General features: G+C 67.0%; 434 protein-coding genes, 1 tRNA gene, 8 pseudogenes and 1 riboswitch (2 of these 444 only partly in view). Of the genes and pseudogenes, 249 read left to right on the top strand and 194 right to left on the bottom strand.

From position 1 onward, the window contains the following. Positions 1–880, bottom strand: the 5' portion of a protein-coding gene (locus tag SKC41_RS06115) for a F420-dependent hydroxymycolic acid dehydrogenase (protein WP_330976806.1). 209 nt of this gene lie to the left of the window's left edge; 880 of the gene's 1,089 nt are visible here — the first part of the coding sequence; the start codon lies at positions 878–880; its stop codon lies off the left edge, out of view. 184 nt (positions 881–1,064) lie between these two features. Between SKC41_RS06115 and SKC41_RS06110 the strand changes: the two genes are divergently transcribed. Next, a complete protein-coding gene (locus tag SKC41_RS06110) occupies positions 1,065–1,670 on the top strand; it encodes a GNAT family N-acetyltransferase (RefSeq protein WP_330976805.1) in 606 nt (201 codons plus the stop codon). Positions 1,671–1,673: 3 nt separating this feature from the next. On the opposite strand, the gene SKC41_RS06105 is transcribed toward SKC41_RS06110, so the two are convergent. Beyond that, entirely contained in the window at positions 1,674–2,348 is a 675-nt protein-coding gene (locus SKC41_RS06105; protein WP_330976804.1) for a TetR family transcriptional regulator, read from the bottom strand. A gap of 69 nt (positions 2,349–2,417) precedes the next feature. On the opposite strand from SKC41_RS06105, the gene SKC41_RS06100 reads away from it, so the two are divergent. From SKC41_RS06100 to SKC41_RS06085, 4 genes are all read left to right on the top strand, one after another. Then, positions 2,418–3,536, top strand: a complete 1,119-nt coding sequence (locus tag SKC41_RS06100; RefSeq protein ID WP_330976803.1) for a ferredoxin reductase — start codon at positions 2,418–2,420, stop codon at positions 3,534–3,536. A 95-nt stretch (positions 3,537–3,631) separates the two neighbouring features. Further along, positions 3,632–4,753, top strand: a complete 1,122-nt coding sequence (locus tag SKC41_RS06095) for a fatty acid desaturase family protein (protein WP_330976802.1) — start codon at positions 3,632–3,634, stop codon at positions 4,751–4,753. A gap of 31 nt (positions 4,754–4,784) precedes the next feature. Beyond that, positions 4,785–5,300, top strand: coding sequence for an SRPBCC family protein (locus SKC41_RS06090; protein ID WP_330976801.1), 516 nt, complete (start codon positions 4,785–4,787; stop codon positions 5,298–5,300). Then, positions 5,300–6,349: an LLM class flavin-dependent oxidoreductase gene (locus SKC41_RS06085; protein ID WP_330976800.1), complete on the top strand. Its 1,050-nt coding sequence runs from the start codon at positions 5,300–5,302 to the stop codon at positions 6,347–6,349. Before SKC41_RS06090 ends, SKC41_RS06085 begins: the two co-directional genes overlap by 1 nt. 71 nt (positions 6,350–6,420) lie before the next feature. Here the strand turns inward: SKC41_RS06085 and SKC41_RS06080 are convergent, their stop codons facing one another. Next, complete coding sequence (locus tag SKC41_RS06080; RefSeq protein ID WP_330976799.1) at positions 6,421–7,524, bottom strand: DUF1214 domain-containing protein; 1,104 nt, start codon at positions 7,522–7,524, stop codon at positions 6,421–6,423. Further along, positions 7,521–8,108, bottom strand: coding sequence for a TetR/AcrR family transcriptional regulator (locus SKC41_RS06075; protein ID WP_330976798.1), 588 nt, complete (start codon positions 8,106–8,108; stop codon positions 7,521–7,523). Before SKC41_RS06075 ends, SKC41_RS06080 begins: the two co-directional genes overlap by 4 nt. A 28-nt stretch (positions 8,109–8,136) precedes the next feature. On the opposite strand from SKC41_RS06075, the gene SKC41_RS06070 reads away from it, so the two are divergent. Both SKC41_RS06070 and SKC41_RS06065 read left to right on the top strand, forming a co-directional pair. Further along, entirely contained in the window at positions 8,137–9,381 is a 1,245-nt protein-coding gene (locus tag SKC41_RS06070) for a sulfotransferase family protein (protein ID WP_330976797.1), read from the top strand. A 24-nt stretch (positions 9,382–9,405) separates the two neighbouring features. Continuing rightward, positions 9,406–10,290, top strand: a complete 885-nt coding sequence (locus SKC41_RS06065; RefSeq protein WP_330976796.1) for an alpha/beta fold hydrolase — start codon at positions 9,406–9,408, stop codon at positions 10,288–10,290. Between the two features lie 99 nt (positions 10,291–10,389). Here the strand turns inward: SKC41_RS06065 and SKC41_RS06060 are convergent, their stop codons facing one another. Beyond that, positions 10,390–10,995 (bottom strand): TetR/AcrR family transcriptional regulator, encoded by a 606-nt coding sequence (locus tag SKC41_RS06060; protein WP_330976795.1) that lies wholly within the window; start codon positions 10,993–10,995, stop codon positions 10,390–10,392. A gap of 130 nt (positions 10,996–11,125) precedes the next feature. Between SKC41_RS06060 and SKC41_RS06055 the strand changes: the two genes are divergently transcribed. Then, positions 11,126–12,451, top strand: a complete 1,326-nt coding sequence (locus SKC41_RS06055) for a cytochrome P450 (RefSeq protein ID WP_330976794.1) — start codon at positions 11,126–11,128, stop codon at positions 12,449–12,451. On the opposite strand, the gene msrA is transcribed toward SKC41_RS06055, so the two are convergent. Continuing rightward, the gene (gene msrA, locus SKC41_RS06050; RefSeq protein WP_330976793.1) at positions 12,448–12,957 is read right to left on the bottom strand and encodes a peptide-methionine (S)-S-oxide reductase MsrA; all 510 of its coding nucleotides are present in this window, start codon (positions 12,955–12,957) and stop codon (positions 12,448–12,450) included. The genes SKC41_RS06055 and msrA overlap by 4 nt on opposite strands. Before the next feature lie 128 nt (positions 12,958–13,085). Between msrA and SKC41_RS06045 the strand changes: the two genes are divergently transcribed. Genes SKC41_RS06045 through SKC41_RS06030 form a run of 4 tightly spaced genes read left to right on the top strand, consistent with a single transcriptional unit; the run spans position 13,086 to position 15,887 of the window. Continuing rightward, positions 13,086–13,592: a nuclear transport factor 2 family protein gene (locus SKC41_RS06045; protein ID WP_330976792.1), complete on the top strand. Its 507-nt coding sequence runs from the start codon at positions 13,086–13,088 to the stop codon at positions 13,590–13,592. Next, positions 13,589–14,614 carry an NAD-dependent epimerase/dehydratase family protein gene (locus SKC41_RS06040; protein WP_330976791.1) on the top strand — a complete coding sequence of 342 codons (1,026 nt, stop codon included), beginning with the start codon at positions 13,589–13,591 and terminating at the stop codon, positions 14,612–14,614. The genes SKC41_RS06045 and SKC41_RS06040 overlap by 4 nt, the downstream gene beginning before the upstream one ends. Positions 14,615–14,624: 10 nt before the next feature. Continuing rightward, positions 14,625–15,464 (top strand): class I SAM-dependent methyltransferase, encoded by an 840-nt coding sequence (locus SKC41_RS06035; RefSeq protein ID WP_330976790.1) that lies wholly within the window; start codon positions 14,625–14,627, stop codon positions 15,462–15,464. Positions 15,465–15,506: 42 nt separating this feature from the next. Continuing rightward, positions 15,507–15,887, top strand: coding sequence for a DUF427 domain-containing protein (locus tag SKC41_RS06030; RefSeq protein WP_090598429.1), 381 nt, complete (start codon positions 15,507–15,509; stop codon positions 15,885–15,887). A 1-nt stretch (position 15,888) separates the two neighbouring features. Here SKC41_RS06030 and SKC41_RS06025 read toward each other — a convergent pair whose 3' ends face one another. Then, the gene (locus SKC41_RS06025) at positions 15,889–16,275 is read right to left on the bottom strand and encodes a nuclear transport factor 2 family protein (RefSeq protein WP_330976789.1); all 387 of its coding nucleotides are present in this window, start codon (positions 16,273–16,275) and stop codon (positions 15,889–15,891) included. 64 nt (positions 16,276–16,339) lie between these two features. Here SKC41_RS06025 and SKC41_RS06020 point away from each other — a divergent pair, with 64 nt between their 5' ends. Both SKC41_RS06020 and SKC41_RS06015 read left to right on the top strand, forming a co-directional pair. Further along, a complete protein-coding gene (locus SKC41_RS06020; protein ID WP_330976788.1) occupies positions 16,340–17,251 on the top strand; it encodes a DNA-3-methyladenine glycosylase family protein in 912 nt (303 codons plus the stop codon). Positions 17,252–17,325: 74 nt separating this feature from the next. Further along, complete coding sequence (locus SKC41_RS06015; protein ID WP_330976787.1) at positions 17,326–17,877, top strand: Dps family protein; 552 nt, start codon at positions 17,326–17,328, stop codon at positions 17,875–17,877. A gap of 5 nt (positions 17,878–17,882) precedes the next feature. Here the strand turns inward: SKC41_RS06015 and SKC41_RS06010 are convergent, their stop codons facing one another. Next, positions 17,883–19,319, bottom strand: a complete 1,437-nt coding sequence (locus SKC41_RS06010; protein ID WP_330976786.1) for a chloride channel protein — start codon at positions 19,317–19,319, stop codon at positions 17,883–17,885. 78 nt (positions 19,320–19,397) lie between these two features. On the opposite strand from SKC41_RS06010, the gene SKC41_RS06005 reads away from it, so the two are divergent. The 9 genes from SKC41_RS06005 (at position 19,398) to SKC41_RS05965 (ending at position 28,513) form a co-directional block, all read left to right on the top strand. Beyond that, positions 19,398–20,381, top strand: coding sequence for a pirin family protein (locus SKC41_RS06005; RefSeq protein WP_330976785.1), 984 nt, complete (start codon positions 19,398–19,400; stop codon positions 20,379–20,381). 2 nt (positions 20,382–20,383) lie between these two features. Beyond that, entirely contained in the window at positions 20,384–21,019 is a 636-nt protein-coding gene (locus tag SKC41_RS06000; RefSeq protein ID WP_330976784.1) for a TetR/AcrR family transcriptional regulator, read from the top strand. Positions 21,020–21,095: 76 nt separating this feature from the next. Then, the gene (locus tag SKC41_RS05995; RefSeq protein ID WP_330976783.1) at positions 21,096–22,049 is read left to right on the top strand and encodes a class I SAM-dependent methyltransferase; all 954 of its coding nucleotides are present in this window, start codon (positions 21,096–21,098) and stop codon (positions 22,047–22,049) included. A 29-nt stretch (positions 22,050–22,078) separates the two neighbouring features. Continuing rightward, complete coding sequence (locus tag SKC41_RS05990) at positions 22,079–23,020, top strand: class I SAM-dependent methyltransferase (protein WP_330976782.1); 942 nt, start codon at positions 22,079–22,081, stop codon at positions 23,018–23,020. Positions 23,021–23,044: 24 nt separating this feature from the next. Beyond that, positions 23,045–23,980, top strand: coding sequence for a class I SAM-dependent methyltransferase (locus SKC41_RS05985; protein ID WP_330976781.1), 936 nt, complete (start codon positions 23,045–23,047; stop codon positions 23,978–23,980). Beyond that, on the top strand, positions 23,980–24,897 hold the full coding sequence (locus SKC41_RS05980) for a class I SAM-dependent methyltransferase (RefSeq protein ID WP_330976780.1): 918 nt from the start codon (positions 23,980–23,982) through the stop codon (positions 24,895–24,897). Before SKC41_RS05985 ends, SKC41_RS05980 begins: the two co-directional genes overlap by 1 nt. A gap of 183 nt (positions 24,898–25,080) precedes the next feature. Beyond that, complete coding sequence (locus tag SKC41_RS05975; protein ID WP_330976779.1) at positions 25,081–26,508, top strand: aldehyde dehydrogenase family protein; 1,428 nt, start codon at positions 25,081–25,083, stop codon at positions 26,506–26,508. A gap of 54 nt (positions 26,509–26,562) precedes the next feature. Next, the gene (locus SKC41_RS05970; RefSeq protein WP_330976778.1) at positions 26,563–27,426 is read left to right on the top strand and encodes an SDR family oxidoreductase; all 864 of its coding nucleotides are present in this window, start codon (positions 26,563–26,565) and stop codon (positions 27,424–27,426) included. Positions 27,427–27,646: 220 nt separating this feature from the next. Further along, positions 27,647–28,513, top strand: coding sequence for a cyclopropane mycolic acid synthase family methyltransferase (locus SKC41_RS05965; protein ID WP_330976777.1), 867 nt, complete (start codon positions 27,647–27,649; stop codon positions 28,511–28,513). On the opposite strand, the gene SKC41_RS05960 is transcribed toward SKC41_RS05965, so the two are convergent. Both SKC41_RS05960 and SKC41_RS05955 read right to left on the bottom strand, forming a co-directional pair. Then, positions 28,514–29,338 (bottom strand): tyrosine-protein phosphatase, encoded by an 825-nt coding sequence (locus SKC41_RS05960; protein ID WP_330976776.1) that lies wholly within the window; start codon positions 29,336–29,338, stop codon positions 28,514–28,516. Beyond that, positions 29,331–30,551 carry an acyl-CoA dehydrogenase family protein gene (locus tag SKC41_RS05955; RefSeq protein WP_330978767.1) on the bottom strand — a complete coding sequence of 407 codons (1,221 nt, stop codon included), beginning with the start codon at positions 30,549–30,551 and terminating at the stop codon, positions 29,331–29,333. The genes SKC41_RS05960 and SKC41_RS05955 overlap by 8 nt, the downstream gene beginning before the upstream one ends. Before the next feature lie 146 nt (positions 30,552–30,697). Between SKC41_RS05955 and SKC41_RS05950 the strand changes: the two genes are divergently transcribed. The 4 genes from SKC41_RS05950 (at position 30,698) to SKC41_RS05935 (ending at position 34,102) form a co-directional block, all read left to right on the top strand. Beyond that, the gene (locus tag SKC41_RS05950; RefSeq protein ID WP_330976775.1) at positions 30,698–31,168 is read left to right on the top strand and encodes a nuclear transport factor 2 family protein; all 471 of its coding nucleotides are present in this window, start codon (positions 30,698–30,700) and stop codon (positions 31,166–31,168) included. A gap of 73 nt (positions 31,169–31,241) precedes the next feature. Further along, a complete protein-coding gene (locus SKC41_RS05945) occupies positions 31,242–32,351 on the top strand; it encodes a Re/Si-specific NAD(P)(+) transhydrogenase subunit alpha (protein ID WP_330976774.1) in 1,110 nt (369 codons plus the stop codon). Beyond that, a complete protein-coding gene (locus tag SKC41_RS05940; protein WP_330976773.1) occupies positions 32,352–32,681 on the top strand; it encodes an NAD(P) transhydrogenase subunit alpha in 330 nt (109 codons plus the stop codon). It abuts the gene before it with no gap. Next, positions 32,678–34,102, top strand: coding sequence for an NAD(P)(+) transhydrogenase (Re/Si-specific) subunit beta (locus SKC41_RS05935; RefSeq protein ID WP_330976772.1), 1,425 nt, complete (start codon positions 32,678–32,680; stop codon positions 34,100–34,102). The genes SKC41_RS05940 and SKC41_RS05935 overlap by 4 nt, the downstream gene beginning before the upstream one ends. Here the strand turns inward: SKC41_RS05935 and SKC41_RS05930 are convergent. Further along, positions 34,099–34,698: a TetR/AcrR family transcriptional regulator gene (locus tag SKC41_RS05930; RefSeq protein WP_330976771.1), complete on the bottom strand. Its 600-nt coding sequence runs from the start codon at positions 34,696–34,698 to the stop codon at positions 34,099–34,101. The two genes, SKC41_RS05935 and SKC41_RS05930, sit on opposite strands and share 4 nt — an antisense overlap. A gap of 90 nt (positions 34,699–34,788) precedes the next feature. Between SKC41_RS05930 and SKC41_RS05925 the strand changes: the two genes are divergently transcribed. Continuing rightward, a complete protein-coding gene (locus SKC41_RS05925; protein WP_330976770.1) occupies positions 34,789–36,021 on the top strand; it encodes a cytochrome P450 in 1,233 nt (410 codons plus the stop codon). Between the two features lie 131 nt (positions 36,022–36,152). On the opposite strand, the gene SKC41_RS05920 is transcribed toward SKC41_RS05925, so the two are convergent. Beyond that, a complete protein-coding gene (locus SKC41_RS05920; protein ID WP_201263506.1) occupies positions 36,153–36,281 on the bottom strand; it encodes a hypothetical protein in 129 nt (42 codons plus the stop codon). 182 nt (positions 36,282–36,463) lie between these two features. Between SKC41_RS05920 and SKC41_RS05915 the strand changes: the two genes are divergently transcribed. The 3 genes from SKC41_RS05915 (at position 36,464) to SKC41_RS05905 (ending at position 38,968) form a co-directional block, all read left to right on the top strand. Continuing rightward, a complete protein-coding gene (locus SKC41_RS05915) occupies positions 36,464–37,099 on the top strand; it encodes a TetR/AcrR family transcriptional regulator (RefSeq protein WP_330976769.1) in 636 nt (211 codons plus the stop codon). Positions 37,100–37,205: 106 nt separating this feature from the next. Next, on the top strand, positions 37,206–38,498 hold the full coding sequence (locus SKC41_RS05910) for an acyltransferase family protein (protein ID WP_330976768.1): 1,293 nt from the start codon (positions 37,206–37,208) through the stop codon (positions 38,496–38,498). Further along, entirely contained in the window at positions 38,495–38,968 is a 474-nt protein-coding gene (locus SKC41_RS05905) for a hypothetical protein (protein WP_330976767.1), read from the top strand. Before SKC41_RS05910 ends, SKC41_RS05905 begins: the two co-directional genes overlap by 4 nt. On the opposite strand, the gene SKC41_RS05900 is transcribed toward SKC41_RS05905, so the two are convergent. The 4 genes from SKC41_RS05900 to SKC41_RS05885 are packed head-to-tail and all read right to left on the bottom strand — an operon-like array spanning position 38,965 to position 42,032. Further along, positions 38,965–39,627, bottom strand: coding sequence for a response regulator transcription factor (locus SKC41_RS05900; protein WP_330976766.1), 663 nt, complete (start codon positions 39,625–39,627; stop codon positions 38,965–38,967). The two genes, SKC41_RS05905 and SKC41_RS05900, sit on opposite strands and share 4 nt — an antisense overlap. Then, positions 39,624–40,766, bottom strand: a complete 1,143-nt coding sequence (gene macS / locus SKC41_RS05895) for a MacS family sensor histidine kinase (RefSeq protein WP_330976765.1) — start codon at positions 40,764–40,766, stop codon at positions 39,624–39,626. The genes SKC41_RS05900 and macS overlap by 4 nt, the downstream gene beginning before the upstream one ends. Positions 40,767–40,802: 36 nt before the next feature. Then, positions 40,803–41,093, bottom strand: a complete 291-nt coding sequence (locus SKC41_RS05890; RefSeq protein ID WP_330976764.1) for a YiaA/YiaB family inner membrane protein — start codon at positions 41,091–41,093, stop codon at positions 40,803–40,805. A 45-nt stretch (positions 41,094–41,138) separates the two neighbouring features. Further along, on the bottom strand, positions 41,139–42,032 hold the full coding sequence (locus tag SKC41_RS05885) for an alpha/beta hydrolase (protein ID WP_330976763.1): 894 nt from the start codon (positions 42,030–42,032) through the stop codon (positions 41,139–41,141). A gap of 198 nt (positions 42,033–42,230) precedes the next feature. On the opposite strand from SKC41_RS05885, the gene SKC41_RS05880 reads away from it, so the two are divergent. Together SKC41_RS05880 and SKC41_RS05875 are read left to right on the top strand one after the other, a co-directional pair. Then, on the top strand, positions 42,231–43,331 hold the full coding sequence (locus tag SKC41_RS05880) for an NAD(P)H-dependent amine dehydrogenase family protein (protein ID WP_330976762.1): 1,101 nt from the start codon (positions 42,231–42,233) through the stop codon (positions 43,329–43,331). Between the two features lie 16 nt (positions 43,332–43,347). Continuing rightward, positions 43,348–44,091 (top strand): glucose 1-dehydrogenase, encoded by a 744-nt coding sequence (locus tag SKC41_RS05875; RefSeq protein WP_330976761.1) that lies wholly within the window; start codon positions 43,348–43,350, stop codon positions 44,089–44,091. Between the two features lie 54 nt (positions 44,092–44,145). On the opposite strand, the pseudogene SKC41_RS05870 reads toward SKC41_RS05875, so the two are convergent. Beyond that, positions 44,146–44,753 (bottom strand): annotated as a pseudogene (locus SKC41_RS05870) (nitroreductase). A 114-nt stretch (positions 44,754–44,867) separates the two neighbouring features. Between SKC41_RS05870 and SKC41_RS05865 the strand changes: the two are divergent. After that, positions 44,868–46,214, top strand: coding sequence for an FAD-binding oxidoreductase (locus SKC41_RS05865; protein ID WP_330976760.1), 1,347 nt, complete (start codon positions 44,868–44,870; stop codon positions 46,212–46,214). On the opposite strand, the gene SKC41_RS05860 is transcribed toward SKC41_RS05865, so the two are convergent. From SKC41_RS05860 to SKC41_RS05845, 4 genes are read right to left on the bottom strand one after another with little or no spacing between them, the layout of a single operon-like run. Next, on the bottom strand, positions 46,211–46,762 hold the full coding sequence (locus SKC41_RS05860) for a TetR/AcrR family transcriptional regulator (RefSeq protein WP_330976759.1): 552 nt from the start codon (positions 46,760–46,762) through the stop codon (positions 46,211–46,213). The genes SKC41_RS05865 and SKC41_RS05860 overlap by 4 nt on opposite strands. 54 nt (positions 46,763–46,816) lie before the next feature. Then, positions 46,817–47,656, bottom strand: a complete 840-nt coding sequence (locus tag SKC41_RS05855; RefSeq protein WP_330976758.1) for a thioesterase family protein — start codon at positions 47,654–47,656, stop codon at positions 46,817–46,819. Between the two features lie 20 nt (positions 47,657–47,676). Next, positions 47,677–48,504, bottom strand: coding sequence for an SMP-30/gluconolactonase/LRE family protein (locus SKC41_RS05850; RefSeq protein ID WP_330976757.1), 828 nt, complete (start codon positions 48,502–48,504; stop codon positions 47,677–47,679). A 55-nt stretch (positions 48,505–48,559) separates the two neighbouring features. Next, the gene (locus SKC41_RS05845) at positions 48,560–49,036 is read right to left on the bottom strand and encodes an SRPBCC family protein (protein WP_330978766.1); all 477 of its coding nucleotides are present in this window, start codon (positions 49,034–49,036) and stop codon (positions 48,560–48,562) included. A gap of 142 nt (positions 49,037–49,178) precedes the next feature. On the opposite strand from SKC41_RS05845, the gene SKC41_RS05840 reads away from it, so the two are divergent. From SKC41_RS05840 to SKC41_RS05825, 4 genes are read left to right on the top strand one after another with little or no spacing between them, the layout of a single operon-like run. Next, entirely contained in the window at positions 49,179–50,063 is an 885-nt protein-coding gene (locus tag SKC41_RS05840) for an acyl-CoA thioesterase (protein WP_330976756.1), read from the top strand. A gap of 15 nt (positions 50,064–50,078) precedes the next feature. Then, positions 50,079–50,993, top strand: coding sequence for an LLM class F420-dependent oxidoreductase (locus SKC41_RS05835; RefSeq protein ID WP_330976755.1), 915 nt, complete (start codon positions 50,079–50,081; stop codon positions 50,991–50,993). Further along, a complete protein-coding gene (locus SKC41_RS05830; RefSeq protein WP_330976754.1) occupies positions 50,993–52,174 on the top strand; it encodes an acyl-CoA dehydrogenase family protein in 1,182 nt (393 codons plus the stop codon). Before SKC41_RS05835 ends, SKC41_RS05830 begins: the two co-directional genes overlap by 1 nt. Positions 52,175–52,215: 41 nt before the next feature. Further along, a complete protein-coding gene (locus SKC41_RS05825) occupies positions 52,216–52,986 on the top strand; it encodes a ZIP family metal transporter (protein WP_330976753.1) in 771 nt (256 codons plus the stop codon). Here the strand turns inward: SKC41_RS05825 and SKC41_RS05820 are convergent. Continuing rightward, entirely contained in the window at positions 52,955–53,644 is a 690-nt protein-coding gene (locus SKC41_RS05820) for a DUF427 domain-containing protein (RefSeq protein WP_330976752.1), read from the bottom strand. The two genes, SKC41_RS05825 and SKC41_RS05820, sit on opposite strands and share 32 nt — an antisense overlap. Before the next feature lie 9 nt (positions 53,645–53,653). Next, on the bottom strand, positions 53,654–54,079 hold the full coding sequence (locus SKC41_RS05815; RefSeq protein WP_442931668.1) for a winged helix-turn-helix transcriptional regulator: 426 nt from the start codon (positions 54,077–54,079) through the stop codon (positions 53,654–53,656). 160 nt (positions 54,080–54,239) lie between these two features. On the opposite strand from SKC41_RS05815, the gene SKC41_RS05810 reads away from it, so the two are divergent. From SKC41_RS05810 to SKC41_RS05745, 14 genes are all read left to right on the top strand, one after another. Continuing rightward, on the top strand, positions 54,240–55,160 hold the full coding sequence (locus tag SKC41_RS05810; RefSeq protein ID WP_330976750.1) for an NmrA family NAD(P)-binding protein: 921 nt from the start codon (positions 54,240–54,242) through the stop codon (positions 55,158–55,160). Between the two features lie 58 nt (positions 55,161–55,218). Continuing rightward, positions 55,219–56,388 (top strand): CaiB/BaiF CoA transferase family protein, encoded by a 1,170-nt coding sequence (locus SKC41_RS05805; RefSeq protein WP_330976749.1) that lies wholly within the window; start codon positions 55,219–55,221, stop codon positions 56,386–56,388. A 167-nt stretch (positions 56,389–56,555) separates the two neighbouring features. After that, entirely contained in the window at positions 56,556–57,137 is a 582-nt protein-coding gene (locus SKC41_RS05800) for a hypothetical protein (RefSeq protein WP_330976748.1), read from the top strand. Next, positions 57,137–57,841: an NIPSNAP family protein gene (locus SKC41_RS05795; RefSeq protein WP_330976747.1), complete on the top strand. Its 705-nt coding sequence runs from the start codon at positions 57,137–57,139 to the stop codon at positions 57,839–57,841. Before SKC41_RS05800 ends, SKC41_RS05795 begins: the two co-directional genes overlap by 1 nt. Before the next feature lie 47 nt (positions 57,842–57,888). Continuing rightward, the gene (locus SKC41_RS05790) at positions 57,889–59,064 is read left to right on the top strand and encodes a cytochrome P450 (protein ID WP_330978765.1); all 1,176 of its coding nucleotides are present in this window, start codon (positions 57,889–57,891) and stop codon (positions 59,062–59,064) included. 1 nt (position 59,065) lies between these two features. Continuing rightward, the gene (locus SKC41_RS05785) at positions 59,066–60,034 is read left to right on the top strand and encodes a zinc-binding dehydrogenase (protein ID WP_330976746.1); all 969 of its coding nucleotides are present in this window, start codon (positions 59,066–59,068) and stop codon (positions 60,032–60,034) included. Next, positions 60,031–60,777, top strand: coding sequence for an HpcH/HpaI aldolase family protein (locus SKC41_RS05780; RefSeq protein WP_330976745.1), 747 nt, complete (start codon positions 60,031–60,033; stop codon positions 60,775–60,777). The genes SKC41_RS05785 and SKC41_RS05780 overlap by 4 nt, the downstream gene beginning before the upstream one ends. After that, complete coding sequence (locus SKC41_RS05775; protein WP_330976744.1) at positions 60,774–61,181, top strand: nuclear transport factor 2 family protein; 408 nt, start codon at positions 60,774–60,776, stop codon at positions 61,179–61,181. The genes SKC41_RS05780 and SKC41_RS05775 overlap by 4 nt, the downstream gene beginning before the upstream one ends. Then, positions 61,178–61,900, top strand: coding sequence for an SDR family NAD(P)-dependent oxidoreductase (locus SKC41_RS05770; protein ID WP_330976743.1), 723 nt, complete (start codon positions 61,178–61,180; stop codon positions 61,898–61,900). The genes SKC41_RS05775 and SKC41_RS05770 overlap by 4 nt, the downstream gene beginning before the upstream one ends. Continuing rightward, positions 61,882–63,411: a flavin-containing monooxygenase gene (locus tag SKC41_RS05765; RefSeq protein WP_330976742.1), complete on the top strand. Its 1,530-nt coding sequence runs from the start codon at positions 61,882–61,884 to the stop codon at positions 63,409–63,411. The genes SKC41_RS05770 and SKC41_RS05765 overlap by 19 nt, the downstream gene beginning before the upstream one ends. Further along, on the top strand, positions 63,408–64,331 hold the full coding sequence (locus SKC41_RS05760; RefSeq protein ID WP_330976741.1) for an alpha/beta hydrolase: 924 nt from the start codon (positions 63,408–63,410) through the stop codon (positions 64,329–64,331). Before SKC41_RS05765 ends, SKC41_RS05760 begins: the two co-directional genes overlap by 4 nt. 80 nt (positions 64,332–64,411) lie before the next feature. After that, complete coding sequence (locus SKC41_RS05755; protein ID WP_330976740.1) at positions 64,412–65,605, top strand: enolase C-terminal domain-like protein; 1,194 nt, start codon at positions 64,412–64,414, stop codon at positions 65,603–65,605. Between the two features lie 74 nt (positions 65,606–65,679). Further along, a complete protein-coding gene (locus SKC41_RS05750) occupies positions 65,680–66,138 on the top strand; it encodes an acyl-CoA thioesterase (protein WP_442931667.1) in 459 nt (152 codons plus the stop codon). Positions 66,139–66,190: 52 nt separating this feature from the next. Further along, positions 66,191–66,631, top strand: a complete 441-nt coding sequence (locus SKC41_RS05745) for an SRPBCC family protein (RefSeq protein WP_330976738.1) — start codon at positions 66,191–66,193, stop codon at positions 66,629–66,631. Between the two features lie 37 nt (positions 66,632–66,668). Here the strand turns inward: SKC41_RS05745 and SKC41_RS05740 are convergent, their stop codons facing one another. After that, complete coding sequence (locus tag SKC41_RS05740; protein ID WP_330976737.1) at positions 66,669–67,364, bottom strand: GntR family transcriptional regulator; 696 nt, start codon at positions 67,362–67,364, stop codon at positions 66,669–66,671. A 159-nt stretch (positions 67,365–67,523) separates the two neighbouring features. On the opposite strand from SKC41_RS05740, the gene fadD5 reads away from it, so the two are divergent. The 14 genes from fadD5 to SKC41_RS05670 all read left to right on the top strand — a co-directional run bounded on the left by fadD5 (position 67,524) and on the right by SKC41_RS05670 (position 83,160). Beyond that, entirely contained in the window at positions 67,524–69,182 is a 1,659-nt protein-coding gene (fadD5, locus tag SKC41_RS05735) for a fatty-acid--CoA ligase FadD5 (RefSeq protein ID WP_330976736.1), read from the top strand. A gap of 212 nt (positions 69,183–69,394) precedes the next feature. Then, positions 69,395–70,210, top strand: coding sequence for an MlaE family ABC transporter permease (locus SKC41_RS05730; protein ID WP_442931565.1), 816 nt, complete (start codon positions 69,395–69,397; stop codon positions 70,208–70,210). Positions 70,211–70,223: 13 nt separating this feature from the next. Next, entirely contained in the window at positions 70,224–71,093 is an 870-nt protein-coding gene (locus tag SKC41_RS05725; protein WP_330976735.1) for an MlaE family ABC transporter permease, read from the top strand. A 4-nt stretch (positions 71,094–71,097) separates the two neighbouring features. After that, complete coding sequence (locus tag SKC41_RS05720) at positions 71,098–72,399, top strand: MCE family protein (protein WP_330976734.1); 1,302 nt, start codon at positions 71,098–71,100, stop codon at positions 72,397–72,399. Then, the gene (locus tag SKC41_RS05715; protein WP_330976733.1) at positions 72,396–73,436 is read left to right on the top strand and encodes a virulence factor Mce family protein; all 1,041 of its coding nucleotides are present in this window, start codon (positions 72,396–72,398) and stop codon (positions 73,434–73,436) included. The genes SKC41_RS05720 and SKC41_RS05715 overlap by 4 nt, the downstream gene beginning before the upstream one ends. Then, on the top strand, positions 73,433–75,022 hold the full coding sequence (locus tag SKC41_RS05710; RefSeq protein ID WP_330976732.1) for a virulence factor Mce family protein: 1,590 nt from the start codon (positions 73,433–73,435) through the stop codon (positions 75,020–75,022). Before SKC41_RS05715 ends, SKC41_RS05710 begins: the two co-directional genes overlap by 4 nt. Beyond that, the gene (locus SKC41_RS05705) at positions 75,019–76,632 is read left to right on the top strand and encodes a virulence factor Mce family protein (protein ID WP_330976731.1); all 1,614 of its coding nucleotides are present in this window, start codon (positions 75,019–75,021) and stop codon (positions 76,630–76,632) included. The genes SKC41_RS05710 and SKC41_RS05705 overlap by 4 nt, the downstream gene beginning before the upstream one ends. Positions 76,633–76,640: 8 nt before the next feature. Continuing rightward, positions 76,641–77,804: a virulence factor Mce family protein gene (locus SKC41_RS05700; RefSeq protein ID WP_330976730.1), complete on the top strand. Its 1,164-nt coding sequence runs from the start codon at positions 76,641–76,643 to the stop codon at positions 77,802–77,804. Further along, entirely contained in the window at positions 77,798–79,348 is a 1,551-nt protein-coding gene (locus tag SKC41_RS05695; protein WP_330976729.1) for a virulence factor Mce family protein, read from the top strand. Before SKC41_RS05700 ends, SKC41_RS05695 begins: the two co-directional genes overlap by 7 nt. Then, positions 79,318–80,211, top strand: coding sequence for an Mce protein (locus SKC41_RS05690; protein WP_442931564.1), 894 nt, complete (start codon positions 79,318–79,320; stop codon positions 80,209–80,211). Before SKC41_RS05695 ends, SKC41_RS05690 begins: the two co-directional genes overlap by 31 nt. Further along, positions 80,208–81,176: an RDD family protein gene (locus tag SKC41_RS05685; protein WP_330976728.1), complete on the top strand. Its 969-nt coding sequence runs from the start codon at positions 80,208–80,210 to the stop codon at positions 81,174–81,176. Before SKC41_RS05690 ends, SKC41_RS05685 begins: the two co-directional genes overlap by 4 nt. Next, positions 81,173–81,730 (top strand): mammalian cell entry protein, encoded by a 558-nt coding sequence (locus SKC41_RS05680; RefSeq protein ID WP_330976727.1) that lies wholly within the window; start codon positions 81,173–81,175, stop codon positions 81,728–81,730. The genes SKC41_RS05685 and SKC41_RS05680 overlap by 4 nt, the downstream gene beginning before the upstream one ends. Then, complete coding sequence (locus tag SKC41_RS05675; protein ID WP_330976726.1) at positions 81,697–82,422, top strand: mammalian cell entry protein; 726 nt, start codon at positions 81,697–81,699, stop codon at positions 82,420–82,422. The genes SKC41_RS05680 and SKC41_RS05675 overlap by 34 nt, the downstream gene beginning before the upstream one ends. Before the next feature lie 36 nt (positions 82,423–82,458). Beyond that, positions 82,459–83,160: a YoaK family protein gene (locus SKC41_RS05670; RefSeq protein WP_330976725.1), complete on the top strand. Its 702-nt coding sequence runs from the start codon at positions 82,459–82,461 to the stop codon at positions 83,158–83,160. Here SKC41_RS05670 and SKC41_RS05665 read toward each other — a convergent pair. From SKC41_RS05665 to SKC41_RS05650, 4 genes are all read right to left on the bottom strand, one after another. Beyond that, positions 83,157–84,266: a phosphodiester glycosidase family protein gene (locus SKC41_RS05665; RefSeq protein ID WP_330978762.1), complete on the bottom strand. Its 1,110-nt coding sequence runs from the start codon at positions 84,264–84,266 to the stop codon at positions 83,157–83,159. The two genes, SKC41_RS05670 and SKC41_RS05665, sit on opposite strands and share 4 nt — an antisense overlap. A 79-nt stretch (positions 84,267–84,345) precedes the next feature. Further along, complete coding sequence (locus tag SKC41_RS05660) at positions 84,346–85,770, bottom strand: YhgE/Pip domain-containing protein (protein ID WP_330976724.1); 1,425 nt, start codon at positions 85,768–85,770, stop codon at positions 84,346–84,348. Positions 85,771–85,804: 34 nt separating this feature from the next. Continuing rightward, positions 85,805–86,524, bottom strand: a complete 720-nt coding sequence (locus SKC41_RS05655) for a pirin family protein (protein ID WP_330976723.1) — start codon at positions 86,522–86,524, stop codon at positions 85,805–85,807. Positions 86,525–86,537: 13 nt separating this feature from the next. Continuing rightward, positions 86,538–87,401 (bottom strand): MarR family transcriptional regulator, encoded by an 864-nt coding sequence (locus tag SKC41_RS05650; protein WP_330976722.1) that lies wholly within the window; start codon positions 87,399–87,401, stop codon positions 86,538–86,540. Positions 87,402–87,464: 63 nt separating this feature from the next. Here SKC41_RS05650 and SKC41_RS05645 point away from each other — a divergent pair, with 63 nt between their 5' ends. Then, positions 87,465–88,601 carry an NAD(P)H-dependent amine dehydrogenase family protein gene (locus tag SKC41_RS05645; RefSeq protein WP_330976721.1) on the top strand — a complete coding sequence of 379 codons (1,137 nt, stop codon included), beginning with the start codon at positions 87,465–87,467 and terminating at the stop codon, positions 88,599–88,601. A gap of 93 nt (positions 88,602–88,694) precedes the next feature. On the opposite strand, the gene SKC41_RS05640 is transcribed toward SKC41_RS05645, so the two are convergent. Beyond that, complete coding sequence (locus tag SKC41_RS05640; protein WP_330976720.1) at positions 88,695–89,942, bottom strand: HNH endonuclease signature motif containing protein; 1,248 nt, start codon at positions 89,940–89,942, stop codon at positions 88,695–88,697. Between the two features lie 63 nt (positions 89,943–90,005). Continuing rightward, entirely contained in the window at positions 90,006–90,938 is a 933-nt protein-coding gene (locus SKC41_RS05635) for a DMT family transporter (RefSeq protein ID WP_330976719.1), read from the bottom strand. Between the two features lie 171 nt (positions 90,939–91,109). On the opposite strand from SKC41_RS05635, the gene SKC41_RS05630 reads away from it, so the two are divergent. Further along, positions 91,110–91,961, top strand: coding sequence for a LysR family transcriptional regulator (locus tag SKC41_RS05630; protein WP_330976718.1), 852 nt, complete (start codon positions 91,110–91,112; stop codon positions 91,959–91,961). 9 nt (positions 91,962–91,970) lie between these two features. On the opposite strand, the gene SKC41_RS05625 is transcribed toward SKC41_RS05630, so the two are convergent. Then, positions 91,971–93,389, bottom strand: a complete 1,419-nt coding sequence (locus SKC41_RS05625; protein WP_330976717.1) for an alpha/beta hydrolase domain-containing protein — start codon at positions 93,387–93,389, stop codon at positions 91,971–91,973. A 34-nt stretch (positions 93,390–93,423) separates the two neighbouring features. Next, positions 93,424–94,555 (bottom strand): annotated as a pseudogene (locus SKC41_RS05620) (sigma-70 family RNA polymerase sigma factor). Between SKC41_RS05620 and SKC41_RS05615 the strand changes: the two are divergent. From SKC41_RS05615 to SKC41_RS05600, 4 genes and pseudogenes are all read left to right on the top strand, one after another. Continuing rightward, the gene (locus SKC41_RS05615; protein ID WP_330978761.1) at positions 94,548–95,342 is read left to right on the top strand and encodes an alpha/beta hydrolase; all 795 of its coding nucleotides are present in this window, start codon (positions 94,548–94,550) and stop codon (positions 95,340–95,342) included. The pseudogene SKC41_RS05620 and the gene SKC41_RS05615 overlap by 8 nt on opposite strands. Before the next feature lie 42 nt (positions 95,343–95,384). Then, positions 95,385–96,134 (top strand): DUF2786 domain-containing protein, encoded by a 750-nt coding sequence (locus SKC41_RS05610; protein WP_330976716.1) that lies wholly within the window; start codon positions 95,385–95,387, stop codon positions 96,132–96,134. Further along, a pseudogene (locus SKC41_RS05605) lies at positions 96,131–96,640 on the top strand (TIGR04338 family metallohydrolase); the annotation flags it as partial. The gene SKC41_RS05610 and the pseudogene SKC41_RS05605, both read left to right, overlap by 4 nt. A gap of 98 nt (positions 96,641–96,738) precedes the next feature. Further along, entirely contained in the window at positions 96,739–98,850 is a 2,112-nt protein-coding gene (locus SKC41_RS05600; RefSeq protein WP_330976715.1) for a beta-glucosidase, read from the top strand. Positions 98,851–98,885: 35 nt separating this feature from the next. Here SKC41_RS05600 and SKC41_RS05595 read toward each other — a convergent pair whose 3' ends face one another. Next, entirely contained in the window at positions 98,886–99,041 is a 156-nt protein-coding gene (locus SKC41_RS05595) for a metallothionein (RefSeq protein ID WP_330976714.1), read from the bottom strand. Between the two features lie 194 nt (positions 99,042–99,235). Between SKC41_RS05595 and SKC41_RS05590 the strand changes: the two genes are divergently transcribed. Continuing rightward, positions 99,236–99,901 carry an O-methyltransferase gene (locus SKC41_RS05590; protein ID WP_330976713.1) on the top strand — a complete coding sequence of 222 codons (666 nt, stop codon included), beginning with the start codon at positions 99,236–99,238 and terminating at the stop codon, positions 99,899–99,901. A 23-nt stretch (positions 99,902–99,924) separates the two neighbouring features. Here the strand turns inward: SKC41_RS05590 and ilvD are convergent, their stop codons facing one another. Continuing rightward, positions 99,925–101,637 (bottom strand): dihydroxy-acid dehydratase, encoded by a 1,713-nt coding sequence (gene ilvD, locus SKC41_RS05585; RefSeq protein ID WP_330976712.1) that lies wholly within the window; start codon positions 101,635–101,637, stop codon positions 99,925–99,927. A gap of 99 nt (positions 101,638–101,736) precedes the next feature. On the opposite strand from ilvD, the gene SKC41_RS05580 reads away from it, so the two are divergent. The 5 genes from SKC41_RS05580 to SKC41_RS05560 all read left to right on the top strand — a co-directional run bounded on the left by SKC41_RS05580 (position 101,737) and on the right by SKC41_RS05560 (position 107,638). Next, positions 101,737–102,039, top strand: a complete 303-nt coding sequence (locus tag SKC41_RS05580; protein ID WP_330976711.1) for a metal-sensitive transcriptional regulator — start codon at positions 101,737–101,739, stop codon at positions 102,037–102,039. 140 nt (positions 102,040–102,179) lie between these two features. Further along, the gene (locus tag SKC41_RS05575) at positions 102,180–103,424 is read left to right on the top strand and encodes an MFS transporter (RefSeq protein WP_330976710.1); all 1,245 of its coding nucleotides are present in this window, start codon (positions 102,180–102,182) and stop codon (positions 103,422–103,424) included. 116 nt (positions 103,425–103,540) lie between these two features. After that, positions 103,541–104,551 (top strand): L,D-transpeptidase, encoded by a 1,011-nt coding sequence (locus SKC41_RS05570; protein WP_330976709.1) that lies wholly within the window; start codon positions 103,541–103,543, stop codon positions 104,549–104,551. A 242-nt stretch (positions 104,552–104,793) separates the two neighbouring features. After that, on the top strand, positions 104,794–105,369 hold the full coding sequence (locus tag SKC41_RS05565; protein ID WP_330976708.1) for a TetR/AcrR family transcriptional regulator: 576 nt from the start codon (positions 104,794–104,796) through the stop codon (positions 105,367–105,369). Positions 105,370–105,388: 19 nt separating this feature from the next. After that, on the top strand, positions 105,389–107,638 hold the full coding sequence (locus SKC41_RS05560; protein WP_330976707.1) for a molybdopterin-dependent oxidoreductase: 2,250 nt from the start codon (positions 105,389–105,391) through the stop codon (positions 107,636–107,638). On the opposite strand, the gene SKC41_RS05555 is transcribed toward SKC41_RS05560, so the two are convergent. Continuing rightward, a complete protein-coding gene (locus tag SKC41_RS05555) occupies positions 107,635–109,638 on the bottom strand; it encodes a M13 family metallopeptidase (RefSeq protein WP_330976706.1) in 2,004 nt (667 codons plus the stop codon). The genes SKC41_RS05560 and SKC41_RS05555 overlap by 4 nt on opposite strands. A 78-nt stretch (positions 109,639–109,716) precedes the next feature. Here SKC41_RS05555 and SKC41_RS05550 point away from each other — a divergent pair, with 78 nt between their 5' ends. Both SKC41_RS05550 and SKC41_RS05545 read left to right on the top strand, forming a co-directional pair. Further along, positions 109,717–110,364, top strand: a complete 648-nt coding sequence (locus SKC41_RS05550) for a hypothetical protein (RefSeq protein WP_330976705.1) — start codon at positions 109,717–109,719, stop codon at positions 110,362–110,364. Continuing rightward, a complete protein-coding gene (locus tag SKC41_RS05545) occupies positions 110,361–111,050 on the top strand; it encodes a hypothetical protein (protein WP_330976704.1) in 690 nt (229 codons plus the stop codon). The genes SKC41_RS05550 and SKC41_RS05545 overlap by 4 nt, the downstream gene beginning before the upstream one ends. A gap of 1 nt (position 111,051) precedes the next feature. On the opposite strand, the gene SKC41_RS05540 is transcribed toward SKC41_RS05545, so the two are convergent. Both SKC41_RS05540 and SKC41_RS05535 read right to left on the bottom strand, forming a co-directional pair. Beyond that, entirely contained in the window at positions 111,052–111,558 is a 507-nt protein-coding gene (locus SKC41_RS05540) for an XRE family transcriptional regulator (protein WP_442931563.1), read from the bottom strand. Beyond that, the gene (locus tag SKC41_RS05535; RefSeq protein ID WP_330976703.1) at positions 111,555–114,575 is read right to left on the bottom strand and encodes an MMPL family transporter; all 3,021 of its coding nucleotides are present in this window, start codon (positions 114,573–114,575) and stop codon (positions 111,555–111,557) included. The genes SKC41_RS05540 and SKC41_RS05535 overlap by 4 nt, the downstream gene beginning before the upstream one ends. A gap of 241 nt (positions 114,576–114,816) precedes the next feature. Between SKC41_RS05535 and SKC41_RS05530 the strand changes: the two genes are divergently transcribed. Then, positions 114,817–115,263, top strand: a complete 447-nt coding sequence (locus SKC41_RS05530; RefSeq protein ID WP_330976702.1) for a hemophore — start codon at positions 114,817–114,819, stop codon at positions 115,261–115,263. On the opposite strand, the gene SKC41_RS05525 is transcribed toward SKC41_RS05530, so the two are convergent. Continuing rightward, the gene (locus SKC41_RS05525; RefSeq protein ID WP_330976701.1) at positions 115,260–116,468 is read right to left on the bottom strand and encodes a lysylphosphatidylglycerol synthase transmembrane domain-containing protein; all 1,209 of its coding nucleotides are present in this window, start codon (positions 116,466–116,468) and stop codon (positions 115,260–115,262) included. The two genes, SKC41_RS05530 and SKC41_RS05525, sit on opposite strands and share 4 nt — an antisense overlap. A 120-nt stretch (positions 116,469–116,588) precedes the next feature. Here SKC41_RS05525 and SKC41_RS05520 point away from each other — a divergent pair, with 120 nt between their 5' ends. Next, positions 116,589–117,734 carry an AI-2E family transporter gene (locus tag SKC41_RS05520; protein WP_330976700.1) on the top strand — a complete coding sequence of 382 codons (1,146 nt, stop codon included), beginning with the start codon at positions 116,589–116,591 and terminating at the stop codon, positions 117,732–117,734. 13 nt (positions 117,735–117,747) lie between these two features. Here the strand turns inward: SKC41_RS05520 and SKC41_RS05515 are convergent, their stop codons facing one another. The 3 genes from SKC41_RS05515 to trmB all read right to left on the bottom strand — a co-directional run bounded on the left by SKC41_RS05515 (position 117,748) and on the right by trmB (position 122,177). After that, complete coding sequence (locus SKC41_RS05515; RefSeq protein ID WP_330976699.1) at positions 117,748–120,573, bottom strand: MMPL family transporter; 2,826 nt, start codon at positions 120,571–120,573, stop codon at positions 117,748–117,750. Between the two features lie 63 nt (positions 120,574–120,636). Continuing rightward, positions 120,637–121,356 carry an NYN domain-containing protein gene (locus tag SKC41_RS05510; RefSeq protein ID WP_330976698.1) on the bottom strand — a complete coding sequence of 240 codons (720 nt, stop codon included), beginning with the start codon at positions 121,354–121,356 and terminating at the stop codon, positions 120,637–120,639. A gap of 2 nt (positions 121,357–121,358) precedes the next feature. After that, positions 121,359–122,177, bottom strand: a complete 819-nt coding sequence (gene trmB, locus SKC41_RS05505; protein ID WP_330978759.1) for a tRNA (guanosine(46)-N7)-methyltransferase TrmB — start codon at positions 122,175–122,177, stop codon at positions 121,359–121,361. Positions 122,178–122,399: 222 nt separating this feature from the next. Between trmB and SKC41_RS05500 the strand changes: the two genes are divergently transcribed. The 6 genes from SKC41_RS05500 (at position 122,400) to SKC41_RS05475 (ending at position 130,062) form a co-directional block, all read left to right on the top strand. Further along, positions 122,400–123,434 carry a hypothetical protein gene (locus tag SKC41_RS05500; protein ID WP_330976697.1) on the top strand — a complete coding sequence of 345 codons (1,035 nt, stop codon included), beginning with the start codon at positions 122,400–122,402 and terminating at the stop codon, positions 123,432–123,434. Next, the gene (locus tag SKC41_RS05495; protein ID WP_330976696.1) at positions 123,431–124,975 is read left to right on the top strand and encodes a hypothetical protein; all 1,545 of its coding nucleotides are present in this window, start codon (positions 123,431–123,433) and stop codon (positions 124,973–124,975) included. Before SKC41_RS05500 ends, SKC41_RS05495 begins: the two co-directional genes overlap by 4 nt. A gap of 175 nt (positions 124,976–125,150) precedes the next feature. After that, positions 125,151–126,980 carry a phosphoenolpyruvate carboxykinase (GTP) gene (locus SKC41_RS05490; protein ID WP_330976695.1) on the top strand — a complete coding sequence of 610 codons (1,830 nt, stop codon included), beginning with the start codon at positions 125,151–125,153 and terminating at the stop codon, positions 126,978–126,980. 153 nt (positions 126,981–127,133) lie between these two features. Continuing rightward, entirely contained in the window at positions 127,134–127,424 is a 291-nt protein-coding gene (locus SKC41_RS05485) for a hypothetical protein (RefSeq protein ID WP_330976694.1), read from the top strand. Between the two features lie 148 nt (positions 127,425–127,572). Beyond that, positions 127,573–129,090: a fatty-acid--CoA ligase FadD4 gene (gene fadD4 / locus SKC41_RS05480; RefSeq protein WP_330976693.1), complete on the top strand. Its 1,518-nt coding sequence runs from the start codon at positions 127,573–127,575 to the stop codon at positions 129,088–129,090. 3 nt (positions 129,091–129,093) lie between these two features. Next, complete coding sequence (locus tag SKC41_RS05475) at positions 129,094–130,062, top strand: enoyl-CoA hydratase/isomerase family protein (protein ID WP_330976692.1); 969 nt, start codon at positions 129,094–129,096, stop codon at positions 130,060–130,062. On the opposite strand, the gene SKC41_RS05470 is transcribed toward SKC41_RS05475, so the two are convergent. Then, on the bottom strand, positions 130,056–130,523 hold the full coding sequence (locus SKC41_RS05470; RefSeq protein ID WP_330976691.1) for a CD225/dispanin family protein: 468 nt from the start codon (positions 130,521–130,523) through the stop codon (positions 130,056–130,058). The genes SKC41_RS05475 and SKC41_RS05470 overlap by 7 nt on opposite strands. A 111-nt stretch (positions 130,524–130,634) precedes the next feature. Next, positions 130,635–131,780 (bottom strand): acyl-CoA dehydrogenase family protein, encoded by a 1,146-nt coding sequence (locus tag SKC41_RS05465; RefSeq protein WP_330978758.1) that lies wholly within the window; start codon positions 131,778–131,780, stop codon positions 130,635–130,637. Between the two features lie 57 nt (positions 131,781–131,837). Here SKC41_RS05465 and SKC41_RS05460 point away from each other — a divergent pair, with 57 nt between their 5' ends. From SKC41_RS05460 to SKC41_RS05450, 3 genes are read left to right on the top strand one after another with little or no spacing between them, the layout of a single operon-like run. After that, positions 131,838–132,842, top strand: a complete 1,005-nt coding sequence (locus SKC41_RS05460) for a MaoC family dehydratase (RefSeq protein ID WP_330976690.1) — start codon at positions 131,838–131,840, stop codon at positions 132,840–132,842. A gap of 12 nt (positions 132,843–132,854) precedes the next feature. Then, the gene (locus SKC41_RS05455; protein ID WP_330976689.1) at positions 132,855–134,051 is read left to right on the top strand and encodes a CoA transferase; all 1,197 of its coding nucleotides are present in this window, start codon (positions 132,855–132,857) and stop codon (positions 134,049–134,051) included. Then, complete coding sequence (locus tag SKC41_RS05450; protein WP_330976688.1) at positions 134,045–135,358, top strand: amidohydrolase family protein; 1,314 nt, start codon at positions 134,045–134,047, stop codon at positions 135,356–135,358. The genes SKC41_RS05455 and SKC41_RS05450 overlap by 7 nt, the downstream gene beginning before the upstream one ends. On the opposite strand, the gene SKC41_RS05445 is transcribed toward SKC41_RS05450, so the two are convergent. Further along, positions 135,355–136,257 (bottom strand): alpha/beta hydrolase, encoded by a 903-nt coding sequence (locus SKC41_RS05445; RefSeq protein WP_330976687.1) that lies wholly within the window; start codon positions 136,255–136,257, stop codon positions 135,355–135,357. The genes SKC41_RS05450 and SKC41_RS05445 overlap by 4 nt on opposite strands. Positions 136,258–136,488: 231 nt before the next feature. Here SKC41_RS05445 and SKC41_RS05440 point away from each other — a divergent pair. The 9 genes and pseudogenes from SKC41_RS05440 to SKC41_RS05400 all read left to right on the top strand — a co-directional run. Further along, positions 136,489–136,704, top strand: a pseudogene (locus SKC41_RS05440) (MFS transporter); the annotation flags it as partial. Positions 136,705–136,947: 243 nt separating this feature from the next. After that, positions 136,948–137,604: a class I SAM-dependent methyltransferase gene (locus SKC41_RS05435; protein WP_330976686.1), complete on the top strand. Its 657-nt coding sequence runs from the start codon at positions 136,948–136,950 to the stop codon at positions 137,602–137,604. After that, positions 137,601–138,845, top strand: a complete 1,245-nt coding sequence (locus SKC41_RS05430; protein ID WP_330976685.1) for a molybdopterin-dependent oxidoreductase — start codon at positions 137,601–137,603, stop codon at positions 138,843–138,845. The genes SKC41_RS05435 and SKC41_RS05430 overlap by 4 nt, the downstream gene beginning before the upstream one ends. A 1-nt stretch (position 138,846) precedes the next feature. After that, on the top strand, positions 138,847–139,365 hold the full coding sequence (locus tag SKC41_RS05425) for a hypothetical protein (RefSeq protein WP_330976684.1): 519 nt from the start codon (positions 138,847–138,849) through the stop codon (positions 139,363–139,365). Positions 139,366–139,477: 112 nt separating this feature from the next. After that, the gene (locus SKC41_RS05420) at positions 139,478–140,683 is read left to right on the top strand and encodes an alpha/beta hydrolase (RefSeq protein WP_330976683.1); all 1,206 of its coding nucleotides are present in this window, start codon (positions 139,478–139,480) and stop codon (positions 140,681–140,683) included. 44 nt (positions 140,684–140,727) lie between these two features. Further along, entirely contained in the window at positions 140,728–142,137 is a 1,410-nt protein-coding gene (locus SKC41_RS05415) for a WS/DGAT/MGAT family O-acyltransferase (RefSeq protein ID WP_330976682.1), read from the top strand. A gap of 139 nt (positions 142,138–142,276) precedes the next feature. Continuing rightward, positions 142,277–143,056: a crotonase/enoyl-CoA hydratase family protein gene (locus tag SKC41_RS05410; protein WP_330976681.1), complete on the top strand. Its 780-nt coding sequence runs from the start codon at positions 142,277–142,279 to the stop codon at positions 143,054–143,056. A 69-nt stretch (positions 143,057–143,125) separates the two neighbouring features. After that, on the top strand, positions 143,126–144,661 hold the full coding sequence (locus SKC41_RS05405; protein ID WP_330976680.1) for a class I adenylate-forming enzyme family protein: 1,536 nt from the start codon (positions 143,126–143,128) through the stop codon (positions 144,659–144,661). A gap of 17 nt (positions 144,662–144,678) precedes the next feature. Further along, complete coding sequence (locus SKC41_RS05400; protein WP_330976679.1) at positions 144,679–144,975, top strand: hypothetical protein; 297 nt, start codon at positions 144,679–144,681, stop codon at positions 144,973–144,975. On the opposite strand, the gene SKC41_RS05395 is transcribed toward SKC41_RS05400, so the two are convergent. Continuing rightward, positions 144,972–145,550: a TetR/AcrR family transcriptional regulator gene (locus tag SKC41_RS05395; protein ID WP_330978757.1), complete on the bottom strand. Its 579-nt coding sequence runs from the start codon at positions 145,548–145,550 to the stop codon at positions 144,972–144,974. The two genes, SKC41_RS05400 and SKC41_RS05395, sit on opposite strands and share 4 nt — an antisense overlap. An 86-nt stretch (positions 145,551–145,636) precedes the next feature. Continuing rightward, positions 145,637–145,768 (bottom strand): hypothetical protein, encoded by a 132-nt coding sequence (locus SKC41_RS05390; RefSeq protein ID WP_330976678.1) that lies wholly within the window; start codon positions 145,766–145,768, stop codon positions 145,637–145,639. 238 nt (positions 145,769–146,006) lie between these two features. Between SKC41_RS05390 and SKC41_RS05385 the strand changes: the two are divergent. Further along, a pseudogene (locus SKC41_RS05385) lies at positions 146,007–146,258 on the top strand (enoyl-CoA hydratase-related protein); the annotation flags it as partial. Positions 146,259–146,380: 122 nt separating this feature from the next. Here SKC41_RS05385 and SKC41_RS05380 read toward each other — a convergent pair. Further along, a complete protein-coding gene (locus SKC41_RS05380) occupies positions 146,381–147,850 on the bottom strand; it encodes an aldehyde dehydrogenase (protein ID WP_330976677.1) in 1,470 nt (489 codons plus the stop codon). Between the two features lie 41 nt (positions 147,851–147,891). Beyond that, positions 147,892–148,662 carry a class I SAM-dependent methyltransferase gene (locus SKC41_RS05375; RefSeq protein WP_330976676.1) on the bottom strand — a complete coding sequence of 257 codons (771 nt, stop codon included), beginning with the start codon at positions 148,660–148,662 and terminating at the stop codon, positions 147,892–147,894. 42 nt (positions 148,663–148,704) lie between these two features. On the opposite strand from SKC41_RS05375, the gene SKC41_RS05370 reads away from it, so the two are divergent. Then, positions 148,705–149,868, top strand: a complete 1,164-nt coding sequence (locus SKC41_RS05370; RefSeq protein WP_330976675.1) for a glycosyltransferase family 4 protein — start codon at positions 148,705–148,707, stop codon at positions 149,866–149,868. Here SKC41_RS05370 and SKC41_RS05365 read toward each other — a convergent pair. Both SKC41_RS05365 and SKC41_RS05360 read right to left on the bottom strand, forming a co-directional pair. Continuing rightward, positions 149,852–151,549, bottom strand: a complete 1,698-nt coding sequence (locus tag SKC41_RS05365) for a hypothetical protein (protein WP_330978756.1) — start codon at positions 151,547–151,549, stop codon at positions 149,852–149,854. The two genes, SKC41_RS05370 and SKC41_RS05365, sit on opposite strands and share 17 nt — an antisense overlap. A gap of 42 nt (positions 151,550–151,591) precedes the next feature. Further along, a complete protein-coding gene (locus SKC41_RS05360) occupies positions 151,592–152,854 on the bottom strand; it encodes a DUF3068 domain-containing protein (RefSeq protein ID WP_330976674.1) in 1,263 nt (420 codons plus the stop codon). Positions 152,855–153,007: 153 nt separating this feature from the next. Between SKC41_RS05360 and SKC41_RS05355 the strand changes: the two genes are divergently transcribed. Then, positions 153,008–154,129 carry an acyltransferase family protein gene (locus tag SKC41_RS05355; RefSeq protein ID WP_442931665.1) on the top strand — a complete coding sequence of 374 codons (1,122 nt, stop codon included), beginning with the start codon at positions 153,008–153,010 and terminating at the stop codon, positions 154,127–154,129. Here SKC41_RS05355 and SKC41_RS05350 read toward each other — a convergent pair. The 3 genes from SKC41_RS05350 to SKC41_RS05340 are packed head-to-tail and all read right to left on the bottom strand — an operon-like array spanning position 154,126 to position 157,119. Further along, positions 154,126–154,605, bottom strand: coding sequence for a YbjN domain-containing protein (locus SKC41_RS05350; RefSeq protein ID WP_330976672.1), 480 nt, complete (start codon positions 154,603–154,605; stop codon positions 154,126–154,128). The genes SKC41_RS05355 and SKC41_RS05350 overlap by 4 nt on opposite strands. A 50-nt stretch (positions 154,606–154,655) precedes the next feature. After that, positions 154,656–156,146, bottom strand: coding sequence for an AMP-binding protein (locus SKC41_RS05345; protein ID WP_330976671.1), 1,491 nt, complete (start codon positions 156,144–156,146; stop codon positions 154,656–154,658). Beyond that, complete coding sequence (locus tag SKC41_RS05340; RefSeq protein ID WP_330976670.1) at positions 156,139–157,119, bottom strand: phosphotriesterase-related protein; 981 nt, start codon at positions 157,117–157,119, stop codon at positions 156,139–156,141. Before SKC41_RS05340 ends, SKC41_RS05345 begins: the two co-directional genes overlap by 8 nt. Positions 157,120–157,240: 121 nt before the next feature. Here SKC41_RS05340 and SKC41_RS05335 point away from each other — a divergent pair, with 121 nt between their 5' ends. The 3 genes from SKC41_RS05335 to SKC41_RS05325 all read left to right on the top strand — a co-directional run bounded on the left by SKC41_RS05335 (position 157,241) and on the right by SKC41_RS05325 (position 160,736). Next, positions 157,241–158,950, top strand: coding sequence for an acyl-CoA dehydrogenase (locus SKC41_RS05335; RefSeq protein WP_330976669.1), 1,710 nt, complete (start codon positions 157,241–157,243; stop codon positions 158,948–158,950). Between the two features lie 149 nt (positions 158,951–159,099). Then, the gene (locus tag SKC41_RS05330) at positions 159,100–159,801 is read left to right on the top strand and encodes a TetR/AcrR family transcriptional regulator (protein ID WP_330976668.1); all 702 of its coding nucleotides are present in this window, start codon (positions 159,100–159,102) and stop codon (positions 159,799–159,801) included. Then, positions 159,798–160,736, top strand: a complete 939-nt coding sequence (locus SKC41_RS05325; protein ID WP_330976667.1) for a R2-like ligand-binding oxidase — start codon at positions 159,798–159,800, stop codon at positions 160,734–160,736. Before SKC41_RS05330 ends, SKC41_RS05325 begins: the two co-directional genes overlap by 4 nt. Before the next feature lie 72 nt (positions 160,737–160,808). Here SKC41_RS05325 and SKC41_RS05320 read toward each other — a convergent pair whose 3' ends face one another. Then, complete coding sequence (locus SKC41_RS05320) at positions 160,809–162,185, bottom strand: NADP-dependent succinic semialdehyde dehydrogenase (protein ID WP_330976666.1); 1,377 nt, start codon at positions 162,183–162,185, stop codon at positions 160,809–160,811. 80 nt (positions 162,186–162,265) lie between these two features. On the opposite strand from SKC41_RS05320, the gene SKC41_RS05315 reads away from it, so the two are divergent. After that, positions 162,266–163,912 carry an acetolactate synthase large subunit gene (locus SKC41_RS05315; protein ID WP_330976665.1) on the top strand — a complete coding sequence of 549 codons (1,647 nt, stop codon included), beginning with the start codon at positions 162,266–162,268 and terminating at the stop codon, positions 163,910–163,912. Between the two features lie 70 nt (positions 163,913–163,982). Here the strand turns inward: SKC41_RS05315 and SKC41_RS05310 are convergent, their stop codons facing one another. The 5 genes from SKC41_RS05310 to SKC41_RS05290 all read right to left on the bottom strand — a co-directional run bounded on the left by SKC41_RS05310 (position 163,983) and on the right by SKC41_RS05290 (position 170,715). Then, positions 163,983–165,431 (bottom strand): lipase maturation factor family protein, encoded by a 1,449-nt coding sequence (locus tag SKC41_RS05310; protein ID WP_330976664.1) that lies wholly within the window; start codon positions 165,429–165,431, stop codon positions 163,983–163,985. A gap of 86 nt (positions 165,432–165,517) precedes the next feature. Then, a complete protein-coding gene (locus tag SKC41_RS05305) occupies positions 165,518–169,738 on the bottom strand; it encodes an alpha-(1->3)-arabinofuranosyltransferase (RefSeq protein ID WP_330978755.1) in 4,221 nt (1,406 codons plus the stop codon). 157 nt (positions 169,739–169,895) lie between these two features. After that, the gene (locus SKC41_RS05300) at positions 169,896–170,069 is read right to left on the bottom strand and encodes a DUF2613 domain-containing protein (protein ID WP_066947240.1); all 174 of its coding nucleotides are present in this window, start codon (positions 170,067–170,069) and stop codon (positions 169,896–169,898) included. Positions 170,070–170,154: 85 nt separating this feature from the next. Further along, positions 170,155–170,361 (bottom strand): DUF2613 family protein, encoded by a 207-nt coding sequence (locus SKC41_RS05295; RefSeq protein WP_330976663.1) that lies wholly within the window; start codon positions 170,359–170,361, stop codon positions 170,155–170,157. Between the two features lie 93 nt (positions 170,362–170,454). Continuing rightward, positions 170,455–170,715, bottom strand: a complete 261-nt coding sequence (locus SKC41_RS05290) for a DUF2613 family protein (protein WP_330976662.1) — start codon at positions 170,713–170,715, stop codon at positions 170,455–170,457. Positions 170,716–170,842: 127 nt separating this feature from the next. Here SKC41_RS05290 and SKC41_RS05285 point away from each other — a divergent pair, with 127 nt between their 5' ends. The 3 genes from SKC41_RS05285 (at position 170,843) to SKC41_RS05275 (ending at position 173,959) form a co-directional block, all read left to right on the top strand. Continuing rightward, positions 170,843–171,985: a glycoside hydrolase family 3 N-terminal domain-containing protein gene (locus SKC41_RS05285; RefSeq protein WP_330976661.1), complete on the top strand. Its 1,143-nt coding sequence runs from the start codon at positions 170,843–170,845 to the stop codon at positions 171,983–171,985. A gap of 66 nt (positions 171,986–172,051) precedes the next feature. Beyond that, positions 172,052–172,681, top strand: coding sequence for a TetR/AcrR family transcriptional regulator (locus SKC41_RS05280; RefSeq protein WP_330976660.1), 630 nt, complete (start codon positions 172,052–172,054; stop codon positions 172,679–172,681). A gap of 18 nt (positions 172,682–172,699) precedes the next feature. Beyond that, a complete protein-coding gene (locus SKC41_RS05275; protein WP_442931664.1) occupies positions 172,700–173,959 on the top strand; it encodes a chloride channel protein in 1,260 nt (419 codons plus the stop codon). A gap of 8 nt (positions 173,960–173,967) precedes the next feature. Here the strand turns inward: SKC41_RS05275 and SKC41_RS05270 are convergent, their stop codons facing one another. Both SKC41_RS05270 and SKC41_RS05265 read right to left on the bottom strand, forming a co-directional pair. Then, a complete protein-coding gene (locus SKC41_RS05270; RefSeq protein ID WP_330976658.1) occupies positions 173,968–174,813 on the bottom strand; it encodes a MaoC/PaaZ C-terminal domain-containing protein in 846 nt (281 codons plus the stop codon). A 72-nt stretch (positions 174,814–174,885) separates the two neighbouring features. Next, the gene (locus SKC41_RS05265) at positions 174,886–176,250 is read right to left on the bottom strand and encodes a 3-oxoacyl-ACP reductase (protein ID WP_330976657.1); all 1,365 of its coding nucleotides are present in this window, start codon (positions 176,248–176,250) and stop codon (positions 174,886–174,888) included. Positions 176,251–176,373: 123 nt separating this feature from the next. Here SKC41_RS05265 and SKC41_RS05260 point away from each other — a divergent pair, with 123 nt between their 5' ends. Further along, the gene (locus SKC41_RS05260) at positions 176,374–177,726 is read left to right on the top strand and encodes an acetyl-CoA C-acetyltransferase (protein ID WP_330976656.1); all 1,353 of its coding nucleotides are present in this window, start codon (positions 176,374–176,376) and stop codon (positions 177,724–177,726) included. Between the two features lie 308 nt (positions 177,727–178,034). Here the strand turns inward: SKC41_RS05260 and SKC41_RS05255 are convergent, their stop codons facing one another. Then, positions 178,035–179,870: an acyl-CoA dehydrogenase gene (locus SKC41_RS05255; RefSeq protein ID WP_330976655.1), complete on the bottom strand. Its 1,836-nt coding sequence runs from the start codon at positions 179,868–179,870 to the stop codon at positions 178,035–178,037. Positions 179,871–180,072: 202 nt separating this feature from the next. Between SKC41_RS05255 and SKC41_RS05250 the strand changes: the two genes are divergently transcribed. Together SKC41_RS05250 and SKC41_RS05245 are read left to right on the top strand one after the other, a co-directional pair. Then, positions 180,073–181,143: an isopenicillin N synthase family dioxygenase gene (locus SKC41_RS05250; RefSeq protein ID WP_442931562.1), complete on the top strand. Its 1,071-nt coding sequence runs from the start codon at positions 180,073–180,075 to the stop codon at positions 181,141–181,143. Then, positions 181,140–181,628 carry a flavin reductase family protein gene (locus SKC41_RS05245; protein ID WP_330976654.1) on the top strand — a complete coding sequence of 163 codons (489 nt, stop codon included), beginning with the start codon at positions 181,140–181,142 and terminating at the stop codon, positions 181,626–181,628. Before SKC41_RS05250 ends, SKC41_RS05245 begins: the two co-directional genes overlap by 4 nt. A 119-nt stretch (positions 181,629–181,747) precedes the next feature. Here the strand turns inward: SKC41_RS05245 and SKC41_RS05240 are convergent, their stop codons facing one another. The 4 genes from SKC41_RS05240 to SKC41_RS05225 all read right to left on the bottom strand — a co-directional run bounded on the left by SKC41_RS05240 (position 181,748) and on the right by SKC41_RS05225 (position 185,651). Then, complete coding sequence (locus SKC41_RS05240; RefSeq protein ID WP_330976653.1) at positions 181,748–182,494, bottom strand: succinate dehydrogenase/fumarate reductase iron-sulfur subunit; 747 nt, start codon at positions 182,492–182,494, stop codon at positions 181,748–181,750. Next, the gene (locus tag SKC41_RS05235; protein WP_330976652.1) at positions 182,494–184,413 is read right to left on the bottom strand and encodes a fumarate reductase/succinate dehydrogenase flavoprotein subunit; all 1,920 of its coding nucleotides are present in this window, start codon (positions 184,411–184,413) and stop codon (positions 182,494–182,496) included. Before SKC41_RS05235 ends, SKC41_RS05240 begins: the two co-directional genes overlap by 1 nt. Before the next feature lie 31 nt (positions 184,414–184,444). Next, positions 184,445–185,275: a hypothetical protein gene (locus SKC41_RS05230; protein ID WP_330976651.1), complete on the bottom strand. Its 831-nt coding sequence runs from the start codon at positions 185,273–185,275 to the stop codon at positions 184,445–184,447. A gap of 79 nt (positions 185,276–185,354) precedes the next feature. Next, positions 185,355–185,651, bottom strand: a complete 297-nt coding sequence (locus SKC41_RS05225) for a hypothetical protein (RefSeq protein ID WP_330976650.1) — start codon at positions 185,649–185,651, stop codon at positions 185,355–185,357. 111 nt (positions 185,652–185,762) lie between these two features. Here SKC41_RS05225 and SKC41_RS05220 point away from each other — a divergent pair, with 111 nt between their 5' ends. Then, the gene (locus SKC41_RS05220; RefSeq protein ID WP_330976649.1) at positions 185,763–186,524 is read left to right on the top strand and encodes an isocitrate lyase/PEP mutase family protein; all 762 of its coding nucleotides are present in this window, start codon (positions 185,763–185,765) and stop codon (positions 186,522–186,524) included. Between the two features lie 13 nt (positions 186,525–186,537). On the opposite strand, the gene SKC41_RS05215 is transcribed toward SKC41_RS05220, so the two are convergent. Then, positions 186,538–187,032, bottom strand: coding sequence for a winged helix-turn-helix transcriptional regulator (locus tag SKC41_RS05215; protein ID WP_330976648.1), 495 nt, complete (start codon positions 187,030–187,032; stop codon positions 186,538–186,540). 96 nt (positions 187,033–187,128) lie between these two features. Between SKC41_RS05215 and SKC41_RS05210 the strand changes: the two genes are divergently transcribed. Next, on the top strand, positions 187,129–187,668 hold the full coding sequence (locus SKC41_RS05210) for a DUF302 domain-containing protein (RefSeq protein ID WP_330976647.1): 540 nt from the start codon (positions 187,129–187,131) through the stop codon (positions 187,666–187,668). Positions 187,669–187,733: 65 nt separating this feature from the next. Here SKC41_RS05210 and SKC41_RS05205 read toward each other — a convergent pair whose 3' ends face one another. Further along, the gene (locus tag SKC41_RS05205) at positions 187,734–188,174 is read right to left on the bottom strand and encodes an Hsp20/alpha crystallin family protein (RefSeq protein WP_330976646.1); all 441 of its coding nucleotides are present in this window, start codon (positions 188,172–188,174) and stop codon (positions 187,734–187,736) included. Positions 188,175–188,399: 225 nt separating this feature from the next. On the opposite strand from SKC41_RS05205, the gene nirB reads away from it, so the two are divergent. Then, positions 188,400–190,967: a nitrite reductase large subunit NirB gene (nirB, locus tag SKC41_RS05200; RefSeq protein WP_330976645.1), complete on the top strand. Its 2,568-nt coding sequence runs from the start codon at positions 188,400–188,402 to the stop codon at positions 190,965–190,967. Positions 190,968–190,981: 14 nt separating this feature from the next. Then, positions 190,982–191,338 carry a nitrite reductase small subunit NirD gene (gene nirD, locus SKC41_RS05195; protein WP_330976644.1) on the top strand — a complete coding sequence of 119 codons (357 nt, stop codon included), beginning with the start codon at positions 190,982–190,984 and terminating at the stop codon, positions 191,336–191,338. Here nirD and SKC41_RS05190 read toward each other — a convergent pair. The 11 genes from SKC41_RS05190 to SKC41_RS05140 form a co-directional block, all read right to left on the bottom strand. Next, positions 191,335–191,784, bottom strand: a complete 450-nt coding sequence (locus SKC41_RS05190; RefSeq protein ID WP_330976643.1) for a TetR/AcrR family transcriptional regulator — start codon at positions 191,782–191,784, stop codon at positions 191,335–191,337. The genes nirD and SKC41_RS05190 overlap by 4 nt on opposite strands. 24 nt (positions 191,785–191,808) lie before the next feature. Beyond that, positions 191,809–192,546, bottom strand: a complete 738-nt coding sequence (locus SKC41_RS05185) for a sirohydrochlorin chelatase (protein ID WP_330976642.1) — start codon at positions 192,544–192,546, stop codon at positions 191,809–191,811. Continuing rightward, complete coding sequence (locus SKC41_RS05180) at positions 192,543–193,688, bottom strand: uroporphyrinogen-III synthase (protein ID WP_330976641.1); 1,146 nt, start codon at positions 193,686–193,688, stop codon at positions 192,543–192,545. Before SKC41_RS05180 ends, SKC41_RS05185 begins: the two co-directional genes overlap by 4 nt. Positions 193,689–193,765: 77 nt before the next feature. Then, entirely contained in the window at positions 193,766–195,163 is a 1,398-nt protein-coding gene (locus tag SKC41_RS05175) for a nitrate/nitrite transporter (protein WP_330976640.1), read from the bottom strand. 413 nt (positions 195,164–195,576) lie between these two features. Next, positions 195,577–196,998 (bottom strand): nitrate/nitrite transporter, encoded by a 1,422-nt coding sequence (locus SKC41_RS05170; RefSeq protein ID WP_330976639.1) that lies wholly within the window; start codon positions 196,996–196,998, stop codon positions 195,577–195,579. A 223-nt stretch (positions 196,999–197,221) separates the two neighbouring features. Further along, positions 197,222–197,767 (bottom strand): GNAT family N-acetyltransferase, encoded by a 546-nt coding sequence (locus SKC41_RS05165; RefSeq protein ID WP_330976638.1) that lies wholly within the window; start codon positions 197,765–197,767, stop codon positions 197,222–197,224. A 53-nt stretch (positions 197,768–197,820) separates the two neighbouring features. Next, positions 197,821–198,711: a 5-oxoprolinase/urea amidolyase family protein gene (locus SKC41_RS05160; RefSeq protein ID WP_330978753.1), complete on the bottom strand. Its 891-nt coding sequence runs from the start codon at positions 198,709–198,711 to the stop codon at positions 197,821–197,823. A 29-nt stretch (positions 198,712–198,740) separates the two neighbouring features. Continuing rightward, on the bottom strand, positions 198,741–199,403 hold the full coding sequence (locus tag SKC41_RS05155; protein ID WP_330976637.1) for a 5-oxoprolinase subunit B family protein: 663 nt from the start codon (positions 199,401–199,403) through the stop codon (positions 198,741–198,743). A 99-nt stretch (positions 199,404–199,502) separates the two neighbouring features. Further along, on the bottom strand, positions 199,503–200,501 hold the full coding sequence (locus tag SKC41_RS05150) for an ABC transporter substrate-binding protein (protein WP_330976636.1): 999 nt from the start codon (positions 200,499–200,501) through the stop codon (positions 199,503–199,505). Between the two features lie 56 nt (positions 200,502–200,557). Continuing rightward, positions 200,558–201,142 carry an acyl-CoA-like ligand-binding transcription factor gene (locus tag SKC41_RS05145; RefSeq protein WP_330976635.1) on the bottom strand — a complete coding sequence of 195 codons (585 nt, stop codon included), beginning with the start codon at positions 201,140–201,142 and terminating at the stop codon, positions 200,558–200,560. After that, a complete protein-coding gene (locus tag SKC41_RS05140) occupies positions 201,129–202,430 on the bottom strand; it encodes a DNA polymerase domain-containing protein (RefSeq protein ID WP_330976634.1) in 1,302 nt (433 codons plus the stop codon). Before SKC41_RS05140 ends, SKC41_RS05145 begins: the two co-directional genes overlap by 14 nt. Positions 202,431–202,488: 58 nt before the next feature. Between SKC41_RS05140 and fadD2 the strand changes: the two genes are divergently transcribed. Then, positions 202,489–204,168, top strand: a complete 1,680-nt coding sequence (fadD2, locus tag SKC41_RS05135) for a long-chain-fatty-acid--CoA ligase FadD2 (RefSeq protein ID WP_330976633.1) — start codon at positions 202,489–202,491, stop codon at positions 204,166–204,168. 20 nt (positions 204,169–204,188) lie between these two features. Here the strand turns inward: fadD2 and SKC41_RS05130 are convergent, their stop codons facing one another. Continuing rightward, positions 204,189–204,572, bottom strand: a complete 384-nt coding sequence (locus SKC41_RS05130) for an ATPase (RefSeq protein WP_330976632.1) — start codon at positions 204,570–204,572, stop codon at positions 204,189–204,191. A gap of 605 nt (positions 204,573–205,177) precedes the next feature. Between SKC41_RS05130 and SKC41_RS05125 the strand changes: the two genes are divergently transcribed. After that, the gene (locus tag SKC41_RS05125; RefSeq protein ID WP_330976631.1) at positions 205,178–205,576 is read left to right on the top strand and encodes a hypothetical protein; all 399 of its coding nucleotides are present in this window, start codon (positions 205,178–205,180) and stop codon (positions 205,574–205,576) included. Positions 205,577–205,746: 170 nt separating this feature from the next. Here the strand turns inward: SKC41_RS05125 and SKC41_RS05120 are convergent, their stop codons facing one another. From SKC41_RS05120 to SKC41_RS05105, 4 genes are read right to left on the bottom strand one after another with little or no spacing between them, the layout of a single operon-like run. Then, positions 205,747–207,945, bottom strand: coding sequence for an acyl-CoA dehydrogenase (locus tag SKC41_RS05120; RefSeq protein ID WP_330976630.1), 2,199 nt, complete (start codon positions 207,943–207,945; stop codon positions 205,747–205,749). A 51-nt stretch (positions 207,946–207,996) separates the two neighbouring features. Next, the gene (locus SKC41_RS05115) at positions 207,997–208,980 is read right to left on the bottom strand and encodes a 2-hydroxyacid dehydrogenase (RefSeq protein WP_330976629.1); all 984 of its coding nucleotides are present in this window, start codon (positions 208,978–208,980) and stop codon (positions 207,997–207,999) included. Next, positions 208,956–210,089, bottom strand: a complete 1,134-nt coding sequence (locus SKC41_RS05110; RefSeq protein ID WP_330976628.1) for an alpha/beta hydrolase — start codon at positions 210,087–210,089, stop codon at positions 208,956–208,958. The genes SKC41_RS05115 and SKC41_RS05110 overlap by 25 nt, the downstream gene beginning before the upstream one ends. Before the next feature lies 1 nt (position 210,090). After that, the gene (locus tag SKC41_RS05105; protein WP_442931663.1) at positions 210,091–210,732 is read right to left on the bottom strand and encodes a TetR/AcrR family transcriptional regulator; all 642 of its coding nucleotides are present in this window, start codon (positions 210,730–210,732) and stop codon (positions 210,091–210,093) included. A gap of 103 nt (positions 210,733–210,835) precedes the next feature. On the opposite strand from SKC41_RS05105, the gene SKC41_RS05100 reads away from it, so the two are divergent. Together SKC41_RS05100 and SKC41_RS05095 are read left to right on the top strand one after the other, a co-directional pair. Beyond that, the gene (locus tag SKC41_RS05100; RefSeq protein ID WP_330976626.1) at positions 210,836–211,417 is read left to right on the top strand and encodes a VOC family protein; all 582 of its coding nucleotides are present in this window, start codon (positions 210,836–210,838) and stop codon (positions 211,415–211,417) included. A 35-nt stretch (positions 211,418–211,452) separates the two neighbouring features. Next, positions 211,453–212,001, top strand: a complete 549-nt coding sequence (locus SKC41_RS05095) for a hypothetical protein (protein WP_330976625.1) — start codon at positions 211,453–211,455, stop codon at positions 211,999–212,001. Here SKC41_RS05095 and SKC41_RS05090 read toward each other — a convergent pair. Next, positions 211,934–212,638 carry a TetR/AcrR family transcriptional regulator gene (locus SKC41_RS05090; protein ID WP_330976624.1) on the bottom strand — a complete coding sequence of 235 codons (705 nt, stop codon included), beginning with the start codon at positions 212,636–212,638 and terminating at the stop codon, positions 211,934–211,936. The two genes, SKC41_RS05095 and SKC41_RS05090, sit on opposite strands and share 68 nt — an antisense overlap. Positions 212,639–212,721: 83 nt before the next feature. Here SKC41_RS05090 and SKC41_RS05085 point away from each other — a divergent pair, with 83 nt between their 5' ends. The 3 genes from SKC41_RS05085 to SKC41_RS05075 all read left to right on the top strand — a co-directional run bounded on the left by SKC41_RS05085 (position 212,722) and on the right by SKC41_RS05075 (position 217,131). Beyond that, positions 212,722–213,630 carry an oxygenase MpaB family protein gene (locus tag SKC41_RS05085; protein WP_330976623.1) on the top strand — a complete coding sequence of 303 codons (909 nt, stop codon included), beginning with the start codon at positions 212,722–212,724 and terminating at the stop codon, positions 213,628–213,630. 159 nt (positions 213,631–213,789) lie between these two features. After that, complete coding sequence (locus SKC41_RS05080) at positions 213,790–215,370, top strand: PPE family protein (RefSeq protein WP_330976622.1); 1,581 nt, start codon at positions 213,790–213,792, stop codon at positions 215,368–215,370. 174 nt (positions 215,371–215,544) lie between these two features. After that, a complete protein-coding gene (locus SKC41_RS05075) occupies positions 215,545–217,131 on the top strand; it encodes a PPE family protein (RefSeq protein WP_330976621.1) in 1,587 nt (528 codons plus the stop codon). Positions 217,132–217,150: 19 nt separating this feature from the next. Here SKC41_RS05075 and SKC41_RS05070 read toward each other — a convergent pair whose 3' ends face one another. After that, positions 217,151–217,450: a hypothetical protein gene (locus SKC41_RS05070; RefSeq protein WP_330976620.1), complete on the bottom strand. Its 300-nt coding sequence runs from the start codon at positions 217,448–217,450 to the stop codon at positions 217,151–217,153. 390 nt (positions 217,451–217,840) lie between these two features. Here SKC41_RS05070 and SKC41_RS05065 point away from each other — a divergent pair, with 390 nt between their 5' ends. The 13 genes from SKC41_RS05065 to eccE all read left to right on the top strand — a co-directional run bounded on the left by SKC41_RS05065 (position 217,841) and on the right by eccE (position 235,720). Further along, a complete protein-coding gene (locus SKC41_RS05065; RefSeq protein WP_330976619.1) occupies positions 217,841–218,746 on the top strand; it encodes a class I SAM-dependent methyltransferase in 906 nt (301 codons plus the stop codon). Positions 218,747–218,945: 199 nt separating this feature from the next. Beyond that, the gene (locus SKC41_RS05060; RefSeq protein WP_330976618.1) at positions 218,946–220,442 is read left to right on the top strand and encodes a PPE family protein; all 1,497 of its coding nucleotides are present in this window, start codon (positions 218,946–218,948) and stop codon (positions 220,440–220,442) included. A 551-nt stretch (positions 220,443–220,993) separates the two neighbouring features. Continuing rightward, the gene (gene eccA / locus SKC41_RS05055) at positions 220,994–222,847 is read left to right on the top strand and encodes a type VII secretion AAA-ATPase EccA (RefSeq protein WP_330976617.1); all 1,854 of its coding nucleotides are present in this window, start codon (positions 220,994–220,996) and stop codon (positions 222,845–222,847) included. Next, positions 222,844–224,445, top strand: coding sequence for a type VII secretion protein EccB (gene eccB / locus SKC41_RS05050; protein ID WP_330976616.1), 1,602 nt, complete (start codon positions 222,844–222,846; stop codon positions 224,443–224,445). Before eccA ends, eccB begins: the two co-directional genes overlap by 4 nt. Then, positions 224,442–228,422 (top strand): type VII secretion protein EccCa, encoded by a 3,981-nt coding sequence (gene eccCa / locus SKC41_RS05045; RefSeq protein WP_330976615.1) that lies wholly within the window; start codon positions 224,442–224,444, stop codon positions 228,420–228,422. Before eccB ends, eccCa begins: the two co-directional genes overlap by 4 nt. A 34-nt stretch (positions 228,423–228,456) precedes the next feature. Then, positions 228,457–228,765, top strand: a complete 309-nt coding sequence (locus SKC41_RS05040; RefSeq protein ID WP_330976614.1) for a PE family protein — start codon at positions 228,457–228,459, stop codon at positions 228,763–228,765. 2 nt (positions 228,766–228,767) lie between these two features. Continuing rightward, positions 228,768–230,267: a PPE family protein gene (locus tag SKC41_RS05035; protein ID WP_330976613.1), complete on the top strand. Its 1,500-nt coding sequence runs from the start codon at positions 228,768–228,770 to the stop codon at positions 230,265–230,267. Positions 230,268–230,315: 48 nt separating this feature from the next. Further along, positions 230,316–230,609: a WXG100 family type VII secretion target gene (locus SKC41_RS05030; protein WP_330976612.1), complete on the top strand. Its 294-nt coding sequence runs from the start codon at positions 230,316–230,318 to the stop codon at positions 230,607–230,609. Positions 230,610–230,642: 33 nt separating this feature from the next. Next, positions 230,643–230,933, top strand: coding sequence for a WXG100 family type VII secretion target (locus SKC41_RS05025; protein WP_025736523.1), 291 nt, complete (start codon positions 230,643–230,645; stop codon positions 230,931–230,933). A 10-nt stretch (positions 230,934–230,943) separates the two neighbouring features. Next, positions 230,944–231,825 (top strand): ESX secretion-associated protein EspG, encoded by an 882-nt coding sequence (locus tag SKC41_RS05020; protein ID WP_330976611.1) that lies wholly within the window; start codon positions 230,944–230,946, stop codon positions 231,823–231,825. 72 nt (positions 231,826–231,897) lie between these two features. After that, a complete protein-coding gene (gene eccD / locus SKC41_RS05015) occupies positions 231,898–233,310 on the top strand; it encodes a type VII secretion integral membrane protein EccD (protein WP_330976610.1) in 1,413 nt (470 codons plus the stop codon). Continuing rightward, positions 233,307–234,719, top strand: a complete 1,413-nt coding sequence (gene mycP, locus SKC41_RS05010; protein ID WP_330976609.1) for a type VII secretion-associated serine protease mycosin — start codon at positions 233,307–233,309, stop codon at positions 234,717–234,719. The genes eccD and mycP overlap by 4 nt, the downstream gene beginning before the upstream one ends. Continuing rightward, the gene (gene eccE / locus SKC41_RS05005) at positions 234,716–235,720 is read left to right on the top strand and encodes a type VII secretion protein EccE (protein WP_330976608.1); all 1,005 of its coding nucleotides are present in this window, start codon (positions 234,716–234,718) and stop codon (positions 235,718–235,720) included. The genes mycP and eccE overlap by 4 nt, the downstream gene beginning before the upstream one ends. Here the strand turns inward: eccE and SKC41_RS05000 are convergent. Further along, the gene (locus tag SKC41_RS05000) at positions 235,707–236,909 is read right to left on the bottom strand and encodes an alpha/beta hydrolase family protein (protein WP_330976607.1); all 1,203 of its coding nucleotides are present in this window, start codon (positions 236,907–236,909) and stop codon (positions 235,707–235,709) included. The genes eccE and SKC41_RS05000 overlap by 14 nt on opposite strands. Before the next feature lie 144 nt (positions 236,910–237,053). On the opposite strand from SKC41_RS05000, the gene SKC41_RS04995 reads away from it, so the two are divergent. Further along, positions 237,054–237,833 carry a trans-aconitate 2-methyltransferase gene (locus SKC41_RS04995; protein WP_330976606.1) on the top strand — a complete coding sequence of 260 codons (780 nt, stop codon included), beginning with the start codon at positions 237,054–237,056 and terminating at the stop codon, positions 237,831–237,833. A gap of 7 nt (positions 237,834–237,840) precedes the next feature. On the opposite strand, the gene SKC41_RS04990 is transcribed toward SKC41_RS04995, so the two are convergent. Next, the gene (locus SKC41_RS04990) at positions 237,841–239,214 is read right to left on the bottom strand and encodes a sulfatase family protein (RefSeq protein WP_442931561.1); all 1,374 of its coding nucleotides are present in this window, start codon (positions 239,212–239,214) and stop codon (positions 237,841–237,843) included. Positions 239,215–239,394: 180 nt separating this feature from the next. Further along, a complete protein-coding gene (gene bluB, locus SKC41_RS04985) occupies positions 239,395–240,123 on the bottom strand; it encodes a 5,6-dimethylbenzimidazole synthase (RefSeq protein ID WP_330976604.1) in 729 nt (242 codons plus the stop codon). 49 nt (positions 240,124–240,172) lie between these two features. Between bluB and SKC41_RS04980 the strand changes: the two genes are divergently transcribed. After that, a complete protein-coding gene (locus SKC41_RS04980; protein WP_330976603.1) occupies positions 240,173–240,457 on the top strand; it encodes a hypothetical protein in 285 nt (94 codons plus the stop codon). A gap of 24 nt (positions 240,458–240,481) precedes the next feature. Next, positions 240,482–241,378, top strand: coding sequence for an alpha/beta fold hydrolase (locus SKC41_RS04975; protein ID WP_330976602.1), 897 nt, complete (start codon positions 240,482–240,484; stop codon positions 241,376–241,378). A gap of 16 nt (positions 241,379–241,394) precedes the next feature. Here the strand turns inward: SKC41_RS04975 and SKC41_RS04970 are convergent, their stop codons facing one another. Next, positions 241,395–241,877, bottom strand: coding sequence for a hypothetical protein (locus SKC41_RS04970; RefSeq protein ID WP_330976601.1), 483 nt, complete (start codon positions 241,875–241,877; stop codon positions 241,395–241,397). A 68-nt stretch (positions 241,878–241,945) separates the two neighbouring features. Here SKC41_RS04970 and SKC41_RS04965 point away from each other — a divergent pair, with 68 nt between their 5' ends. Then, positions 241,946–242,629, top strand: coding sequence for a phosphatase PAP2 family protein (locus SKC41_RS04965; protein WP_330976600.1), 684 nt, complete (start codon positions 241,946–241,948; stop codon positions 242,627–242,629). 107 nt (positions 242,630–242,736) lie between these two features. Further along, complete coding sequence (locus tag SKC41_RS04960) at positions 242,737–243,348, top strand: L,D-transpeptidase family protein (RefSeq protein ID WP_442931560.1); 612 nt, start codon at positions 242,737–242,739, stop codon at positions 243,346–243,348. Positions 243,349–243,351: 3 nt separating this feature from the next. On the opposite strand, the gene SKC41_RS04955 is transcribed toward SKC41_RS04960, so the two are convergent. Next, positions 243,352–243,831, bottom strand: a complete 480-nt coding sequence (locus SKC41_RS04955) for a nuclear transport factor 2 family protein (protein WP_330976598.1) — start codon at positions 243,829–243,831, stop codon at positions 243,352–243,354. 4 nt (positions 243,832–243,835) lie between these two features. Continuing rightward, positions 243,836–244,456 carry a TetR/AcrR family transcriptional regulator gene (locus tag SKC41_RS04950; RefSeq protein WP_330976597.1) on the bottom strand — a complete coding sequence of 207 codons (621 nt, stop codon included), beginning with the start codon at positions 244,454–244,456 and terminating at the stop codon, positions 243,836–243,838. 38 nt (positions 244,457–244,494) lie between these two features. Between SKC41_RS04950 and SKC41_RS04945 the strand changes: the two genes are divergently transcribed. The 4 genes from SKC41_RS04945 (at position 244,495) to SKC41_RS04930 (ending at position 251,561) form a co-directional block, all read left to right on the top strand. After that, positions 244,495–245,748: a hypothetical protein gene (locus SKC41_RS04945; protein WP_330976596.1), complete on the top strand. Its 1,254-nt coding sequence runs from the start codon at positions 244,495–244,497 to the stop codon at positions 245,746–245,748. A gap of 154 nt (positions 245,749–245,902) precedes the next feature. After that, a complete protein-coding gene (locus SKC41_RS04940; RefSeq protein ID WP_330976595.1) occupies positions 245,903–247,855 on the top strand; it encodes an Hsp70 family protein in 1,953 nt (650 codons plus the stop codon). A 91-nt stretch (positions 247,856–247,946) separates the two neighbouring features. Next, on the top strand, positions 247,947–248,333 hold the full coding sequence (locus SKC41_RS04935; RefSeq protein WP_330976594.1) for a hypothetical protein: 387 nt from the start codon (positions 247,947–247,949) through the stop codon (positions 248,331–248,333). A 54-nt stretch (positions 248,334–248,387) separates the two neighbouring features. After that, positions 248,388–251,561, top strand: coding sequence for an adenylate/guanylate cyclase domain-containing protein (locus SKC41_RS04930; RefSeq protein ID WP_330976593.1), 3,174 nt, complete (start codon positions 248,388–248,390; stop codon positions 251,559–251,561). Positions 251,562–251,565: 4 nt separating this feature from the next. On the opposite strand, the gene SKC41_RS04925 is transcribed toward SKC41_RS04930, so the two are convergent. Then, positions 251,566–252,288: a DUF3060 domain-containing protein gene (locus SKC41_RS04925; RefSeq protein WP_330976592.1), complete on the bottom strand. Its 723-nt coding sequence runs from the start codon at positions 252,286–252,288 to the stop codon at positions 251,566–251,568. A 67-nt stretch (positions 252,289–252,355) separates the two neighbouring features. Here SKC41_RS04925 and SKC41_RS04920 point away from each other — a divergent pair, with 67 nt between their 5' ends. Next, the gene (locus SKC41_RS04920) at positions 252,356–253,375 is read left to right on the top strand and encodes an NADP-dependent oxidoreductase (protein ID WP_330976591.1); all 1,020 of its coding nucleotides are present in this window, start codon (positions 252,356–252,358) and stop codon (positions 253,373–253,375) included. 116 nt (positions 253,376–253,491) lie between these two features. Here SKC41_RS04920 and SKC41_RS04915 read toward each other — a convergent pair whose 3' ends face one another. Then, positions 253,492–254,112 carry a hypothetical protein gene (locus SKC41_RS04915; protein ID WP_330976590.1) on the bottom strand — a complete coding sequence of 207 codons (621 nt, stop codon included), beginning with the start codon at positions 254,110–254,112 and terminating at the stop codon, positions 253,492–253,494. 117 nt (positions 254,113–254,229) lie between these two features. Between SKC41_RS04915 and SKC41_RS04910 the strand changes: the two genes are divergently transcribed. Further along, on the top strand, positions 254,230–254,667 hold the full coding sequence (locus SKC41_RS04910; RefSeq protein WP_330976589.1) for a MarR family winged helix-turn-helix transcriptional regulator: 438 nt from the start codon (positions 254,230–254,232) through the stop codon (positions 254,665–254,667). 207 nt (positions 254,668–254,874) lie between these two features. Then, a complete protein-coding gene (locus tag SKC41_RS04905; protein ID WP_330976588.1) occupies positions 254,875–255,708 on the top strand; it encodes a glycoside hydrolase family 16 protein in 834 nt (277 codons plus the stop codon). Here the strand turns inward: SKC41_RS04905 and SKC41_RS04900 are convergent, their stop codons facing one another. Both SKC41_RS04900 and SKC41_RS04895 read right to left on the bottom strand, forming a co-directional pair. Further along, positions 255,709–257,211: a glycosyltransferase family 39 protein gene (locus SKC41_RS04900; protein ID WP_330976587.1), complete on the bottom strand. Its 1,503-nt coding sequence runs from the start codon at positions 257,209–257,211 to the stop codon at positions 255,709–255,711. A gap of 48 nt (positions 257,212–257,259) precedes the next feature. Beyond that, positions 257,260–257,487, bottom strand: a complete 228-nt coding sequence (locus tag SKC41_RS04895; RefSeq protein WP_330976586.1) for a hypothetical protein — start codon at positions 257,485–257,487, stop codon at positions 257,260–257,262. A gap of 120 nt (positions 257,488–257,607) precedes the next feature. On the opposite strand from SKC41_RS04895, the gene SKC41_RS04890 reads away from it, so the two are divergent. Then, complete coding sequence (locus tag SKC41_RS04890; RefSeq protein WP_239721943.1) at positions 257,608–257,913, top strand: hypothetical protein; 306 nt, start codon at positions 257,608–257,610, stop codon at positions 257,911–257,913. A 12-nt stretch (positions 257,914–257,925) separates the two neighbouring features. On the opposite strand, the gene SKC41_RS04885 is transcribed toward SKC41_RS04890, so the two are convergent. Further along, entirely contained in the window at positions 257,926–259,320 is a 1,395-nt protein-coding gene (locus SKC41_RS04885; protein WP_330976585.1) for an amidohydrolase family protein, read from the bottom strand. Positions 259,321–259,421: 101 nt separating this feature from the next. On the opposite strand from SKC41_RS04885, the gene SKC41_RS04880 reads away from it, so the two are divergent. Beyond that, a complete protein-coding gene (locus SKC41_RS04880) occupies positions 259,422–260,114 on the top strand; it encodes a GAP family protein (RefSeq protein WP_330978752.1) in 693 nt (230 codons plus the stop codon). A 16-nt stretch (positions 260,115–260,130) separates the two neighbouring features. Here the strand turns inward: SKC41_RS04880 and SKC41_RS04875 are convergent, their stop codons facing one another. After that, positions 260,131–260,922 carry a hypothetical protein gene (locus tag SKC41_RS04875; RefSeq protein ID WP_330976584.1) on the bottom strand — a complete coding sequence of 264 codons (792 nt, stop codon included), beginning with the start codon at positions 260,920–260,922 and terminating at the stop codon, positions 260,131–260,133. A gap of 42 nt (positions 260,923–260,964) precedes the next feature. Between SKC41_RS04875 and SKC41_RS04870 the strand changes: the two are divergent. Beyond that, positions 260,965–262,454, top strand: a pseudogene (locus tag SKC41_RS04870) (bifunctional phosphatase PAP2/diacylglycerol kinase family protein). A 375-nt stretch (positions 262,455–262,829) separates the two neighbouring features. Continuing rightward, positions 262,830–264,857, top strand: a complete 2,028-nt coding sequence (locus SKC41_RS04865) for a cyclic nucleotide-binding domain-containing protein (protein ID WP_330976583.1) — start codon at positions 262,830–262,832, stop codon at positions 264,855–264,857. An 86-nt stretch (positions 264,858–264,943) separates the two neighbouring features. Here SKC41_RS04865 and SKC41_RS04860 read toward each other — a convergent pair whose 3' ends face one another. Further along, on the bottom strand, positions 264,944–265,714 hold the full coding sequence (locus SKC41_RS04860; RefSeq protein ID WP_330976582.1) for an alpha/beta hydrolase family protein: 771 nt from the start codon (positions 265,712–265,714) through the stop codon (positions 264,944–264,946). A 160-nt stretch (positions 265,715–265,874) separates the two neighbouring features. On the opposite strand from SKC41_RS04860, the gene SKC41_RS04855 reads away from it, so the two are divergent. Both SKC41_RS04855 and SKC41_RS04850 read left to right on the top strand, forming a co-directional pair. Further along, entirely contained in the window at positions 265,875–267,905 is a 2,031-nt protein-coding gene (locus SKC41_RS04855) for a cyclic nucleotide-binding domain-containing protein (RefSeq protein ID WP_330976581.1), read from the top strand. A 195-nt stretch (positions 267,906–268,100) separates the two neighbouring features. After that, complete coding sequence (locus tag SKC41_RS04850) at positions 268,101–268,643, top strand: hypothetical protein (RefSeq protein ID WP_330976580.1); 543 nt, start codon at positions 268,101–268,103, stop codon at positions 268,641–268,643. 227 nt (positions 268,644–268,870) lie between these two features. Here SKC41_RS04850 and SKC41_RS04845 read toward each other — a convergent pair whose 3' ends face one another. Then, positions 268,871–269,728 (bottom strand): L,D-transpeptidase, encoded by an 858-nt coding sequence (locus tag SKC41_RS04845; RefSeq protein WP_330976579.1) that lies wholly within the window; start codon positions 269,726–269,728, stop codon positions 268,871–268,873. Positions 269,729–269,920: 192 nt separating this feature from the next. Here SKC41_RS04845 and SKC41_RS04840 point away from each other — a divergent pair, with 192 nt between their 5' ends. Continuing rightward, a complete protein-coding gene (locus SKC41_RS04840; protein ID WP_330976578.1) occupies positions 269,921–270,562 on the top strand; it encodes a S1 family peptidase in 642 nt (213 codons plus the stop codon). Between the two features lie 24 nt (positions 270,563–270,586). Here the strand turns inward: SKC41_RS04840 and SKC41_RS04835 are convergent, their stop codons facing one another. The 5 genes from SKC41_RS04835 to SKC41_RS04815 all read right to left on the bottom strand — a co-directional run bounded on the left by SKC41_RS04835 (position 270,587) and on the right by SKC41_RS04815 (position 276,187). Next, complete coding sequence (locus SKC41_RS04835) at positions 270,587–271,687, bottom strand: ferritin-like domain-containing protein (protein ID WP_330976577.1); 1,101 nt, start codon at positions 271,685–271,687, stop codon at positions 270,587–270,589. A 180-nt stretch (positions 271,688–271,867) separates the two neighbouring features. Beyond that, positions 271,868–272,671 carry a mycofactocin-coupled SDR family oxidoreductase gene (locus SKC41_RS04830; RefSeq protein WP_330976576.1) on the bottom strand — a complete coding sequence of 268 codons (804 nt, stop codon included), beginning with the start codon at positions 272,669–272,671 and terminating at the stop codon, positions 271,868–271,870. Between the two features lie 106 nt (positions 272,672–272,777). Continuing rightward, a complete protein-coding gene (locus SKC41_RS04825) occupies positions 272,778–274,622 on the bottom strand; it encodes a DUF7159 family protein (protein WP_330976575.1) in 1,845 nt (614 codons plus the stop codon). A gap of 138 nt (positions 274,623–274,760) precedes the next feature. After that, complete coding sequence (locus SKC41_RS04820; RefSeq protein ID WP_330976574.1) at positions 274,761–275,243, bottom strand: MarR family winged helix-turn-helix transcriptional regulator; 483 nt, start codon at positions 275,241–275,243, stop codon at positions 274,761–274,763. A 185-nt stretch (positions 275,244–275,428) separates the two neighbouring features. Beyond that, a complete protein-coding gene (locus SKC41_RS04815) occupies positions 275,429–276,187 on the bottom strand; it encodes a methyltransferase domain-containing protein (RefSeq protein ID WP_330976573.1) in 759 nt (252 codons plus the stop codon). A gap of 98 nt (positions 276,188–276,285) precedes the next feature. Here SKC41_RS04815 and SKC41_RS04810 point away from each other — a divergent pair, with 98 nt between their 5' ends. Further along, entirely contained in the window at positions 276,286–277,113 is an 828-nt protein-coding gene (locus SKC41_RS04810; protein ID WP_330976572.1) for a Stf0 family sulfotransferase, read from the top strand. Positions 277,114–277,226: 113 nt separating this feature from the next. Continuing rightward, entirely contained in the window at positions 277,227–277,601 is a 375-nt protein-coding gene (locus SKC41_RS04805; RefSeq protein WP_330976571.1) for a hypothetical protein, read from the top strand. 94 nt (positions 277,602–277,695) lie between these two features. Here the strand turns inward: SKC41_RS04805 and SKC41_RS04800 are convergent, their stop codons facing one another. From SKC41_RS04800 to SKC41_RS04780, 5 genes are all read right to left on the bottom strand, one after another. Next, positions 277,696–279,498, bottom strand: coding sequence for a glycoside hydrolase family 15 protein (locus SKC41_RS04800; RefSeq protein WP_330976570.1), 1,803 nt, complete (start codon positions 279,496–279,498; stop codon positions 277,696–277,698). Then, positions 279,491–280,906, bottom strand: a complete 1,416-nt coding sequence (zwf, locus tag SKC41_RS04795; protein WP_330976569.1) for a glucose-6-phosphate dehydrogenase — start codon at positions 280,904–280,906, stop codon at positions 279,491–279,493. Before zwf ends, SKC41_RS04800 begins: the two co-directional genes overlap by 8 nt. 166 nt (positions 280,907–281,072) lie before the next feature. After that, complete coding sequence (locus SKC41_RS04790; RefSeq protein WP_330976568.1) at positions 281,073–281,507, bottom strand: nuclear transport factor 2 family protein; 435 nt, start codon at positions 281,505–281,507, stop codon at positions 281,073–281,075. After that, positions 281,504–282,463, bottom strand: coding sequence for an SDR family oxidoreductase (locus SKC41_RS04785; protein WP_330976567.1), 960 nt, complete (start codon positions 282,461–282,463; stop codon positions 281,504–281,506). The genes SKC41_RS04790 and SKC41_RS04785 overlap by 4 nt, the downstream gene beginning before the upstream one ends. A 46-nt stretch (positions 282,464–282,509) precedes the next feature. Beyond that, positions 282,510–283,133, bottom strand: a complete 624-nt coding sequence (locus SKC41_RS04780; protein WP_330976566.1) for an NADPH-dependent F420 reductase — start codon at positions 283,131–283,133, stop codon at positions 282,510–282,512. Positions 283,134–283,420: 287 nt separating this feature from the next. On the opposite strand from SKC41_RS04780, the gene SKC41_RS04775 reads away from it, so the two are divergent. Further along, positions 283,421–283,903: a MarR family winged helix-turn-helix transcriptional regulator gene (locus tag SKC41_RS04775; RefSeq protein ID WP_330976565.1), complete on the top strand. Its 483-nt coding sequence runs from the start codon at positions 283,421–283,423 to the stop codon at positions 283,901–283,903. A gap of 38 nt (positions 283,904–283,941) precedes the next feature. Here SKC41_RS04775 and SKC41_RS04770 read toward each other — a convergent pair whose 3' ends face one another. Then, positions 283,942–285,132 carry a YceI family protein gene (locus SKC41_RS04770; protein WP_330976564.1) on the bottom strand — a complete coding sequence of 397 codons (1,191 nt, stop codon included), beginning with the start codon at positions 285,130–285,132 and terminating at the stop codon, positions 283,942–283,944. Continuing rightward, complete coding sequence (locus SKC41_RS04765; protein ID WP_330976563.1) at positions 285,129–285,509, bottom strand: DoxX family protein; 381 nt, start codon at positions 285,507–285,509, stop codon at positions 285,129–285,131. Before SKC41_RS04765 ends, SKC41_RS04770 begins: the two co-directional genes overlap by 4 nt. Positions 285,510–285,765: 256 nt before the next feature. Between SKC41_RS04765 and SKC41_RS04760 the strand changes: the two genes are divergently transcribed. From SKC41_RS04760 to SKC41_RS04750, 3 genes are all read left to right on the top strand, one after another. Then, the gene (locus tag SKC41_RS04760) at positions 285,766–286,254 is read left to right on the top strand and encodes a MarR family winged helix-turn-helix transcriptional regulator (protein WP_330976562.1); all 489 of its coding nucleotides are present in this window, start codon (positions 285,766–285,768) and stop codon (positions 286,252–286,254) included. 157 nt (positions 286,255–286,411) lie between these two features. Beyond that, on the top strand, positions 286,412–286,846 hold the full coding sequence (locus SKC41_RS04755; RefSeq protein ID WP_330976561.1) for a tautomerase family protein: 435 nt from the start codon (positions 286,412–286,414) through the stop codon (positions 286,844–286,846). 9 nt (positions 286,847–286,855) lie between these two features. Beyond that, the gene (locus tag SKC41_RS04750) at positions 286,856–287,221 is read left to right on the top strand and encodes a winged helix-turn-helix transcriptional regulator (RefSeq protein ID WP_330976560.1); all 366 of its coding nucleotides are present in this window, start codon (positions 286,856–286,858) and stop codon (positions 287,219–287,221) included. Between the two features lie 82 nt (positions 287,222–287,303). On the opposite strand, the gene SKC41_RS04745 is transcribed toward SKC41_RS04750, so the two are convergent. Further along, positions 287,304–287,377, bottom strand: a tRNA-Gly gene (locus SKC41_RS04745). Between the two features lie 137 nt (positions 287,378–287,514). On the opposite strand from SKC41_RS04745, the gene SKC41_RS04740 reads away from it, so the two are divergent. The 8 genes from SKC41_RS04740 to rfbA all read left to right on the top strand — a co-directional run bounded on the left by SKC41_RS04740 (position 287,515) and on the right by rfbA (position 296,196). Beyond that, positions 287,515–288,162, top strand: coding sequence for a hypothetical protein (locus tag SKC41_RS04740; protein WP_330976559.1), 648 nt, complete (start codon positions 287,515–287,517; stop codon positions 288,160–288,162). 32 nt (positions 288,163–288,194) lie between these two features. After that, positions 288,195–288,767 (top strand): dCTP deaminase, encoded by a 573-nt coding sequence (dcd, locus tag SKC41_RS04735; RefSeq protein ID WP_330976558.1) that lies wholly within the window; start codon positions 288,195–288,197, stop codon positions 288,765–288,767. Positions 288,768–288,920: 153 nt separating this feature from the next. Next, complete coding sequence (locus SKC41_RS04730) at positions 288,921–290,996, top strand: DUF7159 family protein (protein ID WP_330978751.1); 2,076 nt, start codon at positions 288,921–288,923, stop codon at positions 290,994–290,996. Positions 290,997–291,149: 153 nt separating this feature from the next. After that, complete coding sequence (locus SKC41_RS04725) at positions 291,150–292,709, top strand: DUF7159 family protein (RefSeq protein ID WP_442931559.1); 1,560 nt, start codon at positions 291,150–291,152, stop codon at positions 292,707–292,709. A gap of 89 nt (positions 292,710–292,798) precedes the next feature. Further along, positions 292,799–294,124 (top strand): UDP-glucose dehydrogenase family protein, encoded by a 1,326-nt coding sequence (locus SKC41_RS04720; protein WP_330976557.1) that lies wholly within the window; start codon positions 292,799–292,801, stop codon positions 294,122–294,124. A gap of 29 nt (positions 294,125–294,153) precedes the next feature. Then, positions 294,154–294,909: a maleylpyruvate isomerase family mycothiol-dependent enzyme gene (locus SKC41_RS04715; RefSeq protein ID WP_330976556.1), complete on the top strand. Its 756-nt coding sequence runs from the start codon at positions 294,154–294,156 to the stop codon at positions 294,907–294,909. A gap of 52 nt (positions 294,910–294,961) precedes the next feature. Further along, positions 294,962–295,312 carry a nuclear transport factor 2 family protein gene (locus SKC41_RS04710; protein WP_330976555.1) on the top strand — a complete coding sequence of 117 codons (351 nt, stop codon included), beginning with the start codon at positions 294,962–294,964 and terminating at the stop codon, positions 295,310–295,312. Positions 295,313–295,329: 17 nt separating this feature from the next. Then, positions 295,330–296,196, top strand: a complete 867-nt coding sequence (gene rfbA, locus SKC41_RS04705) for a glucose-1-phosphate thymidylyltransferase RfbA (protein ID WP_330976554.1) — start codon at positions 295,330–295,332, stop codon at positions 296,194–296,196. Here the strand turns inward: rfbA and SKC41_RS04700 are convergent. The 4 genes from SKC41_RS04700 to iniR all read right to left on the bottom strand — a co-directional run bounded on the left by SKC41_RS04700 (position 296,147) and on the right by iniR (position 304,205). Further along, positions 296,147–297,418, bottom strand: coding sequence for a YibE/F family protein (locus SKC41_RS04700; RefSeq protein WP_330976553.1), 1,272 nt, complete (start codon positions 297,416–297,418; stop codon positions 296,147–296,149). The two genes, rfbA and SKC41_RS04700, sit on opposite strands and share 50 nt — an antisense overlap. 21 nt (positions 297,419–297,439) lie before the next feature. Beyond that, a complete protein-coding gene (locus SKC41_RS04695; RefSeq protein WP_330978749.1) occupies positions 297,440–298,753 on the bottom strand; it encodes a pyridoxal phosphate-dependent aminotransferase in 1,314 nt (437 codons plus the stop codon). A 6-nt stretch (positions 298,754–298,759) separates the two neighbouring features. After that, entirely contained in the window at positions 298,760–301,678 is a 2,919-nt protein-coding gene (locus SKC41_RS04690) for a (Fe-S)-binding protein (protein ID WP_330976552.1), read from the bottom strand. Between the two features lie 136 nt (positions 301,679–301,814). Further along, positions 301,815–304,205, bottom strand: coding sequence for an isoniazid response ATPase/transcriptional regulator IniR (gene iniR, locus SKC41_RS04685; RefSeq protein WP_330978748.1), 2,391 nt, complete (start codon positions 304,203–304,205; stop codon positions 301,815–301,817). 273 nt (positions 304,206–304,478) lie between these two features. On the opposite strand from iniR, the gene SKC41_RS04680 reads away from it, so the two are divergent. The 5 genes and pseudogenes from SKC41_RS04680 to iniC all read left to right on the top strand — a co-directional run bounded on the left by SKC41_RS04680 (position 304,479) and on the right by iniC (position 311,630). Beyond that, complete coding sequence (locus SKC41_RS04680; protein ID WP_330976551.1) at positions 304,479–305,018, top strand: Rv0340 family IniB-related protein; 540 nt, start codon at positions 304,479–304,481, stop codon at positions 305,016–305,018. Between the two features lie 248 nt (positions 305,019–305,266). Further along, positions 305,267–305,359, top strand: a pseudogene (locus SKC41_RS31835) (hypothetical protein); the annotation flags it as partial. 1,815 nt (positions 305,360–307,174) lie between these two features. Next, positions 307,175–308,194: a hypothetical protein gene (locus SKC41_RS04670; RefSeq protein WP_330976549.1), complete on the top strand. Its 1,020-nt coding sequence runs from the start codon at positions 307,175–307,177 to the stop codon at positions 308,192–308,194. A gap of 92 nt (positions 308,195–308,286) precedes the next feature. Further along, on the top strand, positions 308,287–310,128 hold the full coding sequence (locus SKC41_RS04665) for a dynamin-like GTPase family protein (protein ID WP_330976548.1): 1,842 nt from the start codon (positions 308,287–308,289) through the stop codon (positions 310,126–310,128). Next, entirely contained in the window at positions 310,125–311,630 is a 1,506-nt protein-coding gene (gene iniC / locus SKC41_RS04660; RefSeq protein WP_330976547.1) for an isoniazid-induced dynamin-like GTPase IniC, read from the top strand. The genes SKC41_RS04665 and iniC overlap by 4 nt, the downstream gene beginning before the upstream one ends. Here iniC and SKC41_RS04655 read toward each other — a convergent pair. The 7 genes from SKC41_RS04655 to SKC41_RS04625 form a co-directional block, all read right to left on the bottom strand. Beyond that, positions 311,624–313,255 (bottom strand): Hsp70 family protein, encoded by a 1,632-nt coding sequence (locus SKC41_RS04655; protein ID WP_330976546.1) that lies wholly within the window; start codon positions 313,253–313,255, stop codon positions 311,624–311,626. The two genes, iniC and SKC41_RS04655, sit on opposite strands and share 7 nt — an antisense overlap. Positions 313,256–313,323: 68 nt before the next feature. Next, on the bottom strand, positions 313,324–313,824 hold the full coding sequence (locus SKC41_RS04650; protein WP_330976545.1) for an oligopeptide transporter substrate-binding protein: 501 nt from the start codon (positions 313,822–313,824) through the stop codon (positions 313,324–313,326). Between the two features lie 97 nt (positions 313,825–313,921). Next, a complete protein-coding gene (locus tag SKC41_RS04645; protein WP_442931662.1) occupies positions 313,922–314,422 on the bottom strand; it encodes a hypothetical protein in 501 nt (166 codons plus the stop codon). Between the two features lie 14 nt (positions 314,423–314,436). Next, positions 314,437–314,943, bottom strand: coding sequence for a hypothetical protein (locus tag SKC41_RS04640; RefSeq protein ID WP_442931661.1), 507 nt, complete (start codon positions 314,941–314,943; stop codon positions 314,437–314,439). Positions 314,944–315,122: 179 nt separating this feature from the next. Beyond that, complete coding sequence (locus SKC41_RS04635; RefSeq protein WP_330976542.1) at positions 315,123–315,632, bottom strand: (2Fe-2S)-binding protein; 510 nt, start codon at positions 315,630–315,632, stop codon at positions 315,123–315,125. Continuing rightward, on the bottom strand, positions 315,625–316,509 hold the full coding sequence (locus SKC41_RS04630) for an FAD binding domain-containing protein (RefSeq protein ID WP_330976541.1): 885 nt from the start codon (positions 316,507–316,509) through the stop codon (positions 315,625–315,627). Before SKC41_RS04630 ends, SKC41_RS04635 begins: the two co-directional genes overlap by 8 nt. Then, positions 316,506–318,839 carry a xanthine dehydrogenase family protein molybdopterin-binding subunit gene (locus SKC41_RS04625; RefSeq protein ID WP_330976540.1) on the bottom strand — a complete coding sequence of 778 codons (2,334 nt, stop codon included), beginning with the start codon at positions 318,837–318,839 and terminating at the stop codon, positions 316,506–316,508. The genes SKC41_RS04630 and SKC41_RS04625 overlap by 4 nt, the downstream gene beginning before the upstream one ends. A 52-nt stretch (positions 318,840–318,891) precedes the next feature. Here SKC41_RS04625 and SKC41_RS04620 point away from each other — a divergent pair, with 52 nt between their 5' ends. After that, on the top strand, positions 318,892–319,449 hold the full coding sequence (locus SKC41_RS04620; protein ID WP_330976539.1) for a nucleotidyltransferase family protein: 558 nt from the start codon (positions 318,892–318,894) through the stop codon (positions 319,447–319,449). Position 319,450: 1 nt separating this feature from the next. Here SKC41_RS04620 and SKC41_RS04615 read toward each other — a convergent pair whose 3' ends face one another. Continuing rightward, a complete protein-coding gene (locus SKC41_RS04615; RefSeq protein WP_330976538.1) occupies positions 319,451–320,401 on the bottom strand; it encodes an amidohydrolase family protein in 951 nt (316 codons plus the stop codon). Positions 320,402–320,411: 10 nt separating this feature from the next. Further along, the gene (locus SKC41_RS04610) at positions 320,412–321,902 is read right to left on the bottom strand and encodes an aldehyde dehydrogenase family protein (RefSeq protein ID WP_330976537.1); all 1,491 of its coding nucleotides are present in this window, start codon (positions 321,900–321,902) and stop codon (positions 320,412–320,414) included. 142 nt (positions 321,903–322,044) lie between these two features. Here SKC41_RS04610 and SKC41_RS04605 point away from each other — a divergent pair, with 142 nt between their 5' ends. Continuing rightward, the gene (locus SKC41_RS04605; protein ID WP_330976536.1) at positions 322,045–322,938 is read left to right on the top strand and encodes a LysR family transcriptional regulator; all 894 of its coding nucleotides are present in this window, start codon (positions 322,045–322,047) and stop codon (positions 322,936–322,938) included. 1 nt (position 322,939) lies between these two features. Here SKC41_RS04605 and SKC41_RS04600 read toward each other — a convergent pair whose 3' ends face one another. Then, positions 322,940–324,106: a sulfotransferase family protein gene (locus tag SKC41_RS04600; RefSeq protein WP_330976535.1), complete on the bottom strand. Its 1,167-nt coding sequence runs from the start codon at positions 324,104–324,106 to the stop codon at positions 322,940–322,942. 410 nt (positions 324,107–324,516) lie between these two features. Here SKC41_RS04600 and dnaK point away from each other — a divergent pair, with 410 nt between their 5' ends. The 4 genes from dnaK to SKC41_RS04580 are packed head-to-tail and all read left to right on the top strand — an operon-like array spanning position 324,517 to position 328,659. Continuing rightward, positions 324,517–326,379, top strand: coding sequence for a molecular chaperone DnaK (dnaK, locus tag SKC41_RS04595; RefSeq protein ID WP_330976534.1), 1,863 nt, complete (start codon positions 324,517–324,519; stop codon positions 326,377–326,379). Further along, on the top strand, positions 326,376–327,041 hold the full coding sequence (gene grpE, locus SKC41_RS04590; RefSeq protein ID WP_330976533.1) for a nucleotide exchange factor GrpE: 666 nt from the start codon (positions 326,376–326,378) through the stop codon (positions 327,039–327,041). The genes dnaK and grpE overlap by 4 nt, the downstream gene beginning before the upstream one ends. A gap of 53 nt (positions 327,042–327,094) precedes the next feature. Next, positions 327,095–328,273: a molecular chaperone DnaJ gene (gene dnaJ, locus SKC41_RS04585; protein ID WP_330976532.1), complete on the top strand. Its 1,179-nt coding sequence runs from the start codon at positions 327,095–327,097 to the stop codon at positions 328,271–328,273. Next, positions 328,273–328,659 carry a heat shock protein transcriptional repressor HspR gene (locus tag SKC41_RS04580; protein ID WP_330976531.1) on the top strand — a complete coding sequence of 129 codons (387 nt, stop codon included), beginning with the start codon at positions 328,273–328,275 and terminating at the stop codon, positions 328,657–328,659. Before dnaJ ends, SKC41_RS04580 begins: the two co-directional genes overlap by 1 nt. Here SKC41_RS04580 and SKC41_RS04575 read toward each other — a convergent pair. Together SKC41_RS04575 and SKC41_RS04570 are read right to left on the bottom strand one after the other, a co-directional pair. Further along, positions 328,656–329,294, bottom strand: a complete 639-nt coding sequence (locus SKC41_RS04575) for a HEAT repeat domain-containing protein (RefSeq protein ID WP_330976530.1) — start codon at positions 329,292–329,294, stop codon at positions 328,656–328,658. The two genes, SKC41_RS04580 and SKC41_RS04575, sit on opposite strands and share 4 nt — an antisense overlap. Continuing rightward, positions 329,291–330,604 (bottom strand): putative toxin, encoded by a 1,314-nt coding sequence (locus SKC41_RS04570; protein WP_330976529.1) that lies wholly within the window; start codon positions 330,602–330,604, stop codon positions 329,291–329,293. The genes SKC41_RS04575 and SKC41_RS04570 overlap by 4 nt, the downstream gene beginning before the upstream one ends. Positions 330,605–330,694: 90 nt before the next feature. Here SKC41_RS04570 and SKC41_RS04565 point away from each other — a divergent pair, with 90 nt between their 5' ends. Continuing rightward, complete coding sequence (locus SKC41_RS04565; RefSeq protein ID WP_330976528.1) at positions 330,695–331,816, top strand: hypothetical protein; 1,122 nt, start codon at positions 330,695–330,697, stop codon at positions 331,814–331,816. Here the strand turns inward: SKC41_RS04565 and SKC41_RS04560 are convergent. Both SKC41_RS04560 and SKC41_RS04555 read right to left on the bottom strand, forming a co-directional pair. After that, complete coding sequence (locus tag SKC41_RS04560; protein WP_330976527.1) at positions 331,791–332,081, bottom strand: WXG100 family type VII secretion target; 291 nt, start codon at positions 332,079–332,081, stop codon at positions 331,791–331,793. The genes SKC41_RS04565 and SKC41_RS04560 overlap by 26 nt on opposite strands. Positions 332,082–332,083: 2 nt before the next feature. Beyond that, positions 332,084–332,404, bottom strand: a complete 321-nt coding sequence (locus SKC41_RS04555) for a WXG100 family type VII secretion target (RefSeq protein ID WP_330976526.1) — start codon at positions 332,402–332,404, stop codon at positions 332,084–332,086. Between the two features lie 48 nt (positions 332,405–332,452). On the opposite strand from SKC41_RS04555, the gene SKC41_RS04550 reads away from it, so the two are divergent. Then, positions 332,453–332,890 (top strand): hypothetical protein, encoded by a 438-nt coding sequence (locus SKC41_RS04550; protein ID WP_330976525.1) that lies wholly within the window; start codon positions 332,453–332,455, stop codon positions 332,888–332,890. Positions 332,891–332,894: 4 nt separating this feature from the next. Here the strand turns inward: SKC41_RS04550 and SKC41_RS04545 are convergent, their stop codons facing one another. The 4 genes from SKC41_RS04545 to SKC41_RS04530 all read right to left on the bottom strand — a co-directional run bounded on the left by SKC41_RS04545 (position 332,895) and on the right by SKC41_RS04530 (position 336,395). After that, positions 332,895–333,230, bottom strand: coding sequence for a YbaB/EbfC family nucleoid-associated protein (locus SKC41_RS04545; protein WP_330976524.1), 336 nt, complete (start codon positions 333,228–333,230; stop codon positions 332,895–332,897). Between the two features lie 4 nt (positions 333,231–333,234). Next, positions 333,235–334,125 carry an aldose 1-epimerase gene (locus SKC41_RS04540; RefSeq protein WP_330976523.1) on the bottom strand — a complete coding sequence of 297 codons (891 nt, stop codon included), beginning with the start codon at positions 334,123–334,125 and terminating at the stop codon, positions 333,235–333,237. Positions 334,126–334,244: 119 nt separating this feature from the next. Further along, on the bottom strand, positions 334,245–335,429 hold the full coding sequence (locus tag SKC41_RS04535; protein ID WP_330976522.1) for an FAD-binding oxidoreductase: 1,185 nt from the start codon (positions 335,427–335,429) through the stop codon (positions 334,245–334,247). 30 nt (positions 335,430–335,459) lie between these two features. After that, a complete protein-coding gene (locus tag SKC41_RS04530; protein WP_330976521.1) occupies positions 335,460–336,395 on the bottom strand; it encodes a DUF3060 domain-containing protein in 936 nt (311 codons plus the stop codon). 118 nt (positions 336,396–336,513) lie between these two features. On the opposite strand from SKC41_RS04530, the gene clpB reads away from it, so the two are divergent. After that, positions 336,514–339,060, top strand: coding sequence for an ATP-dependent chaperone ClpB (gene clpB / locus SKC41_RS04525; RefSeq protein WP_330976520.1), 2,547 nt, complete (start codon positions 336,514–336,516; stop codon positions 339,058–339,060). A gap of 76 nt (positions 339,061–339,136) precedes the next feature. On the opposite strand, the gene SKC41_RS04520 is transcribed toward clpB, so the two are convergent. Both SKC41_RS04520 and SKC41_RS04515 read right to left on the bottom strand, forming a co-directional pair. After that, positions 339,137–339,964, bottom strand: a complete 828-nt coding sequence (locus SKC41_RS04520) for an enoyl-CoA hydratase/isomerase family protein (protein ID WP_330976519.1) — start codon at positions 339,962–339,964, stop codon at positions 339,137–339,139. 17 nt (positions 339,965–339,981) lie between these two features. Further along, complete coding sequence (locus SKC41_RS04515; RefSeq protein WP_330976518.1) at positions 339,982–340,401, bottom strand: DsrE family protein; 420 nt, start codon at positions 340,399–340,401, stop codon at positions 339,982–339,984. Between the two features lie 139 nt (positions 340,402–340,540). Here SKC41_RS04515 and ttfA point away from each other — a divergent pair, with 139 nt between their 5' ends. The 4 genes from ttfA to SKC41_RS04495 are packed head-to-tail and all read left to right on the top strand — an operon-like array spanning position 340,541 to position 343,534. Further along, complete coding sequence (ttfA, locus tag SKC41_RS04510) at positions 340,541–341,389, top strand: trehalose monomycolate transport factor TtfA (RefSeq protein ID WP_330976517.1); 849 nt, start codon at positions 340,541–340,543, stop codon at positions 341,387–341,389. 43 nt (positions 341,390–341,432) lie between these two features. Continuing rightward, complete coding sequence (gene pyrE, locus SKC41_RS04505; RefSeq protein WP_330976516.1) at positions 341,433–341,972, top strand: orotate phosphoribosyltransferase; 540 nt, start codon at positions 341,433–341,435, stop codon at positions 341,970–341,972. A gap of 12 nt (positions 341,973–341,984) precedes the next feature. After that, positions 341,985–342,884, top strand: coding sequence for a hypothetical protein (locus tag SKC41_RS04500; RefSeq protein WP_330976515.1), 900 nt, complete (start codon positions 341,985–341,987; stop codon positions 342,882–342,884). Beyond that, a complete protein-coding gene (locus SKC41_RS04495; protein WP_330976514.1) occupies positions 342,881–343,534 on the top strand; it encodes a TrmH family RNA methyltransferase in 654 nt (217 codons plus the stop codon). The genes SKC41_RS04500 and SKC41_RS04495 overlap by 4 nt, the downstream gene beginning before the upstream one ends. 114 nt (positions 343,535–343,648) lie before the next feature. On the opposite strand, the gene SKC41_RS04490 is transcribed toward SKC41_RS04495, so the two are convergent. Further along, positions 343,649–344,614 (bottom strand): LysR family transcriptional regulator, encoded by a 966-nt coding sequence (locus SKC41_RS04490; protein ID WP_330976513.1) that lies wholly within the window; start codon positions 344,612–344,614, stop codon positions 343,649–343,651. 24 nt (positions 344,615–344,638) lie between these two features. On the opposite strand from SKC41_RS04490, the gene SKC41_RS04485 reads away from it, so the two are divergent. The 8 genes and pseudogenes from SKC41_RS04485 to SKC41_RS04450 all read left to right on the top strand — a co-directional run bounded on the left by SKC41_RS04485 (position 344,639) and on the right by SKC41_RS04450 (position 353,402). Then, positions 344,639–345,808, top strand: a complete 1,170-nt coding sequence (locus tag SKC41_RS04485) for an XdhC/CoxI family protein (RefSeq protein ID WP_330976512.1) — start codon at positions 344,639–344,641, stop codon at positions 345,806–345,808. Between the two features lie 66 nt (positions 345,809–345,874). Then, positions 345,875–346,753 carry an FAD binding domain-containing protein gene (locus SKC41_RS04480; RefSeq protein WP_330976511.1) on the top strand — a complete coding sequence of 293 codons (879 nt, stop codon included), beginning with the start codon at positions 345,875–345,877 and terminating at the stop codon, positions 346,751–346,753. Positions 346,754–346,755: 2 nt separating this feature from the next. Next, a complete protein-coding gene (locus SKC41_RS04475; protein WP_330976510.1) occupies positions 346,756–347,238 on the top strand; it encodes a (2Fe-2S)-binding protein in 483 nt (160 codons plus the stop codon). Then, a complete protein-coding gene (locus tag SKC41_RS04470) occupies positions 347,235–349,643 on the top strand; it encodes an aerobic carbon-monoxide dehydrogenase large subunit (protein ID WP_330976509.1) in 2,409 nt (802 codons plus the stop codon). The genes SKC41_RS04475 and SKC41_RS04470 overlap by 4 nt, the downstream gene beginning before the upstream one ends. Before the next feature lie 60 nt (positions 349,644–349,703). Beyond that, positions 349,704–350,414 (top strand): annotated as a pseudogene (locus SKC41_RS04465) (XdhC family protein); the annotation flags it as partial. Positions 350,415–350,587: 173 nt separating this feature from the next. Continuing rightward, the gene (locus tag SKC41_RS04460; RefSeq protein WP_330976508.1) at positions 350,588–351,466 is read left to right on the top strand and encodes an AAA family ATPase; all 879 of its coding nucleotides are present in this window, start codon (positions 350,588–350,590) and stop codon (positions 351,464–351,466) included. Positions 351,467–351,479: 13 nt separating this feature from the next. Beyond that, positions 351,480–352,172 (top strand): SRPBCC family protein, encoded by a 693-nt coding sequence (locus SKC41_RS04455; RefSeq protein WP_330976507.1) that lies wholly within the window; start codon positions 351,480–351,482, stop codon positions 352,170–352,172. 6 nt (positions 352,173–352,178) lie between these two features. Next, positions 352,179–353,402 (top strand): vWA domain-containing protein, encoded by a 1,224-nt coding sequence (locus tag SKC41_RS04450; RefSeq protein WP_330976506.1) that lies wholly within the window; start codon positions 352,179–352,181, stop codon positions 353,400–353,402. Positions 353,403–353,453: 51 nt separating this feature from the next. Here SKC41_RS04450 and eutC read toward each other — a convergent pair whose 3' ends face one another. Together eutC and SKC41_RS04440 are read right to left on the bottom strand one after the other, a co-directional pair. Beyond that, positions 353,454–354,191: an ethanolamine ammonia-lyase subunit EutC gene (gene eutC / locus SKC41_RS04445; protein WP_330976505.1), complete on the bottom strand. Its 738-nt coding sequence runs from the start codon at positions 354,189–354,191 to the stop codon at positions 353,454–353,456. Continuing rightward, complete coding sequence (locus SKC41_RS04440; RefSeq protein WP_330978747.1) at positions 354,191–355,597, bottom strand: ethanolamine ammonia-lyase subunit EutB; 1,407 nt, start codon at positions 355,595–355,597, stop codon at positions 354,191–354,193. The genes eutC and SKC41_RS04440 overlap by 1 nt, the downstream gene beginning before the upstream one ends. Positions 355,598–355,763: 166 nt before the next feature. Between SKC41_RS04440 and SKC41_RS04435 the strand changes: the two genes are divergently transcribed. After that, positions 355,764–356,885 (top strand): glycoside hydrolase family 76 protein, encoded by a 1,122-nt coding sequence (locus SKC41_RS04435; protein ID WP_330976504.1) that lies wholly within the window; start codon positions 355,764–355,766, stop codon positions 356,883–356,885. A gap of 12 nt (positions 356,886–356,897) precedes the next feature. Continuing rightward, entirely contained in the window at positions 356,898–358,244 is a 1,347-nt protein-coding gene (locus SKC41_RS04430) for a 3-oxoacid CoA-transferase (protein ID WP_330976503.1), read from the top strand. Here SKC41_RS04430 and SKC41_RS04425 read toward each other — a convergent pair. Next, positions 358,179–358,874, bottom strand: coding sequence for a DedA family protein (locus SKC41_RS04425; RefSeq protein WP_442931558.1), 696 nt, complete (start codon positions 358,872–358,874; stop codon positions 358,179–358,181). The two genes, SKC41_RS04430 and SKC41_RS04425, sit on opposite strands and share 66 nt — an antisense overlap. Positions 358,875–358,995: 121 nt before the next feature. Between SKC41_RS04425 and fbaA the strand changes: the two genes are divergently transcribed. Continuing rightward, a complete protein-coding gene (fbaA, locus tag SKC41_RS04420) occupies positions 358,996–360,030 on the top strand; it encodes a class II fructose-bisphosphate aldolase (RefSeq protein ID WP_330976502.1) in 1,035 nt (344 codons plus the stop codon). Between the two features lie 95 nt (positions 360,031–360,125). Here the strand turns inward: fbaA and SKC41_RS04415 are convergent, their stop codons facing one another. Then, positions 360,126–360,950, bottom strand: a complete 825-nt coding sequence (locus tag SKC41_RS04415; RefSeq protein ID WP_330976501.1) for an Rv0361 family membrane protein — start codon at positions 360,948–360,950, stop codon at positions 360,126–360,128. A gap of 45 nt (positions 360,951–360,995) precedes the next feature. Between SKC41_RS04415 and SKC41_RS04410 the strand changes: the two genes are divergently transcribed. Further along, a complete protein-coding gene (locus SKC41_RS04410; RefSeq protein ID WP_330976500.1) occupies positions 360,996–361,409 on the top strand; it encodes a DUF3151 domain-containing protein in 414 nt (137 codons plus the stop codon). On the opposite strand, the gene SKC41_RS04405 is transcribed toward SKC41_RS04410, so the two are convergent. Genes SKC41_RS04405 through SKC41_RS04395 form a run of 3 tightly spaced genes read right to left on the bottom strand, consistent with a single transcriptional unit; the run spans position 361,406 to position 363,779 of the window. Further along, the gene (locus SKC41_RS04405) at positions 361,406–362,299 is read right to left on the bottom strand and encodes a cation diffusion facilitator family transporter (RefSeq protein WP_330976499.1); all 894 of its coding nucleotides are present in this window, start codon (positions 362,297–362,299) and stop codon (positions 361,406–361,408) included. The genes SKC41_RS04410 and SKC41_RS04405 overlap by 4 nt on opposite strands. Positions 362,300–362,339: 40 nt before the next feature. After that, positions 362,340–363,116, bottom strand: a complete 777-nt coding sequence (locus SKC41_RS04400) for a site-2 protease family protein (protein WP_330976498.1) — start codon at positions 363,114–363,116, stop codon at positions 362,340–362,342. A 9-nt stretch (positions 363,117–363,125) separates the two neighbouring features. Continuing rightward, positions 363,126–363,779, bottom strand: coding sequence for a peptidase M50 (locus SKC41_RS04395; protein WP_330976497.1), 654 nt, complete (start codon positions 363,777–363,779; stop codon positions 363,126–363,128). A 138-nt stretch (positions 363,780–363,917) separates the two neighbouring features. Between SKC41_RS04395 and SKC41_RS04390 the strand changes: the two genes are divergently transcribed. From SKC41_RS04390 to SKC41_RS04370, 5 genes are read left to right on the top strand one after another with little or no spacing between them, the layout of a single operon-like run. After that, the gene (locus SKC41_RS04390; RefSeq protein WP_330976496.1) at positions 363,918–365,213 is read left to right on the top strand and encodes an adenylosuccinate synthase; all 1,296 of its coding nucleotides are present in this window, start codon (positions 363,918–363,920) and stop codon (positions 365,211–365,213) included. Then, positions 365,213–365,854, top strand: coding sequence for a PaaI family thioesterase (locus SKC41_RS04385; RefSeq protein WP_330976495.1), 642 nt, complete (start codon positions 365,213–365,215; stop codon positions 365,852–365,854). The genes SKC41_RS04390 and SKC41_RS04385 overlap by 1 nt, the downstream gene beginning before the upstream one ends. 21 nt (positions 365,855–365,875) lie before the next feature. Next, positions 365,876–366,976, top strand: coding sequence for an ATP-grasp domain-containing protein (locus SKC41_RS04380; RefSeq protein ID WP_330976494.1), 1,101 nt, complete (start codon positions 365,876–365,878; stop codon positions 366,974–366,976). A 14-nt stretch (positions 366,977–366,990) separates the two neighbouring features. Beyond that, a complete protein-coding gene (locus SKC41_RS04375; RefSeq protein WP_330976493.1) occupies positions 366,991–367,398 on the top strand; it encodes a rhodanese-like domain-containing protein in 408 nt (135 codons plus the stop codon). A 52-nt stretch (positions 367,399–367,450) separates the two neighbouring features. Then, positions 367,451–368,668 (top strand): O-succinylhomoserine sulfhydrylase, encoded by a 1,218-nt coding sequence (locus SKC41_RS04370; RefSeq protein ID WP_330976492.1) that lies wholly within the window; start codon positions 367,451–367,453, stop codon positions 368,666–368,668. Here the strand turns inward: SKC41_RS04370 and SKC41_RS04365 are convergent. Beyond that, on the bottom strand, positions 368,665–370,038 hold the full coding sequence (locus tag SKC41_RS04365; RefSeq protein WP_330976491.1) for an NAD(P)/FAD-dependent oxidoreductase: 1,374 nt from the start codon (positions 370,036–370,038) through the stop codon (positions 368,665–368,667). The two genes, SKC41_RS04370 and SKC41_RS04365, sit on opposite strands and share 4 nt — an antisense overlap. Before the next feature lie 136 nt (positions 370,039–370,174). Further along, a complete protein-coding gene (locus SKC41_RS04360) occupies positions 370,175–370,567 on the bottom strand; it encodes a hypothetical protein (protein ID WP_330976490.1) in 393 nt (130 codons plus the stop codon). 244 nt (positions 370,568–370,811) lie between these two features. Between SKC41_RS04360 and SKC41_RS04355 the strand changes: the two genes are divergently transcribed. Beyond that, positions 370,812–371,102 (top strand): CDGP domain-containing protein, encoded by a 291-nt coding sequence (locus SKC41_RS04355; protein ID WP_330976489.1) that lies wholly within the window; start codon positions 370,812–370,814, stop codon positions 371,100–371,102. Between the two features lie 7 nt (positions 371,103–371,109). Here the strand turns inward: SKC41_RS04355 and SKC41_RS04350 are convergent, their stop codons facing one another. Together SKC41_RS04350 and SKC41_RS04345 are read right to left on the bottom strand one after the other, a co-directional pair. Further along, positions 371,110–372,333: a PPE family protein gene (locus SKC41_RS04350; RefSeq protein WP_330976488.1), complete on the bottom strand. Its 1,224-nt coding sequence runs from the start codon at positions 372,331–372,333 to the stop codon at positions 371,110–371,112. Between the two features lie 46 nt (positions 372,334–372,379). Further along, positions 372,380–373,930, bottom strand: coding sequence for a PPE domain-containing protein (locus tag SKC41_RS04345; RefSeq protein ID WP_330976487.1), 1,551 nt, complete (start codon positions 373,928–373,930; stop codon positions 372,380–372,382). A gap of 254 nt (positions 373,931–374,184) precedes the next feature. Here SKC41_RS04345 and SKC41_RS04340 point away from each other — a divergent pair, with 254 nt between their 5' ends. Next, entirely contained in the window at positions 374,185–374,787 is a 603-nt protein-coding gene (locus SKC41_RS04340; protein ID WP_330976486.1) for a TetR/AcrR family transcriptional regulator, read from the top strand. A gap of 73 nt (positions 374,788–374,860) precedes the next feature. Then, positions 374,861–375,262, top strand: coding sequence for a DUF4189 domain-containing protein (locus SKC41_RS04335; RefSeq protein ID WP_330976485.1), 402 nt, complete (start codon positions 374,861–374,863; stop codon positions 375,260–375,262). A 9-nt stretch (positions 375,263–375,271) separates the two neighbouring features. On the opposite strand, the gene SKC41_RS04330 is transcribed toward SKC41_RS04335, so the two are convergent. From SKC41_RS04330 to SKC41_RS04320, 3 genes are read right to left on the bottom strand one after another with little or no spacing between them, the layout of a single operon-like run. Beyond that, positions 375,272–375,874 (bottom strand): hypothetical protein, encoded by a 603-nt coding sequence (locus SKC41_RS04330; RefSeq protein WP_330976484.1) that lies wholly within the window; start codon positions 375,872–375,874, stop codon positions 375,272–375,274. A 17-nt stretch (positions 375,875–375,891) separates the two neighbouring features. Further along, positions 375,892–377,130, bottom strand: a complete 1,239-nt coding sequence (locus SKC41_RS04325; protein ID WP_330976483.1) for a serine hydrolase domain-containing protein — start codon at positions 377,128–377,130, stop codon at positions 375,892–375,894. Beyond that, on the bottom strand, positions 377,130–378,326 hold the full coding sequence (locus SKC41_RS04320) for an acyl-CoA dehydrogenase (RefSeq protein ID WP_330976482.1): 1,197 nt from the start codon (positions 378,324–378,326) through the stop codon (positions 377,130–377,132). Before SKC41_RS04320 ends, SKC41_RS04325 begins: the two co-directional genes overlap by 1 nt. Positions 378,327–378,393: 67 nt before the next feature. On the opposite strand from SKC41_RS04320, the gene SKC41_RS04315 reads away from it, so the two are divergent. Genes SKC41_RS04315 through SKC41_RS04290 form a run of 6 tightly spaced genes read left to right on the top strand, consistent with a single transcriptional unit; the run spans position 378,394 to position 383,782 of the window. Beyond that, positions 378,394–378,765, top strand: a complete 372-nt coding sequence (locus tag SKC41_RS04315; protein ID WP_330976481.1) for a DUF3054 domain-containing protein — start codon at positions 378,394–378,396, stop codon at positions 378,763–378,765. Continuing rightward, the gene (locus SKC41_RS04310) at positions 378,765–379,709 is read left to right on the top strand and encodes a class I SAM-dependent methyltransferase (RefSeq protein WP_330976480.1); all 945 of its coding nucleotides are present in this window, start codon (positions 378,765–378,767) and stop codon (positions 379,707–379,709) included. Before SKC41_RS04315 ends, SKC41_RS04310 begins: the two co-directional genes overlap by 1 nt. Positions 379,710–379,729: 20 nt before the next feature. Beyond that, on the top strand, positions 379,730–380,215 hold the full coding sequence (locus SKC41_RS04305; RefSeq protein WP_330976479.1) for a GNAT family N-acetyltransferase: 486 nt from the start codon (positions 379,730–379,732) through the stop codon (positions 380,213–380,215). Then, on the top strand, positions 380,212–381,318 hold the full coding sequence (locus SKC41_RS04300; protein ID WP_330976478.1) for an LLM class flavin-dependent oxidoreductase: 1,107 nt from the start codon (positions 380,212–380,214) through the stop codon (positions 381,316–381,318). The genes SKC41_RS04305 and SKC41_RS04300 overlap by 4 nt, the downstream gene beginning before the upstream one ends. Beyond that, positions 381,315–382,430: an LLM class flavin-dependent oxidoreductase gene (locus SKC41_RS04295; protein ID WP_330976477.1), complete on the top strand. Its 1,116-nt coding sequence runs from the start codon at positions 381,315–381,317 to the stop codon at positions 382,428–382,430. The genes SKC41_RS04300 and SKC41_RS04295 overlap by 4 nt, the downstream gene beginning before the upstream one ends. After that, the gene (locus tag SKC41_RS04290) at positions 382,427–383,782 is read left to right on the top strand and encodes an NtaA/DmoA family FMN-dependent monooxygenase (RefSeq protein WP_330976476.1); all 1,356 of its coding nucleotides are present in this window, start codon (positions 382,427–382,429) and stop codon (positions 383,780–383,782) included. Before SKC41_RS04295 ends, SKC41_RS04290 begins: the two co-directional genes overlap by 4 nt. Here SKC41_RS04290 and SKC41_RS04285 read toward each other — a convergent pair. Together SKC41_RS04285 and SKC41_RS04280 are read right to left on the bottom strand one after the other, a co-directional pair. Further along, positions 383,757–384,092: a YnfA family protein gene (locus SKC41_RS04285; protein WP_330976475.1), complete on the bottom strand. Its 336-nt coding sequence runs from the start codon at positions 384,090–384,092 to the stop codon at positions 383,757–383,759. The two genes, SKC41_RS04290 and SKC41_RS04285, sit on opposite strands and share 26 nt — an antisense overlap. Then, the gene (locus SKC41_RS04280; protein WP_330976474.1) at positions 384,089–384,841 is read right to left on the bottom strand and encodes an MBL fold metallo-hydrolase; all 753 of its coding nucleotides are present in this window, start codon (positions 384,839–384,841) and stop codon (positions 384,089–384,091) included. The genes SKC41_RS04285 and SKC41_RS04280 overlap by 4 nt, the downstream gene beginning before the upstream one ends. Before the next feature lie 29 nt (positions 384,842–384,870). Here SKC41_RS04280 and fgd point away from each other — a divergent pair, with 29 nt between their 5' ends. Genes fgd through SKC41_RS04265 form a run of 3 tightly spaced genes read left to right on the top strand, consistent with a single transcriptional unit; the run spans position 384,871 to position 389,105 of the window. Then, a complete protein-coding gene (gene fgd, locus SKC41_RS04275) occupies positions 384,871–385,881 on the top strand; it encodes a glucose-6-phosphate dehydrogenase (coenzyme-F420) (protein ID WP_330976473.1) in 1,011 nt (336 codons plus the stop codon). Beyond that, the gene (gene pta, locus SKC41_RS04270; protein WP_330976472.1) at positions 385,874–387,961 is read left to right on the top strand and encodes a phosphate acetyltransferase; all 2,088 of its coding nucleotides are present in this window, start codon (positions 385,874–385,876) and stop codon (positions 387,959–387,961) included. Before fgd ends, pta begins: the two co-directional genes overlap by 8 nt. Continuing rightward, positions 387,954–389,105, top strand: coding sequence for an acetate kinase (locus SKC41_RS04265; RefSeq protein ID WP_330976471.1), 1,152 nt, complete (start codon positions 387,954–387,956; stop codon positions 389,103–389,105). The genes pta and SKC41_RS04265 overlap by 8 nt, the downstream gene beginning before the upstream one ends. A 122-nt stretch (positions 389,106–389,227) precedes the next feature. Here the strand turns inward: SKC41_RS04265 and SKC41_RS04260 are convergent, their stop codons facing one another. Together SKC41_RS04260 and SKC41_RS04255 are read right to left on the bottom strand one after the other, a co-directional pair. Further along, complete coding sequence (locus tag SKC41_RS04260; protein ID WP_330976470.1) at positions 389,228–390,421, bottom strand: DUF1501 domain-containing protein; 1,194 nt, start codon at positions 390,419–390,421, stop codon at positions 389,228–389,230. Positions 390,422–390,431: 10 nt separating this feature from the next. Further along, on the bottom strand, positions 390,432–391,745 hold the full coding sequence (locus SKC41_RS04255; protein ID WP_330976469.1) for a DUF1800 domain-containing protein: 1,314 nt from the start codon (positions 391,743–391,745) through the stop codon (positions 390,432–390,434). A gap of 161 nt (positions 391,746–391,906) precedes the next feature. Between SKC41_RS04255 and SKC41_RS04250 the strand changes: the two genes are divergently transcribed. Further along, positions 391,907–392,761 carry an endonuclease domain-containing protein gene (locus SKC41_RS04250; RefSeq protein ID WP_330976468.1) on the top strand — a complete coding sequence of 285 codons (855 nt, stop codon included), beginning with the start codon at positions 391,907–391,909 and terminating at the stop codon, positions 392,759–392,761. Positions 392,762–392,878: 117 nt separating this feature from the next. Here the strand turns inward: SKC41_RS04250 and SKC41_RS04245 are convergent, their stop codons facing one another. Genes SKC41_RS04245 through glnX form a run of 3 tightly spaced genes read right to left on the bottom strand, consistent with a single transcriptional unit; the run spans position 392,879 to position 397,451 of the window. Next, positions 392,879–395,155, bottom strand: coding sequence for a serine/threonine-protein kinase PknG (locus SKC41_RS04245; RefSeq protein ID WP_330976467.1), 2,277 nt, complete (start codon positions 395,153–395,155; stop codon positions 392,879–392,881). Next, positions 395,155–396,132 (bottom strand): glutamate ABC transporter substrate-binding protein, encoded by a 978-nt coding sequence (locus SKC41_RS04240; RefSeq protein WP_330976466.1) that lies wholly within the window; start codon positions 396,130–396,132, stop codon positions 395,155–395,157. Before SKC41_RS04240 ends, SKC41_RS04245 begins: the two co-directional genes overlap by 1 nt. Beyond that, a complete protein-coding gene (glnX, locus tag SKC41_RS04235; protein WP_330976465.1) occupies positions 396,132–397,451 on the bottom strand; it encodes a protein kinase G-activating protein GlnX in 1,320 nt (439 codons plus the stop codon). The genes SKC41_RS04240 and glnX overlap by 1 nt, the downstream gene beginning before the upstream one ends. Before the next feature lie 132 nt (positions 397,452–397,583). Here glnX and SKC41_RS04230 point away from each other — a divergent pair, with 132 nt between their 5' ends. After that, a complete protein-coding gene (locus SKC41_RS04230; RefSeq protein ID WP_330976464.1) occupies positions 397,584–398,216 on the top strand; it encodes an NUDIX hydrolase in 633 nt (210 codons plus the stop codon). Here the strand turns inward: SKC41_RS04230 and thiE are convergent. Further along, positions 398,188–398,871 (bottom strand): thiamine phosphate synthase, encoded by a 684-nt coding sequence (gene thiE, locus SKC41_RS04225; RefSeq protein WP_330976463.1) that lies wholly within the window; start codon positions 398,869–398,871, stop codon positions 398,188–398,190. The genes SKC41_RS04230 and thiE overlap by 29 nt on opposite strands. 154 nt (positions 398,872–399,025) lie before the next feature. Here thiE and thiO point away from each other — a divergent pair, with 154 nt between their 5' ends. From thiO to SKC41_RS04205, 4 genes are read left to right on the top strand one after another with little or no spacing between them, the layout of a single operon-like run. Next, positions 399,026–400,039, top strand: coding sequence for a glycine oxidase ThiO (thiO, locus tag SKC41_RS04220; RefSeq protein WP_330976462.1), 1,014 nt, complete (start codon positions 399,026–399,028; stop codon positions 400,037–400,039). After that, positions 400,036–400,233 (top strand): sulfur carrier protein ThiS, encoded by a 198-nt coding sequence (gene thiS / locus SKC41_RS04215; RefSeq protein WP_239722005.1) that lies wholly within the window; start codon positions 400,036–400,038, stop codon positions 400,231–400,233. Before thiO ends, thiS begins: the two co-directional genes overlap by 4 nt. Continuing rightward, a complete protein-coding gene (locus tag SKC41_RS04210) occupies positions 400,226–401,041 on the top strand; it encodes a thiazole synthase (protein WP_330976461.1) in 816 nt (271 codons plus the stop codon). Before thiS ends, SKC41_RS04210 begins: the two co-directional genes overlap by 8 nt. Then, positions 401,038–401,805, top strand: a complete 768-nt coding sequence (locus tag SKC41_RS04205) for an SGNH/GDSL hydrolase family protein (RefSeq protein ID WP_330976460.1) — start codon at positions 401,038–401,040, stop codon at positions 401,803–401,805. Before SKC41_RS04210 ends, SKC41_RS04205 begins: the two co-directional genes overlap by 4 nt. 3 nt (positions 401,806–401,808) lie before the next feature. Here the strand turns inward: SKC41_RS04205 and SKC41_RS04200 are convergent, their stop codons facing one another. Next, positions 401,809–402,327 carry a serine/threonine protein kinase gene (locus SKC41_RS04200; protein ID WP_330976459.1) on the bottom strand — a complete coding sequence of 173 codons (519 nt, stop codon included), beginning with the start codon at positions 402,325–402,327 and terminating at the stop codon, positions 401,809–401,811. 1,022 nt (positions 402,328–403,349) lie between these two features. On the opposite strand from SKC41_RS04200, the gene SKC41_RS04195 reads away from it, so the two are divergent. The 6 genes from SKC41_RS04195 to SKC41_RS04170 all read left to right on the top strand — a co-directional run bounded on the left by SKC41_RS04195 (position 403,350) and on the right by SKC41_RS04170 (position 409,287). Further along, positions 403,350–403,679, top strand: a complete 330-nt coding sequence (locus SKC41_RS04195; protein ID WP_330976458.1) for a CD225/dispanin family protein — start codon at positions 403,350–403,352, stop codon at positions 403,677–403,679. 61 nt (positions 403,680–403,740) lie between these two features. Beyond that, positions 403,741–404,118, top strand: coding sequence for a DUF2752 domain-containing protein (locus SKC41_RS04190; protein WP_330978746.1), 378 nt, complete (start codon positions 403,741–403,743; stop codon positions 404,116–404,118). A 59-nt stretch (positions 404,119–404,177) separates the two neighbouring features. Next, positions 404,178–405,674, top strand: a complete 1,497-nt coding sequence (locus SKC41_RS04185) for a M28 family metallopeptidase (RefSeq protein WP_330976457.1) — start codon at positions 404,178–404,180, stop codon at positions 405,672–405,674. Then, positions 405,671–407,140: a M28 family peptidase gene (locus SKC41_RS04180; protein WP_330976456.1), complete on the top strand. Its 1,470-nt coding sequence runs from the start codon at positions 405,671–405,673 to the stop codon at positions 407,138–407,140. Before SKC41_RS04185 ends, SKC41_RS04180 begins: the two co-directional genes overlap by 4 nt. Positions 407,141–407,243: 103 nt before the next feature. Then, a complete protein-coding gene (locus SKC41_RS04175; protein WP_330976455.1) occupies positions 407,244–408,740 on the top strand; it encodes a peptidase in 1,497 nt (498 codons plus the stop codon). A 43-nt stretch (positions 408,741–408,783) separates the two neighbouring features. Next, positions 408,784–409,287, top strand: coding sequence for a DUF4190 domain-containing protein (locus SKC41_RS04170; RefSeq protein WP_330976454.1), 504 nt, complete (start codon positions 408,784–408,786; stop codon positions 409,285–409,287). A 12-nt stretch (positions 409,288–409,299) separates the two neighbouring features. On the opposite strand, the gene SKC41_RS04165 is transcribed toward SKC41_RS04170, so the two are convergent. From SKC41_RS04165 to SKC41_RS04155, 3 genes are all read right to left on the bottom strand, one after another. Beyond that, the gene (locus SKC41_RS04165; RefSeq protein WP_330976453.1) at positions 409,300–410,172 is read right to left on the bottom strand and encodes an LLM class F420-dependent oxidoreductase; all 873 of its coding nucleotides are present in this window, start codon (positions 410,170–410,172) and stop codon (positions 409,300–409,302) included. A 16-nt stretch (positions 410,173–410,188) separates the two neighbouring features. Beyond that, positions 410,189–410,626, bottom strand: a complete 438-nt coding sequence (locus SKC41_RS04160) for a MarR family winged helix-turn-helix transcriptional regulator (protein WP_330976452.1) — start codon at positions 410,624–410,626, stop codon at positions 410,189–410,191. A gap of 63 nt (positions 410,627–410,689) precedes the next feature. Then, positions 410,690–410,878 (bottom strand): hypothetical protein, encoded by a 189-nt coding sequence (locus tag SKC41_RS04155; RefSeq protein ID WP_442931660.1) that lies wholly within the window; start codon positions 410,876–410,878, stop codon positions 410,690–410,692. A gap of 77 nt (positions 410,879–410,955) precedes the next feature. Between SKC41_RS04155 and SKC41_RS04150 the strand changes: the two genes are divergently transcribed. After that, on the top strand, positions 410,956–411,234 hold the full coding sequence (locus SKC41_RS04150; RefSeq protein ID WP_330976450.1) for a hypothetical protein: 279 nt from the start codon (positions 410,956–410,958) through the stop codon (positions 411,232–411,234). A 4-nt stretch (positions 411,235–411,238) separates the two neighbouring features. On the opposite strand, the gene SKC41_RS04145 is transcribed toward SKC41_RS04150, so the two are convergent. From SKC41_RS04145 to thiC, 3 genes are all read right to left on the bottom strand, one after another. Then, positions 411,239–411,859 (bottom strand): alpha/beta hydrolase family protein, encoded by a 621-nt coding sequence (locus SKC41_RS04145; RefSeq protein ID WP_330978745.1) that lies wholly within the window; start codon positions 411,857–411,859, stop codon positions 411,239–411,241. Then, a complete protein-coding gene (gene thiD, locus SKC41_RS04140) occupies positions 411,856–412,683 on the bottom strand; it encodes a bifunctional hydroxymethylpyrimidine kinase/phosphomethylpyrimidine kinase (protein WP_330976449.1) in 828 nt (275 codons plus the stop codon). The genes SKC41_RS04145 and thiD overlap by 4 nt, the downstream gene beginning before the upstream one ends. Beyond that, positions 412,680–414,329: a phosphomethylpyrimidine synthase ThiC gene (gene thiC / locus SKC41_RS04135; RefSeq protein ID WP_442931557.1), complete on the bottom strand. Its 1,650-nt coding sequence runs from the start codon at positions 414,327–414,329 to the stop codon at positions 412,680–412,682. The genes thiD and thiC overlap by 4 nt, the downstream gene beginning before the upstream one ends. Further along, a riboswitch (TPP riboswitch) is annotated at positions 414,322–414,432 on the bottom strand. Its footprint overlaps the gene before it by 8 nt. A gap of 167 nt (positions 414,433–414,599) precedes the next feature. Between thiC and SKC41_RS04130 the strand changes: the two genes are divergently transcribed. Further along, the gene (locus SKC41_RS04130) at positions 414,600–415,328 is read left to right on the top strand and encodes a PAS and ANTAR domain-containing protein (RefSeq protein WP_442931556.1); all 729 of its coding nucleotides are present in this window, start codon (positions 414,600–414,602) and stop codon (positions 415,326–415,328) included. On the opposite strand, the gene SKC41_RS04125 is transcribed toward SKC41_RS04130, so the two are convergent. After that, positions 415,325–415,600: a hypothetical protein gene (locus tag SKC41_RS04125; protein ID WP_090608412.1), complete on the bottom strand. Its 276-nt coding sequence runs from the start codon at positions 415,598–415,600 to the stop codon at positions 415,325–415,327. The two genes, SKC41_RS04130 and SKC41_RS04125, sit on opposite strands and share 4 nt — an antisense overlap. 62 nt (positions 415,601–415,662) lie before the next feature. Here SKC41_RS04125 and SKC41_RS04120 point away from each other — a divergent pair, with 62 nt between their 5' ends. Further along, positions 415,663–415,917 carry an Rv1535 domain-containing protein gene (locus SKC41_RS04120; protein ID WP_090599496.1) on the top strand — a complete coding sequence of 85 codons (255 nt, stop codon included), beginning with the start codon at positions 415,663–415,665 and terminating at the stop codon, positions 415,915–415,917. A gap of 25 nt (positions 415,918–415,942) precedes the next feature. Here SKC41_RS04120 and SKC41_RS04115 read toward each other — a convergent pair whose 3' ends face one another. The 4 genes from SKC41_RS04115 to SKC41_RS04100 all read right to left on the bottom strand — a co-directional run bounded on the left by SKC41_RS04115 (position 415,943) and on the right by SKC41_RS04100 (position 418,709). Further along, positions 415,943–416,380, bottom strand: coding sequence for a hypothetical protein (locus SKC41_RS04115; RefSeq protein WP_330976448.1), 438 nt, complete (start codon positions 416,378–416,380; stop codon positions 415,943–415,945). A 171-nt stretch (positions 416,381–416,551) separates the two neighbouring features. After that, on the bottom strand, positions 416,552–417,358 hold the full coding sequence (locus SKC41_RS04110) for an exodeoxyribonuclease III (protein ID WP_330976447.1): 807 nt from the start codon (positions 417,356–417,358) through the stop codon (positions 416,552–416,554). A gap of 2 nt (positions 417,359–417,360) precedes the next feature. Beyond that, entirely contained in the window at positions 417,361–418,116 is a 756-nt protein-coding gene (locus SKC41_RS04105; protein ID WP_330976446.1) for a GNAT family N-acetyltransferase, cg3035/Rv0428c family, read from the bottom strand. Next, on the bottom strand, positions 418,116–418,709 hold the full coding sequence (locus SKC41_RS04100) for a peptide deformylase (protein ID WP_330976445.1): 594 nt from the start codon (positions 418,707–418,709) through the stop codon (positions 418,116–418,118). The genes SKC41_RS04105 and SKC41_RS04100 overlap by 1 nt, the downstream gene beginning before the upstream one ends. Before the next feature lie 176 nt (positions 418,710–418,885). On the opposite strand from SKC41_RS04100, the gene SKC41_RS04095 reads away from it, so the two are divergent. The 7 genes from SKC41_RS04095 to SKC41_RS04065 are packed head-to-tail and all read left to right on the top strand — an operon-like array spanning position 418,886 to position 424,070. Beyond that, positions 418,886–419,194, top strand: a complete 309-nt coding sequence (locus tag SKC41_RS04095) for a DUF3263 domain-containing protein (RefSeq protein ID WP_003873790.1) — start codon at positions 418,886–418,888, stop codon at positions 419,192–419,194. Between the two features lie 19 nt (positions 419,195–419,213). After that, positions 419,214–419,696 (top strand): LytR C-terminal domain-containing protein, encoded by a 483-nt coding sequence (locus tag SKC41_RS04090; RefSeq protein ID WP_330976444.1) that lies wholly within the window; start codon positions 419,214–419,216, stop codon positions 419,694–419,696. A 32-nt stretch (positions 419,697–419,728) separates the two neighbouring features. Then, positions 419,729–420,430, top strand: coding sequence for a superoxide dismutase[Cu-Zn] (sodC, locus tag SKC41_RS04085; protein WP_330976443.1), 702 nt, complete (start codon positions 419,729–419,731; stop codon positions 420,428–420,430). Continuing rightward, positions 420,411–421,562, top strand: coding sequence for a glutamate--cysteine ligase (locus SKC41_RS04080; RefSeq protein ID WP_330978742.1), 1,152 nt, complete (start codon positions 420,411–420,413; stop codon positions 421,560–421,562). The genes sodC and SKC41_RS04080 overlap by 20 nt, the downstream gene beginning before the upstream one ends. Further along, entirely contained in the window at positions 421,562–422,185 is a 624-nt protein-coding gene (locus SKC41_RS04075) for an LON peptidase substrate-binding domain-containing protein (protein WP_330976442.1), read from the top strand. Before SKC41_RS04080 ends, SKC41_RS04075 begins: the two co-directional genes overlap by 1 nt. Positions 422,186–422,232: 47 nt before the next feature. Then, the gene (locus SKC41_RS04070) at positions 422,233–423,255 is read left to right on the top strand and encodes a TIGR03617 family F420-dependent LLM class oxidoreductase (RefSeq protein WP_330976441.1); all 1,023 of its coding nucleotides are present in this window, start codon (positions 422,233–422,235) and stop codon (positions 423,253–423,255) included. Continuing rightward, positions 423,252–424,070, top strand: coding sequence for an enoyl-CoA hydratase/isomerase family protein (locus SKC41_RS04065; RefSeq protein ID WP_330976440.1), 819 nt, complete (start codon positions 423,252–423,254; stop codon positions 424,068–424,070). Before SKC41_RS04070 ends, SKC41_RS04065 begins: the two co-directional genes overlap by 4 nt. Positions 424,071–424,085: 15 nt before the next feature. Here the strand turns inward: SKC41_RS04065 and SKC41_RS04060 are convergent, their stop codons facing one another. Next, positions 424,086–425,018 (bottom strand): SDR family NAD(P)-dependent oxidoreductase, encoded by a 933-nt coding sequence (locus SKC41_RS04060; RefSeq protein WP_330976439.1) that lies wholly within the window; start codon positions 425,016–425,018, stop codon positions 424,086–424,088. Between the two features lie 152 nt (positions 425,019–425,170). Between SKC41_RS04060 and SKC41_RS04055 the strand changes: the two genes are divergently transcribed. Further along, a complete protein-coding gene (locus tag SKC41_RS04055) occupies positions 425,171–425,878 on the top strand; it encodes a TetR/AcrR family transcriptional regulator (protein WP_330976438.1) in 708 nt (235 codons plus the stop codon). Positions 425,879–425,919: 41 nt separating this feature from the next. Continuing rightward, the gene (locus SKC41_RS04050) at positions 425,920–427,110 is read left to right on the top strand and encodes an acyl-CoA dehydrogenase family protein (RefSeq protein ID WP_330976437.1); all 1,191 of its coding nucleotides are present in this window, start codon (positions 425,920–425,922) and stop codon (positions 427,108–427,110) included. Here SKC41_RS04050 and SKC41_RS04045 read toward each other — a convergent pair. Together SKC41_RS04045 and SKC41_RS04040 are read right to left on the bottom strand one after the other, a co-directional pair. Then, the gene (locus SKC41_RS04045) at positions 427,070–428,527 is read right to left on the bottom strand and encodes an MFS transporter (protein ID WP_330976436.1); all 1,458 of its coding nucleotides are present in this window, start codon (positions 428,525–428,527) and stop codon (positions 427,070–427,072) included. The two genes, SKC41_RS04050 and SKC41_RS04045, sit on opposite strands and share 41 nt — an antisense overlap. A 137-nt stretch (positions 428,528–428,664) precedes the next feature. Beyond that, a complete protein-coding gene (locus tag SKC41_RS04040; RefSeq protein WP_330976435.1) occupies positions 428,665–429,486 on the bottom strand; it encodes a hypothetical protein in 822 nt (273 codons plus the stop codon). Positions 429,487–429,507: 21 nt separating this feature from the next. Here SKC41_RS04040 and SKC41_RS04035 point away from each other — a divergent pair, with 21 nt between their 5' ends. Beyond that, the gene (locus SKC41_RS04035; RefSeq protein ID WP_330976434.1) at positions 429,508–430,104 is read left to right on the top strand and encodes a TetR/AcrR family transcriptional regulator; all 597 of its coding nucleotides are present in this window, start codon (positions 429,508–429,510) and stop codon (positions 430,102–430,104) included. Here the strand turns inward: SKC41_RS04035 and SKC41_RS04030 are convergent. From SKC41_RS04030 to moeA, 4 genes are all read right to left on the bottom strand, one after another. Then, positions 430,078–432,255: an AAA family ATPase gene (locus tag SKC41_RS04030; RefSeq protein WP_330976433.1), complete on the bottom strand. Its 2,178-nt coding sequence runs from the start codon at positions 432,253–432,255 to the stop codon at positions 430,078–430,080. The genes SKC41_RS04035 and SKC41_RS04030 overlap by 27 nt on opposite strands. Continuing rightward, on the bottom strand, positions 432,252–433,145 hold the full coding sequence (pssA, locus tag SKC41_RS04025) for a CDP-diacylglycerol--serine O-phosphatidyltransferase (protein WP_330976432.1): 894 nt from the start codon (positions 433,143–433,145) through the stop codon (positions 432,252–432,254). The genes SKC41_RS04030 and pssA overlap by 4 nt, the downstream gene beginning before the upstream one ends. Beyond that, positions 433,142–433,873, bottom strand: coding sequence for a phosphatidylserine decarboxylase (locus SKC41_RS04020; protein WP_442931555.1), 732 nt, complete (start codon positions 433,871–433,873; stop codon positions 433,142–433,144). The genes pssA and SKC41_RS04020 overlap by 4 nt, the downstream gene beginning before the upstream one ends. Before the next feature lie 69 nt (positions 433,874–433,942). Beyond that, the gene (gene moeA, locus SKC41_RS04015; RefSeq protein ID WP_330976430.1) at positions 433,943–435,157 is read right to left on the bottom strand and encodes a molybdopterin molybdotransferase MoeA; all 1,215 of its coding nucleotides are present in this window, start codon (positions 435,155–435,157) and stop codon (positions 433,943–433,945) included. Between the two features lie 103 nt (positions 435,158–435,260). Here moeA and SKC41_RS04010 point away from each other — a divergent pair, with 103 nt between their 5' ends. After that, positions 435,261–435,755: a VOC family protein gene (locus tag SKC41_RS04010; RefSeq protein WP_330976429.1), complete on the top strand. Its 495-nt coding sequence runs from the start codon at positions 435,261–435,263 to the stop codon at positions 435,753–435,755. Between the two features lie 11 nt (positions 435,756–435,766). Continuing rightward, positions 435,767–437,197, top strand: a complete 1,431-nt coding sequence (locus SKC41_RS04005; RefSeq protein ID WP_330976428.1) for a flavin-containing monooxygenase — start codon at positions 435,767–435,769, stop codon at positions 437,195–437,197. Here the strand turns inward: SKC41_RS04005 and SKC41_RS04000 are convergent. From SKC41_RS04000 to SKC41_RS03985, 4 genes are all read right to left on the bottom strand, one after another. Further along, the gene (locus SKC41_RS04000; RefSeq protein WP_330976427.1) at positions 437,179–438,249 is read right to left on the bottom strand and encodes an alpha/beta hydrolase; all 1,071 of its coding nucleotides are present in this window, start codon (positions 438,247–438,249) and stop codon (positions 437,179–437,181) included. The two genes, SKC41_RS04005 and SKC41_RS04000, sit on opposite strands and share 19 nt — an antisense overlap. A 6-nt stretch (positions 438,250–438,255) precedes the next feature. Beyond that, positions 438,256–439,818, bottom strand: a complete 1,563-nt coding sequence (locus tag SKC41_RS03995) for an FAD-dependent monooxygenase (RefSeq protein WP_330976426.1) — start codon at positions 439,816–439,818, stop codon at positions 438,256–438,258. Between the two features lie 134 nt (positions 439,819–439,952). Further along, positions 439,953–440,456, bottom strand: a complete 504-nt coding sequence (locus SKC41_RS03990) for a cupin domain-containing protein (RefSeq protein ID WP_330976425.1) — start codon at positions 440,454–440,456, stop codon at positions 439,953–439,955. Between the two features lie 123 nt (positions 440,457–440,579). Beyond that, positions 440,580–441,449: an SDR family NAD(P)-dependent oxidoreductase gene (locus tag SKC41_RS03985; RefSeq protein ID WP_330976424.1), complete on the bottom strand. Its 870-nt coding sequence runs from the start codon at positions 441,447–441,449 to the stop codon at positions 440,580–440,582. Between the two features lie 101 nt (positions 441,450–441,550). On the opposite strand from SKC41_RS03985, the gene SKC41_RS03980 reads away from it, so the two are divergent. Next, on the top strand, positions 441,551–442,117 hold the full coding sequence (locus tag SKC41_RS03980) for a TetR/AcrR family transcriptional regulator (protein WP_330976423.1): 567 nt from the start codon (positions 441,551–441,553) through the stop codon (positions 442,115–442,117). A gap of 209 nt (positions 442,118–442,326) precedes the next feature. Further along, positions 442,327–443,952 carry a chaperonin GroEL gene (gene groL, locus SKC41_RS03975; protein WP_330976422.1) on the top strand — a complete coding sequence of 542 codons (1,626 nt, stop codon included), beginning with the start codon at positions 442,327–442,329 and terminating at the stop codon, positions 443,950–443,952. Between the two features lie 71 nt (positions 443,953–444,023). On the opposite strand, the gene SKC41_RS03970 is transcribed toward groL, so the two are convergent. Further along, complete coding sequence (locus tag SKC41_RS03970) at positions 444,024–444,398, bottom strand: pyridoxamine 5'-phosphate oxidase family protein (protein WP_330976421.1); 375 nt, start codon at positions 444,396–444,398, stop codon at positions 444,024–444,026. Positions 444,399–444,490: 92 nt separating this feature from the next. On the opposite strand from SKC41_RS03970, the gene SKC41_RS03965 reads away from it, so the two are divergent. Beyond that, positions 444,491–445,315: an SDR family NAD(P)-dependent oxidoreductase gene (locus tag SKC41_RS03965; RefSeq protein WP_330976420.1), complete on the top strand. Its 825-nt coding sequence runs from the start codon at positions 444,491–444,493 to the stop codon at positions 445,313–445,315. On the opposite strand, the gene SKC41_RS03960 is transcribed toward SKC41_RS03965, so the two are convergent. The 4 genes from SKC41_RS03960 to SKC41_RS03945 are packed head-to-tail and all read right to left on the bottom strand — an operon-like array spanning position 445,304 to position 448,921. Then, positions 445,304–445,864, bottom strand: a complete 561-nt coding sequence (locus SKC41_RS03960) for a carboxymuconolactone decarboxylase family protein (protein WP_330976419.1) — start codon at positions 445,862–445,864, stop codon at positions 445,304–445,306. The genes SKC41_RS03965 and SKC41_RS03960 overlap by 12 nt on opposite strands. An 18-nt stretch (positions 445,865–445,882) precedes the next feature. Then, the gene (locus tag SKC41_RS03955; RefSeq protein WP_330976418.1) at positions 445,883–446,281 is read right to left on the bottom strand and encodes a pyridoxamine 5'-phosphate oxidase family protein; all 399 of its coding nucleotides are present in this window, start codon (positions 446,279–446,281) and stop codon (positions 445,883–445,885) included. A gap of 31 nt (positions 446,282–446,312) precedes the next feature. Continuing rightward, the gene (locus SKC41_RS03950; protein ID WP_330976417.1) at positions 446,313–447,152 is read right to left on the bottom strand and encodes a PPE family protein; all 840 of its coding nucleotides are present in this window, start codon (positions 447,150–447,152) and stop codon (positions 446,313–446,315) included. A 38-nt stretch (positions 447,153–447,190) separates the two neighbouring features. Then, a complete protein-coding gene (locus tag SKC41_RS03945; RefSeq protein ID WP_330976416.1) occupies positions 447,191–448,921 on the bottom strand; it encodes an N-acyl-D-amino-acid deacylase family protein in 1,731 nt (576 codons plus the stop codon). Positions 448,922–449,139: 218 nt separating this feature from the next. Between SKC41_RS03945 and SKC41_RS03940 the strand changes: the two genes are divergently transcribed. Together SKC41_RS03940 and SKC41_RS03935 are read left to right on the top strand one after the other, a co-directional pair. Beyond that, a complete protein-coding gene (locus tag SKC41_RS03940) occupies positions 449,140–449,655 on the top strand; it encodes a mycothiol transferase (RefSeq protein WP_330976415.1) in 516 nt (171 codons plus the stop codon). A 9-nt stretch (positions 449,656–449,664) separates the two neighbouring features. Further along, positions 449,665–450,510 carry a hypothetical protein gene (locus tag SKC41_RS03935; RefSeq protein WP_330976414.1) on the top strand — a complete coding sequence of 282 codons (846 nt, stop codon included), beginning with the start codon at positions 449,665–449,667 and terminating at the stop codon, positions 450,508–450,510. Here the strand turns inward: SKC41_RS03935 and SKC41_RS03930 are convergent. The 6 genes in view from SKC41_RS03930 to SKC41_RS03905 are tightly spaced (at most 44 nt apart) and all read right to left on the bottom strand, a layout consistent with a single transcriptional unit that may run on beyond the window. Then, entirely contained in the window at positions 450,507–451,208 is a 702-nt protein-coding gene (locus tag SKC41_RS03930) for an anti-sigma factor (protein WP_330976413.1), read from the bottom strand. The genes SKC41_RS03935 and SKC41_RS03930 overlap by 4 nt on opposite strands. Further along, entirely contained in the window at positions 451,205–451,768 is a 564-nt protein-coding gene (locus tag SKC41_RS03925) for a sigma-70 family RNA polymerase sigma factor (protein WP_330976412.1), read from the bottom strand. Before SKC41_RS03925 ends, SKC41_RS03930 begins: the two co-directional genes overlap by 4 nt. A 44-nt stretch (positions 451,769–451,812) precedes the next feature. Next, positions 451,813–452,616, bottom strand: coding sequence for a DUF1295 domain-containing protein (locus SKC41_RS03920; RefSeq protein ID WP_330976411.1), 804 nt, complete (start codon positions 452,614–452,616; stop codon positions 451,813–451,815). Beyond that, the gene (locus tag SKC41_RS03915; protein WP_330976410.1) at positions 452,613–453,884 is read right to left on the bottom strand and encodes a class I SAM-dependent methyltransferase; all 1,272 of its coding nucleotides are present in this window, start codon (positions 453,882–453,884) and stop codon (positions 452,613–452,615) included. The genes SKC41_RS03920 and SKC41_RS03915 overlap by 4 nt, the downstream gene beginning before the upstream one ends. Further along, positions 453,881–454,579 (bottom strand): DUF1365 domain-containing protein, encoded by a 699-nt coding sequence (locus SKC41_RS03910; RefSeq protein WP_330976409.1) that lies wholly within the window; start codon positions 454,577–454,579, stop codon positions 453,881–453,883. Before SKC41_RS03910 ends, SKC41_RS03915 begins: the two co-directional genes overlap by 4 nt. Next, a protein-coding gene (locus SKC41_RS03905; RefSeq protein WP_330976408.1) for an NAD(P)/FAD-dependent oxidoreductase crosses the window boundary here: on the bottom strand, positions 454,573–455,075 show its end. Its footprint extends 799 nt past the window's final position; only the last 503 of its 1,302 coding nucleotides appear in the window; its start codon lies off the right edge, out of view — the gene reads right to left on this strand; its stop codon occupies positions 454,573–454,575. Before SKC41_RS03905 ends, SKC41_RS03910 begins: the two co-directional genes overlap by 7 nt.

Here is a 455,075-nt window from a genome sequence, read left to right as displayed (position 1 = left end):
TGGGTTGATCGACGGCCCCGGCGGTAAATCGCCACAAGGCAGCCGTGCGGGCGGCCTCCTCGGCCTCGCCGACGACGGCGAACAATTCGGCGCGCTTGCCTAACGTCGCGGGATCGCGCCCGGCAGCGTGGGCGCCGTCGTTGAGCGCACCCAGCAGCTTCGGGTTGATGAGATCGCGGGATTGCGTGATCCAGCCGTCGCCGTATTGCCCTGCCAGCCTTGCGCTTTTGGGTCCACTGGCGGCCACGAAGATGGGCGGCGGGTTCGGTGGTATGTCGTAGAGCTTCAGCGAGTTGGTCTGAAAGTAGCGGCCCGCGAACGAGATTCGCCCGCCAGACCACAGCTGGCGAATCAGTTGGATCGCCTCGACCAGCCGGTCGTGACGCTCGGGATATTTGCCCCACATGTTGGTAGTCGCCTGTTCGTTGAGCCGTTCGCCGGTCCCGAGGCCCAAGAACACCCGGCCCGGACTCAGGATCGCCAGCGACGCGAAGGCCTGCGCCACCGTTGCCGGGTGATAGCGGTAGGTCGGACACGTGACGCCGGTGCCGAAGGAGATGCGGCTGGTGCTGTTGCCCACCAGCGCCAGCGTCAGCCACGGGAACATCGAGTGACCCTCGTTGTCCTGCCACGGCTGGATGTGGTCGCTGGCCCAGACGTATTGGAAGCCCGCCTTTTCGGCGGCCTGGGCCTGCAACACCAGCTGGTCGGTCCGAAATTGCTCGTGCGACAGCGTGATTCCCACACCCTTGGTCACCGGCGGCGGATTGCTCGGAGCACCACGATGTTCGCTCGAGCATCCCCCGGCCATCGCCCCGGCGCCGAGCACACCCACGCCGGTCGCGATCTGCCCGAATGTCCGCCGTGAAAGTCCGGTCATCGCCTCGGGGTACCCGCCGCCTGGACCGTCATACGCAGAGTTTATGGGCTGGCTCGCATCCACGGTCAGCGCCGGCGGCTTTCGATCGTCAGCTGTGCCGTGGCCGCCGTGGCGGCGATTGCGGGCCTGACCATGTCGTTGCGGGATTATTCGCGCCGGGCCGGTTTGCCATTAGCCTGGCGTTATGGCCCCCCAGGCACGTCCGGCGCGCAAAGCCGACCTCCGCGAGTTGTCTGCCACCCTGAGCCGTGCCTTCTTCGACGATCCGGTGATGGCCTGGCTGTTTCCCAATAGCATGACCCGGACCACGCACCTGATGCGGATGTTTTCCGCCATGACCCGGCACCACCATCTGCGTCACGGCGGCGTCGAGGTGGCCGGCAACGGATCCGGCATCGGCGCGGCTGCCCTGTGGGATCCGCCGGGTCACTGGCAGGAATCCCGCTGGGCCCAGTTCGCGATGACGCCGGCTTTTTTGAGGGTGTTCGGTTTGCGGACCGGGATGGCACGCGACGTCCAGGACATGATGAAGCGCGAGCATCCCGAAGAGCCGCACTGGTATCTGGCCGCGATCGGCAGCGACCCCACGGTCCGCGGCCAGGGCTATGGCCAGGCGTTGATGCGGTCGCGGCTGGACCGCTGCGATGCCGAGCACTGCCCGGCCTATCTCGAGTCGAGTAAGCCCGAAAACGTGCCCTATTACCTACGTTTCGGCTTTGAGGTCACCCAGGAAATGCCACTACCCAACGGCGGCCCACCGCTGTGGGCGATGTGGCGCGAACCACGCTAGAGGTCAAGGGTTGCTTCGCCAGCCGGCAATGCCGATGGCGATCATGCGCAGCTGTTTGACGGCGATGCGCCGAATGTCTTCCAGCGCCTCGGCGGTCTGCGCGTCTTCGATCGCCTCGGCGATCACGATCATCGAGTTGACGAACAGCGTCGCCAGCACATTGAGGTCCTCGGTGCTCCAGGCGTTCAGGCCCGGGAAGCGCGCCAGGTCGGTCGCGAGCTCGGAGGTGATCAGCCGGATCTCGGTGCGGATCGCGTAGCGCAGCACGCTCAGTCCGCTATTGCGCTCGCGCGCGATCAGGCGCCAGTGCTCGCGTCGGTCGGCGACGCTGGCGATCAGGATTTCGACGGACGACTCGATCACCCGGTTCGGGTCGAGCTTGCCGGCGCGCGCGTCGCGCAGGGTGTCGCGCAAGCTGCGAAACGACTCGTCGATGAGCACCAGCCCGAGCGCCTCCATCGACTCGAAATGCCGATAGAACGCGGCGGGCACGATGCCGACCTCGCGGGTGACCTCGCGCAGGCTCAGGGCAGAAAAGCTGCGGTCTTGCAGCAGTTTGAGTGCCGCGGCGATGATGGCGCGCCGAGTGGCTTCCTTCCGCTCTTCGCGTGAGGGGCTTTCCCGGGAACGCTCGCGGCTGGAACGGTGTGGCCGTGAGCTAGGAGTACGACCGTTCACTATGTGAACCTTACCACAGAGCTGCGGAAACCCTTGACTAGCTGCACCTATTGGCCGCACATTGTACATATGTTCACTCAAAGAAGTCAGACCTCGCGTCAGAGCTTCGCTAAGACTTTCCGGGACCGAATCCTCGGTTCCGACCTGGTTGACCTGCTCACCGGCCCGCACGGCGTCGACCGTTACACCGAGCTGGTGGACCCAACCTGGACACAGGGCGAGGCCCGCGCCAAGGTCGTCGACGTGCGCCGAACCACGCCGCGCAGCGTCACGCTCACTCTCGCTCCCAACCGGAGCTTCACGTCCGCTCACGCCTTCAAGGCCGGTCAGTACGTCAACGTCAGTCTCGAAATCGACGGCCGCCGGCACACCCGCTGCTATTCGCCGGCCAACGTCGAAGGCAGCGCGACCCTCGAGTTGACCGTCGGCCGCCATGACGGCGGGCTGGTCTCCAACTACCTGTACGAGCAGGCCCGCCCCGGCATGGTGGTCGGCCTGACCGGTGTCGGCGGCGACTTCGTCCTGCCGGAGCCCGGCTCGTCCGAAAGCCCGCGGCGGATCCTTCTCGTCTCCGGGGGCAGTGGCATCACGCCCGTCATGGCGATGCTGCGCACCCTGGTCGCCGAGGGCCACTTGCAACAGCAAGGGGGCGAGATCGCGTTCGTCCACTACGCGCGCACCCAGGCCGAGGCCTGCTACCGCGACGAGCTCGCCGCGATGCCCGGGGTACGGGTGCTGCACGGCTACACCCGATCGGGCGGCGGAGACCTGACCGGCCGCTTCGGGCCGCAGCATCTGGCCGCCGCCATGCCCTCGCCAGATGCGGTATTCGTCTGCGGCCCAACTGCTTTGGTCGACGCCGTCCGCGAGCACTGCGACAACGTGTACACCGAGAGCTTCGTGCCGCCGGCGATCACGGCTCCGTCGAACCCCTCGGGCGGCCGAATCACATTCGCGGACAGCGGCGTTGACGTCATCGACGACGGTCGCTCGCTGCTCGAGCAGGCCGAGTCGGCCGGCCTGACGCCACAGAACGGATGCCGGATGGGCATCTGCCACACGTGCACCCGCCGGAAGGTCTCCGGCACCGTGCGCAGCCTCACCACCGGCGCGGTATCCACCGCCGCGGACGAAGACATCCAGATCTGCGTATCCGTCCCTGTCGGCGACGTCGATCTATCCCTATAAGCCAAAAGAGGTGCGCGAGTGTGAATCTGGCGACGGCCACACTGCGTGTCGCGTCGTCAAATTCACAGTCGCGGTAGACCTCGGAAGGAGTTCTCATGACACACGACAAGATCACCCTTACCCCCGAGCAGGCCGACGCGTTCGGTCGTGAACTCGACGCCATCCGGGATCGCGTACTGGCAGACCTCGGCGCAGAAGACGCCGACTACATCCGCCGCGTCATCAAGACTCAGCGGGCGCTGGAAGTAGGCGGACGCGCTCTGCTGTTCCTGCCGCCGGCCTGGTTGCTGGGCACCGCGATGCTGGGCGTCGCGAAAATCCTGGACAACATGGAGATCGGCCACAACATCATGCACGGCCAGTACGACTGGATGCGCGACCCGAACATCTCCGGGCGCTCGTTCGAGTGGGACACCGCGTGCCCGGCCGACCAGTGGCGGCACTCGCACAACTACATGCACCACACCCACACCAACATCGTCGGGATGGACCGCGACATCGGCTACGGCATCATCCGGATGAGCGAAGACCAGAAATGGTCGCCTTACTTCATCGGTAACCCGCTATATGCGTTCCTGCTGATGGTGCTGTTCCAGTACGGCGTCGCGCTGCACGAGCTGGAGACCGAAAAGATCCGCTCCGGCGAGATCCGGGTCTGGGACAAGAAGGACACCCTGAAGGAGATCTGGAAGAAGACGAAGCGCCAGACCCTCAAGGACTACGTCGCGTTCCCGTTGCTGGCCGGCCCGTTCGCCCCGTTCGTCTTCACCGGCAACATGACGGCCAACCTGATGCGCAACGTGTGGTCGTACATGATCATCTTCTGCGGCCACTTCCCGGACGGGACCCAGGAATTCACCGTCGAGGAGACCAAGGACGAGTCCCGCGGCCAGTGGTACTTCCGCCAGGTGCTGGGCTCGGCCAACCTGACCGGCGGCACGATCTTCCACCTGCTGTCCGGCAACCTGTCGCACCAGATCGAGCACCACTTGTTCCCCGACATGCCGGCCCGCCGGTATGCCGACATCGCGCCCGAGGTGCAAGAGATCTGCGAGCGCTACGGGATCCCCTACAACAAGGGGCCGTTGCTGCAGCAGTTCGGCACCGTGGTGCGCAAGATCGTCCGGCTGACCTTCCCGGACCCGGGCAAGCTGACGTCGTTGCTGCCGAAGATCAAGGCCGACAAGCCGGCCGATCGCGAGCCCGTCGCGGCCTGAGACCCGCCCCCGGTGGGGGACAATAGGCGGCGTGGAGTGGACCGGAGCACGTTATGCGGACAAGCCGACGGTGGAAGTTTCGACCTGGGTTGACGCCGATCCGGCCCGAGTCTGGAATCTGGTCTCGGATATCAAGCTGATGCCGACCTTCAGCAACGAGCTGCAGTCCGTGGAGTGGGTCGGCGGCGCCGACCGGCCGAAGGTGGGTGCCCGCTTTGTCGGCCACAATCAGCACGACGCGTTCGGCGAATGGAGCACCACCTCCCACATCGTCGCCTGCGAGCAGCAGCGGGAATTCGCCTGGGCGGTCGGCGATGCCGTGCATCCGTCGGCGACCTGGCGGTTCCGGCTGGAACCCCGGGACGGCGGCACCAGCCTGAGCTACTGGATGCAGATGGGACCGGGACGCTCGGGGCTGTCGTCGGCGATCGACTCCATGCCGGACAAAGAGGAAAAGATCGTGTTCGTCCGGATGCGCGAATTCGAGTCCGCGATCAGCAAGACCCTGGCGGCGATCAAGAGGCTGGCCGAGCACGGGGTGCGCTGATGCGCACCGCGACCACGGTCGAGTTGTCCGGCGGCAGCGACGAAGTCGGCCAGGTGGTGACGCTGGCCGTCGAGGCCGAAAAGCTGGGGCTCGACGTGTGCTGGGTCGCCGAGGCGTGGGGGGCCGATGCTCCGTCGGCGTTGGGCTACCTCGCGGCGCGCACCGACACGATGCTGCTCGGCTCCGGCATCCTGCAGGTCGGCACCCGGTCGCCGGTGCTGGTCGCACAGACCGCGATCACGCTGTCCAACCTGTCGAATGGGCGTTTCCTGCTGGGGCTGGGTGCGTCCGGGCCGCAGGTCATCGAGGGCCTGCACGGGGTCTCGTTCCGCCGGCCGCTGGCCCGAATCTCCGAAACCGTCGACATCGTGCGGCAGGTGTTCGCCGGGGGCAAGATCTCCCATGCCGGCAGCGAGTTCCAGATCCCCCGCCCCGGCGAGGCGGTCCCGATGCGGGTGTCGAACGCGCCGCAGCACGCCATCCCGATCTACCTGGCCACGCTGTCGCCGGCGATGCTGCGGCTGACCGGGGAGATCGCCGACGGCTGGCTGGGCACCAGCTTCGTGCCCGAGGGCGCGGCCGAGGCGTACTTCGCCCACCTCGACGAGGGCCTCGAGCGCGCCGGTCGCACCCGCGCGGACATCGATATCTGCCAGGGCGCCGAGGTCGCGTTCGCGGCCGACGAGGACGAGTTGAGCGCCATGGTCGCCCACCGCAAGAAGGAACTCGCGTTCAGCCTCGGCGGGATGGGCTCGTCGAGCACGAACTTCTACAACCAGGCTTACAGCCGGCAGGGCTGGGCCGATGTCGCCGCTGCGGTGCGTGAGCGCTGGCAGGCCCGCGACCGCGACGGCGCCGCAGCGCTGGTGACCGACGACATGGTGCTGGGCACCACGCTGATCGGCACCGAACAGATGGTCCGCGCGCGCCTGGCGGTGTGGCGCGATGCCGGCGTCAACACCGTGCGACTCTATCCCGCCGGCGACACGCTCGATGCCAAGCTCACGACGCTGGGCCGCGCGATCGAACTGGTCCGCGAGGTGGGTTGATTCAGTCCGAGCCCCCGAGCGTGGGGCGTACGGACGAATCGAAGGCGTTTCTGTGCGGAGGCCCCGGCGGGTCAGGTAAGGGCCGTCGGGGCGTCGATGGCCTTGACGAGTTGCACCTCGGGCCGCTTCGGCACCCCGTCGGACAAAAACCACCGGAACGCCAGGTTGCCGAGCGGATAGCCAAGCGTCGTCAGTGAATTCGGGTGCGCCGTCGCGGTGCCGGACAAAACGATCGTCACGGAACCGTCGCCGTTGAGCGCGGCGCTGTGGTTGTTGAGCGACGAGCGCGCACCCCCGTCACCGTAGGTGGCCATGAACTGGTTCCACACCACCAGGTTCCAGAACCGGCACGACGGCGGTCGATGCGTGATGACCAGCGCCTCGTCATCGTCGAGCACGAAACTGCCGTAGGCGTAGCAGGCGTCGCGGGCTGACCAGCCGAAGTTGGCGTCGGGAACCTGATAAGGATCAGCGAATTGGTTTGCGGCGTAGACGGTTTCGTGGCCCAGCCCGTGTTGATCGTCGACCCGTTGCCCGACGGCCAGCGGCACGATGGCGAACATGGTGCGCATCCAGGCCGCAGCTGCACGCAGGCTGGCCGCGGTCTCGGCGTCGCCATGCCGGATGGGCTCCGGCTCGTCGAGCGCCTCGATCTGCCATGTCACCGGGCGACCGGTCAACGGGTCGGCCTGGTAATCGCGGGTCATCAACACCACCGCGTCGGCCGTGGCCGGGAAGTCGAAGGCGAAGTTGCCGTCGGCGTCGATGTCGAGATCGGTGTCGCGGACGATCGCGACGATGCGATCCGACCACGCGCCCGGCGCGGGTTCGTTGTAGGCGGTTACCGAAAAGTACACGCTGTCACCCTTATTGCCGCTGATGCGATACCGCCGCTGCTCATCGACCGGGCAGATGAAGTAATACGCGTCGGTGTTGTCGCCACCCCACCGGCGATCGCGACGGAACGGGGTGTTCACGGCGACGAACTGCGGGCGACCCGGCTCGGGGAACAGGTAGGTGTCAAAGGCGACGCCCAGGGTGGTGGCCAACATGCGGTAGCCATCGGCAACGTGGCGGTCGTCGGTCACCTCGCGATCACCCTCCAGGAAGGAGCGGTCGAGGTCGCCGAGGGTGGCCAACAGCTCCTTCCACGCGGCCGTCGATTCGTGCGTCATGCGCTGATTCCTTTCAGGAGCAACGTGGTGGTGCGGTCTACCCAGTCGTCATCGAGTTCGTCGGGGCGGGTGAGCAGGCCCATCAGGGTGATGCCCGCGATGGCATCTGTTATTTGAGAGGCGAGTTCGGAAGCGGTTGCGTCGCTTCGCACTTCGCCGCGAACTACGGCGCGCTCGAACAACTCGCCGAGACCGCCGCCGGTGATGCCGGTGAAGCGCTCCAGCAGCGCCGAATGCAGGGTCGGATCGGCCGCCATCTCGCCGACCAGGCCCGGCAAGGCCGCCCGGGCGGCCGGCGTCGTCAGGAAAACCATTGCGCGACGCACCATTTCGCGTAGATCGTCGGGCAGCGACCCGGTATCGGGGATCTCGGTCGCGGCGCCGATCGGGAACACAGCCTCGTGCACCAGATGCGCCTTGCTGGGCCAGCGGCGGTAGATCGCGGGCTTGCTGGTGCCGGCGCGTTCTGCGATGGCCGAGACCAACAGCCCCGGATAACCGGTCTCGGCCAGCAGCTCGACGGTGGCGCGCAGCACCGCACCGTCGATGCGCGGGTCACGGGGCCGGCCAAAATCCACTACCATTACGAAACTCAGGGTAACATAAGTCGCCGTGACCGACGCCGTTCGCTCAGTTCGCCTCGAAGACCTTGACCAGCCTCGATTCAGTGCCGAGGGTCAGCAGATCCTCGACATGATGGCGATGATGGCCCCGGAGTGCCCGTTGGATGCCGACGCGCTGCACGCGAAGGCCAGCGCCGACACCGGCCTGCACGACTTCGGACCCGACGACTATCGGGAGCGGCTCGACGTCTACCTCGCGGCGCTGCGCGAGATCGACGGGCTGCACGACGCCGGAGTAGTGAACTTCTACGGGCAACTGCTGCAGCTGCTCAAGAACCGGCTGCTGCTGACCGACCTGTTGGGCCGGCATCCCGAGATCAACGACATCGAACTGCGTTCACCGGTGGTGATCGCCGGGTTGCCCCGCACCGGCACCACGCACCTGCACAACCTGCTGGCCGCGCCACCCACCTTCCGCACCATGCCGTACTGGGAAAGCAACGAGCCGTTCCCGTTGCCGAATGAGGTTGGCGCCGAGCCGGATCCGCGCCGGGCGCGCATGGACGTCGCGGTCGGGGTGGTCAACATGGTGATGCCACATTTCCCGCTGATGCATGAGATGACCACCGATCACGTGCACGAAGAGATCCAGTTGCTGGCCAACGACATCTCCACGATGCTGTTCGAGACGCTCGGCGAGGTGCCGCGCTGGCGCGATTACTACCGCGCCCATGACCAGACGCCGCATTACGAATACCTCGCCACTGAGCTCAAGGCGATGCAGTTCCTGCGCGGGGGCCGTCGCTGGCTGCTCAAGTCGCCTCAGCATCTCGAGCAGGTGCGGGTGCTGGATCGGGTGTTTCCCGACAGCATCGTCGTGTTCACCCACCGGGACCCGGTGCCGGTGGCGCTCTCGATGATCGCGATGATCACCTACTCCGCGCGCATGCACCGCTCACCGGTGCCGGTGGCACAGATCGCCCACTCCTGGATCGACCGCCTCGATGCGATGCTCACCGCACTGGTGCGTGATCGCGATGCCATCGGTCCGGATCGCTCAATCGACATTCGCTTCGACGACTTCATGGCCGACGAATTCGGTGTCGCCGAGCGGGTCTACGCCTTGGCCGGCGAACCGTTCACCGACCAGGCGCGACAGTCCATCGGCGACTACCTCGCCGACCACCAGCGTGGCCGGTTGGGGAACGTGCAGACATCGTTCGAAATGTTTGGTCTGCAGGAGAGCGCGCTGCGCGAACGGTTCGCTCCGTATGCCGAGCGGTTCCTGGATTAGGCTCAGTGCGCTAGCTTTTCAAGCATGGTCACCATGCCCGCGTTGGACGGAGTCGAACACCGCTACGTAGAACTCGGCGACGGAGTGACAATCCACGTCGCCGACGCCGGGCCGCCCGGTGGGCCGGCCGTGATGCTGGTACACGGCTTCCCGGAGAACTGGTGGGAGTGGCACGAGCTGATCGGTCCGTTGGCCGCCGATGGCTACCGGGTGCTGTGTCCGGATCTGCGGGGGGCGGGCTGGAGTTCGGCGCCCCGCTCGCGCTACACCAAGGTCGAGAAGGCCGAGGATCTCGCCGGCGTGCTGGACCATTTGGGCATCGATAACGTGAAGCTCGTCGCCCACGACTGGGGCGGGCCCACCGCGTTCATCATGATGCTGCGCCATCCGGAGAAGGTGACCGGATTCTTTGGCATCAATACCGTTGCGCCCTTTGTGAAGTTGAGTCCGTCGGGGGTGCTCAACCTGTGGCGGCTGTGGTACCAGATTCCGATAGCGCTGCCGGTCATCGGCCCCCGGTTGCTCAAGGATCCCAACTCACGGTTCATGCGAATGTTGGGTCCTTGGGTCGGTGGCGGGTTCTCGATTCCCGAAGAGAGCGCCAGCCTGTACCTCGAGTGCATGCGCGAGCCCGGCCACGCGGAGGCGGGCTCGCGGTGGTACCGCAGTTATCAGAGTGGAGAAATGCTGCGCTGGGTGCGTGGCCAGTACGCCGACGCTCGCGTCAACGTACCCGTTCGCTGGCTGACCGGTACGCAGGATCCGGTGATCACGCCCGCCCTAACCAATGGATACGAAGACCACATGAGCGATTTCGAGGTGGAGCTGGTCGACGGTGCCGGCCACTGGATCATCGCGCAACGACCGGACTTGGTGCTGGACCGGGTGCGCGCATTCTTGAAACTCTGAGTTACTCGACGCCGATCGTGACTGCGGTCGACTCGATGAACACCGTCGCGAGCTGACCGACCCCGAGGCCGAGGTCGAGCGCCGCGACGAGACTAGCTGCTAGTGGCGAGGGCCCAGCAGCGCGATGCACGCATCGACCGCCGGTTCGACGATCTCGCGGACGGCCTGTCCGTCTTCGACGGCGAGCGCAGTCAATTCACGCAGCCCGCCCAGCAAGATCACCGCCAGCGGGGCGGTCAGTGGCGGCAGTTCGGCGCGCCGGAACCCGGGGCTGGCGCTGAGGTCGATCAACAGGTCGGACAACAGCTTTAGGCCGCGGCGTTGGACCGGTCGACCGACGGGTCCCAGCGAGGGGAGTTCACGAATCCAGCTCAACGTAATCGCCGGCCGCGCTTCGATATAGGCGACGTAGGCCTCGACGGCCTGACGGATCTGGTCGTGCCAGCCGGTCTCCGGATCGACGGAGACGGCGATGCTCTCGCCGAGCTTTTCGATGTCGGCGGCCAGCAGCTCCAGGAAACACGCTTCCTTGCTGGCGAATTGGTCGTAGAACGTGCGCTTGGACGTGCGCGCGTGGCGCACCACGTCGGCGACGGTGCTGGCGCGATAGCCGCGTTCGCCGATCGACGTCGCAAGACCGTCGAGCAGCCGGAGCCGAAAAGGATCGTCGACAACCGTGTCTGTCACCGTCGTCGCGGATGTCATGGTCGGCGGCCCTTTCGGTGTTTACTCCCTTGTCAGGGTCGGTACCACAGAGTACCGTACACCAAAAGATCTGTGGTACACCGCGGTACCAACCCCGGACCGGGGGCCAGACGTTGGGAGACATAGCGCCATGAGCGAAGTCGTCACCGCCGCACCGCCGGCCTCCGCAGTCAGATTGCCCCCGGCGGCGCGGGCGCCAAAGATATTGCAGGGTTTGGGCTTTGCGATTTCACGACGAGTGATGATGCAACGACTGTCACGCCGCTACGGCAGCGTCTTCACGCTGAAGCTCCCCATGTGGGGGCGCGTCGTCGCGGTCAGCGACCCGCAGCTGGCCAAACAAATCTTCACCACCAGCCCAGACGAACTCGGCAACATCCAGCCCAATCTGAGCAGATTCTTCGGCTACGGGTCGGTATTCGGACTCGAGGGCGACGACCACCGCCGCCGTCGACGGCTGCTCGCGCCGCCGTTCCACGGCAGGAGCATGAAGAACTACGAGAACATCATCGAGGAAGAGACACTGCGCGAGTCCGCCGACTGGCCGGAGGGCAAGCCGTTCGCGACGCTGTCGCCGATGATGCGAATCACGCTCAATGCCATCCTGCGCGCGGTTTTCGGGGCCGACGGCGCCGAACTCGACGAGCTACGACGGCTCATCCCGCCGTGGGTCACCCTGGGCTCGCGCCTGGCCGCACTGCCGAAGCCGAAGCGCAACTATGGCCGGTTCAGCCCATGGCACCGGCTGGACGAATGGCGGCGTCAGTACGACCACGTCATCGAGAAGCTGATCGCGGCCGAGCGGGCCGACCCGAACTTCGCCGATCGGTCCGATGTGCTCGCGCTACTGCTGGGCAGCACCTACGAAGACGGTTCGACCATGTCGCACAAGGACATTGGCGACGAGCTCCTGGCGCTGTTGGCAGCGGGGCACGAGACCACCGCGTCGACGCTGGCGTGGGCATTCGAGCGGATCAGCCGGCACCCTGCGCTGCTGGCGCAGCTCGTCGAGGAGGCCGACGGCGACGGCAATGAGCTGCGGCAGGCCACGATCCTGGAGGTTCAGCGAGCAAGGACGGTGATCGACTTCGCCGGCCGTCACGTCTACCCGCAGACGTATCAACTGGGCGAGTGGTCGATTCCGCGTGGCTACTCGATCATCGTCGGCATCGCGCAGATACACGACAATCCGGACGTATTCTCCGATCCCGGGCGCTTCGACCCACAGCGGTTCATCGGAACCAAACCGTCGGCGCTGTCCTGGATTCCGTTCGGCGGCGGCACCCGCCGGTGTGTCGGGGCGGCGTTCGCCAACATGGAGATGGACGTCGTACTTCGAACGGTGTTGCGCCACTTCACCATTGAGACCACGGATGCCCCGGACGAGCGCTGGCACAGCCGCGGAGTCGCGTTCACCCCGAAGGACGGCGGCCGGGTTGTGCTGCGGCGGCGCTAAGCAGACGCGCGGCGCGGCAGCTTCCAGCCCGGGCGGATGAAGTGGCAGGTGTATCCGCTCGGGTAGCGCTCCAGGTAGTCCTGGTGTTCAGGCTCGGCCTCCCAGAAGTCGCCGGCGGGACTGACCTCCGTCACGACCTTGCCAGGCCATAGCCCCGAGGCCTCGACGTCGGCGATGGTGTCCAGCGCGATCTGCTGCTGCTCGTCGTCGACGTAGAAGATCGCCGACCGGTAGCTGGTGCCGCGGTCGTTGCCTTGGCGATTTTTCGTTGTCGGATCGTGGATTTGGAAGAAGAACTCCAGCAGCGTGCGGTAGTCGGTGGCGGTCGGGTCGTAGACGATCTCGATGGCCTCGGCGTGCGAGCCGTGGTTGCGGTAAGTCGCGTTGGGCACGTCGCCGCCGGTGTAGCCGACGCGGGTCGAGACCACGCCGGGCTGTTTGCGGATCAGGTCCTGCATGCCCCAGAAGCAGCCGCCTGCGAGAATCGCCTTTTGCGTGTCGGTCATGTCATTGCCTCGTTTCGCTCGGGCCCAATGGCCGCAATCTCCCTCCGATTATCCTGATCTTCCTCACCTGGTACACCCGCGAGGCAACGCTCTCGACAAATCACGGTAGAACGTGTTCTAGTTTTCGCGTGGACAGCCCGCAATTCTCCCGTAGCGAACTCGCTGACGCGTTCGCGCAATTCGAGGCGACCGTTGATGCGGCTGCGCGGTCGCATGACTGGGATGCCTGGGTCCAGCACTACACGCCCGACGTCTTGTACATCGAACACGCGGCGGGCACCATGCACGGTCGCGACGAGGTCCGCGAGTGGATCGGCGCGACGATGGGCAGCTTCCCGGGCAGTCACATGGTCGCCTTTCCGTCGCTGTGGTCGGTGATCGACGAGCCGACCGGGCGCATCATCATGGAGCTCGACAACCCGATGCGCGACCCCGGTGACGGCACCGTCATCGGCGCGACGAACATTTCGATCATCACCTACGCCGGCGACGGGCTGTGGCGTCAGCAGGAAGACATCTACAACCCGCTGCGCTTCGTGCAGGCCACGATGAAATGGTGCCGCAAGGCGGCCGAACTCGGCACCCTCGACGAAGCGGGCGCGGAATTCATGGCGCAGTACGGCGGCGCGCAGTGAGCGCCAAACCCAAACTTGGCCCCACATTGGTCATAGGCGCCAACGGTTTTCTCGGCTCGCATGTGACCCGCCAGCTCGTCGGCGACGGTGCGCAGGTGCGGGTGATGGTGCGCGAAGGCGCGAACACCCGCTCCATCGACGACCTCGACGTCACCCGCTTTCATGGCGACGTCTTCGACACCGCCACGGTGCGCGCAGCGATGGACGGTGTCGACGACGTGTACTACTGCGTCGTCGACACCCGCGCCTGGCTGCGGGACACCGCGCCGCTGTTTCGCACCAACGTTGAGGGGCTGCGCAACGTCCTCGACGTCGCCGTCACTCAGCCCTTGCGCCGGTTCATCTTCACCAGCACCTACGCGACCGTGGGCCGACGGCACGGTCACGTGGCGACCGAGGACGACGTGATCGCGTCGCGCGGGTTGACTCCCTACGTGCAATCCCGGGTCCAGGCCGAAAACCTGGTGATGCGCTACGTCGCCGACGCCGGGTTGCCCGCCGTCGCGATGTGCGTGTCCACGACCTACGGTGACGGCGACTGGGGCGCGACCCCGCATGGTGCCTTCATCGCGGGCGCCGTCTTCGGCAAACTGCCCTTCCTGATGAACGGCATTGAGCTGGAAGTCGTCGGCGTCGACGACGCCGCCCGGGCCATGATCCTGGCCGCCGAGCGCGGCCGCATCGGGGAGCGCTACCTCGTTTCCGAGAAGATGATGGCGCTCAACGATTCGATCCGGATCGCGGCCGACGAGGCCGGTGTCGCGCCGCCGCAACGGGCGATCTCGGTCCCGATGCTCTACGCACTGGCCGCCGCGGGCACCGTGAAGGCCAAACTCACCGGCACCGACGCCCAACTCAGCCTGGCGTCGGTGCGGATGATGCGCGCCGAAGCACCGGTGGACAGCAGCAAGGCGAAGCGTGAGCTGGGCTGGCAGCCGCGCCCGGTCGAGGAATCGATTCGCGAGGCGGCCCGGTTCTGGGCAGCGATGCGCACCCCTCGAACGGCCGCACAACCCGAATAGGCTCGGTCGAATGGACCGGATTCGCGTCGATCTGAACGGACCGCCGCAGACGATGCTGGCGACGTTGTACGCCAAAGCGTTGGACGCCGACGCGCCCAACTCGATCCTGAGCGATCAGTACGCCAAGGCCGCCGTGGACCGCATCGAATACGACTGGGCCGCAACGACTATCGACGCGCGGCGGGCTCCGTCGGTCGCGGTTCGCACCGCGCACTTCGACAACTGGGCTCGCCAGTTTCTGGCCGTGCACGACGAAGCCGTCGTGCTGCACGTGGGCTGCGGCCTGGACGCCCGGGTGTACCGGCTCGATCCGGGCCCGGGCGTGCGGTGGTATGACATCGACTACCCCGACGTGATCAGTCTGCGCGAACGCGTCTACCCGCAGCGGGCCAACTGCCGGATGCTGGCGGCCTCGGTCACCGAACCGGCGTGGCTGAACGAGATACTCCCCGACCGTCCGGTGCTGTTCCTCGGCGAAGGCCTGACCATGTATCTGAGCAAAGACGACGGGCTGGCGTTGCTGCGCCGCCTCGTCGATCGGTTCGAATCGGGCGAGTTGCAGTTCGACGCGTTCAACACGTTCGGCATTCGCACGCAGTGGATCAATGCCGTGGTCCGGCGTTCGGGCTCGAAGCTGCACTGGGGCATCGACAGACCCAGCGACATCGTCGACGCTGTTCCCGGGGTGCGGGTGCTGGCCTGGGAATCGGTCTTCGACAGCGATACGTTCGACCGGGTCTCACCGTATGTGCGCTGGATGGGCAGGGCGATGGCGGCGGTTCCGGCATTGCGCTACATGTCGCAATACCATCGCTACGCATTCGGGCCGGTCGAGGCGGGGAAGTCTTGACCGCCGGACGGTGTTGCAGTCATAAGTCTGAGGAGGAACAACATGGCCCACAAGGAAATCTTGGAACCCAACGCGGGGCACCCGATCACCATCAGCCCGACCAAGGGACGTGTCCAGGTTCGCGTAAACGGCGAGCTCGTTGCGGACACCACCGCGGCGCTCGAATTGCGGGAAGCGACAATCCCTGGGGTGCAATACATTCCGCTGGCCGACGTGGCCCAGGACCGGTTGACCCGCACCGAAACCGTCAGCTACTGCCCGTTCAAGGGCGACGCGAGCTACTACGCCGTCACGACTTCGGCGGGTGACACCGTCGAGGATGTGATCTGGACTTACGAGCAGCCGTATCCCGCGGTCGCCGAGATCGCCGGGCACGTCGCGTTTTACCCCACCAAGGCCGACATCAGCGTCACCGCCGAATAGGTCACCCGCCCAGCAGCTTGGCGTAGGCCCGGGTGTCGCTGTACTCGCGCATCGAGATGATCAGCCCGTCGCTGGTCTCGAAGATGCACACGAACGGGGTGTCGTACTGCTCGCCGTTGGAGTTGGTGCCGGTGGCATAGGCCTCCACGACGACCGTTTCTCCTTCGTTGATGCAGCGCAGCAGATCGATGGTGAGCTCGACGGACTGTTTGCGTCGGTCGGTCAGTCGGCGCAGGGCTTCCTTGTCGTAAGACTCCCGGGTGAACAGGCTCCAATAGCTGAAGTCGTCGCTGAGCAACGCGAAACCCTCGTCGAGGTCGCCGCCCTCGCTCAGACTCTGGAGGAACATCCAGGCCAGCTCGGCATTGGGAGCATCGAACGGCGTCATCACATCGCAATAGTGTCTTGGCAGGTAGTGGGCGGTCAATCAGAGTGGAAATCCGGAGTCGTCGGTGACGAGCACGCGAACGGTGACGTTTCCCGGGGCGGTCAGCTTCGGGCACACCCTGGCGCCCCTTCGCCGCGGCCCCCGGGACCCCTGCTTTCGCCTTCCGGGTGATGCCACCATCTGGCGCACCAGCCTGCTACCCAGCGGGCCGGTCACCGCATGCATCAGCCGCGCGGCCGCCGATGCGGCGCACTGCGAGGCCTGGGGCGGCGGCGCCGAGGAGTTTCTCGAGCGGCTACCGGCACTGCTGGGCGCCGACGACGACGCCTCGGAGTTCACGCCGACACACCCGACGGTTGCCGCGGCGCATGAACGCGTCCCGCACCTGCGCCTGGGCCGTACCGGGCAGGTGCTCGAAGCGCTGATACCGGCGATCATCGAGCAGCGGGTGCCGGGCGCCGACGCGTTCTCCTCGTGGCGGAAGCTGGTGTCCAAGTACGGCACGCCACCGCCCGGGCCGGCGCCGGCCGGCATGCGCGTGCTGCCGTCGGCCGAGGTCTGGCGAAACATCCCGTCATGGGAATTCCATCGCGCCAACGTCGATCCGCGACGGGCCCAGACCGTCGTGACATGTGCGCGCCGGGCGGCCTCGCTGGAACGGCTGGCGTCCCGGCCGGCGGCGCAGGTGCGCCAGGCGCTGACGTCACTGCCGGGAGTCGGGGAGTGGACCGCCGCCGAGACCGCGCAACGGGCGTTCGGCGATGCCGATGCCGTCTCGGTCGGGGATTACCACGTACCGAAGATGATCGGCTGGACGCTGCTGGGACACCCGGTCGATGACCAGGGCATGCTCGAACTGCTGGAGCCGATGCGGCCGCACCGCCACCGCGTGGTCTGCGTGCTGTATGCCAGCGGACTGGCCTACGAGCCGCGCCGCGGCGCGCGACTGCCGGTCCAGCAAATCCACACGCTCTGACCAGCCGGTGTTTTCGAGCTGAGTCATCGGGTATCCGTCGTGAATTGACGGATACGAAACGCAGGGAGCGATCGATGACGCAGTTCACCATTCCCGGATTGACCGACAAGCAGGGTGCGCGGCTGGCCGAGTTGTTGCAGAAGCAATTGAGTACTTACAACGATCTGCATTTGACGCTGAAGCACGTTCACTGGAATGTGGTGGGCCCCAGCTTCATTGGCGTACACGAGATGATCGATCCCCAGGTGGAAGCGGTGCGCGGTTTCGCCGATGATGTCGCCGAACGTATTGCGGCCCTTGGTGCTTCGCCGGAAGGAACTCCGGGCGCCATAATTCGGGACCGGTCTTGGGACGACTATTCGGTCGGTCGCGACACCGTCCAGGCGCACCTGGCGGCGCTGGATCTCGTCTACAACGGCGTGATCGAGGACATCCGTGAAGCCATCGACGAGACAGAAGAACTCGATCCGGTCACCCAGGACATGTTGATCGGTCAGGCTGGCCAGCTGGAGAAATTCCAGTGGTTTGTCCGTGCGCATCTCGAGAGCGCGGGCGGCTCGCTGACCCACGGGGGCAAGAAGACCGAAAAGGGTGCGGCCGACACCGCGCGGCGTAAGAAGTCGTAGGGCGGCTAGTCGGGCGCGGCTCTATGCGCGCGCTCGGCTTCGGCGGCTTCTCGGTTGAGCCGCTGTGCCTCGTAGATCGTGACGTTAGTGCGCGACATCAGCAACGACGCGATCCCCACCGCGATGATGGCTCCGGGCACCACCGAGAAGGAGCCGGTCATCTCCGCGACCAAGATCATGATGGCCAGCGGTGCGCGGGCGACGCTGCCGAAGCAGCTCATCATGCCGACCACGACGAAGATGCCCGGCCCGTTGGGTATGCCGGGCAGGCCGGCTAGCTCGCCGAGGCGCCAGACGGCGGCGCCGACGAAGGCGCCGATCACGATGCCGGGCCCGAACAGCCCGCCGGAGCCCCCGGTGCCGATCGACAGCGAGGTCGCGACGATCTTGGCCAGCGGCAGGACGAGGATGATCCAGAGCGGGATCTGCAGCAGCGCGGTGCGGTCGGCCGCCAGCTGGGCCCAGCCGTAGCCGCTGCTCAGGATCTGGGGGATCAGTAGGCCCAGCAGCCCGACCAGCAGGCCGCCCGCCGCGGGCTTGAGGACCGGCCCGCCCGGCAGTCGGCGGGTGAGCCGGACCGCGGCGTGAAAGGTCCAGGCGTACAAGTAGCCGACCGCCGCCGCGACCAGACCGATCACCACGAACCACAACAGCGGCCAGGACTTTTCGAAGCGGTACTCGGCGTCGATGTAGCCGAACAGCGGATCGAAGCCCAGGAACGCACCGAGCACCGCGTACGCCGTCCCCGAGGTGATGAATCCGGGCAACAGGCAGCGATAGTCGAAGTCGTCGCGGTAGGTGATCGACGCGGCCAGCACCGCCCCGCCCAGTGGCGCGGCGAAGATCGCGCCGATACCCGCACCGATGCCCAGCGCCACCGCGATCCGGCCGTCCTCGTCGGACAGGCCGAGGCGCCGGGTCAGCAGCGAGCAGAAGCCGGCCGAGATCTGTGCCGTCGGGCCCTCCCGGCCGCCCGAACCGCCCGAGCCGATCGTCAACGCACTGGCGACCATCTTCACCAGCACCGCCCGGAAGCGAATCGCGCGGGGATCGGTGTGCACCGCTTCGATTGCTTCGTCGGTGCCGTGCCCGGTGGCCTCCGGCGCGAGCTTGGCCACCAGTAAGGCCGACAGCAGCGCCCCACCCGTCGTGACCAGCGGAATCGCCCACGGACGCGTGAAGCCGGCCGACCCGTGGCTGCCACCCTCGCCCACCGGCGTCGGGATGCGGTAGTCAGCCAGGTAGCCGAGCAGAAATTCGCCGGCGTACTTCAGGGCCAGATAGAACACCACCGCGCCCAGGCCCGAGATCACGCCGATCGTGATGCCCAGTGCGAACCACTTGGGCAGGTAGCTGGCGTTCCTGATCGATGCCCCGAATCGCCCGCCGGCGGCCGAGGCAGGAGCGACAGCGGGCTGGGGGTCGTCCTCCGTCGGCTCCACCGCGCCATCCTATGTCAGGCCGGAATAATCGGACTGCGGTCCGGTTATATCGGTAGTTCTCGATGAAGTGAGGTTGATATGCCCGCCATTACCGCAGACACGTTGACGTTGCCCCGCGTCAGCGCGGCCACCCCGCAAGACACCGAACGCCCGGTCCGCTCGATCACCACGGGGCCGCGCGGATATGAGGGCGAAGGGTTCCCCGTCGTCCGGGCATTCGCCGGCGTCGGTGCCGCCGCGCTGGACCCGTTTGTGCACATGGACCAGATGGGCGAGGTGGACTACGAGCCGGGGGAGCCGCGGGGTACCGACTGGCACCCACACCGCGGCTTCGAAACCGTCACCTACCTGATCGACGGCAAATTCGCGCATCAGGATTCGCACGGCGGCGGTGGGCTGATCACCGACGGCGCGACGCAGTGGATGACGGCAGGGTCCGGGATCCTGCACATCGAGACCCCGCCCGCCGAACTGGTCGAAAGTGGCGGTCTGTTCCACGGCATCCAACTCTGGGTGAACTTGCCGAAGAAGGACAAGTTCGCAGCGCCCAGGTATCAGGCCATCGAAGGCGTCGACGCCAGGTTGCTGGCTTCCGACGACGGCGGGGCATTGGTCCGCATCATCGCCGGCGAGATCGACGGTCAGGGCGGTCCGGGCATCACGCACACGCCAATCACGCTGGCGCACGCCACAATTCAAAGCGGGGCTCGGCTCAACATTCCGTGGCGGCGCGATTTCAATGCGCTGGTTTATGTGTTGTCGGGCAGTGGGTCTGTCGGCCCGGTCGGTCATCCGATTCACCAGGGCCAATTGGTTGTGCTCGGACCCGGCGATCGGATCACCGTGACGGCTGACTCGAGTCAGGAATCATCGTCGGCCTCGGCAATTGATGTGTTACTGCTGGGCGGACAACCGATTCGCGAGCCGGTTTTCCACTACGGGCCATTTGTGATGAACTCGCGCGCGGAATTGATCCAAGCACTGGAGGACTACCAAGCGGGAAAGTTCGGCAACATTCCACCGAACGCTTTAATGCCTACCCGAACGGGTGGCACACTCTAACGGTGCCGTCAACGGCGAGGCGCCGGCCGGGCCGTCCACCCGCCGCGAAGGCAGACGAGACGCGTAAGAGAATCTTGCGCGCCGGTCGTCTGGTGTTCAGCGAACGTGGCTACGAGGGAGCCACGTTTCAGGCCATCGCGGTGCGTGCCGATCTCACCCGGCCGGCCATCAACCACTACTTTTCCAGCAAGCGTGTGCTGTATCGAGAAGTGCTGAGCGAAACCAGCGAGCTCCTGTTCGGGGCCGGTATCGCACAGGCGGACCGCGAGACAACCCTGATGGCCCGGCTGACCGGGTTCATCTCGGCGGCTGTGGCAACAAATTCCGAGCATCCCGCGGCCTCGGCGTTTCTGATCAGCTCGATTCTGGAATCCCAGCGCCACCCCGAATTGAGCCAAGCAGAAAACGACGCGATAAGGATTTGCCGACACTTCTTGACGCGGGTGATCAATGACGCAATCGAGCAGGGGGAGTTCACCGCCCGTATCGATGCCAATGCGTTGATCGAGACACTTTTGGTGGTGCTGTGCGGCGTCGGGTTCTATGCGGGCTATGTCCAGAGCTACCAGGAGATGCAGGCCGTCACCGGCATGCTGGGCCAGTTGCTGGAGGGCGCGCTGTTCAAGGGGCGGGACTGAGCCCGGTTCGGGTGCGAGTGAGATCGCGCACAAAGCGTATAGGCTAACTAACTTTTTCGGGTAGCATGACCCGTAAATGACTGATCTCGACGACTCCTCATCGTTGCAGCCACCGTTACCGCCCTCGCGCCGAACCGCGGGGGATTCGTGGGCCATCACCGAGCTCGTCGGCGCCACCGCTTTGGGTGTCGCGGCCGCGCGCGCCGCGGAGACCGCCGGATCCAACCCGCTCATTCGTGACGATTTCGCCCGGAAGCTGGTCTCGCCGGCCGGACCGGCGTGGGCCCGGCTGACCGACCCCGAGCTGGCCTGGCTGGACGGCGACGAGCAGGGCCAGCGGGGGCATCGCCTCGGCATCGACTACCAGGCCGTCCGCACCCACTTCTTCGACGAATACTTCGCCGACGCCACCCGCGACGGCATCCGGCAGGTGGTGATTTTGGCCGCCGGCCTGGACTCGCGGGCCTACCGGCTGGACTGGCCCGTCGAGACGGCGGTCTACGAAATCGACCAGCCGCAGGTACTGGAGTACAAAGGCAAGATTCTGGAATCGCACGTGCCGACCGCCAGCCGGCGCACGGTCGCGGTGGATCTGCGCGACGACTGGCCGGCGGCGCTGACGGCGGCCGGATTCGACCGCACCCAACCCACGGCATGGTTGGCCGAGGGGCTGTTGCCCTATCTGCCCAGCGATGCCCAGGACCGGCTTTTCGAGATGTTCACCGCGCTCAGCGTGCCCGGTAGCCAGGTCGCCATCGAGGTGTTCGGCGTGAACGCGAGCAGCAACACCAACCGCTGGCAGCGGATGAGGGACCGGCTCGGGCTGGACGTCAACGTTCAGGCTCTGACCTTCCACGAGCCCGACCGATCCGACGCCGCCGAGTGGCTGACCGACCACGGCTGGCAGGTGAACGTCGTGAACAACCGCGAAGAGATGGCCCGCCTGGGCCGCGCGGTCCCCGAAGACCTGGCCGACGATGCCGTCCGCAGCGCCCTGCTGCGTGCGCGCTTCGCCGGACCATCGCATTGACCCGACCGCACAAGACCTGGAGCACGCCGATGAGTTCACTTCGCACACATGACGACACCTGGGACATCAAGACCAGCGTCGGGAGCACCGCGGTCATGGTGGCCGCGGCCCGGGCCATCGAAACCGAGCAGCCCGACGCGCTGATCCACGACCCCTACGCCAAGCTGCTGGTGAACAACGCCGGGGCCGAGATCATCTGGGAGGCCATGCTCGACCCCGAGGTCGTCGCCAAGATCGAAGCCATCGACGAAGAATCCGCCGCCCGCATCCACCACATGCGCGCCTATCAGGCCGTGCGGACGCACTTCTTCGACGCGTACTTCGCCGACGCCGTCGCCGCCGGGATCCGCCAGATCGTGATCCTGGCGTCGGGACTGGATTCGCGGGCCTACCGGCTGGACTGGCCGGCCGGCACCACCGTCTACGAAATCGACCAGCCCCAGGTGCTGGACTACAAGTCCGCCACGCTGGCCGAAAGCGGCGCCACCCCGTCCGCCGATCGTCGTGAGGTGGCCATCGACCTGCGCGAGGACTGGCCGACCGCGCTGCGTGCCGCCGGCTTCGACCCGACTGCGCGCACCGCCTGGCTGGCCGAGGGATTGCTGATGTACCTGCCCGCCGACGCGCAGGACAAGTTGTTCACCCAGATCGGCGAGCTGAGCCCGGCGGGCAGCCGCGTCTCGGCCGAAACCGCACCGACGCACTCCGATGAGCGGCGTGAACAGATGCGGGAACGATTCAAGAAGGTCGCCGACGAGATCGGCATCGAGCAAAGCGTCGACGTCGGCGAGCTGATGTATCGCGACGACAATCGGGCGGACGTCGCCCAGTGGCTGAACCACCACGGCTGGCGGGCCACGGCGCAGAACTCGCTCGACGAGATGGAGCGTGTGGGCCGCAGGGTTGCCAGTGTCGAGCTGGACGACGACAAGGATTCGTTCTCCGATTTCGTGATCGCGGAGCGGTTGTAACCGGCGGCAAGTTAAGTCCCAGCCATGCCTCGCAGTGCGGACGACACTTGGGACATCGCCACCAGCGTCGGCTCGACGGCGGTGACGATAGCCGCAGCGCGAGCCGTCGAGACCGAACAGCCTGATGCGCTGATCCGTGACCCGTACGCCAAACTGCTGGTCACTAACGCCGGTGTCGGAGTGCTATGGGGGGCCATGCTCGACCCCGCCGTCGCGGCCAAGGTGGAAGCGCTCGACTCGGAGCTTGTGGCCGATCTCGCGCACATTCGCGGTTACGTGGCGGTGCGGACCCACTTCTTCGACCGCTATCTCGCCGATGCCGTGGCCGCCGGAATTCGGCAGGTGGTAATCCTCGCGTCCGGACTGGACTCCCGCGCCTACCGCCTGAACTGGCCCGGCGGTACCGCGATCTACGAGGTCGACCAGCCCCGGGTGCTGGCCTATAAGGCCACGACGCTGGCTGAAAACGGCGTGAGCCCGTCGGTGGATCGCCGCGAGGTGGGCATCGACCTGCGGCAGGATTGGCCGTCGGCGCTGCGCGCCGCGGGCTTCGACCCGTCGGCACGTACGGCGTGGCTGGTCGAGGGACTGTTGATGTACCTGCCCGCCGAGGCGCAGGACCGGTTGTTCACCCAGATCGGCGAGCTGAGCGCGACCGGGAGCCGCGTCTCGGCCGAAACCGCACCCGCGCGTGCCCAAGAGCGGCGCACTCAGGTACATGAGCGGGTGAGCAAGTTGGCCGACGAGATTGGCCTGGTGCCGAACCCCGATGCCGGGGAACTGATGTATTTCGACGAGCATCGGGCGGATGTCGCGGACTGGCTGAACGGGCACGGCTGGCGCGCGGAGCTGCAGCGATCGACGGACGAGAGGCGCAAGCTCGGTCGTTGGAACGACAATCACCCGCTTGCCGACGATCAGGACATCTTTTCCAACTTCGTGATTGGGGAGCGGTTGTAATGGCACGCACGGCAGACGACTCATGGGACATCGCCACCAGCGTCGGGGCGACCGCGGTGATGGTCGCGTTGGCCCGAGCCGCCGAGACCGCCAGCGCGGATCCGCTGATCCGCGACCAGTTCGCCGAGCCCCTGGTTTCCACGCCGGCACTCGAGGGCGTGCGCGAGCAGGTGACGGCGTGGTGGGCCGGGGCCGAGGACGACGATCCCGACGGCGCGGTTCGCGCCCAGGAGATGATCAACTACCAGGCCGTTCGTACGCATTTCTTCGATGCGTACTTCGCCGCCGCGGCCGCCGCGGGGATTCGCCAGGCGGTGATCGTGGCCGCCGGATTGGATTCGCGCGCGTACCGGCTGGACTGGCCCGCCGGAACGACCGTCTACGAGATCGACCTGCCCAAGGTGCTCGAGTACAAGGCCGAGACGCTCGCGGGCTCGACGCCCATCGCCGTGCGGCGACCCGTCCCCGTCGACCTGCGCCACGACTGGCCGAAGGCGTTGCGCGAGGCGGGCTACGACTCGGACCAGCCGACGGCGTGGCTGGCCGAGGGGCTGCTGCCGTTCCTGCCGGCGGCCGCGCAAGAAGCGCTCTTCGCCTCGATCGACGCGCTGAGCGGATCGGGCAGTCGGGTGGCCGTCGAGAATTTCGGAGTCGACGCCGAAAAGCGCCGCGAAGCCGAACAGCGGTGGGCCGAGCTGAAGGCCAAGCGCGAGGCGCGCGGCCAGGACACCTCGTTCAACCCGTTCGACCTCTGGTTCGAAGACGAGGGCCGACCCGACTGCGGCGAATGGTTCGCCACCCACGGCTGGACGGTGCAGACGGTCAATGCGCGCGCGGAGGCCACCCGGCTGGGTCGCGAGCCGCAAAGCGAAGCCCGACCTTTCGCGAACACCTTTGTCACCGCAACCAAGGGCTGACCAGGCGGTTCGCCGGATGTGCGCCGGCCAGGACCGGCTGTCAGCGCGGTATTCGGCAGCACCTGCCGGAGCTTTCTTTACTTCCCAACCGACCGGATGGTTAGGATCGCGGTTATCGCCCGTATGTGTCCGCGCGCACAGTCGTGGGCCTCTCCGGGAAGGTGCGAGAGGGGAAAGACAGCGATGACTACCGAATCGGTTGCACGCAAGACATCCGAGTCCACCAATGGGGCTTCGGCTCAAGTCGCGGATATCCCCGCGACGGTGGCCCGGCTGCGCCAGACCTTCGCCACCGGGCGTACCCGCGACGTCCAGTGGCGCAAGCGACAGCTGCTGCAGCTGGCGAAGTTGATGGAAGACAACGACGCCGCGATCAACGCCGCGCTCGCCGAAGACCTGGACCGCCACCCGTTCGAGGCATTCATCGGCGACACCGCCGGCACCATCGGCGAAGCGAAGTACGCCGCCAAGAAGGTGCACAAGTGGACGAAACGCAAGTACGCGCTCCTCGAGGCGGCCCAACTTCCCGGGCGGGGCTGGATCCAGTACGAGCCCTACGGCACCGTGCTGGTCATCGGCGCCTGGAACTACCCGTTCTACTTGACGTTGGGTCCGGCGGTCGGCGCGATCGCCGCCGGCAATGCCGTGGTGCTCAAGCCCTCGGAAATCGCGGCCGCGTCGTCGCACCTGATGGCCGACCTGGTGCCGCGCTACCTCGACAACGACGCGATCGCGGTGGTCGAAGGCGATGGCGCGGTAAGCCAGGAGCTGATCGCCCAGGGTCTGGACCGGGTGATGTTCACCGGCGGCACCGAGATCGGCCGCAAGGTCTACGAAGGCGCGGCGCCGCACCTGACGCCGTGCACGCTGGAGCTCGGCGGCAAGAGTCCGGTGATCGTCGCGGCCGACGCCGACATCGACGTCGCCGCCAAGCGGATCGCCTGGATCAAATTGCTCAACGGCGGGCAGACCTGCGTCGCGCCCGACTACCTGCTGGTCGACGCGAAGGTCCGCGACGAGCTCGTCAGCAAGATCGGTGCAGCCATCACGAAATTCCGGTCCCAGGCGCCGGCCGGAATGCGGGTGGCCAATCAGCGCCAATTCGACCGGCTCAGCGGGTACCTCAAGGGCTCGGGCGGCACGGTCAGCGTTGGCGGCGGCTGTGACGAGTCGACCCTGCGCATCGAGCCGACGGTGGTCGTCGATCCCGACCAGGACGGCCCGCTGATGACGAACGAGATCTTCGGCCCGCTGCTGCCGGTGGTCACCGTCCAATCCCTGGACGAGGCAATACGTTTCGTCAACTCGCGGCCAAAGCCGCTCTCGGCGTACCTGTTCACCAAGTCGCGTGAAGTGCGGGAAAGGGTGATCAGGGAGGTCCCGGCCGGTGGTCTGGTGGTCAACCACCTCGCCTTCCAGGTGTCGACGGCCAAGTTGCCGTTCGGCGGCGTCGGCGCGTCGGGAATGGGTGCCTACCACGGCAAGTGGGGCTTCGAGGAGTTCAGTCACCGCAAGTCGGTGATGACCAAACCGACCCGCCCCGACCTGTCCAGCTTCACCTACCCGCCCTACACCGACCGGGCCCTGAAGTTGGCGCGCAAGCTGTTTTGACAGACTAGCTCGGGGGTCGTCCACGACCGTTGGTTAATTGCAGAGAGGAACCTGATGCCCGGAGTGCAGGATCGCGTCATCGTCGTCACCGGAGCCGGCGGAGGACTGGGGCGCGAATACGCGCTCACCCTCGCCAAGGAGGGCGCCAGCGTCATCGTCAATGACCTCGGTGGAGCCCGCGATGGGACCGGGGCCGGCCACAACATGGCCGACGAGGTGGTCAAGGAGATCAAGGACGCCGGAGGCCGGGCGGCGGCCAATTACGACAGCGTCGCCGACCCCGAGGGCGCCGAGAACATCATCAAGACCGCGATCGACGAATTCGGCGCGATCCACGGGGTGGTAAGCAACGCCGGCATCCTGCGCGACGGCACCTTCCACAAGATGTCGTTCGAGAACTGGGACGCCGTACTCAAGGTCCACCTGTACGGCGGTTACAACGTCATTCGCGCCGCCTGGCCGCACTTCCGTGAGCAGAGCTACGGCCGGGTCGTCGTCGCCACCTCGACCAGCGGGCTGTTCGGCAACTTCGGGCAGACCAACTACGGCGCAGCCAAGCTCGGGCTCGTCGGTCTGATCAACAGCCTGGCGCTCGAGGGTGCCAAGTACAACATCCACGCCAACGCCGTCGCCCCGATCGCGGCCACCCGCATGACGCAGGACATCCTGCCGCCCGAGGTACTCGAGAAGCTCACCCCCGAGTACGTCGCGCCGGTGGTGTCCTATCTGTGCACCGAGGAAAACCCCAACAGCGCTTCGGTTTTCGTGGTCGGTGGTGGCAAGGTGCAGCGCGTCGCGCTGTTCCAGAACGACGGCGTCAGCTTCGACAAGCCGCCGACGGTTGACGATGTCGCCGCGCAGTGGGACCAGATCACCGATCTGTCCGCGGCGAAACAGGCCGACTTCAAACTCGGCTGAGTGAGCCCGTCGTCGTGGTCTGGTCGTGGTGCGACCGGTGCAACGGCCGGCCGCGACGTATTCGCTGTGCTCTGACTGCAACGTCAATAGTCCCGCTGCCTTTCGCGAAGCGTTCCAACCGCATTCGCCCTACAGTGGACGACGACCCAACCAACCCCGAGCCGCATCGCTACTGGACCTAACGGCTACTCGGGGGGGTCCAGGGAAAGGCAGCACAGTCATGCCTGAGGAGCTGACACCGCATTTCGAGGACGTGCAGGCGCACTACGACCTCTCCGACGACTTCTTCCGTCTGTTCCTCGACCGCACCCAGATGTACACCTGCGCCTACTGGCTCGGCGGCGACGACATGACGCTGGAACAGGCGCAGATCGCCAAAATCGACCTCTCGCTGGGCAAGCTCGGCTTGCAGCCGGGCATGACACTGCTGGACCTCGGCTGCGGCTGGGGCGCTGTCATGGTGCGAGCCATCGAGAAATACGACGTCAACGTCGTCGGCTTGACGCTGTCGAAGAACCAAGCCGTCCACGCACAAAAGGTGCTCGACGAAATGGATAGCCCGCGCTCCAAGCGGGTGCTGCTGGAGGGCTGGGAGCGCTTTCACGAGCCGGTGGACCGAATCGTCGCGATCGGCCCACTCGAGCATGTCGGCCTCGACCGCTACACGGCGTTCTTCGAGCGCGCGTACGAGCTCTTGCCGGCCGGCGGCACCTTCCTGCTGCACACCATCACCGTGCTGTCGGAGAAGGAAATCATTGCGTCCGGCTTGCCGCTGACTCCGGCAATCGTGGAGTTCAGCGACTTCATGAAGACCGAAATCTTCCCGGGCGGCTATCTGCCGACCATCGATATGGTCAAGGACTTCTCGGCGAAGGCCGGCTTCAAGCTGAAGCGTCGCCAGTCGCTGCAGCGGCATTACGCCAAGACCCTGGACGTATGGGCCGCGGGCCTGCAGGCGCACAAAGCCGAGGCCATCGAGATACAGTCCGAAGAGGTCTACGAGATGTACATGAAGTACCTGACCGGGTGCGCGAACCTCTTCCGCAAGGGCTACACCGACCTCAATCAGTTCACCCTGCGGAAGTAGTCAGGCCAGCAGTTCGCTGCGCAGCCGGTCCACGTCCGTCTGCGTGACACCCGCATCGCGCAGGTAGGCATCCAGCGAGCCGAACTCGCTGTTGATCGTTTGCCGTGCGGCGTCCAGGTATTCGGGACGCACGCCGAGCACACCGTCGGCCAGCCGAGCTTTGGTGAAAGTGACGACCTCCGGGGTCAATTCGACGTCGGAGCGCTGCTGGATCATTTCGTAGATGTGTTCGCGCAGTTGGGGTACCGCGGCGTTGCTGCGCAGGTAATCGGCGACGATGGTGTCCTCGTCGACGCCGATCGTCTCCAGCACCGTGGCGATCACGAAGCCGGTGCGGTCCTTGCCCGCGAAGCAGTGCGTGAGCACCGGGCGCCCCGCGGCCAGCAACGAAAAGACATGCTGCACAGCGCGTTGCGCCCCATTGCGGGTGGGAAATTGCCGGTACTCGTCGATCATGTGTCTGATGGCGGCCTCGTTGACCTCTTCGTCGGTCTGGTGAGCCTCGCCCTCGAACAGGCGCCGAAACGCGGTCTCGTGCGGCGCGTCGTCGTCGGTCGGCTCCTCGTCGCCGAGATCGGGAAACGGCAGCAGATGAATGTCGATGCCGTCGGGGACTAGTCCCGGACCGCGCCGGGCCACCTCACGCGCGGCGCGCAGATCGGCGACATCGGTAATTCCCAACTCGCGCAGCGTATCCCGACCCTGGTCGTCGAGGCGGCTCAGTTCGCCGGACCGGAAGAGCCGTCCGGGCCGCAGCGCGGACACGCCGTCGGCGACATCACGAAAGTTCCACGCGCCGGATAGTTCTCGCAATGCCTCAGTCATGCGGGGTCACCGCCGCGGCGAAGGCGGACTGTTCGCGGCCGAGCTCGCTGCGCGCGATGGTTCGCATGTGCACCTCGTCGGGTCCGTCGAAAATCCGCATGGCGCGGTGCCAGCCGTAGAGCCGGGCCAGCACGGTGTCGTCGCTGACACCGGCGGCTCCATGCACCTGAATGGCGCGGTCGATGACGTCGCAGGCCACTTGTGGCGCAACGGCTTTGATCTGTGAGACCAGCAGGTGAGCGGCCTTGTTGCCGTGCTGGTCGATCGTCCACGCGGCCTTCTCGCACAGCAGCCGAGCTTGGTCGATCTCGTTGCGGGACTGGGCAACTGCTTGCTGTACCAGACCCTGGTCGGCCAGCGGGCGGCCGAAGGCGATCCTGTTGTTCGCGCGGTGCACCATCAGGGCCAGGGCACGTTCGGCCCCGCCCAGCGCGCGCATGCAGTGGTGGATGCGGCCCGGTCCGAGCCGGGCCTGGGCGATCGCGAAACCGCCGCCCTCTTCGCCGAGCAGGTTGGTGGCCGGAACCCGGACGTTGTCGTAGATGATTTCGCAGTGTCCGTGCTGGTCCTGCCAGCCGAACACCGGGGTCGAGCGCACCACCGTCACGCCGGGGGTGTCCATCGGCACCAGGACCATCGACTGCTGCTGGTGGCTGGCCGCGTCGGGGTTGGTGCGGCCCATCACGATCAGGACCTTGCAGCGCGGGTCCGACGCGCCCGAGGTCCACCACTTACGGCCGTTGATGACGTAGTCGGCGCCGTCGCGCACGATGGCGGTTTGGATGTTGCGGGCGTCGCTGCTGGCGACCGCGGGTTCGGTCATCGAGAAGGCGCTGCGAATCTCGCCGGCCAGCAACGGCTCCAGCCATTGCTTGCGCTGCTCCTCGGTGGCGAACAGGTGCAGGGTCTCCATGTTCCCGGTGTCCGGCGCCGCGCAGTTGATCGCCTCGGGCGCGAGTTCCAGGCTCCATCCGGTCAGCTCGGCCAGCGGCGCGTACTCGAGGTTGGTCAACCCCGACTCGGCCGGCAGGAACAGGTTCCACAGGCCGCGTTCTTTGGCCTTGACTTTGAGTTCCTCGATGACAGGCGGAACGGTGTGGTCGTCTGCGCCGGCCTCGTGGCGGTAGCTGTCGTAGGCGGCCTCAGCCGGAAAGACAAACTCAGTCATGAAGTCGGACAACCGCTTGTGGTAGTCGGTGGCCTTAGCCGACATCGCGAAGTCCATGACCGTCACGATAGGACACCGCTCGCGGCGTCCAGTTTCAGGTCACCGGCGCGACCCTTAAGCCGTGGTGAATACCCGCCGAGTCGGCCCGTCTCGGCTTATCTTTCGCGGTCGCGATCCGCCACGATGGAGACATGAGCGACGCCGCCGAATCCCGTCCCCCATTCCCGCCATACACCCGCGAAACGGCGCTGCAGAAGGTCCAGGCTGCCGAGGACGCGTGGAACACGTGCGACCCCGAGAAGGTCAGCCTGGCGTACACGCCCGATTCGCAATGGCGAAACCGCGACGAACACGTCGTGGGCCGGGCCGAGATCGTGGCGTTCCTCACCCGTAAGTGGCAGCGCGAACTCGACTATTCACTGCGCAAGGTGCTGTGGGACTTCCACGACAACCGCATCGCCGTGCGGTTTCAGTACGAGTGCCACGACGCGAGCGGCCAGTGGTACCGCAGCTACGGCAACGAACTGTGGGAATTCTCGCCGTCCGGTTTGATGGCGCGCCGCGAGGCCAGCATCAACGACATCCTGATCGACGAATCGCAACGGCGCCACTTCGGGCCCCGGCCGGCGTCGGAACACGGCCAAGACATACCGCTTTGGTAGCGGCCGCTAGGGTGTTCAACTCAACGAGGTTCGCATTAACGCAGCTGAGCTAAGGAAAGTAGATGTACGCGCCATGACAGATGCGCAGCTAGAGCTCGTCAAGGTCGGGGTTGTCGCCGAATCCGGGACCGATGAGCGCCGCGTTGCACTGGTACCGAAGGCGGTGGCATCCCTGGTGAGCAGTGGTGTGGCCGTGGTGGTCGAGTCCGGTGCGGGTGCGCGGGCGCTGCTTCCCGACGAGCTGTACACCGAGGCCGGCGCCACCATCGGGGACGCGTGGTCCGCCGACGTCGTCGTCAAGGTCGCGCCGCCGACCCCCGACGAGGTGGGCAAGCTGCGCAGCGGCCAGACGCTGATCGGTTTCCTGGCGCCGCGCAATGCCGAGAACTCGATCGGCGCGCTCAAGGCGGCCGGTGTGCAGGCGTTCGCGCTGGAGGCGATTCCGCGGATCTCGCGTGCCCAGGCCATGGATGCGTTGTCGTCACAGGGCAACGTCTCCGGTTATAAGGCCGTGCTGCTGGCGGCGTCGGAGTCGACGCGGTTCTTCCCGATGCTGACCACGGCGGCGGGCACGGTGAAGCCGGCCACGGTGCTGGTGCTCGGGGTGGGGGTGGCCGGCCTGCAGGCGCTGGCGACGGCCAAGCGGCTCGGTGGCCGCACCACCGGTTACGACGTGCGTCCCGAGGTGGCCGACCAGGTGCGTTCGGTCGGCGCGCAGTGGCTCGACATCGGCATCGATGCGGCCGGCGAGGGCGGATACGCGCGCGAGCTGACCGAAGACGAAAAGGCCCAGCAGCAGCAGGCGCTGGAGAAAGCGATCAGCGGCTTCGACATCGTCATTACCACCGCGCTCGTACCGGGACGACCCGCGCCGCGGCTGGTGACCGCCGCGGCCGTGCAGGCGATGAAGCCCGGCAGCGTCGTGGTCGACCTGGCCGGGGAAACCGGCGGCAACTGCGAGCTCACCGAACCCGGGAAGACGGTCGTCAAGCACGACGTCACGATCGCCTCGCCACTGAACCTGCCGGCGACGATGCCCGAGCACGCCAGCGAGCTCTACAGCAAGAACATCACCGCGCTGCTGGACCTGCTGATCACCGACGGGAAGCTGGCCCCGGACTTCGACGACGAAATCATCGCGGCATCGTGCGTGACGCTTCAAAAAGAACGTGAGGACTCCTAGATGTACGACGAGCTATTAGCGAACCTCGCGATTCTGGTGCTGTCCGGATTCGTCGGGTTCGCGGTGATCTCCAAGGTGCCCAACACGCTGCACACGCCGCTGATGTCGGGCACCAACGCCATCCACGGCATCGTGGTGCTGGGTGCGCTGGTGGTGTTCGGGGAAGTCGAGCACCCGTCGCTGGCGGTGCAGATCATCCTGTTCGTCGCGGTAGTGTTCGGAACCCTGAACGTCATCGGCGGCTTCATCGTCACCGACCGGATGCTGGGCATGTTCAAGGGCAAAAAGGCTGCCCCGCAAGCTAAGACCGAGGAGCCGGCCGCCAAATGAACTACTTGGTCACGGTCCTCTACATTATTTCGTTCGCGCTGTTCATCTACGGCTTGATGGGCCTGACCGGTCCCAAGACCGCTGTGCGGGGCAACCTGATCGCCGCGGTGGGCATGGCCCTGGCGGTGGCGGCGACCCTGGTCAAGATCCGGCACACCGAATCGTGGGTGCTGATCATCGCCGGCCTGGTCGTCGGTGTCGCGCTCGGTGTTCCCCCGGCGCGGATGACCAAGATGACCGCCATGCCGCAGCTGGTGGCGTTCTTCAACGGCGTGGGTGGTGGCACGGTCGCACTGATCGCGCTGGCGGAATTCATTGAGACGAGCGGCTTTTCGGCGTTCCAGCATGGCGAGTCGCCGACCGTGCACATCGTGGTGGCCTCGTTGTTCGCCGCGATCATCGGCTCGATCTCGTTCTGGGGCTCGATCATCGCGTTCGGCAAGCTGCAGGAGATCATCTCCAGCTCGCCGATCGGCTTCGGCAAGGCCCAGCAGCCGGTCAACCTGCTGCTGCTGATCGCGGCGGTCGCGTCGGCGGTCGTCGTCGGCCTGCACGCCCATCCGGGCACCGGTGGAGCGTCGCTGTGGTGGATGATCGGCCTGCTGGCCGCGGCCGGCGTGCTGGGTCTGATGGTGGTGCTGCCCATCGGTGGTGCCGACATGCCGGTGGTCATCTCGCTGCTCAACGCGATGACCGGGCTCTCGGCCGCCGCGGCGGGTCTGGCGCTGAACAACACCGCGATGATCGTGGCGGGCATGATCGTCGGCGCCTCGGGTTCGATCCTGACCAACCTGATGGCCAAGGCGATGAACCGCTCCATCCCCGCGATCGTCGCGGGCGGCTTCGGTGGCGGGGGAGTGGCGCCCAGCGGCGACGGTGGGGGCGACAAGACCGTCAAGTCCACCTCGGCCTCCGACGCCGCGATCCAGATGGCCTACGCCAACCAGGTGATCGTGGTTCCCGGCTATGGTCTGGCCGTCGCGCAGGCCCAGCACGCGGTCAAGGACATGGCGACCCTGCTGGAGAACAAGGGTGTGACCGTCAAGTACGCGATCCACCCGGTGGCCGGCCGGATGCCCGGGCACATGAACGTGCTGCTGGCCGAGGCCGAGGTCGACTACGACGCCATGAAGGACATGGACGACATCAACGACGAGTTCGCCCGCACCGACGTCGCGATCGTCATCGGCGCCAACGACGTCACCAACCCGGCGGCCCGCAACGATGCCTCCAGCCCGATCTACGGCATGCCGATCCTCAACGTGGACAAGGCGAAGTCGGTGATCGTGCTGAAGCGGTCGATGAACTCCGGGTTCGCCGGCATCGACAACCCGCTGTTCTACGGCGAGGGCACCAGCATGCTGTTCGGCGATGCGAAGAAATCGGTGACCGCGGTCGCCGAGGAACTCAAAGCCCTCTAGGCGCGCGGTAGCGCCGCGACGACGGGACCGACCCACACGCCGAGCAGTCGGCGCAGTTCGGTCCCATCGCCGGTCGGCGGCGACAGGATGAACGACTGCAACGTGCGCAGCACGATCTGCAGGATGTCTTCGATCGCGGCGGGAGCATAGGCCGACCAGTCGACGTCGAGGCGGTCCAGAATCGAGCGTCCCAGCACGCGGGCGGTCTCGTTGGTGACGGTCACCTGCTCGGCGAACGCCCCGGTGCGCGACACCCGCAGCAACAGGCCGATGTAGGGGTCTTTCGGCAGGCGTTCCAAGGTCAGGCAGATGCCCTCGATCAATGCCGCCGCCGGGTCGGTCATCCCGTGTAGCGCCGTCGCCAAGTGGTCCATGAAATCGTCGGTCGCGCCCAGAGCGATCGCCTGGAGCAATTCGTCGGTCGAGGCGAAGTAGTGATAGATCGTCTGCCGCGTCACGTTCAGCGCGCGCGCCACATCGGCCAGTGTGGTCTGGTCGCCGCGCTCGTCGATGGTCCGGCGGGCGGCCGCCAGGATGCGGGCCACCGCCTCCTCGTCGGTGGCCGGCACGCTGCCACCCCATCCACGGGTCCGCACACCGCGACGATATCCGACCCGCGGCCGCCCGCCAGGTCATACGTCTAGTAGCCATATGTATGATCGGAGCACGGCTGTGAAGGAGACCACATGAACACGACGACGTGTCCGTTCGGAGAGAACTTCGATTTCACCGACCCCGACGTATTGCTGGCCGGCCTCCCGGTCACCCAATTCGCCGAGCTGCGCCGCACGGCGCCGGTCTGGTGGAACCCGCAGCCCGAGTCGATCTTCGATGACGGCGGCTATTGGGTGATCAGCCGCCACGAGGACGTCAAGGCGGTCTCCCGCGACGGCCACCTGTGGTCGACCAATCGCAAGGGCGCCGTCATGCGACTTCCCGAGGGCGTCACCGCCGATCAGCTCGAGCTGACCAAGGCCTTGTTGATCAATCACGATGCGCCCGAACACACCCGGCTGCGCAAGCTGGTGTCGCGACTGTTCACGCCGCGTGCGATCGCCCAACTCGAAGAGAAGCTGGCTGGGGCGGCGAAGGAGATCGTGCGCAACGCCGCGCTTAAGCGGGACGGCGATTTCGTCGACGACATCGCGATGAACCTGCCCCTGCTGGCGATCGCCGACCTGATCGGCGTGCCGGAGGCGGATCGTGCGAAGTTGTTCGACTGGACCAACGCGATCATGAACACCGACGATCCCGACTTCGACAGCGATCCCACCACCGCCAACGCCGAGCTGATGGCCTACGCCTACAACATGGCCGACGAGCGGCGCCGCTGCCCGGCGGACGACATCGTCACGCGCCTGATCCGGGCCGACATCGACGGGGATGCGCTGGGCGACGTCGAATTCGCGTTCTTCGTCATCCTGCTGGCCGTGGCCGGCAACGAGACCACCCGCAACGCCATGACGCACGGGATGAACGCGTTCTTCGACAACCCCGAGCAATGGGAATTGTTCAAGCGCGAGCGGCCGGCCACCGCGGTCGACGAGATCATCCGCTGGGCCAGTCCGGTGCACTGCTTCCAGCGCACCGCGCTCGCCGACGTCGAACTGGGCGGTGTCACCGTCCGCGAAGGCCAGCGGGTCGGGCTGTTCTACAGTTCGGCCAATTTCGATGAGGAGGTCTTCGACAATCCCTTCCAATTCGACATTGCGCGCAATCCCAACCCGCACCTGAGTTTCGGCGGCAATGGGGCGCATTTCTGCATCGGCGCCAACCTGGCCCGCATGGAGATCAAGCTGATCTTCGACGAGCTCGCCGAGCAGATCCCCGACATCACCAAGCTCGCCGAACCGCAGCGGCTGCGATCGGGCTGGATCAACGGTGTCAAACGCCTCGACGTCGCCTACGGGTCTGGGTAGGCGAATACGCGGGCGGCGGGTAGGACGCTAGTTTCTAGCGACGCGCCGTGCCACGCCGGGCCGTGCTCGGCGGACGGATGCCGCGGCTAGGGGTGCAAGCAGGCTAGGGTTCGGGACGCGAAAATGTCTGTCTAGACGGGCGGGTAGGCGGGCGGCGGGTAGCCGTTGCCGTCCTGCACCCCGCGCAAGCCCCAGGTGAAATACTTCATGAAGAATTCGATCTCGTCGCTTGCGTCGTAGTCCGGACTCGGATCCATCAGCGCTACCTCTCCCGTGCGACTAGTTCAAATAAAGAAGTCTAGTCGCATCCGTGCCGGTGCGACAGGCGCCCGAAACCTCCCGTGCCCTTAAACTGTCCAACCAGTTGATTGGTACTTTGCCTAGACGGGTTCCGAAACCAAGCCCATCGGGGGCCTGCACGCAGCGACGATAGTGAGTAGACATGTCATCCGACAGCATCACCCGCAACGGGTTGACCCGCCGCGAGGAGTTGCTGGCGGTCGCCACCAAGCTGTTCGCCGCCCGCGGTTACCACGGCACCCGGATGGATGACGTCGCCGATGTCATCGGCCTGAACAAGGCGACGGTCTACCACTACTACGCCAGCAAATCGCTGATCCTGTTCGACATCTACCGCCAGGCCGCCGAGGGCACCCTGGCCGCCGTGCACGACGATCCCTCCTGGACGGCCCGCGAGGCGCTCTACCAATACACGATTCGGCTGCTCACGGGCATCGCGAGCGATCCCGAGCGGGCCGCGGTGTATTTCCAGGAGCAGCCCTACATCACCGAATGGTTCACCGAGGAACAGGTCGCCGAGGTCCGCGAGAAGGAAGCCCAGGTCTATCACCATGTGCACGGGCTGATCGACCGCGGCATCGCCAGCGGCGAGTTCTACCAGTGCGACTCCCACGTGCTGGCGCTGGGCTACATCGGGATGACGCTGGGCAGCTACCGGTGGCTGCGGCCCAGCGGACGGCGCAGCGCTAAGGAAATCGCCGCCGAGTTCAGCACCGCGCTGCTGCGGGGGCTGATCCGTGACGAGACGATCCGCTCAGAGTCTCCGCTCGGGCCGTGAGGGCCCCCAAAAGGCTCTGGCCATGATCAGCTTGAGTAGAACTACTCAGCCTTAACGCGTAGAACTGCGCGGGACCTGGGGGTTGCTGCCCGGCAATGCTTTTCGGGTGCAAACACTTCCTAGCCCCGCCGAGCTGGCGGCCAATACGCCGGCCGATCGCGACCGCGCCCTCGACGTCATTCGCATCGTGTCGCTGATCGGCGTGGTGGCCGGTCACACCGTGATGGCCATCAGCGTCATCCGCAACCACGTGCTGATCTGGGACAACCTGCTGACCACCTCGGTGGTGTTTCAGGCGCTCACCTGGATCTTCCAGATCATGCCGCTGTTCTTCTTCGCCGGTGCCGCCGCGGGCCTGTCGTCCTGGCGGCCCGGGATCAACTGGGGCGGCTGGCTGATGAAACGCTGTACCCGGCTGTTCCGGCCGGTGTTCTACTACCTCGGATTCTGGGCGGTCGCGCTCACTCTGTTATATCCTGTTCTGCCCCAACACATTTACCAACCGGTCGCCGGTGTCAGCATCCAGCTGCTGTGGTTCCTCGGCGCCTACGTGCTGGTGCTGGCCGCGATGCCGGCCATGGCCCGGATCACCACCCGCACCCGTTTCGTTGTGGGGGTGGCCGCGGTCTACGGCGCGATCGCCGCCATCGACTTCGTCCGGCTGCACTACCCGGCCGCATCGGCGCTGGGCTACCTCAACATGGCGGTCTGGCTCATCCCTGCGATGTTCGGTGTCGCGTACCGGCGCGGCCTGCTGCCCGGGCGTGCCGCGCTGCTGACGGCCGCGGTCGCGTTCGCGGTCGACGTCGCCCTGGTGTGCTGGGGGCCCTACGAAGTCAGCCTGGTCGGCACCGGGCATCACGGACTGTCCAACACCAGCCCGCCGTCGCTGCTGCAGGCCGGCCACGCCATCGTCCTGAGTGCGCTGGCCATCGCGGCAATGCCCGCGATCACCCGATGGGTGCGACGGCCACGCGTGTGGTGGTGGACCGCGCTCGGCAACTCCGGGGCGATGACGCTGTACCTGTGGCACATGCCCGCCCTGCTCGGCATGCACCTGCTCTTCGATCTGACCGGGCACCCGCGCTACCCCGGCCAGTCCGACTACCTGGCCATCAGCGTGATGCAACTGCTCCTGATGATCGCCATGGTGGCGGTGCTGTTCCTGGCGCTGCGGCCGCTGGAGAACAACCCGCTGGCCGGCTGGGACGGCGCGCCGGCCATCACCTCGGTCGGCCGGGGTGTGGCGGCGGGCCTACTGCTGTGCGTCGCCGCAGTGGCGACCCTGGCCTCGATCAAGTGGGGGCTGAAGGACGATGGACTGATGTGCGTCACGACGATGGTCGTCGCCCTGTTGGGCGCTCGCGCGCTCGCCGCATCCGGCCGGGATCGGTCGTGAAATCCCTGCAGCAGTCGCCGGCCACCATCGTCGTCGGGTTGCTCGGCCTCGTCGGCTCCGCGGTGAACGGGCTGGGCTTTGCCGCCTGCGATCTCGAGCTGTCGAAACTGGTTCGCGGCCTTGGCTTTTTGTCGCCGCTGCTGTTGGTGGGGCCGTTGGGGGTCGGCCTGCTTGCGGTCGGCTTGCTCGAGGCGGTCGCCGCGGCGGGGCTCTTCATCGGCGCGGTCCTGGTGCTGTGCGGCCGCCGGGCCGGCATCTGGTTCACCCTGGTCGCCTCCGTTTCGGGCGTGCTGGCGGGTCTGCTGCTGGTGACACATCTCGTCTCCGCCACGCTGGTGTTCGGCAAAACCATGGCGGGGCTGCCCACCGATCCGGTGGCGTGGACCATCTTCGCCTGTGCCCTCGCTACGACGATATCGGCTGTGGGACTTGTTGTTTCGCGACCCGCACCGCGGCCGTACCCGGCCTAGGGCTCGCCGTCCAGCCCGTGCTCGATCGCGTAGCGGGTCAACTCCACGCGATTGGCGACTTGCAGCTTTCGGAAGGTCGCTTGGATGTGGTTTTCGACGGTGCGGTGGCTCAACGACAGTCGTTCGGCAATCTGCTTGGCCGACAACCCCTTTGCCACATGGCGCAACACCTCGGTCTCGCGCTCGGTCAGTCTGGGGCCGGCCGGCCCTGAGCCCTTGCTCCGGGCGATGCGCCGATACTCGCCGAGCACCAGTCCGGCCAGGCTGGGGGTGAACACGGCCCGCCCCGCCGCGGTGGCTTCGACGGCTTCTGCCAGTTCGGCTTTCGAGGCGCTCTTGACGAGGTAGCCGGTGGCGCCGGCCTTGACGGCCTCGAGGACGTCGTCGCGTTCATCGGATGCCGAGAGCACCAACACGCGCGACGAGGGTGAGACCGCCAACACCTCGGCCGTTGCCTGCGCGCCGTCGCCGTCGGACAGGCGCATGTCCATCACCACGACATCCGGCCTGACCACGGCCGCCCGCCGCCGGGCGGCGGCCACACTGTCCGCGGTGGCGACCACGTTGAATCCGCCCTCGGCGAGGTCGCGGGCCACCGCGTCGCGCCAGATCGGATGGTCGTCCACCACCATCACCGTCGCCGCGGTGTCCTCGGTCATGTGATCCCCCCGTCGCGCGGCACGCACAGTTCCCACTCCGCGCCTTCACCTGGGCGGCTGTGCAGCCGGGCACTGCCGCCCAGCGAAGCCAGCCGTCCCACAATCGATTTCGAGACCCCGAGGCGTCCCTGTTGGGCGGCTTCCTCCAGCCGGCCGTCGGCGATGCCTACGCCGTCGTCGCGCACGCTGACCGTCACCGCATCGCCCAGATCTTCCAGCAGCACGAACGCGTGGGCGCCCGCGCCCGCGTGCGCCGCCACGTTGTCCAAGGCATTGCCCACCGCGGCATCGAGCTCGGCGGCCACCCGGCGCGGCAACGCCACCGCGGTCCCCGGCACGCTCAGCGATACGCGATCGGATTCTCGGTGGCGCAGCAGCGTGCGCAGATCGATCGTCGCGCGGTCCCCGTACTCGTCGATGCCGGTGGAGGTGACCCATCGGCGCAGCGCGCGTTCCTGCTCACTGGCCAAGTCGGCTAATTCTGCTGTGGGACCGCCGATTTCGTGTCCGCGCTTGGCGACCAGCGCCAGCACCTGGATGGCGCCGTCATGCACCTCGCGGGACAGCCGCTCGCGCTCTTGAACCGCGGCGGACAGCTGAGCGGCGCGTTGCAGGTCGGCGTGGGCGCGTCGCGCGGTTTGAGCGGCCAAACCGATGGCCATGCCGATCGCCAGCTCGATGATGATCGTGGCGTTGTGGCTCATGTTGAGGTCGAAGTAATTCTTGACCGCGAAATTGGTGGCCATCACCACCAGCCCGGTCAGCATCCCGCGGACGGGACCGAGCTGGATCGCGGCCGAGATCGTCGGATTGCTGGCCCACAACGTCGTGGGCCAGGTCTGGTTTTCCGAGGCCCAGTGATCGAACGTGACCACCCGGTTAGACCACATCAGCGCTACGACGACCACGATCTCGGCGACCACCCACGCCGGCCTTCGGCCGAACCCGCGCAAGTAGGCGAACGCGCAGACCGCGCTCCAGCCGAGCAGCACCGCGAACAACACCCAACCCAGCGCGGGCCGGCGCAGGTCCGGGTTGATGGCGATCTGAAAGCCCAGCGCGTAAAGGCAACTCAGCAGCCGAAACACCTGCGCCGCGCGCCACAGCGGCGCCGTCGGATCGGGATTGGGGCGCGTCATCGCGCTCAGCATAAATCGGCGCGGGCGCGCCAGGGATCAGGTCGCGGCGGTGAACGGATTGTGTTCGGCGAACAGCTTCTCCATGCGCGCCTCATCCAGCCGCACCCGCACGGTCGCCGCCTCTTGCTGATCGCGGATCACCTTTGCCAGGGTGAACGCGCTGGAGACGAGGAACAACACGGTGATGCCGAGGAAGAGCCGCTGCCATGCGTCGAGCGGGAGATAGAAGATCCCGCCGAGCGCGCTGACGAAGCTGACTCCGAACGCGATCGCGGCCTGAATGAAAAAGGCGGGGGTGTTCTTCGAGATGCCATTGGGAATTTCCATGTGTCCCAGCATGCGAAAGCGCCCGCTGCCCCGGACAGGGTAGGACTACTCAGATTTCAGATGCTTGTCGAGGAAGGCGAGCTGATCGGCGACCACCCGCTCGAAAGCGTCGTCGACGTAGATCTCGAAATGGCCCTCGGGGTAGGTGTGCACCTCGCCGCGCGGCGCCTTGGCCGCGTGGCGCAGGGTCGCGTCCGCGGGCGCCAGCGAATCGTATTCGCACACGCAGAACAGGATTGGGCAGCTGACCTTCGGGGTGAGCAGGCCGGGCCGATAGGTGAAGACCTTCATCGTGATGCGCGCGGCGATCTCGTTGCGCAGTTCGACACCGTCGGGGACCAGCCGCAGGTAGCCCTCATACGAGTCGGGCGTATTCATCAACGCGACGTCTCCGGGCCTGCCCGCCGTGGCGATCATCACCGGAGGCCGGCCCAGCCGGGCGCCGACGACGTCACGGATCGCCCGCGCGGCAATGCGTCCGGCGGCTACCGGATTCGAGATCGCGCGCGCCGACGCGAGGCCGTCGGTGAACGGGCACTGCGCGACTACCGCGGCGATACCCGGCAGCCGGGCGGCCGTGGTTATCACATGACCACCAGCAAAAGACGTACCCCACAACGCGATTCGATCGTGATCGATACCGTCGAGGGTGCGGGCATAGGCCACCGCGGCGGCCCAATCGGCCAGCTGCATATCGATGTCGAGGACTTGCCGCGGCCGACCCTCGCTGTCGCCGAAGTTGCGGTAGTCGAAAACCAGGCAGGCATAGCCCGCTGCGCTGAACCGCTCGGCGTAGGCATCGAGGCGCATGGTGCGCACCCCGCCCAGGCCGTGCGCCATCACCAACAGCGGTACGTCGCCCACACCGGAGGGCCGATAGAGCCACGCGCTGATCCGGTCGTCACCGGAGGCGAATTGGACATCTTCGCGCTGAGTCATCGGCGTTCCATTCTCGAGGCGGCGACCCTTCCGCTCGTGAGCCTAAGCACACGGCGAGATTGCGCCCGAATTTTCGCACTGGGTTTACGCTCGCGACCGATCGCGCTCCCAGCCCCGCAAGACCCCGGTAGGCGGCCCAAAAATAGTGGACTAGTGTCTGGAAAAGTTTTCCAAGGCTGCATGGGACGGAGACTGAAGATGGCGATCCGCGTCGCGCACGTCGGTACCGGAAATGTCGGAGGCCTGGCCCTGGCCCAGCTGATCGCCAATCCGCAGTTCGAACTGACCGGCGTCAACGTGTCCACGCCGGAGAAGGTGGGCCGCGACGCCGGGGAACTGTGCGGCGTCGGCCTGGATACCCCCACGGTCACCGGCATCCGGGCCGTCAACGACCTGGACGCCATCATTGCCGACAAGCCCGATTGCGTCGTCTACTGCGCGATGGGCGACACCCGGCTGCCCGACGCGATGGCCGACGTGATGCGCATCCTTGCCGCCGGCGTCAATGTCGTCGGGTCGTCGCCCGGGCTGCTGCAATACCCGTGGGGCGTGATGCCCGACAAATACATCGCCCGTGTGGAAGATGCTGCCCAGCAAGGCGATTCGAGCATCTTCATCAGCGGTGTCGACCCAGGCTTCGCCAACGACCTGATCCCGTTCGCCCTCGCCGGGACCTGCCAGCGCATCGAGCAGGTGCGCTGCATGGAGATTCACGACTACTCGTCGTACAACGGGACCGAGGTCATGGACTACATGGGGTTCGCCAAGCCGATGGACGAGATCCCGATGTTGCTGCAACCGGGCATCCTCAGCATCGCCTGGGGTACCGCGATCCGTCAGCTGGCCGCCGGACTTGGCCTCGAGGTCGACGCAATCACCGAGTCGTACCAGCGCGAACCGGCGCCGGAGGACTTCGACATCGCGGTCGGCCACGTGGCCAAGGGCACGGTGGCCGTCCTGCAGTTCGAGATCCGCGGCATGGTCAAGGGCCACCCCGCGATCGTCATCGAGCACGTCACCCGGCTGCGGCCCGACCTGCGGCCCGACCTGCCCCAGCCCGCCTCCGGCGACGGCTCTTACCGTGTGGAGATCACCGGTGAGCCGTCCTACGCCGTCGACATCGTTCCGAGCAGCCGCAAGGGCGACCACAACCACGCCGCGATCGCCGGTGCCGCGGGCCGCGTCGTCAACGCGATCCCGGCCGTGATCGCCGCGCCGCCCGGCATCCGGACCACCCTCGATCTACCGCTCGTCACGGGCAAAGGTCTTTACGCACCAAGCACTTTGGTGACCACCTAACGAAAGGAGACCCTCCGTGGGTCGGGTAGACGGAAAAGTTGCACTGATCAGTGGCGCCGCGGGTGGCATGGGTGCCGAAGACGCGCGCCTGCTCGTCGAAGAGGGCGCCAAGGTGGTGATCGGCGACATCCTCGACGACCAGGGCAAGGCGCTGGCGGACGAGATCGGCGACTCCGCTCGCTATGTCCACCTCGACGTGACGCAGCCCGACCAGTGGGATGCCGCGGTCGCCACCGCGATCGGTGAATTCGGCAAGCTCAACGTGCTGGTCAACAACGCCGGCACCGTCGCGCTCGGCCCGCTCAAGAGCTTTGACCTGGCCAAGTGGCAGAAGGTCATCGACGTCAACCTGACCGGGACCTTCCTGGGCATGCGGGTGGCCGTCGAGCCGATGATCGCGGCCGGCGGCGGCTCGATCATCAACGTGTCCTCGATCGAGGGCCTGCGCGGTGCGCCCATGGTGCACCCCTACGTCGCGTCCAAGTGGGGAGTGCGCGGCCTCGCCAAGTCGGCCGCCCTCGAGCTGGCACCCCACAACATCCGGGTCAACTCCGTGCATCCCGGCTTCATCAAGACCCCGATGACCAAGCATCTGCCCGAGGACATGGTCACCATCCCGCTTGGCCGGCCCGGGGAGGTACGGGAGGTCGCGACGTTCATCCTGTTCCTGGCCAGCGACGAGTCGTCCTACTCGACCGGCAGCGAGTTCATCATGGACGGCGGGCTGATCACCGACGTGAACCACAAGGACTTGTTCTAGGGGTTCGGCCGGCGGGGCGTTGGCCGGCGCCGAGCGTAATGCCACAGCGAATATCTAATCCTCGACGAACACCACGTTCTTCTCGATTGGTTCGCGGCCCAGGCGAATCTTGTTGGCGGGAAAGTCCGGATCCGGGTAGCCGACCGATAAGCCGCACAGGATTGTGAACTGCTCAGGGATGTCCAGCTGCTGGTGGATGATCTCGGGATAGCCCGCGATCGCTACCTGCACGCAGGTGCCCAATCCGCTGGCGGTGAGCGCCAGCACCAGCGTCTGCAGGAACATCCCGACACCAAGGCTGTCGACCAGCCCCAGTTCGCGGTCCAGCAGACGATGGCCGCCAGCGGCGCGCGAAAGAACTCCCAATTGCGCAGCACCGCCGCGCGCCTGCCGTCGGCGTCGTCGCGCGCGATGCCCATCGATCCGTAGACCACTTTGCCCGTTTCGCTGCGAAAGTGACTGAAATGCTCGGGCAGTTCCGGGACGTTCGGTGGGCCCGACTGTGCCGCCTCGAGTAGCGCCGCCACCAGCCGGTCCCTGGCCGCGCCGGATGCGAACACCAGGTGCCAGGGCTGAATGTTCGAGTTCGACGGGGCGCGAATCGCCAAGTCGAGCGCGTTGTCGACCAATTCCCGGGCCACCGGCCGATCCGGCAGAAACATCCTGATCGAACGGCGTTCCCGGACCACTTCCTCGAGGTTGTCCACCCCACACTCCTCGCGTGTTCGGCCGAACCGTTGGATCAGTATCACGTCCGGGGTGCTATAACCGCGAACATGCCAGGCCTTGAGGACCTGAAGGGAATCGTCGGAGCCAATCACGTGGTCACCGACCCCGACGTGCTGTCCGGGCGCAGTGTCGACCACACCGGCCGCTATCGGGGCAAGGCCAGTGTGCTGGTGCGTCCGGAGTCCGCCGAGCAGGTCGCCGAGGTACTGCGGTTGTGCCGCGACGCCGGGGCCCATGTCACCGTGCAGGGCGGCCGCACCTCGCTGGTCGCAGGTACCGTCCCGGAGCACGACGACGTGCTGCTGTCCACCGAAAGGCTTTGTGCGCTAGGCGATGTCGACACCGTCGAGCGCCGTATCGCGGTCGGCGCCGGAGCCACGCTGGCCGCCGTGCAACGCGCCGCGACCGCGGCGGGTCTGGTGTTCGGGGTCGACCTCGCCGCCCGCGACACCGCGACGGTCGGCGGCATGGCCTCGACGAATGCGGGCGGACTGCGCACGGTCCGGTACGGCAACATGGGCGAGCAAATCGTCGGCCTGGACGTGGCGCTGCCCGACGGGTCGCTGATGCGCCGGCACAGTCTGGTGCGCAGCGACAACACCGGATACGACCTGCCCGCGCTGTTCGTCGGTGCCGAGGGCACCCTCGGGGTGATCACCGCGCTGGATTTGCGGCTGCATCCGACGCCGTCACATCGAGTGACCGCGGTGTGCGGCTTCGACGATCTCGAGGCGCTGATCGGCACCGGCCGCACCTTCCGGGATGTGGACGGGATTGCCGCACTCGAGTTGATCGACGGCCGGGCCGGCGGGCTGACCGCCGAGCATCTCGGAATCGCTGCACCGGTCGAGGCGGACTGGCTGTTGTTGGTGGAGCTGGCGGCCGACCACGATCAGACCGATCGGCTGGCCGACCTGCTCGCCGATGCACCGCTGTCCGCGGACCCCGCGGTCGGCGTGGATGTTGCTGCCCAGCAACGACTCTGGCGTGTTCGAGAATCGCTGGCCGAGGTGCTCGGCGTGTACGGGCCGCCGCTGAAGTTCGACGTGTCGCTGCCGTTGGCCGCCATCGCCGGATTCGCCGCGGACGCGGTCGCGTTGATCAACGATCGGGTCAGCGACGCCGTGCCGCTGCTGTTCGGTCATGTCGGTGAGGGCAACCTGCACCTCAACGTGTTGCGGGTGCCGCTGGATCAGGAGAAGGCGCTCTACGGGCCGATGATGGACCTGATCGCGCAGTGCGGGGGCAACGTCAGCTCCGAACACGGCGTCGGCAGCCGCAAGCGGGCTTACCTCGAAATGTCAAGGCAATCAACAGATATCGCTGCGATGCGATCGGTCAAGGCCGCGCTGGACCCGACCGGTTACCTCAACGCGGCGGTGCTGTTCGATTAATCGGCGACGGGTTTGATGCCGACGGCGTGCCGCAGCTGGGCCAGGAACTGCTCGGCGTCGTCGCTGCGCACGATGTAGTGCGAGATCGCGATCCGGATCACGGTCGCGGCCTTGACCGCGGCGTTGGGTCCGGGCAGATGCCGTTGCAGACCGTCGCGCATCTGCGGGATGACGTGGGCGAACTCGGCAATCGTGTGCTCCGGTTCGACATCGACCATGCGCACGCCCGAGTAAGAATGCTGGTACTCGACGATGAATCGCAGCACGGCGTCGAGCTTGTCGTAACCCTTGAGGCCCGCGGTGGCCCGCACCAATCCGCTTTCGAATAGCTGGCGCTCATACTGCGCGAACGCGCTCAGCAGCTCCTCCTTAGATGCGAACCAGCGATACAGCGTGGGGCGCGAGACCCCGGCCTGCGTCGCGACCTCGGACAGGCTGAGTTTGGTTTTGCCGTTGCGGCCCAGCACCTCGGCAGTCGCCGACAGGATCCGCTGACGCGTCGAAGTGTCGGTCTCGGTCTCTGTCGTCGCCCCGGCTGGCTGGGTCATATCTGAGACTTTACGAAGTATTGCCGAACTAGCCACGCCCAATGCCCTCCCATGTCAGGCCTTGGGCGGGCGCCGGCGCACCAGCACGGACTGCTGGATGGCCCCGACCGCGCCCTGCTCGTCGTACAACGTGCCGATCGTCGTCCCGATGCCGTCCGGCCCGTAGCTGGTCTCCGCACGAATACCGACCCAGTCCCCGTCGGGAACCCGGAACACGTGCACCGCCAGATCGGTGTTCAAGAAGGTCCACTTGGTGATGTCGAGCTTGCTGCCGATGCCGTTGGCACAGTCGGCCACCGCGAACAACCGCTCCAGCGGCGTCATCGTCTCGCCCTGGACCAGGTCGACCTCCGGCTTGATCCACGACTCGCCCGGACCGGGCTTCAGCGGCTCGGTCAGCCACAGCCACTCAAGGCTGTGCACGTAGTTGCGGTCCCACTCCTTGGCCTTGAGGTTGCGGTTGCGGGCTTCGCCGCGCGGCCGGGGCAGCTCCGCCGCCGCGTGAGCCACGGCCTGGGTGTCCTGCTGTTGCAGTCGCCAACCGCTGGCGCGCGCGACCGGGCGCGGCCCGCCGTCCGGGCCCGGCGCCAGCATCTCCGCGGTGACCAGCTCGATCTGTTTGCCGCCGCGCTGCACCTGGGAGCGCACCCAGATGTCGCCGTCGGCCGGCACCCCGCCGAGCAGGTCGATCACGACCCGGGACAGCCGGGTGTCGTCGCGCTTCTCACAGCGTTCCAGTCCTCGGACCAGCAGCGACGACACCGGTCCGCCGTGCTGGATCGCCGCCGACCAGGTGCCGCGGGACAGGTCCGTTGCCCGGAACTTCTCGCACTCCTCGTATTTTTCGCCGGGGGTGCTGGCGTCATCGATCAGCTCGTAGTAGGAGTCGGTCACGTATCTCCCTCTCGGGTGTCTCAGGGCAGCCCGGCGCCGGGCGTGGCAACCTGCACGGCGTCGAGCCGCGAGAGTTTGGTGCCCACCAGCCGCTGAGGATAGGCGTCGGTGCTCGACAGCAGAAACAGGATGCGACGCTCGGGGCCGCCGAGCGCGCAGGCGATGGCGACCCGTTCGCCCATGTCGATGCGGTCGGTCACTTCGCCGCCCTCGACGATCCGCTCGAATTGGTGCGCCAGCGTCATCGACGTCCACACCCCGCCGTCGGCGTCCAGCGCGATGCCGTCAGGCGGTCCGTCCAGGCCGTCCGCGAAGACCCGCCGATCGCGCAGCGCGCCGCCGTCGTCGATGGTGAACGCGGTAAGCCGCCGGCCGGTAGATTCGGCGACGATCAGCGTCTTGCGGTCCGGTGTGATGACCATTCCGTTGGGGAAGTCGAGGTCTGAGGCGACGATGGTGGCCGTGTCGTCGGGATCGAGACGGACGATCACGCCGCCCCCGACAGTTCGGGGGGCCTGGGATCCGACGTAGGCGCGCCCGGTGTCGTCGACGACCATGTCGCCGAGGTTGGCCGGTACCAGTCCGGTGAGATCGGCGATCTCCACGACGGTTTCCCCGTCGTAGCGCAGCACCCGCCGGTCCTCGGCCGATGCGATCAGCAGCGACCCGTCGGGACGAAAACCCAGGCCCGAGGGCGAGTGCCCGGGCAGCGGCAGCGTGGTGAGAGCGCCGCCCAGGGTCGAGGTGTGCACCGCTTCCCCGAGCATGTCGGAGAACCACAGCAGGCCCTCGAACCAGCGGGGGCCTTCGCCGAAGCAGAACCCGTTGACCAGTACCTCGGGGATCATCGGCTCAAGCCTTTACAAAACACCGCAGAAGTGTCATGCAATCGCGGCGTTGGTGTCAATCTGCTGCCCGGGCGAGCTCCCGCGCGACGGCCGCGTGATACTCGTCGATCCGCGCCGGATTGGCCTGCTCGAAGAGCTTGTCGGGTAGCGGGGCGTGCTTGGGCGCCTCAATGGTCATGGTGCGGGAAAACAGCGTGACGTCCTGGCCGGGCCTGGAGAACCGGTAAGACACCGTGATGCGACCCTCCAGGCCGCCGTTACCTTCGCGGTCGTGGCCCAGCCGTCCGATCGAGGTGAACACGAACTGGACGGGCCGAACAGCGACGGCCAGCTGCCAGCCGAAGACCCGGTCACCGTCGGGACCCGCTTCCTCCCAGGTGTCGCCCACCTTGAGCGGCAGCGGCGGCAGTTTGCCGATGTGCGCGCTGCCGGGATAGGTCTTCGTCCAGTTCTCCGGGTTGGTGACGAAGTCGTACACGGTCTCTGCGGACTGGGTGAACGCGGTCTCTGATGTGCTCGTCACGATGCCCAATTGCGTTGCCTCTCTGCGGTTTCCAGTGGCCTGTGCGGGCTCCGCCGCGGTGCACGCCGGAGTCTTGTTAGCCAAGCTTTACAAATCCTACTCAAAGTGTCACGCTGAGCCGGAAGCTGCCAACGCGAGAGGTGGATCGGATTTGACCACGGAATCTGAGCAGACTGAATGGACGGTTGCGGGCCTGCTGGATCTGTTTGATGTGCAGTCCGACGGGGACGACGACCGGTTCACCGGTCAAACCGGCATCGCCGTCGGTGACGAGCGCCAGGTGGTGGAGGGCACTCAGGTGCTGGCCCAGGCGATCGTCGCGGTGGCGAAACGATTCCCGGACAAGTCGGTGCGCTCGGCGCACGCGGTGTTCTCGCGTGCCGTCGTCGTGGGCCCGCCGATCGAGCTCGTCATCGACGTGGTGTCCGAGGGCCGGTCCACCGCGACCGCCGTGGTCGCCGTGCATCAGAACGGGCGGCGTTGCCTGAGCATCACGGTGCTGGCCGACGTCCCCACCGACGACGTCATCCGCCACCACCTGCCCAAGCCCGACGTGGCCGCTCCCGACGACGCCAACCACTCACCGATGCCGATGGTCGGCCGGGAGCTGCGGCTGGTCGACGTCGTCGACGTCAACAGCCCCGACGAGGTCGGCCCGCCGGAGCTGCACGCGTGGCTGCACTACGACCCGATTCCCACCCGAGACGATCTGGCCAAGGCGCTGCTGGCGTACTTCACCGGACATCTGGGGATCTCCACCACGATGCGCGCGCATGAAGGCATCGGCACCGCCCAGGCGCACCTGACCGTGTCCACCGCTCCGATGAGCATCTCGGTGGCGTTCCACGAACCGGTGGACTGGACCGGCTGGCTGCTCTACACCCATGAGAGCACCCAGGTCGGCGCGGGCATGTCGTACGTGCGCGGCACGGTGCACGCGCAGGAGGGCGAGCTGCTGGCCTCCTTCGCGCAGGAGGCGCTGATCCGGCCGCTGCGCACCACTGACACCGCGATCGACTCGCGCGCGCGATTCTGACGGCTGGGGATCCCGATGCGTTTCACGATCACCCACCCGATGCACAGCCACCCCTACAACCCGGAGCTGGTCAGCGGGGACGGCATCGGGAAGGTGGCCGCGGCCACCGAGGCAGCCGGCATCCACGGATTCGGTTTCACCGATCATCCGGCGCCGTCGCAGCGCTGGCTGGAAGCCGGCGGTCACGACGCGCTGGATCCTTTTGTCGCACTGGGTTTCGCGGCGGCCACCACATCGACACTGCGGCTGATCCCCAACATCGTGGTGCTGCCCTATCGAAACCCGTTCGTGGTGGCCAAGTCCGGCGCCACCCTCGATCTGCTCTCCGGAGGCCGCTTCACGCTCGCGGTCGGCGTCGGCTACCTCAAGCGTGAGTTCGCGGCGCTAGGTGTCAGCTACGACGAGCGCGCCGAGCTGTTCGAGGAATCCCTGCAAGTGATCCGGGCGATCTGGAGCGGCGACGACATCACGTTTGCGGGAAAGTATTTCAGCGCCCGCGGCATCACCGCGCACCCCCGGCCGCCGAGCAGCCCGCCGATCTGGATCGGCGGCAACACCACGGCGTCTCGTCAGCGGGTAGCGCAGTACGGCGACGGCTGGTGTCCGTTCCCCGCGCCACCGCAGCTGGCGCAGACCGCGGGCACCGCGGTCATCGACTCGCTGGACAAGCTCACCGCCGGCATCGACGATCTGCGGCGCCGCTGCGATGCCGAGGGCAGGGACTGGTCGGCGATCGACATCACCTTCACCAGCTTCGAAGGCGGTAGCCCGACCGACGACGCGTTCAACGCCGACGCCTACCTCGAGGGCCTGGACAAGCTGGCAAAGCTGGGGGTCACCTGGGTCAGCGTCCACCTGCCCGGCGACAGCATTGCGCACGCGCTCGAGACCCTTGATCGTTTTCGCACCCTGGTAATCGACGCGGCGTAATGGACTTCTCCTACGTCGACCTCTCGCCCGAGGACCAGGAATTCTTGGACCACACCCGGGCGTTCATCGCTGAGCACGTCACCGACGAGGTGCTGCGGCGTGATCGCGAGACGGGTGAAAACTTCAGTGAGCCAGTGCATCTGGCGCTGGGCGAAGCGGGTTATCTGACATCGGATTTCAAGCAGGAGTCCGAGGGGGGATTCGATCCGGTGCGCCGGCGAATCTTCCATCTCGAGATCGGCCGTGCCCACACGCCGTGGTTCCACTGGGGTACCACCGCGGTCGTCGCGCGTTTGGTCAAGCAATTCGGGAAGCCCGAACTCGTCGAGGCGGTACTGCCGGGCGTGCTGTCCGGTGAGATCCGGCTCTGCCTGGGTTACACCGAACCCGAGGGCGGCTCGGACGTCGCGACCTGCAAGACGCGAGCCGTGCGGGAAGCCGATGGATCGAGCTGGATTATCAATGGGTCCAAGATGTTCACCTCGAACGCGCAGAACGCCAAGTACGTCTTCCTGCTCACCAACACCGACCCGCAAGCGCGCAAACACAAGAGCCTGACCATGTTTCTGGTGCCGCTGGATTCGGAGGGCATCGAGATTCAGGGCATCCGCACGCTGGACGGCGACCGCACCAACATCGTGTATTACAGCGACGTGCGGGTCGACGATCTCTACCGCGTAGGCGAGGTCAATGGCGGCTGGACGGTGATGCGATTTGCCCTGGACGCCGAGCACGGCATTACCGAGGTCGAAGACCATGGCCTGCAGAATGTTTCGATGATGTCGGAACACGGCCATCTGATGGCCGAGGTGGCCGATGGAGTCGCGGCGATCCTGTCCAAGCCGGATGCCAACGGGCGGCGCCCGATTGACGACGAGTCGACGAAGTACCGGCTCGGTCGCTGCATGGCCCGCATCGAGGCGGCGCTGTCGACTCCCGGGACCTACGGACGCGTCGCGCTCATTCAGACCATGCGCGACGTCTCGCCGGAATTGATGGACCTGCTGGGGCCGGCATCGGCATTGCCCACCGGCACAACGGGTTCCGCGGACGACGGTGCCGTCGAGTTCATCTTCCGCCACGGCGTGCCCGCCGGGATCTACGGCGGCACCCTGGAGGTCTTCCGGAACATGATCGCCCAGCACGAGCTGAAGCTCGGGCGTCCCAGCTACGGTGGCTAGCAGCTCTCCTTCAACCGAGTTGCCGCCATACTCTTGAGGCCGTGCTGCTCCGAGTGGACGGCGGAAAGGTAGGCCGCGCGGTGGCCGTTCTGGTGGCCTTCGGTTCGTTCCTCACGACGTTGCTGGGCGGCTACGCGGCGCTACGTATCGGTTCCTACCGATATCTCGTGCTCGGTTTGGCCGCCGGGCTGATGCTCGGCGCGGTGGGCTTCGACCTGCTGCCCGAAGCGCTGAGCCGTGGCGGCGGTTGGATCTGGTGCGGGATTCCTGCTCCGCTCGTGGCGTTCGTTCTCGGGTTTCTCGTGCTGCACGTCGTCGAACACACCGTGGGTATCCATCGCGGTCAAACGATGAACGACGCAGTTATTGCGGACGCACCCGGTGTTGGGTTGTTGGCGGCATCGGGGCTCGTGGGCCACAGTGTCATGGACGGATTCGCCATCGGTGCCGCTTTCCAGGCGGGAGCGGGCGTGGGAACAGTGGTCGCGGTGGCAGTGATCGGCCACGATTTCGCGGACGGCTTCAACACTTACACGGTGACGTCGATTTACGGCAATGACCGCCGAAGAGCGCTGACACTGCTGGTCGCTGATGCCGTCGCGCCGGTTGTCGGTGCGGCCCTCACGCTGATGATGACCATTCCCCATCGGCTGCTTGCGGTCTACCTCGGCTTCTTCGCGGGATTCCTGATGTACCTGGCGAGCGCCGACATTCTGCCGAAAGCACACACCGGGCATCGCACCGCGGCCACCTTGGCCTGCACCCTCGGCGGGGTGCTGTTCATGTTTGCGATCGTGGCGCTGGCGAGCTGAGCGGCAATTCGGCAAGCACGTCGGCACGCGCGTCGTCGAAACTCAGAAAACCCTTGATGGGCAGGCTTTCCGGCGGCGGATCCGGGTAGCTCCACGCGATGTCCTCGACGTCACCCACCGACCAGTACGTCGCGAATCCCTTGTAGTTGCAGTAGCTCTTCGTCGCCGAAGGCCGCAGCAGATCGGTAAGCACGTGCGCAGGATCGACGTAAAGCCTTGGCTCGAGCGCGGTCTCGAACACGATCACGGTGTCGTCGGTATCGACCAGCACGGTGCCCGCGACGCTGACACGGAGGCGACGTGTGGTGGGCCGGCAGTCGACCCGGTGATAGGGGTTCGGCGGGTAGTGAACGAGTTCGCGGCCTTCCTCCAGCCAGCTGTCGACAGCATCCCACGGCACGTGCACGAAACCCGGTGCCGCCGACTCGGGTTCGGCCGGCAGGTCGCCGACCTCGTCGGCTCGGAACAGATAGCTCAGTGGGTGGCCCTGCCGGTGCACCATCAGCACCTGCTCGGTGTCGATCACCGGGTGCCCGTCCTTGAACGCCTGCACGCGGCGCGGGTGTGGCTCGATGTAGATCACGTCACCGGGCAGCGGGGGAGCGAATCGCCCGGCCGGATCGCTGCTGAGCGGACCACGTCCGGCGACCAGACTCATGTGCCCAGGCTAACGCCGGCGTCCGGCACTGTGGCCGCGTATCTCGATGTCCGTCGACCGCTTCTTCGGAACATCGGTATCGGCGGTCACGCGGACCGCCAGGGTTTCGCCGGTGTCGGCGTCGATGAACGACAGCGGCGCGGGTCCGTCCTGCAGGTAGCTGTCGCCCCACTGCACCAGCGACATGAAGACCGGCAATAGATCCTCACCGGCCTCGGTCAGCCGGTATTCGTCGCGGGCGCGACTGCCCGGCTCTCGATACGGGACGCGGGTGACGATCTGCGCCGCCTCGAGCTGCTTGAGCGCCCGCGAGGCCGCCGGCGCCGACGTCGCGGTCCGCTCCACGAAGTCCTCGAAACGTGTCGTGCCGAAGAACAACTCGCGCAGCACCTGGAATGTGGTTTTGGTGCTGAGCAAGTCGAGCACCTTGGACATCGAGCAACGATCGTTGACCGACCACTGCTCGCGGTCCTGCAGCCGCTTTTCGAACTCCACCGCAATCTCCTATGAATAACGCTTGCGTTAGTCAGCATACCGTGCTTCGATCTGAATAACGATAACGTTAGTCAGATGATTTAATCTACGAGGAGGCAAGATGTCGACCGAGAAGCTGTTTCTGATCACCGGGCCAACAGGCAACACCGGGGCGCCCACCGTCGAGATTCTGCGCGGAGCCGGCCACCGAGTCCGCGCGTTCGTGCATCGCATCGACCATCGCTCCGACGCGCTGACCGCCCTGGGCGCCGAGGTCGTCGAAGGTGATCTGCTGGATTTCCGTGCCGTCAGCTCCGCCATGGCCGGGGTGGACGCCGCCTACTTCTGCTACCCGATCGCACCGGGCACGCTGCTGCCCGCCACCGCGATCTTCGCCCAGGCCGCCAGCGAGGCCGGTGTCGACGCCGTCGTCAACATGTCGCAAATTTCCGCTCGCCGGGAAGCGAAAAGTAATGCGGCCCAGCAACATTGGATCGCCGAACGGCTACTGGACCGCGCCGCGTTCAAAACCACTCATCTGCGGCCGACCTTCTTTGCCGAGTGGTTGAAATGGCAATGGCAGCGCGATGACAACGAGGGCGTGCTGCGGTTGCCGTTCGGCGACGGCCGCCACGCGCCCATCTCCGGAGCCGACCAGGCCCGAGTGATCGCCGCCATCCTGCAGCACCCCGCGCCGCACGACCGCCAGGTCTACCCGCTGGTCGGCGACCACGAGCTGGACCACTACGGGATCGCCGACGAGATCGCCGACACGCTCGGCTTGCCGGTCCGCTACGAGCCGGTCTCAATCTCCGCGTTCGCGGCCGGCCTGTCCGCCGCCGGCTTCCCGGAGTTCTTCGTGCAGCACATCAGCAGCGTCGCCCAGGACTACCAAGACGGCATCTTCGCCGGCGAGAACAACCTCGTCGAGGTGATCGGCGGGCACCAGCCGATGACCGTGGCCGATTACGTCAACGCCAACCGTGCCGAGTTCGACCACGACGGCCGTTTCGTGCGGCGGGGGCAGCTCAAGGCGAGCTGACCGCCGGCGACCGGGGGCATGTGCGCGGTCCGGTGAGCCACGGAGTAGGAACTTAGCCATGGCAGGACCGGTGGAAGGCCTCAAAGTCGTCGAGCTCGGAGTGTGGGTGGCCGGACCGGCCGCCAGCGCCATCCTGGCGGACTGGGGCGCCGACGTCATCAAGATCGAGCCGCCGGCCGGCGATCCGGGCCGCATGTTCGGCCGGATGCTGGGCTGTGACCTCGGGGTCAACCCGCCCTTCGAGCTGGACAACCGGTCCAAGCGCAGCATCGTCTTAGACCTGACCACCGACGAGGGCCGCGACATCGCCTTCGAATTACTGGGCGACGCAGACGTTTTCGTGACCAACGTCCGCCCGGGGGCGTTGCAGCGCCTCGGCTTCGACTTCGAGTCGCTAGCCACCCGCTACCCGCGGCTGGTCTACGGCCTGATCACCGGCTACGGCCAGACCGGGCCCGACGCCGACCGGGCCGCCTACGACGTGGCCGCGTTCTGGTCGCGCGCCGGGGTGGCGCACCTGCTTACCCGGCCCGGCCAGACACCGCCGTTCCAGCGCGGCGGCATGGGTGACCACTCGGCCGGCATGACCCTGGCCGCCGCGATCTGCGCGGCGCTGCTGGCCCGCGAGCGCACCGGGAGCGGTCAGCTGGTGAGCACCTCGCTGTACCGGCAGGGCGCTTACACCGTGAGCTTCGACCTCAACACCTATCTGCTGACCGGTCAGCCGATCGCGATCGGCCAGCGCGAAACGATGGGCAACCCGTGCATGAACAACTACGCCGCCGGTGACGGGCGGCGCTTCTGGATCGTCGGCCTCGAAGGCGACCGGCACTGGCCGCCGCTGTGCCGCGTCGTCGGGCACCCCGAATGGGTCGACGACCCGCGCTACAGCGACGCTGCCGCCCGCTTCGTCAACGGACCGGAGTTGATCGCCGAGCTGGACGAAATCTTCGCCACCCGCTCGCTCGACGAATGGGCGCGGGCCTTCGCGGAAGAACCGGACTTCTTCTGGTCACCGATCAACTCGATCGAAGACGTCGTGGCCGATGAGCAGTTTCATAGCGCGGGCGGCATCGTCGATGTGCCCGACGGAGAATCCAGCATCGCGATGGTGGCCACCCCGGCGGATTTCCACGGAACACCGTGGGCGCCGCGCGCCCCGGCGCCGCAACTGGGGCAGCACACCGACGAGATTCTGGCCGAGCTGAAGGCCCGCCGCCACTCCTGATCGCGCGCAAGGAGCTTTACAAATTTCGGCAGAAGTGTCACGCTGTGGCATGAGTCGCGTCACCCCCCTGCGTGAGGCGGCGTCGGCCCTTGGGAAGCCCATGACAAAGCGCTGCAGCTGCCTTGGAGCGAACGCACTCCGCGGCGTGGCGGTGAGGAACGGATTTGATGGTCACTCCGACGTTCGATATCGGCGAGAGCAGACGCCTCAGTGCTGAACGGTCCGCCCGCGGCGATGGTGAGTGTCTCCGGTATCGACTAGACGTGGTGGCTGCAAGCGCCGTCGACGTCGTGCACTCGGCCGGCGGGTGGCTCTACGACCGGGTGATGGCGGGCTGGGAGGTGACCGTGCTGCTGCCGGGCGGCTGCGACACCCGCCCGCTGCGCATCCTCGGGGTGGCGGTGGTGGACACCGAATCGGACAACGTCGCGACCGCGATGGGCTCGACGAGTCACACGCTGGCCGTCAGCGCCGAGGCGTTCACCGCGGACGCCCGGGTGCGTGACAAGGTACTCACGTCGCTCGACGACCGGCTGACCGAGGTCGCGCTGTGGGGTGACGGATGGCCGTTGGGCGTGAACCGCGGGATGACCCGGGCCCAGCACGTGCTGTCCGCCGCGGCGCGCAAGTTCAAGGGTTACGCCCTTGCGGCAGCGGGGATCCCGTCCGCGCTCGTCGAACCGACCGAGGCACTGCTGTGTGAGGCGAGTTATCCGCGCGTCGATTCAGAGCTGGTCCGGCTCGACTGATGAAGAAGTATTACAGCCACACCCTGCTCTACCTGCACGAGACGATTTCGCTGGGATCAGGGTCAAGCGACCGCTTCACCGAGGTTTTCACCGATACCTATCAGCCGACGATGGACGCGCTGGGCGCCCGGCTGTTCGCGATGTGGGAATCCACGCCGTACAACGGTCACTGGCCGCAGGTCACCGTCATCTGGGAGATCGACGGGTTCTCCGACTACGCGAAGATCGGGGCCGCCCGGGCCCGCGGCGGTAGCCATGAGGCCGCGGCCGGCAAGTGGTCGGCGTTCCTGTCCGAGATCGGCGCCTCGGGGGAGGGGCGGATCATGTACCCCGGGCCGAGCAATAAAACCCTGGCCCAGCTGCGCGAGGCCAAATTCAGCGCGCCACTGGTGATTCAGGAGATCATGCAAACCAAGCCGGGGCGCCAAGACGACTACATCCGCGAATTGGAACGTCTCTACGTCCCGTGGTCGGAGCGCACCGGCAAGCGCTGGCTGGGATCGTTCACCACCACGTTCCGGTTCAACGAGGTCATCCACTACTGGGCGCTGGACGGCGGCTGGGAATGCTTCGCCAATCACTACCCCTCGTGGAAGGACAGCCCGCCCGCTGAGATCGTCACCTGGATGAGCGTGGCACCGGCACTGCGCGACGGCTGGGAAGACTCGATTCTGCAGGCCCTACCGCCCTCTCCGCTGCAGTGACCGCCCCCACCTCCGACTTCGCGTACGACCCCTTCGACGCGGACGTCATGGCAAACCCGTTGCCGTACTACCGAACTCTGCGCGATCACCACCCGGTCTACTACATGCCGCAATGGGATACCTACGCGCTGTCCCGCTTCGAGGACATTTGGCAGGTTCTCGAAGTCAACGACGGCACCTTCGTTGCGTCGGAAGGAACCCTGCCACCGGCGACCGTGTTGGCCAAGCACAACAGTGGACCGGTCGAGGATCCGCCGTTGCATCCCTTGCCATTTCACGCCGTGTTCGACACCGATCTGTACGGCGAGATCCGTCGCTCCCACTCGGCGCCGTTGCGGCCGCGGTCGGTCGCCGGGCTGGAGGCCAGGATCCGCGAGCTGGCCAACGAGCGCCTCGACCTGCTGCTGCCGCAGGGTTCCTTCGATCTGACCCAGGACTACGGCGGCATCGTGGCTGCCTCGATGGTGTGCGACTTGCTGGGAATATCAACCGAACTCGCGCCGCAGGTGTTGGCCGCGGTCAATGCCGGAAGCCTCGCGGCACCCGGCGAGGGCGTCGACACCGCGCAGGCTCGCCCCAACTACCTCGAATACCTGATCCCCGTGGTGCAGCGGCGCCGGGCCGGCCAATCTGGCGCCCCGCTTCCGGTGGTCGACGGACTGCTGGGTTACCGGCTACCCGACGGCAGCGCGCTCGACGACGTCGAAACGGCCACGCAGATGCTGTGCATCTTCATCGGCGGCACCGAAACCGTGCCCAAAATCGCCGCGCACGGGCTGTGGGAGCTCAGCCGGCGGCCCGACCAGCTTGCCGCCGTGCGTGCCGATCCGGCCAACACCGTGCCGGTGGCCCGTGAGGAGATGCTGCGGTACTGCGCGCCCGCGCAGTGGTTCGCCCGAACGGCGCGGCGGCCCTTCACGATCCATGGCCAGACCATCGAGGCGGGCCAGCGGGTGATCACGCTGCTCGCTTCGGCCAATCGCGACGAACGCGAGTACCCCGATCCCGACGACTTCATCTGGGACCGGCCTATCGCCCGGTCCCTGGTCTTCGGCCGCGGCCAGCACTTCTGCATCGGCTATCACCTGGCCAGGCTGGAAGTGGCTGTGCTCGTTCAGGAATGGCTGCGCCGGGTGCCCGACTTCGAGATCAAGGGCCAAGACGCGACCCGCCTGCCGTCCAGCTTCCAGTGGGGATGGAACCAGATCCCGGTGGAGGTCTGACGTGTGGTCCTACCGGATCATCGCCCCGTATGAGTTCGAGCGCACGTCGATCGTCGAGAAGAAGCCGGACGACCTGGCCGACGGACAGGTGCTGCTGCGGTTCCTGGCCGCCGGGGTGTGCGGCAGCGACCTGCCGGGTTTCCGGGGCGCCAAGGGCAGACTTGCCGGCGACGACGGACCGAGCGCGGCCGAGAAGGACGGCTTCCCGATCCACGAGGTGGCCGGTGAGGTGATTGCCAGCCGGCATCCCGAACACCGGATCGGCGATCGCGTGGTGGGCTGGGCCTCCGGATTCGACGGCCTGATGGAGCGGGTCATCAGTGACGGCAACGGCCTTGCGCCCTACGACCCGGGGCTGACCGCGGCGCAGGCCGTCGGGCTGCAGCCGCTGGCATGCGTCCTGTACGCCTGCGAGCAGTTGCCGGACCTGGCGGGCAAGCACGTCGCGATCATCGGCCAGGGCTCGATCGGGCTGCTGTTCTCCTACGTCGCCAAGGCGGCCGGGGCCCGTCGCGTCACCGGTGTGGACCCCATCGACCGGCGAAGCCTCGCAACGATATTCGGTGTCGACGAGGTGGTGCGGGCGACCAGCGACCGCTGGGTCAGCCGGCTGGCCCCGACCGACCGCGCGGACGTCGTCATCGAGGCCGTCGGTCATCAGGTCGCCACCCTGGGCCATGCCATCGAAGCCACCGCCCCCGGCGGCACCGTCTTCTACTTCGGCGTCGCCGACGACGAGGCCTACCCGATTAGCATGCGTCTCATGCTGCGCAACAATCTGACCCTGAAATCGGGTGTGACGCTTGACCGGCGGCGGGTGCTCGAGCTCGCCGGCAAATTCGCCGCCGAACATCCCGAGCTGCTCGGCTGCTATCTCACGCACACCTTCGGGGTGCAAGACGTGCAGGGTGCATTCGACCTGGCGTGCCGGCCGGTCCCCGAGCGCGTCAAGATCGCGATCGCGCAGTGAGCATTTTCCACGACGCGCCGGCCAAGACCACGCCGATCTGGGGCGGGTGGGTCACCGGCCCGACGCTGATCGGGCCGGAGGAATTCGCCCGGGCCGGATACGACTACGTGGGATTCGACGCCCAGCACGGCTATCTCGACGACGCCGACATCGCCGGCATACTGCGGCGCCTCGAGCTTGTACCCATCGCGACCGCGGTGCGGTTGCCCAACGCCGACCCCGCCCCGATCGGGCGGGTGGCCGACGCCGGTGCCGATGCCGTGTTGATCGCGATGATCGAGTCGGCCGACCAGGCCGCCGCGGCCGTGGCGGCCACCCGCTACCCACCGGCGGGCGTCCGCAGCTTCGGCCCGCTGCGCGCCAGCCTGGGGCTCGACCCCGCCGCCCACGAGGCGTGGGTGAGCGTGTTCGCAATGATCGAAACCGCTGCGGCGCTGGCGAATCTGGCTGACATCTGTGCGGTCGACGGGCTGGCCGGCATCTACATCGGGCCGGCCGATTTGGCCATCTCGATGGGTCACCCCGCGGTCGGATCGACCCGGCAGCCCGAAGTGCTCGACGCGATCGTGCGGATCCACCGCGTCGCGACCGAAGCCGGACTGGTCACCGGGATTCACGCCAGCGAGGGCAAAACCGGTCACGCCATGGCGCAGCTCGGCTTTCGGATGATCACCCTGGCCGCCGAATCGGCGGCGCTGCGACGCGGGGCGATCGAGCATCTGCGCGAAGCGACCGGACAGTGACCGACGAGCGCACCGCGATCCGCGAACTGATCGCCGCCTACGCACTCGCCCTGGATGGGGGCGACGTCGACGCGTGTGTGCAGCTGTTCACCGACGACGCGGAATTCCTGGTCTACGGACGGTCTTTCGCCGGACACGAAGGGATCGCCAAGATGTTCTGGGATGCACCCCGCGGACTACACCTGACCGGGGTGTCGCGAATCGACGTCGGCCCTGACGAAGCTGACACCGCGACCGCCCGCACACAGGTCCTGTTCGTCAGGGCCGGCGATCTGCACCTGCGGCCCGCGCTGTACGACGACCAGCTCGTCCGCCGCGGCGGCCAATGGCGTTTCCGGCAGCGCAGATGCCAATTCGTCACCAGCCACGGCCTGTCCGATAGCCCCGAGGTTCCGTCGTCATGAGCGTCGCACTCGTCACCGGCGCGGCGGGCGGACAGGGCTGGGCGATCGCGAAAAAGCTTCGCGCAGAGGGGTATTCCGTTGCTGCCTGTGACCGGCGCGCCAAGGCCGTCGCCGCCGCGGTCGCCGAATTGGGCGACGACGAGGTGATCGCGATCGAACTCGACGTGACCAGCGAGCTGCAGTGGGAGACCGCCGTCGCAACGACGGTGGACCGGTTCGGGCGGCTGACCACATTGGTCAACAACGCGGGGGTGCTGCATCGTGCCGCGCTGGGCGACGAGACGGCCGCGGATTTCGAAAACGCCTGGCGGGTCAACTGTCTGGGCGCGTTCCTGGGCATGCGAGCCGCACTAGGCCGGCTGCGGGAGGCCGAACACGCAGCGATCGTGAACATTTGCAGTACCGGAGCCATCCGCCCCTTCCCGGCGCACTGCGCATACGGTTCGTCGAAGTGGGCGCTACGCGGACTGACCCAAACGGCGGCGGCCGAACTCGCGCCGTCCGGTATTCGGGTCAATGCGGTGTTCCCCGGGCCGATCGCCACCTCGATGCTCGATGATGCCACCCAGGCTCGGCTGACGGGGACGGCGTCGTTCGGCCGGCTGGGGCAGCCCACCGAAATCGCCGACGCGGTCGCCTTTCTGGTATCGCAGGAGGCGTCGTTCATCACCGGTTCGGAACTGGTCGTCGATGGTGGGCAATGCCTACAGATTCGATGAAGACAACATTGTCGGTCGGCATCATCGGTGCCGGGCCGGGCGGGCTGGCATTGGGAATCCTGTTGGCTCGCGCGGGATTCCACGATTTCACGATCTTCGATCGCGAAGACGACGTGGGCGGCACCTGGCGGATCAACACCTATCCGGGCCTGGCCTGCGACGTCAAGTCGCACCTGTATTCGTTCTCCTTCGACCTGAACCCGCATTGGTCGCGGCTATGGTCCGGCCAGCCCGAGATCCTCGCCTATTTCGAACGCTGCGCCGACAAATACGGACTGCGGCCGCACCTGAGGCTGCGCACCGAAATTCATTCGGCGACTTGGGAAGAAGACGCCCAGCAATGGTGCCTTACCACCGGTAGCGGCGAAGAACACCGCTTCGACGTCGTGGTCTCCGCCGTCGGTTTGTTCACCCGGCCGCTTTTCCCGGAGCTCGTCGAGCAGGAGCCGTTCACCGGAACCGTGATGCACTCGTCGCAATGGGACCATCAGATAGACCTCGCGGGTGCGCGGGTGGCGGTGTTGGGCACCGGATCGACGGCGTCGCAGCTGCTGCCCGAACTCGCGAAGGTAGCGGGCCAGGTCTATTCGGTACAGCGCTCGCCGACCTGGATTCTGCCCAAGCCGGATCGGCACTACACCCGACGGGAGCGTTGGGTCTTCGCTCATCTGCCGTTCGCCAAAAAGCTGTACCGGACCCGGCTGTGGCTGCGCAGCGAATCCAACATCTCGGTGATCGAGCACGGCAGCGAAAAGACGCAGGACTTCACCGCGATTGCCCTTGACCTGCTTGAAAAGACGGTCGCCGACCAGGAATTGCGACAGCGGCTGACTCCCGATCACCCGATGGGCTGTAAGCGGCTGGTGTTCTCCTCGGACTACCTGCCAACGCTGACCCGGCCCAATGTCGAGGTGGTGTCCAGTCCGGCGCGCTACCTCAAGGCCCGGTCCTTCGTCACCGAAGACGGCACCGAGCGCGACGTCGACGTGGTGGTGTGCGCCACCGGCTACGCCGCCGCCGACTATCTCGGGCAGCTGGATGTCCGCGGCGAAGGCGGCACCACACTGCGCGAGGTCTGGAGTGAGGGGGCGCATGCGTATCTCGGCATGGCCGTCCCCGGGTTCCCGAACTTCTTCATGCTGTACGGGCCCAACACGAATGTCGGCTCCAACAGCGTGATCTTCATGTTAGAGGCTCAGGCGCGCTACATCGTGCGGGCGTTGAAGTACATGCGGCGCAGGGGCAAGACGTACGTGGCGGTGCGACCGTCCGCGCTGGCGCGGTTCATCGCCAAGATCGACCAGTGGATGGTCGGCACCGTGTGGACGACCCAGTGCAGCAACTACTTTCGGGCCGCAAACGGGCGAGTGGTCACGCAGTGGCCGCGCAGCGCGCGCAGCTTCTGGGAGATGACCCGCAGGTTCACGCCCGGCGACTTCATGTTCTCCAGCCACCCACGCAGACCGGTGCCCGCCGGCCACGGGGCCCTTCGCGCGCCGGAGGAACGATGACGCAATTGGACGGCGCGCAACGTCTGCACCCGGTGCTGCGCGCGGTCGCGGCCACTCGAACGGTCCTCTCCCCGGAGGCAATTCAGTTGATGCGCGGACCGTTCGACCAGCGCCGCCGCGACGCCGCGGCAATCACCGAGTTGCCGGGTGTGCAGATCACCAGCGACACCGTCGGTAACGTGCCGGTCCGCATCTATCGCGGCGGGCCGTCACCGGCACCGGTCGTCGTCTATTGCCACGCGGGTGGATTCGCGCTGGGCAACCTCGACACCGATCACCGGCAGTGCGCCGAACTCGCCCGGCGTGGCCGCTGCACGGTGGTGTCGGTCGACTACCGGCTGGCCCCGGAGCACCCCTACCCGGCCGCGCTCGACGACGCGATCGCAGTGCTCAATTGGGTAGCCGGCAACGCGGCGGAACTGGATGTCGACACCGCCCGGCTGGCGATCGCGGGCAGCAGTGCCGGGGCTACCCTGGCCGCATCCCTGGTGCAGCGTTGCGCCGATGGATCGTTGCCGCCCGTCATGTTCCAGCTTTTGCACCAGCCGGTGCTCGACGACCGCGCTACCGCGTCGAAAGCGGAGTTTCGCACCAGCCCGGCGTTCGACGGTGAGGCGGCCGAACTGATGTGGCGCTACTATCTGGGCGGCCGGCCCGCATCGCCGGATATCGTTCCGGCGCGACGCAACGAATTGCACGGTTTACCACCAACTTTGATCACCTGCGCGGAGATCGACCCGTTTCGCGACGAAGCGATCGACTACGGGCTGCGGCTCTTGCGCGCCGGGGTGTCCACCGAATTGCACGTGTTCGCGCGCACCTGCCACGGCTTCGATTCGCTGCTGCCCGACTGGTCGGAGTCCGAGCGGCTGTTCACGCTGCAGGGTCAGGCGCTGCAGCGCGTCTGGTACGCGATCTGAGCCCGCGCCCGGCTCGAGATGCCGGCGCAGGACCTTTGCCCCTACCGGTTAGCGTGGCGAGTCGCGAACAATGACCCGTTATGAGGATCACCGGCTTGGAGGTCGTGCCCTTCGAGACCTTTGTCGACCGAATCTCGTTCGGCCAGTTGACTACCGATTACCGTGTGGTGCAGACGGTGACGAAGGTACTCACCGACGAGGGAGTCGAGGGTTACTACTTCGGGGGTCATTTCCATGGAGACTCCGATGGGCTGTTGCCCGGGGACCGGGCGCTGATAACTCACTTTTTGAGTCCCCTTCTGGCCGGCCAGGACCCATTCGACCGGGCGGAGATCTGGCGGCAACTGTGGGCCGCGAAGCTGCCGGAGAACGTTTGCAGCGTCATCGATCTGGCCCTTTGGGATTTGGCGGGCCGAGTCACCGGGCTGCCCGTGCGCAAGCTGCTGGGCGGCGCTCGCGACCGCGTCAAGGCCTATGCGAGCAGTTTCAACAATCTGGGCAGTCCTGACGAGTACGCGGCTCACGCCGTCGATTGCCAGCGTCAGGGTTATCGTGCCTACAAGATCCACCCGTATCACTATTGGAATCCCGCGACCCGCCAACCCGCGCTGCCGCGGCCGTCGTATGTGGACTGGGATCTCCAGGTGTGCCGCGAGGTTCGGTCGGCGGTCGGAGACGAGATGGTGCTCATGTTCGATCCGTGGGGCACCTACCAGACGTACGAAGATGCCCTGCTGGTTGGGCGCGAACTGGAACGGCTGGGTTTCTATTGGTATGAGCACCCGATGCCCGAGTACCGGGTCGAGTCATATGTGAAACTGGCTGCCGCGCTTGATATCCCGATCTGCTCGCCCGAGATCGCCGAGGGCGGTGTCTATACCCGAGCGGACTGGATCTTGCGTGGTGCGTCCGACATCACTCGCATCGATGTCTTGCGCGGAGGCATTACCGGAGTGATGAAATTGGCCGCAATGGCCGAGTCCGTCGGCATGCGCTGCGAGCTACACATGAGCGGCTTCGGGAACCTGCAAGTCCTGGGTGCCACGAGCGACGACGTGTGCGAATACTACGAGCGCGGCCTACTCGGGCCCGGGGTTCGCTACGACACCACGCCGCCCTATCTCGAAGCTCCGTGCGACCCACTGCGCTCGGACGGATTGGTCGACCTACCGTCGGCACCTGGGCTCGGTTACCAGATCCGTTGGGATTACCTCGAAAACCACCGCCTTGCCGACACAGCGGCCGAACCCGTCGCACCCCTGCATCCCAGATAGCGGCTGCAGGTCGCGCGCCGAGGCGGATGAGACCGCGCCCAGCGCCTGAAACATGTTGGAATACAAGCATGGCTATGATTCCGCCGGCACCAGAGGGTCTCACCAGCAGCGACTTCCCGGTGCTGTGGCCGGTGGGCACCCGGTGGGCCGACAACGACATGTTCGGTCACCTCAACAACGCGGTCTATTACCAATTGTTCGACACCGCGATCAACGCCTGGATTACGATCGGCACCGGGCTTGACCCGACCACGATGCCGGCGTTGGGCGTCGTCGCCGAGTCGGGCTGCCTTTACTTCTCCGAACTGCAATTCCCGCAAAGTCTCGACGTGGGTCTCGCCGTGACACGGCTGGGCCGCAGCAGCGTCACCTACCGGCTCGGCGTGTTCGAGTCAAGAGAGGGTGAACAGACGCGGCCGGTCACCGCGCTGGGGCATTGGGTGCACGTTTACGTCGACCGCACCAGCCGCAAACCCACCCCGATTCCCGATCCCATCCGGGCCCTGCTGTCGACGGCCTGCGTCGAGGCTTAACCGAGATAGCGCCAGGCGCTAGGGCTTTCGCGTGCCCGGCTATGCTTCGGCAATGCCCGTTTTGAGCAAAACTGTCGAGGTCGGCACCAACGCCGCCGCCATCATGGCCATCGTCGCGGATTTCGAGCGGTACCCGGAGTGGAGCGACGGGGCCAAGGGCTGCTGGGTGCTGGCGCGCTACGACGACGGACGGCCCAGTCAGATTCGCCTGGACGCCGCCTATCAAGGCTTCGAGGGTGTGTTCATTCAGGCCATCTACTATCCCGGACCGAACCAGATTCAGACCGTGCTGCAGCAGGGCGAGCTGTTCAAGAAACAGGAGCAGTTGTTCAGCGTGGTGGAAACCGGCGCCTCGAGCCTGCTGACCGTCGACATCGACGTCGAACCGTCCATGCCGGTGCCCGCGCCGATGGTGAAGATGATGCTGAACAACGTGCTCGATCACCTCGCGGAGAACCTCAAGAAGCGCGCCGAGCAGCTGGCCGCCGGCTAGGGCGTGGGTCAGGGGACGAATCCCCGCCGACCTCGAATCAGCCGAAGATCCCGGCCCCGTCCAGCATTTGGGTCAGTCGCTGCGCCGCGTCGGTGAATTGCCAGACCGTGTGCTCGATCACCGCGGGCGTATCGCGACGGCGCAGCGCGCCGATCAGCTGCCGGTGATTGTCGACCGCGGCGACACCCCACTGTGGATCGCCGGCGTACACCAGCACCGGCATATAACGCGCGGCGTTGAGCAGGAACCAGGCCAGCTTGATTCGCCCGCTGGCCTGGTTGAAGACCCGGTGGAATGAGAACTCGATGCCTGCGATGGTCTCGGGATCGCTGGAGCCGACGGCCGCGGACAGCGAATTGTTGATCCGCTCCAGCTCGTCGATCTCGGCCTCGGTGATGTGTGAGGTGGCCGCGGCGGCCAGTTCCCTGGCGATGGTGGCCTGAAGCCAGAAAATGTCGTCGATGTCCTGACGGGTCAGCGGCAGCACGACGTGACCGCGGTGCGGCTCCAGCTGCACCATGCCCTCACCGCGCAGCTTCAGCAGAGCCTCGCGCACCGGCGTCACGCTGACCCCGAGTTCGGCCGCCGTCTCGTCGAGGCGTATGAAGGTGCCCGGGCGCAATGTCCCCGACATGATCGCTGCCCGCAGGTGGCCCGCGACCTCGTCCGACAGCTGCGCCCGGCGCAGCTGCCGCCGCCTGCCGTGGGTTCGCGTAGATAGAGGTACGTTCACGTCGGTGGCCAGGCTTTCGGGGGGCGTTTTCAGGGCGTTTTCAGAGCGTATCGGGGCTTGTCATCAGGGCGGCAAGGCCATAGTGTGACCCACACAACACTATGTTTTATCAAATATCAACCTGTCGCAAGCGGTGCGCGAGTGAAGGGAAGGTATTAGTTGACCGCGCAACTTGCTAGCCACGAGGCACAAGCGTCGCAGCCGTCACACCCGACCGTGCAGCCGTATCTTGCCCGTCGGCAGAACTGGGTCAACCAGCTCGAGCGGCACGCACTAATGCAGCCGCAGGCCGTCGCGCTGCGATTCGCCGGTCGCACTCTGACGTGGGCTGACCTGCAGCGACGGGTCAGCGCGCTAGCTGGAGCACTGCGCCGCCGCGGGGTCGGCGCCGGGGACCGGGTGATGATCCTGATGCTCAACCGCACCGAGTTCATCGAGGCGATGCTGGCCACCAACATGCTCGGCGGGATCGCGGTTCCGCTGAACTTCCGGCTCACCCCGTCCGAGATCGCGTTCCTGGTCGAGGACTGCGAGGCGCGGGTGATGGTCACCGAAGCGGTGCTGGCTCCGGTGGCCACCGGCGTGCGCGACATTGCGCCCCTGCTCGCCACCGTCGTCGTGGCCGGTGGCTCGACCGACGACAACGTGCTGGGCTACGAAGACCTGATCGACGAGCCCGGGGACGCGCCCGAGCCGGTGGATGTCCCGAACGACTCGCCGGCGCTGATCATGTACACCTCGGGCACCACCGGTCGCCCCAAGGGCGCGGTGCTCACCCACACCAACCTGACCGGGCAGACGATGACCGGGCTTTACACCAACGGCGCGGACATCAATAACGATGTCGGCTTCGTCGGTGTCCCGCTGTTCCACATCGCCGGCGTCGGCAACCTGCTTTGCGGGCTGCTGCTGGGCCTGCCGACCGTCATCTATCCCCTCGGGGCGTTCGACCCGGGTCAGCTGCTCGATGTGCTCGCGGCCGAGAAGGTCACCGGCATCTTCCTGGTTCCCGCGCAATGGCAGGCCGTGTGCGCCGAGCAGCAGGCCCGCCCTCGCGACCTGAAGCTGCGGATCATGTCGTGGGGAGCCGCCCCCGCTCCGGACGCGCTGCTACGGGAGATGTCGGCGACGTTCCCCGGCACCCAGATCCTCGCCGCATTCGGCCAGACCGAGATGTCTCCCGTCACCTGCATGCTGCTCGGCGAGGACGCGATCCGTAAGCGCGGATCGGTCGGCAAGGTGATCCCGACGGTCGCCGCCCGCGTCGTCGACGAGAACATGAACGATGTGCCGATCGGTGAAGTCGGCGAAATCGTCTATCGGGCACCGACATTGATGAGCGGCTACTGGAACAACCCGGAGGCCACCGCGGAGGCGTTCGCGGGCGGCTGGTTCCACTCCGGCGACCTCGTCCGGATGGACGAGGAGGGCTACGTCTGGGTCGTGGACCGCAAGAAGGACATGATCATCTCCGGCGGCGAGAACATCTACTGCGCCGAAGTGGAGAACGTGCTGGCCGGCCACCCCGGCATCGTCGAGGTCGCGGTCATCGGCCGGGTCCACGAGAAATGGGGCGAGGTACCGATCGCGGTCGCGGCGATCACCGTCGACAGCCTCAGGCTCGAGGATCTGGACGAATTCCTGACCGAGCGCCTCGCCCGTTACAAGCACCCCAAGGCACTCGAAATCGTCGACGCGTTACCCCGCAATCCGGCCGGCAAGGTCCTCAAGACTGAGTTACGGGTTCGCTACGGCACTGTCGGCATATCTCAAAACCAGGCTACTTCAAGGGATTTCACGCCGAGAGAGGATAGCTGACAGAAACTGTAACGTTTGCCCGTTGTTGACGAAGGGTTAATTGTGCGGATGCGGTTCACACCTGCTTGGCCATCGGGTACATTCCTGTGGTCTCCGTTACTACTTGCCAGTAGGGAGTCGGTGATCACACATGTGGGTCCGGGGCAAGGTGGGGGCGTGCGAGACGATTCGCTGCGCCGTGGGGCGCGTGGCGCCGGCATGAGGGGGCAGCGGTGACTTCGACGTCTGCGGGCGGACGGGGCCCCTACCTGGTCGGCTACCTGCGCGACCAGCTGGAGACGCCGCTGACCCTGATCGGCGGGTTCTTCCGGATGTGTGTCCTGACCGGCCGCGCGTTGTTCCGCCGGCCCTTCCAGTGGCGCGAGTTCATCCTGCAGTGCTGGTTCATCATGCGGGTCGCTTTTCTGCCGACCGTATTCGTCTCGATCCCGCTGACCGTGCTGCTGATCTTCACGCTCAACGTGCTGCTGGCCCAGTTCGGTGCCGCCGACCTGTCCGGCGCCGGCGCGGCGATCGGTGCGGTCACCCAGCTCGGTCCGCTGACCACGGTGCTGGTGGTCGCCGGCGCCGGATCGACCGCGATCTGCGCCGACCTGGGCGCGCGCACCATCCGCGAGGAAATCGACGCGATGGAGGTGCTCGGCATCGACCCGATCCACCGCCTGGTGGTGCCCCGGGTGATCGCCGCGACCCTGGTCGCCACGCTGCTCAACGGCCTGGTCATCACCGTCGGCCTGGTGGGCGGCTACCTGTTCGGGGTGTACCTGCAGAACGTCTCCGGTGGTGCCTACCTGGCCACCCTGACCACGATCACCGGCCTGCCCGAGGTCGTCATCGCGACCCTCAAGGCCGCGATCTTCGGCCTGATCGCCGGCTTGGTCGGCTGCTACCGCGGCCTGACCGTGCGCGGCGGTTCGAAGGGCCTGGGGACTGCCGTCAACGAAACCGTGGTGCTCTGCGTCGTCGCGCTGTACGCGGTGAACGTGGTGCTGACCACGATCGGCGTGCGATTCGGAACGGGACACTGAAAGGGCGGATGACATGACAAACGTCGCCGTACTGCGAGCCCGGTTCCCGCGGGCAGCCGAAAACCTGAACCGCTACGGCGGTGCCGCCGGTCGCGGGCTCGACGACATCGGCCAGATGGCCTGGTTCGGGATGACCTGCATCGCGCACGTGCCGCACGCGCTGCGCAACTACCGCAAGGAGACGCTGCGGCTGATCGCCCAGATCGGCATGGGCACCGGGGCGATGGCCGTCGTCGGTGGCACGGTCGCCATCGTCGGCTTCGTCACGCTCTCCGGTAGCTCGCTGGTCGCCATCCAGGGTTTCGCGTCGCTGGGCAACATCGGCGTCGAGGCTTTCACCGGCTTCTTCGCCGCACTGATCAACGTGCGCATTGCCGCTCCGGTCGTCACCGGCATCGCGATGGCCGCCACCGTCGGCGCGGGCGCCACCGCAGAACTCGGCGCCATGCGCATCAGCGAGGAGATCGACGCCCTGGAAGTGATGGGCATCAAGTCGATCTCGTTCCTGGCCACCACACGGTTCATGGCCGGACTGGTCGTGATCATCCCGATCTACGCGCTGGCGATGATCATGTGCTTCCTGTCACCGCAGATCACCACGACGGTGCTCTACGGGCAGTCCAACGGAACCTACGACCACTACTTCCGGACGTTCCTGCGCCCCGACGACGTGTTCTGGTCGTTCCTGGAGGCCATCATCATCACCGCGGTCGTGATGATCACGCACTGCTTCTACGGCTACAACGCCGGCGGCGGGCCCGTCGGCGTCGGCGAGGCCGTTGGTCGCTCGATGCGGTTCTCCCTGGTCTCGGTGCAGGTTGTGGTGTTGTCCGCCGCGTTGGCGCTGTACGGCGTCAACCCGAACTTTGCGCTCACGGTGTAGCGCCATGACCCGACCCGGAAAGGCGAACGCGGCGCGGACCCCGCCTTACAAATTGGCGGGCATCGGCCTGCTGGTCATCGGCGTGCTCATCTTCGTGTTGGTCTACGGGCAGTTCCGCGGCGACTTCACCCCCAAGGCCAAGCTGACGATGCTGGCATCGCGGGCGGGTCTGGTCATGGACCCGGGTTCCAAGGTCACCTACAACGGCGTCGAGATCGGCCGGGTGTCCACCATCTCCGAGATCGTCCGCGACGGTAAGCCGGCGGCCAAGTTCACCCTGGACGTCTACCCGCGTTACCTGAATCTGATCCCGGCCAACGTGAACGCCGACATCAAGGCCACCACGGTGTTCGGCGGCAAGTACGTGTCGCTCACAACGCCGCAGAACCCGTCGACGCAACGGCTCAACGCGTCGTCGGTGATCGACGCGAGGTCGGTGACGACGGAAATCAACACGTTGTTCCAGACCGTCACCTCCATCGCGGAAAAGGTGGATCCGGTCAAGCTGAACCTGACGCTGAGCGCGGCGGCGCAATCGCTGGCCGGGCTGGGCGACAAGTTCGGGCAGTCGATCGTCAACGGCAACGCGGTCCTCGACGACGTCAACCCGCAGATGCCGCAGATCCGCCACGACATCCAGCAGCTGGCCGGCCTCGGCGACACCTACGCCAACGCCTCGCCGGACCTGTTCGACTTCCTCAACAACGCGGTCATCACCTCACGCACGATCAACCAGCAGCAGAAGGACCTGGACCGGGCGCTGCTGTCGGCCGCCGGGTTCGGCAACACCGGCGCTGAAATCTTCGAGAAGGGCGGCCCGTACCTGGCGCGCGGCGCCGCCGACCTGGTGCCGACGGCGCAGCTGCTGGACACCTACAGTCCGGCGATCTTCTGCACGCTGCGCAACTACCACGACATCGAGCCCAAGGCAGCCTCGTTCCTCGCCGGCAACGGGTACTCCCTGAACGCCCACACCGAGGCGCTGTCCGGCCTGGGGCTCCTCGCCAACCCCGTGTCCGCGGTGGCCACGATCGCGAGCCTGGTCGGCGGCCTCGCCGGGGTGGTTGGTGGGGCGCCGAACCCCTACATCTATCCCGAGAACCTGCCGCGGGTGAACGCCCGCGGTGGTCCGGGCGGTGCGCCGGGTTGCTGGCAGCACATCACGCATGACCTCTGGCCCGCTCCCGAGTTGGTGATGGACTCCGGCAACAGCATCGCGCCGTACAACCACCTCGACACCGGTTCGCCCTACGCAATCGAATACGTGTGGGGCCGTCAGGTAGGGGATAACACGATCAACCCATGAAAATCACCGGTACTGTCATCCGACTCGGCATCTTCTCCCTGGTGCTGCTGCTTTTTACTGTGATGATCGTCGTGGTGTTCGGTCAGATGCGGTTTGACCGCACCAACGCCTACACCGCGGAGTTCAGCAACATCAGCGGGCTGCGGCAGGGCCAATTCGTCCGCGCCTCCGGGGTGGAGATCGGCAAGGTCGACTCGCTGCAGCTGATCGACAGCGGCAAGCGCGTACGGGTGAAGTTCAACGTGGACCGCTCGGTTCCGCTGTATCAGTCGACGACGGCGCAGATCCGCTACCTGGATCTGATCGGTAACCGGTATCTGGAGCTCAAGCGCGGCGAGGGTGAAGGCGCGGACAAGGTGCTGCCGCCGGGTGGCTTCATCCCGCTGTCGCGTACCGCGCCGGCTCTGGACCTCGACGCGCTGATCGGTGGTTTCAAGCCGCTGTTCCGGGCGCTGGATCCGGAGAAGGTCAACACCATCGCGAGCGCGCTCGTCACGGTGTTCCAGGGTCAGGGCGGCACGATCAACGACATCCTGGACAACACCGCGCAGCTGACGAACCAGATCGGCGAGCGTGACCAGGCCATCGGCGAGGTGATCAAGAACCTGAACGTGGTGCTGGACACGACCGTCCGGCACCGCCAGCAATTCGACCAGACCATCAACAACCTCGAGGTGCTGATCACCGGGCTCAAGGACCACGGCGATCAGCTGGCCGGCGGGACCGCGCACATCAGCAACGCGGCGGGCACCGTGGCCGATCTGCTGGGTGAGGACCGCGCGCTGCTGCACAAGTCCATCAACTACCTGGACGGGATTCAGCAGCCGCTGATCGACCAGCAAGACCAGCTGCAGGACTACCTCAAGAAGGTGCCGAGCGCGCTGAACATGATCGGGCGCGCCATCGGGTCCTACGGAGACTTCGTGAACTTCTACGCCTGCGACATCACGTTGAAGATCAACGGTCTGCAGGGTGGTGGTCCGGTCCGTACGGTCCGGCTCTTCCAGCAGCCGACGGGTAGGTGCACGCCGCAATGAGAACGCTGGAACCCCCGAACCGGTTTCGGATCGGCCTGATGGGCATCGTCGTCACGCTGCTCGTGATCGGCGTCGGGCAGAGCTTCACCAGTGTCCCGATCCTGATGGCCAGGCCCGCGTACTACGGGCAGTTCACCGACTCCGGCGGGATCAATGTCGGCGACAAGGTGCGCATCGCCGGCATGGACGTCGGCAAGATCGAGGCCCTCAAGATCGACGGCGACCACATCGTGATGAAGTTCTCGATCGGCACCAACACCATCGGCACCGAGAGCCGGCTGGCGATCCGCACCGACACCATCCTCGGTAAGAAGGTCATGGAGATCGAGGCGCGGGGCAACCAGCAGCTAAAGCCCGGCGCCACGCTGCCGCTGGGGCAGAGCACCACGCCGTATCAGATCTACGACGCGTTCTTCGACGTCACCAAGGCCGCCTCCGGCTGGAACATCGATACGGTCAAAGAGTCGCTGCACGTGCTGTCGCAGACCATCGACCAGACCTATCCGCACCTGAGCGCCGCGCTCGAGGGCGTCTCGAAGTTCTCTGACACGGTCGGCAAGCGTGACGCCGAGGTCAAGCACCTCCTTGCCCAGGCGAACCAGGTGGCCAGCGTGCTGGGCGACCGCAGTGAGCAGGTCGACCGCCTGCTCGTCAACGCCAAGACCCTGCTGGCCGCGTTCAACGAGCGCGGGCAGGCCATCAACGCCCTGCTGGGCAACATCGCCGCGTTCTCCGAACAGGTCAAGGGCCTGATCAACGACAACCCGAACCTCAACCACGTGCTCGAGCAGTTGCGCACGATCAGCCAGATCCTGGTCGAGCGCAAGGACGACGTGGCAGCGGGTCTGACCGAGGTCGGCCACTTCTTGCCGTCCTTGAATGAGGCCATCGCGTCGGGACCGTTCTTCAAGGTGGTCCTGCACAACCTGGCGCTCTACCAGATCATCCAGCCGTGGGTGGACGCCGCATTCAAGAAGCGCGGCATCGACCCGGAGAACTTCTGGCGCAGCGCCGGTCTGCCGGAATACCGCTGGCCCGACCCCAACGGCACCCGGTTCCCCAACGGTGCGCCGCCACCGGCACCGCCGGTGCTGGAGGGCACGCCGGAACACCCCGGACCGGCCATCCCGCCCGGATCGCCGTGCTCGTACACGCCGGCCAACCCCGGCGGCAACGTCACCGTCGGCGACGAGGGTCTGCCGCGGCCGTGGAACCCGCTGCCCTGTGCGGGTGCGGCGGTCGGCCCGTTCGGCGGGCCGGGCTTCCCCGCACCGGTCGACGTCGCGGTGTCGCCGCCGAACCCGGACGGTCTGCCGCCCACGCCCGGCATCAATATCGCGGGGCGCCCGGGTGACCCGCCCCCGAACGTTCCGGGCACGCCGGTGCCGTTGCCGACCCAGGCTCCGCCGGGTGCGCGCACCGAGAACCTGGGACCGGCCGGCCCGGTGCCGCCGCCGTCGACCTTCGCTCCGGGTCTGCCGCCGGGTCCCCCGGCCCCGCCCGGACCGGGGAACCAGTTGCCGGCGCCGTTCATCAACCCGGGCGGCTCGGGCGGTAGTGGTGTCACGGGAGGTAGCCAGAATTGAGCACCATCTTTGACGTCCGCAACATCCGGCTACCGAAGTTCTCCCGGACGACGGCCATCATCGGAGCGCTGGTCATCGTCGTCGCGCTGGTCGTCGGCTATGTCGGCTACCGGCTGTTCGAGAAGCTGACGAACAACACCGTCGTCGCGTACTTCCCGGCGGCGAACGCCCTCTACAAGGGGGACAAGGTCCAGATCATGGGCCTGCGGGTCGGCTCGATCGACAGCATCGAGCCGGTCGGCGACAAGATGAAGGTGACCTTCCACTACGAGAACAAGTACAAGGTCCCGGCCAACGCCTCGGCGGTGATCCTCAACCCCACCCTGGTGGCGTCGCGCGCGATCCAGCTGGAGCCGCCCTACAAGGGCGGACCGGTGCTGGGCGACAACGCGGTGATCCCCGAAGAGCGCACCCAGGTGCCGGTGGAGTGGGACGAACTGCGCAACAGCATCACCAACATCATCTCGAAGCTGGGTCCGACCAAGGAGCAGCCGACGGGTCCGTTCGGTGAGGTCATTTCGTCGTTCGCCGACGGCCTGGACGGCAAGAGCAAGCAGATCAACACCGCGCTCAACAGCTTGTCGTCGGCGTTGAACGCGTTGAACGAGGGCCGCGGCGACTTCTTCGCCGTGGTGCGCAGCCTGGCGCTGTTCGTCAACGCCCTGCACCAGGACGACGCCCAGTTCGTCGCACTGAACCAGAACCTGGCGGATGTCACCGGCCGGCTGGCGAGCGATGACGGCGCCTTGAACAATGCGCTCCAGCAGTTCGACAGCCTGCTCTCGACGGTCCGGCCGTGGCTGGACAAGAACCGCGAGGTGTTGACCACCGACATCAACAACCTGGAAACCGCGACGAACACGCTGCTGCAACCCGATCCGCTGAACGGGCTGGAGACCGCGCTGCACGTGCTGCCGACGGCCGCGGCCAACATCAACCAGATCTATCACCCGTCGCACGGGTCGGTGGTCGCGATTCCGGCGATCACGAACTTCGCGAACCCGATGCAGTTCATCTGCAGCTCGATCCAGGCCGGCAGCCGGCTCGGTTACCAGGAATCCGCCGAGCTGTGCGCGCAGTACCTGGCGCCGATCCTCGACGCGATCAAGTTCAACTACCTGCCGTTCGGGTTGAACCTGTTCAGTACCGCCGAGACGTTGCCCAAGCAGGTCGCTTATTCCGAAGATCGGCTGCATCCGCCGAACGGCTATAAGGACACCACCGTCCCGGGCATCTGGGTGCCGGATACGCCGACCTCGCACCGCAACACCCAGCAAGGCTGGATCGTGGCGCCGGGTATGCAAGGCCAGCAGGTCGGGCCGATCACCGCGGGCCTGATGACGCCGGAATCGCTTGAGGAGCTGATGGGCGGTCCCAATATCGAACCCGTTCAGTCGAACCTGCAGACACCGCCGGGCCCGCCGAACGCCTACGACGAGAACCCGATCCTGCCGCCCATCGGGCTGCGGGCTCCGACGCCGATCCAGCCGCCGGCGCCGGGACCGGGAGTCATTCCGGGACCGGTGGCTCCGACGCCCGCGCCGGTCGGTATCACCGCACCCAACGCCGGTGGTCCGCCGGCCGCCGCTGACTTCGGGGGTGGGCAGTGAGGGGCGCGATGAGCGGCGTCGCCGCACTGATCCGGCATCGGGCCTGGCAGGCCATGGTGCTGCTGGTCGCCGCGACGGTGCTGAGCTCGTGTGGCTGGCGAGGCATCTCCAACGTGGCGATTCCTGGCGGCCCGGGCGACGGCCCGGGCTCCTACACCATCTACGTGCAGGTACCGGACACCCTGGCGATCAACGGCAACAGCAAGGTGATGGTCGCCGACGTCTTCGTCGGGTCGATCAAGGCCATCAACCTGAAGAACTGGGTGGCCACCCTGACGCTGGGTGTGAAGAACAGCGTCAAGCTGCCGAAGAATGCGATCGCGCGGATCGGCCAGACGTCGCTGCTGGGTTCTCAGCACGTCGAGCTGGCCGCGCCGCCGAACCCGTCGTCGGAGATGCTGCGCAACGGCGACACCATTCCGCTGAAGAATTCGTCGTCGTATCCCACCACCGAACAAACGCTGGCCAGCCTGTCGTTGATCTTGCGTGGTGGCGGCATCCCGAACCTGGAAGTGCTGCAGAACGAGGTCTACGAGATCTTCCACGGGCGCGGCGAGCAGATCAGGTCTTTCCTCGGCAAGTTGGACACCTTCACCGCCCAGCTCAACCAGCAGCGTGATGACATCACCCACGCGATCGACTCCACCAACCGGCTGCTGGTCTACGTCGGCGGCCGGTCCGACGTCCTCGACCGAGTGCTGACCGACCTCCCGCCGCTGATCAAGCATTTCGCCGACACCAAGAACCTGCTGATCAACGCCGTCGACTCGGTGGGCCGACTCAGCGGGGCGGCGGATCAGTACCTGTCGGAGGCGCGCGGCCCGCTGCACACCGACCTGCAGGCGCTGCAATGCCCGTTGAAGGAACTCGGCCGCTCCTCGCCGTACCTGATCGGCGCGCTGAAGCTGATCCTGACCCAGCCGTTCGACATCGACACCGTCCCGAAGATGTTCCGCGGTGACTACGTGAACATCTCGCTGACGCTGGACGTGACCTACAGCTCTGTCGACAACGCCTTCCTCACGGGAACCGGATTGTCGGGCGCGCTGCGTGCACTCGAGCAGTCGTTCGGCCGCGACCCGGAGACGATGATCCCCGACGTCCGCTACACGCCGAACCCCAATGACGCGCCCGGTGGCCCGTTGGTTGAAAGGGGGGACCGGAATTGCTGACTCCATTCATTCGACGCCAGCTGTGGGCGTTCCTGGTCCTCACGGTCGTATCGCTGCTGGTGCTCGGCGTCTACTACCTGCAGGTGCCCAGCTTGATGGGGATCGGCCGGTACTCGCTGAAGGCCGAGCTGCCGGCATCGGGTGGGTTGTACCCGACGGCCAACGTGACCTACCGCGGCATCACGATCGGCAAGGTCACCGACGTCGAGCCGACCGAGCATGGCGCCGAAGCGACGATGAGCATCGACAGCCAGTACAAGATCCCGGTGGACGCGGTCGCGAATGTGCACTCGGTGTCGGCGGTCGGTGAGCAGTATCTGGACATCGTCTCGTCGGGCAGTTCCGGGAAGTACCTCGCCGACGGGCAAACCATCTCCAAGGGCACCGTGCCGGCCGAGATCGGTCCGGCGCTCGACACCGCCAACCGCGGGCTCGAGGCGTTGCCCAAGGACAAGATCGGCAAGCTGCTCGACGAGACGGCGGAGTCGGTCGGCGGCCTGGGTCCCGCGCTGCAGCGCCTGGTGGACTCGACGCAGGCGATCGTCGGCGACTTCAAGACCAACATCACCAACGTCAACGACATCATCCAGAACTCGGGACCGGTGCTGGACAGCCAGGTGAAGTCCAATGACGCGATCGAGCGCTGGGCGCGCAACCTGAACACACTGGCCGCGCAGTCCGCGCAACGCGACGCGAACGTGAAAAGCATTCTGTCGCAAGCGGCGCCGACCGCCGATCAGGTCAACGACGTGTTCAGCGACGTGCGGGAGTCGCTGCCGCAGACGCTGGCGAATCTTGAGGTCGTCTTCGACCTGCTCAAGCGCTACCACACCGGGGTGGAACAGGTGCTGGTGTTCCTGCCGCAGGGTGCCTCGATCGCACAGACCGTGGCCGCGCCGTTCCCGAACCAGGCCGCACTCGACCTGGCGCTGTCGATCAACCAGCCGCCGCCGTGTCTGACCGGCTTCATTCCCGCGCCGGAGTGGCGGGCGCCGGCCGACACCAGCATGCAGCCGCTGCCGTCGGGCACCTACTGCAAGATTCCGATGGATACGCCGGCCAACAGCGTGCGTGGCTCGCGCAACATCCCGTGTACCGACATCCCCGGCAAGCGGGCGGCCACGCCGCGTGAGTGCCGCGATCCCAGGCCGTATGTTCCCGCCGGGACGAACCCCTGGTTCGGTGACCCGAACCAGATTCTGACCTGCCCGGCGCCGGGAGCGCGATGCGACCAATCGGTACGCCCCGGCATGGTGATCCCCGCGCCGTCGATCAACAACGGCATGAACCCGGCACCTTCGGACCGGGTCCCGGGGACGCCACCGGCGACCAGTGATCCCTTGACCCGACCCGGGCAAGGTACCGTGCAGTGCAACGGACAGCAGCCCAACCCGTGTGTCTACACGCCCTTCGGACCTCCCTCGGCGGTATACAGTCCCCAGAGCGGTGAACTGGTAGGGCCCGACGGCGTCAAATACTCCGTCGAAAACTCGACCAAAACAGGAGACGACGGATGGAAGGAGATGCTGGCACCAGCCGGCTGAACCCACCACCGATGTCGATGCTTAGTCGTCTACGTCGGAGACGACCGAAGAAATCGGACGACGTCACCGACGAGACAAACACCGAGGCGAAGGCCGAGGACTCGGCCGAACCCGAACCCGAGGCCGAAGCCGATCAGCCCGAGGTGACGGCGCCGGATTCGGCACCAGCCGAGCCTGAAGCCTCCCCGCAAGTCGAAGCCCCGCAGGCCGAAGCTCCGCAGGCCCCGGCCGCGGAGCAGCCCGAGTCCGCCACCGACGCCGCACCCGCGGCCGACGATGCCGAACAGGATGCCGAACAGCCGGTAACCGACGGCGAGCAAGCCGGCGCCGAGGACGCGACCGAGGCGGATGCGCAACGGCGCCCCCCGTCGGCCCTGGGCCGCGGCTGGCTGGCCGGTATTGCCGCGGCCCTGGTTGTACTGGCCGGTGCCGTCGGCACCGGTGGTTACCTGGCGCTGCGGTACCACCACGAGAGCCAGGCCATCGCGCGCAACAACACCGCGGCGCTCAAGGCGGCGATCGAGTGCGTGTCGGCCACGCAGGCGCCCGACACCAACGCGATGATCGCCAGCGAGCAGAAGATCGTCGAATGCGGTACCGGCGCTTTCCGTGAACAGGCCATGGTTTACACCGGCATGCTGGTGCAGGCCTATCAGTCCGCGAACGTCCACGTCCAGGTCTCGGATGTCCGCGGAGCGGTCGAGCGCAACAACAAAGACGGTTCGATCGACGTGCTCGTGGCGATGCGCGTCCAGGTGGTCGCCGATCAATCACAGAACGAGACTGGCTATCGGCTTCGGGTGAGAATGGCGCTGGACGAAGGCCAGTACCGGATCGCCAGGCTCGACCAGGTGACGAAGTGACGCTGGTGGTCGAGGAAACTCAGACCACGGTCCCCCAAGTGCCATCAGAGAATGCCTTGGCGCCCTGGCATATTCGCGCGTGCGCGTTCGCCGTCGACGTCCTGCCCGCCACCGCGGTGGCGACCACGATGGCGTTGGTGTCGTTCACCGTGCCGCCGCAAGGGGTGTGGTGGTGGCTGAGCATCTGCGTCCTCGGTATCGCAATCCTGGCGATGTTGGTCAACCGGCTGCTGCTGCCGACCATCTACGACTGGAGCCTGGGCCGCGCACTGTGTGGAATCGCGGTGGTACACCGTGACGGCACCGTCATCGGCGCCTGGGGCTTGCTGCTGCGGGATCTGGCGCACCTGCTCGACACCGTGTCGGTGGTGGGATGGCTTTGGCCGCTGTGGGATTCGCAGCGCCGCACTTTCGCCGACATGCTGCTGCGCACGGACGTGCGAAGCGCGCAGGCGCCGCGCCCCGACATCATCCGGCGGTGGACGATCATCGCGGTGCTCACCGCGACCGGACTGTGCGTGGCGGGCGGCGCCGTGAGCTACGGGGTGGTCTACTCCCGCGATCAGCAGACCGACCGAACGCGGGCCGAGATCTCGATACAGGGGCCGAAGATCGTCGCGCAGATGCTGACCTACGACCCGAAGACGCTGTCCGACGATTTCAAGCGGGCCCAGTCCTTGGCGACCGATAACTACCGCGGCCCGCTCAAGGCGCAACAGGAGATCGTCCAAAAGGGAAACCCCGTCATCAACGAGTACTGGGTGACCGACGGCTCGATCGAATCGGCGTCGCCGGATCGGGCGACGATGCTGTTGTTCATGCAGGGCCGGCGCGGCGAGGCGCCCCAGGAGCGCTACATCACCGCGACCGTCCGCGTGAATTTCGTCAAGGACGCCGGCGGCCATTGGCTGGTCGACAACCTCACCGTGCTGACCAAGCCGAAACCGCCCGGGAACGGAAAATGAGCCCCCGCCGCAGGTTTGAGCCCGGCGAGGGCGCGTTGCTCGTCGCGACGGAGCCCCAGATGCGGCACCGGCGGTGGGGGTTACCCGTCGCGAGTACGGTCGCCGCGGTGTTGACGACAGCGGCGATCACGCTGTCCACCCTGATGCTGATCTCCCACGAATCCCGCGAGCACGACGCGTCCAAGACCCGCGAGGTGCTCAACTACGTGACGGGGTTCATGACGCAGTTCACTTCGCTTGACCCGTATCACGCCAACGATTACGTCATGCGGATAATGGCCCAGGCCACAGGCGATTTCGCCAAGCAGTATCACGACAAGGCCAACGAGATCCTGCTGCAGGTTGCGCGTGCGGAACCCGCGACCGGCACCATCCTCGGCGCCGCGGTGGAACGGTGGAACGACGACGGCAGCGCCACCGTCATGGTGGCGACCGAGGTCACCTCCAAGTCGCCGGATCAAAAGCAGGTATTCGAGAACACCAATCGCTGGACGGCAACTGCTACGCGGGAAGGGAATCAGTGGAAGATAAGCAGCCTGCTGCAGGTGATCTGACCGCCGAGGCGGCCTCCGACGAAGCCGCTGAGCACGACGAAAACACCACCACGGCAACGGAATCCGCCGAAGAGACCGGCACGGCGGAGGCTGAAGAGCCCGACGCCGACGCCGAAGCGCGGACCGACGAAGGTGCCGCGGCGGCCGAAGAGGGCGGCCGCAAGCGTCGCAAACTGCTGGCCGGCAAATGGATGGCCATCGTCGTGGTGGTGGCCGCACTACTGTTCGTCGGGTCTGCGGCATTTGCGGGCGCGGCCATGCAGCCCTATCTGGCCGACCGCGCCGCGGCGGCGACCAAGCTCACCGTGGCCCGCACCGCGGCCAACGCGATCACGACGCTGTGGACCTACACGCCGGAGAACATGGACAGCCTCGCCGATCGTGCGTCGGCTTACCTCAGCGGCGACTTCGAGGCCCAGTACCGCAAATTCGTCGACGCCATCGTGGCCCCGAACAAGCAGGCCAAGATCACCAACCGGACTCAGGTCACCGGCGCGGCGGTCGAATCGCTCGATGGACCGAACGCGGTCGTCATCGTCTACACCAACACCACCTCGACCAGCCCGCTGACCAAGGACATCCCGGCGCTGAAGTACCTGTCCTATCGGCTGTTCATGAAACGTGCGAACGGGCGCTGGCTGGTGACCAGGATGACGACCGTGACCTCCCTGGACCTCACGCCGCATCCGTAGTCCGGCCGAACCGAGACCGCCGAATATACTGCACCCGTGGCCGCCACGTCGCCGGTAACCGAGCGGTTCACCGTTGCGGCGTTGTTGTTGCTGACGTTTGCGACCGGGCTGGCCGACTCGATCAGTATCTTGGTCCTCGGCCACGTGTTCGTCGCGAACATGACCGGTAACGTGGTCTTCCTCGGCTTCTGGCTTGCCCCGCGTACCAGCATCGACCTGACCGCGGTCTCGGTGGCGCTGCCCACCTTCGTCACCACCACGATCCTCAGCGGCCGGCTGCAACGGTATTTCAATGAGCGGGCCCGGCAGTGGATCACGACCGTGCTGGCCACGGAAATCGCGCTGCTGCTTACCTTGTCGATCCTGGCCGGCGCGGGCGTGCTGCACTATCACGACAACACGAAGCTGATCATGATCGGTTTCCTCACGGTGACGTTCGGTCTGCAGCATTCGAGTGCCCGCCAGTTCGGCATCCAGGAACTGTCGACGACCGTCTTGACGTCGACGATCGTCAGCCTCGGTTTGGACAGCCGGCTGTCCGGTGGCACCGGCGAGCGCCAACAGCTGCGGATCAGCGTCATTGTCACGATGTGCGCCGGTGCATTTCTCGGCGCCACGCTGTCGCGGTTCGTCATCGCGCCGGTGTTCGCGCTGACGGCGGCCGTGGTGGCGGCGAGCCTGCTGATCTTCCGGTACGGCGCCGTCGAGGCGAAAACCGTTGCTGCCGAGGATCCTTAGTTGAAGGCCAGCCAGCTGGGCAGGGCGCGCTCGTGGGAGTCGCACAGCACCTGACGGGTGTCGCACGACCCACGCGGCGAACCCGCGCCGGCCCACATGCCGCCGGTGTCGCGGCGCAGCACGATCGCCGAGGAGCCGCCGCCGTCCAGCAGGATCGCGGTATCACTGCCCAGTCCGCGGAACAGGTCTTGCATGTTGTCCGGCGTGTAGCTGCCGCCCTCGAAGATGTACATCTCGTCGCGCTGCTTCACATAGGCCAGGGCGGTGCGCGCCGCGCTGGGACCGCCGTCGTGCAGCTGTTGGGTCTGGCCCGGCGCCAGCAGCCCGATCCCGGACACCGCGACGAACTTCTCGTTCTTGTTCAGCAGGTCGGCCACCACCGGGGTGGCGGCGTCGTAGTCGTTCTTGCTGCGCGGCCACACCACGTAGGGCGCCCCACCCGACGGCAGGATCATCGTCGTCAGCGAGGACCAGCTCTCGCCACCGCCGGAAAGTCCTTGCTTGCCGGGGTAGGCCGCGGTGCCGGTGACAGCCTGGTTGGCGCGGCCCTGCCCGTTCGTGTTGTCCACGAACGCACCGAGCGGTGAGCTGCAGCCGGTCTGACGCCACGAACCCGCCTTCTGCCCGCGCACGTCGAAGAAGTTGGCGTTGATCGCGATGGTCGGCTGCCCCATCCGTTGCCACGCCTGCAGCGGCGCGTAGAGCTCCGAGGCCTGCCACAGGCCTTCGCCGGTGCGGGCCCCGGGGTTGTTCTCGCAGCGCGCCTGGTCACCCCGGTGGGTGTCGACCAACAGGTGCGGCGCCAGGCGTTCCGCTGCGTTCTTGATGATCATCAGGTGGCCGCCGTTGTTCATCTCGTACCAGCGGCCGCCGGCGTCCATCAGGGGGGTGGGGTGGCCGGGACCGAAGTTGTAGACCAGATACGAGCCCTTGGTGGCACCGATCGCGCTGGCGAGCAGCTCGCGGGCATCAGCGGCGTGCGCGACGGGCGGTGCGACGGTGTCGGTCAACAGGGTGCAGGCGAGCATGGTCGTGAGGCTTGCCGCCAGTCGGCGCAACCTGGTGCGTCGTGTCAGCACGGCAGCCCTTTCGGCCCTTATGTGGATGCAACATTCACAGCATCAGTCACATTGGCCACACTGTCAACATAAATAACAAACGCGTGACACTTAGGCTGCGCCCGAATTACGTTTGCTCGCTTACGCTTTCGGCATCGGGCCGGCTGGGGTCCGGGTCGCTCGGTTCGGTGTCGGTGGTCATGCCGGAACTGTCGTGCTTACCGGCCGCACGCGCCTTGTGTTGCGACTGATGCACCTCGGCGATGGCCACCCCGACCGCACCGGGAATCCGGTGGAAGCCGCTGCGATCGTAGATGCGCGTGGTTATGCCGCCCACCAGCAGGCCGATCACCAGCCCGATCGACGTCATCAACAACGCCTGCGTGAGGCCGGCCTCCCCGTCGCCGTTGAGATACAACAGCGACCGCACGCCCAGGAACACCTGATGCATCGGCTCAAACTCGGCCAGCCAGCGGAAGAACGGCGGCACCGCCTCCAGCGGGACGGTGGCGCCCGCCGACGGCAACCCGAGGATCACGAAAACCAGCATGCTGAACAGCAGACCCATCGAACCCAGCACCGCGATCAGCGAACTGGACGTCACGCCCACCGCGGTGATCGCGAAGACGCCGTAGGCCCACAACTGCCAGCCGAGCGCAATGGGCATGCCGAGTCCGTGCGCAATGGCCAGGTAGACGCCCGACGTCAGCAACGCCAGCACCAGCATGATTCCCCACTTCACCAACAAGGTGCGGAAGCGAGAGATGTTGGCCTGCTCGGCGAATCGATACACCGGGCCCCATTCGGCGGGCACATACCCGAGCAATGAGTCCACCAAGGTGGACACGACGATGCTGCCGGTAAACCCGGCCAGCAACAACAGCAATGCGTAATAGAACGCCGACAGTCCGTTGCCGGTGCCGTTGGGTAGCGGGTTGTACACGGCCGACTTGATGTCGATCGGGCTGGCCAGTCCCGCCTGCGCCGCACCGGTCAGCGTCGCGCCGTCGGTCTGCTGCGCGACTTGCGACGAAAGGTATTGTCCCACCTTGGTATTGGCAACAGCCATAGCCTGGTTCAGGGTCTGTCCGGCGATGCCGGCGCCCAGCGTGCCGGCGCGCGGGTTGGTGAAGATCGTGACCGACGGCCGATCGGCCTTGGTGGGCATCACAGCGCTCTCGCCGTACTCGCGCAAACTCGACGAAAACGTTGGCGGAATTACCAATTCGCCGTACGCCTGCGCCCGGTCCAGCAGCCGTTTGGCCTCGTCGTGGGACACCACGCGGATGTCGAATTTGTTCTTATCCAGCGCGGAGACCAGGCCGTCGACGATTTTCGGGCCTGCGGTTCCGGCGTCCTCGTTCACCACGGCGATCGGGAAGTGGCGAAGGTTGGTGGTGGGATTCAAGATGCCGCCGAGATACAGCGCACACAGCGCCGACATGAGGGCCAGTGTGGCGCCGATCGGCAACGCCCAGAACCCCACGGTTCCCAGGGCTTTTGCGTTCCGCTTCGGATTCGGCACCGCGTGTCGCGGTGGGGCTTTCGACATCCCAGCTCCTGTCTGTCACGCCCACTCTATTGGTCTAGGCGCCCAGTTTTGCGTGCATCTCCCAGATCAGCAGCTCCGTTGGCTCGCTCGCCGTCAGCCGCGAGCCACCGCCGTCTGTGATGCGGGCCGCATCGCCTTCGGAGAGTTCATCGGTCCCGTCCAGGGTCAGCCGCCCGCGTGGCACGAAGACGTGCAGGTAGGGCGCGCCGGGAGTAATGACGGTGTCGCCGGGTTGCAGCCGCGCCCCGTGCAGGGCCGCAGCACGGTTATGCAGCGAAATCGCTGCGTCGCGCCCCGGGATGCCCGAGGCGATGGTCACAAGTTCGGCTCCGATGTGGCCGATCTCATGCTGCTGATAGCCCGGGGGGATTCCCGATTCGTCGGGGACGATCCACATCTGAACGAAATGCACTGGCTGCGTTAACGAATCGTTTTTCTCCGAATGCAGGATCCCGCTGCCCGCCGACATGCGCTGCGCCAGCCCTGGATAGATCACGCCATGGTTACCGGCCGAATCCTGGTGTGTCAACTCGCCTTCCAGCACCCATGTCACGATCTCCATGTCGCGATGCGGGTGGGTGTCGAATCCGCTTTGCGGCGCTACCACGTCGTCGTTGTTCACCACCAGCAGCCCGTGGTGGGTGTTATCCGGCTCGTAGTGATCGCCGAACGAAAACGAATGTCTGGATTTCAGCCACGGCGTCGTGGTGACAGCCCGGTCAGCCGCGCGCCGAATATCGGAGTTGGCAGGCATGACTTCAGCGTAATCACATCCCCGCGCCGAGCAGTCGCTGCGCATGCTGCAGCGCGGCGTCGAGTGCGGGCAGCGTCAAGCCCGCCGAGCCGCCCAGATGGATCTCGATTTGGTACTCCGGCTGCCCGTTCTGGCCGAAGATCGGCAGAACGACGAATTCCGTTGAAGTCAGCTGTGTTTCGAGTGTGTCGGTTACGGATCGCAGCGTCACCATGGTCATCAGCGTGGTGAGTTGCCGGGTGACCTGTGCGGTCGGTTCCAGCGACGCGAGCAGCCCGGCCAGGCGATGGTGCAGCGATTGGTGGGTGTCGTCGAACCGCCAGGCGCCGTAGCCGCGGGACCGGATGTCGGCGAGTACCCGTTGATGCTGCGCGATTTCGTCGCGGGTCAGCCGCGGCGTGACCCGGTGCAGCCAGGCAGCCACGAAATCGTCGTCGCGCCAGGCCATCGCGACCAGGCCGAACGGGGGATCGATCGGGAAGCGCTGGCCGACGGCATGCGCGCCGTCGGTGCCATGCCCCACCGCGTCGACCGTGGTCAGGTGCCGGCCGCCGATCTTCGACATCGAGCAGCCCGCGTCGAGGGTGTGGTGCAGGAAGGTCAGCGCATCGCGGCCACGGTCCAACAGGGGGAACTGCGTCCGCAGCCCGTGCACCAGCCCGAACAATCCGCTGCCCAGGCGAAAGCGGCGGTCCCCGCGCCGGGTGACCCAGGACCGACGTTCCAGCTCGGCCAGCACCAGCGCGCAGGTCGAGGTGCTGATCCCACAGGTCTTCGCCAGCTCGGCCGAGGTTCGCCCGTCCGGCGAATCCGCGAGCGCGGCAAGCACGTCCATCACCCGCGCGGTGGGCGGCGACTTCGCGGTTGACGTACCCATGTCCGGCTCCCTAGCATCCGTCCAAAATGTAAGAACTGCTGTCCTAATATTAGGAGACGAGACGTGCTGAAGGTGGGAGTCTGGGGGCCGGGCTCGATGGGCGTCATCGCCCTGCGGGGCGTGATCGACCACCCTGAGTTGCAACTGACCGACCTCGTCGTGCACAGCGACGCCAAAGCGGGCCGCGACGCCGGGGAGCTGTGCGGCATCGCGCCCGTCGGCGTAGTGGCCACGCAGGACCCGACACAACTGCTCGCGGGCGACGCCGACGCAGTGGTGTACGCCGCCGGGGCGAACCTGCGCCCGCTGGAGGCCGTCGAGGACATGGTGTCGATCCTTCGGGCCGGCAAGAACGTGGTGTCGTGTTCGGTGGTGCCGCTGGTCTTTCCCGACGGCGTCGACGGTGCCTTCACCGATCCGCTGCGCCAGGCCGCGCTGGCGGGCGGCGTGTCGTTCTTCACCACCGGCATTGACTCCGGGTTCGCCAATGATGTGCTGCCGCTGATGCTTACCGGGGTGTCGCGGGTGATCGAATCGGTGCGGGTGACGGAGATGTTCAACTACGCCACCTACCCGGACCAGGCGGCGGTATACGAGATCCTCGGCTTCGGTAAGCCACCGGACTATCAGGCGTTCGCCGCGCAGCCGGGGATATTCACCTTCGGCTGGGGCCCGGTGCTGCACCAGCTCGCCGCGGGGCTCGGCGTCAAGATCGACAACATCGAGGAGAGCAACGAACGCGTCCCCGCCACCGAGTCTTTCGACACCCCGACCGGGCACATCGAGGCCGGAACGATCGCCGCGATGCGCTCGACGCTCACCGGCTACGTCGGGGACAAGCCAACTTTCGTCGTCGACCACGTGACGCGGATGCGCGACGACATCGCCGGAGACTGGCCCCAACCGCACATCAGTCTTGCGCCGAAGGATCTCGGCTTCGGACTGGCATCGGGCCGCGGTGTCTATCGCGTCGAGATCGAGGGCTCGCCGACTATGCGGTGCGAATTCGAGATGGCCGAGGATCACGACCACGATCTGGGTGCGCGCATCGCGGGCTCCTCGCGCATGGTCAACGCGATCCCCGCGGTGTGCGCGGCCGCGCCCGGACTGCTGTGTGCACTCGACCTGCCGCTGATCACCGGGGCCGGACTGGTCCGTTCGGTCGTGGGCCCGTCACCGGATAGTCGCCTGCTTGGATGAGCCCAGGGGATTTGATGATAAATGAATTTGTTTATCCCGCAATCCGTTTGGGCTTCGGCGCAGTGCCGGGAATTACCGGCTATGGTAACCGACCTAGTTGCTCGTCGGTGGCGGCTGGGGTTGGAAGGGTTCGTACCACCACCAGTCGGCGCGCTCGCCGGTAGGTCCCGGGCAGGGCGCCACCGCGGGCGCGGGTTGAGTTGGTGGGCGCGCGAGGGATCCGGGGCTGAGCGCTCGACCAGAGCTGTCGGTGACGGTGAGGTCGTCGGCGGGTCCGGTGATGGTGATGACGCCCCGGTGGTGTAGCCGGTGGTGATGGGGGCATACCAGCACCAGGTTGGCCAATGCGGTGGGGCCGCCGTCTTCCCAGTGGCGGATGTGGTGGGCGTGCAGACCGCGGGTAGCACCACAGCCCGGAACCGCGCACGCGGGGTGGCGGTGCTCGAGGGCGCGGCGAAGCCGGCGGTTGATCACCCGCGTCGCGCGGCCGGCCCCGATGACCTCGCCGTGACGTTCGAACCAGACTTCACAGGTGGCATCACAGGTCAGGTATCGGCGTTCGCCGTCGGACAGCAGCGGACCCAGATGCAGCGCCGCAGCACGCTGGGCCACGTCGACATGCACCACCACGGTGGTGTGCTGCCCGTGGGGCCGGCGGGCCGCCGCCGTGTCCCATCCGGCCTCGACCAGGCGCATGAAAGCCTCGACCGTGCCCGGCAACGGCGGCGCGGCATCCGGCGCCGCCTCGCTGGTGCCGCGATCGTGTTTCCACTCGGCGATCAGCGCATCACGGTGAGACGCCAGGGCGGCGTCGAACGTCGCCGCGTCGGGGTGGGGAAGTTTGATCCGCCAGCAGGTGAACTCCTCACAGGTGGTTTTGGTGATCGAGCGCCGCGGCTGCGGCCGCGGGTCGGGTTCGGGTCGCGGTTCCAGGTTGACCGCGGTGCGTAGCTGACTGACCGTGGCGACGCGCGCCAGCTCCGCGTAGTGCTCATCGGATCCCTCGCCGGCCCGCGCGGCGATGACGCCAACCTGATCCAGCGACAGTCGACCGTCCCACATGCCCTGCGCGCAAAGGGGAAACTCCGGCAGCCGGCGCGCGATAGTGGTGATCGTGTGGGCGTTCGCCGATGACGAGCCGAGCTTCCAGGCCACCAACGCCGCTACCGATCGTGCACCTGTGGCGCCGCAGAGCTCGTCGCGATCGACCTCGGCGACGAGCTGCACGATGCGCCCATCAATGGCATTGCGTTGACCGGCCAACTCCGCCAACTCGGCGAACAACACGTCAAGACGCTCGGCAGGGCTCACCGCCGCGGACGGCAATGCGGTCGAGGACATAACGTCATCATCGCATCCGGGTACGACAAGTTTCGGCTGTCGATCCGGGCCCGGGGTGCCGGGCTAGTCGGCCGCTGAGCAACTCGCCATGTTGCGGCCTGCGGGCGCGAATTCCGTTTCGGCGCTTGGTGTCTGCTCGCGGTGCCTGCCGGCGGCCCGGCTGTTCAGCCAGCACGCGATGCCACCGACGAGCAGGCCGATCGCGACGCCGACGTCCGGGCGCTGACCCAGCATCAGCCAGCTCAGCACCGCAGCGGCTGCGGGGATGATCGCGAACAGCATTGCCACCGCCGCCGCGCCGTGAATGCTGATGGCGCGCAGGTAAATGCTGACCGCGAGCGTCGCATTGAACAGCACCATGGCCGCGATCGCGGCTGCGGCCTTGCCCGCATCGTGCACGGCGAACGGCGTCAGCATCGCAAGCGCCGCCGCGGGAACGAACGCCACGGAGTTTTGCACCGCGCTCATCGTGCGGAAGTCGACGCCCTTGCAGAACCGCTGCTGATACACCCCACCGGCCGAAAGGCCAAGCAGCCCAACCACAAGCAGCAACATGACCGGGTCGACGCCGTGCATGCCCATCAGTCGCCGGGCGCAGGCGGCGAGCACGGCGGCGACGCCGAGAACCAGCGCGACGATCCGCAGCCGGCCGAGCGGCTCGCGCAGGAACAGGGTGGCCAGGATCGCCGTCATCACCGGATTCATCGCGATCACCACCGCGCACAGCACCGCGGATGCCCCGAGCAGCAAGGCCTCGTACAGGCAGCAGAACTGCACGGCCTGGATCAGCAGGCCCGCGACGATGACGTGACCGAACTGCGCGCCGCGCGGCCACGACGCCCGGGCCAGCAGGGCCCACGCCGCGAGGATGACGGCGGCGAATCCGAAGCGCAGCACTAGCACGGCCATCGGGGTCATCTCGGCCACCGCGAGCGCGCCGATGGGATACCCGATCGCATAGGTCAACGTCACCGCCGAAGCGGTACTCAAAGGCATGCGTGGGAGGTGCATGCCCCCATGGTTGCGAACGGCCACCTATTGCGTCCAACGATTTTTGACGATCAAGACCGATCGCGAATGCTTATCGATACCCGGTGGCCGAACGAGAATTTAACGCTGACGCCTTGAATGATTGATCATTTCTACTGATCGAACTACGGTAGCGGCATGGCTCAGGTGCTCGATATCGCGCCGCTGCGCAGCCTTGTCGCGGTGGCCGACTGTGGCGGATTTCACCGTGCGGCCGCGGCGCTGCACCTGAGTCAGTCCGCGGTCAGTCAGCACTTGCGGAAAGTCGAGGGTGTGGTCGGCGAACCCGTGGTCGAGCGCTCCGGACGCGGCGTCTTGTTCACCGAGATGGGTCAGCGGGTGCTGCGACATGCACGCACGATTCTGGCGGTGCACGACGCGGCGCTCGACGATCTCGGTGCGACCGAACAGAAGGTGCTTACGGTCGGCGCGACCGAGCACGGCGCGGACGTGATGCTGCCCGCCCTGACCCGCGTGCTGCGCGAACGCCTTCCCGACCGGCGGGCGCGCTTCCGGCTGGACCGCAACGTTTCCCTGGCGGACGCGATCGACCGTGGGCTGGTGGATTTGGCGATCATGCTCGACGGATCCGGGCTGGATCGTGCCAATGCATCGGGAATAGTTCAGCTGCAATGGGTTTCAGCACGGACATTCACCATCGGGCAAGCAGCGCCGCTGCCGCTGGTGATCTATGCCGAACCGTGCACTCTGCGTGAGCCAGCCTTCGCACTGCTCGAGAAACACCGCGTCGACTATGAGGTCGTGGCCGAATGTGGTGACCTGGCAGGCCTTTACGCGGCGGTCCGCTCGGGTCTCGGGTTGGCTCTGCTGCCGAAGATCGACAAGCTCCCTGACGGTGTGTGCCCCGCCGAGGGCCTGCCTGCGCCTAACGCCGCTTCGATTCTGGTGCGTGGCCGCTCGGGCATCGACCCCGACGTGCTGAGCACCGTCGATGCCGCGGTGCGTGAGGTGTTGGCCGGCGAAAAATGAACGTGAACTTTACGAATCGTCACCGGGATAGGTGGCGCTAGCCAGCTCGAGGATCTCGGCGCGGTCTGCGGGCAGGATGAAACCGGACTGGATGGCCGAATCCAGCGCCGTCGTGAAACTGTCCAGGTACTGCGCTGCCCCGCCCGGATAGAGCCGTTGCACGGTGGCCTCGTCGAAGGGCTCGCCGGAACCGAAGATCGCCGACATCACGTTCTCCGGGGTGTTGTCCCAGGCGCCGTCTCCCGAAGTCCGGGCCAGCGGCACGTCTACCCATGGCGTCCGTAGACCGCCCTGTGCGAGGCCGTTGCGATCCAGAATCGGTTGGGGCAGTTCGGCTTCACCCATCTCGATGGGTGGGGCAACCGGCGCCGCCTGACCGGTCCGGACCCACGTGGTCAACGCCGCTATCGCCGCCTGCACGACATAGTGATGTTGCGGCGCGAAGTTGATGTAATGGTCGAGCTGCTGGCCCATCAGCATGTTGCTGGGTGCATAGGCGGCCACGATGTCCTGCAGCGGCGCCGAGCCGGTGTCGATCGGGGCCACTTGGATCGTGTAGTTGTCGGCGTGCGCGGCGCCGGCGATCTCCCAGACCCGCAGCCGCTCGTTGTCGGGTTGCCGGGCGAAGTAGTAGCCGTGCCGCACGGCGCCGAACAGGTCGGTTTCGGTGATGATCGTCAGCACCGGCACGCGCAGGTCGGCGCGGAAGTTGACGGCTTGCGGCACGTTCGCCTGAAATTCGTCGAGCACCGAGCCGCCGTCCAGCGGTGCGGCAGAAGCGAATCGCGAATGCACCAGAAAGCCGTCGTAGACTGCGGCGAGGGGATCGACCGCGTTGACATAGGTGGTGAGGAACATCGCCGATTGCGATTCGCCCAGGGCGACAACGTGTTCGGCCCGCAGCCCGCGCAAGGTGTCGGCACTGCGGGCCAGCTCGCCGGTCTGCGAGAAGATGTCGAAGCAGAACGCATCGCCCGGGTGACTCAGTGCCGCATACCGCGTCGGGTCCTGGCTCTTGAGCGACATGTCGAAACCGAGCAAGCTCGCACCGCCGTCCACCCCGACCTTCTGCGCCGAGACCGCGACGTAGGCGTAGCCCGCCCGGATGATCTCGCGGTGCGCCATCATCCACACCGCCGGCGCATCGATGCCGCCACTGACGTTGAGCCACTCGACCAGCACGGTCCCGTTGAACCGCGCCGGATCCGACGGCGTCAGCACGACGACCCGGGTCGTGTAATCGGCTGTGCCCGAGGGTGTTACCGTCCACCGGCCGTCGGGTTCCAATTCCGAGGCGGGCGCGTACGACGAGGCCGTGCCCGAGACGAAGAATTCTTCGGCGACATAGCCGAGGTCGCCAATATCGAAGCCGCCCAACAGCAACATTGGCTTACCGGACACCGGCGTGATGCTGGGGAACTCGGTCATGGGCTACACCCTTCTCGGATCGGCAGCTGCCCCGTCACAGGGACCGGGGCAGCCCGAACTTCGTGAACAAAGCATCGTCCAGGAACGCAACCACATGCGACACGCCGTCGGCGCGGACATCGAGCACATGCAGCTGGAACGGCACGTGCCGCTCGCCGGCCCGCATGTACATCGCCGCGGCGGGCTGCCCGTTGGCGACCAGCGGGATCATCCGCATGTCGCCGGGATGCTCGGCGGGGCACTGCTGGTGAATCAGGGTGATGATGGCCCGCGGTCCTTGGTACCAACCGGTGTACGGCGGCATCTCCCAGACCGCCTCGGCGGTGAACAGCTCGACCAGCCGGTCGATGTCATAGGACTCGAACGCCGCGATGTAGCGGGCGAGCAGGTCCTGCGCCTCGGATGAATCCGGTGCCGCCAGGCGGTCATTCGAGCTGGGCCCGACGGTTTCCAGCTGGGACCGGGCCCGCTGCAGCAGGCTGTTGACCGCGGTCGTGGTGCTACCGATCGCCTCGGCTACCTCGGCGGCCTTCCACTGCAGCACGTCGCGCAGCAGCAGCACCGCCCGCTGCCGCGGCGAGAGGTGCTGTAGCGCAGCGACAAATGCCAACCGCACCGATTCGCGCGAGCCCACGATCACCGACGGGTCGGCCGGATCCTCGGTCAGCTCGGGCAGCGGCTCCAGCCAGGGCATCTCGCGGCGTTCCAGCAGCTCGGCGGTCGGATCCGAGCTGGGCCCGCCGAGCCCGGTGGGCAGCGGTCGTCGGGCCCGGCCCTCCAGCGCGGTCAGGCAGGTGTTGGTGGCGATGCGGTGCAGCCAGGTGCGAATCGACGACTTGCCTTCGAACCGGTCGTGGGCCTTCCACGCCCGCAACAGCGTCTCCTGCACCAGGTCTTCCGCGTCGTGCAGCGATCCGGTCATCCGGTAGCAGTGGGCCAGCAATTCGCGGCGATACGGCTCGGCACGCGCCGAGAAGTCGCCGTGGCCCGCGCCCGCGGCGGGCAGTTCTGCGTCGTCGGAGTTCTCCGCGAGCACGCTCACCCGACTGAGCCTACGCAGCGCCTCGGACACCAGAGCCCCAGGAGCCATTACGCTGCCCCTAATGACTAGGACGCCCCATGACCCGCACTGAACGGAACTTCGACGGCCTGGGCGGCGTGCGCATCGTGTACGACGTCTGGACGCCGAATTTACCGCCGCGGGCCGTGGTGGTGCTGTCGCACGGTCTGGGGGAGTACGCCCGCCGCTATGACCATGTCGCCCAGCGCTTCGAGGCGGCCGGGCTGGTCACTTATGCGCTGGACCACCGCGGGCACGGCCGCTCCGGCGGCAAGCGCATGTTGGTGCGCGATGTGTCGGAGTACACCGCCGACTTCGACACCCTGGTCGGTATCGCCGCGCGCGAACACCCCGGCCTCAAGTGCATCGTGCTCGGGCACAGCATGGGCGGCGGCATCGTCTTTGCCTACGGCGTCGAGCGCCCGGACAACTACGACCTGATGGTGCTGTCCGGGCCGGTGGTGGCCGCCCAGGACGCGGTGCCCGCGCTGGTGGCGTTCGCCGCCAAAGTCCTCGGCTCGGTGCTGCCCGGCGTGCCGGTGCAAGACCTCGACGTCGACGCCATCTCCCGCGACCCCGCGGTGGTCGCCGCCTACAAGGCCGACCCGCTGGTCTACCACGGAAAGATCCCGTTCGGTGTCGGCCGGGTGATGCTGGAGGTCAGCGAGACCATGCCGCAGCGCGCGCCGGCCCTGACCGCTCCGCTGCTGGTGGTGCACGGCGAATGCGACCGGCTGGTGCCCGTGGCCGGAAGTCGTCGGCTGGTCGAATGTGTGGGATCCACCGACGTCACGCTGAAGGTCTACCCGGGCCTCTACCACGAGGTCTTCAACGAGCCGGAGCAAAATCAGGTGCTCGACGATGTCGTCGCCTGGATCACCGACCGTCTGTAAGCCTTGAGCGAACTGTCGGAACGCTCCCGTAGTTTGGCGCTTATGACTGACGACAAAATGTTGGCGCGCATCGCCGCGCTGCTGCGTCAGGCCGAGGGCACCGACAACGCGCACGAGGCCGAGGCCTTCATGACCGCCGCGCAGCGGTTGGCGACGGCTGCGTCCATTGACCTGGCGGTCGCCCGGTCCCATTCGTCCAACCGTTCGGCGGCGCAGTCGCCGACCCAGCGGACCATCACGATCGGGACGGCCGGCACCAAGGGATTGCGGACATACGTGCAGCTTTTCGTGCTGATCGCCTCGGCCAACGACGTGCGCTGCGACGTGGCGTCGAATTCGACGTTCGTCTACGCCTACGGGTTCGCCGAGGACATCGACGCCAGCCACGCCCTCTACGCGAGCCTGGTCGTTCAGATGGTGCGCGCCTCGGATGCCTACCTCGCCTCGGGCGCACACCGGCCCACCCCGACGATCACCGCCCGGCTGAACTTCCAGCTGGCCTTCGGGGCACGCGTCGGCCACCGGCTGAGCGAGGCACGCGAAGAGGCCCGGCGTGAGGCCACCAAGGACCGCAGCCGCCGGCCCGGCACCGCTATTGCGTTGCGGGACAAAGATATCGAGCTGCACGATCACTACCGCAGGGCGTCCAAGGCGCGCGGCACCTACCAGGTCAGCCGGGCGACGGCGGGATATTCGTCCGCGGCGCGGCGCGCGGGCGATCGGGCCGGCAAGCGGGCGCGGCTCGGCAACAGTCCCGAGCTGCCAGGGGCGCGGAGCGCGCTGGGAACGTGACGGCCGGGGATGCGCCGAAGCGGGATTCCCAGCGCGCCAAGGTGTATGCGGCCGAGGAGTTCGTCCGCACGTTGTTCGACCGGGCCGTCGCGCACCGATCGTCGGCCGTGGAGTTCTTCGGCACCCAGCTGACGCTGCCGCCGGAAGCGCGATTCGGCTCGGTGGCGTCCGTGCAGCGCTATGTTGACCAGGTGCTTGCGCTACCGGCGGTACGTGACCAGTGGCCCGAGGTGGCGCCGCTGAGAGTGCGCCCGCGGCGGGCCGCCACCGCGGCTCATTACGAAAACTATGATGACACAGGCATTATCGCGGTTCCCGACCGTGGCACCGCCGACTGGGCGCTGCGCGAGCTGGTGGTGTTGCACGAAGTGGCGCATCACCTGTGCCAGGCGCAGCCGGCGCACGGTCCGGAGTTCGTCGACACGATCTGCACGCTGGCGCAGTTGGTGATGGGGCCGGAGCTTGGGCACGTGCTGCGGGTGGTGTACGCCAAAGAAGGTGTGAAATGGACGGCGACGATGCGGGCCGCGGCGCCGCCGGCTGAGGGGGCACGCCCCCACGAGTGGGAGGGACCCCCACCCGCTTGCGGGGGAGAGCCGGACAAATGAGCCTGGGCGAATTAGACGACCCGGACGACCGTGCCCGCGACGTCGAAAGCCGGATGACCGACGACGAACGCTTCACGCTGCTGGTCGCGGTGATGGGAACGTCGCAACTGTGGCCGCTGCCGGACGACCGCATCCCGCCCGGCACCCCGATGAGTGCCGGCTATGTGCCCGGGATTCCCCGGCTTGGTATCCCGCCGCTGCGGATGAGCGATGCCGGGCTCGGCGTCACCAATCCCGGTTACCGCCCGGGCGACACCGCGACCGCGCTGCCGGCCGGCCTGGCGCTGGCCGCCGGTTTCGATCCGGCGCTCGCGCACGCCGCCGGCGCCGTGATCGGCCGCGAGGCGCGCAGCCGTGGATTCAATGTGCAACTGGCGGGCGCGATGAACCTGGCGCGCGACCCGCGCAACGGCCGCAACTTCGAATACGTCTCGGAAGACCCACTTTTGACGGCTACGATCGCCGCCGAATCCGTCAACGGAATCCAGCAGCAGGGCGTCATCTCGACGGTCAAGCATTACTCGCTGAACTGTAACGAGGCCAACCGGCATTGGCTGAACGCTGTTATCGACCCCGACGCGCATCGCGAGTCCGACTTGCTGGCCTTCGAGATCGCGATCGAGCGTTCCGCGCCCGGCGCGGTGATGACCGCCTACAACAAGGTCAACGGCGACTATGCCTCGGCGAACCGACTGTTGCTCGGCGAGATCCTCAAAGATGCTTGGGGCTACCGGGGTTGGGTCATGTCCGACTGGGGCGCCACACCCAGCTGGGAGTGCGCGCTGCACGGCCTGGACCAGGAATGCGGCGCCCAGATCGACACGGTGTTCTGGGGCGCGGAGGCCTTCAGCGAACCGCTGCGATCCGCCTATGCCGATGGCAAGCTGCCCGAAGACCGGCTGTCCGACATGGTGCGGCGCATCCTGCGTTCGATGTTCGCGGTCGGAATCGACCGGGGCGGAGACGCTCCCGAGCCGGATATGGCCGCCCACAACGAGATCGCGCTGCAGATCGCACGCCAGGGCACGGTGCTGTTGCAGAACCGCGGGGTGTTACCGCTGGCACCCGATGCCCGCATCGCCGTGATCGGCGGCCACGCGCAGCTGGGAGTTCCGACGGGCTGCGGCTCGAGTGCCGTCGTTCCTCCGGGCGGCTACGCGCAGGTGGTCCCGATCGGGGGAGCCGGTCTGACCGGCGGCACCCGAAATCTGTATCTGCTGCCGTCCAGCCCGGTCGAGGCGCTCAGGAAGCATTTGCCCAACGCGCAGCTCGAGTTCGATCCCGGCCTCAGCCCGGCCGAAGCGGTGCTGGCCGCGCGGCGGGCCGATATCGCGATCGTGTTCGGGATCCGGGTCGAGGGCGAGGGTTTCGACGGCGCCGACTTGTCGCTGCCGTGGGGCCAGGACGCGGTCATCGCCGCGGTCGCGGCCGCCAACCCGAACACGGTGGTGGTGCTGGAGACGGGCAACCCGGTGGTGATGCCGTGGCAATATTCGGCGAACGCGATCCTGCAGGCGTGGTATCCGGGCCAGGCCGGCGGGCAGGCGATCGCGGAGATCATTGCCGGACAGGTGAATCCATCGGGGCGGCTGCCGGTCACGTTTCCGGCCGGACTCGACCAGACGCCGCGCCCGCAGCTGCCCGACCTCGGCGCCGCGTTCGGCACGCCGACCACGATCGACTACTTCGAAGGGGCCGAGGTCGGCTACCGGTGGTTCGCCGACAAGGGTCACACGCCGTTATTCGCGTTCGGTCATGGCTTGTCCTACACCAGCTTTGAGTATTACGACTTGGTGGTCACCGGCGGTGACACGGTCACGGCGAGCTTCAGCGTCGTCAACACCGGCGAGCGGGGCGGCGCCGATGTCCCGCAGTTGTATCTGACGCACCGACAACGCCTGCGGTTGCTGGGATTCGAGCGGGTCGAGTTGGACCCGGGCGCGACGTGCCGGGTGACGATCTCGGCGGATCCGCGCCTGCTCGCCCGTTATGAGGGCGGCAGCTGGCGGATCAAGCCGGGCCCCTACCCGGTGGCGGTCGGCGCCTCGGCGGTCGCGTTCCGGCTGACGGCCGAGGTCGAGCTGGCCGGTCGTGCGTTCGGGCGCTGATTGGCACTTCGAACGCAACGACCGGCCGGCGGGATTTACTTGACGGGCACCAATGCCTCGCCGCAGGAGCAGCGGTAGTCCTCGTTCGCGCCCGAGCAGTGGCATGCGACCTCGATGCGGACGCGACATCCGCATCCCTCGTGACCGCAGGTCAGCTGGGTCCCCTCGTCGTAGTGCGTCATGTGAATCACCCTTGTCTGTTACGGGATTCCGGTTGGTATACCGCAATCCAGTGGTTACCTTCTGTGGCTGGCCGCTCAGCGGGCCGCCGCGCTCAATGTATACCCCATACGGGTATCTGGTAAAGCCTTCGCGGGGTGTCCGTTATCGATCGGATGCATTAGCAGGCATGACGGCGTGGGTCGGCGCGGCTAGCGTTGGCCGCATGACCGACAAACCCACCCCGCAAGACGTCGACACCTTCTTGGACAGCACAGTCATCGGTGACGATCCGGCCCTGGCCGCGGCGCTGGAGGCCAGCAACGCCGCCGGTCTGCCGCAGATCGCCGTGTCGTGGCAGCAGGGGAAGTTCCTATCGCTGCTGGCCGGTGCCCTCCAGGCGCGGCGCATTCTCGAAATCGGCACCCTCGGTGGTTTCAGCACCATTTGGCTGGCCCGCGCGGTGGGCCCGGACGGACAGGTGGTGACGCTGGAATACGAGTCCAAGCACGCCGACGTCGCATGCGCCAACCTGGAGCGGGCCGGTGTCGTGGATCGCGTACAGGTTGTCGTCGGCCCGGCGCTGGAGACCCTGCGGTCGGTAAACGGTGATCCGTTCGACATGGTGTTCATCGACGCGGACAAAGAGAACTATGTCGCGTACCTGAACTGGGCGGTCAAGCTGGCTCGCCCCGGCGCACTTATCGTGGTGGACAACGTCATTCGGGAAGGCGGGATCCTGTCGCCGGATTCCGATGACGAGAAAGTGGCCGCAACGCGCGAGACGCTGCAGGTGATGGGCGAGCACGCGCAGCTGGACACCGCGGTGATTCAGACGGTCGGAGCCAAGCATTGGGACGGCTTTGCCATCGCGTTGGTGAAAGAGCTCTGAACCGCGTGTTTGCGGGACGAGGGTTAGCCGCAGACCGCGCCGATCGCTGCCGAACTGACCAGCTTGACGTACTTGGCCAGCACGCCGGTCTTGTAGCGCGGTGGTGGAGGAGTGAAACCTTCTTGGCGAGAAGCGAATTCGGCCGGGTCGGCCAGCACGTCAAGAGTGCCGCCGGCGACGTCGAGCCGGATCCGGTCGCCGTCGCGCAGGAACGCGATCGGCCCGGCGTCCACGGCCTCCGGTGCGACGTGTCCCACGCACAGGCCGGTCGTTCCGCCGGAGAACCGGCCATCGGTAAGCAGTAGCACGTCTTTACCGAGCCCGGCACCCTTGATCGCCCCGGTGATGGCCAGCATTTCGCGCATCCCGGGGCCGCCCTTGGGACCCTCGTAACGGATCACGACCGCGTCGCCCTTGGTGATGGTGCCGTCTTCGAGCGCGTCCAGGGCGGCGCGCTCACCGTCGAAAACCCTTGCGGTGCCCTCGAACACGTCCGAATCGAACCCGGCCGACTTGACCACCGCACCCTCCGGCGCCAGGCTCCCGCGCAGGATCGTGATCCCACCCGTCGGGTGGATCGGATCGCTCAGCGCGTGCAGCACCTTGCCGTCCGGGTCGGGCGGCTCGATGGCGGCCAGGTTCTCGGCCAGGGTGTGCCCGGTCACGGTGAGGCAGTCGCCGTGCAGCAGCCCCGCATCCAGCAACGCCTTCATCATCACCGGGACGCCGCCGATGTGGTCGACGTGCGACATCACGTGCCGGCCGAACGGCTTGACGTCGGCCAGGTGCGGCACCTTGGACCCGATCCGGCTGAAGTCCTCGAGCGTCAGCGCGACCTCGGCCTCGTGCGCGATGGCCAGCAGGTGCAGCACCGCGTTGGTCGAGCCGCCGAACGCCATCACCACCGCGATCGCGTTCTCGAAGGCTTCCTTGGTGAGGATGTCGCGGGCGGTGATGCCGCGGCGCAGCAGTTCGACGACGGCCTGTCCGCTGCGCCGGGCGAACCCGTCGCGGCGGCGGTCGGTGGCCGGGGGAGCGGCACTGCCGGGCAGCGACATGCCCAGTGCCTCGGCGGCGCTGGCCATCGTGTTGGCCGTGTACATGCCGCCGCACGCGCCCTCGCCGGGGCAGATCGCGCGCTCGATGGCGTCGACGTCCGCGCGCGACATCAACCCGCGCGAGCAGGCGCCGACGGCCTCGAACGCGTCGATGATCGTCACCTCACGCTCGCTGCCGTCGGACAGTTTGGCCACGCCGGGCAGGATCGAGCCCGCGTAGAGGAACACCGACGCCAGGTCCAGGCGCGCGGCGGCCATCAGCATGCCGGGCAGTGACTTGTCGCAGCCGGCCAGCAGCACCGAGCCGTCGAGTCGTTCGGCCTGCATCACGGTCTCGACACTGTCGGCGATCACCTCGCGCGACACCAGCGAGAAGTGCATGCCCTCGTGGCCCATCGAGATGCCGTCGGAGACCGAGATCGTGCCGAATTCCAACGGGTAGCCGCCGGCGGCGAACACTCCCTCCTTGACAGCCTGCGCCAGCCGGTCCAGCGAGAGGTTGCACGGCGTGATCTCGTTCCAGGACGAGGCGACGCCGATCTGCGGCTTGGCGAAGTCCTCGTCGCCCATGCCTACGGCACGCAGCATGCCCCGGGCGGCGGTCTTCTCCAGACCGTCGGTGACGTCACGACTACGGGGTTTGATGTCGACGTTTGCCGCGTCGGTGTGCAGGGCCATTGATCAAGTATGCGCGGGGACGACAAGCGAATTTCACGGGTAATACCCCGCTGGGGTATAGGGTATCGTGGAGGTTTGGCACGCCGCAGAGAGGCTGAGATGACGACTCCACACGGATATTCGCAGCAGAAGGACAACTACGCCAAGCGGCTGCGGCGCATCGAGGGCCAGGTGCGCGGCATCGCGAAGATGATCGAGGAAGACAAGTACTGCATTGACGTCCTTACCCAGATCAGCGCCGTGAACAGCGCGATGCGGTCGGTGGCGCTGAACCTGCTTGACGAGCACCTCGGGCACTGTGTGACCCGTGCCGTCGCCGAGGAGGGGCCAGATGCCACGGAAAAGGCCCAGGCCAAGCTGGCCGAGGCATCCGCGGCCATTGCGCGTCTCGTTCGTTCCTGATCGGTGACGTAGTTGAGACCGGTGTTGCGGTCCTAAGTTGGCCGAACCCGTTGTTGAGGTGCGTACGGTAAGGCAGTGTGATCGCATTAGGCACGACAACCCAGGAACTGGGGAGCCCGGCCGATACCGTATCCCACGCCATGACTGCCGAAACCGGAACAGCCGCCGCCACCGCGCGAACGTGGACACCACGGATCGCCGTGCAGCTGGCGGTGCTGGCCGCGGCGGCCTTCATCTATGTCACGGCCGAGATCCTGCCGGTGGGCGCGCTGTCGGCGATCTCCCGGGACCTGCATGTCAGCGTCGTCTACGTCGGCACCCTGCTGACGTGGTATGCGCTGGTCGCGGCCCTGACGACGGTTCCGCTGGTGCGCTGGACGGCGCACTGGCCGCGCCGGCGCGCCCTGATGCTCAGTCTGACCTGCCTGACCGCCTCGCAGGCCATCTCGGCGCTGGCGCCCACCTTCGGGGTGCTGGCGGCCGGAAGAGTGCTGTGCGCGTTCACGCACGGGCTGCTGTGGGCGGTGATCGCCCCGATCGCCACCCGGCTGGTGCCGGCCAGCCATGCGGGCCGCGCGACGACCTCGATCTATGTCGGGACCAGCTTGGCCTTGGTGGTCGGTAGCCCGCTCACGGCGGCGTTGAGCCTGATGTGGGGCTGGCGGCTGGCGGTGGTGTGTGTGCTGGTCGCGGCCGTCATCGTGACGATTGCCGCCCGGGCGATGCTGCCGCGAATGGTGCTCACGGAGGACCAGTTGGCCTGCGTCGGCCCGCGGTCGCGCCACCACCGCAACCCGCGGTTGATCACGGTCAGTCTGCTCGCGATGGTCGCGGTGACCGGCCATTTCGTCTCCTACACGTACATCTCGGTGGTCATCCGCGACGTCGTCGGCGTCCGTGGGCCGAATCAGGCCTGGTTGCTGGCGGCCTACGGCATGGCGGGCCTGCTGTCGGTGCCCCTGGTGGCGCGGCCGCTGGACCGGCGGCCCCGGCGCGCCATCATCCTGTGCATGGCGGGGCTGACCGCCGCGTTCGTGGTGCTGACCGCGTTGGCGTTCGGCGATCGCACCACCACCGCGGCGAGCGCGCTGGTCGGGACTGCCGCGATCGTGCTGTGGGGTGCGATGGCGACCGCGGTGTCGCCGATGATGCAATCCGCCGCGATGCGCAACGGCGCCGATGACCCCGACGGCGCGTCCGGCCTGTACGTGACGGCGTTCCAGGTCGGCATCATGGCCGGGTCGCTGTCCGGTGGTTTGTTGTACGAGCACAGCGTGGCGACGATGCTCACCGCGTCGGCCGGTTTGATGGGCATCGCACTGGCCGGCATTGCGGTCAACAAGCGCATCCTTGACGTTGCTCCGGCAAGCTCACGCGATTCATAGTTCGGCAGTTCAAGTGCCAAAATGCGGGCCGTAGCGGTGTCGCGCCCGCCCCGGATTAGGTAGCTGGGGGCGCCGCTGTGCCACACTGGGTCCAGCAACTGACTGGAGGTATGCATATGTCGGGCTGGACGAGGGCAAGCCTCTTCGCGGCTCTGAACGCAGCCGGTATCGCCGCTGTGCTGGTGCTGGGCGCCGGCCCCGCGCTGGCCGATCCGGACCCGGTTCCCGTCGATCCGAACGTGGTCGCCGCGCCCGCCGCGCCGCCTCCGCCGCCGTTCGAGCTGCCGCCGCTGCCGGGATTGCCGCCCCCGCCGCCCGGTGACGCGCCGCCGGCTCCGTGGGCGCCACCCGGCGCCGTGCCGGCCGCGGCCGGTGCTGCCGACGGACAGGACCCGACCCCGTTCACCGGCACCGCGCCGTTCGGGACGCCGACGTTCGTCCCGAAGACCGGCTCCATGGTGGGTGTCGCGCAGCCGATCATCATCAACTTCCCGGGACGGGTCGATGACGCCGGTGCCGCCCAGGCCGCCGTGCACGTCTCGTCGATCCCGCCGGTACCGGGCAAGTTCTACTGGATGACCCCGACCCAGCTGCGCTGGCGCCCGATCAACTTCTGGCCCGCCAACACCGCGGTCAACATCGACGCCGGCGGCACCAAGTCGAGCTTCCGGACCGGAGACCAGCTGATCGCCACGGCGGACGACGCGACGCACCAGTTGACGGTCACCCGTAACGGCACCCTGGAGAAGACCATCCCGATGTCGATGGGCATGACCTCCGGTAACCACCAGACCCCCAACGGCACGTACTACGTGCAAGAGAAGATGCCGTCGGTGGTGATGGACTCCTCGACCTACGGGGTGCCCGTCAACTCGACCTACGGCTACAAGGTGACCGTCGAGCTGGCCGTCCGTTTCGACAACGTCGGCGACTTCGTGCACAGCGCGCCGTGGTCCGTGGACGACCAGGGCAAGCGCGACGTCAGCCACGGCTGCATCAACATCAGCCCCAGCAACGCCAGGTGGTTCTTCGACAACTTCGGTCCCGGGGATCCGATCATCGTGAAGAACTCCAGCGGCGGGTCGTACAAGAAGAACGACGGGTCCAGCGACTGGATCACCAACTAGCCGGCCGCGTCGCGATTGACGCGGTCCTCGGTGGCCGACGTGTCGGGCTGATCAAGAGCGTCGAGTGATGCACCGCAGCGTGTTCGAGGTGCGGTGGGCCGCTGGTAGTGAAGTCGCCGCACATCCCCCGCGCGCGGCGCCGCGAGCTTCCGCAGCGCCTGATTCCCGCTAATTTCCCGGCGAGAGCTTTCGCCTTCCCAGCGATTATGTATAGCATCATACATAAGCCGAAAGGGGTGGCGATGCGCAGTCCACGCGAGCGGATGGTGATCTCCGCTGCGCTGTTGATCCGGGAACGGGGCGCTCACGCCACCGCGATCTCGGACGTACTCGAGCACAGCGGGGCGCCGCGCGGTTCGGCCTATCACTACTTCCCGGGTGGTCGCACCCAACTGCTCTGCGAGGCGGTCGACTACGCGGGCGAACACGTCGGCGCCGTCATCGACAAGGCCTACAGCAGCCTCGACCTGCTGGACACGCTGATCGATAAGTACCGCCGCCAATTGCTCGACAGCGATTACCGCGCCGGCTGCCCGATCGTGGCGGTCTCCGTCGAATCCGGTGACGAGCAGGACCGCGAGCGGATGGCCCCCGTCATCGAACGGGCGGCCGCGGTGTTCGACCGTTGGAACGGTCAGGTCGCGCAGCGGCTGATCGCCGACGGCATACCGGCGGTCGAGGCCGGCGAACTCGCGGTGCTGACCACCTCGGCGCTCGAGGGCGCCATCGTGTTGGCCCGGGTGCGGCGCGACGTGGCGCCGCTGGATCTCATTCACCGTCAGCTGCGCAATTTGCTGCTGACTGCCCTGAAGAAATAGCTCGGAAGGAAGTCCCGCGATGGCCGCTGAGTGGCAGTCGACCGCATGCATCCTCTGCGAATGCAACTGCGGCATCGTCGTACAAGTCGAAGACCGCACGCTGTCGCGCATCCGCGGCGACAAGAACCACCCGGCGTCGCAGGGCTACACCTGCAACAAGGCGCTGCGGCTGGACCACTACCAGAACAACCGCGCCCGATTGACCTCGCCGATGCGCCGCCGCCCCGACGGCAGCTACGAGGAAATCGATTGGGACACCGCCATTGTCGAGATCGCCGAGGGTTTCAAGCGTATCCGCGACACCTACGGCGGCGACAAGATCTTCTACTACGGCGGCGGCGGGCAGGGCAACCACCTGGGTGGGGCCTACAGCGGCGCCTTCCTGAAGGCGCTGGGGTCGAAGTACCGCTCGAATGCGTTGGCGCAGGAGAAGACCGGCGAAGCCTGGGTGGACGGGCACCTGTACGGCGGCCACACCCGGGGCGAGTTCGAGCACGCCGAAGTGTCAGTGTTCGTCGGAAAGAATCCGTGGATGTCGCAGAGCTTCCCCCGGGCCCGGGTGGTGCTCAACGAGATCGCCAAGGACCCGAAGCGGTCGATGATCGTGATCGACCCCGTCGTCACCGACACGGCGAAGATGTCCGACTTCCACCTGCGGGTGCGACCGGGCACCGACGCCTGGTGCCTGGCCGCCCTGGCCGCCGTGCTGGTTCAGGAAAACCTCTGCAACGAAGCATTTCTCGCCGAGCACGTGCACGGCGTCGAGGCCGTGCGCGACGCGTTGCGCGATGTCCCGGTCGCCGATTATGCGCAGCGCTGCGGAGTCGATGAGGAGCTGTTGCGGACCGCGGCGCGGCGCATCGGCGCCGCCGAGAGCGTCTCGGTGTTCGAAGACCTCGGAATTCAGCAGGCACCCAACAGTACCCTGAGCTCCTACCTGAACAAGCTGCTCTGGATTTTGACCGGCAACTTCGCGAAAAAGGGTGGCCAGCATCTACATTCGTCGCTGGCGTCACTGTTCAGCACGGTGTCGGGCCGCACCCCCGTCACCGGGGCGCCCATCATTGCCGGCCTGATCCCTTCCAATGTCGTGCCGGAGGAGATCCTCACCGACCACCCGGACCGGTTCCGGGCGATGATCGTCGAGAGCGGTAATCCCGCGCACTCGCTGGCCGATTCGACGGCCTGCCGGGCGGCCTTTGCGTCGCTGGAGCTGATGGTGGTCGTCGACGTCGCGATGACCGAGACCGCCCGACTGGCGCACTACGTGTTGCCGGCGGCGTCCCAGTACGAGAAGACCGAGGCTACGTTCTTCAATTTCGAGTTCCCGCACAACGGCTTTCACCTGCGTCGACCACTGCTGAAGCCGCTGGAAGGAACACTGCCTGAGCCGGAGATCTGGGCCCGGCTGGTGCGCGCGCTCGGTGTCCTCGACGACGCGGAGCTACGGCCGCTGCGCGAGGCCGCCGAGCGGGGCCGCGAGGCGTACGCCGAAGCATTCCTGAACGCCGTCGCGGGCAATCCGACGATGGCGCGGCTGGTTCCCTATGTGCTCTACGAAACGCTGGGGCCGACGCTGCCCGAGGGCATGGCCGGGGCCGCCGCGGTGTGGGGGCTGGCGCAGAAGACGGCGATGACTTATCCCGAGGCCGTGCGACGGGCCGGTCACGCCGACGGCAACGCGCTGTTCGAGGCCATCCTGAACAACCCGTCGGGGGTCGTCTTCACCGCGCACAACTACGAGGACGACTTCGCGTTGATCAGTCACTCCGATCACAAGATCGCGCTCGAAATCCCGGAGATGCTCGACGATTTGCGAGCCCTGGCTGCCGCGCCGCCACAACTGACCACCGCGGAGCTGCCGATCGTGCTCTCGGTGGGGGAGCGGCGCGCTTACACCGCGAACGACATTTTCCGCGACCCGTCCTGGCGTAAACGCGACGCCGACGGAGCATTGCGGGTCAGCGTGGAGGATGCCCACGACCTCGGTCTCGTGGACGGCTGCCGGGCGCGCATCACCACCGCGGCCGGCAGCGCCGAGGCGACCATCGAGATCACCGAGACGATGCTGCCCGGACATGCGGCCCTGCCCAACGGTTTTGGGCTCGACTACGTCGAGGATGACGGCCGAACCGTCGTCCCCGGTGTGGCCCCGAACGCGCTGACGTCGACCGGGTGGCGTGACTCCTACGCCGGAACGCCCTGGCACAAGCACGTGCCGGCGCGCATCGAGGCATTGGTGCCTGTTCGCGAGGCTGCGGGGGCCTAGTTCCAGATCCTGACCCGGCGCTGCGGCGCCAGGAACAATGCGTCGTCCTCGGTCACGTCGAAGGCCTCGTAGAAGGCGTCGAGGTTGCGGATGACGCCGTTGCACCGGAACTCCGGCGGTGAGTGCGGGTCGACGGCCAGCCGCCGGATCACCTCAGCCACACGGGATTTGGTGCGCCACACCTGCGCCCAGCCGTAGATCACCCGCTGCACACCGGTCAGGCCGTCGATCACCGGGGCCTCCTCGCCGTTCAGCGACAGCTGGTAGGCCAACAGCGCGATCGAGAGGCCGCCCAGATCGCCGATGTTCTCGCCGACGGTGAAGGCGCCTTGGACATGGGGCGGGCCGGGGTGGCTCTTCAACTCGCGGGGCACGTAGGCCTCGTACTGCTCGATCAGCGCCTTGGTGCGGACGCCGAATTCGCTGCGGTCGTCGTCGGTCCACCAGTCGACGAGATTGCCGTCGCCGTCGTATTTGGCGCCCTGGTCGTCGAAGCCGTGCCCGATTTCGTGTCCGATCACTGCCCCGATGCCGCCGTAGTTGGCGGCGTCGTCGGCCTGGGCGTCGAAGAAAGGCGGCTGCAAAATGGCTGCGGGAAAGACGATTTCGTTCATCCCGGGGTTGTAATACGCGTTGACGGTCTGCGGCGTCATAAACCATTCGTCGCGATCCACCGGTCCACCCAGCTTCGCCAGCTCGCGGTCGTGGTTGACCGCATACCCGCGCAGGTAGTTCCCGTAGAGGTCGTCGCGGTCGATCACCACCGCGGAGTAGTCGCGCCACTTCGCCGGGTAGCCGACCTTGGCGGTGAACTTGCGCAGCTTGGTCAACGCACGCTCCCGGGTCTGCGGCGTCATCCAGTCCAGGTCGCTGATGCTGACCCGGTAGGCCTCCTGCAGGTTGTCCACCAGCGCGTCGATGCGCGCCTTGGCGTCGGGCGGGAAATGCCTTTGCACGTATAGCTTTCCGACGGCGTCGCCCATCAGGCTCTCGACCAGCGAGACCCCACGCTTCCAGCGGTCTCGGATCTGTTCGGCCCCGGTCAGCAGACGGCCGTAGAAGTCGAAATCGGCCGCGACCAGGGGGTGGGTCAGCCACGAGGCACGGGCGCGGATCAACCGCCAACGCGCCCAGCGCTTCCAGTCGTCGAGGTCTTCGCTTTCCCACAGCGCACCAAATGCGGTGAGGTAATCAGGCTGGCGCACAACGACTTCCGTGACATCTTGGACATTGCTGCCCAGCGCGGTGACCCAGCCGGTCCAGTCGAAGCCCGCGCCTTCGGTCTGCAGCTGCGCGAAAGTGCGCAGGTTGTAGGTCAGATCGGCATCGCGGCGCTTGACCACATCCCAGTGCGCGGCAGCGAGTTTGGCCTCCAGTGCCACGATGCGGGCCGCGGTGTCGGCGTGGTCTGTCGCTTCGCCGCCGTACACCAGCGCGAACATCCGCGCGATGTGTCCGGGGTAGGCCGCGAGCACTTGGGCGTGCTGCTCGTCGCGGTAGTACGACTCGTCGGGCAACCCGATGCCGGACTGGTTGACGTGCACCAGGTAGCGGGTCGAGTTCTTGGCGTCGGTGTCGATGTAGACGCCGACGCCGCCACCCACCCCGGTGCGCTGCAGCGAACCGACGACCGCGGCCAACGCCGCCGAATCGGCCGCGCCGTCGATGGTGGCCAGTTCGTCGTGTAGCGGCTGGGTGCCCCGGCGCTCGGCGGCGTCCTCGTCGAGGAAGCTGGCGTACAGGTCGCCGATGCGCTGCGCATCTTTGCCCGCGCTTGCCAGCGCGGGACCGCGCTCGCTGGCTTCGATGATCAGGTCGCGGACCTGCTCCTCGGCCTGGTCGAACAGGGTGCGGAACGCGCCGTCGGTGGCGCGGTCCGGGGGAATCTCGTAGTCGGCGAGCCAGCGACCGTTCACGTAACCGAACAGGTCGTCCTGGGGACGGGCATTTTCGTCGATGTAGCTCAGGTCCAGGCCCGAGCGGGTGGCCGCATACGTCACCCTGCCATCCTTACCATCTTGTGCGTGCCGGGCGCCTGCTGCGCCGACCGTGACCGGCGGCCGGGTAACCTCGCGCCCATGCCTGGGGGCGAACAGACCGAGCCGGCGACCGAAGCTGACGAGCGGGACGCCGAGGCCGGCGCGCCCGAGTCCGACGAAGAAGACGCCGACGGCGCGATCTTCTCTCCCTTCGGCATCGCCTCGGCGGTTCTCGGCGTGCTGTCGGTCGCCGCGGTCGTGCTCCTCGGGATCATTTGGTCCGACCACCGCGCCGAGTCGGCCGAACGCACCTATCTGAGTCGCGTGATGCAGACCGCCGCCGAATGGACCGGCGTGCTGATCAACATGAACAGCACCAACATCGACGCCAGCCTGCAGCGGCTGCACGACGGGACCGTCGGCGAGCTCAACACCGAATTCGACGCGACGGTGCAGCCCTACCGGCAGGTGGTCGAGAAGCTGCAGTCGCAGAGCAGCGGGCGCATCGAGTCGGTGGCGATCGAGACGGTGCATCACGACCTGGACAGCCAACCCGGTATCGCGCGCCCGGTGCTCACCACCAAGCTGCCGCCGTTCGCCAGCAGGACGGATTCGGTGATGCTGGTCGCGACGTCGGTCAGCGAGAACGTCGGCGCCAAGCCGCAGACGGTGCACTGGAGCCTGCGCCTCGACGTCTCCGACGTCGACGGCAAGCTGATGATCTCTCACCTGGAGTCGATCCGATGAGAAACCGGTGGCGGCTGCTGGCCTTCGACGTCCCGGCGCCGCTGGCCACGATCGCTGCGCTGCTGGTGATCGGCGTCATCCTCGACTGGCCGCTGTGGTGGGTATCGGCGTGCTCGGTGCTGCTGGTGCTGATCACCGAGGGCGTCGGAGTCAACTTCTGGCTGCTGCGCCGGGATTCGGTCAGCGTCGGGACCGACGATGACGCCCCGGGGCTGCGCCTGGCTGTCGTCGTGCTGTGCACCGCCGCCCTGGTGGCCGCCGTGCTGACCGGATACACGCACTGGACGAGCACCGACCGTGACTTCAAGAAGGATTCCCGCGACGTGGCCCAGGTCGCCAGTGGGATGGCCGAGGCGATGGCGTCGTTCAACCCCGTGGCCCCGACCAGCTCGATCGACCGGGCCGCGGCGATGATGGTGCCCGAGCGCGCGGACGCGTTCAAGGAGCAGTACCAGAAGTCCAGCGCCGAACTCGCGCAGCGCAATGTCACGGCGCAGGCCTCGACGCTGGCGGCCGGGGTCGAGGCGCTCGGACCCACCGCGGCCAGTGTGGCGGTCATCCTGCGGGTCACCCAGAACACGCCGGGCCAGCCGCCCAGCCGGGCGGCGCCGGCGCTGCGGGTGGCACTGGTCAAGCGGGGCAGCGACTGGCTGGTGAACGACGTGCTGCCGATCAACGCCCGCTGAGTCAGTTGGCGTCGGGCGGGGGTGTGTTCACCTTCACGAACCGGTCCGAGAGCCGGCGTATCCGGATCATCAGCGAGGCCGACGGGCTGACGCTGCCGTCGAGGTAGGAGGCCAGATCCTCGGCTGCCACCCCGATGCGGGCGGCGAACTCCTGCTGGGCCAGGCCGGATCGCTCGATCAGCAGCCCGACGTGGCGGGCCACCTCGGCGCGTTCGTTGGCCTCCAGGTGGATGCGGGCGCGCTCCAGCACCTCCCACAGCGCTTTGGAGATGCCATACGGGCGGGTGCCCTCGAGGACTTCTTCGACCTGGCGGGCGGTGCGGCCGAACGGGTCGCGCTTCAGCGCGGCGGCAATCCGCTTCCAGATGTCGATGTCACCGCCCTGCAGCGCCGAGCGAATGGCGGCGGTCGGCCAGAATTCCACCGGCTGGTCGAAATCGTGCGGCCGCGGTTCGGCAGCGGGCTGCTGGTGCGGCGGCACGCGTCGACGGTCGGCTGCCAACGTCACCTCGCCTCCTCCAGCATCGCGACGGCCACCGACAGGCAGCGCTGCTTGACGTCATCCCAGTCTGCCTTGGCGTCCGGTTCCGAGACGACGTCTGGCAGATCGGACGGATTCGGATCCGCGAGTCGACGAACCAACTGGGAGGTGATCCATTGCTGCCTGGGCGGTTGACAACAGTAATACCTGTCCATTCCGGCGAGCACCACCGCGGCCGTTTCCGGTTCTAATGTTTCGACCATGTCAGCAAATTCGGCATAATCGCGGCTGCTGTTACGGGACATGATCAGGTAGCTCTTCAGGCGCAGCGTCTCGGCACCCGTCGGGACCTGCAGCCGGTCGCCGGTGGGCAATTGCACGTGGGTGGTTTCCACCGGGCTGCGACGCGCGTATTGCGGCCGGTCGCGGTCGCGCGCACCGGCCTCGAGCGCGTCGATGGCAATCGACAACCGACTCCGCCACAGCGTGACCGGATGCACCGGCCGATCGCCCCACGGGATGGCCCGGGCGATGCCGTTGCGCGAGGCCAGGCCGTCGACCAGCTTCTTGGCCCCGGACGCGGTCCTGGTCTGACCGTTGCTGCCGTTCTTCTCGCCGAGCGTGACCGCGACGGTGTCGCCGTCGCCGATGTTGACCTGGTGCGGAATCTGGCCCGGGCCCTGGCCGCGGGTTTCGTCGGCGTCCTTGCAGTTGCGCCCGCAGCCGGTGAAGGCCAGCGGATCGGCCACCGTGATGGCGTCGGGCGCCAGGTGTTTGAGCTTGGCCGCCGACTTGAGCACCATGCGCACGTCCGCGCTGGGCGCGGTGAGCGCCGAGATGTCGTCGGGAATGACGACGACGTCGCCGAGGTCGACTTCGGGCAGCGGCCGGTCGAAATCGACCGACGGCAAGACGCGGCGCAGCCAGCCCAGCAGCCACCAATTCCACTGGGCGAACATCGCCATCAGCGCCGGGACCAGCACCAGCCGCACCACGGTGGCGTCCACCGCGATCGCCACCGCACAGGCCACCCCGATCTCGGCGACCAGCGGCATGCCGGCGAACGCGAAGCCGATGAACACCGCGATCATGATCAGGGCGGCGCTGGTGATGGTGCGGGCGCTGGTGCTCACGCCGTAGGCGACCGCGTCGCGGGTGTTCCCGGTGTGCAGGAAGCGTTCCCGGATCCGGGTGAGCAGGAAGATCTCGTAGTCCATCGACAACCCGAACGTCATCGCCAGGACCAGCGGGGGAACGGTGCTATCGATCGACGTGATGTGGGCGAACCCGAGATCCCGCAACCAGCCCCACTGGAACACCATGACCAGGCTTCCGTAGGCGGCGGCCACCGACAGCAGCGTCATCAGCACGCCCTTGAAGGCCAGGAACACCGAGTGGATCGACAGCAACAGCATCACGAACGCGATGGCCGCGACGAACAGCAGCACCAACGGCTCGGTCGCCGAGACCCGGTCGTCGAAGTCCTTGATCAGCGCCGTCGGGCCGCCGACGTCGACGCGTGCGGTCCCTTCGTTCGGAACCTGCGGGAGCTGGGCACGCATCCAGTCGACGGATTGCCGGGCGCCCATATCCTCGGGATCGACCGACAACACCGCGGACAGCAAAGCACTGCTGTTGTCGTCGGCGAACTGCGGCGGGGTCACCGAGACGATGTGCGGGGCCTGCGTCATCCGCTGCCGGATGGCGGCCAACGTCTGGCTGTGCTCGGGTGCGGACGCTGAGCCGTCGGGGAAGCTCACCATTACCTGGATCGGACCGAGCGCGCCGGGCCCGAGAGCTTGGGATGCCCCGGCGACGCCGGCGCGGATCTCGTGCGCCGAGTCGAACTGGCGCAGCAAGCTGTTGCCCAGCACCATCGACGCCGCCGGTGCGGCCATGACGAGCAGTACCGTCGCTGCGGCGATGGACGATATCCATGGCCGGCGCATCACGGCTGAAACCCAGCGGTTCCAGAATCGGGACTGCGTGCTTTCCGGTCGCCGCGACCAATGCAGTAGCACCGAGCGCTTGGCGGCCGCGCGGCCGAACGTCGCCAGCGCCGCGGGCGTCAACGTGGTCGAGGTCAGCATCGCGACCGCGACGGCCATGATCGCGCCGGTGGCCATCGATTTCAGCGCCGGGGTGTTGATCAGGTAGATCCCCGTCAGGGACGCGACGACGGTCAACCCGGACAGCACCACCGCCAGCCCGGAGGTGGCCATCGCGGCGTCGACGGCCTCGCGGTGCTGGCGCCCGGACCGCAATTCCTCGCGGAACCGCATCAAGATGAACAGCGAATAGTCCACTGCCAGCGCGATCCCGAACATCGACACCGTCGAGGTCACGAACACCGACATCGTGGTGTAGGCCGACAGGAAATAGACCAGTCCCATGGTCACCACGACCGTGCAGACGCCAAGCGCCAGCGGTATGGCCGCGGCGGCCAGCGAGCCGAACACCACGAGCAGGACCATCAGGATGATCGGCAGGTTCCATTGTTCGGCTTTGGCGATGTCGTGTTTGGTGTTCGCCGCGGCGGCCGCACTGAGCGCGCCCTGCCCGATCACGTAGAGCCGAACCCGGCCGTCCGCCGTCTGCCCGGACTGGTCGCCCTTGACGCCCACCTGCTGCCGTAGCCGCTTGGCGATGTCGCTGGTACCGGCGTTGCGGGCGTCGAGCCGCAGCGTCAGCACATACGGGCGGTCGGGCTGCGGCGGCCGCTGCGTGGGGTTGGTTTTCTCGGTGACGCCGGGGAATTCGCCGATGATCCGCCGCAGCTGCGCCACGGCGTTGTTCATGTCGTCATAGCTGGCGTCGGCGCGGGGTGCGGCCACCAGGGCCAACGACGACGCGCCCAGGTCGTGATACTGCTCCTCGAGCTGATCGTGGACCTTCAACGACTGCGAACCGGCCACTTCGAAACCACCGCCGGTGAGATTCCCGGACTGTGTCAACGCCAAGTAGATCGCCGGGACCAATGCCAACAACCAGCCTGTGAAGACCAACCAGCGGTATCTGCGCAGGCTGCGGCTGAGGCGCATCATAAACTGCTGGATTTCAGGCTCCCCAAGTATCTCGCTTCCGCGTGAGGGCGACGATACCGCAGCAGCCTGTGCATTAGTTTGGCTTAACGAATTCGTGAGCTGCGCAGACGGCTCCGTAGCCAAGTCGCGACCGAGTCGTTGCCGACCGGTGATCAAGCGGGATCTGCGTCACACCAGGTGGCAGCGTATGGGCCCCGATGGCAGGATGACGCTGGGCCGCGCGGGGATGGGGAGTTCAGGCATGAAGGCAGGCATTCTGACCGGACGGCGCACGCTCGGTGCTGGGTTGTTCGCGGTCGCAGTGCCCGCTGCGGCCGTCGCACTGATGGCCGGGCCGCCGGCGACCGGCGCCAACGACCCGTGCGCGGCCAGCGAGATCGCCCGGACGATCGGCTCGGTCTCCAAGTCGATGGGCGACTACCTGGACTCGCACCCGGAGACCAACCACGCGATGACCACGATGCTGCAGCAGCAGGCCGGCCCGGAGTCGGTCACCGGGCTGAAGTCCTACTTCGAGGGCAACCCCAAGGTGGCCGCCGATATGGCCAGGATCGCGCAGCCGCTGACCACCCTGTCGACGCAGTGCAAGCTGCCGATCGGTATTCCCCAGGCCATGGGCATGCTGCAGCAGGCCCAGGGCGCCGGCGGCGCACTGCCCGGCCCGTCGCGGCAGAACAACGTCGGCTAGCGGTTCTCCGGCGGCGGTAACGGACCCTGCAGCGCGTCGGCGGTGGGATCGTCGTTCCAAAGCCGCAACTGTGGCTCGATCAGCGGCAGCGGACCGGTCGGCGGGTCGTCGTCGGAGCCGCCCGGGTTCTCGGTGCGGAACACGAAGAAGAACACCACCCAGCCGATCGCAGAGATGAGCAGCCAGCTGATCAGCCGGTAGAGCAGCATCGCCGAGATCGCGTTGGGCAGCGACATCCCGCTGGACACCAGCCCGGGCACCAGCACCGCCTCGACGACCAGCAGCCCGCCCGGCATCAGCGGAATCGTGCCGACGGCGCGGGCGGCCGCGTAGGCCACCGTCAGTCCGGCGATCGACGCGTGGTCGCCGGCCGCGTATGCGGCAAAGGCGAGGCAGGCGACGTCGGCGATCCAGTTGAACATCGACCAGCTGAACGCCACCCCGAGGTCGCGCCGGCCCAGGCTGACCGACTCGAGCTGCATCAGGATCTCGCGCCACTTCGCCAGGTATGTGTCGGCCGGCTTGCCGCGCACCGAGTTGAACCACGACAGGATGCGGGTGCCGATGCCCTCGATCAGCTCCGGCCGCGAGGCCACCGCCTGTGCCAGCAGCAGCAACGCGATGAAGCCGCCGAGGGTGAACAACAACGAGAAGGGGTTGTTCTTCGCGCCCAGGAAGAAGGCGCCACCCAACCCGAGCAGCGCCAACCCGACCGCCTGCAGCACGCCCGACATCACCAACTGCCAGGACGCCACCACGGTCGAGGCTCCCCAAATGCGTTGCTGCCGAAGCAAAAACGTCGCCGACAGCACCGGTCCGCCGGGCAGCGTGGTGCTCAGCGAGTTGGCGGCGTAGAACGCGGCCTCGGAGCGCAGCTGCTTGACGTGCACCCCGGCGGACTTCAGTAGAGTGCGCTGGATCTGGGCGAAACTGTGCATCGACGCGGCCGCCGCCGCCACCGCCGCGAGCAGCCACCACCAGTTGGCCGCGAACAGGCTCGTCCACGCCTTGGCCAGCTGGTCCCAGCCCAGGGCGACCTCGACGCCGAGCACGATCGCGACCAGGCCCAGGACCGCCCAGCGCACCCACCAATATTTGCCGCGCGGTGTCTCGCTCTCGCGTGCGGGAGCCGGCGGCTCACCCTCGTGCGCGAATGCGCCGCCGCCCGGGAAGCGGAGGTTGCGGATGGGCGCGTCGTACGGCACGTGATTTAGGGTAACCGCGCAGGTGGCGCGGCAATCGAGACGCAACTCCGCGCGTGTCGCCGTCGTGACCGGATCGTGCTGACCTCACTACCCAACCGGAGCGCCCGATAGGCTGGCTGGATGCCGGCAAACTCCGACGACGACGCGGTCGAGCCCCTTGTCCGCAACACCGCAGCCTGGGCCTGGCGTTTGCTGGTCATCTTCGGTGCGGCACTCGCGTTTTTCTGGGTGTTGGCCAAGCTGGAGATCATCGTCGTCCCGGTGCTGCTGGCCCTGATGGTCAGCGCGCTGCTGGTACCGGTCGTGGACTGGCTGGATCGGCAGGGTCTGCCGCGCGGCGGTGCCGTCGCACTGGTGCTGCTCGGCGGGTTCGCGGTGCTCGGCGGCATCCTCACGTTCGTCGTCACCCAGTTCGTCGCCGGGTTGCCAGACCTGACCGAGCAGGTAACCCGCAGCATCGACACCACCAGGCGGTGGCTGATCGAAGGGCCGGTGCATCTGCGCAGCGAGCAGATCACCAACGCGGGCAATGCCGCGATCCAGGCGCTGCACAATAATCAGTCGAAGTTGACCAGCGGCGCGCTGAACACCGCGGCCACCCTCACCGAACTGCTCACCGCGGCGGTGCTGGTGCTGTTCACCCTGATTTTCTTTCTCTACGGCGGCCGCAACATCTTCGCCTACACGGTCAAGATCTTCCCGATCGGTGTGCGCGACCGGGTCATGGAGGCGGGCCGCGCCGGATACGGCTCGCTGATCGCCTACGTCCGCGCCACCTTCCTGGTGGCCTTCACCGATGCGGCCGGGGTGGGCGCCGGGCTGGCCATCATGGGCGTTCCGCTGGCGCTGCCGCTGGCGTCGCTGGTGTTTCTCGGCGCCTTCATCCCGCTGATCGGTGCCCTGATCTCGGGGCTGGTGGCCGTGGTGGTCGCGCTGCTGACCAAGGGCATCGTCTACGCGCTGATCACGCTCGGCTTGCTGGTCGTGATCAACCAGATCGAGTCGCATCTGCTGCAGCCGCTGGTGATGGGCCGCGCGGTCTCGATTCACCCGCTCGGGGTGGTGCTGGCGATCTCCACCGGCGGTGTGCTGGCCGGGATCGTCGGCGCCCTGCTGGCGGTCCCGACGGTGGCGTTCCTCAACAACGCGATCCAGGTGTTACTTGCCCGGGATCCGGCCGTCGAAGCCGAAAAGCTGGACGAGGATTCCGAAGGCCGGGTCGTTCTGCACGCCCAGGCGGACGATCCGGAGAAGCGGACCGACTAAGACCCGAGCGGGCCTAGAGCCGTCCCTCGCGGCGGAGCAGATCCTGCGCGGAGAGCCCACCGCCCGCGCGGCGGCGTGGACGCGCATTGTCGCCACCGTCAGCCTGGCCGCCCTGGCCGCGAGCATTCATCTTCTCGGTGGCGGCGTCGGAATCGTTGCCCTCCGGACGCATCGAAGGAAGCGCGGTGGTCGGGTCGGCGGTGTCCTCGTGGTTGGTGGGAACCGGCATGGCCCGGGTTTGGCCGGCCGACGGCGGCGGCGCGGGCGGTGCAGCCGGAGCCGCGGGTCGCGGGTCGGCGCTGCCCTGAGCCGAGAAGCGCGTCGTCTTGGCTTCGGTCGGTTGGGTGGGCCGGGACGGGGCGCGGCTTGGACCCGCAGGCAGCTCCGCTGCGGGTCGCGGCTCGGACGGCCGCGACGGCTCCGGGGGCGCGCCGGGGTGCGTGGGGTCGTGCGGCGCCCGCGGTTTCGCGGCGACCAGGCTGGCCGCGACCGGCGGCCGGATCGTCCGGCCGTTGACGGCGCTGCGCTTGCGCTCGTCAGGCAGGTCCGTCTCGCCCAGGCCGATCTTGTTCTGCAGCCGCCGGGCCCAGCGCGGGGCCCACCAGCAGTCGTCGCCGAGCAGCTTCATCACCGAGGGCACCAGGAACATCCGGACCACGGTCGCGTCCAGCAACAGCGCCGCCGCCAAGCCGAACGCCAGATACTTCATCATCACCAGATCGGAGAACATGAACGAGCCGGCGACCACGGCGAGCACCAGCGCGGCGGCCGTGATCAAACGTCCGGTGGTAGCGGTACCGATCCGGATGGCCTCGGCCGTCGACATGCCGCGTTCGCGAGCCTCGACCATTCGGGACACCAGGAAAACCTCGTAGTCGGTGGCCAGACCGAAGCCCACCGCGACGACCAGCGCGATCAGCACCACCATCAGCGGCGTCGGTGTGAAGTTCAGCCAGGTCGAGAAGTGCCCGTCGACAAAGATCCACGTCAGGATGCCCAGCGTGGAGCCGAGCGTCAGCGCGCTCATCAGCGCGGCCTTGATCGGCAACACCACCGACCCGAATGCCAGGAACATCAGCAACAGGCTGGCGCTGAGCAGCAACACCAGCATCAGCGGAGCCTTGTCGAACAGGCTGTGGATGCTGTCCTGCTCCAGCGCGGGTGTGCCGCCGACCAGCAGGGTCAGGCCCTTCGGCGGGTTGATCGCCCGTAGCTCGTTGATCTTCTTCTCGGCATCGTTCTTGTTGACCAAGCCGTTCTGGATCACCCGCAGCGAATCGTCCTTGGGCTGGGTGGTCCCGTTCGGGCCCGGGACGCAGGGGTTGTTGGCGATCACCGGGCAGGGGCGCTCCTCCCACGTCTTGTCGGTGAACCCGGTGATCCCCGAGATCCGGTTGCGGATGTCGGCGACCTGCTGGTCGGTGACCTTGCTGTGGTTGTTGCTCTTGATCACCACGGTCAGCTGCTCGGTCCGGTACCCGGGGAAAAGCTTGTCGAAGTGCTCCTGCGCCATGCGCACGGCGTTGTCGGGTGGCAGGTATTTCTCGCTCATGCCGCCGAGCGACAGATTGCCCAGCGGGATGACCAGCAGGATCATGCCGACGGCGATCGGGATGGCGAAGGCCAGCGGGCGCTTCATCACCGTCGTGACGAGCTTGCCCCAGAAGCCGGCCTCGACCTCTTCGCGGGTCTTGGTCTTCTGCAGCCGCTCGGCGAGCCATTCCAGGAAGACCCGGGAAACCTTCCAGTTGCGCAGGAACGGCACCCGGAACGCGGTCCGCACGCCCAGGGCGTCGACGTTGCGCCCGAGGATGCCCAGGGCGGCCGGTAGCAAGGTGATCGACAGCAGTGCGGCTAGGCCGACCGCGGCGAAGATCGCATACGTCAGCGAGTGCACGAAGCCCTGCGGCAGCACCAGCAGGCTGGCGCTGCAGGCGATGATCAGCGCCGCCGAGAACATGACCGTACGACCGGCCGTCATCACCGTGCGCCGCACCGCGGCCTCGGTGTCGTAGCCCTCGGCGATCTCCTCCCGGAATCGGCTGACGATGAAGAGGCCGTAGTCGATCGCGATACCGAATCCGATCAGCGAGACCACCGGCTGAGCGAAGAAGTGCACCGGGCCGAAGATGGCGGCGAAGCGCAGGATGCCCAGTGCCCCCGCGATGCTCAGGCCACCCACGATGACCGGCAGGCCGGCGGCAACCGCGCCGCCGAACACCAGGAACAGCACCACCGTCACCAGCGGGAGCCCCAGATATTCGAGGAGTTTCTGGTCGGTGGCAATGGTGCCGGTCAGCGCGCTGGCGACGGGCTCGAGTCCGGCGAGTTCGATCTTGCCGCCGTTGAGCTTCTGCAGGGCCGGCTCGATGAGCTTGTAGTTGTTGAGAATGGTGTCGTCGTCATCGCCCTTGAGCGGGATGGTGACGAAGGTGTGCTTCCTGTCCTCCGTCGCCATGCCCTTGATCTGGGCGTTCGGGGGTTCGGCGCCGGGGGCCAACGCCAGCCAGCCGGCCCAGCCGAGCACCTGGTTGGGATGGTCCTTGACGAACTTGTTCAGTTCGTCGACGGTTTGCTGTCGCCAGGCCGGGTCGTCGACGGACTTGCCGTCGGGCGCGGTGAAGATCGCCACGATCTGGCTCGTGCGGTCGCGTCCGTAGGTCTTGTCCCCCAGAATCGACGCGGCAACGGACTGGCTGCCGTCGTCGTAGAACCCACTCTGCGTAACATGCTTACCCAGGCTCATCCCGAAGACGCCGCCGCCAAGACACAGAGCCACCATGACCCCGATCACGATGTACCTGTAGCGGTACACGGTTCGACCCCACCAGGCGAACACGCAAGCTCCTTACTGGATCACTAACAGCGACCCGCGCTGTGTCTTTCGGTTTTCACGCCAGTGTCACACACGCGTGGTCAATAGCGCGGACAGCGGCCGGAACGGCTGCAGCCACGCTCCCTGGTCGGGCAACGAATCTAGGCCGATCCGCGGCAGCGGTTCCCGGAAAACACCCTCGATGTCCTCCAGATCAACGAAGTCCAAGGTATCCGACGCTAGTGCCCAACTCGCATGTTCGCGAAATCCGATTACCTGGACGGGGGTTGTCCCACCAACCCCGGCGCGTGCGATTTCTTCCAGCGGCTGACGGAACGCCTGACCGTCAGCGGATGCTACGACCAGCGCCGCGAGCCCTTCTTGGCGCCGCTGTTCGATGTGGGCGAGCATGTCCCGGTCGACATCGCTGTCTTCATCTATTTTTGGCTTGGCGAAGACCGCGAACCCCACGTTACGCAAAGCATCGACCCAGGGGCGGACGACTTCGGCGCTGCCCGGGGCGATGTTGGTGAACACGGTGGCCTCGGGTTCGACGATGACGCCCGGCCGTCCGGCGCTGACCTCGGCCGTCCGCGCCAGCAGCCAACGCCCCAGCGCGTCGAACCGCGGGCGTTCCAGCGCGGTCGGGCGCCGGCCCAGGATCGAGCCCAGTCCCATGTCGAGGTTGGGGGCGTCCCAGACCAGCAGCACGCGCTGCGGCGGCGCATCGAGGCCGCCCAGATCGTCACCGGACGGCGCCGCCGGCGCTGCGGCGGTTTCCGCGGTCGTTTCTTCTGCGAGGCTCATAATCATCGTCTTTTCCAGATGAACTCGGATACGGAGCTGCCTGCTTCTTGGGCCTTCAACTCGTATTTGGTCGTGGGGCGCACGGTCGAGATCGGCAGCCCGCTGCCGGGTTCGACGCGACACAGCCGCGGTTCGGCGTCGCCTACTTCGGCCATCTGCTCGGCGTAGCCGGGGTGGTCCGTCGCGGCGTGCAGGACACCACCGGGGAGTAGCCGGTCGGCGATCAGGCCAACCGTGGCCGGTTGCAGGAAGCGGCGTTTGTGGTGGCGCGCCTTCGGCCACGGGTCGGGAAAGTAGAGGCGAAACCCGGTCAGCGAGGCCGGTGCGATCAGATGCTGCAGCACGTCGATCCCGTTGCCGCGGATCAACCGGATGTTGGTGACGTGCTCGCGGTCGATCGCGCACAGCAGCTGGGCCAGGCCCCGCTTGTAGACCTCCACGGCGATCACGTCGATTTCAGGTTCATCGCGGGCCATCGCCAGCGTCGACGTGCCGCTGCCGCAGCCGATCTCGAGCACCAGCGGCGCCTGCCGGCCGAACCACGCCCGGGTGTCGAGCGGTTCGAAGCGGCGCGGGATGTCGGAGAGGCCGATCGTCGGCCACCGCCGGTCCCAGGTCTCCCGCTGGCCGCCGGACAGGGTGGCACGCCTGGAGCGGAAGCTCGTGGCCGGTAAATAGCCCCGTTGAGGGTCGTCCGAACCGTCCGGATCCGACACTGGCGTCACAAACTCTTCGGTATCCAGGCCGGCTCCTACCTCCACCGCTGCATCGGAACACGTCCCGAGCCCGGGTTGCGCATGCATTTGTCCATGGTGGCCCATGAATCCCCGATGTAGCCGCCCCTGGTCCAGATTGATACCCAACAGTTGCCTTCAACTGGTAACAGATAAGCGGTGGCTCGCAACTCGAAGACGCAAGTGCCACTATGCGGTGGTGCCCCATCCTTTGCCTGGCAAACAGGCCCGGCGCCGGCGACAACCCCGCATGCGACGGGAAGCAACGTCGCAGTGGCGCGCGGGCCGATCGGATCGAGCAGGCAAAAAATGAAGGTACGGGGGAGCCAAGTTTTCACCGACGAGCTGACACGGTTTGCTGCCGGTTGTGACGACGCGCGCGTGAGCGCGATCGCCGAGAAGGTCGCGGCGCCGCTGCGGGTCGCTGTACACGGGCGCGCCGGAGTCGGTCGCGGCACCGTGGCACGCGCGTTGGGTCACGCCGGGACCGCGTCGGGAATCACCGTGACACCGGCCGAGGGCGAGGCCGACGTGGTCGTCCAGGTCATCGCTGAAGTGGTCAAACCCGAGGACGTCGACGCGATCGTTGCCGCCGGCTGCCCGGTGCTGACCGTGCTCAACAAGGCCGACCTGCTCGGCTCGCTGTCGGGTCGCCGCGGGGCAAACCCGCTCGTGCAGGCACGAACCCAAAGCGCGCGTCTCGCCGAGGTCGCCGGCGGCCCCGTCGAACCGATGATCGCTTTGCTGGCCGCCGCCGCGTTCGACGGACTGGACGCCACCTCGTGGACGGCGCTGCAGACGCTGGCCGCCCACCCCGCCGGCCTGGACGGCTCGTTCGAGAATTTCGTCGCGGCAGATGATCCCGGGCCGGCCCATGCGCGGCTGCTGGACAGCCTGGATTGGTTCGGCACCGCACTGGCAGTCGCCGCGCTGCGCCGGGGCGCCACTTCGGCGCAGGTCCGGGCCCTGCTGCGGCGCGTCAGCGGCGTGGATGCGGTGATCGCCCGGTTGGCGGCCCTCGGCGCCGAGGTGCGCTACCAGCGGGTGCTGGATGCCGCCGCGGAGCTGGAGGCCCTGGCCGTCGGCCGCTTGATCGGGGAGCAGATCAGCGGATTCCTGTCCGGCGACCACACCGTGCTCGCGCGGATGGCCGCCGCCGTCGACGTGGCCCAGGCGGCAGGGCTGGATGTCGCCGGTGATGACGACCCGGCCGGACACCTGCCCCGTGCGGCGCGCTGGCAGCGCTACAGCCGCGGATCGGCGAGTGAACTGCACCGCAGCTGCGGTGCCGACATCGCCCGGGGATCGCTGCGGCTGTGGTCGCAGACCCGGGGGTCGTCATGACCGGCGATGCGTCCGCCGATCCGGCTGCCCAGGTCGACGAACTGGTGGCGGCGATCGGGCCGCGGCTGGAGTCGCCCGTGGTCAGCCGTCGCGACGTCGTCTTGGTGACCGGCCCGTGGATGGCCGGCGTGACCGGGGTGGCCGCCGCGCTGGGCGAGCGGCTGCCCGCGCACAAGTTCGTCGAGTCGACGGATCTGCAGCCCGGCGATGCGCCGACGGCGGTGGTGTTCGTCGTTTCGGCGGCCGCCGAACTCACCGCGTCGGACTGCGCGCTGCTCGACGCCGCCTGCGAGCACACCGACGTCGTCGTCGCGGTGGTGTCGAAGATCGACGTGCACCGTGGGTGGCGCGACGTACTGAGCGCCAACCGTGACAAGCTCGCCGCACATGCGCCGCGCTACGCCAAGGTGCCGTGGATCGGTGCGGCCGCCGCGCCCGAACTAGGTGAGCCGCAGCTGGACGAACTGGTCGACACCGTCGCGGAGCAACTCGACGCTTCCGACGTCGGGCGGCGAAATCGATTGCGGGCCTGGGAATCCCGGCTGCAAACGGTCGCGCGGCGGTTCGACCGCGATGCGGACAGCGCCGGGCGGCGGGCCCGGGTCGACGCGCTGCGCGAGGAGCGCAGCATCGCGCTGCGTGAGCGCAGGCAAGCGAAATCCGAGCGCACCATCCGGATGCGCGGTCAGACGCAGCAGGCCCGGGTTCAGCTGTCGCACTTCGCGCTGAACCGATGCTCGTCGGTGCGCAGCGAGCTACAAGAGGATGCCGCGCATCTGCCGCGTCGCGAGATGGCCGGTTTCGAGGCGCACGCGCGGGGCCGGGCCGCCGAGGTGGTCAGCGAGGTGAACGAGGGCGCCACCACCCAGCTTGACGACGTCGCACGCGAGTTGGATGTGCCGATGGAGCTACCGCGGATCGAGCAGTTGCCCACCGTCGACGTCGCGCCGCCCCCGCTGAAATCCCGCCGGCAGGAGACCTGGCTGATGCTGCTGCTCGGTGTCGGGTTCGGGGTGGGCGTCGCGCTGACGCTGTTCCGGCTGATGTCCGGCCTGGCCCATCGGCTGAATCCGACGCTGCAGATCGCCGGCGCGCTGGTGTGCGTGGCTCTGGGCGTGGCGGTCACCGTGCTGGTGGTCAAACTCCGTGCCCTGCTCCACGACCGCGCGTTACTGGACCGCTGGACGGGTGATCTGACGTCCGCGCTGAAATCCGTCGTGGAGGAGCTGGTCGCCACCCGGGTGCTGGCGGCCGAGGCGCTGCTGAGTACCGGGCTGGTCGCCCACGACGAGGCCGAGAACACGCAGGTGTCAGAACAGGTCAGCGTGATCGACACCGAGCTACGCGAGCACGCCATCGCCGCGGCGCGGGCCACCGCCGCCCGGGACCGGGAAATGCCGACGGTGCTGGCGGCGTTGGACGCGGTGCGTGCAGAACTCGGAGAACCGGGTATACCCCGGCCCGACGGCCCCGCCGAGGGAACGGGCGGGGCAGAAAACCCCAAATCGGCCCCGAGGAGCGCGGATGAGGACAATTGGTAACTGTTTAAGCGCTTCTGAATCGTTGTTGTGAGAAGGCTTATACCCGCCCGGGCCTTCCCCAGCAAGGGGATCACGATAACCTGTAGCTAACGCCACCATGTCAATATTTGTGTGGGCGACTGCATACGCAATCACAAAATGCCCGCGCGTACGGAGATGAATTCAGGAGAGTTCGATGACCTCAGCGACCATTCCCGGTCTGGACAACGCACCCACGAATCATCGGGGGCTGCTGGCGTGGGTAGAGGAGGTTGCCGAGCTCACCCAGCCCGACCGAGTCGTGTTCGCTGACGGCTCCGACGAGGAGTTCCACCGGCTGGCCACGCAACTGGTCGAGGCGGGCACCCTGAAGAAGCTGAACGAGGAGAAGCGCCCCAACTCCTACCTGGCGCTGTCGGACCCGTCCGATGTGGCGCGGGTGGAGTCGCGGACCTTCATCTGCTCCGAGCGTGAGATCGACGCGGGCCCGACCAACAACTGGATGGACCCGGCCGAGATGCGGTCCACGATGAACGACCTGTACCGCGGCTGCATGCGCGGTCGCACCATGTGGGTGGTGCCGTTCTGCATGGGCCCGCTGGGTGCCGACGACCCCAAGCTGGGCGTGGAGATCACCGATTCCGAGTACGTCGTCATCTCGATGAAGGTGATGACCCGGATGGGCAAGGCGGCGCTGGAGAAGATCGGCGACGACGGCTTCTTCGTCAAGGCGATGCACTCGGTGGGCGCCCCGCTGGAGCCCGGCCAAAAAGACGTGCCGTGGCCGTGCAACGACACCAAATACATCACCCACTTCCCGGAGACCCGCGAGATCATGAGCTACGGCTCGGGCTACGGCGGTAACGCGTTGCTGGGCAAGAAGTGCTACTCGCTGCGTATCGCTTCGGCGATGGCGCACGACGAGGGCTGGCTCGCCGAGCACATGCTGATCCTCAAACTGATCTCCCCGGAGAACAAGGCCTACTACTTCGCCGCGGCCTTCCCGTCGGCGTGTGGCAAGACCAACCTCGCGATGCTGCAGCCGACCATTCCGGGCTGGCGCGCCGAGACGCTCGGCGACGACATCGCCTGGATGCGGTTCGGCAAGGACGGCCGGCTCTACGCCGTCAACCCCGAGTTCGGTTTCTTCGGCGTCGCGCCGGGCACCAACTGGAAGTCCAACCCGAACGCGATGCGCACGATGGAGGCGGGCAACACCGTTTTCACCAACGTCGCGCTGACCGACGACAACGACGTGTGGTGGGAAGGCCTGGAAGGCGAGCCCGACCACCTGATCGATTGGAAGGGCAACGACTGGATCCTGCGGGAATCGGATACCAAAGCGGCGCACCCGAATTCGCGTTACTGCACCCCGATGTCGCAGTGCCCCATCCTGGCGCCGGAGTGGGACGACCCGCAGGGCGTGCCGATTTCCGGCATCCTGTTCGGCGCGCGCCGCAAGACGACGGTGCCACTGGTGACCCAAGCCCGCGATTGGCAGCACGGCGTTTTCATGGGTGCCACCATGGGCAGCGAGCAGACCGCCGCCGCCGAGGGCAAGGTCGGCACGGTGCGGCGCGACCCGATGGCCATGCTGCCGTTCCTGGGCTACCACGTCGCTGACTACTTCCAGCACTGGATCGACCTGGGCAAGAACGCCGACGAGTCCAAGCTGCCAAAGGTGTTCTTCGTCAACTGGTTCCGCCGCGACTCCGACGGTGGCTTCCTGTGGCCGGGCTTCGGCGAGAACAGCCGGGTGCTCAAGTGGATCGTCGACCGCATCGAGCACCAGGCCGGCGGCCAGGACACCCCGATCGGCATCGTGCCAACGGCCGACGACCTGGACTTGGACGGGCTCGACATCCAGGGCGGCGACGTGGCCAAGGCGCTCGCGGTCAACGCGGCCGAGTGGCGCGCGGAACTGCCCCTGATCGAGGAGTGGTTCGAGTTCGTCGGCGACAAGCTGCCCACCGGCGTCAAGGACGAGTTCGAGGCGCTCAAGCAGCGGCTCGCCGAGTCCGAGTAGCTCGCCTTACATCGCGAGCAGACACGGAGTCGCGCCGACTGACGTCGCGCGGCACGCGATTCTGTGTTTGCTCGGCTAATTTTTGCGTGCCTTGTTTGGAACAGCACGCTGCGGTGTATAGATAGCTAACAGTCCGATCTTGGGAGGCCGACGATGAAGTCAACGACAACCCCCGTGCTCGCGATAGCGGTTGCGGCGGCGGGAATCTTGTTCAGCGGATGTTCCGCGTCACAGGTGATCAACACCGGCGGCGACACCAAGTGCAAGGACTTCACCACCCAGGACGAGAAGAAGCAGAACGACGAGGTCAGCAAAATGCTGAAGGACAAGAGCGGTCAGGACCCGGCCAATTTGGAGATTTCCGCGACGCGACTGTCCGCACAGACCTGGTGCCAAACATTGGGCAAGCCGGACAGCAAGATCTCCGAGGCGCCGCACGGCTGACGCGGTAGTTCTTACCAGCGCAAGTCGCACGGCGGCGGCGCCGTTGAAGATCATCGAATTGTGATCCCGACACCGGCCATGGGCCGCATCCGGAATCACCGCCCGGCCACTTGACACCCGTCAAATTTGGCGGCGGTACAGTCTTCGCATGCAGATCCGCCCCTACCTCGGCGCCGACAAACCGGCGATCATTCTGTACCCATCGGGAACGGTCGTCACCTTCGATGAACTGGAAGCGCGGGCCAACCGGCTGGCGCACCGGTTCCGTCAGGCGGGCCTGCGCGAGGGCGACAGCGTCGCGATCTTGATGGAGAACAATCAGCACATTCACGCCGTCATGTGGGCAGCCCGGCGCAGCGGCCTGTACTACGTGCCGATCAACACGCACCTGACCGCGGCCGAGGCGGCCTACATCATCGACAACAGCAACGCCAAGGCGATCGTCGGCTCGGCGGCGCTACGCGACACCCTCGCCGGGCTGGCCGAGCATCTGCCGAACGGTCTGCCCGAGCTGCTGCTGATCGCCGACGGTGACCTGCCGGGCTGGGAGCGCTACCCGGAATGCGTTGCAAATCAACCGGATACCCCGATCGATGACGAGATCGAGGGCGACCTGTTGCAGTACTCCTCGGGCACCACCGGCCGGCCCAAGGGGATCAAACGCGCATTGCCGCACGTCCCACCGGAAGACGCCCCGGGCATGATGTCGGCTCTGGTCGGCTTCTGGATGGACAGCGACACCGTCTATCTGAGTCCCGCCCCGCTGTATCACACCGCGCCGTCAGTGTGGTCTATGACGGTGCAGGCCGCGGGTCTCACCACGGTCGTGATGGAGCGCTTCGATGCCGAGGGCACGCTGGACGCCATCCAGCGGCACCGGATCACCCACGGCCAGTTCGTGCCGGCCATGTTCGTCCGGATGCTGAAACTACCTCAGGACGTTCGTGATTCGTACGACCTGTCCAGCCTCAAGCGGGTGATGCACGCCGCGGCGCCGTGCCCGGTGCAGATCAAGAAGCAGATGATCGACTGGTGGGGACCGATCGTCGACGAGTATTACGCGTCTTCGGAAGCACACGGGTCGACGCTGATCTTCGCCGAGGACTGGCTGGCGCATCCGGGTTCGGTCGGCAAACCGATGGGCGGCGCCGTGCACATTCTCGACGAGAACGGCAACGAGCTGCCGCCCGGTGAGGCCGGCGAGATCTACTTCGAAGGCGGAGCTTCGTTCGAATACCTCAACGACCCAACGAAAACCGCCTCATCCCGTGACGAGCGCGGTTGGACCACCGTCGGCGACATCGGCTACCTCGACGAAGAGGGTTACCTATACCTGACCGACCGGCGCCACCACATGATCATCTCCGGCGGGGTGAACATCTATCCGCAGGAAGCCGAGAATCTTCTGGTCACCCACCCGAAGGTGCTGGACGCCGCGGTGTTTGGGGTGCCCGACGACGAGATGGGTCAGCGGGTGGTGGCGGCCGTGCAGACCGTCGAGGAGGCCGACGCCGGCGACGAGTTCGGTGACGAGCTGATGGCGTGGCTGCGAGACCGACTGGCGCACTTCAAATGCCCGCGCTCGATCGCGTTCGAGACGCAGCTGCCCCGCACCGACACCGGCAAGCTCTACAAGAATGCGCTGATCGAGAAGTATTCGGTGTGACCGATGTTCCGGGTGGTCGACGTATCGAGTGCGCCGGAGGCGGGCCTGTCGTCGCCACCCGGCGTGGTCGTCGGCGTCGGATCGGCCGCTGAGATCGCACATGACGAATCATGGCTGGACACAGCGACTTTCACGCTGACCGAGGACATCTGCGACGACCGGCGGGTGATCACCGTCGATTCTGTCCCCGAGACGCTCGCCGAGCTGCGCAAGCGTTGTGAGCACTGGCCGCAGGCCAGCAGCGTCTGCGACGACGTGTTGCGCGCGATGGCGCCCGATGGCCCGACGCTGGCCGCAGTGGTGACCGAATCGCTGGCCTACTCCACCCTGCAGGCCGGGCCGGAGTTCGCGCGCTGGCTCGCCGAACGCGGCCCGGCCCGGATGCCCGAGATTCCCGACCCGGTGCGGGCCGAGCGCGACGGGGATACCCTGCTGATCACGTTCAACCGCCCAAGTCGCCACAACGCGTTTTCCACCGATGCGCGCGCGGCATTGCTGGAGGCACTGACCGTCGCGCAACTCGATCCGTCGGTCACCGGGATCGTGTTGAGCGGCAACGGCCCATCGTTTTGCAGCGGGGGGGATCTCGCCGAATTCGGCACCTTCGCCGATCCCGCGAGCGCGCACCTGGGCCGCACCCGTCACAGCCCGGCGCTGGCGCTCGACGCGCTGACCGCCAAGCTCGGCAGGTCCTGCCGCGCCCAGCTGCACGGCCGGGTGCTGGGCAGCGGCTTGGAGATGGCCGCATTCTGCGGGTGGGTTGAGGCGCAGCAGGATTCGGTCTTCGGGCTACCGGAACTGAGCCTCGGTTTGATCCCTGGCGCCGGCGGAACGGTCAGCATCACACGCCGCATCGGCCGCTGGCGAACGGCCTACCTGGTGCTGTCCGGGCGGACAGTCGGCGTCGAGACGGCGCTGCGCTGGGGGCTAATCGATGCGACTTACGTTGGCGCGCAACCGATTTCTCAGTAGCCCCCGAAGGTGGTGCTGGTCGTCGACGGGATACTCGACACGGCGACCACGGCGATGACGATGTACAGGATCGCGACGATCGCGTATGTGACGCCGCCGGCGATGGCGCCGATGATCGCCCACTTCTTGGCGTTGCTGGACGCTTCCTGCGCCTCGGCGACCCGGCCCTGCGCCCAGAGTCCGGAAACCTTGTTGGAGTAGACAAGCGAGATGATCCCGAACGGCAGGCAGCACAGCACCGTGCACAGAATCGCCCAGACGAGGTAGTTATCCGGTTCCTGCTGGCCCGGCCAGGCGCCCGGCTGCTGGGCCGGCCAACCCGGTTGTGGTGGCTGCTGCCAGCCCGGTTGCTGGGGCTGACCCTGCCACTCCGGTTGCTGGGGCTGACCTTGCCACTCCGGTTGCTGCGGTTGGCCCTGCCACTCGGGGGAGCCCTCGTACGGCCCTGGGGGATAACTCATGGCAACCGACTTTCTTTCGGTCCAATAGGTTTACTCCCGCGCCGGTTTGCTGGTGCGCAAGTCAGGCAAATATAGCGCACAAGCGGAGGTCAAGCGCCGATGCAGCCCCGCTTAGATCCCGCCTCGGGCCACCAGCTGGCCGGCTATCACATTGCGTTGGATCTCATTCGTGCCCTCGCCGACGATCATCAGGGGCGCGTCGCGAAAGTAGCGCTCGACGTCGTACTCGGTGGAGTAGCCGTAGCCGCCGTGGATGCGCACCGCGTTCAGCGCGATCTCCATCGCGATCTCGGAGGCGAACAGTTTTGCCATCCCGGCTTCCATGTCGCAACGTTCGCCGCTGTCGTAACGCTGCGCGGCGTACCGGGTGAGCTGGCGGGCGGCGGTGAGCTTGGTGGCCATGTCGGCCAGGTAGTTGCCGACGGCCTGATGTTTCCAGATCGGCTTGCCGAAGCTCTCCCGCTGCTGCGCATACGCCAACGCGTCCTCGAGCGCCGCGGTCGCCACGCCCAGGGCGCGGGACGCCACTTGGATGCGCCCGGTCTCGAGGCCCTTCATCATCTGCGAAAAGCCCTCGCCCATAAGGTCTCCCAGGACGGCGGACGTGGGAGCGGCGAAGTTGTCGAAGGACAGCTCGCACGACTCGACGCCCTTGTAGCCGAGCTTGGGTAGATCCCGGGAGATCGTCAGACCCGGCCCCTGCTCCACAAGCACGATCGAGATGCCCTTATGGCGCGGTGTGGCCTGCGGGTCGGTTTTGCACAGCAACGCGATCAGCCCGGAATGACGCGCGTTGCTGATCCAGGTTTTGGCGCCGTTGATCAGCAGGCCACCGGAGCCGTCGGGCAGCGCGGTGGTCGACATGTTCTGCAGGTCGGAGCCGCCGCCGGGCTCGGTCAGTGCCATCGTGGCCCGCACCTGGCCGGTGGCCATCCGCGGCAGGTAGGTCCGCTTCTGCTCCTCGGTGCCGAACAACACCAGCAGCTTGGCGACCACGGTGTGGCCGCCCATCGCGCCGGCCAGGCTCATCCAGCCGCGGGCCAGCTCCTGGGTGACCCGCACATACCCGGGCATCGAGACCGGCGAGCCGCCGTATTCCTCGGGGATGGCCAGGCCGTAGATGCCGATCCGCTTCATCTGCTCGATCCACGCCTCGGGGTAGGCGTTGGCGTGCTCGACCTCGCGGACCGTCGGTTTGACCTCACGGTCGATGAACGCCCGCACCGTGGCGACCAGCATGTCTTCTTCGTCGTCCAACTCCGACAACCCTCCTGCATTGACCCCCGATTCGACAGCCTGCCAGCATGAGGCGTTGTGACGGGTAACGGGTATGCGGGAATCCGCGAAGGCGGGCCGTACTTCGACGATCTGTCCAGGGGCCAGGTCTTCGACTGGGCACCGGTGGCGACGCTGTCGGCGGGCATGGCCGCCGCGCATCAGGCGATCCTCGGGGACCGGCTGCGCCTGGCCCTGGACGCCGAGCTGTGTGTCGCGGTGATTGGCGCGCCCGGACCGCTGGCGCACCCGGGGCTGGTCTGCGACGTCGCCATCGGGCAGAGCACGCTGGTCACTGCGCGGGTCAAAGCGAACCTGTTCTACCGCGGCCTGACATTCCACCGATTCCCGGTCATCGGCGACTCCCTCTACACTCGCACCGAAGTCGTTGGGCTGCGCACCAACTCGGCCAAGCCCGGCCGGGCCCCGACGGGTCTTGCTGCGCTGCGGATGACCACGATCGACCAGGCCGATCGATTGGTGCTCGATTTCTACCGCTGCGCCATGTTGCCCGCGAGCCCGGACTTCGACCCCGATAACGCGCCCGCCGACGATATGACGACGATCGGCGCCGATGCGGCACCCCCGTCCGTCGCGCCGGCGGCGCACTGGAACGGTGAGGCCTTCCGAAAGCGAGTGCCCGGGCCGCATTTCGACACCGCACTGGCGGGTAGGGTGCTGCACAGCACCGGCGACGTCGTCAGCAGTGCACCCGAGCTGGCCCGGCTTACCCTGAATATCGCTGCCGCACATCATGATTCACGCTCCGGCGGGCGCCGGCTGGTGTATGGCGGCCACACCATCGGGCTGGCGTTCGCGCAGGCCAACAGGCTGCTGCCCAATCTGGGCACCGTGCTGGGCTGGCAGTCGTGCGATCACACCGGGCCGGTGTACGAGGGCGACACCCTGTACAGCGAACTGCATGTCGAGTCGGCCGACGGGGGCGAGCTGGGACTGCGATCGCTGGTCTACGCGGTCGGTGACGGGGCCGAACAGCCCGAGCGGCCGGTGCTGGACTGGCGACTGCGCGCGCTGCACTTCTGAACCGCGCGCACAATGGTCCAGGTGAGCAACGCGGCATCCCGGTGGGGAAGCAGCGGGCTGGCCTGCCTGACCGGCCTGCCCGGCGGGCCGCCGGACTTCTCTCGCGCCGAGGTGCTGGCCCGCGCCGAGCAGGTCGCGACGGCGGTCGGCGGTCATCTGGGCATCACCGTCGATGCCGCCACGCTGCTGGCCGGCCGGGCCGGATTGCTCGGATTGAGCCGCGGCGGCCGGATTTCGGCCGGCGGTGCTACCCGGCTGCTCTCGGCGCGCGACGGTTGGTGCGCCCTCACGCTGTCGCGCCCCGACGACATTGCCGCCGTCCCCGCGCTATTGGAAGTTGACGAGGTGCCCGCCGATCCCTGGCCAACGCTGCAGCGTTGGGCCGCAACGCGTCTCGTCTCGTCGATCATCGAGCGGACAAGTCTGCTCGACATGCCGGCGGCCGGCCTGGGCGAGGCCGCCGAGGCGCCGGGGCGGGTCGAGCGACTGGGCAGCACGGGCGCCGCCCGGGGTGTCGCGGGCCTGCTGGTGGCCGACCTGTCGTCGATGTGGGCCGGCCCGCTCTGCGGGCAGCTGCTGGCCCGCGCCGGAGCCACCGTCGTCAAAGTCGAAAGCCCACAACGCCCGGACGGCACCCGGGCCGGGAATCGCGAATTCTTCGACTGGATGAACGCCGAAAAGCTCTCCTATTGCCTCGATTTCGAGGGCCAGGCCGACGAGCTGCGCGAGCTGCTTGCGGTCGCCGACATCGTGATCGAGGGCTCGCGGCCCGCGGCGCTGGCGCGGCGGGGTTTGGGCCCGGACCGTCTTGCGCCGCGAGCGGGCCGAATCTGGTTGCGTATCAGCGGGTATGACCAGAACCCCGGCAGGTCCGCATTCGGCGACGACGCTGCGGTGGCCGGCGGCCTGGTCGGTGTCGGCGGAGATGGCCCGGTGTTCTGCGGGGACGCCATCGCCGATCCGCTCACCGGCCTGCAAGCCGCCGTGGCCGTGGCCGAATCGCTGGCCCGCGGTGGCGGCGAGTTGATCCAGCTGTCGATGGCGGGGATCGCCGCGGGCTATGCGGCCCTGCCCGGCACGGCGTCGGCGTCGGAATGCCCGGCGCCGCCGCCACAGCCGCCGCCGTCGCACCGCCGGGCCGCCGAACTGGGCGCGGACAACGATGCCGTACGCCGGATCGTCAGCGAAAGACGTTTCCTGCCATGCTGATTCAGCGAGCGACACTGCTGGACGGCACGGTGACCGACATCCGGGTCGGCGCGCGGATCGAGGAGATGGGCGACGACCTCGAATTCAGGAGCGGCGAGACCGTGCTCGACGCGCATGGCGCGACCGTGCTACCCGGCCTGCACGACCACCACGTGCATCTGCGCTCGGCCGCCGCGGCGATGGATTCGCTGATGCTAGGACCGCCCCGCGTCCGCACCAAAGATCAACTGGTACAACACCTGTCGTTGGCTACACCGAACGCCGACGGATGGATCCGGGCGATCGGCTACCACGAATCCGTTGCCGGTGAGCTGGATCGCGCCGCGCTGGACGCCATCGTGGCCGGCAGTCCGGTCCGCGTCCAGCACCGCAGCGGCGCCTTGTGGATCCTCAATTCCGTCGCACTGCACCTGCTCGGAATGGCCGATCACCCCGACGGGCGGCTGCGCGCCAGCGACCGTTGGTCCGACGCGCTGCAGCGCCAAAACAGCGACCTCACCGAGCTCAGCCGGCGCCTCACCGCGGTTGGCGTCACCGGAGTCACCGATGCCACACCGGATCTCGACGCGGACGACATGGTGTCATTGTTGGTGGCGCACCGGCACGGAGAGTTCGGGCCGCGGCCGTCTTTCTTGGCCCCGGGCAAGAAGATACTGCACGACGACCGCCTCGACCTGGATGCGCTGACCGAATGGATCGCCGACCACCACGCCGAGGGAAGACCGGTTGCCGTGCACTGCGTGACCACGGCCCAGTTGGTGGTCACCATCGCGGCATTGCGCGCCGCCGGCAGCCATCGGCTGGACCGAATAGAGCACGCCGCGGTCGTCGAAGACGACAACCTTGCCGACCTCGCGGACCTTTCCCAGTCCGATGGGCTCACCGTGGTGACCCAGCCCAACTTCGTCACCGAACGTGGCGATCAGTACCTCGCCGAGATTCCCGCTGCCGAGCACGCCACGCTGTGGCGGGTCGCGTCGCTGCGAAAAGCCAAGGTGCGCCTGGCACTATCGACCGACATGCCGTTCGGCCGCGGTGACCCGTGGGCGGCGATGCGTGCCGCGGTACACCGCACCACGCCCAGCGGTGCGGTGCTAGGCGTCGACGAATGTGTCTCGGCGACGGACGCTTTGACGATGTTCCTGGGATCAGCCGATCAGCCGAGCCGGCCCCGGGTCGTCGACGTTGGACAGCCGGCCGACCTATGCGTGCTGGCCGCGCAGCCCACGATGGTGCTCGCCGAGCTGGACGCCGAGCTGGTGGCCGCGACGATCATCGGCGGCGCCATCGCCTATCCCGCGGACTAGCGCGCGGCGGCCAGCGCCTCGCGCAGGGCCTCGCACTGGCTGTCGAAGAAGCGCTGCGACACTTGCACTTTCGGTGCCACCAGGTCGAATCCGTGGAAGGCGCCGGGGATGGTCTCCACCTCGCACGGCACTCCGGCGGCCCGCAGGCGATCGGCATAGGCGAGGTCTTCGTCGTGAAACAGGTCGTGCGTCCCGACGCCGATCCAGGCCGGCGCCAACCCGGCGAGATCGCCGCGGCGGGCCGGTACGGCGACCTGCGGATCGGCGTCGCCCAGATACGCCGACCAGCCGAACCGGTTGCTGTGGGTGTTCCACAGGCGGTGGTCCGGGTTCTCGGCCGTCAGCGAGCTGCGATCGTCGAGCATCGGGTAGGCCAGCAGCTGGAACAGCGGTGCGACCTCGCCGCGGTCCCGGGCCAGCAACGCCAGCGCCGCCGCAAGACCGCCACCTGCACTGGCGCCACCGATCGCCACCCGCGTCCGCTCCACCGCGGGCAGCCCGGCCAGCCAGGTCAGTGCCGCATAGCAGTCCTCGAGCGGGGTGGGATACGGATGTTCGGGGGCCAGGCGGTATTTGACCGCCGCGACGGTGATGCCCAGCCTGGTGCTGAACCCGTGGCACACCCGATCGTCTTGTTGCGGGCTGCCCATCACATATCCGCCGCCGTGTATCCACAGCAGTGCCGGTGCGGGCGCGGCGACACCGGATGGCCGGAACAGCCGGATGCCGACTCCAGAACCGAGGGTGATCACTTCGGCATGGCGGGACGCGCCGGGATTGCGGCGCTCCCGCAGCTTGGTCAGCACCCGGATGGTGGACAGACTGCGGCGACTGACCATTTGTCGCGGCGCGATGCGCGCGATCCGGCGTAGATCTGGGTGAACGTCGCTGTTCGGCACCGATCCAGTATCACCCATCCGAAATCAGGCAACGAGCGGCGTCGCCGTTCGTCTGGCACGGCGCGCGCGGCGGCGTGAGCCGGTGGTAGTCGCGCAGACAATCCGCGGAAATACTTCCGAAACACGCTCCCCGTAGCTTCGGAAGCGAACGCCAATCGGGGAGGCAGCCCGTCCATATTTGCCGCGAAATCGCTTGCACTGTAAGATCTTTCGCCGGTCGACGTAATCGGGTGGGAGCGTTCGATGTCGGGCGCGTTGATCGGCATCGCCGGCGCGGTCGGCGCTTTGGGGGGCGTCGGCATCAACGTAGTGCTGCGCACGTCCTACGCGGGACCCGCTAAATCCGCGACCACCGCCTTCTGGGTGTTCTTGGTGTTCTACCTGATCTGCGTCGCGGTGACCTGGGCGGCTTACGTCCGGCGCTGCGACGCCACGTCATTGGTGTGAGCTGAACGCTGGGATCCGGACCCGTCCAAGCCCGCCTCGGCGCCGAATCACTTCGGCGGACGGTTTCGCCCAGGCGGTGGACCGACCCTCTTCGGCCTGGTTAGCTGACGAGGGATCGGGGTATCGATCCGGGTGATCCAAACGCTGGCCTCGCCCGTGTCAGTGGTGTGCGGGTTCGGTTGCAACACTCCAGTGGCCCGGAATTACGGGCCGCCCTGGTCGGACGCGAGGCGAAAGGCGGACATGCTGGGACACCTCTACGATCGGGCGCTCGCCGGCGAGCAGTGTTGGATTCGCCATGAAGACGGCGAGGTTCGGGTGCTGCCGGCGCACCGCTGGCTGGGCGCACGGTGCTCCCCGAACGGCGGATTGGTCGATGCCCTCGACGAGGTCTTCGACGAAGCCGTCACCCAGATGTGCAGCGGGCCGACGATTGAGCTCGGCTGCGGGCCAGGACGATTGGTGGCGCGGCTGTTTGAGCGGGGGATACCCGCACTCGGCATCGACCGGTCCGCGACCGCGATCCGGCTGGCCGGGCGCGTCGGCGCGCCGGCCCTGCTGGGCGACGTGTTCGAGCCGCTGCCCGGCATGGGCCGGTGGCAGACGGTGCTGCTGGTCGACGGCAATGTCGGCCTGGGCGGAGACCCGCGGCGGATTCTGGCGCGCGCCGCCGAGCTGCTGCGCCGCGGCGGGCGCTGCGTGGCCGAATTCGAGGCCGACGCCATCGGCATCCGCGCGCGCTGGGTGCGGCTGGAGTCGGCCTGCGATGTCGGGCCGTGGTTCCGCTGGGCATCGGTCGGGGTGGACAGCGCTGCCGCACTGGCGGCCCAAGTCGGACTGACGTTGACCGGCGTTCGGCTGATCGGCGGTCGGGTGATCGCCAGCCTGGCCGCGCCATGAGCGGGTTGGGTGACCGGTTGCTCATCCATTTTCGGAGCCCGCTGCGTGGCCCGTGGCTGACGTCGGTGTTCGGGCTGGTGCTGTTGGTGGCGCTGCCGATCATCACGATCACCGGGCTGCTGTCCTATATCGCCTACGCGCCGCAATTCGGCCAGGCCATCCCGGCGGACGTCGGGTGGCTGCGACTGCCGTTGTTCGTCTGGCCCACCCGACCGTCGTGGCTGTACCGCTTGACGCAGGGCATCCACGTGGGTCTCGGACTGGTGATCATCCCGGTTGTACTGGCCAAGTTGTGGTCGGTGATCCCGCGGCTGTTCGCCTGGCCACCGGCACGGTCGGCCGCTGCGCTGCTGGAGCGAGTGTCGCTGGTGATGCTGGTCGGCGGGATCCTGTTCGAGATTGTCACCGGCGTGCTGAACATCCAGTACGACTACATCTTCGGGTTCAGCTTCTACGACGCGCACTACTTCGGCGCGTGGGTCTTCATCACCGGGTTCCTGATGCACATCGCGATCAAGCTGCCGCGGATGGTCACCGGATTACGGTCGCTGTCACTGCACGACGTGTTGCGCACCGGCCGCGCCGACACCCGTCTGGAGCCGCCCGATGTCGACGGCTTGGTGGCCACCGACCCGGCCGAACCGACGATGAGCAGGCGCGGCGCCCTGGCGTTGGTCGGCAGCGGTGTCTTGCTGATCGCAGCCCTCACCGTCGGCCAGACCCTCGGCGGGGCCTCCCGCGGCGCCGCCCTGCTGCTGCCACGTGGCCGAGGCCGGGGTGATTTCCCGGTCAACAAGACCGCGGTCGCCGCGGGCATCAGCCGCGAAAGCGTCGGCGAGAGTTGGTCACTGGTCCTGCGCGGCGGGCTCACACCGATCGCATTGGACCGCGCGGCACTGGCCGGTATGCCGCAGACCACCGCGCGCCTGCCGATCGCGTGCGTCGAGGGATGGTCGACCGTGCAGACCTGGAGCGGCGTCCGGCTGGCCGAGCTGGCCCGCGTCGCCGGTGTACCCGCGCCGCGCTCGGCCCGGGTGATTTCCCTGCAGCGAGGCGGTGCGTTCGGGCAGGCGACGTTGCAAGCCAACCAGATTGGCGACCCCGAGGCGCTGCTGGCGCTGCGGGTCAACGGCGCCGACTTGTCTTTGGACCACGGCTATCCGGCCCGGATCATCGTGCCCGCGCTGCCGGGTGTGCACAACACCAAATGGGTGGCCGCCATCGAATTCGAAGGCAGTTGAGATGCCAAGACTCTCAACACGTTTCGCCGCGATCTACGGATCACATCCGCTGCATCTGCTGACAATGCTGACCGGCTTCGCGCTGATGGGCTACATCCTGGTCGTCTTCAAACCCGCGACCCTGTGGAACTCCGGCACCTGGTGGCAGTCGATCGCGGTCTGGTTCGCCGCCGCCGTGGTCCTTCACGATCTGCTGTTCTTCCCGCTCTACGCGTTGGCCGACCGGGCGCTGTGGGCACGCTGGCGGCCGACCCGCGAACTCCCGAACGTGCTCGCCCGCAACTACATTCGAGTGCCGGCCTTGGGGGCTGGGCTGACGCTGCTGATCTTTTTGCCCGGCATCATCGAGCAGGGCAGACCCACGTATCAGGCGGCGACCGGACAAACCCAGCAGCCCTTCCTGGGCAGGTGGCTGCTGCTCACCGCGGCGATGTTCGGGCTGAGCGCTATCTGCTACACAATCCGGCTCGTGGCGGCGCGTCGGCGCACCTCGCCCAGCGAAGCCAAAAACCCAGTCTAGGGCAGTAGATCCGGCGAACTGGCAAACATCCGGCGCGGCGATTTCGCACCATCTTCCGCGCTTCTACGCAAACGTCAGTTTGCTCTGACGGGGTGGGGGTACAGTCCCCTACATGACGGCGAGGGTCCCGAGCATGACACCGTGTTTCAAATGGTTGCTGCGGGCCCGTCCCGCCGACTATGCGCTGGCGTTGAGCGTTGCCAGCGCTTCGCTACCGGTGGTGGGTAAGCACCTGGAACCACTGGGTGGTGTGACCGCGATGGGCGTCTGGGGCGCGCGGCATGCACCGGAGGCTTTCTCTACCTTGAAGAAGGACTGGCTGACGCCGGGGATCAACGACGTGCGTCGCCGGGACCGGGAAAGCACGCATGAGGTGTCCGTCGCGGCCTTGCGTGGCATCGTGTCGGCCGCGGACCTCGAGCTCGACTGGCCGGTGGTCGACAAGAAGCCGCCGATCTGGGAAGCGTTGGGGCAGCGCCGTTACCTGTACCGCCGGGCGGTCCACTATGGCGACCACCCCGCGCAGGTGCTGGACGTGTGGCGGCGCAAGGATCTGCCGGCCCAGCCCGCCCCGGTGCTGATCTTCGTGCCGGGCGGCGCCTGGGTGCACGGCCGGGCCATGATGCAGGGCACCGCCCTGATGTCGCGACTGGCGGAGCAGGGCTGGGTGTGCCTGGCGATCGACTACCGCGTCGCGCCCTATCACCGGTGGCCGCGGCACATCACCGACGTCAAGACCGCGATCGCGTGGGCGCGCGCCAACGTCGACAAGTTCGGCGGCGACCGTGATTTCGTTGCAGTGGCGGGCTGTTCGGCTGGCGGGCACCTGTCCGCGCTGGCCGGACTGACGCCCGACGACCCGGGCTTCGAGCACAGGCTGCCGGAGGGCGCGGACAGCTCGGTAGACGCGGTGGTCGGCATCTACGGCCGCTACGACTGGGAGGACCGCTCCACCCCCGAGCGTGACCGGTTCGTCGAATTCCTGGAGCGGGTGGTCGTCAAGAAGTCGATCGCCCGTCATCCCGAGCTGTACCGCGACGCGTCGCCGATCGCGCGGGTGCACCGGAATGCTCCGCCGTTCTTGGTGATTCACGGCAGCAAGGACAGCGTCATCCCCGTCGAGCAGGCGCGCAGCTTCGTCGAGCGGCTGCGGGCGGCCTCGCATTCGATGGTCGGGTACCTCGAGTTGCCCGGGGCCGGACACGGCTTCGACATGATCGACGGCGAGCGCGCCGGCGTGGCGGCTCATGCCACTTCGCTGTTCCTCAACCAGATTTACCGCACCAAGGTGCAGATCAGGTCAAAAGAGGTCATCTAGCTCACTCGCTCAGTAAGGTCCCTGCTTGAGGGGAAGGGGCAGCGATGAAACGGCTCAGCGGCTGGGACTCGGTACTGCTGTACAGCGAGACCCCGAACGTGCATATGCACACGATCAAGGTCGCCGTCGTCGAGATTGACCCGGACCGCCGAGATTTCGACGTCAATTCGTTTCGCCAGGTCATTGGGGCCAGGCTGAACAAGCTCGAGCCCTTCACCTATCAGCTCGTCGACATCCCGTGGAAGTTCCATCATCCGATGTGGCGCGAGCATTGCGAGGTCGACCTGGACTACCACATCCGCCCGCTGCGGTTGCCCGAGCCGGGCGGTCGCCGCGAGCTGGACGACGCGATCGGGCGCATTGCCAGCACCCCGCTGGACCGCGACCGTCCGCTGTGGGAGATGTACTTCATCGAGGGCCTGGCCAACAACCGGGTCGCGGTGGTCGGCAAGATCCACCACGCGCTGGCCGACGGCGTCGCCTCGGCCAATCTGATGGCCCGGGGCATGGACCTACTGCCCACACCGGAATGCGGCCCGCAGGTCACCGACCCCGCGCCGTCGAAGTCGCAATTGGTGCGCTCGGCGTTCTTCGACCACCTCCGTCAGGCCCGCAAGCTGCCCGGGACCTTCCGCTATACGGCGCAAGGGGTCAATCGGGTCCGGCGCAGCTCACGCAAGCTCTCGCCGGAGCTGACCATGCCCTTCACGCCGCCGCCCACCTTCCTCAACCACCGGATCACCCCGGAACGCCGTTTCGCGACGGCCACCCTGGCGCTCGCCGACATCAAGGAGACGGGCAAGAAGTGCGGCGGGACCGTCAACGACGTGGTGTTGGCCATCTCCACCGGGGCGTTGCGCACCTTGCTGTTGCGTTACGACGGCACGGCCGAACCGCTGCTGGCTTCGGTCCCGGCGAGTTTCGACTTCTCACCCGAACGGATATCGGGCAACTACTTCACCGGGTTGATGATCGCGCTGCCGGCCGACCTCGATGATCCGTTGGAGCGGCTGCGGGCCTGCCACGACAACGCGGTTTCCGCCAAAGAGGCCTTCCACCTGGTCGGCCCCGAATTGATCAGCCGGTGGTCGAACTACATGCCGCCACTGGCCACCGAGTCGTTCTTCCGCTGGGCGTCCAGCCGCGACGGCCAGAACAAGGTGCTGAACCTGCCTATCTCGAACGTGCCCGGACCGCGCGAGCATGGTCGCGTCGGCGGCGCCAAGGTCACCGAGATCTACTCGGTCGGGCCGTTGACCGCGGGCAGCGGACTCAACATCACCGTGTGGAGCTACGTCGACCAGCTCAACATCTCGGTGCTGTCCGATGGTGCCACCGTCAAGGACCCGCACGAGGTGACCGAGGCGATGGTTGCCGACTTCATCGAATTACGCAGGGCTGCAGGGCTTTCCGAAGAGCTGACGGTAGTCGAAGCCGCGATGGCCCCGGCCTGACCGGTCCGGCCGTCGCAACACCGGCGAAATTTGGTAACGAGACTCTCTCCTGGTGTCAATGCCATTTCCGTCGGCGGCTACCATCAGTCGGTAACAGCCACTGGTTTGCCACCGACTTAGAAGGAGATGGGCAGCTACCGTGAGCACCGACGAAGCCAACGAGCCCGAGGTCCTGGTCGAACAACGCGGCCGAATCCTGATCATCACCATCAACCGGCCCAAGGCCAAGAACGCGGTGAACTCCGCGGTGGCCAATGGCCTGGCGGCGGCCGTCGATCGGCTCGACGAGGAGCCCGGTCTGTCGGTGGGCATCCTCACCGGGGCGGGCGGCTCGTTCTGCGCGGGCATGGATCTCAAGGCGTTTGCCCGCGGCGAGCTGCCGATCGTCGAGGGCCGCGGCATGGGATTCACCGAGCGTCCGCCGGTCAAGCCGCTGATCGCGGCCGTCGAGGGCTACGCGCTGGCCGGCGGCACCGAGCTGGCACTGGCCACCGACCTGATCGTGGCGTCGAAGGATTCGGCCTTCGGTATCCCGGAGGTCAAGCGCGGCCTGGTCGCCGGTGGCGGCGGGTTACTGCGGCTGCCGCAGCGCATCCCGTCGGCCATCGCGATGGAGCTGGCGCTGACCGGCGAGAACCTCTCCGCGGAGCGAGCCGCCGCCCTGGGCATGGTCAACGTGCTGGCCGAGCCGGGGAAGGCGCTGGACGCCGCGATCGATCTGGCCGAACGGATCGCCGCCAACGGGCCGCTCGCGGTGGCCGCCACCAAGCGGATCATTGTGGAGTCCCGCGGCTGGAGCCCGGACACCATGTTCGCTGAGCAGAACAAGCTGCTGGCTCCGGTCTTTTCGTCCAACGACGCGAAGGAGGGCGCGATCGCATTCGCCGAGAAGCGCGCTCCCCAGTGGACCGGCACCTGAGATTCGATACACTATGTTTTTAGAGTCCGCGTCCGGGCGCAAAAGGGTTGGGATTCAGAGGGATCGAGTATGAGCGTTTCGTTGCTTCTCGAGATGGCTGTGTCGAGCAACCCCGACCGCACCGCCGTCGTCTCGGGCGAAACCCGGCTGACGACGCAGGAGCTCAGCGATCTGGCCGACGGCGGCGCCGGAGTTATCGCGGAATCGGGTGCTCAGCACGTGGCCTATGTGGGCGTCGGCGGCGCGATGCTGCCGGTGCTGATCTTCGCCGCGGCACGCGCCGGGCTGCCCTTCACCCCGCTCAACTACCGGTTGTCCGCCGCGGGCATCCAGACGCTGATCGAGCGGCTGCCCGAACCCCTGGTCATCGTCGACGGTCGCTACAAGGACATGCTCGGCGATTCGTCCAAGCGGGTGATGGATTCCGACGACTTCCTGACGGCCGCCCGCAGCGCCGAGCCCGCTGCTGAGGGGCTCGCGTTTCCCGATCCGGAGTCGGTCTCGATCGTGCTGTTCACCTCCGGCACCACGTCGCAGCCCAAGGCTGTCGAGCTCTCGCACAACAACCTGACCAGCTATGTGACCGGAACCGTCGAATTCGACTCGGCCGGTGAACAAGACGCGGCACTGATCTGCGTGCCGCCGTATCACATCGCCGGTGTCGGGGCCGCGCTGTCGAATCTCTACGCCGGCCGCAAGATGGTCTACCTGCCCAATTTCGATGCCAACGAATGGGTGCGGCTGATCGGCGCCGAGCATGTGACCACCGCGACGCTGGTGCCGACCATGCTGGACCGCGTCGTCACCGTGCTCGAGACGGGCGACGAGACTTCCCGCGAGCTGACGTCACTGCGCAACCTGGCCTACGGCGGGTCGAAGGTCGGCCTGCCACTGGTTCGCCGGGCACTCGAGCTGTTGCCGAATGTGGGCTTCGTCAACGCATACGGGCTGACCGAGACGAGCTCGACGATCGCGGTGCTCACGCCCGACGACCACCGCGCGGCCCAAGCAGCCTTTTCAACGTCCGACGTGGCCGCGATCAGGCGGCTGGGTTCGGTGGGACGGCCGGTGCCCGGCATCGAAATCGAGATCCGCGACGAAGAGGGCAAGGTACTGGCCGCCGGTGAGACCGGCGAGCTCTTCGTGCGCGGCGAGCAGGTGTCCGGCCGCTACACCGGGATCGGCTCGGTACTCGACGAAAACGGTTGGTTCCCAACCAAAGACATCGCGATGCTAGATGAAGAAGGCTACCTGTTCATCGGCGGACGCAGTGACGACACCATCATCCGCGGCGGCGAGAACATCGCCCCCGCCGAGCTGGAGGAGGTGCTCGTCGAGCATCCGCACGTGCGCGACGTCGCCGTCGTCGGCGTCGAAGACGCGCAGTGGGGACAGGCGATCGTCGCCGTGGTGGTCCCGCGGCCCGGTGCCGATCCCGATCCCGAGGAATTGCGGGAGCATGTCCGAAAGGCTTTGCGCGGTTCGCGTACCCCCGACCGCGTAGTGTTTCGCGACGAGTTGCCGACCACCCCCACGGGCAAGGTCTTGCGGCGGGAAATCATCGAAGATTTAGCAGGATTGCAGGCCGCACCGGCCGAGCAGTAAGTAGAGGACGAAAAATCATGATCAAGAACGGAACCCGCCTCACCAGTCAGGTGTGTGACACCCAGGTGATCGTCGTCAGGAGCTCCGACAGCCTCGACGATCTGCGCTGCGGCGGGGCGCCGATGGTGCCGATCGGCGGCGAGCGCTCGGGCGAACTCGACCCGGCTTTCGCCGAGGGCACCGTGATGGGCAAGCGCTATGTCGACGACGCCGGCGCCGAGGTGCTGGTGACCAAACCGGGCGCGGGGAGCCTGAGCATCGGTGCGACTCCGCTGGCACTCAAAGAGGTCAAGCCGCTTCCGGCGAGCGACTAGCCGTCCTGCTTGCCCGGCATCCCATTGCGGGTGACGAATTCCCTTGCCTTGATCAGGAATTCGAGCTGCTCGCCGACCTGGCTGAGCGGGAGCACCGAGCGGGTCGAGCGGGCCAGCACGACCGCGCCTTCGAGCGCTGAAATCGAGGTCACTGCCAGCGAGGCGGCGTCGTCGTCGTTGAAGCCGTCTTTGGCAAACGCCCGGGTCAATGCCGTGCACCACCGGCCCAGGATCATGCCGGCTTCGCTGGTCAGGTCCTGATCGTTTTCGTCCGAGCTGATCGCGGCCGCGACCACCGGGCAGCCGGCGAGGAAGTCGCCGTCGGTCAGCAGACGCTCCCAGAGTTCGATGAACTCGCGCAACAAGGTGCGGGCGCCGTGGTCGGCGGCGGCGTCGATGGTGGCGGTGATGGCATCCCCCGAATACCGCAGGGCCTCGCTGAGGATCTGATTGCGGCCTTCGGGGAAGTGGTAGTAAACCGAGCCGCGGGGGGCGCCGCTGCGGGCGAGCACGGCGTCGATCGTGACGCCGGCGGCTCCGCGCTCACGCATCACCTCGGCGGCGCTGACGAGCATCTTGGTGCGGGTGCCGCCACGCTTCGTCGACGAAGGTCGGGGTTCGACGTCGCTGATCGGCACTCTCGTACCTCCTAGGGCTGACGTCATGCAGCGTGCGGATGCCGCGATACCGGCCAGTGCATATTACGCGGGCTGAAACGGAAGGACGGGCGCTTTAGGTCGGGCACCTCGCGGGTGAATTGATAGCCGGCGACGTTGAGTTCGATGATCCACATGGTTTTTCTCCCGGCCTAGGGGTGCTGTCATGTGCCGGGGCCGGCGGCTCATGATTATGCTGAGAATCATATAAGGCATCGGTCTACTAAGCAAGTTGTTAGTGGAACTAAACTCGCAGACCACGGGAAATGTGTGACCTACGTCATTTACTCGCGGTGAGCTTAAGCTGAGCAAACCGTAAGGATTATGCCTTATTGCATAATTTTCGGTTGTGGGGTTCACTGTGGCATGGCACACATGCACAACAACACTGCCGATAAGATCCTTCCCGATCTCGACACCGTGACCCTGGAACGCGACGGCCACGTTTTGCTGATCGGCTTGAATCGACCGCATAAACGCAACTCGTTCGACCGTGCGATGCTCGCCGATCTCTCCCGCGCCTACGCGCTGCTGGAGTCCGACGCCGCGGTGCGGGCCGGGGTGCTGTTCGCGCACGGGGACCAGCTGACCGCCGGCCTGGATCTCGCCGACGTCGGCCCGGGCATCGCGGGATCTACCCCTTCGGCGACGCGACGCCCACTTCCAAGGCCGTTAACAGCGCCGAACGTGCACTGGCTGCGAATAAATGGCCGAAATCTCGCAGTGAGTGCACACTCGGCGCGGAAACCTTATGCCTCGAGGGTGTAGCCCATCGGCATCAGCACGCTCTTCTGCTGCGTGAAGTGCTCGACACCTTCCGGTCCGTTCTCGCGGCCGATGCCGGAGTTCTTGTAACCGCCGAACGGGCAGCACGGGTCGAAGGCGTACCAGTTGATGGCGTACGTCCCGGTGCGGATCTTCTCCGAGATCTCGATGCCTTTGGGGATATCGCTGGTCCACACGCTGCCGGCCAGGCCGTAGGCCGAGTCGTTGGCGATCTTGACCGCATCCTCTTCGGTGTCGTAGGCGATGATGGCGAGCACCGGCCCGAAGATCTCCTCCTGGGCGATCGTCATCTTGTTGTCGACGTCGGCGAACACCGTGGGCTGGACGAAGAAGCCGTTGTCCAGGCCCTCGGGACGGCCACCCCCACACACCAGCCGGGCGCCCTCTTCGATGCCCTTGGCGATGTAGCCCTCGACGCGTGCGCGTTGCTTCTCCGAGATCAGCGACCCGATCTGGGCGGCCGGGTCCGACGGCGGACCGACCGGCAGCGCCTGCACGAATTGGCTTACCGCTTCCACGATTTCGTCGTAGCGCGAGCGGGGCGCCAGGATGCGGGTCTGGCCGACGCAGGCCTGCCCGGTGTTCATGATCCCGGAGAACACCAGCATCGGGATCGCCGAGGCCAGGTCGACGTCCTCGAGCAGGATCGCCGCGGACTTACCGCCGAGCTCCAGCGTGCACGGCTTGAGCATCTCGGCGGCCCGACGGCCGATCTCCTTGCCGACGCCGGAGCTGCCGGTGAAGGTGAACAGGTCGACGTCCGGGTTGGAGGTCAGCGCCTGGCCGGTCTCGATACCGCCGGGCACCACCGACAGCACGCCCTCGGGCAGGCCGGCCTCGGCGAAGATATCCGCCAAAGCGTTTGTGGTGAGCGGGGTTTCGGCGGCGGGCTTGAGCACCACGGTGCAGCCGGCCAGCAGCGCGGGGCCCAGCTTGTTGACGGCCAGGAACAGCGGCACGTTCCAGGCCACGATCGCGCCCACCACGCCGACCGGCTCGCGGTGCACGATGGTCTGCCCGTAGGAGCCGTTGCGGATCTCGCGCCACTTGACCTGATCGACTGCCGGGCCAGCGAAGAAGTTCATCGCGCCCATCGAGCCCATCCAATGCATGGTTTCGATGGTGGTCGGCGGCTGGCCGGTCTCCCCGGCGAGCAGCGCGCTCAGTAGTTCCTTGCGCTCCTCCATCAGCTTGACCACGTTGGCGATGACGGCCGCGCGTTCCTTTGGTGGCGTGGCGGGCCAGGGGCCGTTGTCGAAAGCGGCGCGAGCCGCGGCGACCGCGGCGTCGACGTCTGCCGCCGCCGCCATCGGCGTCTTGCCGAAGTATTCGCCGGTGGCCGGACAGTGCACCTCGATCACCTCAGAGGTCGACGGCTCCGTCCACTTGCCGCCGATGAAAAGCTTGTCGTATTCGGTCTTGATGTCGCCCATGGCGCCACCCTACATAAGCGAGAGCAAAACGAGAACATGTTTCATTCTCGGGGTGAAAGCACCAGCACGAGATTGCTGACCAGGAACTCGCGCAGTACCGGCACCGACGTCAGCCACCAGGCCCATCGCGGGTGGTAGCGAGGGAATGCGGCTAGCAGCGCCCCGGTGTTCTCGGCCCAGCTCAGCCCCGCAGCCGCGGACACCGCGAACAACGACGACCCGTAGTCGTTCTTCGCGCGATGGCCGTGTTTGCGCGCATAACGAGCTGCTGCGCGCTCACCGCCCAGATAGTGCGTCAGACCCATCTCGTGCCCACCGAAGGGGCCCAGCCAGACGGTGTAGGACAGCACGGCCAGCCCGCCCGGCTTGGTCACCCGCAGCATCTCGGCGCCGAGCTGCCACGGCCGTGGCACGTGTTCGGCGACGTTGGACGACAGGCAGATATCCACCGAGTCGTCGGCGAACGGCAGCGCCATGCCCGACGCCCGGACGAACGAGTCCGCCGCGTGCCGCGCAACGGGCCCGGCGGTGTGCGTCTCGCTCGGGTCGGGCTCGACACCCAGGTAGTGCACGCCGGCGGCGGTGAACGCTTCGGCGAAGTAGCCCGGCCCGCCGCCGACGTCGAGGAGTATCCGGCCGGCCAGCGGTTCTGCGCGCGCGGCCAGCCACAGTTCGCCGACCATCGCCGCGGTATCGGTGGCCAGGGCGCCGTAGAACCGGGCCGGGTCCGGCTGCTCGTAGCGGAACTCGGACAGCAACCGCACCGAGCGCGACAGCGTGGCCCGTTGCGCGAAGATGTCAGTGACGGCCACAACGGGCAACCCTACGGACGGTGCCAGCTAGGCTGGCCGGTGATGTCTCATCTGCGATCCGTCCTGCTGTTGTGCTGGCGCGACACCGGCCACCCGCAGGGCGGCGGCAGCGAAGCCTACTTACAGCGCATCGGCGCGCAGCTGGCCGCATCGGGCGTCTCGGTCACCCTGCGCACCGCCCGGTATCCGGGCGCTCCGCGCCGCGAACTCGTCGACGGCGTGCGGATCACCCGCGCGGGTGGTCGCTACTCCGTCTATGTGTGGGCCCTGCTGGCAATGGCGGCGGCCCGGGTGGGCCTCGGACCGCTGCGGCGAGTGCGCCCCGACGTGGTCGTCGACTCGCAGAACGGTTTGCCGTTTTGCGCCCGGCTGCTCTATGGCCGCCGCGTGGTGGTGTTGGTCCATCACTGCCACCGCGAGCAGTGGCCGGTGGCCGGGCCGGTGCTCGGCCGGCTGGGTTGGTTCGTCGAGTCGTGGCTGTCGCCGCGGCTGCACCGGCGCAACCAGTACCTGACGGTGTCGCTGCCGTCGGCGCGTGACCTGGTCGCCCTGGGCGCCGACAACGAGCGGATCGCTGTGGTGCGCAACGGCCTCGACGAGGCGCCGGCGAAGTCGTTGGAAGGCCCGCGCTCGGCCGTGCCACGGGTCGTGGTGCTTTCGCGGCTGGTGCCGCACAAGCAGATCGAGGACGCGCTGGAGACGGTCGCCGAGCTGCGGCGGCGTGTTCCGGGGCTACCGGCACTGCATCTGGACATCGTCGGCGACGGCTGGTGGCGCCAGCGCCTCGTCGACCATGTCCGCAGCCTCGGCATCAGCGACGCGGTGACTTTCCACGGCCATGTCGACGACGTGACCAAACACCATGTGCTGCAAGGGGCTTGGGTGCATGTGCTGCCCTCCCGCAAAGAGGGCTGGGGCCTGGCGGTCGTCGAGGCCGCACAGCACCGGGTGCCGACGATCGGCTACCGCTGCTCGGGCGGCCTGACGGACTCGATCGTCGACGGTGTGACCGGGATCTTGGTCGACGACCGCGCCGAGCTGGTGGACCGCCTCGAAGAACTGCTGTGCGATCCGGTGCTGCGCGATCAGCTCGGGGTCAAGGCGCAGACGCGCAGCGGTGAGTTCTCCTGGGCGCAAAGCGCCGACGCGATGCGTGCCGTGCTGGAAGCCGTCCAAGCCGGGCAGTTCGTCAGCGGCGTCGTCTAACGCGCCAGACCGCGCCGACCAGCGCGCCGCCGCCGCCCACGAGCAGCATCCCCAGCCAGGCCAGGTGCGCGATCAGCGTGGCGGTGCGCCGGGCCGACGAAACCCCGGCGGCGTCACCGCCGATCCGGTACAGCGTCAACTCGCCGTCGCGGAACACCGGTGTGAGCGCGCCCAAGGTGCGCGCGGCCGAGCCCATATCGCCGGCGCTGTCCGATTCGACGACCAGCCAGCCCACGCCGGCCGGGGCCAAATCCGGCGGCGACGGCCCGGACAGCAGCAGCTCCTGGATCGCGCGGGCGCGGTTGCCCTCCCCGGGCACCACCCGTCCGGAGATCGCCAAGTCGCCGGTGCTCAGCACGTCGGCGCGCAGCCAGCGCGGCAGCGGATCCAGCACCGGCGCCGGACCCGACCAGGCGAAGCGGCGCATCGAGCCCGCGGGCAGCACCGCCACCGGCGCGGGCGCGCGGTTGATCGCCGCCGCCACCGCGGCCCACCCCGGCGGGTAGTGCACCGACGCGACCTTGTCGCCCACCCCCCACGCCAAATCGGGCAGCACCGCGATCAGCGCGAGACACCCCAGCAGCGCCGCGGCAAAGTCGGCCGCCGGATGCAGCCAGCGCCGCAGCGTCACCACCGCGCCGGCTGCCGCGAGGGCGTAGCCGGGCACCGCCAGCGCGACCCATTTCTGCCCGTCGCGCAGCACGCCCAGCCCGGGCGCCGCGTCAACCACCGCGGAAAGCAGGTGCAGGCCGGGCCCGGTGGCCAGCGCGGCCGGTACCACCACCGACACCGCCGCGAGCACCAGCAGCGGCACCACCGCCGGACGACGTAGCACCGTCGGGGCCCCGGCCGCCACCACACCCAGCAGCACCAGAGCCGAGATCAGCGCGAAAAGCGTTGCCCGCGAACTGGGTACGGCCTCGCCGTTCCAGATACCGCCGAGACTGGCCAGGCTGACCAACGTGCCCAGGCCGGGCTCGGCGCGCGGCGCGAAGGCGAGCACGCCGAGCGCGCTCGCCGCCTTGGGGGTGGACAGCGACGGGCCCGTCGCCGCGGCCACCAGCCACGGCAGCGCCGCCACCAGCGCGGCACCCAACGCCGCCGCCGCGCACCGCCAGCGGGCCCGGCCCGCACCCGGTGCGGCGACGCAGACCAGCGCCACCGTCGCGGCAAGCATCAGCCCGGTCGGCGTCAGCCCGGCCAGCGCGATCCAGAACGCCAACGCGCAAAAGCCTGGCTCGCCTGATCGCAGGCGCAGCACCGTCGTCGCCACCCACGGCAGGCAGCCGTAACCGACCAGCAGGCTCCAGTGCCCCTGCAGAAGTCGTTCGGCGACATAGGGATTCCAGATCGCCAGCGTGACCGCGACGAACTGGCCCGGCGTGCCGGCGCAGGGCAGCGCGGTGGCCACGAGCCGTGCCGCGCCCCAGCCCGCCAGCCACAACCCTCCGACCAGCAGCACCTTCACCACGACGCCGCCGTCGACCAGGTGCGAGGCCAGCGCCACGGCGAAATCCTGCGGGGTCGCCCGCGGCGGAGCGGTCAAGCCCAGGGCGGTATCGGACAGATAAGACCGCGGCGTGGAGACCGCGTCGCGCAGCAGCAGGTACCCCGGCCGCAGCAAGGGCGCCAGCACCAGCAACGCCAGGGCCAACGCATACCCGGGAAGAGACCACTGCACCGCGCGGCGCCATGGCGCGGTCACCGTCGGCGCAACCGCGGGCTAGTCCCGGTCGGGCGGGCCGGGCGGATTCGGCTCGGCGGCCGTGCCGTGCGGCGGATCGGAGCCGGGCGGATCGTCATCCGATTCGGAGTGCTGCGCGGGCAGCTTCTCGGTCTCGGCTTCGGCGCCGGGCACTCGTTCCTCGAGCCCACTGCGGCCGAAGAACTCCTCGTCGCCGCGGTCCAGGCCCGGGTCGGTCAGCGCGCTCTCGGTCCGCAGGCTGAACGACGCGAACAACCCACCGCCGATCAGCGCGATCAGGCCGACCGCGGTGAACGTGATCGGCAGCACCCGCGACCACAGGGCGAGCCGGTCACGCTCGTCGCGGGCCGCATTCACCTGGGATTCCACGGTGTCTTCGTTGGAGGTGACCTTGTAATCGGCCAACGTCAGCTCGGGCTTGAGCGGGTCACGGGCGAAGAAATGGTTGGCGTGCTCGGTCTGCTTGACGATGGTGCCCGAGACCGGGTCCACCCAGAGGGTCCGTTGCGCCGCGTAGTAGCGGGTCATCGTGATCTGCTCGGCCGGGTCGCCGCCCTGGATGCCCCACATCGCCGCGGACGTGGTCACCTTGCCGTCCTCGTCGCCGGCGTACAGCGACGGGTACTTCACCGGCGCCACCAGCTTTCCGTCGGCGCTGTAACCGATGTTCTGGGTGAACTTGTAGGTGGTCAGGCCGTTGACGTCCTCTTGGGTGTCGTAGTTGACGTCGTAGGTCTTCTGCGCGACCGGATCGAAGTACGGGTAGGTCTTCTTCTCGGTGTGGAACGGGAAGCGGTAGGACAACCCGTCGTGACGCACGGGGATCGAGGTGGGCGGGTTCTCGTCGTTGAAGGTGCGCGGCTTCTGGACGGCGCCGCCCGTGTGGGTGTCGTCGGAGACGGCCATCGCGGTCTTGCGGTTGAGCGTGACGGTGTCGACGATCGCCAGCAGCAGCCCGGTGTCCTTCTGCCGATCGGTGCGCCGCAGCGAGGTGCCGACCTGCAGCGTGACCACATCGGCGTTGGCCGGCGACTCGACGCTGATCTGCTGCTGGGAAACCAGGGGCACGTTCTGGTTGACGACGACGTGGTCACTGGACAGCGACGCCGAGTCGAGCGCGGTTCCGGTGCCGTCGCTGACCAACGTGGCGTCGATGTTGAGCGGGATCTTGGTGATCCGGCTGGTGGTGTAGGTCGACAGCAGCAGCGCGGCGATCAGCAGGGCAGCCCCGAGTCCGATGATTCCGCATGCGGCGAACCGCAACATAACCGCTCGGTTCACGTTGCTGTGCCCTCCCTAAATGCTCTAGGCAAATCCGTTCGACCCTAACAGCAGTACCCGATTCGGCAGGTAACAGAGCGCGGGCAGACTGTGATCGTGACCGATGGCGACCAGGCGGGCGGAACTCGCAGCTTCCTGCCCGCTGTCGAGGGTATGCGCGCCTGCGCGGCCATGGGCGTGGTCATCACGCACGTGGCCTTCCAGACCGGCCACTCCAGCGGTGTCGACGGCCGGCTGTTCGGCCGCTTCGACCTTGCCGTGGCGGTGTTCTTCGCGCTGTCGGGGTTCCTGCTGTGGCGTGGCCACGCGGCAGCGGTGAGGGAGCCGGGACCCGACGGTTTCAGGGGTCCGTCCATCGGCCACTACCTGCGATCGCGGGTGGTCCGCATCATGCCGGCCTATCTGGTGGCCGTCGTCGTGATCCTCACCCTGCTGCCTGACGCGGACCACGCCAGCCCTACCGTCTGGCTGGCAAACCTGACCCTCACCCAGATCTATGTGCCGCTCACCCTCACCGGTGGGCTGACCCAGATGTGGAGTCTCTCCGTCGAGGTCACCTTCTATCTCGCGCTGCCGATTCTCGCGCTGCTGGCCCGCCGCATTCCGGTGCGCGCCCGGGTGCCGGCGATCGCCGCGCTGGGAGCGCTCAGCTGGGGGTGGGGTTGGCTTCCTCTTTTTTCCGGGCACTCGGCGTCCGGCAATCCGCTGAACTGGCCGCCGGCCTTCTTCTCCTGGTTCGCCGCGGGCATGCTGCTGGCCGAGTGGGTGCACAGCCCGATCGGGCTGCCGCACCGGTTGGCGCGCCGGCGGATGCTGATGGCCGCCATCGCGCTGGCCGCGTTTTTGGTGGCCGCCTCTCCGCTGGCGGGTCCGGAGGGACTGACGCCGGGGACCGCGGCGCAGTTCGCGGTGAAGACCTCGATGGGATCGATCGTCGCGTTCGCGTTGGTAGCACCGCTGGTGCTGGACCGGATCACCACCCGGCACCGGCTGCTGGGCAGTGCCGGCATGGTCACCCTGGGTCGCTGGTCCTACGGCCTGTTCATCTGGCATTTGGCCGCGCTGGCCATGGTGTTCCCGGTGGTCGGGACGTTCCCGTTCACCGGCAACATGCCGACGGTGCTGGTGCTGACACTGGTCTTCGGTTTCGCGATCGCGGCGGTGAGCTACGCCCTGGTCGAATCGCCGTGCCGGGAAGCGTTGCGCCGCTGGGAGAGACGCGAGAAGCCGACCGCTGCGGTGATAGATGCCGAGGCGGATGCGATCGCGCCCTAGCCGGTGCGGTCCATCCACTCTTCCAGTGCGTCCGCGGACGGCAGGCTGGCGGCCTGCTCGATCTTCTCGATCAGGTCGGTGCCGTACTCGACGGTGGACCTGATGAAGTGGCCCAGCCCCGCCAAGTGGATGCCGTCGGTCAGCAGGTACGCACTCTCCCCGACCACGCTGACATGGCTGGGCTGCGCGGTCTCGCGGACAAACGCTTTGGGCCAGTGGTTGTCGCGGTTCCAGTCGTTGACCAGTTCCATCAGGCGCGGGCGCTCGCTGGCTTGGTAGTACCCCGCGGGGCTGACCGAGATCTCCAGGATGTCGGGCCGCAAGCCGTTGATCCGCAGGTTCACGTGCAGCTTGCCGCGCTGATAGTGGGACAGCACCATCAGGAATTCCGTGCCGTCGTCGCTGCGGAAAAATCGCAACTGGTGCGATCGCAGATAGCGTTCGATCAGCTCCGGGCTCAACGGCTCGATTTTCATGACCCTGATCGTGGAGCCGGGGCCTTGGAGGATTCTTGGTGTGTTCGCGGTCAGCTCGCCTCGGCGGCCGGCAACCGCGCCATGATCTCGGCCCGCACCGCCGAGCGTCGGGCCTTGCCGGCGTCGTCGCGCAGCGGGGTGTCGACGAATTCGATGAAGTCGGGGGTGGGCGGCACCTTGTAGCCCGCGATGTTGGCGCGCAGGAACTCCTGCACCCCCGCGGCATCCAGCGTCGAGTCGTCGGTCGTATGCACCAGCGCGTAGGGCACCTGTCCCAGATCGCCCGCGTTCGGGTCGGGGATGCCAACGACCAAGCAGGACAACACTTCCGGGTGTGCCGACAGCGCGCTCTCGATCTCCGCGGGATAGACATTGCGGCCGCCCACGGTGAACATGTCGACCCGCCGGTCCGACAGATACAGGAAACCGTCGGCATCGAAGTAGCCGAGATCGCCCAGCGAGTCCCAGCCGTCGTGGGATTTCGCCGTCGACCCGATATACCGGTAGGTCGGCGCGCTACCCGGGGCCGGCCGCATGTAAATCTCCCCCTCGACGCCGGGCGGGCAGGGGTTGCCGTCGTCGTCGAGCACCGTCATCTCGCCGCTGACGACGACGCCGACCGAGCCCGGGTGGGCCAGCCACTGCTCGCCGGAGATGAAGGTTAGCGCCTGTAACTCGGTGCCGCCGTACAACTCCCAGACTTTCTCGGGCCCGAGCAGGTCGATCCAGGCCTGCTTGATGGCCGGCGGGCACGGCGCCGCCAGATGCCAGAACCGCCGGATCGAGGACAGGTCGTAGGCGCCCGGGTCGGCCTGATACACCGGCAGCACGCGCTGCATGATCGTCGGCACCGTCACCATGAAGGTGACGCGGTGATCGGCGATGACGCGCAGGAATTCGTGCGGGTCGAACCGATCCGTCAGCACCAGATGGTGGCCCATGATCAGCGCGAGTGCCGCCACCGTGATCCCGGTGTTGTGGGATAGCGGCACCGGAACATATGTGGTGTCGCAGTCTTGAGCGCCCATCGCATAGGCCGCCAGCGGTGAGAGGCGGCTGTCGACGCCGGCTTCGATCAGCTTGGGCCGCCCGGTGCTGCCGCCGGACCCCATCGCCTTCCACGTCGGTGACACCGCCTCCGGTAGCGGCGCATCGGATAATGCCGCATCGGGGATGAAACCCTTTACCACGCTTGGTATTTCAGGGTGTTCGGCGCCGACCAGCAGGGCACGCGGCCGCAGGTCCAGCAGGCCCTGCAACTCCGCGGTCGGCAGTCGCGGCGACAACGGCTGCGGCACCGCGCCCAGCTTCCAGCACGCCGCCGCTGCCTGCACGAACTCGACGGAGTTGGGCAGCAAGATCGTCACGTAGTCGCCGACGCCGACGCCGCGTTCGGCGTAGGCGCGCGCCAACCGGTTCGTCGACCGGTCGAGTTCGGCGCGGGTGAGCGTTACGCCGTCGCAGGTGACCGCCGGCTCGTCGGGACCGAGTTCGGCCAGCGCGGAAATCTGCGAACCGATCGGCGGGATCGGTTCACTCATATGCGCCCTGCCGCTCGAAGATGCGCCGCGGGTTGTCGACCAGCATGGTGTGCAGTTGCTCCTCGGTGACGCCGCGCTCTTTCAGGGCGGGGATCACGTCGTTGTGGATGTGCAGGTAGTGCCAGTTCGGTGCCATCTGCGGGACGAGTTCTTCGGGCAGCGCGTCGAAGTAACAGTTGGCGTCGTGCGAGAGCACCATCTTGTCGGCGTGCCCGCGCTCGCACATCTGCGCCACTATGCCGACTCGTTCTTCGAACGGTGAGATCACGTCGAGGCCGAACCTGTCCATTCCGAGATAGGACCCCGCGGCGACGAGCTCTTCGAGGTAACCGACGTCGGTGCTGTCGCCCGAATGGCCAATGATCACCCGGCTCAGGTCCACGCCCTCCTCTTCGAAGATGCGCTGCTGCTCGAGCCCGCGCCGCAGCCCAGCGTGGGTGTGCGTGGAGATCGGCACGCCGGTGCGCTTGTGCGCCTGGGCGACCGCGCGCAACACGCGTTCAACGCCGGGGGTGATGCCCGGCTCGTCGGTGGCGCACTTGAGGATTCCGGCCTTGACGCCGGTATCTGCGATGCCCTCCTCGATGTCCTTCACGAACATGTCGGTCATGATCTCCGGGCCGCCCAGCATGCCGCCCGGGCCCTCGTAGTGGAACCGGAACGGGATGTCGTTGTAGGTGTAAAGCCCAGTCGCCACAACGATATTCAGATCGGTCGCCGCGGCCACTCGCGCAATGCGTGGGATGTAGCGGCCCAGCCCGATCACGGTGAGGTCGACGATGGTGTCCACGCCCCGCGACTTCAGCTCGTTGAGCCGGGCGATCGCGTCGGCCACCCGCTTTTCCTCGTCGCCCCAGGCATCGGGATAGTTCAGCGCGATCTCGGTGGTCATGATGAAGACGTGCTCGTGCATGAGCGTCACGCCGAGATCGGCGGTATCGATGGATCCGCGCGCGGTATTTAGTTCGGACACGTGGCTGATGCTAGGCCGGGCCGCAATCATCCGACAGAGGCAGTTTGCGACGACAATTCGGATTTCCCAGCTAACCGCGGGCTGATACCGCGACCCCGCACATCGGCGTACCGTCTGCCGCATGTTGCTCAACCCCAACCACCTGAACCGTCAATACCCCGACGCTCGCTCGGGGGAGATCATGGCCGCCACCGTGGACTTCTTCGAGTCCCGGGGCAAGGCGCGGCTCAAGGCCGACGACCATGCGCGGGTTTGGTATTCCGACTTCCTGGACCACATCGGCCGGGAGCGGATCTTCGCCTCGCTGCTGACCCCTTCCGAGTACGGCGCCGCCGACTGCCGCTGGGACACCTACCGGATCAGCGAGTTCGCCGAGATCGTCGGCTTCTACGGATTGAACTACTGGTACCCCTTCCAGGTCACGGCCCTTGGCCTGGGCCCGATCTGGATGAGCGACAACGAGGACGCCAAGCGCAAGGCCGCCGCCCAGCTGGAGCAGGGTGAGGTGTTCGCCTTCGGCTTGTCCGAGCAGAGCCACGGCGCCGACGTCTACCAGACCGACATGATCCTGACGCCGTCCGAGCACGGGTGGGTCGCCAACGGCGAGAAGTACTACATCGGCAACGCCAACGCGGCCCGCATGGTCTCCACCTTCGGCAAGATCGCCGGCCCTCCAGGACAAGAAGACGAGTACGTGTTCTTCGTCGCCGACTCCCAGCACGACCGGTACGAGCTGAAGAAGAACGTCGTCAACTCGCAGAACTATGTCGCCAACTACGCGCTGCACGACTATCCGGTCACCGAGGCCGACCTGCTGCACCGCGGCCCCGAGGCCTTCCACACCGCGCTCAACACCGTCAACGTCTGCAAGTACAACCTCGGCTGGGGCGCGGTCGGCATGTGTACCCACGCCATGTACGAGGCGGTCACCCACGCGTCCAACCGCTACCTGTACGGGACCGTCGTCACCGACTTCAGCCACGTGCGCCGGCTGCTCACCGACGCCTACACGCGACTGATCGCGATGAAGCTGGTCGCCACCCGCGCCTGCGACTACATGCGCAGCGCCTCGGCCGACGACCGCCGTTACCTGCTGTACAGCCCGCTGACCAAGGCCAAGATCACCAGCGAGGGCGAGCGGGTGATCACCGCCCTGTGGGACGTGATCGCGGCCAAGGGTGTGGAGAAGGACACCATGTTCGAGGCGATGGCCCGCGAGATCGGACTGTTGCCCAGGCTGGAAGGCACCGTTCACATCAACATCGGGCTGCTGGCCAAGTTCATGCCCAACTACCTGTTTGCGCCGAACGGTGCGCTGCCGCTGATCGGGCGCCGCGACGAAGCCGCCGACGACGCGTTCCTGTTCAACCAGGGCCCGACCGGGGGATTGGGCAAGGTCGGGTTCCACGATTGGCGCGCGCCGTTCGACAGCTTCGCGCATCTGCCCAACGTCGCGCTGCTGCGCGAGCAGATCGACGTGCTGGCCGAGATGCTGGCCAGCGCGACACCAGATGCGGTGCAGCAGAAGGATATTGACTTCGCGTTCGGGGTCGGCCAGTTGTTCGCGACGGTGCCCTACGCCCAGCTGATCCTGGAGGAAGCCCCACTGTCGGGAGTGGACGAGGCGCTGATCGACGAGATTTTCGCCGTGCTGGTCCGCGACTTCAACAGCTACGCCGTCGAATTGGCGGACAAGCGCGCTACGACCGACGCGCAGGCCGCGTTTGCGATGCGGATGATCCGTCGCCCGATGTTCGACCAGGCGCGCTACGACCAGGTCTGGAAGGAACACGTGCTGCCGATCAACGGCGCCTACCAGATGCGGCCATAGCTCTTGCTCGAACGCCCCGCTAGCCGGGCGTTCGAGACCCAGCGCCCGGCTGGCCGGGCTAGTCGGCAGCGCCTGAGGCAGACTGAGGTCTTGACTGTGAGCTGTCTCACAGTAGTATGACCAGTGGTCATTCAACGCAAGGAGGCGTGATGCCGACGGTGACATGGGCGCGGGTCGACCCCGCTCGTCGCGAGGCGATCATCGATGCCGCGGAGGCCGAATTCGGGGCGCACGGATTCTCCGGCGGCAGCCTGAACGTCATCGCGCGCCGGGCCGGCGTCGCCAAGGGCAGTCTCTTCCAGTACTTCGCGGACAAGCGCGACCTGTTCGCGTTCATCGCCGACATCGGCAGCCAGCGGGTGCGCGTCTACATGGAAGACATGATCCGCGTGCTCGACCCCAACCGCCCCTTCTTCGACTTTCTCACCGACCTCCTCGACGGCTGGGTCGCCTACTTCGCCGAGCATCCGCGGGAGCGGTCGCTGCACGCCGCGGCCACCCTGGAGGTCGACACCGAGGCCCGCGTCAGTGTGCGCAGCGTCATCCACCGTCATTACCTCGAGGTGCTGCGGCCGCTGGTGCGCGTCGCCCAGACCCGCGGCGACCTGCGCGCCGACGCCGACACCGACGTGCTGTTGTCGCTGCTTTTGCTGATCTTTCCGCACCTGGCGCTGGCCCCCTACATGCGCGGCCTGGACCCCATCCTCGGGCTCGACGAGCCCAGCCCCGAGCAGCCGGCGCTGGCCGTGCGCAGGCTCGTCGCCGCTCTGGCATCCGCATTCGCGGCGTTGCCGGCCACACCGAATGCCTCCGTTAACCCAGCCCCATTGCGATCTGAGGAGGTCACATGAATCGAACCCGAATCGGCTCAATGTCCCAAGGCGGTCTCAACTGGGATAGCCTGCCGCTCAAGCTCTTTGCGGGCGGCAATGCGAAATTCTGGGATCCGGCCGACATCGACTTCTCTCGCGATCGGGAAGACTGGGAACGCCTGACCGACGACGAACGCAGCTACGCGACCCTGCTGTGCGCCGAGTTCATCGCCGGCGAGGAATCGGTGACCCAGGACATCCAGCCGTTCATGGCCGCGATGCGGGCCGAGGGCCGGCTCGGCGACGAGATGTATCTGACGCAGTTCGCCTTCGAGGAGGCCAAGCACGTTCAGGTGTTCCGGATGTGGCTCGACGCCGTCGGCGTCACCGAGGACCTGAACAACCTTATCGACGACGTGCCGACCTACCGCACGATCTTCTACGAGGAGCTGCCGGCGTGCCTGAGCGCGTTGACGCTCGACGCCTCTCCGGCCGCCCAGATTCGGGCGTCGGTGACCTACAACCACATGGTCGAAGGCATGCTGGCGCTGACCGGTTACTACCTCTGGCACAAGATCTGCGTGGAACGCGACATCCTGCCCGGCATGCAGGAATTGGTCCGGCGCATCGGCGACGACGAGCGACGCCACATGGCGTGGGGCACCTTCACCTGCCGGCGCCACGTCGCCGCCGACGACGCCAATTGGGGTGTCTTCGAAACGCGGATGAACGAGCTGATGCCGCTCGGACTGCGGCTGATCGAGGAGGGCTTCGCCCTCTACGATCCGATGCCCTTCGGTCTGTCGGCCGACGACTCCATGCAGTACGCGTCCGACAAGGGCATGCGCCGCTTCGGCACCATCTCCAGCGCCCGCGGCCGCCCGCTCGGCGAGATCGACCTCGACTACTCACCGCTGCAGCTCGAAGACACCTTCGCCGAGGAGGACGAGAAGGTGCTGGCGGGCATCCATTAGAGCCCCGAGTGTGGGCCTAGCGCACCGGAATCCTCTCGAATCCGTCCGTAGGCCCCACGCTCGGCGCGGAGCCTAGCCGACCCAGACGGTCTTGGCGTTGCAGAACTCGCGGATGCCGAGGCCGGCGAGTTCGCGGCCGTAGCCGGAGCGCTTGATGCCGCCGAACCCGAGTTCGGGGTAGGACACGGTCATCCCGTTGATGAAGACCTGGCCGGCCTCGATGTCGTCGATGAAGCGCTGCTGTTCGGCCTCGTCGTTGGTCCAGGCGTTGGAACCCAGCCCGAAGGTGGTGGCGTTGGCGATCTCGATGGCCTCGTCGATGTCGGCGGCGCGGTACATCGAGGCGACCGGACCGAAGACCTCCTCGGTGTAGAGCGCCATGTCCTTGGTGATCTCGGTGACCACCGTCGGCGGGTAGTACCACCCCGGCCGGTCGGGAGTCTTTCCGCCGCAACGGATTTTCGCGCCGGCCGCGACGGCGTCGTCGACCTGCTTGGCGATTTCGTCGCGGCCCGATTCGGTGGCCAGCGGGCCCACGTCGGTGTCCGGGTCGGTCGGGTCGCCGACCGTGAGGGCGGCCATGCGCTCGACGAACTTGTCGACGAAGGCGTCGTAGATGTCGGTGTGCACGATGAACCGTTTGGCGGCGATGCAGGACTGCCCGTTGTTTTGCACGCGGCCGGTGACGGCGGTCTTGACGGCCTCGTCGAGGTCGACCGACGGCATCACGATGAACGGGTCGCTGCCGCCGAGCTCGAGCACGGTGGGCTTGATCTCGTCGCCACAGATCGCCGCGACCGATTGACCGGCCGGCTCGCTGCCGGTCAGGGTGGCCGCCGCCACGCGCGGGTCGCGCAGGATGCGCTCAACCGCACTCGATGACACCAGCAGCGTCTGGAAGCAGTCCGCGGGGAACCCGCCGCGGGCGATGACATCGGACAGATACAGCGCCGACTGCGGCACGTTGGACGCGTGCTTGAGCAGGCCGACGTTGCCGGCCATCAGCGCCGGCGCGGCGAACCGCACGGCCTGCCACAGCGGGAAGTTCCACGGCATCACCGCCAGCACCACCCCAAGCGGCTGCCAGCGCGTGTAGGCCTTTTTCGCACCGACCTTGTCGGCCTCGGCCGGCTCGTCGGCCAGCAGGCGCTCGGCGTTCTCGGCGTAGTACCGAAAACCCTTGGCGCACTTGAGCGCTTCGGCCTTGGCCGATTTCAGGGTCTTACCCATCTCCAGGGTCATCATCGCCGCGACTTCGTCGGCCTCTTTGTCCAACAGGTCGGCGGTGGCGTTGGCCCATTCGGCGCGCTGCGCGAACGTGGTGCTGTGCCGGTAGTCCAGGAACCGCGCGTGCGCACGCGCGATCGCGGCATCGACTTCGTCGTCTGTCGCGGGGGTGAAGGTCTTCACGGTCTCGCCGGTGGCCGGGTTAGTAGTCGCGATCGACACGCTGACATCCTTCGGTTGCGAGGGTTGATAAAACGTCCGCTATCCAGATTGCCACTATCGTGGCGACAGGGAGGTGGCGGATGAGTACAGCGGCTCGGCTGATGGTTCAGTGCCTGGAAAACGAGGGTGTCTCGGTGGTCTTCGGGCTGCCCGGCGAGGAGAACATCCGGTTCGTCCAGGCCTTGGCGTCCTCGCAGATCCGCTACGTGCTGACCCGCCACGAGCAGGCCGCGGCGTTCATGGCCGAGATGTATGGACGCGTGACGGGCCGGGCGGCCGTGGTGTCGGCCACGTTGGGCCCGGGGGCGATCAACATGCAGCTCGGGGTGGCCGACGCCACCACCAACAGCACCCCGATGGTCGCGATCTCCGCGCAGGTCGGTCAGGACCGCCAATTCAAGGAATCGCATCAGTACGTCGACCTGGTCTCGATGTTCGCCCCGATTACCCGCTGGGCCGACGGTGTGCCCACCGCACGCGCGATCCCGGAGATGTTCCGCAAGGCGTTCAAGGTCGCCGAGGCCGAACGCCCGGCTGCGGTCTACCTCGCGGTGCCCGAGCACATCGACGCCGACGAGACCGACTACGAGCTGAGCCCGCTACCGCGCAACGTGGTGCGCGCCGAGGCACCGGCTCCCGGACAGATTGAACGCGCGGTCGACATCCTGCGCGGCGCCAAGCGGCCGGTGGTGCTGGCCGGGCACGGTGCCGCGCGCGCCGATGCCACCGCGGCATTGGTCCGGTTCTCCGAGGACTTCGGCATTCAGGTCGCCAACACCTTCCACGGCAAGGGCGTCATGCCCGACGATCACCCCAACAGCATCGGGACCATCGGCTTCATGCGCCACGACTACGTCAACTTCGGGTTCGACAACGCCGACGTCGTGATCGCGGTCGGCTACGAACTGCAGGAATTCGACCCGGTCCGGATCAACCCGCAAGCCGACAAACAGATCATCCACATCCATCGCTTCCCGGCCGAGGTCGACATGCACTACCCGGTCGGTGTCGGGATCATCGGCGACATCAGTGCTTCGCTCAACGCCCTGACCGAAGCCCTCGCGGGTCACAGCATCGAGCACGCCGACGAGGTACCCGGGTCCGGCCTGCTCGCCGAGGAATTCGCTCGGGGACAACAGGATTCGCGTTACCCGCTCGCGCCCCAGCGAATTGTCGCCGACATCCGGGCCGCGCTGGGCCGCAGCGACGTCGTGCTCGTCGACACCGGCGCGACCAAGATGTGGATGGCCCGGCTCTACCCGACCTATGAGCGCAACACCTGCCTTGTCTCGAATGGCTTGTCCACCATGGCCTTTGCGCTTCCAGGAGCGCTGGGAGTCAAGCTGGCCCGCCCGGAGTCCAAGGTGCTTGCCGTGGTGGGTGACGGCGCCTTCCTGATGAACTCGCAGGAAATCGAGACCGCGGTGCGAGAGAAGATACCGCTGGTGGTGTTGATCTGGGAGGACGGCGGTTACGGCCTGATCGAGTGGAAGATGGATCTCGAGCTCGGCAACCACTACTACGTGAAGTTCGACAACCCCGACATCGTGCAGTACGCCGAAAGCTTTGGCGCCAAAGGATATCGGATCAGCAGCGCCGACGAATTGTTGCCGACGCTACAGGCCGCGCTCGCCGACGACGGGGTGTCGCTGATCGCCTGCCCGGTGGACTACTCCGAGAATTTGCGGCTGACCGACCGGCTCGGCGAACTGGACGATACGCTGTAGGCCTTCGTGGATGTTCCTCAGCGAACGCCGTCGCGGGCGCCGACCCCTGGGCAGCCTCGGCTGACCCGGATCAGCCGGCGGGCGGTGCTGTCGTCTTCTGCAGCGTCATCGGCGACACGTATTGGCCCACCAGTGCGCGGTGCCACCACGCCCGATCGCGCCGCAACTCCGCCGGCGTGGTGAAGCGGTACTGGTAGAGCTGGGCTCGCACATAGCGCGGCGGCGAGTCCGGAAAAGGATTGTGCCGCAACAGCCGCAGCGTGACCCGATCGTTGCGCAGCAGTCGTTGCAGTAACGGCTTCAGCCATGGCTGGGCGTAACCCGGTGAGATGGCGGCAAACCACATCAGCCAGTCCAGCCGCAAATGATAGGGCGCCCACTGGCGCGGCAAGCGCCCGAGAGCGCCGGGTTTGCCCTTGAATTCGTATTCCTTCCACACCGTCTGCGCGCTGAGCCGCGGTTCGTCGGTGCCCTCGATCACCACCTCCCGGCGGACACGGCCGATGCTGCCGAAGGCGCCGTAGGTGTTAACCAAATGAAAGGGGTTGAACGACATGTTCATTCGCTGACGAGGTGACAACATGTTGCGCACCGGCCAGTACGTCAGGAACAGCACCGCGCCGGCCAAGCCCACCACCAAGACCACGAACCACAGCGGCGCCGCCGATACCGCGAGATGTCCGGGTATCGGCACCAGCAGCGCGGCCGCCGAATCGTCGATGGCGCTGAACGCCAGCAAGATCGTCAACCAATTGAGCCAGGCGAAGTTGCCCGACATCACCAGCCATAGTTGCGTGACCACGACGATCGCCGCGGCCACGCTGGCCACCGGCTGGGGCGCGAACAACCCGAACGGCACCACCAGCTGCGCGAAGTGGTTGCCCGCCACCTCAATTCGATGCAGCGGCTTGGGCAGGTGATGGAAGAACCAGCTCAGCGGACCCGGCATCGGCTGGGTTTCGTGGTGGTAGTACAGGCAGGTCAGGTCGCGCCAGCATGCGTCGCCGCGCATCTTGATCAGCCCGGCGCCGAACTCGACCCGAAACAGCAGCAGTCGCGCCATCCACAACGTCAGCATCGGCGGTGCGACGCGGTCGTTGCCGAGGAAGATCATCAGGAATCCGCTTTCCAGCAAAAGGGATTCCCAGCCGAACGAATACCACGCTTGCCCGACGTTGACGATCGAAAGGTAGAGCACCCACAGCATCAGCCAGATCGACATCGCGGCCCACAGCGGTAGCAGGTCGGCCGCGCCAACGACCACGGCCGCCGACAGCGCGGCGCCGAGCCAGGACACCGAGGCGAACAGCCGATCGGAGTAGTGCAGCGCAAAGATGCTGGGCGATCGCCACCATGACTGCCCCGCCAAAAACCGCGGCACCGGCAGGATTCCGTGCTCGCCGATCAGGGCGCGGAACTGCAGCGCGGCGGCGACGAACGCGATCAGGTAGATGGCCGCCACGCCGCGCTCGAGCACGAACCTGCCCAACCAGTAGTCGGGGGCTGAAAACCATTCCATGGCCACAACTCCTCGGACAGCGGCGGTCATACGATTCCGCGTTTCCAGTCAACCAGCCGATGCACGGCCAGCCAACGCCGGAGACGCTATTGGTCGCGTGCCGGGCGCCCGCGATCGGGCAGGGCGATCGCCGAGGCGGCGACCGCCGCCAGCGAAATCAAGGCCAGCAGTTGGACATTCGCGGAATGCCCGGAGTACCCGTCGACCGACCGCCAGGGATGCCGCGACAGCGCCGCACCGGCCAGAATCAGTCCGCCCGCACTGGCGGCGACGGTGATCCGGTCGCGCAACCGCTCGCGATCACGCAGCGCGTACCGCAGGCCAAGAGCGGCGCCGATCACGACGACCCCCGCCACGCCGGCGATCACCGCCCCGGCCGCCAGCAGCGGCGCCGCCGCCCAGGGCCCGGGCGTCCACGGTGGCGCCGGGGGGTCGTCGGACCGGCCGCGCCGGCGCCACAACGCGAGCATGGCCAACATCGGCAGCAATGCCAGGCCCGCGGCCAGCCCGACCCGGTACAGCGAGTTGGACGCGAAGCTCAGCGTGATCGTGCCGGGATCTCCGGCGGGCACCATCCAACCCTGCTGCCATCCGTTGACGGCCACCGGCGTCAACCGGGTCCCGGTGCTGGTGCGTGCCACCCAGCCGGGGTTGATGCTTTCGGGAATGACCAGCACCCGGGAGGTGGGCGACGCCGGGGCCCGCACTTCGCGACGGTCGGGCCCCCACGCCCCCGTGGCGGCCGGCACCGTCGAAATCCCGGTGGGGCCGGGCGATTCGGCGGTCGAGAGTTGTGCCCCGTCCACGACGAACTGGGCGCCGGGGCTGATCAACAATTCCTGTTGCCCGGTCGGCAGCGCGATCGGATTGGGATCGCAGGCGCTCACCGCTGTCGGCTCGCCGTCCAGCAGCGCTCCCGCCGTGGTCCGGATCGAGGTGTGCACGAACCGGCCCGCGACCGCGATGACCGGGCCATGGTCGCAGTCGACGACGATCTCGCGCGACCGGTTGCGCGCCGCGTCGGCGGTGGCGATCGGGTTGCCGTCGGCGCCCAGCGCCGCGACCTCGGCCAGCCCCGGCGGTTTGAGCTGGTCGAAGCCCAGCGCGTTGCGGTCGATGACGTCTTGCCAGTCCAGCAGGCTGACGGTGACGGTGTCGGTGACCCGGGGCCGCAACGACAGCGTTTGGGGCAGCGCCGCCCCCACGTCGCTCGGCGGGAGTTTGCGGACCTGCGGGCCGTCGCCGAGGTTGACGGCCACCACCGTCGGCCGCGCGGGCAACGTCGACCGGCTGGGCAGCAGCCGCAACCCGGCGACCTCGGTCGGCTTGGGCAAGACCAGCGTCAGCGTCGGCGCGCTCTTGTGTTGCACCACGCGCTGCGGCGCCGTCCAGGCGGTGGCCGGATCGCCGTCGGTGGCCGCGTAGGCTGAACCGAGGATGTCCACCGTGTCCGAATCACCTTGGGACCGAGTCGTATTCGGCTCGGCGATCAGGTCGGCCAAGTTGGGGCCCTGCCGGGGCCGCACCCACAACCGCGGGGTCACCGACACCGGCGCCCGAACGGTCAGGGTGCGGCTGAAATTCACCGGCTCCTCCGGAGCCAGCGCCATCGACGGTGCGCAGCGCACGCTGTCGCCCGCCGCGGCGCAGCCCGGCCGGCCGAGCAGTTCGGTGCCCAAATCCCAGCCCGTGACCGTCGAGCCCTGCGGCGGACCGGGCACTCGCACGGTGTGCCGCAGGTCGACCGGGTGCGCGAAGCCCGACGCGTCGTACTGGCTGATCGACAGGTCGGTGATGCCGAACTGCACGCCGCTGGATCCGTCGTCGGTGCCGGCGGCGGTGATCCGCACCCACGGGGTTTCGCCGTAGGGCAGCGCCGCGGTGAGCGGCTTGCCGGGCTGATCGAAGCGCAGCGTGGTACTGCCGGTGGCGGTGTCGATCACGATGCGACGGACCTGGGAACCCACCGCGGTCGCGCTGGGTGTGAGGGTGAGCGCGGCGTTGGTGACCGGGTGGTCGAAGTTCACCTGCATCCACTGCCCGACCGCGGCTTGCAGGGCATTGGTCACCCATGCGGTGGCCGGATCGCCGTCGATCGCGGCGGCGGGGGAGGTCGCCGGAGCGACATCGGGCATTGCGGTCGAATCCGACGACGAACTCGAGACCGTGATCCGGCCGCCGTTCCACCCACCGAATACCGGTTCGGCGCCCGGGACCGGATAGTCGGGCACCCGGTTGAAGGTATGCCGGGTGTCGCCGTCGGCGCGGATCGCCGACGAGTGTTCGTCGACGCGGCCGTAGTCGGTCTCCCGCGCCGCCGGGGTGTCCGTCACCGTCACGACCGGCACGGGCAGGTTGGCAGCGCGGGCGTCGGTGGTCAGCAGCACCGGACCCAGTGGCTGCTGGCCCAACAGCCGGCGGCGTTCGTCGAGACGCAGCAGCACTTCGGGTCCGCCGTCGACGCGGGGCAGCTGATCGATGTCGGCGAAGTAGGGGGCGCCGGGATTGCCGGGAGCTGCCACCTGATAGATCTCGACCGCCGGATAGCGCGGCCGCAGCCCACTGTCGGCGACGAACCCCGGCAACGTGCCAGGCCCCACCGGCTCGCCGAATTGCGCCGCCTTCAGCAGCCGCGGCGACCCGTCGATGGTGCGATGCACCAGGATCGGGCGTGCCGAACGCGATGCGTCGGGATCCAGGTCGTTGCGCACCACCACATACGAAATACCTTGGCGGGCAAGGGTATCGGCCAGCCCGGCGGACGGGAGGCCGGCGGCGAACAGGCGTTGTACCGAATCCAGCGCCCGGATGGTTTGCGGCGGGGTCAACGGGATGGAGTCGCGCACGCCCCACGGGCCGCTGCCGAGCACCTGCAGCGGCTCGTCGTGGGTGGTGCCCCACATCTGCGTGGCGAACGGTGCACCCGGGACAACCAGCACCCGTCCGGGCGTGGGCGTGCCGGTGTTGTGCGCGCTGAGCCAGTCGGCGGCGTCGTGCCAGTAGCGGGGGATCGCGCTGAACGTGCCCGGCGGTGCCAGGCGCGCGGTCCACGCCAGCGAGGTGCTGACCAGCAGCGCGGTCAGCACCACCACCGTCACGGCGACCCGCCTGTCGCGCTCGGGGTGGGCGAACGCGCCCACCCACTGCGCCCGTGGCGCGCTGCCCGGTAGCGGAACCCGGCCCAGCAGCGCGGCGACGCCCAGCACGATCGGGATCCGGATGACCGACTCCACCTTGTGCACGTTGCGCAGCGGTGCGCCCGCGGCGTCCAGGAACAGCTGCACCGCATGCGCCAGCGGCGAACCCAGCCCGCCTCCCGATCCGGCCGAGTAGCCGACGGCCATCAGCACCACCCCGACCAGCAGCATCGTCACCAGCCGTCCGCGGGCCGGCATCCCGGTGCCGGCGAGCCCGGCCAGCCCGGCCGCCGCGACCAGGCAGGTCGCCAGGATGGCCGCCGATCCGGTGACCAGCGGCGCGCCCGCGGTCGCGGTCGGGGCCACGAACGGCGTCCAGCTGTCGGTACCGCGCAACATCTCGACCAGCGACGACCATTGCGTCGTCACACCCGAGGATTCGATGAAGTCCAGGAACGGCGGACTGACGTTACGCAGCAGCACCAGCGCGACGACCCACCACAGCATCGCCAGCACGAGACTCAACAGCCACCACCCCGTGTAGCGCCACCACAAGCGATTCGGCCGATGACAGGCCCACCAGATCACCGCCGGCAGGCAACCCGCCAGCGTGGCGATCGCGTTGACCGCGCCCATCAGCGCGACGGCCAGCCCCGCTTGGCCGGCCAGTGCCCGCACCGATCTGCCGCCGCCACCCCGCAAAGCCAGGATCGTCGGCAGCAACACCCACGGCGCCAGCATGATCGGCAAGGTTTCCGACGAGATCGAACCGAGCGTGGTCAGCACCCGCGGGCTCAACGCGAACGCGGTGGCGCCGATCAGACGCGATGTCGGGCTGCCGATCCCGAGCGCCTCGGCGACCCGCAGCAAGCCCCAGAAGCCGACCGTCAGCAGCAATGCCCACCACAGCCGCTGGGTCATCCAGCCCGGCACGCCGAGCAGGTGGCCGATCGCGAAGAACGCACCGTGCGGAAACAGATAGCCGTAAGCCTGATTCTGCGTCTGGCCGAATGGCAGCTCGCTGTTCCACAGGTTCGTCGCGCGGGCCAGGAAGCGCAGCGGGTTGGCGGTCAGGTCCAGCTTGGTGTCGGGGGACACCTGCCCGGGGGATTGCGCGAACGTCAGCGCCAGACAGATCGCGCCGACCAGCAACAGCCAGCGCCGGGACAGCGGAGTGACGGAAAAACCCGCGGCCGAGTCCGCCGCCGGCGGATTACGTGCCGGCTCCGATGGGGGTAATTCACTGCGCGCGGCGTCATCCTGCACTGACGACCCGCTGCGCCCGGCGTCTTCCTGTTGTGGCGACCCGCCGCGCCCGCGATCGCCGCTAGCTACGGTTGCCGTATTCGACCCGGTTGAGCACTGACGACTGCGGATCGCCCCCGGGAAGTGGCGGCTTCGTGTCCTGTTGCACCATCAGGGTGACCCCGAAGATCGCGGCCGCGCCCAGCAACAAACCAACCACCACACTCGCGGCAGCGGGCGCAATGATCCGGTTCATCGGTCTCCTCGGGGTTCGCGGTGTCACGGAGGACTACCCGAAAGTCAACCTAGCAGAACGGCCGTCCCGGTCCGCTGAGCGTCAGTCACGGCACCGGTATGCAGTGACCGTGCCAACAGCGGTCGCCGTACTGCACGGGGTAGGGCACGGAAAGGCTGCGCACTGCCGGGACGGTCTGCACCGGCGCCGTGCTGTGATCCTCGACGGCGAGCGTTACGCCAATGGTCGCCGCGGCACCGATCGTCAGCCCCGCCGCGATGCCGGCGACAGCGGCCAGCGTGCACCCGGTCATCGCCTGGCTCCTCCCCTTGCCAGTCAAATTGGGTCTGCAGCCAACGTAGCCGGGAGGGCGGCTCCTACCCGTGAGGCAGCGCCGCGGGTCGCGTCAGGGCTGCAGTTCCGGCGGCAGTGCCGGTATCGGCGGGATCTGGTTCAAGCAGTCGTCCGGGTTGTCGCACGGGAGGCAATACCCGCCGATGCACCGGTCGCCGTACTGCACGAGGTAGTGCGAGGACGGGTTGGACGGGGCTCGGGCCGGCACCATGGTGTGGTCTTCGGCCGCGAGCGTGACGCCGACGGTGGCGACGGCACCGATCGCCATACCCGCGGCGATACCTGCCGCGGCTGCCAGCGTGAAGGCAGTCATCGCTGCCTCCTCCCTGCCTGTCCTCGCGGGCGTGTGGCTAACGTATCCCGGCCACGCGGTCGGCGCCCACGGATTCGCCCAGTCGGGCGCGCATCGACGCGCATACCCGTCGTGACACCATGTCCCGATGCCTTTTCCGCGCACTCTGGCCGTGCTGGTCGCCGCCACCGCTGTGGTGGCGGGGTGTGGGCACGACACCGGCCGGCCCCCCGCATCCACGAGCAGCAAGGTGGTCGCCGCACCTCCGGCGCCTCCGGTTTGCGGTGACCCCACGGCCAAGCTGTCGACCCGCGACAAGCTGGCCCAGTTGCTGATGGTCGGGGTGAAGAACGCCGACGACGCCCGCGCGGTCGTCAACGGCTACCACGTCGGCGGCATCTTCATCGGCAGCTGGACGGACCTGGACATCTTCAAGGGCCCACTGGCCGAGATCGCGGGCAGCGCGGGGCCGCTGCCGCTGGCGGTCAGCGTCGACGAAGAAGGCGGCCGGGTCTCGCGGCTGAAATCGCTGATCGGGACCGCCCCCTCACCCCGGCAGCTGGCCCAGACCCAAACCGTCGAGCAGGTCCACGACCAGGCGGCGCAACGCGGCAAGAAAATGCACGACCTGGGCATCACCGTCGACTTCGCCCCGGTGGTCGATGTCTCCGACGAGCCGGACGACGCCGTGATCGGGAACCGCTCGTTCAGCAACGACCCGGCTGTCGTCACCGCTTACGCCGGGGCCTACGCGCAGGGCCTGCGCGACGCCGGAGTGCTGCCGGTGCTCAAACACTTCCCCGGCCACGGGCACGGGTCCGGGGATTCGCACAAGGGCGGCGTCGCCACGCCGCCGCTGAGCGACCTGCAAACCAGCGACCTGGTGCCGTACCGGACGCTGATCACCGCGACCCCCGTCGCTGTCATGGTGGGCCACCTGCAGGTTCCCGGACTGACCGGCGACGACCCGGCCAGTTTGAGCCGGCCCGCGGTGCAATTGCTGCGCGACGGCATCGGCTACGGGGCCCCACCCTTCAACGGGCCGGTGTTCAGCGACGACCTGTCCAGCATGGCCGCAATCTCCGATCGGTTCGGCGTTGCCGAAGCGGCGCTGCGGAGTTTGCAGGCCGGCATCGACGTCGCGCTGTGGGTCACCACCGACGAAGTCCCCGCGGTCCTGGACCGCCTCGAAAAGGCAGTATCCGCAGGCGAATTGGCGTTGCCGGCGGTGGACCAATCGCTGGTTCGGGTGGCGACGATGAAGGGACCCGCCCGGACTTGTGGACACTGAACGGCCGCTCGATCGTTACCCTGGAGTCAGATTGACACAGCCCGAAGGGCTGGAAAGGGCGCAGCGATGGCAGGTGGTACCAAGCGGCTACCGCGTGCTGTCCGGGAACAGCAGATGCTTGACGCGGCCGTGCAGATGTTCTCGGTCAACGGCTACCACGAGACGTCGATGGACACCATCGCCGCCGCGGCCGAGATTTCCAAGCCGATGCTCTACCTGTATTACGGCTCCAAAGAGGACTTGTTCGGCGCCTGCCTGAATCGCGAGATGACCCGGTTCATCGACGCGGTGCGCGCCGACATCGACTTCACTCAAAGCCCGAGAGACTTGCTGCGCAACACCATCGGGTCGTTCCTGCGCTACATCGACGCCAACCGAGCGTCCTGGATCGTGATGTACACCCAGGCCATCAGCTCGCAGGCGTTTGCCCACACCGTGCGTGAGGGACGTGAGCAGATCATCGAGCTGGTTGCCGGCCTGGTCCGGGAAAACAGTCGCACGCCGCGCACGGATGCCGAGCATCAGATGATGGCCGTCGCACTGGTGGGCGCCGGCGAGGCGATGGCCAACCGGCTGTCCACCGGCGACATCGACGTCGACGAGGCGGCCGAGCTGATGATCGACTTGTTCTGGCACGGCCTTCGCGGCGTGCCGGTGGATCAGGACGTCAGCGCCTCGACGCGCAATGCGGGCTAGATTCGTCCAGTGCCCCGCGTGCGCGCCTGGACCTCGGGACGCAATGTCGACTTCTTCTGTGCCGTCGTCATTGTGGGCCTGTTGGCCGGGGTCGCCGGGCTGTCGACGACGTTCGTGCTGCACATCGTTTCGCACCTGACCTACAACTACAGTTTCGGCACCCTGCTGGCCGGGGTCGCCGGCAGCAGTCCGGTCCGCCGTGCGCTGGGGCCGATGGTCGGCGCGTCGCTGGCCGGGCTGGGCTGGTGGGTGTTGCGGCGCCGGGCCGAGGTGCCGCCGCTGGCCGGAACCATCGCCCGCCACGAACGGATACCGCGACTGTCTTGGAGCATCGACGCCATGCTGCAGGTGCTGTTGGTCGGCTCGGGGGCATCCCTGGGCCGGGAGGGCGCGCCACGCCAATTCGCGGCTGCGCTGAGCGATTTCGGGACCGGCTGGCTGAGGCGGCTGTCCAGCCGCGACCGCGAGATCCTGCTGGCTTGCGCGGCGGGCGCCGGGCTGGGCGCGGTGTACGCCGTGCCGCTGGCCGGCGCGTTGTTCTCGGTGCGGATCATGCTCAACACCTGGCATCCCCGGGCGCTGGGCGCGGCATGTCTGACCTCCAGCCTGGCCGTCGCGATCGGCTCGGCCATCACCCGCGATCAGCCCAACCTGGAGTGGCCGATCGGGGAGTCCACCTACCTGCTGACCGCGCACGGGCTGATCATGGCCCCGGTTGCGCTGGTCGCGGGCCTGGCGTTCAACCGGCTGATGGCGGTGGCACGCCCGGCCCGCCAGATCCGCAGCTGGGTGCTGATCCCCGGCCTCGCCGGCGCCGGGCTGGTGATCGGTGTCTGCTCGCATTGGTTGCCCGAATTGCCCGGCAACGGCCGCAGCATCCTGACCGTCAGCCTGGCCAGCGGGCTGACGCTGACCGCGGCGATCGCGATCCTGGTGTTGAAGCCGCTGCTGACCGCGCTGTTCCTGCGCGCCGGCGGTGCCGGCGGGATGCTCACGCCGTCGCTGGCCACCGGTGCGGCCGCCGGGGCGGTGCTGGTGTTGACGATCAATTGGATCGCCGGGATACACCTACACGTGCCGGCGGTCTCGCTGACCGGCGCCGCCGGGGTACTCGCGGTCACCCAGGGCTCGCCGATCTGGGCCGCGATCTTCGTCTGGGAGCTGGCCCGGCCGCCGCTATGGCTGTTCGGAGTTTTCCTGCTGACCGCGACCGGCGCGCACGGCCTGAAAAAGCTGCTCAGCGTGCGCGCGCAGAAGCACGACGAACGCGCCGGCTGAGCCGCTCGCTACAGCGGACGGACGCTGCCGGTCAGATGCGGATAGCCCTTGGCGATATTGCGCAGCGAAAGCTCCCAGCTGCCCCGGTCGTTCTCCTCGATGTAGAGGCCCATGGTCGCGGGCAGGATCACCGGCTTGCCGAACCGCACCGAGTACTTCGCCGCGTCGGGTATCCGGGCTTCGATGTTGGCCAATACCGCTGCGGCACTGAACATTCCGTGTGCAATGACGGTCGGGAATCCGAATAGCTTGGCGGCGATCGGGTTGGTGTGGATCGGGTTGTGATCTCCGCCGATGACGGCATAGCGGCGGATCTGGCCCGGCGTGATCCGCAGCACGGCGGGCGGCGGCGGCAGCTTCGGCTGTTTCTGCGGTGGGGGTTTGGGTTCGTCGGACAAGCTGGTGCGCTGCTGATGCAGGAAGGTCGTCACCTGATGCCAGGCGGTTTCGTTGCCGACATGTAAGTCGGTCACCAGGTCGACGAGCAGCCCCTTGCGGTGCTCGCGCAGATTCTCGGCGTGCACCCGCACCCCGACGGTGTCGGTTACCGCGATCGGCCGGTACTGCGTGATGTGGTTCTCGGTGTGCACCGAACCCATTGCGGCGAACGGGAAGTCAAAACCCGTCACCAACGACATCACCGCCGGGAAGGTCAGCGCGAACGGGTAGGTGAGTGGCACATTGTTGCCGTAGCGCAGACCCGTGATCGCGGCGTACTCGGCCACGTTCGTCTGGTCGATCGGCAGTTCCTCGATGGTCACCGTGCGGCTGGGCAGCTGATCCGTCCGGGACACCAGGGGCAGCGCCCCGGCGGCCGCTCGCAGCATGTTCCGCAGGCCGCTTGGCTGATTCATTCGTTCTCCTTGAACTCGGGCTGAATTGTCCGCCTCCTCAGCGAGCCGTTCCCGCCCGCATCGTCACCGGGCTCACGCGCCCAGCATGGCCTGGCCGCAGACGCGAATGACGTTGCCGGTCACCGCGTTCGACGCCGGACTGGCGAAGTAGGCGATCGTCTCGGCGACGTCGACCGGCTGCCCGCCCTGCAACAGCGAGTTCATCCGGCGGCCCACCTCGCGGGTGGCCAGCGGAATCGCTTCGGTCATCTTGGTTTCGATGAATCCCGGCGCCACCGCGTTGATCGTGATGCCCTGCTCGTGCAGCTGGGGCGCCAGCGCCTGGGTGAGGCCGATCATCCCGGCCTTCGTGGTGGCGTAGTTGGTCTGCCCGCGGTTGCCGGCGATGCCGGCCATCGACGACAGGCCGATCACCCGGCCACCTTCACCGATGCTGCCGTTTCCGATCAGCCCTTCGGTAAGTCGTTGCGGAGCAAGCAGATTGACGGCCAGGACGGAGTCCCAGCGGGCGTCATCCATGTTGGCGAGCAACTTGTCGCGCGTGATGCCGGCATTGTTGACCAGCACATCGGCGTGCCCGGCGTAGTGGTCGCGCAGGTGCTCGGTGATCTTGTCGACGGCGTCGTCGGCGGTGACGTCGAGCCAAAGCGCTGTGCCGCCCACCCGGCTCGCGGTTTCGGCCAGCGCCTCGGCAGCAGACTCCACGTCGATGGCGACGACGCGCGCACCGTCGCGGGCGAACACCTCGGCGATCGTCGCGCCGATGCCGCGGGCGGCGCCGGTCACGATCGCCACCTTGCCATCCAGCGGCCGGTCCCAGTCCGCCGGCGGGGTGGAATCGTCGGCGCCCAGGTAGAAGACTTGGCCGTCGACGTAGGCCGACTTGGCCGAAAGGATAAACCGCAGAGTCGATTCCAGGCCCGTCGCGGCCGGTTTGGCCTCCGGCGACAGGTAGACCAGCGCGACGGTCGAACCGTGCCGCAGCTCCTTGCCCAGCGAGCGGGTGAAGCCCTCCAGCGCGCGCTGTGCGATCCGCTCGTCGGTGCCGGCCGCGGCGTCCGGTGTGGTGCCGACCACAACCACGCGCGCGCAGTGGGAAAGATTACGCAGTAGCGGTGTGAAGAAATCGTGCAGCGCCTTGAGTCCCTTGGGCGTCGTAATACCGGTGGCGTCGAAGACCAGCCCGCCGAATCGGTCGGCCCAGCGGCCACCCAGATTGTTGCTGACCACGTCGTAGTCGTTGTCCAGCGCCGCCCGCAGCGGCTCGACGACCCTGCCTTCGCCGCCGATCAGCAAGGATCCGGGCAAGGGTGGGTCACCGGCGGAGTACCGGCGCAGGTTCTCGGGTTGCGGGACACCGAGTTGCTTTGCCACGAAGCTTCCGGGACCGGAGTTGACAACTTGTGAGAACAGATCGGACGAACGATTGGGAGCCACTGAGCTGCCTTCCGTTTCTTGAGTGCCGTACATGCCAACCGTATCGGGGACGAACTTACTGCAGAGTAAGAACCGTGGGTAGTATGGGTCCCAACGGCCAATCCCCCAAACTGAAAATTGGAGATGAACGTGGCCCCTGCAAGTTCGCAGCCAAGTAATCGGGCAGCTCAGACGAGTTTGAAGTCCCGGCGACGCGTCGCCGTGCTGGGCGGCAATCGCATTCCGTTCGCACGGTCCGACGGTGCTTACGCCGAGGCGTCCAATCAAGACATGTTCACCGCGGCCCTGGGTGGCCTGGTGGACCGGTTCGGGTTGGGCGGGCAAACACTGGGCGTCGTCGTCGGCGGCGCGGTGCTCAAACACAGCCGCGACTTCAACTTGACGCGTGAGTGTGTGCTGGGGTCCGAATTATCTTCGTACACACCGGCTTTCGACATTCAACAAGCGTGCGGTACCGGTTTGCAGGCGGCCATCGCGGCCGCGGACGGCATCGCGTCGGGCCGCTACGACGTCGCCGCCGCCGGCGGGGTGGACACCACGTCCGACCCGCCGATCGGCTTGGGCGACAATCTGCGCCGCACCCTGCTGAAGTTGCGCCGGTCCAAGTCCAACCTGCAACGGCTGAAGCTGGTGGGCACGCTGCCCGCCACCCTCGGCGTCGAAATCCCGGCCAACAGCGAGCCGCGCACCGGGCTGTCGATGGGCGAGCATGCCGCCATCACCGCCAAGCAGATGGGGATCAAGCGGGTCGACCAGGACGAGTTGGCGGTCGCCAGCCACCACAACATGGCCGCGGCCTACGACCGGGGCTTTTTCGACGACCTCATCACCCCCTTCCTGGGCCTGTACCGCGACGACAACCTGCGGCCCAACTCCAGCACCGAGAAGCTCGCCACGCTGCGCCCGGTATTCGGCGTCAAGGCCGGCGACGCGACGATGACGGCGGGCAACTCGACGCCGTTGACCGACGGCGCCTCGGTCGCCCTGCTGGCCACCGAAGAGTGGGCCGCCGAGCATTCGTTGCCCGTGCTGGCCTACCTGGTGGACGCGGAGACCGCCGCGGTCGACTACGTCAACGGGCGGGACGGGCTGCTGATGGCGCCGACGTATGCGGTGCCCCGGCTGCTGGCTCGCAACGGCCTGAGCCTGCAGGACTTCGACTTCTACGAGATCCACGAGGCCTTTGCGTCGGTGGTGCTGGCGCATCTGCAGGCGTGGGAGTCCGAGGAGTACTGCAAGGAACGGCTGGGGCTCGACGCCGCGCTCGGCTCGATCGACCGGTCCAAACTGAACGTCAACGGCTCGTCGCTGGCCGCCGGCCACCCGTTCGCGGCCACCGGCGGGCGCATTCTCGCCCAGGCCGCCAAACAACTGGCCGAGAAGAAAACCGAGCGCAACGGCGGGGGCCCGGCGCGGGCGCTGATCTCGATCTGTGCGGCCGGTGGGCAGGGTGTAGCCGCCATTTTAGAGGCCTGACCTGCGGTTGGGCGTTAACACCCGATCCGCGCCGGTAGCGAATGAGGTTCGTCACAGCTGATTAGCGCGACCAGGCGACGGGTAACCGTTGTGCGGATTGTCCCGTGTTGTGGTCTGACCCCCCGACCCCGACGGCAACACGGGGCGTCCCCCATTTCGACCGCCGGTTTGAATTGACGGGCGTACGAAAAGGGCCGCCGCTGGTTTGAGGGGATCCAGCGGCGGTCTTTTTGGTACCGCCCGCCAGAGACTCAAAATCCCCCGCTTCAGCGTGGAAGCGGGGGATTTTGCGTGTTCTGGTCGGGCGCTTAGAAGGCGGCCTCGTCGAGCTCCATGATGTCGTTGTCCAGCGTCTCGATCACCTCGCGGGTGCTGGCCAACAGCGGCAGGAAGTTCTTCGCGAAGAACGACGCGACCGCGATCTTGCCCTCGTAGAAGGACCGGTCAGCACCACTGGCGCCGGCGTCGAGCGCCTGCACGGCCACCGCCGCCTGACGCTGCAGCAACCAGCCGATCACCAGGTCACCGACGCTCATCAGGAAGCGCACCGAACCCAGGCCCACCTTGTACAGGCTGGAGATGTCCTCCTGGGCCGCCATCAGGTAGCCGGTCAGGGTGGCCGCCATCGCCTGGACGTCTTCCAGGGCCTTGGCCAGGTGCTCGCGCTCCGTCTTCAGCCGGCCGTTGCCGGTCTCGGCGTCGACGAACTTCTGGATCTGCTCCGACACATGCGCCAGTGCCACACCCTTGTCGCGGACGATCTTGCGGAAGAAGAAGTCCTGCGCCTGGATGGCCGTGGTGCCCTCGTAGAGGGAGTCGATCTTGGCGTCCCGGATGTACTGCTCGATCGGGTAGTCCTGCAAGAAGCCGGACCCACCGAACGTCTGCAGGCTCTCGGTCAGCTTCGCGTAGGCCTGCTCGGAGCCCACACCCTTGACCACCGGCAGCATCAGGTCGTTGACCTTGACCGCCAGGTCGGCGTCCACACCGTGGAGCGCCTCGGCGACAGCCGCGTCCTGGTAGGTCGCGGTGAACAGGTACAACGCGCGCAGACCCTCGGCGTAGGCCTTCTGGGTCATCAGCGACCGGCGCACGTCCGGGTGATGAGTGATGCTCACCCGCGGTGCGGTCTTGTCGGTCATCTGGGTCATGTCGGCGCCCTGCACGCGGGACTTCGCGTACTCCAGCGCGTTCAGGTAACCGGTGGACAGCGTGGCAATTGCCTTGGTGCCGACCATCATCCGCGCCATCTCGATGACCTCGAACATCTGCGCGATGCCGTTGTGCACGTCGCCGACCAGCCAGCCCTTGGCGGGCACGTCGTGCTGACCGAACGACAACTCACACGTCGCGGAGACCTTCAGGCCCATCTTGTGCTCAACGTTGGTGACGAACACCCCGTTGCGCTCGCCGAGCTCGCCGGTTTCGTGGTCGAACAGGAACTTCGGCACGATGAACAGCGACAGTCCCTTGGTGCCGGGGCCGGCGCCCTCGGGGCGGGCCAGCACCAGGTGCACGATGTTCTCGAACAGGTCGTCAGAGTCGGCGGACGTGATGAACCGCTTGACGCCGTCGATGTGCCAGGAGCCGTCCTCCTGCTGGACCGCCTTGGTGCGGCCGGCGCCGACATCCGAGCCGGCGTCCGGCTCGGTCAGCACCATGGTCGCGCCCCAGCCGCGCTCGGCGCACATCACGGCCCACTTCTTCTGCTCCTCGGTACCGAGGTGGTAGATGATGTTGGCGAAACCGGCGCCGCCGGCGTACATCCACACCGCCGGGTTGGCGCCCAGGATGTGCTCGTGCAGGGCCCACACCAGCGCCTTGGGCATCGGCATGCCGCCCAGCACCTCGTCGATGCCGGCCTTGTCCCAGCCGGCCTCGACCACGGCCCGAACGGACTTCTTGAAGGACTCGGGCAGCGTCACCGCGTGAGTCTTCGGGTCGAACACCGGCGGATTGCGGTCGCCGTCGACGAACGACTCGGCGACCGGCCCCTCGGCCAGCCGGCTCATTTCGGTAAGCATTTCTTGGGCGGTGTCGGCATCGAGGTCGCTGAATGCGCCTTGGCCGAGCGCCTGGTCAACGCCCAACACCTCGAACAGGTTGAATACCTGGTCGCGGACGTTGCTCTTGTAGTGGCTCACTACTCTCCTCCTCGTTGAGAATGCCACGCTGTGGTTGAGTACTTTGGCTAAGTTACCCACCAGTAACACCGCTAAATATAGCCGTTAGATCAGTGGGCGCAAAGTCAATGTGAGCTAGATTTCATTGTCTAATTAACCAACCGGTTGGGATAGCCCGGCTCACGCCTTCGACAGCTTCTCTACCTGCGGCGACAATGGAACCGTGACCGGTGTGAAGAGCGTCACCGACTTGCCGGTGGTGGACCTGACAGCCGATATCGGCGTCCTGCGCGAGGGTCTTCGCGAGGCCGCTCATGAGGTGGGTTTCTTCTATTTGACCGGCCATGGTGTGCCGCGGGAGCTCGTCGCGCGAGTGCTCGAAGTGGCCCGCGCGTTGTTCGCGCTGCCGCAGGCCGACAAGGACGCCGTGGCGATGCTGCGCAGCCCGCATTTCCGCGGTTACACCCGGCTGGGTGGCGAGCTAACCCTCGGCGAGGTGGATTGGCGCGAGCAGATTGATATCGGACCGGAGCGATCGCCGGTGGGCGGACCGGGCCGGCCCGACTACCTGTGGCTGCAGGGTCCCAACCAGTGGCCGGCGGCGCTGCCCGAGTTACCGGCGATCATCGCCGAGTGGGACGCCGCCCTGTCGCGAGTGGCCCGCACCCTGCTGCGGCACTGGGCGGCCTCGCTGGGCAGCCCGCCAGACGTGTTCGACGCCGCCTTCGCCGAGACGCCGGCCACGCTGATCAAGGTCATCCGCTACCCCGCCCGCGCGGCCAGCGCGCAGGGCGTGGGTGCGCACCGGGACTCCGGGGTGCTGACGTTGCTGCTGGCCGAGCCGGGCAGTCGGGGACTGCAGGTGCGCCGGGGCGGTGGTGCCGACGGAGGCTGGCTCGATGTCGCTCCGCTGGATGGGGCGTTCATCGTCAACATCGGCGAGCTGCTCGAGGTCGCGACCGGCGGCTACCTGCGTGCCACCGAACACCGGGTGAATCTGGGCGGCGGGACCGCCGAGCGAATTTCGATCCCGTTCTTCTTCAATCCCCGGCTGGATGCTCAGATACCAGTGCTGTCGCTGCCCACTGAGTTACTGTCTCTCGCCGCGCGCACCGATAAGACCTGGACACCCAACGAAAATCCGTCGGACCCGATCTACTCGGTTTACGGCCGCAACGCCTGGAAGAGCAGGCTGCGGGCGCACCCGGATGTGGCTGATGCGCACGGTTATTCGACGGGTAGGGTCAGAAACGCGAATCCGTCGTCGGCTCAAGGGGCGAATGAAGTCCAGTGAATGCATCGAACAAGCTGACACCGTCCACACTTCGTGACGCCTTCGGTCACTTCCCATCCGGCGTGGTGGCGATCGCCGCCGAGGTTTCGGGAGTCCGGGTGGGACTGGCCGCCAGTACCTTTGTGCCCGTCTCGTTGGACCCGCCGCTGGTCTCGTTCTGCGTGCAGAACACCTCGACCACCTGGCCCAAGCTCAAGGACCTGCCGATGTTGGGCATCAGCGTGCTCGGCGAGGCGCACGACGAGGCCGCTCGCACCCTGGCCGCCAAGACCGGAGACAGGTTCGCCGGTCTGGAGACGGTGTCCTATAACTCCGGCGCGGTCTTCATCAAGGGCACCGGTCTGTGGCTGGAGAGCGCGATCGAGCAGGTGATCCCGGCCGGGGACCACGTCATCGTCGTCCTGCGGGTCAACGAGGTGGCGGTTGACCCCGGGGTGGCGCCGATCGTCTTCCACCGCAGCGTCTTTCGCCGTCTCGGCGCCTGAGCCGTCCGTCGCCTGAAGTAGGCGTCGGACAGGCGTCATTCGCGCCGAACGTGCTCTCACGGCGCAAAATTGACCAAATTCTCGCCGTCAGTGCACGTTCGGCGAAAGGAGTAACGCGTCTAGCGGCGGAACAGCTTGTTACCCAGCCAGACGACCGGGTCGTACTTGCGGTCGGCGACCCGCTCTTTCATCGGGATCAGCGCATTGTCGGTGATCTTGATGTGTTCGGGGCAGACCTCGGTGCAGCACTTGGTGATGTTGCAGTAGCCCAGGCCGAATTCCTCCTGGGCCATGTCGCGCCGGTCCAGCGTGTCCAGCGGGTGCATCTCGAGCTCGGCGGCCCGCATCAGGAAGCGAGGGCCGGCAAACGCCTTCTTGTTCTCCTCGTGGTCGCGGACCACGTGGCAGACGTTGTTACACAGGAAGCACTCGATGCACTTACGGAACTCCTGCGAGCGCTGCACGTCGGCCTGCGCCATCCGGTACTCGCCGGGCTGCAGGTCCTTGGGTGGCGTGAAAGACGGGATCTGGCGGGCCTTTTCGTAGTTGAACGAGACGTCGGTGACCAGATCGCGAATCACCGGGAAGGTCCGCAGCGGCGTCACCGTCACGACCTCGTCCTCGGCGAACGACGACATCCGGGTCATGCACATCAGCTTCGGCATGCCGTTGATCTCGGCCGAGCAGGATCCGCACTTACCCGCCTTGCAGTTCCACCGCACCGCGAGGTCGGGGGTCTGCGTCTGCTGCAGGCGATGGATGATGTCGAGCACCACCTCGCCCTCGTTGACCTCGACCGTGAAGTCCTGCAGTGCGCCGCCGGCGTCGTCGCCGCGCCACACCCGCATCGTCGCGTCGTAGCCCATTAGCCTCTCCGTCCTGGGTGCTCGGCCAGCTCTTCATCGGTGAAGTACTTCTCCAGCTCGGAGATCTCGAAGAGCTCCAAGAGGTCGGGCCGCATCGGGACCTGGTCTTCGCGCGTGACGGTGACGTCGGGAATCGCGTCGCCGTCACCGCCGGCCGCGCGGCACACCAGCAACACCTTGCGCCACGACGAGTCCATGCCCGGGTGGTCGTCGCGGGTGTGTCCGCCACGGCTCTCGGTGCGCAGCAGAGCTGCCTTGGCGACGCATTCGCTGACCAGCAGCATGTTGCGCAGGTCGATGGCCAGGTTCCAGCCGGGGTTGTACTGGCGGTGGCCCTCGACGTGGATGTTCTTGAACCGCTCGCGCAGCGCGGTGAGCCGTTCCAGCGCCTCGGAGATCTCCTCCGATTTGCGGATGATGCCGACCAGGTCGTTCATCGACTGCTGCAGTTCCAGCTGCAGCGTGTACGGGTTCTCGGCGGCTGAACCGTTGGTCGGTGCCTCGAACGGAGCCAGCGCCCGCTTGGCCGCCGCCTCGATCGCGTCCTCGCCGACGGTCGGGCGACTGGACAGAGCGCGCGCGTAGTCTGCAGCGCCCAGCCCCGCGCGACGGCCGAAGACCAGCAGGTCCGACAGCGAGTTACCACCCAGCCGGTTGGATCCGTGCATGCCGCCGGAGCATTCGCCGGCGGCGAACAGGCCGGCGACGGTGGCCGCGCCTGTGTCGGGGTCGACCTCGACACCGCCCATCACGTAGTGGCAGGTGGGCCCGACTTCCATTGGCTCCTTGGTGATGTCGACGCCGGCCAGCTCCATGAACTGATGGTGCATCGACGGCAGCCGCCGCTTGATCTCGTCGGGCGTCAACCGGGAAGCGATGTCCAGATAGACGCCGCCGTGTGGGGTGCCGCGACCGGCCTTGACCTCTGAGTTGATCGCGCGGGCGACCTCATCGCGGGGCAGCAGGTCCGGGGTGCGGCGGGCCGAATCGTTGTCCTTGAGCCATTGGTCGGCTTCTTGCTCGGTCTCGGCGTACTGGCCCTTGAACACCGGGGGGATGTAGTCGAACATGAAGCGCTTGTTGTCGGAGTTCTTTAGCACGCCGCCGTCGCCGCGCACACCCTCGGTGACCAGGATCCCCTTCACACTCGGCGGCCAGACCATGCCCGTCGGGTGGAACTGGATGAACTCCATGTTGATCAGCGTCGCGCCGGCCCGCAGCGCCAGCGCGTGGCCGTCGCCGGTGTACTCCCAGGAGTTCGACGTGACCTTGAAGGACTTGCCGATTCCACCGGTGGCCAGCACCACGGCGGGTGCGTCGAAGACGACGAATTTACCGCTCTGGCGCCAGTAGCCGAATGCTCCGGCGATCGCGTCACCGTCTTTGAGCAGCTCGGTGATCGCGCACTCGGCGAAGACCCTGATCCGTGCCTCGTAGTCGCCGAGCTCGGCGAAGTCTTCCTGCTGCAGCGAGACGATCTTCTGCTGCATGGTGCGGATCAACTCCAGGCCGGTCCGGTCACCCACGTGCGCCAGCCGCGGGTAGGTGTGCCCGCCGAAGTTGCGCTGGCTGATCTTGCCGTCCTTGAGACGGTCGAACAGCGCGCCGTAGGTCTCCAGCTCCCAGACCCGGTCCGGGGCCTCCTTGGCGTGCAGTTCGGCCATCCGCCAGTTGTTCAGGAACTTGCCACCGCGCATCGTGTCGCCGAAGTGGGTCTGCCAGTTGTCCTTGGGGTTGGTGTTGCCCATGGACGCCGCGCAGCCGCCCTCGGCCATCACCGTGTGGGCCTTGCCGAACAGGGATTTGGTCACCACCGCTACCTTGAGGCCGCGTTCGCGCGCTTCGATGACCGCCCGCAAACCCGCGCCGCCGGCACCGATGACGACCACGTCGTAGGCGTGCCGTTCGACCTCAACCATAGAAACCCTCCGCTATTCGTGAATTGGCTTGTCAGCCAACGAATCTCAAGTCTGAGATGGTGCCACTGGCCACCAACGCGATGTAAAAGTCGGTCAGCATCAGGGTGCCCAGGGTGATCCAGGCGTACAGCTTGTGCCGGGTGTTGAGCACGCTGACCTGGGTCCAGATCCAGTACCGCACAGGGTGTTTGGAGAAGTGCTTGAGCCGGCCGCCGGTCACGTGCCGGCACGAGTGGCAGGACAGCGTGTACACCCAGAGCATGATGACGTTGCCGAGCAGGATCAGGTTGCCCAGTCCGAAGCCGAAACCCCCCGGGCCGGAGTCGGAGTGGAACGCGACGATCGCGTCGTAGCTGTTGATCACCGAGATGATGCCGGCGATGTAGAAGAAGTACCGGTGGGTGTTCTGGATGATCAGCGGGAGCCGGGTCTCGCCGGTGTAGTGGGCGCGGGGCTCGGCCACCGCGCAGGCGGTGGGCGACTGCCACACCGTGCGGTAGTAGGCGCCGCGGTAGTAGTAACAGGTCAGCCGGAACAGCAGCAGGAATGGCAGCGTCATCGCCGCATACGGCAACCACCACACATCCGGCAGGATCCGCGGCCAGAATTCGCTGGCCTCTTTCAAACACCCTTGGCTGACGCACGGTGAATAGAACGGCGTCAGGTAGTGGTACTGCGCAACAAAGTAATTGTCCTGCAGGAACGCTCGGACCGTCGCATAGATGACGAACGCGGCGAACCCGAGGTCGATGCGCAACGGCGACATCCACCACCGGTCGGTACGTAGCGTGCGCTGCTGAATTTGGGCGCGCGTCGCTGAAAAGATGCCGGACGCAGGACGGTTCGCCGTTGGTGCGCTCATGCAAATGTTCCTCTTCGAACAGGGCTGTTGGTCGAAGGGTACAAGACCATTGCCTCCGATTTAACGGGGGCTTGGAATATCAGCAGCGATTGTGACCCCCGACACCCTCGTCGTCGACATCGCGCCAGAAATCGGTGTCGTACTGGGTGTCGGGAATGATGATCTTCTCGCCGGAATGCTGAACAGTGGCTCGTGCCAAGTCCAATTCCGAAACATCCGTGTCGAGTAATTCGACATCGCCCATGATCCGGTCGGCGTCGATCACGATGCGACGCATCGCCGGACTGTCGCCGTAGCGCGACCTCAAGGAGCTCACGCACCGCCGCAAACCGCCGATGAGATCGTGCAGTTCGGCGAGTTCAGTCGTGGTGGACAAGAGATCTCCTAGTGCGGTGGGTGTCAAGGATCACAGTATGACTTTCGATACTATCCACCCCGCAGGACTGACGTCGGACAGACGACTCGCCCAGATTGCGGAGCAAACGCCATGACTGGTCAGACCACCGCCGCGCAGCGCGCGGCCACACTGCTGGAATTGCATCAACCGGGCAACCCGGTAGTGCTGCCGACCGTTTGGGATGCCTGGTCGGCCCGCCTTGCCGCGGGTGCCGGATTTGCCGCCTTGACCGTAGGCAGCCATCCGCTGGCCGATTCCATTGGCAAATCCGATGGCGAGGGCATGTCGTTTGACGATGTGCTCACCCGGGTCGCCCAGATCACCGCGGCGGTCGACGTCCCGGTGTCGGTGGACATCGAGTCCGGCTACGGCCAGCCGGCCGAGCGCCTGATCGACGGCTTGCTGAGCGTCGGCGCCGTCGGGCTCAACATCGAGGACACCGTGCATTCGGAGAACAAGCGACTGCGGTCCGCGCGTGAGCACGCCGAATTGGTGGGCGCGCTGCGCTCGGCTGCCGATGCGGCCCGGGTGCGGGTCGTGATCAACGCCCGTACCGATCTCTTTCTGCGCAACGACGGCGACGACTCGGACCGCGTCGAGCGGGCCGTCGCACGACTGATCGAGGCGGCCGACGCCGGCGCCGACGTGCTTTACCCGGTGGGTCGCCATGACCCGGAGACGTTGCGGCGCTTGGCAACTGAGCTGCCGCTGCCGATCAACGCGATCGCGCTGCCCGACCAGGGTGATCAGGCGTCATTCGGGTCGCTGGGTGTCGCCCGGATCAGCTTCGGGCCGTTCCTGCAGGCCGCGCTGGCCGACCGCGCCAAGGAACTGCTGGCGCGCTGGGGCTGATCGGCTAGATCGGCTAGATCGGCTCGAGCATCCGGCGCGGCCGGCGCAGCGCCTCGCTGACCGCATCGTCGCGACTCGGATCGTGCGGCCGGCGCGGCGGATGCCCGATGAGCTCGGCGACGTCGGGAACCCGATCGCAGCGCTCGCAGCGGCGATCGGGCCCGATTGCGCCGCCGCAGTCTGCGTGTCGATAGCTCCGGGTCGGCTTGTCCAGCAAGTTCTCGCTTCCCCACGCGATCATCGACCAGAGCAGTGGCCACAGCTGCTTGCCCTTGGCGGTGAGCGCGTATTCGGCAGCGTTCTTGGTCAGCACGCCTTCGGCGACCAGGAAGTTAAGCCGTTCGGACAGCACAGCTTTGGGAATGCCCAGGTGGTTGTGAAAGTCACTGAAGCGCCGCACGCCGTAGAAGGCGTCGCGCACGATCAGCAACGTCCAGCGTTCGCCGACGATCTCCAGGGACCGGGCGATCGGGCAATTCTCGTCCGGGTATTCACGGGGAAGGGCCACGTTGTCAATACTACCCCTTGCTGGTTCATTCACTGAACCGTATAGTCGAAGTGTTAAGTTCGTTCACCGAACCATTGACGAGTCTTGGGGAATGTCATGACAAGTAGCGTTAAGACAGCCGAATTCAACGTCGTGTCGCACACCATGAACCGCATCGACATCACTACGGGCGTGGATTTCGACGATTTCGTCGCGGCTTTCGAGAAGGCCGCACCGCCGGTCGACCGGGCAGCGGTGCGCGAGATCGTCGATCGCGGCGGCGGCTGGGACGACGTCCTTGCGGCCGCGGCGCGTAACGCGCCGCACGACCTGATGGTCTACGCGAAGATCGACGCGCTGCCGTTCTTCAGCCTTGCCGGCCACACCACCAAGGCGGTGGAGTATCTGCTCGGCAACCACACGATCGCCGAGACCATGTACCGCCACGACCCGAAAGCATTGCTGTACGCGCCATTACGGCTGCTGATCTACGCGGACGTCGACGGCAATGCGGTGTTTTCGATGGACCAGCCTGGTCCCGCATTCGGCAGTCTCGGCGTCGCCGAGGTGGCGAAGGTGGGCGAGAGCCTGGATCGCAAGGTGGCAAACCTGTTGCGGGTCATCGGAATCGACGCCGATCAGGCGTTCAGCCGCTAGGACGCGAACGTCGGGTTGTCGGGCGCCTTGAAGGCGATTTCTCCCAACAACCCGACGCTCAACGGTTACTTGGCGATCTCGATGCGCTGCGCCTGGGTTCCGGCGTACGCGCCGCTGACCCGCACGGTTAACACGCCGGCGTCGTAGGAGGCCTTGATGGCCTCGCCGGTGACGTGCGCGGGCAGCTGGAACGAGCGACGGAACGATCCATAGCGGATCTCCCGCAAGGTACGGCCGTCGGTGTCCTCTGCGTGCTCGTCGCGGTGTTCGCCGTGAATTACCAGGCGCCCCTTGTCGACCTCGACGTTGACGTCCTTCTCGACGTCAACACCGGGCAGTTCCAGGCGCACGACCGCGTCGTCGCCGTCCTTGACGATCTCGGCCGCAGGGTTGAAACCGCTGTTCACCGGCTTATACCAGTCCGCCGTCGCGGCCGGGCCGAAGAAGTCGCGCAACCATCGGTCGGTGTCCCAGGCCGGGCGCGACCACACTGCGAGATTACTCATTTCGTCTCCTCGTTGCTTCCTTGAGTTTCATTGTGAGTTTGCTGTGACCGGCGCCTTGCCGGCCGGCTATATAGCCAAACTTGAGTTGACTACGCTGAAGTTCCACCTGCACGTTCGCCTCGAGCGAACACACATCACACAGGAAGTTGTGAGGTGTGAGAGCCACGTCATACGAGCGATACATTCGGGGATTTTTCCTTAATTTCTGACCCCTAACCTCATGGCATGACCCCAGCCCCAGACTCGCGTGCGCAGCGTGCTGCCCGTCACTTGGTTGTGGTCGGGCACGGCATGGTGGGCCACCGTCTGGTCGAGGCGCTGCGCGCCCGTGACACCGACGGGGCTTGGCGCATCACCGTTTTGGCCGAAGAGGCCGACGCCGCCTACGACCGCGTTGGCTTGACCTCGTACACCGAAGGCTGGGACCGCGCCCTGCTGGCGTTGCCCGGCAACGACTACCCCGGCGACGAGCGGGTACGGCTGCTGCTGAACGCACGGGTCACCGAAATCGACCGCGCGACAAAGTCAGTGGTGACCGCGGATGGCGAACGGTACGACTACGACGCCCTGGTCCTGGCCACGGGTTCCTACGCCTTCGTCCCCCCGGTGCCCGGACACGACCTGCCCGCCTGCCACGTCTACCGCACCCTGGACGACCTCGACGCGATCCGGGCTGGAGCCGAGCGCGCCCGTGATGAGGGTCACGACGCCGCCGGCGTGGTGATCGGCGGCGGCCTGCTCGGACTCGAAGCCGCCAATGCGTTGCGCCAGTTCGGGTTGGAAACACACGTCGTTGAAATGATGCCGCGACTGATGGCCCAGCAGATCGACGAGGCCGGTGGCGGGCTGCTGGCCCGGATGATCACCGAGCTCGGCATCTCGGTGCACGTCGGCACGGGCACCGAATCGATTGAATCCGTTGAACGTGCGGACGGTTCGGTGGCGACGCGGGTGCGGCTGACCGACGGCGACGTGATCGAGGCCGGCCCGGTGATTTTCGCGGCCGGCGTGCGGCCGCGTGACGAGCTGGCCGCGGCAGCGGGGCTGACGCTGGCCGAGCGTGGCGGCGTGCTCACTGACTTGTCTTGTCGGACAAGCGATCCCGACATCTATGCGATCGGCGAGGTCGCCGCGATCGACGGGCGGTGCTACGGCCTGGTCGGACCGGGCTACACCTCCGCGGAGGTCGTGGTGGACCGGCTGCTGGGCGGCGCCGCGGAGTTCCCGGAAGCCGATCTGTCCACCAAGCTCAAACTGCTGGGCGTCGACGTCGCCAGCTTCGGTGACGCGATGGGCACAACCGAGAACTGCCTCGAGGTCGCCATCAACGACGCGGTGAACCGGACCTACGCCAAGCTGGTGCTCTCCGACGACGCCAAGACCCTGCTCGGCGGGGTGCTGGTGGGTGACGCGTCCAGCTACGGGGTGCTGCGGCCGATGGTCGGCAGCGAGCTGCCGGGTGACCCGCTCGCGCTGATCGCACCGGCAGGATCCGGCGGCGGCTCATCGGCTTTGGGTGTCGGCGCGCTTCCGGATTCGGCGCAGATCTGCTCCTGCAACAACGTCAGCAAGGCCGACCTGAAGTGCGCGATCGCCGACGGTTGCAGCGACGTCGGATCGCTGAAGTCGTGCACGGCGGCCGGCACGTCGTGTGGCTCGTGCGTGCCGCTGCTCAAGCAACTGCTCGAAGCCGAGGGCGTGGCTCAGTCCAAGGCGCTGTGCGAGCACTTCAGCCAGTCGCGTGCGGAGCTTTTCGAAATCATCTCGGCCACCGAGATCCGGACCTTCTCCGGTCTGCTGGAGAAGTTCGGTCGCGGAAAGGGTTGCGACATCTGCAAACCCGTGGTCGCGTCGATTCTGGCCTCGACCGGCTCGGACCACATCCTCGAGGGCGAGCAGGCCTCGCTGCAGGATTCCAACGACCACTTCCTGGCCAACATTCAGAAGAACGGCAGCTACTCGGTGGTGCCACGGGTTCCCGGCGGTGACATCAAGCCCGAGCACCTGATCCTGATCGGCCAGATCGCCCAGGACTTCGGGCTTTACACGAAGATCACCGGCGGTCAGCGGATCGACCTGTTCGGCGCCCGGGTAGACCAACTGCCGCAGATCTGGAAGCGGCTGGTCGACGGCGGCATGGAATCCGGCCACGCCTACGGCAAGTCGCTACGCACCGTTAAAAGCTGTGTGGGCACCGACTGGTGCCGCTACGGCCAGCAGGACTCGGTGCAACTGGCCATCGACTTGGAGCTGCGCTACCGCGGCCTGCGGGCACCGCACAAGATCAAGATGGGTGTCTCGGGCTGTGCGCGGGAATGCGCCGAGGCGCGCGGCAAGGACGTCGGCGTCATCGCCACCGAAAAGGGTTGGAACCTCTACGTCGGCGGCAACGGTGGTATGACTCCCAAACACGCCCAGTTGCTGGCCAGTGACCTCGACACCGAAACGCTGGTCCGTTACGTCGACCGGTTCCTCATGTACTACATCCGCACCGCCGACCGGTTGCAGCGCACCGCGCCGTGGGTCGAATCGCTGGACGGCGGTCTCGACCACCTGCGTGAGGTGGTGTGTGAGGACTCCCTCGGGCTGGCCGAGGAATTCGAGGCCGCGATGGAGCGGCACGTGGACAACTACAAGTGCGAATGGAAGGGCGTGCTCGAAGATCCGGACAAGCTCTCGCGGTTTGTCTCCTTCGTCAACGCGCCGGACGAAATCGATTCGACTGTCACATTCACTGAGCATGCCGGACGCAAAATCCCTGTGTCCATTGGCATGCCGCGAGTCCGTTCATAGTTCAGGAGACAAGCGTGACAATTGTCAACGACATTGCGGTGTGGACCACCGCCTGCAGCTACGACCACCTCATTCCCGGTCGTGGCGTCGGCGTGCTACTCGACGACGGTTCTCAGGCGGCGCTGTTCCGTCTGGACGACGGCTCGGTGCATGCGGTCGGCAACATCGACCCGTTCTCCGGCGCGGCCGTGATCTCGCGCGGCATCGTCGGTGACCGTGGCGGTCGTGCCGCCGTCCAATCACCCATTCTCAAGCAGGCTTTCGCGCTCGAAGACGGACTGTGCCTGGACGACCCGCGGGTGTCCGTGCCGGTGTACCAGGTGCGCATCACCGACGAGGGAGAAATCCAGATCGCGCGATCGGCTGCCTAACCGATATCGCCGACCAGGTAGCGCTGCATCGTCGGGCCGATGGCGTCGACGAGCGCCTCGACCGACATCGAGTGCAGTGGCTCGCTACGCACCCCGTAGCGCATGATGCCGAGGCCGACCAGCTGCGAGGCGCATAGCGACGCCCGCACGGCGGCCTTGTCGGCGCCCAGCATTTTGAGCACCGGGCCGAAAACCGGCCCGATGAACATGCTTTGCACAACCTCGGCCGTCTTGGCCATGCCCGTGGAGGCGACGGCGCTGGCCGCGAACGGGCCACCGCCGGCGGCGTCCCAGGTGGTGATCAGCAGGTAGAGCGTTCGGCGGCCGACTTGGTTGACCCCTCCGGTGATGATCCGGTCGACGAATTCCGGTGTGCCGAACGGCAACCGCAGCATCTTGGCGACCGGGTCGAGGAGCCCACGCGATGGCTCTTCGCGACTGGGCATGGTGCCAGGATCACCCGCGGGTGATCAAAGATCAAGCATCGCGTGCGTCGGCGTGCCCGGCCGGTAACGACGTACCGGATGCCGGGTGGCCACCGGCACCGCCCGGCGGAACCGGTTGGCGATCAAGCGTGCCAGCCGCGGATGAGTGCCCAGCGGCTCGCTGACCAGATCGGCGCCGCAGTTACGCAACCTTTCCTGGAAGAGCCCGTCGGCGAGCAGATAGGAGGCGATCGTGACGCGGCGCGCCCCGTCGGCCCGTGCCCTCTCGACAGCCTCGGTGATCTGCGGATCGCCGACGGCGGCGAATCCCAGGGTGACTCGTGATCCGGTCAGCGCCGACAACAGCGTCGCGGTGGTGTGCAGGTCCGCACAGGCGATGGGATCCGATGTTCCCGCTGCCCCGAGGATCACCGAATCACCGGGGCGCCAACCAGATTTCATCAACTGGTCGGCGACGATCCGGGCGATATCGCCGCCCGGGCCCAGCGCCGGGGTGACGATGACATTGGGATGTCCGCTGGCCGCAACATGGGCGGGCACATCGGCGCGGACGTGGTAGCCGCGGGACAAGAACGCGGGCACCACGACGGCTCGGTGGCCGCCGACCGTGCGAAGTACCTCGCTGGGAGTGGGTCCCAACACGTCGACGAAGGCGACCCGAACCGTGCGGCCGAGCTGCCTGCTCACCTGTGCCGCCAGATCGCCGATCATCGCGACACCGCCCGGTCGGCGCGTGCCGTGCGCGGCAAGTATCAGACTCATGGCGTTCCCACCGGTTCATCGATCGCCAGCCGGTAGCCGCGCTTGACGACGGTTGCGACAATGTTCTTGTCGCCCAATGCTGTTCGCAGTCGCAGCACGGCCGTATCGACGGCGTGCGGGTCGCTGCTGTTGCCGGGCAGTACCCGTAACAGATCATTGCGGGCCACGACGTCGCCGGGACGGTGCGCCAGCGCGCGCAGTACCGCCATCCCGGATCCGGACAGCGATTGCACCGAACCGTCGACCAGTACGCAGTTTCCGCGGATCTCGATCGCGTGACCCGCGGCCTTCACATTGCACGACCCGAGCTGTGGCAGTTGTTGGGCGATATGGCGGGCCAGCGCTCCCAGTCGCATCCGTTCGGGCGCCGTCGTCGGAATACCCTTGCGGTGCAACGGCTGTGCTGTCACCGGGCCGACGCACATGGCGTGCACATCGGTGCGCATCGCCTCGATCACCTGGTCCTCGATATTCAAGTCGCGGCTGCGCTCCAGGACCGCCGCCGCGGCTGGCGCGGAGGTGAAGCTGACCGCATCGAACTGGCGCCGTGCGATTCCGGTGACCAGCTGGTCGAAGTTGCCGCCCATCGCGGTGGACTTCCACCGATACACCCGGATCGGCACCACCTCGGCACCCGCGGCGCGCAATCCTCCGACGAATTCCGGGAACGGGTCCCAGGCGTCGGCGGCGCCGTGGAGTTGCACCGCGATCCGCGCGCCGGACACCCCCGATTCAAGCAGGTACTTGAGAAGTTCTTGGGAAGATTCGGATTTCGGCGACCACTCTTCGTGCAGACCGGCCGCGCGCAGCGCCCCCGTCGCCTTTGGCCCGCGCGCCAGCACTCGCGCCTTGGACAGCGACGCGAGGAGCTGATTGGACAACCCCCAACCCTCGGCCGCGGCCAACCAGCCGCGAAACCCGATGCCGGTGTGGGCTACCAGAATGTCGGGAGGATTGGCGATCACGGCTTCGGTAATGCTCTGCAGTTCTTCATCTTCGGGTAACGCGATCATGTTGATCGCGGCAGCACTGGAGACCTCGGCGCCCTGACGGCCGAGCAACGCGCACAGCTCCTCGGAGCGGCGCGCAGAGGTGACCGCTATCCGGTAACCGGTGAGCGGCGGGGACTCGGGCTGGTCCATACGACCTGTGTATGCCTGTGACATTTCCGCGCCGTTACCTGACGATTGCTGACGCATTGCCCACGTTGCGGTGATCATCACACCCGGGCGGGCTCTGTTGTGAGCACCGAAATCGGCGCATCCTGCACAGATACCGGGCGGCGCACGTACATCATCCAGGTCAGGATCGCCGCCGCGATGTAAGAAGTCAGAAACACCCAATACGCCGCGGTCTCGGTGCCGCTGCGCAGGTATGACTCGCGCAGCGCCAAGTTGATTCCGACGCCGCCCAGCGCGCCGACCGCCGAACAGATGCCGATCAGCGATCCGGATTTGGCGCGCGACCACTGCCGGCGCTGCGCCTCGCTGACATCCAGCGAGCGACTGCGGGCCTCGAAGACCGACGGGATCAGTTTGAACACCGATCCGTTGCCCATCCCCGACAGCACGAACAGAACGATGAACCCGACGACGTAGCCGACCACCGCGGAAAACGACGTCCCGCCGCTGTGGTCCTCGACCGTGCTGATGCCCACCAGCACGGCGGCGCCGGCAATCATGGCCACCAGGACGCCCAGGGTGACGCGACTACCGCCGCGGCGGTCTGCCAGCCGGCCGCCGTAGATTCGCGCCAGCGAGCCCAATAGCGGCCCGACAAAGGCGATCTGAGCCGCGTGCAGCGATGCGTGGGCGGGGCTTTCGCCATGGGCCCCGAAGTTGACCTGCAGAACCTGGCCGAAGGCGAAGGAAAACCCGATCCAGGAGCCGAAGGTGCAGATGTAGAGCAGCGAGATCACCCAGGTGTCGCGGTCGAACAGGATCGAGCGCATGTGGTTGACCTCGACGCCGTGATCGAGGTTGTCCATGAACAGCGCCGCAGTGATACCGACCGCGGTGAGCAACACCAGATAAACCGCGCACACCCAGTACGGCGCCTGGTGCCCGGCGGTGGCCAGCGCCAGCAGGCCGACCAATTGAATCACCGCGACACCGAGATTGCCGACGCCGGCGTTGAGCGCCAGGGCCGTGCCCTTGAGCCGCTGCGGATAGAAGGCGTTGACGTTGGTCAGCGATGCCGCGTAGTTGCCGCCGCCCAGGCCGGTCAGTGCCGCGCACAGCACATACGGCCACAGCGGCAGCCCGGGATTGGCCAGCAAGACAATGGTGCCGACGGTCGGGATCAGCAACACGAACGCGGAGAACACCGTCCAGTTGCGGCCGCCGAACTTCGCGATGCCCAGCGTGTAGGGGATGCGCGCGCAGCCGCCGACCAGCGTGGCCACGGCACCGAGGAGCAACTTGTCGGCGGCGTCGAAGCCGTAGACCGACATCGGCATGAATAGCACCATCACCGACCAGAGAGTCCAGATCGAGAAGGCCACCTGGTCACCCGCCATCGTGCACAGCAGATTGCGGCGCGCGATCCTGTCGTTGCCACCCTCCCAGGCCTCGGTGTCTTCCGGATCCCAGTCCGTGATGCGATGGTTGCGGCCCATGCGATCTGCACCTTTCGTGGACGAGCGGTCGAAATCGTCTGGGCGTCAACCAGTTCAACCCATAACTGGGAAGAGTCGTGGTGAGTCTGGCCCTCAATGCCCTTGTGGGCGCCTCGAATTAAGAGGCATGCCCTGCCGTAGTTCCGATGCTCACATTCGGAACCGAACTGCGTCAACTCATTCGGACTAATATCGCCTGTAAGTTGAATCCTAGTTATCTGGTAGATCGCTGAAGGGGCCATGAAGGTCGATGGTCGTCGCAGCTCAGGCCGGCTGTTACGGCAATAGTGATTCACAAAGCTTGTCAATACTCGACCGTGGCCGGGCGCCTGTGGAATTCGGTGTGAGGTGTAATACATTTCGTGCTCAACGTGTTCGCTACCGAATCGGGATGGCGCGTATACCGCGCGCGCCTATACGGTCGCCAGCCGGGCCCCCGATGCGGCCTGCGCAGCCTCCGGTGCCACCACCTCGAGCGGACGGCGGACGTATACCGCCCAGGTCAGTATCGAGGCGGCGACGTAACACAACGTGAACGCCCAGAACGCCGACGTCGCGGTGCCGCTGTGCAGATACGACTGCCGCAGTGCCAGGTTGACGCCGACCCCGCCCAGCGCGCCGATCGCACCGGCGAGGCCGATCAGTGCTCCGGACATGGAACGTGACCACTGCCGGCGCTCGTTCTCGCCCATCTGCATCGAGTGACTACGTGCCTCGAAGATCGACGGAATCATCTTGTACACCGACCCATTACCAATGCCGGACAGGATGAACAGTGCGACGAAGCCGATCACGAAACCGACCATCGTCGAAGCGGAAGTCCGGCCTGCGCCATGGCTACCGAAAGTGCTTGCGCTGACCAATATTCCACCGGCCAGGATCATCGAACAGAAGACGGCGAGCGTGACTCTGCCGCCGCCGATGCGGTCGGCCAGCTTGCCGCCGTACACCCGCGACACCGAGCCCAAAAGTGGTCCCAGAAAAGCGATTTGGGCGGCATGTAGGGAGGCCTGCGCGGTGTTCTCACCGCTGGCGACGAAGTTCATCTGCAACACCTGGCCGAACGCGAACGAGAAACCGATGAACGAGCCGAAGGTGCCGATATACAGCAGCGCGATCACCCAGCTGTGCGGCTCGGACAGTACCGCCCGCATGGTGGACGTATCGATGCGGTAATGCTGCAGGTTGTCCATGTACAGCGCGGCGCCGATACCGGCGATCGCCAGCAGCACAAGGTAAATGGCGCACACCCAATACGGCTGCCGGTTTCCGGCGGCCGCGATCACCAGCAGGCCGACCAGCTGAACCACCGGCACTCCAAGGTTGCCGCCACCGGCGTTGACCGCCAACGCCCAGCCCTTCAGGCGCTGTGGGTAGAACGCGTTGATATTGGTCATCGACGACGCGAAGTTGCCGCCGCCGAGCCCGGCCAGCGCGGCGCACACCAGATATGGCCACAGCGGCAGGCCGGGGTGAGCCAGCAGCACCATCGTGCCGACCGTCGGGATCAACAGCACCAGCGCGGAGAACACCGTCCAGTTGCGCCCGCCGAACTTCGCGGTGGCGAACGTGTACGGGAAGCGCAGGCACGCCCCGACCAGGGTGGCCGTGGCGCCGAGCAGGAATTTGTCCCCGGCGGAAAAGCCGTACACCGACGCCGGCATGAACAGCACCATCACCGACCAGATCGACCACACCGAGAAGCCGATGTGCTCGGCGGCCACGGACCAGATCAGATTGCGGCGGGCGATCTTGTCGTTGCCGCCCTCCCAGGCCACGGTGTCTTCGGGGTCCCAGTTCGAAAGCACATGTGACCGGCCCGGCGAAAGTTTCATGGCGACAACGCTAGAAATCCATTGTTGCCCGAGCGCTGCCCGCAATGACCCGGGCGTGAATTTCCGCTCACCCTTCGCCATGCGGCCGTGTGAGGGCGGTCAATCGGTGTGGCGTGCGCCACGATTGCGGCGCCTGGCCCGACGACAACTCACAGTGTAGCTAACCGCCGTGTGATGAATCACGCTGGGGTGAGGGAGATTTCGCGTAAACCGTCGGCCTGCGCTACCAAACGTCGCCGCCGCGCCAATCGCACATCAGTTCCGCGGAGGTGTCCAGGGTGACCGTGACCGGGAAGACGAACACGGTTCCGTCGTCGTCGGGTGTGCGCGTCGGACCGCACGGCGCGAGCACCGACGTCGGTCCGGTCCACGGCACCCAGCCGCGGGCCGCATACAGGCCGCGGGCCCGGACCGATGAACTCAGTGCGCCCAACTGGTACGCGCCGCGCAGCACCTGTTCGACTCCGTCCAGCAGCGCGTGCACCAGCCCCTGCCCGCGGTGGTCTTCCCGTACCGCGACCCCTTCGATGTAGCCGCAGCGCAGCGCGTCGCCGCGGTAGATCAACCGCCGCTGGATCACCGCGGCGTGCGCGATGATCGCGCCGTGCTGCCAGATCAGGGCGTGCATGCCGCCCAGGGTGTGCTCCCAGTCGTCGTCGTTGAAATCACCCGCGAAGGCGTCGGCGACCATGTGATGAACGCGCTGCCGGGTGTCGCTGTCGAGATCGGCAGTGTGAACCAGGCGTGCGGTGTGTACCTGGGTGAGCACACTCCCTGTCTACAACGTTGTCGCCGGGCGCGCATCTGGACTACGCCCGATGTCTAATGCGACGGGGCGCCCACCGGCAATCGGGGCCGCGCCCAGTGCAGTCGCACGTGCTGGCCCGCCCGCACCTGGGCGACCTTGTCGATGTCCTCGTCGATCACCACGCCGATCACCGGGTAACCGCCGGTGATCGGATGATCAGGCCCCAGAATCACCGGTAATCCGTTGGGCGGCACCTGGATCGCGCCGCGGGTGGCACCCTCGCTGGGTAGCTGTCGGTCGGGAAAGCGGTATTGCAGAGGACGGCCGCCGACCAGCCGCATCCCCACCCGGTCGCTGCGATCCGACGACACCCAGTCGCTGTGGACAAGCACATCGGGATCGACGAACCAGTCGTCGCGTGGTCCGGGTACCGCCAGCAGCTCCACGGTGTCGGCGTTGATGGCCGCAACAGGGGCCTGGTCGAGTTCGGGGTACTCGTCGGTGTGCGCGCCGACGGGCAGCCGGTCGCCGGGGGACAATGGCGACGGGCCGATCGCCGACATCACGTCGTAGCTGCGCGAGCCCAGCACCGGCTGCACCGAAATGCCGCCACGCACCGCCAGATACGTCCGCAGGCCGGCTCGCGGGGTGCCCAGCGAAATCACTTGGCCGTCGCGGACGTGGTGAATGCTGTTGGTACCGAACTTGATTCCGTTGACCGACGGGTCGGCGTCGGCGCCGGTCACCGCGATGTCGACGTCGCCGCCGTGCACCCGGGCGGCGAATCCGCCGAAGGTGACTTCGACGGTGGCGCGATCGTCGGGGTTGGCGACCAGCCGATTGGCGAGTCTGTGCGAGCGGCGGTCGGCGGCGCCGGACCGGCCGACGCCGAGGTGGGCCTGCCCGATCCGGCCGAGGTCTTGCAGGACGGCCAGTGGTCCGGTGCGCAGGATTTCCAGCTTGATATCGGACTTTGTCACGGCATGCTCCTTGATCACGCGGCCCGGAATTGAACCCACATGCCCTGCGTCAGCAGCGCCGGATCGGACCGCGTCAGGTCCCACAGGACCGCGTCGGTGCGACCGATGAGTTGCCAGCCGCCGGGGGATTGGCGTGGATAGATCGCGCTGAACTCACCCGCGAGTGCGACGGAGCCGGCCGGTACCGAGGTGCGAGGCTCGGCGCGGCGCGGCACCCGCAGCCGCGGATCGCCGTCGACGAGGTATGCGAAACCCGGTGCGAATCCACTGAATCCGACTCGCCACAGCGTGGCGGTGTGGGCGTCGACGACCTGTCCGGTCGTCAGCCCGGTGTGGTTGGCGACCTCGGCGAGATCCGGACCGTCGTAGACGACGTCGATCACCACGTCGGGGGTGCGCTCGGCCGGAGCGGCCGTGTCCGCGGTGATCCGCAGTTTCCGTAGTCGCTGACGGATGACGCCCTGATAGCGCGGGCCGTCGAGTTTGACCAGCACCGTACGGGCGGCGGGAACGATGTCGAGCACGCCGGGCAGCACCGCCGCACGCAACGTGTCCGCCCATGCCAATACCTCTGCGGTGCTGCCACATTGCACCAACAGCGCCTGGTCGCCGTAGTCCAAAACGACGTTGCCGACCAGCTCGGTCGACACGTCCGCGGGGAGATCCGTCACGCTCATTACTGAACGGTAACTTCGGAATCGGCGCAGGCAAAGAGGCCGGGTCCGGATTTTCGAGCACTGCCAGAGCTGCCTTAGCGAACGCACAAAGAGCCGGGGCTATCCGAGCACTTTGCCGATCAGTGGGGGCAGCTGATCGGCGACCATCGGGTAGCTCAGCGGCGACGCGAAAGCGATCGCACCGGCCTGGTCCTTGGTGGTGAAGACATGGCGGTTCTGCGCGGTCGCCTGCGATCCCGCGACCTCAGGGTCGGCCAGCAGCGCCTTCTGCTCGTCGGGACTCTCGGTCGTCCAGATCACCACGTCGGCGGAATCGAGCACCGTTTTGATCTGGTCGCGCGGGATGACGGCGCGGTGATCGCTGACGAAAGGCTTGATGCTGTCGGCGATGACCAAACCCATCTGGTTGAGGAAGTCGGTTCGCCAGCCCGCCGCGGTGGCGACCACGGTGCCCCGGAACAGGGTGCCCTGCATCAGCAACGCGCGCTTGGTCTTCCACTGCGGGTGATTCTGGGCGACGGCGACGAACTGCTTGTCGACGCTATCGATGAGCGTCTTCATCTGGTCGGCCTGAAACACCGCCTGGCCGACCGCGGTGGCCTGGTCCTTCCACGGCTCGAAGAACGCGTCGCCGTCGGACTGCGCGATGGTCGGGGCGATCGCGGCCAGCTTCTGGTAGGTGTCGGCGTCCAAGCCGGCGTTGATGGCGACGATCAAATCGGGTTTCAGGCCAGAGATCTGGTCGACGGCTATCCCATTGTCCAGGTTCAGCACCACGGGCTGCGCGCCGCCGAGCTTGGGCTGGGCCCACGGCCACACCGCGAACGGCTGGTCACCGAACCAGTTGGTCACCGCGATCGGTACGACGCCGACGGCGAGCAGGTCATCTTGCTCGGTGTAGCCCGCGCTGACCACACGTTTGGGCGGCGTCTTGATGACGGTCTGACCGAAAAGATGGGTGATTGTCACGCCTTCGCTGCCGGGAGCGCCCGCCGGCGGTTTGGGATCCGAGCACCCCGCCGCCGGCCCGGCCGCCGCGGCGGCCGCGGCGGCACCGGCGAGCTGCAAGAACCCCCGCCGATTCCATCCCTGTCGCATCGCGTGAGAGTATCGCGTCGCCGACGCTGACCTGCATCGCCGCGCGGTTTTGCCGCTCACCGCAGCGGCATGCCGGCGTCGACGAAGTCCAGGGCCCGATAGATCGTCGCGGCCGTCGGTGGCGCGCTGTCGGCGGCGGCCATCATCGCACCGGTCAGTGCTCCCGCGAACACCCGTACTTCGAAATCGTCTGCGGGACGGCCGATTCGGCGCCCGACCATCTCGGCAACGACGTTGACGGTGCGGTAGTACTCGTCGTACATGGCGGCCTTGAGCTCGGGTATCGAGAACATCAGCCGCTGCCGGGTGTTCTCGAAATCCAACTGCTCAGCGGGCAGCGCGGCCATGACTTCGGTGTAGGCCCGGCGGATCGCCTCGGTGGGCGACAGCTCGGGCGGCTGCGTCTCGAAGGCCGCGAAGATCAGCGGGTCCAGGTCGTCGGCGAGCAGCAACGACTCCTTGGATCCGAAGTAGCGGAAGAAGGTGCTCGGCGACACCTCGGCGGCCTCGGCGATCTGCTCGACGGTGGTGGCCGCATAGCCGTTCGCATCGATCAGGCGGAACGCCTCGCGCCTGATGGCCTGGCGGGTCTTGAGCTTCTTGCGCTCCCGCAGACCCAGGGGTTGATCAGTCGCGGGCATGCGGCAATTCTCCCGTACCCGCGGCGCCCGGCCGGGAAGCCGGCGGCGTATGGTGCCCCTCCTTGTTCCAAGGGCTGTAGTCGGCGATCAGCTCCTGCTGCGGCGGGCGCTGGTCGACGGGAACATGCTGCAGGTTGATCCGGATCCGGTACCAGATCGAACTCGGCCCGCGCATGCCGTCGACCAGCACATCGGCCGGCGCCAACCGCTCGGCGACGGCGGGATAGCGGTCGCGCCAGATGTCCAGCGCGGCCATCGCCTCGTCCTTGGTCTTGGTCCGGGCGATCTCGATCAGTGGCATCGAGGACCGACGGCGCCCGTCGGCACTCTTTGCCGCGCCGCGCGGCGCCCGCTCCGGCGGGCCCATCTCCTCGGCCAGCATCAGCAGCCGGTCCAGGTCACCGACCGCCTCGTCCATCCCCGCCCACGGGTCGCCGATATCGGCGAACCGGTCGGGAACGGTAGCGATCGTGAACGCCTCCGGCCGGCAGCCGGCGACCTCGTCCCAATGCAGCGGCGTCGACACCCGGGCGTCCGCAGTGGCCCGCACCGAGTAGGCGGACGCGACCGTGCGGTCCTTCGCGTTCTGGTTGAAGTCGACGAACACCCCCTCGCGCTCTTCCTTCCACCAGCGGCTGGTCGCGGCGTCGGGCACTCGCCGTTCCACCTCACGGGCCACGGTCTGGGCAGCCAGCCGGACCTGACGGAACTCCCAGCGCGGCGCGATGCGGGCGTAGATGTGAAAGCCGCGCGACCCGGACGTCTTCGGCCACGCGACCAGGCCGTAGTCCTCCAGCACCTCGCGGGCCACCAGGGCCACGTCGACAATGCCCCGCCAGTCGACCCCGGGCATCGGGTCCAGGTCGACGCGCAGCTCGTCGGGGTGGTCGAGGTCGGTGGCGAGCACCGGATGCGGGTTGAGGTCCACACAGCCCAGGTTGATCGCCCACGCCAGCCCGGCGGCGTCGTGGATGACGGCCTCGGCGGCCGACGTGCCCCGCGCGTAGTGGAGCTCGGCGACGTCGACCCAGTCCGGCCGCTTCGTCGGCGCACGCTTCTGGAACACCGCCTCGTGCGCGATTCCCTTGACGAAGCGCTTGAGGATCATCGGGCGCCCGGCCACACCCCGCAACGCTGCGTCGGCCACCGAAAGGTAATAGCGGACCAGGTCGAGCTTGGTGTAAGGCCCGGTCTCACCATGGGCTTCGAAGACGACCTTGTCCGGGTGGGTGACCGTGACGTGGTGCCCGGCAACCTCCAATGACACCGGACCGGCCATGACGTTCATCGTAATTCCGAGAAAATTTTCTGGCCGCGTTGCGACCCGCGTCACATATGGTGAGGTTATGCCTAACCTTCCTGGCCTGCCCGGGCACGCCGTATCCAAGGTCCAGCAGTATGTCGAACGCGGTTCGGCGGAGCTGCATTACGTGCGGAAGATCTTCGAGGCGGGCGCATTCAAGCTGGAGTCGCCGCTGAAGACCGCCGCCATGGCAACCGACATCGCGAAGTGGGGCGAGTTCGGCATGCTGCCCTCGCTTAACGCCAGACGGACTCCCGACCGCGCGGCGCTGATCGACGAGGACGGCGAGTTCAGCTACCGCGAGCTCGACGAGGCCGCCCACGCCGTGGCCAACGGCCTGATCGAAAAGGGCGTCAAGGGCGGCGACGGCGTCGCCATCCTGGCCCGCAACCACCGCTGGTTCGTCATCGCCAACTACGGCGCGGCCCGCGTCGGTGCTCGCATCATCCTGCTCAACAGCGAATTCTCCGGACCGCAGATCAAAGAGGTCTCCGAGCGCGAAGGCGCCAAGGTCATCATCTACGACGACGAATACACCAACGCCGTCAGCAAGGCTGAGCCCGAACTCGGCAAGCTGCGCGCGCTGGGCACTAATCCGGACAGCGACGAGGACTCGGGCAGCACCGACGAGACGCTCGCCGACCTGATCAAGCGCAGCAGCTCCGAGCCCGCGCCCAAGGCCGGCAAACACGCGTCGATCATCATCCTGACCAGCGGCACGACCGGGACACCCAAGGGCGCCAACCGCAGTACCCCGCCCACCCTGGCCCCCGTCGGGGGCATCCTGTCGCACGTTCCGTTCAAGGCCAACGAGGTCACCTCGCTGCCGGCGCCGATGTTCCACGCGCTCGGCTACCTGCACGCCACCATCGCGATGTTCCTCGGCTCGACGCTGGTGTTGCGGCGCAAATTCAAACCACCGCTGGTGCTGGAAGACATCGAGAAGCACAAGGTCACGGCCATGGTCGTGGTGCCGGTGATGCTGTCGCGCATCCTCGACACGCTGGAGAAGATGGACTCCAAGCCCGACTTGTCCAGCCTGAAGATCATCTTCGTGTCCGGATCTCAGCTGGGCGCCGAGTTGGCCAACCGCGCCCTGAAAGACATCGGTCCGGTCGTCTACAACATGTACGGCTCGACCGAGATCGCGTTCGCGACGATCGCCCGGCCCGAGGACCTGGAACGCAACGCCTCGACGGTCGGCCCGGTCGTCAAGGGTGTGAAGGTCAAGATCCTCGACGACAACGGCAACGAGGTGCCCCAGGGCGACGTGGGACGCATCTTCGTCGGCAATGCCTTCCCGTTCGAGGGCTACACGGGCGGCGGGCACAAGCAGATCATCGACGGCCTGATGTCGTCGGGCGACGTCGGCTACTTCGACGAACACGGCCTGCTGTATGTCAGCGGCCGCGACGACGAGATGATCGTCTCCGGCGGCGAGAACGTGTTCCCCGCCGAGGTCGAGGACCTGATCAGCGGACACGAAGCCGTGGTGGAGGCCACCGCGATCGGTGTCGAGGACAAGGAGTGGGGCCACCGGCTGCGCGCGTTCGTCGTGAAGAAGGAAGGCGCCGACGTCGACGAGGACACCATCAAGGGATACGTGCGCGATCACCTGGCCCGCTACAAGGTGCCGCGCGAGGTGATCTTCCTCGAGGAATTGCCGCGCAACCCGACCGGCAAGATTCTCAAGCGGGAACTGCGCGAAATGCAGGTCGACTAGCGGCGCGGTGGCGGGACCGGCTAACGCCGGTCTTGGATGGCTCGGACGATCTGGGCCGCGAGTTTGGGATCGGCCAGCAGCTGGTCGATCAGCGCGGTGAGCACCTCCTGGCCGGTGACCCGGGCGACGCCCAATTGATCGGCGGCGTCTCGCTGCCAGATGTCGAGTGCTCGATGGGTGGCTGCCGGGAGGTCGACGGTGCGCCGCGTCCGCTGGATGCGGGGGGTTTCGCCGGTGGAACGTGACCGCGATTCAGCGGGATCGGCGACCATTCGTTGGGGGCGCGGCTGCCGGAACCCGGAGAGGCGTTCAGTTGGTGCGCTGTCTCCGGCGGGTGTCGCGGCCGACATCTGCGCTCGGAACCCTCCGGCGCCGGGCCCGTTGTGGCCGGGGTTGAAGCTCACTGGGGCTACCGTCCCTCCCGTGGGTGCAATCAGTAAATCAGTGCTTCCGTACACGTTGCCTACTGATTGTCTCACTGACACCAGCGTAAGTCGTGTCGCGCGAGGTCGGGTGTTAGGGCGTACTGTCGTCGGGCCGCGGCCAGCCCGGGTCGCGAGCCCGGTCCTCACCAGCGAAATTTAAAAAGTAGCTGTCGAAATCGATCACGCGGTCTGAATGACCACGCAGATGTTTACTATGTGCCGTTGATACGTCATGGTAGGTAGTCTCTATTACATTCGAATTGAGCGCATTGGGCTGCAGTAAATGATGATTTACGCAGTCGAGTATATCCGTACGTCAGTACATCAGTATACCGCCCTCTAGATGGACTTATCCCATCTCAGGAGCTACTGATCTCAGTATCGTCGCATTTCTTGAATAACGCGAATACGCATTATTTGAAATACAGATTTCAGTCTTGCGACTACACAATGGCATTGCCAGTAGCGCAATTCAATTGTTACCGAATTCACAGTGCAATTTGGCGCCGTTGCTATTGTTTGCCAAGAAATTTATGCGTAGCGTTCGAGGTGTCGGGGGACAGGGTTCTCGGAAGGAGCTCACGATGAGGAACTCACTGCGATCGATCCGCGGCGCGGCCGCGGGCGCTGTCGGCGCCGGCGCGGTGGCCGGCGCGATGCTATTCGGCGGGATGCCTGCGGCGCAGGCCGCACCGGCGCCCGCCCCTGCCACGACTTTCGACATCGGCGGCCCGCACGGTGGCGCCCCGCTCAGCCCCGGGATCCTTCCCGAGCGGCCCGGCGGCGGCCACGGCGGCCACGGTTGGGGTCCCGGCGGCGGACACGGTGGTTGGGGTCCCGGCGGCGGCTGGGGCCACGGCGGCGGCTGGGGTCGCGGCGGCGACTGGGACCGCGGCTGGGGCGGTGGCTGGGGCCACGGCTGGGGTAATGGTTGGGGACACCCTGGCTGGGGTGGGGGCAACTGGTGGCGCCCCTGGTGGTGAGCCGCCAAGATCGCGGGGCCGGCCAGCCTCGTCCTGCCAGATACATAGGCGGGCCGACCCGCAACTAGGGGGGAACCCACGCCGGTCTGACGACCTCAGACCGGCGTGGCCCTCAATCAATAGACGTCCATGCCGAACCGGGACCGGCCCCGGTTCGGCATGGATTTTCTTTACGGGTCGCGCGGCAGGCCCAGCAGCCGCTCCGCGATGATGTTGAGCTGCACCTCCGAGGTGCCGCCGTAGATGGTGGTGGCCCGGCTGGCCAACAGGTACTCGCCCCACTTGCCCGCCAGCTCATCGGGGTCGCCGATGGCGGCGTCGGTGCCGAACGAGGAAACCGCGAATTCGGCGTAGCCCTGACCGGTGCGCATCGACAACAGCTTCGAGATCGCCGCGGACGGCATCGCGTCACCGCCGGCCAGCGTCAACAGCGTCGAGCGCAGGTTCAGCACCTTGGCCGCGTGCCCTTCGGCGATCAACTGCCCGGCCCGGTGCTGGGCGACCTGATCGAATTGGCCTTCAGAACGGTAATTGCGGACGAACTCGACGAACTGGGGCAGGGTCGCCAGGAAATTCGCGTCGCTGCTGCCGATCGACACCCGCTCGGCGGTCAGTGTGTTGCGGCTGACCTCCCAGCCGCGGTTGACCTCGCCCAGCACGCACTCGTCGGGAACGAACACGTCGTCGATGTAGACGGTGTTGAACATCGCGTTCCCGGTCAGCTCGCGCAACGGCTTGACCGTCACCCCTTCGCTGCGCATGTCCAGCAGGAAGTAGGTGATGCCATTATGTTTCGGAGCGCTGGGCTCGGTTCTCGCCAGCAGCGCACCCCATTGCGAGTACTGCGCGGCGGTGGTCCAGATCTTCTGGCCGGTGATGCGCCAGCCGCCGTCGGCCCGGGTCGCTTTCGTGCTCAGCCCGGCCAGGTCCGATCCGGCGCCCGGCTCGGAGAACAGCTGGCACCAGACCATCTCGCCGCGGAAGGTCGGCGGCAGGAAGCGTTGCTTCTGCTCCTCGGTTCCGAACGCGACGATCGACGGGATGATCCACGCGGCAATGCCGACCTGCGGTCGCCGCACCCGCCCGGTGGTGAACTCCTGGGCGATGATGACCTGCTCGATCGGGCTGGACGCCCGGCCCCACGGCTTGGGCAGGTACGGCAACACCCAACCGCCCTCGGCGAGTGCCACGGTGCGCGGCTCCCGATCCATCGCCTTGAACGCGGCGACCTCCGCGCGGATCTCCTCACGCAGCTTCTCGGTCTCGGGATCCAGGTCGATGTCCACCGGCCGCATCCCGGTGGTGGTCGCGGTGTTGACCACCTTCTGCGGGTAGTCCGAACTGCGACCGAAGCAGGCGGCCAGCATCAGCGCACGGCGGTAGTACACGTTCGTGTCGTGCTCCCAGGTGTAGCCGATGCCGCCGTGCACCTGAATGCAGTCCTGCGTGCAACGCTGGGCGGCCGCGGGTGCCAGCGTCGCGGCCACGGCGGCGGCGAACTCCACGTCCGGCGAGCCTTCGTCGATCGCGCGTGCCGCATCCCACACCGCCGCGGTGGCCCGCTCGGTGTCGGCGATCATCTCGGCGCACTTGTGCTTGATGGCCTGGAACTGGCCGATCGGCCGGCCGAACTGCTCCCGGATCTTGGCGTACTGCGCCGCCGTGTCGGTCGCCCAGCGGGCCACGCCGATCGCCTCGGCGGACAGCAGCGTCGACATCAGCGCGTGGGCGTTCGTCCTGGTCAGGGTGCTCAACAGGGCATCCTCGCCGACCTCGACGGCGTCGGCAGTCACATGGGCGATCGGCCGCAGCGGATCCAGGCTTTTCACCGGCTCGACCTCGAGTTCCTCGGCGCGCAGCACCACCCACTCGTCGCCGGAGTCGATCGCCACTGGCAGCACCAGCACCGACGCCTGCGCCGCGGCGGGCACCGCGCGGACCTCGCCGCGGATCACCAGCACGCCCTCGTCCTCCGGGCCCTTGCGGGTGGCGGTCAGCCCGGAGTCCAGCGCGTAGGCGGCGATGGCCGCGCCCGACGCCAGCTCGGCGAGCACCTTGGCATCCGGGTCGTGCGACGCGATCAGGGCACTGGCGATCGCCGACGGCACGAACGGCCCGGGCACGGCGCCGTAGCCGAACTCGGCCAGCACGATGGCCAGCTCGAGCAGGCCGAAGCCCTGCCCGCCGACCGCCTCGGAGAGATGAACACCCTGCAGGCCTTGCTCGGCGGCCGCCTGCCAGTACGGCGGCGGATTCTCGACCGGAGTCTCCATGGCCGCGTGCAACACCTCCGACGGCGCGACGCGCGCCACCAGGGACCGCACCGAGTCGGCCAGATCTTGATGCTCGGAAATTATTGCGATCGGCATTGGTCGCCTTCCCATGCGCTCGGGGTTCGTTTCGGCCAAGCACTCTTCAATCTAATAACCGGTGGGTTGGTTGACTACTGGGGTTACCAGGTTGGCCAGCGGCTCGCCGTCGCGCAGCCGGCGGCAGTTGGCGACGGCCTCGACCAGATAGCGCCGCATCGTGTCGACGGTGTACCAGGTGACGTGCGGTGTCAGCACGACGTTGTCCAGACCGAACAGCGGATTGTCGGGCGCGGCCGGCTCCGCCTCGAAAACGTCGAGGCCCGCGGCCGCCAGCCGTCCGTCGCGCAGCGCGCCGGCCAGCGCGTCCTCGTCGACGATGGCCCCCCGCGACGTGTTGACCAGCACCGCACTCGGCTTCATCAGGGCGATCGCATCCCGATTGAGCAGATGATGGGTATCGGCCGTCAAAGGCAGGTGCAGCGAGACGATGTCGCTGCCGGCCAGCAGCTCGGGCAGCGGCCGCCAGCCGGGCCGGCCGTCGTCGCGCGTGCTGGTGTGCACGACGGTGGCGCCCATGGCGCCGACGACGGCGGCGACGCGCTTGGCGATATTGCCGTAACCCACCAGGCCGACTGTGCAGCCGCCGATGTCGCGGACTGTCTCGCCCAGGTCGGGATCGAGCGGCCAGCCACGCCCCTGCCGGGTGGCGCGGTCCAGCTCCGGCAGCCTGCGCAGGGCGGCCAGCATCAACAGCACGGTTCCCTCGGCCACCGACGGCGCATTGGCACCGGGCATGTTGGCGACCGCGATGCGGCGGTCGGTCGCGGTCGCCACGTCGACGGTGTTCACCCCGGCACCGAGCTTGTGCACCAACCGCAGCTTCTCCCCGCGTTTCAGGTCTTCGCCTGACAACGGCCGTAGTACATGCCAAATAACTTCGGCTTCGGGCAGCTCGCGGTAGAAGCAGGCGTCGTCGTCGGCGGCGCACCAGCGAATGTCGAGCCAATCTGCTTCGGCTGCAAGGAAATCGAGGACTTTGTCACCGGGAACGAAGTGGGCGAGAACTCTCAGCGCCACCGCTTGCTGATCCACCTGGCGATGGTATCCGCCTGCTCGCTACGCGCGCCCGGGGTGGTGAAGTAGTGGTCGCTGTCGATCGAGACCTGAAGTTTGTCAGTGCTCGCGAGCGCGTCGTAGATGCGTTGCGCGTCAGAGGGAAACACGCCGGTGTCTGCCTCGGCGTTGATCACCAAGGCCGGGCAGGCGACGCGGCCCAGGTGCGGCTCGGCCCGGGTTTGCGCCACCCGCAGGCTCCACATGCCCAACCAGTTACGCAGCGTGCAAGACGCGGCGATGCCTTGGGCCGACCGGTTGGCCTTAGCCGGCACGCCCGCGTAGCACAGGTTGGGCGAACGCTTGGTGGGCTCGATGTTGGGATCGACCATGCGGGGATCGGCCCAGGTTCGCATCACCGAGAACGGTCTATCCGAAAAGCCGGCTGCACGAACACGTTTAAGCTCCATCTCGGCCCAGTCGGTGATGGCGTGGTTCCGCGCGAGCTGCGCCGAGCGGTAGCGAGCGATGAATTCCGGCGGGTACGGCGGGCCGTTGACATCGTTGAACAGGTCGAGGTCTGCATCGGTGGCGACGGGGTCGTTTTCGTCGACGACGGCGGCATCCATCCAGGCGGTCAGCACCTCCGGGCGTCCGGGATGCGCCGCGGTGGCGACATAGCCGTCGGCGGGCAGCAACTCCGTCAGCCCGCTGGCCGGCCGCATGCCCGGCAGCGGGGTCACATTCGGCTCGACGGCTTGCGATTGGTATGCGGACATCAACGATCCGCCTCCCGAATTGCCCAGCAGGACAACGGTATCCACGCCCTGAACCTCGCGTAGCCAGCGCACGCCCACGCCGATGTCGACCAGCGCGTGGTCGAGCAGGAAGTTGCTTTCGAAGCCACGGAACCTGGTGTTCCAGCCGAGAAATCCGATGCCCCGAATCGCCATGTAATCGGCGAGATAGTGCTCGGAGAAGTCGATCTGGTAATGCGCGGCGATCATGGCCACCTTCGGCTTGCGTCCTACGCCGCGGTGGTACAGCCCCTGGCAGGGGTGTCCGCCCGCGCCGGCGCGCCCGGCGGTAGGCGACGGAAGGCCGACGAACTCGCGGACAACCCCTGCGCTGGCGCTGTTAGGCGTCAATTCAGTGACCTTCCGTTGAGTAGATCGCCCGGTAGTAGATGTTCGCGAGGGTTTGGATGCAGGCCTGGTCGTCGAGTTCCCCGTCGGTGGATCGACTGAGCTGGATGTAGCAGAACTGGTTGAACATCGCCACGATCGCCTCGGCGATCAGCTGTGGATCGTCGCCCGGGCAATACCCCTTGGTCTGCGCACGACGGACGGTTTCGGCAATGAAAGATATTGGGATATCACAGATTTCGGCCCAGTACTGTGCGAAGTCGTCGTTGACCATCGCCAGCTGGGACACACTGATCACCTCGGCCAGCCGGTTGCGATAAGAGTTCCAGTGCGCCGCGGCCGCCTCGTGGGCACGTTCCTGGTTGGACAGGCCATGCCCGGTGACCGAGCGGGCGCGCTCGTTGGCCTCGTCACGAAAGCGCAGCGCCCACTGCCGGACCATCGCCTCTTTGGAGTCGTAGTAGTTGTAGAAGGATGCCGACGAGCGGCCGGCTTCGGCGGCGATGTCGGCAATCGTCGTCGCCAGGATTCCCTTGCGCGCGATCACTGTTCGCGCGGCCGCGTCGATCGCCGCCTGCGTCTGACGGCCGCGGTGCGTCGGGAATTCGGCCGGCCGGCCGGCCCGACCGTCGGATGCCGCCGCGATCGACACCTGATATTCCTCCCTGGAGCGAAACTGAATCTGATGTTAGATTCAGTTTCTCTGATTGGCCAGGCCCGACGCGCCAGGAATCTAGGGGAGCCGCAACATGATCAAGCCCGACAACCCCAACACCGAATTCGAACTCGGCGGAATCAACCATGTTGCGCTGGTGTGTTCGGACATGGCTCGCACCGTGGACTTCTACAGCAACATCCTCGGCATGCCGCTGATCAAGTCGCTCGATCTACCGGGCGGCGCCGGCCAGCATTTCTTCTTCGATGCCGGCAACGGCGACTGTGTCGCGTTCTTCTGGTTCGCCGACGCGCCCGACCGCGTCCCCGGCCTCTCGTCGCCCGGCGCGATTCCGGGTATCGGGGACATCACCAGCGCGGTCAGCACGATGAACCATCTCGCCTTTCACGTCCCGGCCGAGAAGTTCGACGCCTACCGGCAGCGACTCAAGGACAAGGGCGTACGAGTCGGCCCGATACTCAACCACGACGAGAGCGAGATGCAGGCTTCGGCGACGTTGCATCCCGGCGTCTACGTGCGCTCGTTCTACTTCCAGGACCCTGACGGAATAACGCTTGAGTTCGCTTGCTGGGTAAAGGAATTCGGCGTGAGTGACGCTCAGGCTGTTCCCAAGACGGCGGCTGACCGGCGACCCCGGGAGCACGCCGTAACCTAGTCGGCAAAACCGTTGCCGAGTCGGGGGAGTCGATGATGACGGACGGCGTTTTGACCGACGAGCAGATCGCGGCGCTGACACCCGCACAGCGGCGGGATTTGATCGCGCGGCTGGAGGCACCGCTGTCCGAGGTGATCGACCCGGCGGTGATTGCCCGGATAAGACGTCTGCGATTGGGCTTGATGGTCGGTGGCTCGATCGCGATGATTCCCTGGCTGGCCTACCTCGCGCTGACGCTGCCCGATAGCTATGTCGCGCATAATTGGGTACTGACCTGGGTGGGCTTCGACATCCTGTTGGTCGGATTCATGGTGGCGACGGCGGTTTTCGGTTACTTCCGCCGCCAGGTATTGCTGTTCGCCGCCTTCACTTCCGGCGTGCTGCTGATCTGCGACGCATGGTTCGACCTGATGACCGCCGGGCCCGAGGACATCTGGCTGTCGGTGGTGACCGCACTGGGCGTCGAGGTGCCGCTGGCAATTTTCATGATCCGCGGCGCCCAGCGCATCATGCGGCTCACGATGTTGCGGCTGTGGCTCCTGGATCCCGGGATGCGGCTGTGGCAGGTGCCGTTGTTTCCGTAAGGCCGTACAGCCGCGGGTGCGCGAGCTCGTCGAGCAGCCCGGCGAGCTGATCGACGAGTTGATCGGGGTCCAGCACCACGTCGCCGACCAGCCAGGCGCTGATCACCTGCCCGACGCCGCCCACCGCGAAGTGCGCGCCCGCCTTCATGCTGTTGCTGGCCGCCATCTTCAGCATGTCGCCGCCGTGCTGGCCCAGCAGCATCGCGAACAGCGCGGTGGATTCGGCGCGCTTGCGCACGATCACGGCATCGGCAAGCTGGGTGCTGAACAGCAGCCGCCCGACCCGGGGATCCTCGGCGATGGTCCGCGCGATATTGGCCATGCCGGCGCGGGACTGTTCGGGTATCGGCACCGCCGCGACCGCGGCCTGAGTGGTGGCGGCCAGGTCGGCGATCACCGAGTCGAACACCGCGCCGACGAATCCGTCCCTGTCGCTGAAGCTTTCGTAGAAGTAGCGAGGGGTCAGGCCCGCGCGGGTGCAGACCGCGCGAACGGTCAACGCCGAGGCGTCCTGCTGGCCTGCCCCCAGCAGATCCAGGCCTGCGGCCAACAGCCGGCCCCGTCGTTCGGCCAGTCGCCGCGCGGCCTCGACGCCGCGGTAAGGGCGCTCGCTTGGGGTCTGGTCCATGACCACCATCTTGACACCGGCGCGATACGGCGACAATATCAGGAAACAAGCGTTGTCACATTTAGCGCACGGAGCGGCGGAGGGGTTTCCGGATGGCGATTCGCGAGACGGTTCAGCAGCTCATTCCCCATGTCGAGCGCGCGATCTCCGATCCGCCGCGGCCACAGTCGAGGCGGCGGAGCCGGCTGGTCCCCGACGACTACGCGCTGATGGGTGTGGCGCTGCTGGCCGGTCCGGCCAACGTGATCATGGAGCTGTCCGTTCCCGGCGTCGGCCACGGCGTGGCGGAAAGCCGCGTCGAGAGCGGCCGAATCGACCGTCATCCGATCAAGCGGGCGCGCACCACCTTTACCTACATCGCGGTAGCCAGTGCGGGGACCGACGAGCAGAAAGCCGCCTACCGCCGCGCGGTCAATCGTTCGCACGCGGAGGTCTACTCCAGGCCGGGTGACCCGGTGCAGTACAACGCATTCGATCCGGAATTGCAGCTGTGGGTGGCGGCGTGCATCTACAAGGGCGGCATCGACATCTATCGCACCTTCATCGGCGAGCTGACCGAGCAGGACGCCGACCGGCGCTACCGCGACGGCATGTCGCTGGGCACGACCTTGCAGGTGCCGCCGCAGATGTGGCCGGCGGACCGGGCGGCGTTCGACAAGTACTGGCAGGAGTCACTGGAAAAGGTGCACATCGACGACACCGTTCGCGAGTTCCTGTATCCGATCGCCGTGTCCCGGGTGCGCGGCGTGCGCCTGCCGCGGCGGGTGCGCGAACCGCTGGAGAACTTCAACCTGCTGATCACCACCGGCTTTCTGCCGCAACGGTTTCGCGACGAGATGCGGTTGCCGTGGGATGCCGCCAAGCAGCGGCGCTTCGACCGGCTGATGTCGGTCCTGGGAGTCGTGAATCGCCTGCTGCCGCGGATCATTCGGCAGTTCCCGTTCAACCTGATGCTCTGGGATCTGGACCGCCGGATCCGGACGGGACGCCCGTTGGTCTAGCGCACCGTGGGGCCGGCGTACCAGGCTCTGTTGATAACGACAATCATTTTCAGTACGCTCTGGGCAACCTCATATCTTCCAGCCCTGAGGAGTTGCCGTGCTGCCAACTGGCGATGTCGCGTCAGGTTCGTCGTGTTTGGTTGTGGGCGGTGGCTTGGGATGACGGCGCCGGTGTGGATGGCTGCGCCGCCGGAGGTGCACTCGGCTTTGTTGGGTAGCGGTCCGGGGCCGGCGTCGATGTTCGCGGCGGCGGCGGCGTGGAGTTCGATGAGTGTCGAATACGCTTCGGCGGCAGAAGAGCTCAGCGCATTGTTGGCCTCGACTCAGGCCGGGGCGTGGCAGGGGGCCAGCGCCGAGTCGTATGTGGCGGCGCACGCGCCGTACTTGGCCTGGTTGACGAAGGCCAGCGTGGACAGTGCCGCGGCGGCTGCCGAGCACGAGACGGCGGGGATGGCGTATACCGCGGCGTTGGCGGCGATGCCGACTTTGCCGGAGTTGGCCACCAACCATGTCGTCCATGGTGCTTTGATGGCGACGAATTTCTTTGGTATCAATACGATTCCGATCGCGGTCAACGAGGCCGACTATGCGCGGATGTGGGTCCAGGCCGCCACCACGATGACGACCTATGAAGCCGTCTCCACCGCGGCCGTGGCGGCCACACCGCAAACCGACCCGGCACCGCAGATCATGCGCGCCGACGACGCAGTCGCCCAGGACGACGAGGAGTTCCCCGACCCCTCGGTCGACAACCCGTTCAACCAGTTCCTTACCCAGATTCTGCGGTGGTTCGGGATCGATTGGAATCCCGGCCAAGCGACTGTCAATGGCATCCCGTACGACGAATACACCAACCCGGGCCAGCTGATCTACTGGGTTGTTCGCGCACTGGAACTGCTTGAGGACTTTGAGCAGTTCGGCGAGTACCTGCAGACAAATCCGGCCTTGGCTTTTCAGTACATCGCCTTCCTCGAGTCAGTCGACTGGCCGACCCACATCGCTCAGATCGCCAGCTGGCTATCGAGCACGCCGCAATTGCTACTCGTTCCGGTCATTGCGGCGGTTGCGCCGCTTGGGGCCGCCGGCGGCTTGGCCGGTCTGGCCGGACTGGCCGGAATCCCTCAGCCAGCCGTCCTGCCGGCGCCGCCCGCTCCGCCGCCGCCCGGACTGGTGCCGGCGCTCGGGTCGACCCCGATCGCCGCGCCGGCTGCGGTCCCCGCCTCGGCGCCCGCGCCCGCGCCCACTGCCGCGCCGAGTACCGTGGCCAGTCCGGCGCCGCCCGCGCCCCCGGCTCCGGCCGGGCCTGGTTTTGTGCCGCCCTATTTCGTCGCGCCGCCCGGCGTCGGGGCGGGTTCGGGAATGAGCGCGGCCGCCGCGGCGGCCGCGAAAAAGAAGGCGCCGGAACCCGATTCGGCTGCTGCCGCCGCCGCTGCGGCAGCTCAAGAGGCCCGGTCGCGGCGGCGCCAGCGGTCACGGCAGCGCGGGTACGGCGACGAGTACATGGACATGAACGTCGACGTCGACCCGGACTGGGAGGAGCCGACGACGACGGCGTCGGATCGGGGCGCGGGAAACCTGGGTTTCGCGGGCACCGCGCGCGTGCAAAGCCCCGCCGCTGCTGGGTTGGCCACGCTGGCCGGTGACAAATTCGGCGGTGGCCCACAGCTGCCGATGGTGCCGGGCACCTGGGACGCAGGCAATGGCGCCGCAGAAAGTGAAGGGCCACAAGACAGTAGGTAATCTCACGGCCAACACCAGCGGCAATGGCGATGCCCGTATCGGCGGGGCTGATCGCTAGTTTGACGCTGTCTTGATAACGACAATCATTTTCATTAGGCTCCTCGGCAACTTTACAGTCCGTCTCAGCCGAGGAGTTGTGGTGATGTCGTGTTTGGTTGTGGGCGGTGGCTTGGGATGACGGCGCCGGTGTGGATGGCTGCGCCGCCGGAGGTGCACTCGGCTTTGTTGGGTAGCGGTCCGGGGCCGGCGTCGATGTTCGCGGCGGCGGCGGCGTGGAGTTCGATGAGTGTCGAATACGCTTCGGCGGCAGAAGAGCTCAGCGCATTGTTGGCCTCGACTCAGGCCGGGGCGTGGCAGGGGGCCAGCGCCGAGTCGTATGTGGCCGCGCACGCGCCGTACTTGGCCTGGTTGACGAAGGCCAGCGTGGACAGTGCCGCGGCGGCCGCCGAGCACGAGACGGCGGGTATGGCGTATACCGCGGCGTTGGCGGCGATGCCGACTTTGCCGGAGTTGGCCACCAACCATGTCGTCCATGGTGCTTTGATGGCGACGAATTTCTTTGGTATCAATACGATTCCGATCGCGGTCAACGAGGCCGACTATGCGCGGATGTGGGTCCAGGCCGCCACCACGATGACGACCTATGAAGCCGTCTCCACTGCGGCAGTGGCGGCCACACCGCAAACCGACCCGGCACCGCACATCATGCACGCCGATGCGGCTACCGACGACGATCACGATCACCAGGAAGGCGACGGCCACGAAGGCCACGAGCACGGGTTTGACAGCCCGTTAAGTCGGTTCGTCGCACAAATCCTGCGGCTATTCGGAATCGATTGGGATCCCCTCGAGGCGACTCTCAACGGAGTGCCCATTCACGACTACACGAACCCCGGTGAAGTCCTGTGGTGGGTGGCGCGGGCGCTCGAACTCTTCTCAGATTTTCAACAGTTTGGCGCTTTGTTGCAGGAAAACCCGGCCGCAGCTTTCCAATTCATCACCGAGCTCGTGCTGCTCGATTGGCCGACTCACCTAGCCCAGCTCGCTGGTTTTCTCCCCACCCAGCCGCAGTTGTTCCTGGTGCCGATGCTCATCGTGGCTGCCCCCTTCGGGGCCGTAGGCGGCTTGGCCGGTCTGGCCGGACTGGCCGACATCCCTCAGCCAGCCGTCATGCCGGCGCCGACCGCTCCGCCGCCGCCCGGACTGGTGCCGGCGCTCGGATCGACCCCGATCGCCGCGCCGGCGGCCGCGCCGGCTGTCTCGGCGCCAGCGCCCGCGCCCGCTGCCGCGGCAAGCGCGGTGGCTAGTCCAGCGCCCGGCCCGCCGCCCATCAGTAGCGGATTCATGCCCCCGTACGCGGTCGGGCCGCCGGGTATCGGGTTTGGTTGCGGAATGAGTGCCGCTGCTGCCGCGGCCGCGAAAAAGAAGGCGCCGGAACCCGATACGGCTGCCGCCGCGGCGGCAGCTCGAGAGGCGGCCCGGCCACGGCGGCGCCAGCGGGTGCGGCAGCGCAGGCACGGCGACCAGCACATGGACATGAACGTCGACGTCGCCCCGGACTGGGAGGAGTCGACGACGACGGCGTCAGATCGGGGCGCCGGAGATCTTGGGTTTGTCGGTACGGCACGCAAGGAAACTGCAGCCGCGGCGGGCCTGGCAACTCTGGCCGAAGGTGAATTCGGTGGCGGGCCCAATATGCCAATGCTGCCGGGCAGCTGGGGCCTGGAGCGCAGCGAAGGGTCGCCAGACAGCGACGGCTAACGCGCGTAACGCTGGGGCGTCAGTGCTCGTCGTAATGGTCGTCGTGGGCGGCGTGCCGGCAACCGTCGTGCACGTAGTCGACGTGATCCCGGTGCGGGATCGCGACGTGCCCGCATCCCGTCCCGTGCACATGATCATGAGGCTCATGCACGGTGTGGCCGGAGGGCTCGCATTCGTCGTAGTGACCCTCGTGCTGCCGATGAATGTGACCGTCGTGCACGTAGTCGATGTGACCTCCGTGTGGGACCGCGACGTGCCCGCATCCTTCGCCGTGCACATGATCGTGTTCGGGGTGCTCGTTGTGAAGTGTGCTCGTCATCTAACTCCGCCTTCGTGCGGGATCTTGGAATCGCGCATCAACTGGCGCGATTACCGTGAGGCTAGCTCGCTGCCCCACCACCGTCGAGGGGCATCAGGCCTCCCGTCGGCGCGGTTCACCGGGCCGTTGACCGTCGGCAGGCATCCGGCTCGTCCACGCTCTAACCAGTCCGCGATGGGACCGATCCACAGCGGCCGGCCGCAAGATTTGGGTGGCCCTGCCTGATTGGCATCGGTACCGAATGAGCTGCTGCATCCGGCCGGCTATCGACGTGGCGAGCAAACCGTCCACCAGGCCGCTGCCTGAAAGCAACGTGAGCTGTCCTGGCTTCAATGTCCTTTGCTCCCAGCGGGAAAGGACGGTTCCGCGCGGCGGCGTAGTGTCGATTGAGTGCGTAGCGAAGGTGACACCTGGGACATCACAACGAGCGTCGGATCGACGGCGTTATTCGTAGCGACCGCGCGGGCGCTGGAGGCGCAGAAGCCCAACCCGCTGGCCCTGGACCCGTATGCGGAGGTCTTCTGTCGTGCCGTCGGTGGTTCGTCCGCCGACGTTCTCGACGGCAACGAACCCGACCACCCGCTCAAGAGCGCCGACTTCGGCGAGCATTTCGTGAACTTCCAGGCCGCTCGCACGAAGTACTTCGACGAGTACTTCCTGCGGGCCGCCGACGCCGGAGCACGGCAGATCGTCGTGCTGGCGGCCGGGCTCGACTCGCGCGCCTACCGGCTGGACTGGCCCGCCGCGACGACAATCTTCGAGCTGGATCGCCCGCAGGTTCTCGATTTCAAGCGTGAGGTGCTCGCCGGCCACGGCGACCAGCCGCGCGCCGAGCGCCGAGAGATCGCCGTGGATCTGCGCGACGACTGGCCACAAGCGTTGCGCGACAATGGCTTCGACCCCGCGAAGCCGTCGGCGTGGATCGCCGAGGGTCTGCTGATCTATCTGCCGGCCGCCGCGCAGGAGCAGCTGTTCACCGGCATCGACAGCCTGGCCGGACACGGCAGTCATGTCGCGGTCGAGGACGGCGCACCGCTGCAGGCCGACGAATTCGAGGCCGCGGTCGAAGAAGAGCGTGCGGCCGTGGCGCAGGGCGACAAGCGGCTGTTCTTCCAGTTGGTCTACAACGAGCAACACGCCCCGGCCACCGAGTGGTTCGGTCAGCACGGCTGGAACGCGGTCGGCACCCCGCTGGCCGATTACCTGCGCCAGGTCGGCCGCCCGGTCCCCGGCCCGGACACCGAAGCGGGACCGATGATTGCGCGCAACACCCTGGTCAGTGCCGTCCGGGCTTGAGCTCCGGTAGCCTCGCTCGGCCTTTCGGCCGCGGCTTTCTCCGAGCTTTCGATGAGTTGAAGACGCGCGGGAACTTTCGCACGCTGCTCGGCGACTACTAACGGGCTGATAGGTGTGCCGTCCACTGCCCGGGCGTCGCCGAATCCGGCCCAGCGAGGAGTGCTGACATGGCGCTACGGTCGGACGGGGGCGGCCGCGAATGACCGCGCCGATATGGATGGCATTGCCTCCCGAAGTTCATTCCACCTTGCTGAGCAGCGGTCCAGGGCCCGGCAGTTTGTTGGCCGCCGGCGGCGCCTGGAGCTCGTTGAGTGCCTCTTACGCGGAAACCGCGGACGAACTCTCCGCGATCCTGGCGGACACGCAGGCCGGGGCCTGGCAGGGGCCGAGCGCCGAGGAGTATGTGGCCGCACATGCGCCCTACCTGGCGTGGCTGACCCAGGCCAGCGCCGACAGTGCGTCGATGGCGGCCCAGCACGAGACGGCGGCCGCCGCGTACACCGCAGCGTTGGCCGCGATGCCGACACTGCCGGAACTGGCCACCAACCACGTCGTGCACGGCGCGCTGGTGGGGACCAATTTCTTTGGCATGAACACGATTCCGATCGCGCTCAACGAGGCCGACTACGCGCGGATGTGGGTCCAGGCCGCCACCACGATGACGACCTATCAGGCCGTCTCCACCACCGCCCTGGCCGCAGCGCCGCAGGCCGATCCGGCGCCGGTCATCATGCAAGCCGACGACACCGGCAGCTCCGATAGTGGCAGCAATCTTCCCTACGACGACATCATCGACAACGACGGGGGCAACCCGTACCAGCTGAGTTGGTGGATAAACCGCTTCCTCGAAATATTCCAGACGCTCGACCGCGACTTAAAGTTGTTCCAAACGAACCCGGCGCAGGCGTTCGCGCAGTTGTGGGCCGACATTGGGCTACTGGTCGCCGACGAGTTCACCCACGTCGGCGAGGCGTTTCAGGCCTTCGCTCCGCAAATCGCGATTATCGTGGCGACCTCCACCCTCGGGTTCGCCGGAGCCTTGGCGAGCCTGGCGTCGCTGGCGGCGATTCAGCCTCAAGTTGCCGCGGCCCCGGCACTGGCGGTGCCCACACCAGTGCCGGCGACGCCGAGCCTGCATGCGGTGGCGAGCATGCACACCGTGGGTGTGCACGCCGCTCCTACGCCGTCCTCGGTTCCGACTTCGGTTCCCGCGTCGGCGCCGGCTTCGGCGCCGGCAGCCGGATCCCCACCGCCGCCCGCCGGGGTCGAGAGCGCGTACCCGTACCTAGTGGGAGGCCCCGGCATCGGGTCCGGCGCCGGGATGAGCAGCGGTGCACAGCGCAAGGCTCCGCAGCCCGATTCGGTCGCGGCCGCCGCCACGGCAGCGGCGCGGGAAGAGAGCAGGGCACGTCGGCGCCGGCGGGCAGCGATGCGAGGCCACCAGCCTGGCTACCGTTACGAATTCTTGGACTTCGATGATGAGGTCGGCCCGTTCGTCGACGCGCCGGCAGTCGACGGCCCGACCACGCCGTCCGAGCAGGGCGCGGGTGCTTTGGGGTTTGCTGGGACGGTCCGCAAGGATGCCGCTGCGGCAGCAGGATTGGCGACGTTGGACGGCGACGGATTCGGGAGTGGCCCGTCGGTTCCGATGGTGCCCGGAACCTGGCCGGGGCCCGGCGCTGACGGACCGACGTGAAACGGCCGGGAGCTGGAACCGAGCGTGCCCGCTAGGGAACTTTTCCGGTCGAGCAGCCGACTATTAGCTGCCTGCTCGCGGCGCCGCTATCAGCTAGGCGGTCGTTGCGCCCCACCCGATCGGTTAGGAGTCGCTGCTGTGACCGCGCCGGGTTTGATCGCCGCACGCTCACGACGGCTTATGGCGCTCAATGACCTCAATGACCGCGGCGAATCCGAGTCGGTCCCTGGGATTGAGGCCGGCTCGTTCCTAGCGTCGGCGCGCGGGGCGGGGGTCCCAGCGGGTTTCACCCGTCTCTCGGGGTGCAAGAGTCCGGAAACCGCTTTGATAATGAAAACCATATTCAGTAAGCTTAGCCGCCGGACGAAGTGCGGCCAATGCCACAACAGGAGCGGGGAACCGGTGATCGAGCAGAAAGCCCAGTTCAAGGTGCTGATCGGGCTGGGTGGATGGTCGGTCGGACGACCCCAAGAGCCTCGACACTTAGCTTATGCAATGCTAACTTCAGCAAATTAAGTTAGGGGAGACTATCTTCATGGAAAATTGCGGCCGTGGAACTCGGTGATCGCGGTGTGCTCGCAGTCCAGCCCGGCACTTCCCGGGTGGACGCCAGAGTCGACGGCGACGTGGTCAGCCGCTTTGCGACGTGCTGCCGCGCCCTTGGCATCGCGGTCGATCAACGTCAGCGCCCGGCCGATCTGGCCGCCGCTCGCTCGGGCTTCATGGCGCTGACCCGCGTCGCCCATGATCAGTGCGACGCGTGGACCGGGCTCGCGGCCGCCGGCGACGCGTCCTTCCGGGTGCTGGAGGCGGTGTCGCGCACCGTGGCCACGGCCGGCGTGCTGCAGCGGCAGGCTGACCTCGCGCCCGGCGCCCTGGGCTTCCGTTACGACAGCGGACTGTATCTACAGTTTCGCGCCGCCAACCCGGACGAGTTTCACCTCGCCTTCGCCGCGGCCCTGGCAACGGCCGGGCGGTTTGCCGAGGCCGACGAGATCGTTGCCGGGCTGACCGCCCGCCGCCCGCGCTGGCGTGAGGCGCGGTGGATCTCGGTCGTGATCAATTACCGCGCGGAGCGGTGGTCCGACGTCGTCAAGCTGCTGACCCCGATCGTCAACGACTCCGATCTCGACGGCGCCTACGCCCACGCGGCCAAGATCGCCCTGGGAACCGCGCTCGCCCGCCTGGGCTTGTTCGCTCCCGCGCTGTCCTACCTCGAGGAGCCCGAGGGCCCGGTTGAGGTGGCCACGGTCGATGGGACGTTGGCCAAGGCGCTTGTGCTACGCATGCACGTCGACGAAGAGTCGGCGAGTGAAGTGCTGCAGGATCTGTATGCCGCACACCCGGAGAACGAACAGGTCGAAAAGGCGTTGACCGACACCAGTTTCGGGATTGTGACCACCAACGCGGCCCGCATCGAGGCCCGCACCGATCCGTGGGATCCGGAAACCGAGCCCAGCGCAGAGGATTTCGTCGACCCCGCCGCGCACGAGCGCAAGTCCGTGCTGCTGCACGAGGCCGAACGTCAGCTCACCGAGTTCATCGGCCTCGAAGAGGTGAAGAACCAGGTATCGCGGCTCAAGAGCTCGGTGGCCATGGAGTTGGTGCGCAAGCAGCGTGGCCTGCAGGTCGCACAACGCGCCCATCACCTGGTTTTCGCCGGACCGCCCGGGACCGGTAAGACGACGATCGCGCGTGTGGTTGCCAAAATCTATTGCGGCCTGGGCCTTTTGAAGAAGGAAAACATCCGCGAGGTGCACCGCGCCGACCTCATCGGTCAGCACATCGGCGAAACCGAGGCCAAGACCAACGCGATCATCGACAGCGCGCTGGACGGGGTGCTGTTCCTCGATGAGGCCTACGCCCTGGTGGCCACCGGCGCCAAGAACGACTTTGGCCTGGTCGCCATCGACACGCTGCTGGCCCGCATGGAAAACGACCGCGACCGACTGGTGGTGATCATCGCCGGCTACCGGGCGGATCTGGACAAGTTCCTGGACACCAACGAGGGTCTGCGGTCGCGCTTTACCCGCAATATCACTTTCCCGTCCTACAACTCCCACGAGCTGGTGGAGATCGCGCGCACGATGGCCGAACAGCGCGACAGCATCTTCGAGCAGTCTGCGCTCGACCACATGGACGACCTGTTCGAGAAATTGGCGACGGGCACGACCCCCGACTCCAACGGGGTCGAACGGCGCAGCCTCGACATCGCGGGTAACGGTCGTTTCGTCCGAAACATCGTCGAGCGCTCCGAGGAGGAGCGCGAATTCCGGTTGGACCATTCAGAACAGGCGGGAACCGGTGCGTTCACCGATGAGGAGCTGATGACGATCACCGACCGAGATGTCAGTAATTCGGTAGAGCCGCTGCTGCGCGGGCTTGGGCTCTCGGTGCCCTCATGACCAATCCCGAACCTCAGGACGAACGGCGTTCCTTCTCGTCGCGTACCCCCGTGAACGACAATCCCGACCAGGTGGTCTACCGCCGCGGGTTTGTCACCCGGCATCAGGTGACCGGCTGGCGTTTTGTGATGCGCCGCATCGCCTCGGGAATCGCCTTGCACGACACCAGGATGCTGGTCGACCCGCTGCGCACCCAGTCGCGCGCGGTATTGATGGGCGCCCTGATTCTGATCACCGGGCTGGCCGGCTGCTTCGTGTTCTCGCTGATCCGACCCAACGGTCAGGCGGGCAACAACGCGGTGCTCGCGGATCGGGACACGGCCGCCCTGTATGTGCGCATCGGCGACGAACTGCACCCGGTGTTGAACCTGACCTCGGCCCGGTTGATCGCCGGCAAGCCGGTCAACCCCGCAACGGTGAAAAGCAGTGGGCTGGACCGGTTTCCGCGCGGAAACCTGATCGGCATCCCGGGTGCGCCGGAACGTATGGTGCAGAACGCATCTCATGACGCGAACTGGACGGTGTGTGACGCGGTCAGTGAGGCGGCTCAGGGCTCGCACGCCGTGCACAGCACCGGCGTCACCGTGATCGCGGGCACCCCCGACAGCAGCGGCGCACGTGCGGCGTCGATCGCACCCGCCGACGCAATCCTCGTCGAGTTCACCGGCGACAAGGGCACCAGCACTTGGGTGCTGTGGAACGGCAGGCGCAGCCAGATCGACCTGGCCAACCACGCGGTCACCAATGCGTTGGGGCTGGGTGCCGACCTGCCCGCACCGCGGCCCATCGCGGCGGGGCTGTTCAACGCGATTCCCGAGGCGCCCGCGCTTTCCGCGCCCGCCATCCCGAATGCCGGTGCCCCGGCGAACTATCCGGTCCCCGCGCCGATCGGGTCGGTGGTGACGTCCTACGGTGTCGATCCGGGCAACGTGCGTTACTTCGCGGTGCTGCCGGACGGCCTGCAACCGATCTCGCCGGTGCTCGCCGCGGTCCTGCGCAACACCAATTCCTATGGGATGGAACAACCCCCGCGACTGGGTGCCGATGAGGTGGCCAAGTTGCCGGTCTCGCGGGTGCTGGACACCACGCGCTTTCCGGATCGCCAGATCGTGCTGGTCGACGCGGCCAAGAATCCCGTCGCCTGCGCTTACTGGAGCAAGCCGGCCGGGGCTGCGAGCAGCTCGCTGGCCCTGCTGGCGGGTTCCGCGCTGCCGGTGCCGGACGCGGTTCGCACCGTAAACCTGATCGGCGGCGGCACCCAGGGGATCGCCACCCGGGTGGCCCTGGCACCGGGCACCGGCTACTTCGCTCAGAGCGTCGGTGGCGCAGCGACTTCGCCGGGTGCCGGCTCACTGTTCTGGGTGTCCGACACCGGCGTGCGCTATGGCATCGACAACGAGGCCGAGAGCGCCGGACACGGCAAAACCGTTGAGGCCCTTGGCTTAACGCCACCCCCCGTTCCCATTCCCTGGTCGATACTGTCGCTGTTCGCGACGGGTCCGACGCTATCGCGCGCCGACGCGTTACTTGCGCACGACGGCTTGGCGCCCGATAGCAAGCCCGGACGTCCGGTATCGGCCGAAGGAGGACCCCGATGAGCCGACTGATCTTCGAGGCCCGCCGGCGCCTGGCGCCGCCGAGCACCCGCCAGGGCACCATTACGATCGAGGCACCGCCCGAGCTGCCCCGGGTGATTCCGCCGTCGTTCCTGCGCCGCGCCATGCCCTACGTGCTGGTGATCCTGATCGTCGGCATGATCGTCGCGCTGGTCGCCACCGGGATGCGGGTGATCTCCCCGCAGACGCTGTTCTTCCCATTTGTGTTGCTGCTGGCGGCAACCGCGCTCTATCGCGGCAACGACAACAAGATGCGCACCGAGGAGGTCGACGCCGAACGCGCCGACTACCTGCGCTACCTGTCGGTGGTCCGGGACAACATCCGCACCCAGGCCGCCCAGCAGCGTGCCGCCGCGCAGTGGTCGCATCCCGAGCCGGCGGCATTGGCAACGGTGCCCGGGTCTCGCCGCCAGTGGGAACGCGACCCGCATGATCCCGATTTCCTGGTGTTGCGGGCCGGGCGTCACCAGGTCCCCCTGGCCACCGCGGTCCGGGTTCAGGACACCGCCGACGAAATCGATCTGGAACCGGTGTCGCACAGCTCATTACGCAGCCTGCTCGACACCCAGCGCACCGTGCGCGATGTGCCCACCGGAATCGACTTGAGCAAGGTCTCCCGAATCACCATCCTCGGTGAACCCGACGAGGTGCAAGGGGCGTTGCGGGCCTGGGTCGCTCAGGCCGTCACCTGGCACGACCCGACCGTGCTGGGAGTGGCGCTGGCCACCCGCGATCCGGAGAACCGCGACTGGTCGTGGCTGAAGTGGTTGCCCCACGTCGACATTCCCGGCGAGGTGGACGGTGTGGGGCCGGCCCGCTTCCTGTCCAGCAGCCCCGATGAACTGGCCACCCTGTTGGGTCCCGCGCTGGCCGACCGGCCGCTGTTCAACGGCGAGCCGGCCGACGCGTTGCGGCACCTGCTGATCATCATCGACGACCCTGAATACGACGTGAACGCCTCGGCGCTGGCGCTCGGACGGGCCGGCGTGACCGTGGTCCACCGCACCACGAATTCGCCTAACCGCGAACAGTATTCGGATCCGGAGAAGCCGATTCTGCGGGTCGCGAACGGGGCCATCCAGCGCTGGCAGACCGGCGGCTGGCAGCCCTTCATCGACAACGCCGACGCGCTCGGCGCCGACGAAGCCGCCCACCTGGCCCGTCAGTTGTCGCGCTGGGATTCCAACCCGACTCACACCGGGCTCCGCTCGGCGGCCACCCGGGGCGCCGCGTTCACCACGCTGCTGGGTGTTCCGGACGCCTCGCAGCTGGATGTGCCGACGCTGTGGGGACCGCGTCGCCGCGACGACGAGTTGCGGGTACCGATCGGCGTCACCGCGACCGGCGAACCGCTGTACTTCGACCTCAAGGACGAAGCCGAGGGCGGGATGGGTCCGCACGGCCTGATGATCGGTATGACCGGTTCCGGCAAGTCGCAGACTCTGATGTCAATTCTATTGTCGCTGTTGACAACTCATTCAGCCGACCGACTCATCGTGATCTATGCCGACTTCAAGGGTGAGGCCGGGGCCGACAGCTTCCGGGACTTCCCACAGGTCGTCGCGGTGATCTCGAACATGGCCGAGAAGAAATCGCTGGCCGACCGGTTCGCCGACACGCTGCGCGGTGAGGTGGCACGGCGCGAAACGTTGCTGCGCGAAGCCGGCCGGCGGGTTCAGGGCAGCGCGTTCAACTCGGTGGTCGAATACGAGAACGCCATCGCCGCCGGGCATGACCTGCCGCCGATCCCGACCCTGTTCGTGGTCGCCGACGAGTTCACGCTGATGCTGGCCGATTACCCGCAGTACGCGGAACTGTTCGACTACGTGGCGCGCAAGGGTCGCTCGTTCCGCATCCACATCCTGTTCGCGTCCCAGACGCTGGATGTCGGCAAGATCAAGGACATCGACAAGAACACCTCGTATCGCATCGGGTTGAAGGTGGCCAGTCCCAGCGTTTCTCGCCAAATCATCGGCGTGGACGACGCCTACCACATCGAATCAGGTAAAGAACACAAAGGCGTGGGCTTCCTGGTGCCCGCCCCCGGTGCCGCCCCGATCAAGTTCCGCAGCACCTACGTCGACGGCATCTACGAGCCGCCGCGAACCGCTAAAACCCTTGTGGTCCAGTCTATTCCGCAGCCCAAACTGTTCACGGCCGGACGGGTGGAGCCCGATCAGGGCACGGTGATCACCGGAGCTGACCAAGACGAGTTCGCCGGTCCGCCGCGCAAGCTGATCGCCACCATCGGCGAGCAGCTGGCGCGCTACGGGCCCCGGGCGCCGCAGCTCTGGTTGCCGCCGCTGGACGAGCCGATCCCGCTGACCACGGTGCTGGCGAACGCTCGAGTGCCGGAACGGCAATGGCGTTGGCCGCTCGGTGAGATCGACAAGCCGTTCGAGATGCGCCGCGACCCGCTGATTTTCGACGCCACGTCGGCGTCGGGCAACATGGTGATCCACGGCGGTGCCAAATCAGGTAAATCGTCTGCGCTGCAAACGTTTATCTTGTCCGCGGCCAGCTTGCACTCGCCGCGTGACGTCACTTTCTACTGCCTGGACTACGGCGGTGGTCAGCTGCGTGCGCTGGAAGACCTGGCACACGTCGGCAGTGTGGCGTCGCCGTTGGAGCCCGAGCGCATTCGTCGCACTTTCGGCGAACTCGAGCAGCTGCTGATTTCCCGGCAGCGCCGCGAGGCGTTCCGCGACAAGCACGGTTCGACTCACGACGACGGCTTCGGTGAGGTGTTCCTGGTCATCGACAACCTCTACGCCTTCGCCCGGGACAACACCGACCAGTTCAACACGCGTAACCCCCTGCTGGCCAAGGTGACTGAGATCGTCAACGTCGGCCTCGCGTACGGCATCCACGTGATCATCACCACCCCGAGCTGGCTGGAGGTGCCGTTGGCGATGCGTGACGGCCTCGGGCTGCGCCTCGAGCTCAAGCTGCACGACGCGCGGGACAGCAATGTGCGGGTGGTCGGGGCGCTGCGCCGCCCGGCCGACGCCGTGCCGGCCGACCAGCCGGGTCGCGGGTTGACCATGGCCGCCGAGCACTTCCTGTTCGCAAACCCCGCGTTGGACGCGGAAACAAACCCAGTGGCCGCGATCAACGCCCGCTACCCGGGCGTGGCCGCACCGCCGGTTCGGCTGCTGCCGACCAACCTGGCACCGGACGCCCTCGAGCCGTTGTATCGCGGACCCGAACAGGTCGTCATCGGCCAGCGCGAAGAGGACCTGGCGCCGGTCGTGCTCGACTTCGCGGAGAACCCGCTGCTGATGGTGTTCGGCGACAGCAAGTCCGGCAAGACCACCTTGTTGCGCCACATCATCCGCACCATCCGCGAGCACTCCACGTCGGACCGGGTGGCGTTCACGGTGCTGGATCGGCGGTTGCATCTCGTCGAGGAGCCGCTGTTCGCCGATAACGAGTACACCGCCAACATCGACCGGATCATCCCGGCGATGCTGGGCCTGTCCAACATCATCGGATCGCGGCGCCCGCCGGCGGGCTTGTCGGCGGCGGAGTTGGCCCGGTGGAGCTACCAGGGCCACACCCACTACCTGATCATCGACGACGTCGACCAGATTCCGGACGCGCCGGCGATGAGTGGCCCATACATCGGCCAGCGCCCATGGACCAGCCTCATTCCGGAGCTGAGCCAGGCTGCCGACCTGGGGCTGAGGGTGATCGTGACGGCGCGGGCCACCGGGTCGGGGCATGCCCTGATGACCAGCCCGCTGCTGCGGCGTTTCAACGACTTGCAGGCAACCACGTTGATGCTGGCGGGCAACCCGCAGGACAGCGGGAAGATCCGCGGTCAACGATTTGGCCGGTTGCCTGCCGGACGGGCAATTCTGTTGGGAGACACCGAAAGCCCGACGTATGTGCAGTTGGTCAACCCGTTGGTTGGCGAGTCTGTTGTAGGGGGAGCCGACGAAGGTTTCGCCCGCTGATGGTGATTAGTGAAGCGCAACAAAAGGAGTCATTATGACGTTGCGAGTTGTCCCTGAAGGCCTGGCGGCGACGAGTGCGGCGGTGGAGGCGCTGACGGCGCGGTTGGCGAGTGCACACGCGGCGGCCGCTCCGGCGATCACCGCGGTGGTGCCACCCGCGGCGGATCCGGTGTCGCTGACGACCGCTGCCGGATTCAGCACCCAGGGCCAGCTGCACTCCGTGGTGGCCGCCGAGGGCGTCGAGGAGTTGGGCCGCGCCGGCGTCGGTGTCGGCGAAGGCGGCGCGAGTTATCTCGCGGGTGACGCCGCGGCGGCCGTGACGTACGGAGTGGCGGGCGCCTGAGCATGACCGCGCCCATCTGGATGGCTTCTCCGCCGGAGGTGCATTCGGCGTTGCTGACCGCTGGACCGGGACCGGGGCCGCTGTTGGCGGCCGCCGGTGCGTGGACCTCGCTCAGCACCGAATATGCCGACGCGGCAGCCGAACTCAGTGGGCTACTGGGGGAAGTACAAGCGGGGGCGTGGGAAGGACCGACCGCCGAGCAGTACGCGGCGGCGCACCTGCCGTATCTGGCGTGGCTGATGCAGGCCAGCGCCGACAGTGCGGGCGCGGCCGCCCAGCATGAAGTCGCGGCGGCGGCCTACACCGGCGCCCTGACGGCCATGCCGACGCTGGGGGAGCTGGCTGCCAACCACCTGATCCACGGTGTCCTGGTGGGGACGAATTTCTTTGGAATCAACACGATCCCGATCGCGGTCAACGAGGCCGACTACGCACGGATGTGGGTCCAGGCCGCCACCACGATGAGCACCTACCAGGTCATCTCCGACGGGGCGCTGGCGGCGTGGCCCCAGACCGACCCCGCTCCCAACGTGCTGCGTCCCGGTACCGAGACCAACAACTTCTCGACGTTGGCCCAGCAGAGCGATTCGAACCTGGGGAATTGGATCGACGATCTGCTTCGCCAGCTGCAGCAGTTCTTCCAGGATCTCTTCCAGAATCTGCAGCAATTCCTCTCGGATCTCATGAGGAATTTGGGGCCCTTCCTGGTGGCCAATGGGCCGCTGCTGTTCTTCCTCGCCTACCAGCTGATCACCAACTTGCTCGGTTGGCCGACGTGGGGCGCGATTTTGAGCGCACCCTTCCTGATCCCGCTGGTGATCGGCATCGGGGCGTACCTGTACCTACGGGCCCCCGCGGACCTGCCCGAGGTTCCGGGGGCGGTGGCCGTGCCGCCGGCGCCGGCTTCCCAGAGTCCGATGCCGCCGGTTGCAGCCATGGCCCCGCCGGCTCCGTCGCCGGCGTCGGCTCCCGCGTCCGCACCTGCTGCGCCCGCCACCGCGGCGACCGCACCGGCGCCCGCGCCGGTCGCCGGAACTTTCGGCTACGTGGTGGCCATGGGTGGCGATCCGGAGACCGGCTTCGGCCCCACCCTTGGCGGCCGCGGCGGGATCAAGGCGCCGGCCGCGACCATCCCGGCGGCTGCCGCGGCGGTACCGGGCCGCGCGGCCGCGGCGCGACGGCGCAGACGGGCCGCGATGCGCGATCACGGTGACGAATTCCTCGACATGAACGTCGATGTCGATCCCGACTGGGGTGGCGCCGATGAAGAGGAACTCGTGACGGCCGCAATAGCTTCGGGAAGTGGGGCCGGGCGGCTGGGATTTGCCGGAACCGCGCGCAAAGACGCGGATCTGCAGGCGTCGGGACTGACCGAGCTGACCGGCGATGAATACGGCAGTGGCCCGCGGATGCCGATGGTGCCGGGAACCTGGGACCGTAACGGCGCGGGCGCGGGTGAGCCCGACGAAGCGGGGGGAGGGGGCTCGGACAGTCAGCAGTAACTCAGCCAATAGACGAAATCGTAAGGGACAGAAGAGAAAGGAAACGTCATGAGTCTTCTGGATGCTCACATTCCACAGTTGGTGACCTCGCAGTCGGCGTTCAGCGCCAAGGCGGCCCTGATGCGCAGCACGATCAACGGGGCCGAGCAGGAAGCGATGGCCGCCCAGGCATTCCACCAGGGTGAGTCGTCGGCTGCGTTCCAGGCCGCGCACGCCCGGTTCGTGGAAATGGCCGCACGGGTCAACACCCTGCTGGACATCGCCCAAGCCAACCTCGGTGACGCCGCGGGCACCTATGTGGCCGCCGACGCCGCCGCCGCGTCCGGCTACACCTCGTTCTGAGCTTGACCACTAGTAACCGCGAAAGGACTTGAGATGTCGCAGATCATGTACAACTACCCCGCGATGCTGAGCCACGCTGCCGACATGTCGGGCTACGCCGGCACGATGCAGGGCCTCGGCGCCGACATCGCCACCGAGCAGGCCGCGCTGCAGAACGCCTGGCAGGGTGACACCGGTATGACCTACCAGGTCTGGCAGGCCCAGTGGAACCAGGCCATGGAGGCGTTGGTGCGCTCTTACCAGGCGATGGCCAGCACGCACGAAAACAACACCCTGGCCATGTTCGCGCGCGACACGGCCGAAGCAGCCAAGTGGGGCGGCTAGTCCTCGGTCGATGAGTGTCGAGCCGAATGCCGTCGAGCTGACGGTGGAAAACGCATGGTTCATCGCCGAAACCATTGGAGCGGGCAGCTTCCCCTGGGTTTTGGCGATCACCACGCCCTATCGCGATGCGGCGGAGCGCGGCGCGTTCTTCAAAGATCAGAAGGACGAGTTGACCCGGATGGGTCTGATGGAGTCCGACGGGTCCGAAACGGGAAGAGTGAACCGGGTGGTCGCCGACTGGATCAAGTTGGTGTGTTTTCCCGACCAATGGCTTGATTTGCGCTACGTGAGCTCCGGCGCAGCCGACGGTGCCGGGGAGTTGCTGCGCGGTGTGGTCGCGCGGCGCGCCGGCACCACCGGTAAGACCGTCGTCGCGCTGCGCAGCGCGCAGCTGGTCACGTTTACCGCCATGAATATCGGTGACGCGCGGGCACTGGTTCCGGTCCTCGGTGTGGGGCTGGGCCAGCGTCCGCCGGCGCAGTTCACGGAGTTCAGTATGCCGGCGTGCGTCGGAGCCCGCGCCGACGAACGGCTGCGCTCCGGCGCGGAGCTGACCGAAGTCCTTGACTACCTCGGCATTCCGCAATCGGCCCGCGCGGTGGTGGAATCCGTCTTCACGGGCCCGCGTACCTACGTGGAGATCGTCGCCGGCCGCCAGCGCGACGGCCGGCATGCCACCACCGAAGTCGGAATGAGCATTGTCGACACCACCGCGGGCCGGATCCTGGTCAGTCCATCCCGCGCGTTCGACGGCGAATGGGTCTCGACGTTCAGTCCGGGAACCCCGTTTGCGATTGCCGTCGCGATCGAGCACTTGACCGCCTGCCTGCCCGACGGACACTGGTTCCCCAATCAGCGGCTGTCGCGAGATTTATCCACCCAATACGCCTAAAAACACAACAAGATAGCGAGATAACACCATGTACCAGGCTGATTCGAGGGTCCGTTGACCTCCGGCGCCGTCATGCCCATTGTTCGCGTGGCCATCCTCGCGCACAGCAGGCTGACAGAAGTTGCCCTGCCCACCGAGCTGCCGCTGCGCGAAGTCCTGCCCGCGGTGCAGCGATTGGTGGTCCCGACGGCACAGAACGGCGACGGCGGTGACCCCGACGGTGCGCGCACCGGCGCGATTTCCCAACTGAGCCTGGCACCGATCGGCGGAGCGCCGTTCAGTCTGGACGCCAGCCTGGATACCGTCGGCGTGGTCGACGGGGATCTGCTTGCGCTGCAGCCGGTTCCGTCCGGCCCGGCCGCGCCCGGCATTGTCGAGGACATCGCCGACGCCGCGATGATCTTCTCGACGTCGCGGCTCAAACCGTGGGGCATCGCGCAGATCCAGCGCGGGGCGCTGCTGGCGGCGATCCTGGTGGCCTTCCTGGCGACGGGCCTGGGCGTGACCTATCGGGTCGCCACCGGCGCACTGGCCGGGCTGGTCGCGGTCAGCGTGATCGCGGCAGTGAGCGCGATCGCCGGTCTGTTCGTCACGCTGCGTTCGGAACGCACCGGGATGGCGCTGTCGATGGCGGCGCTGGTGCCCGTCGGCGCCGCCCTCGCGTTGGCGGTACCCGGCAAGTTCGGCGCGGCACAGCTGGTGCTGGCCGCTGCCGGTGTGACCGCGTGGTCGCTGATCGTGCTGATGGTGCCGACCGCCGAGCGCGAACGCATCGCCGGTTTCTTCACCGCGACCACGGTGCTCGGGGCCGCTGTGTTGTTGGCCGCGGGTGCCGAATTGCTCTGGCAGCTACCGATATTGACGATCGGTGCCGGGCTGATCGTGGCGGCTCTGCTGGTCACCATCGAGGCGGCACAGCTGTCCGCACTGTGGGCTCGCTTCCCGCTGCCGGTCATCCCGGCACCGGGGGATCCGACTCCGGCGGCGCCCGCGCTTCGGGTGCTCGAGGACCTGCCGCGACGGGTGCGCATCGGGGATGCCCACCAGAGTGGCTTCATCGCCGGTGCGGTGCTGCTCAGCGTCCTGGGATCGGTGGCGATCGCGCTGCGGCCCGAGTCGTTGAGCGGATGGGGCTGGTACGTGCTGGCCGCCACCGCGGCGACCTCCGTCCTGCGCGCCCGCGTGTGGGATTCGGCCGCCTGCAAGGCGTGGCTGCTGGCTCAGCCGTTCCTGGTCGCCGGTGTCCTGCTGGTGTACTACGCCTCGACCGGACGCTTCGCGGCCGCACTGGTTGCGGCGGCGGTGCTCGTCGTGCTGGTGTTGGCGTGGGCAGTGGTGGCGCTGAACCCGAGCATCGCCTCGCCGGACACCTATTCGCTGCCGCTGCGCCGCCTGCTGGGCTTCGTCGCGACCGGCCTGGACGCTTCGCTGATTCCCGTCATCGCCTACCTGGTCGGCCTCTTCGCCTGGGTGCTCAATCGATGATTCGTGCCGGATTCGCCTGCCTCACAGCGGCGTTGGTCTTCTCACAGGCCATTGTGCCGTGGGCCTGTCCGCCGGCATCGGCGATCAGCCAGCCCGTGGTGGACCCGGGCATGCAGCCGCCGAGCGGAGCTGCGGGACCGGTGCAGCCGATGGAGCAGCGCGCGCCCTGCGCCGCCTCCGGCGTCATCGGCGGTAGCGATCCCACGGCCGTGACTCCCAGTCAGGCGATGCTGAATCTGCCTGCGGCATGGCAGTTTTCCCGCGGCGAGGGTCAGCTGGTGGCGGTGCTCGACACCGGCGTGCGACCGGGACCCCGGCTGCCGAATGTCGATCCCGGCGGCGATTTCGTGGAGACGACCGACGGCCTGACGGACTGCGACGGGCGCGGCACCCTGGTCGCCGGGCTCGTCGCGGGCCAACCGTCCGCCGAGGACGGCTTCTCGGGCGTCGCGCCCGGGGCCCGGGTGCTGGCGATCCGGACGGCGTCGGGCAAGTTCTCGCCGCGCTCACCCGGCGGCGACCCGATGGTGGCGCGAGTGTCCCTCGAGGTCGCGACGCTGGCCCGGGCGATCGTGCACGCGGCCGACCTGGGCGCGCGGGTGATCGATATCTCGGAGGCCACCTGCATGGCCGCCGACCGGCCCGTCGACCAGGCCGCGCTCGGCGCGGCGATCCGCTTCGCGGCGGTGGACAAGGACGCGGTGATCGTGGCCGCCGCGGGCAACACCGGGTCCACCGGCTCGGTCGGCGGCGGAATGTCCTGCGAGTCGAACCCGCTCACCGATCTCGCCCGCCCCGACGATGCGCGGAACTGGGCCGGCGTCACGTCGGTCTCCATCCCGTCGTACTGGCAGCCCTATGTGCTGTCGGCGGCGTCCCTGACCACGGATGGGCAACCGTCGAAATTCACCATGTCCGGGCCGTGGGTGGGTGTCGCGGCCCCGGGCGAGAAGATCGTGTCGGTGAGTAACCGCGACGGTGGCGGCCTTGCCAACGGTCTGCCCGACGACCATCAGCAACTGAGCGCGCTCAGCGGCACCAGCTACGCGGCCGGATACGTGTCGGGCGTTGTGGCGCTGGTCCGCGGCAAGTACCCCACCCTGTCGGCCACCGAGGTGGTGCGCCGGATCACCGCGACCGCGCACAACGGCGCCCGGGCGCCGTCGAACATCGTCGGCACCGGCAGTGTGGACCCACTGGCAGCGCTCACCTGGGAACTGCCCGCGAACACCGGGCCGGCCGCAACGCCGGCGAAACCGGTCACCGTGCCACCGGCACCGGCACCGAAAGACAACACCCCGCGGACCGTCGCGTTCGCCGGGACCGCCGCGCTGGCGTTGATTGTCGCGGCGGTTGCCGCCGCGGCCGCGATCGCCGGCGCGCGCCGACGGAAGGAGACCACCTCGTGAGCTCGATCCCGATCCCGGGGAGCGCCCGAATCACTCTGGCGGCGTTGGCGGTAGTGCCAGCGGCGCTGGCCTATCCCTGGCACTCGACTCGCGACTACTGGCTGCTCGGCATCGCCGTCGTGGCGGTGGTCGTGTTGTTCGGCTGGTGGCGTGGACTGCATTTCACCACGATCCTGGGGCGCCGCCTGGCCATCATGAGGCGTCGTTCCAACCGCACCGACGAGGCCGACGCTCAATCCGCGGTTGGGGCAACGACAACCGCATTGGTGCGGATCGGGCCGTCCAGCGCTGACGGCGCGGTGCTCCCGCTGGAGCTGATCGCCCGGTACCTGGACCGCTATGGCATTCGCGCCGACAAGGTCCGTATCACCAGCCGCGACAACGTATCCGACGCGTCGCGACGCGAGACGTGGATCGGTATCACGGTGTCGGCGGTCGACAACTTGCCGGCCCTGCAGGCGCGTTCCTCGCGCATCCCGCTGCATGAGACCGCCGAGGTTGCCGCGCGACGGCTTGCCGACCACCTCCGCGAGATCGGTTGGGAAGCCAACACCGTCGCGCCGGACGGCGTGCCGCGGTGGTTGACGGCCAACGCCCGCGAGAGCTGGCGTGCGGTGCAGCGCGGCACCTCGGATTTCGTTGCCGCATATCAGATCGTCGTCGATGCGGGCCTGCCCGCGACGCTGGAGGCCATCCGGTCGCATCCGGCCCGCGAGACGTGCACCGCGCTCGAGATCGCGCGTTCGGGCGACCAGGACGCCGTCGCGGCCGCGTGCGCTTTCCTCACCGATGCGCTGCCCGACGGCACGGCGCCGGTGGACGGACTGATCCCGCAGCGCGGCAACCAGGCGCCGGCCCTGGCGGCGCTGGATCTGTTGTCCACGCAACGGCTTGACGGCCACACCGCAGAGCCCGACGGCCTGCTGGCGACCTTGGATTGGCCGACGCCGGTGAGCGGCGCCCACCGCGCGGTGCGAACCGAGGCGGCTAGTCCAGCATGAACCCGTTCAGGAAGCTGGTCATCCGGCGCAGGTAGTCCAGCTGGCTGGTGTGCAGCACGTGACTGCCCGGAAACCAGTGCAGCGCACAGCGATCCCAGTGCTCCCACAGCATCACGGCCTGCTCCGGGGGAGCCATCCGGTCGGCGAGGCCGGTGATGATCATCCGCCGATCCTTGGGAAGTTGCGGCTGGTAGTTCAGCGGGCAGTGGTAGGCCAGGCCGGCGTTTAGGTCGTCGCGGTTGATGCTGGACAACGCAAGTCCCAGGCCGACCAGCTTGTTGGCCGGGAACCACTGGTCGAACATCGTCGCCGGCGTGACGACCGGGCAGTTGGGGATGACGGCCTCCAGCCGGTCGTCGACGGAGGCCACCAGCGCGGAGGTGTAGCCGCCCAGCGAAAGGCCGGTCAGCGCAATGCGTTCGACGCCGGTGTGCCGCAAATAGTCAACGACGGACCGGAAGTCGTGCACGGCCTGGGCCATCGATTCGGCGAAGCCGCCAAGCCCGCCGGCGAAGTAGCCGAAACCGCTGAACGGCGAGCACTTTTCGGCGCGCTGGCCGTGGAACGGCAAGGTAAACAGCAAGACGTCGTAGCCGGACCGGTAATACCACGGCATCGAGAAGAAGCGGCCGTTTGCCAGATACGACGATCCCATGAAGCCGTGGATTACGCACAGCGTGGGACGAGGTGCGTCGTCGTGGCGCCAATGCTGAGCGCGCACGATGTTGTTGGACCCCCATGCATTCCACCGCTCGCGCATCGCGGGGTTGATCGTGGTGAAGCTGCTGGGGAACGAGATGTTGTCGACTGTGCCGCGCGCGATCCATCTCGCGAGCGGTCCGGCGGGCCGCGACGACACCCGCGGCGGTTCGGTGGGAGCGGGGAACGACTTCGCCGGATCGTGCTCGGCGGCCAACTCCGCGTAGAAGTTCAGGTTGGCGCGTTCACTCCCGGATTCGGTGTGGCGCAACGTGGTGGCCACCACCACCGGCGCGGCCGTCGCGGCCAGCAGCGACGACACCCAGGTGCGCAAGGCGATATCGCCGGCGGCGCAGGCCGCGACCACCCTGCGTTCATGTGGCGACAACGCCGAGAGCGGTGGCAATCCGTCGGCGCCGGGCGGCACATCGGCACCGGGAACGTCGGGAACTGGAATGGGCGGATCGATCGGATCTGTGTCGGACCCCACGAATGCCGATGCTATCCCGGCCCAGCGTCCGATCCCGGGCATTTGACGCGATTCCGGGCCCACTCGGGCACCACGGGGGCACGATGCGGTAATACGGTTTGGTCTATATCGCCGACCGCCACGGCGTTGATCAGGAGGACCGACATGTGGGATCCAGACGTCTACCTGGCATTCGCAGACCACCGGAGCCGTCCGTTTTACGACTTGCTCTCGAGAGTGGGGGCCGAGAGGGCCCGCCGAGTGGTCGACCTGGGCTGCGGACCCGGCAACTTGACGAAATACCTCGAGAAACGCTGGCCCGGCGCGGCCGTCGAGGCGATGGACACCTCACCGGAGATGGTGGCCGCCGCCCGGGAACGCGGGATCGATGCCTCGGTGGCGGACTTGCGGGACTGGAAGCCGAAACCCGACACCGACGTGGTGGTCAGCAACGCCGCGCTGCATTGGGTTCCCGAACATGCCGACCTGCTGGTCCGGTGGGCCGGCCAACTACCGGACCGGTCGTGGATCGCGGTGCAGATTCCGGGTAATTTCGAAACCCCGTCGCATGCCGCGGTGCGGGCCGTGGCGCGCCGTGAACACTACGCAAAGACGCTGAAAGACATACCGTTCCGGGTCGGCGCGGTGGTCCAGCCGCCGGCGCATTACGCCAATCTGCTGATGGATGCGGGCTGCCGGGTCGATGCCTGGGAGACCACGTATCTGCACCAGCTGACCGGGGAACACCCAGTGCTGGAATGGATTACCGGGACCGCGCTGGTTCCGGTTCGTGAGCGCCTCGACGACGCGGGCTGGGATCAGTTCCGTGCGGAGCTCATCCCGCTGCTCGACGACGCCTACCCGGCGCGGGCCGACGGTACGACGATCTTCCCGTTCCGGCGGGTATTCATCGTCGCCGAGGTCGGCGGTGTGGCTGCGGGGTAGCGGCTGCCTACTCCTCGACGCCGCGGTCGGCGGCGATCGCCGACCGGCTGGTCGGTGTCGTGTGATGGATCTGTAGATACGTTTCGGTATAGCGCATCGCGATGCGGGTACCGGCGAAGTCCGAGGGGATCACGTCGCCGGTGCGCTGGCGCCAATCATTAAGGCGGACAGCCAAATCGGCGGCGATCGCATCCATACCCGGATCGCCATCGGCCAGTAGATTGGTGGTCTCGGTGGGATCGATTCGCAGATCGTAGAGTTCGCGTTCCGGGCGCGGCGATTTGACGAAGGGCGCGACCGCCATCCCGGATGGGCTCTCTTCGATATCCCAAGGTAGGTCCAACAGCGGGCGCGGCACGTAGTTCTCGATGTAGCTGTATTCCTTGGTGCGGATTGCCCGAATCGGATCGAACGAGTCGTGATAAGTCTTCATCGTGTACACCTGCTCGCGCACCGGGTCGGTCGGCGTATCGGGCGCGAGCAGGGCGTGGGCGTGCGAGACGCCCTCGACCTCGGCGGGCACGTCGAGGCCCAGCAGCTCCAGCAACGTCGGAACCAGGTCGACGCCACTGAACAGCTCTTCGTAGACCTGGGGTGTCGCGGCCCCTTTCGCCGAAGTGGGCGGCCGGATGAGCAGCGCGATGCCGGTTCCGGCGTCGTACAGCGTTGATTTCGCCCGGGGGAAGGCCGGGCCGTGATCGGTGAAGAACACCACCCAGGTGCTGGCGTCCAGACCCGTCTCGGCCAGCGTGTCCATTATCTGCCCGACCGCGGCGTCGGCGGTGCTGATCGCGCCGTAGAAGTCGGCGAGATCGCCGCGCACCTGCGGCGTGTCGGGCAGATAGTCCGGTGGATCGACGGCCGCGCTGTCGGCCGGTTCGTAGCGGTCCCGCGGGTAGGGGCGATGGGTCTCGAAGAATCCCGCCGTCAGCAGGAACGGCTGACCATCCCGCGCCGCGGCGTCGTTGCGCAGCCAATCCTGGACCCTGTCCGCCACGTAGTCGCAATAGGAGTTCGACACGTCGACCTCGTCGAAGCCCAGCCGTTTCGGGTACGACGTCTCGTGTTGCATACCGAAAAGCGCCGAGTGCCAGCCTGATTCGGACAGGATCTGGGGAAGGGTCTGCACGCCCGCGCGATATTCCCAACCGTGGTGGGCCAGGCCGACGAGGCCGTTGCTCTGCGGGTAGCGGCCGGTGAACAACGAGCCGCGCGACGGTGTGCACAGCGGAGCGGTGGCGTGAGCCCGGGTGAACAGGATGGCATCGGCGGCGAGCTGATCCAAGCGCGGGCTGCTGACGTCAGAGTGGCCATAGGCGCCGAGATAGCGCCCCAGGTCGTGCCAGTGCACGATCAGTACGTTGTCGCCGGTCACTGCCACCTCCCTAACGTGCCTTGCCGACCGGCGACGATACCGCAGCCGCCTGCTAAGAATCTGAACGCGTCGCCGCGTCCCCCTTCGCCGAACGTGCTCTGAAGGTGGATTTTCGGCGCTTTTCTATCCCTGAGAGCACGTTCGGCGCGTGGGTATGCCAAAGTCGCCGGCCGCGGCGTTCACGAGTCACACCGAGTGGACGGAGCCGTGCTGGCCGGGCCGGGTGTCCGGCGGCTGAGTCCATCGGTTTTCGGAAACGAATTCCGAGAGCGGCCGCGCATGCGTCCAGCCGTCGAGCTCCAGCGCCGGCCGGTCGGGAAAGTCGGGCACCGGCCCGACGCACAGGATGGCCACCGGCTCGGCATCGGCGGGCATGCCCAGCAGCGCGGCCAGCGGTTGCGGATCGAACAGCGAGACCCAGCCGACCCCGAGACCTTCGGCCCGGGCCGCCAGCCACAGGTTCTGAATCGCGCAGGACACCGACGCGAGATCCATCTGCGGGAGCGTGCGCCGGCCGAAGATGTGGACGTCGCGTTTGTCGGCCAGCGCCACCACCAACAGTTCGGCGCATTCGAGAATGCCTTCGACCTTGAGCCGCAGGAATTCCGCGCCGCGCGGTCCCAGCGCTGCTGCGGTCCGCGGGCGTTCCTCGTCGACCAGGGCGTGGATGCGGCGGCGCACCGCGTCATCGGTGATCCGGATGAAGCGCCACGGCTGCATCAACCCGACGCTGGGCGCGGCGTGCGCGGCCTGCAACAAGCGGGACAGCACTTCCTCGGGCACCACGCTGCCGGGCACGAATCGGCGCATGTCCCGCCGTTCGGCGATCACCCGATACACGACGCGCCGATCTTGCGAGCTGAACGCGTGTTCGCTCACAGCGCCATCGGAGTATTCGCCGGAGGAGAATGGCATTAGCGTCAATGTATCGCGCAGTCCCACAACACGACCAAGGGAGCGTGCAGTGAAGTATTCCGACGTGCTCGACCAGCTGCCCACCGACCGCCGGCCGGGGCGTGTCTACGGCGAGCCCTTCGAGACCACCGACGGTGCCACCGTGATCACGGTCGAAAAGCCCGTCGGCGTCTTCGTCATCCGCGAGGGTCGGGCAACCTGGGTGCCCGCCGTCAACGCCAATCGCGTCGCGCTGATCGGAGTGCTCACCGGCCTGCTCGCCGCGGTGATCGGCAGCCTGGCGGTGCTCCGCCAGCCGCCGTGGCCGCTGATGACGATCACGGAGAGTAGGTAACGCCGGAACACGGAGGATACGGACTTGTTTTCCCGTTCTCACCTGACGCCGGCTGAACCGTCCTGGTTCACCAACGCGCTCGGTCAAAAGCCGGACCATTGCGATGTCGAAGTCGCCGGTTGCCGTATACACCTGCGCGCCTGGGGTGGCCTGGAACAACCGCCTGTGGTGTTCGTCCACGGAGGCGGTGCGCACTCTGGTTGGTGGGACCACATCGCGCCGTTCTTTTCCCATACCCACCGGGTGATCGCGCCGGATCTCTCCGGACACGGCGACAGCGACACCCGCGATAGCTACGAGCTACAAACCTGGGCACGGGAAGTGATGGAGGTTTTGCCCGCCGCGGGGGCCTCGGGGCGGCCCACGATCGTCGGCCACAGCATGGGCGGTTGGGTGGCCGCGACCGCGGCGATGCTGTACGGCGAAGAGATCAACAGCGTCGTGGTGGTCGACTCGCCGCTGCGAGACCGTGCGCCCGAAGCAGAACGGCTGCGCAGCCGTAACTCCGTCGACTATGGGTCACGAGATGAAATCCTGTCCCACTTCATACCGGTGCCCCGGCAGGAGTTGGTCCTGCCCTACATCGCAAAGCACATCGCCGCCGAATCGATACGCAAAGTCGGCAAAAGGTGGACTTGGAAATTCGACCGAACGATTTTCCACGGCGAGTTTCTGGAGCCAAGTCCCGATGACGACGAGTCAATGGAAGCGATGATTGCCCAAATGCGTTGCCGCATAGGTTATTTGAGTTGCGAGGCCGGGTTAGTTTCCGCTGCCATGGCCGAGCGATTGCGCTCCATCTTCCAGCTCAGGGGTCCTTTTGTGGAGCTGGCCGAAGCCGGCCACCATCCCATGCTCGATCAACCGCTTCCGTTGGTGGCGACCCTGCGTACCCTGCTCGAATTCTGGTCGATCACCTAGCCGCCGTTCGCCGTGATCACGGAGAATAGCTAACGCCGACCGCGCGGACGATACAGTCCGGCGCCATGTCGAACGTCAACGAACACACCGGCAGCCCACTGAGCACATCCGCCGGGATCGCGGTCTTGTAGAGCAGCGATAGTTCGCCGCTGAACTTGTCGTCGACGCGCGCGACGTCGACAATTACCTCCAAACCGCCCGACGAGATCTCGGCCCTGGCCGTGCCGGTCTGCGGGGCGTCCCAGGGCACGTCGACGGTCGCGCCGGCCAGCTTCGGCAGCATCGACAGCGTCGCAAGTACCCGTTGCCGGGTGAGCACCAGCGAGCCCGTGTAGTAGGCGACGCTGTGCGGCAACCGCACCCCGGGGATGGCGCCGCTGAACCGCCTGGTCACCGGGACGTAGTCGGCGAGGTAGAGCAGACCTTCCGCTTCGACCTGAGCATGCAGGTCCTCGGGTAGCTTGCCGATACCGAGCAACCTGCGGACAAAGACCGCCATGACGCCAGTATGACGCGGAACCGAGCGGGGTCCACCAATCCGCATGGTGATCCTGGTATCGCTAAGGGGTGACCCGCGCCCGAACCCGGATGGCCCGTTATGCCGCTCCCGTGGCCGTCGCGGTCTACGCGCTGATGTGGGTGGGCTACCTCCAGAATTGGGGCTGGTTGCGTTGGATCGATTGGTCGCTGTTGAACGCCTCGCACGACGCCGCGGTCAAGCATCCGGCGTGGTTACGTTTCTGGGAAGCGGTGACCAATGTGTTGGGGCCGGTCCCACTGCGGGTGCTGGACACGGTCGCGGCGGCGGCGGCGTTGGTGCGGCGCAACGTGCGCGCGGCGTTGGTGCTGGTGGCCTGCGGCCTGCTGAACGGACTGGTGACGCAGGCGGCCAAGGGCCTGGCGGATCGTCCGCGGCCGTCGACCATGCTGGTGCCCATTGCCCAGACGTCGTTTCCCTCCGGGCACGCGCTCGAGACGACGGCGTCCCTGCTCGCCCTGCTGGCCTTCGTCATGCCGATGATCAGCTCGACGCTGGGTCGTATCGCGATGACGGTGACCGCGATCATCCTTGTGTTGGTGGGCTTTTCGCGGGTCGCCTTGAACGTGCATTACCCGTCCGACGTACTGGCCGGCTGGGCACTGGGGTATCTGTACGTTCTGGTGTGCCTGGCAGTGTTTCGTCCTAAGCCGCTGCCGCCGTGGGCCTTTCGTAGATCACGGCGCTGTGACCCAACCGGGTCTAAAGCTTGACTTGACCGTTGAGGTTGCGTCACTGGACGATGGAATGCATGCGCCGATTGCTAGCTTCGCTGTGTGCTCTGGCGTGCTGCGTGTGGGCATCGTTGCTACTCGCGCCGATGGGAACTGCCGCCCCCACGGGCAACCCCTTGGCCGGCACCCCCTGGTTCGCGAATCAGGTTGGCAATGCCACACAAGTGGTTTCGGTCGTCAGCACTGGCGGCTCTAACGCGACCATCGACATCTACCAACGCACCGCTGCCGGCTGGCAGGCGCTGCGCACCGGTGTTCCGACGCACGTGGGTTCGGCGGGGATGGCGCCGCAGGCCAAGAGTGGGGTACCGGCCACCCCGACGGGCGTCTACAGCCTCGACGCCGCGTTCGGCACCGCCCCGAACCCCGGTACCGGGCTGCCCTACACCCAGGTGTCCGGGCCCAACTACTGGTGGAGCGGCGACGACCACAGCCCCACCTTCAACTCGATGCAAATGTGCCCGAAGGCGCAGTGCCCGTTCAACACCGCCGAGAGCGAGAACCTGCAGATCCCGCAGTACAAGCACGCGGTCGTGATGGGCGTCAACAAGAACAAGACCCCGGGCGGCGGCGCCGCGTTCTTCTTCCACACCACCGACGGTCAACCCACCGAGGGTTGCGTTGCGGTCGACGATGCTCAGCTGGTGTCGATCATGAAATGGCTGCGGCCCGGCGCGGTCATCGCGATCACCAAGTAGCGCTTAGTCGACGCTGGCGATGGCGCGACCGGGCTTGAGCGTGAAGTTCATGCCCTCCAACGACATCGTGGCGTCGTAGGTCCGGTCGTAACCGGTGCCGCAGATCTTCCAGCCGGCGTCGGTGCGCCGGTAGGTGTCGCGGTAGAAGGCGGCACCGATCAGCATGAAGTTCAGGTCGGCGACCATCACGCGGTCCTGCAGATACCAACTGCCCGTTGCGGTGTCGCCGTCGACGACGATGTCCGGATGCGTCACCCGGTGTTCGGTGATGACGTTCGCGGGCAGCGACGTCCGCATGTACTCGACCAAGTCGGCGCGGTTGGTGAAGTGCAACTCGTTGCCGATCGACGGCCCGTAGTCGGCCTTGATGTCCTCGGCCAGGGTGTCGTTGAAGTCGTCCCAATGCTTGGTGTCCAGCGCGCGCAGATACCGGTATTTGACTTGCTTGATGGCTTCGATATCGGCCAGATCGTCGAGGGTCATCCCGTCATTGCAGCACACGGGTAACCATGTCGATCAGGGCCCGTCGTTCCAGGCTCCAATCGATGGTCGTTCCGGTGACCATCTGGGCCAGTACCACACCCCGTAGTGTCGCCCAAATGACTTCGGCCACACCGGCATTCGCCGGATCGGTGGTGATCGACCGGCCCAACTGGGCGATCGCGGAGTTCATCTCGAGCAGGTGGCGTCGCGAGGAATCGCCGAGGCTGCCGCGGGTTGCCCGCAGGATCTCGAACGCGGCCAACGACGTCGGGCTGCTGTAGCAACTCCACGCGGTGTCGATGACGACCTCGATGCGCTGTTGGGGTGGCAGCTCGCTGACGTCGGCCGACGACAGGCTCTCGATCAGCCGGTCCACCCCGTCGTCGACGACGGCCATCAGCAGGCCGTTGCGGTCGCCGAAGTGGTATTGGATCACGCCCCAGGTGACGCCGGCGCGTTCGGCCACATGCTTGGCGGTAGCGGCGGCAAAGCCTTCCTCCTGGATGCAGCGGACCGTCTCGTCGATGATCTTCGCCCGGGTGTCGTCGCCACGTTTGCGCGGCGCGGTGGTGCGCCGGGTCGGACTGACCGAGCGCCCGGACGTCTGGCCTGCGGCAATGGGCATTGTTGACTTTATAACATAGCCGAGTCTATTTTTGTGGCGTGAGCAGCCCCTCGCGATACGCGCAATTGTCCCGCGACGAGCTGGTCGTTCTGCTTCCCGAACTCTTACTGATCGGGCAGCTGATCGACCGGTCCGGAATGGCCTGGTGCATTTCCTCGTTCGGCCGCGAGGAGATGGTGCAGATCGCCATCGAGGAGTGGGCGGGCGCCAGCCCGATCTATACCCGGCGCATGCAGGAGGCGCTGAATTACGTGGGCAACGACGTGCCCACCATCTTCAAGGGCCTGCAGCTCGACATCGGTGCCCCACCGCAATTCATGGACTTCCGCTACACCGTGCACGACCGGTGGCACGGTGAATTCCACCTCGACCACTGCGGCGCGCTGCTCGACGTGGAACCGATGGGCGAGCAGTACGTGTTCGGGATGTGCCACACCATCGAGGATCCGACTTTCGACGCGACCGCCGTGGCGACCAACGCCCGGGCTCAGGTGCGCCCCATCCACCGCCCGCCGCGGACGCCGGCGGGCCGGCACCCCCACTGCGCGTGGACCGTCGTCATCGACGAGTCCTATCCAGAGGTGCAAGGCATTCCCGCCCTGGACATCGTTCGCCAAACGCGAGCCGCGACATGGAAACTCGATCCCATCGACACCGCGGACGAGGGGCAGGCGGATTACTCGGGTCCGCTGCTCTCCGATTTCGACTTCGCCGCCTTCTCGCATTCGGCGTTGGTCCGGATGGCCGACGAGGTCTGCCTGCAGATGCATCTGCTCTATCTTTCCTTTGCGATCGCGGTGCGGGCACGCGCCGCCGACGAGGCCGAGGCCATCGGGGTGTGCACTCGCGGCCTGACCGGTATCGCGGGCCTGGCCGCCGAACGAATTCACCGCGCGCTCAACTCCCCCGCAAGCGGGAGCGACCCCCGTCCCGGCGGCATTGAAGGAGTACGCCGCGTCCTCGAGCTGCACCCGCTGCTGAACCCGATGGGCTACGTTGCCGCAGAACTGGAATCGAACCGGCTGCACGTCCACCCGTCTCCGGCCCATGACGACGGTGCCTGGATCTCGTTGTGTTCGCCGGAATCCGCGCAGCCGCTGCAGGCGATCGCCACGGCGATCGATCCGCGCCTCGAAGTGCGAGTTAGCGGAACTGCCAATGACTGGACGGCCGAGCTGATCGAAACCGACACTGACGGCGCGGAACTGCCAGAGGTTTCGGTGGTCAGGGTCAGTGGCGGAGCGACGTTCCAGTTCGAGTCGAGGCGTTCGCTGCCGCTGACCGTGGTCTGACGCCCAGCTCTTTGTCAAGGGGTTTTTAGTACCACTTCGGTGACACAACCGCATCGGGGCGATACCAATGGCATTGCAAGCCATCGGCTTTGCGCGTGTCGGCGACTATCGTTAACGCTGGCCACCGACCCCTATAGACGAAAGTATTCGCTCTATGTACGACCCACTTGGGTTGTCGATCGGAACCACGAACCTGGTCGCAGCGCGTGACGGAAACCAGCCGGTTTCACGTCGAGCGGTACTAACGTTGTACCCGCACTGCGCACCGAAAGTTGGTCTACCCGAAGAGAACCCGCAGCTCACAGAGCCCGGCATGTTGATGAGCGGGTTCGTCGACCGCGTCGGCGACTCGGTGGCACTGGTGTCCGTCGATGGCTCTGCTCACGACCCCGACCTCTTGATGGTCGAAGCACTCGACGCGATGGTGTCAGAGGCCGGCGCGGATGCCGGCTCTTCGGAGATCTCTATCGCTGTTCCGTCACGATGGAAACCGGGGACCGTACAAGCATTACGCAACGGGCTACGCACGCATCTGGGCTTTGTGCGAAGCGGTATGGCACCGCGCCTGGTTTCGGACGCGATCGCATCGTTGACCGCGGCGAACGCCGAGCTGTGCCTTGCCGCAACCGGTGTCGTCGGATTGCTCGACTTCGGCGGCTCAGGCACGTCGGCCACCCTGATAGACCTCGCGGGCGACTTCAAACCGGTCAGCGACACAATGCGTTACACCGACTTCTCTGGTGACGAGATCGACGCGGCCTTATTGCTCTGCGTGTTCGAGGAACTGGGACACGGCAGCGGTATCGATCCGGCCAGCACCGCCGCGGTCGGGCAGCTCGCCCGGCTGCGCGAGCAGTGCCGTACCGCCAAGGAGCAGCTATCCACGGAACGCACAACGGAATTCGCGGCCGAGCTGGGTGGACGCCGGGCCACCATGAAGTTCACCCGCGACGAGCTGGGTGACCTGATCCAGGACCGGCTCACCGGACTCATCTACGCGTTCGACGACATGCTGTGTCGACACCGCAAGGGCTGGAACGACCTTTCCGCGGTGATCACTGTTGGTGGTGGCGCCTGCATTCCGCTTGTCAACGAACGCCTTTCGGTGCACAGCCGCCGACCGGTCATGTCGCCGGCGCAGCCCGCATTCGCCGCCGCCGCCGGCGCGCTGCTGCTGGCCGCCCGCGGCGAGGAACTCGACCTACGCACCCGCACGTCGATCAGTTTGCTTACTGCGGCGTCGGGCAACGACATCATCGAACTGCCCGCCGGCGACCTGTTGGTGATCGACGAGGAAGCGCTCACCGACCGCGAGTTGGCTTGGTCGCAAACCGAATACCCCGGTGACATCCGGGTGCCCTACACACCCGAGGCGTTCGACGAAGACAGCAACCCGGGCGGCTGGTCGATGCGGTTGAACGTGATCGAGCCGCCCCGGGAACGGGCGTGGCGCCGGGTTCGGCTGTCGCAGTTGGTCGTCGGGATGTTCGCACTAGTGGCCATGACCGCGATCGGCGGCGTGGCGTACACCTTGACCGGGATCGAAAACCGCCAGGCGCCGCCGGTGCCCTCCGCCGTCCCGGTGCCGCTGCCGCCGGCCAGCACCCTGGTGCCCAGTCCCGCCCCACCCACAGCGGTGCCGCCGCCGCCCACCGCTGCGCCGGTGCCCAGCTCGGTGCCGCCTCCGCCGCCACCGCCGGAACCTGCGCCGTCGCCCGAGCCTCCGCCCGTCGTGGTGACCACGGCGCCGCCGCCGGTGCACACCACGCACCGTCCGCCGCCGCCGCCGCAGACGACTCAGACTTCTCAGCCCGCGCCGCCGCCCACGACGGAGATGACGACACCGACCACCGAGCCTCCACCGCCGCCCACGTCGACGCCGCCCACCACGACGACGGTGCCGATGACCACGCAGTGGATCCACGTTCCGCTGCTGCCGGTGCCGATCCCGATCCAGGTGCCGGCCAGTCAGGCACCGGCGAACCCGGCTCCGCAGTACCCGGCTCAGCAATATCCCGGGCAGTATCCGGGCGGTGGCTACGGGGGCGGTTATCCCCCCAGCGGTGGCGGGTACTCGCAGAACCCGTTCCTGGGCCCGGGCTATTAGCGGTGGGATTCGGCTGGGAGCAAACTCCGTGGCGCATCACCGCGCGGGAGCGCACACTGGGCACTAACGCTACGAGCGGCTAGGAGGTCACGTGGGCGAGCATGGTCCATTCGGGTTTGATCCCGAAGAGTTCGATCGGGTGATCAGGGAAGGCAGCGAGGGACTGCGCGACGTGTTCGAGCGGATCGGCAGGTTTGCTGCTGCTCCGGGCGCCCGCAGCGGTTTTTCGGCGTTCTTCGACGACCTGTCACGGCGGCCCCGGTACGAGCCGGAAACCGCAGGCGAGGCCGGCGACGGCGTCTGGGCGATTTACACCGTGGACGCCGCGGGCGACGCGCGCGTCGAACAGGTGTATGCGAGTGAGCTCGACGCGCTGCGGGCCAACAAGAACAACGTCGACCCCAAGCGCAAGGTGCGCTTCCTGCCGTACGGTATCGCGGTCAGCGTCCTCGACGACGACGCGGAAGAGCAAACATAGTCTGCCGATTTCCGGGCGTTTCCACTAACAGGGATTCCGCCTAGGGTTTCAGACGTGACGCCACCATCGCCGGTGTGCCAGGTGTGCGGCTCGCAGCCGCGTCAGGGTGCGCGTTTCTGTGATGCTTGCGGCAGTCCACTGGCGCCGGCCGCCGAGCCCGCCGAGTACAAACAGGTCACCGTTCTGTTCGCCGACGTGGTGCGCTCGATGGACATCGCCGCGGCATTGGGTCCCGAGCGGTTGCGCGAGGTGATGACCGAGCTCGTCGATCAGTCGGCGACCGTGATCCAGCGTTATGAAGGCACCGTCGACAAGTTCACCGGCGACGGCATCATGGCTCTGTTCGGCGCCCCAATCACCTTGGAGGACCATGCTTTTCGTGCCTGCCTTGCGGCGCTGGAGATCCAGGATGCGGTCCGAGCGCTGGCGGTCGAGCTGGGCCGCCGCGATGGAATCGACCTGCGCTTGCGCGTCGGGTTGAATTCCGGCCAGGTGATCGCCGGCGAGGTCGGCGCGACTCATCTCGGCTACACCGCGGTGGGCGAACAGGTGGGAATGGCTCAGCGAATGGAAACGGTGGCGCCACCCGGCGGCATCATGCTCAGCGAATCCACCGCGCGGCTCGTCGAGGATCGTGCGGTGCTGGGCGAGCCCGAAACCGTGCACGTCAAGGGTTTCGCCACCGCCGTGCCGGCCCGGCGCCTGCTTAGTGTCGATGCCGTCCGTCGCAAGCCCCGTCACCAATCCCGTCTGGTTGGACGCCAAAGCGAGAAGGACGCCGTCGCGGAGTTGCTGGACCAGGCCACCCGCGGTGCGGGATCCGTGATCACGGTGACCGGCCGGCCGGGCGTGGGCAAGACCAGGCTGATGCGTGAGGCTGTGGCGACGGCACGTAGCGGCGGGTTCGAGGTGTCGGTCACCTACTGCGAATCCCATACCCGCGAGATTCCGTTCCACGTGATCTCCCGCCTGCTGCGCAGGGTCTTCGGTCTGGGCGGGCTCACCCTCGAGGTGGCGCGGGCGCGGGTGCGCGCCGAAATACCCGAGGCGAACAACGAGGACCTGGTGCTGCTCGACGATCTGCTCGGCATCCGCGACCCCGACATGCCCTGCCCGGACATCACCCCGGATGCGCGGCGCCGCCGGCTCGTCGACCTGATCAACACGATTTCGCTGGCGCGGCCCGACTCCGCGCTCTACGTCATCGACGATGCCCAGTGGATCGACGGCGTCAGCGAATCGCTGCTCACCGAATTCGCGGCGGCGGTACCCGGCATGCGCGCGGTGCTGCTCGTCGTCTATCGGCCCGAATACTCGGGGCCGCTGTCGCGGATCCCGGGCGCTCATCCGTTTTCACTTGCACCACTGGGTGATTCGCACATCAACGAATTGATCAACGAGCTGCTGGGGACCGACCCTTCGGTGGCCGGATTGCCGACGGTGATCGCCGACCGGGCGGCCGGCCTGCCGTTCGCCGCCGAGGAGATCGTGCGTGACCTCGCCGAGCGAGGCGAGCTCGAGGGTGCGCCCGGAGCCTACGTGTGCGTGCGCGAAGTGCGCGAAATCCATGTTCCGGCAAGCCTGCAGGGCATTATCGGGGCGCGCATCGATCGGCTCGACGCCACGGCGAAGCGCACGCTGCACGCCGCGGCCGTCATCGGCGCGCAGTTCGACACCGAATTGCTGAAATGTCTGTTGGGCGCGGTCGACGTGGCGCCCTTGGTCCAGGCGTCACTGGTCGAGCAGGTCGGCTTCACACCGCACGAGACGTACGCCTTCTGTCATCCCCTGATTCAGGCGGTGGCATACGAATCCCAGTTGAAAGCCGACAGAGCCGAATTGCATCGACGGGTGGCGGCCGTATTGCAGCGCAGCTACGGCGAATTCACCGGTCAGGAGGCCTCGATCGTCGCCACGCAGTACGCGGCCGCCGGGGATTTGCGTGAGGCTTACGAGTGGTACATGCAGGCCGGGACGTGGTACGGCGGGCGGGATATCCGCGCGGCCCGGGCCAGTTGGCAACAGGCGCAACGATTCGCCGACCGGCTCCCGCACGATCACCCCGACCGGCTGGCCACGCGCATCGCCCCGCGAGCCCTGCTGTGCGGCAGCGTGTTTCAGGTGGGTGGCACGCCCGATGAGACCGGATTCGATGAATTGCGGGCGCTGACCACGCAGGCGGGTGACAAGAGGTCATTGGCCGTCGGCATGGCGGGCCACCTCACTACACTGACGTTCAACTCCCAGCATCGGGAAGCGGCCGCCATGGCGATGGAGTTCGCCACGCTCGTCGAGTCGATCGGCGACCCGGCGATGACGGCCGGCCTATTCTATGCGGCCGCCCAGGCCAAGTGGGAGGTCGGCGAGGCGACCGAATGCCTGCAGCTCGCGCAACGGATCATCGACGTCGCACACGGCGATCCCACCATGGGCAACTTCGTGATCGGCTCCCCGCTGGCCTGGGCGATCACGTTAAAGGGCGCGGCCGGAATGTTTTTGGGCCGGCAAGGCTGGCGACAGGACCTCGAGGAGGGCATCGCGATGGCCCGCTCGTTCGACCCGACCACCCACCCGTTCGCGCAGTTGTACAAGTATGCGGCCGCGGTCCAGAACGGCGGGGTGCTGCCCACTGCCGAAGACGTGGCGCAGACGGCCGAGTCGCTGGAAATCGCCCAACGCTCCGGCGACACCGCCGCATTGGCGTACGCACTGGTCAATCGCGCTAACGCGCTGATCCACTGCAACGACGAAAACGCGGGGGAGGGCTTCGAATATCTGGCCAAGGCTCGCGAGATGCTCGTCGACGAGAAGCTGATCGTGGCGATTCGCCGCATGACTGACGCCGAAATCGCCCGTGGCCGTGCGCGATCCGGCGATCTCGATGGCGCGATCGACCTGGTGTCCCGGATTCTCAACGCGCAGTTCGACGCCGGGACGATGATGTTCCGGGCACCCGCCACGACCGTGCTTGTCGAGACACTGCTAGCGCGCGCCGGCCCAGGCGATGTCGAGGCAGCGCAGCGCGCGATCGACCGACTCGAGGACGTCGCGACCGAGCCGGGCTTCGTGCTGCACGAAATTCCGGTGCTGCGGCTGCGGGCAATGCTGGCCCGAGTCCGTGGCGACGAGACCGGCTATCGGCAGCTCCTGCAACGCTTTCGGGCCAGGGCGCATGACGTCGGATTCGAGGGCTACGTGGCGCTGGCCGACGCGATGGCCGCGGACTGACCCGTCACCCCTGCGCGACGACGTTGTCGACCCCGGAGTTGGAGACCTTCGGGGCGCCCGAGTGGAACGTCACCTGGTTGTTCATCCCGGACGCTTCGATGGTGTCGGAGGAATCGACGGTGACCGAGTTCTTCATGCCGGACACCGACAGGCTCGCACAGTGGCCGGTGATCACGATCGTGTTGTTGATCCCGCTGACCGTAACCACGTTGTCGTTGCACGCGATCGTCTTGTTCTCGTCGATGCCGGATACGTCGAGCGGCGCGCCCTGCGGCGGCAGCGGCAATGTCGAGGGACCCGAACTGCGGGTCGGGCTCGTCGCGCTGGTCGACGGCCGGGGACTGCGGGTCGTGCGGGGTGACGTCGTCGCCGGCGTGGTCGTCACCTCCGACGAGATGATCGACCGGACAGTGGAAAGCTGGTGCGCGGCAAAGGCTGCGATGACGCCCGCGAGCACCAGCACGCCGATGACGATGATGGTGCCGACGATCCACCACATGCGATTGCCCGAGGATTTCGGCGAGGACCCGCCGTAGGGGCTGCTGTACCCATACATGGGTGGTGGCGGCGGCGCCCCGCCGTAGGACGGCGGTGGCACCGGGCCCGGGGGCGGTGGCGGGTAGGCCTGGCCCTGCGCTGCGCCGCCCAATTCGGAAGCGCGCGCGGTCTCAGCCAGCGGGCGCTCCAGGTCCCGGATCCGCTTTTCCGGGTCGTCCTGCGATTCCATGGGACAGATGCTCCCACCAGACCGCGTCTCATAGGAAGTTTCGGCTTCAATCGGTAGTTTCAGCACCGTGCCCGACATGCCGAATCGCCAGATCCTCCTTCGTCGTCGCCCGACCGGGCTGGTTGCGCCCGACGACACCGAGCTGATCACCCGGCCGGCACCCGAACCCGGCGACGGTGAGGCGCTGGTCCGAACCACCTACGTCGGGCTCGACGCGGCCGTCCGGACCTGGCTGAACGACCAGCCGGGCTACCTGCCGCCGGTGCAGCTCGGCGAGGTGATCCGGGCGGCCGGCATCGGCGAAGTCGTCGCGTCGCGGTGCGACGCCTACGCCGTCGGCGACGTGATCACCACGCTGACCGGGTTTCAGGAGTACGTGATCATTCGCGACGATCTGTTCAGCACGCCCATTCCCGGCGAGGACGATCAGCTCGCGATCATGTCGGTGTACGGCCCGACCGGGGCCACCGCCTACTTCGGCATGACCGACATCGGTAAGCCCAAGGCCGGTGAGACGGTGGTGGTCTCGGCGGCGGCGGGTGCCACCGGATCGGTGGCCGGGCAGATCGCCAAGATCGCCGGCGCCCGGGTGGTGGGCATCGCCGGCGGGCCGGAGAAGTGCCGCGCCGTGGTCGAGGACTTCGGCTTCGACGCCTGCATCGACTACAAAAACGACGACGTGCCCGCCGCGCTCAAGCAGCATTGCCCGAAACGCGTCGACGTCTATTTCGACAATGTCGGTGGACCGATCCTCGACGCGGTGCTCGGCCGGCTCGCCAACAACGCGCGCGTCGTGCTCTGCGGCGTCATCTCCAGCTACCTGACCGGGGAGCACCCGGGTCCCGCGAACTATGTGAACCTACTGTCGAAGACCGCGCTGATGCAGGGCTTCAACGCCCTCGACCAATGGGGCCGCTTCGACGAAGCCTTTGCCGCACTGCGTCAATGGGAGGCCGAAGGCCGACTCAACCACCGCGAGACCATCTTTGAGGGCATCGAGTCGTGCGTTGACGCCCTCAACGGGTTGTTCACCGGAGCCAACATCGGCAAGACGCTGGTCAAGATCAGCGAGCCGGGATCCGGCTAAGGGCGCGACGGCGACTGTGCATATAGCGCTTGAGTGTGCGCCCACGGCGTCTTCGCCCGGTGTGTCGCCGCCCTGCGCGCACACCCAACGCCGTGGGCGCACATTCGCCCCGCCCGCTAGTCCTCGCCGAGAACGCGGTGCAGCGTTTTCTTGGCCTCGCGCACGGCTTCCAGCACCTTGGTCCGGGCCTCGGCGAGCTTTTCCTTCTGCTCGTCGGTGCCGGTCCAGGTGATCGTTCGGGCCAGCCCGGCGATCTCGACCAGTTCCCTGCGGATCTTGAAGGCGTCGCCGAACTTGGCCGCCCGCCCCAGGAAAGCGTGAGCGGTCTCGCTGCTGACGCCGCGCCAGGCCAGCAGGTTGTTGCCGAGCTCGGTCAGGGTCGCGACGCCGTTGTCGACGGTCACCACGCCGCGGCCGGCGAGCAGGCCGATGGCAAGCTCGGCCACGTCCTGCGGAGGGGTGAATGCTCCCTCGGTCGCCTCGGTCACCCGCTGCACGATTTGCGCGGCATCAGCCGGCCCGTCGAGCAATAACGCCGCGGTGACGAAAGCCGCGTGCTTGAGCGGTGGGCGGCCACCGCCCGGGCCGAAGCCGCCGCCGAAGCCGGGGCCGCCATGACCCTCGCCGTGCTTGCCCCAGCCGCCACCGAAACCGCCGAAACCGCCTGGGCCACCGCCGAAACCGCCGGGTCCGCCGAAGCCAGGCCCACCAAAGCCGCCAAAAAATCCACCAGACATCCTTGTCTTCCTTCCGTATTGGAGTATCAATCTCCTTGATACCACCCGCAGCGACAATGTCAACAAAGTTGATGGTTCGGTGCGATGAACGATGCGGCGCATGTCAGCATGTGAAGCATGAGTGCATGCCACGACGAGCCGCTGGGGTTTCTGCTATACCGCGTGGTGTCGTCGTTACGACCCCAGATGGCGGCCGAGCTCACGCCGCTCGGGCTGGGCCTGCCCGAATTCGTATGCATGCGCATTTTGTCCGAGCGCCCCGGACTCACCAGCGCCGAGCTCGCCCGCGGTACCCACGTCTCCGCACAGGCAGCCAACCAAGTGCTACGCGCGCTCGAGGAACGCGGTGCGCTGAGCCGCCGGGCGGGGATCCCCACCGGCCGGGCGATGCCGGCCCAGCTGACGCGGCGCGGGAAGGCGCTTTTGAAGCGCGCCGAGGCCGCGGTCCAACGGGCCGAAGAGCGAATCTTGACGCGGCTCACCCCTGAGCAGCAAAGCCAGCTCAAAGAACTGCTTCATGCTGCGGGCACCGCTGGCACCGAAAGTGCCAGCTAAGGATCGTCGCGCGATGATGCTGCTGGCCGGATTCGGAGCGCTACCTACCCGGCGGAAATGCTGGTCGACTGGGCGCGTGTCTTCCAAGTCCCGGGTGCGGGATGCACGCCATCGGCGCGCATGGTTGTATAACACCGTTTGCGGGAGTTGGCCGGGGGGACCGTGCCGAGTCGGAGCTCCGGCTTCTAACGATGGGTGGTAGTACAGATGGATCGTCGCCACATGTTGATGACGACAGGGCTCGGCATGCTGGCAGCGGCCGCATCGATGCCTCTCCCCGAAGCACTGGCGTCCCCGGCGGCGCCGGCCGCACCGGCCGCCGGTCCGGGTGGGCCCTATCTCTTCTCCGACGAGTTCGACGGCCCGGCCGGCTCGGCTCCGGACCCGGGCAAGTGGACGATCCAGACCTGGCAGGACGACGTCTACCCACCGGTCGCGGGGATCTACCGCGACGACCGGCAAAACGTGTTCCAGGACGGGCACTCCAACCTGGTGCTGCGCGCCACTCACGATTTCCTGGCCAACACCTACTACAGCGGCAAACTGCGCGGCAACTGGCGCGGGATGATCAACACCACCTGGGAAGCCAAGATCAAGCTGGATTGTCTGACCCCCGGCCTGTGGCCGTCGTTCTGGACGGTCAACGAGGACCCGCTGCCCGACGGCGAGGTCGACATCTTCGAGTGGTACGGAAACGGCGAATGGGCCCCGGGTACCACCGTGCACGCGGCATCCAACGGAAAGACCTGGGAAGGCAAATCGATCCCCGGCCTGGTCGACGGTGACTGGCACACCTGGCGGATGCGTTGGGACGACAAGGGATTCGCGTTCGCCCGCGACGGCGCCGAGTACTTCAAGGTTCCCCCCAAGCCGATCCACGTCGCCGGCAACCCGCCGGAAGACATGCGCTGGCCGTTCAACAATCCTGGCTACTGGATGACGCCGATGTTCACGCTGGCGGTCGGTGGCGTCGGTGCCGGCGATCCCGCCGGCGGGGTCTTCCCGGCGTCCATGCTGATCGACTACATCCGCGTCTGGTGATCACCGCGTCGCTTTGAACACCTGAACGAGGTTGAACTGCCAGCGCTCGACGAGCCGGAATCCCAGGTCGTGCGGGACCGCGAACGCGGGCGTCGCGCCATAGCGCGGGCCGGGCGGCAACGCCGAACCCTCCTCGTGGGCGGGCATCGACTCGTCGGCCTGGGTGATGATCCACACCATCCGGCACTGGCCGAGCGGCGTGACGACGACCTCCGGGATGAGGTTGGTATCAAAGACATCCCGGCGATCGGTGGCCCGTTGCCACAGCGTGAGGTCGATTAGCTTGCGGTAGGCGTCCGGGCGCGCCGCCATCAAGGGACGCATCGGTGCAGGCATAAACGTCACAGTGTCGTTAATCAGCAGGCAATCACCCGGCGCCGCCTTGGCGGTGATCAGATCCGCTACCTGGCTGTAGTCCATGCCGTACTTGGCATACGGGTTATGTTGCACCCATAGGTAATTCGGTGCCGCCGCGACCGCGAAAAGGGTGACGATAGCGGGCGCCACCCATGGTTTGGCCGCCAATGCGCCAATGCAGACGCCGAGGACCAACGCGATCGCCGGCGCGGTGAAGCACAGGTACCGCGGCGTGTAGATCGGGTGCACCAGCGCCGACCACACCACGATCAGCGTGGTCGGTATCAGCAGCCAGGTGCCCGCCAAGGTCAGCAACTGCCGTTCTGCCGCAACGAGTTTCACCGATGTCCACCGCCATACGGCAACGGCTGTCACAACCACCAGAGCCGACAGCGCCGCGAATGGTGGACTCCGCTCGAAGTACTGCTGAACCGCCACGTCCTCGATCGTGCGGTGCCCGATCGGTGCGACCCAACTGATCTGATGCACCTGCCCCGCGGCCACGACCAGAAACGGTGCCACGGCACCACTCGCCAGAGCCGACGTGACGACGAAGGAGACGACGACGGTTCGCTTGCGCAGGAACGCGCAGACGAACGCCAAGTGTACCGGCAACAGCAGCACCAAATACACATCGAGCACGACCGAAACCGCTTGGGCTACACCGTAAGCCACCCAGATCCGGGCGCTGCTGCGGCGCGTCGCGTAGACGAACAGCACGGTCAGCCACACCGCGGCCATCATCGACATGGCGTACGGGCGAGCCTCGATGCCGGCCCACGTCGACCGCGGCAGGATCCCGCAGATCACCCCGGCGGCCAGTGCCACGGTGCGAGAGGAAAACTGGTTGCCCAGCAACACGACTCCGGCCGCAGCGCCTCCGACAGCCAGACCGCTTGGCGCGCGCGACCAGAACTCGGTCGGCGCGAAAATCTGGAACCACCCGTGCATCAGCAGGTAGTACAGGCCGTGCACGGCGTCGACGTTGCCCAGCATCTGCCACAGCTGAGCGAGGGAACGGCTGTATGCCGCCGAAATCGTCGCGGCCTCGTCGTACCAGAACGAGGGACGGCCGGCGCCGACAAGACTTACCGCGGTGGCCAGTACGCCGACGATCAGCGGGTCCAGCACGCGACGCCCTGACACACCGTTATGGTGCCAGAAGCAAACCCGGGCTCTCCCCGGGCGCGCCTACTAGTTGGTCAGGTACAGGTAGTAGAGGCCGTCGGCGTGCTGGCGGCAGTCCCAGTGCGTGTACAAGTGGTCGTTCTGGGTGATCTCGACATGGGGGCCGTCGGCCTCGCACGCTCCCAGGGTCGAATAGACGCCGTCGACCTGAATTTCATCGGCATTGGCCACGCCCACCGCAGTGGTCATCAGCCCGCCCAAGGCCAGTAAGCCCGTAGCGATAAGCCTGATCATGCGGATCTCCCCACTTGTAGCGGTCGGTTGCGAGGCGAACTATATCGATTCGCCGGGGGCGCGGAGGGGCAATTGACCGGACGCAACCAGACCTTCACGTTTCGAACGTATGATCGAACAATGAGGCCGCTCGCGTCGATCGGGTACAACGGACAGCCGGTCCGCGACCCGTTTCGGGTGGTGCGTCCGCCGATCGCGGTGCTGATCGACCTGACGGTGCTTTTTCCGCGCGAGCCACATCGCTCGGGCCGGTATCAGCCCAATGGTCTGCAGCTGCACAAGGTCGTCGAAGGCCGGCTGAGCTGCTGGGGTCTGTGCGAGCAGGGCGACTGGTGGGGACTGGTGACCTACCCAATCGCCTACGGGTCCAAGCAGAAAACGGTGACACACTGGATACCGGCCTGGACGCTGCGCCGAAAGGGGTAGCGGCGGTAAGGGTTACAGTCGACGACCCTGCACATAGGTGCCGGCGATGGACGTCTCGCGCGTTCGCATCAGCAAGCCGAACAAGGTCTGGTCTCGGGCCATCGCGGGATCGTCGGATCGCACGCCGTCGGTGATCACGGCCTTCAGCGCCGGCGTGCGGTTCGGGTCGACGACGACGAAGTCGGCCTCCTTGCCGACGTCGAAGTTGCCGAACCGGTCCTCCATGTCCAGCGCCCGGGCACCGCCGAGCGTTCCGATGAACAGCATCTCGGCCGGATGCATCGACACGCCCGCTTCGCCGGGCTCGCAGATGTGCACCTTGAAGGCCGTGGCGAGCACCTGCGGAATCGGCCACTCGTCCCCGCCGCCGAAATCCGTTCCGGCAGCGATGTTTACCCCGGAAGCGACCGTGCGGAGCCACGGCATGGTGCCGGACCCGAGAAACTGTTGCGACACCGGGCAGTGCGCGATGGACGTGCCCGTCTCCGACATGCGCTGCAGTTCGGTGTCCTGGCAGTGCACCGCGTGCGCCATCACGCTGCGCCGTCCCAGCATGCTCGGGCCGCCGACATTCGAGCCGGGTAGAAACTTGCCGTCGTAGGTGTCCAGGCACGTGTCGACTTGATAGGACTGCTTGGTCTTGCCGACTTCACCGGTGCCCGGCCGGTTACTCTCGTTGAGGTGTGTGTGGAAGTACACGCCACGATCTCGCACCGAATCATACAGTTCGCCAAGTCTTTTCAGAGTCTCTGTGGTCACTGCGATCGCGAAGCGCGGGACCAGCGCCACGTGCAGCCGGGCGGTCTTCACGTTGCCGGTGTCGGCGGCGTGCCATTTGTTGATCTCCTCGCGCGCCAGCCGGATCGCGTCGTCTTCCGACGTCATCAACGGCTTGGCAGCCGTCGGCCCGACGGTCTGGATGCCGCGGCCGCTGACCATCCGCAACCCGCGGCGCGCCGTTTCGGTGAACAACGCATCCTGGGCGCTGGGGAACGGCGACCCGAAGACCATGGCCGCCGTGGTTCCGCTCGCGATGCGGCGGTCGCAGAACTCGACAGCTGCCCGCCGGGCGAAGTTCGGGTCGGCGAAGCGGGCTTCGGCGGGATAAATGCACTGGTTCAGCCAGTCCAGCAGCTGTCCACCGTGGTACGAGTCGGCCGCGAAGGTCTGCGGGAAATGAACGTGGGTATCCACGAAGCCCGGAAGCAGATAGCCGGGCCGATGATCCGTCACGGGTGTGGACCGGTACTTGAGCGGGACGCCGGCGCGGTCACCACAGAAAGCGATCTTGCCGTCGTCCTCGATCACCAATGCGCCCTCGGGGATGGACACCAATGCATGGGCGGCTTCGGACACCAGCGGCGAGCCGGCGAGGTGAAAAATGTGCCCAAGATGAATCCGAGCCACGTGATCTTCCCCTAGTGTTTTCCCCGTCGCGCTGCATTCACATACAACCACCTGGGCGTGGTCAACGGCCCGGTCAGTTCGGTAGCTCGGTGACGACGTCGATGAGAGGATTGCTACCCGTGGCTGGAAGCTGGAGCTCGCTGTTACCCACTCTTATTCCGCTGGCTCTCGTTATCGCCGTCTCTCCGCTGTCGATCATCCCGGCCGTCCTGGTGCTGCACGCACCGCAGCCGCGGCCCGCCGGACTGGCCTTCCTCGGCGGCTGGGTGTTCGGCCTGGTGGCGCAGACCGTGATCTTCGTGGCCGGCTCGGGTGGGCTCGGCGACATGCACAAGTCGTCGCCGCCGACGTGGGCGTCCTGGACTCGGGTGGTGCTGGGCTCCGCGCTGATCCTGTTCGGCATTTACCGATGGCTGACCCGGCACCGCTCCACCGAGTCCCCGGCCTGGATGAGGCACTTTTCCACCATGCGCCCCCGGCGCGCGGCCATCACCGGACTGGTCCTGACGGTGGTCCGCGTCGAGGTACTACTGATGAACGTGGCGGCCGGCTTGGCCATCGGCACCAGTCACCTCGACGATATGGACAAGCTGTCGGCCGGCATTGTCTTCGTCGCCGTGTCCGCGTCGACGGTCGCGATCCCGATCCTGGCCTATGCGGCCGCGGGTCATCGCCTCGACGATTTCCTGGAACGCGTCCGGGACTGGATGGAGAAGCACAATGCCGCACTGATGGCGGGCATCCTGGTCCTGATCGGTGTGATGGTGCTGCACAACGGAATTCGCGCCCTATAGCACGGTGCTACGGCGGTTACTGGTAGCCGCCGTCGCCCAGACCCGCCTGCGCCTCGAGCCGGTTCGTCTTGCCAAACAGCCTGTCGCGGGCCACTTCCCAGAGGTAGGCAACGATCATCCGGGAGTGGCCCTTGGCGGCCCACTGCTGGGAATGCAGCTCCTCGTGGTGCAGTACCCGGTCCAGCGCGAGAGTGCTTTCCACGGGCCGGCCCTTGCGATCGGTGTACCACGCGTGCCCGGACTCGACCATCTGGCGCAGCCGTCGGGCGGGGCCGGTCGAGTCCGCGACGTCGACCGCGACGTTGACCATGAAGATGTCACCCCACGCGGTGCCGCCCTGCTGGCTGAACAGTCGCTGGATCCAGTTGCCGCCCAGGCCCATCAGCATGCCGTTCGGGGTGGTGACGAGGCGTCCGCCATTGCGGTCGACGAACCCGACGTCCTCGTCGTAACTCCAGCTGTTCGCATGCTGGCGATCGACGATCCGCTGTACCTCGTCGGCGCAGTACGGCGTCGCGGGAAAGTCGGTGGGCGGGCGCGCCGGGGCGCCGTAGCCGGTGCCCGCGTTGAGGATGTAGGTCATCAGCGTGGCCGCGCGCGCCTGCTCGCCGGTGCTGCCCGTAGGAATGAGAAAGAACGACTTGCCATCCGGATCGGTGATCTCCGCCATTTGCTCGAGGACCCGAAAGCTTTCGGGCGTGATGCCGTGTTGCGCCGCGATCGCGGTGGTGACCGCCGCGGGGACGCCCAGACGTTCGGCGTTGGCTAGCCACTTCTGGTGATGGTCGGCTGCCGGTCGCCTGGTCATAGTCCGTCAATTGTTATCAGTCCCACCGCTAGGGTGTAGCGAATGAGCAGGGGGCCCTGGCAACGCGCGCGCGGCATCAAACAGATCACCCGGGGTTTGGGCACCCTTGATCGCGAGTTGTTCGTCGCGGTGGCCGAAACCCCCACCCCGCTGCTCGACACCGTCATGCCGCCGCTGACGCGGGCGGCCGACCACTCCAAGCTGTGGTTCGTCATCGCCGCGGGGCTGCTCGCGACCAGGAAGCCCGCCGCGCAGCGCGGCGCGACGCGCGGGCTCGTGACGCTCGGCGTGACGAGCTTGTTCACCAATCAGATCGCCAAACGAATCCGCCCGCGCTCGCGACCGCTCTACGAGTCGGTGCCGGTGGTCAGAAGAGCCCATCGCCGCCCGACCTCCAACTCGTTTCCGTCGGGACACTCGGCCAGTGCCGCCGCATTCGCCGTCGGCGTGGGTCTGGAGAGTCCGCCGTTGGGCTTCGCGCTGGCGCTGCTGGCCGGCCTGGTCGGGTTGTCGCGAGTGGCGACCGGCGCGCACTACCCCGGCGACGTCGTCGCGGGGCTGGGCGTCGGCGCCGGCATCGCCGTGCTGGGCGGCAAGCTGGTCCCGCCGTCGCCGAAACCGCGCTGCCGCAATCGGAACCGCTGCGCATCGAGACGCCGGAACGGCCCGACGGCTCCGGCGTGGTGTTCGTGGTCAATCCCGCCTCGGGCAGCGGCACCGGCGCTCGCGTCGTCGCGGAGGTTCGCGCCGAGTTGCCGAAGGCCGAGATCGTCGAGCTCGGTCCCGACGATGACCCCGAGCAGGTGCTGCGCACTGCCGCCGCGCGCGCCGAGGTGCTCGCGGTCGGCGGCGGCGACGGCACGGTGGCCACCGCCGCGGCGGTGGCTGTCGACGCGGGGCTCCCGCTGGCCGTCTTTCCGGCCGGAACGTTCAACCACTTCGCGAAGGACATCGGCTGCGACACCGTCGGCAAGACGGTGGAGTCGATCCGTCGCGGCAGCGTGGCTTGCGTTGATCTGGTGTGCCTCAACGAAAGTCGGATGGTGATCAATACCGCCAGCATCGGCGCGTATCCGACGTTCGTGCAGCAGCGCGAAAAGCTGGAGAAACGGATCGGCAAGCCGCTGGCCGGCTTCTACGCGATGCTGCACACGCTGCGCAAGGATCGGCCCGTCCGCATCCGCTACGACAACAAGACCTTGCTGACGTCGCTGTTCTTCCTGGGCAACTCGCTCTATCTGCCAACGGGATTCGCGCCGTCGCGTCGAACACGCATGGACGACGGCCTGATCGATGTGCGCATTCTCGAAACCGGCCGCCGGTTCGCCGCGACCAGGATCCTGACCGCGCTCGCCTTCGGACGGTTGCAGCGCAGCCCCCTCTACCACGAGCTGCAGGTGCCCGAATTCAGCTTCACGGCCGTTGACGCACCGACGGTGATCGCGCACGACGGCGAGGTCGGCGACGAATACCGCGAAGCGAGCTTCGCCGCGAAATACCGGGTGCTGCCGGTGTTCTGCCCGGTTCGCTGAGCTACCCGTTCGGCTGATCGGCCAGGCGATCGAGCCATTCCGCCAACATCGCGTTTTCCCCGGCGGTCAACACGCCATTAGTGCTGTCGCGCAACGCTTCTCGCAATGCTACAGCGCGTCCGGGAAGCACCGAAGGTGCCGGCTGCCGCGAGCCGCCGAGATGATCGGCGGGTGAACCCACGGTTTGGCCGACACGGACGATCACCCTGCTGCGGCGCGAGCGCACGCTGGCCCCTGACTTTGCGGCGCAACGAGCGCTGGGTCTGCGAAGTGTTCGTCGGTCGCCCGACGCTCGGGCTGCCCACCGAACGTGACGAATTACGTTCCCTCGCCTAAGCGAGCGCAGGGTCTGCGCATAGGCATTAAGGTGTGTGCGTGGCTTTCGCCGCGAGTCGCAGCTTGGCACGCAACCCGCAATTGCGCATGCTCATGTCTGCCTGGACGGTCTTTTACATCGGGGCGTTTGCGCATTTGGTCTTGCTCATCGCTTTCACCTTCGCGGTCGGAGGTGCTGCCACTGTCGGTGCGGCGACCGTGCTGGCAACGCTGCCAGCGGGGCTGGTCGGGCCGCTGACTGCGCCGCTTGCCACTAGTGCGCGTCCGCAGTTTCATCTGGCGCTTGGGATCGGGGTTCGTTGCCTGGCGATGGTCGCGACGATCATTGCGGTGCTCAGCGGAGCGTCCGTCAGCGTCGTGCTGGTGCTCGTGGCCGTGGACTCCATTCTTTCGGCGGGGGTGCGGCCGCTGCACGGCGCGTTGGTGGTCAGACTTTCCAACACCGCAGCCGAGGCGGCCGCGGGAAATGCCATGACCAGCTCACTGGTCAGCGCCAGCGCGTTAATCGGACCGGCGCTGGCAGCAGTGGCGTTAGAGTTTGGGGGCATCGCCTGGGCCTTCGCCCTCCCGGCGACCACCTTCGCTCTCGGCTTAGTCGTGGCGCTGCTGATCCGGGTGCCGAATGACGATTCCCAAACTCCTACCTCTGGGCGGTCCGGCGGGTCGGTGAGGTCGCAGCTCAGGATGCTGGGGGCGGGGTTTCGTGCCATCGCCGCAAGCCGTCCGGCCGCCGCGGCCACCGTGTTGTTCGTGGCCAACGTCACCGTGTTGGGCGTCTGGTTTGTCGCCAGTGCATTGGTGGCCAAGGAGCGGCTGCATCTAGGCGATGGCGGTGTCACAACGATCATGACGCTGTACGGCGCCGGGGGATTGGTCGGCGCGCTGGCGACTCTGTCGATTGTCGCGCGGCGCGGCCTGGCCGGCGTGCTCGTCGGGGCGCTGCTCGGCTTAGCCTTGGCCTTCGCGTCGATAGGAGCGATTACTTCCCCTGGCATCGGCCTGACGCTGGCCGCTGGCCTTGGTGGCGCCGGTGCGGTCACTTACGCCATCGCGCCGACGTTGGTGCAGCGAAGTGTCGCCCGCGCCACGATGGTGCCGGCGGTGGCCAGCTTGCAGAGCCTGTACATGGTCGGCATGGCTTCGGGCGCAGTAATCGCGCCATTCCTGATCAGTCCGTTGGGGGTGCCCGCGACATTGAGCGTTGTGGGGGGTTTGGCGGGCCTGATCACGCTGTTGGCGTGGCCGCGGCTGCGCGGCGCCGACGAGTTGAGTGATGAGGATGCGGCCAAGCTGGCGGTGATTCGCGCCGCCCCGATGCTGCAACCCCTGCCGGCGCTGGCGCTCGAACAGCTTGCCCGCGCCGCGACGCGCGTGACGCTGCCCGCCGGGTGTGAGGTGTTCCGGCAGGGCGACAGCGGTGACCGCTTCTACGTGATCGCCGCGGGCTTGGCCGAGATCGCCGTCGACGGGCGCCGGGTGGCGACGCTGGGGCCCGGCGGGTCGTTCGGGGAAATCGCGTTGTTGCACAAGGCGCCACGGTCCTCCACGGTGACGGCGCGCGAGGATCTCGATCTGGTCGCCATCGACCGCGCTGAGTTCCTCAGCGCGCTCTGCACCGACAATGTGTCAATGGGCCGCCTCGGTCGGATTGCCGACACCCGCGTGGAGACCCCGCCGGTTGCCGAGCGCCTCGTCGAGTTGAACCGCGAGGCGACGCTGGGCAGTGGGGCCGCCCGCGAGCTGTTGTCCTCGCAGCCACCGATGGCCACGATCGAGGCGGCGGCGCTGGGTGAGCTTGCCGATACGGCGCGGGTGTTCGAGGCCGGCGACGGTGCGCTGATCACCCGCGAGGGCGACTACGGCGACACGTACTACGTGATCGTCGACGGCGCCGCAACGGTTTTCGAAAGCGACACCGAGATCCGTGAACTGCGGCCCGGGGACGGATTCGGCGAGTTGGCGATCCTGCGCGACGTGCCCCGCACCGCCACCGTGAAGGCACTGGGCGACACCACGCTGTTGGCCGTCGACCGGGACGCCTTTCAGCGTGCCCGACATGCGGGGTAGCGCTCGACGAGCCAACCCGGAGGATCCGTCGAGACACAGACTGGTCGCGGGCTGTCGAGCGATGAGCTTGAATTATGTTGTCTGAGCTAACTTTCCGCGTCGGAACCCAGGTATGCGTCGGCCCAGGCGCCGATGATTCGGCCGGCCCGATGGGCCTGGCCGCGGGCGGTGAGCAGGTGATCGGATCCCTCGAGTGAGACGAAGCTGCGCGGGTGGCGGGCCAGCCGGAAGATCTCGCTTGCGTTCTCGATGCCGACCGTGTTGTCGGTGGGCGAGTGCAGGATGAGCAGCGGTAGGCGCAGGCTTTTGATTTTGTCGTGCAGGTGCGCCGCGCGGACATCCTCGACGAATGACCGCTTGAGGATCAGCGTGCGTCCACCGACCATCCACTCGGCGCTGCCGTCGGAAATGCAGCGGTCGACCACGGCGTCGTAGTGCTTTTCGACATGGCTGGGGTCAAACGGTGCTGCCACTGTGACGACCGATCGCACGCCCGGCGCCCGCATCGCCGCGGCGATCACCGCCGCGCCACCCCACGAGTGCCCGACGAGGATGTCGGCCGGCGTCCCGCGGTCTGCCATGAACTCGCATGCCTGCACGACGTCGTCGACCTTGACGGTGAACGACCCGTCACCCCAGTTCCCGTCGGATCCACCGAGCCCTAGTGCGTCGAAGCGCAGCATGCCGATGCCGTCGGACGCCAGCTGCTTGCAGATCCGGGCCGCGGCCGGACAGTCCTTGCCGAGCGTGAAGCCGTGCGCGAACACACCCCAGCCGCGAACCACCGTTTCCGGGACCTCGATGACGCCGGCCAGATTCGCGCCGCTGGAGCTTTGGAACGTGACGCGTTCGCCCATAGTGCCGATCTAACTACGTGTGGCCGGACGGTGCCCCGCGCGCGGCTACGTCGGTCATCGGGTAGCGCCTGGACGGGCGGTGATTTCCAACAGGCTATGAACCGCATTTGAAACCAGCCTTGCGAGACGCGGCCGGCACTCATCCGCATAAGGTGTGTGCGTGGCCTTCGCCGCGAGTCGCAGGTTGGCGCGTAACCGACAGCTGTGCACGCTCATGGCGGCGTGGACTGCCTTTTATATCGGCGCGTTTTCGCACTTCGTCCTGGTCGTCACCTTCCTTTTCGCGGCGGGCGGTGCTACCACCGTCGGACTGGCGACCGTTCTGGTCACGCTGCCGGCGGGGCTGCTCGGGCCGCTGACGGCGCCACTGGCCGCGAGCGCGCGCCCAGAGCTTCATCTGGCTTTCGGTATCGGAAGTCGTTGCGTGGCAATGGCCGCGACCATTGCCACGGTGCTCAGCCACGGGTCCGTCGACGTGGTGCTGGTGCTCGTCACCGCGGAGTCACTGTTGTCGGCGGGAGTACGGCCGCTGCACGGTGCGCTGGTGGTTCGGCTTTCCAATACCGCCGGCGAGGCGGCCGCGGGGAATGCACTGACCAGCTCACTGGTCAGTGCCGCTGCGCTGGCCGGTCCGGCGTTGGCGGGTACGGCGCTGGATGTCGTGGGAATCGGGTGGGCCTTTGCGCTCCCGGCTATCGCGTTCGCCGTCGCGATGGCAGCGGCGCTGTTGATCCGGGTGCCGCGCGCCGACGGTGACTCATCGCGTAGCTCGGGAGGGTCGAAGGCTCCACGGGGATCACAACTCAAGTTGCTCGGGGCCGGCTTTCGCGGGATTTTCGCCAGCCGTGCCGCCGCGGCGGCCACGATGCTGTTCGCCGTCAACGTGATTGTGCTGGGCGTCTGGTACGTCGGCGCCGCGCCGGTCGCCGCATACCGGCTACACCTGGGCGAGGCCGGCGTCGCAACGATCATGGCGTTCTACGGCGGCGGGGGATTGGTCGGCGCGCTGGCGACCCTGTCGATCGTCACGTGGCGCCGCCTGGCCGGGGTGCTCGGCGCGGGACTGCTTGGCATGGCGGCGGTGTTCGCGGCGCTGGGAGCGATCGGATGGCCGCCGGTCGGCCTGGCGCTTTCCGCTGTCCTGGGCGCCACGGGTGCGGTTATTTACGCCATCGCGCCAACCCTGGTACAGCGGGGCGTCTCGCGCGAGGCGATGGTGCCGGCGGTCGCGACATTGCAGAGCCTGTACCTCGTTGGCGAGGCGGTGGGCGCCGTCGTCACGCCGGTGCTCCTCGGTTCGTTCGGAGTTGCGGCCACGTTCGGCATCGTCGGTGGTGTGACAGGCCTGATCACGCTGCTGGCATGGCCGCAACTGCGGGGTGCCGACAAGCTCAGTGATGAGGATGCGGCCAAGCTGGCCCTGATTCGCGCCGCCCCGATGCTGCAACCCCTGCCGGCGCTGGCGCTCGAACAACTTGCCCGCGCCGCGACGCGTGTCGCGCTGCCCGCGGGCTGCGATGTCTTCCGGCAGGGTGACCGTGGTGATCGTTTCTACGTCATCGCCGCCGGCCTGGCCCAGATCACCGTCGACGATCAGCGGGTGGCGACGCTGGGACCCGGCGGGTCGTTCGGAGAAATCGCCTTGCTGCACAAGGTTCCACGCTCGTCCACCGTCACGGCACTCGAGGACCTCGATTTGATCGCCATCGACGGCGAGGAATTCCTCGCTGCGCTCAGCACCGACAGCGTGTCGGTCGGTCGTGTCGGCCGAATTGTCCGCGCCCGCATGGACACCCCGCCGGTTGCCGAACGCCTCGTCGAGGTCGACCGTGACATGACGCTAAGCAGTGGGGCCGCCCGCGAGCTGCTGTCCTCGCAGCCACCGATGGCCGCGATCGAGGCGGCGGCGCTGGGTGAGCTTGCCGATACGGCGCGGGTGTTCGAGGCCGGCGACGGTGCGCTGATCACCCGCGAGGGCGACTACGGCGACACGTACTACGTGATCGTCGACGGCGCCGCAACGGTTTTCGAAAGCGACACCGAGATCCGTGAACTGCGGCCCGGGGACGGATTCGGCGAGTTAGCGATCCTGCGCGACGTGCCCCGCACCGCGACCGTGAAGGCACTGGGCGACACCACGTTGCTGGCCGTCGACCGGGACGCCTTTCAGCGTGCCCGGCAGGCGTACTAGCAGCCGATTTGCGCAGGCGCGGCGCAGTATTCGCGCTACCTACTTGTGACGGCGTCGTAACGTCACCATTTGGAAACGGCGCGGTGCGGCGTGCGTCGTGCTGCGGGTTGCCCACCAACAATGGGGGCGGTCGTCGAGGGGCGACTTGGCTACGGCGATGTGGTTCTGCTGCGCGAATGAAGGAGTTGGACGTTGATGACGATCTTCGATCGATTCAACATCGGTGTTATTGCTAGCGCTGGATTGTGCGGTGCCGCTATAGCGTTGAGCCCGGACGCTGCAGCCGTCCCATATATGACGGGTGGCGGTGCGTGCATGTACGGCCAGTCTGGCGAAGCCGGTGCGCCGGCGGCGGGACCCGTGGGTGCCGGGGGCGCAGCCGGAGCGGCAGCACCCTGTGCGGCCCCGTTGACTGACATGGCGGGTGTTCCGATGGTGGTGCCCGGTCCGGGAATTGTCCCGGTTCCGGCTGGTGCTCCGTTGATCGCCCTCGGACCGCCGATTCCTCCGGTGCCGGTGGTGCCCCCGTTGCCGTTTGCGCCTCCGGTGCCGATCGGTGCTCCGTTGCCCCTGGGTGCTCCGCTGGTTGCCCTCGGTGGGGTCGCGGACGGCCTTCCGGTCGCCCCGCTGATTGACATGTCCGGGGTGAAGGACGCGCCGACCGGTCCGGCGCCGACCGGGGGGCCGGTGGCCGGTCAGCCGGTTTCGCCCGGTCCCTCGCCGGTGCACGGAGGCTGATCCCGAGCAGTGAATGACCCGCTGGCCGCACCCAGCGGGTCATTTTCATTGCGGGCGAGTGCCTTTGGCTGGGAGTACACCCCCTCGGGTCCCCCGTTGCGTGGGACCCTCGGGTCCCCGTTGAGCGTGACGCCACGGCGGAAAATCCGCTGAAATCCCGTCGTGAGTTCACACACGACGCCGCCGAGCAACGCTAGACGAAACGCTAGAGACTGTGCGACAACGGTTTACGACGAGGGCAGTTCGTTTGTGGCCTCGCGCACGACTACCGGGTCGCCGACGTTGACCGTGTTGTAGTACCACTCGGCATCCTCGGGGCTCAGGCTGATGCAGCCGTGGCTGACATTCTCCAGTCCCAGCGAATTGACCGCCCAGGGGGCGGAGTGCACGAAAAGGCCATGGTTGGTGATGCGGACGGCGTAGTCGACCGTGACGAGATAACCGTCGGGATCGCTGACGGGAATGCCGACGCTGCTCGAATCCATTTGAACCGAGCGGTCTTTGGACAGAACCGTGTAAGAGCCGATCGGGGTGGGGTACTCGGGTCTACCCAACGAGGCGGGCAGCACGCCTTCTTGGCCGAAGTGCGGCCGATGGTGCGGCGACGGCAATGACGACGGCGGTCCCGCCTCAACCCCGTCGATGCTCACGGTGAACGTGTGCTCGGAGATGCTGGCAATACCGATGACCCTCGGGCCCGTCTTGATCTCCGTCGGCTGGCCTTCCACCGTCAGCGCGATCGTGGTGTGCGCGGGCCAGTATCGGTCGGGAACCCACTGCACCACCTTGTTGTCGAGCCATTCGTACTTACCGGTCATCGCGGGCGTCGACTTCACGTCCAGGGCACGCTCGGCGGCGCGCCGGTCGGTGACGGGGGTGCGGAAGGTCACTATCACGGGGTGTGCCACACCGACGGCCTGGCCGCTTGTGGGCTGCACCGACGCGATGGGGAAGGGGGTATATGACTGGCTGGCGGCCGCGAGGCTCACATCGGCCGGCGCCGGCAGATTGACGACGGCGGTCCCCGCGACCACGCTCGCGGCGATTCCGATGACAGCCACGGCACACCGAATACCCGCGCGCATAACCCCAATTCCTTTTAACTGACAGAGTTGCAATAGGAATGGTAAATGCCCGCTGAACTGCGGAAGCGTAAGGGCGCGTTAGTAATTGGTCAAGTGTCTGTCACGATTTGGCCACAGCGGTCCGATCTGTCAACGTGGGTCATACGCAGGGCGGATGTCTGAGCACCAGTGTTGTCAGCAGAGGAGGACGGTGTGTCGGCATGTTGGGTTCGTGGGGTTGGTCTGGCGGGTGCCGCGCTGGTGTGCGCGACGGGTCTCGCGGGCCCGGCGGTTGCCGCGCCGCCTCCCGCACCCGGGATGCTGGTCAGCGATGGAATCACCAAGTGCTCAACGGGTTTCGCGGCCCAAGGCGGCGACGGCAGTTACTACTTGTTCACCAGCGGGCATTGTGACCACGGGGCGCCGTTCACTTACGACGAGAATGTCCCGCTCGGACACGTCACCGCCAGCGAGATGCTGGGCGACCTGAAAGACGCCGCCATCATCCGTCTCGACCCGGGCGTCGGCGCCCCGGGCGCTGACGTCGGCGGCCAACGCGTTCGGGGCGTCTTGAGCACTTCCCAGATCAAGGCGGGTATGCCGTTCTGCAAGTTCGGTGCGATGTCGGGTGAGACCTGTGGCTCCGTCAAGAGCATCGACGGCGAAGTCGTCGAAGCCAATGTGTTCGCCCAGCCCGGTGACAGCGGCGGTCCGGGCTATGTCAAGAACGGGGACGGCACCGTGACCGCGGTCGGCCTGGTGATGGAGACGTCGCTCGCGGGTGACCCCAACACGACGTACTTCGTGCTGGTGCAACCGCTGCTTGGCAGATGGGGTGTGCACATCGTCGGCTGACGACGGCGCCAGCCCACGACGGCGTTAGCTCGCGCCCGCCGCGATCACCTGGTCCACCTCGAGGGCCCGGTCGGCCATTTCGTCGTGTGCCTTGTCGAGCGCCTCGGCCTGATCCTCATCGGCCTTCATCAGCGACTCGATGTCGAAGCCGCCCATGTCCAGGACACCCATGTCCGAGAACGCCTTTTGCACCTTGTCGCCCCACAACCCGATGTCCTTGACGATCGGCACGATGCGGCTGAACAGGTGCGAGCGGAACTGGATCATCAGCGGTGACGTGTCGACCCACTCGGCGCACGCTTTGACGTCGAGGCCGAGGGTCTCGAAAACCTCCTCGGCGCGGAACCGGTCGCGCATCAGGTAGCAGGCGTCCACGACAAACTCTTCACGCTCGTCCCGCTCGGATTCGGTCAGCTCGGAGTAATAGTCCTTCAACGAGATTCGGCCGAAGGCGACGTGCCGGGCCTCGTCCTGCATGACGTACGCCAGCAGTTGCTTGGCCAGCGAGTCCGGCGCCGCCATGTCACGCAGCACTCCGAACGCGGCCAGCGCAAGCCCCTCGATGAGGACCTGCATCCCGAGGTAGGGCATGTCCCATCGGGAGTCGCGCAGGGTGTCGTCCAGCAGGGCGGTCAGGTGCTTGTTGATCGGGTAGACCAGGCCGACCTTCTCCTGCAGGAACTGCGAGAACGCCTCGACGTGCCGGGCCTCGTCCATCGTCTGGGTGGCCGCGTAGAACTTCGCGTCGAGGTCCGGGACGACCTCGACGATCTTGGCCGCGCACACCATCGCCCCCTGCTCGCCGTGCAGGAACTGGGAGAACTGCCAGGCTTGGGAGTGCAGGCGCATCTCGGCGCGGCGTGATTCGTCCGCGGCCTCCCACATGGGGCTGCCGAACAGCGGGTGGAATTCGTCGGGCAGCCCGACCGGATTCATCGGGTCGACGTCTCGTGCCCAGTCGATGCGCGACTGGGCGTCCCACTGCTTGTCCTTGCCTTTCTGATACAAGGACAGCAGGCGGGCGCGCCCCTCGTCGTACTCCCAGGTGAAGCGCGCGTCGCCGGCGCTGGGGACCTCCCATGAATACGGCTCGGGCACGTCCGTGTACTTGTCTCTCGTGGTCATGGGCTGCCGCCTCTCCGCCTCGTGTGACCAGTGGTCATGTGATGGCTATCACAGTGCGCCGCATGAGGGGCGCTGTCAACCCTGGCGCGTGAGCAGAATGACCGCGGTCCGCTCCACCGGTCACGACCAGCGGGTGGCAGCGGCGCGCCGCACCACACGAGTAGTCAGCTGGTTCGAATGTCAGTGGATGCGGGCGCTGCCGCCCAGGCCGATCTCGAGCACGCTTCCGGTGATGACCCCGGGATCGGTGACCAGATACACCACGCCGCGACTGACGTCCTCGGGCTGCAGCCAGGGCTGGGGAATGGGGTTGGCTCTCATCATCCGGCGCACCAGATCGTCTGGAATGTCATCACGTCCAGCGGGTTGCACCATCGGGGTTTGGACGGTGGTGGGGCAGATGACGTTGATCGTGATGCCCTCTTTGGCTACCTCCAGCGCGGCGGACTTCGCCAGGCCGATGACACCCCACTTGGTGGCGTTGTAGGCGGCCAGTTCGGGAATGCCCATGCGGCCGCCCATCGAGGAGGTCACGACGATCCTGCCGAACCGCTGCCGTCGCATCACCGGTATCGCGGCCCGCAGGGTGTGGAATGCCCCGGTCAGGTTCGTGTCGATGAGCTGTTGCCAGACCACATCGCTGACGTCTTCCAGCAGTCCGGTGCTGACGATTCCGGCGTTGGCCACCACGATGTCGAGGCTGCCCATGTCGGCGACGATCTGCTTGATCGCGGCACCGACCGCGGCCGAATCACGCACGTCCAGGGTTAGTGGTAAGCACCGCCGGCCCAGTTCGTCAACGAGCTTTGTCGTCTCCTGCAAGTCTTGCTCGGTGCCCAGGGGGTAGGTCAGCTCCGCCATCGCTTCGGGGGCGTCGGCGACCACGATGTCGGCTCCTGCGGCCGCCAATGCCAGCGCGTGCGCGCGCCCCTGCCCCCGAGCCCCGCCGGTGATCAAGGCCACGCGTCCGTCCAAGGCACCCATGGGGATAGAAGCTACCAGCGCGTTAGACGTTTACCGGCCACCGGTGTGGGCTCATGAAATCGATTGCTGTGGAACATATTCCGGTGTCGGACTGACACAGGCCGGGTTAGTGGTGGCCGCTACTGCTCTCGCTGCCGGAGCTGCTGCTGCTGCCGGAGCTACTGCTACTGCCGCCGCTGCTGGAGCTGCTGCCACCGCTGCTTGGACTGCTGCCGCTGCTGCCACCGCTGCTTGGACTGCTGCCACCGCTGGAGCTGCTGCCACCGCTGGCGGGCCCGCCGGCGCTGGGGGTTTCGCCACCGCCGGTCGGCACACCGGCACCGGGGCTGCTGCCGCCGCCGGTAGGCGCGCCAGCGCTGGAGGGTTCGCCACCGCTGGTCGGTGCGCCGCCGTGCGGACCGCCGCTGGTCGACCCACCGCTGCCGGGCGGAGTACCGCCCTCAGCAGGGCCGCCGCCGCGAGTGCCGGGGCCGCTAGCGGGCCCACCTGCGCCGGGAGAGCCGTGGCCGGGGCCGGTGCCCTCAACGGGTCCGCCGCCGTGCGGCCCCCCGCTGCCTGGATTGCTGTGGCCGGGTCCCGGGCCGCTAGCCGGCCCGCCACCGCCGGAGCTGGGCGGTGGGCCTTGCCACGGGGGCGGCCGGTGCGACGGCGGCGGGACGTAGATCGGCGGCCACGAGTGCGGCGGAGCCTCGACCACGGGCGGAGTCACCGGTGGGTTGGGCAGCTGAACCGGCGGCTCGGGAGCCGGGACGAACACGGGAACAGGCAGGGCCGGGGCCGCGGGGACCACAACGGCCGGGGCCGCGGGCACCACAACGGGCGGCGCCGCCGGAGCCGGAGCCGGAGGCGGCATGATCCGCGGTGGACTCAACGGTTGAGGCGCCTCCATCTTCATCGCAGCGACTTCTGGAGCGGGCAAGAGTGCCTGCTGGACTGGGGCGACGATGCCTTTGATCGGGGCGGGCAACGCATCGACGGTCGTGCGGATGCCGAGCGACAGCGCGATCTCCAGGGCCAGCGCCGCACTGAATCCGGCTATTGCCACCACACTTCCGACCAGCAGCGCCGGCCTCGGGCGGGGCTGACTGTCATCCGGCGCGCCCAGGATCACCGTCGGGGCGTCGGCCTCGTCGTCGGCCACCGCGCTGTACGCGAGGTCGTCCTTGCCGAGCTGGGCGTCGGCGGTGCTCAAATATTCAGGCACGGCAGATACGTCGACGGCACCCGTGCCGGGGTCTTGGGCGTATGCCCACGCGGTGGTGGCCGACGCGAGCGTGTTCGCGGACGCCAGCGCCGCGCCTCGGGCCAGTGCCGTCTCCGGTTCTTCCGGCACATTCACGACGAGCGACGTCGCCTCTTCTAACCGCCGCCTGATCGCGGTGACGTCCACACCGGAGCCGACCACGAACACGCCGCCGGGAGGAGTCGGCAGATCGTCAAGGCCGGCGACCAGCTCGAGCAGCTCCGCGGTGAGCATCTGCCCGGCCTCGGTATCCAACTGGTCCTTGTAGACATCGTTGATGGAGCCGTCGGAGGTCTCGACGACGGCCAACGTCGCGGTCTCGGGCTCCACGTAGAGCACCGCGGTGCGTTCGTAACCCATTGCCCCGCCGACAGATTGGGTCAGTGCGGCCGCGGCCACAAACGCTGAGACCAGCAAGACGTTCTCAATCTTGTGGGCGGCCAGCACGTCGCGTAGCACTGCAGCTTCGAGCTGGTCGGTGCACGCGACGCCGATGGAGTCCAGTTCGAGTCCGGCGTCGGCCGCATCCTCGCGAGTACACGTGATCGCGGCGATCACACGATCGGACACGCTGACGGTGGGCGAGTCGTCGGCAGCGCTGATGGGGAACTCGTTCTCGTCGATCGTTGCGCCGTCGGCATTTTCGCCTTGCAGCATCAGCATTTGAACCGAGGCCGGCGCTATCGAAACTCCGAGCACGATGTCCATTGCGCATGCCTCCCGACATCTCGGCAGCTGGCCATGGTTTGGACCGAAAGAGCCACGAGGAGTCGTGATCTGATCGTCGCTGTCGAGGCTGTGTCCGGTTCCTGCGGATGCTATGTAGGCGTTATGAAGCCATGAAGGCTATGAGGGCTCGGCTTCGGCGGGCGAGTGGTGGTCGTTGGCCAGGTGGCGCAGGACTCGTTCGTTGAGGGCGGCGAACATGTCGAGCTCGGCCGGAGTGAGCAGGTCGATGAAGTTGCGGCGGACGTCCTCGACATGCCCTGGCGCCGCCTTCTCGATAGCGGCGCGGCCGGCCGGCAGCAGGCAGACCATGGTGCTGCGGGCGTCGTCGGGGTTGGGCTCGCGGCTGATCAGCCCGTCCACCTGCATGCGCCGCAGTTGGTGGGAGACCCGGCTCTTCTCCCAGCCCAGGGTGTTGCACAGGTCCCGCGCGGGCATGCGGCCCCCGGCGTGAGCCGAGAGCACCGCCAGGATCTCGTAGTCGGCCCCGGACAGGCCCGATGCCTGCAGACCCCGGTTCAACTGCACGTCGAGTTGATGATGGGCGTGCTTGAAGGCCCGCCACGCGCGGTCTTCACGAGGGTCGAGCCAGTTTGGTCCCATCAGCCGGCATGATACCCGATTGGTTGACGATTCAACAATAAATACTACCTCGATCGCGCAGGAAGTTGCCAAGGCGGCCCGGCCAGCGCCAGCGTGGTGGAGGGCGTTCAACACAGTCTTCGGCGTTGTCCGTGGCTGGACGGAATGGGCCTGGTCGCGCTGGACGTGTTGCGCGCGCGGGCTGATCACTCAGGCTTGCGGACCTCGACGAGCAGCCGGGTCGAGTGCGCGACGAACGGTCCCTCGCTCTCGATCTGTTCGTGAAGTTCCCGCAGCCGGTCCCGATAGCGCTCCACAGTGAAGTCCGGCACCGTCCAAACCACTTTGCGCAGGAAGTAGATAACGGCGCCGATGTCGAAGAATTCGGCCCGCAGCCGTTCCATGCGCAAGTCCACGATCTGTAGGCCCGCAGCCTGTGCCTGCGCGCGCACGGTGTCCGGATGCAACTCGGCCCATATCTCCAGTTGCGGCGCGGTGAAATATTCGACCAGCTCGCGCACCGTGGCGGGCCCGATGTGTTGCGCGAAGTAGGTGCCGCCCGGTCGAAGCACCCGAAGGATCTCCGCCCACCACACGGAGATCGGATGACGCGTGGTCACGAGGTCGAACGCTTCATCAGCGAACGGCAACGGTGGCTCATCTCGGGTCGCCACGAGCACCACGCCGAGCGGATGTAAGCGTTGGGTTGCCAGGGCCGCGTTTGGGGGCCAGGTCTCGAGCGCCGCCATGGCGGGAGGAAACGGTCCCGCACCGGCCAGCACCTCCCCGCCTCCGGTGTGAATGTCCAACGCGGCCGACACCGTCGCCAAACGTTTGCTCAGCAAGCGCTGGTAGCCCCAGGACGGCCTTTCCTCGGTCGCGCGGCCGTCGAGCCAGGAGAAGTCCCAGCCGTCAACGGATACCGAATCGGCTTCGGCCACCAGATCTTCGAATGTTCGAGACATACATTGCATCCTCGTCAAGTGTCGATCGAACGTCGTGCAAGCGATCGTAGGCATGCTCGACACAATGGCGACAGCAGATCAAACTTCTGGATGGCGGCGTGCAGCGTACGAGCAATCCCGAAGGGTCGAAGGTTATGAGACATGCAACGTATGTCATCGCCTCCACTCCTCGTTCGGGTAGTTCACTTCTGGCCGCCGGCCTCGTTGCGACTGGAGTTGCCGGGCGGCCCGAGGAGTACTTCACGCCCGACCACATCGGGGCCTACAAAAAAGATCTCAAACTGCCGATGGATTGCTCATGGGACGAATATCTGGCGAAGGTCATGGCGTTCGCCGGGACGCCGAATGGCGTTCGGGGCGTGAAAATTCATTGGCGGCATGTCGTTTCGCTTGCGCAGGCCCTGGCTTTGGGTGGCGATCCGGGAGTTGTTCTCGAAAAACTCTTCCCTGCGGCAGTTTTCGTCAACATCGTCCGCGCTGATCAGCGCGCGCAGGCCCTTTCGCTGTTTCGTGCCGAAACGACCGGCGAGTGGTTTCGTTCTCGCGGATCATCGCGAAGTGTGCGCCCCTGGGGGCTCTATATGGCTCGGCCTACACCCGGCGAGGCCGCGGTCGATCTCACCCGCGTCGCGCCGACATACGAGCAGATAGTGGAGATAGAAGGCGGTCTCAAAGCCGAACAGGCAGCGTGGATCGACTACTTCACCACTCGGCGTCGTACCGTTCTGACGGTCCAGTACGAAGAGCTCGACGCGAATTATGCCGGTGCGATTGCGCGAGTTCTGCAGTTCCTCGGCGCCGATCCCGCGCGTGCCGCCGACTTGCCCAAGCCCCCGCTTGAGCGTCAGTCCGACCACATCAACGACAGCTGGCGGCAACTGATTGACCGAGAGCATCGTCATAAGTCGACGCCGAAAGGCTCGTGATCGCGCCGGAGCGTGGTCCCGTGTTCGAGCAGCGTCGATGTTGGGATCGGTAGCAACACGCTGGGTGTGCACTGACCGCGACGAGATAATTCGCGCTACCCCAGGGAGTTCCCATGAGGATTGCCGCCATGGCACTTGCCGGTCTCTTGGCCGGCACATCGCTTACCGCTGGTCCCGCCCAGGCGGCCGTGCTGGCCGGGCCGCTGCAAGCCCACGGCTATCCGCTGCAGCCACCGCCCGGTCCTGTTGTCGATCCCGATCCATTGGTGGCGGTGCAGAACTTTCAAGCCCACATCTCCGATCTGCACGACAATTGGGATGCCCTCAGCCCGGACGAGCGGAATCGGCGGCTACAGGCCTTACAACAGGAGGCCCCTGTGGTCGAGGCCGAGACTCGCAATCTGCCGCCGGGTCAGCAGCTGCAGGTCGAGGGCATGCTCTTGTCGGCGATGTTTCAGCTGACCGATCTTCTGCGGCGAATGCGATAGCTCGACGTCTCGGGTGGAAGCCGTGAGCTTCGCTACACGGCGGCGGACGGTGTCGACGAGTGCGGCGCGCGGGCACCGGTCATGGGCTGTCTCCTTAATTCAGGGCCCGGTCGAGGTTGATCGCGGCACTAATGAGTGCCAGATGAGTAAAGGCCTGAGGGAAGTTGCCGACCTGGTCACCGGTCGCGCTGACCTGTTCGGCGTACAGCCCAACGTGATTGGCGTAGGTGAACATCTTTTCCAGTGCGAGCTGAGCGTCTTGACGGCGACCCGCGCGGGTCAGCGCCTCGACATACCAAAAGGAGCAGATCGAAAACGTTCCCTCCTCGCCGCCGAGGCCGTCGGAGGAGGGGTTGTAGCGAAATACCAAGCTGTCGGTCACTAATTCGCGTTCGACGGCGCTCAGTGTCGTCAGAAACTTGGGGTCAGCCGGCGACAGGAATTTCAGCATGGGCATCAACAGCACGCCGGCATCGAGCCGGTCACCGTCTTCCGTCTGAGTAAAGGACTCAAGCTCACTGTTGTAGCAGCGGGTCATAATGCGCTCATAGATCTCGTCGCGCGTTTTCGACCACGCGACAATGTCACCGGGCAGTCCGCGCTGGCGGGCGATACGGATGGTTCGTTCGAATGCCACCCAGCACAGCAGCCGGGAGGTGGTGAATGCGTGCGTGCCGTCGCGTACCTCCCACATACCAGCGTCGCCGCGGTCCCAGTTGTCCATCAACCAGTCGACGACTCTGACCACGTCATGCCATGCTGCGTCGCTGATCCCCGGGCCGTACTTGTTGAATAGATACACTGAGTCAATCAGCTCTCCGTAGATGTCGAGCTGCAACTGGTCGACCGCTTGGTTGCCAATCCGCACCGGCTTGGAGTTGTGGTGGCCCGAAAGATGCTCCAGTTCAACTTCTTTCGCAGGGACGTTGCCGTCGATGTCGTACAGCACGCGCAGTGGCCCCAGTTCGCCGTCGTCGTCCTCATTGCCCAGCCGTTCGGACAACCAACGGATGAACGATCGTGCCTCATCGGTGAAGCCGAGCCGCAACAGCGCATACAAGCTGAAACCCGCATCCCGCATCCACACGAAGCGGTAGTCCCAGTTACGGCCTCCGCCAACGTATTCGGGGAGGCTCGTGGTCGGTGCGGCGATCACAGCTCCGGTGGGCTCGTGAGTCAGGAGTTTGAGCGTGATCGCTGAGCGCTGCACCATCTCACGCCACCGGCCGACGTAGCGGGACTGGGAAAGCCAGTCGCGCCAGTAGTGTGTGGTCGCGGTCAATAATGAGTCGGTGACGTCAAACGCGTCTGCCGACGGCTCGTCCTCGCCGTCGAGTACTTCCAACACGAACGAAGCAGCGTCACCGTTGCTGAGTTGCAGTTCGGCGCAGACGATCCCGTCATCGATGCTGAGTTCGCTCGATGCCGTCAGCCCTAAACGGATGCCGCCGCCGGTGATAAGGACACCGCCGCCGGCGCGGCGGGCTGTGCCTGACTGACGCGCGTAGTCGGGTCGAGCGTCCAAGCGCATCCGCACGTCGATTGTGCCGCGCACGCTGCTGACTCTGCGCACCAGTCGCTGGCGGTGGCCGGCGTCGTTCTTGGCCATCACGGGCATGAAGTCATGGACCTCGGCGACCCCTTCGGCGGTGAGGAAACGTGTTATCAAGACCGCGGTGTCGGGAAAGTAGAACTGATGGGTTTTGGTGACGTCGCGCGCCGGGGCTAATTGCCAACTACCGCCGTGCTTTTCGTCGAGGATGGCACCGAACACCGAGGGCGAGTCGAAACGCGGAACGCAGAGCCAATCGATGGTGCCGTCGGTACCCACCAAGGCGCAGGTCCGTAGATCCCCGATGAGGCCGTGCTCGGCGATGCCCAGCCGTTCGTCACTCATCGGGCAGCCGCCAGCCACGCGGGCCTGCCAGCTCGACCGCCTCCTGCGGGCCCCACGAGCCCCGGGCGTACGGCTGCGTGCGGGGCGGAGCATCAAGCACGGGTTGGCATACCTGCCATAGCCGGTCGACCTCATCGGCTCGAGTGAACAACGTTTGGTCGCCGCGCATAACATCGAGCAACAACCGCTCGTAGGCCTCCAATGGAGCGTCGTCGGGATCCTCGTCGGCGATGTTCAGTTCGAGTTCCAGCGGCAAGAGATCGAGCTCTGGCCCGGGGCGTTTCGCGTTCAGGCCGACCCTAAAATCGGGGGAGTCAGACAGTTCGAGGACCAGTTGATTTGCCTCATAGTCAGTTTTACCGAAGCGACCGGACGGCGGCGTGCGCAACGTCAGTGTCACCGTGCGACGCGTTGCGGCCAAAGCCTTTCCGGTCCGCAGGTAAAACGGCACACCGTGCCACCGCTCGGTATCGACGAATGCTTCCAGCGCGACGAATGTCTCGACTGTCGAGTCCTCGGCGACGCCGACTTCGTCGCGGTAGCCTTCGTACTGGCCGAATATCGCCCGGTCGGGGTCTAGGGGACGCATCGCGGTGAACACTTTGGCCTTCTCGTTGCGCAACTGGACCGCATCGAAGTGCACCGGGGGTTCCATTGCGATGAATCCGAGCACCTGGCACAGGTGAGTCGAGATCATGTCGCGAAAACAACCGGTCGACTCGTAGAAGGTGCCGCGCTCCTCAACCGTCAACTTTTCGGGCACATCGATCTGTACCGAGACGATATGCTCACGCGTCCAAGCGGATTCGATCAACGTGTTGGCGAATCGCAGCGCGAGAATATTCTGCACGGCCTCTTTGCCGAGGAAGTGATCGATGCGGTACACCTGCTGCTCATCGAAGACATCTTTCAGCGCCGCGTCAAGGTCACGTGACGACACCAGGTCCGTGCCGAATGGCTTCTCGATCACCACGCGCACGCCATCGGTCAGGCCTTCGCGCCCCAGCATCCCGACCATCGATTCCATCGCGGTCGGCGGCACCGACAGGTACACCAGAACCCGGGCGTCGTTGCCAAGGTGATCTCTAGCGGAGCGCACCGCGGTTACCAACTCGGCGCCGTCGTTCGCGTCCGAGGTCTGAAATGTCAAGCGGCTCAACAGGGCATCGACGGTGGCTCCGTCGGCGCCGTCGACAGCATCGTTAAGGGCGGAACGTATGTGGTCGCGGAACTCGTCGTCGGAGCCGGGCGAATGCCGGCCCGAGCCGATGATTGCGTACTGATCAGGTAGGCGCCCGGCCGCGGCCAGATGGTAAAGACCGGGAAACAGCTTGCGCTTCGCTAAATCACCACGCGCGCCGAACAAGACGAATACGTGTGGTGGTAGTTGGTCGGGTTGCCCGGTCATTGCGCCACCGTCTGGGCGGCAGTGCCGAAGCTTGTGGCTGCGAGCTGGAGTGCGACGCAGAAGCGGAAGATGGTTATTGCACTCGCCTTTCATTAATTCCGACTCGTGATGGTGGCGACGCGATCGCTCAGTCTGCTACCCCAAGGGATGCGTACGCGGCCTCCGACTAGTCGTCGGTGCGCAATTCCCAGGGCTGCCAACCGAGAGCCTTGGCCATGTTCTGCTGGAGCGCGACGCCGGCCGGCAGTGTGCGGTAGAAGATTCTCACCTCGGCGATTTCGCCGCCCCCGTTGAGCTGAACCAAGAAGATTCCGTCGACCGCGGCGTCTCCGATCTGCAGACGGAAGAGCGCGGCGTGGTGGGTGTCACCACTGAGGACCTCCGTGTAGGTGTCGTCGGTCGACAGTTTGTTGACGCTTCGAATGGTTTCCACGACCGCGTCGCGGCCGCTGACCGGGTCATCGCCGAACGGCCCGTAGATCACCACGTCTTCGGCGAGTAAACGGGAGAGGGTGTCGGTGTCGACGCCATCGCGGCCGGCGCCGTTGATGCATTCAACGAATGATTCCAGCGTTTCGCGGTGCGGGGCGAAGGAGTTCATGGGGTTGCTCCTGTGTCTTCGTTGGCGGCGAAGTAGTGGCCGTTGTCCAGATCGGCGAGCAGGCCGAGTTCGACTGGATCCCAGCCCAAGGTCTGGCGGGTGATGAGGTTGGATGCCGGGTAGTTCTTCGTGACCAGGCTCGCGAGGGGCCCGAAGTACCCCGGCACCATCAGTTCGTCCACGGGAACGCTCACGACGGGCAAGTCCAGACGGCTGCCGATGGCCTCGGCGATCTCGCGGAGCGATATCCCCTCGTCCTGGACCGCGTGCCAGTACCTGCCAGCCGGACCCTTCTCCAGCGCCAAGCGGAATAAGGAGGCGACATCGCGGATGTGCACGGCGCTCCACGCGTTCGCGCCGTCGCCGGGGTATCCGGCGAAGCCCTTGTCCTTCGCGAGAGCGATCAGCTGCGGGAGGAAGCCGGCGGTATCGGTCGTGCTGTGCGCGATGAGCGGAAGCCGGACGATCGATGACCGCACTCCCTGCTCGGCCAGGCCGACGACAGCGCGTTCCACCACGTTGCGAGCCCGCAGGGTGCCCTTGTCCTGCTCCCTGCTGGGAAGGGCCGGGTCCTCCTCGGTGGCCGGCCGGCCCAAGCCCTGCCCGGGGCCGCCGATGCTGCCGGCCGCGACCAGCGGCTTTCCGGTTCCGGCGAGTGCCTCGCCGTAGGCGTGCATGATCGGGAGCTCCGCGGCGGCCACGGCGGCCATCCCGCCGGTGGGAAGCAGGTCTTGCCGGTGGGCGACGTGGATGACACCGTCGGAGTCCGCAGCCGCCTCCTTGAGCCCGTCGAGATCCTCGAGGCTGCCGCGACGCACCGTCGCGCCCAGCGCAGAGACCGCCGCCGCGGATTCCTCGGACCGGGCCAGGCCGGTGACCTCGTGTCCGGCGCCGATGAGTTCGGGGATGATGTGCGAGCCGGCATGGCCGGTCCCACCAGTGATGAAAACGCGCATGTGAGTGTCCTTTTCGGATTGGATGGGGATTGGAGGCGTCGGTAGTTCAGTCCAGAACCGTGATGCCCAGGGCGAAGTCGGTGTGCTTGAGGGTGTTCGTCAGGTTCATTTCCAGCAGGCCCGCGTTCTCCAATGCCTGCGCCAGGGGCAGCGGCCCGGCATCCATGGGACGCAGTCCCAGGCTCTCGATGAACACCGATACTTGGGCCTTGGCCTGCGCGTCGTCGCCGGCGATGAACACATCTAGCGAACGGCCCTCGGCCGCAGAGAGCACGTTGGCAAACAGGGTGTTGAACGCCTTGACGACATGCGCGCCGGCCGGAGCGGCTTTGGCGATCTCCTGAGCCCCGGAGCTGCCCTCGGGGGTGACCAAGCCCGAGATATCGGAGTTGGCGGGGTTGGTGATGTCGATGACAATCTTGCCGTTCAGAGCGTCCCCGTACGCGCTGACCACATCCGCCGCGCTGGCGTACGGCACGGCGAGAATGACGATGTCGCCGGCTGGCGCGGTTCCGGCCGTCCCGACGGTGGCGCCGTCGAGCGTGGCGGCCAATTCGTTGGCTTTGGCCGTGTCGCGTCCGATGATCTCGACGGCGTTGCCGCTCGCGAGGGCGCGCTGGGCCAGAGCGTTGGCCATGGTGCCCACGCCGATGATGCTGATGCTGCTCATGGGATATCCCCTCTCGGTTGACGAACATAAAGTTGATGACTCAACCATAAATCAAGATTGATGATGCGTCAACCAACGAGGTAGAACGGAGCCGATAACGCCGAACGGGCGCAACCCCCGTGATGAAGGGCCAGGCTGACCTCGGTTTATGCGGATTATGAGCTCGTCGCGCATCTCAACCGAGGCCGACGGGGAGTCGCATGCTGGTGGCGCCGGCTAACGATCGGTTCGGGCGGTACGAAAAATCGGGGGTGATGCGTCAACCAATTGGGGTAGTATCAGGGCCGATGGCAACCAACTGGCTGAACGCTCGCGAAGACCGTGCATGGCGAGCCTTCATCTACGCGAATCATCAACTAGTCGTGCGCCTGAACCGGGGCCTGCAGGCATCGGGCCTGTCCGGGGCCGACTACGCGGTCCTCGAAGTGCTCTCGGCTCACGCCGGGGACCGCATGCCCGCGCGGGACCTGTGCAACACCCTGGGCTGGGAAAAGAGCCGGGTCTCCCACCAACTGCGGCGCATGCAGAAAGACGGACTGATCAGCCGCGAGCCCAACCCCGACGACGCGCGCAGCACCATGGTCTGCCTACTGCCGGGCGGCCGCGCCGCCATTGAGAAGGCGGCACCTCGGCACGTGGAGGACGTCCACCGCAACTTCATCGACCTGCTCACTCCGGCGGAGCTCGACATGCTCGCCACCCTCAACGAACGAATCCTGCACCACCTGGCCACAAATCACGACTCCCCCGCCGACGCCGAACCGTTATAACCGTGTTCGCCGGCCACGCGCGCCTGGGCTTCGCCACCTCATCCCAGCGGCGTGGAGGATTCCCTGACCGCTTCCACGGAAACGGTGACCTCAACGGTGTCTCCGACCATTAGCCCGCCTCCAGATAGCACGGGAGTGTCGGTCAGGACGCCGAAATCGCTACGCTTGAGCTTGATTACACCTTCGAACCCCGCCACCTCACCGCGACCCATGCCCGGGCTCACGCCCAGAAACGAAAACGCCAGTGGTACGCGTTTGCTAGTTCCGCGCAGGGTGAAATCGGCCTCGAGCACCCAGTCGTCCTTCCCGACGCCGTGTATACCGGTCGAGACGAGGGTCGCGACGGGGAACTGGTCGACGCCGAAGATGTCGGGGGCCCGTAGGTGGTGGTCGCGGTCCGGGTTGCCGGTGTTCACCGATCCGACCGATATGGTGACCGAGACGCTCGGAGTTCCGTTCTCGGGCACCGTGATCACGCCGGAGAAGTCATCGAATCGCCCATGTACCTTGCCGATCACCAGGTGGCGAATCGAGAAGGTGATGGACGAATGGACGGGGTCGATCGTCCCCGTGCCGGGGGTGAGCTTGCGCTCGACGGTTGAGGTGACCTCGGTGCTCTGCTCGCGTTCCGACGGCAGTTCGTAGAGATTCCGCAAGACCAGGGCATTGCGGGCCTGGATGAGTACGCCACCCTCGTCGATGCGTCCGAGTTCGATCGGGGCGAAGCCGAGATCGGTGCACAGCCCGGCTACCACAGCGCTCGCCGCGGAGTCGTTGCTGGAGACGAAAACGACGCGTTTCCCGAACTCGGGTGGACGCTTCTCGGCGAATTGCCTTGCGGCGGTTTGGTTGAACGACTTGACCACCGCGGCGCCGGGGAAGGCCTCGGCGTTGAAATCAGTCGACAGGCGGTCGCCGAGGATCTCCTTGGCCTCGGGCACCAGGAAAGCGTTCGTCGCGTCGACGACGATCTTGCCGGACCAGTCGGCACGGCGCCGACCCAGCTCGCGGACCTGAAGGAAGGGGATCGACAGGATGACCACGTCGGCATCCAGGGCCGCGTCCAGGGTGGCCGGCGTGATCGAGTCGGACAGTTCGGTGACGTCGATCGTCTCCGGGCCTCGCGTGTTGGCCCAGAGTGCTGGGACCTGGTGATCGGAAAAGTGTTGCGCCAGAACCGTGCCGACGGTGCCGGTGCCCACGATGGCGTACTTCACGGTGCTGGTCATCGCACGACCTCCGCGATCCGAACGACCGCGATAAAGGCCGCCAGGGCTAGGAATACGGCGTTCACGGGCCACTGCTTGTACTCGGCGCGTCGGCCGTGGAACACCGCCGCGCCCACCTGCAGCAGCACCAGGCCGACGGCTGCGGCGGGCGTCAGGATGGGTGCAATGCCGGTGAGCCACGGGAGGATCAGGCCGAGAGCGCCGGCCACCTCTACGCCGCCAATGAGTTTGATCGACGTCGCAGACAACGCCTCGGCGGCGCCAGCCGTGGAAGGGTTGTCCGCCAGGCGCTTCTTGGGCGTCAGCACTTTCATACCACCGACAAAAAGATATGCGGCGGCGAGTAATCCGGACGCGATCCATACCGCGATGTTCACGTTGGCTCCTCGAAGACGTGTGTGTACGAACAGGGCCATTAGTTGAAGCATCAATTAACCTACAGGCATTAATTTGATGCGTCAACTAATGGCGTCTCGCATCGGACTCGCTCTCACGTTGATGCGGACCACCCGTGCCGTGGGTTGGTTGCCGCGCCGGCGCCGTTGAAGGTTGAAGGTTGAAGGTTGAACTATCCTGCAAGCTGGAGGAGGTCCGGATGACAGCTGGGCGATCGGAAACCATTGGGTCGTCGCGGTGACGCGGTCCGAGCGTGAGCGTCGTCAACCCGAAACGGTGTGGCTCGACGACGACCAGCAGCGGGCGTGGCGTCAACTCCTCTCGATGATGATGGAGCTTCCAGCGGCTCTGGAAAGCGATCTGCAGCGCACCACCGGACTGACGACGTTCGAGTACCTCGTGCTGGCGAATCTCTCGGAGGCCGACAAGAGGACGCTGCGGATGTCGGAGCTTGCCGCCAGCGCGAACTCCTCGTTGTCGCGGTTGTCGCACGTGGTCAGTCGCCTTGAGGGCAACGGGTTGGTGGTGAAGCGCGTCTGTGCCGAGGACGGCAGGGTGAGCGTGGTCGAGCTCACGAAGGCGGGATGGCGGCGCGTCGTCGCGGCGGCCCCCTTGCACGTCGCGAAGGTGCGCGAACTGGTGGTGGAGCCGTTGACGAAGGCTGATCTGATCAGGCTCGGCAGAGCGGCCCAGGCCATCACCGATCGGATCGCCGAGTCGGGTTAGCCGGGTCTCGCACTTGCGCTCTCATTGCACTATCGATTTAATAGCAGGGTTACTTAAAGATAGCGGTTAGCGTTGGCGGTACTCCCGATGCACCGGGTGGGCACTGTTCATGTTGATCGACCTATCCCCGCCGCCCGGTTCCCGCGAGAGGTCCGCTATGCCCGTGTATCAATGTGTCAGCTCTGCGGGGCGGCTGTCCGCCCAGGCCCGCGCCCGCATCGCGGAGGACATAACCCGCTTACACTGCGAAGTCACCGGCGCACCAGCAGCTTTCGTCAACGTGCTGTTCTCGGAGTACGTCAGCGGTGAGTTGTTCACCGGCGGCCAGCCGTCCCAGAATTCGTTCATTGCCGCAGAGATCCGGGCGGGCCGCGACTTGGACACCCGCCAGGCACTGCTGCGGGAACTGAGTGGGATTTGGACCGAGGCGACGGGTCAGAACGAAGCCCAACTGCTGGTCGCGATCAAGGAAACTCCTGCCGAGAATGCAATGGAGGCCGGACTGATGTTCCCCCAGCCCGGCGAGGAAGCGCAGTGGATGAGCGAAAACAGCGACAAGCTGGCAGCGCTCGGATGGAACGTCTCCACGTAGCATGCCCAAATGACACGCGTGCCAGGCAGTAAGGACTGGCTCCCGTACTGCCCGTACTACGCAGTGGCCGGTGACATTCTGAGCCAGCGATGGGCCGCGCTGATTCTGCGCGTGCTGGTGGCTGGGCCGGCGCGGTTTGGCGAGATCTCTTCGGCCATCCCGAACATGACCGACCGACTGCTGTCTCAACGACTCAAGGATCTTGAGGCGGCCGGGCTTGTCGAACGTACCCTCGGCGACGGCCGTCCAGTGCGAATTCAATACCAGCTCACCGAGAAAGGCGTCGAGCTTGGCGCGGTCCTGCTCGAACTCAACAGGTGGGCATTGAAGTGGGTGAACCCCGAGGAAGTGGAGTGGCCGACGTCCGTCGACTGAACTCTTTGGCGCCACTCCATCGCGCGCAGCGCGTTGTGCGGAATCGGCGGCTGAACGCCGCGGTTACTGAACTGCGGTTTTATGGAGCCGATGACGGGAATCGAACCCGCGTATTCAGCTTGGGAAGCTGATGTTCTGCCATTGAACTACATCGGCGCGGTTGCCCAAGAAGGCTAGCATCCGGGTGCGCAACCAGCCGCGACTGTCGAATGCCGACGCGGAATTGCGGCTATCCACTGAAATTTAAAATGCTCACATTTATTCTTTCGTTATCATGCCGTAATGTGCCGTGAGTGGGCCGGCACAGGTTAGCCAAGAAGCGGCGGAAGTCGCCGGTTGCCCTGGCAGCGATGCTGGCCCCTGCCGCAGTCATCTTCGCGGTGTCCGGAGACGTCGGCCCATTCGTCACTCCTGCGGAAGCAAAGTCCGTTATTGGTGACGTCGCTCCGAGCCGATTGGAAATAGTCGCGGCGGAAACGAACTTGCCGCATAGCTTCGCAGCCGCCGGTGCCCCCGATCGCCAGCCGATGGCATCCCGGTATCACGTTCGATCCCGCTTCTTGCCCGTCGGGCTCTGCTCGGAACAGGGCCTGCAGGTGCGCACGATCCTGGCGTCGCGCGCCATCAGCGCTACATTCCCCGAGATTCACGAAATCGGCGGTGTGCGACCGGATCCGCTGCCCTGGCATCCTCTCGGCTTGGCGCTGGACGTGATGATTCCGAACCCCGAGAGCGCGCAGGGCATTGCGCTGGGCAACGCGATCGTCGCCTACGTGCTGAAGAACGCGAACCGATTCGGCATCCAGGACGCGATTTGGCGCGGCGTCTACTACACGCCCAACGGCGCACAAACGAGCAGGCTCGGCCACTACGACCACGTCCACGTCACGACGACCGGGGGCGGCTACCCCAAGGGTGGCGAAACGTACCTCGCCGACTGAACACGGGACAACGCAGCAGATAGGCTCGTCGCGTGCTGCTCTCCGATCGTGACCTCAGGGCTGAAATCGCTTCCGGCCGGTTGGGCATCGACCCGTTCGACGACACTCTTGTACAGCCATCGAGCGTCGACGTTCGCCTCGACAGGATGTTCCGGGTGTTCAACAACACCCGCTACACCCACATTGACCCCGCCAAGCAGCAGGACGAACTGACCAGCCTGGTGGAACCCGCCGAAGGGGAGCCGTTCGTGCTGCACCCGGGCGAGTTCGTGCTTGGCTCGACCCTGGAGCAGGTCGCGTTGGCCGACGACCTTGCCGGGCGTCTGGAAGGCAAGTCGTCGCTGGGCCGCCTCGGCTTGCTGACGCACTCGACCGCCGGCTTCATCGATCCCGGCTTCACCGGTCACATCACCCTCGAGCTGTCCAACGTCGCCAACTTGCCCATCACGTTATGGCCAGGCATGAAGATCGGTCAGCTGTGCATCCTGCGTTTGACCAGCCCAGCTGAACACCCCTACGGCAGTTCCCGGGTTGGTTCGAAGTACCAGGGCCAGCGCGGACCGACACCTTCTCGCTCCTACGAGAACTTCATAAGAACTACATAGCTGCGGCGGGCTGCCCACTCAGTCTTTCTAAGGAAGTATGTAGTAGTCGGGGTCGTTTCTTCCGGTCCGGGCGTGGCTTGTCGCGCAACGCTTTTGGAGTGGTTCTTCGTGGATATCGTGCTCGGGGTGTCAATCGCACCGACTTCGGTTCAGATGATCGTGGTCGAGGGCGAGAACGCCGACGGCGCCCTGGTGGAAGAGGATCAGTTTCCCCTGGGCGCAGCCGACGACACCCAACCCGCAGCCGTTTCCGATCGGGTGATCTCCGCGATTCTTGGCACCCGCGAGGGAGCCGCCGATGCCGGGCTGGAGCTGTCCTCGATCGGCGTGACGTGGACCGACCAGTTGCACGCAGCCGTGCTTCGCGACGCGCTGGCTTCCTACAAGCTCGAGAACGTGATGCTGGTCTCGTCGTTCCTCGCCGCCGCCGCACTCGGTCAATCCGTCGGCGGCGCAATGGGTTACGACACCACGGCAGTGCTGTTCGTCGAGCCCGACACCGCGACGCTGGCCGTCGTCGAGACCTCCGACGGGTCCATCACCGACGTCTACAAGGAACAGATCATCGCCGAGTCCTACGACGAGGCCACCGCGCAACTCACCGGAATGATCTCCTGGCTCGATGAGCTGGAGACACCTCCCGGCGGGGTGTTCGTGGTCGGATCGGGCGTCGACGTCGGCCCGATCACGCCGGCATTGGATTCCGCGACCGCGCTGACCGTGAACGCGGCGGAAGAGCCCGAGACGGCGCTGGCCCTAGGGGCCGCGCTGGCATCGGCCAACGCGCCGCTGTTCGCATCGTCGACGGCGGCGCTGGCCTACGCGCAAGACCCGGGCACCGGCGTCGTCCATCCGGCTGCCGGGCCCGAATACCTTGGCGTGCCGTACCTTTCCGACGCGACGCTCGGACGCGATGAGCTCGCCTACAGCCTGGTGTCCGACGAGGATGCCGACGCGCCAACCGTCGTGATCGATCCGTCCGACTTGGGCGGCCCGGACCTAGGCCAGCCGCGTCGCAGGCCGGTGCTGTTGGTCGGCAGTGGGATGGCGGTGGTCGCCGTCAGCGCGGTGGTCGCACTGGAGATCGCACTGGCCATCGGCATCCGCACCACGAACGTCGCTGTGCAGCCCAGTCCCAACCAAAACCTCATCGTGCCAACACAACCGGCCTCCGCGCCCCCGCCGGCTGAGGCGTCGGTCGCTCAGCCGAAGATCGTCTTGCCCGCCCCCGCCGCGGCGCCCAAGCCGTTGCATCCGGCGTTGGCGGCACCGCTGCCGGCCGCTCCGGCTCCCGCCGCTTTGCCGCCACTACCCGCGGCTCCTGCTCCGATTGCTCCGGTGGTGCCGGCTCCGGTCCTGGTGCCGATCCCGGTGCCCCAGATCCGCATGCCAGCTCCGGAATGGCTGATGACTCCGCCGGTGATCCAGGCGCCACCGCGACCGGTGCCGCCACCCGTGGTAGTGCAGCAACCGCCGCCGGTGGTGGTGCAGCAACCGTCGCCGGTGGTGGTGCAGCAACCGTCGCCGGTGCACATCCCGGAGCCACCGGCGTCGGTACCGCAGTCACCGCCGCATCAGGCTCCTCCCGAATCTGGCCCTGGCGGCCAGGGCGGTTGGCACGTTCCGCCGCCTGGTTCGGGTTCGGGTGGTGCCAACGGTGGCGGCCCGGGAGGCTTTCCCGGCTGGGGTCCCGGTGGTCCTGGTGGTGGGCATGTTCCTCCGCCTAGCACGGGTTCCGGCGGCGGTGGCCACGGTTCGGGTGGTCCCGCCGGCGGCGGACCGTTCGGTGGCGGGCCTGGCCACGGTGGCGGTCCTATCGGCGGTGGCCCGATCGGTGGCGGTCCTGTAGGCGGCGGACCCAGTTCTGGCGGTTCGGCTGGTGGTGGTCCGTTCGGCGGAGGAGGCCACGGCGGCGGACCTATCGGCGGCGGTCCCATCGGCGGCGGACTCGGTGGCGGAGGTGGCCTCGGCGGAGGCGGCGGACCGATTGGTGGTGGCCCGATTGGTGGTGGTCCGTCAGGTGGTGGTCCGTTCGGTGGAGGTGGTCACGGCGGCGGTCCCATCGGCGGCGGCCTCGGTGGGGGAGGTGGTCTCGGCGGAGGCGGCGGAGGTGGCCTCGGCGGAGGCGGCGGACTCGGTGGCGGCGGCGGTCACAGCGGCGGTGGCGGTGGCGGCGGCTTTGGCGGCGGTCACAGCGGCAGTAGTGGTGGCGGCGGTGGCCATCACTAGCCATCTCGACCCGCGCGACCGCGCTCAAAGGTGCGTAAAATCGGGTCGCTAGGGGAATACAGGGTGGGGACTCGCGCCGTCTCGAGGTAGCCGGAGCCTGCGATGACGACGTCCTCCACAGCACTGTCTAGCAAACGACATCGGGGAGGGGCATTGGACACCGTATTGGGGGTGTCGATGGCGCCGACGGCAGTCCGGATGGTTCTGGTCGAAGGCGAAAATGGCGATGGCGCCACCGTCGATGAAGACAATTTCGACGTCGCTTCCGACGACGATGCGGCCACGACGAGCGCTGCGGATCAGGTGGTTTCGGCGATCCTGGGAACCCAGGAGGGTGCGGCCCAGGGCGGCTACCAGCTGACGTCGACCGGGGTCACTTGGACCGACCCCATCGAGGCGGCCGCTCTGCGCGACGCACTGGCCGCGCACAAGGTCGAGAATGTGATGTTGGTCTCGGCCTTCCTGGCCGCGGCCGCCCTGGCGCAGGCGGTCGGCAACGAAACCAATTACGCGCAAACCGCGCTGCTGTTCATCGAACCCGACACCGCGACCTTGGCGCTTGTCGACACCGCCGACGGGTCGATCGCCGATGTGCATCGTCAGCCCCTGCCCGAAGACGATGACGCGGCGGTCGCACAACTGGCCACGATGGTGTCCGAGGCTGAGACCCTGGATACCCGTCCGGGCGCGGTATTCGTGGTGGGCTCCGGCGTCGATGTTCCGCTGATCAAGCCGGCCCTGGAGGCCGCGACGACGCTCCCGCTGGCTATGCCCGAGGAGCCCGACACCGCGCTGGCTCGCGGCGCCGCCCTGGCGTCGGCCCACGCGCCGCTGTTCGCCTCGTCCACCGCTGCACAGGCCTACGCGCAGGACCCCGGCACCGGTGCCATCGACCCCTTCGCGATCGCCCCAGGTTATTTCGACAGCCCGGACTCCGGCGAGGGTGCGTTGGCGTACAGCGCCGTTCCCGAGAGCTATGTCGACGCCTACACAGGCGAGCACACCGCCGCCACCTCACTCACCGACTACCACGAAACCGACTACCCGGAACGCAGGTCGTTTGGGCTGGTAGGCAGTGTGGTGGCGTCGATCTTCATCGTCGGGGTGGCGGCGCTGGTTGTTTCGCTGGCGGTCGCGATCCGGCCGACGGCCGGGGTGAAGCCCGTTCCCAGCCACAACATCGTCGCCCCCGCCACACCGGCGCCTGCGGCTCCGGCGCCCGCCGCGCCCGCACCGGCTCCTGCGGCTCCCGCGCCCGAGGCGGCCCCGATCCGGGCTCCGGCGCCTGTTCCTCAGGCGCCCGCTCCGGCCCCGATACTCGACGCTCCGGCGCCGGTTCCGGTCCAGGTCCCGGACGCACCTGCGCCGATACCCGACGCACCCGCGCCGGTTCCGGTGCCGGCGGCCCCGGCTCCCGCGCCCGTGGCGCCGATTCCCGTCCCGATCCCGTTGCCGATACCTCCGGTTATCGGTGTGCCCGGCGTGCCGATTGGGCCCGGCGGTGGTGGGTTCCCGGGCAACCAAGGCCGCGGCGGTGGTGGCTTCCCCGGTAACCAAGGTCCCGGCGTTGGTGGCTTCCCCGGCGGCGGCCATGGCGGGGACTTCCCCGGCGGCGGCGGTCACGGTGGCGGCGGCCTTCCCGGCTTCCCCGGTGGTGGTGGCGGCGGTCATGGTGGTTTCGGCGGCGGACACGGCGGGTTTGGCCGCCATTAGGTCTCCGAGAGCCAGCTGTCACCTCCCGTTTGCCTCCCGCTCAACACAGCGATGCAGTTAGCTCATCGCGGCCACCTACACACGGTGGTATGCGATGCACCGTCTTCGGCACTGGATATCTGGGTGCTACGCACGCAGTCGGCATGGCTGTGCTGGGACACGAGGTCGTCGGGGTTGATATCGACCCAGGTAAGGTCGCCAAGCTCGCCGCGGGTGACATCCCCTTCTACGAGCCCGGTCTCCGAGAGTTGTTGACCGACAACCTGGCTACCGGCAGATTACGATTCACCACCGACTACGACTTGGCGGCCGAATTCGCCGACGTGCACTTCCTGGGCGTCGGTACGCCGCAAAAGAAGGGCGAGTACGGCGCCGACCTCAGCCACGTCAACGCCGTCATCGACAACCTCGTACCCCGACTGACCAGGCCGGCCGTCCTGGTCGGCAAATCGACTGTGCCAGTGGGCACTGCGGCCGAGCTCGGCGTGCGCGCCGCTGCGCTGGCGCCCGCGGGGGTCGACGTCGAAATCGCATGGAATCCGGAGTTCCTGCGTGAGGGACACGCGGTGCATGACACCTTAGAGCCGGACCGCATTGTGCTTGGTATCCAACAGGATTCGTTGCGTTCAGAGATCGTCATCCGCGAGTTGTACGCACCAATCCTCGCCGCCGGTGTGCCTTTCCTCGTAACCGATTTGCAGACAGCGGAATTGGTTAAGGTTTCAGCCAATGCCTTTCTCGCGACCAAGATCTCGTTCATCAACGCAGTCTCCGAGGTCTGTGAGGCCGCGGGGGCCGACGTTACGCTGCTCGCCGATGCGCTCGGGTACGACTCCCGCATCGGGCGTAAATTCCTGAACGCGGGCTTGGGTTTTGGCGGTGGCTGCCTGCCCAAGGACATTCGAGCTTTCATGGCCCGCGCCGGTGAGCTGGGCGCCAACCAGGCGCTGACGTTCCTGCGCGAGGTGGACAGCATCAACATGCGCCGGCGCACCAAGATGGTTGAGCTGGCCACCGCGGCGTGCCGCGGTTCGCTGCTGGGCGCCAACATCGCCGTGCTCGGAGCGGCTTTCAAGCCCGAGTCCGACGATGTCCGGGACTCACCGGCGCTCAACGTCGCCGGTCAGCTGCAGCTCAACGGGGCCGCGGTCAACGTCTACGACCCGAAAGCCCTGGAAAACGCGCGCCGCCTGTTCCCGACGCTGAACTACGCGGTGTCGGTGACCGAGGCCTGCGAGGGCGCGGACGCGGTCCTGGTGCTGACCGAGTGGCAGGAATTCACCGATCTAGACCCGGACGACCTCGCCGACCGGGTGCGGGCCCGCGTCGTGGTCGACGGCCGCAACTGCCTGGACGTCGAGCGCTGGACGCAGGCGGGCTGGAAGGTGTTCCGGCTCGGGGCGCGACGTCCCTAGATCGCACCCTTGGCGAGTAGCCTGATCGCGTGGACTACGCCGCAGCCTTCGTCGACGAAAACCGGTCTTTTTCGGAGCTTTTCCGCGATGTCGACGAATCGCTGCCGGTGCCGACCTGTTCGGAGTGGAGCCTTAAGCAGCTGTTCCGCCATGTCGGCCGCGGCGATCGCTGGGCGGCCCAAATCGTGCGCGAACGACTCGACCAGCCGCCCGACGTCCGCAGTGTCGAAGGCGGCAAGCCGCCACCGGATCCCGCCGACGCGATCTCCTGGTTGCACGGCGGAGCCCAACGCCTGCTCGACGCCGTCGAGCTGTCCGGCGTCCAGACACCGGTATGGACCTTTCTCGGTGAGCGCCCAGCGAATTGGTGGATCCGACGCCGACTGCACGAGACGTCGGTACATCGCGCCGACGCGGCCATCGCGCTCGGGCGCGAATTCACCCTCGATCCCGCCGTCGCGGCCGACGGGATCACCGAGTTCCTCGAGCGCATCGCGGTCCAGGCCGGCAGCAATGGCGCCCCGCTGCCGCTCGAAGAGGGCCACACCCTGCACCTGCACGCGACCGACCCCGGGCTGGGCGAAGCCGGTGAATGGACGATCAGCGTCGCGGACGGCGGCGTCGTCTGGTCACACGAGCACGGCAAGGGCAGTGCGGCGCTACGCGGTGGTGCCACCGACTTGTTGCTGGCGATGGCGCGTCGAACTCAGCTCGGCGACACCGGTATCGAGATGTTCGGCGACGACGTCGTCTGGCAAACCTGGCTGCAGCGCACGCCTCTCTAGCAACGTCGGGGAAACGACGTGCTGAGAAGTGGTACACGGTAATTTTTAGTCCATGACCACATCCGAGATTGCCACCGTGCTGGCTTGGCACGACGCTCTCGTCAGCGCGGACATCGAGACCTTGGCGGCCCTATCCAGCGACGACATCGACCTGGGTGACGCGCACGGAGCAGCGCAGGGCCATGAAGCGCTGCGCACCTGGGCCTCCTCCAACCCCGCGACCACCGAACTCGGCAAGATGTACGTGCACGACGGCGTCGTGGTCGCCGAACAAGCGGGCGGCGCTCCCGGCGCGTTGGCGTTCCGCGTTGTCCACGACCAGGTCACGTCGGTGTTCCGTCATCAGGACTTAGCGTCGGCGCTGGCCGCCACCGAACTCACCCAGGCCGACCTCGTCACCTAGGACTTAGGAGCCACTACATGCGCGGAATCATCTTGGCCGGCGGTTCGGGCACGCGCCTGCACCCGATCACGATGGGCATCAGCAAGCAGTTGCTGCCGGTCTATGACAAGCCGATGGTCTACTACCCGTTGTCCACCTTGATGATGGCCGGAATCCGCGACATTTTGGTGATCACCACCCCGCACGACGCGGCCGGCTTTCAGCGACTGCTGGGCGACGGTTCGCAGTTCGGCATCAACCTCAGCTATGTCGAGCAGGAGAGCCCCGACGGCCTGGCACAGGCTTTTGTCCTGGGCGACAAGCACATTGGCAATGACTCGGTGGCTTTGGTATTGGGGGACAACATCTTCTACGGTCCGGGACTGGGCACCAGCCTTGATCGCTTCCAATCCATCGACGGTGGAGCGATTTTCGCGTACTGGGTGGCCAACCCGTCGGCCTACGGTGTAGTCGAATTCAGCCCCGACGGCCTGGCGTTGTCACTAGAGGAGAAACCGGCCACGCCGAAGTCGAATTACGCGGTGCCCGGGCTGTACTTCTACGACAACGACGTCATCGAAATTGCCAAGAGCCTGAAGCCGTCGGCACGCGGCGAGTACGAGATCACGGACGTCAACCGGATCTATCTGAACCGCGGCCGGCTTGCGGTCGAGGTGATGGCCCGCGGCACCGCCTGGCTGGACACCGGAACCTTCGACTCGCTGCTCGATGCCAGTGACTTCGTGCGCACCCTGGAACGACGGCAAGGCCTGAAAGTCAGTGTGCCCGAAGAGGTTGGGTGGCGGCGGGGTTGGATCAACGACGACGAGCTGGCCACTCGTGCTCGCACGTTGCTCAAGTCCGGGTATGGCGGCTACCTGCTGGAGATGATGGAGCGGGGCTGAGCTCGCCCGGTTTGGCCAGCACGGCGGCAATCGCCGTGGTCAACGGCACCGACAGCGCGAGCGCAATTCCGCCCACCGCGGAGCGCACGAGTTCGATGGCCACGCTCTCGCTGATCAACACGTCGCTCAGCGATCGATTTGCGACGCTGAAGAGCAACAGCAGCGGCAGCGAGCTGCCGGCGTACGCCAGCACCAGCGTGTAGACGGTGCTGGCAATGTGATCGCGCCCCACCCGAATTGCGCTCAGGAAGATCGTCCGCCGCGAGGTGTTGCCGCCGACATGGGCGAGCTCGAAGACGGTCGACGCCTGCGTCACCGTCACATCGTTGAGCACACCCAGCGAGCCGATGATGAATCCGGCGAGCAGCAGCCCACTGATCGACACACTGCCCAGATACGCGCTGACCGCCGAATTCTGTTCATCCGACAGCCCGGTCAAATGCGCTAATTCGATTGCCCCCCAGGATAATCCGGCGGACAACAGCAACGCCGACAAAGTGCCGAGCAGGGCGGCGCTGGTGCGCAGGCTGACTCCGTGGGCGAGGTAGATGACCACGTACAGGATCGCCGCCGACGCCACCAGGGCCACCGGAACCGCGGGCGCGCCGTCACGCAGCGCCGGCAGCAAGAAGACCACCAGCACCAGAAACGCGACCACGATACCGACCAGCGCCAGCAACCCGCGCCAGCGCGCGACCGCGACGATGACCAATGCGAAGGCCAGGGCCAGCCCCACCAGCGACCAGCCGCGCTCGAAGTCGTAGAACGCGTACGTGGTGGCGCCTTGCGGGTCGACCTGGCGCACCACCCGGATGTGGTCGTCCGCTTTGAATTGCGGCTGGCCGGGACCGGGCGAGAACTCCAACAGGGTTTTCGCGCCGGCATTCGGCCCCGAGTCGATTGCGACCAAGGTCTCTACGCATCGTCCCGCGCCCGGCGTCCCCGGCTGCGGAGCCGTGGTGAGCACCTGACTGGCCGATGGGCTGCCGCAGTCGGCCAGCCCGCTGGACAGCACATGCGCGCGCTCGGTGGTTACCGCCCCGCCGGTCGCGCTCTGAAACGGCATCGGGATGTCGACATGTTGGCGGCTCGGCCACAACAACACCGCACCGGCAATCACGGCTATCCCGATCGCGACCAACAGCCCCACGACGATTTTGGCGGGCAGCGGTCCCAGCGGGGACGGTCCTGACGACAGGTTGTGCGAGTGCGAATGGGTCACCCGCTCCACCGTAGAGGCGGCTTACTGCCGATAGGCGGTCAGGAAGTTGCCCAGCCGTTCGATCGCCGCCGACAGATCACGTGCCCACGGCAGGGTCACGATGCGCAGGTGATCGGGGGCCGGCCAGTTGAAGCCGGTGCCCTGGCCTACCAGGATCTTCTCTTGCAACAGCAGGTCGAGGACCAGCTGTTCGTCGTCCTCGATGTCGTAGACCTCGGGGTCCAGCCGCGGAAACGCGTACAACGCGCCATCCGGCTTGACACAGGACACCCCGGGAATCTGGTTGAGCTTGGTCCATGCGACGTCACGTTGCTCGAGCAGCCGGCCGCCGGGCAGCACCAGGTCGTCGATGCTCTGGTGACCGCCGAGGGCGACCTGGATCGCATGCTGGGCAGGCACGTTCGGGCACAGCCGCATGTTGGCCAGCAGGCTGATTCCCTCGATGAAGCTGCCGGCGTGGTCCTTGGGCCCGGTGATCGCCAGCCAGCCGGCCCGGTACCCGGCCACCCGGTAGGCCTTCGACAGACCGTTGAAGGTCAGGCACAGCAGGTCCGGCGCGAGCGTGGCCAGGCTGATGTGCTTGGCGTCGCCGTAGAGGATCTTGTCGTAGATCTCGTCGGCCAGCAGCAGCAGCTGGTGCTTGCGTGCCAGCTCGACGATCTGGGTGAGGATTTCACGGCTGTACACGGCGCCGGTGGGGTTGTTCGGATTGATCACAACCAGCGCTTTCGTGCGCTCGGTGATCTTCGACTCCATGTCGGCGATGTCGGGCTGCCAGCCCTGGGTCTCGTCGCACAGGTAGTGCACCGGCGTGCCGCCCGCCAGGGATGTCGACGCCGTCCACAACGGGTAGTCGGGGGACGGAATCAGCACCTGATCGCCGTTGTCGAGCAGGGCTTGCAGCGTCATCGTGATCAGCTCGGAGCACCCGTTGCCCAGGAAGACGTCGTCTACGTCGAAACGCGGGAAGCCGTCGACCAGCTCATAGCGGGTGACCACCGCGCGCCGGGCCGGCAGGATGCCCTGCGAATCCGAGTAGCCCTGCGCGTAGGGCAGCGCCTGGATCATGTCGCGCATGATCACGTCGGGCGCGTCGAAGCCGAATGGCGCCGGGTTGCCGATGTTGAGCTTGAGGATGCGGTGGCCCTCGGCCTCGAGCCGCGCAGCGTGCTGGTGCACCGGGCCGCGGATTTCGTACAGAACGTCCTGAAGCTTGGACGACTGCGCGAAGGTCCGCTGCCGGTGGTGGCCGGGGCTGTGCACGGGCACCTGGTGAGTGGTCACATCACCAATGGTGCCATCGCCGTCTACCGATTTTTGCTGATAGAGGCCAATCTGTGATCAGCGCTTCCCCGGGGGGCGGGCCCCGCGTGCGATGCCGAGCCCCTTAACAGGGGCTGCTGTGGGCGCCGCGTCACCGTTGGTGTCGTCGGACGGCTCCGGTTTCGGCTCGGGTTTGGCCTCGGACTTTTGCTCGACGGGCGCGGGTGCCTCTGCCTTCGCTTCGGCGGCTGGGGCCGCCGACGCCGCGGTCTTCTTGGCGCCCGGACGCTTGGCCCCTGCGGCGATGCCCAGGCCCTTGACGGGCGCGGCCGGCGCCTTGGGTTCCGCAGCCTCGGTGGCGTCGGTCGTGTCCTCGGCCTTCGGTTCGGCGGCCTCCGTGCTCTCCGGCGTGGCTTCGGCCGCTGGTGCCGCGGCGGCTGGGGCAGCTTTCTTGGCGCCCGGCTTTCTGGCGCCGGCGGCCATGCCCAGGCCCTTGGCGGGCGCGGCTTCCGTCTTGGCTTCCGTCTTTTCCTCGGCCGCGGCGGCCGGTGCTTTTGCTGCCGGGGCCGCGGCCTTCTTGGCACCGGGGCGCTTGGCACCGCCGGCGATACCCAGCCCCTTCGCCGGCGCTGCGGACTTGGCGGGCTGCTCGGGCTCGGCGGCCGCGGGCTCCGCAGTCTTCGCGGGCGCCTCCTCCGCCGGTGCCGTGGCGGCGGGGGCAGCGGCCTTGGGCTCGGCCTTCGCGGCCCGCTCGCCGGCCTTTTCCGTAGCTTCCCTTGCGGCCGTGCCCTTCTCCGGCAGCGTCGCCTTGTCGTACTCGAGCGACGCCAGCAGGATCTGCGCCACGTCGAGCACTTCGACCCCGCTGCGGCCGGCCTCTTCCTGCCGGTCGTTGACACCGTCGGTGACCATCACGCGGCAGAACGGGCACCCGGTCGCGATCGTCGCGGCGTTGGTGGCCAGCGCTTCGTCGACGCGCTCGTGGTTGATGCGCTTGCCGATGTGCTCTTCCATCCACATGCGCGCACCGCCGGCGCCGCAGCAGAAACTGCGGTCGGAGTTCCGCGGCATCTCGGTGAGGTTCGCCCCGGCGAAGCCGATCAGCTCACGCGGCGCCTCGTACACCTTGTTGTGGCGGCCCAGGTAGCAAGGGTCGTGATACGTAATGTCTTGCGAGACAGGCGTTACGGGCACCAGCTTCTTGTCGCGCACCAAGCGGTTCAGCAGCTGGGTGTGGTGCAGCACGCTGTAGTTCGCGCCCAGCTGGCGGTATTCCCTGCCGATTGTGTTGAAGCAGTGCGGGCAGGTGACCACGATCTTGCGGTCGACGGTTTCCACGCCCTCGAAGACCCCGTCCAGCGTCTCGACGGCCTGCGCGGCCAGCTGCTGGAACAGGAATTCGTTGCCGGACCGGCGCGCGGAGTCACCGTTGCAGGTCTCCCCGGTGCCCAGCACCATGAACTTCACCCCGGCGATGGCCAGCAGCTCGGCGACGGCCTTGGTGGTCTTCTTGGCCTTGTCGTCGTAGGCGCCGGCGCAGCCCACCCAGAACAGGTACTCGTAGCCGTCAAAGCTTTCGACGTCCTCGCCGTAGACCGGGACGTCGAAGTCGACCTCGTCGATCCAGTTGGTCCGGTCACCGGCATTCTGGCCCCACGGGTTGCCCTTGGTCTCGAGGTTCTTGAACAGCACCGACAGCTCGGACGGGAACTCCGACTCCATCATCACCTGGTAGCGGCGCATGTCGATGATGTGATCCACGTGCTCGATGTCCACCGGGCACTGTTCGACGCAGGCGCCACAGGACACGCACGACCACAGCACGTCGGGATCGATCACACCGCCCTGCTCGGCAGTGCCGACCAGCGGGCGCGCCACCTGCTCGGGTCCGTGGCCGGGAACGCGGCCGAAGCCGGACTCCGGAACGTGGTGGCCTTCTTCTTCGACCGTCTCGAGGTCCAGACCCTCCAGCGGCTCGGCGGTCTTCTCGCCCAGGATGTAGGGCGCCTTGGCCATCCAGTGATCGCGCAGGTCCATGATGACGAGCTTGGGCGACAACGGCTTTCCGGTATTCCAGGCGGGGCACTGCGACTGGCAGCGCCCACACTCGGTACAGGTGGCGAAGTCGAGGTTCGCCTTCCAAGTGAAGTCCTCGATCTTGCCGCGACCGAAAACGTCGTCCTCGCCTGGATCTTCGAAGTTGATCGGCTTGCCGCCGGATTCCATCGGCAGCAGCGGACCGAGGCCGTCGGGCAGGCGCTTGAAGGTGACGTTGATTGGCGCCAGGAAGATGTGCAGGTGCTTGGAGTGCAGCACGATGATCAAGAAGAACAGCGCCACCGCGATGTGAGCCAGCAGAGCGAAGGTCTCGATCCATTCGTTAGCAGTCACGCCCAGCGGTTGCATGAGTGCGCCCATGGCGTGCGAGAAGAACGCACCTCGGCCGTACGGGAAGTTGCCGGTGACGACAGAGGAGCCGCGGAAGATCGCGAAGCTGATGATGACCAGCGCGATCATGAACAGAATCAGCCAAGCGCCGCCGGTGTGGGAGCCGTAGAACCGTGACGAACGGCCGTGTTCCTTTGGCTCACTGCGCAATCGGATGATCGCGAACGTGATGATGCCGGCCAGCACGGCGAGCGCAATGAAGTCCTGCAAGAAACCCAGTGCATCCCAGCGGCCGACGATCGGGATATGGAAGTTGGGTTGGAACAGAGTGCCGTATGCCTCGATGTACACCGTGATGAGGATGAAGAAGCCCCACATAGTGAAGAAGTGCGCAAGGCCGGGGATCGACCACTTCAGCAGCTTGCGCTGACCGAATACCTCGGCGATCTGCGTCCAGATGCGGGTGCCGATGTCGTTGGTGCGACCGCTCACCGGCTGTCCGGACATGACCAGCCGGTACAGCCACCAGACGCGTTTGAGTGCGAAGAACGCCACGATCGCGGTCAGGCCCAGCCCCAACACCAATCTGATGATCGTTTGCGTGGTCACCGAAGGTCTCTCCCCATTGCATCGTCGCTCAACGAAAATCCGTTCGATCTTTGCTAGCTCATAGTGACATCTGGGCTGCTAACGCCGCGAGAAAGGTTGCCCTAACTGAGCTTCGCGAAAGCCTTTGACCTGCGGCTTAGCCTTCCGGGGCCAGCATGGCACGTAACATAGACAACATTTCCGAGCGTGAGCCAGCGCCCAGCCGGCGGCGAATACGGGCGACGTGGTGCTCAACGGTCTTCGCCGAGATGAACAGTTGGGCGCCGATGTCGCGGTATGGCATCCCCAGCAGTAGGAGTTCGGCGACTTCGCGTTCGCGGTGTGACAGCGGCGATCCCGAGGTTGGCTGATGGGACGGCGACGGCGCCGCGCCGTCGGGCTCGTCGCGGGACAGCCCGGTGGAAATGTCGCCCGGGGCCGCGCCCAACTTGAGATCCCGGGCCAGCTGCAGCATCGCGCCGGACACCTTGCCGTCGGGTGTTTGCAGCGCGGCCTGCCCGGCCAGCCGGGTGGCGTCGGAGGTCAGGCCGACATGCGACAGCGCCCGGGCCGACGCGGTGACCTCGTCGGCGTCGACCTGGTTGGCCAGGACCCGCAGCCAGGTACGGCCGGAACCCGACAGAGCCTGCGCCAGGGTGCTGGATCCGGCCGACGCACCGAGGGCTTGCCCGTGCGGGGCAACCAAATCCGGCGCGTTAGCCAGGATTCCCGCGTGCACGCCGGCCCAATGCAGTGGGATTGACCACAAGATCGGATTGCCCAGCGATTCCAGCAGGGTGAACGCCTGATCCAGGGCATGGCGCAGCTGTTCGACCTGCCGTATCCGGGCGGCACCCACCCACAACTCGCCCAACGGCAGCAGCGCGAACAGGTCGATGGAGTACTCGGACAGCACCTCCATGCCTGTGTACCAATGCTTTTGAAGCGTGCCGGTATCGCCGCTGCGACGCGCGATCGCCGTCTGCAGGGCCGCCGCCCACAATGCGTCGCGCCGGTGTAACAACCCCGCCGAACCGACCGCCGCGACGTCCGCGCTGGCCGACGGCAGCTGCCCGTCCTGCATCTTGATCCAGCCGGACAGCAAGGTGTGCCGAGGCGCAAACAGTGCGTCACCGCCGGTGCGCACGGCGCGGCCGATCACGCTGCGGGCGCGGACCGGATCGCCGCCATGGATCGCGGCCAGGGTCACCAGCGCGGCCGGACTGTCCGGAATGATTTCGCTCATAGTCTGTTCGGCCGCGATGGCCTGGCCGAGTTTCGTCATCGCGGCCGGATAGGGCTGGTCCATCGTCAGCAGCAGCCCCTCGGCCAGACTGCGCGCGGTGCGGGCGGCCATCGTCGGCGGGCCGGCGTCCTTGAGGCGCAGCGCGGCACGCGCCGTCACCAGATCACCGGTCGAGGCGAGCGTGATGGCGGCGGCCGCCCCGACCACTGCGTCCGGGTGCGGGCCCAGCCAGCCGAACAATTCCGCCGCCTGATTCGCGTTGCCCTCATGGGCTGCAACACTGGCCGAAATCCGGACCGCTGCAGCGCGTTCGGCGGGATCAGGTGAGCTCAGCAGCTCGTCGGCCAGTGCTGCCGCGGCGGCGCAGTCTCCGTTGCGGGCCAGCGCGTCGGCTAGCCGCGATGCTAACCCTTCAGCGCCGGCTTCAACGGCAGCCTGGTAAAGCCTTGCGGCCCTGGCAGATTCGCCACGTGCTTCCGCGGCTTGCCCGGTGAGGATGGCCGCTAGCCGATTGTCCTTGAGTCCGTGTTCGGCGAGCCGCAACGCGAACGGCAGCGAAACCGTCGACATGTCCAGTTGCGAACGCAGCAGCGCAGTTTCGACCTCGCGGTGGTGGGCATTGCCGACGATCTGGGCGATGGCGGCGTGGACCAGCTGAAGGAATTCCGGGGAGTGCGAGGGCTCGATCAGCCCGCTGGCGCGGGCCCGATCGACCAGCTGGCGTGCGTCTGTCGCCGAAATGCCCAGTGCGGCAGCCACATCAGCTGCTCCTAGCTCTTGGGCCAGCGACATGATGAGAAGCGTGTCCAGGTCGGATTCGTCGAGCCGACGCAATCGCGCGATCAGCGCGAAGGTGGCTGCCTGCGCCGGGGCGTGCGTGCCCTCGGACGTTGCGTGCACCAGAAACGGGATTCCCGCGGTGCATGCCAGAAGGACTTCGTCGACGGGAAGGGGGCCCACCGATATCGGCGGTCGATCCCGTTCCATCGCCACGGTCAGATCCCGCAGGCGCTCCTGCGACTCGGCGGCCACCACCACCGTGGTCCGCGGGTCGGTGACGCACTCGGTGAGGCTGAGCAGTTCGGGCTCGGACAGCAGGTGAGCGTCATCGATCACCAGCGCGGCGTCGGGCGGATCGCCGACCTGGGGCGGGCGGGTGAGCACGGTCAGCCCGGCACCCCGCAGCGCGTCGCGGGCGACGGCCAGGGCGGTGGTCTTGCCGGTCCCGATACCGCCAGCGATCACGAGCTTGACCGGAGTCGTCGACGCGTCCGCCAGGGCCCGGATGACTTCTTCGAACATAGGGGAGTCGCTCACGTCGAGTCCCCCTAATCGGTGCTGCGCTGGTGGTCAAGAGCAGTTTTTTCACCATAGCCGCACCAACCCCCGTATCCGGGTAGCCATCCCCGTAGCCGCGCGATTCCCCTAAAGCAACACCCCCTAATGCCAACGGGCGGCTGGTGGGTTGTGCACCGATCACAGCGCTGGGTCGGGCCGATAGCATCGTGGTAATTGACTGGGCGGTCCCTGTGGATGCCGCCGGCACGGGTAGCGAACGGCGAGGAGGTGTGCCCGATGGCAAACTCACTGCTCGACTTCGTGATCTCGCTGGTGCGCGACCCCGATGCTGCGGCGCGGTACGCGGCCAACCCCGCGCAGTCCATCGCGGATGCCCATCTTACCGATGTGACCAGCGCCGATGTGAATAACCTGATTCCAATGGTGACGGATTCGCTGTCGATGGGCACTTCCGCCGGTCCTGCCTCGGGCGTGCCCGCCCCCGATCACGCAAACGTCTGGGCAAGCGGCGCGGCGGCGGCCGCCCTGGATGCATTCACGCCGCACGCCCCCACGGGGGTCGTCGATTCGCATGGGCCGGCGAGCAGCGTGATCCATCCGCCGTCGACCCTCGCACCCGTCCCGCCGTTGGCCGATCCGCGGCCCTTCGGCATTGACTCTCCGGGGGCATCGGTGCAGCTCACGGGGTCTGAAACGCCAGATCACCCGGTCGATTACGAGGGAGTCCCGGCCCACGATCTAAGCCTGTGGGATCACCAGGTCACCCACCCGCACCCCGGCGCGCCCGAACACCACGACTTCGGCCTGCACGGCTGATTCTTCGGCTGCCGCAGTCGAATCCTGCGGCCCCGAGCTGCGCTAACACTGTCCGATAGGGGTCTTTTGTGGCGCCTTGGGGTTACCCCGCATATCCCCTAATCCCCTAACGGGATGCCCCCACGGATCCCGATGGGGCACCGATCAGCTGGGGGATCCGTCCCCGATTCCGGGCAGGGGTGGAATCCATAGCGTGTATTGCAGAACGCCGGTCGATCCGGCGCAGGGGATTTGGAGGGGAATCAATCATGGACCGGCTGATCCAATACATCGAGGATTTGTTTGGCAACCCGGACGCGGCCCGCGCTTTCGTCGCGGGTCCCGGGCAAGCCATGACCGACGCAGGCTTGGTCAACGTGGCTCCGGAGCAGTTCTCTTCCGCAGTGGCCAGCGCTCTCCCGAGTGTGCCCCTTGGCGCGGGCGACCCGATCGGGGGGTTGCAGCAAGTGCTGACCGACCAGTACGGCTTTGCCCCGAGTTATGACGGCTATGGCTACGACCAAGGCTATGGCGGCTACGACCCGGGTTACGGGTACGGTCCCGCCGGCCTTGTCGGCGAAGTTGCCCAGGACGCGGGCGCCCTGGTGGGTGACGCGATTGCCCCGGTTGCCGACGGCGCCGGCGCGGTTCTCGGCCTGGGAAGCGCGATTGTCGGCGACGTTGGGGGCGGACTGCTCGGTGCTGTCGATGGCGGACTTTACGGCGCCGGGTACGGCGGGTTTGGCCTGCAGCCCGGTTGGGGCTTTGGTCCCGGCACCGGCGGGTATGGTGCCGGTTTCGGACCTGGTTGGGGTGACGGGCGGCCTGGCTGGGGACATGGTTGGGGTGACGACCGGCCCGGCTGGGGACATGGTTGGGGTGACGGGCGGCCTGGCTGGGGACATGGCTGGGGTGACGACCGGCCCGGCTGGGGACATGGTTGGGGTGACCGGCCTGGGTTCGGACATGGTTGGGGTGACGACCGACCTGGCTGGGGACATGGTTGGGGTGACCGGCCTGGGTTCGGCGAATTCGGCCATGGCACCGGCTTCGGTACCGGCTTCGGCGGCGAGTTTGGTCTGGGCGTTGGGATCAACGCCGGCCTGGGTCTTGGAGGTGGCTTTGGCGGACACACGGGCCTTGGTCTCGGCGGCGGCGGCCTGACGGGCATCGGTTTGGGTGCACAGACCGGATTCGGCGGCCGCGCAGGCCTTGGTCTCGGCGGCGAGAGTGGCCTTGGCCTCGGTGGCGGCTTTGGCGGACATACCGGTTTCGGTCTGGCCAGTGAGGTCGGCCTGGGTGGTCGCACCGGCATCGGCGTCGGTGGTGAGAGCGGCTTTGGTGGCCACGCTGGTTTCGGTGAGGGTGTTGGGCTGCGGGCCGGCGGTGGACTTGAGGGTGGCGCTGGGTTTGGTGGCGGCGCTGGTCTTGGTGGTGAGAGCGGTCTTGGTGGCCACGCTGGTTTCGGTGAGGGTGTTGGGCTGCGGGCCGGCGGTGGACTTGAGGGTGGCGCTGGGTTCGGTGGCGGCGCTGGTCTTGGTGGTGAGGCTGGTCTTGGTGGTCGCACCGCGGTCGGTGCTGGTGCTGGATTCAACGGCGGTGGCGGATTTGGCGGCGACGCCGCGGGCCACGCGGGTGTTGGTCTGCGGGGTGAAGCCGGTGACGGTTTCGGCGCCGGTGCTGGAGTTGGCGGCCAAGCCGGTGGTGGCTTCGGTGCTGGAAGCCAGCTCGGTGGTGGCTTCGGTGCTGGTACTGGTGGCCAGGCGGGTCTGGGCGGTCAGGCTGGTATGGCGAGCCAGGCGGGCTTCGGTGCCGGCGGTCAGGCGGGTCTGGGTGGTCAGGCTGGTCTGGGGAGCCAGGCGGGCTTCGGTGCCGGCGGTCAGGCGGGTCTGGGTGGTCAGGCTGGTCTGGGGAGCCAGGCGGGCTTGGGTGCCGGTGGTCAGGCTGGCGTTGGTGGTGGCTTTGGCGGCCAAGCCGGTGGTGGTTTCGGCGGTGGCAGCCAGCTCGGTGGTGGCTTCGGTGCTGGTGGCCAGGCGGGTCTGGGCGGTCAGGCTGGTATGGCGAGCCAGGCGGGTCTGGGCGGCCAGGCTGGTATCGCGAGCCAGGCGGGCTTCGGTGCCGGCGGTCAGGCGGGCGGCGCGTTGGGTGCCGGCGGTGGACTTGCCGGCGGCAGCAACGTGGTCGGTCAAGCTGGCTTCGGCGGCCAGGCGGCTCTGGCGAGCCAGGCAAGTCTCGGTGCCAGCAGCCAGCTGGCGGGTGCCGGCAATGCCGGCACACTCGCCGGTGCAGGCGGTAATGCGGCCCTGGGGGTAAGCGGCAACGCAGCTATGGGCGCGAGCGGTCAGGCGGGGTTGATCGCTAGCGAGGGCGCAGCGCTCAACGGTGCCGCCACTCCTCACGTCGCCGGCCCGCTCGGGGGTGTCGGCGTCGGCGGTCAAGGCGGTGCCGCCGCAGCCGGTGGCGCTGGACTTGGTATCGGCGGCGCCCGCAGCACCGGCTCGTTGAGCGGCGAGGGCGGGCTGGGCGGCCACGCCTCACCGCAATCTGCGGCCACTGCCGGTGGCGCCGGCTTGGGCAGTCACGCTGAAGTCGGCGGGACCGGCGGCGCAGGTCTAGGCGGCCACGCCGGAGCCAGCGGTGCCGCGGGGGCCGGCGTCGGCGGTGGGTTCCCGTCCGGCGGAGCCGGCGGCGGTATCAACGCGGGTGCCGGCGGTGGAGCCCACGGCGGCATCCTCGGCCAGGAGGGCGCGACGCTCGGTGGCGGCGGCGGTGTCGCCGGCGGTGGCGGCGTCGGCGCTCACGCCCCGGCCGGGCCTGCTGGACAGGCCCCGGTCATTCAGGGCGGCGGCGGTGCCGGAGGCGGTGTCGGTGGACACGCGACGCCGCCGTCGAACCCCGGCCCGGTCTTCCAGGGCGGAGGCTCGGGCGGTGCCGGCGGCCACGGCAGCGTGGGCGGTCCGGTGATCCATGAGCCGGCGCAGCAGGCCCCGGTGCAGCACTCGCCGGCCCCGGTTCAGCATGCGCCGATCGAGCATTCACCTGCCCCGGTGCAGCATGCACCTGCCCCGGTCGAGCACGCTCCGGCGCCACACAGCCCGTCGGTGTTCGAAGGCACCCCGCACGCCCCGGCCCCGGTGCACGCACCCGCGCCGGAGCCCCACGCGTCGCCGTCGCACGTCGGCGGCCCGCACGGGTAACGCGCGGACACAGCGAATCGGCGGGGATCTTTTGATCCCCGCCGATTGGCGCGCATACCGTAATCACAGATGCGAGAAAGTGGGGAACCGCGGTGACTCAAGCCAGTGATCCGAGGCGCGTCAGCGTGATCGTCGAGCTGATCGACCACACCATCGCAATCGCGGAACTCAACGATCGCAATGACCTCAAGGAGCGACTGGTGCGCGCTCGCGAGCGCATCACCGACCCGCAGATTCGGGTGGTCATCGCGGGGCAACTCAAGCAGGGCAAGAGTCAGCTGCTCAACTCGTTGCTCAACCTGCCGGTGGCGCGCGTCGGCGACGACGAGGCCACCGTCGTGATCACCGTCGTCAGCCACGGCGACCCGCCGTCGGCCCGGCTGATCGTGGCCGCGGGCCCCGACGGCGAGCCCGTGCCCGTCGACATCCCGATCGACGAGATCAACACCGATCTGCGCCGAGCGCCGCAAGCCGGCAACCGTGAAGTGCTGCGCGTCGAGATCGGCGCCCCCAGCCCGCTGCTGCAGGGCGGGTTGGCGTTCATCGACACCCCGGGCGTGGGTGGCCATGGGCAGCCGCACTTGTCGGCGACGCTCGGACTGCTGCCCAACGCGGACGCTCTGATCATGGTCAGCGACACCAGCCAGGAATTGACCGAACCGGAGATGTGGTTCATCCGTCAGGCGCATCGGATCTGCCCGGTCTCAGTGTTGGCGGCCACCAAGACCGACCTTTATCCGCACTGGCGCGACGTCGTCGCCGCCAACACCGGGCACCTACAGCGCGCCGGTGTGTCGATACCGATCCTGCCGGTCTCGTCGCTGCTGCGCAGCCACGCCGTCACGCAGAACGACTCCGAACCCAACGAGGAATCCAATTTCCCGTCGATCGTGAAGTTCCTCAGCGAGCGGGTGCTCTCCCGTGAAAGCGACCGGGTGCGCGACGAGGTCCTTCGCGATATCCGTTCGGCGGCAGAACAATTGACGATGGCTGCGGGCTCGGAACTCGCGGTCGTCAACGATCCGGGGCTTCGTGACCGGCTCGCCGAAGACCTGGAGCGGCGCAAGCGTGACGCGCTGGACGCCCTGGAACAGACCGCCCTGTGGCAGCAGGTGCTCAACGACGGCTTCACCGACCTGAGCACTGACGTCGATCACGACATGCGGGCCCGGTTCCGCGCGCTCACCGAGGACATTGAGCGCCAGATCGATTCGTGCGATCCGACCCGGCATTGGGCCGAAATCGGCAGCGACGTCGAGGAAGGGGTGGCCACCGCCGTCGGGGACAACTTCGTCTGGGCCTACCAACGCGCCGAAGAGCTGGCCGACGCGGTGGCGAATTCGTTCGCCGCCGCGGGGCTGGATTCGGTGCTGACGCCCGAGCTCAATCAACGCGCGATGGGCGAGGACTTCGGCCAGCTCAAATCGGTGTCCGACCTGGAGTCCAAGCCGGCGGGCAAGGGCCAGAAGATGGTGAGCGGACTGCGCGGTTCCTACGGCGGCGTGGTGATGATCGGCATGTTGAGTTCGGTGGCGGGGCTCGGCCTGTTCAACCCGTTGTCGGTAGGCGCCGGGCTGATCCTCGGCCGCATGGCCTACAAGGAGGACAAGGAGAACCGGCTGCTGCGGGCGCGCGCCGAGGCCAAGACGAATGTGCGGCGCTTCGTCGACGACGTGTCCTTCGTGGTGGGCAAGGAATCTCGCGACAGGCTCAAGATCATCCACCGCACGCTGCGCGACCATTACCGCGACATCGCCAACGAGATCTCCCGTTCGCTCAACGAATCGCTGCAGTCCACCATCGCCGCGGCGCATGTCGAAGAAGCCGAACGCGACACCAAGGTCCGCGAACTCGAGCGGCAGTTGAATATCCTGAACCAGGTCACCGACAATGTGGACAAACTGATGCCACAGGTGACCGTAGGACGGGTGTGACCACTAGCGATCGAGTCCGTGCGATTTTGGGCGGGACCATCCAGGCCTACCGTGGTGAGCCGGCGTTCCGGAACCGGCCCGAAGTTTTCTACGAACTGGACCGCATCGGCGCCCGGCTGAACGAGCCGATCCGCGTCGCCCTGGCCGGCACCCTCAAGGCCGGAAAGTCCACTCTGCTCAACGCGTTGGTGGGCCAAGACATCGCCCCGACCGACGCCACCGAGGCCACCCGTATCGTGACCTGGTTCCGGCACGGTCCTACCCCGAAGGTCACCGCAAACCATTGGGGTGGAAGACATTCCAATGTGCCGATCAACCACAGCGCCGGGCTGACGTTCGACTTCCGGACACTTAACCCGGCCGACGTGGCCGATCTGGACGTCGAGTGGCCCGCCGAAGAGCTGGTCGAGACCACGATCATCGACACCCCGGGAACGTCGTCGCTGACGCGTGAGGCCTCGGATCGCACGCTGCGGCTGCTGGTTCCCCCCGACGGGGTCCCGCGGGTCGACGCGGTGGTCTTCCTGCTGCGCACCCTCAACGCCGCAGATATCGCCCTGCTCAAGCAGATTGGGCAACTCGTCGGCGGATCCGCGGGCGCGCTGGGCATCATCGGCGTGGCGTCACGGGCCGACGAGATCGGGGCGGGCCGCATCGACGCGATGCTGTCGGCGGCCGACGTGGCGCAGCGGTTCACCACGGAAATGAATGAGACCGGCATCTGCCAAGCCGTGGTGCCGGTCTCGGGGCTGTTGGCACTGACCGCACGCACGCTGCGCCAAAGTGAATTCATCGCCCTGCAGAAGCTGGCCGCGGCCGACAAGACCGAACTCAGCAAGGCCATGCTGAGCGTGGACCGTTTTGTTCGTGTCGAGAGCCCGCTGCCCGTCGACGCAGCGACCCGCGCCCAGTTGCTGGACCGGTTCGGCATGTTCGGACTGCGGATTTCCCTTGCGGTGTTGGCCACCGGCGTCGCCGACGCGGCGGGGCTGGCCGACGAATTGCTGGAGCGCAGCGGGCTGGTGGCGCTGCGTGAGGTCATCGATCAGCAATTCGCGCAACGCTCCGACATGCTCAAGGCACACACCGCGCTGGTGTCGCTGCGCCGGTTCGTGGAGGCGTTCCCGATCGTCGCGACGCCCTACGTCATCGCCGACATCGACCCGCTGCTGGCCGACACGCACGCATTCGAGGAGCTTCGGCTGCTCAGCCAATTATCCTCTCGTCCAACATCTTTGAACGACGAAGAGCTCGCGTCGCTGCGCAGGATCATCGGCGGGTCGGGCACCCGGCCGGCCAGTAGGCTAGGCCTGGACCCCGGGAATGCCGACCCGCAGGAAGGGCCGCGGGCGGCGTTCGCCGCGGCGCAGCGCTGGCGCCGCCGGGCCGAGCATCCGCTCAACGACCCGTTCACCACCAAGGCGTGCCGCGCCGCGGTGCGCAGCGCCGAGGCGATGGTCGCCGACTTCGCCGCACACGGCGCCAACATCGCGCCTCAGTAGCGCCGCCACGGCCAGTGCAGCCGCTCCCGTTCGGTCGGCAGCGGCGGCGGAACGGTCGTGGTGGGCGGCGGGACCGTCGTCGTGGGAGGCGGCTGATAGGTCGTGGTGGGCGGCGGCTGATAAGTCGTCGTGGGCACCTCGGTGCTGGTCGCGGTCGTCGACGGCGGTGGTGGTGGGGCGGTCACCGTCTCGGTCGGCTCGGTCACGGTCACCGTTTGCTCGGGCGGCGGGGCGGTCGGCTGGGTCGGCGTCGGGGTCTGCACCGGGCGGGGGCTCTCCTCGCCGAGGGTCAACGCCAAGATCACGGCAATGAGTATGGCCACCGCCGCGGCGACCAGGCTCACGACGATGGCGGGGCGCTTGTACCACGGCGGCGCGGCGTAAGGATCGTCGTCCTCGAAATCCATTGCGTCCCGGACGTATTGGCCACTGTGCTCGGGGCCGGTGTAGGGGACGGGATCTTCCTCGTCGTCATCCTCCGACCAGGCCAGCGGACCCTCTTCTTCGATCCGGGCGTTTGGCATGACTTGGGTCATGTCGGCCGGCGCGGCGGCGGCCAATTGCGTAGGGGTCTCGACGACGGGACTCGGCACCGCGCCCGGCAAGGGGTGCTGCTGACCGAAGCTGGCCGCGCCGAGGGCGGCCGCGAACGCAGGCTGCGGTGCGGTGCGGATCGGCACCCCCAGACGTTCGGACAGCCGGGTGGCCAGCAGTGGGATGGCGGCCCCGCCGCCGACGGTGGCCACGGCGGCTAGGCGCTCGGTCGGAATCTCGTTGCGCTGCAGGATGTTTTGGATGCCGGTGATGAATTCGTCCAGCGGCCCGGAGATCAGCTCCTCGAATTCGTTGCGGGACAACTCGATATCCTCGCCGGTTACGGAAGGGACCGTGGTGACCGTGGCTGTCGACAGCTGCTCCTTGGCAGCGCGGTATTGGTCGAGCAGGCGGGTCAGCGAACCCATCCGTGTCGTGCTGGCCAGTCCGCCGGAGGTGTCGCTCGGGGCGGCGTCACGCATGTGGTCGAGGATCAGCTGGTCGATCCCGTCGCCGGAGAATTCGCGGTACCGCACCGACGGCCCGATCTGCGAAAAGTCCGACCCGGCGTCGCTCAGCGTCACGGTGGTGCCGCTGGCGCCGAAGTCACACAACGCGACGATGCCCTCGGTCGGGAAGTCGGGTTCGGCCCGCAGCGCGGTGAGGGCGGCGGTGGCATCGGAGATCAGCGCCGGCGGTACGCCGCCCGGCGCCAGGCCGGGTTGGGCAAAGAATTCCTCACGCAGCGCCGCGGACTGCTCCGGCGTCCAGTACGCGGGTACCGCGATCGTGACCGGTGTTCCGTAGTCGACGGTCCGGGCCATCGCCTCGAGCGCTTCGACCGTCAGCGCGTCGCCGAGGTACTTCGTTCCGTCGGCCGCCACCAGCGGAGTGCGGTCCCCGACCCGTTCGACGAATCCCCGCATCACCAGTCCGGCTTCGGCCGGATCCGGACTTTCCGCCGGCAGGCCGACTTCGGATGCCCGCTGGTCAAAGAGGGTGAGCACGGATCTGCGAGTCACCGCATCGCCACCCGCACGGGCCGCGACCAGGTTGGCCATCCCGATGGACAACCCGAGCGACTCGGACATCTGGCGTTCCCCTGTGCTATGTCGTAAATGTTGCTGTGGGTTCCCGCGAGTCTAGGTGGGAGGCCGTTTCACAGACCGGGCGGCAGCGTGATCTCGGTCGGTAGTCCGGGCAGCGGGGGCAGCGTGATCACCGACGGCAGCTGAGGCAATGGGTACGTCTCGCCCGACGGCGTGGTCGCAGCGGTTGTGGCGGTCGACGGCAGTGTGTCCTCGGTGGACGCCGTCGGAGCGTCGGTGGATGTGGTGACCGGCGGCTCACTCGATCGCGGCGGAGTCACGCTGGCGGTGCTCGATGGCCGGGGCGCCTTGGTGGTGGCGGTCGCGGGGGTGGTGTTGGTAACCGGCTCCTGCGGCGGGGCGCCATGCATGAGCTGGATGATGCCCCAGACGATCAGCGCGATCAGGACCGCGATGAGGGCGCCCCACCCGGCCAACGCAATCGGTTTACGCCAACCGGGGATCGGATCGTCAGGGTCGGGCTGCGCGCCGGCCTGCTCGTCGTCGCCGTAGTGAATGAGAACGGTCGGTTCGTCGTCGACGAAGTAGTCTGCCGGCGCGTGCCTTGCCATGGACGCTGAGACTAGCGGGGCGGTGTCGGCCGAGGTGGGACCCACACGGGTAGGTTCCGATCGGCCGTCAAACTTTGACCTAATTGCAATCAACTCGTTAGGGGATGGCGGGCATCGTCGACGGAAGCCACGACGGCCAGTGACGCCGACGCGTCGGCTCTTGGCGAGTCGGTTGTGGTGCCGGCGCGACCGCAGTGCTCGTGGTCGGCGGCTCAGTCGTGGCGGTCGTGGTGGTCGGCTCCGTCGTCGTCGTGGGGGTCGTTGTCGCGCTGGTGGTGGTCGGCGACGTGGTGGTGGTCGTCGTGTGGGTGCTGGGGGCGTTACCGGTGCCCCGGTCTCCGATCAGCTCGATGATGCCGTAGACGATCAGCGCGATCAGGATCAGAACAGACAGGCCCCAGATGATCAGCCCTGCCGGCTTGCGATACCAGGGCGTGGGCTCGGTCTCGTCGAAGGGGTCGAGCTGGGGCTCGACCGGATCGGGCTGATCGGGAGCGGACGGCGGTTCACCGGCGGGCGGGTAGTTGCCCCTGCCGACGTCTCTGTACCGCGTCGGCTCATTGTTGTAGTCATCCGGTGGGCCTGCCACGGCACCGATCGTACTGATCGGCGTTAGAAGGTGTTGACCTTCTCCACGCTGACGAACATGCCGTGTCCGGTGCGCCCGTTGGTGAACTTGGTACCGGCCTCGGAAGCCTCGATCGTCCAGCCCTGCGCGTCGTAGGTCTTGTAGTCGATCGGGACGGTGGGAATGGCGCCCAGATTGCCCAAGATCCACTGCACGGAACCGGTAGAGGTGATGTGGACGCCGTTGGCGTGTTCACCATCCTGCATGGGTGAGTCGGTGAACGGTGCCTCGCATCCGACGCTGTCCTTGTTGATCTGGCAGCGCGTGACGCCGGACTTGGTCTCGATGAAGACGTAGCCGTTCTGGTCGGGCGGCAGCGGGATGGCGCCGGCGGGTGCGTTCGGGTTGACCGGCGTCGTCGGCGGGATCCCGGTGGGGTTCGACGGCGCGGCGCTCGGCCTCGGTGCGGGAAACGCGGGTTCGGTCGGCCCGGCGCCCGGCGCGGCGACCGGCCTGCCCTCGATGACGGACGAACAGCCGTTGATCAACATGGGACTGATCACCAATACGGGCGAAAGCAGCAAGGTTCCACCGGCAAGACTCCACCGTGTCCTCTGCGAAAACCGCACGCGTCGCTCCCGAATCTCGGAGATATCAGAAGCAGACTACGCAGCAGGCGGCGCAATGTGCTGAGGTGACGCGCGTTTGGAACGTCGTCGATAGCAAAGTGTTATCGCTGGGCGGCAGGCTCCGGCGTCTCCCGAGGCTCTCGCGCGATCTCGGCGGCGCGATGCGCGGCGGCGACGATGCCCTGATACCCGGTGCACCGGCAAAAGTTGCCGGACAGGCCTTCGCGGATTTCCTCGTCGGTCGGATCGGGGTTGTCTCGCAGCAGCGCGGTGAGCGACACCACGAAACCCGGCGTGCAGAATCCACATTGCAGGCCATGGCATTCCCGCAGCGCCGACTGCACCGGCGACAGCGTGCCGTCCGGCGCCGCGATGCCCTCGACGGTCGTCACCTCCATGCCGTCCAACTGCACCGCGAACATCAGACACGACCGCACCGCATCGCCGTCCAGCAGCACCGTGCACGCGCCGCAGGCCCCGTGCTCGCAGCCGAGATGGGTGCCGGTCAGCCCGCACTTGTCACGCAGGAAGTCGGCCAGCGTCATGCGCGGCTCGACGGTGGCGACGACCGGAGTCCCATTGACCGACAAGCGGACTGATCGTTCATGCATGGCGTGCTCCCGTGGCTTCTTCGACGGCTTGGGTCCAGGCGCGCGCGGTCATCGTGGCGCCCACCTTCGTCCGATATGGCACCGACCCCTGCAGATCGACCGGAATCGCGTCGAGTCCCGCCATCGCGGCCCGACCGACCTCCTCGGCGGTCACGTCGCCGACCGTCCGTCCGATCAACGCCTGCTCGGCGGCGGTGGCGCGCAGCGGTGTGGGGCCCAGTCCGAGCAAGCCGATCGCACAGCGCGAAACCCGGTCGTCCCCATCGAGTGCCACCGCGACCAGCGCGCCCGCGATCGCGAAATCGCCGTGACGACGCGAGAATTGGTGCATCGAGAACCCGGACCTGCCGTTCCACACGGGAAAGCGGACTCCAGTCAGCACTTCGTCGGACTCCATCGTGGTCTCCCACACGCCGGCGAAGAAGTCCGCGGCGGGGATCTCGCGACGTCCGCGCGGCGAAAGTACCTCCATCGTCGCGTCCAGCGTCAGCGCGACGGCCGGGTATTCGCCCGCGGCATCGGCGTGTGCGATCGAGCCGCCCAGGGTGCCGCGATTGCGGATCTGGAAGTGTCCGATGAACGGCGTCACCTCTGTTAACAGTGGAACAGATTGGCGGACAAGTGGATTCGCTCCCACCTTGGCCTCGGTGGTGCCGGCGCCGATCCACAGCTCGTTGTTCCGAAGGTCGATGCCCTGCAATTCGCTGAGCCGGGAAATATCGATCAGATGGTCGAAGTAGGCCAGCCGCATCGACAGCATCGGTATCAGGCTCTGCCCCCCGGCCAGGATTTTCGCCTCGTCGCCGAGGTCGGCCAGCAGACCCACCGCCTCTTCGATGGTGTCGGGCCGGTGGTAGTCGAACGTCGCGGGCTTCATCGGTTCCCCTCGGCCACCAGCGCGGCAATCGACGCCGGGCTGGCCGGCAGCCGGGTGATCGCCACTCCCAGCGGCGCCAGCGCGTCGTTGATCGCGTTGATCACCGCCGGCACCGAGCCGATCGCTCCACCCTCGCCGGCGCCCTTGTATCCGCCCGGCCCGGGGCCGGGGATCTCGACGTGACCGAACTCGATCGGCGGCACCTCGGTGGCCGTGGGCAGCAGATAGTCGACGAAAGTTGTTGCCAGTGGGTTGCCGTCGTCGTCGTAGACCATGTCCTCCATCAGCGCGCCGCCGATGCCCTGCACCGTTCCGCCGGCGATCTGGCCCTCCACGATCGCGGGATTGATCATCGGCCCGACGTCTTCGCTGACGATGTAGCGCAGCAGCGTGACCTTGCCGGTCTCGATGTCCACCTCGCAGGTGCAGGCATGAGTCGCGTTGGACCACAGGATCGGCACCTTGGCGACGTAGCGGGCCGTGGCCTCCAATGACGTCCCGGGCGGCAGCTGCTGCGGTGCGTAGTAGGCGGTGTACGCCAGCTCGGCGAAGGTCAGCTTCTTCGACGAGTCGCCGCGCACAGTCGCGGTCGAATGTGCCAGCTCCACTTCGGATTCGGCGACCTTGAGCTGGTGTGCGGCCAGCGCCACCAGCTTTCGCCGTAGGATCGCCCCGGCTTCTTCGACGGCCCCGGCGGTCATCGGCCCGCTGCGGCTGCCCTGTGTCCCCGCGCCGTACGGGGTGATCGCCGTGTCACCCTGGGTGGTGGCCACGTCGTCGATGTCCGCGCCCAGCGCATCGGCGGTTAGCTGAATCACGGTGGTTTCCAAGCTGTTTCCGCTCGAGCCGCCGTTCACATAGACGTTGATCTTGCCCGTCGGCTCCATCGTCATCGCGGCGCCTTCGGTGGCCAGGTGACCGGTCGCCGCGCCGGTGGGCTCGATGTACGCCGAGAGCCCGAGTCCCAGGTAGCGGCCCTGGGCCAGGGCCTCGCGCTGCTCCTTGCGAAAGCCTTCGTGGTCAAGGATTTTCACGGCTTGCTCGAAAGTCTCGGCCGGAGCGACGTGATCGTAGGGCATGCCGTTGGGGTTGAAGTAGGGCATCTCAGCACGACGCAGTAGGTTTCGCCGCCGCAGCTCGACGGGGTCCAGGCCCATCTTGCGGGCGCCGACGTCGAGAAGTATTTCGCGGGCCAGTGTTTCGTACTGCCAGGGGCCGCGGTAGGCGGCCAGACCGCTGGTGTTGGAGAACACCGTCTTGTAGTTGAAGCTGGCCTTGGGCACGCGGTAGGGCCCCGGGAAGAACATGCCGATGGCCGCGGTGGTCAACACCGGATACGGCGTCGGATATGCGCCGATGTCCTGGATGAAGTCGATGTCGGCGGCCGCGATGTTGCCGTCCTCGTCGAACGCCATCCGGGCGGTGCCGTTGACATGGCGGGCCTGTCCCGCCGCCATCAGATTCTCGCGCCTGTCCTCGATCCACTTCAGCGCCGCCGGAACCTTGCGGGCGGCCAGCATGATGCACATGTCTTCGCGCATCGGAACGACCTTCTGGCCGAAGCCGCCGCCGGTGTCCCGCATGATTACCCGAACCCGTTGTGCTGCAATGCCTAACAAGCGCGCACAAAATGCGCGCAGTTCGTGCGGGGTCTGAGTGGACGCCCACATGGTCAGCTCTCCGGTGGCGGCCACCCACTCGACCACCAGGCCACGCGTCTCGATCGGCACCGGCGCGTAAATCTGTTGGTAGATCTCCTCTTTCACCACGTAGGCAGCCGAGCCGAAGATCGCTTCGTCCGGCGGCGCGCCGCCCATCCCGCCCGCGACGTTGTCGGCGTAGCTCTCGTGCACCAGCACGTCGGAGGTCTGCGCTGCGGTGAAGTCGGAAACCGCGGGCAACGGCTCGTAGTCGACGTCGACCAGTTCGAGCGCGTCCTCGGCGACGTAGCGGCTCTCGGCGACGATCAGCGCGACCGGGTCGCCGACGAACTTCGCCTCGCCCTCGGCGAGCGGTGGCCGCGGGGTGTCCGCGACGTCCTTACCGGCGACGGCGTGCCAGGACTCCTTGACTTCGGCGTTGAGGTCGGCTGCGGTGAACACCGCATGCACGCCGGGCAGCTGCAGCGCCGCGGCGGCATCGATACCGTTGATCCGGGCACGGGCGAACGGGCTGCGCACAAAGCAGGCGTGCAGCATGCCGGGCCGCGAGATGTCGTCGACGAAGGTGCCGTGGCCGGTCAGCAACCGGCCATCCTCGACCCGCTGCACCCGGGTCCCGGCATAGCGGGGCGCCGGGGCGCTGGCCGCCCCTTGCACATCCTGAGTCATATCGCTCCATTGGGCTGTCGGTGAGCGAGAAGGTGAATGTCATCATAGGAGAGTGCGGTTACCGCAGTTCACCGATCCGCCACGCCACGTCGGAGTCTTGCTGGCCGCCGGTGCCGGCCGCCGGTACGGGAAGCCAAAAGTCTTGGTCGACGGCTGGCTGGACATCGCGGTCGGGGCGCTGCGCGACGGGGGATGTTCCGACGTCGTCCTGGTCCTGGGGGCCGCCGAGGTAGCGGCCCCGCCCGGCGTTACGGCCATCACCGCGCCGCAATGGCACGAGGGGCTCAGCGCGTCGGTGCGCGCCGGCCTGGCCGAGGCCGACCGGATGGGTGCCGACTACGCCGTGGTGCACGTGATCGACACTCCCGATGTGGGGCCCGACGTCGTCGCGCGGGTGCTCGGCCGCGTCACCGACACCGGACTGGCGCGCGCGTACTTCGGCGACCGGCCCGGGCATCCGGTGGTGATCGCGCGCCGGCACTGGCCCGAGGTGCTGGCCCGGATCTCCGGAGACAACGGCGCCGGGGCGTATCTGCGCGGCCGCCACGACGTCGAGATCGTCGACTGCGGTGACCTCGCCGGCGGCCACGACGTCGACGAGCCGGGCTAAGTCATAGACCCAGCAGCTTCTCGGCGTTGCGATGGCTGATGCTGGCCCGGTCGTCGTCGCTCAGCGGGAGCCCATCCAGGAACGCGCGGGCGGCCTTCATCGACCCGAACGGGTAGTCGGCCGAGAACGCCACTCGGTCGATCCCGACCTGAGCGACCAGATTGGCGTATGTCGCTTCGTCGTTGAAGTTGGCAAAGGTGTAGTGCACGTTGCGCCGCAGGTAGGTGCTGACCGGGTGTTCGAGTCCGGTCAGTTCCGGCGTCAGCGTGGCGTCGAAGCGCGGCAACATGAACGACGTCGCCTCACCCATGTGCCCGATCACGACCTGCAACTGCGGGTAGCGGTCGAACACGCCACCGAGAATCAGCCGCAGCAGGTGTGTGGCGGTGTTGATGTGCCAGCCCCACCCCACCGTGGCGAATGCGAACGTCACCTCGGGGGAGAACCCCGCATAGCTGGACTCGATGACACCCGCCGGCGGGATGGTCGGGTGCAGATAGATCGGAGCGTTGAGCGTCGCCGCGCGATCGAGAATCGGCTCGAAGAACGGGTCGTCCAGATAGCGACCTTGGCTGTGCCCGTTGATCACCGCGCCCAGGAAGCCCAGCTTGCGCATCGCCCGCTCCAATTCGTCGGCCGCCGCGTCGGGCGCGCTGGTCGGCACGCTCGCGAAGCCCGCCAGGCGCTCGGGGTACCGGGCGACCGCCGCCGCGAGTTCGTCGTTGCATTCGCGGGCCAGCGGGGCGGCTTTCGAGCCGTCCAGCTGCTCGACGCCGGGCGCGGCCAGCGACAGCACCGCCAGATCGATACCCGCATCGTCCATCGCGGCGATGCGGTCGTCGCCGAGATCGGCGATGGCCTCGATCACGCCCGCGCGCGAGACAAGCCAGCTCCCCGGCCCGCGCAGGAATCCCGCTGTGGCGTAATGCTCTTCGAGTGCGATGGTCCGCACCGGGTTGTCCTCAGGTCTCCAGCACGCGGCTGGCCGCGGTCCAGTAGGGCAGCTCATCGCGCTTGGCGGCCCACCGAATCGTCTTGGTGTAGCCGTATTCGGCCAGCGTCTCCTCGGCGTGCTCGCGTCCGAATCCGCTGTGGCCGACCCCGCCGAATCCGGTGCCAATCGCGATCCGGACATAGTTGTTGACGAAGACGGCGCCGGCCCGGATCTGCCGGCTCACCCGCAACGCGCGGTCGCCGTCCTGGGTGAACACCGCCGCCACCAGTCCGAACGGAGTGCTATTGGCGATTCGCACCGCCTCACCCTCTTCGGTGAACGGGATCAGGGTGACGACCGGTCCGAAGATCTCCTCCCGGGCGACCCGCATCCGCGGAGTCACGTCGGTCAGCACGGTTGGCGACACATAGAACCCGTCGGCCAGGCGAGGATCGTCGGGCAGCGGCGCCTGGGCGGCGATACGCGCGCCCTCGGCCACCCCGAGTTTGAGGTAGTCCAGCACCTGCTTCTGCTGCGCGCGCGTGACCAACGGCCCGACGTCCGTCGCGGGATCGGCTCCGTCACCCACCCGCAGCTTTGTCACCGCCTTGCACAGCTTCGCGGAGAACTCCTTATAGATCTTGTCCTGCACCAGGATTCGCGACGACGCGGTACACGCCTCGCCTTGGTTGAAGAAGCCACCGTCGATGGCGGCCATCAGCGCCTCGTGCATGTTGGCGTCGTCGAACACGATCAACGGGTTCTTGCCGCCCAGTTCCATCAGCGTCGGGGTCAGGTTGCAGGCGGCGTTGCGCATCACGGCCGAACCCGTCCGCGGCGACCCGGTGAAGGACACCTTGCCCACCAGGCGATGTCCGGCGAGTGCGGCACCCACCTCGCCCTTGCCCGGCACCGCGTGCACCACGCGGTCCGGCAGCACCGACTGGATCAGCTCCACCATGCGCAGCACGACCGAGGGCGTCTGCTCCGGTGGCTTCAGCACGACGGCGTTACCGACCGCGAGTGCCGGAGCGATCTTTCCGGCGGTGTGGATAGGCGGCCAGTTGAACGGCACGATGGCCGCGATCACGCCGTACGGCTCGAGCGTCGTGACGTCCAGGACGGTGTCGTGGTCGCGCGCCTTGTTGGGCAGGTTCTCCACGATGCTGCTGAAGAATTCGAAGATGGAGATCGCCGCTTCGAGGTCGAACTGGCGCGCCTGGACGATCGGCTTGCCCATTTCCCGTGACTCGAGCATCGCGAGTTCGTCCGCATGCGCGCGGATGACCTCGGCGATCTGACGCAGATAGGCACCGCGCTCCCGGGCCGGCCGCAACTTCCAGCGCAGGTGTGCGGCGTGGGCTTTGCGCACCGCCTGGTCGACCTCGTTGGGCCCCGCTCCCTGCACCACGGTGACGGTTCGGCCCGTCGCGGGGTTCTCGACGACGAATTGATCATCGGTGGAGGGAGACGACCAGCGCGTTCTGGTCCTGGTCAGGGCGGGAGCTTGCAGAGTCATTGGCACGTCCAGCAAGGTTGGGGGTGGGGGCGGTCGACGGGCCGTCAGGCACGCTCGACGTCGTCGACGTTACGTTTACCTGCGGCATCAGGACCAACGAAATGTTCTGATGGCTACTAGCACGGGTGGTGATAATTGCTGCATGGAGCTGCGTCATCTTGAGTACTTCCTCGCCGTCGCGGACCACCGCAGCTTCACCGAGGCCGCGAAAAAGTTGCATGTCGTCCAATCGGGTGTGTCGGCGACGATCAAGGCCCTGGAACGAGAACTCGGCGCAGAGCTATTCGTCCGGGGTTCGGCAGGCGTCGAGCTGACTCCGGCGGGAGAGGAGCTGCGACCCCGCGCCCGCGAAACCCTGGATGCCGCCCGCGCGGCCAAGGATGCCGTCAACGCCACCCGCGGGTCGATCCGCGGCACCGTCACGGTGGGGATTCTGACGTCGATCAGCGTGATCGACATGCCCGCGGTGCTGGCCGAACTGCACACCCGGCATCCGGGAGTCACGGTGCACTTGCGTGCCGCCAGCGCCGGATCGGCCGGCCTCGCCCGCCAGCTGCGCGACGGCGATCTCGACGTCGCCTTTCTGGTCTTCACCGGGCCGCCGCCGGCCGACCTGAACGCCCGGCTGGTGGCGGCCGTTCCGCTGCTTCTGGTCGTGCCCGCCGATCATCCACTGGCCCAACGGGATTCGGTGCCGCTGGCCGAGCTGGAAGGAATGTCGTTCGTCGACAGCCCGCCGGGATACGGCACCAGAACCGTGATCGACAATGCGTTCACCGCCGCCGGCGTGGAACGGACCGTCGCGGTGGAGGTCGCCGACCTCGGCACGGCCGCGACCTACATCCGCAACGGCCTCGGGATCGGCTTTCTCAGTTGGACCATCCTCGACGAGATCGACGATTTCGGCCTGGCGACGCTGCGCGTCAGCGACTACGACCTGGAATGGCGATTGTTCGTCACCACGTCCGCGGCCCGGTCGACCAGCGCGGCTACCCGCGCCATCCTCGCGCTGATCGAGGAAGTCGCCTCCCGCTGAATCAGCTTGCGATCGCTACCTGTTCAACTCCAGCATCGTCGGCCACCACCCCGTAGCCGTAGCGATCGATGACCTCGGCCCAGCGCTCCGCGATGATCGCGCGCTGTTCGGCCGTCACTTCATACTTGTTCGTCCGGTAGGAAGCCTTGGCGTCCAGGTATTTCCGCAGCCGTGGCAGGTACCGATCGAAGTCACCCAGATCCAGGTGCTCGTACATCTTGCGCAACTGCCCCTCGGGATCGTCGATCAGATCCTCGTAGCGCAATTCGAAAAACCTTGACGGGTCGACGAACTCGCGCCCTTCGTCCAACTTTCGATGCAGGTCGAGATAGTTGGACAGGACGTTTTCATTGAGCCCCTGGAATGTCGGCCGCTGTAGCCCGTGCACCAGAGAGAACGCCTTGAAGAGGTTGACGGTCGAGGGATATACGACGTATGGATCCCGCACGATGTGGATGAACTTCGCCTGCGGAAAGATGTCCAGCAGCACCTTGATCCGGAAACTGTGCGTCGGACTCTTCAGGACGATTGCCTTGCGGCGGCGGAAATAGACCTGCTGAACGAACCGGAAAAAGGTCTGCTTCCAGGTTTCCAGTTCTTTGGCGCTGAGCTTGTCCATGTCCAGGTAATGCTCGTCCTGGGTGGGCCGGTTCGGGAACGCGATGGTGAGGTAGGGCGAGGGCAGTCCCAGCATGCACCAGGCGAACTCGTCTTCCTGGGGGTGCGCCATGCTCATGTCCATGTTGTCCATGGCGCGATGTTTCGACGTCAGGAATTCGGCGAAACGGGCGAACCGCTGGGTCAGCAGAAAGTGGTGCGGCGCAATGCATTCGTAGGTCGTCGGACCGGTGTGACGCTCGTCGAGCACCATCATCTCGTGCAGCATGGTGGTGCCGCTGCGCCAGTGCCCGATGATGAAGATCGGCGCGTGTCCGATTGCCGTGTCGGCGACTCGCTTGCCGAACACGATGTTCTGCCACGTCCCCAGGAAAGAGTTGACGACCGACAGGGCCGTGTAGAGCACCGCGTAGTGCCAGCGGCTCCAGTGCACGGCGAATCGGTTGCGGATCAACAGGCGCGTCCAGGCGGTGAAGTTACAGCCGATCCACAGCGGCGCGGCCCACTCGTGCCACCACGCCAACCGCGATGCCGAACGCCCGGCCTTCATCGCAGCTGGGAACAACAGTCTGGGGTTGCGCGACGCGTAACGACGACCCGCGGAGCAGCCATGGCGCCTCGCCCTTCTCGTGGTGGGACTGGGACAGATGTACAACTCAGTGCGAACGCTACTAACCGGTTGTCCTACGCATGCCTAATTAACAAGAACGTCATTTTAAAGACACGGTGAATTTGCGATCGGAACCGTCTGGCCTGTTAACCGGGCTAATCGCGACCTTCAGGAAAATCGTAAGCCCCCCGGGAACAAGGTCGCGACACCAATCGTTAGGATGATCGACAAGTTGAGTGAACCAGACTCAATAATGGGTTGACAGGCCGGCACCATCAAGGGCAGGCTTGAGCGGGGTTCACTCAGCATAGTGGCACCAAAGAAGCTCTACACCATCAGGAGGAATCACTATGGCTCGTGCGGTCGGTATCGACCTCGGGACCACCAACTCCGTCGTTGCAGTCCTGGAAGGTGGCGACCCCGTCGTCGTCGCCAACTCCGAGGGCTCACGCACCACACCGTCTATCGTCGCGTTCGCGCGTAACGGTGAGGTGCTCGTCGGCCAGCCCGCCAAGAACCAGGCGGTCACCAACGTTGACCGCACCATCCGTTCGGTCAAGCGGCACATGGGCACCGACTGGTCCATCGAGATCGACGACAAGAAATACACCGCTCAGGAGATCAGCGCCCGCATTCTGCAGAAGCTGAAGCGCGACGCGGAAGCGTACCTGGGTGAGGACGTCGCCGACGCGGTCGTGACCGTTCCCGCGTACTTCAACGACGCCCAGCGTCAGGCCACCAAGGAAGCCGGCCAGATCGCCGGCCTCAACGTGCTGCGCATCGTCAACGAGCCGACCGCGGCGGCCCTGGCCTACGGCCTGGACAAGGGCGAGAAGGAACAGACCATCCTGGTCTTCGACCTCGGGGGCGGTACCTTCGACGTCTCGTTGCTCGAGATCGGCGAGGGTGTGGTCGAGGTCCGCGCCACCAGTGGTGACAACCACCTCGGTGGTGACGACTGGGATGACCGTGTCGTCGAGTGGCTCGTCGACAAGTTCAAGGGCACCAGCGGAATCGACCTGACCAAGGACAAGATGGCGATGCAGCGGCTGCGTGAGGCCGCCGAGAAGGCCAAGATCGAGCTCTCGAGTTCGCAGAGCACCTCGATCAATCTGCCTTACATCACCGTCGACGCGGACAAGAACCCGTTGTTCCTCGACGAGCAGCTGACCCGCGCCGAATTCCAGCGCATCACCCAGGATCTGCTCGACCGCACGCGTCAGCCGTTCCAGTCGGTCATCAAGGACGCCGGCATCTCGGTGTCCGAGATCGACCACGTGGTGCTGGTCGGTGGTTCCACGCGCATGCCCGCGGTGACCGAGCTGGTCAAGGAGCTCACCGGCGGTAAGGAGCCCAACAAGGGCGTCAACCCCGACGAGGTCGTGGCCGTTGGTGCCGCGCTGCAGGCGGGTGTCCTCAAGGGCGAGGTGAAAGACGTTCTGCTGCTTGACGTCACACCGTTGAGCCTTGGCATTGAGACCAAGGGCGGCGTGATGACCAAGCTGATCGAGCGCAACACCACGATCCCGACCAAGCGGTCGGAGACCTTCACCACGGCCGATGACAATCAGCCGTCGGTGCAGATCCAGGTCTTCCAGGGTGAGCGCGAAATCGCTTCGCACAACAAGCTGCTCGGCTCGTTCGAGCTGACCGGTATCCCGCCGGCTCCGCGCGGTGTTCCGCAGATCGAGGTCACCTTCGACATCGACGCCAACGGCATCGTGCACGTCACGGCCAAGGACAAGGGCACCGGCAAGGAGAACACGATCAAAATCCAGGAAGGCTCCGGCCTGTCCAAGGAGGAGATCGACCGGATGATCAAGGATGCCGAGGCGCACGCCGAGGAGGACCGCAAGCGTCGCGAAGAGGCCGACGTCCGCAACCAGGCCGAGTCACTGGTCTACCAGACCGAGAAGTTCATCAAGGAGCAGCGCGAAGCCGAAGGCGGGTCGCAGGTTCCCGAGGACACGCTGGCCAAGGTCGACGGCGCGATCGCCGAGGCCAAGTCAGCGCTGGGCGGCACCGACATCGCCGCGATCAAGACGGCGATGGAGAAGCTGGGCCAGGAGTCTCAGGCGCTGGGTCAGGCGATCTACGAAGCCACTCAAGCGGCCGGCGGACAGGCCGGCGGCGCCGAGTCCGGCGGCTCATCCGGCTCCGCTGATGATGTCGTGGACGCGGAGGTGGTCGACGACGACCGGGAGTCCAAGTGACTCAAGGAAATCCGCAAGAGCAGGTAACTGTCACCGACAAACGGCGGATTGATCCCGAGACCGGAGAAGTACGGAATGTCCCACCCGGCCCCCAAACAGCAGGGGCGCCGGGCGGGGCAGCTTCCGAAGGGTTCACCGGCGAAACTCCGGAGGAGGCAGGCAAGGCGGCCGAACTGATCGCCGACCTGCAACGGGTTCAAGCCGACTTCGCGAACTACCGCAAGCGGGCGCTGCGCGACCAGCAGGCCGCGGCGGATCGGGCCAAAGCCACCGTTGTCAGCCAATTGCTGGGCGTCCTCGACGATCTCGACCGTGCGCGCAAGCACGGTGACCTGGAGTCCGGCCCATTGAAGTCGGTTGCCGACAAGCTGATGAGCGCGCTGACCGGACTCGGTCTGGTGGCGTTCGGTGCCGAGGGCGAAGATTTCGACCCGTTGCTACACGAAGCCGTTCAGCACGAGGGTGATGGCGGCGAGGGCTCCAAACCGGTGATCGGCACGGTGATGCGCGAGGGCTACAAACTGGGCGAGAACGTGTTGCGTCACGCCCTGGTTGGTGTCGTGGACACGGTCTCGGGTGACGGCGCTGAAGCCAGCGCCTCGCCGAGCGCGGCCCCCGCCGCGAGCGACACCGACGAAAATACCGACACCTCCGGTGATTGAGGCACAGAATCAGCACAACAGGAATAGCGAAAGGTGAGGGGAGGTGACGCGACATGGCCCAGCGTGAATGGGTCGAAAAGGACTTCTATAAGGAGCTTGGCGTCTCCTCCGACGCCAGCCCCGAAGAGATAAAGCGCGCCTATCGCAAGTTGGCGCGCGATCTGCATCCGGATGCGAATCCCGACAACCCCGCCGCCGGTGAACGGTTCAAAGCGGTGTCGGAGGCGCACAACGTCCTGTCGGATCCGGCCAAGCGCAAGGAGTACGACGAAACCCGCCGGCTCTTCGCCGGTGGTGGCCTTGGCGGCCGGCGGTTCGACACCGGCGGCTTCGGTGGTTTCAACGTGGGCGGCGACGGCGCCGAGTTCAATCTCAACGATTTGTTCGACGCCGCGGGCCGCAGCGGTGGCACCAACATCGGCGACCTCTTCGGCGGCTTGTTCGGACGCGGCGCGAGCGGTCGTCCCAGCCGGCCCCGGCGTGGCAACGATCTGGAAACCGAGACTGAGCTGGATTTCGTCGAGGCCGCCAATGGCGTCGCGATGCCGTTGCGGTTGACCAGCCCGGCACCATGCACCAATTGCCATGGCAGCGGGGCACGTCCGGGTACCAGTCCGAAGGTATGTCCCACCTGTAACGGCGCCGGCGTGGTCAGCAGCAACCAGGGGGCATTCGGTTTCTCCGAGCCCTGCACCGACTGCCGGGGCAGTGGCTCGATCATCGAGCACCCCTGCGACGAGTGCAAAGGCACCGGCGTCACCACTCGCACCCGCACCATCAACGTGCGAATCCCTCCCGGTGTCGAAGACGGACAACGGATTCGACTGCCCGGGCAGGGTGAGGCCGGGTTGCGCGGTGCGCCGTCGGGCGACCTCTACGTGACGGTGCATGTGCGGCCGGACAAGGTCTTCAGCCGCGACGGCGACGATCTCACCGTGACGGTTCCAGTGAGCTTCAGCGAATTGGCTTTGGGGTCAACGCTTTCGGTCCCTACGCTGGACGGCAAGGTTGGCGTGCGGGTGCCCAAGGGAACCGCCGACGGCCGGATCCTGCGGGTGCGCGGACGCGGTGTGCCCAAGCGCAGCGGCGGCAGCGGAGACCTGCTGGTCACCGTGAAAGTCGCTGTGCCACCCAACTTGGAAGGCGCTGCGCAAGAGGCGCTGGAGGTGTATGCCGAGGCCGAGCGCGCCAGTGGGTTCAATCCGCGGGCGGGATGGGCGGGTAACCGCTGATGGCAAAAAACTCCAAGCGAGAGGATGCCCGCACCTTTTTGATCTCGGTCGCGGCCGAGCTGGCCGGCATGCATGCGCAGACCTTACGTACCTACGATCGCCTCGGGCTGGTGACACCGACCCGCACTCCCGGTGGCGGACGGCGTTATTCGCAGCGCGACGTGGACCTGCTGCGCGAGGTGCAACGGCTCTCGCAGGACGAGGGCGTCAACCTCGCCGGCATCAAGCGCATTATCGAGCTGACCAATCAGGTCGAGGCGCTGCAGTCGCGGCTGAAAGAAATGGCCGACGAGATAGCCGTGTTGCGGGGCAACCAGCGCCGCGACCTCGCGGTGGTACCCAAGAGCACGGCGCTGGTGGTGTGGCAGCCCCGCAAGGGACGCTAGTCCGCCGGGAGTTTGTCGAGGGTCTTACGCGCTTCCTTGCGGAAGACTTCGTGTTCGTCGTCCAGGTACGCAGCGACGGCGTCGCGCACCCCGGTGGCTTTCTGGCGGACCAGGGCGCGCATCGCCGGGATTCGCATGCCGGGGTGCGGGAGTTGGCTCACAGCAAGATCTTTGGCTTCTTCGGTTTTGATTCCGCCGAGCCATTCAACCAGTACTGACTTGGTAGGAAAATCTCGCTCGGACCGGATCAGGGCAGCCACTCGCGGGAAGTCGGAGCGGTCCGCGACCTGGGCCAGTGCAAAGCCCGCGGCCTCGAGTTCCAGGTTGGTCAGCGGAGGCTCAATTTCGAACTGGTGAAACAAGATATCGGCCGCCGCGCGGTTGCCTTTCGCGTGTTTGGTGATCAGATTTCGAAGTAACCCCGCCCGCCACGCACGGCGGTCCTCATCGGGTGGCACGCGCTCGTCGAGGTGCTCTAGCCAGTCGACAATGATCGGTACGGCTTCCGGATAGTCGTTGCGGGAGTTGACCAATTCCCACACGGTGTCTTCTGGGATACCGGCTTCGTCGAGCTCGCGCTTCATCGCCTGTCGACATTCCGGCCAGGTCTGGGGGTCATCACCGTATTTGTTCATGACAGGTTCTGGCTCGCGTCGATCGTCACATTCAGCCCCGGGTAGTCGTCTCTCAATCTCTGCTCCACTGTGCCAGCGTCGGTGCGGCCCTTGTCCACCACGATGACAAGTTTGTAGCCGTTGTCTCGCGCCCACTGGGCCATGTCGCGGATCTGTTGAGTGGTTTCCAGCTTTTGGACGTTCTTGACTTCGCGTACTACGTGGTTTTCGTCATCGATTTCGTCGGGGATCCGGGTCCTCCGGGCGCCAGTCTTCGGGTCCGTCACCTGGATCGGTCGCTTTGTGGTCTGGTCGATGCCGGCGATCTCTTCGGCGCGACGGCCCTTGCGCCGGTTGTCGTTGACCCGCTGCGTCGGCGTGGGGGTTACGCTGCGCGGCACCAGCGCCAGGATCGACTTGACCGCCGGCAGTGCAGTGCCCATCGCGGTGGCTGCGACTCCCAGGTCCTTCATCGACGAAGTGGCGGTGACGCGCAGTGCGGCGTTGAGCCCGTTGATCTGAGTGACCGCCGTCGCGATGAACGTGTTCTTGATGGCTTCGGCGATGAGGTGCAATTGCGGCGGGTAGGCATCCAGGGCCGTCACGATCAGGTAGAGGCATTTGACGATAAATGCCATGTCGTCCTTGACCGATTTGAGCTCGTTGCCGTAATCCTTGGCCGCGCGCGACATGTCGCCGCATGCGCCCGCGATATCGGTGCTGACGATGCGCGCTTCGTTGAGTCGGTCTATCACAAAGGCGATTTCGGCCGCTTCCACGTCGACGATCAGCCGTTGTTCCTCGGGCCCCGGCTGATCGTCGATGCCCACCAGATCATGACCGAAGGTCTCCCACGCCGCCGATGCCGCCAGCACGTGGTCGGGGTGCCCGTCAGGCCACCCGTCGGTGATCTGGCTCCGGACCAAATCCCAATGCGGCGGCTCGGGGTCGCCGCCCCCGGCGACCGAGCTCACCTTCACCGCGGCGTCGATGAAGGTCCCCGCGGACTCACCCGGCGGCGTGATCGGCGCCCCGTAGGCGTCCCGCTGGTTGAGCGTCGAGGCCTCTTCGGTTTCATCGTGGTTGACCCCGTCCTGGCGCAGCAGGCTGCCCAGGTTGTGGAAGGCATTCACCAGCCGGTAGGCGACCTGCCCGACTTCGTCGGCCGCGGCGTCGTAGGCCGTCGCCCACTGCGGGCCGACCCCGTGCGTGCCGGCCCCGTTTGCGGCGTCCACTCCGGTCAGCTTGTTCAGCGCGGCCGCGGTGTGGTCGCTGTTCTCTTTGTAGGCAGCGGCCGCGTCGTAAAACAACTCTGGATCGACGTCCGTCACCGGTAGCCCCGCCCCACTCTCACGCCTGGCGGTTGAGTCTATGGCAGCCTGGGGTCAGGCGTTAGTCACCTGATCAGGAGCCTCGACGCAATGTCCTACGACCTCACCATCTATGCCCCAGCCAGCATCGACGACGACGAGCTGGAAGCGATCGTCGCAACCATTCCCGGCCTGACCGTCGGCGAGCGCGGTGATCACGAGGTGAGCCTGTTACGGGGCAGGCCGCAGAGCTACGCATTCACCGTGTTCGGGCCCTACGAGGTCGATCCCAACGATGTGCCCGACGAGGTGGTGCCGCACGTACTGGAGCCCACCACAAGCTGGCAGGTCGTCGTTGAGGGCAGTAATCCCGCCGAGGTCAAGCCGGCTCGGCGCCTCGCCAAGGCGCTGGCTATCGCTGCGGGTGGCGTGGCGATCGACGAGCAGACCGAGGACATCCTCGGCGCGAAACGGGCCCGAAAAGTACCGCGCCCGGCATCGGAGCTGATCCGCATTCTCGACCTGCATTGGTACTCACCGGAATCGGCACGCAACGCACCCAGGATCTGGCTCGAGCTGGCGAGAAAGCTTCTGCCCGAGGCGCTTCCACGCCGGTTTGGCAGCTACCACCCCTATCAGCACCGGCTGGACCGCGATGGTGACGACGAATTCGTCTCCACCTATTCCGATGTAGCCTGGTTCAGCGCGACGCTGCCGTGCCTGGACGGTGGACTGTACTCGAACGTGTATGGCGGCAACATGGTCGACCATCTCAGGATGGTGGCCGAGCCGCTGGACGAACCGCGGTGGCGAAACGCGGTGCGGCGCTTCTTCGTCGAGTACGCCCGACGACGCGGCAGCTTGCTCGCCACCGGCGAAGTGCTGCGCAACCACAAACTGTCCGGACCCTCGGATCTCAGCTGGGACCGCAGCGGCACCCTGCGCGGCGCCGACGGAATCCTCGGCTTGCCGGACCCGCCGACCTGGTGGACCTGGCTGGGCAGTGAATATCTCCCCTTGGTCGGTGATTACTTGCCGTCCGAGGGCACGACCTATTACGACGAGGGCGCCCTGTATGTGCCCATGGACGAGCCTGCCGACCGCGGCCAACTCGCCGCGTTGCCCGATCCGTTCCCGAAGTCGTTGCGTGTCAAGGCTGTTCCTTCGGAGTTCGGGCCGTCGAACCTGCCGACCAACAGTCCGGCCGCTATCCGCCCCACATCGCGGTGTTGACCTCGGCGTTGTGCACGTAGTTGCGGTGGGCGATATGCGCATTGAGGTGCATGTCGAACACCACCTCGCTCATCTCGTCGGCCCAGCGCTGCCAATGCTGCAGACGCTCGAGGAACGCGTCGAATCCCACGCCTTCCCAGGTCTGTTGCAGGCCCTTCAAATCGGTGGCGACTTCGTTCAGGCGGTCCTTCATCGTCTGACAGAACTGCCGCAATGCGTCGGCCGCATCCACCAGCTCTGCCTCGTTGACGGTGCGCCGCGCCACGATCAGAGCCCGCTCACCGGGGGCGCGATGCTGCCGAGTGCGTTGGCCCCGGTGTCTTCCATTTTCGCGTAGGCCGCGGCGGCCGCGGACAGCGATTCTCCGATCCAGCGCAAGTCGCCGAGCATGTCGCCGCACTCGTCGTTGATCTCGGCCCAGATGCTCAGATACGCGCTGGCCGCCTGTCCCGTCCAGGTGCGGCCGAGGCTGTTCAGCTGCGTTCCGAGCCGGGCACGCATGCCCTCGATCTCGTCGGCCGCATCGGTTGCCACTTTGGACGCGTGCGTCAACCCCGCACAGTAGGCCCGTAGCTCATTCCCCGCCATCCCCCGCACCTTTCGAAAGAGGTCCTGATTCAGGCTACCCTCAAACACATGGCCGGTTGGCGCGACAACGTGACAGCAGAAGCGCAAGCCGATCTCGATGACCTGGTCGACGCTGCCGTCGATTTCGCGCTGGCGCGCATCGCGTCGGCGGGGGAGTTCCTGCCCTTCACGCTCGCGGTATCGAATGAGGGCGAGCGCCAAGCCATTGCGCCCAACTATCCCCGCGGCCAGGATATTCCGATCGGCGATCAGCTCGCCGCGCAGTGGCGCGCCGTCGCCGATCTGAAGGACAGCCTGCGCGCCGCCGCGGTAGCACTGAATGTGACTCTGCCCGAAAGGAATCGGGACGGCATCGAGATCACCGTAGAACACCGCGACGGGGTGGCCATTGGACTGATATTTCCCTACGCCATCGACGCCGAAGGCGAGGCGGAGTTGGTGGCGCCCACCGCGCACCGCGAAGAGCCGCGGGTGTGGACGGCCTGAGCCGTTACTTCGCCGGCGGTAAATCCCGCAGCTTCGCCAGCGCCTCGACAACCCGGTTCTCCAGGTCGCCCACTTCGGCATCGACGTTTTCATTCGCGAAAACTGTTGCCTCGCTCAGGGCTTCGTTGATTCGTTCCGACACCTCCTGGGCGCCGAGGCCGAGAATCCCAGGATCGATGCGCAAGTCGACTAGCCGCAGCTGACCGTTGACAGTTACCTCGACGGTGCCGGTCTGATCGCTGACCGCGAAGGCCTCGGTGCGCATCCGCTCGACCTGCTCGTCGAGTAGTGACAGCACCGAGTTCCATCGCTGCAGCAGCTGCTCGACCTCGGGACGCATGAGGCTAGACCCGGATGGAGAACACCGAGACCGCCGGCTCGCCGGGGCGCGCGGTGCGGTAACCGCCGCGGTTCAGCGCGTCGGTCGGTGCGGTCATAGGCTCGAAGCAGACCAGGTCCTCGCCGGGTGGGGCGAAGATCTGGGTCGCCGAATAGCCTTGCTCGAAGTGCACTTCCAGCCGGCGCCCGCCGCCGGACACCGCGAACACCGCGCCATCGGCCACCTGGTCGTACGCATCGTCAAAAGTGTTGTCGCCCAACGGCTCTTTCCTGGCAGGCTGCTGCATGTAGCCACCGGTCGGCAGGCCGCGCTCGTCGAGACTGAGCTGCCGCAGCGCCGGCGTCTCGATGATCCACTCGCCGCGCGCCGCGTCGGGCACCCGTAGATACGGGTGAAATCCGAAACACAGCGGGACCGCGGTCTTGCCGGTCGCGGTGACGGTGGTGCGCACCGTCAGCGTCCGCCCGGCCAGCCGCAGGGATACCGTCAAAAGGTGCGGATACGGGAAGCTGGCCAGCAGCCGCGGCTCGGCGCCGAAGTCGACTTCGGCGGTCAGCTCGCTGGCCGATTCCGCCACCGCTCGCCAGCCGGGGTAGGCGGCCAGGGTGCCGTGGATCGGCAAGCCGTTGGGGTCGGCCCGTACCCCGTTCTCACCCGGCGTCAGCTCGACGGTCACCTTCTCGGCCGTATAAGTGTTGCTGCTCAGCCGATTTGCCCACGGGTACAGAATCGGGATGCCCATGGTCTTGCCGGCTTCGATGTAGGCATCCAAGCCGCGCCGCTGACCGAGCAACTCCACTCCGGAGTCGGTCAGCGAGATGCCGATCATGCCCGCGTCCGGCACGAATTGTGCGGCCACCGATGACGTGGGGTCGCGCAGGGTCACCACATGCACGCGGTCAGCCTAGCGGCGATCGCAAGCGCGGCGCAGCCGGGCGCTGCGGGTCGGCGCCATCGGTCCAGCGGCGATCGCAAGCGCGGCGCAGCCGGGCGCTGCGGGTCGGCGCCATGCGGCTAGCGGCTCAGCGGGTCGTGCTGAATACGCTCCGCCGGGGCACCTTTGGCGATCAGCGCGGCCTTGGTCGCCTGGACCATCTTCGGCCCACCACAGATCAGGATCTGCCGGTCGCCCCAACCGCCGTATTTGGTGACCACCTCGGGGAGTTGGCCGATCTGGTGAACATGCAGGCCGCGCGGCGGCGTGACGTCCGGGTAATCCGCGGCCCACGCGGGGTCGCTGTTGTATTCCGACACCGGCGAGACCGACAGCCAGGGGTTGTGGGCACAGACCTGCCACAGCGTCGGCAGATCGTACAGCTCGCAGCGGTAGCGCGCGCCGAAGAACAGGTGCACCCGCGGGTTGTCCGCGTAGCGGGACAGGTCCATGATCAGCGCCCGCAACGGTGCCAATCCGGTGCTGCCGGCCACCATCAGGACGTCGCCGCCGTCGCGGTCGACCTGTAAGCCACCGTGTGGGCTCGATAACCGCCAGCGGTCGCCCGGTCGGGTTTCGTTGACGATCGCGGTGCTGACCAGGCCGCCGGGGACCTGGCGGACGTGAAACTCGATCCCGGCATCGGGGTCGGCGGGGATGGCGGGACTGAGAAACCGCCACCGCCGCGGGCATTGCGGAACGTGGACGTTGACGTACTGACCCGGGTGATAGCGCATCGGGCGGTCGAGTCGCAGCCGCACCACCGCGAGGTCCCGGGAGACCCGCTGATGCTCGATGACGGTGCCGTCCCACCACGCAGGTCCCCCTTCGGCGTCGGCGGCCCCGCTCATCACTCCGGTGATCAAGTTCAGCGACTGGTTGGCGGCTTCGTCGACGGCATCCGTCCAGGCTCCGGGGCTATGTTGGCCCAAGTGGGCGCGCAGTGTTGTCCGTAACGCCCGCCGCAGCGACTCGTAATGTGCCGGCAGCACACCGTATTTGCGGTGATCGCGGCCGAGCTGGGCGAGAAAGGCTACCGGCTCCTGGGCGCGCTGCTCCACCAGCTCGCCGTAGACCCAGTGCAGTGCGTGGCCGAAAGCGGCTCGCTGAGCGTCCATTTCGGGCGGGAACAGGTCGCGCACCGAGCCGTCGACTGCGAACCAGTGAGTGTAGAAGCGGTGGACGAGCTCGCCGCCGGCGCCCGAGTCGTCCGGGGCCAGCGCGTCGCGCAGCACCCGCAACGCATCGGAGTCCTCTAGTCCCACGGGGCCCGATTGTAAGCTCGCCCAGGCACGTCAGCCCTGGCCGACGGTGTTCGACGTTGCGGTGTTGGCGACATTCGGCGAGCCCCAGTGGTAGGTGACGACGTTGTCCGTGCCCGCCGTGCTGATCGCATCCGTGCTGTCGATCGTGACGTGATTCCCCTTGCCGGCCACGCTGAGGCTGGTGCAGTGGCCCGTCACGGTGATCGTGTTGTTCACGCCGCTCACCGAGAGATAGCCGCCGTTGCAGGGGATCGTTTTCGTGGTGCCGGACCCGTTGACCTGCAAGGTGCCGTAGTTGGGGACGTTCGTGGGCAGGCCGTGGTCGGCGAGGTCGGTGCCGGTCCCGGTGGCCGCCAAACCTGCCGCGACCAGCCACCCGACCACGATGACCAACCAGCAGGCCATCCCCACCCGCACCCGGGGGCGCAGCCTGCCGACCCAGTTGCCGGTCTCGTCGCGGTCAAGGTCGTAGGCGAAAGCGGTCACACAGCGGGCCCGCGCCGGATTGCGCACGTCGGCCAGGATCACCCCGTCGACGTATCCGCGCCCACGCGCCTCGAGCTCGTCCCGGTGGCCGTCGAGTGTGTAGGACACCTTGGTCGTGGTGTTGGGACCGCTCCAGCGCTCCCGGGTGACCGTCCATCCGTGTGCCACCGGCAGGCGAGCGTTGAAATGCTGTGCACGCGAGAGCTTTTCAGTGCCGGTGACGGTTGCGACCCGGCCCCACTTGAGCAATCCGATTCGCATCCGCGCGCCGGACAGGTGCACGGCATAGATCCCGGCCAGGGCGAGCACCGCCGCCGCGGCGAAGGCCGCGGGCCGGTGGATCCACAGCACGATCGGTGCGATCGCCACCGCCAGTAGCGTCCAGACGTACCGCCACCGAAACGGCAGCAGCTCGGCCAGCCGGAAGGCGGCCGGAACCCTGCGCGGCGGCGGCGCGAGGTCCTTATATGTCTGATTCATGGACCAAAGACCCCTATCGCATCGAGCAGAAAAAATCTAAACTTGAGCGGAACAGACTCAACCTTGACGACGTTGAACAACGCGACAAGCATTTTCCCTATACCCGAACGGAGGTGTCGTGGACTCTTTTAACCCGACCACCAAGACGCAAGCGGCCCTGACATCCGCTTTACAGGCGGCCAGCGCCGCCGGTAACCCCGAGATCAGGCCGGCTCATCTGCTGTTGGCGCTGCTGACCCAGAACGATGGCATCGCCGCGCCGCTGCTGGAAGCTGTCGGTGTCGAGCCCGCGACCATTCGCGCCGAAGCCGAGCGCCTGCTCGAGCGGCTGCCCCAGGCCAGCGGATCCAGCTCGCAACCGCAACTGTCGCGAGAATCGCTGAGCGCTATCACCACCGCCCAGCACCTGGCCACCGAGATGGACGACGAATACGTCTCCACCGAGCACCTGATGGTGGGCCTGGCCACCGGCGATTCCGACGTCGCCAAGCTGCTCACCGGTCATGGCGCGTCGCCGCAGGCGCTCCGGGAGGCGTTCGTCAAGGTCCGCGGCAGCGCCCGGGTCACCAGTCCCGAGCCGGAGGCCACCTATCAGGCGCTGGAGAAGTACTCCACCGACCTGACCGAGCGCGCGCGTGAAGGCAAACTCGACCCGGTCATCGGGCGGGACAACGAGATCCGTCGCGTCGTGCAGGTGCTCTCCCGTCGCACCAAGAACAACCCGGTGCTGATCGGCGAGCCCGGCGTCGGCAAGACCGCGATCGTCGAGGGCCTGGCCCAGCGCATCGTGGCCGGCGACGTGCCCGAGAGTCTGCGCGACAAGACCGTCGTCAGCCTGGACATGGGTTCGATGGTGGCCGGCGCCAAGTACCGCGGCGAGTTCGAGGAGCGGCTCAAGGCCGTGCTCGACGACATCAAGAACTCCGCCGGACAGATCATCACGTTCATCGACGAGCTGCACACCATCGTCGGCGCCGGTGCGACCGGCGAGGGGGCGATGGACGCCGGCAACATGATCAAGCCGATGCTGGCCCGCGGCGAGCTGCGGCTGGTCGGCGCCACCACGCTCGACGAGTACCGCAAGTACATCGAGAAGGATGCTGCGCTGGAGCGGCGTTTCCAGCAGGTGCTGGTCGGTGAGCCGTCGGTGGAGGACACCGTCGGCATCCTGCGCGGGCTCAAGGACCGCTACGAGGTGCACCACGGTGTGCGCATCACCGACTCGGCCCTGGTGGCCGCGGCGACGCTGTCCGACCGCTACATCACCGCCCGCTTCCTGCCGGACAAGGCCATCGACCTCGTCGACGAGGCCGCCAGCCGGCTCAAGATGGAGATCGACTCGCGGCCCGTCGAGATCGACGAGGTCGAGCGCCTGGTGCGCCGCCTCGAGATCGAAGAGATGGCGCTGGAAAAGGAAGAGGACGACGCGTCCAAGGAGCGGCTGGAGAAGCTGCGCTCCGAGCTGGCCGACCAGAAAGAGAAGCTGGCCGAGCTGACCACCAGATGGCAGAACGAGAAGAGCGCCATCGACATCGTCCGCGACCTCAAGGAGCAGCTGGAGGCGTTGCGCGGGGAGTCCGAGCGCGCCGAGCGCGACGGCGACCTGGCCAAGGCCGCCGAGCTGCGCTACGGCCGCATCCCCGAGGTCGAGAAGAAGCTCGACGCCGCGCTGCCGCACGCCGAGGCGCGCGAGAACGTGATGCTCAAGGAAGAGGTCGGGCCCGACGACATCGCCGACGTGGTGTCGGCGTGGACCGGCATTCCCGCCGGACGCATGCTGGAAGGCGAGACCGCCAAGCTGCTGCGCATGGAAGACGAGCTGGGCAAGCGCGTCATCGGGCAGAAGGCGGCGGTGACCGCGGTGTCCGACGCCGTGCGCCGTTCTCGCGCCGGGGTCGCCGATCCCAACCGACCCACCGGGTCGTTCATGTTCCTCGGGCCGACCGGCGTCGGTAAGACCGAGCTGGCCAAGGCGCTGGCCGAGTTCCTGTTCGACGACGAGCGCGCGATGGTCCGCATCGACATGAGCGAGTACGGCGAGAAGCACTCGGTGGCCCGGCTGGTCGGTGCTCCGCCCGGCTACATCGGCTACGACCAGGGCGGTCAGCTGACCGAGGCGGTGCGCCGGCGCCCGTACACGGTGATCCTGTTCGACGAGATCGAAAAGGCCCACCCGGACGTGTTCGACGTGTTGCTGCAGGTGCTCGACGAGGGCCGGCTGACCGACGGGCAGGGCCGCACGGTCGACTTCCGCAACACCATCCTGATCCTGACGTCAAACCTGGGGTCGGGTGGCAGCGAGGAGCAGGTGATGGCGGCGGTGCGCTCCGCGTTCAAGCCGGAGTTCATCAACCGGCTCGACGACGTCATCATCTTCCACGGTCTCGAACCCGGTGAGCTGGTGCAGATCGTCGACATCCAGCTGGCCCAGCTGCAGAAGCGGCTCGCGCAGCGCCGCCTCACCCTCGAGGTGTCGCTGCCGGCCAAGCAGTGGCTGGCGCAGCGCGGGTTCGACCCGGTCTACGGCGCGCGGCCGTTGCGCCGGCTGGTGCAGCAGGCGATCGGCGACCAGCTGGCGAAGATGCTGCTGGCCGGCGAGGTGCACGACGGCGACACGATTCCGGTGAATGTCAGCCCCGACGGGGACGCGCTGATCCTGGGCTAATCCCCAGATCGCCGAACGTGCTCTCACGGCGAGAATTGGGCGGTTATTTCGCCCTCAGAGCACGTTCGGCGGGTTCTTATCGGCGCCGGTCGCCCAGCTCGAAGTCACGGGTCTGGGCGCCGGCGTCGATTACTGCCTGCAGTAGTTGGCGGGCGGCCGGCTGCGCGAGGGTTTCGCGGAACAGCTGATCCTCGATGCGCAGGCCGGTCGTCAGGTCGTTGGCTGCGGCGGCGTCGACCGCGCGCTTCGCGTTCGCGATGGCGACCGCGTGCGACGACGCGATGCGGGCCGCGAGCTTGTCGACGAATCGCCGCAGCTTGTCGGCCGGCAGCGCCCGGTTGACATATCCCCAGGCCTCGGCGGTCTCGGCGTCGATGTCCATGCAGCCGAGGATGACTTCCAGGGCGCGCGCCCGGCCCACCAGCCGGGGCAGCCGCTGGGTGCCGCCACCGCCGGGGATGATGCCGACCGCCAACTCGGGATGACCCAGGACCGCCGCGCCGAGCGCGGCGAACCGCATGTCGAAGGCCATCGCGAACTCGCAGCCGCCGCCGCGGCAGACGCCCTCGATGACCGCGATCGTGGCCTTGGGCAGGGTCCGGATCAGCTCCGTCATGGCGTGAAACTGCGTCAGCTCGTCATGCAGCCCGACGTCCTCTCCAGTTTTGTGCGCGGGCAGGTCCAGGATCAGCCCGACGTCGGCGTGGGCGATGAAGACTTCCGGGTCGGCCGAGTCGACGATCAACACGCGCACCTCGTCGTCGGCCGCGACCTCGCGCGCCAGCCGGTCGAACTCGTTGAGCAGCGGCACGTCCAGCAGATTGATCGGGGGGTTGTCGATCGTCGCCCGGCAAATGCCGTCGGCCGCAGCGACGCGAATCAGCTGGTAGCCCTGGTAGCCCATGGCCGAACCCTACGGGCCTAGGACTCCGAAATCTTCACGTATCCCTGCTGCACGAGCTCGGTCAGCCTCGCCATGGCATTTCGGTTGATCTTGATTCCGGGGATCAGGTCGGCGTTGCCCCAGCCCATGGCCCTCGCCGTGGCGCCGCAAAGCTCGACCTGCGCGCCCCTGCGCGCGAGGTCGACGATGACCGGCTTGTACGGATTGCCGGTCGCGATATGCCGGTTGGCGTTGTACGTCTGATCGTCGAGCGTGGCGTGTCCCGCGTTCGTATGGAACACAACGATCACGCGCGGCTTCACCTTCCATTCCGCGGCATCGTCGAGGACGATCCCCGCGTGGAAGAGCACGGCCGGCATGTCACCCTCGAAGGACAGCGATGCCACGCTGAACACGACGTTCACCTCGTTGAGCTGGACGGGGACGTCGATACGCAACGAATCGTCGTGACCTGACACTTCATACTTCCCTTCGGCCGGCAAACCGATCGGACACGCAGCGTCCTAGCAAACCTTAATGTGGTTGTGACCAGGTCGCATTCTCGGTTCGGGCGGGGTAGCAGATACGCTACTTAGGATGGTCCCCCTTTGGTTCACGCTCTCCGCGCTGTGCTTCGTCGGCGCGGTGGTGTTGCTGTATGTCGACGTCGATCGTCGGCGGGGACGCAGCCGGCGTCGCAAGTCGTGGGCTCGGTCGCACGGTTTCGACTACGAGCGCGAATCGACCGATATCCTCAAGCGCTGGAAGCGCGGCGTGATGTCGACGGTGGGGGACGTTTCCGCCCATAACGTCGTGCTGGGACAGATCCGCGGCGAAGCCGTCTACATCTTCGATCTCGAGGAAGTCGCCACGGTGATCGCGCTGCACCGCAAGGTGGGCACCAACGTCGTAGTCGACCTGCGGCTCAAGGGACTGAAAGAACCGCGCGAGAGCGACATTTGGCTGTTGGGCGCGATCGGCCCGCGGATGGTGTACTCGACCAACTTGGACGCGGCCCGGCGGGCCTGCGACCGTCGCATGGTCACCTTCGCGCACACCGCGCCGGACTGCGCCGAGATCATGTGGAACGAACAGAACTGGACGCTGGTCGCGATGCCGGTCTCCAGCACGCGCACCGAGTGGGACGAGGGCCTGCGCACGGTGCGTCAGTTCAACGACCTGCTGCGGGTGTTGCCGCCGGTGCCGGCCGAAAGCGACGAGCCGGCCGGACTGCGCAACGCGGCGCCGAGCCGTCCACTGGCCCCGGCCGGCCGGGCGGAATTGCCGCCGCGGCGTTCGGCCCAGGATGTTTCCGGGCTGCTGGGAGACGCCGGGCACCGTGCCCCGGAGCCCACCCGCCGTGACGAGGGCCGCACCGAAGCCATCCGGCGCCCCCCGTCGTCGACCGGGCGCAACGGCCAGCAGGCCAGTAACTTCCACCACTGAAATCTGTTGTGCTGCAACGGTGAAGTAAAGGGTGCCTAAGGCCGTGGCCGAATCTGACCGTGCGGAACTGGCCAAGCTGGTGCGTCAATTGTCGGTGGTGCACGGCCGGGTGACCCTGTCGTCGGGCAAAGAGGCCGACTACTACGTCGACCTGCGCCGGGCCACGCTGCACCACCGGGCCTCCGCCCTGATCGGGGTGCTGATGCGCGAACTCACCGCGGACTGGGATTACGCGGTCGTCGGCGGCCTGACGCTGGGCGCGGATCCGGTCGCGACCGCCATCATGCATGCGCCCGGACGCCCGATCGACGCCTTCGTGGTGCGTAAGTCCGCGAAAGCCCATGGCCTGCAACGTCTTATCGAGGGCTCGGAGGTATCCGGTCAACGCGTGCTGGTCGTCGAGGACACCAGCACCACCGGTGGCTCGGCGCTGACGGCGGTGCACGCCGTGCAGGACGCGGGAGCCGAAGTCGTCGGCGTGGCCACCGTGGTGGACCGCGCCACCGGTGCCGCGGAGGCCATCCAGGCCGAAGGGCTGCGCTACCGCAGCGTGCTCGGCCTGGCCGATCTGGGGTTGGGCTAGGGCCTCATCGCTGTGCGCCGGTTCCTTGCGATAGCAGTCTGTTTGGTCATTTGCCTGACGGGCTGCTCGGGTTCCAACCACGCTGTGGCGCCGTACGGAGCGCAGGGCGCGCGGCTGGGTGAATCGCTGGCGCTGCTGGGCTGGAACATGTCGGTGTCGAACCTGCGCTGGGACGGCGACTACGTGTTGGTCGACGTCGATGCCTCACCGACGGATCCCAAAGCGCCGCATGCCAAACCGGAGGACATCCGGTTCGGGCTCTACGGCGCGCTCGCCCACCCGATGGAAGCCGCGGGGCTGGGCAGCTGCGACAAAGCGATGGCCACGGCGAACGACATCCGGACGCCGCTGTCGGCGCCCCCGGACCGGCTGACCGGCGCGGTGTGCCTGGGCCCGCTGACGGACCGCAGCCAGGTGCGCGGCGTGTACAGCTACTCCGAGCGGGACCGGATCGCCGACACCTCCGCGGCTTACCCCGCGGCGTTTCCGGTGGGGTTGATGCCGACCAACGTCAACGACACCGGTCTGGTCGTCAAGACCACCAGCCTGTCGGCCTGGCACGGGGACGGTAAACCGGTGACCAACGCGCAACTCGGTGATCCGGGAGCCTTCACCGGCGCCGGCTACATGCTGCTCGGGCTGGAGGCCGAGGCCGTCGCCGCCCGGTACCGCGACGACTCCGTCCGTCGCGGCGGCCCGATGATGCTGCTCACCTCGCCGACCGTGCCCGGCCGCGGCCTGAACCCGGCCTGCGCCGTATACGGATCGTCGGTGCTGATCTTGCCCGACGCCTCGTTGGACGCGGTGCGCGTCTCCGCGTCGTTGTGCACCCAGGGCGAAATCAACCAGGCGTTGCTGTATGCGACGGTCGCGATCGTCGGCACCCACGCCGGGGTGTGGACGCCGCGATGAGCGAGTCCGGGCCGGGTCCCACCGAGTGGGCGGTACCACCGGCCACCGGCGTCGGGCCCTGGGAAGGCGAGCTGCCCGCGGACCCACGGTATGACCCAATTCTGTTGCGCGACGGTGACACTCGCAATGTCGTCGATGCCTACCGGTATTGGACCCGGGAGGCGATCATCGCCGACATCGACCATCGCCGGCACCCGCTGCACATCGCGATCGAAAACTTCGGCCACGACGCGAATATCGGTTCGGTGGTGCGCACCGCCAACGCGTTCGCGGTCGACACCGTGCACATCGTCGGGCGGCGTCGCTGGAATCGCCGCGGCGCCATGGTGACCGATCGCTATCAACGGCTGTGTCATCACGACAGCACCGCCGAGTTGCTGGATTTCGCGACGGCCGCCGGACTGAGCGTTGTCGCGGTGGACAATGTGCCGGGTGCCGCACGCCTGGAGGAAGTCGCACTGCCGCGCGAATGTCTGCTGGTGTTCGGTCAAGAGGGGCCGGGCATCACCGACGACACCCGGCTGGGTGCGGCGGTCACGGTGTCGATCGCCCAGTTCGGCTCGACCCGCAGCATCAACGCCGGCGTCGCCGCCGGGATCGCGATGCACGCCTGGATCCGGCAGCATGGGGACCTCAGCCGCGCTTGGTAACCACCGCGTCGGGTGTGCGCTGACGGCGTCGGGTGTGCGCTGACGGCGGCGCCACGCCGACAGAGGCCGCCCCGGACGCACACTCCAAGCCGTGGCAGCACACCCGAGAGCCGCTTAGCTCCACAGCGTGACGTGGACCTTCGGGCGAAATCTCGTCACCCCGACACCGGAGCCGCGAATCATCGCCTGGATGCACCGCGGCGTGGTGATGAAGCGGACCAGCTCCGACACCGCGGGCTGACGCGCCGCGGGCGCGAGGGTCGTCGCACACCACTCACCCGAGCGGTCCAGGCCCGGGCCGTTCACATGCACCAGCCTGCCCGCGGCGAGATCCTTGGCGACCGCGAAACCGATCGTCAACGCGACACCGCCGACCCGCTGCACCTCCTCGAGCGCGGCCGCATTGCTCTGGAAGATGCGTTGCTGCGACTCCGGAATTGCCAAGTCGCGCAGCATGTTTGCGATTTCTCCGTCCACGCTGCCCGCCGACGGCCCGAGCATCCACTGCTGCTGGCGAAACAGCCCCGACGCCGGATTGCCCGCGGCCAGTGGACTATTCGGTGCGACGACGGTGATGATCTGATATTTGAGGAAGGGCCGCACGAATATCGACTCGTCGGGCGCGGCGGAGCTCTCACTGGCCGGGCCGATCGCGATGTCGACGGCGCGCGATGCGATCAGCTCACGGAAACGGCTCGTCGGATGCACACTCAACTCCACCGACAGGTCGTCGGCCCGCGACGAGAACAACTCGATCAGGCCGGGCGCGGCGTGTTCGGCGAACGCCGTCGACGCCGCGATGCGCAGCAGCCGGCGCCCGTGCGCCGCCTCGGTGACCTCGATCGCGGTTTGCTGCTGCAGGCCTAGGATTTCGACCGCGCGGCTGGCCAGTCGCAGCCCACCGGGCGTGAACGCCAGCCCCGCACCGGTTCTGGTGAACAATGGGTCGTCGAGTTCCTTGCGCAGGGCGGCGACATGCATCGAGATTCCGGCGTCGGAAACGCCCAGTTCCGCGGCGGCGGCTCGCACCGAGCCCAACCGAACCACCGCCGAATAGGCCCGAAGTTGAGCCGGAGTCATGGTTATGAGCCTACGTTGGGATTTGTGCGAGACGTGCTTGCCGAATTAATGAAGATTTGGCGTGCTGGTGGCACCGCTGGTTTGGGAACCGTGGTGCGCACCTTCCGCTCGGCGCCGCGGCTGCCGGGAGCCTCGATGGTGGTCATGCCGGACGGCTCGGTGGTCGGGTCGGTATCGGGCGGATGCGTGGAAGGTGCTGTCTACCAAGCCGCCACGGAGGTGACGCAGACCGGGACACCGCGGCTGGAGCGCTACGGGGTCAGCGACGGCGACGCCTTCGCGGTCGGCCTGACATGCGGCGGCGTCATCGGCATCTTCGTCGAGGCGGTGTCGCAGGCAACCTTTCCCGAACTAGAGACGCTCTCGCAGGACGTCGACGCGCAGCGCCCGGTCGCGGTCGCGGTCGTCATCGCCCATCCCGATCCGCAGTGGATCGGCCGACGGCTCGTCGTCCGTCGTGACTCGGAGGCGGGATCGCTGGGATCGGCGCGCGCCGACGCCGCGGTCGCCGACGACGCGCGCGGACTGCTCGCGGTGGGCCGCAGCGAGGTGCTCAAATACGGGCCCGACGGGCAACGGCTCGGCGAAGGCATGGAGGTGTTCGTCTCCAGCTACGCCCCGCAGCCGCGGATGCTCGTCTTCGGCGCCATCGACTTCGCCGCCGCCCTCGCCCAGCAGGGCGCCTTCCTCGGCTACCGCGTCACGGTGTGCGACGCGCGTTCCCTGTTCGCCACCCGGGCCCGTTTCCCGGCGGCCGAACACGTCGTCGTCGACTGGCCGCACCGCTATCTGGCCGCCGAGGCTGAGGCGGGCGCGGTCGACGAGAGCACCGTGATTTGCGTGCTCACCCATGATCCGAAGTTCGACGTCCCCGTGCTCGAGGTGGCGTTGCGGCTGCCGCGGATCGGCTACGTGGGAGCGATGGGCTCGCGGCGTACGCACGACGACCGGATGCAGCGGCTGCGGTCGGCCGGGCTGACCGATGCCGACCTGAGCCGGCTCGCCAGCCCGATCGGGCTGGACCTGGGCGCTCGAACGCCGGAGGAGACCGCGGTCTCGATCGCCGCCGACGTCATCGCCAGACGGTGGGGCGGCGGCGGTTTGCCACTGGCCCAACTGGGCGGCCGGATCCACCACGACGCGCCGGAGCAGCAGGTCACAGGCGAGTTCGAGGCGACTTCAACGATCCCTTAACTCGCTATTGACGCGCCTGTCAGAGCGGCCGACACTTGGGTTCCCCTTCCAAGTGAGGTGCGTCACATGCAGGTACCCGGGCCCTTCGAATATGAACGCGCAACCAGCGTCGACCACGCCATCGGATTACTGGATCGGTTGGGGGAGGGGGCGCGAGTAGTCGCCGGCGGCCACAGCCTGCTGCCGATGATGAAGCTGCGCATTGCCAACCCCGAATACCTCGTCGACATCAACGACCTGGCGCTCGAACTCGGGTACGTGATCACCGATCCGACCCTGGTCCGCATCGGTGCCATGACCCGTCACCGCGAGCTGCTGGATTCCGATCCGCTGGCCGCCGTATGCCCGATCTTCCGCGACGCCGAACGCGTGATCGCCGACCCCGTCGTTCGCAACCGCGGCACCCTCGGCGGCTCGCTGTGCCAGGCGGATCCGGCCGAGGATCTGTCGACCGTGTGCGCGGCGCTGGACGCGGTGTGCCTGGCCCGGGGGCCGTCGGGCGAACGCGAAATACCGATCGACGACTTCATCGTCGGCCCGTACGAAACCGCGCTCGACTTCAACGAGATGCTCGTCGAGGTGCGAATCCCGTTGCGGCACAATACTTCCAGTGCCTACGCGAAAGTCGAACGGCGCGTGGGTGATTGGGCTGTCACGGCGGCGGGCGCGGCGCTCACCCTCGACGGTGCCGCCATCGCCGGCGCGCGGCTGGGCCTGACCGCCGTCAACGCCGACCGCAGCGCGCTGGCCGACGTCGCGGCCGGGCTGGCCGGGCAGCCGGCCACCGACGAGGTGTTCGCCGATGCGGGCCAGCGGGCAGCGCAGGCCTGTGACCCGGTGACCGATGTGCGCGGCACCGCCGAGTACAAGCGGCATCTGGCCGCCGAACTGACCACTCGCACCTTGCGCACCGCCGCCGAACGAGTACGTGCAGGAGGGAATTAGTCATGCAGGTGAATATGACGGTCAACGGCGAGCAGGTGAGCGCCGACGTCGAACCCCGGATGCTGCTTGTGCATTTCCTGCGAGACCACTTGCGGCTCACCGGTACTCATTGGGGCTGCGACACCAGTAACTGCGGAACCTGCGTGGTCGACGTCGACGGCGTGCCGGTGAAATCCTGCACGATGCTCGCCGCGATGGCCTCGGGACACAGCGTGCGCACCGTAGAAGGACTGGCGGGGCCAGACGGCGCCCTGGACCCGGTGCAGGAAGGTTTCATGCGCTGCCACGGCCTGCAATGCGGCTTCTGCACGCCGGGCATGATGATCACGGCCCGCGCCCTGCTGGACCGCGACCCGGACCCCGACGAAGAGACCATCCGGGAAGCGATTTCGGGGCAGATCTGCCGCTGCACCGGATACACCACGATCGTGCGGTCCATCCAATGGGCCGCGTCGCACTCAGCTCCCGTGGAGGCCGGCTCATGACCACCTTTAAAGGGGAGGCATCGCGCCCGCCGTCACCGGAAGACCTGGCCGACAACGACCAGAAGCCCTGCGGCTACGGCCGCATGATGCGCAAGGAGGATCCCCGATTCATCCGGGGCCACGGCAATTACGTCGACGACGTCGTGTTGCCGGGCATGCTGCACCTGGCAATCCTGCGCTCGCCGTACGCGCACGCGCGCATCGTCGGCATCGATGTGACTGCCGCACAAGCGCATCCGAAGGTCAAGGCGGTGGTCACCGGTGCCGACCTGGCCGAGAAGGGCCTGGCCTGGATGCCAACGCTGTCCAACGATGTGCAAGCGGTGCTGGCCACCGATAAGGTGCGCTTTCAGGGTCAGGAGGTGGCGTTCGTCGTAGCCGAGGACCGCTATTCGGCACGCGACGCGCTGGAGCTCATCGACGTCGAGTACGACCCGCTCGATCCCGTGGTCGACGTGCGCACCGCGCTCGATCCGTCCGCGGCGGTGATCCGCACCGATCTGGAAGGCAAGACCGACAATCACTGCTTCGACTGGGAGACCGGCGACGCGGCCGCCACCGAAGCCGTGTTCGCCAAGGCCGACGTGGTGGTCAAACAGGAGATCGTCTACCCCCGGGTACACCCGGCACCGATGGAAACCTGTGGTGCGGTAGCCGATTTGGACCCAATCACGGGAAAGCTGAGGCTGTGGTCCACCAGCCAGGCGCCGCACGCACACCGCACGCTGTATGCGTTGGTAGCCGGGCTGCCCGAGCACAAGATCCAGGTCATCTCGCCCGACATCGGCGGGGGATTCGGCAACAAGGTGCCGATCTATCCCGGTTACGTGTGCGCGATCGTCGGCTCGCTGCTGCTGGGCAAGCCGGTCAAGTGGATGGAGGACCGCAGCGAGAACCTCACCTCGACGGGTTTCGCCCGCGACTACATCATGGTCGGCGAGATCGCGGCCACCAACGAGGGAAAGATCCTGGCGATCCGCTCCACCGTGCTGGCCGACCACGGTGCCTTCAACGGCACGGCGGCCCCGGTGAAGTACCCGGCGGGCTTTTTCGGGGTGTTCACCGGGAGCTACGACATCGAAGCCGCCTACTGTCACATGACCGCGGTGTACACCAACAAGGCGCCCGGCGGCGTCGCGTACGCGTGTTCGTTCCGGATCACTGAGGCGGTGTATTTCGTTGAGCGGCTGGTGGATTGCCTGGCGTTCGACCTGAAGATGGACCCGGCCGAGCTGCGGCTGCGAAACCTGCTGCGGCCCGAGCAGTTCCCGTACCGGAGCAAGACCGGCTGGGTGTACGACTCCGGCGACTACGAGACCACGATGCGCAAGGCCATGGACATGATCGGCTACGACGCGTTGCGGGCCGAGCAGAAGGCGAAGCGTGAGCGTGGCGAGCTGATGGGCATCGGCATGTCCTTCTTCACCGAGGCGGTCGGCGCCGGCCCGCGCAAGGATATGGACATCCTCGGCCTCGGCATGGCCGACGGCTGCGAACTGCGGGTGCACCCCACCGGCAAAGCGGTGGTGCGGCTCTCGGTGCAGACGCAGGGGCAGGGCCACGAGACGACGTTCGCCCAGATCGTCGCCGAGGAGCTGGGAATTCCGCCCGACGACATCGACGTGGTGCACGGCGACACCGATCAGACGCCGTTCGGGCTGGGGACCTACGGCAGCCGGTCCACGCCGGTGTCCGGGGCGGCCGCCGCGCTGGTCGCCCGCAAGGTCCGCGACAAGGCGAAGATCATCGCGTCGGGCATGCTCGAGGTTTCGGTCGCCGACTTGGATTGGGAGAAAGGCAAATTCCACGTCAAGGGCGACCCGTCGGCAGCGGTCACGATTCAGGACATCGCGATGCGCGCGCACGGCGCCGGCGATTTGCCCGAGGGTATCGAGGGTGGGCTGGACGCACAGGTCTGCTACAACCCGGAGAACCTGACTTACCCCTACGGCGCCTATTTCTGTGTGGTGGACATCGATCCGGGCACCGCGGTGGTCAAGGTGCGGCGCTTCCTCGCCGTCGACGACTGCGGTACGCAGATCAACCCGATGATCATCGAGGGTCAGGTCCACGGCGGCATCGTCGACGGCATCGGGATGGCGCTGATGGAGATGATCGCCTTTGACGAGGAGGGCAACTGCCTGGGCGGGTCGCTGATGGACTACCTGATCCCGACCGCGGTCGAGGTGCCGCATCTGGAGACCGGACACACCGTGACGCCGTCGCCGCATCACCCGATCGGCGCGAAGGGCATCGGCGAATCGGCGACGGTCGGTTCACCACCCGCGGTGGTCAACGCGGTGGTGGATGCATTGGCGCCGTTCGGAGTTCGGCACGCCGACATGCCGCTGACGCCGTCGCGGGTCTGGGAGGCCATGCAGGGTAGAGCGCGGCCACCGATCTAACGCGACGTGACGATGCAGAGCGAGGAACGAGCGATGAGGAGGAGCGGCGCAAGCAGGCAGATGACGATCAGCGAGCGGGCGCAGGAACTGCTGGCGGCGCGGACACCGTTCGTGCATGCCACGGTGGTGCGCGCCCAGCCGCCCACGTCGGCGTATCCCGGTGACGAGGCAATCCTGTTGGCGGATGGAACAATTGAGGGGTTCGTCGGCGGGCAGTGCGCGCAGAACTCGGTGCGCAAGGCCGCGCTGGGTGTGTTGCAGGCGGGCGAAAGTGTGCTGCTGCGCGTGCTTCCCGACGGCGATGTGCATTTCCCCGAGGCCGCCGGCGCATGCGTGGTGGTCAACCCGTGCCTGTCGGGCGGGTCGCTGGAGATCTTCCTGACGCCGCAGCTGCCCGCTCCGCTGATCCGGATCTACGGCGCCACCCCGATCGCCGACGCGCTGGTCGACGTGTGCGGGGTACTCGGCTACGACGCCCTTCGAGAAGTCCCCAGCGACACCGATCTGTCCGACACCACCGCGGTGGTGATCGCCAGCCACGGCGGGCCGGAAGCCGAAATCATCCGTGCCGCATTGGATAACGGTGTCGGCTATATCGGCCTGGTGGCCAGCAAGGTCCGTGGCGAGTCGATCCTCAACGATCTCGAACTCTCCGAGGCGCAGCGGGCCCGCATCCATAGCCCGGTCGGACTGCGGATCGGCGCCAAGACCCCCGCGGAGATCGCGGTGTCGATCGCGGCCGAACTGATCGCCGCCGTGCGCGACGGCGGCCTCACCCGGCTGACCGTCCCGGCGACCAGCGCAGCGGCCGACGCCGTCGATCCGGTGTGCGGCATGACGGTGCCGATCGGCCCCGCTACCCAACATTTGGAGCTGGAGGGCACCGACTACTGGTTCTGCTGCCCGGGATGCCGATCGGCATTCGCCGCCGGCAAGGGTGCCCAGTGACGTTCAGTAGCCCCGACGACGTGGTGCGCCAGTTCGACGCCAAGGACTATCTGCTCGACACCGGCACCGCGTCGGCGATCTATTTGGCCATCACCCTCGGGCGGCCGCTGCTGCTCGAGGGTGAGCCCGGCGTCGGCAAGACCACAGCTGCGAAAACCCTTGCGGCGGTGCTGAACACCCCGATGTTACGGCTGCAATGTTACGAAGGTCTGACCGCGAACGAGGCGCTCTACGACTGGAACTACCAACGCCAGCTGTTGTCCATCCGACTGGCCGAGGCGCGTGGTACCGGCCTCGAGGAGGCCGACCTCTACACCGAGACCTATCTGGTGGACCGGCCCATCCTGCAGTGCGTGCGCCACCGCGGTCCGACGCCTCCGGTGCTGTTGATCGACGAAATCGACCGGGCCGACGATGAATTCGAGGCGCTGCTGCTCGAGTTCCTCGGCGAGTCCGCGGTGACGGTCCCCGAGCTCGGGACTTTTGTCGCCGAGCGCCCGCCGATCGCGGTGCTGACCTCCAACCGCAGCCGCGACCTGCACGACGCGCTGCGCCGGCGCTGCCTGTACCACTGGATCGACTACCCCGAGCCGGCCCGGGCCGCCGCGATCGTACGGCGCACGGTGCCCGGCGCGGCCGCGCCGTTGATCGAACGGGCCACCCAGTTCGTCGGCAGCGCACGCGATCTCGATCTGGACAAGCCGCCAGGGGTGGCCGAGACCATCGACTGGGTCGCCGCCCTGGTGTCGCTGGGCGTCGCGGACCTCGTCGACGATTCCGCCGTCATGAGCCTGGGGGCGCTGGCCAAGACGCCCGACGACCGTACGCTGATTCGCGACGCGTACCACGCCTTTACCGAATACAGCCGCACCTGAGAGGACCCGCAGCATGAAGATCGCCAACCAGTTCACCGTCAGCGCGCCCATCGACCGGGCCTGGGATGTGCTGTGCGACCTGGAACAGGTGATCCCGCTGATGCCGGGCGCCCAGCTGACCGGCCATGAGGGTGAGGACTACCTCGGCAAGGTCAAGGTCAAAGTCGGGCCGGTGACCAGCGAGTTCAGCGGCAAGGTGCGCTTCGTCGAACAGGACCGCGAGCAGTATCGCGCGGTCATCGATGGCAAGGGCAAGGAAGCTCGCGGCACCGGTAACGCGGCCGCAACCGTCACCGCGCAGCTGCGGGCGGACGGTGAGAAGACCAGCGTCACCGTCGACACCGACCTGAAGATCGTCGGCAAGCTGGCCCAATTCGGCAGCGGCATGCTGCAGCAGGTGTCGGAGAAACTGCTGGGCCAGTTCGTGGAATCGCTGGAGGCCAAGTTGACTGCCGAGCAGACCGGCGCCGCGGCGACGGCCGAGACGAACGGCGCCGTGCCAACGGCCGAGCCGACGTCGGAGGAGTCGATTCCGGCCTGGCCGGCGAATCCGGTCCCGGGGACGCCGCGGGCACCCTCCGCCGAGCCCGAGCCGATCGACCTGCTGCAGCTGGCCGGAGGCGACCAGCTCAAGAAGTACGCCATCCCCGCGCTGGCAGCGCTTGCCGTGCTGGTGCTCATCTGGGTGCTGCTGCGGCGGCGTTAGCGGCTCGTGGACACCCCCTTGCTGCTGCGGGGCGTCGACCGCGCGGCGCTCGCTTCAGCACTGGTCGCTCGGCTGCGCGGCGTTGGGGTGTCGGTCTCCGCCAGCGGCCCGGCCGGTTTCGTGCAGGCGCTGCGAAAGCTGGCCCCGGACAATACATCCGCGCTGTACTGGGCGGCCCGGCTGACGTTGGTCAACCGGATGGAGGATCTGGGCGCCTTCGACGAGGTCTTCGCGACGGTGTTCGGTGCGGCCGAACTGGACGGCACCGGTGGCCCCGAGTCGCCCCTGCCGTTGCCGGGGCCCAGGACGCCGGCCGCCGGCACGGTGCGACCGGGCGGCAGCGGGTCCGGGTCTACCGAAAAGCTGCCCTGGGTGACGCGGGGCATCGCCACCGCGGACGACTCGGCGAGCGCGAGTCTGCTGCTGCCCGACGTGCTGCCCAGCCGCATCGCGGCCCTGGCCGACGAGCCGTTCGACCGTTTCGACGCCGAAGACCTTCGCCTGCTTGGTATTTGGCTGGAAGAGACCGTCGCGCGCTGGCCGCGGCGCCGTAGCCTTCGATTCGAGCCCAGCCCTGCCGGCAAGCGGATCGATCTGCGGGTCACCATGAACGCCTCGCGGTCAACCGGCTGGGAATCGATGGTGCTGGCGCGCACCCGGCCACGCCGCCGGCCGCGGCGGGTCGTGCTGCTCTGCGATGTCAGCCGTTCGATGCAGCCCTACGCCGCGATCTATCTGCACTTGATGCGAGCGGTGTTGCGCCAGCTGGGAACTCGGCCCGAGGTGTTCGCATTCTCGACGTCGCTGACCCGGCTCACCTCGGTGCTGTCGCACCGATCGGCCGAGGTGGCGCTGCAGCGGGCCAACGCCAAGGTCGCCGACCGTTACGGCGGCACGTTCATCGGCCGCAGTGTGGCCGGCCTGCTCGCGCCGCCACACGGCAACGCGCTGCGCGGCGCCGTGGTGATCATCGCCTCCGACGGCTGGGACAGCGATCCACCCGATGCGCTGGAGCACGCGATGGCCCGGCTACGTCGCCGCGCCGAGCTGCTGGTCTGGCTCAATCCTCGTGCGGCACAGCGTGAATTCGAGCCGCTGGCCGGCTCGATGGCCGCCGCCCTGCCCTATTGCGACCTATTTCTGCCGGCGCACTCGCTGACGGGGCTGCGTCAATTGCTACAGGCGTTGGCAGGCGTGCCCGCCGCGTCGAGTGTGCGTCGACGGCTTTGAGTGTGCGGCCACGGCGGCGACACGCCGATCGAAGCCGCCCTGCGTGCACACTCAAATACGTTGGTGCACAGCCAAGCTGCGAGAGCAGTCTTTGAGGGCGACGCCCGAACGACCGAGCTTTCGGGCGCCGGTGACGAGCGCGGTCGCGACGGCCGCAGCCGTGCGGTAGTCGAGGCCGTCGGGCGGATGAATGTTCGAGATGCAGTTGCGGTCCGCATCGGTGAGCCCCGGCGCCGGTCGATGCGTCAGGTAGATGCCCAGGCTGTCGGCGACCGAGAGCCCTGGGCGTTCGCCGATCAGCACCAAAACCGTTGTAACACCTAACGCGTGGCCGATGTGGTCACCGAGTGCGACGCGCGCCTGGGTGGCGATCACCAGCGGGGCGAAGCGGTAGCGGCCGTCGAACTCGCGGACCAGCGCATCGACGACGCCCGCGGCGTGGTCGGTCAGGGCGCGGGGCGACAACCCGTCGGCCAGCACAAAACCGATGTCCGCCTTAGTCTTTGGCAGGGCCGACAGGTCCGCGGGCAGGCGACCGAGATCGGGCCGGCGCAGGTACTCGCTGCGCGAGGTCGCCCGGCTACACACCCGCAGCGACTCGCAAACACCGATGCCCTGCAGCTGCTTGATCAGGTCGTCGACGTCGAGTGGGTCGTGGACGGCGTCGCGCGCCGCGGCGTGCGCGGCCTTGAACTCGAGCACCTGCCGGGTGGGCAGCGAATTTCCCACCCGCCCAAGCCCGATGCGCGCCTGCGTGGTGGCGCGCAGCGGCGCCCAGAGGTCGCCCATCAGCCGGCCGCCAATGCGCGCAGCGGTGACGTCGCGAGGTCGACGGGCAGAATCCGGCCGCTGGCGTCGGCCATACCCAGGCTAGCCAGCCACGCCTCGAATTCGGGTGCGGGCCGCAGCCCCAACAGTTTTCGCACGTACAGCGCGTCGTGAAACGACAGGCTCTGATAGCCGAGCATGATGTCGTCGGCGCCCGGGACGGCGATGACGAACGCGGTGCCCGCCGCGCCCAGCAGGGTCAGCAGCGTGTCCATGTCGTCCTGGTCGGCTTCGGCGTGATTGGTGTAGCAGACATCGACGCCCATCGGCAGGCCGAGCAGCTTCCCACAGAAGTTGTCTTCCAACCCGGCGCGGATGATCTGCTTGCCGTCGTAGAGGTACTCCGGCCCGATGAATCCGACCACGGTGTCGATCAACAGCGGCTGCAGCACCCGGGCTACCGCGTAGGAGCGCGCCTCCAGCGTCTGCTGGTCGACCGGCTTGCCGCCGACCCCCAGATGGGCCCCGGCCGACAGCGCCGAGCCCTGCCCCGTCTCCAGGTACATGACGTTGTCGCCGACCGTGCCGCGGCGCAGCGACCGGGCGGCCTCGTTGGCCTCGGTCAGCATCGCGATCGAAGTGCCGAAGCCGGCGTTGGCGCGCTCGGTCCCGGCGATCGACTGGAAGATCAGGTCGACGGGTGCGCCTTGTTCGATCAATTCCATCGTGGTCGTGACGTGGCACAGCACGCACGACTGCACCGGGATGGCGAATCGCTGGCGAATGTCGTCGAGCAGGTGCAGCAGGTCCGCGGCCGCCTGCGGCGAGTCGGTCGCCGGGTTGATGCCGATCACCGCGTCACCGCAGCCCAGCAGCAGCCCGTCGAGCATCGCCGCGGCGATCCCGCGCGGGTCGTCGGTGGGGTGGTTGGGCTGCAGCCGGGTGGCCAGGGTGCCCGGCAGTCCGATCGTTGTTCGGAAGGCCGCGGTGGCCGTTGCGGCCGCGGCCACCAGGATCAGGTCCTGGTTGCGCATGATCTTCGACACCGCGGCGACCATCTCCGGGATCAGCCCGGGGGAGATGGCGGCGATCCGGGCGGCGCTGTCCTCGCGCGATGCCGTGTCGAGCAGCCAGTCGCGGAAACCACCCACGGTCAGGTGCGCGATCGGGGCGAACGCCTCGCGATCGTGGCCGTCGATGATCAGCCGGGTGACCTCGTCGGTCTCGTACGGCACCACCACGTCGTTGAGGAACGTCGTCAGCGGTAGATCGGCCAACACCCAGGCCGCGGCGGCCCGTTCGGCGTCGGAGTCGGCGGCGCAACCGGCCAGCTGGTCGCCGGAGCGCAGCGGCGTTGCCTTCGCCATTACGTCCACCAGCCCGGTGAAGATATGCGTGGTCCCGGAAAGGGTGTGGCGGTAGCGCATATTCAACAGTAGGACACCTTTGGTTCAGCAGCAGGTCAACTTCGCCGTGCCTCCTGGGTTTCGAGTGGGCTCCCATGGCGGCGACACGCCGAGCCACGCGGCCGCCACCGCACACTCAATTCCCCGAGCGCACAGTCGACGACCCGAAGGGGCAGGATCGGTAGGTATGGACCAGCTATGGGCCAACCGGGCTGCCAGCTCCGAGGTCGCTGTCACGCAGCGCCACCTGAAACGGTTGTGGGGCCTACCGGGAACACAGCTGGGAGTCGTGGCATGGCCCGCGACGCGGCAGGCCCGGCTGTTCGGCACCTGGCATTACTGGTGGCAGGCGCACCTGCTGGATTGCCTGGTCGACGCGGAGTTGCGTGACCCGCAGCCGCACCGGCGCGCCGAGATCAACCGCCAGGTTCGCTCGCACCGGCTGCGCAACAACTTCCGCTGGACCAACAGCTACTACGACGACATGGCGTGGTTGGCGATCGCGCTGGAACGCGCCGCCCGGATCGCCGGCGTCGAGCGCGGCCGCGCGATGCCGAAACTCGCCGACCAGTTCATGAAGGCCTGGGTGCCCGAGGACGGCGGCGGCATCCCGTGGCGCAAGCAGGACCAGTTCTTCAACGCCCCGGCCAACGGCCCGGCGGGGATATTTCTGGCTCGGTACGGGGAGCACCTGAAGCGCGCCGCGCAGATGGGCGACTGGATCGACCAAACCCTGATCGATCCCGAGACCCATCTGGTGTTCGACGGCATCAAGGCGGGCTCGCTGGTGCGTGCGCAGTACACCTACTGCCAGGGCGTGGTGCTGGGTCTGGAGACCGAGCTGGCGAACCGCACCGGGGCACAGGCCCGGGGCCGGCACGCGGCCCGGGTGCACCGACTGGTGGCCGCCGTCAACGAACACATGGCGCCGTCGGGCGTGCTGAAAGGCTCCGGCGGCGGCGACGGCGGGCTGTTCGCCGGCATCACCGCCCGCTATCTCGCGTTGGTCGCCACCGCACTGCCGGGTGACTCCGCCGACGACGCGGTGGCCCGCGACACCGCGCGCACCATCGTGCTGTCGAGCGCGAAGTCGGCATGGGACTACCGGCAAACGGTGGACGGACTGCCGCTGTTCGGGGCGTTCTGGGACCGCGACGCGAAGTTGCCGACGACGGCCGGTGCGCAGGCGCAGTTCGTCGAGGGTGCGGTGAACGCGTCCGAGACTGCGGAGCGCGACCTTTCGGTGCAGCTGTCGGGGTGGATGCTGATGGAGGCCGCATGTAACGTCACGGCCGAATCGTCGCATTAGAAGGAGCGCACCGTGAGTAAAGTCCGCCCCGACGCCGAGACGGCGCTGCAAGACCTGCTGAAGGACGGAATCACCATTGCCGCAGGGGGTTTCGGCCTGTGCGGTATTCCGGAGAATCTGATCCTGGCGTTGGTGGACAGCGGCGTCAAAGAGCTCACGATCGTCGGAAACAACGCCGGCGTCGACGATTTCGGCATGGGTCTGTTACTCAAGGGGCGTCAGGTCAAGAAAGTCATCGCCTCCTACGTAGGAGAAAACAAGGAATTCGAGCGTCAGGTGCTGGCCGGTGAGCTGGACCTGTCGCTGACCCCGCAGGGCACCCTGGCCGAGAAGTTACGCGCCGGCGGTGCGGGGATTCCGGGTTTCTACACCCGCACCGCGTTCGGCACCCAACTCGCCGAAGGCAAAGACATGCGCGTCTTCGACGGCACCGAATATGTGCTGGAGGAAGGCATCCACGCCGACGTCGCGATCGTGAAGGCGTGGAAGGGCGACACCGCCGGCAACCTGATCTATCGGAAGACGGCGCGCAACTTCAACCCGATGATCGCCACCTGCGCCAAGGTGACTGTCGCCGAGGTCGAGGAACTGGTCGAGGTCGGCGAGCTGGATCCCGATCAGATCCACACCCCCGGCATCTATGTGGACCGCATCATCGAGGGCCCCAGCTACGAGAAGCGGATCGAATTCCGCACCACCAGCGGTGCCGCCGCGGCCAAGCACGAGAGCCCCATCCGCGAGATCATGGCCAAGCGCGCCGCCCGGGAACTGCGCGACGGCTACTACGTGAACCTGGGCATCGGCATCCCGACGCTGGTCGCCAACTACATCCCCGACGGCATCAACGTGACCCTGCAGTCCGAGAACGGCCTGCTCGGTATCGGGGCCTATCCGGCCGACGACGACGTGGATCCCGACCTGATCAACGCCGGCAAACAGACCATCACCACGATCAGCGGCTCCAGCTTCTTCAGCAGCGCCGACTCCTTCGCGATGATCCGCGGCGGGCACATCGACCTGTCCATCCTCGGCGGCCTGGAGGTGGCCGAGAACGGCGACCTGGCCAACTGGATGGTTCCCGGCAAGATGGTCAAGGGCCCGGGCGGTGCGATGGATCTGGTGTCCGGGGTCAAGCGGGTGATCGTCGTGATGGATCACACCGCCAAGGACGGCAGCCCGAAGATCCTCAAGCAATGCACGCTGCCCCTGACCGGGAAGGGCGTGGTGGACATGATCATCACCGACCTGTGCGTCTTCGACGTCGACCCGGAACGCGGGCTCACGCTGAGCGAACTACACCCCGGGGTGACGGTCGACGACGTCCGTGCCAAGACCGGTTGCGATTTCGTCGTCGCCTGAACCCGCTTTGGCGGCACGCCGTCGCGCCAGGTAGCCGCGTGTAGCGGCGATGAATGCCGGCAACATCGAGACGAACAGGATGACCAGGATGATCTTTTCCAGGTTGTGGTGCACGAACGGCACGTTGCCCAGGAAGTAGCCGGCCACCGTCACGCCGCCACCCCACAGCACGCCCCCGACGATGTCGAACGCCAGGTACACCGGATAGCGCATGTAGGACACCCCGGCGACGACCGGCGTGAACGTCCGGATGAACGGCATGAAGCGGGCCAGGATGATGGCCGCGGGCCCGTACTTCTCGAAGAAGGCGTGCGAGTCGGTCACGTAATGCTGCTTGAAGAAGCGGGAATCTTCCTTCTTGAACAGCGCCGGCCCGATGCGGCGGCCGATGAAGTATCCGGTCTGGTCGCCCAGCACCGCCACCACGGCGACCGCCGGCGCCAGCACCCAGATGTTCAGCGTTCCGTGCGCGGCCAGCAAACCGCCGGTGAACAGCAGCGATTCACCGGGGAGCAGCGGAAACAGCAATCCGGTCTCGACGAAGACGATGACCAGGATGGTCGGCAACACCGCGGAGGCGAACAGGCCCTGGGGCCCGATCCAGAACATCGGATCGATGATGTCGGGCATCAAACCCACTCAGCCGTCACGGCGGTGCTCATGGTGCCTCAACATACCGGCCCCGAGGTGGGTGCCCGCCGTCCACGTCGGGTTGCGATACTGAGGCAACTGAAGTCTTCAGGAGGAATTCATGCCCATCGCAACCCCCGAGGTCTACGCCGAGATGCTGGGACGCGCCAAGGAGAACGCGTACGCGTTCCCGGCCATCAACTGCACCTCGTCGGAGACCGTCAACGCCGCCATCAAGGGCTTCGCCGACGCCGGCAGCGACGGCATCATCCAGTTCTCCACGGGCGGTGCTGAGTTCGCCTCCGGCCTCGGCATCAAGGACATGGTCACCGGCGCCGTCGCGCTGGCCAAGTTCACCCACCACATCGCGTCCAAGTACCCGATCAACGTCGCGCTGCACACCGACCACTGCCCGAAGGACAAGCTGGACACCTACGTGCGTCCGCTGCTGGACATCTCGGCCAAGCGCGTCGCGGCCGGCAAGAATCCGCTGTTCCAGTCGCACATGTGGGACGGCTCGGCGGTGCCGATCGACGAGAACCTCGTGATCGCGCAGGAGCTGCTCAAGGCATCGGCCGCCGCCAAGATCATCCTGGAGATCGAGATCGGCGTGGTCGGCGGCGAGGAGGACGGCGTCGCGCACGAGATCAACGACAAGCTGTACACCACCCCGGAGGACTTCGAGAAGACCGTCGAGGCGCTGGGCACCGGCGAGCACGGCAAGTACCTGCTGGCCGCGACGTTCGGCAACGTGCACGGCGTCTACAAGCCCGGCAACGTCAAGCTGCGCCCCGACATCCTGGATCAGGGCCAGAAGGTCGCGTCGGCCAAGCTCGGTCTGCCCGACGGGTCCAAGCCGTTCGATTTCGTTTTCCACGGCGGTTCGGGCTCGCTGAAGTCGGAGATCGAAGAGGCGCTGCGCTACGGCGTGGTGAAGATGAACGTCGATACCGACACCCAGTACGCATTCACCCGCCCGCTGGCCGGCCACATGTTCACTAACTACGACGGTGTGCTCAAGGTCGACGGCGAGGTCGGCAACAAGAAGGCCTACGACCCGCGCAGCTACCTCAAGAAGGCCGAAGCCAGCATGACCGAGCGCGTGGTTGAGGCCTGCAACGACCTGCACTGCGCCGGAAAGTCAGTCGGCGTCTAGCCGCTTTCGTCGCGAGTGCCCGGCTGCCCGGGCACTCGGCGCCCAATGTGCGGCTGGCCGGGCACTCGGCACTCGGGCACTCGGCACTCGGCCGTCTAGCCGCTCGGGGACTGGCAGATCTTCCACTGATCGTCGCGGTACTGCAGGTCGAGGCTGCGCGTCGAGCGGACCTGCGGGTCGTAGGCCATGAACGTGGTGACGTTGGCCTCGGCGTGCTGGCCGTTGACGACGATCTGGTCGATGCTGGCGATCACCGGATACTGCTTGGCCGCCGAAACCCGTTGGTAGGTCTCGTTCCACGAGCGCTCGTCGTAGTCGACGTAGCCGTCGCGGGTGGTGCCGCAGGTGATGCCGCGCAGTTGGGTCAGGTCGCCGCGCTGCACCGCCGTGTCGAAGGCGTGGATGGATTGGCGCACCATGTCTTCTTGCGAGACGTGCGAGTGCTTGCCGCGGGTCAACAGCACGGTGCCCAGGATGGCGATCGCCGCCAGTGCCAACACGATCACCGTGATCGCCAGCACCCAGCCCCAGTTGAAACTCCTGCCCGCCGGCCGCGCCTTGGCGCCGTCGCGGCCCGGAATAGATTGCGGCACAGCAGGTTTCGGGGGCATCGGCGGCTGTCCCGGCGGGCCGGGGTGCCCCGCTTGTGTCGAGAACACTTCCGTCGCGGGCTCCGGCGCGGTGTGGATGATCGCCGTTTCCTTCGCGTCGAAGCCCGGCGCGGTGAAGCGACGTTCGCGTTGCTGGTCGTCCGGATTGGCCGCGGGGACGCTGCCGGGTTCGGGCTTGTCGATCACCACGGTCTCGGTCTCGGGGTCGGAAGGAAGCAGCGGTTGGACCTCGGTTGCGTCGTCGGCCTGCTCCGCGGTCGGGTCCTCACCCGGCGGGGTGCCGCGGTCGGGCTCCGGTGGGTTAGGCATGAGGTGCAGCTTAGTCATCCGCGGCGGGACGGCAGAATAGAACGTATGACACCGATGGGTGATCTCCTGGGACCTGATCCGATCCTGCTGCCCGGCGACAGCGAAGCCGAAGCCGAGCTGCTCGCCAACGAGAAACCGGGCATCGTCGCGGCGGCGCATCCGTCGGCGTCGGTGGCCTGGGCGGCCCTGGCCGAGGAGGCGCTGGCCGACGAGCGGGCCATCAGCGCGTACGCGTACGCCCGGACCGGCTACCACCGCGGCCTGGACCAATTGCGCCGCAACGGCTGGAAGGGCTTCGGTCCGGTGCCCTATGCGCACGAGCCCAATCGCGGCTTCCTGCGCTGTGTGGCCGCATTGGCCAAGGCCGCCGACACGATCGGCGAAACCGACGAGCTGAACCGCTGCCTGGACTTGCTCGACGACTGCGACCCGGCGGCCCGCAAAGAGCTGGGGCTCTAGCAGTTCTCCGAGCAGTCGCTGTCGCGGCTCTCGACCTGCACGGTGGCGTGCTCCAGTCCGCGCTCGTGCAGCACCTCACGTGCGTCGCTGAGCACGCTGGCCGAGGCGCTGGAGCTGATCAGGTGAACGGTGCACATGTCCTTGCCCGGCGACAGCGTCCAGACGTGCAGGTCGTGCACTTCCGTCACACCCTGGACGGCGCTCAGGGCCGACCGCAGCTCCTCGACGTCGATGTGGGCCGGCGACGCCTCGGACAGGATCCGCAGCGCGGCGCGCGCCAGCGAGAACGCGCGGGGCAGCACCCAGAGGGCCACCAGCACGGCGACCACGACGTCGGCGTAGGGCCAGTGCGTCGTGACGGTCACGACACCGGCGATCAGCACACCCAGGCTGCCTACGGTGTCGGCGATCACCTCCATGTAGGCGCCCTTGACGGCCAGGCTGCCCTCGGAGTGTGACCGCAGCAGCATCGCGACCACGAAGTTGGCGATCAGCCCGGCCAGCGCCACCACGATCATCGGTACGCCGGGGACGTCTGCTCCCGTACCGAGCCGCTCGATCGCCTCATAGAGGATGAATGTCGCCACGCCGACCAACAACACCGCGTTGGCCACCGCGGTGAAGACCTCGGCGCGGTGCCAGCCGTAGGTGCGAGCCGGCGACGTGCTGCCGCGCTTGGCCAGTATCACCGCACCCAGCCCCATGAACACCGCGACGACGTCGGTCAGCATGTGCCCGGCGTCTGCCAGCAGCGCAAGGGAATTGATCAGCAGTGAGGTGGTCAGCTCGATGACGAAGAACGTCGCCAAAATCCCGGCGGCCATGATCATGCGGGGGATCATCCGAGACGCGTCGGCCTCGGCGGGGGTGTGACTGTGTCCTGCGCCCATGGCGAACAATATATGCGCGGCAACGCATATATTGCAAGACCTAGAACCAGCGGCTCCAGAAGCGGGTCAGCGAGTTGCCGGCGCTGGCCAGCAGGTGCGGCACCCCGGAGAAGTCGAAGAACCAGTCCACGACCGCGAACAGCCACTGGTTGACCACCGGCGCCAGCAGCAGGAACAGCAGAATGAACACGCCGTACTGCTTGGCCGGCGCGACGGCGCGCTGCGTCTCCGGGCTCAGGTGCGGTTCCAGCGCGTCATAGCCGTCCAGCCCGGGGACGGGCAGCAGGTTCAGCACCACCGCCATGATCTGCAGGAAGCCCAGAAACGCCACGCCCGCCCACAACACCCAGTGCTCCGGGTCAAAGAACAGCCGGGTCAGCGCCAGCAGCAGCACCGCCAGCAGCAGATTGACGGCCGGGCCGGCCAGGCTGACAAGGGTGCGGCGCGTCGGCGACATGAACCAGGTGCGCACATACACCGCGGCGCCGGGCAGGCCGATCCCGCCGAGCGCGATGAACACCATCGGCAGCAGCAGCGACAACCCGGGATGGGCATAGCGCCGCGGATCCAGCGTCAGGTAGCCGCGGACCTCCTCGTCGTGGTCGCCGAATCGCCACGCGGTCGCCGCATGGCCGAATTCGTGCAGGCACAACGAAACCAGCCAGCCGGCGACCACGAAGATGAAAACCCCGGCATAGGACATCGGCCGCACGGTCGTCCCGGCCAGCCAGGCGAGCACACCACCGACGGCCGTCAATGCGATTAATGCCAAGAAGATTGGGCTGGGTCGCACCGATGCGTGCCCCTTGGAGTCCACCGGTCGAAACTACCGGACCAGCAACCAACCTTCGACGTGACGGTAGAACGTCGATCGCCTGGCCGGCCGCGGCGCGGCGACACCGTCGCGCACCACCACCACGCCGCTGCTGCCCAACTGGACGGCGCGCCCGGTCACCCAGCGGCGCCAGCGTCCGTGCAGCGCGGCGCGCAGCCCCGGTACGGCGAGCGTCGGCTCGATGTCCGCGCCGGTGACGTTGCCGTCGAACAGCTGCGTGTCGTCGACGACGGCCTCGCCGTGCAGCAGCTCCTGGTCCTCGGGTGGCAGCCAGCAGGCGCGGCCGACGATCACCGCGCCGGTCTCGTCGCGCACCAGGGTGGCCCGCCGGGGCGTGCCGCGCCGGGCCCGACGGGCCGCACGCCATCCCGCCGATACGCGGTAGACGCGGGTCGCGCGGGTGCGGCGCGGCGGCACGTACGCCACTTCGACGTCGAGTCGCTCGGCGCGCAGCAGCCGGCCCAGCACGGCGGCCAGCTCGGCGTCGGCGCCGAGCACGACCAGCCGTCGGTACGGCCCGATCGCGGCGTCGATGTCGGCGGTGCTCTGCACCCGATGGACGGGCAGGCCGTCGAGCGGACCAGGCAGTCTCCGGTCGCCGAACCACAACACGGCCATGTCGGCGGTGTCCGTGGCGATATTCATGGGCTCCTCGCGACCTGCTGGGCTCGAGCAAATTTGCCCGGTTCCTCAGCGGGCCGCAAGACGCCCGCATCGTCACCGGACTAAGGTGGGTCCCCGGCTGGACCACAATAAGCAGGCGAGACCAGGTGGGAGCATGTCATGCCGGCAATCGTCCTCATCGGCGCCCAATGGGGCGACGAGGGCAAAGGTAAGGCCACTGACCTGCTCGGTGGGCGCGTGCAGTGGGTGGTGCGTTACCAGGGTGGCAACAACGCCGGGCACACCGTCGTGTTGCCCACCGGGGACAACTTTGCGCTACATCTGATCCCGTCGGGCGTGCTGACGCCCGGCGTCACCAACGTCATCGGCAACGGCGTGGTGATCGATCCCGGCGTGCTGCTCGACGAGCTGAAGGGCCTGGAGGATCGCGGTGTCGACACCTCGAGGCTGCTGATCTCCGCCGACGCGCATCTGCTGCTGCCCTACCACGTGGCCATCGACAAGGTGACCGAGCGCTACATGGGCAACAAGAAGATCGGCACCACCGGCCGCGGCATCGGACCGTGCTACCAGGACAAGATCGCCCGTCAGGGCATCCGGGTCGCCGACGTGCTCGACCCCGAGCAGCTGGCCCACAAGGTCGAAGGCGCCCTGGAACTCAAAAACCAGATCCTGGTCAAGATCTACAACCGCAAGGCGCTGGATCCCGACCTGGTGGTCGACGCCCTGCTGAAGCAGGCCGACGGCTTCAAGCACCGCATCGCCGACACCCGGCTGCTGCTCAACACCGCGCTGGAGGCCGGCGAGACCGTACTGCTGGAGGGCTCGCAGGGCACGCTGCTCGACGTCGACCACGGTACGTATCCCTATGTGACGTCCTCGAATCCGACTGCGGGCGGCGCGGCCGTAGGGTCCGGCATCGGCCCGACCCGGATCACCACCGTGCTCGGAATCCTCAAGGCCTACACCACCCGGGTGGGCTCGGGCCCGTTCCCGACCGAACTGTTCGACGAGAACGGCGAATACCTGTCCAAGACCGGCGGCGAGTTCGGCGTCACGACCGGGCGCCGCCGCCGCTGCGGCTGGTTCGACGCCGTCGTGGCGCGCTATGCCACCCGGGTCAACGGCATCACCGACTACTTCCTGACCAAGCTCGACGTGCTGTCCAGTCTGGAAACCGTGCCGGTGTGCGTCGGCTACCGCGTCGACGGCGTGCAGACCGACGAAATGCCGATGACGCAAAGCGATTTGCACCGCGCCGAGCCGATCTACGAAGAGCTGCCCGGCTGGTGGGAAGACATCTCGGCGGCCCGCGAGTTCGACGACCTGCCCGCCAAGGCGCGTGACTATGTGCTGCGTCTGGAAGAGCTTGCCGGAGCACATGTTTCGTGCATCGGCGTCGGGCCGGGACGGGATCAGACCATCGTGCGCCGCGACATCCTGGCGGCGCGCTAGTGAGCGATCCTGATCCCAAACAACTTGATCCCGAATACGAACACCACGGCGGCTTTCCCGAATACGGTCCGGCCACCCCGGGCCCGGGATTCGGCCGGTTCGTGGCGGCCATGCGCCGGCTGCAGGACCTCGCCGTCTCCGCCGACCCGGCCGACGACCTGTGGGACGACGCGGCCGATCGTGTGGTTGCGCTGACGGAATTGCTGGGGCCGTTTCAGGCACAGGTGGAAGGTCAGGCGCCGGCGGGCCGCACACCCGATCTGCCCGGCATGGGCAGCTTGCTGCTGCCGCCGTGGACGTTGACCCGCTACGCGCCCGACGGCGTCGAAATGACGGGCCATTTCACCCGTTTCCACGTCGGCGGCAACCACGCGGTGCACGGCGGTGTGCTACCGCTGCTGTTCGACCACATGTTCGGGATGATTTCGCACGCCGCGGGACGCCCGATCAGTCGCACCGCCTTCCTGCACGTCGACTACCGCAAGGTCACGCCGACCGACGTGCCGTTGCTGGTGCGCGGGCGAGTCACCAGCACCGAGGGCCGCAAGGCGTTCGTCCGCGCCGAATTGGTCGACGGTGACGAGACGCTGCTGGCCGAGGGCAACGGCCTGATGGTGCGGTTATTGCCCGGTCAGCCCTGAGCACGCCCGTAGCATTCACTTGTGACCGAAGGACAACGCGAGACCGCAGGCGCGCCCCGAGTGTTGTTGCTGGGTTCCGGCGAGCTCAGCCGCGAGCTGGCCAATGCCCTGCGTCGCCTCGGTGCGGAGGTTCACGAGCACTCGGACATGGACACCTTGTCGGGGGTGATCGACCGGCTACAACCCGACTTTGTGGCCGCCGCCGGCGCGGTTTCCGTCCCGGCGATCGAGGCGCTCGCGGCCCGCTCCGACCATGACGGCATCGAGTTGGTGCCCAACATGCGCACCGTCCGGTTGACCAACGATCGCGAGGGCCTGCGCCGGCTGGCCGCCGATCAGCTGGGTCTGCCCACTGCGCCGTTCTGGTTCGTCGGCTCGCTCGACGACCTCAAGGCGGTGGCCGCACACGGCGGCTATCCGTTGCTGGTCGAGCCGGTGGGCGGGACGGCCGGGCGCTCGATGGTTTCCGGGCCCGACGACGTCGAGCCCGCGTGGCGGCGGGCGGCGGGCCAGGCCGAGCAGCAGCGGATGTTGGCCGAAACGGTGGTCGAGGTCGAGTTTTACGTCACGCTGCTCGCAGTTCGCAGCGAGGGTCGCAACGGGCCGGTGATCGAGTTCTGCTCGCCGATCGGGCACCGTCGCGCCGAACCCGACGTGCTGGAATCCTGGCAGCCCCAGAATCTGAGTCCGGCGGCCCTCGATGCCGCCAAGTCGATCGCCGCGCGCATCGTCAAGGCGCTCGGCGGCCGTGGCGTGTTCGGTGTCGAATTGATGATCAACGGCGACGAGGTGTACTTCTCCGACGTGAGCGCCGTTCTGCCGCAAAGCGTCTGGGTGACTTTGCGCAGCCAGCGGATTTCGGCGTTCGAGCTGCAGGCCCGGGCGATTCTCGGCCTGCCGGTGGACGTCCTGATGATTTCACCGGCCGCCGCGCGCGCGAGTCACCTGGTGCCCTCCGCCGAGGCACTGACCGAAGCGCTGGCCGTGCCGGAAAGCGACCTTCGCGTATTCGATCCGGGGCCGGGCCCGCGGCGGGGGGTCGCACTGGCCACCGCGCCGGATGTGGCGTCGGCGCGCGACCGGGCCCGCGACGTGGCCGCCGCGGCGTCCAAGGGCCGTTAACTAGACTCCCGAGAATGAGCTACGCAGGAGATATCACGCCGCTTGAGGCATGGAAATTGCTCAGCGACAACCCGCAGGCGGTCTTGGTCGACGTGCGCACCGACGCCGAATGGCGGTTCGTCGGGGTGCCGGACTTGTCGAGTCTTGGCCGCGATGCGGTCTTCATCGAGTGGAACACCTCGACCGGGCACAACGAGAACTTCCTGGCCGAACTGAAGGGCAAGCTCCCCGCCCAGGCGGGACCGGTGGTCTTCCTGTGTCGCTCCGGCAACCGCTCGATCGGTGCCGCCGAGACCGCGACCGAGGCGGGCATCGAGCCGTCCTACAACATCCTGGACGGTTTTGAGGGCAACCTCGACGCCCAGGGTCATCGTGGTGAAACGGGTTGGCGGGCAGTCGGACTGCCCTGGAAGCAGCAATGACCCGCGTCGACGACGATGATGCCGGCGCAGCCGGGATCAAGGAGTGGCGCCAATGAACGATGTTCCGTCGGTCCGCATTCCGAAGGCACTGCCCGACGGCGTCGGCCAAGCCACCATCGGCGTGCGCGGGGGGCTGTTGCGGTCCGAGTTCGACGAGACGGCCGAGGGGATGTTTTTGACCTCGGGCTACGTCTACCCGTCGGCTGCGGCGGCCGAGCAGGCGTTCTCCGGCGAGCTGGACCGCTATGTGTATTCGCGCTACGGCAACCCGACCGTGTCGATGTTCGAGGAACGGCTGCGGCTGATCGAGGGCGCGCCGGCGGCGTTCGCGACGGCCAGCGGCATGGCCGCGGTATTCACCTCGCTGGGCGCGCTGCTGGGCGCCGGCGACCGGTTGGTGGCCGCGCGCAGTCTGTTCGGATCGTGCTTCGTGGTGTGCAACGAGATCCTGCCGCGCTGGGGTGTGGAGACCGTCTTCGTCGACGGCGACGACCTCGCCCAGTGGGAACAGGCGCTATCGGTGCCCACCCAGGCGGTGTTCTTCGAGACGCCGTCGAACCCGATGCAGTCGCTGGTGGATATCGCCGCGGTGACCGAGCTGGCGCATGCTGCGGGCGCAAAAGTTGTGCTGGACAACGTCTTTGCCACACCGCTTCTGCAGCAAGGCTTTCCGCTCGGGGTGGACGTGGTGGTGTACTCCGGCACCAAGCACATCGACGGCCAGGGCCGGGTGCTCGGTGGCGCCATCCTCGGCGATCGGGAGTACATCGACGGCCCGGTGCAGAAGCTGATGCGCCACACCGGCCCGGCCATGAGTGCATTCAACGCCTGGGTGCTACTGAAAGGCCTTGAGACGCTGGCGGTTCGGGTGGATTACAGCAATGCCGCGGCGCAGCGGATCGCGGAGTTCCTGCAACGGCATCCGGCGGTGAGTTGGGTGCGCTACCCGTTCCTGACGTCGCACCCGCAGTACGACCTGGCCAAGCGTCAAATGTCCGGTGGCGGAACGGTGCTCACCTTCGAGCTCAACGCCCCCGGCGGCGCCAAGGAACGGGCCTTCGAGGTGCTGGACAAGCTGCAACTGATCGACATATCGAACAACCTCGGTGACGCCAAATCGCTTGTCACACACCCGGCGACGACGACACATCGGGCGATGGGACCGGAAGGGCGCGCCGCGATCGGTCTCGGTGACGGCGTTGTCCGCATCTCGGTCGGCCTGGAGAACACCGACGATCTGATCGCCGATATCGACCAAGCCCTGAGCTAGCCGGCTCGCTGCTCGGCGGTCTGGCGTTCGGCCTCGGTCATCGCCTCTTGCGTTTGCGATTCCACCCAGTTCGTCACCACTCGGGCGTACATCATCTGGTTGGTGATGGCCATCTGGCTGCGACCGTCGCCCAAGAAGGTGATGAACCAGGCGATCACCGTGGTGAACCGGTTCTTGAAGCCGACGAGGTAGAGCAGGTGCAACCCCAGCCATGCCAGCCAGGCGATGAAACCGCCGAACTCCAGCTTGCCGACCTGCGCGACGGCACTGAATCGCGAGATGGTGGCCATGCTGCCCTTGTCAAAGTAGTTGAAGGGCTTGCGGTTTGCTGGATCATCGGTGCCCTTGACCATGTGCTTGATCAATGTCGCCGCGTAATGCGCGCCCTGAATCGCGCCCTGGGCCATCCCGGGCACGCCGGGCACAGACATCAGGTCCCCGACGACGAAGACGTTGGGGTGACCCTTGACCGTCAGGTCGGGCTCGACGACCACTCGCCCGGCCCGGTCGACCTCGGTGCCGTCGGACTGGTCGGCGAGGATCTTGCCCAGCGAGCTGGCCTGCACGCCCGCCGCCCACACCTTGCACGCGCATTCGATGCGGCGCTTCGTGCCGTCCTTCTCCTTGATCGTGAGGCCCATGTAGTCCACGTCATCGACCATCGCGTTGAGCTGGACTTCGACCCCCATCTTTTCCAACCGCTGTTGTGCTTTGAGGCCTAACTTCTCGCCCATCGGCGGCAACACCGCGGGCGCGGCGTCGAGCAGGATGACCCGGCAATCGCGGGGCTCGATGGTGCGAAACGCTTGCTTGAGGGTTCGGTGGGCGAGTTCCTTGATCTGGCCCGCCACCTCGACACCGGTGGGTCCCGCGCCGACGACGACGAAGGTCAGGCGGCGTTGCCGCTCGACGGGATCGTCGGTGAACTCGGCGGCCTCGAATGCACCGAGGATCCGGCCGCGCAGCTCGAGGGCGTCGTCGATGGTCTTCATGCCGGGCGCGTACGTCGCGAACTGGTCGTTGCCAAAGTAGGACTGCCGGGCACCGGCCGCCACGATCAGGCTGTCGAACGGTGTCACCGTCTCCATACCCATCAGTTTCGACGTCACGGTGCCGGCCGTCAGGTTGATGTCGTCGACGTCGCCCAGCAGCACCCGCACGTTTTTCTGCCTCTGCAGGATCAGTCGGGTCGCGGGCGCGATCTCACCTTCGGACAAAATGCCGGTGGCCACCTGATACAGCAGCGGCTGGAACAGGTGAGTGGTCGTCTTGGAGATCAGGGTGACGTCGACGTCGGCGCGCTTGAGCGCCTTGGCCGCATTCAGCCCGCCGAACCCGCTTCCGATAACGACGACGCGATGGCGCGACATGATTCTCCTTCAGGTCCTTTGATCCGTCTGGCTCCTACAGTCTCCGCAGCGCATCTCCACCGTACGACTTCAGCGAGATGAACGCTGTGTGTTGCCGGGGCGGTGCTGGTGACAGCGCCGTCGAGCCGGCCACGCACTAAAGACCGGTTCGGGCCTTGATCTGTTGCCGGACGCTGCCGTCGGCCAGGGCTGCGGTGCCCGCACGGGTGGCGTTCCACTGCGAGCTCCGATCACCGCGCTGTGTCACCTGGACCAGTTCGGCATGCTCCAAGACCTGCAACGCCTCGCTTACCACGGCATATAGCTTTTCCGCCGGCCGTGACACTTTGTTGGCGCCGCGGTACCGGCGCAGGAGCCAGCTGACAAGTTGCAGCGTGTGAACATCCTTGCCGTGCCGGGGTCCGTCCGGGCCGAACGCTGACATGAGCTCTGCGGCCAAGTCCGCCGGCGACAGCACCATCAGTGACTCGAAGTCACCTTGTGCGGCTTCGGCTAAGGCCGGGTGGTCTCTTTTTCGGAACAGTGACACGGCAGATTCCTCCTGGATGCCGAACTGTGGGTGGCTTTCCTATCTTCGACCCCGCTGGTGCGGCGTCCGCGCGGCACGTGCACGCGGCAAAGACACGCGCCAAGTACACAAGGGCCCATCCGCTACCGATCCCAAAAGACCAGCGTCCTGCGCGGCGCGCGAGAAATCCGCGTAATCGCCAATGCCGAGTCCCGGCCCATCAACCGAGTAGTGTCCGTTCCAGCGGCCTGTTCAGGAGAGATCAATGAAGCAAATTGTCTTGGGCGCAACGGTTGTCGCGCTGTCTGTCGGCGCGCTGATCGCCTCGGCGCCGCCGGCCGGCGCCGGCTGCCAGTTGGGCGGCGTCGTGATCAGCAAGTGCGACGGCCCCGTCCAGCCCGACGGCACCTGGCAACGTTGCGTCGTGTTTCCCCCGGCCGGCGGGCGTGACGGCTCTCCCGTTTACGTCACCAACACGAACTGCCAGATGTTGGGTCCCGACCAGCATCCGTCGGGCGTTGCGTTCAATGACCCAGCGACGCACATCGACGACTAGGGCCTGATCAGTCGGCTGCGTAGGGGATCCCGGTCAAGAGCTGGCCGGCGTCAACCTGGGGTTGGATTGCCGCGGTGCCGGCCAGGCCCGGTGAGCCGGTCAAGGCGCTGACCGGGGGCAGCACGGATGCCGATGTGCTGGCGGGGGCGGCGGCGCCCGCGCCGGGGCCGAGCCCGCTGGCACCGGAGCCGATGTTGAAGAGTTCGTAGAGGGACCCGGAGAAGTTGCCGGTAACGGCGCCGTCGGTGATGGCGACGTTACCGGGTCCGATCGTGACGACGCCCGGGCCGGTGAGCAGGGCGCTATTCGTCAGCGTCGTCGGCGAGGTTATTTCGACGGTGCCGCCCGCGCCCACGTAGATTCCACTGCTCGTCAGGGTCACGGCGGATCCGTTCGAGACTTCGAAGGTGCTACCGGAGTAGACGCTCAGGTCGCTGCCGGGGCCGAGGCTCAGTAAGCCGTAGACGTAGACGGCGCCGCCGGAGTTGACGTAGATCGAGCTGCCGGGACCGATGGTGATCGAGCCATCGACGTAAACGCCGCCCCCGGACTGAAGGATCAGGGATCCACCCGACTCGATGGTGATGGCGTAGCCGTTGGGCGTGTAGTAGGTGCCGGGCCCGTAGTTGCCGGGTAGCAGCGAGGTGAGCAGCGGCGGGTTCGTGGCGCCGCCGACGCGCCGGTTGGCTTGGGCGTCCCGTCCTGATTCGTCGGTGGTTTGTGGGGACCCGTCGAAGTGCTTGAGGGTGCTGGCGATTTCGGAGTCGGCGGCGTAGATGCACATCGCGGTGGCGTCTTGGATCCACATCGCCATGTATTCGGCTTCGCATGCCGCGATGGCCGGGGTGTTTTGGCCGAAGAAGTTGGTGGCGATCAGTGCCAGCAGCCGGGCCCGGTTGGCCGCGATCACCGGCGGGGGCACGGTCATCGCGAACGCCGCTTCGTAGGCCGCCGCGGCGGCGTAGGCCTGGGCGGAGGTTTGGGCGGCTTGGCCGGCGGTGGCGTGCAGCCAGGCCGCGTAGGGTGCGGCCGCGCCGGCCATCGCCCGGGCCGAGGGTCCAAACCATAGTCCGGTCAGGCCGGTGATTTCGGCGATGTAGCCGGCGGCGGTGATCTCGAGTTGGGTCGCGACGGCGTCCCAGGCTGCCGCGGCGGCGAGCAGTGAGCCGGCTCCGGGGCCGGTGTACATCAGTCCGGAATTGACCTCCGGTGGGCGCAACGCAAAATCCATGACATGACTCCTTTATTTCTCGTATTGCGTTAGACGCGTTGGTATTTCACGACGCGGCTTTTTCGGGCACGGGCCTGCGGGGACGATTGCCGAGCACGGCCTCGGTCCATTTCCGCTGCTCGATGTAGAGCGGCTTGTCCTCGGACTGCACGCGTTTGGCCTTGCCCGCGCTTTGTTGTCCCTGACCGCCGGGCGTGGTGGGTGCCATGCCGCCCATGCCGGCGCCCATCGCGGCGCCCGAGGCGGGCATCCCGCGACCCGCGCCCGCGGCGGCCGTTGCTGACATCGCGGCCGACCCCGCGGCCGCGCCGGTGCCGGGCACGGCCTGCAACGGCGTCGACGACTGCAACGGCGTCGAGGGCAGCGGCGGTATCCGAACGCCGGCACCACCGACCGACGCCGGCCTTACCCCCGCGCCGCCGGCCCCTTTCAAGTCCTTCAAGGCCTGGCTCAGCTCCGCGCTGTCCGTTGCGGTCGGCGTGGACGGCATGCCCGGGTTCGGAACGGACGGCAAAGGCGGAAAACCGGGTGCGCCCGTCCAGGGCAGGTTGGCACCGGCCGACGGATCCTTCGGGCCGTAAGGGTTGTTCGGGTCGTAGGGGTTTGGGTTGAACGGGTTTGGGTCGAACGGGTTCTTGCCGCCGTCGTCGTCCTCGCCGTCGCCGAGGTTGGGGACGTCGAAACCCCAGGCGGACGGCGCCCGCTCCGGAATGACCGGCGTCAGCGGTAATTGGGCATTTCTGACATAGCGGGCCAACGACTCTTCCGATTGGCGCTGCAGGTTCTGGTACCACAGAATTGCGTCATCGGCGTTGTAGTTATTCGTGACGTAGTACTTGTACCAATCATCACAACGCGCTATTTCTTTGGTCGTGGGGTGCTCATCGTCTTGGGCAAAATCATGGGTGACGAAGGCAGCTTTTTTATGGGCCTCCGCGACCTTGTTCGCCTGGCTGGCAAGCTCGCTGCACAGCGCGACCATCGAATTCACCCATCGCCGCTGTCGGTCGAAATTCGCTTCAACGGCGTCACGCGCCTCGCCCGTCCATGAAAGAAATGGCCGGAAGCGGTACAGCGTCTCCTGCTGAAGAGCCCGCTGGAACGCATCCCATTCCTGCGCGAACGCCCGGAATGCGACGCCCTGGTCGCCGGCCTCGATCTCCTTCGCCGCCTGCTTGACCGGGTAGTAGGGGTATTCGAACGGCGGCGGCGCCGGCGGAAAGATCAGGCGGGCGTCCGGGAATTCCTGGTTCGGATCGCACATGGCCGACATCACGCCATCCGCGCCGGAATCCGACGTCTCGGCCGAATCGGACATCTCTTTGTCAAGGGCCGCAGCAGAATCGGTGTCGACTTCTTCGTACGCTTTGGCCGCATCCCGCAACGATTTCGCTAAACGCTGCCATTCCCGTTCGCACGATGTGAGGTACAGCCGCATCGTGTCGGCGTTCAGGGCGAGCTGAGTGGCGGCATCCTTGACAAAAGAAATCTCACAGGGCGGCGATGGGTTGGTCGACGGAATCGGCGGCGGCGGTTGCTCGATTTCATCGGCGCGCGCCATCAGTTCCTGGTATTCCACGTTCAGTGTCTGCGTCATTTCGGCTCTTCTCCTTGTGCTCAAGCCATTGGCAGGTCGGTCGCTGCGAAACGCTGACGGTCCGAAGTGGCGATGCGCGCAGGGCGGGCCGGAGGGGTCCTCTCGCGTGTCCGTGCCACTGTCGCTGCCCCGCCCCGCCGGGTGGGGAAGCTGTCGTAGCCGTCTCCCCGATTTTCACGGGGCGTTGAAACTAATCTCACGCTACGTTGAAACAAGTCTCAACGCAAGAGGAAATTCACGCTACAATGAAACTTATGCCGAAGAAATCGCTAACACCCGGGCCCCGAGATGAACGCGGAGTGCTCGCGGCGCGCATCACCGCCGCCGCCCGCGACGAGTTCGCCCAACACGGCTGGGCGGGCACCACGATCCGCGCGGTCGCGCGGGGGGCCGACGTCGATCCCGCGCTGGTCTACCACTACTTCGGATCCAAGGAAGGCCTGTTGGACGCGGCGACCAACCCGCCGCAGAAGTTCCTGGACAACGTGGCCAAGGTGTGGACCACGCCCATCGATCGGCTTGGCGCTGCGCTGATCACCGTCCTGCTGGACGCCTGGGCCGACGACGAGGTGGCGCCCACCTTGCGGGCCATCCTGCAGACCGCCGCGCACGAGCCGGCCACTCGCGAGAAGCTGCGGCGGATCGTCGAGGGCAGCCTGATGGGGGTATCACACCTCGGTGTCGACGAACGGGACCGGCTGGTCCGCAGTGGGCTTGTCTCGTCGCAGATGTTGGGGTTCGCGCTGATGCGCTATGTCTGGAAGATCGAGCCGATCGCATCGATGACCGACGACGAGGCGATCGCCGCGATCGCCCCCAATCTGCAGCGCTACGTCGAGGGTGACCTGACGTCGTAACGCGCCGACCGCTCTCACGACCCTCAGAACTACCTCATAACCCATTCACACCTGTTGCTGCCATCGTCTGAGCATGAAGAACGGTGCGCCGCATGCGATTATCGGCGTTCTCGCCGCCGCCGGATCGGTACTGGCCGCGCCTGCGGCGAAAGCTGATATCTCGCTGTATTGCAGGCCGGGATGCTGGGGCGCCATCGCGGCGTCGCAGACGACCGGCGAAGAATCGATCCGGACCGGCTACACGACCCAGCAAAAGGCCGAAGACGCGGCCGTCATGTGGTGCGACGTGATCGGGAAAACCAACGACTGCCAGGTCGTCATTTCGGGGCTGGGCTGTCTTTCGATCGCGGAGAGTCCCGACGGGAAGACCCTGGCGGGCCGCCAAGCCTTCACCCAGGACGCCGCCGATGCGGCGGCCCGTGACGGTGCGGGACCGGGTTCGATCATCGACCTCAACGGTTGCAGCGGTTGGTGAGCGCCGGGCTCACGGCCACGGGGACGCGGTGGTCTTGTAGTTCCCGTTGAGCGCGCTGCAGAAGTCTGAGTTCGTGCCGGCGAGCAACACGATGAAGTCGCCGCCCTTGTCGTTGAATGTCTGTGGGGGATAAGCCCATCCGCTGTTGCACATTTGGGTGGGGCTGCCCATTGAGGGCCGGCGCCAGTTGGACATCTCGCACGCTTTCATGGCGGCGACGTCCGGGTACGCGCTCTTGGCGATCACCAGCATCGCGCCTCCCCACTTGCCGTCGTTGCGGCGATAGCCTCGCGCACCGAATCCGGCATTGTCCTTCTGGCATCCCAGCGCGCGCTGCAGCGCCATGAACGGCTGGGCGAGGTCGCGATCGCTGATACCGGCCGCGGCAGCGATGAATCCAGCCGCGTCCGGGCCGTCGACTTCTTGGACATTCGGATCATTGAGGCTCTTGAGTTGCTGCGACATTTGCGACGCGGCGCCCCCGCCGCCGATGATCGGCCCGCCATTGGTGGCGGTCATGGGCGGCAGCGTGCCGGTGGGATCGGCGACGGCGGTCGGCACCGCCGACGCTCCCAGCGCCAGCGTGCACGCGGCGATAGCGAGAATCCGCATACTTCAAACTCCTTCGCTTATCTCCCCGGTGGCATCGGTGGGGCCGCGTTCGGGGCCATCACCGCGCCGATCTTGCGGAACAGTATGTCGGCCTGATTACTGTAGTTGCCCTGGTCGTCGAATGCTTCCGGGGCGTAGGTGACCGCGACGGCGATCGCGATCTTGTGGGTCGGCAGATAGGCCTCGACGCCCGCGCACCCGGAGAACAGCGGGTTCTGCATCAGCCAATCGCCGGAGATGATGATGCCCAGGCCGTAGGTGTAGCCCTCGCTTTGGTCGAAGCAGGTCGGGCAGCCCGGTTGGGCGTGTGTCTTGCCGCGCAGCGCCGTCGACACCATCCTCTTGTACGAGTCGCCCGAGAGCAGCTTGCCCGAGCCGATCCCGACTGCGGTGGCTTCCATGTCATCGATGTTGGTGGTCTGAATGGCGCCATGGGTAATCGTCCAGGACGGATTCCAGTAGGTGGACTCTTCGTAAAACGGTGTTCGCGCAGGGATTTTCAGTGCTTGGCGCCGCTCTGAGCTGAACGTGTGCAATACGGGCCAAGGAATTTCGGCCGTTTCGGAGTTCGCGGTGTGCTTGAGGCCGAGCGGTCCCAGCACCTCGTTGGCCAGCAGTGTCGGCATGTCTTGACCCGTGGCCTTCTCCAGCGCGAGGCCAAGCAACACGTAATTGGTGTGCGCGTAGTTCCAATTGGTACCCGGCTCATAGAGCAGCGGCCGCCCGGAGATCTGGGCGAGGATGTCTTGAGTTGTCCACTGCTGGAACGGGTTTGCGTATGACTCGTTGGCGAATTGGTCGTTGCCGATGACGTAATCCGGGTAACCCGACGTCATCTGCGCCAGTTGCCCCAGGGTGACTCGTCCGGAATTGGGGAAGTCGGGCAGCCATTTCGACAACCGATCCTCCAGGCTCAGCTTCTTCTGGTCGACCAGCTTGAGCAGCAACGTCGAAACGTAGGAGATCGCGACCGCACCGTTGCGGAAGTGCATGTCGGTGGTGGCCGGCACCCCGGTCATCGAATCGCCGACGGCCTGGGTGACCACCTCCTTGCCGTCGACGGTGACGCGAACGATCACGGCCTTCAGGTGCGCCTGCGTCATGAAGTTTCCGACCACCCGCATCACGGCATCGGCCTTGGCCTGGTCCGCGGAGTCCGCGTGCGGGAGTGTCGATGGCGACTTGGGCCCACAGCCCGCCACCACCAGGCAAGCGAGGACCAGCCAAATGACAGGGCGCAGCGTGCGCGGGCTCATCAGCGGAAGGCGTCGCTACCGGTGAACGCCTGGCCGAGCACCAGCTGGTGCATCTCGGGCGTGCCTTCGTAGGTCAGCACCGACTCCAGGTTGACCATGTGCCGGATCACCGGGAATTCCAGTGATATCCCGTTGCCGCCCAAGATGGTTCGGGCGGTCCGGCAGATCTTGATCGCCTCACGGGTGTTGTTCAGCTTGCCGAAGCTGACCTGCTCGGGGCGCAGCCCGACGCTGTCCTTGAGGCGGCCCAGGTGCAGCGAGAGCAGCTGTCCCTTGTGCAATTCGACGGCCATGTCGACGAGTTTGGCCTGGGTCAACTGGAATCCCGCTATCGGCCGGCCGAACTGGGTGCGCTGCGTGGCGTATTCGAGTGCGGCCTGCCACGCGGTACGCGCTGCGCCCATCGATCCCCAGATGATGCCGTAGCGCGCCTCGGACAGGCAGGACAGCGGCCCGCGCAGCCCCTTGGCGTCGGGCAGTATCGCGTCGGCGGGCAGCCGCACATCGTCGAGCACCAGCTCGCTGGTGATCGAGGCCCGCAGCGACAGCTTGTGGTGAATCGTGTTGGCGGTGAAGCCCGCGGTGCGGGTCGGGACCAGGAAGCCCCGAATTCCGCGGCTTCCTTCGTCGTCGGTGTTGGCCCACACCACCGCGACGTCGGCGACCGAACCGTTGGTGATCCACATCTTGCGACCGTTGAGCACCCAGTCCGAACCATCCCGTCGCGCATGGGTTTTCATCGCCGCGGGGTCGGATCCGGCATCGGGTTCGGTGAGCCCGAAGCAGCCGAGCAGCTCACCGGCGGCCATGCCGGGCAGCCACTGCTGCTTCTGTTCCTCGGAGCCGAAGTTCCAGATCGCGAACATCGCCAGCGATCCCTGCACCGAGACCATCGACCGCACCCCGGAGTCGGCGGCCTCCAGCTCGGTACACGCCAGGCCGTAGTGCACCGACGAGGAACCGCCGCATCCGTAACCCTCCAAATGCATACCGAGCAGCCCGAGCTCGCCGAACTGCTTGCCCAGTTGGCGCACCGGCAGGTCACCGATCTCAAACCACTCCGCGATGTACGGGATGACGTGCTCGGCGCAGAATTTCCGGACCGTGTCGCGCACCGCGATCTCATCGCTGGACAGCGACGCGTCCAGGCCAAGCGGGTCTTCTCGGTCGAACGCGGGAGGCTTGTGTGTGCTCATAGCAGTCAGCCTGCCACCGCGTCCGACGCGAAGAACAGCCTGCGGGTCAGCCCGGTAGTCTCGCTCTATGCAACGGCTGGGGTGGCTGGCCTACCTTTTGTCAGACGTGGTGGGCGTTTTGGTGTTCTGCGCGGTGGGACGCCGCAGTCACGACGAGGGACTCAACCTCGCCGGCATCGCGACCACGGCCTGGCCGTTTCTCACCGGCACCCTGATCGGGTGGCTGGTGTCCCGGGGGTGGCAACGGCCCACCGCCGTCGCACCTACCGGGGTGATCGTCTGGGTGTGCACCGTGGCGATCGGCATGGTGTTGCGCAAAGCCAGCTCCGCGGGCGTGGCCGCCAGTTTCGTCGTGGTCGCGGCGACAGTCACCGCGCTGCTGTTGCTCGGTTGGCGAGCGGCGGCCGGACTAGCGTTGCGGCGCCGCTCCGACGTCTGATGGCACGGACCGACGACGACACGTGGGGTCCCGACAGCGGCGTCGGGATGACCGCGACGTTCGGCGCGGTCGCGCGCGCACTGGCCACCACGAAGGGTCTGGTCAACGACCCGTTCGCCGAGCCGTTGGTGCGCGCCGCGGGGGTGCAGTACTTCACCCGGATGCTCGACGACCAGCGGTACGTCGAAGACGGCGGCGACAACGCGATCATGACCGGGCTCATCACCCTGCTCGGGGCGCACACCCGATTCCTGGATGAATTCCTCGCCGCGGCCGCACGGGCGGGCATTGCCCAGATCGTGATCCTGGGCTCGGGCCTGGACACCCGGCCGTATCGGCTGTGGTGGCCACCCGGGACCACGGTGTACGAGATCGATCAGCCGGACGTCATCGACTTCAAGACCGCCGTGCTGCGCCGGCTCGATGCCGAACTGACCGCGCACCGCAGGGCGGTCGGCGTCGACCTGCGTCGCGACTGGCTGACGGCGCTGCACCGGTCGGGGTTCGATGCCGCCCGACCCACGGCGTGGATCGCCGAGACGTTGCTGATCGGGTTCCTGCCTCCCGACGAGCAGAGCCGGTTGCTCGACGATGTCTGCGCCGTCAGTGCGCCCGGCAGCCGCTTCGCCGGCGATCACATGCCCACCTGGTCCACGTTCCAGCTGGAGGCCGCGCAGACGTTCGTCAACACCTGGCGCCAATTCGGCCTCGACGTCGACCTGGCCGGACTGACCTACCCCGGCGAATATCGGGCAGTCCCGCAGTATCTGGCCGACCACGGCTGGCAGACCGTCGAACGAAATGTCGCCGATTTGTTCAGTGCGATCGGAATGGGCCCCCGCTGGCGCGGCACCCCCGATGACAACGCGATTACGCCTCGATACCTCACCGCCACACGATCAGCCGGGCCCGGGGCAAGACCCGGCTGGAATGCATCGGTCTGATAGGCGTTAGAGGTGAGGTGATGTCGAAGACCCAGCTTCGGTTTGTGCCGGCCGCGTTGGACGACGCGTTGGCCCAGCCACTGCTGGCCGAGCTGGCCGTCGAGTACGCGCAGCGCTACGACAGCACGCCACCAACGGTGTTGGCGTGGCTCAAGGACAACCCCACCGACGAGTTCGCGCCACCGGACGGGGGCATGTTGATCGGCCTGTTGGATGGCCGCCCGGTGACCGGCGGCGGATTTCGTCGCTTCGACGCCGAGACGGCCGAGCTCAAGAGAATCTGGACCGACAGCGGGCATCGCCGCCGCGGTTACGCGATGGCGCTGCTGGCCGAGCTGGAAGCCGCGATCGCCGGGCGCGGCTACCGCAGGGTCTATCTGATGACCGGCAACCGTCAGCCCGAGGCCGAGGAGCTGTATCAGGCCACCGGATACATCCGGTTGGACGAGCCGTTGCCGTCCGAAGGCCCGGTCTTCCCGATCGCTTTCCAGAAGTGGCTGACATGAGCGGCCCGCTGCATCTGGGCGTCGCGCTGGACGGATACGGCTGGGACCCGCAGGCCTGGCGGGCCACTTTGTCGGCCGACCCCGACACGCCGTCGCAGCTGAGCGGACGATACTGGGCCGGGCTTGCGGCCACCGCCGAGCGCGGGCTGCTCGACTTCCTCACCGTCGACGACACCTTGATGCCACAGCCCGGCCGCGGCGAGCGGATCCGTGCGGAGCGGCTCGCGGGCCGCGGCGACGCCGCGCTGGTCGCGGCGCGGATCGCTCCGGTGACGCGGCACATCGGGCTGATTCCGGTCGCGACGGTGACGCATACGGAACCGTTCCATATCTCCAAGTCCATTGCCACGCTTGACTATGTCTCGCACGGCCGGGCCGGCTGGCAGCCTCGCGTCAGCTCGACTGCGCACGAGGCGGCGCTGTTCGGCCGCCGGTCTGTCCCCGTGGACGGCTTGTCGGATCTTTTTCCAGAGGCCAGGGATTACGTCGAGGTGGTGCGCCGGTTGTGGGACAGCTGGGAGGACGACGCGGTGGTCCGCGACGTGTCGACCGGCCGTTATGTCGACATCGACAAGCTGCACTACATCGACTTCAGTGGAAAGTTCTTCTCGGTCAAGGGACCGTCGATCACACCCCGCCCGCCACAGGGCCAGCCGGTCGTGGCGGTGCTGGCCCACCAGGGACCGGTCTACGAATTCGCCTCTAGCAGTGGTGATCTCGTGTTCATCACGCCGAAGGACGAAGCTTCGTTGCGCGCCATCCTGGACGAGGTGGCCACCGCCGGCGGCGCGCGGCTGAAGGTCTATGCCGACGTGGTGGTGTCCTTTGGGGGTGCGGGCGACCCCCGCTCCGATGCGCTTAACTTCACCGGCAGCCCAACGGAATTGGTGGACCTGTTGCTCGATTGGCAGCGCCTCGGCATCGACGGCGCGCGGTTGCGACCCGCCGTCAACGCCACCGACCTGCCGGTGATCGTCGACGAGGTGGTTCCGTTTTTGCAGCGTGCCGGCCGCTTCCGGGAGGCCTATCAAGAGGGCGAAACGCTGCGGGCCCGGCTGGGCCTGCCGGTCGCGCCCAACCGATACGCGGCGGTCCGGCGATGAACGTTGCGCTGTCCATCCTCGACCTCTCGCCGATCAGCGCCGGAAGCGACGCGGCGACGGCGCTGCGCAACACCATCGAACTGGCCCAACGCGCCGAAGACTGGGGCTTTCGCCGCTACTGGGTGGCCGAACATCACTTCGTCGGTGTCGCCAGTGCGGCGCCCGCTGTGTTGATCGGTCAAATCGCGGCTGCTACCAACAGGATTCGGGTTGGCGCCGCGGCAGTGCAACTGGGCTATACCACCGCCGTCGCGGTGGTCGAAAGCTTCGGCATGCTGGAAGCCTTTTATCCCGGACGCATCGATCTCGGTATCGGCCGGTCCGGGCAGCGCCGCTTGGAAGGCCAGCAGCCCAAGCCGAAGGAGCCCCGTCCGCCGCGGGTGTGGCACGAGGTGGACGGCGTCGTCGTTCCGACCCCCTTCGACCTGCGCGGGCTGCTCGACCTCGAACAGCTGCAAGCCACGATGGGGATCCTGCAGCAGCCAGAGGCCGTATCCCCGGACTTCGCCGAACAGGTTGACGACATTCTCGCCCTGCTCGAAGGCACCTACCACGTCGGTAAGTTCGACGTGCATGCCGTGCCGGGCGAACGAAGCGGATTGCGGCCGTGGGTCTTCGGCAGCACCCGGGGACAGAGCGCGAGGGTCGCCGGGGCCCGGGGGCTGCCGTTCGTCGCGAGCTATCACATCACGCCGGCCACCGCGCTGGAGGCCATCGAGGCCTACCGCGACACGTTCGTGCCGTCGGCGGCGTTGGCGAAGCCTTACGTGGTGGTGTCGGCAGACATCGTAGTGGCCGACGACTCCGACACCGCCTGGCACCTGGCCGCCGAATACGGCCATTGGGTGTACTCGATACGCAGCGGCGTAGGTGCCATGCCTTATCCCGAACCCGGCAGCTGCCCACCGCTTACCGACGAGCAATTTGACCTCGTAAAGGACCGAGTGGCAACGCAATTTGTCGGTAACCCCGATGAAGTGGCGGAGCGGCTGGAGGCGCTGCAACGGGTCACCGGCGCCGACGAACTCGTGGTCACCTCGGTGACGCACCGGCACGAGGACCGGCTGCGGTCGCACGAGCTGATCGCCAAACGCTGGGGTCTGACGGAATGAATATAAGAAACGGTAAGCACCGCAAGCCGATTCATCTGGCCGCCCATTTCCCGGGCGTCAACAACGCCACGGTGTGGACCGATCCCGGCGCGGGCAGCCAAATCGAGTTCGACTCGTTCGTACACCTCGCCCGCACCGCTGAGCGTGGGTTGTTCGACTTCTTCTTCCTGGCCGAAGGGCTGCGGCTGCGTGAACACCGCGGCCGGATCTACGACCTCGACGTCGTCGGTCGCCCGGACACCTTCGCGGTGCTGGCCGCGCTGGCCGGTGTCACCGACCGGATCGGACTGACCGGTACGATAAACACGACCTTCAACGAACCATTCGAGGTGGCAAGGCAATTCGCTACCCTCGACCACCTGTCGGAGGGCCGCGCCGGCTGGAACATCGTCACCTCGTCGGACGCCTTCACCGGCGCCAACTTTCGCCGCGGCGGCTTCCTGAAGCACGCCGACCGGTACCGGCGGGCCGAGGAGTTCCTGACGGTCGCACGCCGATTCTGGGATAGCTGGGATGCCGACGCGGTGCGGGCCGATATCGAAAGCGGAACGTATGTCGACCCTTCCGGCATTCACGCCGTCGAGCATCACGGCCCCGACTTCGACGTTCGCGGTTTCCCGACGCTGCCGGTCGGGAAGCAGGGTCATCCGGTCCTGCTGCAGGCCGGCGACTCCGACGAGGGCCGGGCGTTCGGCTCCCGGTACGCCGACGCGTTTTTCACCCTGCACGGCTCCCTGGAGGACGGTCAGCGCTACTACGCCGACGTCAAGGGCAGAGCCGCAGCATGGGGTCGAGACCCCAACCAGCCCAAGGTTTTTCCGGCCGCGACCTTCGTTCTCGGTGACAGCGACGCCGAGGCGCATGACAAGGCGCGCCACGTCCGCTATCAACAGGTCAGCGGCGCCACGGCGATCGCAATGCTCGAGCAGGTGTGGGGCCGTGAGCTCTCCGACTTCGACCCGGACGGGCCGCTGCCCGAATTCGATCCCGTCGTCGACAGCGACATCACCCAGGGCCGGGTCCGCCACGTCGACCCCGTCAAGGTGGCCGGCGTGTGGCGCGAACGCTCCCAGGCCGAGAAACTGTCGATCCGTGAGCTGATCATCGCGGTCACCAGCCGCGAGCAATTCGTCGGCACCGCATCCCGGGTCGCCGACGAGATCGACAAATACATCCAGGCCGACGCTTGCGACGGGTTCATCCTGGTCCCGCATCTGACGCCGCACGGCCTCGACGAATTCGTCGACCGGGTGGTGCCGCTGCTGCAGGAGCGCGGTGCGTTTCGCACCGAGTACAGTGGCGAGACGCTACGAGATCACTTGGGGCTCAGCGAGTTCGCGGCGCATACATGATGACGGCCACGCCCAGCAGGCAGATCACCGCGCCGGTGACATCCCACCGATCTGGTCGAAACCCGTCAAAACCCATGCCCCACAACAGCGATCCGGCCACGAAGATGCCACCGTACGCGGCGAGGATACGACCGAAGTTGGGGTCGGGCTGCAGGGTGGCGACAAAGCCGTAGGCGCCCAGCGCGATCACGCCCCAGCCCACCCACATCCAGCCGCGGTGCTCGCGCACTCCCTGCCAGACCAGCCAGGCGCCGCCGATCTCGAACAGCGCCGCCAGCGCGAACAACGCGATCGACTTGGCAACCGTCACAGCGCACCTGCTTTTTCCAGCGCCGCGTTGGTCGCTTCGCGGATCGGGCCGCGCCACAGCGGACCGTGCCCCGGCGCCAGCACCTCGGTCTCCAACAGGGCTAGCGCCGAAAGCGTTCGGATGCAGTCTTCTTGGCTGTAGCTGAAGATCGCCGGCAGCAGTTGTGGTCCGTCGTGCCGTATCAGCGGGTGCCCGGTGATCAGCGCGTCGCCGCTGGCCAGCACACCGTCGACCAGGTAGGAGCAGTGGCCTCCGGTGTGGCCGGGGCTGAAAACGGGTCTGGGGTGGCCCGGCAGCGCCGCGGCGATTTCGGGCGTCAGCGCCTGGGTGGTCGGAATCCCGTCGCGGATTAGGCCGCCGCTGCGCACCACATGTGCGGTCCACACCGCCCAGCGGGGCCGCCAGATGCGCAGCGCCAGATCGATCACCGAGACCTGTTCGAGGTACTCGCGCTTGGCGTGGCCGACTTCGTCGGCGTGGCAGTAGACGGGGATGCCGTGCTCGCCGGCGAACCAGATCGCCGAGCCCAGATGGTCGATGTGGGCGTGCGTCAGCAGGATCGCGCGTACGTCGGCGACGCCGTAACCGAGCACCTTGAGCGAGGCCAGCACCGCCTCGCGGTCACCCGGATAGCCGGCGTCGATCAGCAGCACGCCGTCGTCGTCGGTGACCAGCGTCCAGTTGACGGCCTCGCCCTGGGCGAGGTGCACGGTGTCGGTGACTTGAACAAGTGTTGGCGCTGGTGCCATGCCCGCGAGTCTAGGAGTAGAAAGAACCTGTGGCTGAACTGAAACTTGGATACAAAGCGTCTGCTGAACAATTCGCACCACGCGAGCTCGTCGAACTGGCTGTGGCCGCCGAAGCACACGGTATGGACAGCGCCACCGTCAGTGACCACTTCCAGCCGTGGCGGCACAAGGGTGGACACGCCCCGTTCTCATTGGCCTGGATGACCGCGGTCGGCGAGCGCACCGAGCGGCTGGTGCTGGGCACGTCGGTGCTCACCCCGACCTTCCGGTACAACCCGGCCGTCATCGCCCAGGCCTTCGCCACGATGGGTTGCCTGTACCCGAACCGCATCTTCCTCGGCGTCGGAACCGGCGAGGCGCTCAACGAGATCGCCACCGGATACGAGGGCGAGTGGCCGGAGTTCAAGGAGCGCTACGCGCGGCTGCGCGAGTCGGTGAAACTGATGCGCGAACTGTGGCTCGGCGACCGCGTCGATTTCGAGGGCGAGTTCTACAAAACCAAGGGCGCCTCGATCTACGACGTGCCCGAGGGCGGCATCCCGATCTACATCGCCGCGGGCGGACCGCAGGTGGCCAAGTACGCCGGGCGCGCCGGCGACGGATTCATCTGCACGTCCGGCAAGGGCGAGGAGCTCTACAAGGACAAGCTGATCCCCGCGATGCGCGAGGGCGCCGAAGCGGCGGGCAAGAACCCGGACGACATCGACCGGATGATCGAGATCAAGATCTCCTACGACACCGACCCCGAACTGGCCCGGGAGAACACCCGGTTCTGGGCGCCGCTGTCGCTGACCGCCGAGCAGAAGCACTCCATCGACGACCCGATCGAGATGGAGAAGGCCGCCGACGCGCTGCCGATCGAGCAGATCACCAAGCGCTGGATCGTGGCGTCGGATCCCGACGAGGCGATCGCCAAGGTCAAGGATTACGTCGACTGGGGCCTCAACCACCTGGTGTTCCACGCGCCCGGCCACGACCAGCGCCGGTTCCTGGAGCTGTTCGAAAAGGACCTTGCGCCCAGGCTGCGGCGACTTGGCTGATACCGCTCGACCCGCTTCGGGGATCTACATCGCGGCGCCCGAGCCCGAGACCGGCAAGTCGACGATCGCGCTCGGGCTGCTCAACCGACTGACGGCCACGGTCGCCAAAGTCGGTGTGTTCCGGCCAATCACCCGGCTCGGCGAGGATCGCGACTACATCCTGGAGCTGCTGCTGACGCGTGCCAACGCGGGCCTGCCCTACGAGGAATGCGTGGGCGCCACCTATCAGCAGATCCATGCCGATACCGACGCGGCGATCGCCGGCATCGTCGACGCGTATCACGCGATGGCGCAGGCATGCGACGCGGTGGTGATCGTCGGCAGCGACTACACGGATATCGCCGGTCCCGCCGAACTGTCGGTCAATGCCCGCGTCGCGGTCAATCTCGGTGCGCCGGTGCTATTGGCGGTGCGAGCCAAGGACCGCACCGCCGATCAGGTCGCCGGGGTCGTCGAGGTGTGTCTGGCCGAGCTCGCCGCGCAGCGCGCCCACACCGCGGCGGTCGTCGCCAACCGGTGCGATCCGGCCGAATTGGGGGCCGTTGCCGAAGCGCTGCACCGGTTCGAACCACCCAGTTATGTGCTGCCCGAAGATCCGTTGCTCTCGGCGCCGACGGTCGAGGAGTTACGGCAGGCCGTGCACGGGACGCTGATCAGCGGTGACGCCGAACTGGTTCGGCGCGAGGTGATGGACGTACTGGTGGCGGGGATGACCGCCGACCATGTGCTGGAGCGATTACGCGACGGCATGGCGGTGATCACCCCCGGCGACCGTTCCGACGTCGTATTGGCCGCCGCCAGTGCCCATGCGGCCGAAGGGTTTCCGTCGCTGTCCTGCATTGTGCTCAACGGCGGGTTTCAACTGCATCCGTCCATTGCGGCACTGGTCGCCGGGCTGCGCCTGCGGCTGCCGATCATCGGGAACGAGCTGGGGACCTATGAAACGGCCAGGGCGGCAGCCTTGGCCCGCGGCCGGGTCACGGCAACCTCGCACCGCAAGATCGACACCGCGGTGGGGCTGATGGAGCGCCACGTCGATATCGCGGATCTGATTGCACAGCTGGCTATTCCGATCCCCACCGTGACAACCCCGCAAATGTTCACCCATCAGCTCACGCAGCAGGCCCGGACCGATCGAAAGCACATCGTCCTTCCCGAAGGCAACGACGACCGCATCCTCAAGGCCGCCGGCCGGGTGCTGAAACGCTGTGTCGCAGACCTGACGATCCTGGGTGACGAATCCCAAATCCGTTCGCGCTCAGCCGAACTCGGAGTCGACCTGCACGACGCCACGATCATCGACCCGTACCACGAAGAACTGTGCGACCAGTTCGCGGCGCAGTACGCCGAGCTACGCAAGGCGAAGGGGATCACCGTCGAGCAGGCCCACGAGATCATGCACGACGTCTCGTATTTCGGCACCATGCTGGTGCACAACGGCATGGTCGACGGCATGGTGTCCGGCGCCGCGCATACCACCGCACACACGGTTCGACCGGCGCTCGAGATCATCAGGACCGTCCCCGACGTCTCGACGGTGTCCAGCATCTTCCTGATGTGCATGCCCGATCGGGTGCTGGCCTTCGGCGACTGCGCGATCGTCCCGGACCCCACGCCCGAACAGCTCGCCGACATCGCGATCAGTTCGGCGCGCACCGCCGCGCAGTTCGGCATCGATCCGAAGGTGGCGATGCTGTCTTACTCCACCGGTGATTCGGGAACCGGAGTCGACGTCGACAAGGTCAGGAAGGCAACGGAATTGGTGCGCGCACGGGATCCGCAGCTTTTGGTCGAAGGGCCGATCCAGTACGACGCCGCGATCGAGCCCTCGGTGGCCGCCACCAAGCTGCGCGACTCCCTGGTGGCCGGTCACGCCACCGTGCTGATATTCCCCGACCTCAACACCGGCAATAACACGTATAAGGCGGTGCAGCGCAGCGCCGGGGCCATCGCGATCGGTCCGGTGCTGCAGGGGTTACGCAAGCCGGTCAATGACCTGTCTCGCGGCGCACTCGTCGAAGACATCGTCAATACCATTGCGATCACCGCGATCCAGGCGCAGGGGGTCGGGCATGGCTGATCAACTCGTATTGGTGATCAACTCGGGTTCCTCGTCACTGAAATACCAACTGCTCGAGCCGGATTCGGGTGCGATCCGCGCGAGGGGCGTCATCGGGGAGATCGGCGAGCCGTCCGGGCGGGCCGCCGATCATGAGGAAGCGTTGCGTTTGGCGTTTCACCAGTTGGCCGAGGATGGCATCGACCTGAAGTCGAGCGGTCTGTTGGCGGTCGGACACCGGGTCGTGCACGGCGGCAGCGATTTTTATCGCCCGACGCTGCTCGACGACGTGCGGATCGCGGAGCTGGAGAAGCTGTCGGAGCTTGCGCCGCTGCACAATCCGCCCGCGCTGCAGGGCATCAAGGTGGCACGCAAGTTGTTGCCGGCCGTCGCGCATGTCGCCGTGTTCGATACGGCTTTCTTCCACTGCCTACCGGCCGCGGCGGCGACGTATGCGATGAATCGGGAGCTTGCCGAGCGATACCGGATACGCCGCTACGGATTTCACGGCACGTCGCATCGCTACGTGAGCGAGCAGGCCGCCGCATTCCTGGGCAGGCCGCTGGACAGCCTGAACCAAATCGTGCTGCACCTGGGCAATGGCGCTTCGGCCTCGGCGATCGCCGGCGGCCGGCCGGTCGACACGTCGATGGGCCTGACCCCGTTGGAGGGTCTGGTGATGGGTACCCGCAGCGGCGACATCGACCCCGGCGTCATCAGTTACCTGTGGCGCACCGCGAACATGGATGTGGAGGCGATCGAGTCCATGCTCAACAACCGGTCGGGCGTCTGGGGCCTGGCCGGCGAGCGCGACTTCCGCCGGCTGCACGCGATGATCGAATCAGGGGACAGTTCAGCACAATTGGGATACGACGTATTCATCCATCGGCTGCGTAAGTACATCGGCGCCTACCTGGCGGTGCTGGGGCACACCGACGTGCTGACTTTCACCGCCGGCATCGGCGAGAACGATGCTTTGGTGCGTCGTGATGCCGTGCACGGGCTGGAGGAGTTGGGCATCGCTCTCGACGAGAGTCGCAACCAGTCCACAGGCAAAGGTGCACGGCGGATTTCGGCCGATGATTCGCGAATCGCCGTGCTCGTGGTCCCGACCAACGAAGAACTCGCGATCGCACGCGATTGCGCGAACCTGCTGGCGAGCTAGCTCGACGCCCATCGCTCAGCGTCCCTTTCGCATCGAGTGTGCGCCCACGGCGTTGAGTGTGCACTCCGGGCGGGAATCTCGCCGAAATCCCGCCCAGGACGCGCACTCGACGCGTTGGCCTGCTAGAGGAAGCCCAAGCTGGTGCGGCCCGACCCCACCGACGGCGTCGGGTCCGTCCCAACCGTCTTCGCGAGCAGCTCGTGGTAGACATCGCGAAAGTCTGTGGTGAACTTGAGATCTCCGTGGTCGAGGTCGGTGAGGCTGGGCTCCTCGCCGTAAAATCCTCCCTTGACGGGCACGCCCGCGATGAAGACCGGGCCCGCGGTGCCGTGATCGGTCCCCTGCGACGCGTTGGCCGCCACGCGACGTCCGAACTCCGAGTAGGCCATCAGCACCACATTGCGGCCGTGGCGATCCGCGGCCATGTCCCGCAGGAACGGGGTCACCGCCTCGTCAAGTCGTTGCAACAGACGCTGTTGGGTATCGCGCTCGTTGGCGTGGGTATCGAAGCCGCCCAGCGCAACCGTGTAGACCCGGGTCGGAACGCCGGCGCGTACCGCGGCGGCAACCATATTCAGCTGTGTGGCCAGCGAATTATCCCTGTTAGCAGCAGGTTTGATCGCCCCGAAGGTCTTGCTGGTGGTGCGGCTGGCTCGATAGGCCTTACGTACCGCCGCCATCGCCGGGGTGTCGGCGGGGTCGTCGTCGCCCAGCGCGCTCACGATGGCGTCGAAGCGCTCCGCCTGCGGATCCCGCGCTGGCGTCGATGCCAGCGCTGCCGCCGTGTACTTGTCGCCCACTGCCAGCGGAGGCAGCACAGGTCCGATGTTGACCGCGCGCAACGGGTCGTCGCCGGTGGCGTCGAGCCAGCGGCCGATCCACCCGGTCGAGACCGGTTCGGCCGGCGACGCCGTCTGCCAGATGTCCATCGACCGGAAGTGACTGTGGTCGGGCCGCGGATAGCTCACACCACGCACGATGGCGAGCTGGCGCTGGCTCCACAACTGGGCCATGCCCTTCATCGCGGGGTTGAGCCCGAGCCGGGAATCCAGGTGTAACACCTCGCCCGGGGCGTAGGCGAGCTCGGGACGAGAATCGTGGTAAGCGTTGTCGGAGTGGGGGATTAGCGTGTTGATGCCGTCGTTTCCGCCGTAGAGCGTGACGATCACCAGCACGCCGGCGCCGTCGGCGAGCGGTCGGTCCCCGGCGGCGCGCATCAGGTCGGGCCAGCTGACCGCGACCGCCCCGGAGAGTAGGCCCGCCGCGCCCACGCCGGCGCTGGCGATCAGGAATCTGCGGCGATTGATCTCGGGCATGGCGCTCTCGCTACGACGTCAGGTATTCGGGCGTGTTGACGGCGGCGGCCACCAACTGCGGCGGCTTGCGCACCAGGGGATCGAGCGCGTCGGCGGACCGGTCCGACCAGGAGCCGATGCCGAGCCAGTAGCCGACCGCGTCGATGCGGTCGGCGGGGGCCACGCTTTCGATGCCGGACAGGTCGCCGAAGTGTGCCAGCCGGGCGGCGGCGCGCAGCCGCGCCTCGGCGCTGGCGGTCGACAGCCATACTTGGCCGTGCGGCCAGCCGCCGACGCTCGGCGGGTAAAACGGCCGCTGCCCAAGGGCTTTCAACGTCGCGTCCGCCATCTTCAGGACCTCCGGCTTGTCGACGGGAACGCGCAGCGCTCGCATAACACCAACCAGCCACTCGATCGGGGTGTTGACCACGGCGGCGCGGTTGGCGGTGAACTCTTCGTCGGTCAGGATGGCCCGGGTGAGCGCACGGAGATCGCGCTCGGGGCCGTAGGCGGCGACCAGCCGGCCGAGTACCTGGGGTGAGGCTGGTTCGTCGGAGGCCAACTGTTGCCACAGGCGTCCGGCGACATATTCCGCCGACTTCGGTTGCGCCAGAACGGTATCGCAGAACCCGGCGGCGTCGAAATTGCGGGTGAGGCCGAACATTGTCTTGCCGCCCGAGTCGTGCCGTTTGGGGGTCAGCGAGGTTTGGCCGTCGGGGTCGATCACCCAACCCGTCAAAGCCCTGGCGCCGGCGCGTACGTCGTCCTCGGTGTAACCGTTGCCATGGCCCAGCGCGAACAGTTCCATGAATTCGCGGGCGAGATTTTCGTTGGGCGCCTTGGCGGTATTGCTCTGGCCGTCCAGCCAGCGCAACATCGCGGCGTCGGTCAGCATCGCGTAGGCAAGCGCCCGGAAATCCCCCAGCGACAGGGTGCGCAGCTTCTCGTTCTGTGCGGCCATGTGCGCGGCGGACCGGACCTTCTGCGCGGAGGTCGCAAAGTGGTTGTGCCACAACACGGCCAGCTTCTCGTGCACCGGCTGCCCGACGGTCACCATGCGTCGCAGCCACCAGCTCGACAGCATGCTCTCTTGTTCGGAGACTTGGTGGTTGAACTCCTTGCGGGCCGCCTGGGTCGCGCCCTTGCCCGGGGCGCGCAGCGCCTGCAGCCGCGGCAGCGGGGTGGCGATCGCACCGGGATCCTGGGCGGGGTCACCGGCCAGCATGGCGTCGACGTAGCCGGGCCATTCCCGGCTGATTGCCGCGTCGACCTCGGGCCCGGTCACCCCGAACCCGGCTCGTCGCAGCACGCGGGCCACCGTCATCCACTGTGCGGTCTGGCCCATGCTTCGAGTGTGCACATTGAGCTATGAATCAGCTATGACCCGACGGTGTTGAGTGCGCGCCCACGGCGGGAATTTCGCCGATTTTCCGCCCAGGACACACACTCGACGACCCTGTGCATAAGTGAAATCATGCGTGCGGCCGAGGTGGGAGTGTTCGCACCATGTGGGATGCGAGCCAACCGTTCATCGGCAGCGAGGCGCTGGCGTGCGGCGCACTGAACCGGCATCAGCTGCGCTCGCATTGCCGTGCGGTCTTTCCCGACGTCTACCTGGCGAACGACGTCGAGGCGGCGCTGCAGCTACGCATCGCCGCGGCCTGGCTTTGGTCTCGTCGCCGGGGCATCATCTGCGGAGCGGCCGCCGCGGCGGTGCACGGCGCCCAGTGGATTCCCGACAGTGTCCCGGTCGAACTGATCCATGCCAACAGCCGCGGTCCTGATGGCGTGCTGACGCGGCGCGATGGGCTCCTCGACGGCGAGACGCAGATCATCGACGGCCGCGCAGTCACCACGCCCGAGCGCACCGCGTTCGACATCGGCCGTCGCGGCGCGATCCATTCCGCGGTGGCCCGGCTCGATACCCTGGCGCGCGCAACGGGTTTCAAGGTCGATGACGTACTGCGCGTCGCGCAGTGCCATCCGCGCACGCCCGGGCTGCGGCGACTGGAGGCCGCGCTGAAACTGGTCGACGCGGGCGCGCAGTCGCCGCGAGAGAGCTACCTGCGGCTGCTGCTGATCGATGCCGGCCTGCCGCGGGCGCAGACCCAGATACCGGTGCTTGGAATGGACGGGATTCCGGTCGCGTACCTCGACCTGGGCTGGGAGGACTGCATGGTCGCGGTCGAGTATGACGGCGACCAGCATCGGACCGATCGACGGCAATACGTCAAAGACATCCGGCGGCTCGAGATGCTGTCGGAGATGGGCTGGATCGTCGTCCGGGTCGTGGCCGAAGACAGCCCCGCCGCCATACTGCGCCGCGTCCGCGCCGCGATTTCGGCGTCGAGTGTGCGCTGACGGTTTTGAGTGTGCGCCTAGGGCGGACATTTCGGTGAAATCCCGCCCTGGACGCACACTCGGCGAAATCCCGTCCTGGACGCACACTCGGTGAAAGTGAGGGAGAGCGGTCCGCGGCTAGAAGGTGCTGGTGGGGCGCACCCGGTTGGCCATGTCGACGAGCGTGTAGCGATGCCGCTGGGTGGGCGCTACCCGGGCCAGGCTGCGCAGTGACGCCTCGACACCCAGCCGCAGCCCGTGCTGGGTGAACGGGAAGCCGAGGATGTGGTTGGTGCTGGCCTGGTTGGCCTCGAGCCAGTCCATCGCGCCGCCGAGCACCAGCGCCCGGATCTGCAGCACCCGCGGTTCGGTGGGGGGCAGCGCCTCGACCCGTCGAGCGGCGTCGCGGATCTGCTCTTCGGTGACTTCGTTGATCGACCGGCCGGACAGCAGCATCACCGCACTGGTCAGGCGTGCGGTGGTGAAATGCCGTGATGTCGCCGGCACCTCGTCCAGCGTGCGCACCGCGCCTCGTCGATCGCCGGCGGCCGAGAGGGATCTCGCCAAGCCGAATGCCGCCGAGATGGCCCCGTCGTTGGTGCGCCACACGGTCTTGTAGAACTTGTCCACGTCGACATTGCCGGCGAGTTCGCCGGTGGCGGCCAACGCCAATTTCGGCGCCAGCTCGCCGGGGAAGGTATCGAGCACCTCGGTGAAATGCTTGATGGCGGAATCGTAGTCGCCGGTCAGCAACTCCGCGACGGCCCGGAACCAGACCAACCGCCAGCGCCAGCCCACCCGCTCGGCCAGGTCGTCGAGTTTGCGTGTCGCCTTGGCCACATCGCCGAGGTCCAGCAGCGCGCGCACCTCCATCAGGGGGAGCTCGACGGACTCCGAGACGTCGATGCCCTCGGCGGCCAGTGAGCCGTGCCGCGCCGCGCGCAATGAGTCCAGGGTCTGCACCGGCTGGGAGAGCACCGTCGCCTGCAGCACGGGGGCGGCGACGTCGGCGGGATCGACCAGCGGCACCGACAGCGCGGTCACGATCTCCCGGGCGGTCAGCTTCTCCGAATGCACCTGCCCGTCCAGGTAGACATCGGTGTGCGCGACCGACAGGTCCACGCCGAAGGTCGAGCGGCTCGGGCTGAACAGCGTCGACAACCCGGGCCGCGGCACTCCGGAGTCCTGGGCCACGACCTCGCGCAGCACCCCCATCAACTGCCCGGAGATCTCCTCGGCCGAGCCGAACCGGCGCCGCGGGTCGGGGTCGATGGCGCGGCGCAGCAACCGGCCGAACGAGTCATAGGTCGTCAGCACCGGATCGTCTTCGGGCAGCCCGTCCACGTAGCGGCCGTTGCGGGTGCGCAGATTCAGCGTGAGTGCGGCCAGCGTGCGTCCGACCGTGTAGATGTCGGTGGCGATCGTCGGGCCGGTGCGCACGATCTCCGGCGCCTGGTAGCCCGGTGTGCCATAGAGGTAGCCGAACGAATTGACCCGCGACACCGCGCCCAGGTCGATCAGCTTCAGCTGCTCCTCGGTGAGCATGATGTTCTCCGGCTTGAGGTCGTTGTAGACCAGGCCGATGGAATGCAGATAGCTCAGCGCCGGAAGGATTTCCAGCAGGTACGCGATGGCCTCGGCGACCGGCAGCTTTTTGTCTTTCCTGCCCCGCTTGAGGGACTGCCCGCCGATGTACTCCATGACGATGTAGCCGACCGGATCGCCGTGCCGGTCGGTGTGTTCGACGAAGTTGAAGATCTGCACGATCTGCGGGTGGACCACCTCGGCGAGGAACTGCCGTTCGGCCATTGCGATCGCCTGGGCCTCGGCGTCACCGGAATGCACCAGGCCTTTGAGCACCACCGGGCGGTCGTTGACGTTGTGGTCGACGGCCAGGTACACCCAGCCCAGCCCGCCGTGTGCGATGCAGCCCTTGACCTCGTACTGGTTCGCGACAATGTCGCCCGTATTCAGTTGGGGCAGAAACGAATACGGACTCCCGCAGGACGGGCATTTGCCGTCCGACGCGCCCTTGCGCTCCGAGCTGGACCGGCCCACGGGCTTTCCGCAGTTCCAGCAGAACCGCTTGCCCTCCGGCACCACCGGATTGGTCATCAGCGCTTCGAGCGGATCGATGTCGCGGACCCGGGGGATTTCGACCAGTCCACCACCGAGCTGCCGGGTAGGCGGCAGCACCCGGGTCGCGACCGTCATCCGGTCCTGCGGTTCGGTGTCTAGGCTGCCGAGCGTGATGTGCGGTAGGTCGTCGTCGTCATCGTCCCAGTCGGGCCGGAAAAGTGCCTGGGTGGCATGCGCGCGCCCGGTCGTCGCGCCGGTCTGTGCTTCCGGCGCGTCGGTGCCCGGGTCGACGTCCTCGGCGTCGGCCTCGGTGTCGGGGTGCTCGGCCTCGGTCATCAGTCCACATACTTCGGTACGGGCGGGGCGGGCGCCGGGCCGAGAACCGTTAACCACTTGCGGTACAAGGTGTTCCAGGTACCGTCCCGGCGGATGCGTTCCAGCGTGCCGTTGACGAACCGGACCAGCCCGGTGTTGTCCAGGTTGATCCCGATGCCGTAGGGCTGGGTCGCCATGTTCGGTCCGACGATGTGCAGATACGGGTCTTCCTCGACCAGTCCGGCCAGGATCGAGTCGTCGGTGGACACGGCGTCGATCTCCCGCTGTTGCATGGCCACCAGGCAGTCCGCCCAGTTCACCACCGAGACGATGACCGGGGGCGGGTCGATCTGTCGGATGCGGTGCAACGACGTGGTACCCCGGGCCACGCAGACGCGCTTGCCCGACAGGTCGGCCACCTTGGTGATCGGCGAGTCTCGCGAGGCCAGGATCCGCTGGTTGGCGTCGAGGTAGACGGTGGAGAAGTTCACCTGCTTGCGCCGCTCGCAGGTGATCGTCATCGTCTTCACGACGATGTCGACCTCGGACTGCTGCAGCGCGGTGATGCGTTCGTCCGACGACAGGATCCGGTACTCGACGTGCGACGGGGCACCGAAGATGTCGCGCGCGACCTCGCCGGCGACGTCGACGTCGAAGCCGGTGATCTCGCCGGTGATCGGGTCGCGGAAGCTGAACAGGTTGCTGCCGATGTCGAGCCCCACGATCAGCCTGCCGCGAGCCCGGATGGACGCGACCGCGGCATCGGCCTCGGGCTTGGTGGCGAAGGGGCGCAGGCTGGCGGTGGCGTTGCAATCCTGGCCGGTCTCGTCGGGCGGCAGCGGTGGTTCCGCCGACAGCTGCTCCATGCCGACCGGGGTGGGCGGCGGCAACGTCGGCGCGGTGGCGACGGTCAATGTTTCCGTGTGCCCGCAACCCGCCAGCACGATCGCCGTGGCCAGCACGGCGGACGCCCGACGGATCCTGGGCAGACGGGTCATTATCGATACTCTTTCAGCCGCGGCCACAGGCCCAGGGCGACCGCGATGGCGGCACCCAGGCTGAGCACCACGCCGCCGACCTGGGCGCCGGACAGCCCGCTGCGCGCGTTGATCACGTCGTTGCGCAGGTGCGCCCGGCACTGCGTCATGGCCTTGCCCAACTGGTCTTCGAGCTTGTCGAACGCGGGCGTCGAGTCGTCCTCGGCGCTGCCCAGCGCGATCTGAGTGGCCGAGCGATAGTTACCGACCGAGATGTAGGAGTTGATCCGGTCGTTGGCCTGCCGCCAGCGGACCAGTAGCTGGTCGGCACCCTGCAGGTCGGGTTTGTCGACGGCATCGCTGCGGGCCATGTACTGGTCGATCTGCTGATGCATGAAGTCGATGCGCTGATAGAACGACTGTTTGCGGATCTGCTCGTCGCCGCGCCGGATCAACGACAGTGTCTCGTCGGCCCGGGCCTGTTGAGCGGTGATGGCCACGCTGGTCACGGTCTTGAGCGACTCGGCCGCCGTGTCTTTGGCGCTACGGCTGGCAGTCGTGGAGATTGTTAGCGCAGTCCCGACCCACACCACCATGACGAGGATACCGAGCGCACCCACGACCAGCCCGGGATTAATTCGGCGCCGGGTGCGCCGGGCCAGCCAACGATGCGAGAACACGCCGAAGACGACCGTGGTCGCGATGACGAGGACCACCGGAGCCGGAAAGTGCGTGGACGCGGTGGTTTCCGCGTCCACCCGTTCCGCCGTCGCCTGGTAGAGCTGCGCCGCGTCGGGCAGGATCGTCGACTGCATCAGGCCCGATGCCTCCGACAAGTACGACGAACCGACCGGGTTGCCTTCCCGGTTGTTGGTCCGCGCTATTTCGATCAGGCCCGTATAGACGGCCAGCTCGGCGTTGATCTTGCCGAGCAGCTGTACCAGCGGTTCATCGGTCAGGCCGCTGGAGGCCCGCGTCACCGCGACCGCCGCGTCGGTGATGGCCTGCTCGTAGCGCATGCGGACCGGCCACGGCTCGGCCTGCGCGATGAACGCGGTCGCCGCCGCGGCGTCGGCCACCGACAGTGTGGTGTAGAGCCGCCCGGCCGCGAACGCCAGCGGCTCGGTGTGGTTGAGCACGGTGGACAACACTTGCTGGCGGTGGTTGATCGTCGTCGAGGTGGCGAAGGCGCTGGAGACCCCGAGCGCCGCCAGCACGATGCCGATGGTGAGGATGCGGCCGGGGGTCGTCGAGATGAACCACCAACGGGGGTGGGCCGGTTCGCCCGGCGACCGCGACCCCAACGGTTCGGTCGACGGGTGCGCCAGCTGAACCGTCACGTGCTTTCAGACCTCAACTTTCGGTCACTGGAATGCGCCGCTCGTACCTGTATAAGCGAATTCTAAGAGGATGTCGGCGCGGATGGGGGGAGGCGGCCCCAATTTTGGTGATCGGCTGCATATCCTGAACGCGTGCAAGGCGACGGTGACGGATGGGTGATATCCGACCGCGGCGCCCACTACTGGGGTCGGTTCGGCGCGGCGGGTCTGCTGCTGCGGGCGCCACGCCCCGACGGCACCCCCGCGGTGTTGCTGCAACACCGGGCGGTGTGGAGCCATGAGGGCGGCACCTGGGGGTTGCCCGGCGGCGCCCGGGACAGCCACGAGACCCCGGAGGAGACGGCGGTCCGCGAAGCCCACGAGGAGGCCGGGCTGCTCGCCGAGCGGGTGGCCGTGCGGGCGACCGTGGTCACCGCCGAGGTTGCCGGGATCGCCGGTACCCAGTGGTCCTACACCACCGTCATCGCCGACGCCGGCGAGTTGCTGCACACGGTGCCCAACCGGGAAAGCGCCGAAATGCGCTGGGTCGCCGAGAACGAGGTGGCCGACCTGCCGCTGCATCCCGGCTTCGCGGCCAGCTGGGAGCGGCTGCGCACCGCGACGGCGCTGATTCCGCTCGGCCATTCCGACGAACGGCGCCAGCACCTGCCGCGCACGCTGGAGATCGACGCCGGGGTCTTCGTGTGGTGCATGGCGGTCAATGCGGATCAGGCGCCGTCGCACCTGAGTCCCCGAATCAGCTCGCTGCTCGAAGCGCTGAACTGAGCTGTTCGGCCGCGGCCCGGGGGTCTTTTGCCGCGGTGATCGCGCGCACCACCACGATTCGCCGGGCGCCGGCCTCGAGCACCTCGGGCAGCCGTTGTGCGTCGATGCCACCGATCGCGAACCACGGCTTGGTCGGGTTCAGCCGAGCGGCCGCCTCGACCAGCGGCAACCCCGGCGCGAAACGGTCGGGTTTGGTGGGAGTGGGCCAGCAGGGGCCGACGCAGAAGTAGTCGACTTCCCCTGTTTCCAAGGCCGCCGCGGCGTCTTTGACCTGGTCGGCGTCATGGGTGGACAGGCCGATCAGCGTGCCGGGCCCGGTGATTTCGCGGGCCACGTCCGGTGGCAGATCGCCCTGGCCCAGATGCAGCACGTCGGCTCCGGCCGCGCGGGCGATGTCGGCCCGATCGTTGACCGCGAACAGCGCGCCGTGCCGGCGGGCCGCGTCCGCGAGGACCTCGCACGCGGCCAGCTCATCGCGCGCCTCCAGCGGGCCGAACCGCCGCTCACCGGCCGATCCCTTGTCGCGCAGCTGGATGATGTCCACGCCGCCGGCCAGGGCGGCCTCGGCGAACTGGGCCAGGTCGCCGCGCTCGCGTCGCGCGTCGGTACACAGATATAGCCGGGCGCCGGTAAGACGGGTAACAGGATCGTGCACACCGCGACGCTAGCGCGCTAGCGTAGAACCCGAACAACGAGAGACACGGGAGTCCCGGGCGATCTGCGGGGCTGAGAGTGGACACAGCCGGAACCGCCGGAGCTGTCCTTACCGTCACACCTGATCCGGATCATGCCGGCGAAGGGAGCGGAAGATGTCAGAGGCAGGGACGCTGGCCGTCATCGGCGGCGGCGTGATCGGGCTGTCGGTGGCGCGCCGGGCAGCCCAGGCCGGATGGTCGGTGCGGGTGCACCGCACCGGCGACCACGGCGCGTCCTGGGTCGCCGGCGGCATGCTGGCCCCGCACAGCGAGGGCTGGCCCGGCGAGGAGCGATTGCTCAGGCTGGGCCTGGAGTCGCTGCGGCTGTGGCGTGAGGGCGGCTACCTGGACGGGCTGCCGCCGGAGGTGGTCACCGCCCGCGAGTCGCTGGTGGTGGCCGTCGACCGGGCCGACGTCGCCGACTTGCGCACCGTGGCGGGCTGGCTGGCCGACCAGGGGCACCCGGTGATCTGGGAGCCGGCCGCGCGCGACGTCGAACCCCTTCTGGCGCAAGGCGTCCGGCACGGCTTTCGGGCACCCACCGAACTGGCCGTGGACAACCGTGCGGTCCTCGACGCGCTGGCGGCGGACTGCGAACGTCGCGGCGTCGCATGGGCGCCGCCGGCACAGGACCTGTCGCGGGTCTCCGGCGACGCCGTGGTGATCGCCAACGGCATCGACGCGCCGGCGCTGTGCCCCGGCCTGCCGGTGCGCCCGGTGAAGGGCGAGGTACTGCGACTGCGCTGGCGAAAGGGCTGTATGCCGTTGCTGGGCAGAGTGATTCGCGCACGCGTGCACGGCCGCCAGGTGTACGTGGTGCCGCGTGCGGACGGGGTTGTCGTGGGTGCGACGCAGTACGAACATGGCCGTGACACGGCCCCGGTCGTATCCGGAGTACGTGACCTGCTCGACGACGCGTGCGCGGTGCTGCCGGCACTGGGTGAGTACGAGCTGGCCGAGTGCGCCGCCGGGCTGCGCCCGATGACACCCGATAACCTTCCGCTGGTGCATCGCCTGGACGACCGCACCCTGGTCGCGACCGGGCACGGCCGGTCAGGTTTTCTGCTGGCCCCGTGGACCGCCGAACAGATTGTGTCCGAACTCGTTCCGGTAGGAGTCCAGTCATGATCGTGGTAGTCAACGCAAATGCGGTCGAGGTCGACGGCCCGACTACGGTCGCCGGGTTGCTGGAATCGCTCGGCTTTCCCGAACGGGGTATAGCGGTGGCCATGGACGACGCTGTGCTTCCCCGGTCCAGTTGGACCACAAAGCTTTTCGACGGTGCTCGACTCGAGGTAGTGACGGCGGTGCAGGGTGGTTGACTCCAAGCTGACGATCGCGGACCGCAGTTTCGCGTCGCGGCTGATCATGGGTACCGGGGGAGCGACCAGTCTGGCGGTGCTGGAGGAGGCGCTGCGGATCTCGGGCACCGAGCTGACCACCGTCGCGATGCGCCGGGTCGACGCCGAGGGTGGTACCGGGTTGCTCGACCTGCTCAGCCGGCTGGGCATCACGCCGCTGCCCAACACAGCGGGGTGCCGCAGCGCGGCCGAAGCGGTGCTCACCGCACGGCTGGCACGCGAGGCGCTGAACACCAACTGGATCAAACTCGAGGTTATCGCCGACGATCGCACACTGCTGCCCGACGGAGTCGAGTTGGTCCGGGCCGCAGAGCAATTGGTCGACGACGGATTCGTCGTGCTGCCCTACACCAACGACGACCCGGCGCTGGCCCGCCGGCTGGAGGACACCGGATGCGCGGCGGTCATGCCGCTGGGCTCGCCGATCGGAACCGGCCTGGGCATCACCAACCCACACAACATCGAGATGATCGTCGCGCGAGCCGGCGTCCCGGTGATCCTCGACGCCGGCATCGGTACCGCGAGCGACGCCGCGCTGGCGATGGAATTGGGTTGTGACGCGGTGCTGTTGGCCACCGCGGTCACCCGGGCCGCCGATCCGCCCGCGATGGCCGCCGCGATGGCGGCGGCGGTCACCGCCGGTTATCTGGCGCGCCGCGCCGGGCGGATCCCGAAGCGCTTCTGGGCGCAGGCATCCAGTCCACCCCGGTCGACGATGCGGACCGGGGACCGGGCCGCTGAGCAGCGGGCCATCGAGCCTGAGCGATGAAACGTTATGTAGCGCTGGGCAGTTCGATGGCTGCCGGGCCGGGCATCCAGCCACGCGTTCAAGGCGCTCCCCGATGGTCGGGACGGTCGGCGCGCAACTACCCGCATCTGCTTGCCGAGCAGCAGAACCTCCAACTGGTCGACGTCACCTTTTCCGGCGCCACCACCGCTCACATCCTCAACGATCGTCAGCTCACTGCGCCGCCGCAGATCGCCGCGCTGGACGGCTCGGAGGATCTCGTCACGATCACGATCGGCGGCAACGACGTCGGCTACGTTCCGCTGCTGATGGCGGCGGCACTGCCACGGCCGGCCCGGCGGCTGCCGCTGCTGGGGGCGCGGATCGCCGAACTGCTGGACCCTAACGTGCGCGACCGCGCCCTGGCAGAGGTGTCCGACTCCTTGTGTGCGGTCGGGAAAGCCGTATGTGAACGGGCCCCGCGCGCACGGGTTTTCTTCGTCGACTACTTGACAATCCTGCCGCCCGAAGGCGGGTCGGCACCTCCGATTTCGGACGCGGATGCCGCCCTGGGCCGCCACGTGGCCACCGCGCTGGAACGGCTCACCGCCGACGCGGCCGCGGCATCCGGCTGCGAGGTGGTCAGCGCCGCCGCCGCCAGCCGGGATCATCACGCATGGGCTGCGCAGCCCTGGACGACCACGCCGGCGAAATACATTGTGCCGCTGCCGGGTCGGCCGGCGCCACTACATCCCAACGGTGCGGGGATGCGCGCGGTGGCCGAACTCGTTGCGGCCCAACTCTAAAACTCAGCCGTTGGACTGCCACCACTTGTAGAGAGCCGCCGTGTCTCCGTTGGACGCGCGGACGAAGGCCAGCACGTTCTTCGCGTCGACGGTCCAGAGGACCTCGGCCTGGCCGGAATCCGTTCCGCACGCCACCTGTCCGGCCGAGTCGGAGCTGCCCTGGTGCCACGTGGTGGGCGACTTGGCGTCCCCGCAGTTGGCGAGGGTGTCACTGCTGATGAGCTTGGTGAACGAGCTGGCCGTGTCGGCGCTGTTGGCGAACAGGAAGTACTTGCCGCCCATCGGGCCGCTGGAGTCGGTGTTCTGTCCGCACTGCAAGACCGCTACCACCGGGGCGGTAAACGAGCCCTGCACCTCGGACACCGCCTGAGACGAGCAGTTGCTGCTGCTGTAGCCCTTCGAAAGGGCGCTCAGCAGCGTGGCGTTGTTGTCTGCCAGCGCGGTCGGAGTGCCGACGCAGAAGAAGGTCGCTGTAAACGCTGCAGCCGTCGCGGCTCGCAGCGTCTTGGTCGGGTGAGACATCCTCGACTCCTGAAATTCGGGTAACCGCCTAAAAGGCTGCGCCGACGGTATTTGTCTTTGCCAGAATGATCGTAGGGGCAAACCACAGCTATGCAACCCATTCCGCCGAATACGGTTTACACCGGCATCCTTTCCGGCGACACCGGTGTGGAACCTGTTGCGGCCCAACTCTGATCAGGCGTTGGCCTGCGACCACTCGTAGAGCGTGGGGGCGTCGCCCATGAAATACATAGAGCCCAACCCGTTTTTGCCGTCGACGGTTCAAAGGACAAGGCGGACGTTTTTAAGTTCCGCAAGCCATCTGGCCACCGGCCTGGTTGGAACTGCGTTGGCGCCAGGGGACTGGATCTTTGCTGCCGCTGCACGAGGACAGGGAAACGTCGCGGGGTTGGCAGCGTATGCTCCGCTCAGGTCGTTGCTGATCTTGAAGAGCTGCTAAACCGCGGAAGCCGGCCCGTCGGAGTCGGGGTTCGCCCGCACTTTGGTGCTGCCACTTCGGGGCCCGTCAGCCGAGCCGATTGACAGTTGTTGAGGCCGTATCCCTTCGACTGCGCCGGCTAGTGATTTGTTATCCGCGCCGCCGCCGGTGTTGGGTCTGAGGTCGCTGTCGCGGCGCCCGCAAACGCCAAAGCACCCGCGGGCACCGCGGCGGTCGCGGCGCGCGGCGCGTCGGTCGGAGGTGACATCCGACGACCCCTTTCGGTGGTCGCAGTGGCGGTGCGACTACCGGAATCGGAGGGCTATGTCGTGGCTGTGCAATACATTCCGCCGGACATTGTCTTGGTGGGCATTATCCGGGTCTGACCTGGGCAATTCCGGGTGAGAACGGGAAGACGATGCACACAACGCATTTCGTCGATACGCCGGGGAACGAGCTAACCCGACCATCGGGAGAGGCCCTGCGGCGGCATCGATGTCGGGGACCGGACGAACTGATTTCTGCGTACCTAGTGCCCTCGCGACTCCGCTCAGGTATGGTAAGCACGCTTCACGCCAGCTAACTTCTCGTGACTGGAGAATTCATGACTGCACAACCGCCACCCCCGGGGTACCCACCGCAGCAGCCTGCGGGGCAAGCACCGGATAACTATTTGGTGTGGTCCATTTTGGCAACGCTGTTCTGCTGCTTGCCGTTCGGCGTCGTGGCCATCGTCAAATCCACTCAGGTGAGTGGATTGTGGGCGCAGGGTCAGTACGCCGAGGCGCAGGCCGCAGCGGACGCCGCCAAGAAGTGGGTGAAGTGGTCGGTCATCGCCGCGGTCGTTAGTGCCGTCCTTTACGGCATCGTGCTGGCGATCATCGCCATGACCGCCGACAACTCAACCCCCGCGGCCCTGGCCGCAATGCTGTAAAGGGGCTGCACCGACGGTGACCCTCCAGCGGCCGCTCACGCTCGGTCTCGGCGCCCCGCTAATGGTCGCCGCGTCGACGACGTTGGTGTGCGCGGCCATCTGGGCAGGCGATCCGACTACCCCGGGTGGCCCGCTGCCGGTGTGTCCCACCAAGGCTCTGCTGGGCATCGACTGTCCCGGATGCGGCAGCCTGCGGATGATTTATTCGCTCCTGCACGGCAACTTGATGGCCGCCGCCAGGTTCAACGCGTTGGGCTTGGCGGCGGTCGTGCTGTTGGTGTGGGCCTACCTGGTCTGGACCTACGGCCGGGTGACGGGCCGGCGGATCAGGAGCTGGCAGCACCAACGTTGGGCGGCCATGGTGACGCTGTCGTTGGTATTGGTTTGGTTTGTGGTGCGCAACATTCCGTTTGCCCCCTTCAGCGGCCTATACGTCTGACCTCACGCCGCGGTGAGCCGAATGCGCCGCGGCGCGACGGGCGTCTAACCTTGGGCGCGATGGTGAACAAATCCCGAACGCTTGCGGCGATGCTCGCCACGGTCGCGCTCGCCGCGGTGATGACCGGTTGCATGCACCGGGCGGCGAACTCCCAGCAGGTGAGCGATCCCGCCGCGGCGGAGTTCGCCAACACCATGCACAACAAGGTCACGGCCGACGCGATGATGGTGCACCTGACCAAGCTGCAAGACATCGCCAACGCCAATAACGGCACCCGGGCGGTGGGCACACCCGGCTACGACGCCAGCGTCGACTATGTGGTGAACACGTTGCGCCACAGCGGTTTCGACGTGCAGACCCCCGAGTTTTCGGCGCGGGTCTTTCATTCCGAGAAGCCCACGGTGACGGTCGGCGGGAAGGCCGTCGAGGCGCGCGCGCTCGAGTTCAGCCTCGGCACCGGATCCGACGGGGTCAGCGGCCCGTTGCTGGCGGTGTCGACGGGCAACGGCCAGGCTTGCGCGGCCTCGGACTACGACAATCTTCCGGTGAAGGGCGCGGTGGTCCTGGTGGACCGCGGCACTTGCCCATTCGCGCAGAAGGAGGACGCCGCCGCACAGCGCGGCGCCGTGGCGTTGATCGTCGCCGACAATGTCGACGAGGAACAGATGGGCGGCACGCTCGGAGCCAACACCGTCGTGCGTATTCCGGCGGTCGGTGTCACCAAGTCCACCGGTTTGCAGCTGCGTGCCCAGCCCGGGCCGGTCACGATCAAACTGGACGCCAGCAGCCAGAGTTTCAAAGCGCGCAACGTCATCGCGCAGACCAAGACGGGCTCGCCCACCGACGTGGTGATGGCGGGCGCACACCTGGACAGCGTGCTTGCGGGACCGGGCATCAACGACAACGGCTCTGGCGTCGCCGCAGTCTTGGAAACCGCAGTGCAGCTGGGGAATTCGCCCCAGGTGCACAACGCGGTGCGGTTCGCGTTCTGGGGCGCCGAGGAACTCGGATTGATCGGATCGCGCAATTACGTCGAATCGCTGAATTCCGACGACCTCAAAAACATTGCGCTGTACCTGAACTTCGACGTGCTCGCCTCGCCGAATCCCGGTTACTTCACCTATGACGGTGATCAATCCCTGCCGGCGGACACCCGCGGCCAACCGGTGGTGCCAGAAGGTTCGGCCGGTATCGAGCGCACCCTGGTCGCATACCTGAAGACTGCCGGCAAGACCGCCCAGGACACGCAGTTCGACGGACGCTCCGACTACGACGGCTTCACCCAGGCCGGTATCCCGTCGGGCGGTCTGTTCTCCGGTGCGGAGGCAAAGAAGTCCGCCGACCAGGTCAAGTTGTGGGGCGGGACGGCGGATGAGCCATTCGATCCGAACTATCACAAGAGCACCGACACCCTCGACCACATCGACCGCACCTCTCTGGGCATCAACGGCGCCGGCGTGGCCTACGCGATCGGTCTGTACGCCCAGGACCTGACCGGACACAACGGGGTTCCCGCCGTGGCAGACCGCACCCGCCACGTGCTTGCAAAACCATGATCCGGCACCTGTGCTCGGTGTTGGTGCTGATCGGGCTGGTGGCAGGGTGCTCGTCGCCGCGGCAGGGGCCGCCGGCTGCCGCGCCGGACCTCGGCCGTGTGCTGGCCGGAAAGGTCACTGCCGACGGGATGTTCGTGCACCTGCGGGCGCTGCAGGACATCGCCAACGCCAATAAGGGGAACCGGGCAGCGGGGACGCCGGGCTACGACGCCAGCGTCGAATATGTCGCGAAAGCGTTGCGCGACAAGGGGTTCGATGTGGCCACGCCGCAGTTCGACCGGCTGTACGCGGTGTCGCCGGGTAAGCCGTCGCTGACGATCGCCGGCAGCAGCTATCCGCTGGACCAGGCCTCGCTGTTGGTGCGGACGCCGCCCGGCGGTCTCAGCGGCCAACCGGTGAAGCCCACGCAACCATCGGGGTGCGCGGCGGGCGATTACCCGGCCGCGCTGCCCGCGGGTGCCATCGCCGTCGTCGACGACGCGCGCTGCTCGGTGGTCGACAAGCAGAACAGCGCGAGGGCAAAGGGAGCCGCGGCAGTGATCGTGGTCAGCACACCCACCGGCGAAGGAGCCCCGCCCACGCTGTTCACCCCGGGCTACTACAAGCAGCTGACCATGCCGGTCGCTGTCGTGAGCAGCAACGGGGGCAGCGCGCTGTCCCACGCCACCGCACCGGTGCACCTGGTCCTGGACGCCGAGAACATCAAGATCACATCGCGAAACGTGCTGGCACAGACCAAAACCGGATCGACGAACGACGTGATCATGGTTGGCGCTCATCTCGACGGTCCGCGCAGCGGTCCGGGCATCAACGACAACGGGTCCGGGGTGGCCGCGGTGCTGGAAACCGCCCTGCAGCTGGGCCCGCTGGCACCGGTGAACAACGCGGTACGGTTCGTGTTCTGGGGGGCCGACGAGGATGGGCTCAACGGCGTCATGGATTACGTGTTCGGCCTGGATGACGAGCAGCTCAACGACATCGCGATGTACCTGAACTTCAATCTGCTCGGTTCGCCGAACGCCGGGTTCTTCACCGACGACGGCGATCAGTCCGGTCCGCCCGGACAGGGGATCGCGTCCGCCGATGTGCCCGAAGGGTCGGCCGGTATCGAGCGCACGCTGTCGGGCTATCTCAATCTGGCCGGCAAGCGGCCCGCCGACATGCCGTTGGGCACCCGCACCGACTACCACCCCTTCATGATCGCGGGGGTACCGATCGGCGGCATGAGCACCGGCGCATCGCAGCTGAAATCCCCTGTGCAAGCTCGGCTGTGGGGCGGCAAGGCGGGTGTCGGGTACGACCCCAATTTCCAAAGCCCCCGCGACACGATCGACAATATCAACCGGGAAGCATTGGCAGTCATGGGTTCTGGCGTGGCATACGCGGCAGGCAGCTACGCCATGTCGATTTCCGGCGCTAACGGCGTCCCGCTCCATGACAAGCGGCATCGGACCCGGTTACCCTAGCGGCGTTTGCTGGGCCGCTGGTTTTCGCTACGCTGTTCAACCAGCGGACCTAGAATGAGAACCCTTTGCTGCTGCCGTGCAGCCGGTCGGGATGAGGTTGGGCATGATGAACCGCGGGCAAGGTCGACTTCGGTTGCATGGCAGCCGCAGGCGCGTCATCAGCGGTTCGCTGAACGCGGCAATTGCCTGTGCAGCGACGGTGTTCGTGGTAGCGGGGTGTACGACAGTCCTCGACGGGCGGCCCTTGTCGATGCTCAACGACCCGTTCCGGGTGGCTGATCTGCTCGCCACCGACGGCCACAGCGGGATCCGCGAGAACCCGCCGCCGCCGACCGGCACGGTGATCAACACCGACAACGGGCTGATCGACAAGCTGTCGTTGCTGTCGGTTAACGACATCGAGGACTACTGGAAATCGGCGTACAGCCAGTCGTTGAAGGGCACGTTTCTGCCCGTCGCGAAACTGGTCTCCTACGACTCCAACGATCCGAGCAGCCCGATCGTTTGCCACAACGAAACGTACAAGCTCGTCAACGCCTTTTTCACGGCCCGCTGCAACCTGATCGCCTGGGACCGCGCAGTGTTCATGCCGGTCGCGCAGAAGTATTTCGGCGACATGTCCGTCACCGGCGTGCTGGCGCACGAGTTCGGGCACGCCTTGCAGCAGATGGCGAAGCTGGTGACGAGAACGGACCCGACCATCGTTCGTGAGCAGCAGGCCGACTGCTTCGCGGGGGTCTACCTGTATTGGGTGGCCGCCGGGAAGTCGCCGCGTTTCACGCTGAGCACCGCCGACGGCCTCGACCATGTGCTGGCCGGGATCATCGTCACCCGCGACCCGGTAATGGATGCCGACACCGAGAACGACGACGAGCACGGGTCGGCGCTGGATCGGGTCGGTGCCTTCCAGATGGGTTTCGTCAGCGGCGCTTCGGCGTGCGCGGGAATCAACCAGCAGGAAATCGCGCAACGCCGCGGAGACCTGCCCAAGGCCTTGCAGACCGACCCCAACGGGGACCCGCAGAGCGGTGAGGTCGCGCTCAACGAAGACACTCTGTCGACGCTGATGGAGTTGTTGGGAAAGGTGTTCTCGCCGAAGAGCGCGCCGACCCTGTCCTTCCACACAACCCCTTGCCCCGATGCGAAACCCAGTCCGCCCGCGTCCTACTGCCCGGCCACCAACACCATCATGGTCGACCTGGCGGGCCTGGCGGCGATGGCGAAGGTCTCCGACGAGAAGGAACACACCCTGCCGCAAGGCGATGACACCGCCCTGTCGATCGTCATGTCGAGATACGCGCTTGCGGTACAACACGAACGCGGTCTACCGATGCAGAGCCCGTGGACCGCGCTGCGGACCGCGTGCCTGACCGGTGTGGTGCACCGCAAGATGGCCGAACCGATCGACACCCCCTCCCACAAGGAGCTGCTGCTGACTGCGGGCGACCTCGACGAGGCCGTCGCCGGTTTGCTCACCAACCACATGGTCGCCAGCGATGCGGACGGGACCAGCGTGCCCGCCGGCTTCACGCGCATCGCGGCGTTCCGCGGCGGCGTGGCCGGCGACATCGACGCGTGCTACACGCGCTATCCCGGCTAACCAAGGCGTAGAGTAAGCAACCACTTGACCTCAGGAGGCGTCCGTGACGGAAGAACCGCCTAGCTATCCGCCCCCACCCGGCGAATCCGGATATCCGCCACCGGGACAGGGTTATTCGCCACCTCCACCGGGACCGAGCTACCCGCCTGGACCGGGCGGAAATTACCCGCCACCGGCGCCGGGTTATGCGCCCCCGCCGGGTCCCGGTTATCCGGCAGCCGTCGGCACCAATGGCATGGCCATCGCGTCGTTGGTCTGCTCGTTGTTGGGCTGGCTCTGCGGCATCGGACCCATCCTGGGCATCATCTTCGGCATCATCGCGCTGGGCAAGATCAAGCAGACCGGTGAAGGTGGCCGCGGGTTGGCCATTGCCGGAATTGCGATCGGTGCGGTCCTGATCGTGGTCGGCATTGTCGTCGGGATCCTCAGCGCGATCACCGGGAGTGTGGAGCGGGATCGCTATCACGACAGGTATTCGGGAGCTCCCGCCACGGTTCTCATCGTCGACAACGTCGATCTACCGGCCATCTCGGGCATGGCTGCCTAAATACGCTGGCGCTCAACCGATCTCGACGAGCCTTGAAACCAGCTCGTCGCCGAGGCGGCGGATGTAGCCGACCGGATCGGGATTTCCCGGCAGCGGGCCGACGTTGATCATCGTGAATCCCAGCTCGGCGTACCGTTCCACCGTCTTCAGGTAGCCGTCGACGTCCTCGAACGGGTCGGCAATATGGCCAACGGTTTTGCGGATGTCGCCGGGGTCCCGGCCCACCGTGTCGCAGTGCCGATTCAGTACGTCGACCTTGTGCCGGAGCATGTCGACCTCTCGAACCGTGCTGTTCCAGATGTCGGCATACTGTGCGACCAGTCGCAGCGTCTTCTTCTCGCCATCGCCACCGATCAGGATCGGCGGGCGCCGAATCGGTTGCGGCTCACAGATTGTCTCGGCCAGCTGATAATGCTTGCCGGCGTAAGGCCCGTTGTCGTCGCTCCACATCTGCCGGCAGATTTGCAGCGTCTCCTCGAGCATCTCGAAGCGCTGGCTCACCGGCGGATAGGGAATGCCCAGGGCCGCATGTTCGCGGTCGTACCACGCCGCGCCCAGGCCCAGCATCGAGCGGCCCCGCGACAGCACGTCCAAGGTGGTGACCGTTTTGGCCAGCACGCCCGGGTAGCGATACGTGACTCCGGTGACCAACAGGGTGAGGTCGATCGTGGTCGTTTGCCCGGCAAGGAAACCCAGCGATGTGTAGCCCTCGAGGAATGGGTCCTCGGCGGGCCGCCCGGTGTTCTCCATCTGAAGGAAATGATCGGCCAGGGTAAACATGGTCGCGCCCGCTTGCTCCGCGGTCTTTGCCGCGTCGGTCAACGTCGGACCCAGCTCGGCGGTGTCGCCGGGCAGAAAGTCGATAAAGTGCACACCTATTTCCATTGCAGCCAATGCCCTTTCAGGATTCGGTCAATCTTTCAAGCAGTGCTAACGCGTCGACGATGATGCGGCGCTCGGCTTCGGAGTAGCGTTCCTGCAACTCACGGGCCAGCCACTCCTCCCGCACTTGGCGGTCGCTTTCGGCGCGCTGACGGCCCGCCTTGGTCAACGAGACCACTTGGCGCCGACCATCTTCGGGGTCGGGTGTGCGCTCGATGAATCCGCGTTGGCCCAGGGCGGCCAGGATGGTCGCCATCGACTGAGGACGTACCCGCTCTGCGCCGGCCAGCACGCTCGCCGACGATGCTCCCTCTTTCCAGAGCCGGGTGAGCACCGCTGTCTGTGACGGGGTCAGATCGTTGCGGACCTCGACATCTCGCAGCCGACGTCGTAGGCGGCTGAACACCACTCGAATGTCTCGGGCGGCGGTTGCAGCGGATTCGCCGATGCCATCCATCACACCATCGTAAATTAGACAGTTGAAACTGTCCAGTCTGGACTGTCTAAATAGCGTCGACCGTCATGTCATGCAGACGTTGGCGAACAGCAGCACCGGCCAGGACACGATCGAGCCGAGGAACGACACCACCAGGTCGGCGCCCTGCATGCCACGAAGATGGGCGGTGTGTGTCGACGACCAGATCAGCCCGACGATCGAATAGGGGATGCCCAGCAGCACCGCGAGTGCGATCCACTCGGCCACCGTCATCTCGTAGTTCAACAACTGCCGCAGCTTGGCGATCAACCGACTGACTCCTTCCGGGTGTCTGCCTTATCGTTGCGCATATGGCAGCGTTGGCGGCAGGATTGGCCCGCATTCGCAACGGGCTCGCGCGTCCGGTTTCGGTCCAGGCACTCATCGAATTGGCCCTATGGCTCGCCCTGCCCTACCTCCTGATCGGCTTCTTCTGGGCCACCATCCACCCCGACCGGGTGCGCGAACTGCAAACGGAATGGGCGAAAGTGACCCCCATCAGTCCGGACCTGGTCGCGTTCGGCGAAGCCGCCGCGCTGTGGCCCGCGATTTTGTTGCTTCCCGCCACGTGCACGCTGCCGGGGCAGTAGCGCCTCAGCCCAACAGGCGCAGCGCCGCATCGACCGCGAGCGCGGGCACGTCGAGTGTCTTCGAGCGCAAATCGTGTCGCGCGCCGGTGATTTCGACGACCTCGGTCGCCGCGGGGATCAACGCCGCGGCATCACGCACCTCGGCCGGGGTGCCGAAGGGATCCGACGTACCGTGGGTGAACACGGTAGGCACCCGAATGGCGGGCAGGTGTTCGGTGCGGGGTCGTTCCGGCTTTCCCGGTGGATGGACCGGGTACGAAAACAGTGTCAAAACGTCGACCCCGGGCGGGTCTGCCTCGGCGACCACCATCGACGTCTGCCGGCCGCCGTAGGAATGTCCGCCCGCGATCAACGGGCCGTCGGCAAGCTTGCGGCACAACGCGATTGCCTCCTCGATTCCAGCGCGGTCGGTGGCCGCTGAGCCGGACGGCGGCCCTTTGGGACGGCGGCGCCGGTAGGGCAGGTTGTACCGAACCGCCAGCCAGCCACGCCGCGCCCACTCGTCGCAAATCCGTTGCAGCAGATCCGATTCGCGGTTGCCGCCGGCGCCGTGCGTGAGCACCACGACACCGTGCGCGGCACCGTCGGGTTGGTGCGCGATACCCGCGATCGGGTCGAGATTCACCACAGCCGGAACAGCGGCGAGACCGGGCCGTGGCCCTGGCCCAGCGGGTAGGCGGCACGCAGGCATTCGGTGACCCATCGCTTCCCGAATGCGACGGCCTCGGGAACGGTCAAGCCGTGGGCAAGTGCGCAGGCGATCGCGGCGGCCAGCGTGTCACCGCCGCCGTGGTCGTTGCCGGTCGCGATGCGCTCGGTATCGAACTCGTGGAAATCCGCGCCGTCATAGAGCAGGTCGCAACTGCGTTGCGACGAGCGTAGGTGACCGCCCTTGACCAGCACCCACCGCGGGCCCAGCGCGTGCAGTGCCTTGGCCGCCGCGCGCTGCGACTCGGCGTCGACCACGTCGAGTCCGACCAGCAGCCGCACCTCGTCGAGATTCGGCGTCACCAGCGTGGCCAACGGAAACAGTTGCGTGCGAAGCGAATCCAGGGCCGCCGGCGCCATCAGCGCATCGCCGTGCATGGACGCCGCCACCGGGTCGACAACAAGGGGCACGGTCAATCCGAGCCGGCGCCAGGTGGCGGCCACGGCGTCGATGATGCGCGGTGACGCCAGCATCCCGGTCTTGGCGGCCTGAATGCCGATGTCGCTGACCACCGCTTCGATCTGGCCGGCCACCACGTCTTCGGGAACCTGGTGAAAGCTCTTGACTCCCAACGTGTTCTGCACTGTTACCGCGGTAACCGCGATGCACGCGTGCACACCCAGCAGCGCAAAGGTGCGCATGTCGGCTTGGATGCCCGCGCCACCGCCGGAGTCCGATCCGGCGATGGACAGCACCCGGCGCGGGGTCGTACCCAGCGGTGCCAGCGGCAGGTAGCTCACTGCGTGATCGGCAGATACACCCGGTTGCCGTGCTCGGCGAACTCGCGCGACTTCTCGGCCATGCCGCTGGCAAGCATGGCTTCGATGTCCTCTTCGGTCTCCAGGCCGTGCTTGGCGGCGTAGTCGCGGACATCCTGGGTGATGCGCATCGAGCAGAACTTCGGCCCGCACATCGAGCAGAAGTGCGCGGCCTTGGCGGGCGCGGCGGGCAGCGTCTCGTCGTGGTACTCCCGCGCGGTGTCGGGATCCAGCGACAGCGCGAACTGGTCGTTCCACCGGAACTCGAAACGCGCCTGGCTCAACGCATTGTCGCGGTCCTGCGCGTGCGGATGCCCCTTGGCGAGATCGCCTGCGTGGGCAGCGATTTTGTAGGCGATCACACCGTCTTTGACGTCCTTGCGGTCCGGCAGCCCGAGGTGCTCCTTCGGTGTGACGTAGCAGAGCATCGCGGTGCCGGCCTGGGCGATGATGGCCGCGCCGATCGCCGAGGTGATGTGGTCGTAGGCCGGCGCGATGTCGGTGGCCAGCGGCCCCAGCGTGTAGAAGGGAGCCTCCTCGCACAGCTCCTCTTCCAGCCGCACGTTCTCGACGATCTTGTGCATCGGGACGTGCCCGGGGCCCTCGATCATCACCTGCACGCCATGGGCTTTCGCGATCTTGGTCAGCTCTCCCAGGGTCCGCAGCTCGGCGAACTGCGCGGCGTCATTGGCGTCGGCGATGGATCCCGGCCGCAGCCCGTCGCCAAGTGAGAACGTCACGTCGTATTGGGCCAGGATGTCGCAGAGCTCTTCAAAGTTGGTGTACAGGAACGACTCCTGATGGTGCGCCAGGCACCAGGCCGCCATGATCGATCCACCGCGGGACACGATGCCGGTGACCCGCTTGGCGGTCAGCGGCACATAACGCAGCAGCACGCCGGCGTGCACCGTCATGTAGTCCACGCCCTGTTCGCACTGCTCGATCACGGTGTCGCGGTAGAGCTCCCAGGTCAATTCGGTCGGGTCGCCGTTGACCTTCTCCAGCGCCTGGTAGATCGGGACGGTGCCGACCGGCACCGGTGAGTTGCGCAGGATCCACTCGCGGGTCTCGTGGATGTTCTTGCCGGTGGACAGGTCCATGATGGTGTCGGCGCCCCAGCGGGTCGCCCACACCATCTTGTCGACCTCTTCGGCGATCGACGACGTCACGGCCGAGTTGCCAATGTTGGCGTTGACCTTGGTCGCGAACGTCTTGCCGATGATCATCGGCTCGATCTCGGGGTGGTTGTGGTTGGCCGGGATGACCGCACGTCCGCGGGCGACCTCGTCGCGCACCAGCTCGGCGGCCATGCCCTCGCGCGCGGCGATGAACGCCATCTCGGCGGTGATCTCACCGGCGCGGGCCCGCTGCAGCTGAGTACCGCGGTCGCGGACCACGCCGGGGCGTGGCGGCAGCCCGGCGGTCAGGTCGATCGCGGCGTCCGGATCGGTGTAGGGCCCGGAGGTGTCGTACAAATCGAAGTGCTCGCCGTTGGAGAGGTTCACCCGGCGCAACGGCACGCGGGCTCCGGGAACCCCGTCGAGCTCCCGATACGCCTTCGTGCTGCCCCAGATCGGCCCGGTGGTCACGGAAACGGTGTCCACGGTGGTGGAAATAACGTCAGTCATATTTTCATCTCCCTACGCCGGCATTACCCGGTCAGGTTCGTACGGTCGACGGCCCCAAGCCGTCCTCTCAGCACACTCGGCGTGCGCTCCCGCGGTTGTTTACTTTTTCGGTGGCTAAACGCCCGTAGGCGACGTTACCCCCACCCCGGGGCATCCGCGCCGCACGGGAGCGCCCAAGCGGTCCAGATTGCGAAAATATCCACCGGACCTCGCCACGGAATCGGCTCCAATCAGCGGATCGCTCTTCCGTCAATTTCCCGCAGCGAGATGATGAAGGACGTGCAGCAGCCCAAGCAAGCGGGCGCCGCGACATTCACCCGGACTCGGCAACAGCCGACGAGGGGGGCCGGGGGCGCCGCGAATTCATATCTGAACATCGGCAGCTTCAAATTCTGGTTCGACGGAGAACGCTGGGAGTGGTCCGACGAGGTCGCGCGGATGCACGGCTACGAGCCGGGAACGGTCGCACCGACGACGAAACTGATGTTGTCCCACAAACATCCCGACGACCGGGCGCACGTCCGCGATCTGCTCCATCATGCGTTGCACTCCGGGGAGTCTTTCTCCAGTCGTCACCGCTTTGTCGACACATCCGGCGCGGTGCACGATGCGATCGTCGTGGCGGATCGCATCGTGGACGACGAATCGGGTGCGGTGCGGGGAACGGCGGGCTACTACATCGACTTGAGCGGCATCGACGAAGCCCGTCACGAAATCCGCCAGGAAGTTCTCGACGAGGCGCTGCCGGATCTGTTCGAAAACCGGTCGGCTATCGAGCAGGCCAAGGGCGCGATGATGGCCATCTACCGGATCAGCCCCGACCAGGCGTTTCGGGTGCTGCAGTGGCGTTCGCAAGAAACCAACATCAAGCTGCGCACGCTGGCCAAGCGACTGGTCCAGGAGGTCAGCGACCTGCCGCCGATGTCAGCGGCGGTTCAGAGCCAGGTCGACCATCTGCTGCTGACGATTCACGAGCGCATCCGCGCAGACGGTGGCTAGACCTCTTCCATCGCTTCGCCGATTTCTTCCAGCAGCCGGTTGTGGTGGTTGCTGGCCAGTATGTGTCCGGCGGCGATGACCAGGGCGACCGGCCAGTCGATCAGTTCGAGTGCGGCCAGGGCGGCCAGGCCGCCGTAGTAGGCCAGCTGTTCGGGTCGCGGAATCTCGGTCTGCCCGATCACGGGCAGCTTCACCACGAAGGTTTCGCCTGCGCGAATTTTCTCCACCGCTTCGCGTTGAGATGTTGCACGGCGAGTTTTCTTTTCCGCCATCATTTGCCTTTCAGTAACGAAGGGTTTCCCAACTCGCCGGGTGACTTGGTCACCGTCGGTCTATGTCGACGACCGACTCCCTGGCCGATCCGATATTTTCCTCTGTTGCCTCGGTGCTCCGCGTGCCGTTGCTCGAACTCTATGCGCTGCTGTGGCGCGTCGGGATCGTGGAGATCGTCCAGCCCGATCGGACGCATCGCAGGCCACCGCGCTTTTCGTCGCGAGTGATTTCGCGACCCCGGGCGACGATCTGCCCCGACCCGTCAGCACACGCTGCCGGGCGGCCGCATGGCCGGCCGCAACGCGCCTCCGCGTAAGACCCCTCTAGGTGGTGTTGCGCAACTAGTTGGTGCTGCGCAACGCCGCGGCCCCGGCGCGACGTCCGGCCGTCTTCTTGGCCGGGGCCTTGGTAGCGGACTTCGACGGCGCGGACTTTTGCGGCGCCGACTCGGTCGGCACCGGCTTGAGCTGGGCCTTCGACGGGCCGCCAGGTTTGTGGCTGAGCCGGTGCAACACCAGCGCGCCGCCGCCGACCGCCAACAGCAGCGGCCACTCGACGAGCCCGGCCACGCCCAACGCGCCGATGGCCAGTGCGGCCGCCGGGGTCGAGTGGCTGCCCGAGTTGATACCCCGCTTGATGCCCTCGGCCGCGCCGGTTACCCCACCGACGATTCCATTGATTGCCGCGCCTCCGACGGCGCCCGCAGCGGCGGTGGTGGCATCCGCCGCGCGATTGACAGTTTTGCCCGCGTTACGGACTGCCCCTCCGACGACACCCATGATGACTCCCTGGATCCTTGGTCGCTCTGGCTGCAAACCGCGTAGCAACATGTATACCCGCCGAACGGGAAGTTAACAGCAGTCACGAAAATTGTGCACGTATCTAACAACGCAAAATGCTGCCACGTCGGAAACGTACTCACAACGCGAAGTCGTCCGGAATTTGTGCGGTTATCCGGGATTCAAGTCGACCAATACCGGCGCGTGATCGCTGGGCGCCTTGCCTTTGCGCTCGTCCCGGACAATCTGCGCATCGCTGACCCGCCCGGCCAGTGCCGGTGAGGCGAGGATGAAGTCGATGCGCATACCTTGCTTTTTCGGGAACCGGAGCTGGGTGTAATCCCAATAGGTATAGACGCCGGGGCCCGGCGTGAATGGCCGTACTACGTCGGTGAATTGCGCGTCGACAATCGCGTTGAACGCCCGGCGTTCGGGCTCGGACACATGCGTGGCGCCGACGAAGAATTCGGTGCTCCAGACGTCGTCGTCGGTCGGTGCGATGTTCCAGTCGCCGACCATTGCGATCTGAGCGGTGGGATCGTCGTGCAGCCAGCCGGCGGCCGTATCGCGCAGGGCGGCAAGCCATTCCAGCTTGTAGGTGTAGTGCGGGTCGGCCAGGGTGCGGCCGTTGGGCACGTAGAGACTCCACACCCGGACGCCGCCGCAGGTCGCCCCCAGGGCGCGGGCTTCGGCGGTTGCGGCCACTTCCGGCTTGCTGCTCCAGGTGGGCTGGCCGTCGAATCCGACCTGCACGTTGTCCAGGCCCACGCGAGACGCGATCGCCACGCCGTTCCACTGGTTGAAGCCGACGTGGGCGACCTCGTAGCCGAGTTCCACGAAGGGCAGGGCGGGGAACTGGCTGTCGGAGCACTTGGTCTCCTGCATGGCCAACACGTCGACCTCGGCGCGGGCCAGCCAATCGGTGACGCGGTCCAGGCGGGTGCGAATCGAGTTGACGTTCCAGGTCGCTAGTCGCACAGCTAGACGCTATCCCAGCCGCCCGACCGGGCGTCGAAGTAGCGACGGCGGTGGTGTCGTCGGAAGCCGAGGTTGTCGGCGAGGCCGGCGGTGGCCGTATCGCCCTGGGCGACCGCGATGTATGCGCGGGTGGCGCCGTGGCTCGCACCCCAGACCAACAGGTCTTCGCGGGGTGCCGAAAGGCCCACCCAGCGGGTGCCGTCGGGCGCATCGGTCACGGCCGCACCCGGTGGCGCGGCCGACGGGTCGGGCTCCCGTGCGGCCAGGTCACCCAGGTCGCGGACCAACACGCGCTCGGTGTGATCGGCCACCGCGGTGCGCGGCGGGGTCAGCAAGCGGTCCGGGATGGCCAGCAGCGCGGACCGGCCGCGACGGTCGTACCAGGCGACGATCGCCGGGACTGAGCTGAACCGGGCGGAAATATCCAGTGGCACTGCCGAATTCGGGGCCAGGCCGGCTTCGCCGAACCGCAGCAGCCAGCCGTCCAGCCAGGCGTGCGCTGGGCCGGGCCAGGCCGCCGCGGCGGCGCATTCCAGCGCGCGGATCGCCGACGTGCGCACCGGTGCGTCGGTCAGCACCCGCAGGGCCACCACATCGGCGGCCGCGAATTCGGCGACCGCCCCCGTCTTCGTCCGCACCCGCACTACCGGATCCACCGCCAGCAGGTGCCCGACCGCATCCGTGAGCGGCGGAACCGATCCGGCCGGACGCCGGTAGCGAACCGTCACCCGGGTTCCGAGGCTCGGCCACGAGACCATCAGTGACCGAACGGATCCGGTCCCTCGCCGGGCATCCACGACAGCCCGGGCACACCCCAGCCGTGGGATTTGACGGTGCGCTTCGCGGCGCGGGCGTGCCGTCCGATCAGGCGGTCCAGGTAGAGGAAGCCGTCCAGGTGGCCCGTCTCGTGCTGCAGCATCCGGGCGAACAGTCCGGTGCCCTCGATGGTGATCGGTTTGCCGTCGGCGTCCAGCCCGGTCACTCGCGCCCACTTCGCGCGCCCGGTGGGAAACGACTCACCGGGAACCGACAGGCACCCCTCGTCGTCGTCGCTCGGGTCGGGCATGGTCTCGGGTATCTCGGAGGTTTCCAGGATCGGGTTGACGATCACACCGCGGCGGCGCTCGGTCATGCCGCGGTCGTCGGCACAGTCGTAGACGAACAGCCGCAGGCCGTGTCCGATCTGATTGGCGGCCAGCCCGACGCCGTGGGCGGCGTCCATGGTGTCGTACAGGTCGGAGATCAACCCGGCGAGGTCTGCCGGCAGCGAACCGTCGGCATCGACGGGCACCGGTGTGGTCGGTGTATGCAACACCGGATCGCCCACGATGCGGATTGGTACGACTGCCATGGTCGGCTAGCTTAAGGGGCCGCGAAGTAAGCAATGAAGGCAATCCGCCGACTCGCGGGTCTGGATGAGCGCTTGAGGGTTCGCGGCGTGATTCAATATTCGCCGAAACATGCCCCGGTGTAAGTCAAGTCAGTAGAGCTACACGGAATTCGGCGGAAGGGTCCAGGGGAAGCGATATGGACAGCGCCATGGCGCGGGCAAATCGATCGGGGGACGATGCTGAAATCGCCGATGGGCTGACCCGACGCGAACACGACATCCTGGCCTTCGAGCGTCAGTGGTGGAAGTTCGCCGGTGTCAAGGAAGACGCGATCAAAGAATTGTTCTCGATGTCGGCAACGCGGTACTACCAAGTGCTGAACGCGCTAGTGGATCGGCCGGAGGCGCTGGCCGCCGACCCGATGCTGGTGAAGCGGTTGCGGCGGTTGCGGGCCAGCCGTCAGAAAGCGCGCGCAGCGCGGCGCCTCGGCTTCGAGGTGACCTGACTAGCTACAGTAGGGCTCGATGAAAGAGCGTGTTCCCGATTCCACGGGGCTCCCACTGCGGGCCATGGTGATGGTGCTGTTGTTTCTCGGCGTCATCTTTTTGCTGCTCGGCTGGCAGGCTCTGAGCTCCTCCGGGAAGTCCGACGACGACTCGGCCTCGTCGGCCTCGAGCGCGACCAGCACCAGCAGCACCGCCGCGTCGACCTCGACGAGTCCGAAGCCCACGGCCACCGATGCCGACATCCACGTGTTCAACATCTCCGGCAAAGAAGGCGTTGCCGCGCACACCGCGGACCAACTGAAGGCCGCCAACTTCAAGGTCATCGACGTCGGGAATCTGACGTTGCCCGAAGTGACCGCCACGACCGTGTACTTCACCGACGCGGGTAGCGAGCACGCCACCGCGGACGCGGTCGGCAAAAACCTGGGCGCGCCGGTCGAACCGCGCATCCCCGCGCTTAGCGGAGAACCGCCCGGCGTAATCGTCTTGGTCGCGGGCTGACTCGGAGTCGTGAGCCGGGTTAGGCTCTCGCTATGCCTACGCTTGCCGGTCACCGCAATGTCGTTGTCACCCTGTCCGCACTGTCCGCAGCCACCAGTGTCGTTTTGCTGAGTGCGTGCTCGTCGCCCCAACACGCGTCGTCGGTCCCGGGTACCACTCCGTCCATCTGGACGGGATCACCCGCGCCGGCAACCGCGGGAACCGCGAGCGAAGGCAAGCGGAGCATCACGACCCATCTGCGCGCGCCCGACGGGACCCAGGTTGCGACCGCGACGCTCGACTTCGCCAACGGTTATGCCACCATCACGATCGCGACGACCGGGGTGGGTCAGATCGCGCCCGGCTTCCACGGCGTGCACATCCACAAAGTCGGCAAGTGCGAGCCCAATTCGGTTGGCCCGACCGGCGGTGCACCCGGTGACTTCCTTTCCGCGGGCGGCCACTTCCAAGCGCCCGGCCACGCAGCCGAGCCCGCCAGCGGGGACCTCACCTCGCTGGAGGTTCGCAAAGACGGTGCCGGGACGTTGGTGACCACCACCGACGCCTTCGCGATGGACGACCTGTTGACGGGTGAAAAGACGGCGATCATCATCCACGCGGGTGCGGACAACTTCGCCAACATTCCGCCGGAGCGATACAGCCAGACCAACGGGGCGCCGGGTCCGGATGCGATGACGATGAGCACTGGTGACGCCGGCAAGCGAGTGGCGTGCGGTGTCATTGGTGCCGGCTAACAGGTCCTTTGAAAAGGGCGACGCGCATATCGATTTCGCCCGGTCGCCGCGGCCGACGCTCGGCGTGGAGTGGGAGTTCGCCCTCGTCGACGCGCAGACCCGCGATCTGAGTAACGAGGCCACCTCCGTCATCGCCGAGATCGGCGAAAACCCGCGTGTGCACAAGGAATTGCTGCGCAACACCGTCGAGGTGGTCAGCGGCATCTGCGATTGCACCGCGCAGGCGATCGAGGATCTGCGCGCGACGTTGGGTCCCGCGCGCCAGATTGTCCGGGCCCGCGGCATGGAACTGTTCTGCGCCGGCGCTCACCCGTTCGCGCAGTGGAGCACCCAGCAGCTCACCGATGCGCCCCGCTACGCCGAGCTGATCAAGCGCACCCAGTGGTGGGGACGCCAGATGCTGATCTGGGGTGTGCACGTGCACGTGGGAATCTCCTCGGCGCACAAGGTGATGCCGATCATGACGTCACTGCTGCGCTACTACCCGCACCTGCTGGCGCTGTCCGCGTCGTCACCGTGGTGGACCGGCGTGGACACCGGATATGCCAGCAACCGCGCCATGATGTTCCAGCAGTTGCCCACCGCCGGGCTACCGTTCCAGTTTCAGACGTGGCCGGAATTCGAAGGGTTCGTCTATGACCAGAAGAAGACCGGCATCATCGACCACGTCGACGAAGTCCGTTGGGATATAAGGCCTTCGCCGCATCTGGGCACACTCGAGGTGCGAGTCTGCGACGGCGTGTCCAACCTGCGTGAGCTGAGCGCGCTGGTCGCGCTGACACACTGCCTGGTGGTCGACCTGGATCGCCGGCTGGAAGCCGACGAGTCGCTGCCCACGATGCCGCCGTGGCATAACCAGGAGAACAAGTGGCGCGCGGCGCGCTACGGCCTGGACGCGGTGATCATCCAGGACGCCGACAGCAACGAGCGCCTGGTCACCGACGACCTCGCCGATGTGCTGAACCGCTTGGAGCCGGTCGCCAAGTTGCTGCACTGCACCGACGAACTCGCGGCGGTGGAGGACATCTGGCGCCACGGTGCTTCCTATCAGCGACAGCGCCGGGTGGCCGAAGAGCACGACGGCGATTTGCGTGCTGTCGTCGACGCGTTGGTGGGCGAGCTGGAGATCTGATGGAGCTGGCGATGTTTCCCCTGGAGGCGGCGTTGCTGCCGAACCAGGATCTGCCGTTGCGCATTTTCGAGCCGCGCTACGTCGCGCTGGTGCGGCATTGCGTCGACGCCGGCGAACCGTTCGGCGTCGTGCTGATCTCGCGCGGTCGCGAGGTCGGCGGCGGCGATGCGCGCTGCGACGTCGGCGTCCTGTGCACGATCGAAGAATGCGTCGAGCAGGGCGCCGAGCGCTACGCCGTGGGCTGCCGGACCGGCGAGCGGATTCGGGTGTCCGAGTGGCTGGCCGACGATCCCTACCCGCGGGCGTCGGTGCAGCCGTGGCCCGATGAACCCGGTGCCGCGGTCACCGTGGCGCAGCTCGTCGACATCGAAGACCGGATGATGGCCTTGTTCGAGCGGATCGCCGAAGCGCGCGACACCATGCTGCCGGACCGCGAGGTACTGCTGGGCCCCGACGATGCCGACGCGGGACAGCGGCTGTACACGTTGGCCACTCGTATCCCGATCGGCGCGGCCGACCGCTATGCCGTGCTGGCGGCGCCGTCGGCGGCCGACCGGCTCGCAGCACTGAGTGAGGCGGTCGACGCGATCGCCGAGATGGTGGAGTTCCAGTTGTCGGAGTAGCGGTGTGCTTTCCTATAGGGAAATTGATTGCGCGACTGGACGGTTGAGTGAAAGTACATCTGCAAGTAAACGGATCGCCCACCGGTGCGTCGGCGAGTGCGGCCGAGATCGTCGAGACGGGTGCCGACGGCCTGTTCACCTTCGAGGGTCAGCACGATGTGTTCTTTCCGCTGCTCATCGCGGCCAACGAGACCAACCTGGACTTGATGACCAATGTCGCGATCGCCGCGCCGCGCAGTCCGCTGCACATGGCGCACGCCGCCTACGATTTGCAGGTTTACAGCGGCGGCAGGTTCCGGCTCGGGCTGGGCTCGCAGATCAAGGTCCACATCGAAAAGCGCTACGGCAGCACCTGGCATCGGCCGGCGGCGCGGATGGCCGAAACCATCGCGGCGATCAAGGCGATCTTCGCGGCGTGGGAAGGCCAGTCCCCGTTGAACTTTCGTGGCGAGTTCTTCACCCACACCCTGATGGCGCCCAATTTCAACCCTGGCCCGAACCCGTTCGGGCCGCCGCCGGTGTTGATGGGGGCATTGGGCCCGATCATGACGCGCACCGCCGGCGAAGTCGCCGACGGCCTGCTGGTCATGCCGTTCAACAGCGCCCGCCACTTCGTCGACCACACCGTCCCCGCGATCAACGAGGGACTTCGCCGTTCGCAGCGCTCCGCCAACGATTTTCAGGTGGTCGCCCAGGCCATGGTCGCGGTCGGCAGCAACGAGGGGGACCTGGCGGCCGCGGTCGACGGCGTCGCGTCGCTGATCGCCTTCTACGGATCCACACCGGCCTACCTGCCGGTGCTCGAGGCGGAGGGCTGGGCGGAGGTCCAGCCGGAGCTCAACGCGCTGTCCAAGCAGGGCCGCTTTGCCGAGATGCGCGCCCTGATCACCGACGACATGGTGGCCCGGATCGGAATCGTCGGGACACCGGAGCAATGCGCGCAGCAGATCGCGCAGCGGTTCGGCGATCACGTCGACGAAGTGTGTTGCTACTTCCCCTACTACACACCGGTCAACGCGGACCTTGCCGGCCTGATCGACGCCCTGCACCGCAGGCCCGCGCGGCGATGAGCAGCGACGTGGTGACCGACGTCGACGCGGGCGTGGCGGTCGTCACGCTCAATCGGCCCGAGTTACTCAACGCCTACACCGCCGAGATGGGCTCGCTGCTGAGCCGCGCCTATTGGGAGTGCGACGAGAACGACGACGTCCGGGCCATCGTGGTCACCGGGGCGGGCCGTGCTTTTTGCGCGGGTGCCGATTTCTCCGGCGGCGCAACGCCGTTCGACAGCCCCCAAGACATTGCCGGGTTTTCCGCGTCGCCCATCGATCCGCCGGCGTTCGCATTGCGCAAACCGGTGATCGCTGCCGTCAACGGGCATGCCATCGGCATCGGGCTGACGATCGCGCTGCAGGCCGACATCCGCATCCTCGCCGAGGACGCCAAATACGGTGTGGTGCAAGTGCGCCGGGGAGTGATACCCGATTGCATGGCGCATTGGACATTGGCGCACCTGACCAATCTCGGTGTGGCGGCCGAGGTGCTGCTGACCGGGCGCACATTCGACGGGCCCGAGGCCGTCGCTTACGGTATCGCGAATCGAGCGGTACCCGCCGCGCAGGTGCTCGACACCGCGCTGGAGATGGCCCGCGACATCGCGGTCAATGTGGCGCCGATGTCGGCGGCGTTGTGCAAGCGGCTGTTGTGGGACACCGCGATTCAGGGGTACACGCCGCGGCAGGTCGCCTCGCTGGAGACGCAGTTGCACCACCGCGTGATGGGCACCCCCGACGCGAGCGAAGGAGTCACCGCGTTCTTCGAGCGGCGGGCCCCGCGGTTCGGCTCGCAGGTGTCGCGGGACTGGAAAGCGCTGCCGGAGCCGTGAGTACCCGCGTCGAGGTCACACGCCGGCGCATATCTGCTCGGAGAGCAGCCAGAATTCGGCGGCGCGCTGTCCGTCACTCGCGTACGGGGCGACGTTTTCGCTGATTCCGCAGCCTTCCAGGTACAGCGCGCCGCGGTCGGCCAGATCGGGGCTCACCGCGGCCCACACCTGGGTGGCCGCACCCTGCTCGGGAGTGGAGAAGTCGAGACGGCCGTCGCTGGTCTCGCCGCGCAGTGCGCTGTTGTCCACGACGAGCTTGCGAAGGTTAGAGAAGTCCGCGCGCGACATGTATCGCGCCAGCGAAGTGGCGACGGTGCCGGGATGCACGGCGTAGGCGCGAATCCCCAAGTGGCACAACCGCCGATCGGCTTCGATCGCGTGCAGGATGTTCGCCGTCTTGGCGGCGCCGTACGCCACGAACTTGTCGTAGTCGCGACGCTCCCAGTTCGGATCGCCGAAGTCGACGTCGCCCATCACGTGACCCCCGGAAGACAGGATCACCACCCGGGCGCCCCGCGCGGCGGTCAGCTGCGGGACCAGCAACCGGGTCAGCTCGAAGTGCCCGAAATGGTTTGTCCCGATCTGCAATTCGAACCCGTCCTGGGTGCGGCCGAACGGGGTGAACATGACGCCGGCGTTGTTCATCAGCACATGCACCGCCGGCGCGATGTCGCTGATCGCCTTCGCCGCCGCACGAACGCTGGACAGCACGGTGAGGTCGAGCTCGACGGCGGAGGCCGTCGCGTCCGGTACTTCGGCCCGCACCCATTGGGCGGTTTCGGCCAGCGCATCCCGGTTGCGGGCGGCCAGGATCACGTGGGCACCCGCGGCGGCCAGCGCCCGCGCCGACTCCCGGCCCAGACCTGACGAGGCGCCGGTGATCACACATGCCTTGCCGGACAGGTCGATTCCATCGACGACCTGCAGCGCGGTCCGACGTTCGCTCATCGCCGCGTGTCCCGCAACTGCGGTTTGAGTGACTCAGGATAGATGTCGATTGTCTGAGTGTAGCCAGTTTGCGCGTCATCTCGATGCAGTCGTGGTGCAGCCAATTGCAATATCCTGGTCGTCGGCACTCCGGAGTGTTACTCTGCGTCGGCATGGGCATGCGCGAAAGCATTTTGGACTCGGCTCTGCAGTGCTTTACCGAGGACGGGTACGAGCGGACCACGGTCGCGCGGATTCGAGAGCGCTGTGGCGTATCCAATGGTGCTCTGTTTCATCACTTTTCGTCGAAAGATGCGATCGCGGGTGCGCTTTACGTCGAGGCCATGCAATCGGTTCAGGACGGCTTCTGGAACGTGATTCGGCAAAACCCGGCGACGTTGCGGGAGGCCATCGGCGGCGTGGTTCGCCAACTGATGGGTTGGATTGAGGACAACCCGGATCGTGCGCGTTTCCTCTATGGCCGAGGCCACCTCGACTGGACCACCGAGGCCGGTGGGCAGCTGCAGGACTTGAACCGCGGCCTGACCGACACCTATCAAAACTGGTTGGCGCCCTTCATCGCCCGTGGTGAGGCGAAGGACTTTCCGATGCCAGTGGTGATCGCGATCGTGACCGGGCCGGTGCACGCCATCGCCCAGCGATGGCTGGCCGGCCAACTGCCGGACCCGCTGCTGCATTATGCCGACGATTTGATCGATGCGGCCGTTGCCGGCATGAGCGGTGTCCCGACCAGGCGACCGCGGCGACAGCAACCGCCGGCCCAGGGCCGAGTTCGTATCCAGCTGCTGGGTAGCGAGGGTTCGGTCATCGCGGAAGGTGACGCGGTCGCCGAACTAACACCGGTGCCACCCGCGCGCTGATCGCACTGGAGAGTGAAACTCCGGAGTGTTACTCTGCACCCATGCTGGAAGCTACGACGGCACGTGAATTACTCGAACTCTCCCCGGTCCACACCCGGCTGCGTGCGCGAGCGCGCGATGTTGCGGCGCGGTGGTCGGACCGGTCGGGCGAGATCCGACAGCATCTGCTGGATCGCCATGAGATGCACCCGCAATTGTGGGCCAGCTTCTGCGAGCACGGCTGGCCCGGATTGGTGCTACCCGCCGAATATGGTGGGGCCGAGGGCGGGCTGCTCGGCATGAGTCTTGTCCTCGAGGCATTCGCCGAACGCGGGATCGTGCTGTGGATGCCGGTGCTGTCCTCGGCGATCGCGCATGCTATCGCCGAGGCCGGTCCGCAGTCGGCTAGTCGGCAGTGGTGTACGCGGGTTGCCCGTGGACAGACGTTGCTTGCCCTGGCCGCAACCGAGTCACACAGCGGCCACAACATCTTCCGCACCAGGACCGAGATCCACTGCGACGGGGACCATTTCGTGGTCAACGGCGTCAAGCAGATCACGTCCGGCCTGGACGTGGTGGATCGCGTGCTGGTGTTCGGCCGTGCGGCGTCCGGCGATGCATCGAAGGGCCACACGATGGTCCTGGTGGACCCGAACTCGCCCGGGGTGACGATCCGCGAGCTGCCGATGCGCTATCGCGAAGGCGTCCGGCAATATCAGCTCGAACTCGACGGTGTCATCGTTGCGGCGGACGGCCTGATCGGCACCGAGGGCAACGGCCTGGCAGCCATGTGGCCGTTCACCGCGGTGGAGCGCGTCCTGACCGCCGCACTATGCCTGGGGAGCGCGGCATACGCCCTGACGTCCGCGATCGGCCGTGCGCGGGAACGTGTCATCTCGGGCACTGCGCCGATCGGCGCCAACCAGGCGATCGCGCACCCGTTGGCCAACCTGCACGCCCGGCTCGCGGCGGTTCGGCTGTTCATGTACCGGACCGCCTCGCGGTTCGACGCGGGTGTGGACGCGTATGCCGTTGCGGGCGAGGCGAATATGGCGAAGGTGCTCACCGCCGACCTCGCGTTCGACAGCTACGACCACACCATGCAGGTGATGGGGGTCGATGCATGGGATGAGCGCCAGGGCTGGATCGACAACTACCTCGATGCCCGGCTTTCGCGATCCGGCCCGGTCAGCAACGAGTTCGCCCTCAATTTCATCGCCGAACATATCCTGGGCCTGCCGGCACACACGTAACGGATTCGGTCGCATGCCGTGGATTGACGACGCAGACGGTGGCGATCAAGGCGGCGATGAAGAACAGTGCCGCGGCGATCTGCAGCAACCGGGTGAAACTGGCATCGGTGAGCGTTCCCGCCGCGATCAAACCCACGCTCGCCACAGAGGTCAGCGCCGACGTACGACCCACCGCGTTTTGCACAGCCGCCGCGATTCCGCTGCGGGCCGCGTCAACCGAAGACAGGTTCAACGCGCCCAATGGTGTTGTGGTGAGGAGCAATCCAATGGCCAGCACCGTCGTCCCGGGCAGCAGATGCGTGACGATGTTGAATCCGGCACCGGGTCGGATCAGCAGCAGTCCCAGTCCGGCCAGGATCGGACCCGCCGTCAGGAACACGTGCGGTCCGATGCGCGCGGACAATCCGCCGACGCGTTTGGCGAACAGAAACGACAGGATCGGGTTGGGCAGGGTGGCCAAGGCCGCGACCGTCGCGCAGTAGCCCGCGACCTCCTGGGTGTAGAGCGCGACGGCGAGGGAGGCCATGGCGATGGCGCCGTAGACGAACGCGGTGACCAGGTTGGCGGCGGCGAAGTTACGGACCGTGAACAGGCGCAGCGGTATGAGCGGGTGCGGGGCACGCCGTTGCCAGCTCACGAACGCCAGCAGTGCCGCGATCCCCACGATCAGCGTGGCGACGATGCGGCCGGACCAGCCGTGCTGCCCGGCCTCGATCAGCGCATCGACGGTGGCGGCCAGCCCGATCGCGGCCAATACCGCCCCGCGGACATCGAGGCCGGCGCGTTGGGCCGGTCGGGGCACCGGGCACAGCCAAAACGTCAAGGCGAAACCGATGACGATCGGGACGGCCGACAGCGCATAGATCCATCGCCAGCTCAGCAGGTCCACCGCCAGTCCGCCCAGTAGCGGGCCGATCGCGAAGGCGGTACCGGTCCAGCCGGTCCAGGTGCCGATGGCTTTGTGACGGTCCGCGGGGGCGAACGTGGAGTTGATCATTGCCAGCGACCCGGGCACCAAAAACGCCGCACCCAGACCCTGGATGACACGGCCCGCGATCAGCATCACCGGCGAAGCCGCGGTGGCCGCCAGCACCGAGCCCACCCCGAAGGTCGCCAGCCCGAAACGCATGACCGGCACTCGGCCGAACAGATCGGAGATGGATCCACCGGGCAGGATTGCGGCCGCCAAAGCCAGCAGGTAGCCGTCGACGACCCACTGCTGCAAGCACAGGCCTCCGCCGAGTTCGCGCTCGGTGGCCGGCAGTGCCAGGTTCACCACGGTGCTGTCGAGGAAGGCGACCATCGACACCATGACCGCCACCAGCATGACCCGGCTGGTGGGCGCCGTCTCGCGCAGTTTCGCGAGCAATCCTGCGCGGTGTGCGGGTCGCACGGCCGCGCGAGACGGTTGGGTCACGAGCATGGCGGCCTCGCGGGGCGGTCGCTCATCCGAGTCCTCCTCGAGGCCGCCGAAACGTGTTTGGCCGGCGACCTGTTCAGGATGATGTATGCGAAGTGGTTACGCGCCGGAGCGCGAAAACGTTCAGGCCGAACTCATATGACTACCGTTCGGTGTGGCGCGGGGTCGGCGGCGCGCTGCGTCAGCCGCGGCGCCACGACCCGATGCAGCGGGGCGATCACGGCCCAGACCATGCCGGCGGCGAGTTTGCGGCGATAGTGCACCCGAGTGGTGAGCGTGGCCCGCCGACCGTTCTGGCGTCGCAGCGTCAGCTCGCCGCGCATCAGCGGCCCGCGCGCGGTCAGCACCAGCTTGTCGGGGTCCGATTGCACGATCGTCCAGCCGATCAGGTGATCGGGCGAGGAATGCGGGTAGAGCTGAAATCTCAATACGTGACGATGGATCCACAACACCGCGCCGCCGCCGCGGTCGTTGCTGAGTGCGTCCCGAAACATCTGTTCGGCGGTACGCGCGTCGCCGTGCGTGATCGCGACCTCGAAGACGTCCGTGTAGTCGGACGCGGTCTGGCCGGTGTCGGTCTGGTCGCGCAGTGCCGCGGCCGCAATGCGTTTCAGCGTCCCGCGCGTCACAACCCGGTGTGCGCCGGTGCCGATGACCAGGGCGCGATAGATCCTTCCGTGCACACCGGGGAAGGCTGCCCACGTGATCGCGCGCATCCGGGTGCGGTCCGCGGCTTCGGCCTCCAGCTCGAACACCCACCGGTAGACGGCGAACAGGTGGCGGCCTTTAAGCGCGAGGCGTTCGGGCGCGCGTGCTTCGTCGAGCACGAATCCGATTGGCACGCCTCCCGGGTCGCGCGGGTCGCGACACAGCACGCACAACAGCGCCGACCACGTCACTGCCCGATTCGCGTCGATGGTTATGGCATGCTCATCGATATAGGGTAATCGTTCCATATAGAAGGAATGTACTAGATCATGGCACCTCCGCGGAAGCATGAAACCGATGTGATCCTCGACGCAGCCCGAGCGCTGGTGCTCGACGGCGGACCGCGCGCGGCCAGTGTCGCGGCGATCGCGAAATCCAGCGGCGCACCGGCCGGCACGTTGTATCACCGCTTCGGCAACCGCGACGGCATCCTGACGGCGGCGTGGTTGCGCGCGCTGGAACGCTTCCAGTCTCGGGCGATGGGCGCATACGCCGACACACCGACCGACATCGCGGTGGCGATGGCAGTGTCCGCGATCAGCTTCGCGCGCGAACTCCCGCAGGACGCGCGGCTGTTGCTGACCATCCGTCCGGCTGACCTGCTCGACGACGAGCCCGACGCGCAATTCCAGGAGACGGTGGCCGCGATGAATGCGCCGCTGATCGAACGGGTCGGTGTGCTGGCTCGAAAACTCTATGGGCGCAAGGATTCCCGGTCCGTTGACGCTGTCTCACGCGCGATCGTCGACCTGCCCTATGCCGTCGTCCGGCGGCACGCGCGCGACGATCCGATGCCGTCCTGGCTGGAGGCCGACGTCGCGGTGTCGGTGCGTGCGGTGTTAGACAGCTTTGGCGAACGCGCGTAGCGACTCCACCTGAACGGGATCCAGGGAGGGACGCACGGTTTTGCGGGCCGCCTCGAGGTCGGCCGCGGTGACGTCGGCGGCGTCGATGGAGCGCCGCATCGCGGTGAGCGCGGCCTCGCGCAGCAGGGCCACGCAGTCGGCCGCGCTGTACCCGTCGAGTTCGGCGGCGATGTCGTCGAGATGGACATCCGCGCTCAATGGAATGGATTTGGCTGCGGTGCGCAGGATTTCGCGGCGGGCGGCCGCGTCGGGCGGCTCCACGAACACCAGCCGCTCCAGACGGCCCGGGCGCAGCAGCGCGGGATCGATCAGATCGGGCCGGTTGGTGGCGCCCAGCACCACGACGTCGCGCAGCGGGTCGATGCCGTCGAGCTCGGTCAGCAACGCGGCCACCACGCGATCGGTAACGCCCGAGTCGAAGCTCTGCCCACGCCGGGGCGCCAGCGCGTCTATCTCGTCGAGGAAGACCAGCGATGGCGCCGAATCCCTTGCCCGCCGGAATAATTCGCGGACCGCCTTCTCCGAGGCGCCCACCCACTTGTCCATCAGCTCGGAGCCCTTGACCGCGTGCACGCTCAGCTGCCCGGTGCTGGCGAGCGCGCGGACCACGAACGTCTTGCCGCAGCCCGGTGGTCCGTAGAGCAGCACTCCGCGTGGCGGATCGACACCGAGGCGCGCGAAGGTGTCGGGATGCTGCAGCGGCCACAGCACCGCTTCGGTCAGCGCCTGCTTGGCTTCGACCATGTCGCCGACATCGGCGAGCGTCAGGGTTCCGACGGTCAATTCCGCGCTGGCCGAACGAGACAGTGGCCGGATGACGGACAGCGCGCCGACCAGATCGTCCTGCTGCAGCGTCGGCGGCCGCCCGTCGGCGCTGGCCCGCGACGCCGCCCGCAGCGCCGCCTCCCGGACCAGCGCGGCCAGGTCGGCGGCAACGAAACCCGGTGTGCGGCCCGCGATTTCACCGAGGTCCAGCTCGCCGGTCGGGGCGGATTTCAGCAGTGTCTCCAGTAGCGCTTTGCGGGTCGCGCCGTCGGGCAGCGTCAGGCCGAGCTCCCGGTCGCAGAGCTCGGGGGAGCGCAGCCGCACATCGAGCTGGTCGGGTAGCGCCGACGTGGCGATCAGCGCTACGCCATCGGTGGCCACCGCGGTGCGCAGCTCGGCGAGGATCAGGGCGGCGACCGGCTCGGCGGTCGCCGGCAGCAGGGCGTCGGCATCGGTGATCAGCAGCACGCCGCCGCCGTCCCGAATCGCGGCCACCGCGGCGGCCACCGACTTGAGCCGATCCTCGGCCGCCAGCGCGCCCACCTCCGGGCCGTCGAGTTGGACCAGCCTGCGGCCCGCGCACACCGCACGTACCATCGTCGCCTTGCCGACCCCGGCCGGACCCGACACCAGCACGCCCAAGTTCGTCGTAGCGCCAAGGGTTTTCAGCAGGTGGGGTTCGTCGAGCGCCAGCTTGAGCCATTCGCTGAGCTTGCCGGCCTGCACTTGGGAACCCTTGAGATCGTCGACTCCGATGGCGGGATCCGCGATGGCGACCGGTTCCGGCCGGGCTGCGGTGGCGCCGACCGGAATCCCGTCACCCCAGGAGACCAACGAGTTCGGTTGCACGCTCACCGGCCCATCGGGGTCCACGCCGGTGACGGTGAGCAGCTCCGAGGTCCAGCTGATCCCGACCGCCGATGCCAGCGCCCGGCTGGCTGCCGACGTCGAGGTGCCGGGCCCGAGGTCGCGGGGCAGCAGCGACACCGCGTCGCCCACGGTCATCACCTTGCCGAGCAGGGCCTGTCGCAGGGTGGCCGAGGTAATCGATTGGATGGCAAGCGAAGAGCCGTTCAGCGTCACCGATCGTGCGCCGTACACCGTGACCGCGCTGACGATCACCGCGGTGCCCTCGCGCAAGCCCGCGTTGGACAGCGTCACGTCGTCGAGCAGCACCGTGCTCACCGGGATCGCCGTTTCGGCGAGCCCCGCCACCGCTGCGGTGGTTCGCGATCCCGTCAGCGACACCGCATCCCACTCTCGGATGCCAAGGGCGGCAACGGCATTCGGGTGCATACGGATGACGCCGCGGCGCGAGTCGACGGCTGAGGTGTTCAGCCGGGCGGTCAGGGTCAGCCGTCCGGACCCCGCGCCGGGATCCGTCATGGCAAGCGTCCACCCGGCTTACGCAGCCCGAGTCGCGCCATCGATCGTCCGCCGGGTCGTCCCAGCCGGACAATGGGGCGCCGGCTGGGCTGTGCGCGGCGGTTGGCTCGTCGCACCGCGCGCCGTTGCTCGGGCTTTTCGCCCCACACCTCGGGGTGCACGGCCAGCCAGCGCTGGTTGCGCACCGCGAAGGGGACGTGGCACAGGTAAGCGACGATGATGACCCAGATGAGGACGTAAGGGGCCAGCACCGCCGCCGCCGCGCAAATCGCGAGGATGGCCAGCAGTGGCGCCGCCCAGTTCGGTGGGACTGCCGCGGCGTGCATCTTGCGCATCGGGATTTTGCTGATCATCAGCATCGACGTCCCGGTGATCCACAGGCAGAGGAACACCGTGGACGACCACCAGCCATCGCCGAACTGCAGCTTGAGCCCGATGAGGCCGATCATCGAGATCGCGCCGGCCGGCGCGGGCATTCCGACGAAGAACTCGTGCGCGTAGGCGGGCCGGGATCCGTCGTCCTGCAGCGCGTTGAACCTCGCCAGCCGCAGCACCACGCAGACCGCGTACAGCAGCACAACGATCCAGCCGGCCGGAGACGTCGACAACAGCGTCACGTAGAGCACGATCGCCGGAGTCACGCCGAAGTTCACCGCGTCGGCCAGCGAGTCGATCTCCTCGCCCATGCGCGACTGCGCGTCCAGGATGCGGGCCACCCGGCCGTCCAGCCCGTCGAGAATCGCCGCCGCGGCGATCAGCGCCATCGCCGCCTTCGGCTGGTGCTCGAGAGCGAACTTGATCGACGTCAGTCCCGCGCAGATCGACAACACCGTCATCGCACTGGGCAGGATCTGCAGGTTGACCGCCCGGCCCCGAATCTTGTTGGTCATCGCAGATCGGCCAATACCGTCTCGCCGGCCACCGCGCGCTGCCCAACCGCGACGATCGGCTGGCTGCCCGGCGGCAAGTAGGTATCCAGCCGGGAGCCGAACCGGATCAGGCCGTAGGTGTCGCCGATCGACAGCTTGTCCCCGACGTGCGCGTTGCAGACGATGCGTCGCGCGATGAGCCCGGCGATCTGCACGGCGACGACGTCGGCGCCATTGTCGGTCCGGATCCGCACGCTGGTGCGCTCGTTCTCGTCGCTCGCCGACGGCAGGTCGGCCGACCCGAACCGGCCGGGGCGGTGTTGCACGGCGATCACTTCGCCGCCGACCGGGGCGCGCTGCACGTGCGCGTCCAGGATCGACAGGAAAATGCTGACCCGCGGCAGCGGCGCGTCGCCCATGCTCAGTTCCGCGGGCGGGGCCGCGGAGTCGACCAGGCAGACGACGCCGTCGGCGGGGGCGACCACGACACCGGGCCGCGTCGGCGGCACCCTCGGGGGGTGCCGGAAGAACGCGGCGCAGGCACCCGCGGCCAGCAGACCGACCCGGCGCGGCCACCGGTGGTTGCGTCCGACCAGCGCGAGGGCCAGGCCGGCGGAGATGAACGGCAGCCCCGCGGGATGCACCGGCGGAACGGTTTCGCGCACCAACTCGAGCATGTGCCGTGGGCTGACGGTCGGGCCCTGGTAGGACAGGCCTTCGTCAGCGGAATGGCGGGGGCGTCGTGCCACCCGCGTCATCTTACGGAGCCCGGGTGCCGTGCCGCGTCGTGCGGGCCAGCAACCGGGAGTGTCGAACTCTCAGGTCAGATCCCACACCTGCAGCTCGGTTCCGGCGGGCACCTCCACGACATCCTCGGGGATGTCCAGCAGGCCGTTCGCGGAAGCCAGCCACCGCAGATGGTGCGAGGCCGGCGGGCCGTAGCTGAGCACGCTGCCGTTGGCGGTGTCGAGAATCGCGCGCCGGAATTGGCGTTTGCCTTTCGGCGAGGTCAGCGACTCGGCAAGCACCGCGGGCCGGTGCGGGCGGTGCGGATCCGGCAGGCCCATCGCGGTGCGCAGCGCGGGACGGATGAACACCTCGAAGGACACCAGCGCGCTGACCGGGTTGCCGGGCAGGGTGACGATCGTGGTGCCGGCCACCCGGCCGATGCCCTGCGGCATCCCGGGTTGCATTGCCACCTTGACGAATTCCACCCCTTCGCCGCGCTGGACGCCGTGGGGCCCGAACGCGTCCTTGACGACCTCATAGGCGCCGGCGCTGACTCCGCCGCTGGTGATGATCAGGTCGGCCTCGCCCGCATGCCGATCCAGGATCGAGCTGAACTGCGCGACATCGTCTTGCGCGGTCGCGACGGCGATCACGTCCGCGCCTGCCTCACGCACGGCCCCGGCCAGCATGATCGAGTTGGACTCGTAGATCTGTCCGGGCCGCAGCGGGGTGCCCGGCGTCACCAGCTCCGTCCCGGTCGAGATCACCAGCACGCGCTGCCGCGGGATCACCGGCAGCCCCGGCAATCCCAGCGCCGCGGCCAGGCCCAGCACCGCCGGCGTGACGACCTGACCCTTGCGCAGCACGGTGGTGCCCGGCGCCACGTCTTCGCCCGCCCGGCGGATGTGCTTGCCGGGCTCCGAATGGGCGCGGATCGCCACCGAGTCCACGCCGCCGTCGGTGTTCTCCACCGGCACAACGCCCGTCGCCCCCGCCGGCATCGGCGCGCCGGTCATGATCCGGTGCGCGGTTCCGGGTTGCAGCGTCAACGGGTCGGTGCGCCCGGCGGGAATGTCCTCGGCGACCGGCAAGACGACCGGCCGGTCGGGTGTGGCGCCCTCGGTCTCCTCGGCGCGTACCGCGTATCCGTCCATCGCGGAGTTGTCGAAAACCGGCAGCGCCAGCTCGGCAACCACGTCATCCGCCAGAACCAGGCCCTGCGCCTCCGTCAGTGGCACCGGCACGGCGGGGCGGGCGCTGATCATGGCAGCTACGACGCGCTGATGTTCCTCGACTGACCGCACCCGGCCATTATCGGCCCCTCGGATTCCGGAGCCGACGCCGGTGGTCGCGGCGTCGGCAAACTCATCCTCTGCGATCCGTGCCGTCCGACGTAGAGTCGAGAACGTGATTACCGGGATGGCCCACACCGGGGTGTGCGTACCGGATTGTGAGGCCGCGGTGGCCTTTTACCGTGACGTGTTGGGCCTGCGTGTGCTGTCGCCACCGTACGTGATGGCCGGTAACGCCATTCGCGACGACATGGGTGAGCTGGTGTCCGATCCGACCATGAAAGCCGCCATCGTCGGCTTCGGCGACGGCAGCGATCGCGTCCTCGAGGTGATCGAGTACCTCAACGTCGACGGTGGCCCTCCTGACGGCCGGCGTGGCGCCGGCAGGGCACTCACCGACCACGGGCTCTCGCACGTCGGGCTGGTCTGTGAGGACCTCGAGGCCACCCGCGCCGAACTCGAGGGCAAGGGAGTCCGGTTCCTGGTGAGCGGAATCGCCGATGTCGCGCGAGTGCGCACCACCTGGTTCGTCGATCCGTGGGGCGTGGTGTTCATCCTGGTGGAGAAGAGCCGGCCCGAGCGACCCTACTTCGCGCAATTCGGGGCGTGATGCCCCGAAAAATGAATGTCGCGGTCATCGGCGCGGGCGCCGGTGGCATCGCGATGGGAATCCAGCTCGCCGAGGGCGGCTACGACTTCACCATCTTCGACCGCGCCGACGGATTCGGAGGTACCTGGCGGCACAACACTTTTCCGGGTGCGGCCTGCGATGTGCCGTCGCATCTGTACTCCTACTCGTTCGCGCTGAACCCGCGATGGAGCAAGACCTACGCGAACCAGCCCGAGATCCTGGCCTACCTGGAACGGGTGGCCGCCGAGCACGGGCTGGGACCGCACCTGCGGCCCCACACCTCGATCACCACCGCGCGGTGGTCGCAGCGCCGCCGACGGTGGACGCTCGTCACCGGCGACGGCGATCAGCACGAGTTCGACGCCGTGGTCAGCGCTGTCGGAATGCTCGACGTGCCCCACATCCCGGATATCCCTGGGGCGCAGCGGTTTCGGGGCAGGCGATTCCACTCCGCGCGGTGGGATCACAGCAAGTCGACGGCAGGTGAGCGGGTCGCGTCCATCGGCACGGGCGCCAGCGCGATCCAGTACGTCCCGGCGATCGCCCCGAAAACCGCACATCTCACCGTGTTTCAACGAACACCGATCTGGATCTCTCCCCGATTGGATTTTCCGTTCACACCGGAACAACACGCAGAGTTCGAACGCGATCCGGCGGCCGTGCAGAAGCTGCGCGACGAGGCATTCGACGCCTACGAGGCTTCCAGCTTCGACGTCGACGCCACGCAAACCCGCGAGGCGACCGAGCTGGCCCGCAGCTACCTGATGCGCAAGGTCGCCGATCCCGAGCTGCGCGCCAAGCTGACGCCGGACTACCCGGTGGGCTGCAAGCGGCCGTTGATGTCGCGCGAGTGGTACCCGACGTTCGGATTGCCGAACGTCAGCCTGGAAACCAGCGCGATCGCCGAGATCACCGAACGCGGGGTGCGCACCGCCGACGGCGTCGAGCACCGCGTCGACACCATCATCTACGGCACCGGCTTCAAAGCCGCGGACTATCTCGCCAGCATCGACGTGTACGGCAGCGGCGGCCGGGTGCTGCGCGACGACTGGAGTGACGGCGCCGAAGCCTACCTTGGCACGTTGATCGCCGGATACCCGAACTTCTTTACGCTCTACGGCCCCAACACGAATGGCGTCAACTCGATCATCTACATCCACGAGGCGCAGACGACCTTCATCCGGCAGATGCTCGACGTGATGGGTGGTCGCGGGGCGCGCACCATCGAGGTCACCGAGGAAGCGCAGCGCCGCTACAACGACGAGATCCAGGCCGCGATGGAGGGCAAGGTCTGGCTGGCCTGCACCAACTACTTTCGCCATCCCAGCGGCAAGGTCGTCACCCAGCTGCCCTACAGCGGGCGGACCTTCTTCGAACGCACCCGCACGCTGGTGGACGAGGACTACGAGCTGCGCGCGTAGTTGTCGGTGAACTGGTTGCGTAGCCACCCGATCATCATCGGTACCACCTCTGGGGCCTTGCTCATCGCGACGTGACCGGCGCCCTCGATCAGGTGGACCTCGGTGTTCGGGCGGCCCTTGAAGACAAGGGTGTCCGATTGCGGGATGAAGTAATCGTCGGCTCCGTTGGCGACGAGCATTGCCGAATTATTGTGCTGGGCAAGAAGATCTGCTCGGTTGAGCTGACCGATGCCGGCGCTGAGCTCATCCAGGGAGGGGGAGTGGTCCCAATGCATGGCGTTGCCGAGAATGTCGTGCATTCCGTAGGGCAGCTTCTTGACATTCTCCGGCTCGAAGGAGTCGACAACCGGACCGCCGAGATCGATCGCAGCGTCCACGATCCCGGACAGTCCCGACATCGCGGCGAAGTTGCCTCCGAACGAGGCGCCGAAGTGCGCCACCCGGCCGTCGCCGAGTGTCTTTGCGTAGGCGGCGATTCCGTGAATCACTTCGTCGGCGTACTGGTCGAGCGGAATCGTGGTTTCGCCGGTGCCCGGGTGGTCGAAGGCCAGCGTCGACACCCCGGCGTTCATCGTGAACCCCACGCACCACGGGTGGATGTCCATCTTCCAGGTGTCCACCCCGCCGCTGGCGATCAGCACGGGCCGCGCGGCATAGTCGCCGTCGGTGGAGTACAGGTGGACGGGCACCTCGACGGTGTCACCGCGATAGGGGACGGTGATGATGCGGCGTTCGAAGGAGACCGGGAAATCCGGTGCGGCTAAATGGAATTGCTCGAGCTGGTTGCGCATTGCCTGTACCCGGGCTTGATCGGTCAGACAGGGGAACTTCGCGCAACCATAGACCAGCGACGCCATCCGGTGGTCACCACGATAGGCGTATTCGTTGGCCAGCTTGGACCATTCGTAGGTCCACCCGCCGGGCGCGTCGGTCCACATGTCGATGACGGCTTCGCGCATCCGCTCGATGTCGTCGAGCGGAATGCCGAACTTCTCGAACTGGTGGGTGCGGTCCTCGAACATGTCCGCGGCGTCGATATCGAAGGTGTACATGGTGGTTCAGCTCCTCAGTGTGGCGAAGTAGTCGGCGATGGTGGCGGTGTCGGCGAGGGCGGCGACCGCCCCGAGGTAGCCGTCCGGGCGGACCACGACCCGGCCTCCGGCGGTGAGTCCGAGTCGTTGTGCCACAAGACCTTTCGGGTCGGCGATGACGGCGTCGTACCCTGCGACCGGCGTGTCGGCATCGGTGACCAGGACCTGCAACTCGCCCTCCCCCGCGGCGGGTGCCACATGTCCATGGGCGACGGTGACCACGGTGTGGCCGGTGTTCTGTGCGCCGCAGACGGCGCTGAGCTGCTTCTGCACCGTCTCGTCGACGACATGTGGAAGATGATCACCGGCAACCGCTTTGGCGCGTTTGACCGGTTGGCCCACGGCGATGGGGCTGTCCCGGTAGCCGATGTCGATCTCCTCGACGACGTTGGCGACGAATCGGCTGATCGCCGGGATATGGGACAGGGTCTTCACGATCAGGTTGCGGATTACCCGCGGCACCCCGGACAACGTTCCCACCCGGGTGAGCCGATCGGTGAACGAAATGACCTTGTGGGCAACGGGAAGTCGTTCGGCTTCATAGCTGTCCAGCAGCCGCTCGCCGGCTTCGCCATTGAGCACCGCGGCCAGCTTCCATGCCAGGTTGAATGCGTCCTGCATGCCGGTGTTCATGCCCTGGCCACCGGCCGGGCTGTGGATGTGGGCGGCGTCGCCGGCCAGGAAGACCCGGCCCCAGCGGTAGGCGGGCACCCGCGCGTGGTGGACCTCGAAACTGGTCAGCCAATGCGAGGTAAGCAAGTGGATTCCGCCGACTCGCTGGTCGAGGATCGTCTGCAGTTCGTCCTGTGTGGGGTGGAGGTTCAGCGGGGCGCCTGGCGCGTCGTGGATCTCGGCCAGAAAACGCATCCGCCCTTCCCGCATCGGCAGTACCACCACCGGCCCGTCGGGGGCGAAGAAGGTGTACATCGAATCCCGGTCCAGCTGATGCTCGGCATCGACGTCGCCGAGCAGAAAGCGTTCTCCCACAAAGGAACCGGCGAGTTTGGTGCCGACAAGTTTGCGCACGGTGCTGCGGGCGCCGTCGGCACCGATCACCCACGGCGTGGTGAGGAGTTCGGTCACTCCGTCGGCGTGCCGCAAGGTGAGGTGCGCGCCGGCGTCGTCCTGCTTCAGCGCGACCAGTTCGACACCGCGTTCGATCGTGACACCGAGCGACTCCAGGTATTCGGTCAGCACCCGCTCGGTCTCGGTTTGCGCCGTGACCAAGCTGAATGGGAACGCGCTATCGACGACGCTCAGCGGGACGTGGAACAGCCTGCTGCTGCCGGCGTACATCCGCATCGCGGTGGCCTTGACCCCGGTGCTCACCATCTCGTCAATGATGCCCATCCGGGAATACATGTCCAGGCTGCGGGAGTGCACCGCGATGGCCCGGGACTGGTCGGTGGGTGCTGCCAACTTGTCGATTACTCGCACGCGGATGCCGCGGCGGGCGAGTTCGCAGCCGGCGACCAGCCCGACCGGCCCGGCACCGACGACCAAGACTTCGGTCTTCGAGGTGGTGTGCATCGTCTACTCCTGATTTTCACGGTTCGTTGAAACTATCCTCACGCTACGTTGAAACTAGTCTCAACGCAATAGGAAATTCACGCCGTGATGAAACTTGAGTTGAAGAAGGCGCTAACTACGGGCGACGCGGCGCCTCAGACCCAGAAGTTGTCGTGCCGGACGAACCACTCGCTGCGTTCGTCGTCGGTCATGTCGGCCAGTGCGCCAAAACCTTCGAAGTAGGTCTCGCGCGGAGCACCGGGCGCGAACAGCATCAGGATCGACGCGGGTTCGTCGGCCTCGTTACGGAAGCCGTGGATTCCGCCCGGCGGCACGTAGAGGAAATCGCGCGCGCGGCCGTCGACCCACTCCGTGCCGTCGTAGAGCTTGATCGTCCCGGACAGCACGAAGAAGGCCTCCGACATGGCCCGGTGGTAGTGCGCCGGGGGCCCGCCGCCGGCCGGCCCGATATCGACCCGGTACAGGCCGTAGTCGCCGTCGGTGGCCTGCTGGTTGGCGAGGTAGTGGTACTTGACCCCGGCGGTCTCGTAGTCCGGCGGTGCCCCTCCATTTTCCGGGGCCCGTCTGAGCCAGGCGCTGACCTCCGGCTGCTCGGCGGTGTAGCGGGTCGGCGGATACGGCGGCACGACGAGGGACATGAAATCCAGCCTGCCAGTTGGCCTCGCCGGGGTGGAGGTCCGGAAAGGCGCAAGAGAGGAGCGGCTGCTCGATGTGCCCTAATCGGACGGGTAGACCACCCCGGTGAGGTCCTCAGAGACCGATTACAGCCGGCGCTGCAGGTCGACGTCGTGGGACTTCTCGCTGGACGAGACCAGCTTGGGGTAACCGCGGGTCTCGGCGAACCCGTCGGGGCCGTAGTACTGGCCGCCGAGCACGCCCGGGTCGGTGGCCGCGCGCAGCGTCGGGAGCGCGCCCATGGCCGCGTCCTGAGCGATCACCGAGAAGAACACGTTGACGAGCGGCCGGAACGCCGCGGGCGTGTAGCGGCCCAGCTCGGTGTTCGACCCGCCGGGGTGGGCGGCGGCGGCGATCGTCGTGCCGTGCGGGGCGAGCTTGCGCTGCAGCTCGTAGGTGAACAGCAGGTTGGCCAGCTTGGCCTGCCCGTAGGCCGCGACCCGGTTGTAGGAGCGCTCCCACTGCAGGTCGTCGAAGTGGATGTCGGCCAGGATGCGGTGGCCCATGCTGCTCACCGTCACGACCCGCGATCCGGGGACCGGCAGCAGCCGCTCCAGCAGCAGGCCGGTGAGCGCGAAGTGGCCCAGGTGGTTGGTGCCGAACTGCATCTCGAAGCCGTCTTTGGTGGTTTCCTTCGGCGTGTACATCACGCCCGCGTTGTTGATCAGCAGGTCGATGCGGTCGTAGTCGGACTTGAGCTGTCCGGCGGCCGCGCGGACGGAGTCCAGCGACGTCAGGTCGAGCTCCTGCAGCGCCACGTCGGCGCCGGGGCTCTTGGCGGCGATCCGGGCGGCGGCGTCCTTGCCCTTGTCGAGGTTGCGCACCGCGAGCACGACGTGGGCGCCCCGCTCGGCGAGCGCGGCGGCCGTTTCGTAGCCCAGGCCGGTGTTGGCTCCGGTGACGACGGCGACACGGCCTTTCTGGTCGGGAATGTCCGCTGCTGTCCACTTGGCCATGGCAAACTCCTTAATGGGAAACTAAACGGGGCGAGCGCTCCGGTTGATTCGTACTATACGGAACGTGCGCCCCGCTTTGTCAACCGATAGGTGGTGAACAAATGGCGCAGCCTGAACGTCGGCTGCGTGCCGACGCGGCGCGCAACCGGGCGCGCGTGCTGGAAGTCGCCTACGACACCTTCGCGGCCGAGGGCTTGTCGGTGCCCATCGACGAGATCGCCCGTCGGGCCGGCGTCGGGGCGGGCACCGTCTACCGGCACTTCCCGACCAAGGAGGCGCTGTTCCAGGCGGTCATCGACGACCGCATGCAGCAGCTCGTTGACGAGGGACACGCCCTGCTGGAATCCGCCGGCCCGGGCGAGGCGCTGTTCGCCTATCTGCGTTCGCTGGTGCTGCAGTGGGGCGCGGCGGATCGCGGCCTGGTCGATGCCCTGGCCGGTTTCGGCATCGACATCGCCGCCGCCGCACCGGATGCCGAGGATGCCTTCCTGGCAATGCTCGACGAGCTGCTGCGCGCCGCGCAGCGGGCGGGCACCGCGCGGCCGGACATCGGCGTACGCGAAGTGAAGACGATCATGGTCGGATGTCAGGCCATGGAGGCCTACAACGCGGAATTGGCCCAGCGGGTCACCGACGTCGTCGTGGACGGTTTACGCGCTAAGCGATAGCCCCCGATAACCGCAGCCCCGTTCTTGCACTCGGCATAGGCGAGTGCTAAGAATGACGTTGGCACTCGCAGTGTGTGAGTGCTAGGTCGGGACGGTGAGGCCAGCTCTGGTCGTCCGTCGCGGGCACTGCGCCCGGCCAGCGTAAGTAATTGGGTTGTTGCCACCCGGTGACCCCAGTTTCATCCCCAATCCGGAGGAATCACTTCGCAATGGCCAAGACAATTGCGTACGACGAAGAGGCCCGTCGCGGCCTCGAGCGGGGTCTGAACGCCCTCGCCGACGCGGTAAAGGTGACGTTGGGCCCCAAGGGTCGCAACGTCGTCCTAGAGAAGAAGTGGGGCGCTCCCACGATCACCAACGATGGCGTGTCCATCGCCAAGGAGATCGAACTGGAGGACCCGTACGAGAAGATCGGCGCCGAGCTGGTCAAGGAAGTTGCCAAGAAGACCGACGACGTTGCCGGTGACGGCACGACGACGGCCACGGTGCTGGCTCAGGCGCTCGTCAAAGAGGGCCTGCGCAACGTTGCGGCCGGCGCCAACCCGCTGGGCCTCAAGCGCGGCATCGAGAAGGCCGTCGAGAAGATCACCGAGACCCTGCTGAAGTCGGCCAAGGACGTGGAGACCAAGGAGCAGATCGCGGCGACCGCGGGCATCTCGGCGGGCGACCAGTCGATCGGTGACCTGATCGCCGAGGCGATGGACAAGGTCGGCAACGAGGGCGTCATCACCGTTGAAGAGTCCAACACCTTCGGCCTGCAGCTCGAGCTCACCGAGGGCATGCGGTTCGACAAGGGCTACATCTCGGGGTACTTCGTCACCGACGCCGAGCGTCAGGAAGCGGTCCTGGAGGACCCCTACATCCTGCTGGTCAGCTCCAAGGTGTCGACCGTCAAGGACCTGCTCCCGCTGCTGGAGAAGGTCATTCAGGGCGGCAAGCCGCTGCTGATCATCGCCGAGGACGTCGAGGGCGAGGCGCTGTCCACCCTGGTCGTGAACAAGATCCGTGGCACCTTCAAGTCGGTGGCGGTCAAGGCCCCCGGCTTCGGTGACCGCCGCAAGGCGATGCTGCAGGACATGGCCATCCTCACCGGTGGTCAGGTCGTCAGCGAAGAGGTCGGCCTCTCCCTCGAGACCGCCGACATCTCGCTGCTCGGCAAGGCCCGCAAGGTCGTCATCACCAAGGACGAGACCACCATCGTCGAGGGTGCGGGTGACCCCGACGCCATCGCCGGCCGGGTGGCCCAGATCCGCGCCGAGATCGAGAACAGCGACTCCGACTACGACCGCGAGAAGCTGCAGGAGCGCCTGGCCAAGCTGGCCGGCGGTGTTGCGGTGATCAAGGCCGGAGCTGCCACCGAGGTGGAGCTCAAGGAGCGCAAGCACCGCATCGAGGACGCGGTGCGCAACGCCAAGGCCGCCGTCGAGGAGGGCATCGTCGCCGGTGGTGGCGTGGCTCTGCTGCAGGCGGCCCCGGCGCTGGACGACCTGAAGCTCAAGGGCGACGAGGCCACTGGCGTCAACATCGTCCGCGTGGCGCTCGAGGCTCCGCTGAAGCAGATCGCCTTCAACGGCGGGCTCGAGCCCGGCGTGGTCGCCGAGAAGGTTCGCAACTCGAAGCCCGGCGTCGGCCTGAACGCCGCCACCGGTGAGTACGAGGACCTGCTCAAGGCCGGCGTTGCCGACCCGGTGAAGGTGACCCGTTCGGCGCTGCAGAACGCTGCGTCCATCGCGGCGCTGTTCCTGACCACCGAGGCCGTCGTTGCCGACAAGCCGGAGAAGGCCGCCGCTCCCGTCGGCGACCCGACCGGTGGCATGGGCGGTATGGACTTCTAAGTCTCTGAGTACGAATAAGTCCCAGCTACGAGAAAAGCCCGGTCCCTTTTGGGGCCGGGCTTTTTCGTGTGTCAGGGCTGCTCGAGACGCAGGCAGTCGTCCTTACAGCCGGGTCTGGTCACCGTCTGCGGCGCCGCCTTGCGGTGCAGAACCGCGCGACTCGGCACCACTTGCAGCGCGTCGTCGCCGGCGAGGCCGGTGCCGTCGACGATCAGCGAGTAGCCGTCGGGTTCGCGCGGCGGCCAGACCAGCGTGACCGCGTCGTGCCGGGCGATGTTGTTGCGGGTGCTGTTGCCGATCGAGCCCACCTCCAGCACGCCGTCGATCAGCACCGGGTGCACCGCCACGGCGTGCGCGTGCCGTCCGTCGCCGAAGGTGATCAGGTAGGCGAACGTGAAGTCGGCCAGCGCGCCGGTGAGTTGATCGAGATCGACTTTCACGCTCATGACGCGAGGATAGGCCGCGAGTGTGGGCTGCAAGAGTGCGAGTGGAAGTACTCGTACCTAGGGCCCGCGCTCGGCGCCCTAGGGTTAGCTGCGTGGCTCTCCCAACTCCCGCACCCACCAGCACCGCCGTCGTCACCGGAGCGTCGTCGGGCATCGGCGCCGCCATCGCCCGCGAGCTCGCCGATCGCGGGCACGGCGTCACCCTCGTCGCGCGCCGCGAGGACAAGCTGCACGAGCTGGCCGATGAACTCGCGAGTCGGGTTCGCGTCGAGGTGATCGGTTGCGACGTCGCGGATTCGGCCGCTCGCGCCGGCCTTTTCGGCGAGGTCGATCGTCGCGGGCTGACGGCCGAGATCCTGGTCAACAACGCCGGCATCGGCACCATCGGGTCGGTGACGGATGTGTCGGTCGACGACGAGATCGCCCAGGTGCGGGTCAACGTCGAGGCCGTTATCGACCTGACCACGCGCGCGGTCCAGCAGATGGTGCCGCGCGGGCGCGGCGCAATTCTCAACGTCGGATCGACCGCGGGCTACTACCCCTTCCCCGGCCAGGTCGGCTACGCCGCCACCAAGGCGTTCGTGATCACCTACACCGAAGGACTGCGTGGCGAACTGGCCGGCAGCGGTGTCACCGTTGCGCTGCTCAACCCCGGCCCGGTGCGCACCGAGTTCCTGAAGAACGCCGGCATGGACGAGCGGAAGTTCGCCGACGCGTTCCCGAAGTTCATGTGGCTGCCCGCCAGCGAGGTGGCGCGCGCCGGAGTCGACGCGCTCGACGGCGATCGCGGAGCGGTGATCCCCGGGCTGCCAAGCCAAATCAGCACCCGGCTGTTTCAGTTCATGCCGCGACGTCTGCTGCTGCCGCTACTTAAAAGGCAGCATCCCGGTCTCAAACGGGACCGCTCAGCGCCCTAGTGGCCAGCGCCGCATCCAGCCCTCCATCGGTAGGGCGAGCGCGTTGCACAGTGTGCAGATGGTGCGATACCAGCCGACGGCCGTGAGCAATTCGATGCGCTGCTCGTCGTCGAGGTCGCGGCCCAGCGCCGTCCACGTCGCCTCCGACCACGACCCGGTGCGCTCCAGCTCGTCGACCGCCTCGATCAGCGTCCGCTCGGCCGGACCCCACCGCGCGTCGTCGGGGCCGCCGGTCACCAGCGCGTCACACTCGTCGTCGCTGACTCCGACGATCGGTCCCCAGAACGCCGCCTGCCCGCCCCACTCGTACTCGCAACCGACCAGTGCGCAGGTGCGCAGGATCGCGATCGTCCGGGTCCGCGGCGGCAAAAGCGCTGCGATGTAAAGGGATTCACCGAGCTTGCGTAGCCGGTTGGCCAGCGCGGGGTGGCGCTGCAGGCAGCGCACCAGGAGCAGGGGCTCATATGGGCGGTCCGGGTGGCCCCAGCTGTTGATGCTGGTGGTGTCTTCCTCGCTCCACGGCGGGGCTAGCGGCGCGACGCGACTCATGCGACTGACTGTACGAGGTCATGCCGGCAGGGAGAACACCACGCAGTCGTGCAGGGTGCCTTTGGCCGCGGAGTCGGGATCGGCGTCGCGGTGCAGTAGCGCGCGGGTCGGCACCACGTCCAATCGCACTGTCTCGGAGTCGGACTCGGCGACTTCGGCGTGGCCGTCCACGATCAGCGAATAGCCGCCCGGCTCGCGCGGCGGCCACAGCAGGGTGACATCGGCGCGCTGGCTGAGGTTTTCGCGGGTGCGGCCGCCGATGAGTCCGATATCGAGGACGGCGCCGTCGCGCAGCCGCGGTTCGACCGTCACGGTGTGGACGCGGTATCCGTCGTCGACGGTGATCAGGTACGCGAACGGGAAGTCGGGCAGGGCGGCGGCCAGCCTCTGCAGATCCACCCTCTTCTTGGTGCGCATGATGTCGAGGATAGGCGCAGCGGGCGTGTCGTCAGTCCGCCGTCAAACCCGTCGGTATGGTGCCCGAGCCCAGATTGCTGAGCAGACCCAGGTTCGCGGTTCCCGGGTTGAAACCGGTGCCGGCGTTCGGTGAATTGAGCAGGCTCGCGCTGAAGTCCGCGGACGCCGCACCGCTCGTCACGGTATGCGCAAACCCGGTGCCGGGGGTGTCGGTCAGCCAGGATCCGACGTGGCCGCCGGTGTGATCGAGGCTGGCCAGTGCGTTGATGTGGTGTGCCAGGCCCCCGGTGCCCGCGTGCGGTCCGAAGATCAGGTCGCCGTTGTGGAATTGCATGCCGAGGTTCTGCATGACCTGCTGCCAGGGCGCCAGCTGTTCGGCGGCCGCCGAGGCGTCGGCGTGATACCCGGACATCGCGGCCACGTCAGTGGCCCACATCTGTTCGTAGGCGGACTCGATGTCCATGATCGTGGGGGCGTTCTGGCCCAGATGGTTCTGCGAAGCCAACGCCCGCACCAAGGCGCGGTTGGCGGTAACCACCGCCGGCTGCACCGTGGCCGACAGCGCCGTCTCGAAGGCGCCCGCGATGGCCGAAGCCTGGCTGGAGGTCGCCTCGGCCTGTGCGGCCGCCGCCTTGAGCCAGCTCACGTATTGGGTCGCGACGGCCAGCATCGCCGTGGCCGAGGGACCCTGCCACGAGCCGTTGGCCAGATCCGAGGCCACGGAGAAGAACGAGGACGCGGACGAGGCCAGGTTCTCGGCAAGCCCATCCCAGGCTTCCGCGGCAGCATGCAGCGGCGCCGATCCAGGACCGGCGTAAAGGAGGGCCGAATTGATCTCTGGCGGCAACCACGCAAAATGCGGGCTCGTCACTGCAATAACTTAACCGGGACAGGCGCTTCTTCGTAGCGTTATGGCGTGGCTGCGGGCCCCATTTGGCGCCCGCGGACCAGCTTGCCGGGACGCGCGTCGGTGGGTTTGCCGTTTTCGGCGATCACTTCGCCGGACACGATCGTGGCCACATACCCGTCCGCGGTCTGGTCCAGACGACGCCCGCCGGCGGGTAGGTCATAAGTGATCACCGGCTTGTGCAGGCGCAGCGCCGCGTGGTCGATCACGTTGAGATCGCCCTTGTATCCGACCGCGATTCGGCCGCGATCGGCCAGCCCGGCGACCCGGGCCGGCACCGACGTCAGCTCGCGGACGGCCTCGGCGACCGTGAAGCGTCCAGACGCCCGGTCCCGCGCCCAGTGCGTCAGGAAGAACGTCGAGTAGCTGGCGTCGCAGATCATCCCGTAGTGGGCGCCGCCGTCGCCGAGCCCGAGCACCACGTCGTCGCGGCGCAGCAGCTCGCCGACCGTGTTCAGCGAGTTGCGCTCCATATTGCTGGTCGCGACCAGCAGCATGGCGCGGCCGTCGTCGTCGAGCAGCCGGTCGTAGGCCTCCTCCATCGGGTTCACGCCGCGGGCCCTGGCCCGGGCCCCGATGCTGTCCGCCGGGTCCGGCTCGTAGTTGGGGTTGTCGCCCAGCGGGAAGATCCAGTCCCACATTTGCGCGACGTACAGGATCGGGTGGCCTTGGCCCGGCTTGTCGGCCAGGATGCGGGCGCGGACCTCGGGCTTGCGCATCTCGGCGACCCGCTCGGCCAGCGGCAGATGCGCGATCTCCCGGTAGCTGGGGTAGAGCACGAACGGGTTGGCGGTGAGTTGCAGCCCGATGATCAACCCGATCGGGCGGGGCAGCAGTTGCGCGGTGATGTCGCCGCCGGCGGCGTTGGCCTTCTCGATCATGTTGATCGCGTCGGGCCACGTCGGGTCCCCGGCGTTGGCGACGACGAGGGTGAAGGTGACCGGCAAGCCGACCTCCTCGGCGACGTCGAACACTGTCTGCAGCACCGGCTGGTAGCCGCCGGCCGGAATATCGGGCACGAATTGCAGCAGCCCGCCGCCGCCGTCAACGACGCCCTTGGCGATCTCTTCGATCTCCTCGCGGGCGGCTTCGTAACTCGGTATGGGCGAACCGCTTTCGGTCTTATGGATGGTCAGCCGCGACGACGCGAAGCCCAGCGCACCGACTTCCATGGCCTCCTTGGCCAGCGCCCGCATCTTGGCGAGGTCGTCGGCGGTAGCGGCTTCGCGGTCGGCGCCGCGCTGGCCCATCACGTAGACGCGCAGCGGCGAATGTGGCAGGTAGGCGGCCACGTCGATGTCACGCCTACCGGCTTCGAGCGCGTTCAGGTATTCGGGAAAGGTTTCCCAGGTCCACGGCAGGCCGTCGGTCATCACGACGCCCGGGATGTCCTCCACCCCGGCCATCACGTCGACGAGGACGTCGTGGTCTTCCTGACGGCACGGCGCGAACCCGACGCCGCAGTTGCCCATCACCACGGTGGTCACGCCGTGTGCCGAGGAGGGGGTCAGGCGCTCCGACCAGATGGACTGGCCGTCGTAGTGCGTGTGCAGGTCGACGAAACCCGGCGTGATCAGCAGGCCGGTCGCGTCGATCTCGCGCTCGGCACGGTCGCCGTTCACGGATCCGACGGCCGTGATGACGCCGCCGGTTACCCCGACGTCGCCGACGTACGGCTCACCCCCCAGCCCGTCGACGATGGTGCCATTGCGAATGAGGAGGTCGTAGATCACCTCATCAATCTACGACCGCGCCGCACGTCGTGCCACGATCAATTCGCGATCGACCACGTGGGTATTAACTGCGCTGACTACGCGAAATCCCAGGCGTTCTCGTCGGGAAGATCACCTCGTGTTGGTGGCCGCCGACGAAAACCTCGGTGCGTTCGTGCGCGATCCGGACGGCAACAACGTCGACGCGGTCTATCCCCGGGGTCCGTAGTGTCGTTGGTATGTCAGATGCCGACGCCGCCGCCCGCGAGTTACTCCGCGACGCGTTCACCCGGTTGATCGAACACGTCGACGAGCTCACCGATGGACTGACCGACGAATTGTCCAACTACCGACCCAGCCCGGACGCCAACTCCATCGCCTGGCTGATCTGGCACAGCGCCCGGGTGCAGGACATCCAGCTGGCCCACGTCGCCGGTGTCGAGGAGGTCTGGACCCGCGACGGCTGGGTGGACCGCTTCGCGCTGGATCTGCCGCGCCGCGACACCGGCTACGGCCACGGCGCCGCGGAGGTGGCGAAGGTCCGTGCGCCTGCCGATTTGCTGTCCGGCTACTACCACGCGGTGCACAAGCTCTCGTGCGAGTACATCGCCGGCGTCACCGCCGACGAGCTGGCCCGGGTCGTCGACAGCAACTGGGATCCGCCGGTGACGGCCAGCGCCCGGTTGGTGAGCATCATCGACGACTGCGCCCAGCACCTCGGGCAAGCCGCGTACGTGCGGGGCATCGCGCCGTAGATTGACGGCGTGCGATTCCTCGCGACGCTGACGCTGTGGCTCGCCACCACGATCGCGCTGGCGGTGGCCGTCCCCGGGGCCTGGGTACAGCTCAATCTTGTCGACGAGAACGGCTACGCGGCGCTGGCCCGGAAGGCGGCGGGCGACCCGGCCCTGCAGTCCGCGATGGCCGGTGAACTCACCAGCCGGACGATGACGCTGATCGCCGAGCATGGCGGTGGACGCACTCCCGTGGACAGCGCGCAGGTGCGCGACGCGGCCGGCGCATACACCGCCGGTCCGTCCTTCCCGCCGATGTTCGCGACGGCGAACCGGGCGGCACATCGCTGGCTGTTCGCCGATGCGGGGTCCGGTGATTCCTGGGCGGTCGACGTGGCCCCGATGCTCAACGATCCCGCGTTTGCGCAGATCTTGAGCGAGCACAACGTGAAGGTGCCCGCCACGCTGACCGTGCCGCTGACGGCGTCGGTGCCCCACTCGCTGCGGCCGGGGGAGCTGAGCCGGGTCGGCGCGTGGGGCAAGTGGGCGAGCTTGGGGGCGGTCGCGCTTAGCGGGCTGTTAGCACTGCTGACACTGCTGGCAGCCCGGCGCCGCGGCAAGGCGCTGACCGGTCTGGGCGTTTCGGCGCTGCTGGTCGGCGCCGCCGGGTGGGTCGGCATGGAGGTCGGTGCCCGCTACGTCAACGAGGCGCTCAATCGCACCAGCGGCGACGTCCGCCAGATCGCCGACGTCATGGTCCACACGGCCGAAGCCGGAATGCGGGACTGGCTGAACCTGACGTTGGCCGCCGGCGCGGGGCTGGTCGTCGTCGGCGTGATCGTCGCGGTGCTGGGCAGCCTGGTGAAGAAGGCTTAGCTCAGCGGCAAGGTCGCCAATATCGGGCTGGTCGGCTGGGGTGAGCCCGCGCCGGGTTCGACGGTGAAGGCCAGGGCCGTCGACTTTCCGAGGTTGGTCAGCGTCGCCGTCGTCGAGGGCGAGACGGCCGCGGTGCCCATCGTCCCCGCCGAGGTCGGGCCCTTGGAGTCGATCAACCACATCTGGTAGACGGTGCCCGGAGTGGGCGGCGGCACGTTGTTCATCACCAGCACCCCGGCGCCGCGATCGCGGGAGAAGACCACCGTGGCCGTCCCGTTGGCCAGCGGGCGCGAAACGGTCCGGACGTCCGGGGCCGCCATCACCTGCTCGGCCACCGACTGCGTCGGCGTCGGGCGCAACAGCGTCTGCAGGCCGAATGCCGTCAGGCCCGCCACGATCGCCGCCGCGACCGATATCAATGCGGTGGTGCGCCAACGGTTTTGGCGCTTCACAAGACTTGGTGTGGCCAGGGCGAGCACGGCGGACCGCAGATGCGCGGGCGGTTCGGCGATGGTCGAAGCCGAGACGACGGCCATCGTCTCGCGCACGGCGCGGACTTCCTCGGCGAAGGCCGACGCGATCGACGCCGGTGCGGCCGCGAGGTGCAAGTCGATGTCGGCGCGCTCCGCGTCGGACACCGCGTGCAGGGCGTACGGCGTGGCCAGCTCGAGCAGCTCGAAATCGGTGGGCTCGGTCATGCTACGTCCAGGCAGTTACGCAGCCCGCGCAGCCCGTCGCGGATGCGGGATTTGATCGTCGACAAATTGGCCGCCAGCCGTTGGGCCACCTCCGGGTACGTCAGCCCGCCGTAGTACGCCAGCTCGATGCACTGCCGCTGCGCATCGGTCAGCCCGCCCAGGCAGTCGGCCACCCGGCGGCGCTCGTCGCCGGCGATCGCCGAGTCGGCGACCACGTCGTGGTCGGTGTCGACGTTGGCCGCGCCGTAGCGCGACTCACGGCGACTGCCGGCCTGCTCGGCGCGCACCCGGTCGATCGCCCGCCGGTGCGCCATGGTCAGCAACCAGGACAGGGCGGAGCCGCGGGCCGGGTCGTAGTCCGACGCCGAACGCCACACCTCGAGATAGATCTCCTGGGTGGTTTCCTCGCTGTAACCGGCGTCGCGCAGCACCCGGATCACCAGCCCGAACACCCGGCTCTTGGTCAGGTCGTAGACGGCGGCGAAAGCCTGGGTATCGCCGCGCGCAACTTGACGCAGCAACTCATCCAAGTCGCTGCTCAGCTGCGGCAGTCCGGTCATTGTCAGGTAGCCTATCGCTGTCCGCCGGGCCGCATCGACGACGGCTATCGGCGTGCCGCTCTCGGCGGTCGCGGGACAAAACACGCGGTCCTTTGCTGATATTCCGCGAAGCCCGGCCGGCCGGCCATCAATTTCTCCGTCAGCCGGACCCCGGTCACAAACACCAGGAAGTACGTCATCAGCAGCGGTGAGCCGACCGTGGCCAGCGACCACCAGCCGGTGATGGTGATCAGCCACAGGCCCCACCACACGGTGGCGTCGCCGAAGTAATTGGGGTGACGCGTCCACGCCCACAGACCGCGGTCCATCACCACACCGCGATTGGCTGGGTCGGACTTGAAGATCCGCAGCTGCCGGTCACCGACCGCTTCGAAGGTGACACCCACCAGCCACACGACCACGCCGAGCACCAGCGCGACGGTCAGCGGTTTCGGGGTGGGCCCGGTCACTGCCGACAGTTGCAGCGGAAAGGAGACGAACCAGGTGATCAACGCCTGCAACAGAAAGACTTTGCGCAGCACCACCCCGGGTGTGGCGTTGCGCAGCATGGCGGCATATCGCGGATCCTCACCCTTGCCGGCGGTCTTGCGGTGGATATGCCAGCTCAGCCGCGCGCCCCAGATCGTCACCAGCGCCAGCAGCAACCAGCGGCGGATCGGGTCGCCTTGGCCGAGCGCCGCAGCAACGGCGGCGATCGCGACGAAGCCGATGCCCCACGCGACGTCGACGACGTTGTAGCGGCCGATGCGCTTGCCGATGGTGAACGTGACCGAATGCACCACGGCCAGAACCACAACCGAGGCGCCGGACACCTGGGCCAAGTTCTCTATGATGCTCACGTCACTCATCGGCACCCCTCGCGCGCGAACGTCCACTGGTAGACGTCCAAGTATCCCGATCGGAAGCCCGCCTCGGAATACGCCAGATACAGCTCCCACATTCGCTGGAACACATCGTCGAAGCCGATGTGCGCCAATCGGTCTCGCCGCTGCAGAAACCGCTCCCGCCATAGCCGCAGCGTCTCGGCGTAGTGTGGGCGCAACGAGGTCATGTCGACCGTGCGTAAACCGGTGCGGCGCTCGGTGATTGCGGAGATGGCCTGGGTAGAAGGCAGCAGTCCGCCCGGGAAGATGTACTTCTGGATCCAGGTGTGCGTGTTGCGGCTGGCCATCATCCGGGAGTGCGGCATCGTGATCGCCTGGATCGCAACGCGGCCGCCCGGTCGCACCAGCCGTTCGAGCGTGTCGAAATACCGTTGCCACGCATGGAATCCCACCGCTTCGATCATCTCGACCGACACCACCGCGTCGTAGACCCCCTCGACGTCGCGGTAGTCGCAGAGGTCGATCGTCACCTTGTCGGTCAGCCCCGCCGCGGCAACCCGAAGCCGCGCCAGCTGCTGTTGCTCGACCGACAGGGTCACCGAGCGGATCTCGGCTCCCCGGGTGGCCGCGCGGATGCACAGCTCGCCCCAGCCGGTCCCGATTTCGAGTATCCGGCTGCCCTGGTGAACGCCGGCGAGGTCGAGCAGCCGATCGATCTTGCGCTCTTGTGCGGCAGCCAAATCCGCCGCCGACGCCGGCAACCGGTCGAACAGCGCGCAGGAGTACGTCATGGTCTCGTCGAGGAATTCGGCGAACAGGTCGTTGGACAGGTCGTAATGCTCGGCGATATTGCGCCGGGCGCGATCCCGGCTGGCGCCCCACCACCGCGGCCGGAAGGCCGGCCCGATCGGACGCAACCATTGCAATGGGCGCGGCACCAGTTCGTCCACCGAGGTGGCGAACACCGTCAACAGCCCGCTGAGGTCGTCCGACGACCATTCCCCTGCCATGTAGGACTCGCCGAAGCCGATGAGGCCGTAGCGCCCGATTCGGCGCGCCATCGCTTTCGGTTGGTGGACAACCAAAGTCGGCACCGTCGGGTCGGCCGCACCGACGACCGTGCCGTCGGGGTAGGCCACTCGCAGCGGAAGCCGAGCGGCCGCGCGTCGCAGCAGCCGGTCGGCGGCCGCGGCCGCGGCCGCACTCCCGGGCCCGGACGGCACCTTCGCGATTGCCGGCCAGCGTTCGGAATCGATTGCCGCCGAGGGTTTTCGGATGGTCGGTACGGTCATCGCGGTACCAACGGAACTCGACGTAACCACAGTTTGATCCCCTGAATTCGGATACGTAAAGCCACCACCAGCGGTGCCAGCGGCGAAATGAGTTGCATGATCGCGACCTGTGCGGCGGTCGCGGGCCGCCGTTGCCCGCGCATGTTGGCCACGAACGCGGGCTGACGGTCGCGGCGCAGCTCGATGGTGATGTCGACTTCGTTGTCGGGCCGAGGTGCTCGCACCAGGTAGTAGCCGTCCACGGCATTGAACGGCGAGACATAGAACTTCTTCTCGGTGACCACCGGCATGTCGGCCGGGGGCAGCAGGTAGGCGTGGCGGTCGCCGTAGGTGTTGTGCACCTCGGCGATCACATGGCGCAGCCGGCCGTCGCGGTCGTGGCACCAAAAGACGCTCAGCGGATTGAACACATACCCGAGCACGCGCGCCTGCAGCAAAGCGGTGACGCGACCCTCGGGCGCGGCCAGGCCGCGCTCGGCGAAGAAGGCACCGAGCCGGTCGCGCAACGAGCCCTGCTGCCCAGGGGCGAAGTGGTCAGAGGCGCGAAAGCGGGCGAACGGTCGCAGCCACCAGGGCAGCCGCGGCAGGTCGTCGAGGTCGACATACCAGCTGTAGCTTCGGTATTCGAACGAGTGGCGCACCGGTGCCTGTCGCGAATGGCTGATCGTGGTGCGGTAGAGCGCGGGCGTCAGCATCGGGCGACCGCCTCGCACCGGGTCGCCGTCGGCCAGTCGGCACCGAGGCGCCGCGCCGCGGCCAGGCCCGAGGCGGCGCCGTCCTCGTGGAAACCCCAGCCGTGGTAGGCGCCGGCGAAGACCACCCGATCATCATCCAGTGTGGGCAACAATGCTTGTGCCGCAACGGATTCCGGCGTGTATAACGGATGACTGTAGGTCATTTCGGCGATCACCGACGCCGGATCGACGCGGTTGTGACCGCCCAGGGTCACCAGGTACCGGCGGTTGCCATCCAGCCGCATGAGTCTGCTGACGTCATAGGTGACCACGACATGGTCCTTCTCGGGGGTAACCAGGTAGTTCCATGATGCGCGCGCACGGCGATGCCTGGGTAGCAGCGACTCGTCGGTGTGCAGCTGTGCCTGATTGGTCGAGTACGGAATCGCGCCCAGCACCGCGCGCTCCCAGGGGTTCGGATCGTCGAGCAGCAGCAGCGCCTGGTCGGGATGCACGG

The sequence above is a fragment of the Mycobacterium sp. 050128 genome (genome assembly GCF_036409155.1).
In the GTDB taxonomy this organism is placed as follows: domain Bacteria; phylum Actinomycetota; class Actinomycetes; order Mycobacteriales; family Mycobacteriaceae; genus Mycobacterium.
This window is presented reverse-complemented; position numbering and strand designations above follow the sequence as displayed.

What these genes read in the sequence shown, in the direction of transcription:
- SKC41_RS06110 (WP_330976805.1), top strand. Translation starts at nt 1,065, where the DNA reads ATGGCCCCCCAGGCACGTCCGGCGCGCAAAGCCGACCTCCGCGAGTTG.
- SKC41_RS06100 (WP_330976803.1), top strand. Translation starts at nt 2,418, where the DNA reads ATGTTCACTCAAAGAAGTCAGACCTCGCGTCAGAGCTTCGCTAAGACT.
- SKC41_RS06095 (WP_330976802.1), top strand. Translation starts at nt 3,632, where the DNA reads ATGACACACGACAAGATCACCCTTACCCCCGAGCAGGCCGACGCGTTC.
- SKC41_RS06085 (WP_330976800.1), top strand. Translation starts at nt 5,300, where the DNA reads ATGCGCACCGCGACCACGGTCGAGTTGTCCGGCGGCAGCGACGAAGTC.
- SKC41_RS06080 (WP_330976799.1), bottom strand. Translation starts at nt 7,524, where the DNA reads ATGACGCACGAATCGACGGCCGCGTGGAAGGAGCTGTTGGCCACCCTC.
- SKC41_RS06075 (WP_330976798.1), bottom strand. Translation starts at nt 8,108, where the DNA reads ATGGTAGTGGATTTTGGCCGGCCCCGTGACCCGCGCATCGACGGTGCG.
- SKC41_RS06065 (WP_330976796.1), top strand. Translation starts at nt 9,406, where the DNA reads ATGGTCACCATGCCCGCGTTGGACGGAGTCGAACACCGCTACGTAGAA.
- SKC41_RS06060 (WP_330976795.1), bottom strand. Translation starts at nt 10,995, where the DNA reads ATGACATCCGCGACGACGGTGACAGACACGGTTGTCGACGATCCTTTT.
- SKC41_RS06055 (WP_330976794.1), top strand. Translation starts at nt 11,126, where the DNA reads ATGAGCGAAGTCGTCACCGCCGCACCGCCGGCCTCCGCAGTCAGATTG.
- msrA (WP_330976793.1), bottom strand. Translation starts at nt 12,957, where the DNA reads ATGACCGACACGCAAAAGGCGATTCTCGCAGGCGGCTGCTTCTGGGGC.
- SKC41_RS06035 (WP_330976790.1), top strand. Translation starts at nt 14,625, where the DNA reads ATGGACCGGATTCGCGTCGATCTGAACGGACCGCCGCAGACGATGCTG.
- SKC41_RS06030 (WP_090598429.1), top strand. Translation starts at nt 15,507, where the DNA reads ATGGCCCACAAGGAAATCTTGGAACCCAACGCGGGGCACCCGATCACC.
- SKC41_RS06025 (WP_330976789.1), bottom strand. Translation starts at nt 16,275, where the DNA reads ATGACGCCGTTCGATGCTCCCAATGCCGAGCTGGCCTGGATGTTCCTC.
- SKC41_RS06015 (WP_330976787.1), top strand. Translation starts at nt 17,326, where the DNA reads ATGACGCAGTTCACCATTCCCGGATTGACCGACAAGCAGGGTGCGCGG.
- SKC41_RS06005 (WP_330976785.1), top strand. Translation starts at nt 19,398, where the DNA reads ATGCCCGCCATTACCGCAGACACGTTGACGTTGCCCCGCGTCAGCGCG.
- SKC41_RS05995 (WP_330976783.1), top strand. Translation starts at nt 21,096, where the DNA reads ATGACTGATCTCGACGACTCCTCATCGTTGCAGCCACCGTTACCGCCC.
- SKC41_RS05990 (WP_330976782.1), top strand. Translation starts at nt 22,079, where the DNA reads ATGAGTTCACTTCGCACACATGACGACACCTGGGACATCAAGACCAGC.
- SKC41_RS05985 (WP_330976781.1), top strand. Translation starts at nt 23,045, where the DNA reads ATGCCTCGCAGTGCGGACGACACTTGGGACATCGCCACCAGCGTCGGC.
- SKC41_RS05980 (WP_330976780.1), top strand. Translation starts at nt 23,980, where the DNA reads ATGGCACGCACGGCAGACGACTCATGGGACATCGCCACCAGCGTCGGG.
- SKC41_RS05975 (WP_330976779.1), top strand. Translation starts at nt 25,081, where the DNA reads ATGACTACCGAATCGGTTGCACGCAAGACATCCGAGTCCACCAATGGG.
- SKC41_RS05970 (WP_330976778.1), top strand. Translation starts at nt 26,563, where the DNA reads ATGCCCGGAGTGCAGGATCGCGTCATCGTCGTCACCGGAGCCGGCGGA.
- SKC41_RS05965 (WP_330976777.1), top strand. Translation starts at nt 27,647, where the DNA reads ATGCCTGAGGAGCTGACACCGCATTTCGAGGACGTGCAGGCGCACTAC.
- SKC41_RS05960 (WP_330976776.1), bottom strand. Translation starts at nt 29,338, where the DNA reads ATGACTGAGGCATTGCGAGAACTATCCGGCGCGTGGAACTTTCGTGAT.
- SKC41_RS05955 (WP_330978767.1), bottom strand. Translation starts at nt 30,551, where the DNA reads ATGTCGGCTAAGGCCACCGACTACCACAAGCGGTTGTCCGACTTCATG.
- SKC41_RS05950 (WP_330976775.1), top strand. Translation starts at nt 30,698, where the DNA reads ATGAGCGACGCCGCCGAATCCCGTCCCCCATTCCCGCCATACACCCGC.
- SKC41_RS05945 (WP_330976774.1), top strand. Translation starts at nt 31,242, where the DNA reads ATGACAGATGCGCAGCTAGAGCTCGTCAAGGTCGGGGTTGTCGCCGAA.
- SKC41_RS05940 (WP_330976773.1), top strand. Translation starts at nt 32,352, where the DNA reads ATGTACGACGAGCTATTAGCGAACCTCGCGATTCTGGTGCTGTCCGGA.
- SKC41_RS05935 (WP_330976772.1), top strand. Translation starts at nt 32,678, where the DNA reads ATGAACTACTTGGTCACGGTCCTCTACATTATTTCGTTCGCGCTGTTC.
- SKC41_RS05925 (WP_330976770.1), top strand. Translation starts at nt 34,789, where the DNA reads ATGAACACGACGACGTGTCCGTTCGGAGAGAACTTCGATTTCACCGAC.
- SKC41_RS05915 (WP_330976769.1), top strand. Translation starts at nt 36,464, where the DNA reads ATGTCATCCGACAGCATCACCCGCAACGGGTTGACCCGCCGCGAGGAG.
- SKC41_RS05900 (WP_330976766.1), bottom strand. Translation starts at nt 39,627, where the DNA reads ATGACCGAGGACACCGCGGCGACGGTGATGGTGGTGGACGACCATCCG.
- macS (WP_330976765.1), bottom strand. Translation starts at nt 40,766, where the DNA reads ATGACGCGCCCCAATCCCGATCCGACGGCGCCGCTGTGGCGCGCGGCG.
- SKC41_RS05890 (WP_330976764.1), bottom strand. Translation starts at nt 41,093, where the DNA reads ATGGAAATTCCCAATGGCATCTCGAAGAACACCCCCGCCTTTTTCATT.
- SKC41_RS05885 (WP_330976763.1), bottom strand. Translation starts at nt 42,032, where the DNA reads ATGACTCAGCGCGAAGATGTCCAATTCGCCTCCGGTGACGACCGGATC.
- SKC41_RS05880 (WP_330976762.1), top strand. Translation starts at nt 42,231, where the DNA reads ATGGCGATCCGCGTCGCGCACGTCGGTACCGGAAATGTCGGAGGCCTG.
- SKC41_RS05865 (WP_330976760.1), top strand. Translation starts at nt 44,868, where the DNA reads ATGCCAGGCCTTGAGGACCTGAAGGGAATCGTCGGAGCCAATCACGTG.
- SKC41_RS05860 (WP_330976759.1), bottom strand. Translation starts at nt 46,762, where the DNA reads ATGACCCAGCCAGCCGGGGCGACGACAGAGACCGAGACCGACACTTCG.
- SKC41_RS05850 (WP_330976757.1), bottom strand. Translation starts at nt 48,504, where the DNA reads ATGATCCCCGAGGTACTGGTCAACGGGTTCTGCTTCGGCGAAGGCCCC.
- SKC41_RS05835 (WP_330976755.1), top strand. Translation starts at nt 50,079, where the DNA reads ATGCGTTTCACGATCACCCACCCGATGCACAGCCACCCCTACAACCCG.
- SKC41_RS05830 (WP_330976754.1), top strand. Translation starts at nt 50,993, where the DNA reads ATGGACTTCTCCTACGTCGACCTCTCGCCCGAGGACCAGGAATTCTTG.
- SKC41_RS05820 (WP_330976752.1), bottom strand. Translation starts at nt 53,644, where the DNA reads ATGAGTCTGGTCGCCGGACGTGGTCCGCTCAGCAGCGATCCGGCCGGG.
- SKC41_RS05815 (WP_442931668.1), bottom strand. Translation starts at nt 54,079, where the DNA reads ATGTCCAAGGTGCTCGACTTGCTCAGCACCAAAACCACATTCCAGGTG.
- SKC41_RS05810 (WP_330976750.1), top strand. Translation starts at nt 54,240, where the DNA reads ATGTCGACCGAGAAGCTGTTTCTGATCACCGGGCCAACAGGCAACACC.
- SKC41_RS05805 (WP_330976749.1), top strand. Translation starts at nt 55,219, where the DNA reads ATGGCAGGACCGGTGGAAGGCCTCAAAGTCGTCGAGCTCGGAGTGTGG.
- SKC41_RS05800 (WP_330976748.1), top strand. Translation starts at nt 56,556, where the DNA reads ATGGTCACTCCGACGTTCGATATCGGCGAGAGCAGACGCCTCAGTGCT.
- SKC41_RS05795 (WP_330976747.1), top strand. Translation starts at nt 57,137, where the DNA reads ATGAAGAAGTATTACAGCCACACCCTGCTCTACCTGCACGAGACGATT.
- SKC41_RS05790 (WP_330978765.1), top strand. Translation starts at nt 57,889, where the DNA reads ATGGCAAACCCGTTGCCGTACTACCGAACTCTGCGCGATCACCACCCG.
- SKC41_RS05770 (WP_330976743.1), top strand. Translation starts at nt 61,178, where the DNA reads ATGAGCGTCGCACTCGTCACCGGCGCGGCGGGCGGACAGGGCTGGGCG.
- SKC41_RS05765 (WP_330976742.1), top strand. Translation starts at nt 61,882, where the DNA reads ATGCCTACAGATTCGATGAAGACAACATTGTCGGTCGGCATCATCGGT.
- SKC41_RS05760 (WP_330976741.1), top strand. Translation starts at nt 63,408, where the DNA reads ATGACGCAATTGGACGGCGCGCAACGTCTGCACCCGGTGCTGCGCGCG.
- SKC41_RS05755 (WP_330976740.1), top strand. Translation starts at nt 64,412, where the DNA reads ATGAGGATCACCGGCTTGGAGGTCGTGCCCTTCGAGACCTTTGTCGAC.
- SKC41_RS05750 (WP_442931667.1), top strand. Translation starts at nt 65,680, where the DNA reads ATGATTCCGCCGGCACCAGAGGGTCTCACCAGCAGCGACTTCCCGGTG.
- SKC41_RS05745 (WP_330976738.1), top strand. Translation starts at nt 66,191, where the DNA reads ATGCCCGTTTTGAGCAAAACTGTCGAGGTCGGCACCAACGCCGCCGCC.
- SKC41_RS05725 (WP_330976735.1), top strand. Translation starts at nt 70,224, where the DNA reads ATGACAAACGTCGCCGTACTGCGAGCCCGGTTCCCGCGGGCAGCCGAA.
- SKC41_RS05720 (WP_330976734.1), top strand. Translation starts at nt 71,098, where the DNA reads ATGACCCGACCCGGAAAGGCGAACGCGGCGCGGACCCCGCCTTACAAA.
- SKC41_RS05715 (WP_330976733.1), top strand. Translation starts at nt 72,396, where the DNA reads ATGAAAATCACCGGTACTGTCATCCGACTCGGCATCTTCTCCCTGGTG.
- SKC41_RS05710 (WP_330976732.1), top strand. Translation starts at nt 73,433, where the DNA reads ATGAGAACGCTGGAACCCCCGAACCGGTTTCGGATCGGCCTGATGGGC.
- SKC41_RS05700 (WP_330976730.1), top strand. Translation starts at nt 76,641, where the DNA reads ATGAGCGGCGTCGCCGCACTGATCCGGCATCGGGCCTGGCAGGCCATG.
- SKC41_RS05690 (WP_442931564.1), top strand. Translation starts at nt 79,318, where the DNA reads ATGGAAGGAGATGCTGGCACCAGCCGGCTGAACCCACCACCGATGTCG.
- SKC41_RS05680 (WP_330976727.1), top strand. Translation starts at nt 81,173, where the DNA reads ATGAGCCCCCGCCGCAGGTTTGAGCCCGGCGAGGGCGCGTTGCTCGTC.
- SKC41_RS05660 (WP_330976724.1), bottom strand. Translation starts at nt 85,770, where the DNA reads ATGTCGAAAGCCCCACCGCGACACGCGGTGCCGAATCCGAAGCGGAAC.
- SKC41_RS05655 (WP_330976723.1), bottom strand. Translation starts at nt 86,524, where the DNA reads ATGCCTGCCAACTCCGATATTCGGCGCGCGGCTGACCGGGCTGTCACC.
- SKC41_RS05650 (WP_330976722.1), bottom strand. Translation starts at nt 87,401, where the DNA reads ATGGGTACGTCAACCGCGAAGTCGCCGCCCACCGCGCGGGTGATGGAC.
- SKC41_RS05640 (WP_330976720.1), bottom strand. Translation starts at nt 89,942, where the DNA reads ATGTCCTCGACCGCATTGCCGTCCGCGGCGGTGAGCCCTGCCGAGCGT.
- SKC41_RS05635 (WP_330976719.1), bottom strand. Translation starts at nt 90,938, where the DNA reads ATGCCTTTGAGTACCGCTTCGGCGGTGACGTTGACCTATGCGATCGGG.
- SKC41_RS05630 (WP_330976718.1), top strand. Translation starts at nt 91,110, where the DNA reads ATGGCTCAGGTGCTCGATATCGCGCCGCTGCGCAGCCTTGTCGCGGTG.
- SKC41_RS05625 (WP_330976717.1), bottom strand. Translation starts at nt 93,389, where the DNA reads ATGACCGAGTTCCCCAGCATCACGCCGGTGTCCGGTAAGCCAATGTTG.
- SKC41_RS05610 (WP_330976716.1), top strand. Translation starts at nt 95,385, where the DNA reads ATGACTGACGACAAAATGTTGGCGCGCATCGCCGCGCTGCTGCGTCAG.
- SKC41_RS05600 (WP_330976715.1), top strand. Translation starts at nt 96,739, where the DNA reads ATGAGCCTGGGCGAATTAGACGACCCGGACGACCGTGCCCGCGACGTC.
- SKC41_RS05590 (WP_330976713.1), top strand. Translation starts at nt 99,236, where the DNA reads ATGACCGACAAACCCACCCCGCAAGACGTCGACACCTTCTTGGACAGC.
- ilvD (WP_330976712.1), bottom strand. Translation starts at nt 101,637, where the DNA reads ATGGCCCTGCACACCGACGCGGCAAACGTCGACATCAAACCCCGTAGT.
- SKC41_RS05580 (WP_330976711.1), top strand. Translation starts at nt 101,737, where the DNA reads ATGACGACTCCACACGGATATTCGCAGCAGAAGGACAACTACGCCAAG.
- SKC41_RS05575 (WP_330976710.1), top strand. Translation starts at nt 102,180, where the DNA reads ATGACTGCCGAAACCGGAACAGCCGCCGCCACCGCGCGAACGTGGACA.
- SKC41_RS05570 (WP_330976709.1), top strand. Translation starts at nt 103,541, where the DNA reads ATGTCGGGCTGGACGAGGGCAAGCCTCTTCGCGGCTCTGAACGCAGCC.
- SKC41_RS05565 (WP_330976708.1), top strand. Translation starts at nt 104,794, where the DNA reads ATGCGCAGTCCACGCGAGCGGATGGTGATCTCCGCTGCGCTGTTGATC.
- SKC41_RS05560 (WP_330976707.1), top strand. Translation starts at nt 105,389, where the DNA reads ATGGCCGCTGAGTGGCAGTCGACCGCATGCATCCTCTGCGAATGCAAC.
- SKC41_RS05550 (WP_330976705.1), top strand. Translation starts at nt 109,717, where the DNA reads ATGCCTGGGGGCGAACAGACCGAGCCGGCGACCGAAGCTGACGAGCGG.
- SKC41_RS05545 (WP_330976704.1), top strand. Translation starts at nt 110,361, where the DNA reads ATGAGAAACCGGTGGCGGCTGCTGGCCTTCGACGTCCCGGCGCCGCTG.
- SKC41_RS05535 (WP_330976703.1), bottom strand. Translation starts at nt 114,575, where the DNA reads ATGATGCGCCTCAGCCGCAGCCTGCGCAGATACCGCTGGTTGGTCTTC.
- SKC41_RS05530 (WP_330976702.1), top strand. Translation starts at nt 114,817, where the DNA reads ATGAAGGCAGGCATTCTGACCGGACGGCGCACGCTCGGTGCTGGGTTG.
- SKC41_RS05520 (WP_330976700.1), top strand. Translation starts at nt 116,589, where the DNA reads ATGCCGGCAAACTCCGACGACGACGCGGTCGAGCCCCTTGTCCGCAAC.
- SKC41_RS05510 (WP_330976698.1), bottom strand. Translation starts at nt 121,356, where the DNA reads ATGAGCCTCGCAGAAGAAACGACCGCGGAAACCGCCGCAGCGCCGGCG.
- trmB (WP_330978759.1), bottom strand. Translation starts at nt 122,177, where the DNA reads ATGGGCCACCATGGACAAATGCATGCGCAACCCGGGCTCGGGACGTGT.
- SKC41_RS05500 (WP_330976697.1), top strand. Translation starts at nt 122,400, where the DNA reads ATGAAGGTACGGGGGAGCCAAGTTTTCACCGACGAGCTGACACGGTTT.
- SKC41_RS05495 (WP_330976696.1), top strand. Translation starts at nt 123,431, where the DNA reads ATGACCGGCGATGCGTCCGCCGATCCGGCTGCCCAGGTCGACGAACTG.
- SKC41_RS05490 (WP_330976695.1), top strand. Translation starts at nt 125,151, where the DNA reads ATGACCTCAGCGACCATTCCCGGTCTGGACAACGCACCCACGAATCAT.
- SKC41_RS05485 (WP_330976694.1), top strand. Translation starts at nt 127,134, where the DNA reads ATGAAGTCAACGACAACCCCCGTGCTCGCGATAGCGGTTGCGGCGGCG.
- fadD4 (WP_330976693.1), top strand. Translation starts at nt 127,573, where the DNA reads ATGCAGATCCGCCCCTACCTCGGCGCCGACAAACCGGCGATCATTCTG.
- SKC41_RS05475 (WP_330976692.1), top strand. Translation starts at nt 129,094, where the DNA reads ATGTTCCGGGTGGTCGACGTATCGAGTGCGCCGGAGGCGGGCCTGTCG.
- SKC41_RS05470 (WP_330976691.1), bottom strand. Translation starts at nt 130,523, where the DNA reads ATGAGTTATCCCCCAGGGCCGTACGAGGGCTCCCCCGAGTGGCAGGGC.
- SKC41_RS05455 (WP_330976689.1), top strand. Translation starts at nt 132,855, where the DNA reads ATGGTCCAGGTGAGCAACGCGGCATCCCGGTGGGGAAGCAGCGGGCTG.
- SKC41_RS05450 (WP_330976688.1), top strand. Translation starts at nt 134,045, where the DNA reads ATGCTGATTCAGCGAGCGACACTGCTGGACGGCACGGTGACCGACATC.
- SKC41_RS05435 (WP_330976686.1), top strand. Translation starts at nt 136,948, where the DNA reads ATGCTGGGACACCTCTACGATCGGGCGCTCGCCGGCGAGCAGTGTTGG.
- SKC41_RS05430 (WP_330976685.1), top strand. Translation starts at nt 137,601, where the DNA reads ATGAGCGGGTTGGGTGACCGGTTGCTCATCCATTTTCGGAGCCCGCTG.
- SKC41_RS05425 (WP_330976684.1), top strand. Translation starts at nt 138,847, where the DNA reads ATGCCAAGACTCTCAACACGTTTCGCCGCGATCTACGGATCACATCCG.
- SKC41_RS05420 (WP_330976683.1), top strand. Translation starts at nt 139,478, where the DNA reads ATGACGGCGAGGGTCCCGAGCATGACACCGTGTTTCAAATGGTTGCTG.
- SKC41_RS05415 (WP_330976682.1), top strand. Translation starts at nt 140,728, where the DNA reads ATGAAACGGCTCAGCGGCTGGGACTCGGTACTGCTGTACAGCGAGACC.
- SKC41_RS05405 (WP_330976680.1), top strand. Translation starts at nt 143,126, where the DNA reads ATGAGCGTTTCGTTGCTTCTCGAGATGGCTGTGTCGAGCAACCCCGAC.
- SKC41_RS05400 (WP_330976679.1), top strand. Translation starts at nt 144,679, where the DNA reads ATGATCAAGAACGGAACCCGCCTCACCAGTCAGGTGTGTGACACCCAG.
- SKC41_RS05395 (WP_330978757.1), bottom strand. Translation starts at nt 145,550, where the DNA reads ATGCTCGTCAGCGCCGCCGAGGTGATGCGTGAGCGCGGAGCCGCCGGC.
- SKC41_RS05390 (WP_330976678.1), bottom strand. Translation starts at nt 145,768, where the DNA reads ATGTGGATCATCGAACTCAACGTCGCCGGCTATCAATTCACCCGCGAG.
- SKC41_RS05380 (WP_330976677.1), bottom strand. Translation starts at nt 147,850, where the DNA reads ATGGGCGACATCAAGACCGAATACGACAAGCTTTTCATCGGCGGCAAG.
- SKC41_RS05370 (WP_330976675.1), top strand. Translation starts at nt 148,705, where the DNA reads ATGTCTCATCTGCGATCCGTCCTGCTGTTGTGCTGGCGCGACACCGGC.
- SKC41_RS05355 (WP_442931665.1), top strand. Translation starts at nt 153,008, where the DNA reads ATGCGCGCCTGCGCGGCCATGGGCGTGGTCATCACGCACGTGGCCTTC.
- SKC41_RS05350 (WP_330976672.1), bottom strand. Translation starts at nt 154,605, where the DNA reads ATGAAAATCGAGCCGTTGAGCCCGGAGCTGATCGAACGCTATCTGCGA.
- SKC41_RS05345 (WP_330976671.1), bottom strand. Translation starts at nt 156,146, where the DNA reads ATGAGTGAACCGATCCCGCCGATCGGTTCGCAGATTTCCGCGCTGGCC.
- SKC41_RS05335 (WP_330976669.1), top strand. Translation starts at nt 157,241, where the DNA reads ATGTTGCTCAACCCCAACCACCTGAACCGTCAATACCCCGACGCTCGC.
- SKC41_RS05330 (WP_330976668.1), top strand. Translation starts at nt 159,100, where the DNA reads ATGCCGACGGTGACATGGGCGCGGGTCGACCCCGCTCGTCGCGAGGCG.
- SKC41_RS05325 (WP_330976667.1), top strand. Translation starts at nt 159,798, where the DNA reads ATGAATCGAACCCGAATCGGCTCAATGTCCCAAGGCGGTCTCAACTGG.
- SKC41_RS05315 (WP_330976665.1), top strand. Translation starts at nt 162,266, where the DNA reads ATGAGTACAGCGGCTCGGCTGATGGTTCAGTGCCTGGAAAACGAGGGT.
- SKC41_RS05310 (WP_330976664.1), bottom strand. Translation starts at nt 165,431, where the DNA reads ATGGAATGGTTTTCAGCCCCCGACTACTGGTTGGGCAGGTTCGTGCTC.
- SKC41_RS05300 (WP_066947240.1), bottom strand. Translation starts at nt 170,069, where the DNA reads ATGAACCGGATCATTGCGCCCGCTGCCGCGAGTGTGGTGGTTGGTTTG.
- SKC41_RS05295 (WP_330976663.1), bottom strand. Translation starts at nt 170,361, where the DNA reads ATGACCGGGTGCACGCTGGCCGCTGTCGCCGGCATCGCGGCGGGGCTG.
- SKC41_RS05290 (WP_330976662.1), bottom strand. Translation starts at nt 170,715, where the DNA reads ATGACTGCCTTCACGCTGGCAGCCGCGGCAGGTATCGCCGCGGGTATG.
- SKC41_RS05285 (WP_330976661.1), top strand. Translation starts at nt 170,843, where the DNA reads ATGCCTTTTCCGCGCACTCTGGCCGTGCTGGTCGCCGCCACCGCTGTG.
- SKC41_RS05280 (WP_330976660.1), top strand. Translation starts at nt 172,052, where the DNA reads ATGGCAGGTGGTACCAAGCGGCTACCGCGTGCTGTCCGGGAACAGCAG.
- SKC41_RS05270 (WP_330976658.1), bottom strand. Translation starts at nt 174,813, where the DNA reads ATGAATCAGCCAAGCGGCCTGCGGAACATGCTGCGAGCGGCCGCCGGG.
- SKC41_RS05260 (WP_330976656.1), top strand. Translation starts at nt 176,374, where the DNA reads ATGAACGTGGCCCCTGCAAGTTCGCAGCCAAGTAATCGGGCAGCTCAG.
- SKC41_RS05240 (WP_330976653.1), bottom strand. Translation starts at nt 182,494, where the DNA reads ATGGGCTACGACGCGACGATGCGGGTGTGGCGCGGCGACGACGCCGGC.
- SKC41_RS05235 (WP_330976652.1), bottom strand. Translation starts at nt 184,413, where the DNA reads ATGGTTGAGGTCGAACGGCACGCCTACGACGTGGTCGTCATCGGTGCC.
- SKC41_RS05230 (WP_330976651.1), bottom strand. Translation starts at nt 185,275, where the DNA reads ATGAGCGCACCAACGGCGAACCGTCCTGCGTCCGGCATCTTTTCAGCG.
- SKC41_RS05220 (WP_330976649.1), top strand. Translation starts at nt 185,763, where the DNA reads ATGACTGGTCAGACCACCGCCGCGCAGCGCGCGGCCACACTGCTGGAA.
- SKC41_RS05210 (WP_330976647.1), top strand. Translation starts at nt 187,129, where the DNA reads ATGACAAGTAGCGTTAAGACAGCCGAATTCAACGTCGTGTCGCACACC.
- SKC41_RS05205 (WP_330976646.1), bottom strand. Translation starts at nt 188,174, where the DNA reads ATGAGTAATCTCGCAGTGTGGTCGCGCCCGGCCTGGGACACCGACCGA.
- nirB (WP_330976645.1), top strand. Translation starts at nt 188,400, where the DNA reads ATGACCCCAGCCCCAGACTCGCGTGCGCAGCGTGCTGCCCGTCACTTG.
- SKC41_RS05190 (WP_330976643.1), bottom strand. Translation starts at nt 191,784, where the DNA reads ATGCCCAGTCGCGAAGAGCCATCGCGTGGGCTCCTCGACCCGGTCGCC.
- SKC41_RS05185 (WP_330976642.1), bottom strand. Translation starts at nt 192,546, where the DNA reads ATGAGTCTGATACTTGCCGCGCACGGCACGCGCCGACCGGGCGGTGTC.
- SKC41_RS05180 (WP_330976641.1), bottom strand. Translation starts at nt 193,688, where the DNA reads ATGGACCAGCCCGAGTCCCCGCCGCTCACCGGTTACCGGATAGCGGTC.
- SKC41_RS05175 (WP_330976640.1), bottom strand. Translation starts at nt 195,163, where the DNA reads ATGGGCCGCAACCATCGCATCACGGACTGGGATCCGGAAGACACCGAG.
- SKC41_RS05170 (WP_330976639.1), bottom strand. Translation starts at nt 196,998, where the DNA reads ATGAAACTTTCGCCGGGCCGGTCACATGTGCTTTCGAACTGGGACCCC.
- SKC41_RS05155 (WP_330976637.1), bottom strand. Translation starts at nt 199,403, where the DNA reads ATGAGCGTGACGGATCTCCCCGCGGACGTGTCGACCGAGCTGGTCGGC.
- SKC41_RS05150 (WP_330976636.1), bottom strand. Translation starts at nt 200,501, where the DNA reads ATGCGACAGGGATGGAATCGGCGGGGGTTCTTGCAGCTCGCCGGTGCC.
- SKC41_RS05145 (WP_330976635.1), bottom strand. Translation starts at nt 201,142, where the DNA reads ATGCCCGCGACTGATCAACCCCTGGGTCTGCGGGAGCGCAAGAAGCTC.
- SKC41_RS05140 (WP_330976634.1), bottom strand. Translation starts at nt 202,430, where the DNA reads ATGAACGTCATGGCCGGTCCGGTGTCATTGGAGGTTGCCGGGCACCAC.
- fadD2 (WP_330976633.1), top strand. Translation starts at nt 202,489, where the DNA reads ATGCCTAACCTTCCTGGCCTGCCCGGGCACGCCGTATCCAAGGTCCAG.
- SKC41_RS05125 (WP_330976631.1), top strand. Translation starts at nt 205,178, where the DNA reads ATGAGGAACTCACTGCGATCGATCCGCGGCGCGGCCGCGGGCGCTGTC.
- SKC41_RS05120 (WP_330976630.1), bottom strand. Translation starts at nt 207,945, where the DNA reads ATGCCGATCGCAATAATTTCCGAGCATCAAGATCTGGCCGACTCGGTG.
- SKC41_RS05100 (WP_330976626.1), top strand. Translation starts at nt 210,836, where the DNA reads ATGATCAAGCCCGACAACCCCAACACCGAATTCGAACTCGGCGGAATC.
- SKC41_RS05095 (WP_330976625.1), top strand. Translation starts at nt 211,453, where the DNA reads ATGACGGACGGCGTTTTGACCGACGAGCAGATCGCGGCGCTGACACCC.
- SKC41_RS05090 (WP_330976624.1), bottom strand. Translation starts at nt 212,638, where the DNA reads ATGGTGGTCATGGACCAGACCCCAAGCGAGCGCCCTTACCGCGGCGTC.
- SKC41_RS05085 (WP_330976623.1), top strand. Translation starts at nt 212,722, where the DNA reads ATGGCGATTCGCGAGACGGTTCAGCAGCTCATTCCCCATGTCGAGCGC.
- SKC41_RS05080 (WP_330976622.1), top strand. Translation starts at nt 213,790, where the DNA reads ATGACGGCGCCGGTGTGGATGGCTGCGCCGCCGGAGGTGCACTCGGCT.
- SKC41_RS05075 (WP_330976621.1), top strand. Translation starts at nt 215,545, where the DNA reads ATGACGGCGCCGGTGTGGATGGCTGCGCCGCCGGAGGTGCACTCGGCT.
- SKC41_RS05070 (WP_330976620.1), bottom strand. Translation starts at nt 217,450, where the DNA reads ATGACGAGCACACTTCACAACGAGCACCCCGAACACGATCATGTGCAC.
- SKC41_RS05060 (WP_330976618.1), top strand. Translation starts at nt 218,946, where the DNA reads ATGACCGCGCCGATATGGATGGCATTGCCTCCCGAAGTTCATTCCACC.
- eccB (WP_330976616.1), top strand. Translation starts at nt 222,844, where the DNA reads ATGACCAATCCCGAACCTCAGGACGAACGGCGTTCCTTCTCGTCGCGT.
- eccCa (WP_330976615.1), top strand. Translation starts at nt 224,442, where the DNA reads ATGAGCCGACTGATCTTCGAGGCCCGCCGGCGCCTGGCGCCGCCGAGC.
- SKC41_RS05040 (WP_330976614.1), top strand. Translation starts at nt 228,457, where the DNA reads ATGACGTTGCGAGTTGTCCCTGAAGGCCTGGCGGCGACGAGTGCGGCG.
- SKC41_RS05035 (WP_330976613.1), top strand. Translation starts at nt 228,768, where the DNA reads ATGACCGCGCCCATCTGGATGGCTTCTCCGCCGGAGGTGCATTCGGCG.
- SKC41_RS05030 (WP_330976612.1), top strand. Translation starts at nt 230,316, where the DNA reads ATGAGTCTTCTGGATGCTCACATTCCACAGTTGGTGACCTCGCAGTCG.
- SKC41_RS05025 (WP_025736523.1), top strand. Translation starts at nt 230,643, where the DNA reads ATGTCGCAGATCATGTACAACTACCCCGCGATGCTGAGCCACGCTGCC.
- SKC41_RS05020 (WP_330976611.1), top strand. Translation starts at nt 230,944, where the DNA reads ATGAGTGTCGAGCCGAATGCCGTCGAGCTGACGGTGGAAAACGCATGG.
- eccD (WP_330976610.1), top strand. Translation starts at nt 231,898, where the DNA reads ATGCCCATTGTTCGCGTGGCCATCCTCGCGCACAGCAGGCTGACAGAA.
- mycP (WP_330976609.1), top strand. Translation starts at nt 233,307, where the DNA reads ATGATTCGTGCCGGATTCGCCTGCCTCACAGCGGCGTTGGTCTTCTCA.
- SKC41_RS04995 (WP_330976606.1), top strand. Translation starts at nt 237,054, where the DNA reads ATGTGGGATCCAGACGTCTACCTGGCATTCGCAGACCACCGGAGCCGT.
- bluB (WP_330976604.1), bottom strand. Translation starts at nt 240,123, where the DNA reads ATGCCATTCTCCTCCGGCGAATACTCCGATGGCGCTGTGAGCGAACAC.
- SKC41_RS04970 (WP_330976601.1), bottom strand. Translation starts at nt 241,877, where the DNA reads ATGGCGGTCTTTGTCCGCAGGTTGCTCGGTATCGGCAAGCTACCCGAG.
- SKC41_RS04960 (WP_442931560.1), top strand. Translation starts at nt 242,737, where the DNA reads ATGGGAACTGCCGCCCCCACGGGCAACCCCTTGGCCGGCACCCCCTGG.
- SKC41_RS04955 (WP_330976598.1), bottom strand. Translation starts at nt 243,831, where the DNA reads ATGACCCTCGACGATCTGGCCGATATCGAAGCCATCAAGCAAGTCAAA.
- SKC41_RS04950 (WP_330976597.1), bottom strand. Translation starts at nt 244,456, where the DNA reads ATGCCCATTGCCGCAGGCCAGACGTCCGGGCGCTCGGTCAGTCCGACC.
- SKC41_RS04940 (WP_330976595.1), top strand. Translation starts at nt 245,903, where the DNA reads ATGTACGACCCACTTGGGTTGTCGATCGGAACCACGAACCTGGTCGCA.
- SKC41_RS04925 (WP_330976592.1), bottom strand. Translation starts at nt 252,288, where the DNA reads ATGGAATCGCAGGACGACCCGGAAAAGCGGATCCGGGACCTGGAGCGC.
- SKC41_RS04915 (WP_330976590.1), bottom strand. Translation starts at nt 254,112, where the DNA reads ATGTCTGGTGGATTTTTTGGCGGCTTTGGTGGGCCTGGCTTCGGCGGA.
- SKC41_RS04910 (WP_330976589.1), top strand. Translation starts at nt 254,230, where the DNA reads ATGAGTGCATGCCACGACGAGCCGCTGGGGTTTCTGCTATACCGCGTG.
- SKC41_RS04905 (WP_330976588.1), top strand. Translation starts at nt 254,875, where the DNA reads ATGGATCGTCGCCACATGTTGATGACGACAGGGCTCGGCATGCTGGCA.
- SKC41_RS04895 (WP_330976586.1), bottom strand. Translation starts at nt 257,487, where the DNA reads ATGATCAGGCTTATCGCTACGGGCTTACTGGCCTTGGGCGGGCTGATG.
- SKC41_RS04890 (WP_239721943.1), top strand. Translation starts at nt 257,608, where the DNA reads ATGAGGCCGCTCGCGTCGATCGGGTACAACGGACAGCCGGTCCGCGAC.
- SKC41_RS04880 (WP_330978752.1), top strand. Translation starts at nt 259,422, where the DNA reads ATGAGAGGATTGCTACCCGTGGCTGGAAGCTGGAGCTCGCTGTTACCC.
- SKC41_RS04875 (WP_330976584.1), bottom strand. Translation starts at nt 260,922, where the DNA reads ATGACCAGGCGACCGGCAGCCGACCATCACCAGAAGTGGCTAGCCAAC.
- SKC41_RS04860 (WP_330976582.1), bottom strand. Translation starts at nt 265,714, where the DNA reads ATGGGCGAACGCGTCACGTTCCAAAGCTCCAGCGGCGCGAATCTGGCC.
- SKC41_RS04850 (WP_330976580.1), top strand. Translation starts at nt 268,101, where the DNA reads ATGACGATCTTCGATCGATTCAACATCGGTGTTATTGCTAGCGCTGGA.
- SKC41_RS04845 (WP_330976579.1), bottom strand. Translation starts at nt 269,728, where the DNA reads ATGCGCGCGGGTATTCGGTGTGCCGTGGCTGTCATCGGAATCGCCGCG.
- SKC41_RS04835 (WP_330976577.1), bottom strand. Translation starts at nt 271,687, where the DNA reads ATGACCACGAGAGACAAGTACACGGACGTGCCCGAGCCGTATTCATGG.
- SKC41_RS04830 (WP_330976576.1), bottom strand. Translation starts at nt 272,671, where the DNA reads ATGGGTGCCTTGGACGGACGCGTGGCCTTGATCACCGGCGGGGCTCGG.
- SKC41_RS04825 (WP_330976575.1), bottom strand. Translation starts at nt 274,622, where the DNA reads ATGGACATCGTGCTCGGAGTTTCGATAGCGCCGGCCTCGGTTCAAATG.
- SKC41_RS04820 (WP_330976574.1), bottom strand. Translation starts at nt 275,243, where the DNA reads ATGGGACCAAACTGGCTCGACCCTCGTGAAGACCGCGCGTGGCGGGCC.
- SKC41_RS04815 (WP_330976573.1), bottom strand. Translation starts at nt 276,187, where the DNA reads ATGTCTCGAACATTCGAAGATCTGGTGGCCGAAGCCGATTCGGTATCC.
- SKC41_RS04805 (WP_330976571.1), top strand. Translation starts at nt 277,227, where the DNA reads ATGAGGATTGCCGCCATGGCACTTGCCGGTCTCTTGGCCGGCACATCG.
- SKC41_RS04800 (WP_330976570.1), bottom strand. Translation starts at nt 279,498, where the DNA reads ATGAGTGACGAACGGCTGGGCATCGCCGAGCACGGCCTCATCGGGGAT.
- zwf (WP_330976569.1), bottom strand. Translation starts at nt 280,906, where the DNA reads ATGACCGGGCAACCCGACCAACTACCACCACACGTATTCGTCTTGTTC.
- SKC41_RS04790 (WP_330976568.1), bottom strand. Translation starts at nt 281,507, where the DNA reads ATGAACTCCTTCGCCCCGCACCGCGAAACGCTGGAATCATTCGTTGAA.
- SKC41_RS04785 (WP_330976567.1), bottom strand. Translation starts at nt 282,463, where the DNA reads ATGCGCGTTTTCATCACTGGTGGGACCGGCCATGCCGGCTCGCACATC.
- SKC41_RS04780 (WP_330976566.1), bottom strand. Translation starts at nt 283,133, where the DNA reads ATGAGCAGCATCAGCATCATCGGCGTGGGCACCATGGCCAACGCTCTG.
- SKC41_RS04775 (WP_330976565.1), top strand. Translation starts at nt 283,421, where the DNA reads ATGGCAACCAACTGGCTGAACGCTCGCGAAGACCGTGCATGGCGAGCC.
- SKC41_RS04770 (WP_330976564.1), bottom strand. Translation starts at nt 285,132, where the DNA reads ATGACCAGCACCGTGAAGTACGCCATCGTGGGCACCGGCACCGTCGGC.
- SKC41_RS04755 (WP_330976561.1), top strand. Translation starts at nt 286,412, where the DNA reads ATGCCCGTGTATCAATGTGTCAGCTCTGCGGGGCGGCTGTCCGCCCAG.
- SKC41_RS04750 (WP_330976560.1), top strand. Translation starts at nt 286,856, where the DNA reads ATGACACGCGTGCCAGGCAGTAAGGACTGGCTCCCGTACTGCCCGTAC.
- SKC41_RS04730 (WP_330978751.1), top strand. Translation starts at nt 288,921, where the DNA reads ATGATCGTGGTCGAGGGCGAGAACGCCGACGGCGCCCTGGTGGAAGAG.
- SKC41_RS04720 (WP_330976557.1), top strand. Translation starts at nt 292,799, where the DNA reads ATGCGATGCACCGTCTTCGGCACTGGATATCTGGGTGCTACGCACGCA.
- SKC41_RS04710 (WP_330976555.1), top strand. Translation starts at nt 294,962, where the DNA reads ATGACCACATCCGAGATTGCCACCGTGCTGGCTTGGCACGACGCTCTC.
- rfbA (WP_330976554.1), top strand. Translation starts at nt 295,330, where the DNA reads ATGCGCGGAATCATCTTGGCCGGCGGTTCGGGCACGCGCCTGCACCCG.
- iniR (WP_330978748.1), bottom strand. Translation starts at nt 304,205, where the DNA reads ATGTTCGAAGAAGTCATCCGGGCCCTGGCGGACGCGTCGACGACTCCG.
- SKC41_RS04680 (WP_330976551.1), top strand. Translation starts at nt 304,479, where the DNA reads ATGGCAAACTCACTGCTCGACTTCGTGATCTCGCTGGTGCGCGACCCC.
- SKC41_RS04655 (WP_330976546.1), bottom strand. Translation starts at nt 313,255, where the DNA reads ATGTCCGAGTCGCTCGGGTTGTCCATCGGGATGGCCAACCTGGTCGCG.
- SKC41_RS04650 (WP_330976545.1), bottom strand. Translation starts at nt 313,824, where the DNA reads ATGGCAAGGCACGCGCCGGCAGACTACTTCGTCGACGACGAACCGACC.
- SKC41_RS04640 (WP_442931661.1), bottom strand. Translation starts at nt 314,943, where the DNA reads ATGTTGATCAACGGCTGTTCGTCCGTCATCGAGGGCAGGCCGGTCGCC.
- SKC41_RS04635 (WP_330976542.1), bottom strand. Translation starts at nt 315,632, where the DNA reads ATGCATGAACGATCAGTCCGCTTGTCGGTCAATGGGACTCCGGTCGTC.
- SKC41_RS04630 (WP_330976541.1), bottom strand. Translation starts at nt 316,509, where the DNA reads ATGAAGCCCGCGACGTTCGACTACCACCGGCCCGACACCATCGAAGAG.
- SKC41_RS04625 (WP_330976540.1), bottom strand. Translation starts at nt 318,839, where the DNA reads ATGACTCAGGATGTGCAAGGGGCGGCCAGCGCCCCGGCGCCCCGCTAT.
- SKC41_RS04610 (WP_330976537.1), bottom strand. Translation starts at nt 321,902, where the DNA reads ATGACTCTGCAAGCTCCCGCCCTGACCAGGACCAGAACGCGCTGGTCG.
- SKC41_RS04605 (WP_330976536.1), top strand. Translation starts at nt 322,045, where the DNA reads ATGGAGCTGCGTCATCTTGAGTACTTCCTCGCCGTCGCGGACCACCGC.
- SKC41_RS04600 (WP_330976535.1), bottom strand. Translation starts at nt 324,106, where the DNA reads ATGAAGGCCGGGCGTTCGGCATCGCGGTTGGCGTGGTGGCACGAGTGG.
- dnaK (WP_330976534.1), top strand. Translation starts at nt 324,517, where the DNA reads ATGGCTCGTGCGGTCGGTATCGACCTCGGGACCACCAACTCCGTCGTT.
- dnaJ (WP_330976532.1), top strand. Translation starts at nt 327,095, where the DNA reads ATGGCCCAGCGTGAATGGGTCGAAAAGGACTTCTATAAGGAGCTTGGC.
- SKC41_RS04580 (WP_330976531.1), top strand. Translation starts at nt 328,273, where the DNA reads ATGGCAAAAAACTCCAAGCGAGAGGATGCCCGCACCTTTTTGATCTCG.
- SKC41_RS04575 (WP_330976530.1), bottom strand. Translation starts at nt 329,294, where the DNA reads ATGAACAAATACGGTGATGACCCCCAGACCTGGCCGGAATGTCGACAG.
- SKC41_RS04565 (WP_330976528.1), top strand. Translation starts at nt 330,695, where the DNA reads ATGTCCTACGACCTCACCATCTATGCCCCAGCCAGCATCGACGACGAC.
- SKC41_RS04555 (WP_330976526.1), bottom strand. Translation starts at nt 332,404, where the DNA reads ATGGCGGGGAATGAGCTACGGGCCTACTGTGCGGGGTTGACGCACGCG.
- SKC41_RS04550 (WP_330976525.1), top strand. Translation starts at nt 332,453, where the DNA reads ATGGCCGGTTGGCGCGACAACGTGACAGCAGAAGCGCAAGCCGATCTC.
- SKC41_RS04545 (WP_330976524.1), bottom strand. Translation starts at nt 333,230, where the DNA reads ATGCGTCCCGAGGTCGAGCAGCTGCTGCAGCGATGGAACTCGGTGCTG.
- SKC41_RS04530 (WP_330976521.1), bottom strand. Translation starts at nt 336,395, where the DNA reads ATGAATCAGACATATAAGGACCTCGCGCCGCCGCCGCGCAGGGTTCCG.
- SKC41_RS04520 (WP_330976519.1), bottom strand. Translation starts at nt 339,964, where the DNA reads ATGGGCTACCAGGGCTACCAGCTGATTCGCGTCGCTGCGGCCGACGGC.
- ttfA (WP_330976517.1), top strand. Translation starts at nt 340,541, where the DNA reads ATGGTCCCCCTTTGGTTCACGCTCTCCGCGCTGTGCTTCGTCGGCGCG.
- SKC41_RS04495 (WP_330976514.1), top strand. Translation starts at nt 342,881, where the DNA reads ATGAGCGAGTCCGGGCCGGGTCCCACCGAGTGGGCGGTACCACCGGCC.
- SKC41_RS04490 (WP_330976513.1), bottom strand. Translation starts at nt 344,614, where the DNA reads ATGACTCCGGCTCAACTTCGGGCCTATTCGGCGGTGGTTCGGTTGGGC.
- SKC41_RS04480 (WP_330976511.1), top strand. Translation starts at nt 345,875, where the DNA reads ATGCAGGTACCCGGGCCCTTCGAATATGAACGCGCAACCAGCGTCGAC.
- SKC41_RS04475 (WP_330976510.1), top strand. Translation starts at nt 346,756, where the DNA reads ATGCAGGTGAATATGACGGTCAACGGCGAGCAGGTGAGCGCCGACGTC.
- SKC41_RS04470 (WP_330976509.1), top strand. Translation starts at nt 347,235, where the DNA reads ATGACCACCTTTAAAGGGGAGGCATCGCGCCCGCCGTCACCGGAAGAC.
- SKC41_RS04455 (WP_330976507.1), top strand. Translation starts at nt 351,480, where the DNA reads ATGAAGATCGCCAACCAGTTCACCGTCAGCGCGCCCATCGACCGGGCC.
- eutC (WP_330976505.1), bottom strand. Translation starts at nt 354,191, where the DNA reads ATGGGCGACCTCTGGGCGCCGCTGCGCGCCACCACGCAGGCGCGCATC.
- SKC41_RS04440 (WP_330978747.1), bottom strand. Translation starts at nt 355,597, where the DNA reads ATGCGCTACCGCCACACCCTTTCCGGGACCACGCATATCTTCACCGGG.
- SKC41_RS04435 (WP_330976504.1), top strand. Translation starts at nt 355,764, where the DNA reads ATGGACCAGCTATGGGCCAACCGGGCTGCCAGCTCCGAGGTCGCTGTC.
- SKC41_RS04425 (WP_442931558.1), bottom strand. Translation starts at nt 358,874, where the DNA reads ATGCCCGACATCATCGATCCGATGTTCTGGATCGGGCCCCAGGGCCTG.
- fbaA (WP_330976502.1), top strand. Translation starts at nt 358,996, where the DNA reads ATGCCCATCGCAACCCCCGAGGTCTACGCCGAGATGCTGGGACGCGCC.
- SKC41_RS04415 (WP_330976501.1), bottom strand. Translation starts at nt 360,950, where the DNA reads ATGCCTAACCCACCGGAGCCCGACCGCGGCACCCCGCCGGGTGAGGAC.
- SKC41_RS04410 (WP_330976500.1), top strand. Translation starts at nt 360,996, where the DNA reads ATGACACCGATGGGTGATCTCCTGGGACCTGATCCGATCCTGCTGCCC.
- SKC41_RS04405 (WP_330976499.1), bottom strand. Translation starts at nt 362,299, where the DNA reads ATGGGCGCAGGACACAGTCACACCCCCGCCGAGGCCGACGCGTCTCGG.
- SKC41_RS04395 (WP_330976497.1), bottom strand. Translation starts at nt 363,779, where the DNA reads ATGAATATCGCCACGGACACCGCCGACATGGCCGTGTTGTGGTTCGGC.
- SKC41_RS04390 (WP_330976496.1), top strand. Translation starts at nt 363,918, where the DNA reads ATGCCGGCAATCGTCCTCATCGGCGCCCAATGGGGCGACGAGGGCAAA.
- SKC41_RS04375 (WP_330976493.1), top strand. Translation starts at nt 366,991, where the DNA reads ATGAGCTACGCAGGAGATATCACGCCGCTTGAGGCATGGAAATTGCTC.
- SKC41_RS04370 (WP_330976492.1), top strand. Translation starts at nt 367,451, where the DNA reads ATGAACGATGTTCCGTCGGTCCGCATTCCGAAGGCACTGCCCGACGGC.
- SKC41_RS04365 (WP_330976491.1), bottom strand. Translation starts at nt 370,038, where the DNA reads ATGTCGCGCCATCGCGTCGTCGTTATCGGAAGCGGGTTCGGCGGGCTG.
- SKC41_RS04355 (WP_330976489.1), top strand. Translation starts at nt 370,812, where the DNA reads ATGAAGCAAATTGTCTTGGGCGCAACGGTTGTCGCGCTGTCTGTCGGC.
- SKC41_RS04350 (WP_330976488.1), bottom strand. Translation starts at nt 372,333, where the DNA reads ATGGATTTTGCGTTGCGCCCACCGGAGGTCAATTCCGGACTGATGTAC.
- SKC41_RS04345 (WP_330976487.1), bottom strand. Translation starts at nt 373,930, where the DNA reads ATGACGCAGACACTGAACGTGGAATACCAGGAACTGATGGCGCGCGCC.
- SKC41_RS04340 (WP_330976486.1), top strand. Translation starts at nt 374,185, where the DNA reads ATGCCGAAGAAATCGCTAACACCCGGGCCCCGAGATGAACGCGGAGTG.
- SKC41_RS04335 (WP_330976485.1), top strand. Translation starts at nt 374,861, where the DNA reads ATGAAGAACGGTGCGCCGCATGCGATTATCGGCGTTCTCGCCGCCGCC.
- SKC41_RS04330 (WP_330976484.1), bottom strand. Translation starts at nt 375,874, where the DNA reads ATGCGGATTCTCGCTATCGCCGCGTGCACGCTGGCGCTGGGAGCGTCG.
- SKC41_RS04325 (WP_330976483.1), bottom strand. Translation starts at nt 377,130, where the DNA reads ATGAGCCCGCGCACGCTGCGCCCTGTCATTTGGCTGGTCCTCGCTTGC.
- SKC41_RS04320 (WP_330976482.1), bottom strand. Translation starts at nt 378,326, where the DNA reads ATGAGCACACACAAGCCTCCCGCGTTCGACCGAGAAGACCCGCTTGGC.
- SKC41_RS04315 (WP_330976481.1), top strand. Translation starts at nt 378,394, where the DNA reads ATGCAACGGCTGGGGTGGCTGGCCTACCTTTTGTCAGACGTGGTGGGC.
- SKC41_RS04310 (WP_330976480.1), top strand. Translation starts at nt 378,765, where the DNA reads ATGGCACGGACCGACGACGACACGTGGGGTCCCGACAGCGGCGTCGGG.
- SKC41_RS04305 (WP_330976479.1), top strand. Translation starts at nt 379,730, where the DNA reads ATGTCGAAGACCCAGCTTCGGTTTGTGCCGGCCGCGTTGGACGACGCG.
- SKC41_RS04300 (WP_330976478.1), top strand. Translation starts at nt 380,212, where the DNA reads ATGAGCGGCCCGCTGCATCTGGGCGTCGCGCTGGACGGATACGGCTGG.
- SKC41_RS04295 (WP_330976477.1), top strand. Translation starts at nt 381,315, where the DNA reads ATGAACGTTGCGCTGTCCATCCTCGACCTCTCGCCGATCAGCGCCGGA.
- SKC41_RS04290 (WP_330976476.1), top strand. Translation starts at nt 382,427, where the DNA reads ATGAATATAAGAAACGGTAAGCACCGCAAGCCGATTCATCTGGCCGCC.
- SKC41_RS04280 (WP_330976474.1), bottom strand. Translation starts at nt 384,841, where the DNA reads ATGGCACCAGCGCCAACACTTGTTCAAGTCACCGACACCGTGCACCTC.
- SKC41_RS04265 (WP_330976471.1), top strand. Translation starts at nt 387,954, where the DNA reads ATGGCTGATCAACTCGTATTGGTGATCAACTCGGGTTCCTCGTCACTG.
- SKC41_RS04260 (WP_330976470.1), bottom strand. Translation starts at nt 390,421, where the DNA reads ATGCCCGAGATCAATCGCCGCAGATTCCTGATCGCCAGCGCCGGCGTG.
- SKC41_RS04255 (WP_330976469.1), bottom strand. Translation starts at nt 391,745, where the DNA reads ATGGGCCAGACCGCACAGTGGATGACGGTGGCCCGCGTGCTGCGACGA.
- SKC41_RS04250 (WP_330976468.1), top strand. Translation starts at nt 391,907, where the DNA reads ATGTGGGATGCGAGCCAACCGTTCATCGGCAGCGAGGCGCTGGCGTGC.
- SKC41_RS04245 (WP_330976467.1), bottom strand. Translation starts at nt 395,155, where the DNA reads ATGACCGAGGCCGAGCACCCCGACACCGAGGCCGACGCCGAGGACGTC.
- SKC41_RS04240 (WP_330976466.1), bottom strand. Translation starts at nt 396,132, where the DNA reads ATGACCCGTCTGCCCAGGATCCGTCGGGCGTCCGCCGTGCTGGCCACG.
- thiO (WP_330976462.1), top strand. Translation starts at nt 399,026, where the DNA reads ATGTCAGAGGCAGGGACGCTGGCCGTCATCGGCGGCGGCGTGATCGGG.
- thiS (WP_239722005.1), top strand. Translation starts at nt 400,036, where the DNA reads ATGATCGTGGTAGTCAACGCAAATGCGGTCGAGGTCGACGGCCCGACT.
- SKC41_RS04205 (WP_330976460.1), top strand. Translation starts at nt 401,038, where the DNA reads ATGAAACGTTATGTAGCGCTGGGCAGTTCGATGGCTGCCGGGCCGGGC.
- SKC41_RS04200 (WP_330976459.1), bottom strand. Translation starts at nt 402,327, where the DNA reads ATGTCTCACCCGACCAAGACGCTGCGAGCCGCGACGGCTGCAGCGTTT.
- SKC41_RS04195 (WP_330976458.1), top strand. Translation starts at nt 403,350, where the DNA reads ATGACTGCACAACCGCCACCCCCGGGGTACCCACCGCAGCAGCCTGCG.
- SKC41_RS04190 (WP_330978746.1), top strand. Translation starts at nt 403,741, where the DNA reads ATGGTCGCCGCGTCGACGACGTTGGTGTGCGCGGCCATCTGGGCAGGC.
- SKC41_RS04185 (WP_330976457.1), top strand. Translation starts at nt 404,178, where the DNA reads ATGGTGAACAAATCCCGAACGCTTGCGGCGATGCTCGCCACGGTCGCG.
- SKC41_RS04180 (WP_330976456.1), top strand. Translation starts at nt 405,671, where the DNA reads ATGATCCGGCACCTGTGCTCGGTGTTGGTGCTGATCGGGCTGGTGGCA.
- SKC41_RS04175 (WP_330976455.1), top strand. Translation starts at nt 407,244, where the DNA reads ATGATGAACCGCGGGCAAGGTCGACTTCGGTTGCATGGCAGCCGCAGG.
- SKC41_RS04165 (WP_330976453.1), bottom strand. Translation starts at nt 410,172, where the DNA reads ATGGAAATAGGTGTGCACTTTATCGACTTTCTGCCCGGCGACACCGCC.
- SKC41_RS04160 (WP_330976452.1), bottom strand. Translation starts at nt 410,626, where the DNA reads ATGGATGGCATCGGCGAATCCGCTGCAACCGCCGCCCGAGACATTCGA.
- SKC41_RS04155 (WP_442931660.1), bottom strand. Translation starts at nt 410,878, where the DNA reads ATGACGGTGGCCGAGTGGATCGCACTCGCGGTGCTGCTGGGCATCCCC.
- SKC41_RS04150 (WP_330976450.1), top strand. Translation starts at nt 410,956, where the DNA reads ATGGCAGCGTTGGCGGCAGGATTGGCCCGCATTCGCAACGGGCTCGCG.
- thiC (WP_442931557.1), bottom strand. Translation starts at nt 414,329, where the DNA reads ATGACTGACGTTATTTCCACCACCGTGGACACCGTTTCCGTGACCACC.
- SKC41_RS04130 (WP_442931556.1), top strand. Translation starts at nt 414,600, where the DNA reads ATGAAGGACGTGCAGCAGCCCAAGCAAGCGGGCGCCGCGACATTCACC.
- SKC41_RS04125 (WP_090608412.1), bottom strand. Translation starts at nt 415,600, where the DNA reads ATGGCGGAAAAGAAAACTCGCCGTGCAACATCTCAACGCGAAGCGGTG.
- SKC41_RS04120 (WP_090599496.1), top strand. Translation starts at nt 415,663, where the DNA reads ATGTCGACGACCGACTCCCTGGCCGATCCGATATTTTCCTCTGTTGCC.
- SKC41_RS04115 (WP_330976448.1), bottom strand. Translation starts at nt 416,380, where the DNA reads ATGGGTGTCGTCGGAGGGGCAGTCCGTAACGCGGGCAAAACTGTCAAT.
- SKC41_RS04105 (WP_330976446.1), bottom strand. Translation starts at nt 418,116, where the DNA reads ATGGTCTCGTGGCCGAGCCTCGGAACCCGGGTGACGGTTCGCTACCGG.
- SKC41_RS04100 (WP_330976445.1), bottom strand. Translation starts at nt 418,709, where the DNA reads ATGGCAGTCGTACCAATCCGCATCGTGGGCGATCCGGTGTTGCATACA.
- SKC41_RS04095 (WP_003873790.1), top strand. Translation starts at nt 418,886, where the DNA reads ATGGACAGCGCCATGGCGCGGGCAAATCGATCGGGGGACGATGCTGAA.
- SKC41_RS04090 (WP_330976444.1), top strand. Translation starts at nt 419,214, where the DNA reads ATGAAAGAGCGTGTTCCCGATTCCACGGGGCTCCCACTGCGGGCCATG.
- sodC (WP_330976443.1), top strand. Translation starts at nt 419,729, where the DNA reads ATGCCTACGCTTGCCGGTCACCGCAATGTCGTTGTCACCCTGTCCGCA.
- SKC41_RS04075 (WP_330976442.1), top strand. Translation starts at nt 421,562, where the DNA reads ATGGAGCTGGCGATGTTTCCCCTGGAGGCGGCGTTGCTGCCGAACCAG.
- SKC41_RS04065 (WP_330976440.1), top strand. Translation starts at nt 423,252, where the DNA reads ATGAGCAGCGACGTGGTGACCGACGTCGACGCGGGCGTGGCGGTCGTC.
- SKC41_RS04060 (WP_330976439.1), bottom strand. Translation starts at nt 425,018, where the DNA reads ATGAGCGAACGTCGGACCGCGCTGCAGGTCGTCGATGGAATCGACCTG.
- SKC41_RS04055 (WP_330976438.1), top strand. Translation starts at nt 425,171, where the DNA reads ATGGGCATGCGCGAAAGCATTTTGGACTCGGCTCTGCAGTGCTTTACC.
- SKC41_RS04050 (WP_330976437.1), top strand. Translation starts at nt 425,920, where the DNA reads ATGCTGGAAGCTACGACGGCACGTGAATTACTCGAACTCTCCCCGGTC.
- SKC41_RS04040 (WP_330976435.1), bottom strand. Translation starts at nt 429,486, where the DNA reads ATGGAACGATTACCCTATATCGATGAGCATGCCATAACCATCGACGCG.
- SKC41_RS04035 (WP_330976434.1), top strand. Translation starts at nt 429,508, where the DNA reads ATGGCACCTCCGCGGAAGCATGAAACCGATGTGATCCTCGACGCAGCC.
- SKC41_RS04030 (WP_330976433.1), bottom strand. Translation starts at nt 432,255, where the DNA reads ATGACGGATCCCGGCGCGGGGTCCGGACGGCTGACCCTGACCGCCCGG.
- pssA (WP_330976432.1), bottom strand. Translation starts at nt 433,145, where the DNA reads ATGACCAACAAGATTCGGGGCCGGGCGGTCAACCTGCAGATCCTGCCC.
- SKC41_RS04005 (WP_330976428.1), top strand. Translation starts at nt 435,767, where the DNA reads ATGAATGTCGCGGTCATCGGCGCGGGCGCCGGTGGCATCGCGATGGGA.
- SKC41_RS04000 (WP_330976427.1), bottom strand. Translation starts at nt 438,249, where the DNA reads ATGTACACCTTCGATATCGACGCCGCGGACATGTTCGAGGACCGCACC.
- SKC41_RS03995 (WP_330976426.1), bottom strand. Translation starts at nt 439,818, where the DNA reads ATGCACACCACCTCGAAGACCGAAGTCTTGGTCGTCGGTGCCGGGCCG.
- SKC41_RS03990 (WP_330976425.1), bottom strand. Translation starts at nt 440,456, where the DNA reads ATGTCCCTCGTCGTGCCGCCGTATCCGCCGACCCGCTACACCGCCGAG.
- SKC41_RS03985 (WP_330976424.1), bottom strand. Translation starts at nt 441,449, where the DNA reads ATGGCCAAGTGGACAGCAGCGGACATTCCCGACCAGAAAGGCCGTGTC.
- SKC41_RS03980 (WP_330976423.1), top strand. Translation starts at nt 441,551, where the DNA reads ATGGCGCAGCCTGAACGTCGGCTGCGTGCCGACGCGGCGCGCAACCGG.
- groL (WP_330976422.1), top strand. Translation starts at nt 442,327, where the DNA reads ATGGCCAAGACAATTGCGTACGACGAAGAGGCCCGTCGCGGCCTCGAG.
- SKC41_RS03970 (WP_330976421.1), bottom strand. Translation starts at nt 444,398, where the DNA reads ATGAGCGTGAAAGTCGATCTCGATCAACTCACCGGCGCGCTGGCCGAC.
- SKC41_RS03960 (WP_330976419.1), bottom strand. Translation starts at nt 445,864, where the DNA reads ATGAGTCGCGTCGCGCCGCTAGCCCCGCCGTGGAGCGAGGAAGACACC.
- SKC41_RS03955 (WP_330976418.1), bottom strand. Translation starts at nt 446,281, where the DNA reads ATGCGCACCAAGAAGAGGGTGGATCTGCAGAGGCTGGCCGCCGCCCTG.
- SKC41_RS03940 (WP_330976415.1), top strand. Translation starts at nt 449,140, where the DNA reads ATGTCAGATGCCGACGCCGCCGCCCGCGAGTTACTCCGCGACGCGTTC.
- SKC41_RS03930 (WP_330976413.1), bottom strand. Translation starts at nt 451,208, where the DNA reads ATGACCGAGCCCACCGATTTCGAGCTGCTCGAGCTGGCCACGCCGTAC.
- SKC41_RS03925 (WP_330976412.1), bottom strand. Translation starts at nt 451,768, where the DNA reads ATGACCGGACTGCCGCAGCTGAGCAGCGACTTGGATGAGTTGCTGCGT.
- SKC41_RS03920 (WP_330976411.1), bottom strand. Translation starts at nt 452,616, where the DNA reads ATGAGTGACGTGAGCATCATAGAGAACTTGGCCCAGGTGTCCGGCGCC.
- SKC41_RS03915 (WP_330976410.1), bottom strand. Translation starts at nt 453,884, where the DNA reads ATGACCGTACCGACCATCCGAAAACCCTCGGCGGCAATCGATTCCGAA.
- SKC41_RS03910 (WP_330976409.1), bottom strand. Translation starts at nt 454,579, where the DNA reads ATGCTGACGCCCGCGCTCTACCGCACCACGATCAGCCATTCGCGACAG.